388 protein-coding genes, 2 tRNA genes, 9 pseudogenes and 3 riboswitches (2 of these 402 cut by a window edge) are annotated in these 461,373 nt (G+C 63.5%); of the genes and pseudogenes, 189 read left to right on the forward strand and 210 right to left on the reverse strand.

All coding sequences use genetic code 11. The annotated features are described in order from the left end of the window. From JFU57_RS26285 to JFU57_RS26300, 4 genes are all read left to right on the forward strand, one after another. Positions 1–1,321, forward strand: partial view of an amidohydrolase gene (locus JFU57_RS26285; protein WP_201131300.1) — the 3' portion only. 5 nt of this gene lie to the left of the window's left edge; 1,321 of the gene's 1,326 nt are visible here — the last part of the coding sequence; its start codon lies beyond the left edge, outside the window; the stop codon is at positions 1,319–1,321. A 418-nt stretch (positions 1,322–1,739) separates the two neighbouring features. After that, positions 1,740–3,473 (forward strand): amidase, encoded by a 1,734-nt coding sequence (locus JFU57_RS26290; RefSeq protein ID WP_201132210.1) that lies wholly within the window; start codon positions 1,740–1,742, stop codon positions 3,471–3,473. A gap of 483 nt (positions 3,474–3,956) precedes the next feature. Further along, positions 3,957–4,397, forward strand: coding sequence for a tryptophan-rich sensory protein TspO (tspO, locus tag JFU57_RS26295; RefSeq protein WP_201131301.1), 441 nt, complete (start codon positions 3,957–3,959; stop codon positions 4,395–4,397). Between the two features lie 62 nt (positions 4,398–4,459). Further along, positions 4,460–5,386 carry an alpha/beta hydrolase gene (locus JFU57_RS26300; RefSeq protein ID WP_201131302.1) on the forward strand — a complete coding sequence of 309 codons (927 nt, stop codon included), beginning with the start codon at positions 4,460–4,462 and terminating at the stop codon, positions 5,384–5,386. 34 nt (positions 5,387–5,420) lie between these two features. Here the strand turns inward: JFU57_RS26300 and JFU57_RS26305 are convergent, their stop codons facing one another. Then, positions 5,421–5,921 (reverse strand): GNAT family N-acetyltransferase, encoded by a 501-nt coding sequence (locus JFU57_RS26305; protein WP_201131303.1) that lies wholly within the window; start codon positions 5,919–5,921, stop codon positions 5,421–5,423. A gap of 254 nt (positions 5,922–6,175) precedes the next feature. Between JFU57_RS26305 and JFU57_RS26310 the strand changes: the two genes are divergently transcribed. Next, positions 6,176–6,613 carry a hypothetical protein gene (locus JFU57_RS26310; RefSeq protein ID WP_201131304.1) on the forward strand — a complete coding sequence of 146 codons (438 nt, stop codon included), beginning with the start codon at positions 6,176–6,178 and terminating at the stop codon, positions 6,611–6,613. 57 nt (positions 6,614–6,670) lie between these two features. Here the strand turns inward: JFU57_RS26310 and JFU57_RS26315 are convergent, their stop codons facing one another. Continuing rightward, positions 6,671–7,729, reverse strand: coding sequence for an SDR family oxidoreductase (locus JFU57_RS26315; protein ID WP_078468949.1), 1,059 nt, complete (start codon positions 7,727–7,729; stop codon positions 6,671–6,673). Between the two features lie 137 nt (positions 7,730–7,866). Between JFU57_RS26315 and JFU57_RS26320 the strand changes: the two genes are divergently transcribed. From JFU57_RS26320 to JFU57_RS26340, 5 genes are all read left to right on the forward strand, one after another. Next, the gene (locus tag JFU57_RS26320; RefSeq protein WP_201131305.1) at positions 7,867–8,817 is read left to right on the forward strand and encodes a LysR family transcriptional regulator; all 951 of its coding nucleotides are present in this window, start codon (positions 7,867–7,869) and stop codon (positions 8,815–8,817) included. Between the two features lie 183 nt (positions 8,818–9,000). After that, complete coding sequence (locus JFU57_RS26325) at positions 9,001–11,127, forward strand: TonB-dependent receptor family protein (RefSeq protein WP_201131306.1); 2,127 nt, start codon at positions 9,001–9,003, stop codon at positions 11,125–11,127. Between the two features lie 116 nt (positions 11,128–11,243). Beyond that, the gene (locus JFU57_RS26330; protein ID WP_078468946.1) at positions 11,244–11,759 is read left to right on the forward strand and encodes a sigma-70 family RNA polymerase sigma factor; all 516 of its coding nucleotides are present in this window, start codon (positions 11,244–11,246) and stop codon (positions 11,757–11,759) included. Beyond that, entirely contained in the window at positions 11,756–12,706 is a 951-nt protein-coding gene (locus JFU57_RS26335) for a FecR family protein (RefSeq protein ID WP_201131307.1), read from the forward strand. The genes JFU57_RS26330 and JFU57_RS26335 overlap by 4 nt, the downstream gene beginning before the upstream one ends. Before the next feature lie 74 nt (positions 12,707–12,780). After that, entirely contained in the window at positions 12,781–15,189 is a 2,409-nt protein-coding gene (locus JFU57_RS26340; protein ID WP_201131308.1) for a TonB-dependent siderophore receptor, read from the forward strand. Positions 15,190–15,269: 80 nt separating this feature from the next. Here the strand turns inward: JFU57_RS26340 and JFU57_RS26345 are convergent, their stop codons facing one another. The 3 genes from JFU57_RS26345 to JFU57_RS26355 form a co-directional block, all read right to left on the reverse strand. Then, a complete protein-coding gene (locus JFU57_RS26345; protein ID WP_078468943.1) occupies positions 15,270–15,713 on the reverse strand; it encodes a RidA family protein in 444 nt (147 codons plus the stop codon). 68 nt (positions 15,714–15,781) lie between these two features. Then, the gene (locus tag JFU57_RS26350; RefSeq protein WP_201131309.1) at positions 15,782–17,104 is read right to left on the reverse strand and encodes a flavin-containing monooxygenase; all 1,323 of its coding nucleotides are present in this window, start codon (positions 17,102–17,104) and stop codon (positions 15,782–15,784) included. Between the two features lie 135 nt (positions 17,105–17,239). Beyond that, a complete protein-coding gene (locus JFU57_RS26355; protein ID WP_201131310.1) occupies positions 17,240–17,848 on the reverse strand; it encodes a TetR/AcrR family transcriptional regulator in 609 nt (202 codons plus the stop codon). 172 nt (positions 17,849–18,020) lie between these two features. Between JFU57_RS26355 and JFU57_RS26360 the strand changes: the two genes are divergently transcribed. From JFU57_RS26360 to argE, 3 genes are all read left to right on the forward strand, one after another. Continuing rightward, on the forward strand, positions 18,021–19,403 hold the full coding sequence (locus JFU57_RS26360; RefSeq protein ID WP_201131311.1) for an aspartate aminotransferase family protein: 1,383 nt from the start codon (positions 18,021–18,023) through the stop codon (positions 19,401–19,403). A 160-nt stretch (positions 19,404–19,563) separates the two neighbouring features. Further along, positions 19,564–20,238, forward strand: a complete 675-nt coding sequence (locus JFU57_RS26365) for a DUF1028 domain-containing protein (RefSeq protein ID WP_078468939.1) — start codon at positions 19,564–19,566, stop codon at positions 20,236–20,238. Further along, positions 20,239–21,387, forward strand: coding sequence for an acetylornithine deacetylase (gene argE / locus JFU57_RS26370; protein ID WP_201131312.1), 1,149 nt, complete (start codon positions 20,239–20,241; stop codon positions 21,385–21,387). Between the two features lie 2 nt (positions 21,388–21,389). Here argE and JFU57_RS26375 read toward each other — a convergent pair whose 3' ends face one another. Next, complete coding sequence (locus JFU57_RS26375) at positions 21,390–22,304, reverse strand: LysR family transcriptional regulator (protein WP_078468937.1); 915 nt, start codon at positions 22,302–22,304, stop codon at positions 21,390–21,392. 486 nt (positions 22,305–22,790) lie between these two features. On the opposite strand from JFU57_RS26375, the gene JFU57_RS26380 reads away from it, so the two are divergent. The 6 genes from JFU57_RS26380 (at position 22,791) to JFU57_RS26405 (ending at position 30,537) form a co-directional block, all read left to right on the forward strand. After that, entirely contained in the window at positions 22,791–24,281 is a 1,491-nt protein-coding gene (locus JFU57_RS26380) for an aldehyde dehydrogenase family protein (protein ID WP_201131313.1), read from the forward strand. A gap of 158 nt (positions 24,282–24,439) precedes the next feature. Further along, positions 24,440–25,840, forward strand: coding sequence for a purine-cytosine permease family protein (locus JFU57_RS26385; protein ID WP_201131314.1), 1,401 nt, complete (start codon positions 24,440–24,442; stop codon positions 25,838–25,840). After that, positions 25,837–27,471, forward strand: coding sequence for a GMC family oxidoreductase (locus JFU57_RS26390; RefSeq protein ID WP_201131315.1), 1,635 nt, complete (start codon positions 25,837–25,839; stop codon positions 27,469–27,471). Before JFU57_RS26385 ends, JFU57_RS26390 begins: the two co-directional genes overlap by 4 nt. A 442-nt stretch (positions 27,472–27,913) precedes the next feature. Beyond that, positions 27,914–28,900 carry an ABC transporter substrate-binding protein gene (locus tag JFU57_RS26395; protein WP_201131316.1) on the forward strand — a complete coding sequence of 329 codons (987 nt, stop codon included), beginning with the start codon at positions 27,914–27,916 and terminating at the stop codon, positions 28,898–28,900. Between the two features lie 9 nt (positions 28,901–28,909). Next, entirely contained in the window at positions 28,910–29,713 is an 804-nt protein-coding gene (locus JFU57_RS26400) for an ABC transporter permease (RefSeq protein ID WP_078468933.1), read from the forward strand. Beyond that, positions 29,701–30,537, forward strand: a complete 837-nt coding sequence (locus JFU57_RS26405; protein ID WP_201131317.1) for an ABC transporter ATP-binding protein — start codon at positions 29,701–29,703, stop codon at positions 30,535–30,537. The genes JFU57_RS26400 and JFU57_RS26405 overlap by 13 nt, the downstream gene beginning before the upstream one ends. 54 nt (positions 30,538–30,591) lie before the next feature. On the opposite strand, the gene JFU57_RS26410 is transcribed toward JFU57_RS26405, so the two are convergent. Beyond that, positions 30,592–31,170 carry a TetR/AcrR family transcriptional regulator gene (locus JFU57_RS26410; RefSeq protein WP_201131318.1) on the reverse strand — a complete coding sequence of 193 codons (579 nt, stop codon included), beginning with the start codon at positions 31,168–31,170 and terminating at the stop codon, positions 30,592–30,594. 157 nt (positions 31,171–31,327) lie between these two features. On the opposite strand from JFU57_RS26410, the gene JFU57_RS26415 reads away from it, so the two are divergent. The 7 genes from JFU57_RS26415 (at position 31,328) to JFU57_RS26445 (ending at position 39,169) form a co-directional block, all read left to right on the forward strand. Next, positions 31,328–32,116, forward strand: a complete 789-nt coding sequence (locus JFU57_RS26415; protein ID WP_201131319.1) for an SDR family NAD(P)-dependent oxidoreductase — start codon at positions 31,328–31,330, stop codon at positions 32,114–32,116. 86 nt (positions 32,117–32,202) lie between these two features. Then, positions 32,203–33,198 carry an NADP-dependent oxidoreductase gene (locus JFU57_RS26420; protein ID WP_201131320.1) on the forward strand — a complete coding sequence of 332 codons (996 nt, stop codon included), beginning with the start codon at positions 32,203–32,205 and terminating at the stop codon, positions 33,196–33,198. Between the two features lie 57 nt (positions 33,199–33,255). Further along, positions 33,256–33,457: riboswitch (cobalamin riboswitch) on the forward strand. Between the two features lie 109 nt (positions 33,458–33,566). Continuing rightward, positions 33,567–34,340, forward strand: a complete 774-nt coding sequence (locus tag JFU57_RS26425; protein ID WP_201131321.1) for a class I SAM-dependent methyltransferase — start codon at positions 33,567–33,569, stop codon at positions 34,338–34,340. Between the two features lie 35 nt (positions 34,341–34,375). Continuing rightward, the gene (locus JFU57_RS26430; protein WP_201131322.1) at positions 34,376–36,496 is read left to right on the forward strand and encodes a TonB-dependent receptor; all 2,121 of its coding nucleotides are present in this window, start codon (positions 34,376–34,378) and stop codon (positions 36,494–36,496) included. Between the two features lie 47 nt (positions 36,497–36,543). Beyond that, entirely contained in the window at positions 36,544–37,404 is an 861-nt protein-coding gene (locus JFU57_RS26435) for an ABC transporter substrate-binding protein (RefSeq protein ID WP_201131323.1), read from the forward strand. Further along, positions 37,401–38,408, forward strand: coding sequence for a FecCD family ABC transporter permease (locus JFU57_RS26440; protein WP_201131324.1), 1,008 nt, complete (start codon positions 37,401–37,403; stop codon positions 38,406–38,408). The genes JFU57_RS26435 and JFU57_RS26440 overlap by 4 nt, the downstream gene beginning before the upstream one ends. Next, entirely contained in the window at positions 38,405–39,169 is a 765-nt protein-coding gene (locus tag JFU57_RS26445) for an ABC transporter ATP-binding protein (RefSeq protein WP_201131325.1), read from the forward strand. Before JFU57_RS26440 ends, JFU57_RS26445 begins: the two co-directional genes overlap by 4 nt. A 17-nt stretch (positions 39,170–39,186) precedes the next feature. Here JFU57_RS26445 and JFU57_RS26450 read toward each other — a convergent pair whose 3' ends face one another. From JFU57_RS26450 to JFU57_RS26515, 14 genes and pseudogenes are all read right to left on the reverse strand, one after another. Continuing rightward, positions 39,187–40,392 carry an MFS transporter gene (locus JFU57_RS26450; protein ID WP_242489770.1) on the reverse strand — a complete coding sequence of 402 codons (1,206 nt, stop codon included), beginning with the start codon at positions 40,390–40,392 and terminating at the stop codon, positions 39,187–39,189. A 48-nt stretch (positions 40,393–40,440) separates the two neighbouring features. Next, complete coding sequence (locus tag JFU57_RS26455; RefSeq protein ID WP_201131326.1) at positions 40,441–40,992, reverse strand: glutathione peroxidase; 552 nt, start codon at positions 40,990–40,992, stop codon at positions 40,441–40,443. A 23-nt stretch (positions 40,993–41,015) separates the two neighbouring features. Beyond that, a complete protein-coding gene (locus tag JFU57_RS26460; RefSeq protein WP_201131327.1) occupies positions 41,016–42,140 on the reverse strand; it encodes an acyl-CoA dehydrogenase family protein in 1,125 nt (374 codons plus the stop codon). 42 nt (positions 42,141–42,182) lie between these two features. Continuing rightward, positions 42,183–42,983, reverse strand: a complete 801-nt coding sequence (locus JFU57_RS26465) for a crotonase/enoyl-CoA hydratase family protein (RefSeq protein WP_020296377.1) — start codon at positions 42,981–42,983, stop codon at positions 42,183–42,185. After that, a pseudogene (locus JFU57_RS26470) lies at positions 42,980–44,052 on the reverse strand (acyl-CoA dehydrogenase family protein). Before JFU57_RS26470 ends, JFU57_RS26465 begins: the two are co-directional and overlap by 4 nt. Then, entirely contained in the window at positions 44,052–45,200 is a 1,149-nt protein-coding gene (locus JFU57_RS26475) for an acyl-CoA dehydrogenase family protein (protein ID WP_201131328.1), read from the reverse strand. Before JFU57_RS26475 ends, JFU57_RS26470 begins: the two are co-directional and overlap by 1 nt. Positions 45,201–45,310: 110 nt before the next feature. Continuing rightward, positions 45,311–46,618 carry an amidohydrolase family protein gene (locus JFU57_RS26480; protein WP_201131329.1) on the reverse strand — a complete coding sequence of 436 codons (1,308 nt, stop codon included), beginning with the start codon at positions 46,616–46,618 and terminating at the stop codon, positions 45,311–45,313. Positions 46,619–46,807: 189 nt separating this feature from the next. Then, entirely contained in the window at positions 46,808–48,085 is a 1,278-nt protein-coding gene (locus JFU57_RS26485) for a cytochrome P450 (protein ID WP_201131330.1), read from the reverse strand. Positions 48,086–48,221: 136 nt separating this feature from the next. Then, positions 48,222–48,725, reverse strand: a complete 504-nt coding sequence (locus JFU57_RS26490) for a carboxymuconolactone decarboxylase family protein (protein ID WP_201131331.1) — start codon at positions 48,723–48,725, stop codon at positions 48,222–48,224. 1 nt (position 48,726) lies between these two features. Next, complete coding sequence (locus tag JFU57_RS26495) at positions 48,727–49,902, reverse strand: thiolase family protein (RefSeq protein ID WP_201131332.1); 1,176 nt, start codon at positions 49,900–49,902, stop codon at positions 48,727–48,729. Continuing rightward, a complete protein-coding gene (locus tag JFU57_RS26500; protein WP_201131333.1) occupies positions 49,899–50,801 on the reverse strand; it encodes a 3-hydroxyacyl-CoA dehydrogenase in 903 nt (300 codons plus the stop codon). The genes JFU57_RS26495 and JFU57_RS26500 overlap by 4 nt, the downstream gene beginning before the upstream one ends. A 14-nt stretch (positions 50,802–50,815) precedes the next feature. Further along, positions 50,816–51,667 (reverse strand): fumarylacetoacetate hydrolase family protein, encoded by an 852-nt coding sequence (locus JFU57_RS26505; protein WP_201131334.1) that lies wholly within the window; start codon positions 51,665–51,667, stop codon positions 50,816–50,818. Then, positions 51,667–52,729: pseudogene (locus JFU57_RS33525) on the reverse strand (amidohydrolase family protein). Before JFU57_RS33525 ends, JFU57_RS26505 begins: the two are co-directional and overlap by 1 nt. A gap of 369 nt (positions 52,730–53,098) precedes the next feature. Further along, positions 53,099–53,839 carry a TetR/AcrR family transcriptional regulator gene (locus JFU57_RS26515; RefSeq protein ID WP_201131335.1) on the reverse strand — a complete coding sequence of 247 codons (741 nt, stop codon included), beginning with the start codon at positions 53,837–53,839 and terminating at the stop codon, positions 53,099–53,101. A 183-nt stretch (positions 53,840–54,022) separates the two neighbouring features. On the opposite strand from JFU57_RS26515, the gene JFU57_RS26520 reads away from it, so the two are divergent. Further along, entirely contained in the window at positions 54,023–55,654 is a 1,632-nt protein-coding gene (locus tag JFU57_RS26520; protein ID WP_201131336.1) for an ATP-dependent acyl-CoA ligase, read from the forward strand. A 142-nt stretch (positions 55,655–55,796) separates the two neighbouring features. Here JFU57_RS26520 and JFU57_RS26525 read toward each other — a convergent pair whose 3' ends face one another. Then, a complete protein-coding gene (locus tag JFU57_RS26525) occupies positions 55,797–56,597 on the reverse strand; it encodes an SDR family NAD(P)-dependent oxidoreductase (RefSeq protein WP_201131337.1) in 801 nt (266 codons plus the stop codon). 101 nt (positions 56,598–56,698) lie between these two features. Between JFU57_RS26525 and JFU57_RS26530 the strand changes: the two genes are divergently transcribed. Beyond that, the gene (locus JFU57_RS26530) at positions 56,699–57,454 is read left to right on the forward strand and encodes a DUF2889 domain-containing protein (protein WP_201131338.1); all 756 of its coding nucleotides are present in this window, start codon (positions 56,699–56,701) and stop codon (positions 57,452–57,454) included. A 174-nt stretch (positions 57,455–57,628) separates the two neighbouring features. Here JFU57_RS26530 and JFU57_RS26535 read toward each other — a convergent pair whose 3' ends face one another. From JFU57_RS26535 to JFU57_RS26550, 4 genes are all read right to left on the reverse strand, one after another. Continuing rightward, complete coding sequence (locus JFU57_RS26535) at positions 57,629–58,204, reverse strand: aromatic-ring-hydroxylating dioxygenase subunit beta (protein WP_020296363.1); 576 nt, start codon at positions 58,202–58,204, stop codon at positions 57,629–57,631. Positions 58,205–58,299: 95 nt separating this feature from the next. Beyond that, the gene (locus tag JFU57_RS26540; protein WP_043229003.1) at positions 58,300–59,700 is read right to left on the reverse strand and encodes an aromatic ring-hydroxylating dioxygenase subunit alpha; all 1,401 of its coding nucleotides are present in this window, start codon (positions 59,698–59,700) and stop codon (positions 58,300–58,302) included. 123 nt (positions 59,701–59,823) lie between these two features. After that, positions 59,824–60,825: a fumarylacetoacetate hydrolase family protein gene (locus tag JFU57_RS26545; RefSeq protein WP_201131339.1), complete on the reverse strand. Its 1,002-nt coding sequence runs from the start codon at positions 60,823–60,825 to the stop codon at positions 59,824–59,826. Continuing rightward, on the reverse strand, positions 60,822–61,523 hold the full coding sequence (locus JFU57_RS26550) for an SDR family NAD(P)-dependent oxidoreductase (RefSeq protein ID WP_201131340.1): 702 nt from the start codon (positions 61,521–61,523) through the stop codon (positions 60,822–60,824). Before JFU57_RS26550 ends, JFU57_RS26545 begins: the two co-directional genes overlap by 4 nt. A gap of 139 nt (positions 61,524–61,662) precedes the next feature. On the opposite strand from JFU57_RS26550, the gene JFU57_RS26555 reads away from it, so the two are divergent. Beyond that, entirely contained in the window at positions 61,663–62,061 is a 399-nt protein-coding gene (locus tag JFU57_RS26555; RefSeq protein WP_201131341.1) for a Zn-ribbon domain-containing OB-fold protein, read from the forward strand. Continuing rightward, positions 62,061–63,251 carry a thiolase family protein gene (locus JFU57_RS26560; RefSeq protein ID WP_201131342.1) on the forward strand — a complete coding sequence of 397 codons (1,191 nt, stop codon included), beginning with the start codon at positions 62,061–62,063 and terminating at the stop codon, positions 63,249–63,251. Before JFU57_RS26555 ends, JFU57_RS26560 begins: the two co-directional genes overlap by 1 nt. 9 nt (positions 63,252–63,260) lie before the next feature. Here the strand turns inward: JFU57_RS26560 and JFU57_RS26565 are convergent, their stop codons facing one another. The 6 genes from JFU57_RS26565 to JFU57_RS26590 form a co-directional block, all read right to left on the reverse strand. Next, positions 63,261–64,046 carry an IclR family transcriptional regulator gene (locus JFU57_RS26565; RefSeq protein WP_201131343.1) on the reverse strand — a complete coding sequence of 262 codons (786 nt, stop codon included), beginning with the start codon at positions 64,044–64,046 and terminating at the stop codon, positions 63,261–63,263. 89 nt (positions 64,047–64,135) lie between these two features. Further along, complete coding sequence (locus tag JFU57_RS26570) at positions 64,136–65,722, reverse strand: MFS transporter (protein ID WP_201131344.1); 1,587 nt, start codon at positions 65,720–65,722, stop codon at positions 64,136–64,138. Between the two features lie 38 nt (positions 65,723–65,760). Then, positions 65,761–66,645 carry a fumarylacetoacetate hydrolase family protein gene (locus JFU57_RS26575; protein WP_201131345.1) on the reverse strand — a complete coding sequence of 295 codons (885 nt, stop codon included), beginning with the start codon at positions 66,643–66,645 and terminating at the stop codon, positions 65,761–65,763. Position 66,646: 1 nt separating this feature from the next. After that, positions 66,647–67,597, reverse strand: a complete 951-nt coding sequence (locus tag JFU57_RS26580) for a VOC family protein (RefSeq protein WP_201131346.1) — start codon at positions 67,595–67,597, stop codon at positions 66,647–66,649. A 66-nt stretch (positions 67,598–67,663) separates the two neighbouring features. Next, positions 67,664–68,422 carry an SDR family NAD(P)-dependent oxidoreductase gene (locus JFU57_RS26585; RefSeq protein WP_201131347.1) on the reverse strand — a complete coding sequence of 253 codons (759 nt, stop codon included), beginning with the start codon at positions 68,420–68,422 and terminating at the stop codon, positions 67,664–67,666. A 55-nt stretch (positions 68,423–68,477) separates the two neighbouring features. Continuing rightward, on the reverse strand, positions 68,478–68,714 hold the full coding sequence (locus JFU57_RS26590; protein ID WP_020296352.1) for a ferredoxin: 237 nt from the start codon (positions 68,712–68,714) through the stop codon (positions 68,478–68,480). Between the two features lie 350 nt (positions 68,715–69,064). Here JFU57_RS26590 and JFU57_RS26595 point away from each other — a divergent pair, with 350 nt between their 5' ends. From JFU57_RS26595 to JFU57_RS26610, 4 genes are all read left to right on the forward strand, one after another. After that, positions 69,065–70,327, forward strand: a complete 1,263-nt coding sequence (locus JFU57_RS26595; protein WP_201131348.1) for an MFS transporter — start codon at positions 69,065–69,067, stop codon at positions 70,325–70,327. Between the two features lie 29 nt (positions 70,328–70,356). After that, positions 70,357–70,677 (forward strand): 2Fe-2S iron-sulfur cluster-binding protein, encoded by a 321-nt coding sequence (locus JFU57_RS26600; protein WP_020296350.1) that lies wholly within the window; start codon positions 70,357–70,359, stop codon positions 70,675–70,677. Between the two features lie 20 nt (positions 70,678–70,697). Further along, positions 70,698–71,933 (forward strand): NAD(P)/FAD-dependent oxidoreductase, encoded by a 1,236-nt coding sequence (locus JFU57_RS26605; protein ID WP_201131349.1) that lies wholly within the window; start codon positions 70,698–70,700, stop codon positions 71,931–71,933. Between the two features lie 86 nt (positions 71,934–72,019). After that, positions 72,020–72,853, forward strand: a complete 834-nt coding sequence (locus JFU57_RS26610) for an oxidoreductase (RefSeq protein WP_201131350.1) — start codon at positions 72,020–72,022, stop codon at positions 72,851–72,853. 59 nt (positions 72,854–72,912) lie between these two features. Here the strand turns inward: JFU57_RS26610 and JFU57_RS26615 are convergent, their stop codons facing one another. From JFU57_RS26615 to JFU57_RS26635, 5 genes are all read right to left on the reverse strand, one after another. Next, positions 72,913–73,263: a nuclear transport factor 2 family protein gene (locus JFU57_RS26615; RefSeq protein ID WP_201131351.1), complete on the reverse strand. Its 351-nt coding sequence runs from the start codon at positions 73,261–73,263 to the stop codon at positions 72,913–72,915. Between the two features lie 24 nt (positions 73,264–73,287). Continuing rightward, the gene (locus JFU57_RS26620; protein WP_201131352.1) at positions 73,288–74,589 is read right to left on the reverse strand and encodes an MFS transporter; all 1,302 of its coding nucleotides are present in this window, start codon (positions 74,587–74,589) and stop codon (positions 73,288–73,290) included. 44 nt (positions 74,590–74,633) lie between these two features. Further along, positions 74,634–75,422 carry an SDR family NAD(P)-dependent oxidoreductase gene (locus JFU57_RS26625; RefSeq protein ID WP_201131353.1) on the reverse strand — a complete coding sequence of 263 codons (789 nt, stop codon included), beginning with the start codon at positions 75,420–75,422 and terminating at the stop codon, positions 74,634–74,636. 89 nt (positions 75,423–75,511) lie between these two features. Beyond that, complete coding sequence (locus JFU57_RS26630; RefSeq protein ID WP_201131354.1) at positions 75,512–76,543, reverse strand: hypothetical protein; 1,032 nt, start codon at positions 76,541–76,543, stop codon at positions 75,512–75,514. 58 nt (positions 76,544–76,601) lie between these two features. Beyond that, positions 76,602–77,879, reverse strand: a complete 1,278-nt coding sequence (locus tag JFU57_RS26635; RefSeq protein WP_201131355.1) for a cytochrome P450 — start codon at positions 77,877–77,879, stop codon at positions 76,602–76,604. A 392-nt stretch (positions 77,880–78,271) separates the two neighbouring features. Here JFU57_RS26635 and JFU57_RS26640 point away from each other — a divergent pair, with 392 nt between their 5' ends. Beyond that, on the forward strand, positions 78,272–78,916 hold the full coding sequence (locus tag JFU57_RS26640; protein WP_201131356.1) for a TetR family transcriptional regulator: 645 nt from the start codon (positions 78,272–78,274) through the stop codon (positions 78,914–78,916). Positions 78,917–78,994: 78 nt separating this feature from the next. Here the strand turns inward: JFU57_RS26640 and JFU57_RS26645 are convergent. The 8 genes and pseudogenes from JFU57_RS26645 to JFU57_RS26680 all read right to left on the reverse strand — a co-directional run bounded on the left by JFU57_RS26645 (position 78,995) and on the right by JFU57_RS26680 (position 90,247). Continuing rightward, positions 78,995–80,598, reverse strand: a pseudogene (locus tag JFU57_RS26645) (phytoene desaturase family protein). 96 nt (positions 80,599–80,694) lie between these two features. After that, positions 80,695–81,516 (reverse strand): SDR family NAD(P)-dependent oxidoreductase, encoded by an 822-nt coding sequence (locus JFU57_RS26650; protein ID WP_201131357.1) that lies wholly within the window; start codon positions 81,514–81,516, stop codon positions 80,695–80,697. 49 nt (positions 81,517–81,565) lie between these two features. Beyond that, the gene (locus JFU57_RS26655; RefSeq protein ID WP_201131358.1) at positions 81,566–82,384 is read right to left on the reverse strand and encodes an enoyl-CoA hydratase/isomerase family protein; all 819 of its coding nucleotides are present in this window, start codon (positions 82,382–82,384) and stop codon (positions 81,566–81,568) included. Beyond that, entirely contained in the window at positions 82,381–83,352 is a 972-nt protein-coding gene (locus JFU57_RS26660) for a lactoylglutathione lyase (protein ID WP_201131359.1), read from the reverse strand. Before JFU57_RS26660 ends, JFU57_RS26655 begins: the two co-directional genes overlap by 4 nt. 47 nt (positions 83,353–83,399) lie before the next feature. Beyond that, complete coding sequence (locus tag JFU57_RS26665; RefSeq protein ID WP_201131360.1) at positions 83,400–85,931, reverse strand: efflux RND transporter permease subunit; 2,532 nt, start codon at positions 85,929–85,931, stop codon at positions 83,400–83,402. A gap of 35 nt (positions 85,932–85,966) precedes the next feature. Next, positions 85,967–87,100 (reverse strand): WD40/YVTN/BNR-like repeat-containing protein, encoded by a 1,134-nt coding sequence (locus JFU57_RS26670; RefSeq protein ID WP_201131361.1) that lies wholly within the window; start codon positions 87,098–87,100, stop codon positions 85,967–85,969. A 96-nt stretch (positions 87,101–87,196) separates the two neighbouring features. Next, positions 87,197–88,555 carry a DUF1329 domain-containing protein gene (locus JFU57_RS26675; RefSeq protein WP_201131362.1) on the reverse strand — a complete coding sequence of 453 codons (1,359 nt, stop codon included), beginning with the start codon at positions 88,553–88,555 and terminating at the stop codon, positions 87,197–87,199. Positions 88,556–88,585: 30 nt separating this feature from the next. Next, positions 88,586–90,247 (reverse strand): DUF1302 domain-containing protein, encoded by a 1,662-nt coding sequence (locus JFU57_RS26680; protein ID WP_020296334.1) that lies wholly within the window; start codon positions 90,245–90,247, stop codon positions 88,586–88,588. 416 nt (positions 90,248–90,663) lie between these two features. On the opposite strand from JFU57_RS26680, the gene JFU57_RS26685 reads away from it, so the two are divergent. Together JFU57_RS26685 and JFU57_RS26690 are read left to right on the forward strand one after the other, a co-directional pair. Continuing rightward, entirely contained in the window at positions 90,664–91,509 is an 846-nt protein-coding gene (locus tag JFU57_RS26685) for an SDR family oxidoreductase (protein WP_201131363.1), read from the forward strand. Positions 91,510–91,614: 105 nt separating this feature from the next. Then, on the forward strand, positions 91,615–92,499 hold the full coding sequence (locus tag JFU57_RS26690) for a DMT family transporter (protein ID WP_201131364.1): 885 nt from the start codon (positions 91,615–91,617) through the stop codon (positions 92,497–92,499). Between the two features lie 35 nt (positions 92,500–92,534). Here JFU57_RS26690 and JFU57_RS26695 read toward each other — a convergent pair whose 3' ends face one another. The 7 genes from JFU57_RS26695 to JFU57_RS26725 form a co-directional block, all read right to left on the reverse strand. Further along, the gene (locus tag JFU57_RS26695; RefSeq protein WP_201131365.1) at positions 92,535–93,320 is read right to left on the reverse strand and encodes a tyrosine-protein phosphatase; all 786 of its coding nucleotides are present in this window, start codon (positions 93,318–93,320) and stop codon (positions 92,535–92,537) included. Positions 93,321–93,322: 2 nt separating this feature from the next. Further along, complete coding sequence (locus JFU57_RS26700) at positions 93,323–94,387, reverse strand: phosphotransferase (protein ID WP_342032578.1); 1,065 nt, start codon at positions 94,385–94,387, stop codon at positions 93,323–93,325. A gap of 131 nt (positions 94,388–94,518) precedes the next feature. Continuing rightward, entirely contained in the window at positions 94,519–95,556 is a 1,038-nt protein-coding gene (locus JFU57_RS26705; protein WP_201131366.1) for an amidohydrolase family protein, read from the reverse strand. Positions 95,557–95,785: 229 nt separating this feature from the next. After that, on the reverse strand, positions 95,786–97,147 hold the full coding sequence (locus JFU57_RS26710) for a DUF1329 domain-containing protein (protein ID WP_201131367.1): 1,362 nt from the start codon (positions 97,145–97,147) through the stop codon (positions 95,786–95,788). 27 nt (positions 97,148–97,174) lie between these two features. After that, positions 97,175–98,842 (reverse strand): DUF1302 domain-containing protein, encoded by a 1,668-nt coding sequence (locus JFU57_RS26715; protein WP_201131368.1) that lies wholly within the window; start codon positions 98,840–98,842, stop codon positions 97,175–97,177. Positions 98,843–98,903: 61 nt separating this feature from the next. Then, positions 98,904–100,424, reverse strand: coding sequence for an aldehyde dehydrogenase family protein (locus JFU57_RS26720; RefSeq protein WP_201131369.1), 1,521 nt, complete (start codon positions 100,422–100,424; stop codon positions 98,904–98,906). Further along, on the reverse strand, positions 100,421–102,040 hold the full coding sequence (locus tag JFU57_RS26725; protein ID WP_201131370.1) for a GMC family oxidoreductase: 1,620 nt from the start codon (positions 102,038–102,040) through the stop codon (positions 100,421–100,423). The genes JFU57_RS26720 and JFU57_RS26725 overlap by 4 nt, the downstream gene beginning before the upstream one ends. Positions 102,041–102,547: 507 nt before the next feature. On the opposite strand from JFU57_RS26725, the gene JFU57_RS26730 reads away from it, so the two are divergent. After that, positions 102,548–103,171, forward strand: coding sequence for a TetR/AcrR family transcriptional regulator (locus JFU57_RS26730; RefSeq protein ID WP_201131371.1), 624 nt, complete (start codon positions 102,548–102,550; stop codon positions 103,169–103,171). Between the two features lie 4 nt (positions 103,172–103,175). Here the strand turns inward: JFU57_RS26730 and JFU57_RS26735 are convergent, their stop codons facing one another. Next, positions 103,176–104,087, reverse strand: coding sequence for a LysR family transcriptional regulator (locus tag JFU57_RS26735; protein WP_201131372.1), 912 nt, complete (start codon positions 104,085–104,087; stop codon positions 103,176–103,178). A gap of 101 nt (positions 104,088–104,188) precedes the next feature. Then, entirely contained in the window at positions 104,189–105,115 is a 927-nt protein-coding gene (locus tag JFU57_RS26740; protein WP_201131373.1) for a quinone oxidoreductase family protein, read from the reverse strand. Between the two features lie 359 nt (positions 105,116–105,474). Here JFU57_RS26740 and JFU57_RS26745 point away from each other — a divergent pair, with 359 nt between their 5' ends. From JFU57_RS26745 to folE, 3 genes are all read left to right on the forward strand, one after another. After that, a complete protein-coding gene (locus JFU57_RS26745) occupies positions 105,475–109,038 on the forward strand; it encodes an indolepyruvate ferredoxin oxidoreductase family protein (protein ID WP_201131374.1) in 3,564 nt (1,187 codons plus the stop codon). Positions 109,039–109,146: 108 nt separating this feature from the next. Next, positions 109,147–110,328, forward strand: a complete 1,182-nt coding sequence (locus JFU57_RS26750) for an acetyl-CoA C-acetyltransferase (protein WP_201131375.1) — start codon at positions 109,147–109,149, stop codon at positions 110,326–110,328. Between the two features lie 82 nt (positions 110,329–110,410). After that, the gene (gene folE / locus JFU57_RS26755; RefSeq protein WP_020296318.1) at positions 110,411–110,968 is read left to right on the forward strand and encodes a GTP cyclohydrolase I FolE; all 558 of its coding nucleotides are present in this window, start codon (positions 110,411–110,413) and stop codon (positions 110,966–110,968) included. A 119-nt stretch (positions 110,969–111,087) separates the two neighbouring features. Here folE and JFU57_RS26760 read toward each other — a convergent pair whose 3' ends face one another. The 6 genes and pseudogenes from JFU57_RS26760 to JFU57_RS26785 form a co-directional block, all read right to left on the reverse strand. Beyond that, entirely contained in the window at positions 111,088–112,740 is a 1,653-nt protein-coding gene (locus JFU57_RS26760; RefSeq protein ID WP_201131376.1) for a methyl-accepting chemotaxis protein, read from the reverse strand. A 166-nt stretch (positions 112,741–112,906) separates the two neighbouring features. After that, on the reverse strand, positions 112,907–113,929 hold the full coding sequence (locus JFU57_RS26765; RefSeq protein ID WP_201131377.1) for an SMP-30/gluconolactonase/LRE family protein: 1,023 nt from the start codon (positions 113,927–113,929) through the stop codon (positions 112,907–112,909). Positions 113,930–113,966: 37 nt separating this feature from the next. Next, on the reverse strand, positions 113,967–115,355 hold the full coding sequence (locus tag JFU57_RS26770) for a tripartite tricarboxylate transporter permease (protein WP_078468923.1): 1,389 nt from the start codon (positions 115,353–115,355) through the stop codon (positions 113,967–113,969). Further along, positions 115,352–115,816, reverse strand: a complete 465-nt coding sequence (locus tag JFU57_RS26775) for a hypothetical protein (protein ID WP_201131378.1) — start codon at positions 115,814–115,816, stop codon at positions 115,352–115,354. Before JFU57_RS26775 ends, JFU57_RS26770 begins: the two co-directional genes overlap by 4 nt. A 58-nt stretch (positions 115,817–115,874) precedes the next feature. Next, positions 115,875–116,800 (reverse strand): annotated as a pseudogene (locus tag JFU57_RS26780) (hydroxymethylglutaryl-CoA lyase). Further along, complete coding sequence (locus JFU57_RS26785) at positions 116,797–118,086, reverse strand: hydroxymethylglutaryl-CoA reductase, degradative (RefSeq protein ID WP_201131379.1); 1,290 nt, start codon at positions 118,084–118,086, stop codon at positions 116,797–116,799. The pseudogene JFU57_RS26780 and the gene JFU57_RS26785 overlap by 4 nt, the downstream one beginning before the upstream one ends. Positions 118,087–118,218: 132 nt before the next feature. On the opposite strand from JFU57_RS26785, the gene JFU57_RS26790 reads away from it, so the two are divergent. Beyond that, positions 118,219–119,589 (forward strand): aminotransferase-like domain-containing protein, encoded by a 1,371-nt coding sequence (locus JFU57_RS26790; protein WP_201131380.1) that lies wholly within the window; start codon positions 118,219–118,221, stop codon positions 119,587–119,589. A 37-nt stretch (positions 119,590–119,626) separates the two neighbouring features. Here JFU57_RS26790 and JFU57_RS26795 read toward each other — a convergent pair whose 3' ends face one another. Beyond that, positions 119,627–120,985 (reverse strand): HD domain-containing phosphohydrolase, encoded by a 1,359-nt coding sequence (locus JFU57_RS26795; protein ID WP_078468918.1) that lies wholly within the window; start codon positions 120,983–120,985, stop codon positions 119,627–119,629. A gap of 211 nt (positions 120,986–121,196) precedes the next feature. Between JFU57_RS26795 and JFU57_RS26800 the strand changes: the two genes are divergently transcribed. The 7 genes from JFU57_RS26800 (at position 121,197) to JFU57_RS26830 (ending at position 131,982) form a co-directional block, all read left to right on the forward strand. Further along, positions 121,197–123,458 carry a GGDEF/EAL domain-containing response regulator gene (locus tag JFU57_RS26800; RefSeq protein WP_201131381.1) on the forward strand — a complete coding sequence of 754 codons (2,262 nt, stop codon included), beginning with the start codon at positions 121,197–121,199 and terminating at the stop codon, positions 123,456–123,458. Then, positions 123,455–125,323: a GGDEF and EAL domain-containing protein gene (locus JFU57_RS26805; RefSeq protein WP_201131382.1), complete on the forward strand. Its 1,869-nt coding sequence runs from the start codon at positions 123,455–123,457 to the stop codon at positions 125,321–125,323. Before JFU57_RS26800 ends, JFU57_RS26805 begins: the two co-directional genes overlap by 4 nt. Positions 125,324–125,349: 26 nt before the next feature. Beyond that, positions 125,350–126,303 (forward strand): cytochrome-c peroxidase, encoded by a 954-nt coding sequence (locus tag JFU57_RS26810; protein ID WP_201131383.1) that lies wholly within the window; start codon positions 125,350–125,352, stop codon positions 126,301–126,303. Beyond that, entirely contained in the window at positions 126,300–128,111 is a 1,812-nt protein-coding gene (locus tag JFU57_RS26815; protein WP_201131384.1) for a DAHL domain-containing protein, read from the forward strand. Before JFU57_RS26810 ends, JFU57_RS26815 begins: the two co-directional genes overlap by 4 nt. Beyond that, positions 128,108–129,514: an ATP-binding protein gene (locus tag JFU57_RS26820; protein WP_201131385.1), complete on the forward strand. Its 1,407-nt coding sequence runs from the start codon at positions 128,108–128,110 to the stop codon at positions 129,512–129,514. Before JFU57_RS26815 ends, JFU57_RS26820 begins: the two co-directional genes overlap by 4 nt. Positions 129,515–129,715: 201 nt before the next feature. After that, positions 129,716–131,464, forward strand: coding sequence for a dipeptidase (locus tag JFU57_RS26825; protein WP_201131386.1), 1,749 nt, complete (start codon positions 129,716–129,718; stop codon positions 131,462–131,464). A gap of 170 nt (positions 131,465–131,634) precedes the next feature. Further along, on the forward strand, positions 131,635–131,982 hold the full coding sequence (locus JFU57_RS26830) for a hypothetical protein (RefSeq protein ID WP_242487486.1): 348 nt from the start codon (positions 131,635–131,637) through the stop codon (positions 131,980–131,982). Positions 131,983–132,103: 121 nt separating this feature from the next. On the opposite strand, the gene JFU57_RS26835 is transcribed toward JFU57_RS26830, so the two are convergent. Next, a complete protein-coding gene (locus tag JFU57_RS26835) occupies positions 132,104–133,087 on the reverse strand; it encodes a GlxA family transcriptional regulator (protein WP_201131387.1) in 984 nt (327 codons plus the stop codon). 288 nt (positions 133,088–133,375) lie between these two features. Between JFU57_RS26835 and JFU57_RS26840 the strand changes: the two genes are divergently transcribed. Beyond that, positions 133,376–135,319 carry a sigma-54-dependent Fis family transcriptional regulator gene (locus JFU57_RS26840; protein WP_201131388.1) on the forward strand — a complete coding sequence of 648 codons (1,944 nt, stop codon included), beginning with the start codon at positions 133,376–133,378 and terminating at the stop codon, positions 135,317–135,319. Between the two features lie 70 nt (positions 135,320–135,389). Here JFU57_RS26840 and aldA read toward each other — a convergent pair whose 3' ends face one another. Beyond that, positions 135,390–136,826: an aldehyde dehydrogenase gene (gene aldA, locus JFU57_RS26845; RefSeq protein WP_201131389.1), complete on the reverse strand. Its 1,437-nt coding sequence runs from the start codon at positions 136,824–136,826 to the stop codon at positions 135,390–135,392. A 69-nt stretch (positions 136,827–136,895) separates the two neighbouring features. Continuing rightward, positions 136,896–139,073 (reverse strand): PQQ-dependent dehydrogenase, methanol/ethanol family, encoded by a 2,178-nt coding sequence (locus JFU57_RS26850; RefSeq protein ID WP_201131390.1) that lies wholly within the window; start codon positions 139,071–139,073, stop codon positions 136,896–136,898. Between the two features lie 320 nt (positions 139,074–139,393). On the opposite strand from JFU57_RS26850, the gene JFU57_RS26855 reads away from it, so the two are divergent. The 5 genes from JFU57_RS26855 (at position 139,394) to JFU57_RS26875 (ending at position 146,112) form a co-directional block, all read left to right on the forward strand. After that, the gene (locus JFU57_RS26855) at positions 139,394–139,951 is read left to right on the forward strand and encodes a hypothetical protein (RefSeq protein WP_201131391.1); all 558 of its coding nucleotides are present in this window, start codon (positions 139,394–139,396) and stop codon (positions 139,949–139,951) included. Positions 139,952–140,119: 168 nt separating this feature from the next. Further along, positions 140,120–140,296: a hypothetical protein gene (locus JFU57_RS26860; protein ID WP_161955726.1), complete on the forward strand. Its 177-nt coding sequence runs from the start codon at positions 140,120–140,122 to the stop codon at positions 140,294–140,296. Between the two features lie 206 nt (positions 140,297–140,502). Further along, positions 140,503–142,893, forward strand: a complete 2,391-nt coding sequence (locus JFU57_RS26865; RefSeq protein WP_078468897.1) for a TonB-dependent receptor plug domain-containing protein — start codon at positions 140,503–140,505, stop codon at positions 142,891–142,893. 38 nt (positions 142,894–142,931) lie between these two features. Further along, complete coding sequence (locus JFU57_RS26870) at positions 142,932–145,250, forward strand: PIG-L family deacetylase (protein ID WP_201131392.1); 2,319 nt, start codon at positions 142,932–142,934, stop codon at positions 145,248–145,250. 295 nt (positions 145,251–145,545) lie between these two features. Then, positions 145,546–146,112 carry a hypothetical protein gene (locus JFU57_RS26875; protein WP_201131393.1) on the forward strand — a complete coding sequence of 189 codons (567 nt, stop codon included), beginning with the start codon at positions 145,546–145,548 and terminating at the stop codon, positions 146,110–146,112. Positions 146,113–146,205: 93 nt separating this feature from the next. Here JFU57_RS26875 and JFU57_RS26880 read toward each other — a convergent pair whose 3' ends face one another. Both JFU57_RS26880 and JFU57_RS26885 read right to left on the reverse strand, forming a co-directional pair. Continuing rightward, positions 146,206–147,300 (reverse strand): hypothetical protein, encoded by a 1,095-nt coding sequence (locus tag JFU57_RS26880; protein ID WP_201131394.1) that lies wholly within the window; start codon positions 147,298–147,300, stop codon positions 146,206–146,208. After that, complete coding sequence (locus tag JFU57_RS26885) at positions 147,266–147,628, reverse strand: hypothetical protein (protein WP_078468887.1); 363 nt, start codon at positions 147,626–147,628, stop codon at positions 147,266–147,268. The genes JFU57_RS26880 and JFU57_RS26885 overlap by 35 nt, the downstream gene beginning before the upstream one ends. 347 nt (positions 147,629–147,975) lie before the next feature. Between JFU57_RS26885 and JFU57_RS26890 the strand changes: the two genes are divergently transcribed. The 3 genes from JFU57_RS26890 to JFU57_RS26900 all read left to right on the forward strand — a co-directional run bounded on the left by JFU57_RS26890 (position 147,976) and on the right by JFU57_RS26900 (position 150,189). Next, positions 147,976–149,514, forward strand: a complete 1,539-nt coding sequence (locus tag JFU57_RS26890; protein WP_201131395.1) for a cryptochrome/photolyase family protein — start codon at positions 147,976–147,978, stop codon at positions 149,512–149,514. Then, positions 149,511–149,645, forward strand: coding sequence for a DUF2256 domain-containing protein (locus JFU57_RS33350; protein WP_078468885.1), 135 nt, complete (start codon positions 149,511–149,513; stop codon positions 149,643–149,645). Before JFU57_RS26890 ends, JFU57_RS33350 begins: the two co-directional genes overlap by 4 nt. 199 nt (positions 149,646–149,844) lie before the next feature. Continuing rightward, complete coding sequence (locus JFU57_RS26900; RefSeq protein WP_201131396.1) at positions 149,845–150,189, forward strand: hypothetical protein; 345 nt, start codon at positions 149,845–149,847, stop codon at positions 150,187–150,189. 66 nt (positions 150,190–150,255) lie between these two features. Here the strand turns inward: JFU57_RS26900 and JFU57_RS26905 are convergent, their stop codons facing one another. Together JFU57_RS26905 and JFU57_RS26910 are read right to left on the reverse strand one after the other, a co-directional pair. Further along, positions 150,256–150,978, reverse strand: coding sequence for a transporter substrate-binding domain-containing protein (locus JFU57_RS26905; protein ID WP_201131397.1), 723 nt, complete (start codon positions 150,976–150,978; stop codon positions 150,256–150,258). 81 nt (positions 150,979–151,059) lie between these two features. Further along, positions 151,060–152,643 carry a hypothetical protein gene (locus JFU57_RS26910; RefSeq protein WP_201131398.1) on the reverse strand — a complete coding sequence of 528 codons (1,584 nt, stop codon included), beginning with the start codon at positions 152,641–152,643 and terminating at the stop codon, positions 151,060–151,062. A 318-nt stretch (positions 152,644–152,961) separates the two neighbouring features. Between JFU57_RS26910 and JFU57_RS26915 the strand changes: the two genes are divergently transcribed. Next, a complete protein-coding gene (locus JFU57_RS26915) occupies positions 152,962–153,597 on the forward strand; it encodes a LysE family translocator (RefSeq protein ID WP_078468881.1) in 636 nt (211 codons plus the stop codon). Positions 153,598–153,703: 106 nt separating this feature from the next. Here JFU57_RS26915 and JFU57_RS26920 read toward each other — a convergent pair whose 3' ends face one another. Next, positions 153,704–155,770 (reverse strand): 7TM diverse intracellular signaling domain-containing protein, encoded by a 2,067-nt coding sequence (locus JFU57_RS26920; protein WP_201131399.1) that lies wholly within the window; start codon positions 155,768–155,770, stop codon positions 153,704–153,706. A gap of 94 nt (positions 155,771–155,864) precedes the next feature. Here JFU57_RS26920 and JFU57_RS26925 point away from each other — a divergent pair, with 94 nt between their 5' ends. Together JFU57_RS26925 and JFU57_RS26930 are read left to right on the forward strand one after the other, a co-directional pair. Further along, the gene (locus JFU57_RS26925; RefSeq protein ID WP_078468879.1) at positions 155,865–156,548 is read left to right on the forward strand and encodes a response regulator transcription factor; all 684 of its coding nucleotides are present in this window, start codon (positions 155,865–155,867) and stop codon (positions 156,546–156,548) included. A 244-nt stretch (positions 156,549–156,792) separates the two neighbouring features. Beyond that, complete coding sequence (locus JFU57_RS26930; RefSeq protein ID WP_201131400.1) at positions 156,793–159,606, forward strand: autotransporter domain-containing protein; 2,814 nt, start codon at positions 156,793–156,795, stop codon at positions 159,604–159,606. 122 nt (positions 159,607–159,728) lie between these two features. Here JFU57_RS26930 and JFU57_RS26935 read toward each other — a convergent pair whose 3' ends face one another. Then, entirely contained in the window at positions 159,729–160,082 is a 354-nt protein-coding gene (locus JFU57_RS26935) for a hypothetical protein (RefSeq protein WP_238596113.1), read from the reverse strand. 128 nt (positions 160,083–160,210) lie between these two features. Further along, entirely contained in the window at positions 160,211–160,894 is a 684-nt protein-coding gene (gene deoC, locus JFU57_RS26940) for a deoxyribose-phosphate aldolase (RefSeq protein WP_201131401.1), read from the reverse strand. A 115-nt stretch (positions 160,895–161,009) separates the two neighbouring features. Between deoC and deoR the strand changes: the two genes are divergently transcribed. Beyond that, complete coding sequence (gene deoR, locus JFU57_RS26945; protein WP_078468875.1) at positions 161,010–161,780, forward strand: DNA-binding transcriptional repressor DeoR; 771 nt, start codon at positions 161,010–161,012, stop codon at positions 161,778–161,780. Between the two features lie 20 nt (positions 161,781–161,800). Here deoR and JFU57_RS26950 read toward each other — a convergent pair whose 3' ends face one another. The 5 genes from JFU57_RS26950 to JFU57_RS26970 all read right to left on the reverse strand — a co-directional run bounded on the left by JFU57_RS26950 (position 161,801) and on the right by JFU57_RS26970 (position 166,406). Continuing rightward, positions 161,801–162,874 carry an aldose 1-epimerase family protein gene (locus tag JFU57_RS26950; protein ID WP_201131402.1) on the reverse strand — a complete coding sequence of 358 codons (1,074 nt, stop codon included), beginning with the start codon at positions 162,872–162,874 and terminating at the stop codon, positions 161,801–161,803. Continuing rightward, the gene (fucP, locus tag JFU57_RS26955) at positions 162,871–164,202 is read right to left on the reverse strand and encodes an L-fucose:H+ symporter permease (RefSeq protein WP_078468873.1); all 1,332 of its coding nucleotides are present in this window, start codon (positions 164,200–164,202) and stop codon (positions 162,871–162,873) included. Before fucP ends, JFU57_RS26950 begins: the two co-directional genes overlap by 4 nt. Positions 164,203–164,271: 69 nt before the next feature. Then, positions 164,272–165,192 (reverse strand): ribokinase, encoded by a 921-nt coding sequence (gene rbsK, locus JFU57_RS26960; RefSeq protein WP_078468872.1) that lies wholly within the window; start codon positions 165,190–165,192, stop codon positions 164,272–164,274. Between the two features lie 210 nt (positions 165,193–165,402). After that, on the reverse strand, positions 165,403–165,666 hold the full coding sequence (locus tag JFU57_RS33730) for a PAAR domain-containing protein (protein ID WP_201131403.1): 264 nt from the start codon (positions 165,664–165,666) through the stop codon (positions 165,403–165,405). An 89-nt stretch (positions 165,667–165,755) separates the two neighbouring features. Then, positions 165,756–166,406, reverse strand: coding sequence for a hypothetical protein (locus JFU57_RS26970; protein ID WP_201131404.1), 651 nt, complete (start codon positions 166,404–166,406; stop codon positions 165,756–165,758). Positions 166,407–166,425: 19 nt separating this feature from the next. Between JFU57_RS26970 and JFU57_RS33355 the strand changes: the two are divergent. The 3 genes and pseudogenes from JFU57_RS33355 to JFU57_RS26980 all read left to right on the forward strand — a co-directional run. Continuing rightward, positions 166,426–166,569: pseudogene (locus JFU57_RS33355) on the forward strand (two-component sensor histidine kinase); the annotation flags it as partial. Between the two features lie 92 nt (positions 166,570–166,661). Further along, positions 166,662–168,020: a chromate efflux transporter gene (chrA, locus tag JFU57_RS26975; RefSeq protein ID WP_201131405.1), complete on the forward strand. Its 1,359-nt coding sequence runs from the start codon at positions 166,662–166,664 to the stop codon at positions 168,018–168,020. 106 nt (positions 168,021–168,126) lie between these two features. Beyond that, positions 168,127–169,068: a GGDEF domain-containing protein gene (locus tag JFU57_RS26980; RefSeq protein ID WP_201131406.1), complete on the forward strand. Its 942-nt coding sequence runs from the start codon at positions 168,127–168,129 to the stop codon at positions 169,066–169,068. Between the two features lie 163 nt (positions 169,069–169,231). Here the strand turns inward: JFU57_RS26980 and JFU57_RS33480 are convergent, their stop codons facing one another. The 9 genes from JFU57_RS33480 to JFU57_RS27025 form a co-directional block, all read right to left on the reverse strand. Then, a complete protein-coding gene (locus tag JFU57_RS33480) occupies positions 169,232–171,946 on the reverse strand; it encodes an autotransporter (RefSeq protein ID WP_274609826.1) in 2,715 nt (904 codons plus the stop codon). Positions 171,947–172,145: 199 nt separating this feature from the next. Continuing rightward, positions 172,146–173,396 carry an EAL domain-containing protein gene (locus JFU57_RS26990; protein ID WP_201131407.1) on the reverse strand — a complete coding sequence of 417 codons (1,251 nt, stop codon included), beginning with the start codon at positions 173,394–173,396 and terminating at the stop codon, positions 172,146–172,148. Positions 173,397–173,753: 357 nt separating this feature from the next. Further along, on the reverse strand, positions 173,754–174,446 hold the full coding sequence (locus JFU57_RS26995) for a response regulator (RefSeq protein ID WP_020296250.1): 693 nt from the start codon (positions 174,444–174,446) through the stop codon (positions 173,754–173,756). Then, a complete protein-coding gene (locus JFU57_RS27000; RefSeq protein ID WP_201131408.1) occupies positions 174,443–177,136 on the reverse strand; it encodes a sensor histidine kinase in 2,694 nt (897 codons plus the stop codon). Before JFU57_RS27000 ends, JFU57_RS26995 begins: the two co-directional genes overlap by 4 nt. Before the next feature lie 54 nt (positions 177,137–177,190). Beyond that, positions 177,191–179,257: a potassium-transporting ATPase subunit KdpB gene (gene kdpB, locus JFU57_RS27005; RefSeq protein ID WP_078468865.1), complete on the reverse strand. Its 2,067-nt coding sequence runs from the start codon at positions 179,255–179,257 to the stop codon at positions 177,191–177,193. 11 nt (positions 179,258–179,268) lie between these two features. Then, positions 179,269–179,904: a potassium-transporting ATPase subunit KdpC gene (gene kdpC / locus JFU57_RS27010; protein ID WP_201131409.1), complete on the reverse strand. Its 636-nt coding sequence runs from the start codon at positions 179,902–179,904 to the stop codon at positions 179,269–179,271. Positions 179,905–179,915: 11 nt separating this feature from the next. Beyond that, positions 179,916–181,622 (reverse strand): potassium-transporting ATPase subunit KdpA, encoded by a 1,707-nt coding sequence (gene kdpA / locus JFU57_RS27015; RefSeq protein ID WP_201131410.1) that lies wholly within the window; start codon positions 181,620–181,622, stop codon positions 179,916–179,918. A 158-nt stretch (positions 181,623–181,780) separates the two neighbouring features. Beyond that, complete coding sequence (gene kdpF / locus JFU57_RS27020; RefSeq protein WP_020296215.1) at positions 181,781–181,879, reverse strand: K(+)-transporting ATPase subunit F; 99 nt, start codon at positions 181,877–181,879, stop codon at positions 181,781–181,783. 369 nt (positions 181,880–182,248) lie between these two features. After that, entirely contained in the window at positions 182,249–183,829 is a 1,581-nt protein-coding gene (locus tag JFU57_RS27025) for a carbohydrate porin (RefSeq protein ID WP_201131411.1), read from the reverse strand. A 170-nt stretch (positions 183,830–183,999) separates the two neighbouring features. Between JFU57_RS27025 and JFU57_RS27030 the strand changes: the two genes are divergently transcribed. The 6 genes from JFU57_RS27030 (at position 184,000) to JFU57_RS27055 (ending at position 190,837) form a co-directional block, all read left to right on the forward strand. Further along, positions 184,000–185,274, forward strand: coding sequence for an ABC transporter substrate-binding protein (locus tag JFU57_RS27030; protein WP_201131412.1), 1,275 nt, complete (start codon positions 184,000–184,002; stop codon positions 185,272–185,274). Positions 185,275–185,295: 21 nt separating this feature from the next. Further along, positions 185,296–186,258, forward strand: a complete 963-nt coding sequence (locus JFU57_RS27035) for a carbohydrate ABC transporter permease (protein ID WP_201131413.1) — start codon at positions 185,296–185,298, stop codon at positions 186,256–186,258. Beyond that, complete coding sequence (locus JFU57_RS27040) at positions 186,255–187,097, forward strand: carbohydrate ABC transporter permease (protein WP_201131414.1); 843 nt, start codon at positions 186,255–186,257, stop codon at positions 187,095–187,097. The genes JFU57_RS27035 and JFU57_RS27040 overlap by 4 nt, the downstream gene beginning before the upstream one ends. Positions 187,098–187,124: 27 nt before the next feature. Beyond that, complete coding sequence (locus tag JFU57_RS27045; protein WP_201131415.1) at positions 187,125–188,270, forward strand: sn-glycerol-3-phosphate ABC transporter ATP-binding protein UgpC; 1,146 nt, start codon at positions 187,125–187,127, stop codon at positions 188,268–188,270. Continuing rightward, positions 188,267–189,769: a glycoside hydrolase family 32 protein gene (locus tag JFU57_RS27050; RefSeq protein WP_201131416.1), complete on the forward strand. Its 1,503-nt coding sequence runs from the start codon at positions 188,267–188,269 to the stop codon at positions 189,767–189,769. Before JFU57_RS27045 ends, JFU57_RS27050 begins: the two co-directional genes overlap by 4 nt. Before the next feature lie 75 nt (positions 189,770–189,844). Next, positions 189,845–190,837 carry a LacI family DNA-binding transcriptional regulator gene (locus JFU57_RS27055; protein WP_201131417.1) on the forward strand — a complete coding sequence of 331 codons (993 nt, stop codon included), beginning with the start codon at positions 189,845–189,847 and terminating at the stop codon, positions 190,835–190,837. A gap of 34 nt (positions 190,838–190,871) precedes the next feature. On the opposite strand, the gene JFU57_RS27060 is transcribed toward JFU57_RS27055, so the two are convergent. Next, a complete protein-coding gene (locus JFU57_RS27060) occupies positions 190,872–191,762 on the reverse strand; it encodes a LysR family transcriptional regulator (RefSeq protein ID WP_201131418.1) in 891 nt (296 codons plus the stop codon). Positions 191,763–191,941: 179 nt separating this feature from the next. Between JFU57_RS27060 and JFU57_RS27065 the strand changes: the two genes are divergently transcribed. Continuing rightward, positions 191,942–192,958, forward strand: a complete 1,017-nt coding sequence (locus JFU57_RS27065; protein ID WP_201132213.1) for an SDR family oxidoreductase — start codon at positions 191,942–191,944, stop codon at positions 192,956–192,958. An 86-nt stretch (positions 192,959–193,044) separates the two neighbouring features. Next, positions 193,045–193,611, forward strand: a complete 567-nt coding sequence (locus JFU57_RS27070; protein WP_342032579.1) for a histidine phosphatase family protein — start codon at positions 193,045–193,047, stop codon at positions 193,609–193,611. A 157-nt stretch (positions 193,612–193,768) separates the two neighbouring features. Here the strand turns inward: JFU57_RS27070 and JFU57_RS27075 are convergent, their stop codons facing one another. Together JFU57_RS27075 and JFU57_RS27080 are read right to left on the reverse strand one after the other, a co-directional pair. After that, positions 193,769–194,446 (reverse strand): type 1 glutamine amidotransferase domain-containing protein, encoded by a 678-nt coding sequence (locus JFU57_RS27075; RefSeq protein WP_201131419.1) that lies wholly within the window; start codon positions 194,444–194,446, stop codon positions 193,769–193,771. Between the two features lie 169 nt (positions 194,447–194,615). Beyond that, positions 194,616–195,563: an AraC family transcriptional regulator gene (locus JFU57_RS27080; RefSeq protein WP_043228957.1), complete on the reverse strand. Its 948-nt coding sequence runs from the start codon at positions 195,561–195,563 to the stop codon at positions 194,616–194,618. 335 nt (positions 195,564–195,898) lie between these two features. Between JFU57_RS27080 and JFU57_RS27085 the strand changes: the two genes are divergently transcribed. Then, the gene (locus JFU57_RS27085; RefSeq protein WP_201131420.1) at positions 195,899–197,179 is read left to right on the forward strand and encodes an MFS transporter; all 1,281 of its coding nucleotides are present in this window, start codon (positions 195,899–195,901) and stop codon (positions 197,177–197,179) included. Positions 197,180–197,198: 19 nt separating this feature from the next. Here JFU57_RS27085 and JFU57_RS27090 read toward each other — a convergent pair whose 3' ends face one another. The 6 genes from JFU57_RS27090 to JFU57_RS27115 form a co-directional block, all read right to left on the reverse strand. Next, positions 197,199–198,566, reverse strand: coding sequence for an MFS transporter (locus JFU57_RS27090; RefSeq protein WP_201131421.1), 1,368 nt, complete (start codon positions 198,564–198,566; stop codon positions 197,199–197,201). Between the two features lie 16 nt (positions 198,567–198,582). Then, the gene (locus JFU57_RS27095; RefSeq protein ID WP_201131422.1) at positions 198,583–199,797 is read right to left on the reverse strand and encodes an MFS transporter; all 1,215 of its coding nucleotides are present in this window, start codon (positions 199,795–199,797) and stop codon (positions 198,583–198,585) included. Positions 199,798–199,868: 71 nt separating this feature from the next. Further along, complete coding sequence (locus JFU57_RS27100; RefSeq protein ID WP_201131423.1) at positions 199,869–202,592, reverse strand: AMP-binding protein; 2,724 nt, start codon at positions 202,590–202,592, stop codon at positions 199,869–199,871. Beyond that, positions 202,589–204,493, reverse strand: coding sequence for a CoA transferase (locus JFU57_RS27105; protein WP_201131424.1), 1,905 nt, complete (start codon positions 204,491–204,493; stop codon positions 202,589–202,591). Before JFU57_RS27105 ends, JFU57_RS27100 begins: the two co-directional genes overlap by 4 nt. A 44-nt stretch (positions 204,494–204,537) precedes the next feature. Next, a complete protein-coding gene (locus JFU57_RS27110; RefSeq protein ID WP_201131425.1) occupies positions 204,538–205,575 on the reverse strand; it encodes a methyltransferase in 1,038 nt (345 codons plus the stop codon). Positions 205,576–205,592: 17 nt separating this feature from the next. Then, positions 205,593–207,602 carry a TonB-dependent receptor gene (locus JFU57_RS27115; protein ID WP_201131426.1) on the reverse strand — a complete coding sequence of 670 codons (2,010 nt, stop codon included), beginning with the start codon at positions 207,600–207,602 and terminating at the stop codon, positions 205,593–205,595. Between the two features lie 451 nt (positions 207,603–208,053). On the opposite strand from JFU57_RS27115, the gene JFU57_RS27120 reads away from it, so the two are divergent. The 8 genes from JFU57_RS27120 (at position 208,054) to JFU57_RS27155 (ending at position 215,723) form a co-directional block, all read left to right on the forward strand. Further along, positions 208,054–209,163, forward strand: a complete 1,110-nt coding sequence (locus JFU57_RS27120) for an aminotransferase class I/II-fold pyridoxal phosphate-dependent enzyme (protein WP_201131427.1) — start codon at positions 208,054–208,056, stop codon at positions 209,161–209,163. A 170-nt stretch (positions 209,164–209,333) separates the two neighbouring features. Then, positions 209,334–210,497, forward strand: a complete 1,164-nt coding sequence (moeB, locus tag JFU57_RS27125) for a molybdopterin-synthase adenylyltransferase MoeB (RefSeq protein WP_078468850.1) — start codon at positions 209,334–209,336, stop codon at positions 210,495–210,497. A 34-nt stretch (positions 210,498–210,531) separates the two neighbouring features. Next, complete coding sequence (locus tag JFU57_RS27130; RefSeq protein ID WP_201131428.1) at positions 210,532–210,966, forward strand: M67 family metallopeptidase; 435 nt, start codon at positions 210,532–210,534, stop codon at positions 210,964–210,966. A gap of 21 nt (positions 210,967–210,987) precedes the next feature. Beyond that, the gene (locus JFU57_RS27135) at positions 210,988–211,260 is read left to right on the forward strand and encodes a MoaD/ThiS family protein (protein WP_078468848.1); all 273 of its coding nucleotides are present in this window, start codon (positions 210,988–210,990) and stop codon (positions 211,258–211,260) included. A 23-nt stretch (positions 211,261–211,283) separates the two neighbouring features. After that, the gene (kynA, locus tag JFU57_RS27140) at positions 211,284–212,138 is read left to right on the forward strand and encodes a tryptophan 2,3-dioxygenase (protein WP_078468847.1); all 855 of its coding nucleotides are present in this window, start codon (positions 211,284–211,286) and stop codon (positions 212,136–212,138) included. A gap of 60 nt (positions 212,139–212,198) precedes the next feature. Next, a complete protein-coding gene (locus JFU57_RS27145; protein WP_201131429.1) occupies positions 212,199–213,599 on the forward strand; it encodes an FAD-dependent oxidoreductase in 1,401 nt (466 codons plus the stop codon). A 19-nt stretch (positions 213,600–213,618) separates the two neighbouring features. Then, positions 213,619–214,290: an arylformamidase gene (gene kynB / locus JFU57_RS27150; RefSeq protein ID WP_201131430.1), complete on the forward strand. Its 672-nt coding sequence runs from the start codon at positions 213,619–213,621 to the stop codon at positions 214,288–214,290. A gap of 206 nt (positions 214,291–214,496) precedes the next feature. Then, on the forward strand, positions 214,497–215,723 hold the full coding sequence (locus tag JFU57_RS27155) for an aminotransferase class V-fold PLP-dependent enzyme (RefSeq protein WP_201131431.1): 1,227 nt from the start codon (positions 214,497–214,499) through the stop codon (positions 215,721–215,723). A 51-nt stretch (positions 215,724–215,774) separates the two neighbouring features. Here JFU57_RS27155 and JFU57_RS27160 read toward each other — a convergent pair whose 3' ends face one another. From JFU57_RS27160 to JFU57_RS27190, 7 genes are all read right to left on the reverse strand, one after another. Beyond that, complete coding sequence (locus JFU57_RS27160) at positions 215,775–216,233, reverse strand: Lrp/AsnC family transcriptional regulator (protein WP_201131432.1); 459 nt, start codon at positions 216,231–216,233, stop codon at positions 215,775–215,777. A 193-nt stretch (positions 216,234–216,426) separates the two neighbouring features. After that, positions 216,427–217,155, reverse strand: a complete 729-nt coding sequence (locus JFU57_RS27165) for an amino acid ABC transporter ATP-binding protein (RefSeq protein ID WP_078468842.1) — start codon at positions 217,153–217,155, stop codon at positions 216,427–216,429. Next, positions 217,152–217,838: an amino acid ABC transporter permease gene (locus JFU57_RS27170; protein ID WP_078468841.1), complete on the reverse strand. Its 687-nt coding sequence runs from the start codon at positions 217,836–217,838 to the stop codon at positions 217,152–217,154. Before JFU57_RS27170 ends, JFU57_RS27165 begins: the two co-directional genes overlap by 4 nt. A gap of 2 nt (positions 217,839–217,840) precedes the next feature. Continuing rightward, positions 217,841–218,569: an amino acid ABC transporter permease gene (locus JFU57_RS27175; protein ID WP_078468840.1), complete on the reverse strand. Its 729-nt coding sequence runs from the start codon at positions 218,567–218,569 to the stop codon at positions 217,841–217,843. A gap of 211 nt (positions 218,570–218,780) precedes the next feature. Further along, positions 218,781–219,680 (reverse strand): transporter substrate-binding domain-containing protein, encoded by a 900-nt coding sequence (locus JFU57_RS27180; protein ID WP_020295059.1) that lies wholly within the window; start codon positions 219,678–219,680, stop codon positions 218,781–218,783. A 54-nt stretch (positions 219,681–219,734) separates the two neighbouring features. Beyond that, positions 219,735–220,937, reverse strand: coding sequence for a pyridoxal phosphate-dependent aminotransferase (locus JFU57_RS27185; protein ID WP_201131433.1), 1,203 nt, complete (start codon positions 220,935–220,937; stop codon positions 219,735–219,737). A gap of 330 nt (positions 220,938–221,267) precedes the next feature. Then, a complete protein-coding gene (locus JFU57_RS27190; protein ID WP_201131434.1) occupies positions 221,268–222,041 on the reverse strand; it encodes an IclR family transcriptional regulator domain-containing protein in 774 nt (257 codons plus the stop codon). A gap of 146 nt (positions 222,042–222,187) precedes the next feature. On the opposite strand from JFU57_RS27190, the gene JFU57_RS27195 reads away from it, so the two are divergent. The 7 genes from JFU57_RS27195 to JFU57_RS27225 all read left to right on the forward strand — a co-directional run bounded on the left by JFU57_RS27195 (position 222,188) and on the right by JFU57_RS27225 (position 230,871). Continuing rightward, positions 222,188–223,006, forward strand: a complete 819-nt coding sequence (locus JFU57_RS27195) for a shikimate dehydrogenase family protein (protein ID WP_201131435.1) — start codon at positions 222,188–222,190, stop codon at positions 223,004–223,006. Between the two features lie 33 nt (positions 223,007–223,039). Continuing rightward, complete coding sequence (locus tag JFU57_RS27200; RefSeq protein WP_201131436.1) at positions 223,040–224,815, forward strand: FAD-dependent oxidoreductase; 1,776 nt, start codon at positions 223,040–223,042, stop codon at positions 224,813–224,815. Next, positions 224,784–225,104 (forward strand): NIPSNAP family protein, encoded by a 321-nt coding sequence (locus JFU57_RS27205; protein ID WP_201131437.1) that lies wholly within the window; start codon positions 224,784–224,786, stop codon positions 225,102–225,104. Before JFU57_RS27200 ends, JFU57_RS27205 begins: the two co-directional genes overlap by 32 nt. Positions 225,105–225,174: 70 nt before the next feature. Beyond that, positions 225,175–226,905, forward strand: a complete 1,731-nt coding sequence (locus JFU57_RS27210; protein WP_201131438.1) for an FAD-dependent oxidoreductase — start codon at positions 225,175–225,177, stop codon at positions 226,903–226,905. Positions 226,906–226,952: 47 nt separating this feature from the next. Next, positions 226,953–227,345: a hypothetical protein gene (locus JFU57_RS27215; protein WP_078468834.1), complete on the forward strand. Its 393-nt coding sequence runs from the start codon at positions 226,953–226,955 to the stop codon at positions 227,343–227,345. A gap of 151 nt (positions 227,346–227,496) precedes the next feature. After that, a complete protein-coding gene (locus tag JFU57_RS27220) occupies positions 227,497–227,937 on the forward strand; it encodes a hypothetical protein (RefSeq protein WP_201131439.1) in 441 nt (146 codons plus the stop codon). A gap of 30 nt (positions 227,938–227,967) precedes the next feature. After that, entirely contained in the window at positions 227,968–230,871 is a 2,904-nt protein-coding gene (locus JFU57_RS27225) for a DUF4132 domain-containing protein (RefSeq protein ID WP_201131440.1), read from the forward strand. Between the two features lie 98 nt (positions 230,872–230,969). On the opposite strand, the gene JFU57_RS27230 is transcribed toward JFU57_RS27225, so the two are convergent. After that, positions 230,970–232,001, reverse strand: coding sequence for a helix-turn-helix transcriptional regulator (locus JFU57_RS27230; protein WP_201131441.1), 1,032 nt, complete (start codon positions 231,999–232,001; stop codon positions 230,970–230,972). 337 nt (positions 232,002–232,338) lie between these two features. On the opposite strand from JFU57_RS27230, the gene JFU57_RS27235 reads away from it, so the two are divergent. Both JFU57_RS27235 and JFU57_RS27240 read left to right on the forward strand, forming a co-directional pair. Beyond that, complete coding sequence (locus JFU57_RS27235) at positions 232,339–233,379, forward strand: MDR family NADP-dependent oxidoreductase (protein WP_201131442.1); 1,041 nt, start codon at positions 232,339–232,341, stop codon at positions 233,377–233,379. Continuing rightward, the gene (locus tag JFU57_RS27240) at positions 233,379–234,575 is read left to right on the forward strand and encodes an MFS transporter (RefSeq protein WP_201131443.1); all 1,197 of its coding nucleotides are present in this window, start codon (positions 233,379–233,381) and stop codon (positions 234,573–234,575) included. The genes JFU57_RS27235 and JFU57_RS27240 overlap by 1 nt, the downstream gene beginning before the upstream one ends. Positions 234,576–234,791: 216 nt before the next feature. Here JFU57_RS27240 and JFU57_RS27245 read toward each other — a convergent pair. The 5 genes from JFU57_RS27245 to JFU57_RS27265 all read right to left on the reverse strand — a co-directional run bounded on the left by JFU57_RS27245 (position 234,792) and on the right by JFU57_RS27265 (position 238,502). Then, positions 234,792–234,867, reverse strand: a tRNA-Gly gene (locus JFU57_RS27245). Positions 234,868–234,930: 63 nt separating this feature from the next. Further along, a complete protein-coding gene (pgsA, locus tag JFU57_RS27250; protein ID WP_020295155.1) occupies positions 234,931–235,491 on the reverse strand; it encodes a CDP-diacylglycerol--glycerol-3-phosphate 3-phosphatidyltransferase in 561 nt (186 codons plus the stop codon). 32 nt (positions 235,492–235,523) lie between these two features. Continuing rightward, complete coding sequence (gene uvrC / locus JFU57_RS27255; protein ID WP_020295156.1) at positions 235,524–237,347, reverse strand: excinuclease ABC subunit UvrC; 1,824 nt, start codon at positions 237,345–237,347, stop codon at positions 235,524–235,526. Between the two features lie 2 nt (positions 237,348–237,349). Continuing rightward, positions 237,350–237,991 carry a response regulator transcription factor GacA gene (gene gacA, locus JFU57_RS27260; RefSeq protein ID WP_020295157.1) on the reverse strand — a complete coding sequence of 214 codons (642 nt, stop codon included), beginning with the start codon at positions 237,989–237,991 and terminating at the stop codon, positions 237,350–237,352. A 145-nt stretch (positions 237,992–238,136) separates the two neighbouring features. Beyond that, entirely contained in the window at positions 238,137–238,502 is a 366-nt protein-coding gene (locus tag JFU57_RS27265; protein WP_078469138.1) for a helix-turn-helix domain-containing protein, read from the reverse strand. A gap of 81 nt (positions 238,503–238,583) precedes the next feature. Between JFU57_RS27265 and JFU57_RS27270 the strand changes: the two genes are divergently transcribed. Further along, a complete protein-coding gene (locus JFU57_RS27270; RefSeq protein WP_201131444.1) occupies positions 238,584–238,820 on the forward strand; it encodes a DNA-binding protein in 237 nt (78 codons plus the stop codon). A 23-nt stretch (positions 238,821–238,843) separates the two neighbouring features. Here JFU57_RS27270 and JFU57_RS27275 read toward each other — a convergent pair whose 3' ends face one another. Both JFU57_RS27275 and JFU57_RS27280 read right to left on the reverse strand, forming a co-directional pair. Continuing rightward, entirely contained in the window at positions 238,844–239,287 is a 444-nt protein-coding gene (locus JFU57_RS27275; RefSeq protein WP_201131445.1) for a GNAT family N-acetyltransferase, read from the reverse strand. An 80-nt stretch (positions 239,288–239,367) separates the two neighbouring features. Then, positions 239,368–239,550 (reverse strand): annotated as a pseudogene (locus JFU57_RS27280) (nitrilase-related carbon-nitrogen hydrolase); the annotation flags it as partial. Between the two features lie 625 nt (positions 239,551–240,175). Here JFU57_RS27280 and JFU57_RS27285 point away from each other — a divergent pair. The 12 genes from JFU57_RS27285 to JFU57_RS27340 all read left to right on the forward strand — a co-directional run bounded on the left by JFU57_RS27285 (position 240,176) and on the right by JFU57_RS27340 (position 256,883). Continuing rightward, the gene (locus JFU57_RS27285; RefSeq protein ID WP_201131447.1) at positions 240,176–241,255 is read left to right on the forward strand and encodes a 3-deoxy-7-phosphoheptulonate synthase; all 1,080 of its coding nucleotides are present in this window, start codon (positions 240,176–240,178) and stop codon (positions 241,253–241,255) included. Positions 241,256–241,537: 282 nt separating this feature from the next. Then, positions 241,538–241,819 (forward strand): peptidylprolyl isomerase, encoded by a 282-nt coding sequence (locus JFU57_RS27290; protein WP_020295163.1) that lies wholly within the window; start codon positions 241,538–241,540, stop codon positions 241,817–241,819. Between the two features lie 136 nt (positions 241,820–241,955). Beyond that, positions 241,956–243,824: an extracellular solute-binding protein gene (locus JFU57_RS27295; RefSeq protein WP_201131448.1), complete on the forward strand. Its 1,869-nt coding sequence runs from the start codon at positions 241,956–241,958 to the stop codon at positions 243,822–243,824. Then, the gene (locus JFU57_RS27300) at positions 243,824–244,885 is read left to right on the forward strand and encodes a microcin C ABC transporter permease YejB (RefSeq protein WP_078468822.1); all 1,062 of its coding nucleotides are present in this window, start codon (positions 243,824–243,826) and stop codon (positions 244,883–244,885) included. The genes JFU57_RS27295 and JFU57_RS27300 overlap by 1 nt, the downstream gene beginning before the upstream one ends. Then, a complete protein-coding gene (locus tag JFU57_RS27305; RefSeq protein ID WP_078468821.1) occupies positions 244,885–245,907 on the forward strand; it encodes an ABC transporter permease in 1,023 nt (340 codons plus the stop codon). The genes JFU57_RS27300 and JFU57_RS27305 overlap by 1 nt, the downstream gene beginning before the upstream one ends. 53 nt (positions 245,908–245,960) lie before the next feature. Continuing rightward, positions 245,961–247,535 carry an ABC transporter ATP-binding protein gene (locus tag JFU57_RS27310; protein ID WP_078468820.1) on the forward strand — a complete coding sequence of 525 codons (1,575 nt, stop codon included), beginning with the start codon at positions 245,961–245,963 and terminating at the stop codon, positions 247,533–247,535. 112 nt (positions 247,536–247,647) lie between these two features. Then, positions 247,648–249,066, forward strand: a complete 1,419-nt coding sequence (locus JFU57_RS27315) for a sigma-54 interaction domain-containing protein (RefSeq protein WP_078468819.1) — start codon at positions 247,648–247,650, stop codon at positions 249,064–249,066. A gap of 331 nt (positions 249,067–249,397) precedes the next feature. Further along, positions 249,398–250,789 carry a GntP family permease gene (locus JFU57_RS27320; protein ID WP_020295169.1) on the forward strand — a complete coding sequence of 464 codons (1,392 nt, stop codon included), beginning with the start codon at positions 249,398–249,400 and terminating at the stop codon, positions 250,787–250,789. A 7-nt stretch (positions 250,790–250,796) separates the two neighbouring features. Then, a complete protein-coding gene (gene hbdH / locus JFU57_RS27325; RefSeq protein ID WP_078468817.1) occupies positions 250,797–251,570 on the forward strand; it encodes a 3-hydroxybutyrate dehydrogenase in 774 nt (257 codons plus the stop codon). Positions 251,571–251,771: 201 nt separating this feature from the next. Further along, positions 251,772–253,727 carry an acetoacetate--CoA ligase gene (locus tag JFU57_RS27330; protein ID WP_201131449.1) on the forward strand — a complete coding sequence of 652 codons (1,956 nt, stop codon included), beginning with the start codon at positions 251,772–251,774 and terminating at the stop codon, positions 253,725–253,727. Positions 253,728–254,017: 290 nt separating this feature from the next. Then, the gene (locus tag JFU57_RS27335) at positions 254,018–256,555 is read left to right on the forward strand and encodes a PAS domain-containing hybrid sensor histidine kinase/response regulator (protein ID WP_201131450.1); all 2,538 of its coding nucleotides are present in this window, start codon (positions 254,018–254,020) and stop codon (positions 256,553–256,555) included. A gap of 52 nt (positions 256,556–256,607) precedes the next feature. Continuing rightward, a complete protein-coding gene (locus JFU57_RS27340) occupies positions 256,608–256,883 on the forward strand; it encodes a peptidylprolyl isomerase (protein WP_008369722.1) in 276 nt (91 codons plus the stop codon). A gap of 53 nt (positions 256,884–256,936) precedes the next feature. Here the strand turns inward: JFU57_RS27340 and JFU57_RS27345 are convergent, their stop codons facing one another. The 8 genes from JFU57_RS27345 to JFU57_RS27380 form a co-directional block, all read right to left on the reverse strand. Beyond that, positions 256,937–257,845, reverse strand: a complete 909-nt coding sequence (locus JFU57_RS27345) for a sugar kinase (RefSeq protein ID WP_201131451.1) — start codon at positions 257,843–257,845, stop codon at positions 256,937–256,939. 67 nt (positions 257,846–257,912) lie between these two features. Beyond that, complete coding sequence (locus JFU57_RS27350) at positions 257,913–259,130, reverse strand: amino acid deaminase (protein ID WP_201131452.1); 1,218 nt, start codon at positions 259,128–259,130, stop codon at positions 257,913–257,915. Positions 259,131–259,177: 47 nt separating this feature from the next. Further along, complete coding sequence (locus JFU57_RS27355; RefSeq protein ID WP_201131453.1) at positions 259,178–259,942, reverse strand: IclR family transcriptional regulator; 765 nt, start codon at positions 259,940–259,942, stop codon at positions 259,178–259,180. A gap of 66 nt (positions 259,943–260,008) precedes the next feature. Continuing rightward, complete coding sequence (locus JFU57_RS27360; RefSeq protein ID WP_020295176.1) at positions 260,009–260,395, reverse strand: RidA family protein; 387 nt, start codon at positions 260,393–260,395, stop codon at positions 260,009–260,011. Between the two features lie 33 nt (positions 260,396–260,428). After that, the gene (locus JFU57_RS27365; protein ID WP_201131454.1) at positions 260,429–261,226 is read right to left on the reverse strand and encodes an amino acid ABC transporter ATP-binding protein; all 798 of its coding nucleotides are present in this window, start codon (positions 261,224–261,226) and stop codon (positions 260,429–260,431) included. Then, positions 261,223–261,885, reverse strand: a complete 663-nt coding sequence (locus JFU57_RS27370) for an amino acid ABC transporter permease (RefSeq protein WP_078468810.1) — start codon at positions 261,883–261,885, stop codon at positions 261,223–261,225. Before JFU57_RS27370 ends, JFU57_RS27365 begins: the two co-directional genes overlap by 4 nt. A 9-nt stretch (positions 261,886–261,894) precedes the next feature. Further along, the gene (locus JFU57_RS27375; protein WP_201131455.1) at positions 261,895–262,557 is read right to left on the reverse strand and encodes an amino acid ABC transporter permease; all 663 of its coding nucleotides are present in this window, start codon (positions 262,555–262,557) and stop codon (positions 261,895–261,897) included. A 178-nt stretch (positions 262,558–262,735) separates the two neighbouring features. Beyond that, a complete protein-coding gene (locus tag JFU57_RS27380; protein WP_201132215.1) occupies positions 262,736–263,584 on the reverse strand; it encodes a transporter substrate-binding domain-containing protein in 849 nt (282 codons plus the stop codon). Positions 263,585–264,355: 771 nt separating this feature from the next. Here JFU57_RS27380 and JFU57_RS27385 point away from each other — a divergent pair. From JFU57_RS27385 to JFU57_RS27395, 3 genes are all read left to right on the forward strand, one after another. Continuing rightward, the gene (locus JFU57_RS27385; protein ID WP_201131456.1) at positions 264,356–264,628 is read left to right on the forward strand and encodes a hypothetical protein; all 273 of its coding nucleotides are present in this window, start codon (positions 264,356–264,358) and stop codon (positions 264,626–264,628) included. A gap of 468 nt (positions 264,629–265,096) precedes the next feature. After that, positions 265,097–265,522 (forward strand): type II toxin-antitoxin system HicB family antitoxin, encoded by a 426-nt coding sequence (locus tag JFU57_RS27390; RefSeq protein WP_201131457.1) that lies wholly within the window; start codon positions 265,097–265,099, stop codon positions 265,520–265,522. 301 nt (positions 265,523–265,823) lie between these two features. After that, positions 265,824–266,909, forward strand: a complete 1,086-nt coding sequence (locus JFU57_RS27395; RefSeq protein ID WP_201131458.1) for an SMEK domain-containing protein — start codon at positions 265,824–265,826, stop codon at positions 266,907–266,909. 114 nt (positions 266,910–267,023) lie between these two features. On the opposite strand, the gene JFU57_RS27400 is transcribed toward JFU57_RS27395, so the two are convergent. From JFU57_RS27400 to JFU57_RS27425, 6 genes are all read right to left on the reverse strand, one after another. Continuing rightward, on the reverse strand, positions 267,024–268,457 hold the full coding sequence (locus JFU57_RS27400) for an RtcB family protein (protein WP_201131459.1): 1,434 nt from the start codon (positions 268,455–268,457) through the stop codon (positions 267,024–267,026). A 166-nt stretch (positions 268,458–268,623) separates the two neighbouring features. Beyond that, entirely contained in the window at positions 268,624–268,857 is a 234-nt protein-coding gene (locus tag JFU57_RS27405; RefSeq protein ID WP_201131460.1) for a hypothetical protein, read from the reverse strand. After that, entirely contained in the window at positions 268,857–269,117 is a 261-nt protein-coding gene (locus tag JFU57_RS27410) for a hypothetical protein (RefSeq protein ID WP_201131461.1), read from the reverse strand. The genes JFU57_RS27405 and JFU57_RS27410 overlap by 1 nt, the downstream gene beginning before the upstream one ends. 54 nt (positions 269,118–269,171) lie before the next feature. Then, positions 269,172–269,453: a type II toxin-antitoxin system RelE family toxin gene (locus JFU57_RS27415; protein ID WP_201131462.1), complete on the reverse strand. Its 282-nt coding sequence runs from the start codon at positions 269,451–269,453 to the stop codon at positions 269,172–269,174. Further along, on the reverse strand, positions 269,443–269,691 hold the full coding sequence (locus JFU57_RS27420) for a type II toxin-antitoxin system Phd/YefM family antitoxin (RefSeq protein WP_201131463.1): 249 nt from the start codon (positions 269,689–269,691) through the stop codon (positions 269,443–269,445). The genes JFU57_RS27415 and JFU57_RS27420 overlap by 11 nt, the downstream gene beginning before the upstream one ends. A gap of 140 nt (positions 269,692–269,831) precedes the next feature. Further along, positions 269,832–270,872, reverse strand: coding sequence for a zinc-dependent alcohol dehydrogenase family protein (locus JFU57_RS27425; RefSeq protein WP_201131464.1), 1,041 nt, complete (start codon positions 270,870–270,872; stop codon positions 269,832–269,834). A gap of 134 nt (positions 270,873–271,006) precedes the next feature. On the opposite strand from JFU57_RS27425, the gene JFU57_RS27430 reads away from it, so the two are divergent. Then, positions 271,007–271,486: an Lrp/AsnC ligand binding domain-containing protein gene (locus JFU57_RS27430; RefSeq protein ID WP_201131465.1), complete on the forward strand. Its 480-nt coding sequence runs from the start codon at positions 271,007–271,009 to the stop codon at positions 271,484–271,486. A gap of 3 nt (positions 271,487–271,489) precedes the next feature. Here the strand turns inward: JFU57_RS27430 and JFU57_RS27435 are convergent, their stop codons facing one another. Next, positions 271,490–271,843 carry a hypothetical protein gene (locus JFU57_RS27435; RefSeq protein ID WP_201131466.1) on the reverse strand — a complete coding sequence of 118 codons (354 nt, stop codon included), beginning with the start codon at positions 271,841–271,843 and terminating at the stop codon, positions 271,490–271,492. A 94-nt stretch (positions 271,844–271,937) separates the two neighbouring features. After that, entirely contained in the window at positions 271,938–272,726 is a 789-nt protein-coding gene (locus JFU57_RS27440) for an AraC family transcriptional regulator (RefSeq protein WP_201131467.1), read from the reverse strand. An 85-nt stretch (positions 272,727–272,811) separates the two neighbouring features. Here JFU57_RS27440 and JFU57_RS27445 point away from each other — a divergent pair, with 85 nt between their 5' ends. Continuing rightward, complete coding sequence (locus tag JFU57_RS27445) at positions 272,812–273,810, forward strand: bile acid:sodium symporter family protein (RefSeq protein WP_201131468.1); 999 nt, start codon at positions 272,812–272,814, stop codon at positions 273,808–273,810. Between the two features lie 71 nt (positions 273,811–273,881). On the opposite strand, the gene JFU57_RS27450 is transcribed toward JFU57_RS27445, so the two are convergent. From JFU57_RS27450 to JFU57_RS27460, 3 genes are all read right to left on the reverse strand, one after another. Then, entirely contained in the window at positions 273,882–274,670 is a 789-nt protein-coding gene (locus tag JFU57_RS27450) for a hypothetical protein (protein WP_078468797.1), read from the reverse strand. A 177-nt stretch (positions 274,671–274,847) separates the two neighbouring features. Then, on the reverse strand, positions 274,848–275,948 hold the full coding sequence (locus JFU57_RS27455) for a polyamine ABC transporter substrate-binding protein (protein ID WP_201131469.1): 1,101 nt from the start codon (positions 275,946–275,948) through the stop codon (positions 274,848–274,850). Between the two features lie 47 nt (positions 275,949–275,995). Further along, complete coding sequence (locus JFU57_RS27460) at positions 275,996–277,297, reverse strand: NAD(P)/FAD-dependent oxidoreductase (RefSeq protein WP_078468795.1); 1,302 nt, start codon at positions 277,295–277,297, stop codon at positions 275,996–275,998. Between the two features lie 149 nt (positions 277,298–277,446). Here JFU57_RS27460 and JFU57_RS27465 point away from each other — a divergent pair, with 149 nt between their 5' ends. Both JFU57_RS27465 and lepB read left to right on the forward strand, forming a co-directional pair. Beyond that, positions 277,447–278,355 carry a LysR substrate-binding domain-containing protein gene (locus JFU57_RS27465; RefSeq protein WP_201131470.1) on the forward strand — a complete coding sequence of 303 codons (909 nt, stop codon included), beginning with the start codon at positions 277,447–277,449 and terminating at the stop codon, positions 278,353–278,355. Between the two features lie 99 nt (positions 278,356–278,454). Further along, complete coding sequence (gene lepB / locus JFU57_RS27470) at positions 278,455–279,249, forward strand: signal peptidase I (RefSeq protein ID WP_201131471.1); 795 nt, start codon at positions 278,455–278,457, stop codon at positions 279,247–279,249. A 45-nt stretch (positions 279,250–279,294) separates the two neighbouring features. Here the strand turns inward: lepB and JFU57_RS27475 are convergent, their stop codons facing one another. The 3 genes from JFU57_RS27475 to rpiB all read right to left on the reverse strand — a co-directional run bounded on the left by JFU57_RS27475 (position 279,295) and on the right by rpiB (position 282,842). Further along, the gene (locus tag JFU57_RS27475) at positions 279,295–280,851 is read right to left on the reverse strand and encodes a TerC family protein (protein WP_078468792.1); all 1,557 of its coding nucleotides are present in this window, start codon (positions 280,849–280,851) and stop codon (positions 279,295–279,297) included. A 456-nt stretch (positions 280,852–281,307) separates the two neighbouring features. Beyond that, positions 281,308–282,288 carry a sugar-binding transcriptional regulator gene (locus JFU57_RS27480; protein ID WP_078468791.1) on the reverse strand — a complete coding sequence of 327 codons (981 nt, stop codon included), beginning with the start codon at positions 282,286–282,288 and terminating at the stop codon, positions 281,308–281,310. A 92-nt stretch (positions 282,289–282,380) separates the two neighbouring features. After that, positions 282,381–282,842 (reverse strand): ribose 5-phosphate isomerase B, encoded by a 462-nt coding sequence (gene rpiB, locus JFU57_RS27485; protein WP_201131472.1) that lies wholly within the window; start codon positions 282,840–282,842, stop codon positions 282,381–282,383. Positions 282,843–283,125: 283 nt separating this feature from the next. Here rpiB and JFU57_RS27490 point away from each other — a divergent pair, with 283 nt between their 5' ends. The 7 genes from JFU57_RS27490 to dhaL all read left to right on the forward strand — a co-directional run bounded on the left by JFU57_RS27490 (position 283,126) and on the right by dhaL (position 290,505). After that, entirely contained in the window at positions 283,126–284,613 is a 1,488-nt protein-coding gene (locus tag JFU57_RS27490) for a sugar ABC transporter ATP-binding protein (protein WP_201131473.1), read from the forward strand. Next, on the forward strand, positions 284,610–285,602 hold the full coding sequence (locus tag JFU57_RS27495; protein ID WP_078468788.1) for an ABC transporter permease: 993 nt from the start codon (positions 284,610–284,612) through the stop codon (positions 285,600–285,602). Before JFU57_RS27490 ends, JFU57_RS27495 begins: the two co-directional genes overlap by 4 nt. Before the next feature lie 44 nt (positions 285,603–285,646). Continuing rightward, positions 285,647–286,669: a substrate-binding domain-containing protein gene (locus JFU57_RS27500; protein WP_078468787.1), complete on the forward strand. Its 1,023-nt coding sequence runs from the start codon at positions 285,647–285,649 to the stop codon at positions 286,667–286,669. A gap of 186 nt (positions 286,670–286,855) precedes the next feature. Beyond that, a complete protein-coding gene (locus JFU57_RS27505) occupies positions 286,856–287,614 on the forward strand; it encodes an SDR family oxidoreductase (protein ID WP_201131474.1) in 759 nt (252 codons plus the stop codon). A gap of 39 nt (positions 287,615–287,653) precedes the next feature. After that, a complete protein-coding gene (locus JFU57_RS27510; protein ID WP_201131475.1) occupies positions 287,654–288,772 on the forward strand; it encodes an MDR/zinc-dependent alcohol dehydrogenase-like family protein in 1,119 nt (372 codons plus the stop codon). An 83-nt stretch (positions 288,773–288,855) separates the two neighbouring features. Next, positions 288,856–289,857, forward strand: a complete 1,002-nt coding sequence (locus tag JFU57_RS27515) for a dihydroxyacetone kinase subunit DhaK (protein WP_201131476.1) — start codon at positions 288,856–288,858, stop codon at positions 289,855–289,857. A 3-nt stretch (positions 289,858–289,860) separates the two neighbouring features. Continuing rightward, positions 289,861–290,505, forward strand: coding sequence for a dihydroxyacetone kinase subunit DhaL (gene dhaL / locus JFU57_RS27520; protein ID WP_201131477.1), 645 nt, complete (start codon positions 289,861–289,863; stop codon positions 290,503–290,505). Positions 290,506–290,679: 174 nt separating this feature from the next. Here the strand turns inward: dhaL and JFU57_RS27525 are convergent, their stop codons facing one another. Then, positions 290,680–291,561 carry a LysR family transcriptional regulator gene (locus JFU57_RS27525; protein WP_020295208.1) on the reverse strand — a complete coding sequence of 294 codons (882 nt, stop codon included), beginning with the start codon at positions 291,559–291,561 and terminating at the stop codon, positions 290,680–290,682. A 103-nt stretch (positions 291,562–291,664) separates the two neighbouring features. On the opposite strand from JFU57_RS27525, the gene JFU57_RS27530 reads away from it, so the two are divergent. The 10 genes from JFU57_RS27530 (at position 291,665) to JFU57_RS27575 (ending at position 302,579) form a co-directional block, all read left to right on the forward strand. Then, positions 291,665–292,162, forward strand: a complete 498-nt coding sequence (locus JFU57_RS27530; protein WP_201131478.1) for a GlcG/HbpS family heme-binding protein — start codon at positions 291,665–291,667, stop codon at positions 292,160–292,162. Then, positions 292,159–293,697 (forward strand): MFS transporter, encoded by a 1,539-nt coding sequence (locus JFU57_RS27535; RefSeq protein ID WP_201131479.1) that lies wholly within the window; start codon positions 292,159–292,161, stop codon positions 293,695–293,697. Before JFU57_RS27530 ends, JFU57_RS27535 begins: the two co-directional genes overlap by 4 nt. 141 nt (positions 293,698–293,838) lie before the next feature. Continuing rightward, positions 293,839–294,906: an NAD(P)/FAD-dependent oxidoreductase gene (locus JFU57_RS27540; RefSeq protein WP_201131480.1), complete on the forward strand. Its 1,068-nt coding sequence runs from the start codon at positions 293,839–293,841 to the stop codon at positions 294,904–294,906. A 118-nt stretch (positions 294,907–295,024) separates the two neighbouring features. Further along, positions 295,025–296,773 (forward strand): ubiquinone-dependent pyruvate dehydrogenase, encoded by a 1,749-nt coding sequence (gene poxB / locus JFU57_RS27545; RefSeq protein ID WP_201131481.1) that lies wholly within the window; start codon positions 295,025–295,027, stop codon positions 296,771–296,773. Positions 296,774–297,147: 374 nt separating this feature from the next. Beyond that, positions 297,148–297,999 (forward strand): STAS domain-containing protein, encoded by an 852-nt coding sequence (locus JFU57_RS27550; RefSeq protein WP_201131482.1) that lies wholly within the window; start codon positions 297,148–297,150, stop codon positions 297,997–297,999. A 2-nt stretch (positions 298,000–298,001) separates the two neighbouring features. After that, positions 298,002–298,364, forward strand: a complete 363-nt coding sequence (locus tag JFU57_RS27555; RefSeq protein WP_078468777.1) for an STAS domain-containing protein — start codon at positions 298,002–298,004, stop codon at positions 298,362–298,364. Then, on the forward strand, positions 298,361–298,765 hold the full coding sequence (locus tag JFU57_RS27560) for an anti-sigma regulatory factor (RefSeq protein WP_078468776.1): 405 nt from the start codon (positions 298,361–298,363) through the stop codon (positions 298,763–298,765). The genes JFU57_RS27555 and JFU57_RS27560 overlap by 4 nt, the downstream gene beginning before the upstream one ends. Further along, the gene (locus JFU57_RS27565) at positions 298,756–299,772 is read left to right on the forward strand and encodes an ATP-binding protein (RefSeq protein WP_201131483.1); all 1,017 of its coding nucleotides are present in this window, start codon (positions 298,756–298,758) and stop codon (positions 299,770–299,772) included. The genes JFU57_RS27560 and JFU57_RS27565 overlap by 10 nt, the downstream gene beginning before the upstream one ends. Continuing rightward, positions 299,765–300,640 carry a sensor histidine kinase gene (locus tag JFU57_RS27570; protein ID WP_078468775.1) on the forward strand — a complete coding sequence of 292 codons (876 nt, stop codon included), beginning with the start codon at positions 299,765–299,767 and terminating at the stop codon, positions 300,638–300,640. The genes JFU57_RS27565 and JFU57_RS27570 overlap by 8 nt, the downstream gene beginning before the upstream one ends. Then, positions 300,630–302,579 carry a response regulator gene (locus tag JFU57_RS27575; protein WP_201131484.1) on the forward strand — a complete coding sequence of 650 codons (1,950 nt, stop codon included), beginning with the start codon at positions 300,630–300,632 and terminating at the stop codon, positions 302,577–302,579. Before JFU57_RS27570 ends, JFU57_RS27575 begins: the two co-directional genes overlap by 11 nt. Here JFU57_RS27575 and JFU57_RS27580 read toward each other — a convergent pair. The 4 genes from JFU57_RS27580 to JFU57_RS27595 all read right to left on the reverse strand — a co-directional run bounded on the left by JFU57_RS27580 (position 302,574) and on the right by JFU57_RS27595 (position 307,921). Then, positions 302,574–303,554, reverse strand: a complete 981-nt coding sequence (locus tag JFU57_RS27580; protein WP_201131485.1) for a methyltransferase — start codon at positions 303,552–303,554, stop codon at positions 302,574–302,576. The genes JFU57_RS27575 and JFU57_RS27580 overlap by 6 nt on opposite strands. 20 nt (positions 303,555–303,574) lie before the next feature. Beyond that, positions 303,575–304,948 carry an iron-containing redox enzyme family protein gene (locus JFU57_RS27585; protein WP_078468772.1) on the reverse strand — a complete coding sequence of 458 codons (1,374 nt, stop codon included), beginning with the start codon at positions 304,946–304,948 and terminating at the stop codon, positions 303,575–303,577. A 241-nt stretch (positions 304,949–305,189) separates the two neighbouring features. After that, positions 305,190–305,984 (reverse strand): exodeoxyribonuclease III, encoded by a 795-nt coding sequence (locus tag JFU57_RS27590; RefSeq protein WP_201131486.1) that lies wholly within the window; start codon positions 305,982–305,984, stop codon positions 305,190–305,192. Next, the gene (locus JFU57_RS27595; protein ID WP_201131487.1) at positions 305,981–307,921 is read right to left on the reverse strand and encodes a hybrid sensor histidine kinase/response regulator; all 1,941 of its coding nucleotides are present in this window, start codon (positions 307,919–307,921) and stop codon (positions 305,981–305,983) included. Before JFU57_RS27595 ends, JFU57_RS27590 begins: the two co-directional genes overlap by 4 nt. Before the next feature lie 355 nt (positions 307,922–308,276). On the opposite strand from JFU57_RS27595, the gene JFU57_RS27600 reads away from it, so the two are divergent. Together JFU57_RS27600 and JFU57_RS27605 are read left to right on the forward strand one after the other, a co-directional pair. Further along, on the forward strand, positions 308,277–308,636 hold the full coding sequence (locus tag JFU57_RS27600; protein WP_078468769.1) for a hypothetical protein: 360 nt from the start codon (positions 308,277–308,279) through the stop codon (positions 308,634–308,636). Positions 308,637–308,652: 16 nt separating this feature from the next. Further along, positions 308,653–310,194 carry an FAD-dependent oxidoreductase gene (locus JFU57_RS27605; protein WP_201131488.1) on the forward strand — a complete coding sequence of 514 codons (1,542 nt, stop codon included), beginning with the start codon at positions 308,653–308,655 and terminating at the stop codon, positions 310,192–310,194. Positions 310,195–310,308: 114 nt separating this feature from the next. Here JFU57_RS27605 and JFU57_RS27610 read toward each other — a convergent pair whose 3' ends face one another. The 3 genes from JFU57_RS27610 to JFU57_RS27620 all read right to left on the reverse strand — a co-directional run bounded on the left by JFU57_RS27610 (position 310,309) and on the right by JFU57_RS27620 (position 314,681). Beyond that, positions 310,309–310,851: a TetR/AcrR family transcriptional regulator gene (locus tag JFU57_RS27610; RefSeq protein ID WP_201131489.1), complete on the reverse strand. Its 543-nt coding sequence runs from the start codon at positions 310,849–310,851 to the stop codon at positions 310,309–310,311. Continuing rightward, positions 310,844–311,392, reverse strand: coding sequence for a dihydrofolate reductase family protein (locus JFU57_RS27615; RefSeq protein ID WP_201131490.1), 549 nt, complete (start codon positions 311,390–311,392; stop codon positions 310,844–310,846). The genes JFU57_RS27610 and JFU57_RS27615 overlap by 8 nt, the downstream gene beginning before the upstream one ends. Before the next feature lie 166 nt (positions 311,393–311,558). After that, on the reverse strand, positions 311,559–314,681 hold the full coding sequence (locus tag JFU57_RS27620) for an autotransporter outer membrane beta-barrel domain-containing protein (RefSeq protein WP_207202242.1): 3,123 nt from the start codon (positions 314,679–314,681) through the stop codon (positions 311,559–311,561). A gap of 201 nt (positions 314,682–314,882) precedes the next feature. Here JFU57_RS27620 and JFU57_RS27625 point away from each other — a divergent pair, with 201 nt between their 5' ends. From JFU57_RS27625 to JFU57_RS27640, 4 genes are read left to right on the forward strand one after another with little or no spacing between them, the layout of a single operon-like run. After that, positions 314,883–317,654: an ATP-binding protein gene (locus JFU57_RS27625; protein WP_342032580.1), complete on the forward strand. Its 2,772-nt coding sequence runs from the start codon at positions 314,883–314,885 to the stop codon at positions 317,652–317,654. A 2-nt stretch (positions 317,655–317,656) separates the two neighbouring features. Next, on the forward strand, positions 317,657–318,931 hold the full coding sequence (locus JFU57_RS27630; RefSeq protein WP_201131492.1) for an EAL domain-containing response regulator: 1,275 nt from the start codon (positions 317,657–317,659) through the stop codon (positions 318,929–318,931). A 5-nt stretch (positions 318,932–318,936) separates the two neighbouring features. Beyond that, complete coding sequence (locus JFU57_RS27635) at positions 318,937–322,056, forward strand: hybrid sensor histidine kinase/response regulator (RefSeq protein ID WP_342032581.1); 3,120 nt, start codon at positions 318,937–318,939, stop codon at positions 322,054–322,056. Between the two features lie 55 nt (positions 322,057–322,111). Then, positions 322,112–322,765 carry a response regulator transcription factor gene (locus JFU57_RS27640; protein ID WP_078468764.1) on the forward strand — a complete coding sequence of 218 codons (654 nt, stop codon included), beginning with the start codon at positions 322,112–322,114 and terminating at the stop codon, positions 322,763–322,765. 26 nt (positions 322,766–322,791) lie between these two features. Here JFU57_RS27640 and JFU57_RS27645 read toward each other — a convergent pair whose 3' ends face one another. The 6 genes from JFU57_RS27645 to JFU57_RS27670 form a co-directional block, all read right to left on the reverse strand. Continuing rightward, positions 322,792–322,980: a hypothetical protein gene (locus JFU57_RS27645; protein WP_020297025.1), complete on the reverse strand. Its 189-nt coding sequence runs from the start codon at positions 322,978–322,980 to the stop codon at positions 322,792–322,794. Beyond that, on the reverse strand, positions 322,977–326,924 hold the full coding sequence (locus JFU57_RS27650) for an RHS repeat-associated core domain-containing protein (RefSeq protein ID WP_201131493.1): 3,948 nt from the start codon (positions 326,922–326,924) through the stop codon (positions 322,977–322,979). The genes JFU57_RS27645 and JFU57_RS27650 overlap by 4 nt, the downstream gene beginning before the upstream one ends. Before the next feature lie 48 nt (positions 326,925–326,972). Further along, positions 326,973–329,042, reverse strand: coding sequence for a type VI secretion system Vgr family protein (gene tssI / locus JFU57_RS27655; RefSeq protein WP_078468762.1), 2,070 nt, complete (start codon positions 329,040–329,042; stop codon positions 326,973–326,975). A gap of 189 nt (positions 329,043–329,231) precedes the next feature. Then, the gene (locus JFU57_RS27660) at positions 329,232–330,572 is read right to left on the reverse strand and encodes an MFS transporter (RefSeq protein WP_201131494.1); all 1,341 of its coding nucleotides are present in this window, start codon (positions 330,570–330,572) and stop codon (positions 329,232–329,234) included. 42 nt (positions 330,573–330,614) lie between these two features. Then, complete coding sequence (locus JFU57_RS27665) at positions 330,615–332,144, reverse strand: class I adenylate-forming enzyme family protein (RefSeq protein WP_201131495.1); 1,530 nt, start codon at positions 332,142–332,144, stop codon at positions 330,615–330,617. Between the two features lie 2 nt (positions 332,145–332,146). After that, positions 332,147–333,325, reverse strand: a complete 1,179-nt coding sequence (locus JFU57_RS27670; RefSeq protein ID WP_078468759.1) for an acetyl-CoA acetyltransferase — start codon at positions 333,323–333,325, stop codon at positions 332,147–332,149. Positions 333,326–333,474: 149 nt separating this feature from the next. On the opposite strand from JFU57_RS27670, the gene JFU57_RS27675 reads away from it, so the two are divergent. Beyond that, positions 333,475–334,047 (forward strand): LuxR C-terminal-related transcriptional regulator, encoded by a 573-nt coding sequence (locus JFU57_RS27675; protein WP_078468758.1) that lies wholly within the window; start codon positions 333,475–333,477, stop codon positions 334,045–334,047. A gap of 33 nt (positions 334,048–334,080) precedes the next feature. On the opposite strand, the gene JFU57_RS27680 is transcribed toward JFU57_RS27675, so the two are convergent. The 5 genes and pseudogenes from JFU57_RS27680 to cobW all read right to left on the reverse strand — a co-directional run bounded on the left by JFU57_RS27680 (position 334,081) and on the right by cobW (position 342,542). Next, positions 334,081–335,727, reverse strand: coding sequence for a phospholipase D-like domain-containing protein (locus tag JFU57_RS27680; RefSeq protein WP_201131496.1), 1,647 nt, complete (start codon positions 335,725–335,727; stop codon positions 334,081–334,083). A gap of 187 nt (positions 335,728–335,914) precedes the next feature. Beyond that, a complete protein-coding gene (locus tag JFU57_RS27685) occupies positions 335,915–336,529 on the reverse strand; it encodes a vWA domain-containing protein (protein WP_201131497.1) in 615 nt (204 codons plus the stop codon). 55 nt (positions 336,530–336,584) lie between these two features. Further along, positions 336,585–337,589 (reverse strand): annotated as a pseudogene (locus JFU57_RS27690) (ATP-binding protein); the annotation flags it as partial. 105 nt (positions 337,590–337,694) lie between these two features. After that, positions 337,695–341,465 carry a cobaltochelatase subunit CobN gene (gene cobN, locus JFU57_RS27695; RefSeq protein WP_201131498.1) on the reverse strand — a complete coding sequence of 1,257 codons (3,771 nt, stop codon included), beginning with the start codon at positions 341,463–341,465 and terminating at the stop codon, positions 337,695–337,697. A gap of 3 nt (positions 341,466–341,468) precedes the next feature. After that, on the reverse strand, positions 341,469–342,542 hold the full coding sequence (gene cobW, locus JFU57_RS27700) for a cobalamin biosynthesis protein CobW (RefSeq protein ID WP_020296890.1): 1,074 nt from the start codon (positions 342,540–342,542) through the stop codon (positions 341,469–341,471). Between the two features lie 96 nt (positions 342,543–342,638). Beyond that, positions 342,639–342,850, reverse strand: a riboswitch (cobalamin riboswitch). A gap of 129 nt (positions 342,851–342,979) precedes the next feature. Beyond that, positions 342,980–343,206: riboswitch (cobalamin riboswitch) on the forward strand. Between the two features lie 97 nt (positions 343,207–343,303). Between cobW and JFU57_RS27705 the strand changes: the two genes are divergently transcribed. The 4 genes from JFU57_RS27705 (at position 343,304) to cobM (ending at position 345,443) form a co-directional block, all read left to right on the forward strand. Beyond that, positions 343,304–343,492 carry a CbtB domain-containing protein gene (locus JFU57_RS27705; protein ID WP_020296891.1) on the forward strand — a complete coding sequence of 63 codons (189 nt, stop codon included), beginning with the start codon at positions 343,304–343,306 and terminating at the stop codon, positions 343,490–343,492. An 11-nt stretch (positions 343,493–343,503) separates the two neighbouring features. Continuing rightward, positions 343,504–344,205, forward strand: coding sequence for a CbtA family protein (locus tag JFU57_RS27710; RefSeq protein ID WP_078468753.1), 702 nt, complete (start codon positions 343,504–343,506; stop codon positions 344,203–344,205). Then, positions 344,202–344,615: a cobalamin biosynthesis protein gene (locus JFU57_RS27715; protein ID WP_201131499.1), complete on the forward strand. Its 414-nt coding sequence runs from the start codon at positions 344,202–344,204 to the stop codon at positions 344,613–344,615. Before JFU57_RS27710 ends, JFU57_RS27715 begins: the two co-directional genes overlap by 4 nt. Positions 344,616–344,696: 81 nt before the next feature. Next, positions 344,697–345,443, forward strand: a complete 747-nt coding sequence (cobM, locus tag JFU57_RS27720) for a precorrin-4 C(11)-methyltransferase (protein ID WP_201131500.1) — start codon at positions 344,697–344,699, stop codon at positions 345,441–345,443. A gap of 181 nt (positions 345,444–345,624) precedes the next feature. Here the strand turns inward: cobM and nfuA are convergent, their stop codons facing one another. The 3 genes from nfuA to JFU57_RS27735 form a co-directional block, all read right to left on the reverse strand. Further along, complete coding sequence (gene nfuA, locus JFU57_RS27725) at positions 345,625–346,209, reverse strand: Fe-S biogenesis protein NfuA (RefSeq protein ID WP_078468750.1); 585 nt, start codon at positions 346,207–346,209, stop codon at positions 345,625–345,627. 57 nt (positions 346,210–346,266) lie between these two features. Beyond that, positions 346,267–347,301, reverse strand: a complete 1,035-nt coding sequence (locus tag JFU57_RS27730; protein ID WP_078468749.1) for an acyltransferase family protein — start codon at positions 347,299–347,301, stop codon at positions 346,267–346,269. An 87-nt stretch (positions 347,302–347,388) separates the two neighbouring features. After that, a complete protein-coding gene (locus tag JFU57_RS27735; protein WP_201131501.1) occupies positions 347,389–349,683 on the reverse strand; it encodes a fatty acid cis/trans isomerase in 2,295 nt (764 codons plus the stop codon). A 154-nt stretch (positions 349,684–349,837) separates the two neighbouring features. On the opposite strand from JFU57_RS27735, the gene metH reads away from it, so the two are divergent. Then, positions 349,838–353,548: a methionine synthase gene (gene metH / locus JFU57_RS27740; RefSeq protein WP_201131502.1), complete on the forward strand. Its 3,711-nt coding sequence runs from the start codon at positions 349,838–349,840 to the stop codon at positions 353,546–353,548. A gap of 128 nt (positions 353,549–353,676) precedes the next feature. Continuing rightward, on the forward strand, positions 353,677–353,895 hold the full coding sequence (locus JFU57_RS27745; RefSeq protein ID WP_201131503.1) for a DUF2970 domain-containing protein: 219 nt from the start codon (positions 353,677–353,679) through the stop codon (positions 353,893–353,895). A 7-nt stretch (positions 353,896–353,902) separates the two neighbouring features. Here the strand turns inward: JFU57_RS27745 and JFU57_RS27750 are convergent, their stop codons facing one another. Further along, the gene (locus JFU57_RS27750) at positions 353,903–354,988 is read right to left on the reverse strand and encodes an ABC transporter substrate-binding protein (RefSeq protein ID WP_078469132.1); all 1,086 of its coding nucleotides are present in this window, start codon (positions 354,986–354,988) and stop codon (positions 353,903–353,905) included. 483 nt (positions 354,989–355,471) lie between these two features. Between JFU57_RS27750 and JFU57_RS27755 the strand changes: the two genes are divergently transcribed. Further along, the gene (locus JFU57_RS27755; protein ID WP_078468745.1) at positions 355,472–357,130 is read left to right on the forward strand and encodes a nitrite/sulfite reductase; all 1,659 of its coding nucleotides are present in this window, start codon (positions 355,472–355,474) and stop codon (positions 357,128–357,130) included. After that, positions 357,114–357,608, forward strand: coding sequence for a DUF934 domain-containing protein (locus JFU57_RS27760; protein ID WP_020296903.1), 495 nt, complete (start codon positions 357,114–357,116; stop codon positions 357,606–357,608). Before JFU57_RS27755 ends, JFU57_RS27760 begins: the two co-directional genes overlap by 17 nt. A 102-nt stretch (positions 357,609–357,710) precedes the next feature. Here the strand turns inward: JFU57_RS27760 and sohB are convergent, their stop codons facing one another. Further along, complete coding sequence (gene sohB / locus JFU57_RS27765; protein WP_020296904.1) at positions 357,711–358,742, reverse strand: protease SohB; 1,032 nt, start codon at positions 358,740–358,742, stop codon at positions 357,711–357,713. A 205-nt stretch (positions 358,743–358,947) separates the two neighbouring features. Between sohB and JFU57_RS27770 the strand changes: the two genes are divergently transcribed. The 5 genes from JFU57_RS27770 (at position 358,948) to JFU57_RS27790 (ending at position 364,008) form a co-directional block, all read left to right on the forward strand. After that, on the forward strand, positions 358,948–359,658 hold the full coding sequence (locus JFU57_RS27770) for a histidine phosphatase family protein (protein ID WP_078468743.1): 711 nt from the start codon (positions 358,948–358,950) through the stop codon (positions 359,656–359,658). A 52-nt stretch (positions 359,659–359,710) separates the two neighbouring features. Continuing rightward, a complete protein-coding gene (locus tag JFU57_RS27775) occupies positions 359,711–360,025 on the forward strand; it encodes an SCP2 sterol-binding domain-containing protein (protein ID WP_020296906.1) in 315 nt (104 codons plus the stop codon). 375 nt (positions 360,026–360,400) lie between these two features. Continuing rightward, the gene (locus JFU57_RS27780; RefSeq protein WP_201131504.1) at positions 360,401–362,119 is read left to right on the forward strand and encodes a hydrogenase maturation protein; all 1,719 of its coding nucleotides are present in this window, start codon (positions 360,401–360,403) and stop codon (positions 362,117–362,119) included. 101 nt (positions 362,120–362,220) lie between these two features. After that, positions 362,221–363,114, forward strand: coding sequence for an aminoglycoside phosphotransferase family protein (locus tag JFU57_RS27785; protein WP_201131505.1), 894 nt, complete (start codon positions 362,221–362,223; stop codon positions 363,112–363,114). Between the two features lie 135 nt (positions 363,115–363,249). Continuing rightward, positions 363,250–364,008, forward strand: a complete 759-nt coding sequence (locus tag JFU57_RS27790; protein ID WP_201131506.1) for a hypothetical protein — start codon at positions 363,250–363,252, stop codon at positions 364,006–364,008. Between the two features lie 14 nt (positions 364,009–364,022). Here the strand turns inward: JFU57_RS27790 and JFU57_RS27795 are convergent, their stop codons facing one another. Beyond that, a complete protein-coding gene (locus JFU57_RS27795; protein ID WP_201131507.1) occupies positions 364,023–366,668 on the reverse strand; it encodes an MGH1-like glycoside hydrolase domain-containing protein in 2,646 nt (881 codons plus the stop codon). A gap of 188 nt (positions 366,669–366,856) precedes the next feature. Between JFU57_RS27795 and JFU57_RS27800 the strand changes: the two genes are divergently transcribed. The 3 genes from JFU57_RS27800 (at position 366,857) to JFU57_RS27810 (ending at position 369,312) form a co-directional block, all read left to right on the forward strand. Continuing rightward, on the forward strand, positions 366,857–367,144 hold the full coding sequence (locus tag JFU57_RS27800; protein WP_242487502.1) for a hypothetical protein: 288 nt from the start codon (positions 366,857–366,859) through the stop codon (positions 367,142–367,144). A gap of 348 nt (positions 367,145–367,492) precedes the next feature. Further along, positions 367,493–367,768 (forward strand): hypothetical protein, encoded by a 276-nt coding sequence (locus tag JFU57_RS27805; RefSeq protein ID WP_201131508.1) that lies wholly within the window; start codon positions 367,493–367,495, stop codon positions 367,766–367,768. A 149-nt stretch (positions 367,769–367,917) separates the two neighbouring features. Then, complete coding sequence (locus JFU57_RS27810; protein WP_201131509.1) at positions 367,918–369,312, forward strand: amidase; 1,395 nt, start codon at positions 367,918–367,920, stop codon at positions 369,310–369,312. A gap of 26 nt (positions 369,313–369,338) precedes the next feature. Here the strand turns inward: JFU57_RS27810 and JFU57_RS27815 are convergent, their stop codons facing one another. Together JFU57_RS27815 and JFU57_RS27820 are read right to left on the reverse strand one after the other, a co-directional pair. Further along, positions 369,339–369,827, reverse strand: coding sequence for a hypothetical protein (locus JFU57_RS27815; RefSeq protein ID WP_201131510.1), 489 nt, complete (start codon positions 369,825–369,827; stop codon positions 369,339–369,341). A gap of 19 nt (positions 369,828–369,846) precedes the next feature. Next, entirely contained in the window at positions 369,847–370,218 is a 372-nt protein-coding gene (locus JFU57_RS27820; RefSeq protein WP_078468735.1) for a DUF3969 family protein, read from the reverse strand. 189 nt (positions 370,219–370,407) lie between these two features. Here JFU57_RS27820 and JFU57_RS27825 point away from each other — a divergent pair, with 189 nt between their 5' ends. Further along, positions 370,408–371,568, forward strand: coding sequence for an SRPBCC family protein (locus JFU57_RS27825; RefSeq protein ID WP_201131511.1), 1,161 nt, complete (start codon positions 370,408–370,410; stop codon positions 371,566–371,568). 28 nt (positions 371,569–371,596) lie between these two features. Further along, positions 371,597–372,706, forward strand: a complete 1,110-nt coding sequence (locus tag JFU57_RS27830) for an SMP-30/gluconolactonase/LRE family protein (RefSeq protein ID WP_201131512.1) — start codon at positions 371,597–371,599, stop codon at positions 372,704–372,706. Between the two features lie 159 nt (positions 372,707–372,865). Here JFU57_RS27830 and JFU57_RS27835 read toward each other — a convergent pair whose 3' ends face one another. The 8 genes from JFU57_RS27835 to lexA all read right to left on the reverse strand — a co-directional run bounded on the left by JFU57_RS27835 (position 372,866) and on the right by lexA (position 384,609). Further along, the gene (locus JFU57_RS27835; RefSeq protein WP_078468732.1) at positions 372,866–373,099 is read right to left on the reverse strand and encodes a DUF465 domain-containing protein; all 234 of its coding nucleotides are present in this window, start codon (positions 373,097–373,099) and stop codon (positions 372,866–372,868) included. A 135-nt stretch (positions 373,100–373,234) separates the two neighbouring features. Continuing rightward, a complete protein-coding gene (uvrA, locus tag JFU57_RS27840; RefSeq protein ID WP_201131513.1) occupies positions 373,235–375,901 on the reverse strand; it encodes an excinuclease ABC subunit UvrA in 2,667 nt (888 codons plus the stop codon). A gap of 193 nt (positions 375,902–376,094) precedes the next feature. Next, positions 376,095–376,358 (reverse strand): DUF1652 domain-containing protein, encoded by a 264-nt coding sequence (locus JFU57_RS27845; RefSeq protein WP_020296920.1) that lies wholly within the window; start codon positions 376,356–376,358, stop codon positions 376,095–376,097. A gap of 192 nt (positions 376,359–376,550) precedes the next feature. Continuing rightward, positions 376,551–378,662 carry a hybrid sensor histidine kinase/response regulator gene (locus JFU57_RS27850; protein ID WP_201131514.1) on the reverse strand — a complete coding sequence of 704 codons (2,112 nt, stop codon included), beginning with the start codon at positions 378,660–378,662 and terminating at the stop codon, positions 376,551–376,553. A gap of 218 nt (positions 378,663–378,880) precedes the next feature. Then, positions 378,881–381,955 (reverse strand): error-prone DNA polymerase, encoded by a 3,075-nt coding sequence (locus tag JFU57_RS27855; RefSeq protein WP_201131515.1) that lies wholly within the window; start codon positions 381,953–381,955, stop codon positions 378,881–378,883. Further along, a complete protein-coding gene (locus JFU57_RS27860) occupies positions 381,952–383,367 on the reverse strand; it encodes a Y-family DNA polymerase (protein WP_201131516.1) in 1,416 nt (471 codons plus the stop codon). Before JFU57_RS27860 ends, JFU57_RS27855 begins: the two co-directional genes overlap by 4 nt. 7 nt (positions 383,368–383,374) lie before the next feature. After that, on the reverse strand, positions 383,375–383,992 hold the full coding sequence (imuA, locus tag JFU57_RS27865) for a translesion DNA synthesis-associated protein ImuA (protein WP_201131517.1): 618 nt from the start codon (positions 383,990–383,992) through the stop codon (positions 383,375–383,377). After that, a complete protein-coding gene (lexA, locus tag JFU57_RS27870) occupies positions 383,992–384,609 on the reverse strand; it encodes a transcriptional repressor LexA (RefSeq protein ID WP_201131518.1) in 618 nt (205 codons plus the stop codon). Before lexA ends, imuA begins: the two co-directional genes overlap by 1 nt. 151 nt (positions 384,610–384,760) lie before the next feature. Between lexA and JFU57_RS27875 the strand changes: the two genes are divergently transcribed. After that, complete coding sequence (locus tag JFU57_RS27875) at positions 384,761–385,669, forward strand: hypothetical protein (protein WP_201131519.1); 909 nt, start codon at positions 384,761–384,763, stop codon at positions 385,667–385,669. Positions 385,670–385,855: 186 nt separating this feature from the next. On the opposite strand, the gene JFU57_RS27880 is transcribed toward JFU57_RS27875, so the two are convergent. The 6 genes from JFU57_RS27880 to JFU57_RS27905 all read right to left on the reverse strand — a co-directional run bounded on the left by JFU57_RS27880 (position 385,856) and on the right by JFU57_RS27905 (position 393,467). After that, a complete protein-coding gene (locus JFU57_RS27880; RefSeq protein ID WP_201131520.1) occupies positions 385,856–386,743 on the reverse strand; it encodes a Dyp-type peroxidase in 888 nt (295 codons plus the stop codon). A gap of 115 nt (positions 386,744–386,858) precedes the next feature. After that, positions 386,859–387,674: an energy transducer TonB gene (locus tag JFU57_RS27885; protein WP_201131521.1), complete on the reverse strand. Its 816-nt coding sequence runs from the start codon at positions 387,672–387,674 to the stop codon at positions 386,859–386,861. Next, positions 387,671–388,117, reverse strand: coding sequence for a protein TolR (gene tolR / locus JFU57_RS27890; RefSeq protein WP_078468722.1), 447 nt, complete (start codon positions 388,115–388,117; stop codon positions 387,671–387,673). Before tolR ends, JFU57_RS27885 begins: the two co-directional genes overlap by 4 nt. Before the next feature lie 13 nt (positions 388,118–388,130). Then, on the reverse strand, positions 388,131–388,841 hold the full coding sequence (gene tolQ / locus JFU57_RS27895; protein ID WP_078468721.1) for a protein TolQ: 711 nt from the start codon (positions 388,839–388,841) through the stop codon (positions 388,131–388,133). Positions 388,842–388,937: 96 nt separating this feature from the next. After that, entirely contained in the window at positions 388,938–390,863 is a 1,926-nt protein-coding gene (locus tag JFU57_RS27900) for a phytase (protein ID WP_201131522.1), read from the reverse strand. Positions 390,864–390,923: 60 nt separating this feature from the next. Beyond that, entirely contained in the window at positions 390,924–393,467 is a 2,544-nt protein-coding gene (locus JFU57_RS27905) for a TonB-dependent receptor (RefSeq protein WP_201131523.1), read from the reverse strand. A gap of 369 nt (positions 393,468–393,836) precedes the next feature. Between JFU57_RS27905 and JFU57_RS27910 the strand changes: the two genes are divergently transcribed. The 4 genes from JFU57_RS27910 (at position 393,837) to JFU57_RS27925 (ending at position 398,738) form a co-directional block, all read left to right on the forward strand. After that, complete coding sequence (locus tag JFU57_RS27910) at positions 393,837–394,751, forward strand: GGDEF domain-containing protein (protein ID WP_201131524.1); 915 nt, start codon at positions 393,837–393,839, stop codon at positions 394,749–394,751. Positions 394,752–394,760: 9 nt separating this feature from the next. After that, positions 394,761–395,798, forward strand: a complete 1,038-nt coding sequence (locus tag JFU57_RS27915) for an AraC family transcriptional regulator (protein ID WP_201131525.1) — start codon at positions 394,761–394,763, stop codon at positions 395,796–395,798. Positions 395,799–396,001: 203 nt separating this feature from the next. Then, on the forward strand, positions 396,002–397,627 hold the full coding sequence (locus tag JFU57_RS27920) for an NADP-dependent glyceraldehyde-3-phosphate dehydrogenase (RefSeq protein WP_201131526.1): 1,626 nt from the start codon (positions 396,002–396,004) through the stop codon (positions 397,625–397,627). 55 nt (positions 397,628–397,682) lie between these two features. Then, positions 397,683–398,738, forward strand: coding sequence for an FUSC family protein (locus tag JFU57_RS27925; protein ID WP_178102898.1), 1,056 nt, complete (start codon positions 397,683–397,685; stop codon positions 398,736–398,738). A gap of 1 nt (position 398,739) precedes the next feature. Here the strand turns inward: JFU57_RS27925 and JFU57_RS27930 are convergent, their stop codons facing one another. Next, positions 398,740–399,633, reverse strand: a complete 894-nt coding sequence (locus JFU57_RS27930) for a DMT family transporter (RefSeq protein WP_201131527.1) — start codon at positions 399,631–399,633, stop codon at positions 398,740–398,742. A 131-nt stretch (positions 399,634–399,764) separates the two neighbouring features. On the opposite strand from JFU57_RS27930, the gene JFU57_RS27935 reads away from it, so the two are divergent. Next, positions 399,765–400,202: an Lrp/AsnC family transcriptional regulator gene (locus JFU57_RS27935; protein WP_020297397.1), complete on the forward strand. Its 438-nt coding sequence runs from the start codon at positions 399,765–399,767 to the stop codon at positions 400,200–400,202. A gap of 91 nt (positions 400,203–400,293) precedes the next feature. Here the strand turns inward: JFU57_RS27935 and JFU57_RS27940 are convergent, their stop codons facing one another. Beyond that, positions 400,294–400,965: a Bax inhibitor-1/YccA family protein gene (locus JFU57_RS27940; protein WP_020297396.1), complete on the reverse strand. Its 672-nt coding sequence runs from the start codon at positions 400,963–400,965 to the stop codon at positions 400,294–400,296. A 124-nt stretch (positions 400,966–401,089) separates the two neighbouring features. Between JFU57_RS27940 and JFU57_RS27945 the strand changes: the two genes are divergently transcribed. Beyond that, positions 401,090–401,177, forward strand: a tRNA-Ser gene (locus JFU57_RS27945). Positions 401,178–401,780: 603 nt separating this feature from the next. Here the strand turns inward: JFU57_RS27945 and JFU57_RS27950 are convergent. The 3 genes from JFU57_RS27950 to JFU57_RS27960 all read right to left on the reverse strand — a co-directional run bounded on the left by JFU57_RS27950 (position 401,781) and on the right by JFU57_RS27960 (position 403,632). Further along, entirely contained in the window at positions 401,781–402,089 is a 309-nt protein-coding gene (locus JFU57_RS27950) for a DUF2513 domain-containing protein (RefSeq protein ID WP_201131528.1), read from the reverse strand. A 327-nt stretch (positions 402,090–402,416) separates the two neighbouring features. After that, positions 402,417–402,869, reverse strand: coding sequence for a hypothetical protein (locus tag JFU57_RS27955; protein WP_201131529.1), 453 nt, complete (start codon positions 402,867–402,869; stop codon positions 402,417–402,419). A gap of 481 nt (positions 402,870–403,350) precedes the next feature. Continuing rightward, positions 403,351–403,632, reverse strand: a complete 282-nt coding sequence (locus tag JFU57_RS27960; protein WP_201131530.1) for a hypothetical protein — start codon at positions 403,630–403,632, stop codon at positions 403,351–403,353. 303 nt (positions 403,633–403,935) lie between these two features. On the opposite strand from JFU57_RS27960, the gene JFU57_RS27965 reads away from it, so the two are divergent. Then, positions 403,936–404,205: a hypothetical protein gene (locus JFU57_RS27965; protein WP_016963335.1), complete on the forward strand. Its 270-nt coding sequence runs from the start codon at positions 403,936–403,938 to the stop codon at positions 404,203–404,205. Between the two features lie 298 nt (positions 404,206–404,503). On the opposite strand, the gene JFU57_RS27970 is transcribed toward JFU57_RS27965, so the two are convergent. From JFU57_RS27970 to JFU57_RS27985, 4 genes and pseudogenes are all read right to left on the reverse strand, one after another. Next, on the reverse strand, positions 404,504–404,713 hold the full coding sequence (locus JFU57_RS27970) for a hypothetical protein (RefSeq protein ID WP_201131531.1): 210 nt from the start codon (positions 404,711–404,713) through the stop codon (positions 404,504–404,506). Positions 404,714–404,785: 72 nt separating this feature from the next. Next, positions 404,786–405,256, reverse strand: a complete 471-nt coding sequence (locus tag JFU57_RS27975) for a hypothetical protein (RefSeq protein ID WP_342032582.1) — start codon at positions 405,254–405,256, stop codon at positions 404,786–404,788. A gap of 30 nt (positions 405,257–405,286) precedes the next feature. After that, a pseudogene (locus JFU57_RS27980) lies at positions 405,287–405,729 on the reverse strand (DinB/UmuC family translesion DNA polymerase); the annotation flags it as partial. Between the two features lie 29 nt (positions 405,730–405,758). Continuing rightward, the gene (locus JFU57_RS27985; protein ID WP_201131533.1) at positions 405,759–406,871 is read right to left on the reverse strand and encodes a hypothetical protein; all 1,113 of its coding nucleotides are present in this window, start codon (positions 406,869–406,871) and stop codon (positions 405,759–405,761) included. 462 nt (positions 406,872–407,333) lie between these two features. Between JFU57_RS27985 and JFU57_RS33365 the strand changes: the two genes are divergently transcribed. From JFU57_RS33365 to JFU57_RS27995, 3 genes and pseudogenes are all read left to right on the forward strand, one after another. Continuing rightward, the gene (locus JFU57_RS33365) at positions 407,334–408,185 is read left to right on the forward strand and encodes an MFS transporter (protein WP_342032583.1); all 852 of its coding nucleotides are present in this window, start codon (positions 407,334–407,336) and stop codon (positions 408,183–408,185) included. 208 nt (positions 408,186–408,393) lie between these two features. Beyond that, a pseudogene (locus tag JFU57_RS33370) lies at positions 408,394–408,615 on the forward strand (diguanylate cyclase); the annotation flags it as partial. 20 nt (positions 408,616–408,635) lie between these two features. Further along, entirely contained in the window at positions 408,636–409,901 is a 1,266-nt protein-coding gene (locus JFU57_RS27995; protein WP_201131534.1) for an MFS transporter, read from the forward strand. A gap of 67 nt (positions 409,902–409,968) precedes the next feature. Here JFU57_RS27995 and JFU57_RS28000 read toward each other — a convergent pair whose 3' ends face one another. From JFU57_RS28000 to JFU57_RS28015, 4 genes are all read right to left on the reverse strand, one after another. Continuing rightward, positions 409,969–410,220: a hypothetical protein gene (locus JFU57_RS28000; RefSeq protein WP_201131535.1), complete on the reverse strand. Its 252-nt coding sequence runs from the start codon at positions 410,218–410,220 to the stop codon at positions 409,969–409,971. A gap of 68 nt (positions 410,221–410,288) precedes the next feature. Continuing rightward, positions 410,289–410,564: a hypothetical protein gene (locus tag JFU57_RS28005; RefSeq protein WP_201131536.1), complete on the reverse strand. Its 276-nt coding sequence runs from the start codon at positions 410,562–410,564 to the stop codon at positions 410,289–410,291. Beyond that, positions 410,564–410,899, reverse strand: coding sequence for a cyclophilin-like fold protein (locus JFU57_RS28010; RefSeq protein WP_201131537.1), 336 nt, complete (start codon positions 410,897–410,899; stop codon positions 410,564–410,566). The genes JFU57_RS28005 and JFU57_RS28010 overlap by 1 nt, the downstream gene beginning before the upstream one ends. A 30-nt stretch (positions 410,900–410,929) precedes the next feature. Next, the gene (locus JFU57_RS28015; RefSeq protein WP_201131538.1) at positions 410,930–412,138 is read right to left on the reverse strand and encodes an MFS transporter; all 1,209 of its coding nucleotides are present in this window, start codon (positions 412,136–412,138) and stop codon (positions 410,930–410,932) included. Positions 412,139–412,368: 230 nt separating this feature from the next. On the opposite strand from JFU57_RS28015, the gene JFU57_RS28020 reads away from it, so the two are divergent. The 5 genes from JFU57_RS28020 (at position 412,369) to JFU57_RS28040 (ending at position 418,501) form a co-directional block, all read left to right on the forward strand. After that, positions 412,369–413,301 (forward strand): AraC family transcriptional regulator, encoded by a 933-nt coding sequence (locus tag JFU57_RS28020; protein WP_201131539.1) that lies wholly within the window; start codon positions 412,369–412,371, stop codon positions 413,299–413,301. Between the two features lie 87 nt (positions 413,302–413,388). Next, positions 413,389–413,844 (forward strand): (2Fe-2S)-binding protein, encoded by a 456-nt coding sequence (locus tag JFU57_RS28025; protein ID WP_201131540.1) that lies wholly within the window; start codon positions 413,389–413,391, stop codon positions 413,842–413,844. After that, entirely contained in the window at positions 413,844–416,096 is a 2,253-nt protein-coding gene (locus tag JFU57_RS28030) for a xanthine dehydrogenase family protein molybdopterin-binding subunit (protein WP_201131541.1), read from the forward strand. Before JFU57_RS28025 ends, JFU57_RS28030 begins: the two co-directional genes overlap by 1 nt. Before the next feature lie 17 nt (positions 416,097–416,113). After that, a complete protein-coding gene (locus JFU57_RS28035; protein WP_201131542.1) occupies positions 416,114–417,466 on the forward strand; it encodes a c-type cytochrome in 1,353 nt (450 codons plus the stop codon). 12 nt (positions 417,467–417,478) lie between these two features. Next, on the forward strand, positions 417,479–418,501 hold the full coding sequence (locus JFU57_RS28040) for an XdhC family protein (protein ID WP_201131543.1): 1,023 nt from the start codon (positions 417,479–417,481) through the stop codon (positions 418,499–418,501). 212 nt (positions 418,502–418,713) lie between these two features. Here the strand turns inward: JFU57_RS28040 and JFU57_RS28045 are convergent, their stop codons facing one another. From JFU57_RS28045 to JFU57_RS28100, 12 genes are all read right to left on the reverse strand, one after another. After that, entirely contained in the window at positions 418,714–419,133 is a 420-nt protein-coding gene (locus JFU57_RS28045) for a hypothetical protein (RefSeq protein ID WP_078468644.1), read from the reverse strand. Between the two features lie 53 nt (positions 419,134–419,186). Continuing rightward, positions 419,187–419,957, reverse strand: coding sequence for a hypothetical protein (locus JFU57_RS28050; protein ID WP_078468643.1), 771 nt, complete (start codon positions 419,955–419,957; stop codon positions 419,187–419,189). Between the two features lie 14 nt (positions 419,958–419,971). Continuing rightward, on the reverse strand, positions 419,972–420,787 hold the full coding sequence (locus JFU57_RS28055) for an acid phosphatase (RefSeq protein ID WP_201131544.1): 816 nt from the start codon (positions 420,785–420,787) through the stop codon (positions 419,972–419,974). Positions 420,788–420,801: 14 nt separating this feature from the next. Further along, on the reverse strand, positions 420,802–421,644 hold the full coding sequence (locus tag JFU57_RS28060; RefSeq protein WP_201131545.1) for a MipA/OmpV family protein: 843 nt from the start codon (positions 421,642–421,644) through the stop codon (positions 420,802–420,804). Between the two features lie 75 nt (positions 421,645–421,719). Further along, positions 421,720–422,754: a DUF1254 domain-containing protein gene (locus JFU57_RS28065; protein ID WP_201131546.1), complete on the reverse strand. Its 1,035-nt coding sequence runs from the start codon at positions 422,752–422,754 to the stop codon at positions 421,720–421,722. 145 nt (positions 422,755–422,899) lie between these two features. Further along, positions 422,900–423,895: an AraC family transcriptional regulator gene (locus JFU57_RS28070; protein ID WP_201131547.1), complete on the reverse strand. Its 996-nt coding sequence runs from the start codon at positions 423,893–423,895 to the stop codon at positions 422,900–422,902. Between the two features lie 400 nt (positions 423,896–424,295). After that, positions 424,296–424,658, reverse strand: coding sequence for a DUF2388 domain-containing protein (locus tag JFU57_RS33375; RefSeq protein WP_242487560.1), 363 nt, complete (start codon positions 424,656–424,658; stop codon positions 424,296–424,298). A gap of 144 nt (positions 424,659–424,802) precedes the next feature. Beyond that, positions 424,803–426,635, reverse strand: coding sequence for a long-chain-acyl-CoA synthetase (locus tag JFU57_RS28080; protein WP_201131548.1), 1,833 nt, complete (start codon positions 426,633–426,635; stop codon positions 424,803–424,805). Positions 426,636–426,773: 138 nt separating this feature from the next. Next, positions 426,774–427,436 (reverse strand): iron-containing redox enzyme family protein, encoded by a 663-nt coding sequence (locus JFU57_RS28085; protein WP_020297374.1) that lies wholly within the window; start codon positions 427,434–427,436, stop codon positions 426,774–426,776. A gap of 69 nt (positions 427,437–427,505) precedes the next feature. Then, complete coding sequence (locus tag JFU57_RS28090) at positions 427,506–427,883, reverse strand: ester cyclase (RefSeq protein WP_201131549.1); 378 nt, start codon at positions 427,881–427,883, stop codon at positions 427,506–427,508. A 59-nt stretch (positions 427,884–427,942) separates the two neighbouring features. Next, positions 427,943–428,719, reverse strand: coding sequence for a hypothetical protein (locus JFU57_RS28095; protein WP_238596105.1), 777 nt, complete (start codon positions 428,717–428,719; stop codon positions 427,943–427,945). A gap of 188 nt (positions 428,720–428,907) precedes the next feature. Continuing rightward, positions 428,908–429,354 carry an HIT family protein gene (locus JFU57_RS28100; RefSeq protein WP_078468635.1) on the reverse strand — a complete coding sequence of 149 codons (447 nt, stop codon included), beginning with the start codon at positions 429,352–429,354 and terminating at the stop codon, positions 428,908–428,910. Positions 429,355–430,172: 818 nt separating this feature from the next. Between JFU57_RS28100 and JFU57_RS28105 the strand changes: the two genes are divergently transcribed. The 8 genes from JFU57_RS28105 to JFU57_RS28140 all read left to right on the forward strand — a co-directional run bounded on the left by JFU57_RS28105 (position 430,173) and on the right by JFU57_RS28140 (position 436,631). Then, positions 430,173–430,745 (forward strand): hypothetical protein, encoded by a 573-nt coding sequence (locus JFU57_RS28105; protein WP_201131550.1) that lies wholly within the window; start codon positions 430,173–430,175, stop codon positions 430,743–430,745. Between the two features lie 10 nt (positions 430,746–430,755). Further along, a complete protein-coding gene (locus JFU57_RS28110; protein WP_078468633.1) occupies positions 430,756–431,181 on the forward strand; it encodes a hypothetical protein in 426 nt (141 codons plus the stop codon). Between the two features lie 472 nt (positions 431,182–431,653). Then, on the forward strand, positions 431,654–432,637 hold the full coding sequence (locus tag JFU57_RS28115) for a DUF1852 domain-containing protein (protein ID WP_201131551.1): 984 nt from the start codon (positions 431,654–431,656) through the stop codon (positions 432,635–432,637). A 27-nt stretch (positions 432,638–432,664) separates the two neighbouring features. After that, complete coding sequence (locus JFU57_RS28120; protein ID WP_078468631.1) at positions 432,665–433,699, forward strand: methionine synthase; 1,035 nt, start codon at positions 432,665–432,667, stop codon at positions 433,697–433,699. A gap of 112 nt (positions 433,700–433,811) precedes the next feature. Next, positions 433,812–434,321: a flavin reductase family protein gene (locus JFU57_RS28125; RefSeq protein ID WP_201131552.1), complete on the forward strand. Its 510-nt coding sequence runs from the start codon at positions 433,812–433,814 to the stop codon at positions 434,319–434,321. Between the two features lie 67 nt (positions 434,322–434,388). Continuing rightward, positions 434,389–435,042 carry an epoxyqueuosine reductase QueH gene (locus tag JFU57_RS28130; RefSeq protein ID WP_201131553.1) on the forward strand — a complete coding sequence of 218 codons (654 nt, stop codon included), beginning with the start codon at positions 434,389–434,391 and terminating at the stop codon, positions 435,040–435,042. Positions 435,043–435,516: 474 nt separating this feature from the next. Beyond that, a complete protein-coding gene (locus tag JFU57_RS28135; protein ID WP_201131554.1) occupies positions 435,517–436,161 on the forward strand; it encodes a BRCT domain-containing protein in 645 nt (214 codons plus the stop codon). A 143-nt stretch (positions 436,162–436,304) separates the two neighbouring features. Continuing rightward, the gene (locus tag JFU57_RS28140) at positions 436,305–436,631 is read left to right on the forward strand and encodes a DUF2388 domain-containing protein (protein ID WP_201131555.1); all 327 of its coding nucleotides are present in this window, start codon (positions 436,305–436,307) and stop codon (positions 436,629–436,631) included. A 36-nt stretch (positions 436,632–436,667) separates the two neighbouring features. Here JFU57_RS28140 and JFU57_RS28145 read toward each other — a convergent pair whose 3' ends face one another. After that, a complete protein-coding gene (locus tag JFU57_RS28145) occupies positions 436,668–437,729 on the reverse strand; it encodes an ankyrin repeat domain-containing protein (RefSeq protein ID WP_242487558.1) in 1,062 nt (353 codons plus the stop codon). A 215-nt stretch (positions 437,730–437,944) separates the two neighbouring features. Between JFU57_RS28145 and JFU57_RS28150 the strand changes: the two genes are divergently transcribed. Next, the gene (locus JFU57_RS28150) at positions 437,945–438,184 is read left to right on the forward strand and encodes a hypothetical protein (RefSeq protein ID WP_020297345.1); all 240 of its coding nucleotides are present in this window, start codon (positions 437,945–437,947) and stop codon (positions 438,182–438,184) included. Positions 438,185–438,339: 155 nt separating this feature from the next. Here JFU57_RS28150 and JFU57_RS28155 read toward each other — a convergent pair whose 3' ends face one another. Then, positions 438,340–438,705 carry an outer membrane protein assembly factor BamE gene (locus tag JFU57_RS28155; RefSeq protein WP_078468626.1) on the reverse strand — a complete coding sequence of 122 codons (366 nt, stop codon included), beginning with the start codon at positions 438,703–438,705 and terminating at the stop codon, positions 438,340–438,342. A 147-nt stretch (positions 438,706–438,852) separates the two neighbouring features. After that, on the reverse strand, positions 438,853–439,218 hold the full coding sequence (locus JFU57_RS28160; protein WP_201131556.1) for a hypothetical protein: 366 nt from the start codon (positions 439,216–439,218) through the stop codon (positions 438,853–438,855). Positions 439,219–439,418: 200 nt separating this feature from the next. Here JFU57_RS28160 and JFU57_RS28165 point away from each other — a divergent pair, with 200 nt between their 5' ends. Beyond that, positions 439,419–439,658 (forward strand): hypothetical protein, encoded by a 240-nt coding sequence (locus JFU57_RS28165; protein ID WP_153050169.1) that lies wholly within the window; start codon positions 439,419–439,421, stop codon positions 439,656–439,658. A 17-nt stretch (positions 439,659–439,675) separates the two neighbouring features. Here JFU57_RS28165 and JFU57_RS28170 read toward each other — a convergent pair whose 3' ends face one another. After that, positions 439,676–440,398: an ArsR/SmtB family transcription factor gene (locus JFU57_RS28170; RefSeq protein WP_201131557.1), complete on the reverse strand. Its 723-nt coding sequence runs from the start codon at positions 440,396–440,398 to the stop codon at positions 439,676–439,678. Positions 440,399–440,521: 123 nt separating this feature from the next. Between JFU57_RS28170 and JFU57_RS28175 the strand changes: the two genes are divergently transcribed. Together JFU57_RS28175 and JFU57_RS28180 are read left to right on the forward strand one after the other, a co-directional pair. Continuing rightward, positions 440,522–441,955: an MFS transporter gene (locus tag JFU57_RS28175; RefSeq protein ID WP_201131558.1), complete on the forward strand. Its 1,434-nt coding sequence runs from the start codon at positions 440,522–440,524 to the stop codon at positions 441,953–441,955. 109 nt (positions 441,956–442,064) lie between these two features. Continuing rightward, a complete protein-coding gene (locus JFU57_RS28180; RefSeq protein WP_201131559.1) occupies positions 442,065–442,637 on the forward strand; it encodes a hypothetical protein in 573 nt (190 codons plus the stop codon). A 42-nt stretch (positions 442,638–442,679) separates the two neighbouring features. Here the strand turns inward: JFU57_RS28180 and JFU57_RS28185 are convergent, their stop codons facing one another. Beyond that, a complete protein-coding gene (locus tag JFU57_RS28185; protein ID WP_078468620.1) occupies positions 442,680–443,129 on the reverse strand; it encodes a hypothetical protein in 450 nt (149 codons plus the stop codon). A gap of 88 nt (positions 443,130–443,217) precedes the next feature. Further along, a complete protein-coding gene (locus JFU57_RS28190) occupies positions 443,218–444,789 on the reverse strand; it encodes a L,D-transpeptidase family protein (RefSeq protein WP_201131560.1) in 1,572 nt (523 codons plus the stop codon). 168 nt (positions 444,790–444,957) lie between these two features. On the opposite strand from JFU57_RS28190, the gene JFU57_RS28195 reads away from it, so the two are divergent. Continuing rightward, positions 444,958–445,671, forward strand: a complete 714-nt coding sequence (locus JFU57_RS28195; protein WP_078468618.1) for a murein L,D-transpeptidase catalytic domain family protein — start codon at positions 444,958–444,960, stop codon at positions 445,669–445,671. Positions 445,672–445,732: 61 nt separating this feature from the next. On the opposite strand, the gene JFU57_RS28200 is transcribed toward JFU57_RS28195, so the two are convergent. Continuing rightward, positions 445,733–446,467, reverse strand: a complete 735-nt coding sequence (locus JFU57_RS28200; protein ID WP_201131561.1) for an HNH endonuclease — start codon at positions 446,465–446,467, stop codon at positions 445,733–445,735. Positions 446,468–446,590: 123 nt separating this feature from the next. Beyond that, positions 446,591–446,740 carry a type B 50S ribosomal protein L36 gene (gene ykgO / locus JFU57_RS28205; RefSeq protein WP_020297337.1) on the reverse strand — a complete coding sequence of 50 codons (150 nt, stop codon included), beginning with the start codon at positions 446,738–446,740 and terminating at the stop codon, positions 446,591–446,593. A 232-nt stretch (positions 446,741–446,972) separates the two neighbouring features. Between ykgO and JFU57_RS28210 the strand changes: the two genes are divergently transcribed. The 3 genes from JFU57_RS28210 to JFU57_RS28220 are packed head-to-tail and all read left to right on the forward strand — an operon-like array spanning position 446,973 to position 451,112. Continuing rightward, positions 446,973–448,427 (forward strand): efflux transporter outer membrane subunit, encoded by a 1,455-nt coding sequence (locus JFU57_RS28210; protein WP_201131562.1) that lies wholly within the window; start codon positions 446,973–446,975, stop codon positions 448,425–448,427. Further along, entirely contained in the window at positions 448,424–449,542 is a 1,119-nt protein-coding gene (locus JFU57_RS28215; RefSeq protein ID WP_201131563.1) for an HlyD family secretion protein, read from the forward strand. Before JFU57_RS28210 ends, JFU57_RS28215 begins: the two co-directional genes overlap by 4 nt. Then, positions 449,535–451,112, forward strand: coding sequence for a DHA2 family efflux MFS transporter permease subunit (locus tag JFU57_RS28220; protein ID WP_078468614.1), 1,578 nt, complete (start codon positions 449,535–449,537; stop codon positions 451,110–451,112). Before JFU57_RS28215 ends, JFU57_RS28220 begins: the two co-directional genes overlap by 8 nt. Before the next feature lie 3 nt (positions 451,113–451,115). Here the strand turns inward: JFU57_RS28220 and JFU57_RS28225 are convergent, their stop codons facing one another. Continuing rightward, positions 451,116–451,883, reverse strand: coding sequence for an AraC family transcriptional regulator (locus JFU57_RS28225; protein ID WP_020300684.1), 768 nt, complete (start codon positions 451,881–451,883; stop codon positions 451,116–451,118). A 184-nt stretch (positions 451,884–452,067) separates the two neighbouring features. Between JFU57_RS28225 and JFU57_RS28230 the strand changes: the two genes are divergently transcribed. Next, a complete protein-coding gene (locus JFU57_RS28230) occupies positions 452,068–452,916 on the forward strand; it encodes an AraC family transcriptional regulator (protein ID WP_078468613.1) in 849 nt (282 codons plus the stop codon). 80 nt (positions 452,917–452,996) lie between these two features. Then, positions 452,997–453,632 carry a LysE family translocator gene (locus tag JFU57_RS28235; protein WP_201132222.1) on the forward strand — a complete coding sequence of 212 codons (636 nt, stop codon included), beginning with the start codon at positions 452,997–452,999 and terminating at the stop codon, positions 453,630–453,632. A 17-nt stretch (positions 453,633–453,649) separates the two neighbouring features. On the opposite strand, the gene JFU57_RS28240 is transcribed toward JFU57_RS28235, so the two are convergent. Then, positions 453,650–456,217 (reverse strand): sensor domain-containing protein, encoded by a 2,568-nt coding sequence (locus JFU57_RS28240; protein ID WP_201131564.1) that lies wholly within the window; start codon positions 456,215–456,217, stop codon positions 453,650–453,652. A gap of 415 nt (positions 456,218–456,632) precedes the next feature. Here JFU57_RS28240 and JFU57_RS28245 point away from each other — a divergent pair, with 415 nt between their 5' ends. Both JFU57_RS28245 and JFU57_RS28250 read left to right on the forward strand, forming a co-directional pair. Continuing rightward, the gene (locus tag JFU57_RS28245) at positions 456,633–457,691 is read left to right on the forward strand and encodes an aromatic ring-hydroxylating oxygenase subunit alpha (protein WP_201131565.1); all 1,059 of its coding nucleotides are present in this window, start codon (positions 456,633–456,635) and stop codon (positions 457,689–457,691) included. 113 nt (positions 457,692–457,804) lie between these two features. Continuing rightward, positions 457,805–458,755, forward strand: coding sequence for a PDR/VanB family oxidoreductase (locus JFU57_RS28250; protein WP_201131566.1), 951 nt, complete (start codon positions 457,805–457,807; stop codon positions 458,753–458,755). A gap of 3 nt (positions 458,756–458,758) precedes the next feature. Here JFU57_RS28250 and JFU57_RS28255 read toward each other — a convergent pair whose 3' ends face one another. The 3 genes from JFU57_RS28255 to JFU57_RS28265 all read right to left on the reverse strand — a co-directional run. Beyond that, positions 458,759–459,472 (reverse strand): GntR family transcriptional regulator, encoded by a 714-nt coding sequence (locus tag JFU57_RS28255; RefSeq protein WP_078468608.1) that lies wholly within the window; start codon positions 459,470–459,472, stop codon positions 458,759–458,761. A 126-nt stretch (positions 459,473–459,598) separates the two neighbouring features. Then, on the reverse strand, positions 459,599–460,852 hold the full coding sequence (locus JFU57_RS28260) for an OprD family porin (RefSeq protein ID WP_201131567.1): 1,254 nt from the start codon (positions 460,850–460,852) through the stop codon (positions 459,599–459,601). 118 nt (positions 460,853–460,970) lie between these two features. Continuing rightward, positions 460,971–461,373: the 3' portion of an aldehyde dehydrogenase family protein gene (locus JFU57_RS28265; RefSeq protein WP_201131568.1), read on the reverse strand. 1,073 nt of this gene lie beyond the right edge of the window; the window shows 403 of its 1,476 coding nt (coding positions 1,074–1,476); its start codon lies off the right edge, out of view — the gene reads right to left on this strand; it ends in the stop codon at positions 460,971–460,973.

The following is a 461,373-nucleotide window of genomic DNA, read 5'->3' on the forward strand; positions in this document are numbered from 1 at the left end:
CTATGTCAAAACCGGCGGGATCTTGCTCCTGTTGCTGTCCGGCTCGCTGTCGGCGGCCGAACCCTGGAATGACCTGGACGCGCAAATCCAGCGCGCCCTGCCCGGAGTGATCGCCCTGCGCCACGCCATTCACCAGCAGCCGGAGCTGGGCAACCGCGAAGTCCTCACCAGCCAGCGCATCGCCCGACGCCTGCGGGAGCTGGGCCTGGACGTGCAGACCGGCATCGCCCACACCGGGGTGGTGGGCATTCTGCGGGGTGGGCGGCCAGGGCCGGTGGTGGCGATCCGCGCCGAACTCGACGCCCTGCCCCTCACCGAGCAGACTGGCCTGCCCTATGCCTCCACGGTGCGCAGCAAGGATGAAGGCAACGACCTGCGCAGCCGAGGCAAGGACATCGGCGTGATGCACGCCTGTGGCCACGACGCGCACATGGCCATGGCCCTGGGCGTGGCCGAAGTGCTGGCGGCCCATCGCGAGCAATTGCCGGGGACCCTCAAGCTGATCTTCCAGCCGGCCGAGGAAGGCCCACCCCTGGGCGAGTCCGGCGGCGCGCGGCTGATGATCGAGCAAGGGGTGCTGCAGAATCCGGCGCCGCAGGTGATCTTCGGTATCCACGTCACCGCCGGCACGGCCGGGACCTTTACCCTCAGCCGCCAGCGCACCACCGCGGCCGCCGACACCTTTGTCGCGCGCATCAGCGGGCGCCAGACCCATGCCGCCTTCCCCTGGACCGGCATCGACCCGGTGCCAGTGGCGGCCCAGGTGATCCTCGCCTGGCAGACCATTCCCAGCCGCCAGTCGAACCTCAGCCTGCTGCCGGCGCCGGTGATTTCCGTAGGGCGGATCGAAGGCGGCGAGCGGCACAACATCATCCCCGCCGAGGTGCGCCTGGAGGGTTCGATCCGCACCGTCAGCGACGAACAGCGCGAGGACGTGCTGCAGCGCATGACCCGCACCGCCGAAAAAATCGCCGAAGCCTCCGGGGCCAAGGCCCAGGTCGAGTACCTGCCGGGGGGATATCGCGCCGGCTACAACGACACGGCCCTGGTCGACCGGATGCTGCCGGTGCTGCAACAGGTGTCAACCACCCCGGTGCGGATCGACAACGGCACCTACGGCGCCGACGACTTCGCCGAATACGCGCGGCAGATCCCCGGGTTGTTCATGCGCATGGGCGTCACCCCCAAGAGCCTGGAAGGCGGCCCGGTGTGGCCAACCCACTCTCCCGGCTTCCAGGTCGACGACCCCAGCCTGGCGGTGGGCATCAGCGCCCTGAGCCGAATGACCCTGAGCTACATGGGCAATGGCAAGAACCCGTAAGGGCAATGGCGGTCTGGCCCCATTGGGCCACGGCATTGGTCGAAAGATTGGCCGCGCTGGAAGTGCCGGAGTGCTCATCGATGACCGACACCAGGTCCGGCTCCTGCAAGGCGTACAAGTAGTCCGGCGGCGAGACCCCATGCAGCCGACGGCGCCGCTGGCCTGGGGCTGCTGGCGGATCGATGGGGGTGGTCGCCACCTTCAGCGGCGCCAGCGGCTTGCCCTTGCCCTTGCTCGGGCTGCTGGCCTGCTGGCTGCCGAAGGACGTGTCGCGGGCGGATAACCGAGAACGACGCTTATAGCGATTTCTTGAACGCCGACTTGGTGCAAAATAGCCCCCCTCAAGGGTGAGCCCAGCCCCCTGCCGCGCCACGCCGTGCCCTAAGAATCGAGAGGAGAATCCATTTTGAAACGTGATGTGCCTGAGCCCAAGACCCCGTTCGACGTCACCGAGGTTTCCATTGCCCAACTGCGCGCCGCCCTCGAATCCCGTCAGGTCACGTCTGTGGCGCTGGTCCAGGCGTACCTGGCGCGGATCGACGCCTATGACGGCCCCGCCACGCCGACCGCCCTCAATGCGGTGGTGGTGCGCAACCCCGAAGCCTTGAAGGAGGCCGAGGCCAGCGACGCCCGTCGCGCCCGGGGCCAGGCCCTGGGGCCACTGGATGGCATTCCCTACACCGCCAAGGACAGCTACCTGGTCAAGGGCCTGACCGCCGCCTCCGGCAGCCCGGCCTTTGCCGAACTGGTGGCCTATCGCGACGCCTTCACCATCGAACGCCTGCGCGGCGCCGGGGCCATCTGCCTGGGCAAGACCAATATGCCGCCCATGGCCAACGGCGGCATGCAGCGTGGGGTCTATGGCCGCGCCGAGAGCCCGTACAACGCCGACTACCTCACGGCGCCCTTCGCCTCCGGCTCGTCGAATGGCGCCGGTACGGCCACGGCGGCCAGCTTCGCCGCCTTCGGCCTGGCCGAGGAAACCTGGTCCAGCGGTCGCGGCCCGGCCTCGAACAACGGCCTGTGCGCCTACACCCCGTCCCGCGGGGTGATCTCGGTGCGTGGCAACTGGCCGCTGACCCCGACCATGGACGTGGTAGTGCCCTTCGCCCGGACCATGGCCGACCTGCTGGAAGTGCTGGACGTGGTGGTGGCCGAAGACCCGGACACCCGCGGCGACCTGTGGCGCCTGCAACCCTGGGTGCCGATCCCCAGCGTGGCCTCGGTGCGCCCGGCGTCCTACCCGCAACTGGCGGCCGACGCCAAGGCCCTCAAGGGCAAGCGCCTGGGCGTGCCGCGCATGTACATCAACGCCGACCCCGAGGCCGGCACCAGCGAAGCGCCGGGGATCGGTGGCCCGACCGGCCAGCGCATCTACACCCGGCCCTCGGTGATCGAACTCTGGCAACAGGCGCGCCAGGCCCTGGAAGCGGCCGGCGCCGAAGTGCTGGAAGTGGACTTCCCGCTGGTCTCCAACTGCGAGGGCGACCGCCCGGGTGCGCCGACCGTGTACAACCGCGGCCTGGTGTCCAAGGAGTTCCTGCACCACGAATTGTGGGACCTGACGGCCTGGGCGTTCGATGACTTCCTGCAAGCCAACGGCGACCCCAAGCTCAAGCGCCTGGTGGACGTCGACGGGCCGAAGATATTCCCCCACGACCCGGGCACCCTGCCCAACCGCGAAGGCGACCTCGCCGCCGGCATGGATGAATACGTGAAGATGGCCGAGCGCGGCATCACCCCCTGGGACCAGATCGACAGCGTTCCCGACGGCCTGCGCGGCCTGGAGCAGACCCGGCGCATCGACCTCGAAGAGTGGATGGATCGCCTGGGCCTGGATGCAGTGCTGTTCCCAACCGTGGCCGACGTGGCCCCGGCCAATGCCGATGTCGACCCGGCGGCGGCGGACATCGCCTGGAGCAACGGGGTCTGGGTGGCCAACGGCAACCTCGCCATCCGCCACCTGGGCGTGCCCACGGTCACCGTGCCCATGGGCCTGATGGCCGACATCGGCATGCCCGTGGGCCTGACCTTCGCCGGCCGCGCCTACGACGACTCGGCCCTGCTGCGCCTGGCCTCGGCCTTTGAATCCACCGCCGACAAGCGGGTGATTCCACCGCGGACTCCGGCCCTGGCGGGCGGCAAAGGCTGACCACCCAGGGAGTGGCGCGCAGCAGGCGCCACTCCCGATCACCCCGGCGCGCAAGCCGCCGTCACCGCGTCAGGCAACGCGCAGTCCGACTACCACTACATCCGCAAGGAACGAGGCCTGTATGGCGCGACGCGTCTCAGCCTGAGCGACGACCTGAGCCTAATCCTCGGCACGCGCCTGAGCGGAGTCGCTGCCGACCTCAAACAACTTCGGCGGATTGTTCTATGGCGACCCGCGCACGTTGCACTGACCTTGCGTTATCAGTACTGAGCCGCCGGATCAGCCAGGTCCGCGCAGTGGCTGATCCGCACTTTCCCTAAACGCCCGGTGGCTCGAATGCAGCCGGCGCCAGGTCGGCTGCGTCGGGCGAGCAGAAAATTGTCAGCGTTCAATTCAAACTTTTTGCCGCGCCGGACGTCCTTTATTTAACGCTGCCGACACCTCTTGTGGCCCCAGACAGCTGACTTCAGCTAAGGACGGATGATGACCTTCTTCATTTTTCTACTGGCCTGTGCTGCCGCGGCAAGCACCGGCCTCCTGTTCAAGCCGGGCCCGTGGTACGACGCCCTGGTCAAACCCGGCTTCACCCCACCCAATTGGTTGTTCCCGGTTGCCTGGACGCTGATCTACCTGCTGCTCGCCTGGGCCGGCTACCGCTTGAGCCTGATCCCCGGCAGCCAGCAGGTGCTGGCGTTATGGGCCGCGCAGATTGCGCTGAATACGTTGTGGACGCCGGTGTTCTTCGGCGCCCACCGAATACTGGCCGGCATGCTGATCATCACCCTGTTGTGGCTGGTGGTGGCGGCCATGGTGGTCCTGGCATTGCAGCTGGACCTGATCACCGGGCTGATCCTGTTGCCGTACCTGGCGTGGCTGTGTGTGGCGGCGGCGTTGAATTTTTCCATCCTGCGCAATAACCGCTGATGACCCCTCGCCAACCCGGGACAAGCCGGCTGTGGCCTGCCAGCGAGGAGGAGTTGCGGCAGATGCGCGACTTCAATAAAAAGCTCGCCTGGTTGCCACGCTTTCGAATCCGCAATCGGCTCACGCCCCGGGTGATCCAGGCCCTGCTGCGTGCCGGCCAGATCGGCGGCGCCGGCAAATTACTGCAGCACGGGCTCAAGGCTGAAACACGGGTCATCGGTGTCGACGGCCTTGCGGTGCCCGTGCGCATCCTCAGGCCCGCCGGAAAAGCCAAGGGCGTGGTGCTGGATTTCCATGGCGGCGGCTGGGTGATCGGCAACGCGCAGATGAACGACCCCCTCAACCTGGCCATGGTCAATGAGTGCCAGGTCGCGGTGGTTTCAGTGGACTACCGGCTTGCCGTATCGACCCCGGTTGAAGGCCTGATGCAGGACTGCCTGAGTGCCGCGCGCTGGTTGCTGAGTGCCGAATGCGAGGAGTTTGCCGGCCTGCCGGTGATTGTCGTGGGTGAGTCGGCCGGGGGCCATCTGGCTGTGGCCACCTTGCTGGCCCTGAAACAGTGGCCCGACCTGCTGCAGCGGGTGCGCGGTGCGCTGCTGTACTACGGCGTCTACGACCTCGGCGGAACCCCCAGCGTGCACGCCGCGCCTGCGCAAACCCTGGTGCTGGACGGGCCCGGCATGGTGCAGGCGCTGCGCATGCTGACGCCGGGGTTGAGCGACGAGCAGCGCCGGCAGCCGCCGCTGTCACCGCTGTATGGCGACTTTACCGACTTGCCGCCAGCCCTTCTGCTGGCCGCCGAGCTGGATCCGCTGATAGACGACACCCTGCAGATCGCCGAGCGCTGGGTGCAGTCGGCAGCGGTTGAGGTGCACGTGGTGCCCGCTGCGGCCCATGGCTTCATTCATTTTCCGACCGCACTGGGCGCTGCTGTCCTGGCTTACAGCCGAAAGTGGATAACGGCGCGAATCGATGGGCCCAATTGCTGAAAAACCATCGACTCAACCCCGTCAGCAGGTTTATCTAGATCGCCAGCACAAAACGGCTCTCGCCCCCCGCCTGCGCGCCGGTAGCGGGGTGTTCAAGCAGGAACCCGCAGCGCATCAGGACTTTCTTCGAACCGAGATTGGCCTCGTAGACATACGCCACCAGCTGCGAAAGCTGCCAGCGCCTGCGCGCCTCCTGGATCAGGTGCCGCACGGCCAGGGTGGCCAGCCCCTGCCCGCATGCGTCTTGCGCGATGCGATAACCGATCTGCGCAGAACGCTGCACCGGGTCGATGCTTTTCAAGTTGGCCCGACCGACTATTTTCCCCCCGGTCTCTTCGACCACGAACGGGTGCCAGCGGCCATCGGCAAAGTCGGACAAGTAACCTTGAATATGTTCGGTGACGCCCTGCAAGGAGTAGAAAGCCGGGGCACGGGCATCGATATGGGACTCGAACCACTGGCGGTTGTCGGTTTCGAATGCCAGCAAGGCTTGGGCGTCAGTAACTCTCAGTTCGCGAACTCTATATGTGTTCATTCATCACCTCGGCTGCCCTGCTCGATAAAGATCAGGGGCGAGCGGCCAGCACAGCTGAATAAAAGGCGGGCTGGTTTTTGCGGCCCGGTCACAGCGAGCGCAAGCTTACAGCACCTGCGCTCCGACTCCATGACCGGCCCAATGGACGACACCCTGCCCGGCTTGCGCTGCAACAGCCGGTGCTCAGGTAAGATGCGGGCCGGATCGAATGCGCTGATGGACCTCAGCCGCCACCCCCGCCAAGGAATCTGGGTATGGACAATGCGTTGCAAATAGAACCCGGCGAAGAGACGGTCGTAGGACATTGCGGAACCTGTGGGCACGAAACCAGGATGTTTCGCGGTTTTGTATTCAATGCTGACGGCGCTTATGCCGTGTACCTGGGCACCTATACGGCCGCCCATCCCGAGCGGGGCCTGTCGATGGCCGTCAGCCTTCGGGGCTGGGGCGCGGGCTCGGACACAACGGCCAAGGAATGCGTGGCGCTGGAGTGGAGAATCACCGACCGCGAACCCGGTTGCCGGGTCCTCGATGCAGACGACACCTCATGGGCCGGCAAGCCGATTCTGGGCCGGATGCTGTCTCGGCACGAGGCGATGAGTTCCGGTCGCGGAGCCGAAGCCTTCGCCGTCACCGATGCGCTGTGGAAGGCGGATCCTCGGTTGGCCAAGGCCTTGGACGATGACGCCTAGCCCCGCTCGCCGTTGGCGACACCCAGGCCAACGGCAATGCCCAGGCCGGGCCGCCGACTAGGGCAGCACGCGCTGGCGCTTGAGGCTGTCCAGCGCATTGAGCAGCGACGCGGTTGAGTCGACCCTTTCAGTGAAGCCATAGCGGTAGATTTTGTTGGTATCGGAAATGATGTCGTTCTCGGTGTGGAAGATAAAATCCCCGAAGGCCCAGCCCACCAGCTTCTCCAGGTCGTCTTGAATCAGATTGTGGCGCTTGGCGATCTCCCGCCATAACCCGGCCTTGTCCGGCATGTGCCGGGTCAGTGTCAGCGGCACCGGCGAAGCGGTGTTCATTGCCAGGTGCCGGGCGATGTCCGGCCACATGCGTTCCCAGCGGAAAATATCGCCGTTGGCCACATTGAACGCCTCGCCGCCCGCCGACTCGCTGAGGGCTGCCCAGACGCTGGCCCGTGCCAGTAACCCGGCATCGGTGAACTGCAGCAATTGGCCATAGGCCTTGTCGGTTCCGGGGAATCGCATCGGGATATCAAGGGCACGGGACAATTCGGCAAAGACGCCGATGAGCAGCGCAATATTCATCGGGTTGCCGTGGATATCACCGACAACCAGATCAGGACGCAGCGCCACATAATCCCAGCGACTGCGTTCGGCGCGCGTTCTGAGCTGGGCTTCCTGGGCCCTGTACAGGTTCGGCGGCATATGCCCGGCGTCGCTCTCCAGGGCCGGCGTGGGTACCTTGGCGCCCAGGTGCGAACCGTAGATCTTGAAGCCCTGATAGATGACTACCCGTTCAAGGGCGGAATCAGCCTGCTCCAGCCCGTCCAGCACATTGCCCAGCATCCGCGCATTGCGCTGGGCTTCCAGCGCCAAGTCAGGGTCCGGGCTGAAAGCGGCGTAAAACACATGGGTCGTGTCTCGGGCTGCCTGCAACGCGAGGGCCACCGCCTGCGCGTCGACCAGGTCCGCCTGCAAGGTCTCGGTGCCGGCTACGGGGCGCCGATCCAGAGCCCTGACCCGCCAGCCCTCACGCTTGAGTTCCTGGGCCACGGCATTCCCGATGATGCCGTTGGCGCCGACCACCAGCGCGGTTTTACGGTTTGCCGGAGTGAGGCTCATAGCGCCTCCCCATTACCAAATTCGATCATTTGCTTGCTCCTTCCATGCAGGATGCACGGCTTGAGACACATGATGCCCCTCGTGCTATCTGTGATATAGACTGCCGTCACGACTGACTTTCATGACATAAATTCACAATGGCACGCTGGGATATCAACCGTTTGGCAGAGATGGAAATGTTCATCCGAGTGATAGAGCTCGGCAATTTTTCCTTGGCCGCGCGGGACTTCCGCATGACCCCCTCGGCGGTCAGCAAATTGATTTCACGCCTGGAAACCCGCCTCCAAGCACGCCTGTTGAACCGCACCACGCGCCGCCTGACGCCGACGCCGGAAGGCCACTCGTTTTACGAGCAATGCGTGAGGATTCTTGCCGAGGTGGAGGACGCAGAACGCAGTACTTCCGGCCAGGGCGAACCCCGGGGTCGTCTCAGGGTCAGCGCCAGTGTGCCCTTTGCCCAAGGGGTCTTGTTCGCACTGGTTCCAGGGTTTCTCTCGCGCTACCCGGGCATCGAACTCGACATCGTACTGACCGACCAGGTGGTGAATCTGCTGGAAGAGCGAACCGATGTCGCGATACGCCACGGCGCACTGGAAAGCTCGCGCCTGGTGGCCAGGAAGCTCGGTGAATCACGGATGATCGTCGTCGCCGCGCCCGCCTACCTGAAGCTCCATGGCCTGCCGCGCGTGCCCGACGACCTGACCCGGCATAACCGCCTGGACTTCGGCTACACGCGTACCCTCAAAGGCTGGCCTTTTGTGGTGGACGGCACGCAATGGATCGTCTCGCCCGAGGGCAATCTGACGGCCAGCGACGGTGAGGCCCTGCGCCAACTGACACTGGCCGGCATGGGCCTGGCGCGCCTCGATGAGTTCCAGGTGGTCGACGACATTACCGCGGGAAGGCTGGTGCCGGTCCTGCAAGGTTTCAACCCGGGCGACGTCGATCCCCTGCACGCCGTGTTTCTCGGACAGGGCCCGCAGATGCCGCTACGGGTGCGGGTTTTTCTCGACTACCTGGTGGCGAATGTTCGACTCCAGCGCCTGGAAGCCGGACAGGCAACGCCCGATATACCGCGTTCTACCTGACGCACTGGCCTGGGCTGTTCATTGAACCGAGCCCCTACGCCTGCCGCTTCGTGTGGTTGCCCATAAGGCCCGGGGCGCCGGGTGCCGCTAACCCGGCAAAAAACCCAAATTGCCATGTGTTTCCTTCGTCCTTTCCTACGTCGCACCTTTCATTGCCCGTTTCCCCCTGCCTGGAGTTTCTCGATGCCCTCGCCCAAATCCCTGCCCACTGCGCTGTTGGGCCTGGCCCTTGCCTGCCCGGCCCTGGCCGAGGCCCAGGAGATGGAGCTGGGTCAGGTGCTGATCCGGGCCCAGGAACAGGGCGGCGAGGAACAGACGCTGGAAGATGCCGAGACCCGGCTGTCCCAGGTGCCGGGGGCGACCAATGTGGTCGATATGCGGCGCCCGCTGCAGGGCCGGGTGGCCAGCAACCAGGATGTGCTGGCGTATCAGCCGGGGGTGTACGCGCAGTCGGCGGGCAATGAAGGGGTGAAGATTTCGATTCGCGGCTCGGGTATCAACCGCGCCCCCGGCGCCCATGCGTCGGGGCTGTACACGATGCTCGACGGCCTGCCCCTGACCGGCCCCGGTGGCACGCCCTATGAATTGTTGGAGCCGCTGTGGCTCGATCACGTGGAAGTGCTGCGCGGCGCCAACGGCTTCGACCGTGGCGCCCTGGCCCTGGGCGGGGCCATCGATTACGTCAGCCACACCGGCTACGACGCGCCGCTGTTGCAGGTGCGCTATGGCATGGGCAGCCACGGCTACCGCCAGCGCCAGGTCAGTTCGGGGCAGGTGCTGGGCGACTTCGATTACTACCTGTCCCTGACCGATGCCCGCTCCGACGGTTACCAGGACCACACCTCCAGCAGCAGCCAGGGAGTGGTGGCCAACTTCGGCTATCGCTTCAACCCGAACCTGGAGACGCGCTTCTACCTGCGCCACCGCGAGACCGAAAACGAACTGGCCGGGCGCGTGCCCAAGCGCTCCATCGATCATGATCCACGGGCGGCCAACCCCACCTACGTCGCCCGCGACTATAACCGCGACCAGCCGGGCAGCACCTTTATCGGCAACAAGACCACCTACTACATCGACGACGATTCGAGCCTCCAGACCGGGCTGGTCTACCACGACTACCCCATGGACCTGCGCGAAGGCCCCAACCGCCTGCGGGTGGCCTATACCGACGTCAGCGGCACCTTCGACTACAAGCGCCGCGACACCCTGTGGGGCCTGGAAAGCCACAGCACCCTGGGCCTGCGCGTAACCAAGCACCTGCCCAATGCCGGCGCCAGCGAGTTTGTGCGCATTCCCACCGGCAACACCGCCGGCTATGCACCGGGCACGCGGATCCGCGATTTCACCTACCAGGGTTCAGACAGCGTGCTGCACCTGGGCAACGACCTGGAGATCGCCGACGACCTGTGGCTGACCACGGGCCTGGCGGCCATCTACACCCGCCGTGAAAGCGCGGTGACCTACCCCGACAGCGGCGGTAAGACCAGCCTGCACGACTGGGATTACGCGCCGCGCCTGGGCCTGCGCTACCAGTTGAACAAGGACGTGCAACTGTTCGGCAACCTCAGCCGTTCAGTGGAAGGGCCGCACCCCTGGTCGCTGATCTACAGCTCCAACCGGGTGTTCGGGCCCGGCAGCGGGGTCGCCACCGGCGCCCAGCGCGAGCCGATCGAGTTGCGCAATCAGACCGCTACTACCCTGGAACTCGGCGGGCGTGGCGACAGTGCCCTGGGCCAGTGGAGCCTGGCCTGGTACTACGCCCAGGTGCGTCATGAACTGCTGTCGGTGCTGCCCGACGCCAACGCCACCACGCCCTATGAACTCAACGCCAGCCCCACGGTGCACCAGGGGCTGGAAGCGAGTCTGCAGAGCACCTTGTGGTCGCGGGACGGCGTCGGCCGACTGAGCCTGCGCCAGGCCTACACCTTGAGCGACTTCCACTACCGCGACGATCAGCGCTTTGGCGACAACCGCCTGCCGGGCCTGCCGATGCACTATTACCAGGGCGAGCTGCGCTACGACTGGCCCCTGGGTTTCTTCGCGGCGCTCAATACGCAACTGGTGTCCAAGGCTACGGTGGATTACGCCAACAGCTATTACGCCGACCCTTACGCACTGTTCGGCGCCACCCTGGGCTACAACGCACCCAAGGACGACTGGCAGGCCTGGGTCGACATGCGCAACCTGACCAACCAGCACTACGCCGCCACCGTGACACCGGGCTACGACGACAAAGGCCTGGACGCGGCGCGTTCGACGCCGGGCGAGGGGTTGGGGGTGTATTTCGGTGTGTCGTGGAGCCTGCGCTGAGGGCCGCCCCGCCCTCGCCTCTCGACGCCGACAAATAACCTGCGAACTTGCGCCCATTGCAGGCCCGAGCCGCCACACACTAGAATAGGATTCATTCCCACTTACGACTTTTTCTCATGAAGCCCACTCCACCCGCCGAGGCCGCAACGCTCGAAGCCCTGTATCGCGGCTACCACGGCTGGTTGCTGAGTTGGCTGCGCCGCCGCGTGCAGTGTTCTCACTACGCGGCGGACGTGGCGCAGGACACCTTTATCCGTCTGCTCGCCACCGGCCCCTATGTGGCCCCGTGCGAACCCCAGGCCTACCTCGCAACCGTGGCGCGTCGCCTGTTGATGGACAAGGGCCGGCGCCAGCGCCTGGAGCAGGCCTACCTGGAAGAGCTCAAACTCTGCGCCGCCTGCATGGACCACGCGCCTTCGCCGGAGCAGATCCTGCAAGCGGTGCAAGTGCTGGAGGCCATCGACCGGGCCCTGGCCCAGATGAAGCCCCGGGTGCGCGAGAGTTTTATCCTGCGGCACCTCGAAGGCCTGGACCAGACGCAGATCGCCCAGCGCCTGGGGGTCTCGGTGCGCACCGTGCAGCACGATCTGGTGGAGGCCCTACTGGCCTGCGACCGGTGCGCCCAGGCATGAAGTCATCGCTGCCACCCGAGGTATTGCGGCAGGCCGCCGAATGGCTGGTGCGCCTCGACCACCAGACCGATGCCGCCACCGAACAGGCGTTCCAGGCCTGGCTGGCCGCCGACCCGCAACACCGCCACAGCATCACGCGCCTGCAAGGCCACCTGCTGCCCCTGCAACAGGCCCCGGCCCGTGCCGCATTGCGCCGGGCCCGACAACCACGAGCCGCGGCCACGGCGGCCAAATGCCTGGGCCTGGCTGTGCTGCTGGGCCTGGCTGCGGTGCCGGCCTATGAGTATGGGCAGCAGGGTTACCTGCTGGCCGACCTCAGCACCGGCAGCGGCCAGTGGCGCCAGCAACGCCTGGACGATGGCAGCGACCTGCAACTCGAAGGCGGCTCGGCGGTGGACCTGCACTTTGACCCCGGCCAGCGTCGGGTGCAGTTGCTGCGTGGCGAAATCCTGGTGAACGTGGCCAAGGATGCCCAGCGGCCGTTTTATGTCGACACCCCTCAAGGCAGCATCCGCGCCCTGGGCACGCGGTTTATCGTCCAGCGCAGCGGCGATGCGACCCAGGTCACCATGCTCGAGTCCTCCACCCGCATCGACAGCGCCGGGCAACAGCAGGTGCTCGGTCCCGGCCAGCGCCTGCGTTTCGACGCCCGGGGCCCGGGGACGGTGGAACAGGTCGATGCCGACGCCCTCGAGCAAGCCTGGACCCACCATCAATTGCTGGCCAATGACCAGCCCCTGGCGGACGTGCTTGAACGCCTGGCGCGGCATCGACCGGGCCTGCTGCTGTTCGATCGCCAGGCCTTGCAAGGCCTGCGCGTGACGGTGATGTTGCCGACCGACGACAGCGACAAGGCGCTGCGCCTGCTGCAGCGCACCTTGCCGATTGAAGTCAGCCACTACACCCCATGGCTGACCCGGGTGACCCTGACCCCCGCGGAAAAATAATGTGCCCGGGCGTTGCGTGTTTGCGGTTTTGCTCCGTCCTTCCCTTGGCCAACATCCAAAGGAGCACCGATAACATGTCTTCAATCCCGTCCACCCGTGGCGGCCTGCTGCTGGCCGGCCACCTGTTGCTTGGCTGCCTGCCGCTGGCGTTGCCGGCCCTGTCCTATGCCCAGGAGCAGGTCCAGGCCTTCGACATTGCCCCCGGTCCCCTGGGTGATGTGCTGAGCCGTTTTGCCCAGGCCGCCGGTACGCCGATCTCCTTCCAGTCCGAGCAGGTGGCCGGCTTGACCAGCCCCGGCGTGCGCGGCAACTACAGCGTGGCGGACGGGTTTGCCCAGGTGCTCGGCGGCAGCGGCTTCAGTGCCCGGGCCAGCGCCGATGGCTACCAGCTCGACAGTGCCCCGGTGCAAGGTGCGCTGGCGCTGGGCGCGACCCAGATCAACGCCAACCTGTTGGGCACCATCACCGAAGGCAGCGGCTCCTACACCCCGGGCACCCTCGCCACCTCCACGCGCATGGTGCTCACCCCGCGGGAAACGCCGCAGTCGATCACCGTGATCACCCGCCAGCACATGGACGATTTCGCCCTCAGTTCCATCGACGATGTAATGCGCCACACCCCGGGCATCACCGTGTCGACCTATGACAGCGAACGCACCAACTACTTCGCGCGGGGTTTCTCGGTCGAGAACTTCCAATACGACGGCATCCCGACCCTGCGCAACTCGGCCTATTCGTCGGGGCAGACCCTGAGCGACATGGCGATCTACGACCGGGTGGAAGTGCTCAAAGGCGCCACCGGCCTGCTGAACGGCGCCGGAGCGCCGGGGGCGACGATCAACCTGATCCGCAAAAAGCCGACCCGCGACTTCAAGGCCAACATCGAGCTGGGCGCCGGCAGCTGGGACAACTACCGCTCGCAGATCGATGTCAGCGGCCCCCTGACCGACAGCGGCAACCTGCGCGGCCGGGCCGTGGCGGTGTACCAGGACAAGCATTCGTTCATGGACCACTACCAGCGCAAGACCAGCGTCTACTTCGGCAGCCTGGAAGCCGACCTCGGCGAGGACACCCTGCTGACGGTGGGCTTCGACGCCCAGGAAAACGACCCCCAGGGCTCGGGCTGGTCCGGCAGCCGTCCGCTGTTCGACCGCAATGGCGACCGCATCGACGTCAAGCGCTCCTACAACAACGGCGCCAAGTGGAGCCGCTGGGAACAGTACACCCAAAGCGTGTTCTCGACCCTGGAACACAGTTTAGCCAATGGCTGGGTGGCCAAGGCGCAACTGACCCATCTGCAAAACGGCTATAACGCGCCGCTGGGTTCGGTGCAGAGCGGCCCGTTCCCGGCCAACGGGCTGTCGTCGCTGTGGTCCAACAAATTCACCGGCAAAACCCGCGCGGATTCGGCCGACCTCTACGTCAACGGCCCCTTCAGCCTGCTGGGTCGCGAGCATGAACTGGTGGTGGGCGCCTCGGCGTCCAATTCCCACTGGACCGGCAAGGACTACGGCGCCCCCGTCTACGCCAACGGCAACAGCTTCGACTTCTGGAGCTTCAACGGCGATCGCGCCGAGCCGGACTGGGGCGAACCGACCCAGTACAACGACCTGACCACCCGCCAGAGCGCGGGCTACATCAGCGCCCGCTTCAATCTCAGCGATGACCTGAACCTGTTCCTCGGCACCCGCGTCGCCAACTACAAACTGACCGGCGATGAACACTCCACGGAAACCGGGCGGCTGGTGCCCTACGTCGGCGTCACCTACGACCTCAACGACAACTTCACCGCCTACGCCAGCTACACCGAAATCTTCATGCCCCAGACTTACAACCGCGACCGCAACAACAAGGTGCTGGAGCCGGATGAAGGCAAGAACTACGAGGTCGGGGTCAAGGGTGAATTCTTTGACGGACGGCTCAACACCAGCCTGGCGTACTTCGAGGTCCACGAAAGCAACCGCGCTGAAGGCGACGCCGAATACAACGCCGCGCCGACCAACCCGGCGCTGGGCTACGCCTCGGTCGGCACCGACGCCAAGACTCGGGGCTATGAAGCGGAGATTTCCGGCGAACTGGCCCCAGGCTGGCAGCTCCAGGCCGGCTACACCCATAAGATCATCCGCGACCACCAGAGCAAGAAACTCTCGACCTGGGAGCCGGAAGACCAGGTCAGCTTCGACACCTCGTACACATTCCAGGGTGCCCTCGACCGCCTGACCGTCGGCGGCGGCGCGCGCTGGCAGAGCAAGGCCTGGCAGAACCTGTACATTCGGCCGAAGAACCAATACCAGGACTTCTCCCAGGAGGCCTACTGGCTGGTGGACCTGATGGCGAAGTACCAAATCACCGAACACCTGTCCACCACCCTTAACCTCAATAACGCCTTCGACAAGCGCTACTACACCAACATCGGCTTCTACAACACCGCCTACTACGGCGACCCGCGCAACGTGATGCTCAACACCCGCTGGGATTTCTAGCCCCCGCCCAGCCAAAAAAACGCCATGCCCTCCCCCGAGGCCATGGCGTTTTTGCGCGCGGTCGCAAGGCTCGGCAGCGGCTACAGGGTTGCGGCGCCGGTTTGCCAGTCATCGGGGATCACTGCAATCACATCGATTTCCATCAGCCATTGCGGCTGGCCCAGGCCCGAGATCACCAACCCGGTAGAGATCGGGAACACGCCCTTGAGCCACTTGCCGATCTCCTGATACACCGGCTCGCGGTAGCGCGGGTCGATGATGTAGGTGGTGGTCTTGACGATATGGGACAGGTCCGAACCCGCCTCTTCCAGCAGTTGCTTGACGTTTTTCATCGCCTGCTCGGCCTGGGCCCGGGGGTCGCCAAGGCCGACCAGGTTGCCGTCGAAATCGGTGCCGATCTGGCCGCGCACATACACCGTGTTGCCGGCGCGCACGGCCTGGCACAGGTCGTTGTCCAGGGCCTGGTTGGGGTAGGTTTCCTTGGTGTTGAACATGCGGATGCGGGTGTGGGTGGGCTGCGACATCGGGAGCTCCTGAGTAGAGAAATACAACGCCAGGCCGGCACTGCGGGTGCCGGTTCGGACCATGGTTGTCAGGCACTGACCGCCGGCTTTTCCAGCAGGGTGAGCGGCGCGACGGCGCTGTCCGCCTGGCGCTGGCTGGCATCGCGATAGGTCAGGTACTGGCGCTGGGTGGCGATATGGTCGGCGACGTATTTGGCGTCGTGCCAAACGCCCCAGATAAACGACGAACCACGCCGTGACTGCCACGGCAGGCCCAGGAAGTAGATCCCCGATTCCGTGGACACCCCGCGCTGGTGCTGCGGCTTGCCGCTGGGATCAAAGGCATCGACTTCCAGCCAGCTGTAATCCGCAACAAAACCGGTGGCCCAGATGATGGTACTGATGCCTGCCGCCGCCAGATCGAGTTCGAGGATCGGCTGGGTCACGCACGGCGGATCGGGGAATACCCGACGGGCTTCAGGGTCGAGGGGCAGGTCCAGGCCGTTGCGCTCGATATAGGCATCGGCGGCATTGAGCAGCGCCAGGTAGTTCTCGTCGCCGCGTGCCAGGTTGTCGACCAGGTCCGGGCGAAAGCTCACCACCCCGTCCTTGAAGGACTGGGTCAGGCCCACCAGGTTCAGGCCGCGCTGGGCCAGCTCGCGAAAGTCCACGGTACGCCCGCCGTGGGCACCGCTGACGGCGATGGTCACGTGCTCGCGCCCGGGCTTCATCGCGGCCGCGTCCCACTCCCCCAGCACCCCCAGCCACCAGCAGAAATCCCGGTTGCGATAGGCCCGTGGCGGCCGGTCGTGCTGGCCGATGGAGAGGTAGACGGTCTTGCCGGCGCGTTGCAGTTCATCGGCAATCTGCGTGCCCGATGAACCGGCGCCCACCACCAGCACCGCGCCTTCGGGCAGTTGCCCGGGGTTGCGGTAGTGCGCCGAATGCAATTGGGTCAGGCGCGGATCCTGGGGCGCGATGGCCGGGATCACCGGCTGCTGGAACGGCCCGGTCGCCGCCACCACGCGGTTGGCTTCGATCACGCCCTCGGAGGTTTCCACGGTAAAGCCCGGACGCCCGATATTGCGCCGTACTTTGTGCACCTCGACCCCGGTGCGGATCGGCGCGTTGAAGGTGCGGGCGTAGGCCTCGAAGTAATCCGCCACCCGCTCCTTGGAGGCAAAGCTGTCCGGGCTCAGGTCGTCGAACTCCAACCCCGGAAAGCGATCGTGCCAGGCCGGACCATTGGCCACCAGGGAATCCCAGCGCCCGGTGCGCCAGGCCTCGGCGATCCGGTTGCGCTCCAGCACCAGGTGCGGCACCCCCAGTTTGCTCAGGTGTTCGCTCATGGCCACGCCTGCCTGACCGGCGCCCACAACCAGCGTATCTGTCTGTATTTTTCCAGCTGTCATGCCTGTGTCCTTCTCGAAGGCGGGTGTGGTCGCATTCTGTGCAGATACCGGGCATAGCGAAATTATGATTTTTGTCGTCGCAAGGCAGGAAAAAACTAGGGCCGGCAGCGACGCCTGCACGACCCTGTGGCTGGCCTACTCGGCGCCGAGCATGCCGTGGCACAGCAGGCCGAGGAAGCTGCGCATATGGGCGGCATGGGCGGCACGGTCCGGCGTGGGCTCGGTGGCCAGGCGGATGAACGCCATGTTGGCGTACTGGTTGAAGACGGTGGCGGCGACCTCGATATCGACGCTCGCGCGCACCTTGCCCAGGCGCTGGAAATGCATCAGCAGGGCCTGGGTTTCCTCGATCACCGCCGCGTTCCAGGGTTGCAGGGCCTGGGACAGCTCACCAGTGAACAGGAACGGCGCCAGCTCGCGCCACAGGGACGCCGGCATGGCCTGGAGCTGATAGCGGGTCATCAGGCCTTCGAACTCGCACAGAGCCTCCAGCGGGTCGCTGCGCTCGTCCAGGTGCGCGCGGGCTTCGCCCATGGCCTGCTCGTCCGGGGCCTTGAGCAGGGCCAGGAGGATCTCCTGTTTGCCGCCGAAATAATTGACCACGGTCGGCGACGACACCCCAGCCTGGTGGGCGATCTGCTCCAGGGTGGTGGCGCCGAACCCATTGCGCTTGAACAGCTGCAACGCGGCCTCGGCGATCACCTGGCGGCGCTGCTCCTTTTGCCTCTCTCGTAGTCCGGACATGGTTCCCCTGGGGTGCGCTGACGATGTCGGCCAGCCTACGGATATCACTTTTCAAGGACAAATATTTTCTTTACAAAAATATTTTTAGGTGCCAAATATTAACCCCGCGCTGCCCTGCCCCCCGTCGGCAGGCAGCCCGATCGCCCACTGCGCCTCATACCTGGAGCACGCCATGACCGCCGACCTCGACCCCACCCGCAGCACCCTGGACTATCAAAACGCCGACGCCGCGCACCACATTCATGCCTTCGTCGACCAGAAAGCCCTCAACGCCGAAGGCCCGCGGGTGATGGTCGGCGGCGAGCGCCTGGCGCTGTGGGACAACGACGGCAAGCGCTACCTGGACGGCATGTCCGGCCTGTGGTGCACCAACCTCGGCTACGGCCGCAAGGACCTGGCCGACGCGGCCTATGCGCAATTGCAGCAACTGCCGTACTACAACATGTTCTTCCACACCACCCACCCGGCGGTGATCGAGCTGTCGGAGCTGCTGTTCAGTCTGCTGCCGGCCCATTACAGCCACGCGATCTACACCAACTCCGGCTCCGAGGCCAACGAGGTGCTGATCCGCACTGTGCGCAAGTTCTGGCAGGTGATGGGCCAGCCGCAGAAGAAAATCATGATCGGTCGCTGGAACGGCTACCACGGCTCGACCCTGGCGGCGACGGCCCTGGGCGGCATGAAATTCATGCATGAAATGGGTGGCACCGTGCCCGATGTGGCGCATATCGACGAGCCCTACTGGTACGCCCACGAAGGCAACCTGAGCCCCGAGGAGTTCGGCCTGCAGATGGCGCGGCAACTGGAGCAGAAGATCCTCGAACTGGGGGCCGACAAGGTCGCCGCCTTCGTTGCCGAGCCGTTCCAGGGCGCGGGCGGGATGATCATCCCACCGGCCAGCTACTGGCCGGAAATCCAGCGCATCTGTCGCCAGTACGACGTGCTGCTGTGCGCCGACGAAGTGATCGGCGGCTTTGGCCGCACCGGCGAATGGTTCGCCCACCAGACCATGGGCTTCGAGCCCGACACACTGTCCATCGCCAAGGGCCTGACCTCGGGATACATCCCCATGGGCGGGCTGATTCTGTCGCGGCGCATGGCCGAGGCCCTGGTGGAAAAAGGCGGCGTATTCGCCCACGGCCTGACCTACTCCGGGCACCCGGTGGCCGCCGCCGTGGCCATCGCCAACCTCAAGGCATTGCGCGATGAAGGGGTGGTGACCCAGGTCCGTACCGACACCGGCCCGTACTTGCAGAACTGCCTGCGGGAGGTGTTCAGCGACCACCCGCTGGTGGGTGAAGTCCAGGGCATCGGCCTGGTGGCGGCACTGCAATTTGCCGAGGACAAGGCCACCCGCAAACGCTTCGCCAACGAGAACGATATTGCCTGGCGCTGCCGCACCATCGGCTTCGAAGAAGGCCTGATCATCCGCTCGACCCTGGGCCGCATGATCATGGCCCCGGCCCTGGTGGCGACCCGTGCCGAGCTCGATGAGTTGGTGGACAAGACGCGGATCGCCGTCGATCGCACGGCCCGCGAGTACGGGCGCTTGTAACGGCAGGCATTGGCCTGACAAGTATTTACTTAAGCAAGCACCACAAAAAACCTCGTTTCGCCAACCGCAGCGCCTGGACAGAATGGATTCATATCCAGTCCACGTCCCAGGACCACCTGGGGCGCGGATGGCTGGCCAGACGAAACAGGAGCACCACGCCATGACTTTTTCCATCGTCGGCCGCTGCGCCGAAACCGGTCAACTGGGGATCGCCATCAGTTCCTCGAGCATTGCCGTGGGCGCGCGTTGCCCCTGGCTGCGCCCGGGGGTTGGGGCGGTCGCCACGCAAAACATCACCCTGCCCGCCCTCGGGCCCCAGGTGCTGGAACAGATGGAGGCCGGCCTGTCCCCCGCCCAGGCGCTGGACAAGGCCCTGACCAGCAATGGCTACAGCCAGTACCGGCAATTGACCGCCATCGATCACCTGGGCCAGACCGCGCACTTCAGCGGCAGCCAGACCCTGGGCACCCACCATGCGCTGGCCGGCGAGCAGTGCGTCGGCGCCGGCAATATGCTGGCCGACCCCAGGGTGATCGAAACCCTGGTGCAGACCTTCGAAACCAGCGGCGGGCAACTGGCTGACCGGCTGATCGCCGCGATGCAGGCCGCAGTCGCGGCCGGGGGCGAAGCCGGGCCGGTGCATTCGGCGGCGATGGTGGTGGTCGGCGAGTTGACCTGGCCCATCGTCGACCTGCGGGTCGACTGGGCCGACCATGACCCCATCGGCCAACTGGCCCAGCTGTGGCAGGCCTACAGCCCGCAGATGCAGGACTACATCGTGCGCGCGCTGGACCCGACCAAAGCCCCAAGCTACGGCGTGCCCGGGGATGAATAGATGAACAGCCGCGAGTTGCTGGCCAAACTGGTGGGCTTCGACACCACCAGCCGCGAATCCAATCTGCACCTGATCGAGTTCGTGCGTGACTACCTGGCCGGGTTCGGCGTGCCCTGCGAACTGATCTTCAATGAGCCGCGCAGCAAGGCCAATCTGTTCGCTACCCTGGGCCCGCCGCAGGTGCCGGGCATTGTCCTGTCCGGCCACACCGATGTGGTGCCGGTGGACGGCCAGGCGTGGAGCGTCGCCCCCTTTGAGCTCAGCGAGCACGACGGCAAGCTCTACGGGCGCGGCACCGCCGACATGAAGGGCTATATCGCCTGTGTGCTGGCGGCGGTGCCCAGGTTTCTTGCGGCGCCATTGCGCATGCCGCTGCACATTGCCCTGTCCTATGACGAAGAAGTCGGCTGCCTGGGGGTGCGCTCGCTGCTCGCCGAGCTTGAGCGGCGGCCACACAAGCCGCTGCTGTGCATCATTGGCGAACCCACCGAGCTCAAACCGGTGCTCGGGCACAAGGGCAAGCTGGCGATGCGCTGTGACGTGCACGGCGCGGCCTGCCATTCGGCCTACGCCCCCCAGGGGGTGAACGCCATCGAATACGCCGCCGAGCTGATTGGCGAACTGGGCCGCATCGGCGCCCGCCTGCGCCGCCCGGAGCTGCATGACCCGCGTTTCGACCCGCCGTACAGTACCGTGCAGACCGGGCTGATCAGTGGCGGCAAGGCACTGAATATCGTCCCGGCCGATTGTCGTTTCGACTTCGAAGTCCGCGCCCTGCCCAACCAGGATCCGCGGCAGGTCGCCGAGCAGTTGCGGCACTTCGCGCAACAGCAGTTGGTGCCGAGGATGCAGGCCGTGGATGGTGCCAGTGGCATTGGTCTTTCCGAGCTTTCGGCCTATCCGGGCCTGGCCACCGACGCCGACAGCCAGGCGGCGCGCTGGATTGCCCAGTTCTGCGATTCCAGCGAATTTGGCACCGTGGCGTTTGGCACCGAGGGCGGTCTGTTCGACGCCGTGGGCATCCCCACGGTGATTTGCGGGCCGGGCAGCATGGATCAGGGGCACAAGCCCGACGAGTTTGTCAGCCTCGCCCAGCTCGCGGGCTGCGACGCCATGCTCGAACGCCTGGCGTCAGCCCTGCAGGGCTGACCTCAGGCCTGATCCCTGGGCGCCAAGACTTCGCGGCAGTGATCGACAAACAATTGCGCCGGCTTGGTCAACTGCGAGCGGCGCAACCAGGCCGCCGACAACCCGGAGCCGGTGACCTCTTCCACCAGCGGTACGCAGACCAGCTTCTGGCCGTCGTAGGTGTAGTCGGACTTGGGCCGGGTCACCAGGATCGAAAAGCCGAAACCGCGCCCGACCATGCCCCGCACCATCTCGATCGACGGTGAGCTGAACAGGATGTGCGGGGTCAGACCGCGCTCCTCGAAGATGCTGACGAAGTACGTCCGGCTGGGCTGCACATCCAGCAGCACCATGGGTTCGAGCACCAGGTCATTGAGTGACACCCGGGCCTGATGGGCAAAGCGATGGCCTTCGGGCAACAGCGCATAGGGCTGCTGCGGCGCCATCAACGGCGCGGTGTCGATGGTGCTGTCCAAGTCATGCTCATAGAGAATCGCCAGGTCGATGCTGCCCGAGGTCAGGGCCTGCACCAGCTCTTGCTGCTCGCCGTCCCGGATGCGAATTTCCACCCCCGGCCAGCGATCGCGAAAGCCGGCAATCAAACGTGGCAGGTACAGCGGCGCGACGGTTTCAAAACAGCCAATGTCGATCTGCCCGGCCACCACGTCGTTATCGGCCAGGGCGTTTTGCTCGAACTCGTGGGCCACCCGCAGCAGCTCCTGAGCCTTGCGATAGAAGCGTGCGCCGCTGGGAGTCAGGGACACACCCTGGGCGTGGTGGCGGATAAACAACTGCACGCCAAAGCTTTCTTCCAGGTGCTTGATTGCGGTCGAGACCGAAGGTTGGGCGATGTAGAGCTTGCGCGACGCCTCGGCCACGCTGCCGCATTCGACGGTGGTGACGAAGTATTTGAGTTGTCGCAAGTTGTAAGCGGCCATGGCTACCTCGAAAGAGATGGGTCGAACGCATCAAAACGGGGCGCGATCACGGCGCTCGTGCACAGCGTGCAGCCTAGTTGAACGCCGCCGCTGCGTGCCTGCACGAGCAATCGAGCCCCCGGCGCAATGATGCGCGGTACTGGGCCAGGTTAATCAAGAATCGGGCCGTTGCGCCTACGCGCACACAACCTCGATTCTGCAACCAGCACGCCCCGGGTGAAACCAGCAATTTCCTGGGGCCTGAACTTAAAAAAGCTGCTCAACCCGATGCCGCCTGTGTACGAGGTGGTCAGGCAGGACTAACCCCTGTAGCCGCGTACCTCGACAGCGGCTACGGGCGATGTGTGCGCCACGATGAAGCACACCAGCCGAGTTTTTTTATCGATACGGAACACATTTTTACTAATTTCCCACCCCCGGCGCTTGGCCCACTATCGGCCCCACTGATCGTGGACGTAGCCCCGAGGGGCCAACTGGGAGTATGCAGTGACTGACCTCAATACCTGGCAAACGCTGGCGGCCAAGCAACCCTTTAGCAACAGCGCACTGATCGCCGGACGTGCGCACGCCGCGTTGAGCGGCGAGACCTTTGCCGTGCGCAACCCGGCGACCAATGCCCTGCTGGCCAACGTCGCCGCCTGCGGCGATGCCGATATCGACCTGGCCGTCAGCGCTGCCCGCAAGAGTTTTGCCAGCGGCCCCTGGGCCCGCCTGTTGCCGCGGGATCGCAAGGCCGTGCTGCTGCGGCTGGCGGAGCTGATCCTGGCCCACCGCGAAGAGCTGGCCCTGCTCGACAGCATGAGCATGGGCAAGCCGGTGATGGATGCCTGGAGCATCGATGTGCCTGGCGCCGCCCACGTCTTTGCCTGGTACGCCGAAAGCCTCGACAAGCTGTACGACCAGGTCGCCCCCACCGGCCGCGGCGCCCTGGCCACCATCACCCGCGAGCCCCTGGGCGTGATCGCCGCCGTGGTGCCGTGGAACTTCCCGCTGGACATGGCCGCCTGGAAGCTCGCCCCGGCCCTGGCCGCCGGCAACAGCGTGATCCTCAAACCCGCCGAGCAGTCGCCGTTCTCGGCCCTGCGCCTGGCCGAACTGGCGCTGCAGGCCGGGGTCCCGGAAGGCGTGTTCAACGTGGTGACCGGGCTCGGCCAGCACGCCGGGCGCGCCCTGGGCCTGCACCCGGATATCGACGCGCTGGCGTTCACCGGCTCGACCCAGGTCGGCAAGCATTTCATGCAGTACTCGGCGCAATCCAACCTCAAGCAGGTGTGGCTCGAATGCGGTGGCAAGAGCCCGAACCTGGTGTTCGATGATTGTCAGGATCTGGACCTGGCCGCGCAAAAGGCCGCGTTCGGGATTTTCTTCAATCAGGGAGAAGTGTGCTCGGCCAACTCGCGGCTGCTGGTGCAGCGCTTGATCCACGATGAGTTCGTCGAACGCCTGGTCGAACAGACCCGGCACTGGCAGCCCGGCGACCCACTGGACCCCGCGAGCAAGATGGGGGCGATGGTCGATGCACGGCAGACCGCCCGGGTCATGGACTACATCGCCAAGGCCGGCAGCGACGGGGCACAGCGGGTGGCCGGCGGCGAGCAAGTGACGCTCAACGGTTCGAACAACTTTATCCAGCCCACCCTCTTCACCCAGGTCACGCCGCAGATGCGCCTGTCCCGCGAGGAAGTGTTCGGGCCAGTGCTGGCGATCACCGCCTTCGACGATGAAGACCAGGCGGTGCAGATGGCCAACGACCATATCTATGCCCTGGCCGCCTCGGTCTGGAGCGATGACCTGAACCGGGCCCATCGCGTCGCCAGCCGCCTGAATGCCGGGACCGTGTCGGTCAATACCGTGGATGCGCTGGACGTCTGCGTGCCCTTTGGCGGCGGCAAGCAATCGGGCTTTGGCCGCGACCTGTCGCTGCACTCGTTCGACAAATACACCCAGCTCAAAACCACCTGGTTCCAGCTGCGCTGAGCCCCTATCGCAACAGCGGCCCGGTTCGTGCTTGGCCACTGTGACGCACGACCCGGCCGTTTGCGCAAAACCGGCCGGGCACTGTTTACCGGCTTGATCCTCCTTGCCTGCAACTCATGCCTGGGTGTTTGCCCGGGCGATACCAGAGTGAATGACCGATGAATAATAACGACAACAGAGCCGCAACCCTTGAACTGAGCACCATCCAGCCCATTGCCCGGCACCTGCGCCACGGTCGCGCCCGCGACCTGTTCACCATCTGGTTCGGCTCCAACATCATGTTGCTGACGGTGGTCACCGGTGCGCTGGCGGTCACGGTGTTCAAGTTGCCGTTCCTGGCGGCCATGGCCGCCTTGATTGCCGGCAACCTGATCGGCGGCATCTTCATGGCCCTGCACTCGGCCCAGGGCCCGCAACTGGGTGTGCCGCAGATGGTGCAGACCCGGGGCCAGTTCGGCTCCTACGGCTCGCTGCTGGTGGTGGCCCTGGTGGTGATCATGTACCTGGGCTTTTTCGCCTCCAACCTAGTGCTCGGCGGGCAATCGCTGCACAGCCGCTACCCGCTGTTCAGCACCAACCAGGGCATCGTCCTGGTGGGATTGATCAGTGTGGTGGCGACGGTGTTCGGCTATCGCCTGATCCACGCCTACACCCGGCTCATGTCCTACGTGTCGGGGGCGATCCTGCTGCTGTGCTTTGCCTGGATCATCGGCGTGCACGGGCTGCCGGCGGACTTCCTGCAACGCAACCAGACCAACCTCCAGGGCTTTCTCGGCACCCTGTCGATCGCAGCCCTGTGGCAACTGGCGTATGCGCCCTATGTCTCGGACTACTCGCGCTACATGCCGGCCGACACCGGTGGCCGCGCCGCGTTCTGGTCCAGCTATTGGGGCTGCTGCCTGGGCTCGATCCTGCCGATGACCCTGGGGGTGGTGGTTGGCCTGAGTGTGGAAGGCGACATCATCAACGGCCTGATCGAGATGACCGGCAGCATCGCGACCCTGGTGGTGGCGGTGTTTTCCATCGGCATCGCCGCCACCAACGCCATGAACCTGTATTGCGGCACCCTCTCGGCCATCACCGTGGGCCAGACCCTGGTGCCCACGTGGTCGGCCGGCGCCCTGTCGCGGGCGGTGACCGCGCTGCTGCTGTTCTCCATTGCCCTGGCCCTGGCGCTGCTGGGCCAGGATGACTTCATGGCCAACTACACCAACTTCATCCTGTTGCTGCTGTATGTGCTGGTGCCCTGGACTGCGATCAACCTGGTGGACTACTACCTGATCGCCCATGGCAACTACGACGTCGACTCGTTCTTCCGTCGCGACGGCGGGATCTACGGCTACTTCAACTGGACGGCGGTGGGCTGCTATGTGCTCGGGGTGCTGGTGCAGATTCCGTTCATGGCCACCGAGCTGTACACCGGGGTCATCGCCCAGGCCATGGGCGGCGCCGATATTTCCTGGATCGTCGGGCTGCTGGTGATCTCGCCGGTCTACTACCTGGCCAGCCGCCGTCGCAGCCGCCAGCAAGCACTCAAACCCGCAGGGAGAAATGCATGAACACTGACTACGACTACATCATTGTCGGCGCCGGTTCCTCCGGCTGCGTCCTGGCCAACCGCCTGAGCGCCGACCCGAACGTCAGCGTGTGCCTGATCGAAGCCGGCGGCCACGACAACAGCCAGCGCATCCAGACCCCGGCGGGCACCATCACCCTGTACAAGAGCAAGACCTACAGCTGGAACTTCTTCTCCACGCCACAGAAAAACCTCAACGGGCGCCGCCTGCACACGCCACGGGGCAAGGCCCTGGGCGGCTCCAGTTCGATGAACAGCATGATCTACATTCGCGGCCATGCCAGCGACTACGATCGCTGGGCCGAGGCCGGTTGCCCGGGCTGGGACTGGAACAGTGTGCTGCCCTATTTCAAGAAGTCGGAGAACAACCAGCTGGGTCAGGACCCGCGCTTGCATGGTACGGGCGGCGAGCTCAATGTCGAGGCGGCGCGCGACCCCAACCCGGTGTCGGCACTGTTTGTCAGGGCCGCGCAGCGCCTGGGCCTGGCCCGCAACGATGACTTCAACGGCGAGCGGCTCGAAGGCTGCGGGATTTACAACCTCACGCAGAAAAATGCCCGGCGCCTGTCGAGCTACCGCGCCTTTGTCGCGCCGGTCCGGGAGCGACCCAACCTCACCGTCGTCACCGACTGTGCGGTGCGCTCATTGATTCTCGAACAGCGGGTGGCCCGCGGCGTGCAAGTGGACATCCAGGGCCAGCCCCAGGCCTTGCTTGCCCGCCGTGAAGTGCTGCTGTGCGCTGGTTCCCTGGGCAGCCCGCAGCTGCTGCTGGCGTCCGGTATCGGCCCGGCCGCCGAGCTGCAACAGGCCGGGGTCGAGGTCCGGCATGACCTGCCCGGGGTCGGCAAAAACCTCCAGGACCACCTCGACGGGCTGCTCACCATTCGCTCGAAAAGCCCACTGACGCTGGGCTTCTCCCTGGGCTCGCTGCCCAGCATTCTCGCCGCGCCCCTGCGCTACCTGCTGGCGCGCAAGGGCTGGCTCACCACCAACTACGTGGAGGCCGGGGGCTTTGCCCGCACGCCCCTGGCCGAGGCTGTGCCCGATGTGCAGTTCCACTTTGTACCGGGCTATCGCAGCCATCGCGGACGGCTGTTCGAATGGGGCCACGGCTATGCGGTGCACACCTGCGTGCTGCGGCCCAAAAGCATTGGCGAACTGCGCCTGGACCGAGACGGCCAGTTGCTGATCGACTTCAACTTCCTCAGTGACCCGAGCGACGCCCAGGTGCTGATCGAGGGCTTGAAACTGGCCCGGCGAATTCTGGCCGACAGCCAGTTCGACGCCATTCGCGGCGAGGAGATGCTGCCCGGCAAGGCGGTGCAGACCGACGAGCAATTGCTGGCCTATGTGCGCGAGTACGCGGCGACGGTGTTCCACCCGGTGGGCACCTGCAAGATGGGGCTCGACCCCATGAGCGTGGTGGGCCCGGACTTGAAGGTGCATGGGGTGCAGGGGCTGCGGGTGGTGGATGCCTCGATCATGCCGAGCCTGATCAGCGGCAATACCAACGCGCCGTGCATCATGATCGGCGAAAAAGCCGCCGACCTGATCCTGCACGGCACGCCCCAGGCTGCCAGTGCCACCCGCCTGAACCAGGCGGTGACCAGCTGACGATTCGGTCGACCTGGCTCCCCTTGCCACAAAAGAGCGCAGTGCGACGCCCCTGCGACCTGGCTCCCCGCCCATGTGGCGAGGGAGCTTGCTCCCGCTCGGCTGCGCAGCGGCCGCAAATGGCGGCGCGCTGGGCCAAAGTTATCGAGGTGCCAGAGGTTGGGCCTGCTGCGCAGGCCAGCGGGAGCAAGCTCCTCACCACAAAAACAGCGCAGTGCGGCGCCCATACACCTGTCTCCCTCGCCACAAAAACAGCCCATCTTTTTCATCGTCAGCGACGACATATTTACTAATTTTCCTGTCCCTCGACATCAGCCAACATCAACCTCGCCCCACAGCGGCAAAAGGTCCGTCAGAGACCCGCAGGATGTTCCCGTTTTTGGCGTCTAGCCCCACTGCCCCGAGATATACGAACTAAAAACCATCGTTCCGGGAGTGCTCAATGATCAAGTCTTTCGTCTCGCGCTGCATGCGTCCCCTGGTCTTCACCGCTATCGCCGCCGGCGTTGCCAGCGGTGCCCAGGCCGGCACCCTGTCCATCGGCCATACCACCTGGGTCGGCTACGGCACCCTGTACCTGGCCAAGGACCTGGGTTACTTCAAGGAAGGCGGGCTTACCGTCGACCTGCCGACCATCGAGGAAGCCTCGATGTACATGGCGGCCCAGGCCTCTGGCAAGTTGTCCGGCTCGGCTTCGACTCTGGATGAGATTCTCAAGTACCGACCGCAGTTCTGCTTCAAGGCTGTGGCCGCCCTGGATGAAAGCCATGGTGGCGATGGCGTGCTGGTGGGCAAGGAAGTCAACCGCCTGCAAGACCTCAAGGGCCAGTCGGTGGCGGTCAACGAGGGTTCGGTGTCGCAGTTCTGGCTCAATTACCTGCTGAAAAACGCCGGCATGAAAATGAGCGACCTGAACATCCAGAACATGACCGCCGACGACGCCGCCACCGCCTTTATTTCCGGGCGCGTGCCGGCCGCCGTGACCTGGGAGCCGCACCTGACCACCGTGCGCAACAAGCAACAGGGCAAGGTGCTGGTGGACAGCAGCAGTACCCCAGGGGTGATCGTCGATGTGGTGGCCCTGAGCTGCGACGTGATCGACAAGCAGCCGGACGACATCAAGGCCTTGGTGGCCGGCCTGTACAAGGCCGTGAAGTACACCCAGGAGCACCCGAAGGAGGCCTACGCGATCATGGCCAAGGGCGTCGGCGGCTACCTGGCAGACCCGGCCGAACTGGAAGCCGCGGCCAAGGGCGTGCGCTTCTACGACCAGGCCATGAGCGAGAAGCTGCTGGGCAGCAATGGCAGCACCGGCGAGGCGGCCACGGTGATCAAACTGGCCAATGAAACCGCCAGCGAGCTGCAGGGTAAAGCCTTCAACGTCAGCTACAGCGACCTGATCGACAACCGCTTTATCAGCCCGAAATAGGAGCTCGCCATGTCCAAGCGCAATTCGTGGCTGAACCGCTGCCTGACGCCCAAGACCGGCTTGCCGATCCAGGTGGTCTGGAGCGCCAGCGCCCTGGCCTGGGGCCTGCTGATCGGCTTGTGGGCGTTTCTGTCCTACGGCGGCGTGGTGCCGGCGATGTTCCTGCCGACCCCGGGGGCGGTGTTCGACGCCGCCCTGCGCCTGGCCCGCGACGGCACCCTGGGGCCCCATGTCTGGGCCAGCGTCGAGGTGGTGATGATCGGCTTCGTGATCTCATCCCTGGTGGCAGTGCCCATCGGTCTGCTGATGGGCAGCTTCCGGGTGGTGCAGGCGTTTCTCGAACCGCTGGTGAACTTTATCCGCTACCTGCCGGTGACGTCGTTCGTGCCGCTGTTCATCCTGTGGATCGGCATCGGCCTGGAGCAGCGGGTGTCGATCATTATTTTCGGCGTGTTCTTCCAGCAGTTGGTGATGATCGCCGACGTGTCCAAGGGCATTTCCAAGGACCTGATCAACGCCTCCTACACCCTGGGCTCGAGCCGCGCCGACGCGGTGCTGCACGTGATCGCCCCGGCCTCGCTGCCGGGGGTACTCGACACTTTGCGCGTGACCATGGGCTGGGCCTGGACCTACCTGGTGGTGGCCGAACTGGTGGCCGCCTCCAGCGGCCTGGGCTACCTCAGCCTCAAAGCCATGCGCGGGTTCCAGGTCGACGTGATTTTCCTGGCGATCGCCGTGATCGGCCTGCTGGGCCTGATCACCGATCAACTGTTCAGATTCCTCCGTTTGAAGGTGGCCGCATGGGCTCAGTAACCGCAACTTCTCCCACCCAACTCACCCAGGCCCGCATCGCCCCGCAGCCGGCGCCGCAACTGCGGGTGGATCAGGTCACCCTGCAATACAAGACCCCGTCGGGCAGCACCTTCACCGCCCTGGAGCAGGTGTCGTTCGAGGTGCCGGACCAGCAATTTGCGGTCCTGGTCGGCCCCTCGGGCTGCGGCAAGTCGAGCCTGCTGTACCTGACGGCGGGCCTGGCCGAGCCGACTTCGGGCGAGATCTATGTCGGTGGCCAGCAGGTGGATGGGCCCGGTGCCGATCGCGGCATGGTGTTCCAGGGCTACACCCTGTTTCCATGGCTGACGGTGCGCAAGAACATCGAGTTCGGCCTCAAGCGCCGTGGCGTGCCGGCGGCGGAGCGCAAGGAGATCGTCGAGCACTACCTGAATGAAGTCGGCCTGCTGCGCTTTGCCGATAACTATTCCAAGCAACTTTCGGGGGGGATGATGCAACGCGTGGCCATCGCCCGGGCCCTGGCCAACGACCCGCAGATCCTGCTGATGGACGAACCCTTCGGCGCCCTCGACAGCCAGACCCGGTTGCAGATGCAGCAACTGCTGCTCAAGGTCTGGGAGCACAGCAAGAAAACCGTGCTGTTCGTGACCCACGATATCGACGAGGCGATCCTGCTCGGCGACCGGATCTTCGTCATGGGCGCACGCCCGGGGCGGATCAAGGAGGTGCTCGACGTGCCCATCGGCCGCCCGCGCAACCTGGACATGGTCATGGACCCGGACTTTATCCGCATGAAGCGCAACATCTTCCACCTGCTGCACGACTGGCCCGAGGACGATCACTAGCCGCGCGGCAGCAGCCACCCTGATGGCTGCCGGCCGAGGCCCGGCACGGGTCGCCTAGTCGACCGATAAAGGCGGCAGCGATGCCAGGATCTGGGTCCGGCACACTGCCAGGATCTCATCGGCCAGTGGCGAGTCATCCGGGCACGCCCGGGACAGCACCAGGGCGCCGACCGCATGGGCCACCCGGCTGATGATGGCGGCGCGCAGCTGCTGGCCTGTTTCATCCTTGGCCCCCTCCCCGGGCTCAAGGGCGGCCAGCAGGTTTTCAATACCGCTGGCGAAGGTGGCCTTGATCTCCTCCGGCTGCCGCGCCGCGTCACCGCACAGCGCCGCCATGGTGCAGCCCACTCCCCGGCCATCGCGATGTTCACGGGACAGGTAACGCGTGATGAACTCGCTGATATCGACCTGGGCGCGGTTTTCCAGGCTCTGGGAAAACCCGCACGCGGCCGCTTCGGCCATCAGGTCGGCCTTGGAAGCGAAGTGCTTGTAGAACCCGCCATGGGTGAAGCCGGCGGCGGCCATCAGGTCCGCCACGCTCACGCCGTCATACCCCCGTTCCCGAAACAGCACCGACGCCGTCTCGACGATGTGCGCCCGGTTAGCCTGTGCCTGCGCCTTGGTGACCCTCATAGCTGGATGCCTCGTTGCTCGTCAGGCGCACACTATACATTGATGTCGATCATCATCAAAACCATTGACGATTAAGATTATGATCATCATCATAAAGTCCGGCGCGGCATTTCGCGCCTTACGGCTTGCCCCCCTTTTTGATCCAGAGAGCATTTCCATGACCACTCTTTCGACTGTTCTGATTACTGGCGCGTCCTCCGGCATCGGCGCCACCTACGCCGAGCGTTTTGCCCGTCGCGGCCACGACCTGGTGCTGGTGGCCCGCGACCAGGCACGCCTGGACACCCTCGCCAGCCGCCTGCGGCGCGAACACGGGATCGCCGTCGATGTGTTGCAGGCCGACCTGACCCAGACCAGCGACCTGATCAAGGTCGAGGCGCGCCTGCGCGATGACCGCAAAATCGGCATTCTGATCAACAACGCCGGGGCCGCGCAGTCCGGCAGTTTTATCGACCAGACCCCGGACGCGGTGGCGCAGATCGTGACCCTGAACACCACCGCCCTGGTGCGGCTGGCCAGCGCGATCGCCCCGCGCCTGGCAGAGGCCGGTGACGGCGCCATCGTCAATATCGGCTCGGTGGTCGGCCTGGCGCCGGAACTGGGGATGACGGTCTACGGCGCGACCAAGGCCTTCGTGCTGTTCCTGTCCCAGGGGCTGACCCTGGAGCTGGCCCCCAAGGGGGTCTATATCCAGGCCGTGTTGCCTGCCGCCACGCGCACCGAGATCTGGGAACGTTCCGGCATCGATATCAACACCCTGCCCGAGGTCATGGACGTCGGTGAACTGGTGGATGCGGCCCTGGTCGGCTTCGATCGCCGCGAACCGGTGACCATCCCGCCACTGCATGAAGTGTCGCGCTGGGACAACCTGCAGGCCGCGCGCCAGGTGCTGCTGACCGACATCCGCCAGAGCCGCGCCGCCGAGCGCTATCGCAGCGCGTCCTGAGCCCGCGCCCACCTGAGCATGCCCGACCATCCGCTGACGCCGATCCGCGCGCCAGCGTTGGGCACCGCTCTCCTGAGAGGCTGTGTATGCAAGCATTTTTTATCGAGCGTTACGGCCAGGACACCGGGCGGCTGGGCCAGGTGCCCGAGCCGCAGGTGCAAGCCCATGAGGTCCTGGTCCAGGTGCATGCCAGCAGCGTCAACCTGCTGGATGCCAAGATCGCCAAAGGCGAATTCAAATTGATCCTGCCGTACCACCTGCCCCTGGTTTTGGGCAATGACCTGGCCGGCGTGGTGCTGCGGGTGGGCACTGAGGTCCGGCGCTTCAAGCCGGGGGACGAGGTCTACGGGCGCCCTCCCCAGGCACGTATCGGCACCTTTGCCGAGCGGATTGCCGTGGCCGAGGAGGCCCTGGCGCTGAAGCCGTCCAACCTCGACATGGAGCACGCCGCGTCCGTTCCCCTGGTCGGCCTGACGGCATGGCAGGTGCTGGTGGAAACCGCCCAGCTCAAGCCGGGGCAAAAGGTACTGATCCACGCCGGCTCCGGCGGTGTGGGGACCTTCGCCATCCAGCTCGCCAAGCACCTGGGGGCCTTCGTCGCGACGACCACCAGCAGCGCCAATGTCGAGTGGGTGAAGGCCCTGGGGGCGGACCTGGTCATCGACTACACGCGCCAATCCTTCGACAGCCTGTTGCACGGCTACGACCTGGTGCTCAACAGCCTGGACAGCGCGACCCTGGCGCGTTCGCTCAAGGTGCTCAAGCCCGGCGGCCTGCTGGTGTCGATTTCCGGCCCGCCCACCGCCGACTTTGCCCGGGAGCAGCGTCTGTCCTGGGGGCTGAAGCAGGTCATGGGCCTGCTCAGTCATGGCATCCGCCGCAAGGCACGCCAGGCGGGTGTGCACTACCGTTTCGTGTTCATGCGCGCCAGCGGCGAACAACTGGGTGAACTGAGCCGACTGATCGAGGCCGGTGCGACCCAGCCGGTGATCGATCGCAGCTACCCGCTGGCCTCCACCGCCGAGGCCCTGAAGTACGTCGCACAGGGGCGCGCCAAAGGCAAGGTGGTCATCAAGCTCTGAAGCTGCAAGCCGCAAGCTTGCGGCTTAGGCGCTTGACGCTGCCGTCCCTCAATGGTCAGATGCGCGCCAGTTTCAGGTGTCCGCAGCCGTCGTGCTGCGGGTGAAACGGGAAGCCGGTAGGCCCTTTGGGCGAGTCCGGCGCTGCCCCCGCAACGGTATGCGAGCGAAACATTCACACAGCCACTGTGCCTGGGCATGGGAAGGCGAATGTTTCATGCCCCTCGCGAGCCCGGAGACCGGCCTGATCCCTACATGGCAATCCGCGGTGGGCGGGTGCAGGCCTTGGCGTGCGCATGCTGTCCCCTGCCCGCCACTTTCTGCTTCAGCTCCCGCGGGTGGCCCGACCTGGCTCAACCCGGCGCTTTCCGATGACGCTTTGCACCCCGCCCCGCCCTGCTCCCTTTGTCTGGCCCGACCACGAAGCGGCGTTTTATGCCGAGCATCTGGCCGCCTCCAACTATGTCGAACGTGTCGGTGGCTGCCTGCTGCAACTGCTCGGCCCGCAGCGGCAACTGCTGGATATCGGCGCCGGTTCGGGGATCCTTGGGCGGCATCTGCTGGCCCCCGATGGGCAGTGGACCGTGGTCGAGCCCAACGCCTATATGGGTCGCTGCATCGAGCGCCTGGCGGCCCGTGAACCGGCCGTGAGCCTGAGCCTGCACCCGGGCCTCTGGCAAGACATCGGCGACCTGGGCCTGGCGCCGACACAGACCGTGCTCTGCGCCAACATCCCGGTCAGCGACGGCCAGGCCCAGGCCTTTCTCGAGCGGGTGCGGCCCCTGGCCAGCGGCACCCTGGTGTGGAACCTGCCGGCCCAGGAGGGCCCGCGCACCTATTGCCTCTCGGGGTTCCTGCCGCCGCAACTGCACCGCAGCGACATGACCCCGGGCTATCAACTGACCCTGGCCGAGCTGCCGGCCAGCGCCCGGCCCGACGAGATTCACTTCACCGACTGGGCGTTCAGCACGTTGTTCGCCACCCCCGAAGCAGCCCTGATGCATTTCAGGGAGAAGCTCGGCGCCCTCGATGGCGCGGCGCTGGGGCTGCTTGAACGGCATTTGCAGGATCACCTGCAACCGGCCCCGGGGGGCTGGCTGGCCAGCGCCCCGAAACGCGCCGCCAGCTTGCTCTGGCACGCGTGAACTCTCCCATAAGAACCTGCCTGCGGACCTTCCCCATGCCTAGCCTGCGCCACACCTTCGCCCTGCCCCTGCTGCTGGGCACCAGCCTCGCCACCCAGGCCGCCGACAAAACGTCGGTGCTGCAGATGGACACGACCCTGGTCAGCGCACCCCGGGCCGGCGAGTCGCTCAAGGACGCCACCAGCACCGTGCAGGTGATCGACAGCGAGCAGATCGAACGCTCCTCGGCGCGCAACCTGACCGACCTGCTGGCGGAAAACGCGGTGGGCTTTTTCAGTGAATGGACCCCGGGCCAGACCTCGATCAACATCCGTGGCGGCAATACCGATGGCCAGGGCCGGGACTTTCGCAGCCAGGTAACGGTGCTGGTCAACGGGCGCCGGGCCGGCACGGCGAATATTTCCAAGCTGTCGCCGGCCCAGGTCGCGCGCATTGAAGTGATCCGTGGCCCGGCCTCGGTGATCTATGGCAGCCAGGCCATCGGTGGCGTGATCAACATCATCACCCGCAATGGCCGCAACACCGAAGGCGGTGGCGCGACCCTGCAGGGCGGCTCCTGGGGCCTGGCCCAGGGCAGCCTGTTCCAGAGCGGCGTGTCCGGGCCGCTGGATTACTACCTGGGTCTGGACAGCGGCCGGCGCGGTGACTATCAGAGCCGGGACGGCACCCAGGAAAACACCTCGTGGAAGCGTCGGGGCGGGTTGTTGGCCCTGGGCTATGACCTGTCCGATGACCAGCGCCTGGACCTGACTCTGCGCTCGGACGGTATCTACGACGCGGGCTTTCGCGGTTCGCAATGGGACTACAACAACTACGACAACCGCTATAACCAGTCCCTGGAAGCCAACTGGACCGCCAAGCCGACCAACTGGCTGAACTGGGCGGCCCAGGTCTACGCCCTGCGTGATGTCGACGACCTGCACTGGGGTTCGGAGCGCCAGGGCAACGGCAGCCCCGGGTTCAGCAAGGACCATATCGAGCGCCGCCTGGACGCCTATGGCCTGAAGCTGACGCCGCAGTTCCTGCTGGGCCCCGGCACCGACCTGCTGCTGGGCCTGGACCTGGAAAAAAGCACACTGCGCAATGATCGTTTCCGCGTGGCCATGAACGGCTCCACCAGCAGCCAGGTGGCACCCTACGACATCAACTCCGATGACCTCAGCGCCGCGCTGTACGCCGAGCTGATCCAGCGCCTGATGGACGACCGCCTGACCCTGCGCGCCGGTTCGCGCTACAGCTATGGCCGCTCGAGCACGGTCAAGACCGACTACATGCCGACCCTCGAAGAACAGACCCGCAGCTTCGATGAGGTCACCTACAGCCTCGGCGCAGCCTTCGAGGCCATGCCCGGGGTCAAGCTGCGGGCCGGGGTTTCCACCGGTTTCCGCGCACCGCTGGCAGGCGAGCTGGCGGCCGACTTCACCACCACCAGCGGCAGCCAGACCCTGGGCAATGCCGACCTCAAGCCCGAGACCAGCCTGCAATACGAAACCGGCATCACCCTGACCAGCCGCCACCAGTTCTTCGACCTGGCGCTGTTCCAGAACCGGATCCAGGACCGCATCACCAGCCGCCCCCTGGGCGGCAATGTCAGCCAGTACGTGAACGGCGACGGCGACGCGGTGATCCGTGGCCTTGAAGCGCAATGGCAATACGACCTGGCCCGCGCATTGGCCCTGGGTGACGAGCGCATCCTGCGCCTCAACAGCAACGCCAACTGGAACTTCGACATGGACGACAAGGGCGCCGCCAGCACCCTGACCGGCCCGCACCGCGACCAGATCCAGCGCATGTACCAATACCAGGCCAGCCTTGGCCTGACCTACGGCCGCGAGCGTGACTGGGACCTGGGGCTGAACGGGATCCTGCGCGGCCCGGTGTACTACCGCACCGAAGAGCGGCTGCTGAACCCGGATGCCAACTACGTGTACCGCAAGGCGCCGTTCTGGGTCTTCAACCTGCGCGGCAACTACACCCTGAGCCAGCAGCTGAGCCTGTTCGGCGGGGTCAACAACCTGTTCGACATCGACCGCAGCAGCCTGTTTATCGCCACCGGCAATGACTCACCGCTGGCCGATCCGCGCGCCTCCAACGGTGGCCTGGGCAACAGCAACCCGGGGCGCGAGCTGTACCTCGGCGCGCGCTACCGGTTTTAAGCCGGGTGCGCTGGCTACTGCTGTTGTGCCTTTTGGCAAGCCCTGGCGTGCGTGCGGATGAGGGCTTCCCCCGGACCCTGGTCGACTCCCTGGGACGCTCGGTGGAGATCCGGCACAAGCCGCAGCGCATCGTCGCGATCTTCGCCAGCAACGTCGAGATGCTGGCGGCGATCGGTGCCGGCGATGCCATCGTCGGGGTCGAGGCATGGACCCGCTACCCCGCCGACATCGCCGCCCGGGCCAAGGTCGGTGGGCGCCTGGGGTTTTCCGTGGAAGCCATTGCCCGGCTGCGCGCCGACCTGGTGATCATGACCCCGGCGCGGCAGGCCGCGACCCTGGTCGATCCCTTGCAGCGCATCGGCATTCCGGCCCTGGTGCTCAACCACCGCGACCTGGTCGCGGTGCAGGCCAACATCCGCCTGCTGGGCCAGGCCACCGGCCATGAAAGCGGCGCCGAACAGCTGATCGAGCACATGCAGGCACGCCTCGCGGCGGTCCAGGCGCGCCTGGCCGGGCAGCCGCCGGTGGCGGTGTACCTGGAGACCGGCAGTAACGATCGCGGCAGCTACCTGACCCTGCGCGGGCACAACTACACCAGCGACATCCTCCGCCTGGCAGGCGGGCGCAACCTGTTCGCCGACAGCCGCCTGAGCCAGGTCGGCGGCGAGTCGGTGTACCACGCCAACCCCACTCGGATCATCGTCGCCGGCAGCCCGCAACAGGCCGCCAGCCTGGGATCGCGCCCCGGCTGGCAGAGCATTGCCGCAGTGGCCGAGGGTCGGGTCGACAGCCTGCCCAGCGCCCTGCTGCTGATCCCCGGCCCGCGGGTGGTTGAAGGCGTCGAGCAACTGGCGGCGCTGCTGCACCCTGAGCTGTTTCCCAAGCCCCTGAGCGAGATTACGCCATGACCCGGGCCGCCCGCCGCGTCGACCGCCGCTACCGCCTGCTGTGCCTGACGCCGATCCCGGCGATCCTGATTGCCCTGTGGCTGGGCGCCGAACTGACCCACTGGAGCGACGCCGTGGCGCTGTGGCACGGCAGCGATTCGCCCTTTGCCCAACTGCTGCTGACCTGGCGCCTGCCGCGGGTGCTGGCGGCTTTTTGCGTCGGTGCCTGCCTGGGCCTGGCCGGGGTGATTTTCCAGGGCGTGTTTCGCAATCCCCTGGCCGAGCCCTACCTGCTTGGCAGCGCCCCGGGGGCGGCGGTGGGGGCGGCCATTGCGCTGCTGGTGCCGCTGCCGCTGGCATTGGCCCTGAGCCTGCCACTGCTGGCTTTTGCCGGAGCCTGGGGCGCGACCTTGTTGGTGCTGCTGATCACCCGCCTGACGCGGATCAACGACACCAGCGGCCTGCTGCTGGCCGGCATCGCCGTTGCCGCCCTGCTCGGCGCCGTGCGCAGCTTGCTGCTGCTGGCGCTGTCGGATGAAACGGTCAACCTGCAAGTGGTGCTGAGCTGGACCCTGGGCGGCATCCACACCCCGGACTTCGCCGCACTCGGCCTGCTGGGCCTGCTCACCCTCCTCGCGCTACTGGCGGCCCGGCGCCTGGCCCATGGCCTGGACCTGCTGGGGTTCGGCGATCAGGTGGCCTACAGCATGGGTCTGCGGCCCCGGCGCTTTATCAACCTGGCGCTGTTGCTGGCGGCGGCGATCACCGCGCTGGCGGTGTCCTGGGGCGGGCTGGTGGGGTTTGTCGGGCTGGTCGCGCCCCATGCCGTGCGTTGGCTGCTGGGCCCGACCCACCAGCGCCTGATCGTGGCCAGTGCCCTGGTCAGCGGCGCCCTGCTGGCGTTGCTCGATGGCCTGGCCCGCAGCCTGCTGCCACCGGCGGAAATCCCCCTGGGGTTGCTGACCGCCCTGCTCGGCGCGCCGTTTTTCATTGTCTTGCTGACCCGCACGAGGCCTGCCCCATGAGCATCGCTCCCGTCCTCCAGGCCCGGGGCCTGTGTGTCGAACACGCCGGCCGAGCGGTGCTGCATGACTTCAACCTGGAGCTGCAACCCGGCGAGCTGCTGGTGCTGGTCGGTCCCAACGGCTCGGGCAAAAGCAGCGCCCTGCGCGCCCTGGCCGGGGTGCAGCCGACCAGCGCCGGACAGGTGCAGTTGCAGCAACGGCCCCTTGCCGCCTGGCCCGCGGCGCAGCGTGCGCAACAGCTTGCTTACCTGCCCCAGGACTTTCGCAGCCAATGGGACCTGCAAGTGGCCGAGCTGCTGAGCCTGGGCGCCCGGCGCAACCCGGCGCTGCACGGCCAGCCGTTGCCCCGGGCGCTGATCCACTCCCTGGACATCCACCACCTGCTGCAGCGGCGGCTGTCCCAGCTGTCCGGCGGCGAGCGGGCACGAGCCGGGATCGGCTGGGCGCTGGCCGCCGACTCGCCCCTGCTGTTGGCCGACGAACCCACCGCCGCCCTGGACATCGCCCACCAACTGAGCCTGATGAACTACCTGCGCAGCCGCCTGGACCATTGCGCGCAACTGCTGGTGCTGCACGACCTGGGGCTGGCGATGCGCTTCGCCGACCGCATCGCGGTCCTGGCCGAAGGCCGCCTGCTGGGCACGGGCAGCCCCCAGGCAGTCCGGCAGGCCGGCTGGCTGGAACAGGCGTTCGGCCTGGGGTTCGCCTGGCATGACAGCCCCCATGGCCTATATCCGATTCCCCTGGGCGCCGCGCAATAGGCGGCACCCAGGCGCAATCAGCGGTGCTGGCGCGGCTGATATCGGCACAAGCCGAGCACGGCGATAAAACCGCCGCTGGACATCAGGGCGGCGCAAAGAAATATCGCGGAGTAGCCAAACCCCGTGGCCACCCAGCCCATCAACGGGCCGGCCACCCCGACCGCCAGGTCGAAGAATAACGAAAGCGCACTGAGGGCCGAATTGCGATTGGCCGCCGGGGTCCGGGCCAATGTCTCGACCCCCAGCCCCGGGTAGACCCACGACACGCCGATCCCGGTCAGCGCACCGCCGGCAATCGCCAGCCCGGGAGACGGCGCCAGCCATATCAGCAGCATGCCCAGGGTCTGCACCAGGAGGCAGCCGCCCACTACCTTGTAGCCCCTGAAACGCTGCAGGATGCCCGGGGTCAGCAAGCGGGCCAGGATAAAACCCACGCCGAAACTGCTTAAGCAATAGGCGGCATGTCCCCAGCCGCGACTGTCGAAATACAGCACGACAAAAGCCGTCAATCCACCAAAACCCAGGGAGCTGCACACCAGCACCAGGCCATTGGGCATGACGCTGAACAGCACCCGATAAAACGCCAGGCGCACGCCAGCCACCCGCGGCGGCGGACGCTTGCCCAGGGCCAGCAGCAGGAACACCAGCCCCAGCAGCACCGTGCACAGCCCGACACTGGCCAACCCGAACAGATTGCGCAGCAATACGCCCAGGGGCGCGCCGACCGCCGTGCCGCCATAGGCCGCGATGCCGTTCCAGGACAGCACCTGGGCGGCGCGCGGGGCGCCGCACAGGCCAATGGCCCACGTGGTACACGGGGTCGAGACCATGGCGGTGGAGGCTCCCAGCAGCACCCGCCCGGCCAGCAGCAGCGGGACGAACAGCCAGGAATGGTCATGCAGGACGATCGCCAGCGTCGTCAGGCTGCCGCTCACCATCAAGCCGCAGAAACCGCACGCCACCGAGAACCTGGGCCCCATTCGATCCGCCACGCCGCCGGCCAGCGGCCTCGCCAGCAGCGTGCCCAGGTACTGCACGCTGATCACCAGCCCGGCAAACACCGAGCCCAGGCCCAGGTCATTGAGGATGTAGCCAGGCAGGACCGCCAGGGGCAAGCCGTTGCAGACATAGGAAATAAAGTTGAAGCCAACGATCGACAGGACCAGGCCGTGCCCGGTCCGCGCCTTGACCCCGGCTGCCATGGGGGGGGCGCCCTGACTCATGTCGCGCCGTGCCTCATGCGCCCTGCTCCGTCGATCTGCGCCCAGGCCTCAGGCCTCTTTGGCCAGTTGGGTTTCAATGGCCTCGAGCAACCGAGGGTCATCCGCCGCGACATCCGGTGCGAAACGCGCCACGACCCGGCCCTGGCGGTCGATCAGGAACTTCTCGAAGTTCCACAGCACGTCCGTGGTGTTCTCGGACTCGATGCCATAGCCCTTGAGCCGCTCGCGGAACGGACCGTCGCCGATGGCCGCCGGTTGCGCGGCGGTCAGCCCGGCGTAGAGCGGATGACGGTCCGCGCCCAGCACCGAGAGCTTGGAAAACAGCGGGAAGTGCACGTCGTAGTTCAGGGAGCAGAACTCGACGATTTCAGCGTCGCTGCCCGGCTCCTGCTCCTTGAAGTTGTTGGCGGGAAAGCCCAGCACTTCCAGGCCCTGGGCCCGTTTAGCCTGGTAAAGCTGCTCCAGGCCGGCATATTGCGGGGTCAGGCCGCATTTGGATGCCACATTGACCACCAGCAGGACCTTGCCCCGGTACTGGCCAAGGTTGCTCGGGCTGCCATCGATCTGCTTCAACGGGATGTCGTAAAGGGAATCAGTCATCTGTGTGCCTCTTGCTGGGATCGTCAAAGGGTACGGCCAATGATTTCTTTCATGATTTCCGAGGTGCCGCCATAAATCCGCGCAACCCGCGCATCGACCCAGGCCCGGCTGATCTTGTACTCGCTCATGAACCCGTAACCGCCGTGCAGTTGCAGGAATTCGTCGAGCAGCTTGCCTTGCATTTCCGAGCCGAGCAATTTGGCCATGGCCGCCACATCCGCCGCCAGCTCGCCGCGCATGACCTTGGCCAGGCAGTCGTCGACAAACACCCGCAGCATGGTGAACTGCGCCTTGGCTTCGGCCAGCTTGAAACGGGTGTTCTGGAAGTCCAGTACCGGCTTGCCGAACACCTTGCGTTCGCGGGTGTAGTCGATGGTTTCGGCCAGCAGCGTCTCGATCGACTGCGCGGCGCGAATGGCGATGATCAGCCGCTCCCAGGCCAGTTGGTGAGTCAGGTACTTGAAGCCCTGCCCCTCTTCGCCCAGGCGGTTGCCCGCAGGCACCCGCACCTCATCGAAAAACAACTCGGCGGTGTCCTGCCCCTTGAGACCGATCTTGTCCAGCAGGCGGCCCTTGGAGAAACCCTGGCGGTCTTCTTCGATGCAGATCAGGGTCAGTTCCTTGGCGCTCAGGTCGAGCTTGGTCGCCGTCACCATCAGCCCGGCATTGCCGCCGTTGGTGATAAAGGTCTTCTGCCCGGAGACGAGGTAGTCCTCACCGTCGCGGCGCGCCAGGGTGCGCATCGAGCGCAGGTCGCTGCCAATGCCGGGTTCGCTCATGGCGATCACGCCGATCAGCTCGCCGCTGACCATGCGCGGAAGCCAGCGCTGCTTCTGCTTCTCGCTGCCATAGGCAACGATATAGGGCGCGACGATCTCGGAATGGGTGGTGAAGCCGACGGCCGTGGCATTGGCCCGGGCCAGCTCTTCAATCATCACCGCCGAGTGGCCGAAATCGCCGCCGGGGCCACCGTACTCTTCCGGCACGGTGGAACACAGCAAGCCCGTCTCCCCGGCCTTCAGCCAGACTTCCTTGGGCACGATGCCGTTCTTTTCCCACTCGTGCAGGTAGGGCACGATCTCGCGGTCGACAAAACGGCGCGCCTGATCGCGGAACATAGTGTGGTCTTCGCGGAAAACGCCACGCATCTTCAGTACTCCAGAATGTGACTCGGTAATGGCGCTGCTGCCTTAACGATCGAGGTAGTCGGGGCTGCGTTTCTCGACAAAGGCCGACACCGCCTCGTGATGGTCCTGGGTGTGATGGGCCAGGGACTGATAGGCCGCCGACAGCTCCAGCAAGGAGTCCAGGCGCATGTGCTGGCCCTCGCGCAGCAGGCGCTTGCACAGCCGCAGCGAATGCCCGGGGTTGCTGGCAATGCGCACCGCCAGCGAGCGCGCCTCGGCCATAAGCGTCTGGTGTGTGCACACCTGCTCCACCAGCCCCCATTCCAGGGCCTTGACCGCATTGATGGTGTCGCCGGTGAACGACATCAGGCTGGCCTTGGGGATACCGATGATGCGCGGCAGCAACCACGCCCCGCCGTCGCCGGGCACGATGCCCAGGCGCACGAAGCTTTCGGCGAACACCGCGGTGGTGGATGCCAGGCGGATGTCGCACATGCAGGCCAGATCCAGCCCGGCGCCAATCGCCGGGCCGTTGACCGCCGCAATCACCGGGATGTCCAGCTCGTAGATCGCCAGGGGAATGCGCTGGATGCCGTCGCGGTAGGTGTTGCGCAGCTCATAGGGCGAGCCGGCAAAGATCCCGCCGCGCTCGTGCATGTCCTTGACGTTGCCCCCGGCGCAAAACGCGCTGCCATTGCCGGTCAGCACCATGACCCGCACCGACTGGTCGCGGCGCAGCTCGGCGCAGAGGTCGACAAACTCCTGGATCTGCTCGGGCGTGGTCAGGGCGTTGCGGGTGTCGGGGTGGTTCATGCGCACGGTGACGATCCCGCCCTCGCGCTCGATCTGAAGAAACGCACTCATGCCGGATTACTCGCAAGGCTGGTGAGAGGGTGTTGGCCATGACCGGTCAGCAGCGGCCAGTAGCCATCGCCGCCGCCCTGGCACACCTGGGTCCCCAGGCGCTGGCTCCAGACGCTGGCGGAACCGAACTCGCTGCGCCAGGCCCATAAGCGGCGGGTCAGCAGGTGCAGTGGATACTCTTCGGTGAAACCAATGGCGCCGTGTACCGAATGGGCAATGCCGGCGCCCACTCCAGCGGCTTCGCCGGTGCTGATTTTCGCCACGGCAATGGTCAGCGCCGCCAGCCCGTCGACGGATTCGGCAAACGCAGCTTCGGCCGCGATCCCGGCAGCGGCCGCCTGCTCGGCAAACACCGCCAGTTGCTGCTGAATGGCCTGGAACGAACCGATGGCCTTGCCGAACTGCTGGCGTTCGCGGGCGTAGCCGGCGGTCATGTCCAGCAGCGCATGCAGGGCGCCGGCGATCTGCGCCGAACGCAGCATCGCCCCCGCCAGGTGCAGGACCTGGGCGTCGAGCCCGGCTGGCAACGGTGCCTGCGCCAACACCGGGGCACTGGTGAAACCCAGGTCATCCCGAGGTTCGCCGGCCACATTGAGGCTGAGCGTCAGCTCGCTGGCGCAGTCGCGTTGCAGCAACACCAGGTTCGGTGTGCCCGCCGGCGTATGGGCGATGGCGACCAGGGCATCGACATGACGCCCCCAAGGCACGGCATAGGCCGAGCCATAGACCCGCCCGTCGTCCAGCACCAGGTCGGCGCTGGCGGCGATGCTCAATGCCCCGGCCCGCCCCTCCAACCCGGCCCGGCTCAACAGCCAGTTGGCCAGCAGCGCCTCCCCAGCGGGGCCGGTACCGCATGGCGGCCCGCAGCGCGCACCATGACGTACATGTCCGCCCAACTGGCCTGCGCCCCGCCCTGCGCCTCGCTGACTCCGGCCAGGGTGAAGCCAGACTCGTCCAGAGCCGCCCACAGCCGGGTCGGCCATTCACCGCCGTCACAGCCCATCACCTGCGCCGGTGTCGCCAGGTCGGCAAACAGGCGTTCAATCGTCGCTTCAAATAGTTCGCGCATTATCGCAACCCCAAGCCACGGGCAATGATGCCGCGCAGAATTTCCCGAGTGCCGCCGCGCAATGAAAACGACGGCGCCATTTGCATCAGATAGGCCAGGACCCGGGCGTGCTCGTTGCCCCCGTCCTGCCGGGGTTCGGCTTCCAGCAGCAACTGGGCCACCTCGGGGATTTCCTGCTCGAAGGCATTGCCCAGGTCCTTGACGCAGGACGCCGCCCAGGCCGGGTGCTCGCCGGCAGCCAGTTGCGCGGTGACCGACAACGACAGGTTGCGCAAGGTCAGCAACTTGGCCGAGAGGCGGCCGATTTCCCGCGCCTGCAAGGCATCGGGGGTCTTGCCCAGCGCATCGATCAAGGTTTTCAGCAGAGCCATGCAACTGAGAAAACGCTCGGGCCCGCTGCGCTCGAACGCCAGTTCAGCGGTCACCTGGTCCCAGCCCTGGCCTTGCGTACCGATCAAGGCATCGGCGGGCAGGCGCACATTGTCGAAGAACACTTCGTTGAAGTGCTCGCCGCCGGCCAGGTCGCGGATCGGGCGAATGGTGATCCCGGGCAGGCTCAGGTCGACGATGAATTGCGACATGCCGTCGTGGCGGGCGGCAGTTTTTTCGCCGGTGCGCACCAGGGCGATCATGTACTGCGAATGGTGCGCATTGGTGGTCCAGACCTTCTGCCCGTTGAGCCGCCAGCTGTCGCCGTCACGCACTGCATTGCTCTTGATCGACGCCAGGTCGGAGCCGGAATTGGGCTCGCTCATGCCAATGCAGAAATAGCTTTCGCCGCGGCAGATAGCGGGCAGGTACTGCTGCTTTTGCGCCTCGGTGCCGAAGCGGTTGATCAACGGCCCGCTCTGGCGGTCGGCAATCCAGTGGGCCGAGACCGGCGCGCCGGCCGCCAACAACTCTTCAATGATCACGTAGCGGGCAAAGGGGCCGGCCGCCGCTCCGCCATAGGCTTCGGGCAACGCCATGCCGACCCAGCCCCGGGCCCCGAGTTTCTGGCTGAACCGGGCGTCAAAGCCCATCCACGATTCGGCGCGCAAGGTGGCCGGGTAATCGGCCAGTGTGTCCTGGATGAACGCCCGCACCTCTGCCCGCAACGCCTGGGCCTGCGGCGGAATACTGCTGTAGGAAAATTGACTGATGGCCATATGCGCTCTCTAACGCTGAACACAGGCGCAATCGCCTCGAACGAAGCGACCACAGAATGGCAACCGCACCCGCAACCGCCGTTGGCCGACGGCTGCGGGAACAGTGGCAGTTACAACGCGGTTTGCGCGTCCGCCTCGGCGAACATCGCATTGATGTCGCCTGAGGTGACGGGCTTGTTGTCATGGCGACCGTGGTCGGCGCCACCCAGGCCCAGGGCCGGCTCGGTGCTGACATGGGTCGCCTGGGCGCGCAATGCGGCCACTGTGCAGTTTTCCCGACCGTGGATGGAGAACGGGTCAAAGGAAAACTCACGCATCGCGTTCAGGTGGGTGACCTTGTCGATCATCTCTTTCGGCAGGTGCTGCAGCCCTTCCCAGGCGGTTTCCGGCGAGTTCGGCCAGGTGCAGTCCGAGTGCGGGTAATCGCTTTCCCAGGTGACCATGTCGGTGTTCAAGTACTTCAGGTTCTGCAGGCCGAAGTTATCTTCGATAAAGCAGGTGACGAAGTGCTTGTTGAAGATATCGCTGGGCATCTTTCCGTCGAAGTTGGAGTTGGTCCAGGCGTTGTGGTGGCGGTGGGTGAAGTCCGCACGTTCCAGCAGGTACGGGATCCAGCCGATGCCGCCTTCGGACAGGGCCATGCGCAGGTCGGGGAATTTCTTCCACATCGGCGCCCAGATCCAGTCCGCCGCAGAGTTGGCGATGGAGATCGGCATCGAAGTGATCCAGGCGTCGATCGGCGACATATCGGACGCGTGGTTGGCTTTGACACCGGTGCCGATATGGCAGCAGATCACCACCTTGTTGTCGCTGCAGGCCTTCCACAGCGGGTCCCAGTAGTCACTGTGGATCGACGGATAACCGTGAATCGCCGGGTTGTCCGACAGCGACAGCGCATGCACGCCCTGCCTGGCCAGGCGTTCCACTTCGGCCGCAGCGGCCTTCATGTCCCACCACGGCACGATCATCAGCGGAATGAAACGGCCCGGTGCCGCATTGCACCAGTCATGCAGGTGCCAATCGTTATAAGCCTGGATCGCCGCCATCGAAACATCACGGTCGGCATGGACCTGGAAGCGCTGACCGGCGAAGCCCGGGAAGGTGGGGAAGCACAATGAACCAAGCACGCCATTGGCGTTCATGTCGTCGACCCGGTCCTTGATATTCCAGGTGCCACGACGCATCTGATCGTAGCCCAGCGGCTCCATGCCGTACTCCTCCTTGGGTCGGCCGACCACAGAGTTCAGGCCCATGTAACCGGTGGCCTGCTCTTCGAACACCCATACATCGCGGTCGCCTTTCTTGACCACATGAGGCTCGCGCCCCTTGAAGCGCGCCGGCATATGGCGAGCAAAGGCATTAGGCGGCTCGATCGCGTGGTCATCGACGCTGACGAGAATCAGATCTTCAACTTTCATTGTTTTCCCCTTCGCATTCGGGCTTGTTGTTGTGCCTGGATCATAGTGCACATCCACCACTAATTAAACACTTTTTTTGTTTGTGTTCATATTAAATCAGAAGTGCAGCATGTGGGCGTGCAGGGTCAGGGCCGCGCAGGGGCTGGCGCCCGTCGCAGCCGAACCAGGTGGAAGTCGAGCGCGCGGGGTTCAGTCCCAGAGCACGTGCAGGTAATGCGGGCCACGCAGCTGCGCGCCGACGATCTGCGGTCCGGGCTTGCTCGGGTCGAGGCGGATGTTGGGCATCAGGTCGAGAATCGCATTCAGTGCGCAGTTGATCTCGGTCTTGGCCACAAACTGGCCGATGCACATGTGCGGCCCGAAACCGAAACCGAACGAGGGTTTGGCCTTGCGATCGATGTCGAAGGTGTCGGCATTCTCGAACGCCTCCTCATCGCGGTTGGCCGATGTGACGATGCACTGCACCATCGCCCCCTTGGGAATCGGCACGCCGCGAATCTCCAGGTCTTTGGCGGCCTGGCGCACCTTGAAGGTGGCCACCGGCTCGAAGCGCACGGCCTCGTCGATGGCCTTGCCCACCAGGCTGCGGTCGTTGCGCACCCGCTCCAGCACCTGCGGGTTCTGCAACAGCAGCGACATCAGGGTGCCAAAGGTGCGGGTCGTGGTTTCACTGGCAGCCGGCAACAGGGAACGGACAAAGGTGGCGATCTCATGGTCGTCCAGGGAGCGTCCCTGGTACTCGGCGCCAATCAGCCGGCTGATCAGGTCGTCGCCGCCGGCGCCGGCCGCCCGACGCTCGGCCACCACGTCCTTGACCACGTCATACAAGGCTTGGGCGGCGTGCATTGCCGCACCACGGGCGGCGGCGGCCTTTTCCGGGTCGACCTGGGGTCCGGCCAGAATCGCCAGGGCCCAGGCGGCGTACTGCTCGATCTGCTCGGGGCGGTCTTCGGGAAAGCCGATCAGCGAGTAAATGACCCGGATCGGAAAATACAGCGCGAAATCCATCAGGTCCGCGCCCTTGCTGGCCAGCATCGGCTTCAGGTATTCCTCGCGGATCACCCGGTCGATCTTGGTTTCCTTCCAGCGGTTGACCGTCTCCGGCATGAATATCGGTTGCAGCAGGTTGCGGATGTTCTTGTGGGCGTCACCGTCCATCGCGGTCAGGATCAGGCCATCGAAAAACGACCCCAGGCCCTCGGCGATAAAGCCGCTGGTGAAGGTGCCGGCATCACGCATCACAGCCATGACGTCATCGTATTTGAACAGGGTGAAGGTCGGTCGGTTCGCGTCCAGGCCGGCAATCGACGGCACACCCAGGCGGGCCATGAAATTGTCTTGCAGCACCGGTGAATGGGCGCGCATCTCGCGGTAGGTTGCGTGCAGGTCAATATCGCTGGTGCCGCGATAATTGCTGGCCACGTCGGTAAATACCTTGGCCAGGTCGCTCTGTGCCGGTGTGGACATGATCGTCTCCGTGATTATTGTCATTATTTTTTTATTCGACCTACAGAAACCCTGAGGTTTGCGGCTAATAGTAGGCCTTTAGCCAGATAACTGAACACTTTTTAATAAAACGATTAGCTATAGAGCTTGATTAGCCTCAGTAAGCCTGCTGCACCAGGGTCATGCGCCCACCCGCCAGCATCAGCGCGCAGTACAGCCCGAGCTCCACCACCTGCTCGGTGGAGAAAAACTCCCCGAGACGGGCGAAGTGTTCATCGCCAATGGCCAGGTAATCGCCGGCAAACAGCTCGGCATAAGTGAGCGCCGCGCGTTCGGCCGCCGTGAAGTGCTCGCTGTCCGTGGCCAGGCAGGCAAGGTCCTGCTCGGTGACCCGGTCGGACTTGCGCGCCACCTGACAGGCCTGGCACGTGGTGATGCTGGCGATTTTCAGGCGCACCAGCTCCCGCAGGCGCTCATCCAGCAGGCTGTCGTTGTGCAACACATCCATCAGCGCGAGCCAGGCCAGCGCAGCCCGGGGCCGATGGGCCCAGACCTGCACCGGCGTGGTGGAACTGAGCATGCGACTGCGACGGCCCTGCTCGACCGCGTCCTGCAACGCGGGCGTTAGGGCTTGCAGGGCAATCAGTGGCAAGCGCGCCACTTCAATCGAGCCGTTCGATGAGGGTCGCCGTGCCCATGCCGCCGGCACAGCAAATGGCTTGCAAGCCATAACGTGCCCCGCGCCGCTCAAGCTCGTTGAGCAGGCTGGTCATCAGCCGGGCGCCACTGGCGCCCAGGGGATGCCCCAGGGCAATCGCACCGCCATTGACGTTGAGCTTGTCGTGGGGCACGCCGGTTTCCTGCATCCAGGCCAGCGGTACGCAGGCGAACGCCTCGTTGACTTCAAACAGGTCGATGTCATTCAGGCTCAACCCCGCCTTGGCCAGGACCTTGCGCGTGGCAGCCATGGGCCCGGTGAGCATCAGCGTCGGGTCGGAGCCCACAGTGGTAAAGGCCACGATCCGCGCCCGCGCCTTGCAGCCGAGCCGTTTCGCGGTGTCGGCGCTCATCAGCAGCAGCGCCGCCGCCCCATCGGAGATCTGTGACGAGTTACCTGCGGTAATGCGCCCGTTATCCGGACGGAAACTGGTCTTGAGCGTCGACAGTTTTTCCCGCGAGGTATCGCGGCGAATGGTTTCATCGCCGCGCAACACCACGCCAGGCTCAGTCAGGTTTTTTTCCCGCAGCGCCTCCACCGCCACCGGCACGATTTCATTATCGAAATAACCCGCATCGGCTGCTGCCGCCGCGCGTTGGTGACTGGCGAAGGCGAAGTCATCCAGGGCATCGCGACTCAGTGACCAACGATCGACAATGCGCTCGGCGGCCTCGCCCTGGCTGGTCAATTCATAGCGCTGCGCGGCCATCCAGCCGAACGCCTCGCCATGAATCTCGCGATTGCTGCCCATGGGCACCCGGCTCATGCTCTCCGCGCCACCGGCCACCACCACATCGGCGGCGCCGGCAGCAATCGCGCCGACCGCCAGGTGCACCGCGACCTCGCCCGAACCGCACTTGCGGTCGATGGTCAGCCCGGGAATGGTCACCGGCCAGCCGGCACCGAGCAATGCGGTGCGGGCAATGTTGGCCGATTGCTCGCCAATCTGCGTGACACAGCCAAAGATCACGTCCTCGACCAGGGCCGGCGATACATCCACCCGCTCCAGCAGGCGACTGATCACCAGCGCCCCGAGGTGGTCGGCGCGCACCCCGGACAGGCTGCCACGGAACTTGCCGATGGGCGTGCGCAAGGCATCAACAATGACGATGTCTTTCATAGCGCACTCGCCTTGAGCCCCGAGCCCGGGACCTGCCTGCCCTCCTCATAGCGGTACACGCCGTGCCCGGTCTTGCGCCCGAGACGCCCGGCGGCAACCATCTTGATGATCAGCGGACAGGGGCGAAACTTCTCGCCCAGGGTCTGGTGCAGGTAGCGCAACACCGAAAGACGCGTGTCCCAGCCAGTCAGGTCGCCCAGTTCCAGCGGCCCCATCGGATGGTTGAAGCCCAGGCGCAGGGCGGTGTCGATGTCTTCGGCGGTGGCGGTGCCTTCCTGCAGCATCCACATCGCTTCATTGCCCAGGAGCGCAGACATGCGGCTGGTGGTCAGCCCTGGCGACTCATTGACGATGATCGAAGTCTTGCCGATCTGCTCGCACAGGGTGCGGGTCAGTGCCACCACCTCGTCGCTGGTGGCCAGGCCACGGACCAGCTCCACCAACTTCATCTTGTGCACCGGGTTGAAGAAGTGCATCCCGATCACTCGGTCCGCCGCGTCGACCGCCGCGGCAATCTCGGTCACGCTGAGGGCCGAAGTGTTGGTAGCGATAATCGCACCCGGCGCCAGCAGTGGCGCGGCCTGGCTGATCACCGCCTTCTTCACCGCCAGTTGTTCGGAAACGGTTTCCACCAGCCAGTGGGCACCGCTGGCGGCTTCACTCAAGTCACCACAGGTCAGCAGGTTGCCCAGGGAATCCCGGGCCTGCTCTTCACTGACCTTGCCCAGGCGCACGCCGTCGGCCAGGATTTTTTCGATACTGGCCCGGGCTTGGGTCAATGAGGCGGCATTGGTGTCGACCAGCAACGTACTGAACCCGGAGCTGGCGAACGCATGGGCAATACCGGTCCCCATCAAACCGGCACCGACGACCACTACTTTTTGTTTATTGGCGTTCATGTTTGGCTCTCGATTTAGACGCAGTTCTTTTTACCGACCACATTGCGCAGCGTGCCGATGCCCTCGACGCTGGCTTCGACCACATCGCCCTCCTTGAGGAACAGCCCGGTGCCCATGCCGACACCCGAGGGAGAGCCGGTGAACAGCACATCGCCCGCAGCAAAACTGGAGCGCTGCTGCACGAAGCGGATCAACTGGCCGACGTCCCAGGTCATTTCTGCGGTGGAACCGTCCTGACGTACTTCGCCATTCACTTTCAAGGTCAGGCGCAACGTCGGCGAGCCCTCGGCAAACTCATCCTTGGTCACGATCCAGGGTCCGAGGCCGGTGGTCCGGTCCTGGCTCTTGGCCGCGAACAAATCCATGCCGATACCCGGCGCCCCGCTACGCTGCAGGTCGCGGGCGCTGACGTCATTACCCACGGTGTAGCCGAGCACACAGGCCAGGGGGTTCTCCAGGTCGATCTCGTCGCTGCCAATCACCGCCACCAGCTCGACTTCGTGATCCAGCTCCTGGGTCAGCGGCGGAAAGCGGATCGGGTCGTTGGCACCAATCAGCGCGCCATACGCCTTGAGGAAGGCCACCGGCTGGGCCGGCGCACTCAAGCCGAACTCCACCAGGTGCTTGGCATAGTTGGCACCGGCCACCACCACCCGATTCACCGGCTCGATCGGCGGCAGCAGGCGCACTTTCGACAGCGGCAGCGATGGCCCGGCAATCCGTACCGAGCTGATGCCGCGCCCGGCCGCCACCGCGGGCGCCCAATCCTTGAATTCGCCGGATATGGGCGTCACCTGATCTTGCGCAACATCCACCACGGCCCAGAACACACCCGTCGCAAAATACTCACAACGTGCCAGTTTCATCAGGCACCTACCTTGCCCAGCTTGGCCGGATCCAGGTGCAGCAGGCGGCAGGCGTTTTCATAACGGATCTTGCGCAAGTCGGAGTCGGACAACTTCAGGCCATCGGTCAGGTCGTGGCGTACGGCATCGCTGCCGCCGAAGTTGCTGCCGTACAGCACATGGTCGGCACCGATGATGTCGACCAGGGCCTGGCGCATCGGCACTTCGTGCAGCTCGACGTCGAAATAGAAGTTCTTCATGTATTCGAGCAGCGGCTTCTTGTTGTATTTGACGTCCAGGTTTTCGTTGGTCTTGGCCAGGCGACCCAGTTGATAAGGCACGTAGCCGCCGCCGTGAGTGATGTACACCTTGAGGTCGGGGAAACGGTCCAGCACGCCGCCACAGATCAGGTTCCAGAAGCAGCGGCTTTCGTCGTACTGCATGCCGACGATGGCGGTGGTTTCGTAGCGGTCGCTGTTGGCGTTCTTGCCCCAGGTCACCGACTGGTTATAGCCATGGATAAACATCGGCAGGTCAAGATCGCAGAGGGTTTTCCAGACGACATCGAGTTCCGGCGAATCGAACTCCAGCCCCCAAAATTGGCGCCCCCGCCACCAGGCCCTTGGCCCCGAGCTCGGTACAGGCGTAGCGCAGTTCGGCGGCCGCAGCCTGCGGCACATTCAACGGGCAATGGGCCCAGAACATCAGGCGATCCGGGGCCGCGGAGCAGTATTCGGCCAGGGTGCGGTTGACGGTGCGGGCGAACGGCACCGCGAACTCGGCCTCAGTCCAGTACATGTAGCAGTGGGAAGGAACTGACACTACTTGCAGGTTCTGCCCTGCCTTATCCATGCCCGCCAAGCGCACTTTCGGGTCGGCCCAGCGCGCGAAATATTCCTCGAGCTTGGGTCCGTTTCCGGAACGTACGGCCGCCTTGCGCTCAGGTGATCCGAGACCCAGGATCCAGTCGCCCACGCGCAGCTTGATATCACCGTCGGCGTGCTGCTCGAAGAAAGGCCCCCAGTGCGGGTGCTGGTCGTAGTAGCCCGGATGGGGAGCGTGAGCATGGAGATCGATAAGCATGTGCAGGTACCTCGAAGTTGGCACTTTTTGTTGGTGGTTAGCGCGGTTCCTTCACCTGCCGGGGGTCAATCCAGACCGTGAAGGGAAAGCCGAACGGCTCGCTGCTAAGTCCAGAGCTTAAGTTTAATCTGATCAGAAATCAAAAAACTGTTCATATTATTTTCAATCAACGGCAAAAGGCCCGAAACAGAGCCATCAGCGCTTGTCGAAAAAGCCATTGAACGTTTCAAAAGCAGTGCCGGATCGGGAAAAACCCTCAGCGCGCGGGCATTGGAAACGCCCAGCCGAAAACGCAGAACCCCCGTTTTCCGGGGGTTCTGTAGGTTACGAAGGGAAATTGCTGCGAGGGAGATGTTGCGCAGGCGACGATCAGCGACGGGTGCGTGAAGTGGAGCCCATGATCAAGGCGCCCAGCAGCTTCTTGACCCGCACCGGGAACAATCGGCGACCCGCCGCTTCCGGCACCAGGATTTCACTCAATACGTAGCGAATGATCATTTCGCAGATCAGTTCGCGATCGAGGCGCACCCCGAGGCGCTCGTCCCAATCGTCGAACACGATGCCCAGGCCGTCCTGAAAACGCACGATCGAATCGTGGAAAATCCGCCGGAAAAAGCCCAGGGCGTAATCCGGCGCGACCACCAGCAGGCGCCGCGCACGGCTTTGTTCAAGGTAGTTGTCTAGGTAGGCGAACAGCGCATTGAGGCGCGCCTCGGGGTCGCTGATGGGACCCAGCTCCTGGGACAGCGAACTGTGGAAACTTTCACGCTTATGCCGCGAAAAGGTGTCCAACAGGTCCTCCTGGGAGGAGAAGTAGCGGTAGAAGGTCCCGCGGGACACCCCCGCCACCTGGCACACGTCCAGAATCGAAATGCGGTCTGCGCCGGACATCAGCACCACTTCTTCCGTGGCCTTGAGGATATTGGCGATGGTTTCTTCGGAGCGCCGGTTCGGCTTGACCTTGGCGCCTGCCACGGCCTTGGCGCCGACGCGCCGTTCAACCGGCTTGACCGCAGTAAGGGCTGCGTCAGGGGCTGCGACTTTTTTTGCCTTGCTCGCCTTGGGCGTCGAAGTAGGCATTTCCGCTTTCGAGGATGCAGGTTTTGGCATGGATGGGCAGGCTCATGGAGAGTAAAGATGGGCCAACATTAGCACAGGATCTGTGCATAAATATCACTATATGTTCAACTTATTGCTAAAGACATTTCAGGAGTTTGTATTTAGAATCCAATTCTCTCTTTAAAATAAAATCAGGCAACCCAACAGCCGTGGGTGCCTAAACGGAGAAAATTCATGGGTAGTACTGGAAATCCTGAGACCTGGGCAGTGGGAGAACGAGACACTGTCATCGAAGCGTTAGATCGTGCGGTAGCAAGGCATCCAGACAAAATCCTGCTGGATTTCAGCGGTGAGTTATACACATATTCAGAGGTTGACTTACTTTCAACCAAGATGGCCAACTCGCTGGCTACCCTGGGCGTCAAGGCCGGTGAAACCGTGCTGACGATGCTCGACAACAACATCGACGCAGTCACCACCTGGCTGGCCATCAACAAGCTCTGCGCCGTGAGCGTGCCGATCAACACCGCACTCAAGGGCGAGTTCCTGCGGCATCAGATTGCCGATACCGGCACCTCGCTGGTGATTTGCGAAGCGGCCTACCTGGCCCGGGTGACACCGCTGGCGGAACAGCTGCCGGAGGTCCGGCACATTCTGCACCGCGGCACACTCGACACCGTTGCCGAATGCCGGATCCGCATTGCCCCCCTGGATCAGTTCCGCGGCCATGACGCCACGCCCCTGGCCACCAAGCCACAGCCATCCGACCTCGCCTGCCTGATCTACACCTCCGGCACAACCGGCCCATCCAAGGGCTGCATGATCAGCTACAACTTCATGTGCAACCTGGCACGCCTGCAATTGCGCGCCGGGCCGGCCAGCGCCGACGACATCACCATCACCCCGCTGCCGCTGTTCCATATGAATGCGCTGTGCGTGTCGATCATCGCCAGCATCCTGGTGGGCGCACGGGCCGCCATCCTGCCGCGCTTCTCGGTGTCGAACTTCTGGCAGGAAGTGGAGCGCTCGGGCGCCACCATCGCCTCGATCCTGGGCGGCATGGGCGGACTGCTGGCCCACGCCCCGGACAACCCGGCAATGTTGCGCTGCGTCGGCCAGATCCACACTGCACGCGGCAACCCCTATACCGAAGAGACCAAAAAAATCTGGCGCGAGCGCTTCGGCACCCCGCTGGTGGGCGGCAATGGCTATGGCCTGACCGAAGCCTGCGTGATCACCTCGCTGGCTGCCGGTGAATACGCCGCCCCCGGTTCCTCGGGAAAACGCATCCCGGACTTCGACGTACGCATCGTCGACGACCTCGACCAGGAGCTGCCCGCCAACTGCGCCGGGGAAATCGTGGTGCGTCCGCTGCGCCCGGACATCATGTTCCAGGGCTACTGGCGCCGCCCGGAAGACACCCAGAAGCTGATGCGCAACATGTGGTTCCACAGTGGTGACATCGGCAAGTTCGACGACGATGGCTTCTTCTATTTCGTCGACCGCAAGAAGGATTACCTGCGGCGCCGTGGCGAGAACATTTCCAGCTTCGAGATGGAAGCCGCCTTCGCCGTCCACCCGGCCCTGGCTGAAGTGGCGGTACACGCCGTGCCCTCGGACAAGGGTGAAGACGATGTGAAAGTCACGGCGGTGCTGCATGAGGGCGCCACTCTGCAACCGGAAGAGCTGTTCCAGTGGGCCACCGATTCGGTGCCCTACTACGCCCTGCCGCGCTACATCGAGTTTCGTCACAGCCTGCCGAAAAATCCCCAGGGCCGGGTGCTGAAGTACCTGCTGCGGGACGAAGGCAAGACCGTGTCCACCTGGGACCTGGAAACCACCTCGATCGTGGTCTCCAAGAGCTGACCTCAGGCCATACCGGCCGGGCCGCCCCGTACGGCCCGGCAGGCGCCAAGCCATGCAAAACGCCATTGACGCTGCCGGCCAATGGCGTTTTTTTTGCCTGCCCGGTATCAGGCGTGGCTTGCGCTCGTTTTAACGGACGCGGTCAGTACTCCCGAAACGCAATGTCCTTGGGCCGGGAGTTGTACCCGGGCAGGTGCAGGCCGCCGTCGACGTGGATGGTTTCGCCGGTGATAAAACGCGACATCTCCGATGCAAGGAACACCACCGCCGGGCCGATATCGGCTTCGGGTTCACCACACCGACCCAGGGGCCGCATGGACGCCGACATCTCGGCAAACCCGGAGTTTTGCGCCGCCAGTTTATGGAAGGTGGCCCCCATCGCCGTGGGGGCGATGGCGTTGACCCGAACATTGAAGCGCCCCCACTCGGAAGCGGCGCTGCGGGTCAGGCCGACAATCGCCGATTTCGCCGTGTTGTAGTCGCCATGCAGCCAGGCACCGATCTCGACGTCGATGGAATAGAAGTTGACGATCTTGCCGCCGCCCCGCGCCTTCATATGGGGCAACGCGGCTTTCATTGCCCACCAGGCCGCCCAGACGGTGGAGTTGAGGGTCTGTTCGAGCATGGCATCAGTCTTGTCTTCCAGAAGCACATTGGGGGTCGGAGCAAAGGCGTTGTTGATCAGGATATCCAGGCCACCGAACTCATCCACCGCCAGCTGCACGGCCGCCTCGATATCAACCTTGCTGCAGACATCGGTCTTGATAAAGACCGCCTTGGCGCCCAATGCCTTGAGCTCGGCGACCACGGCCTCTCCGCTGGCGACGTCCAGCTCGGCAACCACCACGGCAGCTCCTTCCCTGGCGAAGTTCAGGGCGATGCCGCGACCAATGCCGCCACCCGCACCGGTGATCAGCGCAACCTGTTCTGTTAGCAGTGCCATAGCCACTCCATTTCTTGTTTTTTAGTGAACATAATTGGTTATAGTGTTCAAATATAACTGATTTCGTCAGCCCGAACAGCAGTGGAACAAGGATATTGAGGATGACTGTATTTCGCCGCCGCGTGGAGATCATTGCCCATTGCGCCCATGGCATGGGGGAAGTTCGCGCCGCCCTGGAAGATGACTTCCATCACTTCCGGGTATGGGCCCGGCATCGTGCGGGCGAAGTCACGGCCCTTGGCGGCGAAGCCCTGCGCTACCCCTACTCGTTGTGCCCGCAGGCCGGCAATCAACTCCAGCAGTTGCTGGGCATGCGGCTGGATCGCGTCGCGCATTCCGTCACCCGCCAGACCGACGCCAGCCATCAATGCACGCACCTGCTGGACCTCGCCGGGCTGGCCCTTGCCGGCGCCGCTCGGGACACCCGCCAGCGCTGCTATGAGATCGAGGTGGGACGCCGCATCAACCATCGCACCCGGGCCATTCTGCTCCGTGACCAGCGTGAAACCCTGGCCTGGGAGGTCAACGGCACACTGATCGAAGGGCCGCCGCCCTTCACCGGCGTCGACCTGCGCCACGGCATGGCCCGCTGGGCACTGGGCAACCTCGATGATGAGGCCGCCGAAGCCGCCTTGCTGCTGCGCCGCTGCACCATGATTTCCCTGGGCCGCGTCTTCAACCTCGACGCCCAGGTCCATGCCAGTAGCACCGGCCATTGCTACAGCCAGCAACCCGAGCGCGCCGAGCAGGCACTGCGCATGCAAGGCTCGACCCTGGACTTCAGCGACACCGGCCATCAGCTATGTGCTCAGGACCAGGCCTGGCTGCACGCCCACAGCCGCGACCCGATGGCCTGAGCCCGGCGCCACCGCAACTCCAGGTGCTGCAGCCGCACGGATTCCAGCGGCAGCGGCCAAAACCCGAACCGGCTACGCAAAACACCCGCGACAAAGCCCCACACCGGATGGCACGGGCCTTTGCCGCGGGTGTTCAAGGGCGCCTGCTCAGCGCCCTGAACAGCACGCCGTGCCCTAGAGGAACACCGCCAGGTTCGGCGTGCCCAGCACGGCCTGGTCGAGAATGACCTCGCGCCGGGCCAGCTTGAACCCGGCATCGCCCAGACGCAGCACATCGCGCCGTTCGCCGCTGATGATATCGACGTGATGGTCCTTGAACCGGCTGCGGGTCAGCAGCAGGTAGCTGGTCACCACAAACTCGTCGGCCTTGGCGGTTTCCTCGACAAACACGTTGGTCACCAGGCGTCGGGTCCGCGAAGGCGGGTCTTCAGCCCAGGCGCTTTTGCCGGACAGGCGCAAAATGCGGCCCATGATCGAGCGGTAGTCATCGTGGTAATGCTGGACGCTGCGCACGATGGTGGTTTTCAACTCGGCCGCCAGGCGCGTCTGGCGCAGCGGCACGGTGTACACCAGGTCGGTGTCCAGGCGCTCGGCCCACTCCTGAAGGCGGATCTGGTCGAGCAGCGTCGCCTCCTCGTAGAGAAAGGTCAGCACATCGTTGTAAATCGGCGAACCCACCGGTACCCGCTGGGTACCGACCGGAGAACCCGGCTGGATATCCTCCACGCCGCGTTGTTGAACCTGAGCCATGAGTCACTCCCTATCTTTTTATTCTTGTCGCGGTTAATGCCACTCCCCGGGATGGCGGCCTGCAACGGCCGCTATCGAGCCGGGCCGGAGGACGCTTATTCCTCGTCCGACGCCGTCATCAGTTCGTGCCAGTACAGCCACCAGTGCCACTGGGTGTCGTCCTTGGTGAAACCTTCGTTGACGATGCCCGGCCCAGGCCAGCCTTCCGGCGCGCCGGTCTCGAAGCACGCTTGGTATTTGAGCGTACTCTTGCGGCCCATGGCGCCCTTGGCGGCAAGGGTCATGTGCGGCCAGGTGTCGGAGTCGTCCTGCTCGACCATGCCCGAGGTGCCGAACAGCTGGATGGTCTGCTTCAGCATCTTGTCCCGCAACTCCGGCGAGGCATCCTTCTCGGCAAAGACCCAGTTGACGAACTCCAGCTTGTCCGGCCCTTGCGGCACATAGGCATGCAGGGTCATGGAGCCGACCACACTGCCATCCGGCTGCGGAATGTAGACAAAACCGAAGAGAATGTTCGGGAACATCCCACCCACCTGTGGCGGCATGCTGGTCAGAACCTTCAGTTGGTCTTCACTCAGGTTGCGCGCCAGTTGCTCGACCATGTCGGCGGTCATCCCGGCAGGGGGCAATGCCTCGAGCTTCTGCTGCACGGAAAGCTCGGCCGGGTCGAGGCCGGTCAGGCGCTTGATCTTGCGTGCCAGGTCGATGCAGCGCAGGGCATGGCCGTGAGGGGAGCTGATTTCGACGCCGATCATTTCCGGGCTGAGGTCGGCGGTTTCGCCCTCGCCTTTCTTCGCGTAGTTACCCACCTCCCCCAGCCAGCGATGCAGGGTCAGGGTATGGAAACCGTCGGCCGCCGATTGTTCGCCGGCGGTTTTCCAGTTGGCGTTGACGATAAAGCGCTGCGGCGGACCGAGCACTTCCATGCCCTTGTCGGAGCGGCAGAACAGCATGTCGTAATACCATTTGGCGTCGCCGAGGAACTCGTCGAACGACGGCCCATCGACGTTCCAGGTGGCGAACACCAGCCCGCCATACAAGGTGACCCGGGCTTTTTTCAGGCCCAGTTCTTCCTTGGGCAGCATCTTGCCGTGCATGCACTCGCGCTCGACCGGTGAGCCGACAAAATCACCGTTCGGACGGAAGGCCCAGCCGTGATAGATGCACTTGTGGATCTGGGTGTTGCCGCAGTCGGCGGTGCTGATGCGCATGCCACGGTGCGGGCAGACATTGAGGGAAACGAACACCTCGCCCTGTTTGCCACGGGCAACGATGACCGAATCGGAGCCCAGGTCGCGGACCATGAAGTCCCCGGAATTCGGGATTTCCGATTCGTGACCCAGGAGCACCCAGATCTTGCCGAAGATCTTTTCCATCTCCAGGTCGTAGATTTCGCGGTCGGACAACACGCGCATCTGTACTTCGCGGCTAGAGGGATAGATGAGGTCCGAGACCTTGGTTCCATCAGACAACACGGGGCTTGTTCTTGTTAGCATGTTTGCCTCCTACTCTGGGCGTCACGGCGATAAGTCGCAACGAAATATAAGACACTTTATCTATTTGTGTACATAGAATTCACCTGCAATTTGTAAGTGAACTCTTCCCGACCTCCGCTACCGCTAATTCCCGGCCGACGCCTTGTTGCCAACCTGGGTGCGCAACACGCCAAGGCCGTCAATTTCCAGCTCGACCACGTCCCCGGGTTGCAGATAGCGCAACTGCTCCAGGCCACAGCCGTTGCCCACCGTGCCGGAGCCGAGGAACTCGCCGGGATACAGGGTTTCCGAGCGCGACACATGGGCGATCACGTCTTCGAAGCGCCAGCGCATGTCCCGGGTGTTGCCACGCCCCCACTCCTCGCCGTTGACCCGGGCGACCATGTTCAGGTCGTAGGGGTCGCCCAGCTCATCGGCGGTCACCAGGCACGGCCCCATGATGTTGGCGGTGTCGAAATCCTTGCTCTTGGCCGGGCCGAGCATCCCGGGCATCTCCAGGGCCTGGGCGTCGCGCGCGCTCATGTCGTTGAAGATGGTGTACCCGACAATGTGCGCCCGGGCCGCATCGCGGCTGATGTCCTTGCCGCGCTTGCCGATGTAGCAACCGAACTCCAGCTCGAAGTCCATCGCCCGGCTGAAGCTCGGCCACTGGAATTCATCATCGATGCCGATCACCGCAAAGCGGTTGCCCTTGTAGTAGATGGGCTGCTTGTTGAAGGTCTCGATCACCCGGTCATCGGCACGGGTGTTCATGGCTTTCAGGGTGGCTTCCGGGTCCTCGGTGCGCAGCGCCCGGGCGCGCCGGGCAGCGGCGAAAGCCTGGCGCAGGTGCAGCTCGAAACAGGAGCAGTCACGCATCTGCGGCGGCGGCTGGATCGGCGCCCTCAACTTGACCGTAGCGCGCTCCACCAGGGCTGCCACCGGCGCCCGGGCTACCAGGGTGCGGGCCAGCTCCAGCGCCGGCTCACCGGCCTCGACCAGGGCCAGGATGCTGCTCAAGGCCTGACTGTCGCGGCCTTCACGCACGCGGTAGGCGCTCTGCAGGTCGAGCACTTGCAGGTCCTGGTCCAACAGTGCACCGGCGCGGTCGACGCCCTCGGCGTCGGTATAGGTCACCAGTCTCATACGCGGCCACTCACAGGCAGCAGGGCACCGGTGACCGCCGCCGCTTCATCGGATAACAGAAACGCCACCACCGCCGCCAGCGCATCCGGGGTCACCCAGCGGCTGCTGTCGGCGTCGGGCATGTCGGCGCGGTTAGCCGGGGTATCGATGATGCTGGGCAATACCGCGTTGACCGTGACGCCACGGTCTTTCAGTTCTTCGGCCAGGGCCTCGGTCAGGCGCGCGACCCCGGCCTTGGAGGCCGCGTAGGCGCCCATGCCGGTCGCAGCCTTGATCGACGCCAGTGCCCCGACGTTGACGATACGCCCGGCGCCCGATGCCAGCAGATGGGCCAGCGCCGCCTGGGAGCTGACCACGGCAGTCCGCACGTTCATCTGGTACAGGCGATCCCAGGTGTCCAGATGGCCACCTTCGATGGTTTCCCAGGCGAAACCGCCGGCGACATTGACCAGCCCATCGATACCGCCCCATTGCGCCGCGATCTGCTGCAACCCGGCGTTGGCCGATTCGCTCGAGGTCAGGTCGACGCCGCCCAGGCACAGCAGGTTCCGGGTATCGGCCAGGGCCGCCGGGGCCTCGCTGCGATCCACCAGGGCCACTCGCGCGCCACGCGCCAGCAGAAATTTGCCCAGGGCGCAGCCAAGGGCGCCAAAGCCGCCGGTGACCACCACTCTCTTGTCCAGTAATGACAGGGCCATTGCGAAATCCTCTTGTTGTTGTTTTACGGCGCGAACGGTCGATTCGTGCCTTTTCCGGAGCGAATATATGACACTTTTAGAAAATATGTACAAATGATACCGTGTGACTCCACGTCAAACATTTACCTGCGGACCGCCGATGCCTAGAAAACTTCCCGCACTCAACGCCGACAACCGTGCCTTCTGGCAAGGCGGCGCACAGGGCAAATTGTTGATCCAGCGCTGCGCGGCCTGCAGCCGCTTCTTCCACCCGCCTGCCCCGCTCTGCCCGCATTGCGCCAGCTTTGAGGTCGCCCCCGAGGCGGTGTCCGGCAAGGGTCGGGTGCTGAGCTACACCATCAATTACCAGCCATGGACGCCGGAGCTTGAGGCGCCCTATGTGGTGGCGATCATCGAGCTGGTCGAGCAGCCCGGCTTGCAGTTCGTCAGCAACGTGGTGGGCCTGCCGGTGACCCAGGTGCAGATCGGGATGTCGGTCCGAGTCAGCTTCCTCAATGTCGAGGATGTCTGGCTGCCACTGTTCGAGAGGGATCTGTGATGTTCGATCATCGTTACGAGAAAGACGTCGCCATCACCGGCATCGGCCAATCGGAAGTCGGCCGCCCGTCCTCCCTTTCCGACATGCGCCTGACCCTCGACGCCTGCCTTGAAGCCATTGCCGACGCCGGCCTGCAGCGCAGCGACATCGATGGCGTGGCCTGCTGGCCGGGCGACAACAACAACGGCGATCCGTTTTCACCGGTCGGCCCCAGCGCCCTGAAGAGCGCCCTGGGACTCAACGTCAACTGGTTTGGCGGCGGCTATGAAGGCCCGGGGCCGCTGGCCGGGGTGATCAACGGCGCAATGGCGATTGCCGCCGGCCTGTGCAAGCACGTGCTGGTATTTCGCACCATCACCGAGGCCTCGGCCCGCACCCTCGACAAACAGGCGGGTGCCCTGACCAACAAGACTCGGGGCCGCGACAGCAGCTACGCCTGGCAGTGGTTTACCCCGTTCAATGTGCTCTCGGGCATCAACCTGATGGCGCTGTATGCCCAGCGCCATTTCCACGAATACGGCACCCGGCCCGAGCAGTTGGCGCAAATCGCCCTCACCTGCCGGCAGAACGCCATGCGCAACCCCAAGGCGCTGTACCGCACGCCCATGAGCATGGACGACTACATGGCGTCGCGGATGATCTCCTCGCCGCTGCGCATGTTCGACTGCGATGTGCATTGCGACGCCTCCACCGCGATCGTTCTGTCACGGCGCGATATCGCCCAGGACCTGCCGCACCGGCCGATCCGGATCGAGGCCATGGGCGCGGCACTGAACCAGCCCTGGTCATGGGATCAGATCTCCCTCACCCGCATGGCCGCCTTCGATGTCGGCCAGATGATGTGGGCACGCACCGACTACCGCCCGCAGGACATCGGCTCGGCGCAGTTGTATGACGGCTTTTCAATCCTGACCATGATCTGGCTCGAAGCCCTGGGTCTGTGCCCCACCGGGGGCAGCGGCGCATTTGTCGAGGGCGGCACACGCATCGCCCTGGACGGCAGCTTGCCGATCAACACCAATGGCGGGCAGTTGTCCGGCGGGCGCACCCACGGCCTGGGCTATGTGCATGAAGCCTGCCTGCAACTCTGGGGACGTGCGCAAGGCCGGCAAACCCGCGACCACAGTGTCAGCACGGTGGCGGCGGGTGGCGGGCCGCTGGGTGGCAGCCTGCTGCTGGTACGCGAGTAACCTGGCGCCTCAGTAGAGGACGCAGGCCACTTCGCTGCAGAACTCGATCAGCGCCTTGCCCAGTTCGGCAAGGCCCTCTTCGTCGCGCTGGCCACGGAACATCACCGCGGACACCGTGAAGTCGATGCTGTTGGACGGCGAATAGATCGGCGCCGCGACGGCGAGAATGCCTCCCGAGAAATGCCCATCATCCATGGCCCAGCCGCGTTCGGCGGCGGCGCGCACCTCTTCGCGGTAGAGCTCCAGGGATAACGGCTGGGCCCAGCGGATGGTCTCGAAGCTGCTTTGCACCAGGGGGTCGTCCAGGTCGATCTGGGTGGCGAACAAACGTCCGCTGGCCCCCATCAGGATCGGCAGCCGCTGGCCCTCGGCCATGTCGATGCGCACGTCGGTGGGGCTCGCGGCGGAGCTGACGATCACGATCCGGTCCGCGCTCATTTTGCGCCACAGGGTGATGGTCACCCGCAGGCGCGCGGCCAGGTTCTGCAACAGCGGTTTGGCCATCTGCACACGGTGGCCCTGGGTTACCAGTTGCTCTACCAGCCGCGTCAGGCCCAGCCCTACCGAATAGCGCTTGGACATGGCGCTGAAATCCACCACGTCCTCCTGCACCAGGGTGCGCAGGATGTTGAAGCAGGTGCTGGGGTTGATCGATAGCTGCCGGGCGATATCCACCGAGCGTTCCGGCGTGCCGACCTGGCTGAGGTAGCGCAGGATGCGAATGGCGTTGGAGACCGGCTTGACGATTACCGCACCGGCCGATTTGCTGCTGTCGTTGACTTCAGAGGAGTCCATGCCCGATTCCGGTAACCTAATGTTGCCGGCATTCTAGCCTGAGAATGAATCGCGCCGTGACAGTTTTATCTGGGAATAACCCGCACGCTTTATCGATTCCGTGCCACGGGCGGCTGGTAGATCAGCCGCCGGGTTTCCCGGTCCTGGCGCCGGAAACGCTCTATCAGGCGCTCCTGGGCATGGTCGGCCTGGGTCACCCGCACCTGCTGGCGCAAATACTCAAGCCACGACTCGACGATAAAACGCTCGCTGTACAACAACGGGTCGGCCATGTCGCGGTACAGACGCCAGTTCTGCGCGCCGTTGCGCCGGCGCGCGGTGCCCACGGCATACACCGCGACCAGGAACCCGTCGAGGTCGGGCGCCGCCACCTGGTACACGATCTCCACCGCTACCGGGCCTTCGGCATGGGCCACTGAATCGGCCCATTGCAGGTTGTCGCTCGGGCGCACCTGGGCAAAGTCTGCCTCCTGCCCCAGTTCAAAACGGCCGTTGCGAGTCAGGCCGATACCGATCAGCAGGCACAACGCCGACAACAACAGGCTCTGGCCCAGGCCCAGGTACTGCGCCACCGCGCCCCATATGGCGCCGCCGGCCGCCATGGCGCCCATCAGGATCAAGACATAGACCGACGCCACCCGGGCCCGCACCCAGTTGGCGGCGTAGGTCTGGACCACGGTGGAAATCGTCGCGTTGACCGCCATCCAGCCAAACCCTGCGAACAGCATCATGGCGCAGACCACATAACGATTGGGCACCAGGGCCGCAGTCAGGGTCGCGGCGATAAAGGCGACAACGCCACAGACCACCAGGCGCCGCAGGCTGAGGACCCGATACAGGCGCGGCAGGTTGAGGGCCGTCAGCACCGCTCCGGCACCGAGAAAGGCCATCAGCAAGCCGTAGCCTCCGGCGTCCATGGCCAACTCCTGCTTGGCCACCAGGGGCATCAGGGCCCACAGGGCGCTGGCGCAGCTGGTGAACACCAGGACCTGCCTCAGCGCGCTGGACAACACCGCCGAATGGCGGATGTAGCGCAGGCCGCTGCGCATGCCGCCGGTCAGGGTTTCCGGCGGCAACCCCACGTCCGGCGGTGACGGCGCCAGGCGAAACAGAAAAAACATCACCACCAGCATGCACAGGGTGATCACCAGAAACACCGAGGTGGTGTTCCAGTAAGCGATCAGGGCCCCGGCCAGGGCCGGCCCCAGCGCCCGGGTGGCATTGATGGCGATGCCGTTGAGGGACACCGCCGCCGGCACCTGGTCGCGGGACAGCACGCCGATCATGGTCACCATCCAGGCCGACATACCCAGGGCGCTGCCGGTGCCCAGCACAAAGGTGAAGGCCAGCAGGCCCCAGGCCTCCAGGTGCGCGCTGTAGGCCAGCAGGCTGAGCACCATGGCGGCGAACAGCATCATGCACTGGGTGATGATCAGCCAGCGCCGACGGTCGACCCGATCGGCAATCACCCCGCCCGGCAGGGCAAACAGGAACACCGGCAGGGTCATGGCGGTCTGCACCAGCGAGACCATGGTCGCCGACGCGGTCAGCGTGGTCATGATCCACGCCGCGCCCACCGTCTGCATCCAGATCGCCAGGTTGACCACCGCCCCCGCCAGCCATAGGCCACGGAAGGCCTTGTTGCGAAACGGCGCCCACGCCGAACCCTCGCTCATCATCACTCCTCGGCGTGTGCTTCATGGAATATTGGCAGTTATTGCGCCAGCGGTTGCCCCAGGCGCCCGATGGCCCGCGATGGGCTGAGGGGGCGCGGCCCGGCGATGGTGTTGCGCAGGCGGCCAATGCCCTGGATCTGCGCCTCGACTTGATCCCCGGGCTGCAGGAAGCGCCCGCTTTCCAGGCCTACGCCATGGCTGGAGCCGGTAAACACCAGGTCTCCGGGGCGCAGGCTGATGCGCGCATCCAGGTAGTTGAGCAACTCGTCCAGGGGGAAAATCATCTGCCGTGTGTTGTCCTGCTGGCGCAACTCATCGTTGACGCTCAGGCGCATGTCCAGCGCCGGTTGCCCGGTGATGCGCAACGCGTCCGGGGTGACGATCCAGGGCCCGACAGGCGTGGTGCAGTCCATGGCCTTCTGGGTCAACAGGTCCAGGCGCCCGATCTGTTTGCCGGCGTCCCGCGCGCTGATGTCATTGCCCACCGTGTAGCCCAGCAGGCAGGCACTGGCCCTGGGTTCATCGAGCAGCGGTCGCCCGACCACCGCCACCAGTTCCACCTCGTAGTCGAGCTGGGTGGTCAGCGGCGGGTAGCTGATCTCGTCATTGGCCCCCACCAGTGCCGACTCGGGCTTGATGTAGGCCAGCGGGTGCGCCGGTGCATCGCTGCCCAGGCGCTTGAGGTGGCTCAGGTAATTGAGGCCGACGCCAAACACCCGGCCGCCCGGCTCCAGGGGCGGCAGCAGGCGGGCAACGGACAGCGGCAAGCGTTCGGCACTCAATTCCAGGGCCTGCAACGCCCGCTGCGCAGGCAACCCGGACCAACTGGCAAAGGGCGCATTGATCCGCCGCAAGCGGTGGGTCTCGGCCTCCAGCAATGCCCAGAACGCCTGGCCGGCGACCTCGACCCGCGCGATGCGCATGTCAGTGCCGGGCCCGGTAGGTCGCCAGGTACTCGGGGTCGAGCACTTCTTCCGGGGTCTTGACGCTGGGACCGAGAATCGGCCCCACCATTTCATGCCCCCACAGGCTGAGTTTTTCAGGATTCAGCTCGTAGGGATCGCCTTGCCATGGCTCGATTTCCGCGATGGTCTCGAAGGCAAAACCCGACGGGTTGAAATGGTAGAACGACAGGTGCGGATCCTGGGCGTGCTGGCCCAGCGTCATCATCATCGGCAGTTCACGCTGACGCACGATGTCGTAGGTTTCACCGACATCGCGCACGTTGCGCACGAACAGCCCGACATGTTGCACACCCATGCGGCCCGGGCCGTGGCCGTAGGCGATGTCGTGGCTGGTGTGGTGGTTGAGCCGGGAGCGGAAGAACCCGGTGCGCCCCTTGCCCGCCCCGGCGCCATACCAGCTGAAGCCCATGACATTGAGCAGGAAGTCTTCCAGTTCCGGCGTGTAGTCGGGGGTGATCAGCACCACATGCCCCGCGCCCCGCTCATCGGCCAGAAAACCACTGTGGGGACGCCCGGGCTGGAACGAGCGCGGCATCCACTTCTGGCCATAGAACAGCTCGTGCTGATAACCCACGGGATCGCGAAAGCGCACCAGTTCACGCACGCCGCGTTTTTCGCAGAGCTCGGCATCGCCCCGGGTGTACTCGACCTTGGCCGCGGCCAGCTTCTTGATCCCGTCCTCGAACGCCATGCGCCCTATGGCTTCCCAGCCGATATAGGCAATCCGGTCGACCGGCCCGGGGTGGAAAGCGAAACGATGGCGACGATCGTCGATTCTGAAATACAGCGACTGCGGGTCGCTCTCGGGGTTCTTGCCGATCCCAAAACCCATCACCTGCGGGCCGTATTCGCGCCATGCATCGAGGTGCGGGGTTTCAAAACCCATGTAGCCGATACCAATGATGTCCACGTTATTCACCTTGTTCTTGTTAGAGATGAAAGGCTGCCAGCGGCACCTGCCCCGGCAGGTTACGCGTTAGATCGCCAGCAGGCCGCCGTCGATGACAAAGTCCGAACCGGTGATGAACGAGGCCTCGTCCGACGCCACGAAGACCGCCAGCGCCACCACTTCCTCGGGTTCGCCGGGACGATCCATCAGCACCCCGTCCAGCAGCATGGCCCGCACCTTGGGGTCTTCCAGGAACGGCCGCGTGCCGGGGGTGGCGACGAACCCCGGGCTCAAACTGACCGCTCGGATGCCGCACGCGGCCCCTTCGACCGCCAACTGGCGGGTGAAGGACACCACCGCGCCCTTGGCCGCTGAATGGGCACTGATGCCGGCGACTTTCGAGCCGCCCCAGGCCGCGGTGGAGGAGACATTGATGATCACTCCACGCCGCTCGGCCAGATGCTGCCAGGCGTACTTGGTGGTGTAGAAAAGCAGGTCGATTTCATTGCGCATGGTGTACTGCCAATCCTCGATCGACAGTTCGCTGACCAACCCGAAGCGGGCGGCGGAGGCATTGTTATAGAGAATGTCGATGCGCCCGTGCTCGGCGACGGCCGCCTCGATCCAGGCCTTGGCCTGCTCATGCTCGCCCAGGTCCACCGGTGCCGAGCCATACAGGGTAAAACCTTCGTCCTGCATCAGGGCTGCCGTCTGCGCATGGCCTTCGGCGTTGAAATCGCAACCGACCACAATCGCCCCTTCCCGGGCGAAACGCAGGGCCGCCGCGCGCCCCTGGCCACCGCCGGTGCCGGTGATCAGGGCGACCTTGTTCTGTAAACGTCCCATCAGCACATCCTCAAGTCAGTGGTTGTCCCGTTGCCGGCGGCGCAGTCGCGGCCGATCAAGGGGCTGGCTCTTCAGGGGTGATGGGCTCCAGCCAGATTGCTTCCGCCGGGCAGGCGGCGGCGCCTTCGCGGGCCTCTTCCTCAAGCTCCGGTGGCACGCGGGCATCATCGAAGTACACCAGGCCGTCGGCGTCGAGTTTGTACAGGCTGGGGCAAATCGCGGCACACAAACCGTAACCACAGCAGCGGCCACGGTCGGCCACGGCTTTGAACTGCGCATGCTCTGAACTCATTTTTTTCTCCTTATCAGGTTCAGCATTGGCAAATTATGAACACTTATTTATTTTATGTGCAATTAATTTTTAGCGCGGATATGCTGGCTGGCATCCGCCGCTGAAAAAACCGCTCAAGGGCCTAAAGCGGCGGGATGTTGAACACCGCCGGAACCAGATTGATTGAACGGCGGGTCCGCCGCAGGAAATTCGTTTGTCTGTGAGTCAGATGGCTTTGCTGGACAACGGCAAAATTCTGATTTTATTGTGAATAGAACAGCGGATTCTGTTCAATGAATCCGTTGGCGCGGCTCCACAGCGCCTCCGACAGCAGTGCTTGGCTCAACAAAACCTATAAGGAAGCCAACCCCATGCACCCTTCGAAAAACGAAGCGGCAATTGATCTCGACGAATTCCGGCAAAGCTGGAAAATCCTCATTCTGTCGGTCGCCGGCGTTGCCATCAGCATCAACGCCGCACTGCTGTACGGCTTCGGCACCCTGGTTGTGCCCCTGGGCGACGCCTTTGGCTGGAGCAAAAGCGAACTGCAGGCGTGCATCACCTTTCTCTTCGGCGGTGCCGTGGTCTCGCTGCAACTGGTGGGGTGGTTCAACCTGCGCTTCGGCATGAAGCGGGTCACCGTGGTCTCCCTGCTGTTGCTGTCCCTCGGCTACCTGGCTACGACCCAGCTGACCCAGTCGATCTGGTCGATGTACATCGCCTTCGCCCTGCTGCCGATTGTCGGCATGGGCGCCCTGGCGGTGACCTGGACCCAGTTGCTGAGCCTGTGGTTCGAGCGCAATCGCGGCCTGGCCCTGGCCATTGGCCTGTCCGGCACCGGAGTCACCGCCGCCACCGTCCCGCGGCTGATGGCCTGGGGCATCGAGCACTGGGACTGGCGGGCAGCCTTCGTGATTCTCGCGCTGCTCAACCTGCTGGTGCTGCTGCCGCTGATCCTGCTGTGGTTCAAGCTGCCGACCGCCGCGGGCAGCGAGGATGACCGCCGCGCTTTGGCCAGCCTGCCCGGCATGAGCTTTCGCGAAGGCATGGGTTCGCTCAAGTTCTGGACCTGCAACCTGGCGCTGAGCCTGGTGATTTCCTCGATCGTCGGCATGGTCACCAGCACGGTGCCGATGCTCCAGGCCAAGGGCCTGTCGGCGGCCGACGCGGCGACTATCTTCAGTTGCTTCGGTATTTCCCTGATCTTCGGCCGGATGCTGATCGGCTACCTGCTGGACCGCCTGTGGCCGCCGGCGGTGTCGGCCATCAGCCTGATCCTGCCCGCCGTCGGCTGCCTTATCTACCTGAGTGGCACCAGCGAGTTCATGCCCCTGATGCTGGCAGCGGTGCTGGTGGGTTTCGGCGCGGGAGCGGAATTCGACATCGCCGCATTCCTGATTGCCCGTTACTTCGGCCTGCGTGAATACGGGCGCCTGTTTGGCGTGCACCAGGGCCTGAACACCGTGGCCTCGGCCCTGGCCCCGCTGCTATTCGCCTTTATGCTCGCGCGCAGCGGCTCCTACTCCGCGATGCTGGTGTACAGCGCCGCCTGCTGCCTGATCGGCCCCCTGCTGCTACTGACCCTGGGACGAGTGCCGCGCTTCGATGCGCAGGCACTGCCCAGCCATTCCTGAGCCACCCCCTGACAAGAACGGAGCAGAACATGCCCACATTGACCTTTATCGAACACAACGGCACCGCCCATCAGGTGCAGGGCGCCATCGGCCAGTCGGTGATGCAGGCCGCCACTTTCGCCTCGGTCCCGGGGCTGCCCGCCGATTGCGGCGGGGCGTGCAGCTGCGCCACCTGCCACACCTATGTCGACGCGGCCTGGCTGGGCAAGGTGCAAGCCGCCGAAGGCATGGAAAACGACATGCTCGAATACGCCTTCGAGCGCCGTGACAACAGCCGCCTGAGCTGCCAATTGATCATCAGCGAAGACATGGACGGCATGGTTCTGCACCTGCCTTCTTCGCAATTCTGAATGCGCCTCAAGGAGCGTCCATGACACTTGCCTCAGTCGTTATCGTCGGTGCTGGCCAGGCCGGTTTTCAGGTTGCCGCCTCCCTGCGCCAGGAAGGCTATGCCGGCCGCATTACCCTGGTCGGCGATGAGCCCGGCCTGCCCTATCAGCGCCCGCCATTGTCCAAGGCCTACCTGCTGGGCAAGATCCAGGAGACCAACCTGCTGTTTCGCCCGGCCGAGTTCTATGCCACTCAAGGCATCGAGCTGCTGCATGACCAGGCCACCGCCATTGACCGCCTGAACCGGCGGGTGGTGCTGGCCTCGGGGGCGGCCCTGAGCTACGACCATCTGGTCCTGGCCACCGGCGCCCACAATCGGCCGCTGCCGGTGCCGGGCGCAGAGCTGCCCCAGGTATTCGGCATCAAGACCAAGGCCGATGCCGACGCCCTGGCACCACTGGCCAAGGCGGCACGCAATGTGGTGGTGGTTGGTGCAGGTTTTATCGGCCTGGAATTCGCAGCGGTGGCGGCGGCCCTGGGGGCCAACGTGCATGTGCTGGAACTGGGCGAGCGGCCCATGGCCCGGGCCGTGTCGCGAGAAATGTCGGAGCTGTTTCGCCAGGCCCACGAGGCCTGGGGCGTGCACTTCGATTTCCGCCAGGGTTTGAGCCGCATCGACAGCGACAACGGCAACGTCTGTGCCGTGCAGACCGCCGACGGCCGCAGCCTGCCCGCGGACCTGGTGGTGTTCGGCATCGGTGTGATCGCCAACGCGCAGCTGGCGACCGAAGCCGGGCTGGCCATCGAGAACGGGATCAAGGTCGACGTCAATCTCCTGACCTCCGACCCGCAGATCTCCGCCCTGGGCGACGTCGCCAGTTTCCCCTGCCTGCAAAACGACGAACAGCACACCCGCCTCGAATCGGTGCAAAACGCCAACGACCAGGCCCGCACCGTGGCGGCACGCCTGATGGGCAAGCCCGCGCCCTACAGTGCCCTGCCCTGGTTCTGGACCGACCAGGGCGACCTCAAGCTGCAGATTGCCGGGCTCTCCCACGGCCATGACAGCACCGTGATCCTGGGTTCGGCCCAGGACCGGCAGCTTTCGGTCCTGTGCTTTCGCAACGAACGGCTGGTGGCCGTGGAGTCCTGCAACCGCATGGGCGACCACATGGCCGCGCGTAAAATCCTCGCTCGTGCGCCCCGGCTGACGGCAGCCGAAGCGGCCGCAGAAGGGTTCGACCTCAAGGCCTGGGAAGCGGCCAACCGCGACTGAGCAGCCGCGCCCGACGAACCACTCGCCGCCGCGCCAGCCCCAGGGCTGGGCGCGGCTTTTTTTGCGCAACTGCTGGAGCGATAACGATGAATAAAGTCTGGTTTATTACCGGGGCTGCCCGCGGCCTCGGCGCCGCGATTGCCAGGGCCGCGCTGGCCGACGGTGACCGCGTGGTGGTTAGCGGCCGACGCACCGAGCCCCTGCAACACGCCTTCGCCCATTACGGCGAGCGCGTGCTGGCGGTGCCCCTGGATGTGTCTGACGAAGCCCAGGCCCTGGCCGCGGTAGAGGCTGCGGTTGCGCGTTTTGGGCGCATCGATGTGCTGGTGAACAACGCCGGTTACGGCCAGTTGGCCCCCTTCGAAGACAACTTCAGCCAGGACGCCGAACGCCAGTTCGCGACCAATGTGTTCGGCGTATTGCATGTATGCCGTGCGGTGCTGCCGGTGATGCGTCGGCAACGCAGCGGCCGGGTCTTCAACCTGTCGTCCATGGGCGGCGTGCTGGGCATGGGCGGCGCGGCGCTGTACTGCGCGTCGAAGTTCGCCGTCGAAGGCTTTTCAGAATCCCTGGCCCAGGAAGTGGCGCCATTCGGGATCAAGGTCACGCTGGTGGAGCCCGGGGTGTTTCGTACCGACTTCCTCGACCCCAGCTCGGCGGTGTTCGGGGCCCGGGCCCTGGAGGACTACGCCGGGTTCACCGCCAAGGTCAAGGCGGCCTCGGCGGCCGGCAACCATCTGCAAACCGGTAGCCCGGAAAAACTCGGCGCGGCCCTGGTGCACCTCGCCAGCCATGAGCAGCCGCCGCTGCGCTATCTGGCCGGCTCCGATGCGTACCAGCAAGTCAGCGCCAAGCTCAAGGCCATGCTGGCGCAGATCGAAGAGTGGCGCGAATTGACCTGTTCAACCGACGGCGTCTGACGCCCCCTCGGCTGCACGCCCCGCCGCCTCGGCGGGCGTGCAGGGCCGACACCGAGCGCCTAGAGGTTGATGAAGTAGCGCACAAAGAGTTTGCCTTCCTCGAACCGATACAACTCGATGGTCTCGATCCCGCCTGCGCCCTCGCGAAAGGCATTGAGGTGATGGCATGCCGCTTCATTGCCGTTGACGATGCACTGTCGCACCTCGACCCGGATCTTCGGCTGCTGTTGCGCCCACATGCCTTCCAGCACCTGCCAGGCATCGTGCTGCGGCTTGCCGACATATTCGATACTCAAGCCATTGCTCGAGACGCTGCGGTAGTGGGCAAAAAAGCCTTGCTTGTCGCCTTTGTTCCAGCAGTCGATCTGACCGTGCAGGAACTGTTCGATGGCGTGTTTATCCAGGTTCATGGGGGGTTCATCCTCAGGGTGGGGTCAGGCGTGCTGCGGGGTGGGCAGCGAGTGTTGGCGCGCCAGGAAAGCCGGCTCCATTTTCAGCCACAGCAGGATTCCGGGACCGATAATCGCGCAGCACAGGCAGCACACCAGCACCGCCGAATAACTGCCGTAGACGTCGTACAGATGACCGAACAACATGGGCACCAGCCCGGACACAATGGTGATCAGGCACAGGTGCAGGCCGAAGATCCGCGCGTAGTCCTTGAGCCCGAAATAACGCGCCATAAGGAACGCCGCCAGGTCGAACTCGGCTCCGGCACTGGCCCCGATGCACAGGGTGGCCAGCACCAGCAGCGGCGTACTCTGGGCACCGCCAAACAGAAAGATCGCGCACCCCAGCGCCGGCAGCGCCAGGCTGATCGCAGCCACCAGCGACGGTGAGTAGCGGTCCAGCAGGTAACCCACCAGCAGGCGCCCACCGATGATCGAAATGCCAAAGGTGCTGAACACCTGGCTCGCCTCCTGGGCGCTCAGGCCCTTGCTTTGCAGCATCGGCACCAGGTTGGTGACCATGCCTACGGTCAACGACACCGAGAGGATCAGCGCCAGATTGAAGCCCCAGTACATGCCCGAACCCAGGGCCTGCCTGAAACTCATGCCGGACAGCTGCAGCGGCTGTTTCCGGGTCGCCGACTCCGCGCCGGCCGGCTGAGCCGGCAGGCGCAACCACAGCAGCGTCATCGGCAAGGTGAACAGCAACGGCATGGCCCCCAGCGCGATAAACCCGGCTTGCCAGCCATAGGCGGCAATCAGTCGCGACAGCAACGGCGGCAGCACCATCGCCATCAGCCCGGTGCCACACAGGATCACCGCCAGAGCCAGGCCGCGATTGCGTTCGAACCAGAGGTTGACCAACTGCGTCCAGGTAATGGCAATGGTGCCGGCACACACGATCGGCATGCTGAAAAATGCCAGGTACAACCAGCCGATCGAGCCCTGGATACGGGTGATGGCGAAGTAACCGAGGATCTGCAGCACGATCGACACGATCGCCACCCGGCGCAGGCCATAACGGCGGTAGAGCCAGCCAACCAACTGGGTGGAAATCGCCACCCCGGCGAACAGAAAGGTGATCGCGGCTTGCAGGTCGCCCCGGCTCCAGCCGAACGCCTGTTCCAGCGGGATCACCAGGGTGCCAAAGGCATACAACAGCGCGGCGGTGATGCTGGTGCAGATGCCGAACAAACCCAGCAAAACCACGCGCCAACCGCGCTTGAACTCGGAAAAATCATTGCCATCCTGGGCCTTGTCGCTGCTCTTGCGTGTCTCAGTCGTCATGATTAACTCCCGGCGCAGGCCGCCATCGCGGATGCGCGACATGATTAATGGCCCTTGAGGATTTCTTCGACCTTGGGCAGCGCGATCATGGTGGCGCCACCGTCCACCAGCAGCGAGGTGCCGGTGATGTAGGAGGCCTCGTTGGAGGTGAGAAACAGCACCGCATGGGCAATGTCGGCGGACTCCCCCAGGCGCCCCACCGGGAAATGCGCGGCCAGTGTGTGCGGCAATTCATCACCCAGGGTTTCAAGCATATGGTCGGTGCCAATCAGCCCGGGCTCGACCACATTGACCAGGATGTTCAAGGCCCCAAACTCCACCGCCAGGCCACGGGCGAAGGCGTTCATGAAGGCCTTGCTGGAGCCGTAGGCAATCAGGCGCGGGGTGTACTTGCGGTTGGCTTCGCCCGAGGAAATAAAAATCAGCCGGCCTTTATCGACGGCCCTGGACAGATAAGGTGCACAGTCCTTGGCCAGCCAGAACAACGACTGGATATTGCTGCGTACGATGTGATCGAAGGTGTCGTCGGCCATCTCGGCGATCAGCCCATGGCTGGTATCGGCGGCGCAGTGAACCACGATGTCCAGCCCGCCAAAATGCTCGACGGCCCCTTGCACCATGGCCCTGATCGCCTCCCGGTCGGCGATGTCGCCTCCCACCAGGCAGGCATGGGCGCCCAGGGCATTGATCTGCTCGATGGTCTGCTCGCCGTAGCGCGCGGTGCGTGCCGACACCACCACCTTGGCGCCTTCGCGTGCATAGGCCAGGGCGATGGCCCGGCCCATGCCGCGGCCGGCACCGGTGACCAGTACTACTTTGTCGCGGAATTTCATTGCGCTTCCTCATTGTTTTTATGATTCGAGGCGTTGTCGCAGTCGCTGCGCCTGGCCGTTGAGCCGCGCCAGGCGCACTTCACAGGGCGTTACAGATCCTTGCCGGGCACGTTGCGCGCCGAACCGTTGCGCCGGTCCGACTCGCCCCAGCCCAGCCAGTGGGAAGGCTCGCGGGTATCGCCGACTCGACGCCAGCGGCCTTCCTGCTGCGCGGTAATCGGGAAGCCGCCGACAAAGTCGATCATCTCGCCCCGCTCATCCGGCAGGAACTCCCACTCTTCCTTGCCCTCCAGCACAATCCTGGCGGACTTCAGGAAGTAACTGCCGTCCTTGTGTTCGGTCTGCCCTTCGATGTCGGTGGTAACCCGTACTTCACCTTTTTCATTGTTGAAAATGGCGTAGCCCAGGTGATCGTGGCCAACCATGAACGAGCCCGTGTCCCAGGTGCCGTCCTGGTAGACGGTGACGAACGACCACCAGATCACGTGCTTGTTGTTGTTCACCACCAGGTCTTTCTTGAAGTGGATGGCCCCGCCCTCGGCCATGTAGAACTGGTCCAGGGCCATGGCGCCCTTGACCGGACGCCCTTCGCAGACGCCGGCCAGCTCCCACAGCTGGGAGACGTAAAAGGTGCCCCACTCCACCCCCGGCAAGTACCACTGCAACCCCGGGCCCAGCAGGCGGCCTTCGAGGTGGAACAAGCCCTCTTCCTTCCAGGTCAGGCGCTCGCTGCTGGCGGTGATCTCCCAGGCATTGCCGGCCTCGCCCGGCTGGCTGGACCAGCGCGCGGTGTCGCCCTCCAGGCTGTGCACGGGCAACGGAGTCAGGGCCTGCCTGGCCATTTTTTCGTGGTCCATGCGCAGGTTGACCTGGTCGACATGGTTGTTGAGGTAGAAGAACTTGGTCGGGTTCGGCGTGCCGTTGGGGGCCATCAGCGAACGCACGAAGGAATAGATATTGCCCTGCTCGTCACGCACCGAGCCGAAGGGTGAACTCTTGCTCAGGTGCAGGCCGAAAAAGCCCCGCTCGGCGGACATTGAAGCGCCGCTGACCTTGTGCGGCCCGACCAATTGCTGAAAGCCGAAATCACCGCGCTCGGGAATGGTTTTAAAGGTTCTCATGGTGCCCTCTGTTATTTTTTTCAAGGCTTGGAAAAGGCTGCCGGGTGGCGAGCCGGGTTCAGTCCCAGATCACCGGCAGCGAAGACACACCGCGCAATTGCGCGCCGCTGATCTGCGGCACTGGCTGGCCAGGGTCCAGGCGCAGGTTGGGGAACAGGTCGAGGATCGCGTTGATCGCGCAGCTGATTTCCACCTTGGCGACAAACTGGCCGATGCACATGTGCGGACCGAAGCCGAAGCCAAAGGACGGCTTGGGCTTGCGGTCGATATCGAACACATCGGGGTTGTCGAAGGCGTCTTCGTCACGGTTGGCCGAGACCACCATGCACTGCACGAACGAGCCCTTGGGAATCGTCACTCCGTGGAACTCCACGTCCTTGGCGGTTTCCCGCACCTTGAAAGTGGCCACCGGCTCGAAGCGGGTGGTTTCGTCCATCAATCGGCCGATCAGCGAGCGATCAGCCTTGACCCGCTCCAGCAAGCCGGGAGTGGTCAGGAGCAGGGTCATCACCGAGCCGAACATGCGGGTGGTGGTTTCACCGGCGGCCGGCAGCAGCGAACGGGTGAAGGTAATCACTTCGTGATCATCCAGGGTGCGCCCTTCGTACTCGGCCCGCAGCAGGCGCCCGACCACATCATCACCCTGGCTGCCCTCGGCCCGGCGCTGCACCACCACCCCTTCCAGGGCGTCGTACAGGCCTTTGACGGCGATGCCGGCCTGGCGCCGGGCCTCGACCATCTTGCTCGGGTCGATCTGGTTGCCACCGACAATGGCCAAGGCCCAGGCCGCGTATTGCTTGTATTTGGAGGGGTCGTCGGAAGGGAAACCCATCAGCGCATACATCACCCGAATCGGCAGTTCGAGGCCGAACTTCATCAGGTCGGCCTTCTTCGCCGGCAGCATCGGTTGCAGGTATTCCTCGCGAATCACCTGGTCGATCTGCGGGCGCCACTTGTTCACGGTCTCCGGCATGAACGCCGGCTGCAACAGAGCGCGCACCTTGCGATGCTCGTCGCCGTCCATGGCCAGAATGATCAGGCCATCGAAAAACGCCCCGAGGCCTTCGGCGATAAAACCGCTGGTGTAGGTCGCACCGTCGCGCAGCACGGTCATCACGTCCTGGTACTTGAACAAGGCATAGGTCGGGCGCGTGCCCTGCTGGGTGCCGGCGTTGGTCGGCACGCCGAACTGGGTGATGAAGTCGCCCTCGTAGATCGGCGATTTCAGGCGTTGTTCGCGGCACACCGCATGGATGTCCAGGTCAGTGCCACGGTACATCTGTGATACGGCGGAATACGCGGTGGCCAAATCCAGTGCTGCGCTCTCGTTGCTCATCAGGCTCTCCTATCGTGTGGCCCTCGCTGTGCGCAGTCAGGTCCTTGCGCACGGCGATACCGGGGATGCGAGACTCGCGACAGCGCCGCGCGACAACAGCAACAGGGTCGAAAACCAGGGGGCCGGCAAACCGGTAACGGCGAATGCGGCATCGACGAGTCTCTTGTTTTTATTCTTCTGCACACCAAGACGGCCTGGTTGGAACCCTCGGTGCTAAAGCGTGCCAGCGGGCTTTTCGGCGCTTTACGTCCGAAGCCTGGGCTGCCAACCTATGGTATGCGCTCGCCTGTGGACGGGCAGTTCGATTCGTTTGACCCCAGGTCAAACGAAGGCATCGAGTAAATGCTTCAAGATATGAACAACGTGGCCCAAGCAGGCATAAGGAGCTCAAGGTGGTGGTAAAGGCAGCAGAAGGTGGCGAGCCGGGCAAACGCAACACGATGAATCGCCTGCTCGCGGCTGCTCGTATCGAGTTCGCCCGCAAAGGCCTAGCCGGTGCGCGGGTCGAGGAAATTGCCCGCGATGCCGGGGTCACCAAGCAGCTGGTCTACCACTATTACGGCTCCAAGGAGGGCCTGTTCGTGGCGGTGCTGGATGAGTCTTCGGACAACATCATGTCCGAGCTGGTCAACCTCAATGTCGAGCAACTGGCACCGCCCGAGGCGATGCGCACGGTGCTCAATCACTTCTTCGACCAATACCGTTTCGACCCCTTCCTCGGCAGCCTGGCCCTGGAAGGTATTCGCTACCACGACGTCCACGAAACACCACGCAACCATTTTCTGGAAATGGCCCCGGCACTGATCGCCAAGCTCAACGCGATCCTGGTGCGCGGTGCGGCCAGCGGCGACTTCCGCGCAGACATCAACCCGCGCCTGCTGCTGGCCTGCGCTTCACTGGTGACCACCGGCTGGTTCACCAATCGTTACTCGATGTCGGCCCTTGCCGGGCTGGACACCGACTCGGCAGAAGGCATGTCCACCTGGCGCCAGTATTCGGCGGACTTTGTCCTGGCGAGCATCGCCCTGGGGGCATGAAAAAGCCGGCAGCGTCTGGGCGCTGCCGGCGTCATGCGGCCTGGCCCGGCCCGTCACCAGGCCGTGGCCACTCGCAGTTCAGCGCCGGGTTTTCTTCAAGTAGGCGCTGACCCGTCGGGCCGCCAGGCGCCCGGCCATGCCATTGACCCCGCCGCCGGGATGAATGCCCGCACTCCCCAGGTACAGGCCCGCCACCGGCAAGGTATCGCCCCCAGCCCATAGGCCGGGCGCATGGTGCTGGAGCGCATCGACGTGGTGTCGATGTGCACCACGCAACCGTTCACGGTGTTCAAGCGCGCGGTAAAGTCCGGCGCGGCCTCTATCCGGCGGCCGAGCACCTGGCCCTGGATGCCGTCGATGTAGGGATACAGCTGCTCCAATGCCTGGTCGGCGACCTGCTCGCGCAGCGCATCCCAGCCCTGGTTGGGGTTCACCGGCATGACCGGCGGATAGATATACAGCACGTCCTGGCCGGCCGGAGCCTGGGACGGATCGGCGGCACTCGGCGCGGCCACGGTGATGTAGGGCAAGGTCGGCACCTCGCCTCGGGCGCAGGCGGCAAAGTTCTCCAGCACCGCTTCTTCGGTGCCGATCAGCATCACGGTTTTGCGCAGGTCCACGCCGTCACCCCGCGCGGCCTCGAAACGTGGCAGGGAGATCTGCCCGCGCAGCGCCACATCCACCTTGAGCGGGCCGGAGCCCTTGGCATTGGCCGGGGCCATGGCAATGCGCGTCAGCAGATGCTTGGGAATTTCGCCGGGGCTGACCATCTCCAGCGCCGGCTTGGGGTGGCAGCCGGCAATCACCGCGCGAGCGGTGAACTCGCGGCCGTCGGCCAGTTTCACCCCGCTGACCTGGCCATTTCTGGCCACGATTTCACTGACGCTGGCCGACAGCAGTACGCGCCCGCCCAACTCTTCAAGGCGGGCCTGCATCGCATTGCTCAACTGCTGCATGCCGCCCAGTACCCGACCCACCCCGAAGCGATGGAGAAAGCCGAGCAAGGCGTAGTAGATACCCCCGCCATCGGCACTGATATCGCCCGCCAGGCCGGTCAGCGCGCACATCGCGGAGATCGTCACCGGATGCTCGAAACGCTCGCGCGCCGCCTGCAGCGCGGAGCCGGTCATCAGCGCCATCAGCTCCGGCTTCAGGGCCTTGTGCTTGAGCGCGGTGCCGAGGAGCTTCAACTTCACCCCCAGGTTGGTCCGGGCCGGGTCGACGCGCATCATCGGCAGCGCGATGTCGAGGAACAGGTCGATGACCTTCATGAACGCCAGAAACGCTTCGGCGTCGTGGCTGCTGAAGCGGCGGATCTCGGCGGCGGTCTTCTCGCGGTCACGCCAGAAGATCAGCGACTGGCCATCCGGGTGCAGGTACACATAACCCGGGGCCAGCTCCACCGACTTGAACCCATGGCGCTCCAGCCCCAGCTCCGCCGGGACATGGGCATGCACCCGCATCGACATCATGTCCAGGGCACAGGGGTGAACCAGATGCTGGGGCGCCTCGGGAATCAGGTAGCCCGACGACGCCATGCCGCCCACCTTGTCCAGGGCCTCCAGCACCAGCACTTTCTTGCCTTCCATGCCCAGGTAGCAGCCTGCCGACAGGCCATTGGTGCCGCCGCCGACCACGATCACATCGAAATCGGTGTTTTGCGCTTGTTGGTTCTGATTCATCACATGCTTCCATGTCGAAGTTCAACCACGGCGGCACGCGGCGGCGGTGGCGGCAAAGAGGTCCACGGCCTGCCACGGGGCAGGCCGTGGCAAGGGTTACATGCCCGTGCGGCCCATCTGCGCGAACAATGCGCGCATGGCCACCAGCGACGGCGTGTGGCTGCTGAACCCGCCGTCGGCGACCAGGGTGCTGCCCGTCACGAAGGACGATTCGTCGCTGGCCAGGAAGGCCACCACATCGGCGATCTGGCGCGGCGTGCCGAGCTCGGCGGTGCAGTGGTTGTCACGCAGAATGTCGAGCAACGGCTCCGGCATCGCGTGCTCCGAAGGCGCCAGGCCAATCTGCAACGCATTGCCGCGGATCCCCTGCTTGCCGTACTGCGAAGCCACCATGCGCGGCAGCATCATCAGCCCGGCCTTGGACGTGGCGTAGCCAGTCAGGGACATATCGCCCTGCATGCCCAGGCCCGAAGTGGCGAAAATGATCGAGCCCCGGGCGTTTTCCAGCATCACCGGGATCACGTGCTTGGTGCACAGCACCGCGCCACGCAGGTTGACCGCGATGGCGCGGTCCCAGGCCTGCATGTCGAGGTTGACGAAATCGCGGTCCAGCTGGCGTTGCTCGGCGTTGAGAATCGCCGCGTTGTTGTGCAGCACGTCGATCTGGCCAAAGTGCTGCCGGACCTGGGCGACCATCGCCTGCACCTGCTCCTCGCACGACACATCGGTGCCGATCGCCAGGGCCGCGTGGCCCTGCTCCTCCAGTGCCTGGGCCACGGTCCTGGCGCCTTCGAGGTTGATATCAACCACGGCGACACTGGCGCCATGGGACGCCAGCACCCGGGCGCACTCGGCGCCCAGGCCACCACCGGCGCCGGTGATAATGGCCACGCGCCCTGCCAGTTTTCCTGTATTCATGTCCGATTCCTTATTGTTCTGGGGAGACATTGATCCAAGGGGTGAACGATCACTCGCCGGTGAAGTGCGGTTCGCGTCGCTCGCTGAAGGCCTGGGCCGCTTCACGGGCATCCTTGGTCGGGGCCAGCAAGGCAAACAGGTCCAGCTCCAGGTTCAAGCCACTCTTGAGGTCCAGCTCCAGGGCCGCCCTGGCCGCCTGCTTGACAAAGGCCGAGGCAATCGGCGGCTTGCTGGCGATGCGCTGGGCAAAGGCCCGCACCTCGTCCACCAGGCTCGCGCTATCGCTGGCCAGGCGGCTGACCAGGCCAATGCGCTGCGCCTGCTCGGCGTTCATCCGGTCGCCGGTGAGCAACATGTCCAGGGCCTGGCCCGGCGCGACCACACGGGACAGGCGCTGGGTGCCGCCGCCGCCGGGAATCAGCCCGAGGCCGGTTTCCGGCAGGGCGAACACCGCGTTGGGCGCGGCAAAGCGGATGTCGCAGGCCAGTACCAGCTCCAGTCCACCGCCCATGCAGTAACCATGGATCGCCGCGATCACCGGTTTGCCGATGGTGTCCAGGGCTTCGATCCAGCGCACATTTTCCATGCGCAGGCGCACTTGCAGGCTCGACTCCGGGCCCCGCCGCTCCTTGATGTCGGCACCGGCGCAAAAGCCCCGCTCGCCTTCGCCGCGAATCACGATCACGCGGATTTCCGGGTCCTGCTGCAACAAAGCCAGTGCCTGGGGCACGCCCCGGCGAATGTCATCGTTGATGGCGTTGATCTGCTGTGGCCGGGTCAGCACCACCCAGCCGACATTGGCCTCGCGCTCCAGGCGCACAGCCTCGTTGATCAGCAGCACCGGCTGCTGGTTTTGCGCTGTGCTCATGCAGGGCACTCCTCGAACTCGAAGACCTGGCCGTCGAGCTCCCGTGGATCGATCTTGATCAGTGCCCGGCCACCCACCGCCTCCGAGGATTCGATCCACTGGAATTGCGTACCACGGGCCCGCAGGTCCTCGGCCTTGGCGGCCAGGTCGTTGACCCCGATACGGATGTAGTAAGGCCCCGGGCCCCAGTTATTGACGTAGTGCCCGGCGTCGGTATTCCAGTAGGTGGCCTCAAGCACATCCAGGGTCGCGCTGTTGGGCACGCTGAAGCCCATGCGCGCTCGGCGGTAGCCTTCGCTGCGGATGCTTTCCACCGGGCCGCTCGGCTCCCAGTCCAGATTGGTCGAGACCTTGCGCAGGGTTTCATCGAGGTCGCGCACCAGGAAGCCGCGCGCGGTGACCCGCACCATGTCGCCGGGCTTGAGATCGAGTGGCTGCACCGGTGGCAACTGGTAGGTTTGCGCCGGCATCTGCAGCGGCTCGGTCGGCATGATCTCGATGCACAGCCCGCCATCCACCGAAGGCTGGTAGTACGGCTGCTCCGGCGTGGCGCCCAGCCACAGGCGGTCGAAGGGCATTTCCGGGGTGCGCTGGGCCATGCGGAACGGCAGGCGCCGGCGCATCAGTTTGTCCACCAGGGCGTCGAATTTGTCGCCGTGCAGGGCCAGCACGATGGAGTGCGTGAGCATCGGCCGATGGCGGCCCTGGAAGTCCTTCAGGCTTTCCAGGAAGTCATGAAACAGCGGATCGCCCGGGTTGGGTCGGTCCAGATGCCACTGGGGCTCGATCCGGGTCGGCGATACCGCCAGGGATTTGTGCACCCGCAGAAAGTGCGCGATGTAGGGGTGGTTGTCGAACGCCTGGCGCCAGCGCTCGTGCTTGTAGATTCCCAGCTTGTCGACCAGCATCTCGGTCATGCCGTCCGGGTCCGGAACCATCATGTCGGCACTCATCAGTAACTCGAACATCTCTCTCTCCTTGCAATTGCCAGCCAGGCCCTGGGCCCGGCGATCAGTCAGCGGGCACGCCGCGGTAAGGCGGGCTCAGTCAATGCGTGGTAGGTCGGTTCGGCCGCAGGCTTGCGTTGCTCCTGCTGCGCGCGGGCGTCCTCGAGGTCGAGGGTCATCCCGCCCTTGGAGTTGCCCTTGGGGTTGAGCAGGTAATGGGACAGGGCCGGGATCAGCACCAGCGCGCCGAGCATGTTCCAGAGGAACATGAAGGTCAGCAGGATGCCCATGTCGGCCTGGAACTTGATCGGCGACCAGGCCCAGGTAATCACTCCGGCAGCCATGGTCAGCCCCACCAGGGCCACCACCCGCCCGGTGAAGTCCAGCGAGCGCCGATAGGCCACAGCCAGGCTGCCGCCGCGCGCCTGGACCGCCAGTTGCACGCTGAGCAGGTACAACGCGTAGTCCACCCCTACCCCAACGCCCACGGCGATCACCGGCAAGGTCGCGACCTTGAGCCCGATGCCCAGCCAGACCATCAGCGCCTTGCAGATAATGGTGGTCATCAGCAGCGGGATCAGGGCCACCAGCGTGGCGCGCCAGCTGCGGAAGGTCAGCAGGCAGAGCAAGGCGGTGGCGCCGTACACCGCCAGGTACATGGTGATGATGCCGCGCTCGACCTCGATGTTGGTCGCCGCCTCGATCCCGGCATTGCCCGCCGCCAGCAGGAACTCCACCGGCTGTTCGGCACCCGCGGCGCTGTTGTTCTGCCTGGCGAAGTCTTCGGAGACCTTCAGCACCCGGCTCAGGGTGTCGGCCTTGTGGTCGGCCAGGTAGGCGATCAGCGGGGTCACCGAACATTGCTGATTGGTGATGCCCGGGGCGGAAATCATTGCCGCGTCCACCGCCGAGTTGGTGATCGCCTGGTCCCGGCTGATGCTCAGCCATTTCGGGCTGCCCTCGGCCATGCCGGAGCTGATCATGCGCACGGTTTCCGCCAGGGACTGGGTGGTTTGCACGCCCGGGGTCTGGCGCAGGCGCCACGCCAGCTTGTCCATGCTTTGCAGCGACTGGTACAGGCGGCAGCTGTCTTCGTTGGTCTTCATGATGACCACGAACTGGTCACTGGACAGCCCGTAGTTGCGGGTGATGTAGGCGTTGTCGAGGTTGTAGCGCGAGTCGGCGCGCAACTCGGGCGCGCCGGGGTCGAGGTCGCCCACCTTGAGGTGCATCATCACCACGCTGCCCAGCAGGGTCACCAGAAGCGACAGAGCAATCACCGCCGTGGCCATGGGCCGTTCGGTGAAGCGGTCGAGGCCGTGCCAGATACGCCCGAGCACACCCCGGTTGGCTTCGCCGGCCTGGTCCTTGGCAATGGCGATGCGCGCGGCCTTGCGGCTCACCCCCAGGTAGGACAGTGCCACCGGGATCAACAGCAGCTTGGTGAAAATCAGCACCGCCACGCCGATGCTGGTGGTCAGGGCCAGATCGCGGATCACCGGGATATCGATGATTACCAGCACTGCGAAACCGACGATATTGGTCAGCAGTGCCGTCAGGCCGGTGAGGAACAGCCGGCGGAAGGTATAGCGCGCCGCCACGTATTTATGGGTGCCGCGCCCGATGTCCTGGAGGATGCCGTTCATCTTCTGGGTGCCATGGGAAATGCCGATGGCGAAAATCAGGAACGGCACCAGGATCGAGTACGGGTCCAGGTCGTAACCCAGTATCTGCATCAAGCCCAGCAGCCACACCACCCCGGCCACCGCCACGCCCACCAGCAGCAGGGTGCTGCGCAGGCAGCGGGTGTAGAAGTACACAAACAGGCCGGCGATCACCACCGAGGCACCGAAAAACAGCATCACCGAATACAGGCCGTCGATCAGGTCGCCCACCAGCTTGCTGAAGCCGACAATGTGAATGCCGATCCGGTCGCTTTCCAGGGAGCGGATCTGCGTCTCCAGCTGCTTGGAGAACTCGCCGTAGTCCAGGGGTTTTCCGGTCTGCGGGTTGGTGTCGAGCAACGGCGCGACAATCATGCTCGACTGGCTGTCGTTGGCCACCAGGTTGCCGATGATGCCGGCACGCATGATGTTGCGGCGCAAGGCGCTGATGGACTTCTCACTGCCGTCGTAGTCCGAAGGCATCACCGCACCGCCGTCGATGCCCTCCTCGGTGACTTCCTTCCAGCGCACAATGGGCATCCACAGCGACTTCATCCACGAGCGGTCGACCCCGGGTATCAGGTACAAGGTGTCGTTGACCTTTTGCAGGGCCAGCAAGTAGTCCGGATCGTAGATATCGCCGCTCTTGTTCTCCACCACTACGCGAATGCTGTTGCCCAGCCCCGGCAACTGGTTTTTGTAGGCCAGGTAATTCTTGATGTAGGGGCTGGAGCTGGGAATCATCTTCTCGAAGCTGGCATTGACCTGCAGCCGCGTGGCGAAGAAGCCCAACACCAGGGTGGCGAGCAGGCAGGCAACCACGACCAACATGCGGTGACGGAAAATAACCCGTTCAAACCAGCCGCCGGAGTTCTTGTCGAAGTCCTCCAGGTTGGCAATCACTGGCATTCCGCTGTTGAATTTTTGCTCGACCATGTTTTCTTTCTCGTAGGGGGACAGTGCCGGCGGCGTCAGTCAGCCCGGGCAATATCGATGACCTTGGCGCCACTGAAGCGCGTGACAACCAGGCTTCCGGCCTGTGCGGTGGCACTGGCGGCATACACCTCGCCAACTCGTGCGTCGGGCAGTGCGGTGACCTTCAGGCTCTGCCGGTCAAGCTTGACCAACTGCCCGCCCTGGCTCACCACGATCAACTCCGGGCCTTGCTCGACGATGCTCACCAGGCTGCTGTTGAGGTGCGTCGCCAGGGCCTGCCAGTGCTGGCCGTCGTCGCGGCTGGCGAACAGGTTGCCGCGCAGCCCATAGGCCAGCAGCAGTTGATCGAAGGCCCGGACGCCGAAATAGGTGCCGCTGTAGGGCGTCTCGATCCTGACCAGGCGTTGCTGCCCGGCCTCCAGGCGCAGCAGCAGGCCTTGCTCGCCGCTGATGTAGAAGATGCCAGCGTGTTCCGCCAGCCCGTACAGGTGCATGCGCCGCTCGTTGTCACTGCGCTCGATCCACGGTTCCCAGCTCTGGCCGTTGTCGAGGCTGTGCAGGACCATGCCAAAGGCGCCCACGGCAAACCCCTGGCCCTGGTCATCGAACAACACATCGAGAAACGGCGCGGCCAACACCCCCGGGGTCGCCGACGTGCCGACCGCCATCTGGATTTCCTTGAGCACCAGGGCCGCGGACTCATCGCCCTGCTCCGCCCGTGGGCCGTAGTAGTCGTTGAGCAGGGTCAACAGCCGACGCCCGTCGAGCTGCACCTGCCAGTTGCGGCCGCCATCGGTGCTGTGCAGCACCAGCGCGTCATGCCCGACGATCCAGCCGTTGCGCTCGTCGCGAAACCGGACCTGCACCAGGTCGCTGGACACCGGGCTGTCAACCTGTTGCCAGGTCTGCCCGCCATCGATGGACCGCTGGATCAGCCCGTGCAGGCCAACGCTGATCAAGGCGTCGCCGGCTCGGGTCACCGCCAGCAGGGGTGCGGGCAGCTGTTCATCTACCCGCAGCGCAGGCAGATCCAGAGAGTCGGTGGCCGGCGCGGCCGCGCTATGCGCCGAGGGCAGCGCCAGCAATGCGCCCATACCCACGGCCAGCGCTACGGCCAGCGCCAGGCGTGAGGTGGAGCGATGAAAAGAATCAGGACAAGGGCCAGTCATTATTTTTATTCCTCAACCATCCCGAAGGTCAGAACAGGCCTGCCCCGCCCGCCCGGTTTGATGCGCAAACCGGTGGGCAAGGCAGGCGTGCACCGGTCAGCGTTGGGTAACCCGAGCCACGATGGCTTCCGGGTTCATGTCACGCTCGGAAAGCGGTTTGTCGATGAACTTGTAGCCGCCCTTCAAGCCGTCGTTGAGCAAGGCATACATGCCCTTGTTGAAGTCGTAGACGACGTTTTTCACGTTGTAGGGAATGGCCTTGTCGTACAGCTGCACACCACTGAGGAAGATCGAGCGATACAGCGCGCCGCTCTTGTCCCAGGCGTCATACAGGCCCACGCCGTAGGTGTCTTCATCCAGGTAGTAGGTGCGCTTGCTGTAGACGTGGCGCATGCCCGGCTTCAACGTGGCCTCCACCACCCACACCCGGTGCAGTTCCCACCGCTCGTTCGCCGGGTTGGCGTGGTGCGGCATGAACTGGTCTTCCTGCTTGATGCCGAAGTAGAACTTGTAGGCGTTGTACGGGATGTACATCTCCTTGCGGCCCACCAGCTTGTAGTCGAACCGGTCCTGGCTGCCGGAGAACATCTGCAGCTCGTCGAACAGGGTCACCCCGCCCTGGCTGGCCACCGGCGTATCGAAGGCGAACTCCGGCGCCAGCTTGACCCGGCGCTGCCCCGGGGAATAACTGAAGGAGCGCCGTGCCTTGGCCAACGGGTCGAGGAAGTCGGTCAACACCACCACTTCACCGGAGCGCCGCGCCGGGTAGTCGTTACGCGAGAACACCCGGGCATACATGGTCGGGTCGCGGTCCTGCTGGGTGACCTGGTAGTAAGGGGTCTCTTCGAAGGTCGCCTGCTCGGCGGTCTTGGTGATCGAGCCATTGGCGTCCACCACCCAACTGTTGGAGGACGAGGTGGTCGAGTAGCCGGTGCCGATCTTGTAGCGCACCTGCTGGTTCCACATCACTTCGTTGCCGGTCTTCGGAATCGGAAACGGCAGCCCGCCGCGGCAGCTGGTGTCCACCGCCAGGCCGTCTTTCTGGATCTGGCAACTGCTGGCATTGCGCACGGTGGCGTCGAGCACTGCCTGCGGATAGGCCGTGGTGCGGTGGCTGGGGTAGATGTCGAGGTAGTAGGTCGGGTACTTCTTCATCAGGGCTTTCTGCCCTTCGCTGAGTTTGTCCGCGTACTGGTCGAGGTTCTTGGCGTCGATGCGAAACAGCGGTTTCTCATCCTTGAACGGATCGACCCAGAAGCCGCTGTCGGCGACGAAACCGGCCGGCGCCTTGGTCAGGCCGCCTTGATAGGCCGGGATGCTGCCGTCGGCGTTACCGGCCTGGATCGCACCAAAGGCGGTCAGGCTTTTGCCCAGCTCCGAGGCATCGCCTCCGGCCGCCAGGGTGCAGGTGGCCACGCTCATCAGGGCTATGGATAAGGCAAGTTGTCGTTTCATACACAGGTTCTCCGATTCTTATTGGATTTGTCAGAAGGAGGTCTTGAAGGTGAACGCCAGCCAGCCACGGTCGGTGCCGCCTACGCCGCCGTTGCCGGCGACGGTGCCATTGGCCAGGTTCTTGGAACGCGCCTGGGTGTCGGCGTAACGCAGGCCGAACTCATAGAGCTGGGCGTAGGTGGCCTTCACCCCGACCGAGTACGACAGCGCGCCTTCGTTACCGCCACCGGCGGTCGGTGCGTTGCCATGCAGGCCGTAGTTGACGGTGAACGGGACATCCAGGTCCCAGGACGGGAAGATCGAGATGTACTGCGGGGTGTAGTTGACGGCCACGGCGTAGTAATTCTTCGACGAACAGCCATCGGACTCGCTGCCGGAACCGGCGATGCCCGGCGTCCTGCCATTGGTGCAGGCTGCGGTGCCAGCACCTTTGTACAGTTCTTCGTGTTCCGTCACACGTTGCAGGTGGCTGTAGGCGAATTCACCGACCAGCGTGGCGTTTTCCGAAATGAAGTTACGCGGCACGCCGTACACGGCGTTGGCGATGAAGTGCAGGGTATCGCCGCGCGGCCCTTCGTCATCCAGGGCACTGACCCCGGTCGCATTCAGCGCGCCGTTCATGCGGTAGGACAGCTCCGTACCCACGGCCACGGTATTGAACACCCGGGCAAAACTCAGGCCCGCAAGCTTCACGCCCCGTGGGTAGACCACCCGGTAGGAGCCCAGGGCCGCCTTGACCTGCGGTGCCAGCCAAGGCTGGTAATCGTCGAACTGGCGATAGTAGGCGCCGAAGGTCGATTCGACTTCCTCGACGTTGAGCTTGGCCATCACGCCCCAGTTCTTGCCGTCACGCCCGAAGCGCGAATCCTGGCGCTGCAAGGTGGCGCCGTTGGGTGCCAGGGGCAGTTGGTCCGGCCCTTCGAACAGCGGGTCGGCGCCGCCGAAGTAGGTGCCGCCATAGGGGATGCGGGTCGGTTCCCACTCATAGAAATACTGCGCCGCCAGGGACAGGTGGTCGGTGACCTGGGCCTTGGCCGACACCTGGCCAACCGGCAGGAACACTTCCTTGGTTTCGATACCCGGGCTGGTGGAGGCTTTCACCCCATCGCTGGGTGCCTGGGAGTAGGACACGGAGTGCGCGCCGAACAGCAGGCCCTCACCCCAATAGTTGGTGTGGCGACCGATCTTCAGGTTGACCGGCGTATCGCCGATGTTGAAGTTGCGCCAGACGAAGGCATCGAGCAACTCGCCCGAAGGGCCGTTGACGTAGCGCTTCACTTCGTCGCTGTAGCGGTTGTTGTGGTAGCTGGTGGCGTAGCCGGGGACGTTGCTGCTGACCTTGTGATCGTTGTACGCCTGGTCGAACCAGGCCGCAGCGCTGAGTCGGGCGCCCCACTCGTTGAGGTAGGAGAAATCGAACTCACTCAACAGATCAAGGCGATTTGTCACGATATCGCCTTTATCGAACTTTCCGTCCGACTCGTCGTAGTTCGGCGTGTTCATGATGCGACGGTCCTGGCTGTCCGTACGCATGCCCAGGTTGTAGCGCACGGTATTGTCCCAGCGCACCCGGTAGTCGGGGTTGGACATGTCGAACGAGGCCGCCATCAAACCCTGGGCGCTGCCCACCATCAACAGCGTCAGCGCACCTTGAGTCAGCACCCGCCGACCCTGCTTGGTCTTGTCTTTCATACACACTACCTTTTTGTTTTTATTTTCAGTCGTTGTGCGTTCAAACAGTCATTCCAGCGATCTGCGAAACCCTACAGGATCGTTGCAAGTCCCGCTTGGACGGTCGGCTCACGAGGTCTAGCACGCATCTGTGACCACAGTCCTCCTCAGCTAAAGCGCACCGTAACGGATCACGATTTAAAATTCCATATAAAGATTTCAATTCTACATCTAGAATTTTAAACCCTAACCGGTCGACAACGGTTCCAGGCGGCGGCAAAGCCAGGGCTAATACTGCACACATAAGCAATAAACGTTCAAATAATCTTTGACCCTTTTCGCGTTTGGGCTTTGAATAGCCCGGGCAGACTCACTGAAAACGCCGCGTCCCGGGAAAAAAACAGCGACGGGCGTGTAAAACAACAAGAGGAGCCACCATGAACATCGACTTGAGCGCCAAGCGCGTCATCATCACCGGCGCGTCACGGGGCATAGGCCTGGCCATCGCCCGGGCCTTCGCTGCCGAAGGGGCACGGGTCGCGATCTGCGCCCGCAGTGAAGAGGCGGTTCGCGCCGCCGGCGCGCAACTGGCGGAACAGGCCCAGGCGGTTATCGCTCGGGCCGTCGACGTCACCGACAGCGACGGGGTCAAGGCATTTGTCGCCGAAGTTGCACAGGCCTGGGGCGGCGTCGATGTACTGGTAAACAACGCCGGCCAGGACCGTGGCGGCAACCTCGACACCCTGACCCCGGAAGCCATTCTTGAACACGCCAATATCCTGCAGATGGGGCACTTCCGCTTTGTCCAGGCGGTGGTGCCGCACATGCGCGAACAGCGCTGGGGGCGAATCATCGAAATCAACGCCCTGGCCGGGGTGATTCCGACCCCCGACGGCATTCCCTCGGTGATCAACCGCGCCTCGTGCGTCGCCCTCTCCCGCTCCCTGGGCATGTCCCTGCCCAAGGACAACATTCTGGTCAACAGCCTGAACATGGGCTGGATCGACACCGGCCAGTGGGACCGCCACTACCGGGAAATGGGCCCGGGCGTCAGCCGCGAAGAGTTCGACGCCATGGTGATGAAAGTGGTGCCCATCGGCCGCTATGGCAAACCGGAAGACGTGGCGGGCATGGCACTGTTCCTGGCCAGCGAATACGCCAGCTTTATCAGCGCCGCGTCGATCGATATTGCCGGCGGCATGGGTGGCCAGATTGCCTACTTCCCGACCCTCAAACGGGATTTCGCCGCCGCCATCCAGGCGCGCAACGCCGCCCGCGACTAAGGCCTGACGGGGGGTCATGGCGCCCCTCCGGCACTCACCGACGGCCGCACCAGCGGCGGCCACTGCGGTGCGCAGCGCGCACCCTTCACTCTTGGCGTCCGCGCAATGAACCTGCTGTTACCTGTCCTCGCAACACTGATCTGGGCCGCCAGCACGGTGGTCAATCGCCTCTCGGTGGGAGTGATCGACCCGGCGGCGATTTCGTTCTATCGCTGGCTGACGGCCCTGCTGGTGCTGTCTCCGGTGTTGCTGCCCAGGGTCTGGCGACTGCGGCGCAGCATTCGCCCGCACCTGCCCCGGCTGATGCTGCTGGGCTTGCTCGGCATGTCGCTGTACCAGTCCCTGGCCTATTTCGCCGCGCATACCGTCAGCGCCACCTCCATGGGCCTGATCCTGGCGACCATGCCCCTGCTCACGGTGCTGCTGGCCTTTGTGGTGCTCAAGACCCGCCCCACACCGGCGCTGCTGCTGGGTGCCCTGGTGTCGTTTGCCGGCCTGGCCTGGCTGCTGGCCGCCGGCGACCTGGCGTCGCTGTGGCGGCACGGGGTGGGCAGCGGCGAACTGATGATGCTGCTGGCGTCGCTGTCCTATGCGCTGTATTGCGTACTGGTCAAGCGCTGGCAAATCCCCCTGCCAACCTGGGAAAGCCTGTACGTGCAGATTGTCTGCGGCACCTTGCTGCTGATTCCGCCGTTCCTGCTGGCGCCGTCCATTGCCCTGACCCCGCGCAATATTCCGCTGGTGCTGTTCGCCGGCCTGTTTGCCTCGGCCCTGGCCCCCGGCTTGTGGATGCGTGGCCTGCAAACCCTGGGGCCGGAAAAGACCGCGGCCCTGATGAACCTGGTGCCGCTGTTCACCGCCGCGCTGGCCATCCTGTTGCTCGATGAAACCTTGCACCTGTACCACGCCGTGGGCGGTGGCCTGATCCTGCTGGGCATCGGCCTGGCCCAGGGCTGGCCCGCTCGGGCCATGGCCAGGGCGTCGGCCTAGGGCTGGCCCGCTCGGGCCATGGCCAGGGCGTCGGCCTAGGGCACGAGCACGCTGTCGCGCAGCCCTTGCAGCCCTGCTGCGTCCAGGCCGCTGAAGCGATGCAGGTAGCGCTCGAGGCCACCGTACTCGGTGTCGATTGCCCCCAGGGCCGCCTGCAAGTATTCAGGCCGGGCATCCAGCACCGCATCCATGGCCGCTTCGTTCGGGGGCTCGCCCAGCAGCTGCGCCAGTGCGTGGCCCATTGCCTCCTGGCGCGGTGGGTCCAGCTGGCTGAAGCGCCGCGCCGAAAGCAGGTAGTCGACCATGATCGATTGCGGCGCCACCCCCAGGGCATGCAGCAGGATCGCCACCGCCACCCCGGTACGGTCCTTGCCCGCCGCGCAGTGAACCAGCACCGGTGCGCGGCCCGCCGTAAACAGCGCGAACAGGGCCGGCAAGTGCGGCGCCAGCAGGCCCGGCAAGCGCCGGTATATCGCCTGCATCATGTCCTGCCCGCCCTGCCCCGGCGCCGCGCCGGCGAGCAAGGCCGCCAGCCGTGGGTCGCCAGGCCCGTCGCCCGTGAGGTCCAGGTGCAGGGGCTGCACCCTCGGTCCTGGCAGGCAACTGGGGTAACGTGCCCGCTCGCCGGCACTGCGCAAATCGCAGACGGTCCGCAGCCCCAGCTGTTGCAGGACCTGCCAATCCTGCGCGGTCAGGCGATGCAACTGGTCGGCGCGCATCAGCGCATGCCGGCCGATGCGCCGGCCGCAACGGCTGGGCAGGCCCTGCAGGCTGCGAAAGTTATCCGCGCCCTGCAGTTGCAGGGGCTCTGGATGGGCCATGGCTATTGCTCCAACAGGTGCTGGTAGGCCGGCGCCAACGGCCGTGCGTGCTGCCCCAGGATCGGCGTCCGCCGTGGCCGGCGACCGTGGGTCAGCAGGCGCAGGGTGTCGAAGTCTTCGGCGGCGGCGAAAAAGCGTTCCACCATCGGCAACCCGGCCTGGCCCCAGTCGTCCATGTTCGACATCCAGGTCTGCATGCCCCACACCGGCCAACGGCGCAATTGCTCCCAGGCAGCGTCCTGGCCCAGCACCCCTTCGGCGCCCAGGCTGAGCAGCTTCTCGCGGTACACCCGCAACAGCGCCGGGGCTTCGGCGCGCCGCTCCTCCACGGTCAGCGCACCGAGCATGAAATACGCGACATCCCGCCACGGCCGGCCACGCCGGGCCAACTGCCAATCGAGCCAGATGCGCTGGCCGTTGCTGCGTAAAAAGCTGTTGCCCTGATGGGCGTCGCCATGGATCAGGCAACTGGGCGACCGCTGCTCCAGCTCGAACGCCGCCAGCTCGTCGAAGGCCTGGCTGAACAGCTCCGGGGCCTCGTACATCCACGCCGGCAACAGCTGCCGATACTCCGGCTTGCGCAGGTTGACCTTGATGTAGTTGTACATGCGCAACAGCCCGTTGCTGTCCACCGGATTGGCCATCGACACCGGCAACCAGCTCTGGCGCTGCAACAGCTCACTGCCCCAGGTGGCGCCATGCAGTGTCGCCAGCGACTCCAGGCCCGCCGCCACACCGTCCACCCCCAGGTGATCGGTGCTGTGGCCGAACTGCCCGGGAGCCAGGCCCAGGTCCTCCATGATCACCACGCCCCGACCGCCGCCATCGGCGTCCCAGTCGCAGAAATAGCTGACCGGCAGCGGGGCCTGGGGCCAGTTGCGGGCCAGCTGATAGAAGCGTGCCTCCAACTCACAGATATCGCCGCTTTCAAACCCTTCGGACCAGTTCGACTTCAAGCACACATGGGGCGCAATGCCCGCCCGCTGGCCCACCTCGTTCAGTTGCAAGTGGGCACGCAGCTTGGTGGTGTGCCCGTTGCGCACTTCGAGCACGTCCAGCGCCTGCACCTCGATCCCCGGGTAACGCGGTTGCAGCAGCTGCGTGAGTCAGGCCGCGCTGATCTCCTGCAACTGCCGCGGCAGGCGCCCGTTGCGCTGCGGGTACGGGCGGCCGACGCGCATCGCCAGCAGGTTGCCGGTCATGGCACCAGGACCCGGTCGCTGCCGGCCGGCACCTTGAGCTTGAGCAGTTCGATGGCGTTGCCGCTGCGGATCCGCTCCCGGTCATGGCTCGACAAACCGAGCCCGGCCGTCAGGTCGCCATGGTCATAGGCTCCACCAAAGTTGGTGCCATACAGCAGGCGCTCGGCCCCCACCAATTCGGCAACCCCACGGCGCAGGCCCGGCGCATGCACGTCCAGGTCGAAATAGAAGTTCTGCAGGTAGTCCATCAACGGCCGCTGGTTGCGCGAGTCCGGGGCCATGGCCCGGTTCAGCTCGCTCAGGCGCCCCAACTGGAACACCGCCATGCCGCCGGCATGGGTGATGTAGGTTTTCAGGGTCGGGAACACATCCAGCGCGCCGCCGCAGATCAGGTACCAGAAAAACAGGGTTTCATCGACGCAGTCGCCCACGATCGAGGTGGTTTCGAACTTGTCGTCGGTGTGTTTCTGCCCCCAGTAAATCGACTGATTGAAGCCGTGCACCATGATCGGCACATCCAGCTGGGTGAGCTTTTCCCAGACCGGATACAGGCGCTCGTCATGGGCTTCCAGGCCATTGAAGTTGGCCCCGCCGACACACACGCCCCGAGCCCCCAACTGGGTCACCGCGCGGTCGATTTCCCGGGCCGCCTGCTCCGGGTCCGCCAGGTTGGCGTGGCACCAGAAATCGAAGTGATCGGGATCGGCGCGGCAGAACGCCGACAACTCGTCGTTGCAGATGCGCGCGTACTCATTGGCAAAATCCCCCGCCCAATACATGAAGCAGTGGGACGGCGTGGACATCACCAGCTTGTCGACGCCGCGCTCGGCCATCAGCGTGCGGCGGCTGGCATGGGTCATGCGCGCCAGGAGGTTGGCCTGGGCCTGGGCATCGGTGGCGGCCTTGGCCGGTTGCTTGGTGCCCAGGGAAAAGTGGCCCACGGTCAGGCCCTGGACCTTCATGAACGGGCCCCAGAATTCATGACGGTTGAGCATGCCTTCGGTCAGCAGATGGGCGTGGACATCAATCAGCATGGCGTTCTCCTTTTTATAATCAGCCAGCGGACTGAACGGCCGCCTGGCGGGCCGCTCGGGTCGCGTGAGTGGGCAACTGCGCCCGGGAATAATATAAACACATTTTAAATATCTGTTCATTTAAATCTGTTGCTGAACCGCCGTCCCGACCGCCGATAAACCTGTGCACGCTAAAACCCGGGCAAAAAAAAGCGGCCCTCGCAGGCCGCCAATGCGTGCTCGGGTGTGATCAGCGCTGGGTTTCCTGGGACACGATCGACTCGGGCTTCATGTCGCGCTCGGACAGCGGCGCATCGTGCACCTGGTAGCCGCCCTTGAGGCCGTCGTTGAGCAACGACCACATGCCCTTGTTGAAGTCGTAACTGACGTTTTTCACGGTGTACGGCAGGTTCTTGTCATACAGCTGCACCCCGCTCTGGAACAACGCGCGGTACAGCACCCCAGCCTGGTCCCAGGCGTCGTACAGCCCGGCACCGAAGGTGTCTTCGTCCAGGTAATAGGTGCGCTTGCTGTACACGTGGCGCTTGCCGGGCTTGAGCGTGGCCTCCACCACCCACACCCGGTGCAGCTCCCAGCGCTCGCAGGCGGGATTGGCGTGGTGCGCCTGGAACTGCTGCTCCTGGCCACAGCTGAAATAGAACTTGTAGGCGTTATAGGGGATGTACATTTCCTTGCGCCCCACCAGCTTGTAGTCGAAGCGGTCCTGGCTACCGGAGAACATCTGCAACTCGTCGAACAGGTTGACCCCGCCCTGGTTCGGCACCGGGGTGTCATAGGCGAACTCCGGCGCCAGCTTGATCCGGCGCATGCCCGGGGTGTAGCTCCAGGCCCGGCGCGGCTGAGCCTGGGGGTCGAGGTAGTCGGCGAGGATGATCAACTGCCCGGCGCTGCGGGCCGGGTAACTGTCCAGGGCCCAGGCGCGGTAGTACAGCTGGGGGTCACGATCCGCCTGCTTGACCTGATAGTACGGGGCCTCTTCCATCGTCGCCGACTCGGCGGTCTTGGTCACCGAGCCCTGGGAATCGACCACCCAACTGTTGGACGACGCCGTGGTGGTGTAGCCCGCGCCCTTGTAGCGCAGTTGCTGGTTCCAGATCACCTCGTTGCCATTTTGCGGCAGCGGGAACGGCAGCCCGCCACGGCACGCCGGGTCCACCGCCAGGTTGTCCCGGGTGGCGTGGCAGGTACTGGCGTTGCGCACGGTGGCGTCGAGCATCTCTTGCGGGTAGGCCGCAGTGCGGTGGCTCGGGTAAATGTCCAGGTAGTAATCGGGGAATTTGCTCAGGAGCATTTTCTGGCCGCCGCTCAGCCGGTCGGCGTACTGCTGCATGTTCTTCGAGTCGATGCGCAGCAAGGGTTTCTCATCCTTGAACGGGTCGACCCAGAACCCGCTGTCCGGCTTGAAGCCCGGCGGGCTTTGCCGCAGGCCGCCGGTGTAGGGGGGAATGCTGCCATCGGCATTGCCCGCGATGATGGCGCCAAACGGGGTCAGGCTCTTGCCAATCTGCGCCACCTGGTCGGCCGGTGCCGCGCCCAGGCTGCAGGTGGCGACGCTCAACAGCGCCAGCGCCCATGCACATTGTCCTTTCATAAACAGGTACTCCGTTTCTTGGCTATGTCAAATGGAGGTTTTGAAGGTGAAGGCCAGCCAGCCACGGTCGGTTCCGCCCACGGCGCCGTTGCCGCCGACCACATCGCCGGGGCCGGTCCTGGACTGGGCCGCACTGTCGGCATACCGCAGGCCGAACTCGTAACGCTGGGCATAGGTCATCTGCACCCCGGCGGACCAGGTCAGGGCACCTTCGTTACCGCCGCCGGCGGTGGCGGCATTGCCGTACAGGCCATAGTTGACGGTCAGCGGCACGCTCATGTCCCACGATGGAAGCACCGACAGGTACTGCGGCGTGTAATTGACTGCCAGGGCCGCGTAGTCACGGGTCGAACAGCCATCACGCTTGCTCCCCGAGCCCGGCGTGCCGACCTTGGGGTCCACGCAATTGGCGCTGTGCTCGCCCAGGTACAGCTCTTCGTGTTCGGTCACTTTGCGCAGGTGGCTGTAGGCGAACTCGCCGACCAGGGTGGCGTTCTTGGCGATGAAGTTGCGCGGCACGCCGTACACCGCGTTGGCCACGAAGTGCAGGCTGTCGCCGCGCGGGCCCTGGTTATCGTCCGGGTCAATGCCCACCGCGTTCAACGCGCCCCCCTTGCGGTAGGAGATCTCGCTGCCGATCGACACCGTGTCCAGCACGGTGGAAAAACTCAGGCCGAGCAACTTGACGTTGCGCGGGTAAACCAGGCGGTAGCTGGCGGTGGCGGCCGACACCTGCGGCGCCAACCAGGGTTGATAGTCGTCGAACTGGCGGTAGTACAGGCCGAGGGTAGACTGGATCGCATCGACGTCGTACTTGGCCATCACCCCCCAGTTGGCGGAGTCGCGGCCAAACCTGGATTGCTCGCGCTTGAAGGAAAACCCCGGTGCCACCGGCAGCCGGTCCGGGCCTTCGAAAAACGGGTCGGCGGCGCCGAAGTAGGTCCCGCCGTAAGGCATCCGGGTGTAGTCCCACTCGTAGAAATACTGCGCCGCCAGGGTCAGGTTATCGGTGGCCTGGGCCTTGGCCGAGATCTGCCCGATGGGCAGGAACACTTCCTTGGTTTCAATACCCGGGCTGGTCACAGCCTTGGCCCCGTCCAGGGGCGCCTGGGAGTAGGAAATCGCATGGGCGCCAAACAGCAGGCCTTCGCCCCAGTAGTTGGTGTGGCGACCCGCCTTGATGTTGACCGAGGCATCGCCGAGGCGGAAATTCTTCCACACGAAGGCATCGAGAATTTCCCCCGACGGGCCTTCGGCGTAACGCTTGACCTGCCCGCTGTAACGATCGTTGTCGTAGCTGCTCTGGTAGCCGGCGACGTGGCTGCGCACATCGTTATCGTGATAGGCCTGGTCATACCAACCCGCGGCGCTGACCCGCGCGCCCCAATCCTTGCGGTATGAAAAGTCGATTTCGCTGAGCACGTCGACACGGTTGGTGACAATGTCGCCCTTGTCGAACTTGCCATCGGACTCGTCGTAACTGGGGTTGTTCATGATGCGCCGGTCCTGGTGCTCCATGCGCATGCCCAGGTTGTAGCGCAGCGTGTTGTCCCAGCGCAGGCGGTAATCCGGGTCCGGCAGCTCGATGGACGCCGCCAGCGCGCTACGGCCCTGCCCCAGCGCCAGTTCGGCGACCACCAGCAGTGCCAGGGTGTGCCGCGCACGCAGGGCTCCCTGTGTACTCATGTGTTTCATGCAAACCACCTTTTGTTTTTATTGTCAGTCGTGCTGTCTGCGTCGCCGAAGGGCGTCGCGGCTAGCGCCCGATGGGGTAGATGATGGATTTTTCCTGAGTGAACTCTTTCAGCCAGTTCGGCCCGAATTCGCGGCCGATCCCAGAGCGCTTGAAACCGCCGATCGGCGCATACGGCAGGCCGCCGCTGCCGCCGTTGAGGTACACGCTGCCGGCACGGATGCGCCTGGCCAGGGCATAGGCGGTGGCGGCATCGGCCGAAGCCACGGCGCCGTTGAGGCCGAAGCGCGAATCGTTGGCGATGGCCACCGCCTCGTCGTCGCTGTCGAACCCCAGGACCACGCCCACCGGGCCGAAGATTTCTTCCTGGGCCACGGTCATGTCGTTGCGCACGTTATCGAACAGGGTGATCTCGCTGAAAAAACCCTGGCGCAGGTGCGCCGGGCGTCCGCCACCGCACACCAGGGTGGCCCCTGCATCGCGACCGCTGGCGATGAAGCCCTCGACCTTGGCCCGCTGCGACTCGCGAATCAGCGGGCCCATCATCACGCTGGGGTCCGCCGGGTCGCCGACCTTCCACTGCCCGGCAATCGCCTTGGCGCACTGCACGAACTGCTCGCGCACCGAGTGATGCACCACGAACCGGGTCAGCAGCGCACAGCCCTGCCCGGCATTCACCGCCAGGCCGGCTACCGCGCCCAGGGCAGTGGCCTGGATGTCGGCATCGGCACGCACGATCAGGGCCGACTTGCCGCCCAGCTCCAGATGCACACGCTTCAGGGTCGGCGCGGCCTGGCCCATGATGCTGATGCCCACGGCTTCCGACCCGGTGAACGAGACCATGTCCACCCGCGGGTCGCTGCTCAATTGGCTGCCGACCTCGATGCCGCCGGTGACAATGTTCAGCACGCCCTTGGGCAGGCCGACTTCCTCGGCGATCTCGCCGAACAGCAGCGCCGAATACGGCGTGAAAGGCGAAGGTTTGAGCACCAGGGTGTTACCCGCCAGCAACGCCGGGAAGACCTTGGCCAGGTTGAGCAGGAACGGGAAGTTGTAGCCGGTGATGCCCGCTACCACCCCGATCGGCTCGCGCTCGACGGTGCCGCTGCCCAGCAGCATCGGCCCGCCCGGGTTGAACGGATTGGGGTTGGCGTGCACCGGGATCTGCTGGCTGTCGCTGTGCAGCGACTGCTCGATGGCGGTCAAGACATGGGCCAGGGGCATGTCCACCTGCATGGCGTAGGTCACGCCCTGGGAGCAGCCCACCTCGGCGATGATCAGCGCCGCAAGCTGTTCCCGGCGGGCCACCAGCGCGGCGTGCATGCGCCGCAGGTAAGCGCCGCGTTCAGCCATGCTCAGCCAGGGCCAGGGGCCGTTGTCGAAGGCGTGCCGCGCCGCGGCCAGTGCGGCGTCGGCGCTGTGCCGATCACCGACCGGAGCCCAGCCGATCACCGCTTCGGTGGCCGGGTTGAGCACGGCTTCCAGCGGGCCGTCGACGCTGACCCAGGCCCCGTCGATATAGAGCTGGTCCAGGTGGGTAAAGGGAACATGACTGCTGCCGGGGTGGCGGGTGTGCTGATTCATGATGCTGGGGCTCCTGAGGGTATACCGGTGATCAGTTCTGCGGCACGCATGGCGATGGCCATGGCCGGGGCATTGGTGTTGCCGGACACCAGGCACGGCATCACCGAGGTATCGACCACCCGCAGGCCCGCGACGCCGCGCACACGCAGTTCAGGGTCGAGTACCGAGCTGCTGTCGGCGCCCATGCGGCAGGTGCCGGAAACGTGGTAGGCGGTCTGGCCGAAGTGGCGAAACGCAGCCAGGATCTGCTCGTCGCTCTCCACCGGTGCGCCGGGGGTCAGCTCGGCGACGATGAACGGCTTGAGCGCCGGCTGCGCGGCCAGGCGGCGGAACCAGCGAAACAGGGCAATCGCCGAAATACGGTCGATCTCGGCACTCAAATAGTTAGCGTTGATCTGCGGCGGCACCCTCGGGTCCGCCGACTGGATGCGCACCTCGCCCTGGCTTTGCGGGCGCAGGAAATAGCCGCCGATGGTCAGCCCGGGCTGTTTGTCGATCGCCACCTTGTTGCCGTCGCCGTCCATGGAATACAGGCTGACGCCAATTTGCGCGTCCGGGCGGTCCAGCTCGGGCCGGGTCTTGATAAAACCGCCGGCCTCATGGGCCGCGTGAGTCATCGGGCCGTTCCTGCGCAGAAAGTAACGGGCCAAGGCGCCGAGCAGGCCCAGGCCATGAAAGCAATGGTTGAAGCTGCCCCGGGTGACCCGGTACTGCATGGCCATGTACACGTGCTCGCGCAGGTTTCGCCCGACTTCGGGGGCGTCCTGCAACAGCGGGATCCCCAGTTGCTGTAACAAATCGGCCGGGCCGATACCGGACAGTTGCAACAGCTTGGGCGACTCGATGGCCCCCGCGCACAGCAGCACCTCGCGGCGCACCGTGAACCGCGTGTTGCCGTCGCCGCCACTGACCTGCACCGCAGAGGCCCGGCGCAGGTTGAACTCGATGCGTTGCACGTCGACACCGGTCATCACCGTCAGGTTCGGCCGGCGGCGCACCGGGTCGAGGAAGGCCCTGGCGGCGCTGAAACGCTGGCCCTTCCAGGTGGTCTGGGGCTGGTAACCAAAGCCGCCGCGACTGACGGCGTCGACGTGGTTGGTGTCGTCGCTGCGTGCCACGCCCAGCGCCCCCGCCGCGCTGATCACGGCGTCGCACAGGGCATCACCCGAGGGATGCAGCGTGACCTTGAGCGGGCCGCCCACGCCGCGCCACTGGCTGGCCCCCAACTGGTGGTCTTCCAGGGCCACAAATTGCCGGCCCATATCGGCCCAGCCCCAGCCCACGCAGCCTTGCGCTTCCCAGTGGTCGTAGTCGGCCGGTGCGCCGCGCACATAGACCATGCCGTTCACCGAGCTCGAGCCGCCCAGGGTCTTGCCCTTGAGCCACTGCTCGTCACGCATGCCCTCGCCCCGGGCGGCCTGGTAGCTCCAGACATGGGGGTTGCCCGGGCTGAGCAATTTGCCGATGCCTCGAGGCATGGCGATCAAGGGGCTGCTGTGCTCCGGGCCACTCTCGATCAACAGCACCGAGACCTGGGGATCGGCGGACAGTCTGTTGGCCAGGACGCAGCCGGCCGAGCCCGCACCGATAATGATGTAGTCGTAGGTTTTGCTCATGCTGGTTCTTCTTTTTCAGGTTGCGGTAAGCCGCTGGCCACCCGGATCTATCAGCTGCGCAAAGGCTGCTGTGCGTCGACGGGCAACTGGGCGTAGGGCGTGAGGCCGATGCTGCTGAAGGAGTGCGGAGCCTGCAGGGTGCGGCGCGGACTCTCGGAGCGGCGCGGGATCCAGAAAATCGGAGGCGTGTTCTGGTGTAAATGACGTACCAGGTGCGGCGCACGGTGCACAGGAACAGACATCGGGGTTGCGGGGGCGTGGCTCATTATTATTCTCCAGGGTCTCTGACGGACTGGAGATACGGTAAGACCGAGCGCCTGAAGCCACAACGAACAGAACCGCGAATCTGTTCGGCGAACGGGCCGATAATTAACACTTTTGTGCAAACTGTCCTAAAACTTAGATTGCTTGCACAGAAAAGCCTATGCCACTGTTTCAACCTCACCGCCGGGCAGCTGCCATGCCGGGCGCCAAGACTCCAATAAGAACGCTCAGCAGAGGTACCGGATGACTCGCTCCGCTTCCGTACAATTAGCCGACAAAAGCCACTCCAGACAGCGCCACGCCCTGCGCTCGCAACGCACCCGCGAACTGTTGCTGGACCACATGTACCGCCTGGCCCTGGAAAAGGACTACGGCGAAATCACCGTTCAGGAACTGCTGGATCGCACGGGGGTGGCCCGCTCCACGTTCTACGCCCACTTTCGCGACAAGGAAGACCTGATCGCCGCCGGCTACGAAGCCATTGGCACGCCCGCCACCAAAGTCACCGACGTCAGTGGCGACCAACGCGTGGTGCTGGATGTTTCGGCCTGGCTGTTCAGCGCCACCGAACGCCATGCGGCGCTGACCACGTCTTTTTTCAGCGGGCCCGGGCAGAGCGTGATCCTCGCCCACCTGGAAAACATCCTGATCATCCAGGTGCGCGAGCACTACCGGAAACAGGGGCTGTATCAGGTGGCGCAGATGCGGGGCGAAGTGGCGGTACGCTGTTTTGTCGGAGCGCTGATCGGGCTGTGGCTATGGTGGGTGCGCCATGGCTACCCGAATTCGGCGCGAGAAATGACCGAGACCTTCGACAGCCTGATGAACAATGGCTACTGGCCGGCCAAAGGCTGCACCTGCTGCTGAAGGCCTAGGACGCACAGGCCATGATCAGGAACTGGCGCAAGGCCTGGGCCGGCTCCGACAGGTGCTGGTCCGGGAGCCAGATCAGCCCCAGCTCCATGGGGGGAATCGCATCCACCAGGGGCCGGATTTCGATCTTCTTGCCCTCCAGGGACCAGGCCCGGTACAGCATGTCCGACAGAATCGTCACGCCAAAGCCGTGCCCCACCAAGCCGCGCAATGCCTCCAGCGACGAGGTGCGAAACGCCACCTTGGGCGCCAGGCCACGGGACTCCCAGTAGCGCAGCGTCGAGGCATCGCCCTCATCCAGCGTGGCGAGGATATAGGCGTGCTCGGCCACGTCGGCAAGATTGATCGAGCTGGCCGCCATCAGCGGGTGCTGGCTGGACAGCCACAGCTGGCGCCGCGAGCGGATCAACACCTGGTGCGCGAACACTTGCAGGTTGGGGGTGTTGGAAACAATGGCCAGGCCCAGGTCGAGGTCGCCATTGCTCACCGCGGCCTCGATGCTCTGGCGGTCCATGTCGACCAGGTCGATCTCGACCTGCGGGTAGCTGCGCTTGAAGCGTGCCAGCAACGCCGGCAGAAAGTAGCCCAGCACCGTGTATGAAGCACCAACACGCACCGTGCCGCGCATGGCATGGCTCAGAAACAGCGGCTCGCTGAGGGCGTCCTGCAGGGTGTCGAGGATATGCCGCGCATGCTGGGCGAACTTGTTGCCTTCGGCGGTCAGCGTCACCCCATGGGGCAGGCGCTCGAACAGGCTGACGCCCATGGTGCCCTCCAGTTGCAGGACCGCGGCGGTGATCGCCGACTGCGACACGTGCACCTTGAGCGCCGCCTGGGAAAACTGCCCGGCATCGGCGGCGGCCACGAAATAGCGCAACTGGCGCATGGAAATATCTTTGCCCTTGGTCATCGGCTGCCCTGCTACCTGCCCGCGAAATAAAGGAGCCGGCTTGAACCCTGGGCCAGCACTGAAAGACGCCCCATCGGGGGCGCCTTGGCCATCCAGAGGACTTAGCGGCGGATGGTTGCGGTGATTTTGGCGTGGGGCCCCGCAACCTGCGCCGCCCAGGCTTGTGCGGCCTGATCGAGGGTGTAGTCGGCGTAATCCACCTGGATCTGCTGCTCGCGGGCAATCGTCAGCAATCGCCGCCAGATCTGCTCGCGGTCTGCGGACGGACGCTGTCCGGTGCCGATACAGGACAGGTTGCGAAACAGCAGGTCGGCGATGTCCAGGTTGAGCTGGCGCCCGGCGCCGGTGCCGATGGTCATGATCCGCGCGCCCCAGTTGGTGGCCTTCAATGCCGTCAGCATGGGCTGCCCGCACACCAGGTCGAGCACCACATCGAATCCGCCATCGGCGGCATCCTTGAGTGCAGCGACGTCATCGCTGCCGCCCAGGGCCACCACTGCATCGGCCATCCCGCGTGACCTCAGGCGTTCCAGGGCCTGGGCAGAACGCGCCGCACCGACCACCTTGCCGGCGCCCATGCCGCGCGCCAGTTGCAAGGCGATCTGGCCAAGCGTACCGGTGGCGCCCAGGATCAGGACCTTCTCGCCCTTCTGGATCTGTGCTTTTTCCAACGGCACGATGGCGCCGGTGGCGGCGATGCCCATGCTGATCGCGGTTTTGTCGTCAACCTCGTCCGGCACGTCCCAGACTTCCGCCTGGGGCACCAGGGTGCGCTCGGCCCAGGCGCCAAAAGGCAACACCGAGCGCTCACCGAAATACACCCGGCGCCCGTCCGGGGCGCGGCCCACGCCTTCGCCGCGGATGACGCAGGGGTATTCCACGCCGAGCCGGTACGCCCCCAGCACATCCCAACCGCCCAGGCCAGCCGTGTCGACGTCGATCAGGACCGCGCCGTCCTGCGGTTGCGGATCACGAAACTCGCCCACCACCGGCGGCGCATTGCGTTCGGAAATGATTGCTGCACGCATGGCATTCTCCTTGTCTGTTTTGTTTTAAGGTTGCGCATCGAGCAATAATTGAACATTTTTCAGTTATTTGTCCATAAATTTACCAGGCGTTGATTCAACGGCCCTGGCGGAAGCCCCCAAACAACGCGGAGCAGCGCCTGGCGTCGGCGCCCGAGCGGCAAACGAAACACTGATCAGGACACACGCCTGCAGCGTTCGGACACCCAGCGCTCCAGCCCGGATCCGGTATCTGCAAAGCCAATACCACCTGCCTGTTTTTGTGATTTTACGATGGCAGGGACGCTCCCTAGACTCCGGCCCACAACAAGGCGACGCCATGCTCCCGGCGCCGTCGCGAGAATAAAGCCTGGAGGATGAACATGAGTGCGTCCCCGTCCCTGGATGACAAGTACGTCCAGCACAGCGGAAAAGTTTTGCTCACCGGGATCCAGGCGCTGGTCCGCCTGCCCCTCATGCAGCGTCAGCGCGACCTGGCCAACGGCCTGAACACCGCCGGGTTCATTTCCGGCTATCGCGGCTCGCCCCTGGGCGGCTTCGACCAGGCGTTGTGGAAAGCCCGCGACTACCTCAAGGAACACCACACGGTGTTCCACCCCGGCATGAACGAAGACCTCGCCGCGACCTCGATCTGGGGCACGCAGCAGGTCAATCTGTTCGAGGGCGCGACCTACGACGGCGTGTTCGGCATGTGGTACGGCAAAGGCCCGGGCGTGGACCGCTGCGGCGATGTGTTCCGCCATGCGAATGCTGCCGGCACCTCGCGTTTCGGCGGGGTCCTGGCGATTGCCGGCGACGACCATGGCGCCCGCTCCTCGTCGCTGCCGCACCAGACCGAGCACATTTTCAAGGCGGTGATGATGCCGGTGCTGGCCCCCTCGGGGGTGCAGGAATACCTCGACTACGGCATGCACGGCTGGGCCATGTCGCGCTATTCCGGCTGCTGGGTGGCGCTCAAGGCGGTCGCCGATACCGTGGAAAGCGCGGCCATCGTCGACATCGACATTCACCGCGTGCAACCGCAGATACCGGATATCGCCCTGCCCCAGGGCGGCCTGAACATCCGTTGGCCGGACCCGCCCCTGGCCCAGGAACAAAGGCTGCTGGAGCACAAACTGTATGCGGCCCTGGCCTATGCCCGCGCCAACCGCCTCGACCGCATCGTGCTGGATTCGGCGAAGGCCCGGCTCGGCATCATCACCTCCGGCAAGTCTTACCTGGACGTCTGCCAGGCCTTGAAAATCCTGGGTATCGACGACGCCCTGGCGCAGCAGATCGGGTTGCGCGTGTACAAGGTGGGCATGGTCTGGCCGCTGGAAGCCGAAGGCGTCCGGCAGTTCGCCGAAGGCCTGGAAGAGATAGTGGTGGTCGAAGAAAAACGCCACATGATCGAGTACCAGCTCAAGGAAGAACTCTACAACTGGCGCGAAGACGTTCGCCCGCGCATCGTCGGCAAGTTCGACGACAAGGGTGAATGGAGCCTGCCGCACACCGACTGGCTGCTGCCGGCAGTCAACGACCTGACGCCGGCGATGATTGCCCGGGCCCTGGCCAAGCGCATTTTGCGCCTGCATCAAAGCGGCCCACTGCAAGTGCGCCTGGCGGTACTCGACGCGCAACTGGCGAGCAAAGGCCAGTTCAGCAACCTGATGGAGCGCGTGCCGCATTACTGCTCCGGCTGCCCGCATAACACCTCGACCAAGGTCCCCGAGGGCAGCCGTGCGCTGGCCGGCATCGGTTGCCACTACATGGCCGCCTGGATCTACCCGCAAACCCAGACCTTCAGCCAGATGGGCGGCGAAGGCGTGGCCTGGATCGGCCAGGCGCCCTTCACCACCACCCAGCATGTATTCGCCAACCTGGGGGACGGCACCTACTTCCACTCGGGCATCCTGGCGATTCGCGCGGCCATCGCGGCCAAGGTGCAGATCACCTACAAGATCCTCTACAACGACGCCGTGGCCATGACTGGCGGCCAGCCGGTGGACGGCAGCCTCAGCGTGGCGCAGATCAGCCGGCAGTTGGCAGCCGAAGGCGTGCAGCGGCTTGTGGTGGTCAGCGACGACGTGGAGAAATACCAGCACATCCATGACCTGGCAGACGGCGTGCCGGTGCTGCGCCGCGACAAGATGGACGAGATACAGCACGAGCTGCGGCAGTTCCCGGGGGTGTCGGCGATCATCTACGACCAGACCTGCGCCGCGGAAAAACGCCGCCGGCGCAAGCGCGGCAAGTTCCCCGATCCGGCGCGGCGGGTGGTGATCAACGAAGCCGTGTGCGAAGGCTGCGGCGATTGCAGCAGCAAGTCGAACTGCATGTCGGTGGTGGCGGTGGAAACCGAGTACGGCCGCAAGCGGGAAATCGACCAGTCGTCCTGCAACAAGGACTTCACCTGCCTCAACGGTTTTTGCCCCAGCTTCGTCACGGTCGAGGGTGGCACCTTGCGCAAGCCCAAGGCGCTGGCCACCGCTGCCGACGAAACCTGGGACTTGCCAAGCCCCACCAGTATGGCCCTGGACCAGCCCTACAGCATTCTGGTGACCGGGGTCGGCGGCACCGGCGTGGTGACCATTGGCGCCCTGCTCGGCATGGCGGCGTTTATCGAAGGCAAGGGCACGCTCAACCTGGACATGGCCGGCATGGCGCAAAAAGGTGGTGCGGTGTGGTCCCACATCCGCATCGCTGCGCACCAGGAGCAGCTGTTCGCGCCGCGCATCGCCGAAGGTGAAGCCGCCCTGCTGCTGGGCTGCGACCTGGTGGTCAGCGCCAACAGCGAAACCCTCTCCAAGCTGCGCCAGGGCGTGACCCATGCCCTGGTCAACAGTGAAGAAAGCATCACCAGCGCCTTTGTCCGCACCTTTGCCCTGCAGGCGCAGAGCGGCGACCTGCAGCAACACCCGGACCCGCTGTTCCATAGCCACAGCATGTCGGCGCAGATCGCCGAAGCCGTGGGGCCGGACCGCGCGGACTTTATCGACGCCAGCAAGATCGCCACGGCGCTGATGGGCGACTCGATTGCCACCAACACCTTCATGCTCGGCTACGCCTACCAGAAAGGCTGGTTGCCGGTGGGCGAAGCCGCGCTGCTGCAAGCCATCGAGCTCAATGGCACCGCCGTGGCCTTCAACCTTGCGGCCTTTGCCTGGGGCCGGCGCAGCGCCCAGGACCTGCCACGGGTCCTGCGCAAATTGCAGGCCGGCCAGGTGCACGCTGCCGACCGCCTGCTGTCCCAGAGCCTGGAAGAAACCCTGGCACGACGCGTCGCCGCCCTCAGTGCCTACCAGAACCCGGCCTATGCCGAGCGTTACCGGCAGCGCGTCGGGCAATTCATGGCGGCGGAAACGGCATTGCTCGGGCAACCGGGGAAACTCTCGGCCGCCGTGGCCCGCTACTACTTCAAGGTGCTGGCGATCAAGGATGAATACGAGGTAGCCCGCCTGTTCACCAATGGCGAGTTCCTGGAAAAGATTCGCGCCACCTTCGAGGGCGACTACAGCCTGCGCTTCCACCTGGCGCCGCCGCTGCTGAACGACAACGCCGGCGGCCGCGACCCGAAAAAACGCAGCTTCGGGCCGTGGATGCTCCAGGGCTTCAAACTGCTGGCCAGGCTCAAGTTCCTGCGCAACACCTGGCTCGACCCGTTTGGCTACACCCATGAGCGCCGTGTGGAACGGGCCTGGCTGGCCAACTACGAAGCCCTCATGGACGAGGTGCTGCAAGGCTTGAGCCTCGAGAAACTGCAACTGGCCCAGGACCTGTTGGAACTGCCCGACAGCGTGCGCGGCTACGGCCCGGTCAAGGAACGCTTCCTGGGCCACGCCGAGCAGCGCCAGGCGCGCTTGCTCGAACAATGGCGCAACGGCCCGGGCCCGCAGTTTCACCCGGCCACCCCGAGCGTCGACACAATCGCCTTGACCCAGCTCTAGGCGCCCACACCCTGGCGCTGCGGCGCCGGGGCAGCGATTTCCTGCCATATGGCAGGGCCTGGCGACTCGGCAAGGGCGCCAGGCCTTTTATTCAAGGGGAGTACAGATATGCAAGACGTCGTCATAGTCGCGGCCACCCGTACCGCCATCGGCACCTTCCAGGGCGCCCTGGCCACCACCCGCGCCGTGGAACTGGGCAGCGTGGTGATTCAAGCCCTGCTGAAGCAGGCCGGCATCGACGGCAGCCGGGTGGACGAGGTGATTCTCGGCCAGGTGCTGACCGCTGGTTGCGGGCAGAACCCGGCGCGCCAGGCAGCGCTGAACGCCGGCCTGCCCCATGGGGTGTCGGCCATGACCCTGAACAAACTCTGCGGCTCCGGGTTGAAATCCGTGGCCCTGGCGGCCCAGGCGATTCGCTGCGGCGATGCGCAGGTGGTGATTGCCGGCGGCATGGAAAACATGAGCCTGGCCCCCTATACCCTGGCCAAGGCCCGCACCGGTTTGCGCATGGGCCACGCGCCACTGGCCGACTCGCTGCTGGAGGATGGCCTGCTCGACGCCTTCAACGGCTACCACATGGGCATCACCGCGGAAAACCTGGTGGAGGGCCACGGCCTGACCCGGGAACAACAGGACGCCTACGCCCTGCGCTCCCAGCAGTTGGCCTGCGCGGCCCAGGAGGCTGGGCGTTTCACCGCGGAAATCACCCCGGTGTCGATTGCCCAGCGCCAGGGCGAGCCGCTGCTGTTTGCGGTGGATGAACAACCCCGTCCCCAGACCAGCGCCGACAGCCTGGCCAAACTCAAGCCGGCGTTCAAGAAAGACGGCAGCGTCACCGCCGGCAACGCCTCGGCGATCAACGATGGCGCGGCGGCAGTGCTGTTGATGAGCGCGAGCACGGCCCGGGAGTTAGGCGTGCCGGTGCTGGCCACGATCAAGGCTTACGCCAGCAGCGGGGTCGACCCGGCGATCATGGGCATCGGCCCGGTCTCGGCCACCCGCAAATGCCTGGATAAAGCCGACTGGAGCCTGGAGGAGCTGGACCTGATCGAGGCCAACGAAGCCTTCGCCGCCCAGTCACTTGCGGTCGGCAAGACCCTGGGTTGGGACAGCGCCAAGGTCAACGTCAACGGCGGCGCCATTGCTCTGGGCCACCCGATTGGCGCCTCGGGTTGCCGGGTGCTGGTGACCCTGCTTCACGAAATGGCCAGGCGCGATGCCAAAAAAGGCCTGGCGACCTTGTGCATCGGCGGCGGCATGGGGGTCGCCCTGGCCGTGCAGCGCCCTTGAGCCGCAGCTGTTGCACCCAGGCTTGAGCCAGGAACAGACCTGGCCGGCCCGCACCTTTCACCCCTGACAACAAGGTCGACCGATGAACCCAGAGCTGGCGAACAACTACCGCGAAATCCTCCAGGGCGTGGGTGAAGACCCACAGCGCGAAGGCTTGCTGGACACACCGCAACGGGCGGCAAAGGCCATGCAGTACCTCTGCCATGGCTACCGCCAGACCCTGGAGGAAATCGTCAACGGCGCGCTGTTCGAGTCGGACAACGATGAGATGGTGATCGTGCGCGATATCGAGCTTTATTCGCTGTGCGAGCACCACCTGCTGCCCTTTATCGGCAAGGCCCATGTTGCCTACATCCCCACCGGCAAGGTCCTGGGCCTGTCGAAGGTGGCGCGGATCGTCGACATGTTCGCCCGGCGCTTGCAGATCCAGGAAACCCTCACCCGGCAGATCGCCGAGGCCGTGGCCCAGGTCACCCGGGCCGCAGGGGTGGCGGTGGTGATCGAAGCCAAGCACATGTGCATGATGATGCGCGGCGTGGAAAAGCAGAACTCGGTGATGAGCACCTCGGTGATGCTCGGAGCGTTTCGCGAGTCGTACAACACCCGCCAGGAATTCCTGCAACTGATCCGCGATCGCTAGCCCGCAGCGCCCGTCGCAGCTGAGCATCCGCCTGGCGCAGCGGATGATCTTCAAGCCCACCAAAGCCCGGGCCGACGCCGGCCCAGGCTGATCCAGGGTGCTCTGGGCACCCGGATGAGTCAGACCTCGAAACGAAAGCGCCCCACGGCCAGGTTCAGCTCATCGGACAGCTCGCGCAGGGACACCACGGCGCTGGACACCTGGTGGGTGATCGCGTCGCCCTCCCCGGCCATGCGCGCGATGTGCTCGACATTCGCCGCAATCCCGCGCCCGCCGGCGCTTTGCACGCTGACCGCATCGGCGATCCGGTCGACGCCGCGAGTGGAGTCGCCCACCAGCTCCGCCGCCTGCAACAGAGTGGTCTCCAGCTCGCTGAGCAGCCGGCCGCTGTCATCCAGTGCCACAGTGCCGGCGCGCAGGGCTTCCTCGACGACCTCGGACTGGCTTTCCAGCTTGACCGTCAACTCATTGATCGAATTGGCCGAACGCGCCGAACGCTGGGCCAGGTTGCGCACCTCATCGGCCACCACGCTGAAACCGCGCCCGCTCTCCCCGGCTCGGGCTGCCTCGATCGCCGCATTGAGCGCCAGCAGGCTGGTTTGCGCAGAAAGGTCCTTGACCTGAGTAATGCTGGTGGTGATGGCCGTGGTGCTCTCGACAAAATCCCCCACCGAGCCACGGATCGCCGAAAACGCATGGCGCACGCTGTCGATGTTCTCCAGCAGGCGGGCCAGTGCCAGGTGCCCGTCCTGGGCCCCGCGCAGACTGGCCTCGGCGGAACTGCGCAGGCTTTCGGCGTGGGTCGAGATGGCGCTGATGCCGTCGCTCATCTGCTCGATGGTCATGGACACCGCCCCCACCGCGCCGGCCTGGGCCGTGGAACTCTCGGCCACCCGCGCCGAAGCCCCCACCAGCTCTTCGGCCGAAGCGCCAACCGAAGCGGCGACAGCGGCCACCTGGCGCATGGCCTGCTGGAAACCGTCGATCAATTGGTTGAACGCCTGGGCGGTGTGGGCGATTTCATCGCGGCCTATCACCCGTACGCGACGGGTCAGGTCGCCGTCACGCAAGTGGATGGATGCCTGCTCGATCTCGCGGATCGGGCGGATGATCTGCCCACGCAACAGCAGGCTGCCAAGCACCGCCAGCGCACTGGCGGCCAGCAACACCACCACCAGCATGCGCGACACCTGGCGCTGCATGGCCCCGGCCTCGGCAAACGCCTCGGAGGTCAACTGCGCCTGCAACCCCAGCAGGCGGTTGAACTGGCCTTGCAATCCGTTATTGTCGGCGCGGACCCGGCCCAGCAGCGAGGCTGCCTGCAACTGATCGCTCAGGGCCATGCGCTTGAATTCGGCCAGCCCCTCGCCCACCACCTCGGCCTGTTCCTGCACCGCCTGGTAGAGGGCTTTTTCGTCGTCCCCCAAGCGCGTTTCCCGGGCCACCTTGTCGAGCCCGGCACGCATTTCGTCGACACTGGCCTGCATATCTTCCAGGTACGACTCCAGCTCTTCGGCCGAGGCCTGGCCATTGGATTCGAGAATGCGCGCACCGGTGGCATAGGCGCCGACCATGGCCGCCTGGGAGGCCGCAGAGGTTTCCAGCACCTGGCGATACTGCTGGAACCGCAGTTGGTCGATTTCTTCGATCACCGCCTGCTGCTTGGCCAGCCCGCGATAGGCCATCCCCGAGACGAGCAACAGCGCGAGCACAAATAACCCGGGCAGCACCAGAAGCTTGGCGCCGATGGAAAGGCTTTTCAGGAAGGACATGATGGTTACCGTTCTTGTTGTTATAGACATGACTGCGCAGGCGCCAGCGCCCGCATAATTCTTTATACAGTAGTCAATTCTATAACCAGAACGACAATCTGGAAAAATCTACAGCCTGCTGCTACCCCTGGCACCGCGCGCCCTGCTCACAGGGCGCGCCTCGCCGTCACTGATGGGAATACAACGGCAACGCCTTGGCGAACCCCCGGGCCCGGAAGATGGCGCTGCCCTGCCCCAGGTCGCCGTCGCTGGCCACCAGGTACACCTCGTTGGTGCCCGGTTTGAGCGCCAGGCTGGTGGAGCGCAGGAAGTGCCCGTCGTCACGCCCCGGGATCAGGATCTGGCCGATCGGCAGGCCGTTGGGGTTGAGCACCAGCACCCGCCCCTGGCTGTACTGGGCCACATACAGGTTGCCGTCCTGATCGACCCGCATCGAGTCCGGCGACGGGCCGTTGAAGCGGTACACCACCGCCTCGCCGAACGGGGCGATGGTCTGCGCATCCTTGAGCTCGATGCGGTGCAGCAGCCCGGTGGCGAACTCGGTGACCCACAGGGTCTTGCCGTCGGGCGACAGGGCAATGCCGTTGGCGATGGCCAGCCTGGGCAGGATCGGCACGATCTGCTGGCTGCCTGGTGCCACGTAGTACACGCCGCCGGTGGGTTCGGTGGAGGTGCCCTTGAAGTCGGTGAAGTAGAAGCCGCCCTGGCGGTCAAACACCAGGTCATCCACCAGAAAGTGCCGGTTGCCGGCGATGAGCACCTGCGGGTCCGAGCCGTCGGCGTTGTAGACCATGAGGTTGCCGCTGTCCTTGAAGTTGCCCAGGCCGGCCACGAACAGCCGCCCGTCCTTGTGGATTGCCAGCCCGGCCGAGCCCAGGGCGTTCTTTGGCACTACAACACTGAGCCGGCCCTGGGGATCGGCCTTGAGCACCTGGCCGCCGAAGACTTCGACAAACAGCAGGTTGCCGGCGCGGTCGAACGACGGCCCTTCGAGCTGCAAGCCCTGGTCCGAGACCTGGAGCCAGCGCTGGGCGGTGACCGTCGGCAGGTCGCGCTCGGCCACCGGCAGCGCCTGCAACCGGGCGCCACCCGGTGGGTAGGTCAGGCTCGGCAACGGCTCGGCGGCCTGGACTCCAGGGCCCGCAGCGACAAGGGCAAACAGCAGGGAGAGCGCAATCAGCTTAGGCATGATGAAACCCCGATAGTGTTGTTATGCAGGCCATAGGTCAGGCACCCAGCAGCGCGGCCAGGGCCGGCACCGTGAGCACGGCGGTGTAGTAGCCCATGAACTGCACGCCGATGTTGAACCCCAGGAAACGCGAGAGAAAACCGCCCAGCAGGCCCACGGTGACGATCACCAAGAGGCCGAGCAAACCGCCCTCCCAGATGCCGATCACCAGGATCAGCCCGACAAAGGTCGCGATCACCGCTTCATGGCTGATCTTGCGCGACACATAGGACGCCGCGCGGTGGGCGTAATTCATGGTGAAGGGGTAGGCAATCAGGATCGCCACCACCACCGCCAGCAGGCCGTAGCCGAGGAATTCCCAGGTGCTGAGCAGCGAGTGCAGGTTGTTGACCTGGCCCGAGGCCGCGTCGACGCTGAAGCGTGGTGGCGCGTTGAACAGCGGCGCTGCCGGCCCCGCGGCCACCGGGCTCAGGGGCAGGCCGAAGGCGATCAGCGGGATCAACGCTTCGGCGATGTAGGTGGCCTCGGTCACGCCATTGCGCGCGGTAATCACCGTGGTCAGGCGGTGGTAGACATGCCGCACCCGGGAGCCCACCAGCTCGCCCATGATCACAGTCATGGCCACCGGGCTGAAGACGAAGGTGGCACTGGAAATCACCGCGGTGATGCCGGTCCACAGGCTTTGCTTGCGGTCCAGGACCTTGAGCGGGTTGGGGAAGAATCCGCCCCAGCTCTTGACGTCCGGCGACAGCGAAAAGGTTCGCACCTGATCGCGGCGCATCTTCGCCCGTTCTGCCGGAGCCAGCATGGAAAACAGCGCGGCGATCAACGGCCCGATGGCGATCCCCAGGAAATAACTGACGCTGAGCTTGACCCCGTACTGCCCGGTGAAGCTTTGCAGGCCGAGGATCACCATCACGAATGGGATCAGGGTCAACACCGCCGCCAGCCGCCCCTTGGAAAACCAGGCAATGGCCACCGCCGCCGCGAGAAAGACCCAGGGCGCCGCGTGTTTGATCATGTCGCCGAACGGCGCCAGCATCACCGCGAACAACACCGCCATCGGCACCGCGATCAAGGCCGCGATCACCGCGCCGGAAATCATCTTGCGCAGGGCAATGTGCGGCACCCCCAGGTTGCGCAGGAAGTTGGCCTCGCGCATCAATGGCGTGGCCATGGTGTCGCCGGGAATTCCCAGCAGCGCCGTGGGCACCGCGTGGGTCATGTGCTTGGCCACCGCGCCGGCCAGGAAGAAGGTCAGCACCCCGGGCGCCGGCACGCCGAGCAGCACCACCAGCAGGGTCAGGGGCGCCAGGGTGGTGGTTTCATCGCTGCCGGAAATCAGGCCGATGCCGGCAAAGATCACCGCACCGAGGATGCCCATGCCCAGGGCCATCAGGAGTGTGTCGAGCAAGGGCGCGATCATGGGCGGACACCTTGTACGGGGCCGACGGCAGCCGGCAAGTCACTGCCGGTTGCCGGCGCGACCTGAGCCTGCTCGTACTGGGCGAACAGCTCATAGAGGTCCATTTCCCGCAGTTCGGCGATGGTTTCCGGCGGCATGTCGCTGAGCCGCCCCAGGTCGCCGAATTCACTCTGCAGCTCAATCAGGACCTGGGTCCGCGTCCCCAGATCCGCCTGGTGTTCCACCACGTGGCGCTTGGGCTTGAACAGACGGGCACTGACGGCGCCGCCGATCAGGCAGCCGACAATCCCCAGCAACATGGCGTAGGCCCGCGCCATCTGCGCCGACTCGACACAGCCATTGAGCAGGTGCTGGGCACCGAAAAATGCGCCGAGGCTGACGCAGGCACCAATGCCGATCGAATAGATCAGGTGACGACCGTCAACCGTGTCGCCCCACACTTCATAGAGTTCGGGTTTCAAAGCACTTCTCCCACCGCCCCTGCGGGCTTTTATTGTTATGCACGTGAAGAGATACCACTCAATGGCCGATGGCGAGCCGTCCCTTGGCCTGCAACGCCTGCGCCACCTTCGACCCGGTTTCCCGGCCCAGCCGGGCATTGATAAAGGCCCCGGCCGCCATCAGCCGATCCAGGTCGACGCCATGCTCCATCCCCAGGCCATCCAGCAGGTACACCAGGTCTTCGGTGGCCACATTACCGGTGGCGCCCGGGGAATACGGACAGCCCCCCAAACCCGCGACCGAGCTGTCGAACACCCGGACCCCGGCCTCCAGCGCGCTGTGCACGTTGGCCACGGCCATGCCGTAGGTGTCATGAAAATGCCCGGCCAGGGCCGCCACCGGCACCACCCGGCTGCACGCCTCGATCAAGGCGCGGGTGGCCCTCGGCGTGCCGCTTCCCAGGGTATCCCCCAAGCTGATTTCATAGCAGCCCATGGCGTACAGCGCGGCGCTGACCGTGGCCACCGCCTCGGGCTCGACTCGTCCGCTGAACGGGCACTCCATGACGCACGACACATAACCCCGGACCTTGATCCCGGCCGCGCGCGCGCCTGCAGCACTGCGTCGAAACGCTCCAGGCTGCGGGCAATCGAGCAGTTGATGTTTTTTTGCGAGAACGCCTCGGACGCTGCGGCAAACACCGCCACCTCGCGGCAGCCGGCTGCCAGCGCCGCCTCCAGCCCCTGGACATTGGGCACCAGGGCGGTCCAGGTCACCCCGGGACGCTCGGGCAGGGCCTGGAACACCTGATCCGAACCGGCCATTTGCGGCACCCAGCGCGGCGAGACAAAAGCCCCCGCCTCCAGGGTGCGCAAGCCGGCATCCGCCAACCGCTGCAGCAGTTGCAGGCGGACCTCGGGGGTGAGGACCTGCGCCTCGTTCTGCAAGCCATCGCGGGCGCCGACCTCCACCAGGCGCACCGCCTGTCGCGCGGCGCGGCTCATCCCTCGGCGCGCTTGTGTGCCAGCAGCGCCGCCGCGTTGTCGGCCCGCACGTCACGGGCTTCGACCATCTGTTTCACCAGCCAATCCACCTCGGGCCCGCGCGCCCCGGCGGACAAGGCAATGTTGCGTGCATGCAGGGCCATGTGCCCGCGCTGGATGCCTTCGGTGGACAGGGCGCGCAAGGCCCCGAGGTTTTGCGCCAGGCCCACGGCCACGGCGATTTCCGCCAGCTCCTGGGCGCTCTTGACCCCGAGAATGCGCAGCGACAGCTGGGCCAGGGGGTGGGTCTTGGTTGCGCCGCCGACCAGGCCTACCGGCATGGGCATTTCCAGGGTGCCCACCAGGTGCCCCTGGCGGTCTTTTTCCCAGGTGGTGAGGGAGCCGTAGTGGCCGTTGCGGCAGGCGTAGGCATGGGCCCCCGCCTCCACCGCGCGCCAGTCGTTGCCGGTGGCGACGATCAGCGGATCGATGCCGTTCATGATGCCTTTGTTGTGGGTCGCGGCGCGGTACGGGTCGATCACCGCGAAGTTGTAGGCATCGAGGATGCCCTCGATCACCTCTTCGCCCTTGTACGCGGTGGTGGTCAGCAGCTCGGGGGCAATGCGCACCTGGGCCCGGGCCAGGCGCAGGTCGGCCAGGTTGGAGAGGATGCGCAACCGCACCTTGCCGCCGGTGATTTCCTCCATCAGCGGCGCCACGGCTTCGGCCATGGTGTTCACGGTGTTGGCGCCCATGGCGTCGCGCACATCGACGATCAAGTGCGCCACCAGCATCGGCCCCCGTGGGCTCTGGGCAAAGGTATGGACTTCGATATCCCGGCAGCCGCCGCCCAGCTGGTTGAGCAACTGGTCCTTGCGGTTAGCCAGCTCGATGATTTCCGCCTTGCGCCGCATCAGGCTCAGCCGGGCGTTGAACGGGTCCTCGACCTCGACGATCTGCACCTGGGCGCGCATCAGTGGCAGCGAGCTCGAGGTCTGAAACCCCCCGGCTTCGCGGGCCAGCTTGGCCATGAACGAGGCCGCGGCCACCACCGAGGGTTCCTCGACCACCAGGGGCACGATCACATCGCGGCCATTGATCTGGAAGTTGCTGGCCACCGCATAGGGCAATTCGAATTTTCCGATCACGTTTTCGATCATGCCATCGGCGATTTCCAGCGGCAGTGCTCCGGCATCGCGCAGCAGCGCCACGTCGGCACCGGGCAGTTGCAGCAACTCCTGCAAGTGATTCAGGCGTTCGGCCGGGGTCATGCTACGGAACATGGGGAGGCGGGAATCGAGGCTCATAAAAATCCTGTCGCAGTTATTGTTGTTCAGTGAGCGCCACCCTAATCCGCTGCGTCCCGGCAAAGAAGGTACAGTTTGGACAGACAGTACCCACGCTGTACCCTGCGCATAATTCCCCCCAGGACTTCCCCCATGGCGCACCTGACCCTGGCCCAGCAACTGGCGGCGTCGCTTGCCGAGCAAATCGGCAATGGCACCTACCGCGTCGGCGACCGCCTGCCGTCCCTGCGCGAATGCATGCGCCTGTTCGGCCATTCGAAAAACACCGTGATCAACGCCTACGAGGCGCTGGCCTCCCAAGGCCTGGTGGAGGCGCGCCATGGCCAGGGTTTTTTCGTCAAGCAGGGAGCGCCCAATGGCAGCGAACCCGAGGAGCCGCCACCCTATGCCCGGGCCATGGACACCATCTGGCTGATGCGCCAGCAGTTCGTGCGCGAGCCCGGGCAGTCCCCCCTCGGCGAGGGCTTTGCGCCGGTGGAGTGGCTGATGGACATGCGCCTCGACAAGTTCACCCGGCAGATCATGCGCACCGGGGTCAGCACCCTGTTCCGCTACGGCAACCGCCTGGGCAACGCCAGCCTGCGCCAGCACCTGGTGCAGAAACTGGCGGCCTACTCGATCAGCGCCACCCCGCGCCAGATCGTCACCACCCACGGCGCCAACCACGCCCTGGACCTGATCATCCGGCGCTTTGTCGGCTACGGCGATACGGTGCTGGTGGAAGACCCGGGCTACTACCCGCTGTTCGGCAAGTTGCAATTGCAGGGCGCGCGCATGCTGCCGGTGCCGCGCCTGCCGGACGGGCCGGACCTGGACGTGCTCGAACAGCACCTGCGCGAACACAAGCCCAAGCTGTTTTTCATCCAGTCGATCGGCCATAACCCCACCGGCTCCGACCTCTCGCCGAGCAAGGCGTTTCGCCTGGTGCAACTGGCCCAGGCCCACAACCTCATCCTGGTGGACGACGACGCCCTGGCCGATTTCAAGCCGGCCTCGGGCATCAGGGTCTCGGCCCTGGATCAGTTGCAGCGCTCGCTGTATGTCGGGAGTTTTTCCAAGTCGGTGTCGGCCGCGCTGCGGGTCGGCTTTATCGCCGGCAGCAAGGAGCTGATCGATGAACTGGGCGACCTGAAGATGCTACTGCACACCAGCTCATCGGAGTTCTGCGAGCGCACGGTGGACGTGATCCTCACCGAAGGCCATTTCCTGCGCCACCTGATCCGCCTCCAGGAACGCCTGCGCAGCGCCACCGACAGCGGCTTGCAGTTGCTGGACGAAATCGGCGCCGAGGTGTTTGTGCGCCCCGAGCAGAGCCTGTACCTGTGGGCCCGCTTTGCCCATATCGACGATGCCCGGGAGCTGACCCGGCGACTGCTGCCCAAAGGGTTCATGATCGCCCCCGGGCACATCTTTTCCCCGGAGCAATCGCGGATCAACCCCTGGACCCGGCTCAACGTCGCCTACCTCAATGACCCGCGGCTCAAGGCGGTGTTGCAGCGCTGAGGGACATGTTCGACGCCCTCAGGCGCTCAAGGGCTGCTCAGGAGGCCAGGATCGCGGTCTCGACCGGCTCTTCCGGGATTTTCACAAAGACCGTGTACTTGCCACCCTCCATGGCCTCGAAGGCGATCAGCTTATCCACCAGGGCCATGCTCAAGACCTTGCCCGCATTGAGCAGCAGCATGCCGTTGTCGGCATTCAGGTTGCGCGCTAGGATCATCCCGGCGGCCAGTTCCCGGGTGCCCAGGTCCTTGACGCTCGGATCGGCCAGGGTCACGTCGCTGAGGAAGGTGGCGCAGACGTTGACGAAGTCTTCCACCAGGTCCGGGTCATACAATTTGCCGGCGTATTTGCGAATGAACAGCAGCGCCTCATCGCTGTTCATCTGCCGTTCGAGGACCAACCCGCGCTGCAACTCGATAAAGTCCACCGCCAGTTTCAGCCAGCGCGAGCCCAGGGGAATTGCCGAGCCCTTGAGGTGATCGGGAAAGCCGGTGCCATCCCAGCGCTCCTGGTGATGCAGGATGATCCGCGCCGCGTCCTTCATCGGCTCCAGGGTCATCAACAACGACTCGCTCTGCTTCGGATAGGCCCGGTACAGCTCGCGTTCGGTGTGATAAAGCAGGTCGGCCGGGGCCGTCATCATGCTGTCGGTCCAGCTCAGCTTGCCGATGTTGTAGAGCGCGGCGGCCATGGTCATGTCGCGGCTTGCGGCTTCGTCCAGGCCATGGCTGGCGCAGTAGACGCGAATCAGTTCGATGATCTGACGGTTGGTCTGCTTGGCCTTGGGCAAGCGCAGGTTGGCCAGCAGCGAAAAGACCTCGGTTCCGGTCACGTAGCTGCGCTTGAGCTCTTCATAGGCCAGGTCGAGCATATCGGCGGTCTGCTGCAGCTCGGCGGTGCGGGCCGCCACGTGTTTTTCCAGGGTCACATTGAGGCTGCGCAGCTGTTCGTTCTGCTGCTGGGTCAAGGCTTCCAGGCGCTGGCGTTCGCTTTCCGAATGCTGATAGACCAGGGCCTGGCGCAAGGTCACCAGCATTTCATCGTCGTTCCAGGGTTTGCTGATATAGCGATGAATCTGCCCTTCATTGATGGCCTTGGCGATCATCGTCATGTCGGCGTACCCGGTGAGCAGGATACGCAGCGTCGAGGGATAAAGCCGATGGATATGCGCCAGCAGGGTCGCGCCATCCATGCCCGGCATGCGTGCATCGCTCATGACCACATCCACCGGCCGCTGCTCAAGGATTTCCAGGGCCTTGGCGCCGCTGTCGGCCAGCAGGATCTCGTAAGGCTGGCTGCGCAACAGGCGGCGCAGGCTGTTGAGAATCGGTTCTTCGTCATCGACCAACAGAATCGTCGGCCGGTTCTGAGTCACGTCGTTTTCATGCTCGTCCATGCTTCCCCCTTCCGTTTGACGTCTATCAGGCCCGCCGTGGGCATCAGACTAGATGAATTGCGCTCGCGATGTACGAACTGAATGCCGCAAGGTTCGCACTTGAACCCGCACAGGACTATGCTCAGGCCCCGGATGGATCGCCCGCGACAGACACGAAAGGAAGCCCGATGAGCCTAAACCCAAGGTCGCTGCATTGGGCTGGAACCTGGCAATGACGGCGCTGACGGATCGCCGCAACCGGCGAATCCTGATCGTCGACGACACCGCCGCGATCCATCAGGACTTTCGCAAGATCCTGGCCCCCGGCACCCCCGCCGAAGACCCCCTGGGCAGCGCCGAAGCCGCGCTGTTCGGCTCCCCCCTCAGCATTGCGGCAGAAGCCTTTACCCTCGACTCGGCCTTCCAGGGCCAGGAGGCGCTGGAAAAAGTGCAGGCGGCGCTGGACTGCGACCAGCCTTATGCCATGGCCTTTATCGACATGCGCATGCCACCCGGCTGGGACGGGCTGGAAACCATCTCGCGGCTGTGGCAGGCCGACCCCAAGCTGCAAATTGCCCTGTGCACGGCGTATTCCGACTATTCCTGGGAAGACATTGCCGAGCGCCTGGAGCTGGGCGACCGCCTGCTGATCCTGAAAAAACCCTTCGATGCCATCGAAATCCGGCAGATGGCCAGTACCCTGACCGTCAAATGGCAGATGACCGAAGCCGCAGAGTTGAAACTGGACCAGTTGCAACAAGCGGTCGAGGAGCGTACCCGAGAGCTGGCCGACGCCAACATCATCGTCCAGAACAGCCCCACGATTCTCTATCGGCTGCGGGGCGAGCCTTCATTCACGCTGATGTACATCTCCCACAACATCACCAAGTTCGGGCATGTGGCGGCGCAGCTGGTGGCGTCCCCCGACTGGGCCCAGGCGCTGATCCACGCCGACGACCGGGCCAAGGTCGAGCTGGCCATGCTCCGCGCCCTGGACCGGGACGTCTGCGGCGCCTCCATCGAATTTCGCATGCTCACCGGTGACGGTAGCTTTCGCTGGGTAGAAAACCGCTACATCCCGGTGCGCAACAATCTGGGCCAGTTGCTCGAGGTGGAAGGCATCATCCTCGACATCACCGAGCGCCGCCTGGCCGAAGATAAAATCGCCCTGCTGGCCCACACGGACGGCCTGACCGGGCTGGCCAACCGGCCGACCCTGGTCGAACGCCTGCACCAGGCGTTTGCCGCGGCCCGACGCGGCGCGGCGCCCTTCGCGATGTTTTACCTGGACCTGGACCACTTCAAGCGCATCAACGACACCCTGGGTCATCCCGCGGGCGACCTGTTGTTGCAGGAGGTGGCCCGGCGCCTGAAGTCCTGCACCCGGGAAAACGACGTGGTGGCGCGCCTGGGCGGCGATGAATTCGCGATCCTGCAGCTGGAGGTCGAGGAAGCCACCCAATGCGCGAGCCTGGCGGCGAAGATCCTCGATAGCCTGGCGCTCCCCTATTTCCTGGACGGCAACGAGGCGCGTATCTCGGCCAGCATCGGCATCAGTCTCTACAGCCCCCATACCCTCAGCGCCGACGGGCTCATGGCGCAGTCGGACATGGCGCTGTATCGCTCCAAGGACAAGGGCCGCAACCAGTTCCACTTCCACAGCGAGGACATCAACCAGGAAGTCACCCAGCGCGTGGCCCTGGCCAATCAGTTGAAACTGGCCCTGGAGCGCGACGAACTGCATTTGCAGTACCTGCCCGAAGTCGATCTCGGCACCGGCAAAATCCTCAGCATGGCCGCCCAGGTGCGCTGGCTCCACCCCCAGCGCGGCTGGCTCGAAGCCTCGGAGTTCATGTCGGTGGCGGAAAAGACCGGGATCATCATCCCCCTGGGCCACTGGATACTGGACCAGGCCTGTCGGCAGATGCGGGCATGGCGCGACCAGGACCTGGCGCCGCCGCTGATTGCGATCCACCTGTCCCTGGTCCAGCTCAAGACCGGTTCGGAGCTGATTTACCAGGTACTGCGGACCACCGCGCGCTGGAACCTGTGCCCCTGGGACCTGCGATTCGACGTCACCGAGGGCACGCTGGCCCAGACCAAGTGGACCCACAACGACATACTGCCCCGGCTGTGCGAACTGGGCGTGAAGATTGCCATCGACGACTTCGGCACCGAGTATTCATCGTTCGACTACCTGAAAACCTACCGGGTCAGCCACCTCAAGCTCGCCCAGCGCCTGCTCGACAGTGCCGGCAGCGACCCGGACAACGCCATGACCCTGCGCGCAATCCTCAACTTTGCCAGCGAGGCCGGGATCGGCGTCACCGCCGAAGGGGTGGAAACCCAGGAGCAGCGCATCACCCTGCTGTCCAGCGGTGTGCCACTGGGGCACGTCCCGGCACGGGCGGTGGACAGCGAACAGGCTGGTGAACTGCTCAAGGCCACGTCCGCCGTCGAAGCTGCGGACCCAACGTCGGAGACGCTCAAATGAACCCTGCTTATGCAACCGCCAACCGGCGGATCCTGATCATCGACGACACGCCGGCCATCCACCTGGACTTTCGCAAGATCCTCTGCCCCGAGGATGAAGGTCCGCTGAGCAGTACCGAGGCGCTGCTGTTCGGCACCACGCGCATTCCCCAATCACACTTCCAGCTCGATTCCGCCTATCAGGGCGAAGAAGGCGTGGAACGGGTCAAGCAGGCCCTGGCCGAAGGTCGGCCCTACGCCCTGGCCTTTATCGACATGCGCATGCCGCCCGGTTGGGACGGCCTGCAAACGATCGAGCAGCTCTGGAAAACCGACCCTCACCTGCAGATTGCCTTGTGCACCGCGTTCTCCGACTACTCCTGGGAGGCCATGGCCGAGCGCATTGAGTTCGGCGATCAATTGCTGATCCTGAAAAAGCCTTTCGACAGCCTGGAAATCCGCCAGATGGCCAGTGCCCTCACCTGGAAATGGCAACTGGCACAAGATGCCGCGATCAAGATGCGCGACCTGGAGCAAACCATCGAGCAACGGGTCCAGGAACTGCTGAGCGTGTCCCGCCTGCTGCACTACGACCTGCTCACCGAACTGCCCAACAGTACCTTGCTGGGTGATCGCCTGACCCAGTACTTGTCCCAGTCCCGGCGCCATGACCGGCAGATTGCCGTGATGTTCATCGGCCTGGACCGCTTCAAGCGGATCAACAATGCCCTCGGCCATCCCGCCGGGGATGAAATGCTCAAGCTCGTCGCCCAGAGCCTCGCGCAGGCGCTGCGCGAGTCCGACTCGGTGTTCCGCTACGGTTCGGACGAGTTCGTGGTGATCCTGAGCGACATCGTCCCTCCGCAGCAGACCCGCGGGGTCGCGGAAAAACTGCTGGCGGCGGTCAACACCCCGCACTGGGTAGCCGGCCACGACCTGACGGTAACCGCCAGCCTGGGCATCAGCATTTACCCCGATGATGGTTGCGATGCGGTGACCCTGATCAAAAAAGCCGAGACCGCCATGCGCAACGTCAAGGACTGCGGCCCCAACGGCTTCAGTTTTTTTATCGAAGACATGAACCTCCACGCCCGGCACCGGCAAACCCTGGAAAGCGGGCTGCGCCTGGCCTTGCAACGCCAGGAGCTGATCCTGCACTACCAGCCCAAACTGGACCTGGCCAGCGGCGCCGTGGTCGGCGCCGAAGCCCTGGTGCGCTGGGCCCGGCCCGGCCATGGCCTGGTCAGTCCCGCGGTGTTCATTCCGGTGGCCGAGGACTGCGGGCTGATCGTCGCCCTCAGCCAGTGGGTGCTGCGCAGCGCCTGCCTCCAGTCGCGGGCCTGGCAGGCCCAGGGCCTGCCGCCCATCTGCATGTCGGTGAATGTCTCAGCCATCGATTTCCGCCAGGCCGACTTCGTCGAACGCCTGACCCGGACACTGGCCGAGACCGGGCTCGCCCCGTCGCAGTTGGAGCTGGAGATCACCGAAAGCGTGCTGATGCAGAACGTCGCCACCACCATCACCACCCTGCATGCGATCAAGCGGCTCGGGGTGCGCCTGGCGGTGGATGACTTCGGGACCGGCTATTCGAGCCTGAGCTATTTGCAGAAATTTCCGGTCGATGTGCTGAAGATCGACCAATCGTTCGTGCGCGACCTGAGTATCGACAGCAACGACGCCAAGTTGGTCAGCAGCATCATCGACCTGGGAAAAAGCCTCAACCTGCGTATCATCGCCGAAGGTATCGAGACCGCCGAGCAACTGGACTTTCTCAGGCGCCACCGGTGCGAGGAAGGCCAGGGCTTCTACTTCAGCAAGGCCGTGGAGCCCGAGGCGTTCGTGCTGTTCCTGAACGCCTCGCGCCAGCCCCAACCAAGCCGTTCATGAACGTCCGCCGGGTAAGGATACCGACCATGCCGTCACTCCCATCACTGCTCTGCGCCAGCGTGCTGCTCGCGGCCGGAGCCGAGGCAGCGCCGCTCGAAGGCCCCCTCAAGGCCTTGCCGCCGGTGCCAGCCCTGAATGGCCAGCACGTCGAACTGGGACGCCAGCTGTTCAACGACCCACGCCTTTCAGTCAACAACAGCCTGTCCTGCGCCAGTTGCCATCGCCTGGAGCATGGTGGCGCCGATGACAAGCCCCTGTCCCTGGGGTTTGACGGCAAACCCGTGGCGGTCAACACGCCGAGCGTGTTCAACGCCAGCTTGAACTTCCGCCAGTTCTGGGACGGCCGCGCCGAAACCCTGGAAGAACAGGTGCACGTCGTGGTCCAGAGCCCCTCCGAGATGGGCGGTGACTGGGCCACCGTGGTCCAGCGCATTGGCGCCGACCCGGCCTATGGCCGCGCATTCGCCGAGGCTTACCCGGACGCCGTGACCCAGGCCAATATTCGTAACGCCCTGGCCGACTATGAACGGACCCTGCTGAGCAGCAACTCGCGCTTCGACCAGTACCTGGCGGGTAACACCGCGATCCTGACCCTGGAGGAAAAGTACGGCTACCAGCGCTTCCAGGACTACGGCTGCATCGCCTGCCACCAGGGGGTGAATATCGGCGGCAACATGTTCCAGAAATTCGGCGTGCTCGGCGATTACTTCAAGGCCCGGGGCAACCCGACCGTGGCTGACCTGGGGCGGTTCAACATCACCGGCGATGAAGATGACCGCAATGTGTTCAAGGTGCCGAGTCTGCGCAACGTCGCGGTCACCGCGCCCTACTTCCATGACGGTTCGGAACCGACCCTCGAGGGCGCCGTGGCGATCATGTTCAAGTACCAACTGGGGCGTATTCCCTCCGCGGAAGACACGGCCCTGATCGTCCTGTTCCTCAAGACCCTGACCGGCGAATGGGAAGGCAAGCCCCTATGAAATTATCCCGTCGCACCAGCCTCTTCCTGCTGGCCGGAGTCGCCGCCGTGCTGGCGTCGATCCTGCTGTTTCTGTACGTCAATTCGCGATCGGACCAGACCGCCTCCTACACCGAGTCCCGGGACCTGATCCGCCAGATCATGCAGCAGAACGCCCAATGGGAAAACGAGATCCTCAAGGCCCGGGTCGCCATCAGTCACAACTACGACCCGCTGGTCTCACCCTTGAGCAAAATGACCCAGCTGTGGCAAAGCTTCGACGCCATGGCCTCCCAGGAACGGCGCAACGCCTCGCCAGCCTGGCGCACCACCCAGGATGCGTACCTCGACGCGATGAAGGAGAAGACCCGGCTGGTGGAGCAGTTCAAGTCGCACAATGCCGTGCTGCGCAACTCCCTGGCCTTCCTGCCGACCGCAGAGGATGACATCCAGGCCCAACTGGCAAGACTCACCGATACCGACAAAGAGCAGCTGCAGAATATCGCCACCGACACCTACGACCTGTTGCTCAGCAGCCTGGAGTTCGCCCAGGTCACCTCTGCCGAGCATGCCGCCGACATCCTGGTGGGGCTGAACAAACTGCAAGTGAACAAGGAGCGGTTGCCCCCGGAGTTTTATGACTCCATCGATGTACTCAGCAACCATATTTCCCTGATCCTGCGCGAGCAGCCCCTGGTCAACGGCCTGCTTGAACAGATCGAATTGGTTCCGGTCGCCGAGCGCCTGGACGACATCACCAACCTGCTCAACCGTGACCAGCAGGAGGCTGAAATCATTGACCAGCGCTACCATTTCTACTTGCTGGTGTTTTCCGCGCTGCTGGTCATGCTCCTGGTCTGGCTGGCGGTCCGCCTGATGCGCAGCTTTGCCCAGATCAACCAGATGAACCGGGCGCTGGTGGCGGCCAACGACGAACTCGAACAGCGGGTCGAGGAGCGCACGCGCGAGCTCAAGGATACCCAGAGCGAACTGCTGGACAGCGCCCGCCAGGCCGGCATGGCGGAGATCGCCACCAACGTCTTGCACAATGTCGGCAACGTGCTCAACAGCGTGAACATCTCCGCCGACCTGGTGACCCGCAAACTGCGTAACAGCAAGGCCCAGGGCCTGGGCAAGGCGATGCAGTTGATCAACCAGCACCCCCAGGACCTGGGGCATTTTCTCAGCGAGGACGAGAAAGGCAAATTGCTCCCCGGCTACCTGAACCAGCTGGTGGAGGCCATTGACCTTGAGCAGCAAGGCATGGCCGAGGAACTGGCCCAGTTGAGCAAGAGCGTCGATCACATCAAGGACATCGTCTCCACCCAGCAATCCTACGCCGGGGCCAGCAGCGTGCTGGAGCCGCTGTCGATCGGCGAGCTGCTGGAAGATGCGCTGCGCATGAATTCCGGCGCCCTCACCCGGCACCATGTGACGGTGCTCAAGGAGTACGCCGATATCCCGCGCATCATGGGCGACAAGCACCGGCTGCTGCTGATCCTGATCAACCTGATCAGCAACGCCAAGTACGCCATGTCCGACGTCTCCAACCACGAGCGCAACATGACCCTGGCCACCGGCATCGTCGACGGCGAGACCCTGCAGATCAGCGTCCGCGATGAAGGCGAAGGCATCACCCCGGAAAACATGGCGCGCATCTTTGTCCACGGCTTCACCACGCGCAAGGAGGGCCACGGCTTTGGTCTGCACAGCTGCGCGCTGGCCGCCATCGAGATGAGCGGCCGCTTGAATGCCTACAGCGACGGTCCGGGCACCGGAGCGCTGTTCGTCCTGCAAATCCCCCTGAAAATCGCCGAAGGTGAGTCATGAGCAACCCCATCAACCGGCGCATCCTGCTGATCGACGATACCCCGGCGATCCACGTCGACTTCCGCAAGATCCTCACGCCCCAGACCGGTGACAGTGCCGAACTGGACGCCATGGAAAGCGCACTGTTCGGCAGCACGCCGAAGACCGCCGCCACCCTGTTCGAACTGGATTCGGCCTACGGCGGCCAGGAAGGCCTGGCCAAGCTGCTGGATGCCGCGAGCCGCGGGCGGCCCTACGCCCTGGCCTTTGTCGACATGCGCATGCCCGATGGCTGGGACGGCGCGCAGACCATCGAGGAACTGTGGAAACACGACCCGTTGCTGCAAGTGGTGGTGTGCACCGCCTACTCCGATTACTCCTGGGACGAGTTGCTCGATCGCCTGGACGGCCACGACCGCCTGCTGATCCTGAAAAAGCCTTTCGACAACATCGAAGTCCAGCAAATGGCCAACACCCTCACCACCAAGTGGGACATGACCACCCGCGCCAATCTGCAGATGAGCCAGCTGGAAGAGCGGGTGGAGCAACGCACCCTGGCCTTCAAACAGACCAGCGCCGAACTGCAACGGGAGATCGACGAGCGCAAGTTGCTGGAAAGCCAGCTGGTGCAATCCGAAAAACTCGCGTCCCTGGGGCAACTGGCTGCCGGGGTGGCCCATGAAATCAACAACCCCATCGGCTTCATTTCTTCCAATCTGGGCACCCTGGATAACTACTTCAGGCGCCTGCAGGAAATGCTCGATGCCTATCGCCACGGGGAGCAGGCCATCGCCCAGGCGGCGGCGCTGGAGTCCCTGGTGCAACTGCGCACGGCGATCGAGCTGGACTTTCTCCTGGAGGACATTCCATTGCTGATCAAGGAGTCCAAGGAGGGCATTGGCCGGGTCAGCCAGATCGTCAAGGACCTCAAGGACTTCTCCCGGGTGGACTCCAGCCAGGAATGGCAATGGGCAGACCTGCAACAGGGCCTGGACTCGACCTTGAACATCGTCGCCACCGAGATCAAGTACAAGGCCGACGTGGTCAAGTGCTACACACCGCTGCCGGAGGTCGAGTGCCTGCCGTCGCAGATCAACCAGGTGCTGATGAACCTGATCGTCAATGCCGCCCAGGCCATGGGCCCGGAACGGGGCACCATCACCCTGAGCAACGGCGTGGAAGGAGAACGGGTCTGGATCGAAGTCAGCGACACCGGCTCGGGGATAGCGCCGGACAGCCTGCAGAAAATCTTCGACCCCTTCTACACCACCAAACCGGTGGGCCAGGGCACGGGCCTGGGTTTGTCCCTGTCCTACGGCATCATCAAGAAGCACCGTGGCGAGATCAGCGTGCGCAGCGAACTGGGGATCGGCACCACCTTTCGCGTCGAGCTGCCGATCCGGCAGGAGCAGCAGTATCAGTAGCGTCGAGTACGGGTTGTCGAGCGCTGAGGCCTCGCCTGGAGAATGCCCCGGGCTTTGTCGCCTGTGCGCCGTTTTTGCATTTATGTGCGACAGATCCCACTTATGGGACTCCCGTTCCGCTGCCAGGTGGTGTTAGGTTGTGGACCTTTCTGACTTTCAGTTCAGATACTTCCCTCACTCTGCAAAGGAATGCCTCACACCATGGATTTTTCCCTGAAGCACCTGGCCGCTGCGACCCTGATGGCGGCGGGCCTGTCATTGTTCACCAACTCGGCCCAGGCCAACCTCACCCCGCAACAGAACGCAGCCATCCTGAAAAACTTCAACGAGGCCTCGGCCACGGATTTCAGGCAGTTCCTGGGCGCCCTGGCCAAGAGCGAGCTGGGCAAAACCGACCACCTGGACTCGACCATCGGCGCCTTCCTCGATAACAAGCCGCTGTCCGCCGAGCAGCAGAACGAAATCCATCGCCTGCTGGGCCTGTACACACGGATCAAGTACGGCAAGGCCGCCACCGACACCCTGCGCGAACTGGTGGCGATCCCCACCTTCAGCGTCGACGGCGTGCCGGCCCATGAGAACCCCGAGTTCACCAAGATTGCCGACAAGATCAAAAGCCTGGCCCAGGCCTTCAACCTCGCCTATCGCAACGTCGACGGCCGGGTCTATGAAATCACCCTGGAGGGCAGCGGCGATGAAGTGGTCGGTATCCACGCCCACGCCGACGTCGTGCCGGTCACCCCGGAAAACTGGGTGTTGCAGGACGGCACCCGCCTCGACCCGTTCAAGGTCACCCTGGTGGGCGACCGCATGTATGGCCGCGGCACCGAGGATGACAAGAACGGCATCGTCGTCACCCTTTACGCGATGAAGGTGATCAAGGAAGAGAAGCTGCCCCTGGCGCGCGACTTCAAGCTGCTGGTGGACACCACCGAGGAAACCACCGGCGACGCGATCCCCTACTATTTCGAGCGCAATCCCACGCCCAATTACAACCTGGCGCTGGACGGCGGCTACCCGGTGGTGATCGCCGAGAAAGGCTACGGCACGGTGATGGCCAATTTCCCGCAGCGTAAAGCCCAGGGCAAAGGCGCGGAAATCACCACGCTGACCGGGGGCCTGGCCACCAACCAGATCCCTTCGACCTCGGTCGCCACCCTGGTCACCGACAAGCCGGCCGAACTGGCAGCGAGCCTGCAAAAGGCCGGCAGCGAGTACGCCCAGCGCCATGCCGGCAACGGCGGCAAGTTCGAGGTCAGCGCCAAGGTCGACGGCAAGAACGTCAAGCTCACGGTCACCGGTGTGTCCGCCCACTCCTCCGAACCCGAATCCGGGGTCAACCCGGTGGCGCGGATGCTCGACTTCCTCAACAGCCTCGACGGCAAGGTCGCGCTCAAGCACAACCAGATCACCGATGCCGCGCGCTACGCCGCCGATAACTGGGGCCTGGATTACCTGGGTGGCAAGCTCGGAGTCGGTTTCTCCGACGACTTCATGGGCCCGTTGACCACCTCCCTGACCTACGTCGGGGTCAAGGACAACGCCTTCCAGCTGGCGGTCAACCTGCGGGTGCCAAAAGGCAAGTCGCCGCAAGTGCTGAAAAGCGAAATCGCCGACAAACTCGACGCCTGGAGCAAGAAGGCCAAGGTCGCGGTGGCCTTCGACTACTCGATCGCCGAGCCGATGTACCGCAACCCCGAGGGTGAATGGGTCAAGGCGCTGTTGGCCGTGGCCACCGAGAACCTGGGCATGGAGCACAAATTCGGCACTTCCGCCGGCGCTACCTCGGTGCATGAACTGCCCAACGGCGTGCAATTCGGCCTGGCCCGGCCGGAGGTCAAGTACACCGGTCATAACGACAACGAGTTCAAGACGGTTGAACAGTTCCTGCTGGACCTGCAGATCGTGACCGAAATGATGGGCCGTATCGGCCAGCTGCCAAAACTCTGATGCACCTGCCGGACCCGCCGTCCTGGCGGGTCCAACCTGGCGCCCGCGCGCCACTCCCTGGCCGACGGAACCATCCCCGGCAATGGTCGGTCGTATGGCCTGCGAGCCTCTTGGGCGGACCCGCACCGTGTGACGGCTGCCGACAACGATTGATGGATGGAGTACAGGGAATGAACGGCACACACCACACCTGCAACACGCTGGCCCATGGCGGCCGGATGGCGGCGCTGATGCTGGCGATGCTGGGCCTGGGCGGCTGCGCGTCGTCGATGACCGTCACCGGCGAGCCGGGGGTAAAGATGGGCGACAGTTATGACCAGGTGCTGGCCGTGATCAGCCGCAGCAATACCGTGACCAAGACCGTCAAGGACCAGGGCATCAGGGCCGAGGGTTACTCGGCAATGTTCAAGGACTGTCGCACCAAGTACTTCATCTTCCTCGGTGCCGATGGCTTGCAGCAGACCAGCTACGAGCCGGCGCCGCAGTTGTCACCCGCGCAAAATTGCCGCCAGCCGTAAAGGCTGCTGCGGGCGGGGTGGGGTTTTATCCGCAAACAGGGTTTATCTGAGGCTTCAGAGGGGGCGCTTGGGCCAACGCAGCCTCGCGGACTCGGCAACAGCTACGGGGTTTCAGCCACGCCTACTTCACCAGGCGCACTTCCTTTGACGGCCGGTAGCCGAAGTAGGCGCTGTAGCACTTGCTGAAATGGCTGGGCGAGACAAAGCCGCAGGCCACCAGCACATCGACCTGTGACAGTTCGGTGTGTTGCAGCAGGCGGCGAGCTTCGGTGATGCGCAACTCCAGGTAATAACGTTGCGGCGTGGTGCCCAACTGCTCCTTGAACAAGCGTTCGAGCTGACGCCGTGAGCGGCCGGCGTAGACCGCCAGTTGCTCCAGTTCCAGGGGTTCTTCGAGGTTGGCGGCCATCAGCTTGACCACCTCGCGCAGGGGCGCGCTGAGGCAGATATTTTCGGTCGGCTTGATACGTCGGTAGCGCGACTCCTCAAAGGCCAGGATGTCTTCGATGCCCTCGACCAGGGCCTTGTCGTGCAAGCCCTTGATCCAGTCCAGGGCCATATGGAACGCCCCCGAAGGACTCGCCGCGGTGAGCCGGTCGCGGTCGATCACGTAGGGTTCGCTGCTGACCTGGGTCGCCTTGCAGAACTCCGCCAATGCCGGCCGATGTTCGGGATGGATCGCGCAGCGGTAGCCCGCCAGGAGCCCGGCCCGGCCGAGAAACCACGCTCCATTCCACAGCCCGGCCAGGGTCACGCCCTGCTCGGCAGCGGCCTTGAGCAGTTGAATGAACGCGTCCGATGCCTTGAGTTCGGTACGGTAGCCGCCGCACACCACCAGCAGGTCGAGGTCCTTGAGCTGGGAGCTATCGAGACGGGCGTCCGGCCGGATCACCAGGCCCAGGTCGCTCACCACCTCCCCTTCGTGCAAACCAAAGGTTCGGGAACAGAACAGGTTAGGCCGCAGCAGGTTGGCGGTGACAATGGTGTCCAGCGCCTGGGTGAACGCCGGCAGGGAAAAATGCTCGAGCAGCACAAACCCCGCCTGCAGTGGCCGCTGACCCTGGCCGGGTTGCTCATTCAGGTAGCGCAGGTTTTTGCCCTTCATGCCTGTGCTGAATTGCCGTCGTTCGATCAAGGCTCGCACTCTGTTGCGTTAACGGGGGCACAGTTTGCGGTGTTTGCCCGGCGCAGCACCAGAGGCAGGCAAACGGCGGCAGTAGCGGCCTTGAGCATAAACCTTGTATCGCGCAAGACCCTGTGTCCGTAGATCAGGGGCTGAAAAATAATGCGCCAGCGACTAAGGTAGACAGCGGCCAGCCCCGGCTAACCGTCAACAACAATAAGATCGCCGTGCACACCGCCCCCCCGGTGTCACGCCTGATGGGAGCACTCCATGACTCGGCACAGCGCGCAGACCAGCCCCAGCGAACTCGCGGCCTTCGTCAACGATCACTTTTCCGCACGCGGCATCCGCCCCGACGGACTGATCGCCCAGTCCTGGTACCGCAGCGTGGTCGAGCACCGCCTCGACCCGGGCGCCGCCAGCCGCAAGAACATCCTGTGCGCCGAGGACATCCGCCGCCATCAGCAGCAACATCAACAGTACCTGTCGATTGCCAGCCAGGGCGTCAGCGGCCTGGCCAAGCGCGTGGTTCCGGCCGGCTTCGCGGTGCTGCTCAGCGACGAAAACGGCATCACCCTCGACTCACGGCTGCCGAGCCACGACGACGCCTACACCCAGTCGGGGCTGGTGGTCGGCGCGCGCTGGGACGAATCGATGGTCGGCACCAACGGCATCGGCACCACCCTGGCAGCCGCCCAGCCCTTGATCATCCACCGCGAAGAACACTTCCTGGCCTCCAACTTCCGCCTCAGTTGCTCGGTGGCGCCGATCTTCGACGCCCAGGGCCTGCTGCGCGGCTGCCTCAACGCCACCTGCCTGAACAGCGACGGCCCGCGGGAAAGCCAGTACCTGACCCTGCAACTGGTGATCATGTACGCGCGCCTGATCGAGAACGCGCACTTTCGCCAGAGCCACCGCGATCGCCTGACCCTGTCCCTCAAGCCCATCGATGAAATCGCCGACCTGGCCAACGAACAGTTGCTGGCCCTGGATGAAAACGGCCGGGTGATGGGCGCCAACCGCGCGGCCTTTGTGGCTCTGGAGCGGAGCGCCGGGGCGCCGCTGCTGGGGGCGCCGATCCACAGCCTGCTGCCGGCCACGGTGGAGGAACTGTTGCAGTTCACCAATGGCGGCGCGCGCGGTGTGCGTCTGCGTGGACTGCAGGATGAAGCCCTGCTCGATATCGGCCTGCGCATCCCCTCGGAGCAGCACCGGCCGCCCGCCGTGGTGCGCCCGGCGAGCCCGCCGCATCCGGACCTGCAACAACTGGCCGGGAACGACCCGCGCCTGCAACAGAACGTACGCCGGGTACGCAAGGTGATCGACAAGGGCATCCCGATCCTGATCACCGGCGAGACCGGCACCGGCAAGGAGGCCTTCGCTCGCGCCATCCACCAGGCCAGCAGCCGTCGCGCCGGGCCGTTTATCGCCCTGAACTGCGCGGCGATTCCGGAAACCCTGATCGAAAGCGAGCTGTTCGGCTACCGCGCCGGCAGCTTCACCGGCGCCAACAAGAAAGGCATGAAGGGCAAGCTGGAACTGGCCAACGGCGGCACGCTGTTTCTCGACGAGATCGGCGACATGCCGGCGCACCTGCAAACCCGCCTGTTGCGGGTCCTGGCGGAGCGGGAAATCTCGCCCCTGGGGGCCGAAGTGCCGGTGGTGCTGGATGTGCAGGTGATCTCCGCCACCCACCAGGACCTGCACGGGATGATCGCCGCCAAAGCCTTTCGCCAGGACCTGTTCTACCGTCTGGCCGGCATGAACCTGGCGCTTCCGGCCTTGCGCGAGCGCAGCGACCGCGCCGAGCTGATCGACAGCCTGCTGCGGGCGCAGACCGACGCCCACGGGCTGCGCCTGGACGCCCCGGCTCGACAGTGCCTGTTCGACTACCCCTGGCCGGGCAATATCCGCCAACTGCTCAACAGTCTGCGTTACGCCGTGGCCCTGGCCGAAGACGGGGTCATCGACCTCGACTGCCTGCCCGGCGAACTGCTGGCGCCCCTGCCCTTGCCCCTGATCAGCCGCGACCCGCCGCCGACCGCGCACCTCGCCGAGCAACTGGGCGACGATGAATCCCGGCGCCTGTACGACTGCCTGCGCCGCCAGCGCTGGAACATCAGCGCCGCTGCCAGTGAGCTGGGCATCTCGCGCTCGACCTTGTACCGCAAGATGAAAAAGCACGGGCTGATCGCGCCCAACGACCGGCTGTAAGACGCCGTCGCCCCCATGAAAAATGCCGGTCCCTTGATGGGGGCCGGCATTTTTTACCTCGGACCCGGCCTCAGATCTGGATGTACACCACGTGGGTATGGGTGTACTCGTACAAACCGTGCTTGCCGTCGGCGCCGCCAATCCCGGACTTGCGCGTCCCGGCATGGAAGCCCTGCATCGCCTCGAAGTTCTCGCGGTTGATGTAGGTCTCACCGAAATCCAGGCCGTTGCTGGCGCGCATGGCCGCGCTCAGGCTGCGGGTGTAGATGGATGAGGTCAGGCCGTACTCGCTGTCGTTGGCCAGGGCAATGGCTTGTTCCAGGTCATCGACGATCTGGATCGGCAGTACCGGGCCGAAAATCTCCTGGCGCATGATCGGCATTTCGCTGCCACAGCCGGCCAACACCGTGGGCTGGTAATGGAAACCCTGGCCTTTGTCGGCCACCGCGCCGCCGGTCATCACTTCAGCCCCCTGGCCGCGAGCGGTCTCGACCATCTTCGCTACCTTGTCCAGGGCCGCCTGGTTGATCAGCGGGCCCATGTCCAGGTCGTCCTCGGCCAGGGGGTCGCCATAGCGGGTGGCCGCCATCGATGCGGCAATCTGCTCGATAAAGGGCTCGGCCACCTTGCGCTCGACATACACCCGCTCGGCGCAGTTGCACACCTGCCCGGTGTTGATCACCCGCGACGCGGTGATGGCCTTGACCGCCAGCGCCAGGTCGGCGTCCGCGAGGACGATGGCCGGGGCCTTGCCTCCCAGTTCCAGATTGAGTTTGGTGATGTTCGGCGCGGCGGCGGCCATGATCCGCGAGCCGGTGCCGACGCTGCCGGTAAAGCTGATCAGGTCGATGCCGGCGTGGCTGGTCAAGCTGTGGCCGACCGTGGCCCCGGTGCCGCTGACCACGTTGAACACCCCGGGCGGCAGGTCGGTTTCAGCCACCAGGCGGGCGAATTCGAAGCAGTTGATCGGGGTTTCTTCGCTGGGCTTGATGACGATGGTGTTGCCGGTGATCAGCGCCGGCGCCATTTTGCGGGCGATGAGGAAGAACGGGAAATTCCACGGCAGGACCCCGGCCACCACCCCCAGGGGTTTGCGCAGCAGAAAGATGCTTTCGCCGACCCGGTCACTGGTCAGCACTTCGCCTTCCAGGCGCCGTGCCCATTCAGCCATGTAGTCCAGGTAGTCGGCGGTGAAGTTGACCTCGACCCGGGCCAGCCCCAGGACCTTGCCCTGCTCGGCGGTGATGATGTGGGCCAGGCGTTCGGCGTTGTCGCGGACCTTGCTCGCGATCTGGCGCAGGTAGCCGGCGCGCTCGATGGCCGGACGCGCGGCCCAGCCCTTTTGCGCCTGGCGCGCGGCGGCGATGGCGGCCTCGACCTGGTCGCTGCTGGCCTGAGGCACCCGTGCCAGCAAGCGGGCATTGGCCGGGTTGTGCACCTCGATGTGCTGGTCGCTGGGGACAAAGGCGTTGCCAATGAAGTTCTGGTAATGAATCAGCTCGGTCATGGTGGTTCTCTCGCAGACAGGGTCAAAAAAAGGCTGCAGGCGCCACCGGGGCACCTGCGTCGCGGGTCGTTACTGAGTGCTGAAGGTTTTCCAGATGCCGCCTTCCTGTTGCAGGTCGTGGCTGCGCTTGATCAGGTACTGATGGATCTGGTCCACCTGTTGCGGGGTGAAGGCGTCGGCAAAGGACGGCATGCCATCAGGGACCCGGCCGCCGAAAAGGATGCCGAGGAACATCTGGTGTTTTTCCGGCGTCAGCTTGCGCAGGTCCGGCAACACGCCGCCGCTGACCGCATGGATGCCGTGGCACTGCGAGCAGTAGCCGTCATACAGCTTGGCGCCGGCGTCGATGGCGGCGGTGTCACGGCTCAAGGGCGGTGGTTTCGGCGTGTCGGCGGGCGGTGCCGGTTCGTTGAGCGTGGCGGTGCCCCCAAGCTTGTAGGTCAGCACCTGGGAAAACGGCTGGACCCCGGCCCGCAGCGACAAGGCCCCGGCAAAGGTCGAGAAGGCGCCACCCCAGCCAGCCATGAAGGTCACGTATTGCTCACCGTCGACGCTGTAGGTAATGGGCGCCGCCATCACTCCGCTGGCGGCCGGCTGCTCCCAGAGCTTGTTGCCGCTGTCGGCCGCGTAGGCGATCACCCGGCCATCGGCGCTGCCCTCGAACACCAGGTTGCCGGCAGTGCTCAGGGTGCCGCCGTTGAAGATGGTGACGTAGGGCACTTCCCAGGCCGCCTTCTGCTTCACCGGGTCCCAGGCGATCAGCTTGCCGGACCAGCCCTTGGCCATTTCCAGCAGGCCTTCGGCGTTCTCCGGCATCATCCCGGTGCGCAGGCCCAGTTGGTACATGCTCTTGAACGGGTTGCGCTTGGGCGCCTCGGGGATGTGCTCGTAGTAGGCGGACATGATGTGCGCCGGGATGTACACCAGCCCGGTGTTGGGGTTGTAGGACATCGGCTGCCAGTCGTGGGCGCCCCAAAACGCCGGAGTCACCAGGTTGCGCTTGCCGTTCTTCCAGTAGGCGGCGTTCTCCTCATCGAGGATCGGCCGGCCGGTCTTCATGTCCATGCCCTTGGTCCAGCTCTGGGGCACGATGCCCTTGGCCGACAGCAGCTCGCCAGTGGCGCGGTCGATCACGTAGAAGAAGCCGTTCTTCGGCGCCTGCATCAGCACCTTGCGCGGTTTGCCATCAATCGGCAGCTCGGCGAGGATCATGTGCTGGGTCGCGGTGTAGTCCCAGGCGTCGCCCGGGGTGGTCTGGTAGTGCCAGGCGTACTCGCCGGTGTCGGCGTTGACCGCGACGATGGAGGACAGGAACAGGTTGTCGCCCTTGGCCTGGCTGCGCCATTTCGGGTCCCACATCGAGCCGTTGCCCACGCCGATGTACAGCAGGTTCAACTCGGGGTCGAAGGCGAAGGAATCCCAGGCGGTGCCGCCCCCGCCCTGCTCGACGAAAGCATCGCCGTGCCAGGTTTTGGCGGCAATTTCCATGGCCTTGTCTTCCGGTGGCAGCTTGGGGTCCCCCGGCACGGTGAAGAAGCGCCAGGCCTGCTTGCCGGTTTCGGCGTCGTAGGCAGTGACATAGCCGCGCACGCCGAACTCGGCGCCGCCGTTGCCGATCACCACCTTGCCGTTGACCACCCGTGGCGCGCCGGTGATGGTGTAGCTGCGCTTGTGGTCGGCGCGGGTGTCCACCGACCAGGCGCGCTGCCCGGTCTTGGCGTCGATGGCCTCCAGGCGACCGTCGAGCACCCCGACATAGACCTTGCCCTTCCACACCGCCACGCCGCGGTTGACCGCATCGCAGCAAGCCTCGCCCGCGCGGTTGCGGTCGGACTTGGGGTCGTACTTCCACAGCAGCTTGCCGTCGCGCGCGTCCAGGGCATAGACCACCGAAAACGGCCCGGTGGTGTACATCACGCCGTCAACCACAATGGGCGTGGCCTCGACCCCGCGATCCAGGTCGAGCTTGTAGCTCCAGGCCAGGCCCAGCTTGCCGACGTTCTGGTCGCTGATCTTATTCAGCGGGCTGTAGCGCTGTTCGTCGTAGGTGCGCCCGGTGCTCATCCAGTTACCGGGCTCCTTGTCGGCGGCGATAATCCGCGGGCCATCGACATTGGCCGGCAGGTCCTGGGCCCAGGCCGGCGCACCACCCAAGGCCAGGGCCAGGGCGATAAACAGGGTCTTGAGTGGAACGCCAAGGGGCGCGGTCGGCAAAGAGGGAGGCACGGCGAGGCCAATCTGTGTCATGGGGGGAGACTCCTGATTCTTATTAGTAGCGAAGCCATTGCGCTGCGCGACTAGAGAAGAGCAACCGCCATGCCAGCCTTCGGACAATCCCCTGCAAGCCCCACGGGGCAAGGCGTGCAGCCCGGACCAGGGCTTGCGTCCGGGTGCGACAGGTGTCGCATCGACCGCTACACCTGCGTCAGGCCTGGCACAGGGCGACACCTTCGGCCGTGCATCGTCGCTTGGGCGCCAACGGCCTCATCTGCCCAGCAGGCCACGGTCCCTTGAACCTAAAGACGGACTGGCAGTCGTAGGGCGGTGAGTTTTATTAAGGAATACCCGTGAACAAAGCACTGACGCTGTCCACCGCCATCGCCGCCGCCCTGCTGATCAGCGCCTGCTCCCACCGCGCTCCGACGGCCAAGGCGGTCAAGCCGCCCCCCGCGCCCCATGTGACTCTGGTCCCGGACGACAAGCACGCCAGCCTGACGTACCGCCATGTCGGCGGCGGAGGCAACAATCCGGTCACGTTCTACTTCAGCAGTCCGCAAGTGCCGAACGACCTCATGATCGTGGCCGGCGAGCCGGTGTTCGATGCCACCTACCTCAAGAAAATCCCCGCCTACCTGCGGCGCATGGCCCCCGGGACCGATGTAATCGACCAGTTGGTCAGCGCCGGCCAGCCGATCAAGGTCCGGGCCAAGGTCAAGGAATCCACCTTCGTCTTCAACGGCATCCCGATCCCCCTGGGCGCCAGCAAGCAGCCGCCGGTTCAGATCTTCACGCCCAAGCCGTTGCAGACCTACCTCATCGAAACCGTGCTCGCCGACGGCTACACCCTGAGCATCTACGAGCTGTCGATGTCGGGTGAGCGCACCCTGGTGTCGCCGACACCCTGAGGCGTGGGCCTGACCGGCGCGATGCTCCGGGCGGGCTAGGTTGTTTACTACGCGACTTAGATCAAAAAATGATTTCACACGGCTTGGCCAGCCGCTTAAGTTCGCTCCTGACCGACCCCTGCCAGGTGGAGGCAAACCCTCTCTCTGGTAACGGTCAGGATCTCCCCCATGGCATACGCACTGCGCTTCACCCCTTGGCTGGTCTCATTGCTGTTCGCCCTGCTGCTGGTGCTCACCGGCCTGCTGGGCAGCGCCCAACCACACCCCCAGAACATCACCCCCGACCTGTCCAAGCTCACGGCCCGGAACGTCAGCGTCCCGGCTGCAGATGCGTTGCTGGCATAGTGCCTGCCACGCAGCAGCGAGCCCTCTGCGACGGGGGCCTTGGTTGTTTTTCTCACCCTGGCGCGTGAAAAAAAAGCGTCCGTAGTGGGTTGTTTCACAAGGCTTTCCTGGCGCGCATTCCGCGCCTCGCCGCCGCCCTCCGAATGCCTTGGCACCGCCCTTGCTCTAGCGCCGATACCTTCCCTTCTTCATGCAGGATCAGCGCCTTGTTCAAGTCCAATGTTTTAGCCGGTGCCGTTGCACTCGCCGCCCTTAACCCGTCCTCGCTGGCTTTCGCCCAGGACAGCCGTGAACCCCGCGTCGAAGACGAGCAGCTCGACAGCGTGGTGGTGATCGGCACCCGCCGCAGCGATGTGACGGCGCTGCAGAGTTCGGCACCGGTGGATGTGATTTCCGCTGCCCAGTTGCAAGACTCCGGTGCCGCCAACCTGGGCCAGGCGCTGGCCAGCCTGTTGCCCTCGTTCAGCTTCCCGCAGAACGTCAACGGCGCCTTCGCCCAGGAGGTGCCGCCGGGGGTGTCACTGCGGGGCCTGGGTTCCGACCAGGTGCTGGTGCTGGTCAACGGCAAGCGCCGGCACACGGGTTCGACGGTGACCCGGCAGAACTACGCGGCCAAGGGCGGCGTGCCGGTGGACATCAGCCTGTTCCCGCTGGATGCCATCGAGCGGGTGGAAGTGCTGCGTGACGGCGCCTCGGCTCAGTACGGCTCGGACGCCATCGCCGGGGTGATCAATATCGTGCTCAAGGGCGCGGACCAGGGCGGCAAGCTGGGCTATCGCCTGGGTGAATACAAAAAGGGCGATGGGCTTTCGCGCAAGCTCAGTGGCTGGAAGGGTTTCGCGCTGCCGGGGGATGGCTTCCTGACGGTGAGTTTCGATGCCGGTGAGTCGGACCCGGCCAACGACACCAACCCGGACAATCGGGTGCCGGCCAGCAACCCCTTGCGTGACTGGCGCTTCGGCGTCGGCAAGGTGTCCGACCAGTACAACCTGCTGCTCAACAGCGAGGCCTCCTTGAGTGAGCGCCTGAGTGCCTACGGCTTCGCCACCTGGTCGCACAAGAACAGCGACGCCGAAGCCTCGCTGGTGCTGCCGGGAGATCGGCGCAACATTGCCGCGGTCTACCCCAACGGCTACTGGCCGGTGACCCGCTATCGCCTCGAAGACTACGCCGCCACCACCGGCCTGCGCTTCGAGGACCCGGGCCTGGGCAAGTTCGACCTCTCGGCCAACTACGGGCGCAACGAAGTCGACTCCACCTACTACGACACCCTGAATGCCAGTTGGGGCCCCACCTCGCCGACCCGTTTCGACACCGGCAGCCGCATCAACTCCCAGGCCAATCTGGGGCTGGACTGGGTCAAGGACTTCGAGGTCGATGGCCTGCACGGCCCGCTGACCCTATCCAGCGGCCTGGCCTATCGCTGGGAACAATACGAGTTGCAGGCCGGTGAAGCCGCCGCCTCGGAAAACCGCTGGTACCCGCACCCGGCGGGCGGCTTCTACACCCCCGCCAGCTCCGGGATCACCCCGGTGGACGCCGGCCGCCTGTCGCGCAATGTGTTCGGCGGCTATGTCGATGTCGAGGCCCAGGTCACCGAGAAATTCAACGCCGGGGTGGCCCTGCGCTCCGAGCACTATTCGGACTTCGGCGACACCACCAACGGCAAGCTGTCCCTGCGTTATGACTTCACCCCCAAGGTCGCGCTACGCGGCAGCCTGAGCACCGGCTACCGCGCGCCCTCCCTGGTGCAGGCCGGGTATCAGGCCTCCGGCATCCAGATCGTGCAGACCGGCGCGGTGTACGACTCGGTGTTGCAGCGCACGCTGCGGGCCGACGGCCCGATCGCCGCGGCCCTGGGCGGCAAGGCGCTGAAGCCGGAACAGTCGAAGAACATCTCCGTCGGCCTGGTGCTGCGCCCGCTGCCCGAGGCCAGCATCACCCTGGATGCCTATCGCATCGATATCAACGACCGCATCACCCCTTCCGAAAACCTGACCGGCGCGGACGTGGTGGCGGCCCTGGCGGCGGCAGGCATCACCGGCGTCAACAGCGCGACCTTCTTCACTAACGTCCTCGACACCCGCACCAAGGGCCTGGAGCTGGGGGGCAAGTACCGCCTCACCCTGCCCCGAGGCACCCTGGACCTGAGCGCGGGCTTTGCCCATACCGAGACCGAAGTCACCAACGCACGGGATGTGGGGCGCTTCGCCTCGAGCCGGATCATGGGCCGCACCGCCATCGGCGTGCTGGAAGACAACGTGCCGGAGAACAAGTTGATCTGGGGCCTGCACTACGCCTTCAACGGCTTCGAAGCCAACTTCAACCAGCGCCGCTACGGCGAGTACACCACCCGTGGCACCACCGCCAGCACCGACCAGACCTTCTCCGCGCAATGGATCAGCGACCTCGACCTGAGCTATCGCTTTGCCGCAGGGCTGCGGGTGGCGGTCGGTGCGCAGAACCTGTTCGACAGCCACCCCGACAAACTGGACGCCACCGGCAGCGGCCCCTACGGCATTGCCAAGTACTCCACGGTGTCGCCGGAAGGTCATCAGGGCGCGTTCTACTACACCAACCTGAGCTACGCGTTCTGATGCGCGCCCCGATCAAGCCTTGGCCCCGGCTGACACGGATGGGCGCCCTGCTCTGCGCCTGGCTGCTCGCCAGCAGCCTGGCCCAGGCCCAACCCCAGGTACTGGATGCCGGTCGGATCGGCCAGGGCCTGGATCGCCTGGCGGTCCTGGGCAGCGTACTGTACATCGCCGCTCACCCCGATGATGAGAACACCCAACTGCTCGCCTGGCTGGCTCAGCAGCGGCACTACCGCACCGCCTACCTGTCGCTGACCCGTGGCGATGGCGGGCAAAACCTGCTGGGTAACGAGCAGGGCAATGCCCTGGGCCTGATCCGCTCCCGGGAGTTGCTCGAAGCTCGCCAGGAAGATGGCGCCGAGCAACTGTTCGGCCAGGCCAGGGACTTCGGCTTCAGCAAGACCTCGGCAGAAACCCTGCGCGCCTGGGGCCAGGAACAGACCCTGGGCGATCTGGTCTGGGCCATTCGCAAATTCCAGCCCGACGTCATCATCACCCGCTTCCCCGGTGACAGCCGCGCCGGCCACGGTCATCACCAGGCGTCTTCGCTGCTGGCCCAGGAGGCCTTTCGCGCGGCGGCCGACCCACGCCGTTTTCCCCAGCAGTTGAGCGAGGTTCAGCCCTGGCAAGCCAAGCGCCTGCTGTGGAACACCTGGAAGTCATTTCTGGGCAGCGGCGACACCACCGAACCCGGCCAATTGCAGGTCGACATCGGCGGCTTCAACCCCAGGCTCGGCCTGAGCTATGGCGAAATAGCCGCCCTGAGTCGCAACCACCACAAGAGCCAGGGCTTCGGCAGCGCCGCACAGCGTGGACGACTGATGGAATCCTTTGCCCTGCTCGACGGCCAAGCCGCGCGACAGGACCTGTTCGACGGCGTGGACAGCACCTGGAGCCGCCTGCCCCAGACCCAGGCCATCGCCCGGCAGGTCGAGCGTCTGCAACGCGAATACGACAGTGCCGCACCGGCCAGGTCCGTGCCGGGGCTGGCCCAACTGCACAGGCAACTGCTGGGGTTACCCGCCGGCGTGTGGCGCGAGCGCAAGCTGCAAGACGTGCAGACGCTGCTGCTGGCAGCGGCGGGCGTGTGGCTGGAAACCACGGCCGATGCGCCACGCTTCCCGGCCGGCAGCGCCATTCCCGTGCGCACCGAAATCCTCCTGCGCAGCGCGGTCGAGGTGTCAGTGCTCAGTGCTGGCGAGCACCGTCCATTGCAGATTGACCAGCCGCTGCGGCTGAGCGGCTCGGCCCAAAGCCTGCAGGTCGGCACCCAGCTGGCCATCGCCGGGCAGGTGCTTGAGGTGCAGCGCGAGATCCAGTTCAAGCACGTCGATCCGATCCGTGGCGAGGTCTATCGCCCAGTGCAGTTCACACCGCCGCTGACACTGACCCCGTCGAGCACGGCCTACCTGTTTGGTGATGATCACAGCCGGCGGATCGAAGTCCGGGTGCACGCTTTCGCCGACGGACTCAATGGCGTGCTGCAACCGCAGGCCCCGGCCGGCTGGCGCATCACCCCCGAGCAGCAGCCGTTCAGCCTGCGGCGCAAGGACGACGAACTGACCCTGGGCTTCGACCTCGAACCCGAGGCTCACCCGCAGAACGGCGAGCTGCGCTTTCAGGCCAGGGTCGACGGCCAGGTGCTGGACAAGGCCCTGGCAACCATCGACTACGGGCATATCCCGGCGTTTGACTGGTTCCCCCCGGCCACCGCGACCCTGGTCAAATTCGACCTCAAGCGCGGCGGTGAACGCATCGGCTACCTGCCCGGTGCCGGCGACCGCCTGCCGCAGATGTTGCGGCAACTGGGCTATCAGGTCGATGAACTGAAGGCCGAGACCCTCACCCGGCAATCCCTTGCCGAGTACGACGCCATCGTCACCGGGGTCCGGGCCTACAACGTCAACCCGGCGCTCGCCGCGGCGCGCACCCAACTGCTGCAGTACGTCGAACAAGGCGGCGTGCTGCTGGTGCAATACAACACGCTGGCGCCCCTGCCTGCCGAACCGCTGGGGCCCTACCCCTTCACGATCACCCGCGACCGGGTCACCGAAGAGGACGCCGCGGTACGCCTGCTGCTGCCGGAGCATCCGTTGCTGAACCACCCCAACCCCATCACCGAGCACGACTTCGATGGCTGGGTGCAGGAGCGCGGGCTGTACTTCGCCAGCGACATCGACCCGCGCTATCAACGTCTGCTGGGCATGCACGACCGTGGCGAACAGAAACTGAGTGGCGCACTGATCAGCGCTCAGGTGGGCCGGGGCCGCTTCATCTACGCGCCGCTGTCGTTCTTCCGCCAACTGCCGGCAGGCGTGCCGGGCGCGGCCCGCCTGCTGGCCAATCTGTTGGCGAAGTGAAGGGGCATGCCACCTGAAGTTTCGGGTGGCAATCCAGGCTCCCTGAAGCACGCGCTTCTCTACAAGGCACCACGCCAATCCGTCGTGCCTTGCTAGACTGCGCCGCGCCGCAGACTGTCCACAGCAAATCAAGGGAAGCTTCATGAGTCATCCAGTTCCGGGCGTCACTTTTTCATTGAGCTCAACGGGGGACTTCTCGATACCGTCCCAGGCCCGGGCAATCATCCAGTGCCTTGACAGCGCCGTCGCCAGTATCCGGCCCACCCGCTTCGGCGCCTTCGAAGGGCGCCAGCCATTGGTCGATGTGGAAGAACCGCTGCGCTTTCTGGCGCAGCCGGGCACCTCGGCGACGGCGGGCAGCCTGGTGCTGGAGGCAGGCAGCCACCTTGGGTACCAAGTGCAGTGGAACCGCTCGACCCCGCCATCGTTTCCCTTCGTCAGTGGTTTCCTGATGCGCAAAGCCTTCAGCAAAAAGCCCGCAATGCTTGACGACTTCCTGGCTTTGATCAAACGGTTGGCAGCCTGTAGCAACACCCTGTATGGCGACATCCGCAGCATGGAATTCGCCGGCTGGGACACCCCATTCAACCTTCACCTGCGCCTGCCGGAAATTCCCAACATCTCGCTCTACGGCAAGCCCTATATCGAGCTGTTCGGCAGGCAAGCCATAGAAAGTGCGCCGTTCCAGCGTGTGGAGCAGCTTGGCGACGATCTCTATTGGCTGGAGGCCACCGCGCAGATCACCGACCCGGTGCCGGATGAAGTCCGACTGGCGATCCGCAGGCACTTTGGCGAAGACGCATTTATGGCCGGGAAAAAGTGGCGCTACAGCGAGGGGCGGCATCCGGCGTTTGGTTTTTGAGGAGTGGCAGCGGATGCAGTGCACCCGCTCCGACTCACCCCAAGACAGCTTATCCAGCCGCAAAAACCAAACCCCTGACCGGCTGAAGGGGGATTATTTCTCCTGCTTCACTTTGAAGCACTCGGGTAACAAGGCTTGAATAAATGCTTGTCTGGCGGCACCTGCACCATCGCCTGTGTGCACCTTCTGCGCCTGATCACCCAGGGCATTGATACAGGCACTGACAACCACCGCTGAAGCGACAGTTTTTTGTGCCTCGGACACGTTCTGCGCAGCCACGCCGGTTGAAAAAACCTTGCCGACTTTAACCTTCACACCATTATTTCCATTGGTGTCGGTGCCCTGGACCTTGGCAGTCTCTGCACCGGTATCGGCGTCGAACGAGCCATAGACCGAAATGGCGTCTCGTTTCTGGATACTGGCCAACTTCTCAAGGGCGCCCTTAACTTTGTCAGTGATGCGGGCGAAATTGGTCAGGGCAATTTGGGACGCAGCGTTTGCCTTGTCATATAGCGCTTTGGCATCATTTCCGCCTCCAATTATCTGATTATAACTTTTGTCATTATTGCTCAACGTAACGTACTTTCTCTCCACTTCGCTTTGCGTATCTGGCGGAGTACAGTCGATGAGGTTTTTATAGTTATTTTTCATAGGCTCATTTGGGTAGAACTTTTTACAGACGCCTGTACCCAACTCTGCTTTAAATTGCTCAATCATCGCCTGCAAACTTTGTATTTCTGTCCAGTCGGCTTTGGCCTTACCGGTCGTCTTGATACCGTCTTCCTTCAGTGAGAACGCTTCGAAATACGTTTTCATATCCACCGACTCTTCCGGCGTCAATAACTGAGTGGCACCCGCCGCGCTCGCCTGAGTTCCATAGATCCCGTAGATTTCCTTGATTTCATAGAGATCCTTATCGTATTTATTTCCAGGTTGCATGGCCTTGTCCAAATGCGGATTAGAGACCGCGACAGGCGCATAGGCGGCGTCCAGGTCCTTATAGCCGATCACGGCTTCCATGGATTCCGGCTGCGTAGGGGCGACCCCAAGCTTCACGCCAATCACGTGGGAAGATGTATAGACCAAGGGCGCTTGCTGCAAGGGGGCACACCCCGCTCCTGCCCCTGCCACCACCAGGAGCATGGCCCTGGTATTAACGAACGCTGACTTCCTTGTTTGTACAAACATATTCAGGATCCTTTTTCTGAAATGAGAAGTCTCGATTGGCGGGGCCGCCAGCAATAGATATCAGGAGGCAGGTGCCGCCGCTGATATCCTCTACCACTACTTGTTCAAACACCCCGTAACCCAGCGTCAGTGATTGATTGGAAAAGCCAAGGCCCAGGGTTTCACTTTGCACGTACAAGGGACGCTCAGTGGCGTCAATGTGGATATAGGAGATGCCCGGCATCCAGCGGGTTTCGACATTGCCGCTCTCGCCGATAATATGAACCACCGTGCAAGAGCACGTCAGCGAGATGGAAAGTATAAGTAGCCACCTGAGCATTAAGTGCATTCCAAGCCTTCAACATTTCGAATGAATGAGGGGGCTATACAAGCTGTTATAGGGATGCTCTTTTTTCAGGTAGGGCATTCTGCCATCAGCGTAGCCGGGGCTTTTCAGTTTGCAAGGCAGGCCTTGCCAGGCCATCGACCGCTGTTACGAGCTACAGACCTGGCTGAGGGTGGTTCCTCAGCCACCGCGGAACAATCCCGTTTCCTGCGCAAAGCTCTATGAATAACCTATACATAAATATATATTTGTATAGGTTTTAGACGATAGAACCACAGCGTATCCGGTGTTGCGCCCCCTCTTCCCGCCCGGATGACCTTCCGCTCACCCGACACTGGCTGGATCCACCCATGAATACGACTCGCCGACTGTGCCTGGTGCTGGGCGACCAGTTGTCATTTGACCTGGCCTCGCTGCAGGGGCTGGATGCGCAGCGCGACACAGTGTTGCTGGTGGAGGTGATGGAGGAAGCCAGCCATGTGCCCCATCACCCGCAGAAGATCGTGCTGATTTTCAGTGCCATGCGCCATTTTGCCCAGGCGTTGCGCGAGCGGGGTTTGCGGGTGCAGTACGTGACCCTGGATGATCCGCACAACACCGGCTCGGTGCCGGGCGAATTGCGCCGCTGGCAAGCGCTGTTGCAGGCTCAGGTCCTGTGCCTGACGGAGTGCGGCGACTGGCGCCTCGAACAGTCGATCAAGGACTGCGGGTTAAGCGTCGAGTGGCACGCCGATACGCGTTTTATGTGTTCCCGCAGCGAGTTCGCGGCCTGGGCCCAGGGCAAGAAACAGCTGCGCATGGAGTTCTTTTACCGTGAGATGCGGCGCAAATGCGGGCTGTTGCTCAATGGCGACGGCAGCCCGGTGGGCGGTGCCTGGAACTTTGATGCGGACAACCGCAAGGCGCTGCCCAAGGGAACGAAGGCGCCCTACCCGGCGCGGTTTGGCACGGACTCGATGACCCGCGAGGTGCTGGAGTTGGTGGCCGCACGCTTCTCCAGCCACTACGGCTCCCTGGAGAACTTCGACTACCCGGTGACCCACGCCGAGGCCCTGGCGCTGTGGGAGTACTTTCTGGATTTCGGCCTGGCCGGGTTTGGCGACTACCAGGACGCCATGGCCAGCAACGAACCGTTTCTGTTTCACGCACGCATCAGCGCCGCGCTGAATATCGGCCTGCTGGATGTCCGCCAGGTGTGCAGCGATGTGGAGGCAGCGTACTGGTCGGGCAGGATTGCCCTGAATGCCGCCGAAGGCTTTATCCGACAACTGATCGGCTGGCGCGAGTACGTGCGCGGCGTGTACTGGCTGAAGATGCCCGACTACGCCCAGGGCAATGCCTTCGGCAACCAGCGGCCGCTGCCCGAGTTCTACTGGACCGGCGCCACCCGGATGAACTGCATGCGCCAGGTCATCGGCCAGAGCCTGGAGCATGCCTACGCCCATCACATTCAGCGGCTGATGGTCACCGGCAACTTTGCCCTGCTGGCCGGGATCGTGCCGAGCCAGATCTGCGAGTGGTACCTGGCCATCTACATGGACGCCTTCGACTGGGTCGAACTGCCCAATACCCTGGGCATGGTCATGCATGCCGATGGCGGTTACCTGGGGTCCAAACCCTATTGCGCCAGTGGCCAGTACATCAAGCGCATGTCGGATTACTGCCGCGACTGCGCGTACAAGGTCACTGAAAGCACGGCCGACAATGCCTGCCCCTTCAATGCGCTGTACTGGCACTTCCTGATGCGCCACGGCGACCTGCTGCGGGGCAACCAACGCATGGCCATGCTCTATAAAAACCTCGACCGCATGCCGGAGGCCAAGCAGCAAACGCTCTGGCAACGCGGCCAGAATTTGCTCGCGGCGCTGGACGCCGGGGACCCGCTGTGAAAAAAAGCGAACTGCCGGTCAAGACCTGCGCGACCTGCGGGCTGCCCTTTGCCTGGCGCAAGAAATGGGCGCGGTGCTGGGATCAGGTGCGCTATTGCTCGGAGCGCTGTCGGCGGCACAAAGCCCGGTGAGTGTTGCAGCGCCGACAAAGGCGGATCGTCGCGACGATGCCTTGGGGTGGGCGCCTGAGACGCCCATCACCCTGCGCCTGGGGCCCGGGCTGCTACGCTGACATTCTCACCGGGGCTGGCGCTGCCCCAGGGCGCTGCTGATGGCCCCTGAGTGGGATTGGCGCCGGCTTTCGACGCCTACGCTTGAGGCCTATCGACTATGCAGAAACTCTGGAATCGCTATCTGGAACTGCTGGAAAACGATCTCAGTACGCAGATCTTCGACAACGTTAAAAACCTGATCGTCTGCGCCCTGCTGTTTGCCGCGGGGACCGAAGCGCTCAGGGGCACCCATGACCTGTTCCTGGGCCTGCTGGTTTCCAACATGGCAGGCTGGGGCCTGATCGGCTTATCGGCCCTGTTGTGGCTGCTCAATGTCAGTGATGGGGTTCGACGGCTGGCCAAGCTGGAATATCACCTGGCGCTGCAACTGGGCCTTATCGTGATCTACCTGGTGGTTGCGGAACGCATCGTGGAGATGGTCTGGGGGTTTCGCTCACGCTGAGGGGCAATGACCCCGGCCTGACAACCCGCCGTTGGCGTCGCTGGGCGTCAAGCCAGAGCATCCGCCCTAGGGCACCGTGACCTCGGCTTGCCCACTCGCCGCCAGTGCGGCGTGGACAAACCCTTCGGCCTTTTTCCGCTCGACGAAGGCCCTCACATACGCCGCCCCTGCCGCTCGCTGGCGAGGCACGGCCAGCGCCTGGCGGATCGCGGTGAACGCGCCTTCCAGCACCCGGTAACGCCCATCGGCAGCGGCAACCTTTTGCAGGGGCTGGCGCACACCGGCGGCGGCATCCAGGCCCTGGTCGAAGAACAGCTCCACCGCCGCCGCGGAGGTCTCGGCCCGCTCCAGTTGTGCATGCTGCAAGGTCCGACTGAGGAACAGGTCGTACGCCGCGCCCCGGCCGACCGCGAGGCGCAGCCCGGGCTGATCCAGATCTTCGACCTTGAGGTACGCCGAGTCGGTCGCAACCAGGTAGGTGCCTTCGATTATCACGTAGGGTTCGCTGAACGCGATCTGCTGCTCGCGCACCGGCTCGATGGCCAGGAAGGCCAGGGTCCAGCTGCCCTCCTCCAGCGCGGCAAACACTTTGCCGGCGGCGTCGAATGTCAGCATCTCCAGACGCCCCCCCAGCTCCTCGGCCAACGCCTTGGCCAGGGCCACGGAGACCCCGTGTAGCGAGCCATCCGGGTCCTGCTGCGCCAGTACCGGATTGCCGAGATTGATGGCCGCGCGCAGCACGCCGCCAGGGGCCAGGTCTTGAAGAACCGCAGGGGTGATTGCACTCATGATTTGCTCCAGGAGATCAGGTTGGGGTCGGGCCTTGTGTGCATCAGGCGTTCTGGCAGTTGAGTCATTCGAGGGCCTGGCTCAATCGTCCAGGGCTTCCTCGATCAAGGGGTCCAGCGCGACGCGTGCCGGGGCCGAGAGTGACGCGGCCAGGAGGTTGACCGCGTCGATCACTTCGTCGCGTTCCAGGGTGTAGAGGAAGCCATGCTTGCGATTGAGCCCGGCGATTACCTCGAGGAACGTGGCAATGGCTGCGGTGACCCGCTGGCTGTAGGCCCCCTCGTCGACCCGGACGGTTTCAGCCTCGCGCACCTGGCGCAACGCCGCGATGTAGGCCGCGTGCACCTTCTTGACCAGGGCCGGGGCAAACCCTTCGCGACCGTCCCAGTGCCGCAGCGGGTTGTCGAGGTTCTCCGCCAGCCATTCGGGCTTGCGCGGTTTGCTCAGTGTCAGGTCCACCTGCGGCGCCTTCTTGTACGCCTTGCGCACCGCAGCCGCGACGTCCGCCGGCAGGCTGTCCAGGCTCAGGCTGGTCAGGCTTGGCAGCGCAGCGGGTGCGGGGAAATCATCCGGGCTGTAGCCGAACAGGTCACAGAACCACAGCGCTTCGAGCTTCGGCAGCTCGCTCAATGACCCCAGCCCGCTCAGAGTCCCGGGGGCGCCGAACAGGTGCAGGTATTCGATGTGGGGGAAGGTGTCGACGACTTCGGCCAGGTCAAGTTCGCTCACCTTGGCCACAAGCAGCCCGCGCAACTGGTCGAGCCCGCGCACTGCCGGCACCGTGCCGGTGGCCTGCAGCGAGATCCAGCGTCCGTTCTGCTCGGCCACCACGGTCAACATGGGGCGCACATCAGGTGCCGGCTGGCCGCGCTCCTCGATGGCGCCGAAGCGGTTGAACGCGCCCTGGCCGTGGACGATCAGGGTGGTCAGGCTCTTGGGCAGGACCAGTCGTTCAAGGCCCGCGATGTCGATCACCAGCCGTTCAAGGGAGGTGGCCGAGAAGTCGAGCTCGCGCTGATCGTGCTTGAGCAACGACAGCTCGGTGACCAGGGGCGCGCTGCACAGAAAAGGTATCAGGTCGTCGCGCCAGGCGTGCAGGAACACCTGGTGCAGCAGTGGCCAGGCATGCAGTGAGGCCATGTTGAAATCGCCGCTGATGCGGTAGGCCGCGTCATCGCTGAAGCGCGACGCAGACCTGACGCGCATCTGCATCGGCTGGTCGTTGTCCTCACCGAGGAGCCCCGGAGCAGTGACCAGGGCGTCGCTGTCCAGGCTGGCCTTGAACGCCTGGGTCAGCTCGCCGGGCAGCGCGTTCCAGACATACTGGCGGGCGATGAGATCGCCGAAGCCCCAGCCGCCATAGCTGTTGGATTCGCTGCTGCCTCGCAGCGGCAGGTTGCCGATACTGCAATACGCCACGGGTACGGGCAGGGCCAGGTGCATGACGATTTCCTGGTCGTTCCAGAACATGAAGTTCTTCACGAAGCGCGGGGCATCCACCACGTCATCCAGCGTCGGCATCCGCTCACCGGTCCAGTCCAGCAATGCCACCGTGACCTGCTGCTTGTCGCTGTCGAGCGCCAGGATCTGGCACGCGCCAAAGCGGCCAATGCGCTCAATGGGAAAACCCAGCACGTCGCCAGGGGCCGGCATCTGCTTTGCCATGGGTGAAGTCCTCGATAAAGGCGCCGTCCTCGCGCCCGAACCGGCGAGTCTATAGGGCCGGCTTTTCAGTGGCGAGACCCGCCGGTGGCCGATGGCCAGATACCCACAAAGCCGCGCTGCCGATGGGCTTGGCGCGGCCGGCCAAAGCTGATCGCCGCGCTGTATGTCGTTTTGTTGATGAATCTGTATCTAACGCACGGCTGTCAGGCGCCCTACTATCGGCGCGCCATCGAGTCGACTGCTTCGGCGCTGGCCAATACCGCCAGGTAAAGGTTCGGCGCAGCACCGATTCCCTTCAATGCCTTCAGGAGTCACGCCATGCCCGAACTGTCCAACCTCATCGCCTACGGCCTGATCTCCCTCGGCATGGTGCTGACCCCGGGGCCGAACATGATTTACCTGATCTCACGCTCGATCTGCCAGGGACGGATGGCCGGGCTGATTTCCCTGGGCGGCGTGGCACTGGGTTTCCTGGTCTATATGCTGTGCGCGGCCCTGGGTATCACCGCCTTGCTGCTGGCGGTGCCCTATGCGTATGACGCCCTGCGCCTGGGCGGCGCGCTGTACTTGCTGTACCTGGCCTGGCAGGCAGTCAAGCCCGGCGGACGCTCCGCGTTTCAGGTCCGGGACCTGCCTCAGGACAGCCCGCGCAAGCTGTTCACGATGGGGTTTGTCACCAACCTGCTGAACCCCAAGGTCGCGGTCATGTACCTGTCGCTGATGCCGCAGTTCATCGACCCCACCGGCCACGGCTCGGTACTGGCCCAGTCCCTGGTGCTGGGCTCGACCCAGATCGCCATCAGCGTGAGCGTCAATGCGTTGATCGCGCTTATGGCCGGCTCCATTGCCGCCTTCCTCGCCAGTAAGCCGGTGTGGCAGTTGGTGCAGCGCTGGCTGATGGGCACGGTGCTGGCGGGCCTGGCGGTGCGTATGGCGTTTGAAGGGCGGCGTTGAAGCGGGTTGCTGGAGGTGGGTGCCTCGCCCCCTGATTCGGCCCGCCCCTGACCGCCCGCATACGACTGCCGGGCGCTCGGCAATAGGTCATGAACGCAGCCGGGGGCTACCCATACACATCGCTGGCAACGGCGGTGATCGCTGTTTGAGCGGGCCCCTGACGCAATTGCAAACGCATCCGAAAGCAGATGCTCCCCTGCCCGCCTGCCTCCAGCAGTTGCACATCCCCGTCATGCAACTGCGCGATCCGTTGCACCATGTATAGCCCCAGGCCCGCGCCCGAACTGCGCTGGGCCTGCTGGCCACGGTAGTACTTGTCGAACAGGCGTCCGCACTCCTGCTCGGGGATGGCCTCGCCGGGGTGCCGAATGCTCAGGCAGATGGCCGAGTCCTGCTCGAACAGCTCGAACTCGATCTGTGCCCCGGCCGGGGCATGGCGGTCGGCGTTGGCCAGCAGGTTGCGCACGGCCACGTGCAATAACCCGCTGTCGCAGATAAAGGGCCGCTCGGGCAGCGTGCAGTTGAAGCGGATCCGCCCCGGCTCGAACCCGGCCAGCACATCCTCGAACAGGGCTCTGAGGTCGCAGTCCTTGAACTGCGACATCGGGTGCACGTCGGCCATGCGGTCGTGGGTCAGGTAGTCATCCACCAGCGCCAGCAGGCGCGAACCGGCCTCGCGGATGTTCTGGCAACGGCGCTGGCTCTTGTCCACGGGCGCATCCAAGTGTTTGGCCAATTGCTGCGCCGAGGTATTGATGATGGCCAGCGGCGTGCGGAACTCATGGGACACCATCGCCACAAAGTCATTCTGCTGGGCGCGGATATGCTGTTCCTGCTCCAGGGCCACGCGCAAGTCCTGTTCGAGCAGCACGCGTCGGCCGATTTCCTCACTCAGCTGGCTGACCCGCACAGCCACCAGGGATTCAAGCCTCGCGTTCTGCTGCAAGGTCTGCCTGGCCGACTCGGCTTGCGCCTGCAGCTTGTCCTTCTTGAGGCGGTTGTAGTGGCTGATGATGCGCAGGCTCATCAGCGCCATATGAATCAGGGTGCCCGCCGCGGCGGCATTGTCGGTCCAGAAGGTCGCCGGCACGTAGCCCAGGTTGCGCAGGAAACTGATCACCACCCCGGCGTAATAGATGCCGAACGCCAGCAGGTAAAAACGTGCCGGGCGATGGCCGCGCACCAGCAGCCACAGGGCCATCCCGATATACAACGGCACCAGCGACAGCGCGGTCAGCTGAACGATCGGCATGGCATCGCGGTAGTGCCCGGCCATGACGATCAGTGCCGCAGGCCCGCAGAGCAACCAAGCGAGGGCGGCAAAGCCTCGGTGCAACCTGGGGTAGACCTGAGGCAAGCCCAATTGACGCCCGGCGAACACCACGCCAATCGGCACTCCCACCGCCAGCGCTACCCCCAGTAATGGATCGCTCAGGCTCACTGGCAACCTGAAAAGCTGCTGAGGCAAACCGGCGGTCAAGGCCTCGACCGCCACGCAGCAACTGACGTAACTCAGGTACCAGCCACTTTCCGGTGCCTGGGTCATGCGCCAGAACACACTATGGAAACCGATCAGCATCAGGTAAACGCCGAAATACAGACCGAAACCCAGGTACTCGTGGCGACTCATATCGGAAAACAGCTGGCGCGGTGCAAATTCCAGGCTGACCGACATGGCGTTCTTGGTCTGCAGGCGCACCAATAGCACTTTGACCTCGCCCTGGCGCAACTTCAGAGGAAACACCGCCGAGCGGTAGTCGATGGGCCACTGGCTGCGCGCCAGGTCCTCACCGGCTTTCTGCTCCTGCCAGGCCCCCTGTTTGTCGCGCTGAAACAGACGCACATCGTCGAGCAGGGTATTGCTCAGGCGCATCACCCAACGGTGTTCGCCCGGGTCCTGGGCCTCGACCTGCACTTGCAGCCAGACCGTGTTGGTGGTGTAGCCCGCGCTCAAGCTTTGCGGCAGCGCGCGCCAGGCCGGGGATTGCTCGGCCTCGGTCGGCGTCAGCCCCCCCGAGGGGTCGTCCAGGCGCTGCAAATAGCCCTTGGCATTGGCCGGGGCCGTGGCCGCGCCCAGCAGCAGAACCTGGGCCTGAGCCTGGGCGGTGACTGCGCAGAGCAGGAGCACTGACAGCCAACCCAGCAGGTTTTGCAGGATGGCGCGCTTTGCCACAGCCCTCAGGCCCAATCGATCAGCACTTGGATTCACTCAGTTTCACTCAGAAAGACCCGCCTCAAAAATGATGGCGCTTTGATACAATTATGCCATGACCCCGCTAATTCTCCTTGAAGATGAACCCGTACTGGCCGTGGAACTCGACGAGTTCCTTGCGGAGCATGGCTACGTCACGACCACGGTGGGCAGCCTGGCGCAGTTCGAGCAGTGTTTCGATGCCCAGGTTCATCACCTGGCGATCATTGACCTGGGCCTGCCTGACGGTGACGGGCTGCAGTTGATCCGGCGCTTGCGCCAAGCCGGGCATCGGCTCGGCATCGTCGTGTTTACCGCGCGTGGCAGTGTGCCCAGCAAGATCGCCGGACTTGGCGAGGGGGCCGATCATTACCTGAGCAAGAACTGCGACCTGGACGAATTGGCAGCGGTGCTCGATGCCCTGAAATGGCGTCTGAACCTGGACCGCAGCGAACAGCCCTGGCTGCTCGAACTCGGGCCCCGACGCCTGCTGGTCCCGGGCGCCGGCCCGGTGCGCCTGTCACAACAGGATCTGCTGGTGTTGCACTGCCTGATGCGCCAGGCCGGCAGCAACGTCAGCCGGCAAAGCATCGTTCAAGCCTTGGGCCAGGACTATCTGGACTATGACCAGCGGCGACTCGACTCGCAGATGCGACGCCTGCGGCGCAACATCGAGGAAACCTCCGGGCAGATAGTGCCGATCAATACCCTGCGCAACGCCGGGTATTGCTTCTACGCGCCGGCCAGCATCCGGCCCTAGCCCCACGAAACCTGTTCAACATCACCCCCGATGCAACCTCTAGCCGCTGCCGAGGCACGAGCCTGCGCTGGCCGGCGTGGTCGCCGTGGGGTGTCAGGTGCAGGTGGGTTGCTTGGACGGGCCAGCGCGGCCTGGCAGCAGCGGCTACAAGGCGCTCAGATTTGCTCAGTTTGCCGGCCAACGCTTCCGTTAGATTGCCTCGGTCTGTCACCTAAAGCCCAAAGAGGCTTCTTCGAGGAATCGAATGAACACTGCATTTCGCATTATCTGGAGCCACACGCGCCAGGCTTTCGTCGTGGTCGACGAACTCACCAGCGCCCGCGGGAAACGCAGCGCCAGCCGTCTGCTGCTGGCCGGCGCGGGGGCCGGACTGCTGGCCGCCGCCGGCCCGGCCATGGCTGCGCCCGCCTGCTCAGGGACCACACCAACCCTGTCCGGGGTCGCCTTGACGTCGACCTGCTCCATCGAAGGCGGTGCAAGCCTCACCGTGAACGGGGACAGCTCGATCACCACCGCCGGCACCAACGCCATCAACACGGCAACGACTCCCGGCTACTGGAGCACCATCAGCAATGGCGGCTCCGTGACTTCGGAGAATGGCACCGCGATTGCGATCGGCGCCGGCAGCGGCACCTCCATCACCAACCAGACCGGCGGCAAAATCAGCGGCTATGACAACGCGATTGTCTTGAGCGGAGGAGCCTCCAGCCTGAATCTGGGTGCCATCGCCAACTTCGGAAGAATCACCGCTGTAACCAGCACCGGCTCGGCCGTGAACATACTCAAGGGCGCCGCGCTCTACTCCATGCTCAACCGCGGCACCATCTCCGGCGGCACCGGGGTGAACCTGAACGGCGGCACCATCCGCACCGACCTCTATAACAGCGGCGCCATCACCGGCGACCGATTCGGCCTTCAGGTGACCAATGGCAGCAAGGTGGAAGGGGTGATCGAAAATACCGGGTTGATTGGCGGCAAAACAGCCGGCATCAATCTGGCCCTCGATGACGACGGAGGCTCGGGCACCGGCTCCGTTGGCTGGCTGATCAACTCCGGCACCATCAAGAGCGATACCGGAATAGCCGTCCAGGTGGATAAGGGCGAGATCACCGGAGGCATCTCCAACGATGCAAGCGGCATCATCACCGGCGCCATCGGCATAGCCTCGCAAGGCACCAAGATCAACGGCCCGATCCTCAATAAAGGAGTCATCCAGGGCACGGCGATGGGTATCAGCGTCAACGGTGGTTCAGTCAAGGCAATCGACAACAACACCGGCGGCAGAATCGCCGGCCAGGCCTACGGCATCATCCTCACCAACGGTGCCACGATCGATACGATCACCAACAGCGGCATCATCGGCGGCGCCCTGAACTCCATCAAGGTCGACTCCGTCACTTCAGGCAGCCTGGCCAAGCTGGTTATCGACGGCAATGACACCGCTCGCTTCATGGGCGCCGTCGACGCCAAAGACACCGATGTGCTGTTGCGCAAAGATGCGACCTATACCCTCACCGGCGGCGAAGCCTTCACCATCAAGAGCTTTTCCAACGACGGCACGCTGCGGGTCGCCTCCAGCGCCGGGGTCACGGCCAACTTCAACGGTGACTACTCGCAAACCGGCAACGGCACCCTGAAGATCGGCGTGGCCGACGATAACCACTTTGGCAAGTTGGCTGTAAGCGGCACCGCGACCTTGCAAAGCAACGCGAACATTGTGGTGGACGTCAGCAATGCCAGCACCAAGTTCAACGTGTCGCACATGGACAAGGTGTTCAGTGCCGGCACCCTGGTCAGCGACGGGACCTTTGCCGTCAGCGACAACTCACTGCTGTTCGATTTCGGCGCGATCAAGAACGGCAATGCCATCGACCTGACTCTGAAGGCGGCGGCCACCACACCGGTCGATCCGGTCGATCCGACCAACCCAACGGACGGCCCGGGCCCCAGCGTCGAACATGTGGTCAACCAGATGGGCAACTCCCCAGCCGGCCCGGCTGCCCGTGCACTAGACCGGACCTTTGCGCAAAACCCCAACGGCGAACTGGCCAGCCACTTCGTCGGCCTGACCACCGGGCAGCAAGTGTCCGACGCCGTGACCCAAACCTTGCCCCTGCTGACCGGCGGTACCAGTGCGGCCACCAGCAGCACCCTTTCCGGCATCAACCGGGTGATCCAGGCGCGGCAGGCCAGCAACAGCGGCTTGTCCTCCGGTGACGCTCCGGCGGCTGAACAGAACCTGTGGATCAAGACCTTCGGTTCGTGGGCCGATCAAAGCGAGCGCAGCGGGATCTCCGGATTCGACGCCAACACCCAGGGCCTGGCCATTGGTATCGATGGTGCCTTCTCCGAGCAGGCGCGCCTGGGTGTGGCCTTCGCCTACGCCAAGACCGACATCGACAGCGACTCCCATGTCGCCCCACAAGACGCGCAGATCGACACCTTCCAGTTGATCGGCTACGGCAGCTACGCGCTGGCCCCGGATACCGAACTGAACTTCCAGGTCGACGCCGGCAAGAACCGTAACCAGGGCAAGCGCCACATGCCGTTCGCCGACGCCACCGCCAAGGCCGATTACGACAGCTACAGCGCCCACGCCGGGGTTGGCCTGGGCCACACACTGCGGTTCACCGACACCATGACCTTCGTGCCGTCGGTACGTGCCGACTACACCTGGATCGGTGATGAGTCCTATCACGAGAAAGGTGCCGGGGCGCTGAACCTCGACGTCGACAGCCGTGACGCGCAAGAACTGGTGCTGAGCGTGGACGGCAAGCTCAATTACAACCTGGGCAGCAACACCGTGCTCAGCGCCAACCTGGGCGTGGGTTACGACGTGCTTAACGAATCGACGTCGATCTCCTCGACCTACGCCGGCTCACCCACCGCCGCCTTCACCACCCGTGGCGTGGACCCTAGCCCATGGCTGGGCCGCGCCGGCCTGGGCTTGACCCACACCCTGGATAACGGCACCGAAGTCAGCGTGAACTACGACGCCGAATCGCGCAGCGATTACCTGAACCAGGGTGCGTCGGTGAAATTGCGCTGGGCGTTCTAAGCGCCAGGGCAAGCCGCAGCAACAAAGGCCACAATTTCGATTGTGGCTTTTTTATTTGCGTGGATCGGCTTCGCGCACTGGAGCACGCCCTGTTTACCGAGCCACGAGTCACAGATCGCCACTCATGCCGGGCCGCCATAATAACGATACAAATCGGCATCCGGCCAAACCTCGTCATAGGCGCTCAACACGCTGGTCAGCGCTTGACTGCGCGGATCCACGGAAGACTGAAGCACCGCACTCACGTAGTCCCTGAGCTCGAACCACTGCAGCTCGCGCATGCAGAACGCAACGGCTTCGAACGGCGCGTTGCCGACGTTCAATATCAGCTTGAAGCGCTCCACAAATCCCGCCCGACACTGCGGGTGCCGTTTTACGAAATTCAAGATATCGATGAGCGTTGCCTCATAAGACCGCTCCCCTTCCTCGCCAAAGGCAGACTGCGCCTGCTGGCACAGCCGATCGAACTGATCCATTAGCGGCTTCATCGTGTTCCTGACGGTCGTTGATTGGCGTGGGGATCACGGTAACAGGCTCGGCAACGAAAAAAGGAGCCGAGGCTCCTTTTTTCAAACATCGACAGACGTCGAAGGTGCTGGCGAAATCAGTAACCCGCCCCGCCCTCCGGTTTGCCACTGACAATGCTCACTCCCGAACTGGTGCCCAGGCGAGTGGCGCCGGCTTCGATCATGGCCACTGCAGCCGCGTAATCACGCACCCCGCCCGACGCCTTGACCCCCATCTGCGGGCCGACGACGCGGCGCATCAGGGCGATGTCTTCGGCGGTGGCGCCACTGCGGCTGAAGCCGGTCGAGGTCTTGACGAAGGCCACCCCCAGTTCACGGCAGATTTCACAGGCGCGGATCTTCTGCTCCTCGTCCAACAGGCACGTTTCGAGGATCACTTTCAGCGGCACCGAGCCGCAGGCTTGATGCACCGTGGCGATGTCGTCGCGCACCGTGTCCAGCAGCCCCTCTCGCAACGCGCCGATATTGAGCACCATGTCGATCTCGCCCGCACCTGCGGCAATTGCCTGTTGGGCTTCGAAGGCTTTACTCTCGCTCAGCCCGGCGCCCAGCGGGAACCCGACCACAGCGCAGACCTTGACGTTCTGCCCGCTGAGCAATTGAGCGGCATAAGGCACCTGGCCCGAGTTCACGCACACGGAATAGAACCCGTACTCCTGCGCTTCTTTGCATAACACGGCGATCTGCTGCCGCGTCGCGTCAGGCGCCAGCAAGGTGTGGTCGATAAACTGTGCAAGTGCTGCGGGTGTGATTGAGGTCATGAAATCCGTTCCTGGTGAAGGAGCACGATGGGCGTAATACGTTAGAAAGCTCGCCCAACAGATGTTAATATAATACCAACAAATGATGTAATTACAACATTACTAGCCGATCGGAATGCCTGTGGAAAGCAAACAATCAGAACGCATCAAACTGATCCAGCAAGCCCTGCAGGACCAAAAAGCGATCCACCTGCGGGAAATGGCCGCGTTGCTGGAAGTCTCGGAAATGACCCTGCGCCGGGATCTCAACCGCTACCCGGACAAGTTTCATCTGCTCGGCGGACATATCACCCTGGCCTTCGACCCGGCCGACGCGCCCGACTACAAGGTCACGGAACAGGGCACCCGCCACGTGGAAGAGAAACGCCGCATCGGCAAGCTCGCGGCTGCATTTATCAAGAGCGGCGACACGGTGTTCTTCGACTGCGGCACCACGGTACCTTTCGTGATTGATTTCATTGCCGATGAACTGGAGTTCACCGCGGTCTGCAACTCGCTCAACGTGCTGCTCAAGCTGCAACAGAAGCCCAACTGCACTATCGTCCTGTGTGGCGGCACCTTCCATCGCAAGAACCAGGTGTTCGAGCATGCCGACGAGAGCAGCATCCTCGACAGCGTGCGCTTGACCTGGGCCTTTATCTCGGCCGCAGGCGTCAGCGAAACCTTCGGCGTGACCTGCTTCAACTTCAATGAAGTCGCGGTCAAGCAGAAGGTCTTGCGCCAGGCCCAGCACTGCATGCTGCTGGCCGATCACAGCAAGTTCGACGTCGTGCGCACCGCCCATTTCGCCACCCTGGACCAATTCAACGTGGTGGTCTCCGACAAGAAACTGCCCAAGCCTTACCGCGAACTGATCACCCAATACGGCGCGCAGTGGGTGGTCTGAACCACCCTCGCCGCCGCACATCAGCCGCCCAATTCATCCCGCAGGCGGCGCCGTTCTTCAGCCGACAGGTAGCCGGTGGTCACGTTGAACACTGCGCGTTGCCCGCCCGCCAATGAGCGCACATGGCCTTTGGCTTTTTCCGCCAGGTAGCCCTCGGGTTCGCAGGTGGCCGGCAAGACGAAGGCGGCCACGCCCTGGTCAGCGTTGTGCAGGATCCAGCGGGTGGCATGGGAGAACTGATCGGGTCGGTAGCGGGTGTAAAACGCCGGGCCTGCTGGGTGGTCCAGCAGAAAATGCGCGTTGCCCGCGGTGTCGGCCGGGACTGCTTCGAAGAAACAGACGACTTCCGGGTCATGCAGCGCGGGCGTGTCCAAGGTGCTCAGGCGCGAGGGATCCTGGCTCAACTGCGCCATGTAGGCCGACCACTCGGGGGTCGGCTTGACGTGGGCCGGCACGCTGCTGCGCACCCGCGCCCGGGCTCCGGCCAGTGGCTCGACCAGGCTGCCCCCGGCAATGTAGGCGTAGTTCATGTGGGCCATGTACATCAACTCCATGGCCTTGCCCGCAAGGTTGGTGACCGCCATGCCGATATCAAATAGCCCCGAACCGGCACGCAGGGTCAGGGTCGGGGTGGCCCGGTAATGGTCGCCAAAGCCCTGCACATACTCGTAGTCGCCACTCAGACGCAGGTACAGGCCCGCAGCGTCCTCGCCGACTTCGAGCCAGGCCGCGTCCATGGGCGCGCAAGGCATTTCGCCATGCAGCGGGTGGGTATCCTCGGGGGCCGGGCAACCGTTGCGCAGCAGACCAGCGTGGAACATAAAGCAGCCGTAGGTGCCGATCACCGTAGGGCTGGGCCTGGGCTGGCTGAACATATTGCGCATGGTCAGGTCGCAGCCATCGAAGGTCGCTGACCAGATCATCTGCCCCTGATAAGGCAGGGCCACCACTCGGCCACGGGCGTTTTCCAGCGCCAGGGCCTTGACCCCACTGGGGTAGGTCCAGGCCAGCACGCGGAAGTCGGCGGATTGCAGCAGGGTCTTTTCTTCCCCGCTGAACTGCTCGGGAGACAAGGCCAGGGTGAAGGCATTCATGAGGCCACCACCGCACCGGCCCGAGGTTGCGTGGCGCGACTGTGGCGCATGCAGGAATAGGCGTAGGCGACAATCACCACGAAGCACAGCAGGGGCACGCTGTAGGCCAGTTGCATATTGCCGTGGGTGGCATCTGACAGCAGGCCCTGGAACACCGGAATCACCCCGCCGCCGACGATGCTCATCACCAGCAGCGAACCGCCGACGCTGGTGTCTTCACCCAGCCCTTCAATCGTCAGGCCGTAGATGGTCGGCCAGCACGGCCCGAGGAAAATGCTCACCGCCACCGCCGCGTACACCGCGCTGATGTTCGGCACCAGGATGGTGTAGGCCAGCAGGACAATGGTCAGCACGCCGTAGATCGCCAGGACCTTGGCCGGGTGCAGCTTGCGCATCAGCAGGTTGGCGATCATCTTGCCCACGAAATAAGCGGCAAAGGTCGTCAGCAGGAACCATGACGCGCTGCGCTCGTTCATTCCGCCCATCTGCATCGCCAGGCGAATGGTGAAGCTCCACACCCCGACCTGGGCCCCCACATACAGAAACTGCGCCAGCACCCCGAAGGTAAAGCGCGGGTTGCGCGACAGGCGCACCAGGCTCTGGCCGAGGCTGGGCTTTTTCACGTCTGACTTGGCATTGCCACGGCACGCGGGGAAGCGGGTAATGGCGATCAGGATGAACATCAGCACCAGCACGGCGATCATCCATTTGTACGGCAGCAAGGTCGACTGGATCATTTCCAACTGCTGGATGGCCGCCTCCGAGGCGCTCATCTGGGTCAGCTGTTCATGGGTGGCGTCGGTGTCCTTGAACATCACAAAGCTGCCGACATACACCCCGGCCATAGCCCCGAACGGGTGGAAGGTTTGCGAGATGTTCAGGCGTCGGGTGCCGGTTTCACGCGGGCCCATCAGGGTCGAGTAGGTGTTGCAGGCGGTTTCGAGAAACGACAGCCCGCACGCGATCACAAACAGCGCCATCAGGAACATGCCGTAGGTCGCGGTGGATGCCGCAGGAAAGAACAGCGCACAGCCCGCCATGTAGAACATCAGGCCGACCAGAATCGTGCTTTTGTAGCCGAAGCGGCGCACCACCATGGCCGCCGGAATCGCCACGAAAAAGTAGCCCAGGTAAAACGCCGATTGCACGAAGGCGGTCTGGAAATCGCTGAGCAGGAAGGCTTTCTTGAAATGGGCGATCAACACGTCATTCATGCTGGCCGCGGCCGCCCACAGCGCGAAGATGCTGCACAGCAGCAAGAACGCGAACCAGGGCGTGCGGTTGAGGTAGAAACCATCGGGGGTCTGTTGGAGCGGGACTTTTGTCATTGTTATTCTCCGTGGGATTCAGGGCGCATCAGCGCCACGCGGGTGTGGCCAACTGCGGTGAGCGTGGGATCAACGCTCTTCAAAAAACTCGGCGAACCTGGCCGCGTCGGGGTAGGAACTCTGGGTGCCGAGGGCGGTGACCGAGCAGGCGGAGTACGCCACGGCCCGGGTCATGGCTGCACGCATGTCGCCCTGCTGAGTCCAGTAGTGCGCAAAGCAGCCGATAAAGGCGTCACCGGCACCGGTGGTATCCCGGGCCACGACCTTGCGCCCCGGCACGTGAAACTCACCCTCCTCGCCCACATACAACGCGCCCTGTTCGCCCAGGGTGACGATGACGTGGCGAATGCCCTGGGCGGCCAACTCCCGGGCGGCAAGCAGCGCGCTCTCGGGGCCATCGACCGCCTTGCCGGTGATCAATGCCAGTTCGCTTTCGTTGGGGATGAAAAAGTCCAGCTGCGCCAGATGCTCGCGGCTTAGCCCGGCGACGGCGGGGGCCGGGTTGAGCAACACCGGAATGCCGTGGCGCTTGGCAAATTCGATGGCGTAGTAGACGGTCGCCAGGTCGATTTCCAGTTGCAGCACCATCAGCCTGCATTCACGCAATGCCGCTTCTGCGGCGTCGATATCCGCCGGCTTCAAATGCGCGTTGGCGCCTTTGACGATCAGAATGCTGTTATGGGAATCGCTCTGCACAAAGATCGGCGCCACGCCGCTGGAGACGCCCGGCACCCGCGTGACATAGCGCGAGTCGATGGCATGGCGCTGAAAGTTGGCCAGGGTGTTATCGGCGAACATGTCATCCCCCAGCTTGGTCACCATCAACACCCCGCTGCCAAGCTTGGCCGCCGCCACCGCCTGATTCGCGCCCTTGCCGCCACAGCCCATGGCGAAACCCGGGGCCTCGAGGGTCTCGCCCTGCTGGGGCATCCGGTCGATATAGGTAATCAAATCCACCATGTTGCTGCCGATGACCGCGATCTTATTCATGGATATCTTTACCTTGTGCACGTCGTGGCAAGCACCACAGCGTTATTATTTTTGTTATTTAAATAACATTTGATGTGACTATTCAACCTTTTTCTTGTTGCTGCGCGAAAATTTCGCGCCGCCGGCAGAAACAAAAACGCAGTCCGAAGGCTGCGTCATGCAGGGTGTTGCGGTGGCGGTGTGAGCTAAAAGGCATTTTGAGCGGCGACTCTACCCAGCCCAAGTCAACCTGTGCTGGGAGGCAATCAACCGCGCGCCACAGCTTGCAACATCACCCTCGCGCGCAGGTGCCCTGCCGTTGCCGTGCACGCCATTGCCTGCTGCCTGGATTGCCACCATGCCGTGTGTGGGGCATGCCAGCGTATCTCCTTGGCCGGCTACCGGAATGCCGTTGTCGGTGAAACCAGTCGTTGCCGTGTGTACGGCGCCACCATGGCTACTGGAATCACCAAGGACAACCCATGGGTGAGTCATGCTCGGTCCTCGTGTTGTGGATCTTGCGCGGGTGTGACGACTTGTCCAGGGCAGACCTTTTCTTTGACTCGGGTGTCGGGATCGGGGCGTCAGGTTGCTTTCGCGATCGTCGCGGTTTGGCCGGGGACGTTTTCACCGTCGGTAGTGGCGGCCAGTTGCTGGCGGTGGACAGCGCAGGCACCGGCTTGCCAGGCAATCCCGCTTCGCGAATGATTTTCGGCCAGCGCGGCTCCCAGCAAAGAAGCAGCGAAATCCAGTGACCTGCGGCATGCAGCAACAGGACTGGCGATACCAACGTGACCCACAAGATGACCTGGCGCCGCATTCCGGCCTGCCACAGTGGCTTGAAAAAACTCCACGGCGCCAGCAATGACAACCAGAACCAGGGAATCTTGCCCAGCAGTTTCTTCGGCTGGGGGCACGGACTGTGGGCCTTCCTCCATATAACGGCAGATAAACTCCCACAGATTGACGATATCGCTGGTGCCATCGGCCACCTTGCCAACAAACATCAGATGGAGGTGCGGGAGGCCGGTGACGGCGGGGTCCCAGGCCAGTACCAGTTGCCTGCCGATATTGGCCGCTTCGTCCTCGCCTACCGCAGGTTGAGGGGAAATCTGATCCAAGGCCAGGGTAGTAATGCCGCCAGCGTAGCGTGGGCGATGCAGATAGACTTGGCGGGTATCGCGGTTAAAACGGATTAGTAGGCGGCGTTGGACGAAATTTTCCGGGCTGATCAAACGCCAAGCGAATCTCTGGTTCTACAGCCGGGACAATGACCAGGGCGCAGGGCTGGGGCTGACCATTGTGCAAGCGATTGCCTTTCGCCTCGGCGGACAGATCCGGCTGGAAAACATCCAACCCGCAGGGCTGCGCGCAACCCTCGAAATGTCACTGACTTAATCCAGGCTTCGACGACCACCCCGTAGTGGCCACCGGCGCCATGTTCGACGGTGTGCTCACCGAATATGTGTGTGCAGAACAGGAGCAAGCCGATGAGCAAGGTTTTGGCACCCACCGCTGAGCACCCACCGTCGAGGCCGGAAGCCGTCAGCCTTCGCGAGGCATTCTGGTTTTGGTTGCGGCTCGGGTTCATCAGTTTCGGCGGGCCTGCGGGGCAGATTTCCACCCTGTACGAGGAGTTGGTGGAGCGGCGACGCTGGATCTCCGATCGACGTTTTCTGCATGCCCTCAACTACTGCATGTTGCTGCCCGGGCCGGAGGCGCAGCAGTTGGCAACCTACATCGGCTGGCTGATGCACCGAACCTGGGGCGGGGTCATCGCGGGCGTGCTGTTCGTGCTGCCCTCATTGTTCATCCTGATCGCGTTGTCGTGGATGTACATCGCCTTCGGTGAAGTGCCTGTGATGGCCGGGTTGTTCTATGGCATCAAGCCTGCCGTGACCGCGATCGTCGCCCAGGCCGCCCAGCGGATCGGCTCTCGGGCCTTGAAAAACACCTGGCTCTGGGCAATAGCCGCGGCCTCATTCACCGCCATCTTCGCGTTCAATATTCCATTCCCGCTGATCGTTGCCGGCGCGGCACTGCTCGGCTATGTCGGCGGACGCCTGGCGCCCGAGAAGTTCAGAGCAGGTGGCCATGCCACGAACAAAAGATCCTTCGGGCCAGCCTTGATCGATGACGACACCCAGCCCCCGGAGCATGCCCGGTTCAGCTGGATGAAACTGGCATCGCTGGCCCTGATTGGCGGCGCCCTCTGGGCCGTGCCCATGGGCATTCTGACCGCGCTCTTTGGCTGGGAAGGCACCTTGACCCAAATGGGCTGGTTCTTCACCAAAGCGGCCTTGCTGACGTTTGGCGGGGCTTACGCGGTGCTTCCGTATGTCTACCAGGGCGCGGTCGTTCACTACGGCTGGCTGACACCGGCACACATGATCGATGGCCTGGCATTGGGCGAGACGACACCCGGGCCACTGATCATGGTCGTGGCCTTCGTCGGCTTCATCGGGGCCTATGTCACACAAGTGTTCGGCAGTGAGCATGTGTTTCTGGCTGGAGCCGTCGCCGCCACCCTGGTGACCTGGTTCACCTTCCTGCCCTCGTTTCTGTTCATCCTCGCCGGCGGACCGTTGGTGGAGTCGACCCACAACGAACTCACGTTCACCGCCCCCCTCACCGCCATTACCGCAGCCGTGGTCGGGGTGATTCTCAATCTGGCGTGCTTCTTCGGTTATCACGTGCTTTGGCCACAGGGAGTGGGCGGCAGCCTCGATTGGCCATCGGTGCTGATCGCGATTGCAGCGGCCATTGCCTTGTTCCGGTTCAAGCGGGGAATCATTCAGGTGCTGATGGCGTGCGCACTCGTCGGATTGGCGGTGCATCTGCTGCGCTGACAGCGGCAAAAAAAACCGTGCGCTCCGGCAGCAACTACACTGCAAAAAACGCAGTTCCATTGGTTGCGAAACGGATTCGATCCCCCTTGAAAACAGCGAATTTCGCATGAATATTGAAATTCTCAAACAGGCCGTCATGGACTCAAGAGATGGCATTACCATTTCCGACAACAGCCTGGATGACAACCCATTAATCTTTGTAAACCCGGCCTTTGAGCGTATGACCGGCTACTCAGCCGAAGAAATAACCAACATTAACTGTCGCTACCTGCAAGGCAACGACCGAGAACAACCAGAACTGGACATTGTTCACAATGCCATCTGCCAGGGTGAATACTGTCTGGTGACCTTGCGCAACTATCGTAAAGACGGCGCCATGTTCTGGAATGAACTAAGCATCTCGCCCATCCACGATGAGACTGGAGCGGTCACTAACTTTATTGGCATTCAAAAAGACGTCACCTCTCGAGTCCTGATCCAGCAACAGTTACGCGATGAACATCAGTCACTCGAACAAATGAAAATGCACTTCGAACAGCTCTCTATAAAAGACGGGCTGACCGGCATTTACAACCGCCGCTTCTTTGATACGCAGTTGGAAATCCAATGCAAAATTGCCTGCCGCAACGGCGACTCGTTGACACTGGCCATGATCGATGTCGATCACTTCAAATCCTTCAACGATCTTTATGGGCATCCAGCGGGCGATAAGGCGTTGATACGTATCGCGGACAGTTTGAGTCATACCTTCCAGCGCGGCTCTGACTTTGCAGCCCGCTATGGCGGCGAAGAGTTTGTCATCCTCTCCAACGGCATGACGCACGACCAGGCCAAGTTGTATGTCGAATCGCTGTGCCAGCGTGTACGGGATCTGAAAATACCGCACTGCGCGTCCACCTCGGGCTATTTGACCATCAGCATCGGCTTTTCGGTTCAGACCTTCGGCCCGCTGCAACCGTCCAGTGCCTTAGTGGCACAAGCCGACAAAGCGCTTTATAGGGCTAAACAACGGGGCAGAGATCAGTTTTTTCAGTTTCTAGACGTTTGATACCCGCGGCTAAGGACAGTGTTGGCTGACTGTCCTTAGCCACTCAGCCCTCCGCCACACCGCGCACGGGTCATAGGGATTCCATGGAGGGCGGCTGCCCCTCGGGTAAGGTGATGATGAAACTAAAACATCCCGCCTGCGGGGCGCACGACCTGCAGCCGTATCAGAACGCGTAACTGGCTTTAAGGGTGCCCGCGCCGCCCTCACGTTCACCGACATACCCTTGCACACCCACATCGATACTCAGGGCCTCGGCAGAAGCCAGTGGGTTCATGGTCACACCCATCTCAAAGATCCCTGTGCTACCACCGAGCACGGGTTTCTCGATTGAAAGATCGTAGGCGCTACCCGACACATCACCTTTGAACTCATGCTCATAGGCTGCTCCCACATAAGGTTTGATTCTCTGTGTGTAGGCGTAGCTGTAACGGCTACCCAGGCGCAGACGGGAGCTGTCCGAGGTATTAAAACTCAGGGTGTCTTTACCGATGCTGACCTTATCCGACTCCAGCCGGGTCCAGGTATAACGGCTGTACACATCAAGCGACTGCTGTTCATCCAGATTCAGCACATACCCCACTGCACCATGAGCACCGTAGTACTTGGACTTTTTGTTGTAGGTGCCACGAACCCCTTCGGCATCCGTCAGGTCATGGCTGTCAAAGCTCAGGTCAGCATTACCCGTACGTACCGATCCATCGAGGTACAGCCCCGCATGCCCACGGGTACTCGATGAGGGCGTTTTGTTCAGCGCAGTGCCGGCGACGTCCATATGAAACAACGCACCACCCCCGGTGTAACGCACATTGCCGGTGCCATGGACAGAGCCGTAGTCAGAGAAGCGGTTGTAGCTGTCGTAATCACCATCACCCCGCTCAGCAAAGACACCCAGGGTAATGGCGCTCTGGTCTTTGAGCTCAAGGCAGGTGGCCACGCCGAAGAGCATGTTGAAACCCCGTACATCAACATGAGAGCCCGTGTTGTAACGGCTGGAACCACCATTGAGCAGCACGAATGGCGTCAGGTTGATCCCGTCCTGCCGGGCTCGTTTGACACTTGAATCAGCGGCACTGATTGCGTAATCACTGATCAAATCAGCCCCTTGATTGGTGAAAGCAAGAGACGCTGCTCGGCCTTCCAGGAAGGCTTTTGAAGTCGGGTTGATTCGACCGGCAGGCGTAGCGTCCTGCTTGCCGTCAATGCTCAAGACGAGGCCGTCATTGCGGGTCTTCAGGCTTGCATCGTAAATGATGAAATGCCCCTGCTTGACCTGCTGGGTCGTAAGCGTTGGAGTGCCCTCGGCCTTATCGATAAGGGTCACGATGTCACCCGCATTAAGACGATTGCCATCGTTTTCCATGGCTATCGTGTGCCGGGTGTTATCAAGCTGGACCTTGTCGGTACCGGTGATCCTGATCAAGGTGTCCTGGTTGACTACGTCCTTGGGCAAGACCCAGTTATAGGTTTCAAAGTTGTAGATGCCGGCCAGCGAACCCCTGTAGCCATTGAGGTTAAGGGTGTTGCCGGTAAAGGCCCTGCTGTTTTGCACCGTGCCATCGCCATCAACGCTATAGCCGCCATAAACCGAGCCGGCGATCGTCAAGTCAGGGCCTTGCAGCGTCACCGTATTGTTATTGGCGTTCCCGCCCAGACCGGCGAGGCCACCGCTATCGGTATCCGCAGCGCCGCCACTGCTGTAGCCGCCGTAGATATCACCAGAGAGGGATGACGTGCCTGAGAGGACGATGCTGTTGTCAGTGACTTGACCACCGTTGCCGCCAGCATCCGCACCGGCGCCGCCGGCACTCAAGCCGCCATAGACACTGCCGCCGCTCATGCCCGCCATGCCGTCAGCACTGCTACCACTGCCGCCACTGCCGCCTGCTGCCCCCGTCAGCGTCACATTCGTGAGGAGCAAATGGTTGTTGGTGACCTTTCCTGCCGCACCGCCACTGCCGCCGGACAGGTCCAGGAAATCGAACAAACCCGCAGCGCCACCAATGCTCAGGCCGCCATACACACTGCCGCCGCCCATGCCGCCAACACCGCCCGAGGTAGAGCTTTGAACCGCTGTACCACCGTCGCCACCTTTTGAACCTGTCAGCACGACATCGGTCAAGGTCACCGAGTTGTTGTAAACATCGCCCCCACTACCGCCATCACCCTTCATGCCTCCGCCGGCGCCACCGATACTCAACCCACCATAAATACTACCGCCACCCATGCCGCCAACGCCGCCAGCGCCGTTTCCGCTGCCGCTGGAACCGCCAGTACCACCGGCGGCCCCCTCTAACAGCACCTGCCTCAGCGTTATGGAATTGTTGTAAACAGAACCACCGTTCCCACCGACACGAACCGCACCCGAACCGCCGGTGCCACCGACACTCAATCCACCATAAACACTGCCGCCGCCCATACCGCCAACACCGCCACCGCTCCCGGTTTGCAAATCCTTGCCATTGAATGCTGTTTGCCCGTCCCAGCTGTACTGGACGTTACTCACCGTCACGTTATTGCCATGTATATCGACTGCGTGAGCGCCGCCATCCGCGCCGACATCCACACCACCATAAATGACATAGGGAGCGACAAGGGTACTGCCACTCGAACCCCAAACTTCCCGAGTGGCAGCATCAGGATCGCCGACAATAACGGTGTTATTCGACACATCACTCGGCAACAGGCTGTTTTTCGGGGTTGATGTATCTCCCGTTGGATCGGCCTTCAGATCAGAAGGGCTTCCGGTATAAATGATGTCCGCAGCAGAAGCGGACATGAGAGGGGTGAATGTGGAACCTACAGATGCCACGAAGAAAAAAGTCAGGCGTATCGCAGAACCGGTGCGGTTGCGTTGAAAGTGCTGGAGGTTATATTTCATAAACATCTCATTGGAACTGATGAAAAGATAAACAATTACCAAACAATCGGCGCTTTCCAGGGTCGCTGGTTTTTGCTCGCGACAGCGCATTTCCGCCATCAAGGCTGGCGCTTATTTAATAGGAGTGAATGTTCATTCCTTGTGTGACAAGGCAGTCGCAGGCCGTAAAGACAACCACACTAAAGACAGCCAGAAGCGCTTATACACTTGGCTTAAGGGTTTTTATGGATTTGCGCTCCAGCATGAGCGCAAGGAGTTCAGCAGCAGGCTTGGGCGAATAGAAAAAATCTCCTTGAGCCAAATCGACGCCCAAGTCTTTCAAGTACGGGAGCGCGTTCTGCGTCTCGACTCCGTCGATGACCACCTTGGCGCTGACAGACTTGGCCAGCAATGACACGCTTTTAATAATCTGATCGTTGTTAATAGAGAACGAAGGTTTCAACAAACTTGAGCAGATCTTTATCTGCGTGAACGGAATGTCAGCCAGGATCTTGATCAGCGAACACCGGACATCATATCGACACAGGCACAGGCATATTCCAGCACTCACCAACACGGTGATATTTTCAATGCAATCCAGGCTCATAAGATTGGTTTCTGCCCAAGACACATCAAGAAATACATGTTTAAGCGGCACACCCGCGGCCTTGATGACTTTAACCAGCTCTTCGCCAAACTGCTTGTCGCCCAACAGCCCCCAATCAAGGCTATAGGAGAATGTTAACGACTCGCCAATACTGTCCAGATACCTGTGCAGCCTGAGAGCAGGGTTCAACACGCAGTAAAAAATATCTCTCTGCAGAACAGGACAAGTAACCATTCCACCAAACTTTTCCAACACCCCCGCGCCATAGTCAGGGTGCAGCCACTGCGCCACCACTTGCATGCCGACTATAGACCCTGTCCCCATACATAGCCGCGGTTGAAAGTAAGGCTGTATCTGCTTGGCCTTGAGCGCCTGGTTAGTTATATCTTCGGACAACTGCGACTCATGAAGCCCATCGCCCTGCCCCGCCAAACGCCTGTTGGAGCCACAATGATCAATGACTATTTTCTTTACCGCCAGGGCCTTTCTAACCAGGCTGTCGAACCCTGCCCCACCTTCCGTCAACTCATAAAAGCCGGCATTGTACTTTTTTGACTTGACCTGCAAACTTTGAACGCCCCACTTCAGCCCTCCCCCCAGACTCTCAGACATGACGATCGAAAAAAAAGAAACTCGTTCGCACAACGCCTTGAACACCCCAAACTCGCTTAGGGTTTTAAAAGAATCGCACACCACCAAATCTATTTTCTCTTCCGCTGGAGGCAGCGCTGCGGCCTCGACACCACCGACAACATGGATGTGTTCGACGCCAGCGGCCTCTAACTTACAAACTAACGAACTGGATCTTGAGGTACTCGAACAAAAGAGTATTACTGTTAGCGTTTTCACGTTACATGAGGTCATCTTGCGAAACTTTTTTGATCCTACGCGCAGCACCCTCCCAAGAAAATAAGAAAATTCTTATTTCTATCCTTCCCGCTATAAGTGCCTGCCGAGTCATGTTGCAGTTCAAGTCATGGGCCAGTGATACAGCAGTAACTTATCGCTTTCACCCGAGAGTTATATAGCTCGCTGCGCCACCCAACAGGCGTGCCCACCCTGGGAGTTCTCAGTGGAGAGGTCCAATGAAACCCGTCCCCCATTCAGGTGAAACGTTTTCAGTCTCCAGACCCTTGATCAACCCCAGGCAGGAACGGTATTGGCTGACCGCCCCTGGCACTCGGCCCCCTGCACCTTGCGCACAGGGGCTGCGATTGACCGCTACAGCCCCATCAGCCGATACCCCACCTGCAACTCGGTAATGAAGTGCGCCGGCTGGGCCGGGTCGGCTTCGAGCTTCTGGCGCAGGTGGGCCATGTGCACGCGCAGGTAATGAAAGCGCTCCACATAGTCCAGGCCCCACACTTCCAGGAGCAATTGGCGATGGGTCAGGACTCGGCTCTGGCCGCGAATCAGGGCACAGAGCAGGCGGTATTCAATGGGCGTCAAATGCACCGGCGCGCCCTCGCGGCGCACCTCGTGGGTGGCCAGGTCGACCTCGATGCTGCCGAAGGCCACCTTGCTGGTGGCGGCCGTGGTACTGGCTTGCACATGGCGTCGCAGTTGGGCGCGGATCCGCGCCAGGAGTTCCGGCACACCGAAGGGCTTGACCAGGTAGTCGTCGGCGCCGGCATCCAGCGCCGCCACTTTCTCGTCCTCGCGGTCTCGGGCCGACAGCACCAGGATCGGCACTGCCAGCCAGCCCCGCAGTTCAGTGATCAGCTGTTTGCCATCACCGTCCGGCAGGCCCAGGTCGACGATCACCAGGTCCGGCTGGCGGCTGGCAGCGTGGATCAGCGCGCGTTTCACGCTGTCGGCCTCGAACACTTGAAAGCCCTCATCCTGCAAGGCGATGCCGACAAAACGGCGAATATTGGCCTCGTCTTCGACGATAAGGATGCGCGCACTGGTCATAGGGATTCCATGGAGGGCGGCTGCCCCGCGGGTAAGGTGATGATGAAACTGATGCCCGGGCCCGCGTGAGGCTGGGCCTCGATGCGGCCGCCGTGGGCTTCGATAATGCGCCGGCTCAAGGCCAGCCCCAGGCCGATACCGGCCACCGAAGATTCCTGCCGGCCGCGGGTGAAGGGTTCGAACAGGCTGTGCAGCGAGCTGCCATCGGGGCAGCCCGGCCCGGCATCGCTGACCTGCAGGACGATACTGTGCTGCTCCTCCCGGGCCTTGACCTGAATCAGGGTGCCGGCGGGCGTGTACTTGGCGGCGTTATCCAGCAAGTTGACCAGCACCCGTTCGAGCAACAGGGCATCGACCTCCACCAACGGCAACTCGGGCGCCATGGCTGTGCGCACCACGTGCCGGGCCAGGGGCTCGCGCAGTTGGCGCAGGGCGCTGCCGACGATTTCCTCCAGGGAATGCCACTGCCGATTCAGGCGCACCCCGCCCTCTTGCATGCGCGCCATGTCCAGCAGGTTTTCGATCAGGCGCTGCATGGAGCTGGCCTGCTCGTGGATGCCGCCCAGCAGGTCCTGCAACGGACCCGGTGGCGCATGGGGGCCAGCGGCGTCCGCCGCGCCGATGATGGTGGTCAGCGGGGTGCGCAGGTCGTGGGAGATGGCGGCGAGCAAGGTGTTGCGCATGCGTTCGCCCTCCATCTGCACCAGGGTGCTCTGCGCCACCTCGACGTAATGCACCCGCTCCAGGGCGATTGCCAACTGGCTCATGCAGGCCTCCAGCAAGCCCTGCTCCTGGGGATCAGCCAGGCGCTCGGCTTCAGCCAGCTCCAGGACCAGCACGCCGCGCACCCGCATCGGAGCCTTGAGCGGCAGGTAGCGACCCTTGGCGGCGGCCAGGGTGTCGGTGCCCTGGCCCGCGGGCTGATCATGGTCATAGGCCCATTGCGCAATGCTTTCATCCAGGGCAAAAGCCCCGCTGCCGACGCCGTGCACGCTGCCCGCCAGGTCCGGCAAGGCCAGGCCGACCCGTGCGTCGAACACGCCACTGAAGGTGCGCAAGGCCACCTCGCTGATCTGCTCCACCGTCAGCGCTGCCGACAAGTCCCGCGCCAGCCGCGCCAGGGACGTTGCCCGGCGTTCCCGGGCGGCGGCGCTGCGGGCCTCGAAGCGCAGGCGTGCGGTGAGCTGCCCGGTGATCAGGGCGATGCCCAGCATCAGGGCGAAGGTGAAAAAGTACTGGGTGTCGTTGACGGTGAATGACCAGCGGGGCTGGACGAAAAAAAAGTCGAAACACAGCACTGCCAGCATCGCCGCCCATACCCCGGGGCCACGTCCGTAGCGCAGGGCAACCAGGACCACGGTGAGCAGGAACAGCATCACCACGTTGGCCAGGTCGAACACTTGCAGCAGCAGCGCCGCCAGGGCAGTCGCGCCAAAACAGGCGAGGCTGGCCCACAGATAGGCCGGGAGCCGGCTCGGCGGCAATGCGCCCTCGGCCTTGGCCACCGGCGCCGCCGTCCGCGGCATCGGGCCGTGGGCCATGACCATCTGATCGATGTGCGGGTGGTGGCGGCTGATGTGATCGCTGACCGACGGCTGCCAGAACTGCCAGACCTTGCGCGGGCAATAGCCCAGCACCAGGCGGTTGGCATTGTGCTCGCGGGCGCAGGCCACCAGGGTCTCGGCGACGTCCATGCCGCTCAGGGTCAGGGTATCGCCGCCAAATTCGGCGGCCAGGGCCAGGGTCTTCATGGCGCTGGCGTAGCGGTTGGCCGCCTGGCCCCGGCGCTGCGGACCGCTGACATGCACCACGAGCCAGTCCGCCTCGAGCTTTTGCGCCAGGCGCGCCGCCTCGCGCACCAGGCGCTCGTCGGACGGGTGCCCGGCCACGCCCACCAGCAAGCGCTCGCGCGCCGGCCACAGGGTGATGATCGAGCGTTCACGGCGGTAGTCGCGCATTTGCGCATCGACCCGGTCGGCGGTGCGGCGCAGGGTCAGTTCGCGCAGGGCCAACAGGTTGCCCTTGCGAAAAAAATTGCGCGAAGCGCGCTCAGCCTGGGGCGCCTGGTAGACCTTGCCGTCCTTGAGCCGACGCAGCAGGTCGTCAGGCGGCAGGTCGATCACCAGCACTTCATGGGCGTTGTCGAACACATGGTCGGGCACCGTCTCGCGCACGCGAATGCCGATGATCCCGCTGATGATGTCGTTGAGGCTCTCCAGGTGCTGGACGTTAAGCGTGGTCCACACGTCGATCCCGGCACGCAGCAGTTCTTCCACATCCTGCCAGCGCTTGGGGTGGCGGGAGCCGGGGATGTTGCTGTGGGCCAGCTCGTCCACCAGCAATACCGAAGGATGACGCTCGAGGGCGGCATCCAGGTCGAACTCGCTCAGGGTGGTGTCGCGATGCAGCAGGCTGCTGCGGGGCAGGACCTCAAGGCCCTTGAGGCCCTCGGCGGTGTCGCGCCGGCCGTGGGTTTCGACGACGCCGGCCACCACGTCCCGGCCCTGGCTCTGTTCGTGGCGCGCGGCGCTGAGCATGGCGCAGGTCTTGCCGACCCCGGCATTGGAGCCGAAGTAGATACGCAGTTTGCCCTGTTGCGCGGCCTGCTCCTGCTGTTGCAGTTTTTCCAGCAGCGCGTCCGGGTCGGGGCGTCCATCCGATGCAGCAGTAAAGGTGTCTATGACAGCCATGGCATTCCTTGTGAACTGCGCGGCGCCAGGGGCGGCGCCGTGCAGTCAGTCCTTTCAGACCAGGCCGAGCCCGGTCAACAGCAGGTCGATGATCTTGATCCCGGCAAACGGCACCAGCACCCCGCCCACCCCGTAGATCAGCAGGTTGCGGTTGAGCAACGCCGCCGCGCCGATCGCTCGGTAGGTCACGCCCTTGAGCGCCAGGGGGATCAGGAACACGATGATCAGCGCATTGAAGATCACCGCACTGAGGATCGCCGAGTTCGGGCTGCTCAGTTGCATCACGTTCAATGCCCCCAGTTGCGGGTAAGTCGCGACGAAAGCGGCCGGTACGATAGCAAAATACTTGGCCACATCGTTGGCCACGCTGAACGTGGTCAACGCGCCCCGGGTCATCAGCATCTGCTTGCCGACTTCTACCACCTCGATCAGTTTGGTCGGGTTGCTGTCGAGGTCGACCATGTTGCCGGCTTCCTTGGCCGCCTGGGTCCCGCTGTTCATCGCCACGGCCACATCGGCCTGGGCCAGCGCCGGGGCGTCGTTGGTGCCGTCGCCGGTCATCGCCACCAGCTTGCCCTGGGCCTGGTAGTCGCGGATCAGTTGCAGCTTGTCCTCGGGACGCGCCTCGGCCAGGAAGTCATCGACCCCCGCCTCCACCGCAATGGCGGCAGCGGTGAGGCGGTTATCGCCGGTGATCATCACGGTCTTGATGCCCATGCGCCGCAACTCGGCAAACCGCTCCTTCATCCCGCCCTTGACCACGTCCTTGAGCTCGATCACCCCCAGCACCTGCGGCCCGTCAGCCACCACCAGCGGCGTGCTGCCACGGCGCGCCACTTCGTCCACCCGGGCCTGCAACGCCTGGGGAAAGCTGCCCCCCAGGGCTTCGACATGGGCCCGGATCGCATCCGCCGCGCCCTTGCGCAACTGTCGGCCAGCGGGCAAGTCGACCCCACTCATGCGGGTCTGTGCGGTGAAGTGCACGAAACTGGCCTGCAGTTGTTGCAGGTCGCGGGCACGCAGGTCGAACTTCTGCTTGGCCAGCACCACGATGCTGCGCCCTTCCGGGGTTTCATCGGCCAGGGACGCCAATTGCGCCGCATCGGCCAGCTCCGCTTCCTGGATCCCGGGTGCGGGCAGGAAGGCGCAGGCCTGGCGGTTGCCCAGGGTGATGGTGCCGGTCTTGTCCAGCAACAGCACGTCGACGTCACCGGCCGCTTCCACCGCACGGCCCGAGGTGGCAATGACATTGGCCGCCATCATCCGGCTCATGCCCGCCACGCCGATGGCTGACAACAGGCCGCCGATGGTGGTGGGAATCAGGCACACCAGCAACGCCACCAGCACCGTGGCGCTGACCACGCTGCCGCTGCCGCCCATGGCCACGGCAAAGATCGAGTACGGGCTGAGGGTGACAATCACCAGCAGGAACAGGAACGTCAGGCCCACCAGCAGGATGGTCAGGGCCACCTCGTTGGGGGTTTTCTGCCGCTTGGCCGACTCGACCATGGAGATCATGCGGTCCAGGAACGATTCGCCGGGGTTGACGCTGATGCGCACCACCAGCCAATCCGACAACACCCGGGTGCCGCCGGTGACCGAGGAAAAGTCGCCGCCGGCCTCGCGAATCACCGGCGCCGATTCGCCGGTGATCGCGCTTTCATCCACCGACGCCACCCCTTCGATCACCTCCCCGTCCAGGGGCACCAGGTCGCCGGCCTCGATCAAGACCACCGCGCCCTTGCGCAACAGACTGGCCTCGGTCGGCGCCCAGGGGGCGCCGTGTTTGGGCTGCTTGAGCAGCTTGGCCAGGGTCTGGCGTTTCATGCTGCGCAGGCTCGCGGCCTGGGCGCGGCTGCGGCCCTCAGCCAGGGCTTCGGCAAAGTTGGCGAACAGCACGGTGAACCACAGCCACAGGGTGATGCTCAGGATAAAGCCGCTGGGGGCTTCGCCAGCACCGCCCAGGGACTGCACCCACAACAGGGTGGTGAGAATGCTGCCTAGATAGACCACAAACATCACCGGGTTTTTCCACTGGGCCTGGGGCGCCAGTTTCTTCAGCGCCTCCAGGCAGGCAGTCAGCACGATGGTGCGATCGAACAACGGTTTCTTGTTACGCATGGTTGTTTCTCTTACTCACTGGCCGCGAGGGGTTGCTGATGCAGGGCATCGAGCGCGAGGTTGAGTTGCAGCACATTGACCCGGGGCTCGCCCAACAGGCCCAGGGTGCGCTGCTCGGTATGGGCCTGAACCACCTTCAGCAGTTCGGCCTCGGGCAGCTGGCGCAGGCGCGCCACCCGCGCCGCCTGAAGCTGGGCATTGGCCAGGGAGATGTGCGGGTCCAGGCCCGAGGCCGACGCCGTCACCGCGTCCACCGGCACCTGACTGTCCGCCGCCAGGCCATTGAGTTGGCGATAGGCCTGAACCCGCTGCGCCACCTGGTCCATCAGCTTCTGGCTGGTCGGCCCGAGGTTGCTCGCGCCGCTGGAGCCGGCGTTATAGGGCTGGTCGGCGGTCATGCTCGGGCGACCCTGGAAGTACTCGGGCCGGGAAAACTGCTGACCGATCAGCGCCGAGCCGATCACCAGCCCGTCGCGCTCGATCAGGCTGCCCTGGGCCTGGTGGGGAAACATCACGTTGGCCACCAGGGTGGTCGCCAGCGGGTAGCCGAGGCCGGTCAACAGCATGAAAAACCCCGCCGACACCAGCACCGGGCGCAGCAGCCCTTTGAGCAGAGGTTGGGTCTTGATTTGAGTTTGAGTCGTCATCACACAGCCCCTTATGGGTACGTCTGGCCGGACAGCAATTGCAATTGCTCCACCAGCGGGCCCAGCGCAAGCGCCGGCAGGAAAGTCAGGCCGCCCACCACCAACACCACGAACACCACCAGCACCATGAACAGCGGCGTCGCGGTCGGGATGGTGCCGGCACCGGCCGGGATGTTTTTCTTCAGGGCCAGGGAACCGGCCACGGCCAGCATCGGCAGCATGGTGAAGAAGCGTCCGATCAGCATCGCCAGGCCAATGGTGGTGTTGAAGAATGGCGTGTTGGCATTGAGCCCGGCGAAGGCCGAACCGTTGTTGGCCGTGCCCGAGGTGTAGGCGTACAGCACCTCGCTGAAGCCATGGGGGCCAATGTTGTTGAGGCTTTTCAGGGTGTCCGGCCACAGCGCCGCCAGGGCGGTGAAGCCGAGGATGCTGATGGGGTGCGCGAGGACCGACAGCATGACCAGTTTGATTTCCCTGGCCTCGATCTTCTTGCCCAGGAACTCGGGGCTGCGACCGATCATCATGCCCACCAGGAACACCGTCAGCAGTGCGTACTGGATCAGGTTGATAAAGCCCACGCCGTCGCCGCCAAACACGCAGTTGAGCATCATCTGCGCCAGGGGCACGAAGCCGCCCATCGGGGTCAGCGAATCGTGCATCGCGTTCACCGAGCCGGTCGTTGCGCCGGTGGTGGTGGTGACAAACAGACTGGTGTCGGCAATGCCGAAGCGCAGTTCCTTGCCCTCCATGTTGCCGCCGCTCTGGGTCGACGACAGCATCTGGTCGGCGCCGGCCTGGGTCAGCAACGGATTACCGCCCTGCTCGGCGACGTAGACGATGCTCAGGAAGCCGATGAACATCACCAGGAACGTACCGAAGAACACCCAGCCCTGACGCCGGCGCAACAGCATGCTGCCGAAGGTGTAGGTCAGTGCCGAAGGGATCAGCAACATGCTCAGGATGTGCAAGGCATTGGTCAGCGGCGTGGGGTTTTCGAAGGGGTGCGCGGCGTTCATGCTGAAGAAGCCGCCGCCGTTGGTGCCGATGTGCTTGATCGATTCGAAGCTCGCCACCGCGCCCACAATCAACTGCTGTTGCGCGCCCTCAAGCGTCGTGGCCAGCGCCTGGGAATACAGGGTTTGCGGCATGCCCTGCCAGACATAGACCAGCGCCATGGCAAAGCACAGCGGCAGCATCACCCGGTACAGGATGCGGGTGAAGTCGACCCAGAAGTTGCCGATACCGGTGGCGTTGGAACGGCTCAGGCCGCGAATGAAACCCGCTGCCGCCACCACCCCGGAGGTCGCCCCGACAAACATCAGGAAGGTAATCACCGCCATCTGGCTGAAGTTCGACAGGCTGGTTTCGCCCGAGTAGGCCTGCCAGTTGGTATTGGTGATAAAGGAGGCCGCAGTGTTGAACGCCAGGTCCGGCGTCTGCGCCACCAGCTCCAGCGGATTGAGGGGCATGCTGCCCTGTACCCGCAGCAGGATGTAGCCCAGCAGCATCATCGCCATATTCGACAGCAGCAGCGCCGAGCCATAACGCGCCCAGCCCATGGACTCCTGCGGATCAACCCCCAGCAGGCGGTAGGTCCCGCGCTCCAGCAAGGCATGCCCCGGTGCAGTGAACACCCGGGCCAGCCATTTCCCCATCAGCACGGCAAGCCCGGTCATCAGACCGAGAATCACCGCAAATTCCAGCAGAGTGCTCAACATGTCGATGCTCCGTTCAAATCTTGCCCAAGGCGCCAATGGCCCAGGCTGTCACGCCAAAAAACAACAGGGTCAACCCCACGAACGTCAGGTCGTACATTGCCGGTTTCCTTGTTAGGGATAGCCCCGCAGGGCGAATGAAAAACGCTATGGCCGGGCCATCAGAATTTTTCTGCACGGATCAGGGCGTACCCCAGGTAGGCGAACAGAGCGACAGCGCACACGCCGCTGGCGCCGTAGATGAATTCCAGTGTTAACAAGACAGCTCCCCTTGATGAAGGCGAAAAGAGTCGTCGGCGATGTGAATTCGCAGCCTAAGACCCGCAGCCATTATTCGAAGATGGCCCCCGAAACCGGGTGCCATAAGGGGATGATCAAGGCACAGATTGACCTGACCTCCCCTGCGCAAAAGCATAAGAGAGGCGGTATCAAGGACGGGCACTGATTGCCCGGGTGGATATTAAGATGGCGTATAGATCGGGCTTGAGAGGCCGGCGCGATCAGGCTTGCGGGTGCGCAAGGCTGCACCTGTTGAACAGGAAGAACGCACCCAGGGCCCACAGCAGCAGCGTGCCCCCGTTAAGGCACTACTTGAGCACTGAAGGCGGGCCGGCGAGCCCGCTGATTGATTAAAACCACGTTTCCATCTGTATGCCGTATTGCCACGTACCACCGGCGCTGAAGTCGCTCTTGCCGAACGCATCCGCGGCACTGTAGCGGTCCAGGTCCGACGACCAGTCCATGACGCTCGCGAATACGCGAAGTTGGGGCCGGGTCAGCAAGTCACCGAAGTCCGGCTTGAAGGTCGGGGCAACGGTGAATTTCCAGAAGTTGCCGTCGACCGCATTGCGTTGCAGGTAGCCCTTGGGGTCCAGGTCCATGGTCTGCCAGCTCACTTCGTAGGCCATCTCGAAATTGCTGTTGATCTCATTGGCCAGGCGCAGGTTCAGGGTCATCCAACGGTAGTCGTCCCCTTTGACGTAGCGATCGGTGCTGCGTTCGGCCAGCACGCTGGGACCAATACGCCAGCCCGGGGCCAGTGGCGTCTCGCCGTACGCCGCCAGGCGCAAGGCACGGGCATCTTCGATCAGCTCACCATCCGAACCGATGTTTTTGACCTCGGCTCCCAAGCCTTGGCCATAGAGCAGCGCCGTCTTGAAGAAGCCTTCGCGACCGAAAAAGTGCTTCTGATGGTTGGCCAGCATACTGTGCAGGCCGGAATCGGCGGGGGTCAGGCCGGCTTTATTGGCGCGGCTACCGATGTCGTTCTGCTTGGCGCCGATGGCATTGAACATCCACTGCCACTGGCCGTCGTTGAAGAATTGATTGGAGGTCAGGATGTAGCTTTCGACCTCGGCATCCACCCCGCCCTCGCTGAAGTCCCCGTAGGTACGCCCGATCAACGAGTAATTGGAGCGCCAATTCCTGTTCATCTGCAGGTCGTAGATACCTCCGCCGGTGCCGGCCAGAAAGACCACATCCGAGTCCAGCCAATGGATATCGAAGTTGTCCCGGTCAAAGCGCTTGCCGGCCCACAGGGTGGCGTTTTCAAACACCGAATTGCCCTTGAAGGCGGCGAGATGGTCGAGTTCGGTAAACACCTGGCGCACGTTCAGGTTGCTCTCCTGAGCGGTCCAGTCATTGGCGCTTTCAACGCCATCGGCGATCGACACGGTGAACTTGGAATGGGTGCCGTTCTGCGCATACGCCTCTTTCGACAGGTCGATGCGCATGTAGGTGTCGTCTTCGTTGCCCAGCCGCCCCACTGCCCCGCCGACCGAACCGGCAGGGGTGGTGTAAGGGCCGCCGCGACCGCCACCCAGGCTGTCGTTGATCAGCAATCCGGAGCGAGCGTAGCCCTTGAAACTGAACCCGTCGGTGAGGTGCTCAGAGGTGCTGCGGCGTTTTTCCAGGCTCTGCTGACGGGCTTCGAGGGTGGCCACCCGCGTGTCCAGCGTCGGCGCGGCGCCGCCATTTGCGGTGGGGGTTGTGCTAGAGACGGCAGGCGGCAAGGCAGGCGTGGCGAGCTTGAGTTGTTGCAGTTCCTTGGCCAGCGCCTGGGTTTGCTGTTCGGCCCTGGCCGCTCGTGTTTCCGCGGCGCTGGCGCGGGCTTCGAATGCCGCCATGCGCTCCTCCAGAGTCGCGGCCTGAGCGTTCGCCAATGAGGTGCCGAGCACCCCTGCGAAGAGCCAGCTTGATGCTTTCTGCATGTGGTTTTTCCTGTTTGTTTTTATTGTTTTCTGTAGGGGGTCGACCTTTTTTTCTGCTGATGAGTGAATTGTCAAAATCAGCGAAAAAAAGGGTGCCTCATCGCATATACGCTGCTACATTTGGCGATGTTAACGTTAACTTTTATAAAAACAAAAATAAAGAGGGCTTTATGAAACAGCTTAAATCGCTTCTTCCAGTCGCTTTTTTCACCCTCTGCGCCGGGTTCCCATTGCTCTCGAACGCAACCAACTTGACGATCTCATGCGGTGCCGTAGGTGCCGAACTGCAACTGTGCAAAGAGGCCGTCGATGCCTGGTCGAAACAGACTGGCAACCGGGTCGAGGTGGTTTCCACACCGAACTCGGCCACTGAGCGTTTGTCGTTCTACCAACAGATCCTCAGTGCCCAGTCCGCCGACATAGACATCATTCAAATCGACATGGTGTGGCCGGGAATGCTGGCCAAGCACTTGATGGACCTGCGCGAAGTGCTGCCGGGCGATGTGACCCAAGGCTACTTCCAGGCCCAGGTCGATAACGCCACGGTCAATGGACGGCTGGTGACGATGCCGTGGTTCACGGATTCGGGCTTGTTGTATTACCGCAAGGATCTGCTGGCGAAGTACCACAAGCCGGTTCCCCAGACCTGGGAAGAGATGACCACCACCGCCCGAGAGGTGCAGAACGCCGAGCGCAGTGCCGGCAACCCCAATGCCTGGGGCTACATCTTCCAGGGCCGCGCCTACGAGGGTTTGACCTGCAATGCCCTGGAGTGGATCAGCAGCCAGCCGCAGGGCGGATTGATCAGCCCGCAGGGAGAAATCGTAGTCAACAGCCAAGCCTCACGGGCAGCCCTGACCCTGGCCAAAAGCTGGGTCGGCGATATTTCCCCGCGCGGCGTACTCAATTACACCGAGGAGGAAGGACGTGGGGTATTCCAGTCGGGCAACGCGCTGTTCATGCGCAACTGGCCGTATGTCTGGGCCTTGGTACAAAGCCCAGACAGCGCGGTCAAGGATCAGGTTGGGGTCGCGCCCCTACCCCGCGGCGGCACCGCCGGCAGCCATGCCTCGACGCTTGGCGGATGGGGCCTGGCAGTCTCCCGTTACAGCGCCAACCCGAAACTTGCCGCAGAACTGGTGGCCTACCTAAGCAGCGCCGAACAGCAAAAACACCGGGCCCTGGCCGGTGCCTACAACCCGGTTATCGAGTCGCTCTACCAAGACGCCGACCTGCTCGCGGCAATGCCTTACTACAGCCAGTTGCGCGACATTCTCAACGATGGAGTGATGCGCCCCGCCGCGATCACCGCCAGCCGCTATCCGCGAGTCTCCAACGCGTTCTTTGATCGGGTGCATGGCGTGCTGGCAGGCGAACTGCCGGTGGACCAGGCACTGCTCGAGCTGGAAGGCGAGCTGACGCGCATCAAGCACCGCAACTGGTAAGCCACAAGAAAGGAATCACTCATGCCTGTCTCTTCTACCGCGCTCCCCTGTGACGAGCCTCTCGCCACCCGGGAAACCCCTGTCCAGCGCCGCCGCGTACGCGCAGCCTGGCTGTTTCTCGCGCCCATGCTGCTGTGCCTGGCACTGGTCGCGGCCTGGCCGCTGTTGCGCACCTTCTGGTTCAGCCTGACCGACGCCAACCTGGCGGACACCACCGGCGGTTCCTTTGTCGGCCTGAGCAATTACCTGTTCCATAACGGCTCCAACTGGTCGGGGATCCTGGTCGATCCGCAATGGTGGAACGCGGTGCGCAACACCCTGCACTTCACCGTGATCTCGGTGGGCCTGGAAATGGTCCTGGGGCTGCTGGTGGCGTTGCTGCTGAACCTCAAGTTCACCGGTCGTTCCCTGGTGCGCGCTTTGATCCTGATCCCATGGGCGATCCCGACCATTGTCTCGGCCAAGATCTGGTCCTGGATGCTCAACGACCAGTTCGGCGTCATCAATCACCTGATGCTGAGCCTGGGCCTGATCGACGCGCCCCTGGCCTGGACCGCGGATGCGGCGCTGTCGATGTGGGCGGTGATCATCGTCGACGTCTGGAAGACCGTGCCCTTCGTCACGCTGCTGATGCTGGCGGCCTTGCAGATGCTGCCCGGTGATTGCTACGAAGCCGCACGGGTCGACGGCATCCATCCCCTGCGGGTGTTCTGGCGAGTCACGGTGCCGCTGCTGATGCCGGCACTGCTGGTGGCGGCGATCTTCCGCATCCTCGACTCGCTGCGCGTGTTCGACGTGATCTACGTACTGACCTCGAATTCCTCGAGCACCATGAGCATGTCGGTCTATGCCCGTCAGCACCTGGTGGAATTCCAGGACGTGGGCTACGGCAGCGCGGCCTCGACCCTGCTGTTTCTGGTAGTGGCGGTTATCGCTGTGCTCTATCTCTATCTTGGACGCCGACAAATGGAGGTTCGCGCATGAACCTGCGCCTGCTGAAAAAAGCGCTGCTGCGCCTCGGACTCTGGTGCCTGATCGGGATCCTGCTGCTGTATGCCGTGTTCCCCTTCTATTACGCCGTCATCACCTCACTCAAGCCCTCCAGCGCCTTGTTCGAGGTGAGCTACTGGATCGATAAACCGGACTTTTCCAACTACGCGGCGGTCCTCAACCAGCCCTCGTTCCTGCAGGCCATCGGCAATTCGCTGCTGGTCGCCTTGAGCGTGGTGGTGCTGGCGCTGTTTCTCAGCCTGACCGCCGCCTATGCCTTGGGCCGGGTCAAGTTTCGCGGGCGTGGTGTGGTGTTGATGCTGGTGCTGGGGGTCTCAATGTTTCCCCAGGTGGCGGTACTGTCAGGCCTGTTTGAAGTGATCCGCGCCCTGGGGCTGTACAACACCTCCTGGGCGTTGATCCTCAGCTACACGATTTTCACCCTGCCCTTTACCGTCTGGGTGCTGACCACCTTTATGGGGCAACTGCCCCACGAACTGGAGGAAGCGGCCATCATGGATGGCGCCTCGCCCTGGGTCACGCTGACCCGTGTGCTGCTGCCACTGCTGTGGCCAGCCCTGGTAACCACCGGCTTGCTGGCCTTTATCGCCGCGTGGAACGAATTCCTGTTCGCCCTGACCTTCACCCTCACCGACACACAACGCACGGTACCGGTTGCCATCGCCCTGATTTCCGGCGGCAGCTCCCATGAGCTGCCCTGGGGACTGCTGATGGCGGCATCGGTGCTGGTGACCGTGCCGCTGGTGATTCTGGTCCTGGTTTTCCAGCGCCGTATCGTCTCCGGCCTGACTACCGGCGCGTTAAAGGGTTGATGCCCAACAACTACAAGGAACAGCACCGTGATCAAATTGAAGTTAGCCAACGTCAACAAACAATTGGGCGGCATGCGGATTCTGCATGACGTCAGCCTCGAGATCGCAGCGGGTGAGTTCGTGGTTTTCGTCGGTCCTTCGGGCTGCGGCAAGTCAACCCTGCTGCGACTGATCGCCGGACTGGACTCGATCTGCGACGGCGACCTGCTGATCGATGGGCGCCGGGTCAACGACCTGGAGCCACGCGAGCGCGGGGTCGGCATGGTGTTTCAGTCTTACGCGCTGTACCCGCACATGAGCGTCTACGACAACATCAGTTTCGGCCTCAAGCTGGCCAAGACCGAGAAGATCAGCCTGCGCGAGCGCGTGCTGAAAACCGCGAAGATCCTGCAATTGGACACCCTGCTGCAACGCAAGCCCAAGGAGCTCTCGGGCGGGCAGCGTCAGCGCGTGGCAATGGGCCGGGCCATGGCGCGGGAGCCGGACATTTTGTTGTTCGATGAACCGTTGTCCAACCTGGACGCCTCGTTGCGGGTGCAGATGCGCAACGAAATCGCCCGGCTGCATAAGCGCCTGGGCTCGACCATGATCTACGTCACCCACGACCAGGTCGAAGCCATGACCCTGGCCGACAAAATCGTCGTGCTTAACGGTGGCCGAGTCGAACAGGTCGGCTCCGCACGCGACCTCTACGAACACCCGGCCAGCCGCTTTGTCGCCGGTTTTCTCGGCTCGCCACGGATGAACTTCCTGGAAGCGCGCCTGCATGCTCCAGGCCTGAGCAGCCTGATCGACAGCCCGCTATTGGGCATGACTGCCCTGCCCTTCGACAGCTCGGACCTGGACGCCGACACCCCAGTGACCCTGGGCATCCGCCCGGAGCAGGTATCACTCAAGGCCGCGGACGGCGGCGCGGGCGTGCTCGTGACCGGGGTCGAATACCTGGGCAGCGAAACCTATGTGCACCTCGACACCGGCCAAGAGGAGCCGCTGATCTGCCGTTGCGAGGCCAACGCCGGATGGCAGGCAGGCGACCGGGTCGAGCTGCACCTGCCGGTCGAGCACCTGCACCTGTTCAACGCTGATGGCCGCGCCTTGAAACGCCAGCCACCGACCCATCAACACCTGGCTGAAGGCGCTGCGTTGCGCTCGGTCAAAGCAGGTGCCCTATGACGTTGTCCTTGAATGCACTGAGCGATCCGATGTCCGCCGCTATCGAGCAGGCGCAACAGGCGCTGAATACCGGCCGGGCACGGGTCGTCGACGACTATCGCCCGGGGTATCACCTGGCCCCTCCGGCAGGCTGGATGAACGACCCTAACGGCGTGGTGTACTTTCGCGGCGAATACCACGTGTTCTATCAACACTACCCCTTTGATGCGAAGTGGGGCCCGATGTACTGGGGCCACGCCAAGAGCGCTGACCTGGTGCATTGGCAGCACTTGCCCATCGCCCTGGCGCCCGGTGATGAGGTCGACCGTGACGGCTGTTTTTCCGGCAGCGCGGTGGTGCACGGCGACACCCTGGCCCTGATCTACACCGGGCATGCCTGGCTCGGGGAGGTGGGCGACGAGCGTTTTATTCGCCAGGTCCAGTGCCTCGCCACCAGCGTCGACGGCATCCACTTCGTCAAGCACGGCGCAGTGATCGAGGCGGCGCCGCACGCCAGTATCATGCATTTTCGTGACCCCAAGGTCTGGCGGCAGGATGAGCACTGGTACCTGATTGCCGGCGCGCGCCTGGAGGACCAGCCACTGCTGCCGCTGTACCGCTCTGCGGACCTGCACACCTGGGAGTTCCTCGACTATGTGGCCAGCGGCAGCGACGGCGATGGCTATATGTGGGAATGCCCGGACCTGTTTCGCCTCGACGGGCGCGATGTGCTGCTGTATTCGCCCCAAGGCATGCCAGCCCAGGGTTACGCACAACTCAACAAGTACCACACCGGTTATCGCGTGGGCCGTCTCGACAGCCAGTGGCAGTTCACGGGGGGGCCTTTTATTGAGTTGGATAACGGCCACGACTTCTATGCAGCGCAGACCCTGGAGGCGGCCGATGGCCGGCGCCTGGTGTGGGCCTGGCTCGACATGTGGGAAAGCCCGACGCCCTGCGCCGCCCACCACTGGCGCGGGATGCTCGGCCTGCCGCGCGAACTTGAACTGCACGCCGATCGGCTGCGGGTATTTCCCGCCCGCGAACTCATCGCGCTGCGCCAGGCACCATTGACAGGCACGCCCTGGTTGAGCGAGTCGGACAGCCAATGGGTGCCGCATATCCGGGGCGACAGGCTAGAAATTCACCTGCTGCTGGACCTGCTCGGCAGCACCGACGGCCAGTTGGGGGTGGCCTTGCGTTGCAGCGCGGACGGCCATGAACGCACCCTGCTCTACTACGATGCGGCGCTGCAGCGCCTGGTGCTGGACCGAAGCCTCTCGGGAAGCCATGTCAGCGGCCAGCGCAGCGTGGCAATAGACCCGGCGTCGGGGCGGATTGAACTGCGAGTGTTCCTCGATCGCTCCTCCATCGAGGTGTTCGACAGCCAGGGCCGCTTCACCCTCAGCAGTCGCCTCTACCCGCAAACCGACAGCCTGGGAGTCAAGCTGCTGGCCAATGCACAGGGCGGCCGGGTGGCGATTGCCGATGCGTGGCCACTGGCCTCGGGCTGGCTATGAGGGGGGGCATTGCAGTCGCAACAAGTCCGGCCCCTGTGTCATGATCGCCCGTCAACCTGACAGGCCCCGCCTAGCATGACTTCAGTGAAAGACGTTGCACAGCTGGCCGGTGTGTCCCTGATGACCGTCTCGCGCGCGCTCAACAATCCGGAAAAACTGAGCCCCGAGACCTATCAACGGGTACGCCGCGCCATTGATGAACTGCAGTTCGTACCGAGCCTGTCGGCGCGCAGGATTCGCGGAGACAACCTGCAGACCCGCACCATCGGCGTGTTTGCCCTGGACACCGCGACCACACCGTTCGCGGTCGAACTGCTGCTGTCCATCGAGCAGACCGCGCAACAAGCCGGCTGGAACGTCTTTATCCTCAACCTGCTCAGCAACCCGCCCACCGACCAGAACATCGACCTGATGCTGTCTCACCGCCCCGACGGTTTGATCTTCAGCGCCATGGGGCTGCGCGAGGTGTGCATACCCGAGCGTTTGAAAAGCAAACCCCTGGTCCTCGCCAATTGCCTGGCCGATGACAGCCGTCTGGTCAGCTATGTGCCCGACGACGAAATGGGCCAGTACCGAGCGGTCCATCACGCATTGAGCCAGGGCTACCGGCGCCCGCTGTTTATCAACCTGCCCAGACAGAGCCTGGCCTGGGAACTGCGACAAAAAGGCATGCAGCGGGCCTGCCAGGCGTTCGGCCTGGCCCATGACGGACTGTTGCAGTACGACCTGTCCGAACATGACGCCTACGGTGAAACCGCCGCGATCCTCGAACGGCACATCATCGAGGGCCGTCCGCAGTTCGATATTCTTATCTGCGGCAACGACCGCATTGCTTTTTGCGCGTATCAACTGCTGCTGGGCCGTGGCCTGAAAATCCCCACCGACGTCGCAGTGCTTGGCTACGACAACATGATCGGTATCGCCGAGCTGTTCATCCCGCCCCTGACCACGGTGCAACTGCCGTACTACGAAATCGGACGCAATGCCGCCCGGCACTTGATCGAAACCCTCGAGGTATCGGGAGCCCAGCCGGTTGATTGTCCATTGGTGGTCAGAGCATCGCTTTAAAAAACCATGGGTGGGTTGATGGCGAACCCGGAAGTCAGCCGGCGCAACCTTCAACAGGCTCCACGCCCAGGGCTTCATGCAGCACCTGCTCAAGGATGGCGAAGAAACACTTTATATGGGGCTGCTTCAGCGCCTGGGGCCGAGTCACCAGGTAGACCTCCATGGCTGGAAGCTCCAGCTCCGGGAACAGCTCGACCAGGTCCTGCGCCAGGATACGGGGCAGCACCGCCCCCCCCATGCCGCGCTTCACCGACTCCAGTTGGGCAGCGAACGAGTTGACGCTGAGTTGCGCCCGATCCAGGCCCGCCGCTTTGGCGGCACGCATCTGCGGCAGCATGTCCAGCGGCGGCAGCAGGGCGATATTGAGCACAGTGGCCGGGGTCACCTCGGGACAGCGCTTGAGATACCCGGCGTCGGCGAAGACCCCGTAGGAGAGCTGGCCCAAGGCTCGATAAATCAGCGAGGGCTCACCCAGGTGCGTGGTGCGGACCGCGATATCCGCCACACCGCGGGCGATTTTCTGCAAGTCGGCAGTGACCAGCAGCTCCACGGAACACCCCGGGTGCAGGGAAGTGAAACGACTAGCGGCCTCCAGCACGCTCGACGAGAACCCCTCCCCCGCGCTGACCAGCACACTGCCATGCAGCTCCGGGCGCAGCCCGGGCAGGTCCGTCGCCGTCTGACGCCGCAACCCCGCTTCCGCCGCCTGGGCGACCTCTACCAGGGATTGGCCGCGCGCGGTCAACCAGCATCCTTCAACGCCTCGTTCGATCAGGGGTTCGCCCAGGGCGGCTTCGAGCTGGGTCAGGCGGCGGGATACGGTCGACGCCGCGACACCCAGCAGCTGGCCGGCCTGCAGAAAACTGCCACGGCGCGAGACGGCCAACAGCAGACGAAGATCGTCCCAATTTGCTTGCACAGCCATACATCCCATCCTCCATGCTTTGCATTTATGCAAAGCCATTATGCAGCAGTCGCTGTTTTTCATGAGGGGTCGCGAAGGTATATCTACCGGCCCTGGAAACTACTGGAATGGACTGTATGACCACCGGCCACAACAACCCTGTACACCCCACCGCAACCGCCTTCCCTGCGCAGGCGGCCATGCGCAGCACCTTCGTGACCGGCGCAACCGGCCTGCTGGGCAACAACCTGGTGCGTGAGTTGGTGGCCCGGGGCTACGCGGTCAAGGCCCTGGTCCGCTCACGAAGCAAAGGCGAACAACAGTTCTACGACCTGCCGAGCGTGGAGTTGGTGGTGGGAGACATGGCCGATGTCGAGGCGTTCGCAGCGGCACTGCACGGCTGCGATACGGTGTTTCATACGGCGGCCTTCTTTCGCGATAACTACAAGGGTGGCAGTCACCGCGAGCAGTTGGAAAAGATCAATGTCGCCGGCACGCAAGCGCTGCTGCACCAGGCTTATGGCGCGGGCATTCGGCGCTTTGTCCATACCTCTTCGATTGCCGTGCTCGACGGCGCACCGGACAGCGCCATCGATGAGACCTGCCTGCGGGCCGAGGCCGACGCCGATGACTACTACCGCAGCAAGATACGGGCTGAGCGGGTGCTCCTGGGGTTTCTTGAAACCCATCCCGACCTGCACGCCTGCATGGTGCTGCCGGGCTGGATGTGGGGACCGGGCGATAGGGGCCCGACCTCTTCGGGGCAATTGGTCAAGGATGTGGTCAATGGCAAGCTGCCCGGGCTGATCCCCGGCACCTTCTCTGTGGTCGATGCCCGAGATGTAGCCTGGGCGCTGATTGCTGCCGCCAAGCACGGACGGCGCGGCGAGCGTTATCTTGCCGCAGGTCGGAACCTGACCATGGCCCAGCTGGTGCCTGTGCTGGGGCGTATTGCGGGGGTCAAGACCCCGGTTCGACGGCTGCCACTGCCCTTCCTCTACGCCCTGGCAGCGGTGCAGGAAGCCTACGCACGCCTGAGCGGCAAACCTATTTTGCTGAGCATGGCGACCTTGCGCCTGTTGATCCGGGAGGAGCACCGCACCTGCTTCAACCACCGCAAGAGTGAACAGGAACTGGGCCTGAGTTTCCGGGTGCTGGAGCAGACCATTGGCGACACGCTGGCCTGGTATCGGGAGCATGGCGAGTTCAAACCCTAGTCCCCTTACCGTGCGCGATAAATTCCCATCCGTCAGTGCCAAAACCGTTAATCTCGCGCCCCCGACTACAAGGACGTAAAGCAACTGTGAGCAGAGAGATAATCCTGATGCGCCATGGCCAGCCGCAGCTGGCGGCCACCGGCAACGTGTCGGCGCTCGGCATGAAAGCGTGGATCGAAGATTACGACCAGTCCGTCATCACCCGGCAACCTGCCCCCGATACCAGCAGGCAACTTGCGGCCAGGGCCAGGGTGATCGTTTCCAGCACCGCGCCTCGTGCACTCTCCTCGGTCCAGGCGCTGGGCCTGGAGCCGGTCCTGGTCGATGGGATGTTCTGCGAAGCGCAACTGCCTTATGCCCGCTGGAAACGACCACGGCTCTCGCCGTTTACCTGGGCCGTTATCCTGCGAGTCTTATGGCTGTGCGGTTACTCGCCCAACGTCGAATCCGCCGCCAATGCCCGGGCCCGTGCCAGCCGCGCAGCGCAACGCCTGCAGTCGCTGGCCAGCGAAGGACCGGTGCTGCTGCTCGGGCATGGGGTGATAAATCGCCTGATCGCCAGGCAACTGCTGGCCGATGGCTGGACTCGCCAGACCCGCAACGGCAGCCGTTACTGGAGTGCGACGGTGTATCAGCATCGCGAGGCGAGCTAAGGCGCGGGCAAGGCACAGGTCACCCAGGGCGAGGGCGTTTGCTGGCGCTGAAGCTGTAGGTGCTCCAGCGCTTTTTCGGAGCCGTTGCGCGGCCCAGCGGGAGCAAGCTCCCTCGCCACACGTGCGTGTCTGGCCTTATCGGTGAAGCCAGCAACCTTTAGCTCAAGCGCGCCAGCAGGGCCTTGGCCACGGCCTCGGAACTGGCCGGGTTCTGGCCGGTGATCAGTTTGTCGTCCTCGACCACGAACGGTGCCCAATCCGGTCCTTTCTCATACAGCCCGCCCAGGCGCTGGAACTCATCTTCGATCAGGAACGGCACGACATCGGTCAGTTGCACCGCCGCCTCCTCGCCGTTGGTGAAGCCGGTCACACGACGGCCCTTGATCAACGGCGTGCCATCCGCGGCCTGCACATGCCGCAGTGCCCCAGGCGCGTGACAGACAAAGCCGATGGGCTTGCCGGCACGCTCGAACGACTCGATCAGGCTGATAGAGGTCCTGGACTCGGCCAGGTCCCACAGCGGGCCATGCCCACCCGGGTAGAACACCGTGTCGAAGTCCTGCTGGTTGACCGTCTCCAGCTTGACAGTGCTGGCCAGGGCCTTCTGCGCCGCCGGGTCAGCGTTGAAGCGCCGGGTCATTGCAGTCTGGAAATCGGGCTGTTCGCTCTTCGGGTCCAACGGCGGCTGGCCGCCCGCCGGCGACGCCAGCACCACTTCGGCGCCGGCATCCTTGAACACGTAATAAGGGGCGGCGAACTCTTCAAGCCAGAACCCGGTTTTCAAACCGGTGTTGCCCAACTGATCGTGAGACGTGAGAACCATCAGAACTTTCATCGCATATTCCTCATTGTCGCAGTGTCGTGCCAGGCGCCCGGACCCGAAGGGACCATGACGGGGTTGATCACCAGGCTGCTGAAAGGGGTTTGACAAGCGAACGGCGGCCGGCGTTCCGGATGATTGCCACAGCGTTCAATCGCCCAGGCAGCGCAGCGCCTGCCCAGACTCAGGTGGCGCGGTTGCCACACACCGATTTGGGCGTATGGCCAAAGTGCCGGGTAAACGCCGCCGTCAGGTTGTTCGGGTGCTGGTAACCGACCTTGTACGCCACCTCGGACACCCGATAGCCGGCGCCCAGCAATTCCCGCGCGCGGTTCATCCGCAGCTCCAGCAGGTAACGTCCCGGGCTGATGCCGTGGACCTGGCGAAAGTATTCCTTGAGCCGGTACTCGCTGACCCCCATGGCCGCGCACAGGTAGGCGTTGTTCAGCGGCTGGTCCAGATTGGACTGCATGTACAGGTCAATGCGATCCAGGGTGTCCAGGTCCCGAGCGGTCAACTTGGCCTGGCGGCTCGGGGCCACTTCGAGGGCCTGGAGCTGCTCCGACAGCAGGCTCAAGGCATGAATGCGCTGGGTCAGGCCGTCCTGGTGGTGGATGCTCGGGCTTTTCAGGCGCCGCAGGTGCTCGCTGGGGTTGATGTCGCAGCAGGCCACCTGGCGAAAGCTTTCATGCTGGCCCAGGGCGCTGCCGAGCAGGCCCTGGCAGCGCTCCGGGCCAACGAATCGGGCCAGGGCCGACTCGGTCACCACCAGGCGCAATTGCTGGATCGGCGTGTCGGCGGCGTACACCCGCTGGCCCTGGCCCTCGCGAAAAACCGAGACCGTCGCCTGGTTGGGCTGAAACTTCATTTCCCGGCCGTTCGGGCAACGGAACTCCGACTGCCCGGACAACGCGAAGGCAATCACCAGCATGCGCTCCGCCCCCTGGTGCTGGCACAGCTCGGCGCAGATCTTGTGGGCGGTCATCTGGGACTTGATCACCGTGAACCCCGCTTCACAGTCCAGCCGCTCGACCTGATAGTTGCCCGTTCCCGCAGCGCCCTCGAACTGCGTCCAGGAGGAAGACGCCGATGAATCCTGACTGGCCCGGGCCGGGCTCGATAACTCTCGCATTTCCATTCCCTCAACGCGCGTGCCTGACTCGAACGGCCGCGCTTGCCTGGCTTCCTTGCGGTGCCACGGCGAAGCCGGCACCGATCTGATGGCAGCGGATCCGACTACAGCGCCCGGCAGACCCAAGGCCGCCAGCCGTTTCCCATAGGTTATTCACCGCCACGCACACGCAATGCTAATCATTCTCATCTCGGATTGCACTAACATACCGTCCTGACCAGCCCTATCCGCCTGCGCCACCCCGCCGCGGATGACCAGGGCGACCCAGTCATCGCCTGCCGCCCGCCCCGGGAGGCGGGCCTGCGCCTGATCCGACGCCCATAAGGAATTGTTCGATGCCGATCCCCGCTCCCCGCACCTCATGGTGGCCCCAACAGCTGTTGCTGGGCTGGCTCAACCTGGCGCTCACCGCGCCCCTGATCTACCTGTACATCGGCCTGCCTTTGGTCATGCGCCAGAACGGCTGGAGCGGTACCCAGATCGGTCTGATGCAACTGGCCGGCCTGCCCGCCATGTTCAAATTCCTCCTGGCCACCCCGGTCGATCGCTATCGGCTGGGCCGGGCCAGCTACCGCAACTGGAGCCTGGTGCTGGTGCTCGGCTACGCCGGCGCCTTGTGGCTGCTCGCGGCCCATGACCTGGGCAACACCGAGCCGCGCCTGATGTTCCTCCTGGCGATGCTGGTCAGCGTGCTCGGCACCTGGGCCGATGTGCCGCTGAACGCCCTGGCGATCCAGATCCTCCCGGAGTCGGAACGGGTCCGCGCCGGTGCCATTCGCTCCGCAGCCATGTCCCTGGGGGCGATTGTCGGCGGTGGCGTCATGTTGCTGCTGCACACCCGCACCGGCTGGGCCTGGCCTTTCTACGTACTGGGCCTGGGCCTGCTGTCGGGGGCTGCGCTGCTGCCCTGGCTCAAGCCCGGGGCCGGGCAACCCGAGGCGCCGTCCCTGGCTCGGCCCGAGCCGCTGCCGGTGCAGGCCGGCTGGCGCCAATGGCCGGGCTACTTTGCAGTGGCCGAACATCGCGTCTGGGGCTTGCTGGTGCTGCTGTACTACCCGTTCCTCGGTGCGGTGTGGCTGTACCTCAAGCCGCTGATGCTCGACCAGGGGTTCGCTGCGGACCGCATCGCCCTTATCGTCGGGATTGTTGGCGGCCTGGTCGGCGCCCTCTCCAGCATGCTCGCCGGACGCCTGACTCGCCTGATCGGCGCCAGCATCAGCCTGCCGCTGCTGGCCCTGGGCAATCTGTTGGCCATCGGTTTCCTGACCCTGGTGGTGGTGGCCGGCCTGGGTCACACCGCCTTGATCGCCGCCGCCATGCTTGTGGCCCTGGCGATGGGCGCCTCGGCCGGCCTGATGTTCGGCTTGATGATGTACCACACCCGCCCCGGGCTGGCGGCCCTGGACTACGGCATCCAGTCGAGCCTGTTCGTCGCCACCCGCACCCTGGTGCCGATCCTTGCCGGAGTGCTGCTCGACCGTCTCGGCTACTCCGGCATGTTGAGCTGCCTGCTGGTGGGCCTGACCGTGGTATTCCTCCTGGCCTGGCACAGCCGCAAGCGGATCTTCAGCCTTGACCGCCCTTCCCATCAGCCCGGGCAACTGCAGGGTTCATAAGCCTCTATCCGGCACTGCCTCAACCCAGCGCCCGGCCTTTGGTTTCCCGGGCCTGCAGGGCGATGGCGCTGGCCAGCAGCAACAGCCCGCCCAGCAGGATGAAAATCGCCATCGCCCCCCAGTCCCAGGCCAGCAGCCAGCCCATGCCGATGGAGCCCAGCAGGGCCCCGCTGCGGTTGCACAATGCGCCCCACGCCGCGCCCTTGCCCCGCAGTAACGTGGGGTACAGCTCGGGCGTGTAGAGGTGCAGGCTCATGTTCGCCGCGTACAGAAAAAACGAACAACTGGCCGCCAGCAGCGCCACCAGCAACACCTGCTGCGCGGCCACCGTCAGCGCAATCAAGACCAGGCTCAGACCGGCCCCCAGGTAGCCGCCGAACAGCAGCGGCACGCGGCCGATCCGATCGACGCACCCAGCGCCGGCCATGCACCCGGCAAGGCCGGCGACGTTGCTCAACAAGGCGAAGTTCAGGGCCTGCGCCAGAGACGTGGAAAACACCTCGACATACAGGCTCGGCAGCCAGATCAACAAGGCGAAATTCACCAGGTAACCGAGGAACCACAAGGCCGCGACGCTGGCCGAGGCATGCCGCAGCCCAGGGTTGAACAGTTGCCGCCAGCCCACGCTGGCCCGGCGGCCCGCGGTTGTCAGGTCCTCGACCGGCGTCGGTTCGGGCACCGCGCAACCGGTGGCCCGCTCCATGTGCGCCATGCACGCCTGGGCCCGCCGGAACTGGCCTCGCGCCGCCAGCCAGCGCGCCGACTCGGGTACATAGGCGTAGACCAGCACCGCCAGAAGCAGAGGCACGCTGCCCAGCCAGTACAGCGGACGCCAGCCCATCAGCGGCAATGCCCAGGTGCAGGCCATCCCGGCGAACATCAGGCCGCAGGGAAAGGACAGCTCATACACCAGCACAAAACGCCTGCGGACCCTGGCGCTGACGATTTCACTAAGGTACAGCGCGGCGATCGGCACCTCGGCGCCAATCCCGATCCCTTGCAGCAGGCGCCCCAGCAGCAGCCCTTGCCAATCGCTGGAACAGGCGATCAGCGCACTGAACAGCCCGGTCAGGAGCATCGCCGCCAGCAACACCGGCTTGCGCCCCACCCGGTCGGCCAGGGCCCCGGCGAACAGCGCACCAAGGAGCATGCCCAGGGTGCCGCTGCCGATAATCAGGGTGACCTGGGTCGGGTCCAGCTGCCACTGCTGCTTGAGCAGCGGCAGGGTGAAGGAAATCAGCAGCAGGTCGAAGGCTTCGAAAAAGGTGATCACCCCCAACAACAGGCGCACCCGGGCCTGCCAGCCGACCACCGGCAGGCCTTCGATGCGGGCGTTGATCTGGGTACTCAATGACAGGTGCTCCAGGGTCTCCCGGGCGTGGGTCATGGCGCTTCTCCCCCGCTCAATCAGCCAGGGTGCCGGGCTTGCCGGCACGCAAGGAGACACAGAGTTCGAACAACAGGATGCCGATCAAGGCCTGCAACGGCAGAACCCAGCCCCCGGAATACTGATGCAGCAAGCCCATGCCCAGCGGGCCGAGCACGGCGATCATGAAACCGAAACCCTGGGCCATGGCCGACAACTGGGTGGTGACCTGCTGATCGGGGCTGCGCAGCACAAACAGCAGGGCACTCAGGGCCGGCCCTGCGCCCTGGCCGATGCCCAGCACCAGGACCGCCAGCCAGGCCAGCGGCAAGGGCGCGTACAGCAGGCCCAGGCACCCCGCGAGGCACAAGCCCACGGTAGCGGCAATGTAACCACGCTGGTCCCTGACCCGGGCCGCCAGCACCGGCGCAAAATAGCCCCCCAGCACCAGGCCCACCTGGGACACCGCCAGGTACAGCGCCGCCTCGGCGACCGTGGCACCGCGCTCGACATAGATGCTCGGCAACCAGGCCAGCAAGGCGTAGAGGTTCAGGGCCTGGAAACCGAAGAACAGAGTGATCGACCAGGCGGTGCGATTCTTCAGGACCCGAATCCCGCCCCCGCTGGCCACTGCGCCCGTCGCCGCAAGCGGCTGCCCATGGCCCAACTGGGGCGCCCAGAACACCAGGGCGATCAAGGCCGGGATGGCCCAGGCGCCCAGGGTCAGGTAAGCGGCGTCGACCGTCGCCCCCAAGCCCTGGTAGATCGGCACGGTCAAGCCGGCGGTCAACACCGCGCCACCGCCGAGCATCAGGGAAAACAGGCCCATCATGTGACCGATCTGGGTCGGCTGGAACCGCTTGCGCACCAGGGCCGGCACCACCACGTTCATCACCGCGATGCCGACCCCGGCGAGCAAGGTGCCGACAAACAGGCCTTGCACGCCCAGGGCCCGGACCCCGCAACCGAGCGCCAGCACCAGCAACGCGGCGAACAGCGTGCGCTCCTCACCGAAGCGCTGGCGCAGGCGCACACCGACCAGGGCGAACAGGCTCAGGCAGATCGGTGGCAGCGAGGCGATCAGGGTCGCCTGGGTCGCGCTCAGGCGCAGTTCGCCGAGGATCGGCCCAACCCCGGCGAAGGCGATCCGCAGGTTCAGCGTCACCACAATAAAACCCAGCAGCAGCCACAGCTCGCCGCGCGCCGAAGCACGCGGGCGAAGCCCGGTGACGGCGGATTGTTCAACGTTCATGCAAACCTCCAGACAATGGGAAACCGTGCGCATGGCAGGCCCATGCGCCGGTTGACAGCGGGTAGCGCGGATCAGGCCGGAGCGCTGGCCACCAGGCAGTGGATCGGCAGGCCCTTGAGCGGCTGGGCCTTGACCTCGGTAAAGCCCTGTTCCAGCAGCAGCGACTGGATAAAGCTCACCGCGTAGGTGTCGCCGCAGTCGGTCAGGCCGAGCATCTGCGCGGCGAACAGGCGTGGCAGCGGGTCCAGGGCCGGGTCGATCGCGGTGGTCATGAAGTCGCTGATCAGCAGCTTGCCGCCGGGGGCCAGCACCGCACGGGCGCGGGCGATCAACTGCCGGCATCGCTCGGGATCGAAGTGGTGGAGGATCTGGCTCATGATCACCAGTTCGTACTGGCCGGGGATCTCCACCGAAAAGATATCGCCGCCAATCACCCGCGCCCGCTCGGCCACCCCGAACTGTCGGGCAAAGCCTTCAGTGACGCTGGCCACCGACGGCCAGTCGAGGCCGGTGACCTGGGCCTGGGGATACTTCTGGGCAAAGGTGAAGCCGTAGATACCGTTGCCGCAGGCTACGTCGAGAATCCGCAGCCGCGCTTGCCGCGCCGTCCACTCATCCAACAGCGCCACCACCCGGCGCGCCGTGGTGCGGCTGGTGCTTTCGATCCCCGCAGAAAACTCCTGCCAGTACGGGTGGTCATCGGCCTCGATGTTCTGCGCCAGGGTGCTTTTGCCGGCGATCACCGCGCTTTTGAAATCGCGGAAGGTTTCCCACATCAGGTCGGCGCTGTAGACCTGGGCCAGACCGCCCACGTACTGCAGGCTCTCGCTCAGCAGGTAGCGCCGCGACAGGTCGTTGAGGGCATAGCGCCCGTCGCCACCGACTTGCAGCAGGCCGAGGCCGGCCAGGGCCGACAGCAGGATGCGCATGCCGCGCTCGCTGGTGCCCAGTTCCCGGGCCAGGGTCGCGGCGCTGGCGGCCTGCTCGGCCAGGCCGTCGAAGACCTTGAGTTCGATGGCGGCGCGCAGGACCCCGGCGCGTTCGACACCGGTCAGGATGTCGAGGATCGGGGCGGCGCTCAGGGTCACGGGGGAAACGGATTGGTTCATGCTGTTCCTCGCTAGTTCGTCACGTAAAGTTGCTTTGTCGACCTTGCCCGAAGGGGCCAGGGGAAAGGCCGGGTGCAGGCTGACGGCGTCCGGCCACTTGAAGCGTTCAAGGCCGATCTGGTGCTGCAGGAAGTGATTGACTGCCTCCAGGCTCAAGCCCTGCCCGGGATCGCGCAGGACCACGCAGGCCTGGACCCAGCTTTCGCCGCCGGCGCGAGGCACGGCGACCACCGCCACGTCCAGCACCTGGGGATGTTCGTGGAGGAGCATTTCCAGCTCCCCGGCATTGACCTTGATCCCCTTGCGCAGGATCACGTCGGATTTGCGGCCCACCACCTGCAGCCGCCCCTGCGCGTCGAGCCGGCCCCTGTCACCAGTCTTGACCCAGCCACCCGGGGCCCGGGCGCTCTGGTTCAGCTCCGGGGCGCCGTAGTAGCACAGCGGGGTCATGGGCCCGAGGGCCCAGATCTCGCCCACTTCGCCCATCGGCAGCGCCTGTTGCTGTTCATCCACGATGCGGATGCCGACCACTCGCGGGTCCGGCTTGCCCACGCTGGCCACCAGCACCGAGGCCGGGTCGTCGAGGGCCGTGTGGCAGGCCACGCCATCGGCGGACCCATAGGACTGGATCAAGCGGCACCCCAGCAGGCGCTGCACGCCACGGGCGGTCTCGGCGCTGAGGGCCGAACCGCCGCTGATGATCGCTTCCAGCGCCAGGCTGCTCCCGGACCAGGGCGCTTGCTGCAACAGCGGGCTGGCCAACAACAGGTCGACCATGTTCGGCCCGGCGTACAGGTGGGTGACCTGATGCCGGACCACCGCCCGCAACACCTCGTCCGGATCGAAACGCGGCAAGGTGACCAGGGCCCCGCCCTGGGCGGCCATCACACAGGAGGTGGCCAGGGAGCCGAAGGGCGACGCCAGGGGCACGCAAAACAGGGCCCGCACCGGAGCGTCGCTGCGGCTCAGGCTGTCGAGGTAGGCCGCCTGGCCACCGAGCAGGCCGTTGTGGGAATAGGCCACCAGCTTGGGCTCCGACTCAGACCCCGAGGACGCGATCAGCCGCGCCGGGCCGTCGGCGTCGATCCGCCCCGGTTCGAAGGCCAGCCTCGGCCCGTCCCAGAGTCGATCCAGATCCAGCCAGCCCTCCCGGGCCTGGCCTTGCAGAATGCGGATGCGCAAGGCCGGCAATTGCTCGGCCAGCTCATCGATCAGTGCCCCGTAGTCGGTCTCGCCGACCCAGCGCGAGCAGACCAGGGCCTTGGCCCGGGAGCGCTGCAACAGCGATCGGCTTTCACGCTTCTTGCGGCCGATGGGAAACGGCAGGACCACCGCCCCCAGCGCTGCCACGGCCAAGTCCAGGGCGCAGGCCTGCCAGCCATTGGCCAGGTTCACCGCCACCACATCGCCGGCGACCACGCCCTGTTGCCCCAGGGCATGGGCCAGGCTCAGGGCGCGCTCCAGCAACTGCTGGTAATCCAGGCTGTGCTCGGCATCCGCCACCGCCAGCGCCCGAGGTTGCTGCAAGGCCAGCCGGTAAAACGAGGAGAACAGGTCGAGCCCGCTGTACAGCCCTTGCTCACGCCACTGTCGACGCAGGGAGCCGGGCACCAGATCGATAAATTCGGGGTGGTCCGGATGGCTGGCGACAGCCGTCCGGGTATCAGCCAGTGAGGCGCCATTCATAAACTGGAAATCTCCCAGGGGTTGTTCACGTGTAGGTAGGCCGACTGGCGCAAGGCGCCCGCCAGCAGCGGCTGCTCGGGCAACTGGCGCAGATCGGCAGTGACGGCCACGGCCATCAGGCCCCGGGCCTGCAACGCGGCGCAGCAGGCCTGGGTCTCCTGTTCGGCGCACCAGCGCGCCAGGCCGGGCCCGGCCTCGAGACGGCCCAGGTAGTCGCGGCCTTCGGCGGTCTGCGCGAGGTCGAGCATCAGCCAGCCGTCGCGACAGGCGACAGCGCCGGCCTGCCCGGCCACCGGCTCAGCGGGTTCTTCGGCCAGCAACAGCGCAGCGGCGCCGGCCATGCACGAATCGAGGTAGCGGCCCCGGCCATCGCGTTGCCGGGCGTAGAGCGCCGCGACCGTGCCCTCGGCCGCAGCCACCCCGCCGAGGACGTCGATCAGGGTGAGCAGCGCCCCGCCAGCGGCCCCTTCGGGCTGGCGGATGCGCGCGGCCAGGCCGCTGTAGGCCTGGATCATGAAGTCGGTACCCGGAGGGTGCTCCGGCGTCGGCGCGGGGCCGGAGCCCGAGGCCGAGACGTAGATCAACTGCGGCATCAACCGAGCGAGGGTCTGCGGCTGCAGGTCCAGCTGCGCATCCCGACCGGGGGCCCAGTTGTGCAGGAACACGTCGGCGTCGGCCAGCAACGCCAGCAGCTCGGCGCGCCCGCTGGCCGCTTTCAAATCGATTTGCACACACTGCTTGCCCCGATTGATCGCGTCGAAATGCGCCGAGATATCCCCGGTCATCGGCGGCATGCCGCGCATCGGATCGCCTCCCGGCGGTTCGACCTTGATCACCGTGGCCCCCAGCAGGCGCAGCAGATGCCCGGCCAATGGGCCCTGGATCAAGCGGCAGCATTCCACCACGGTGATCCCTTGCAAGGGCAGGCCGGCCTGCTGCGGTGGCAGGCGGTCGCCGGGCAGGCTGGCGACAGGCTCCTGGGCCAGGTCGAAGCAGCGCCAGCCGCCGCCCTGGATCCAGCGCTGGAACGATGGCTCATGGCGGCAATCCTGCCAACGACGCAGGGCGCACAGCTCGGTGCCGGCCTCTTTGGCCATGGCCTGCAACGCGGCAAACCCATGGCCGCCGACCGCGCTGAACAGCGCTGCCGGCAACCAGGCCGTGGCCCGGGTGTAGCGCTGCATGAACGGTCGCCAGCCTTTGCCGGCCACGGGAGTGGTAACACCGGCCAGGTTCCAGAAACGCAGCCAGGCGTCCGGGTTCAGCGCCTCCAGTTCAAACACCACGCCATCGGCGCTGGTAAAGGGCGGCCGTGCCGCATCCGCCGGGGGCGCGGGCTCGGGCGGGTAGCCGCCGTCGGCACTGTCCATGGCCAGGTACTGACCGAGGGCCAGCAGCGCCGCCCCGCCATGGCTCATGGCGACCCGCGCCCGGGGCAAACCCCGCGCCTGCCCCACCAGGCTGGCCAGGGCCGTGGTCAGCAGCAGCGAGGCACTGAAGGTGGCGCAGTAGTCCACGCCCAGAAGCAATGGCTGGCCGGTGGAGCGCTGGTGCAGGGCCGTGATGCCGACCACCGCCTCCACCAGGGCGGCGCTGGCGTCCAGGGTCGAGGCCCCCGGCCAGGGCCGCAGGTGCAGTTCCACCTGGCGTCCGGCGTCGTCCAGCAAGCCGGGGGCCGATCGATTCAAACCCGGCCCAGGGGCTGTGGCGTCGGCCTCCAGCACCTGCCCGCCCAAGGCCTTGAGGCGCCGCCCCAGAGCCCGGGCGACCGGAGCCAGCGAAGGGGGCCAGGCCGTTGCCGGCAGCTGCAAGGTCAGGTGCTGGAGCAAGGGCTGCCCAGGGACTGTCAGTGAGACGCCCGGACTCTGGTCGAGCGCCCGGGCAGAGGAATAAAGCGTCATGGCTGCGCCTCCTGCAAGGTCCAATGGCCCGCGAATCCGGGCGCTCATCGCACGCCCTTGCGGGCCAGCAGCACGGTCAGCGGCGCCATGGGGAAATCACATTCACCGGCGTGCTCCACGCTGGCGAAGCCGGCCTCGGCCAGCAGCCCGGCCATTTCCCCGGCACGCGGGACAAAGCGCCCAGCCATCAGCATCGGCAAGTAGTACGGCATGACCCGGGCATTCATCCCGGGCTGCGCGGAACGTTCGGCATGAGCGCTGATAAACAGCCCGCCCGGGCGCAATGCACCCAGCACGCGGCGCAGCAGGTCGAGGCAATCGGGCACGAAATGCACCACCGAGGAACACCAGATCACGTCATAGCCTTCGCCGAACGAGTCCCGAGACAGGTCGCCGCCCATTGTCGTCACCCGCTCCTGCAAGCCGGCCTCGGCCACCAACTGCCGGGCCACGGCAGCGGTCGGCGGCCAGTCGAAGACCGTCGCGTGCAGGCCGGGGTATTCCCGGGCCAGAGCCTGGGCCACCAGCCCCGGCCCGCCACCGAGGTCGAGCACCCGCTCGGCCCGTTGCACTTCGGGCAGCATCTGCAATAACGAGAGCACCGCCGGCACGCTGATCGCCTGTTGCTCCTGGGCGATATGGCTGGCCGCCGCAGCTGCCCAGTCCTGCCCGCCGCCCTGGGGCTTGGCCGGCGCCTGGAGCGGCTCGCCGCTGAGTCGCTGGCGCAGGCTGGCACCGGTCTGGCGCAAGGCCTTGAGCCGGTAATGCCAGGCGTCGACACAGCCCTGGGGCCCCGGCAGCCAGTGGCGGCGAGTGGTGTCGCTCAGGCCATAGCGGCTGCCGTCCGGCCCGTCGATGCGCTGCAACAGCGCCATGCTCCAGAGCAGCTCGAGCCAGTGCCCGGTGATGTCCGGCGCCAGCTGCAGGCGCGCAGCCAGGGTCGGCACGTCGAGGGGCTGCTCCAGGGCACTGAACAGGTCCAGTTCCAGGGCCAGGGTCAGGGCGTCGGCCTGGACCGCAGCGCCGGCCAGTTGCCAATAGGCCTGCAGCGGGTGGCTGTGGTTGAAATCAATAATGTTCACGGTCTGGATCCCCTTATTTATAAGTCGAATGTCAGGCGCAGTCCCAACTCCCGAGGTGGGCTGTAGACGTCCACGAAACCGTTCTGGTAGCCCACGGCGTCGTAGCGTTTGTTGGCCAGGTTGTTGACGTAGGCGCTGACCTCGAAGCGCTCGAAGCTGCGCCCCAGGTCCAGGTCGATCAGGCCGTAGCCGGCCCGGCGGTTGCTGTTGGCCGCGTCCAGGTAGGTACGGCTCACGGCGCTCAGGTTGAGCTGGGTGTACCAGCGGCTCTCGGCGTCGTAGCGCAGCCCGAGGTTGCCGGTCAGGTCCGGGGCGAAAGGGTTGTGATTGCCGGAATAGTCACTGGCACCGTCGGTGAAACTGTCGAAGCGGGTGCGGTTGATAGCCAGTGCGCCCAGGACTTTCCAGCCGCTGCCCAGCAGGTAGTCGGCCTGCAATTCCAGACCACTGGAGCGCGCCGACGCGGCGTTGGCGATGTACACCACGCCCGGAGTGAGCATCTGCTGCACCTGCATATCGTCGATGCTCATGGTGTACAGGGCCACCGAGTACTGCAGGCGGCGGTCGAGGGCCCCGCCCTTGAGGCCGACCTCCCAGGAGCGGACCTTTTCCGGGGCGTAGGCCGGGTAGTTGGCGGCCGGGCTGAAGGTGTTGAAACCGCCAGCGCGGAAACCGTCGGCGACGCTGGCATAGACGAATGCGTCATCCATCCATTCGTATTGCAGGGCGACCTTGGGCGAGAAGCGCTTCCAGCTGGCGTCGCGGGAATCGCCGCCCTCCGGGGTGAAGCGCACAAAGTCGCGCTCGGCGCGGCCGCCCAGGGTCAGGGTCCAGCGCTCGGCCACCGGAATCATCCAGTGGCTGAACAGCGCGGCGCTGTGCCCTTCCAGTTTCGAGCTGTAGGGCAGCAGGCGCATCGGGGTCTTCTGCTCCCCGCCCAGGTCGTGCCGGTCGCGATCGAAATACATGCCCGTGACCCATTGGCTGTCGCCCAGGGAGCCTTCCACGGTGAACTGCTGGGACAGGGTATTGAAGTGGTTGTCGCGGCCGATGTGCAGGGAGTCGGCGGGCCGGAAGTCGGTGTCCTGCAAGACCCGGTCGTAGAAGTCGCTGTTGCCGGTCACCGAGCGCAGCTTCAGGCCCGAGGCCAGCTCGGTGCTCAGGTCCAGGGAGACGCTGCGGGCACTGGAGTGATCCCAGCCGCGCACGCCGGAGCTGACCCTGGCCCGAGGAGTGCCGGAGGCGCCCCACTGGGCCGCGCCGTCGTCATAGTCCTGGCGCGAGTAGCGCAGGATGGCTTCGGAGCTGTCGTCCGGGGTCCAGCGCAGGGCCATGCGGCCACCGTGCTTCCTGCGGTCGTCGGCCTCGCCGCCGTGGTAGCGGTCATCGATATAGCCGTCCTGCTCGCTCCAGTTGCCGGTGACCCCGAGGTACAAGCGGTCCTCCACCAGCGGCCCGCTGAGGTCGGCCCGCGCCACGCGCTTGTCGCGGCTGCCCAGCTCGGTGGAAAGCCGGGCGTGCGGGGTGTTGTCCGGAGCGCGGGTATAGATGTTCACCACCCCGGCTTCAGCATTGCGCCCATACAGCGCCGACTGTGGCCCACGCAGCACCTCGACCCGTTCGATCCCCAGCATGTCGTGGTCGAAACCCTGGGCCATGAAGGTCGGCACGCCGTCCACCATCATCAGCGCCGAAGATGAATAAGAGGCGAAGTTGGAGCTGATGCCACGCACCACCGGCGGCTGGATCGCCGACTGGCCGAAGGGCTGGAAGCCAAAACCCGGCACCCGCCGCAACAACGCCGACAGGTCCTGCACATGCTCGCGTTCCAGGGTCTGGCCGTCGAACACACTCATCGCCGCCGGCACCGACTCGGCGCTCTGGGACAAGGCGTTGGCGGTCACGGTGATCGCCGGCAACTCTTCCAGCGCTTGGGCTGGAGCCGCGGCCGCGACCATCAGGGCGACCCACAACGGCGTGCTTTTTCCCCAGGCACAACGACCGATCCCGGGCTGACTGACATTCATTTGATGCGCTCCAAAATGTGCTCATTGGGTCAATGGCAAAAATGGTAACAGCGGCAAAAAATGATAATCATTCTTATTAATATGCCGTCCGACGAATTTCCTATGGGTTCCGGCGCGGACTATTCCACCCCCCTGAGAATGGTTCTAACGTGTGGCCAATCCCGACGAGACAACTCGAGATCACAGTGATGCTAGAAAGGAATTCGCACCGAGCGATGGCCCCAGCCCACCGCCCCTGCTGCAGCCCCAAGCCATTGACCTGGCATGCCTGCACCCGCCACAGGCGCTCCCCCTATCAATACCTGGCAGATGCCGGAAGACGCCCGGCAAACCGTCGCGGCCGGCTACTCGCCCCACGGCCACTTGAGGCCGCAACCGGCGCCCACGCCAACCTCGCTGTCGGCTCCCCGAGCTTGCGCACGCCCCCTTCTCTCCAGGACTTTTAACCGAGATGAAATTCTCCAACTTCTTCAGAAACAGCAACCTCTTCACACCCCAGACGCCAGGTGCCAGTGCCAGCAGTGGCGGCCAGGCGGCGAGCAAGCAGAATAACCGTGCGGTGTACCTGAACTTCAACGAATCACCTTTCGGCCCCCTGCCCCCGGCCCTGGAGGCGGCCCGCGACAGCCTGCCGGATTGCGGGCGCTACGGCTTCGCTGCGATCGATCAACTGCACCAGGCCCTGGCGCAGGAACTGGCAGTGCCCCGGGACCACCTGACCCTGCACCCGGGCTCCAACCGGGCCCTGCACTATGCCGCCGCGACCTTTACCGGGCCGGGCAAATCCCTGGTCATGGCCTCTCCGGGCTACCCGATCTGCGAGCTGGCCGCCCGGCGCGCCGGGGCCGAGGTGCACAAGGTGGCCCTGGGTAAAAACGGCGCCCACGACCTGGAGCGCATGTGCGCGATCGAAGACGCCGGCCTGATCTACCTGTGCAACCCGAACAACCCCACCGGCACCATCACGCCCCATAAGGCCATCCTCCAGGCCCTGGCGGAAAAGCCCCGGGACGCGGTGTTGCTGGTGGACGAGGCGTACCTGCAATTTTGCGATGAACGCTCGATGCTGCCCTGGGTCGAACAGCGCCCCGACCTGATCGTGCTCCGCACCTTTTCCAAGATCTATGGCCTGGCCGGTCTGCGGGTCGGCATGGCGATGGCCCAGCCCCAGACCTTGCAGCGCATCACCACCCTGCCCGCCGACGACGTCTCGATCACCGCTGCCCAGGCCGCCCTGGCCAGCCTCGGCCAGAGCGCTCAAGTGGCACAACGCAAGCTCGAAATCGCCCGGGCCCGGCAGGAAACCATCAACTGGCTGCAATCCCGGGACATCCCGTGCACGGCCTCACAATCGAGCTGTTTCATGATGAAGGTCGGGGACCGGGCCCCCCAGGTCATTCAGGTCCTCGCGGAACACGGCGTGCACATCGGCCGTGCCTGGCCCGAAGCCCCGGAGTGGGTGCGCGTCACGGTAGGCACCCGGGATGAAATGGACGTCTTCAAGTCCGTCATGAGCCAAACGGTTTGCGCCAACTTCCACGGCTTCTTCTATCCGATTTAAACAACCGGCGGGCATGGGCGCCTTGATGGGCTGACCCCGGGGCCTGGTCAATAAAAGACTGCAACGGCGCTACAACCGTCAACAGCACTACAACCTTCAACGCCTGCATCACCTGCTGATCGAGGTGCGGGCTTCGCTCACCCAGAATTTCATTCAAGACAGGAACAGCCATGCAACTTCCCCCCCTGGTAGAGGCTGACGCCACATTGAGCGCCAGTGAAATAAGCCGTTATAGCCGGCATCTGTTATTGCCCGAAATCGGCCTGCAAGGGCAACAACGCTTGAAGCACAGCCGGGTCCTGGTGATTGGTGCCGGCGGGCTGGGTTCGCCCACGCTGTTGTACCTGGCGGCGGCCGGCGTCGGCACCCTGGGCATCATCGACTTTGATGTGGTGGACGAGTCCAACCTGCAGCGACAAGTGATACATCGCCTCGCGGAAGTGGGCCAACTCAAGACTGAAAGTGCCAAGCGCACCTTGCAGGCGCTGAACCCCCATATCCAGATCAACCTGCACCAGCAACGCCTGGACAACGACAACGCCGTAGCGCTGTTTTCCAACTATGACCTGATGCTCGACGGCACCGATAACTTCGCCACCCGCTACCTGGTCAACGATGCTTGCGTGCTGGCGGGCAAGCCCTATGTCTGGGGCTCGATCTACCGCTTCGAAGGCCAGGCCTCGGTGTTCTGGGAACAGGCACCCGGCGGCGGGATCAACTACCGCGACCTGTACCCCGAGCCGCCGCCCATGCACCTGGCGCCATCCTGTTCCGAAGGCGGCGTGCTCGGAGTGCTCTGCGCCTCCATCGGGGCAATCATGGCCACCGAGGCCATCAAGCTGATCACCGGCATCGGCACGCCGCTGCTGGGGCGCCTTGCGGTGTATGACGCCCTGGAAATGAGCTACCGCTTCCTGCCTTTGCGCCCGTCACTCAAGCGCCAGCCGATCACCGCGCTGCAGGACTACCAGCAACTGTGCGGCCTGGGCAGCGTGCCGACCCCGGCCAGCGTGCCCAGCCTGGATGCCCACGCCCTGCAAGCCCTGCGCCTGGGCGGGCAGCCGCTGCAGGTGATCGATGTCCGGGAACAGAACGAATGGGACATCCTGCACATCCCCCAGGCGCAGCTCATGCCGATGCAGCAGGTGCTCAGCGGCGTGCACCACGCGCAGCTTTCCCGGGACGCCGAGATCGTCGTCTATTGCAAGGCCGGCAGCCGCTCCAGGACGGTGGTCCAGGCCCTGACCGAGCAAGGCTTCGACAACGTGCGCAACCTCGAAGGCGGGGTCCTGGCCTGGGCCGCGGCCTATGCGCCGACGCTGCCGGCCTATTGATCCCGCGCCCCCCGCCCCCAACGAGTAGCCCTTTATGTTGCTGCTGAGCCACGACATCGTCAGCGCGATCTTCGACCAGGCGCGCCAGGCGCACCCGATCGAATGCTGCGGAATCATCGCCGCAGCCGCCGGCAGCGAGCGCGCCACGCGGCTGATCCCGATGGTCAACCGCGCCCGTTCCGAGGTGTATTTCGAGTTCGACCCGCGCCAGCAACTCCAGGTCTGGCGCGAGATGGACGCCCGGGATGAAGAACCCCGGGTGTTCTACCACTCCCACACCGCATCGCGGGCCTTCCCCAGTGCCACCGACATCGCGTTCGCCACCGACGCCAATGCCCATTACCTGATTATCAGCACCGCGGACTACGACCCGCCGCTGCGCAGTTTTCGCATTGTCCAGGGCTGTGTCAGCGAAGAGGAAGTGCGCATCGATGCGCTGCCCGCCGCTGCACTGAACCTGCCCGATTAACCCCCTACGGAGTGCCACCCCATGAAGATCATTGTTCCCACCCTGATGCGCCACTTGACCGCCAACCAGAAAACCGTGGAGGCCCAGGGGCAAACGGTCAGGCAAGTGATCGACGCGCTCGAGCAGCAGTACCCGGGCCTTGCGGCCCGCCTGATCGACGGCGGCGAAGTTCACAAGTTCATCAATATCTACGTCAACGACGATGACATCCGCTTCTTGCAGAGCCTCGACAGCGCCGTGACGCAGCAGGACCAGATCACCATCCTGCCTGCCGTCGCCGGTGGCTGCTTTTAACGCCCCCGAGCGAGGAATGACCGATGTGCCCTTGCCCCTATATGCACCCAGCACCACCCCAACAATGGCATGACGCCCAACTGGATTTCGCCGAAAGCATGAGTTACGGCGATTACCTGGGGCTGGATAAAGTGCTGGACGCACAAGCGCCACGCTCCCAGCAACACAATGAAATGCTGTTCATCATTCAGCACCAGGCATCGGAACTCTGGATGAAGCTGCTGTTGCATGAACTGCGTCACGCCCGCCAGTTGATCGACCACGGCCAACTGGGGGGCAGTCACCGGGTGCTGGCCAGGGTCCTGCGGATCATGGAGCAGATGGTCAGCTCCTGGTCGATCCTGGCGACCCTGAGCCCCATGGAGTTCATCAGCTTTCGCTCGGACCTGGGGCAAGCCTCGGGCTTCCAGTCCTACCAGTACCGCGAGATCGAGTTCATGTTCGGCAACAAGAACCGCGCCATGCTCCTGCCGCACCAGCACACGCCGCAGATCGCCCGCAACCTCGAACGCTGCCTGCACAGCCCTTCCCTGTACGACGTGATCATCCAGCAGATGGCGCGCCAGGGCCTGCCCATTGCCGCCCTGCGACTGGACGCCGACCCCAGCGAACCGACCCGCAGCGATGCCTCGGTGGAGGCCGCCTGGGTCCAGGTCTACCAACAACCGGAGCGCTACTGGGACCTGTACCAGTTGGGAGAAAAGCTCATGGACATCGAGGATGCGTTTCGCCAATGGCGCTTTCGCCACGTCACCGTGGTCGAGCGGGTGATCGGCTTCAAGAAAGGCACCGGCGGCACGGAAGGCGTCGAGTACCTGCGCAAGATGCTCGGCACCGTGCTGTTCCCTGAGCTCTGGAGCCTGCGCTCGAGCCTTTAGCCGACGCCTTATCAAGCCCGCTGCCGCTGCGAACCGGGCACCACCCCAAGAGAATTCGCCATGACCGCTACAGACAACGTTCGTCAAGTCACCATCATCGGCGCCGGGCTGGCCGGAGCCCTGGTTGCCCGCCTGCTGGCCCGCCAGGGCTGGCGTGTCAGCCTGTTCGAGCGACGCTCCGATCCGCGCATCGAAACCGGGGCCCGCGGCCGTTCCATCAACCTGGCCCTGGCCGAACGCGGCGCCCATGCCTTGCGCCTGGCCGGGCTCGAACCCGAGGTGCTGGCCGAAGCGGTGATGATGCGCGGGCGCATGGTGCACGTCCCCGGCACGGCCCCCAGCCTGCAACCGTACGGACGCGATGACAGCGAGGTGATCTGGTCGATCAACCGCGATCGTCTGAACCGGATTCTGCTCGACGGCGCCGAAGCGGCCGGGGCGAAAATCCACTTCAACCTGGGGCTCCACAGCGTCGACTTCCCCCGCCAGCGCCTGACCTTCAGCAACGCCTCGGGGGCTCACCTGGGCAGCCGCTTCCAGTTGCTGATCGGCGCCGACGGCTGCAACTCAGCGGTGCGCCACGCCATGGCTGAGGTGGTCGACCTGGACCAGCAACTGGAAACCCAGCCCCACGGCTACAAGGAATTGCAGATCACCCCACAGGCCAGCGCGCACTTCGGCCTGGAGCCCAACGCCCTGCACATCTGGCCTCGCGGCGACTACATGTGCATCGCCCTGCCGAACCTCGACCGCAGCTTCACCGTCACCCTGTTCCTGCACCACCAGAGCCCGACGACCCAACCCACCAGCCCGTGCTTCGCCCAACTGGTCGATGGACGCGCCGCCCGGGCCTTTTTCGACCGCGAATTCCCAGGGCTGTCGCCGATGCTGGGCAGCCTGGAACAGGACTTCGACAATCACCCCACCGGCAAGCTCGCGACCCTGCGCCTCGACACCTGGCATATCGGCGGCCAGGCCGTGCTGCTGGGGGATGCCGCCCACCCCATGGTGCCGTTCCACGGCCAGGGCATGAACTGCGCCCTGGAAGACGCGGTGGCCCTCGCCGAGCAATTGCAACAGCCCGGCAATATCGCCAGCGCCCTTGCGGCATTCACCGCGCAACGCCAGCCCAACGCCCTGGCGATCCAGGCCATGGCCCTGGAGAACTACGTGGAAATGAGCAGCAAGGTCGCCAGCCCCAGTTACCTGCTGGAGCGCGAGCTGGGAAAAATCATGGCCCAGCGCCAACCCACGCGCTTCATCCCGCGCTACAGCATGGTCACCTTCAGCCGTCTGCCCTATGCCCAGGCCCTGGCTCGCGGGCAGATCCAGGAGCAACTGCTGAAATTCGCCGTGGCCAACCACACCGACCTGACCTCGATCAACCTGGATGCCGTGGAGCACGAAGTGACCCGCTGCCTGCCGCCCCTGAGCGACCTGGCCCAGGGTCGCCGTTGCTGACTGCGAAGGAGCCTGCCACGTGCCCGCACGCAAACTGTTCGACATCAGCCCACCGATCTCCAGCACCCTCGCCACCTGGCCGGGGGACACCCGCTACCGTCAGGAAGCCGTCTGGGTGCTGGATCAGCAGTGCCCGGTGAACGTCGGAAAAATCACCCTCTCGCCCCACACCGGGGCCCATGCCGATGCTCCGCTGCACTACAACAGCCGCGGCGCCGCCATTGGCGCGGTGGCCCTCGAGCCCTACCTGGGAACCTGCCGGGTGATCCACTGCTTCGACAGCGGCGCCCTGGTCCAGCCGGAGCAGGTAGCGCCGCACCTGGCCGGGGCACCGGAACGCATCCTGCTGCGCACGTATCGTCGCAGCAACCCTTGCACCTGGGACCCGGACTCCAGCGCAATCGCCGTGGCCACCCTCCACTTGCTGGCGCGGCACGGGGTGCGGCTGGTGGGCATCGACACGCCCTCGGTGGACCCGCAACAGTCCAAGACCCTGGACGCACACCACGCCATCGAGCGCCATGGCATGGCCATCCTCGAAGGGCTGGTGCTGGATGAAGTGCCGGCCGGGGACTACGAATTGATCGCCCTGCCCCTCAAGTTCATGGCCCTGGACGCGAGCCCGGTGCGGGCGGTGTTGCGCAGCCTGCCGGAGGGGCGGCCGGGATCGCCGGAGGGGCAAGCGGGATAAGGTCGGGCAGGCTTTCAGCGATCTCACTCAATGCTTGAGCAATTACCACCGGCACTCATGACGGATTTCACGCATCTAACGAGGTTATGACGCGAGATTCCTGCATTGACGGGGTTCGCCCGCCCTACTTATGCGGCCCTTATGCATGGGTCAGCCATTAGGATAGGAAGTGTCAAATTCCCCCTAGCGATGCCGGAGTCTTGTTCATGCCCACTCTCGATCTGCCGTTCATCCGCAGCCATTTCCCGGCCTTTGCCGAGCCCTCGCTCGAAGGCCAGGCATTTTTCGATAACGCTGGCGGCTCCTACGCCTGCCAGGACGTCATCGATCGCCTCAATCGTTTTTACCGTCAGAACAAGATGCAACCCTACGGTGTGCACCCTGCATCTCGCTGGGGTGGCGAGGAGATGGACCGTGCTCATCGCGAAATGGCCAGCTACCTCAACGTCGCACCCGAGGAGGTCCACCTGGGCCCCTCCTCCTCACAGAACAGCTATGTGCTGGCAGAGGCCTTTGCCAATCGGCTCGAAGCGGGTGATGAGGTGATCGTCACCAACCAGGACCACGAGGCCAACAATGGCGTGTGGCGTCGGCTGATCAAGCGCGGCATCGTCATAAAAGAATGGCAGGTCAACGCGACCACCGGCTCCCTGGATTCAGCGGCCCTGGTAGAACTCCTGACCTCACGCACCAAAGTGGTGGCTTTCACCCACTGTTCAAACATCCTGGGTGAGATCAACCCGGTCCGCGAGATCTGCGAAATCGTCCATGGGGTCGGCGCCGTAGCCGTTGTCGACGGTGTTTCTTACGCTGGCCATGGCTTGCCGGATGTCGCCGAGCTCGGCGCGGATGTCTACCTGTTCTCGCTGTACAAGACCTTTGGCCCGCACCTGGGCGCGATGGTCATTCGACGGCCGCTGATGGATTTCCTCGGCAACCAGGCGCACTACTTTAACGCCGCCCACCTGGCCAAGTGGTTCGTCCCGGCCGGGCCCGACCATGCCCAGGTCGCAGCGGTCAACGGCGTCACAGCCTATTTTGACAGCGTGCATGCCCACCATTTTCCCGAGGCCGACAACAGCGAGCGCGGCGCAAACCTCAGGAAACTGTTCAAGCAGGCCGAAGTCGGGCTGCTGAGCCCACTGCTGGAGTTCTGCGCCAAGGATCCGCGTGTCCGGCTGCTGGGCCCCACCAACGCGCAGAAAAAAGCCGCGACCGTGTCACTGCAAACCATGAATGCCACACCTCGCGAAGTCTGCGAGCGCCTTGCCTCCAAGGGCATCATCGCCGGCGCTGGCCATTTCTATGCCGTGCGCCTGCTGGAAGCGCTCGGGATCAATCCCGACGAAGGCGTACTCCGTCTTTCATTTGTTCACTACACCTCCCAGGAGGAAGTGCAACAACTGATACGGGCGCTGGACGAGTCGCTCTAAGCTCACCGCCACCACGCATGGGTGCTGCCGCGCCCGGTACCCATGCTGACTTCACGAGCGATCACCGACCAGCTCATCCAGGCAGATAAATGACTGCGTACTGCTGATATCAGGGTGGCTGCTCAACTCATCGACCAAAATCCGGGTGAAATTGGCCATGCGTGGCGCAACCACGCGCAGCATGAAATCGACATCCCCGGTGATGCCTGTCGCCAGGCGCACCCACGGCCGGTTCTGCAGCAACAGGGCAACGCGTTCGCGGGCGCCTGGCTGGTTTCGCTGCAAGGTCACCAGCACCCACGCGTTGACATCATTGCCGAGCTTGTTTTCATCAATGTCCGCTGAGTAGCCACGGATCACGCCTTCGTCTTCGAGCCTTTTCACCCGTCGCTGACACTGAGAAGGTGACAGCCCCACCAGGATGGAGAGTTGCTGATGGCTAATTCGACCTTCCTTGCGTAGCACAGCGATTATTCGTGTATCCATCCGATCAAGCTTGAAGTCAGTCATGCAAGGTCACCAGGGCGCAGGATTCCCGCGCAGGAAATCATGGCGGTCATTGCAATGCAAACCTGTTGCGCAGCATCAGAGACAGCACCCAAACCGCCGCAGACCAGAACCGCGACCCATGACGCAAAACGCCCGATGCAAGGCATCGGGCGTTAGTTGCGCGGCATGGGGCCTGCCGTGCTTTTGCCGCTGGTTAATGCTGCAGGATTTTCGACAAGAAGCTGCGTGCCCGATCCGAGCGTGGCGCACCGAAGAACTCTTCAGACTTCACGTCCTCGATAATTTCTCCGCCGTCCATGAACACGATGCGATCAGCCACTTTGCGCGCGAAGCCCATTTCGTGGGTGACGCACATCATGGTCATGCCTTCACTTGCCAACTGGACCATGACGTCCAGCACTTCATTGACCATCTCCGGGTCGAGTGCCGAGGTCGGTTCATCGAAGAGCATCGCGATTGGGTCCATGGCCAGGGCACGAGCGATCGCTACCCGCTGCTGCTGGCCACCGGACAACTGGATCGGGTACTTGTGGGCGTGGTTCTTGAGGCCGACGCGATCCAACAGTTGCATGCCTTTTTTGGTGGCTGTGTCGCGGTCGCGGCCCAGTACCTTGATCTGCGCCAGGTTGAGGTTTTCGATGATGCTCAGGTGCGGAAACAGCTCGAAATGCTGGAACACCATGCCCACCCGAGCACGCAGTTTGGGCAGGTCGACCCCTTTGCCGGTGACGGGCTGGTTATCGATGAAAATCTCGCCTTTCTGCACCGGCTCCAGGCCATTGACGCATTTGATCAAGGTGCTCTTGCCCGAACCGGAAGGTCCGCACACCACCATCACCTCCCCCCGCGAGAGCTGAGTGGTGCAGTTTTTCAGAACCTGAAAGTTGCCATACCACTTGCTCAGGTTTTTCATCTGGATCATGCGGTTCTCCCTATATTTCTTTTCATGCGCTTGGTCAGGCTGGACAGCAGATAGCAAATCACCAGGTAGACCAGGGCCACGAACAGGTACAGCTCTACCAGGCGCCCGTCACGCTGGGCGAACTTGCTCGCTGCACCGGTGAAGTCGGCGATGGAAAGCACGTAGACCAGTGAGGTGTCCTGGAACAGGATGATGGTCTGGGTCAGCAGCAACGGCGTCATTCGCCGCATCGCCTGGGGCAGGATCACGTAGAACATTGATTGTGCCGGCCGCATGCCCAGGGCCGCCGCGGCCTGTCTCTGGCCGCCGCTGACGCTCTGGATGCCACCGCGAATGATCTCGCTGTAGTACGCCGCCTCGAACATGCAGAACGTCACGAAGGCGGTGACCACCGGACCGATCTGCACCGGCCTCTCGGTGCCGAAAGCCATTTGCAGCAGCAGCGGCATCAGGAAGTAGAACCAGAAAATCACCAGCACCAACGGAATGCTGCGCATCACCGTCACATAACCCAGGGCAAAACCGCGCATGACGCGGTTCTGCGAGAGTCGCATCAGCGCCAGCAAGGTGCCGGCCAGGATACCGACGGACATCGCCACCAGCGTCAGCAGCAAAGTGAACTTCAGGCCATTCCACAGCGCCGGCATAGCCCGCACGATTACGCTTGGATCGAGTTCAAACATAACTACCTCGTCGCGCCGCGAAGGGTCAGGGAACGCTCGATGTGCCCCATGACAAAGGTCACCAGCAACGAAATGACCACGTAGATCAAGGTTGCGGCGGTGAACGCCTCAAAGGTATTGAACGAGTACTCGCTGACGTTTCTCGCCTGCGCGGTCAATTCCATCAAGCCAATGGTCAGGGCCACCGATGAGTTTTTCAGGGTGTTCAGCGCCTCGGACGTCAGCGGTGGGAACACCACCCGCAATGCCTGGGGCAACAGTACCTGCAGGTACATCTGGCTCGGACGCAGGCCCAAGGCCAACGCCGCGCCGCGCTGCCCGGCGGCAACCGATTCGATGCCAGCCTTGAACAGTTCCGACAGCTTGGCCGAGGTGAAAAGGGTCAACGCCACGACCGCGCTGAAAAACGAGGGATAGGGCAAGTCCTGCTTGAGATAGTCCCCCATCGATACCGGCAATAGCTCGGGTATCACGAAGAAGCAGATGAACATCTGCACCAGCAAGGGGATATTGCGGAACACCTCGGTGTAGAGGTTACCCAGCCACACCAGCGGTCGAAGGCTGCTGGTACGCAGGGTGCCAACCAGGCCACCGATCAGAAAGGCCAGGATGAATGCGGCGAGGGTTGTAGCCAGAGTCCAGCTGGTGCCCGTGACCAGCCAATGCAGATAGGAAGACGATTCTCCGGGCGCAAAGTCCCAGAACACGCTCCAATTCCAGTTGTAATCCATGAAACACCAACCTTTGAGAGAAAGCGGAACTCAGCATTCGCAGATGCCGGCAGGTCGAGGAACGGGACGTATGCACAGGAGCAGCCGTTTGCTGGCTCGCGAAGCACCTTCCTTTGCAACGTGCATCCACACCGCACGCGTCATCCTTGACGTTCATGACCAGCACACTAACTACTCACAGATCCGTATTCACTCGACCCACTGGGTGGCATCAGACGCCAGTATCGTTCGGGTGGGCGATGGCTTCTTTCAGCGCGTCGCTCATGGGCAGGTTGATCACAGCGTTCTTCGGCGGAATCGGCTGCTGGAACCATTTCGGGTATTGGGTATCGATCACGCCGCTGCTGTAGAGGTTGCGCAATACGTCATCCGCGAAGGTCTTGAACTGCGGATCATTCTTGCGGATGCCGATGGCGTAGGGTTCAGCGGACATGGGTTCAGCCAGCAAGGTGTAAGCATCCGGGCTGCGGCTTTGCGCAATGGTCGCCATCAACTGCACGTCGTCGTTGATGTAGGCCACGGCGCGGCCGGTCTCGAGCATCAGGAAGGCTTCACCGCCATCTTTGGCGTTGAGGATTTTCAGCCCCAGTTGCTGTTCGCGGTCGATTTTCTTGGTGATCCACTCACCGCTGCCACCGGTAATCACCACCACCGACTTGCCCTTGAGATCAGCAATGCTGTTGATGCCAGAGGTTTTCTTCACGGCATACTTGGCGCTGGCCACGTAGCTGGTCAGCAGGAAGCCGATCTGTTTCTGGCGCTCGACCGTGTTGGTGGTAACGCCGCATTCCAGGTCGATGGTGCCGTTGATCAGCAACGGTGTACGGGTGGCTGCGACCACCGAGACGTACTCGGTCTTCAAGCCGGGCTCGCCGACCTTGACCTTGATCTGATCAACGATCTTCTGGCACAGCTCGATGCTGTAGCCGATGGGCTGCTGGGCATCGTTGAGGTAGGAAAACGGAAGCGATGCATCGCGATAGCCAAGGGTGACAGTGCCCGACTCCTTGATCTTCTTCAGGGTCCCGGTGAGGTCGTCCGCCTGGGCAGCGCCGGCGCTGAGGCAGGCAGTCACGACGAGGGCAAGCAGCTGTTTCTTTTTATCGAGCATGGGGATCTCCGACTATTGTTTTGGCAGCTTTGGCACAGCAAAAGAGCGAGGGCTTCAGCGCAAGGCTGCGAGCGCCTCGCGGATACGAACGACCGCTTTTTGTAGGTTTGCGCGGGATGTGGCGAACGACAGCCGGAAGTAACCCGGCAGCCCAAACGCCAGGCCCGGAACGACCGCCACGCCGGCGTGATTGAGCAGGTAGGCCGATAACTCGACGTCATCGGTGAGCACCTGACCGTCAGGTGCGGTGCGCCCCAACAACTGGCTGCACTCGGGAAAGGCATAAAAAGCCCCCGCCGGCGCGCTCAGGCGCAAGCCTTCGCATTGGCTCAGGCCCTCCACCAGCATGCGGCCGCGCTCGGCGTACTCGGCGGCGCAACTCTTCACGAATGCCTGCGGACCTTCGAGTGCGGCGCGCGACGCTTCCTGGGAAATCGCGCTGGCGCCCGAAGTGCTCTGGGACTGGATTTTGCTGATTGCCGCGATAAGCGCCTTGGGGCCCGCGGCATAACCGATACGCCAGCCGGTCATGGCATAGGCCTTGGCCACGCCATTGATCAACAGCGTGCGCTCACGCAACTGAGGACAAGCGTTGCCGAATGAGACGAACGGCTGGTCGGCAAGCAATACGTGCTCGTAGATCTCGTCGGACATCACCAGCACGTTGGGGAAGTCTTCGAGCACCTTGCCCAGCGCCTGCAACTCGGCCTGGGAATAGATGGCGCCACTCGGATTGGACGGTGAATTGAGAATCAGCCAGCGGCTTTTCTCGGTCAGCGCGGCTTGCAGCGCTTCGGCAGTCAGCTTGAAGCCGACCTCGATGCCACAGGCGATCACCTGCGGGCTGCCACCGTTGAGGGTGACGATGTCGGAATAGGAAACCCAGTACGGCGCGGGGATGATCACCTCATCACCGGCTTCCAGGGTCGCCATGAAGGTATTGAAAATCACCTGCTTGGCGCCGTTGCCGACGGTGATTTCGTCGACGCTGAAACTCAGGCCGTTTTCCCGCTGGAACTTGCCGACAATCGCCTGGCGCAGCGCCAGAGTTCCCTGGGGCGCCGTGTAGCGAGTATGCCCGTCACGCATCGCCTGGCTGGCGGCATCAATGATATGTGCCGGGGTATCAAAGTCCGGCTCGCCGAGGCTCATGTCGACAATGTCGCGACCCTGGCTGGCGAGTTCTTTGGCACGCATGGAGATGATCATGCTGGGAGAGGAAGAGATCTGCTTGACGCGCTGACTTTCAAAACTCATGAACTACCCGCCTTATTTGGAGGTTTGCTGAAGACCATGGAAGATCGTCCAGCGCCTCACTGCTGTTGTACGATGTAGTATGACATGTGATTTTTTGATTTCGCAATCGGCAAATACAGCTGTTTTCTGCGAGGCGATAAAATTCGTGAAACCTAGCAAACAAGGGCTGCTCAGCTGATTCAGGCTTCAGGGATCGGCATCCGCGCAGTGAAACGCGCTGGATAAATCGACGAAGAGTGCTATGAGGACGTCAAATTTGCGACAGACGTATGATGACCATCACGCAAAAAGCGCCCTTTCAACAGGTTCCAAACGGCCTGTCGTTGAAACTCAGAGCGTCATGATCGGCCTTAACAGTGCCTGCCCTTCATACAGCGCCGACAGGTAGCGCTCGCGCATGCTCTCAAGGGTCATGCGCGAGGCGTGAGTGGTCAGGGTCAGCGTGGCCTGCAAGTGCCCTTCCCGATCGATCAGCGGCACGCTCAGCACGCGCATGCCCACTTCGTATTCCTGATCCACCATCACATAGCCGCGCTCGCCGGCCAGGGCGATTTCACGGCGGATCAGGGTTTCGTCGGTGAGGGTGTACGGGGTGATGGCCCGTGGCGGGTTGCGCTGGAAGTAAGCCGCCAGCGCCTCCGGGGAAAGACTCGCCAGCCATAGCCGGCCGCTGCCGGTGCAATACATCGGCACCCGTGAACCGGGGCGGATCGACATCGAGGTGATGTGGCTATAGCGGCTGCGCACCACGTGCACAATGTCATCCCCATCACGCACGCCCACCGACACATGCTCCTGGGTGGTCCGCGCCACCTGCTCCACGATCGGGCGCAGCATGCGCGGCAATACCGCGGAATCGACATAGGCCTGGCCGATGCGCAAGGTTTTGGCGGTCAGCCAGTAATGGCGGCCATCGGTCTGGGCAAAGTCGTCATGCACCAACGTCAGCAAAAAGCGCCGCGCCGCGCTGTGGGTCATCTCGGCCATGCGCGCGACTTCGGGCACGCTCAAGCGCGGATGTTCTTGGGAAAACAGCTGCAACAGGGCCAAGCCCTTTTGCAGGCCAACGATCAGATCCCGCTGATGGATGGTGGGTTGCTTCATCGGGCGTGGCTCCTTGAGGGGCAAATACTGCGATTATCGCAGTGGCGCTGCGATTATCAATATATTCCAGGGTGCGTTTGATTGTCCGCCCTGTACCTCGCTTGCAGTATTGGCTCCACAACACAGCCAATAAGCGGGACTACCCCATGATCCAGGGTTCAACTGAACTGGTCGCCATCGTCGGCTCACCTATCGCCCAGGTGAAGTCGCCGGAAAACTTCAATCGCTGGTTCGTCGACCAGCAGCAGAACGTCGCGATGATCGCCATCGACCTGGCGCCAACCGCCCTCGACGCTTTCGTCCAGACCCTGCGCGGCTGGCACAACCTGCGCGGATGCGTGGTGACCGTGCCTTACAAACAGCAGTTGGCCGGGAGCCTGGACAGCGTCAGTGAACGCTCGACGGCGCTGCGCTCGATCAATGTGATCCGCCGCGAGGCCGACGGCCGGCTGGTGGGCGATATCGTCGACGGCGAAGGCTTTCTCAACGCCGCGCGCAAGCATGGGTTCAACCCCCAGCACAAACAGGCCCTGGTGATCGGCACAGGCGGCGTGGGCAGCGCCATTGCCTACGCACTGTGCCAGGCCGGAGTCAGTCGCCTGGTCATCAGCGACATCAGCCACGAACGTGTCGAGGCACTCGGCAAGCTGTTGCGCAGAGCCTTCCCGGCTATCGCGATCAGCGCCGGACCGGCCTCGCTCGCCCCCTTCGACCTGGTGGTCAACGCCTCGCCAGTGGGCATGGGGGCAACCCGCGATGAGGGCCCGATGCCGTTGCCCGACGCCCTGATGGCAACCCTGACCGCAAGCACCCTGGTGGCCGACGTCGTGACCTCACCGGCAGTGACACCCTTTCTCGCCTTTGCCCGACGCCTCGGCTGCCCGATCCAGACCGGACCGGAAATGGCCCTGGCGCAATTGGGCAACCTGGGGCACTTCATGGGCGTCACGCCGCTGGAAATCTGACTCTCCGGCAACGTCCTCAAACAGGTGACAACCATGAACACTACGACTTCCCTGGCCTCGGCCGACGCCGGCCAGACCTATGACGTCATTGTCCTGGGCAGCGGCGCTGCCGGTTTCGCCGCGGCGGTGACGGCCAGTTGCCGCGGGCTCAAGGTCCTGCTGGTGGAAAAGACCGAAGCCTTCGGCGGCACCTCGGCGATTTCCGGGGGTGCGGTGTGGCTGCACGATACCGATCAGGCCCGGGCCGCCGGGCATCACCTGGCCGCCGAGCAGATGCGCGACTACCTGAAATCGGTGATAGGCCCAGGCTACAACCCGCCCTTGATCGACGCGTTCATCGAGCACGGTCGTGAAGCCCTGCACTACCTGGAAACCCACAGCGAACTCAAATACAGCCTGCGGCCGCTGTCGCCCGACTATTACCCGGACTTGCCCGGTGGCACGCTCACCGGCCGGGCGCAGGAAATCGACGAATACGACGGACGTCGCCTCGGCGAGCATTTCAAGGACCTGAAACGACCACCGGACGGCATGCTGCTGTTCGGCGGCATGATGGTCAACCGGGTCGACATCCAGCATTTCCTCAGCATCAAACGTTCGCCCAAATCCCTCTGGCACTGCCTGAAACTGCTGACCCGCTACGCCATCGACCGCCTCAGTCACCCACGCGGCACGCGCCTGACCGTGGGCAACGCCTTGATCGCGCGCCTGGCGACCACGGCCCTGGCCAATGGCGTCGACCTGTGGCTGCAGGCGACACCCGAGGCGTTGATCATCGAGCATGGCCGGGTCCGCGGGGTGCAGATTTCCCGAGGCGCCATCACCCGTCCGGTATTCGCTCGGGGCGGTGTGGTACTGGCCATGGGCGGCTTTGCAGCAGGCGCCCACGCGGCGCAACAGCGGCCGGACACCGGCTCGGAACACTGGAGCATGTCACCGCCCGCCAACGTCGGTGACGGGCAACGCTTGGCGGCGTCGATCAACGCCGCCGTCGGCGATCACCTGGCGGCGAATTTCTTCTGGGCCCCGGTCTCGGTCTTGCACAAGGCCGATGGCAGCGTGGAGCGCTTTCCCCATCTGGTCACCGACCGCGCCAAACCCGGGGTGATCGCGGTCAATCGTGCCGGACGGCGCTTCGTCAATGAATCGGATTCCTACCACTGTTTCGTCCAAGGGATGTTCGCCCAGGGCGGCGCCAATGCGCCCTGCTGGCTGATCTGTGACAGCGAAGCCCTGAACAACTACGGCCTGGGCCTGGCGCGACCGAGCCCCGTCGACAACAGCACACTGATCAAGGCCGGCTACCTGTTGCGCGCCGACAGCCTCGCCGAGCTGGCGCTTGCCGCCGGCATCGACGCCGCGTCCCTGGAGCAGACCCTGGCACAGTACAACGCCGATGCCGAACACGGCGTCGATCCCCTGTTCGGCAAGGGCAGTACGGCCTACAACCGCTACATGGGCGACCCGCTGCACCAGCCCAATCCCTGCCTGAAACCGCTGCGCAAGGCGCCCTTCTACGCCATACGCCTGTTTACCGGCGACCTGGGCTCCGCCCGCGGCCTGGTCACCAATGGCCAGGCCAACGTGCTGGATCGGAGCAACGCCCCGATCCCCGGGCTCTACGCCGCCGGCAACGAAATGAACTCGATCATGGACGGCACCTACCCTGGCCCGGGCATCACCCTCGGCCCCGGTCTCACCTTCGGCTACCTCGCCGCCAGCGACATCGCGCGCCGGCTCAGCAGCACCGCATCACCATCCCCCACTGGAGAACAGCATGTACTACGAACTGCGCACCTACACCCTTAACCCCACCAAGCTCGGCGACTGGCTGGCCCTGTACAAAAGCAACGCCTTGGCGGTGCAGCAGGAACACCTGGGCAACCTTATCGGCTTCTTCACCACCGAAATCGGTGAGGTCAATCAGGTGCTGCACATCTGGGGTTATGCCAGCCTTGACGAACGTATCACCCGTCGCAACACCATGGCTGCCGACCCGCGCTGGCAGGAGTTTGCGCGGCTGAACAAGGAGCTGAACGCCGTGGTGACCCTGGAATCACGCCTGCTGCGCCCTACCGACTTTTCCCCGCTCAAATAACCCCGGCGCCGTGTTGTGCCGCTTCCAATCGGGAGCGGCCAACCTCATCGTCCTTATCGCGGTAATCCCTATGTCCATCAGCGATCCCCTGTTTTGTGATGTTCTGGTCGTCGGCTCCGGCGCCTCTGGTCTGGCAACGGCGGTCACCGCGGCGCAACTGGGCCTCGATGTCATGCTGGTGGAGAAGGAGCCGCAGTTCGGCGGCACCAGCGCCTGGTCGGGCGGTTGGCTGTGGATTCCACGCAACCCCCTGGCCATCGCCGACGGTATCGTCGAGGACCTGGAGCAGGCGCGGGTTTATCTGCGGCATGAACTGCGCAGCACGGTGCTCGACCCTCGTGTGGAGACGTTTCTCGAACAGGGCCCGAAAATGGTCGAATTTTTTCAACGCCATACCGAGGTGCAATTTTTCTCCGGCAGCAAAATGCCTGATTTTCACGCCACCGAAGGCTGCGCAGCAGGTGGCCGCTCGGTCTGTGCCCTGCCCTTCGACGGGCGACGCCTCGGTCCCTGGATCAACCGGCTGCGACGTCCACTCGACCTGATCAGCCTGGCCGGCATGGGCATCGCCGGCGGTGCCGATCTCAATCATTTGCTCAATGCCCGCCAGTCGCCGTCCTCATTGCTCTACGCCAGCAAACGCCTGCTGCGCCACGCCCGCGACCTGCTGCGCCATGGCCGCGGCATGCACCTGGTAAACGGCAATGCACTGGTGGCCCGCCTGCTCAAAAGCGCACTGGATCGAAAGGTGCGCCTGCTGGCTGATACGCCGGTACGGGAACTGCTGCGTAACGGTGAACGCGTGGTCGGGGCGCACGTCGAATCCGCCGGACGCCGGGTCGAGATCCGCGCCCGGCGTGGCGTGGTGCTCGCCTGCGGGGGCTTCCCTCACGATCACCAGCGCATCGCGCGCCTGTTCCAGCATGCCACCAATGGCAGCGACCATTTGAGCGCGGCCCCCAAGGGCAATACCGGCGATGGTCTGCGACTGGGAGAGCGCGTCGGGGCAAGGGTGGTGTCCGACCTGGCCCATGCCGCCGCCTGGGCGCCGGTGTCGAGAGTGCCGCGCGAAGACGGCGGCTTCAGTGGTTTTGCGCACCTGATGGAACGCGCCAAGCCGGGATTTATCGCCGTGCGCCAGGATGGCCGACGCTTCGTCAACGAGGCCGACTCCTACCACGACTACATGTGCGCCCTGTTTGCCGCCACGGGACCGGGAGAAACCCCGCTCTCCTGGCTGATCTGCGACCACCGCGCCCAACGCCGCTATGGCCTGGGCTGGTCCAGGCCCTTTCCATTTCCGACGGCGCGCTACGTGCGCGCGGGCTACCTGTTCAAGGCCCCGACCCTGGCCGACCTGGCCCGCCAATGCGGCATCGATGCCCGGCAACTGCAAGCCACCGTCAGCGCATTCAACCTGGGCGCGGCCCAGGGGCATGACCCGCTCTTCCAGCGTGGCGAGTCGCTGTACAACCAGGCACAGGGCGAAGTCCTGCACGGGCCAAACCCGTCCCTTGGCGGCCTGTGTACACCACCGTTCTACGCGGTGAAACTGGTGCCCGGCAGCCTCGGCACCTTCGCCGGCCTGAACACCGATGCCTGCGCCCGCGCTCTGGACCAACACGGCGCGCCGATTCCCGGGCTGTTTGCCGTAGGCAATGACATGAACAGCATCATGAACGGCCACTACCCCAGCGGCGGCATCACCCTCGGCCCGGGCATGACCTTTGGCTACATCGCCGCGCAAACGCTTGCCGGCCTGGCCCCTGACCATGCGCCAACCGGCCGACCTGCGCCTTAGTCAGGGTGAAAAACGCCAGCGTGGAGAACCACCCTCGGGAGCCCGTGATGAGCCATACCCCGCAAAAGATAATGCCTTCACGCCTGGCTTGCCGTTATCCCGAGGTGCAACAGGCATTGGACGCCGGCCTCCCCGGCAGAAATCGGCAGGTGGCCACTCGAATCGTGTTGTGGGCAGCCAGCGAAGCCGGCCTCAACCGGGCGGAGATAGTCATCGCACTGGCGAAAAAAGACCCCGCGCTGTTCGACGCGCTCTGCGCGGAAATGGAGGAGCAGCAATTCAGGCTGTTTGAGCGGGGAGACGAAAGGCACCTGGTTTTTTTCAACAAGGCACGGGTCTATAGCGCAAGCGCCTGGTTGGCCCGTGACGTCCCCCATGAAGCGATCTATGAGTCAATATTTGCGACAGACAGCGCACTGCTGATGGCTGATTTTTTCTGAACCCTGAACGCACTGCGCCATGATCCACGGGGCCATACCCACAGCTCCCGTCTTATGCGGCTCCCACCATAAAGTGCGATGACGTTTATTGCCCACAGGACTATGCTAAGGCGCCATCCGCCCGGCTGGCCTGACTTGCAAGGAATGCGTCATGGAGTTCGTGGTTCATAGCTATTGCCTGAAAGGCGCGCGCCAGGAGCCTTTGCTGCCCCCCGTCACCCTGAAACCGACTTCATTGACCTTGACGGTCGCCGAGCTCATTCGCCTGACCGTGGCCCAACAGATCGCCGCGCTGTCGGTCCAGCACTGGCTGCAACACCAGTCGGCGCGCGAAGCGCTCGACCGCCAATACCTCAGCGAGCGGGACGTTCTTCAGCAGGCCCGTCAAGGCGCGGTGGCCATGCCTCAGGCCAGTGCGCCTCCGGACTTGGATGTCGGGGTTGAGGTCGAACGAGCCTTGAAGGGGTTCGAAACCCGCGCGTTCCGCGTTCTGCACAACGGCGTCATGCTGCAAAGCCTCGATGAGTCCATCGAACTGAGTCCCCCTTCCACCCTCGCGTTTATCCGCCTGGTGCCGCTGATTGGCGGTTGACCCTCGTCGCTCACTTCTTCGGATTACCTCATGCCATCACGTCGTCCTCTGCCTGAACAAGCCACACGCCTCGCTGCGCTGCGAGCCTTCTGTGATAGAGCGCTGGATGCCTATCGCGAGCCCGGAACCGATGAAGAGTCCGAGATCGATTTCTGGGAAGACCTCGACCTCCTGCGCATAGCCGATGACTGGGTCAGGCAGCATCCCGAGGATGGGCCCAAGGCACTGGCTGATGGTTTTGTGTTCCCGACCGTTTGGGACGATCTGCAGGACCACCGCGATCAACGGCGCTATGGCCTGCAATATCAACTCTGCGATGCGTGGATCACTGCTCACCCGGATGCCTACGCGCTGGAACAGATCTGTTCGCGACTGCGGCACATGCTGCAATTTGCCTTCGAGGACAGTGACTATCCATTGCCCACTGAAGAGGATGGCCCAGCCTATTACCGAAGAAGTCCCGACCAGGCCTGGGCCTTCCCGGACGTTCAAGCCTGCATCAATCGCCTGAGCAATTACCCGTCCACCCCGGCCTGGCAGAGTTTCGCCGAATGGTTGTTGGACGGCAGCTGGAACCGCGCACAGCCCTCTTCAGCGCCTGATGGTGAACAACGCAGAGTCGCCGACCCGTATCACTACCTGCATCGGGATATCAAGTGCATCGCTCTGGGCCTGCTGGCAGCGGGCCGCCTCGATTACCCCCGTTTCGTGCGGGCGGCCGATACCTGGGGCCGCGCCATGATGTTCTACTCAGACGTCGCCGGACTGGGCAGCGATGAAGCGTTCGACGAAGACGATGCAGACGACGAGGCCGCGCAAGCGCAAGACCTCGATGACGAGTCGCCCCAGAGCGATGCGCCCGACACAGAAGAACCCGCCGCAGTGCCTCCTGAACTGGCGAACTTCACCGCGCGTTATGCCGAGAGCGCCCTGGCCGGGCTGCCCGACAATGCCGAGCGGCTGGCTGACATCCTGGGTTCGGTCGAGGTGTATCAGAGCCGCTGGTTGCTGCAGGCCCTGGCGGTCGTCGAACGACTGGGCATGACTCCCGATGGCTTCTTCGACCGCTTCGGCGATACGGCCGCCGTGCTCGAACGCTTCCTATTGCTTCAGGAATTGCCCAGGGAGCAATCGGCCGAGCTGCTCGCGGCGCTGAGGGGTTTTTCAAAAAATACCCTGCTGACCGCCCTGCCCTACGCCGGACACGCCAGCCGAGTGGTGCTCGACGCGCTCGGCTGGAGCGACCTGCAGGCCTTCCAGCGTGAATACCTGAACATTGCCCTGGCCCCTCAGTCCGGCTGGGGCAGCGACCTGCCCAATACCCTGGATGAAACCGTGGGTGTGGTGGACCGCTACCTGCTGGACAAGGCGCTGGCCGAGGCCGAACCGGACCACCTGCGTCAGTACCTGGCGGCACTCAAACCCTCGCACTGGGCGTTTCCCGAGACGCGCGTGCTGCTTGACGCCTATCAGGGCATCGGTCGACCGGCGCTGGAAAAGAAGCTGACCCGCCACGCCCAGGCGGCCATGCGCATCTATGGCCTACTGCCCGTCACGGATGCGGACGACGTACGCCAGCGCTATCTGACACTGAAGAAACTGCACAAGGAGGTGCGTAAATACGGCGCCGAGCGACAGGCCAACTCCCACGCCGCCGTGCAGGCCGGGCTGGAAAACCTGGCGCGCGTCGCCGGTTACCCCTCGGCGATGCGCCTGGAGTGGGCCATGGAATCGGAAATCGCCGAATCCGCCCTGACAGCCGCCACCATCGATGGCTACGAGGTCACGCTCGTGATCGACGGCTTGTCCCCCACCTTGCACATCTGCAAGGCCGGAAAAACGCTCAAAACCGCACCGCCAGCCATTCGCAAAAGCGCAGATTTCGTCGCCCTCAAGGCACAGCAGGCCCTGCTCAAGGACCAGATCGCACGCTTCTGCCGCACCCTGGAAGCCATGATGAGCAGCGGCGAAACCCTGGCCCTGGACGAGCTGAAACCGCTGTTGAACATGCCCGCGGTGCGCCTGCTGCTGGAGCAACTGATCGTGCAGGTCGACGACGCTGCGCTTGGCTGGCTCGACACCGCCACGCTGACGGTGACTGACCTTGAAGGCCGCCAGCACACCGCGGCAAAAACCCTGCGGATTGCTCACCCTTTTCATCTGTTTACGGCAGGGCAACTCTCGGCCTGGCAGAAAGACGTGGTGAGCCATCGCCGCGTGCAACCGTTCAAACAGGCCTTTCGCGAGCTGTACCTGCTGACACCTGCCGAGAAAGACAGCGGCCTGTGGTCCAACCGATTTGCCGGCCACCGCCTGAAAAGCAACGTCGCGGCGCGGTTGCTGCAGGCCCGCAACTGGTCGACCTCAAGCGTCGAGGACATCTACTACGAGAGCAAAGAACACGGGATTTACGCCCTGTTCAACTTTCTGGAAACCGGCCATTACCTCTCGGAAACAGAGCACGTTATCTTCGACACGATTGCGTTCTACCGCGAGCAGAAAGCCATCCCCCTTGAGCACGTACCGCCGCTGCTGTTCTCGGAAGTCATGCGTGACGCCGACCTGCTGGTCTCCGTGGCCCACGCCGCAGACGGCTACAGCACCAGCAACGAAACCCTGCAGCGACGCGCCGAACTGGTCGCCGAGTTGATCCAGGGACTGGGCTTGCGAAACGTTGAATGCGCCGGGCATTTTCTGCACATTACCGGCCAGCGTGCGAACTACCGCATTCATCTGGGCAGTGCCGTCATCCATATCGAACCCGGCAACTACCTGTGCATCGTGCCCGCGAGCCGCAACGTCACCGAGTTCTACCTGCCGTTCGCCGACACCGACAAGATAATGGCCGAGGTGCTGAGCAAGATGTTTCTGTTGCTGGACGACATGAACATCACCGACAGCCTGATACTGGAGCAGATACAGCAAGGCGGCTGACGGGGCTTGATGCAGGACTTGAAGCACTGGATCTCATATCGTTGCTTATTGCTGCTGTAGCCCTGCCGTTTTTGCCAATCCCCGTGGCCATTTCTGTGTCATTTGGCGTGGCGCAATGACTTGGGGGTGCACCCGTAATACTTTTCGAAGGCGCTACTGAAGCTCGAAAGGTGTTGAAACCCGACCTTGTACGCCACCGTGGACACGTACATGCCTGACTCCAGAAGCTCCCTGGCTTTCGCCATGCGGATATCCGTCAGCATGCGGTAAGGGCTGGTGCCAAACACCTTGCGAAACCCCTGCTTGAGCTTGAATTCATTGGTGCTCAGCGCAGCGCACAAATACCCCACGGTTAATTGGCGGTCGAACTGGCTGATCAGGATATCCCGCGCTCTCAGCATCAAGTCCTGGTCCTTTGAGCGGACCCTGTCCTCTACGGACGTTGGCGCGGGCGCCAGCGGTCGGATCTGCTCCGACAACAGCCCGAGCGCGGCAATGTGGATATCGAGCAGCCCTCCAGCCCGGTCGTGCAGATGGACCAATGAATTGGCCAGCCTTTGTGTGGCCGCACCGTGCCTGCCGCAAAATAAACGGTTGGCCGACAGCGCCTTGACGCCGCCCTCGAGCAAGTATTCCAACCCGTACCGCTGCAGCAGCGGCACCTTGGCCACCAGGCGCAACTGGCGGATCGCCTGTTTGGCCGGATAACACCGCTCTCCGCGCAAGTTGCCGTAGGTGGCGACCGTGCTGTGGCCGCCGATGAAATCGTAACGCTGCCCGTCCATGCCGGTGCTGCTCGACTGTCCCGACAACGCGATCGCCACCGTCAGGGCACGCTCCCCTTCAAACGACCCGCTCTCCACCAGGTCAACGTTCGGGTTGAACTGGGAGTAGGTCACTGCCAGGCCATCCTCGAATGTCAGAGAGTCAGTGAAGCAGGTGCCCAGGCTTTCGGGTAACTGGGATCGCTGCCAAGGCGTTTGCCCCAGGCGAGAAGGCGCAGCCCTGTCCGTGGAGGAAAATCGGTAGCTCATGCTCATCATTCCTTGTGTTGCGCTGCCCCAATGCCGGGATATCTGCGAAATGCCAAACAGATAATCCGGACTGCCTAAACCTGTAAAAAGATCCATTCGCATTGGGATTCTATAGTGGCCCGACCTTAATTAGCGCCTCTTTCGGCCCTGGCCACCCCATGACTGATCTCCCTGACACGGTGCATGGCACTGTTTTCATAGCGCTGCCCTTGTTTGCTGCCGGCAACCTGCCGGCGCTGGGCGCGGAGCACCTCGTTCAACCGACGCCCATTGAGCGTGCCCATGAAGTCGCGCCACGCCACGTGTTGAGCGCCGATCAGCCCTGTGTGCCCGCCTTGCGCCTCTGGCGCCCCGTCAATTTCCAGCCTTTACCGACAGCACCTCCATACGCCCGACCCAGGAGCGATCAAATGAATACCGCAGGAGTCGATTCATGACGGAACACACACTCAAAGCACGGGAGGTCAAACTCCTCGGTTACCACTCGCGGGAACTCAAGGCCGAGCATTTCGCGGTGGTCGAAACGGCGGTTGCAGAACCCGGCCCCGGGCAGGTGCTGGTGCGCAATCGCTGGTTTCGGGTCTCTATCTCGACCCGTTTGATGGCCGAAGCGGGTGCCGAAGAGGTCAAAGGCATTCCCTTCCCCCCGCTCAAACCTGGCGACACCCTCGCCGATGGCGCCATTGGCGAGGTGATCCGGGTCGGTGCCGGGGTCAGCCTGAGTGTCGGCAGCCTCGTCATGCATCCCCTGGGGTGGCGCGACTACGCGGTGCTGCCGGTCGAGCAATGCACGCTCATCGATGCCCCGGTCGTTGATCCTGCCGCCTGGCTCGGGCATGGCTGGACGGCCTACGCCGCGTTGGTAAAGGCCGTGCAAGTTCGTCCGGGCGATACAGTCTTCGTCACCAGCGGCGCCGGCGCCATTGGCGCCATGGCCGGACAAATCGCCCGGCTACTGGGTGCTACACGGGTCATCGGCACCACCAGCAACCAAGAGAAGGCCCGGTGGATGCAGGCCGAACTGGGCTATGACGCCGTAGTCACGCGCGAAGGTGAGCCGATCCGCGAGCAACTGGCCCGCATGGCGCCAGAGGGTATCGACGTTATTGTCGACATGGTGGGCGGCGAACAACTGGCGGCCGCCCTGGAGATTGTCCGGCACGGTGCACGTTGTGTACTGCTCGGAGCAGTGTCGGCGGAACTGAACCCCCACAGCGCAACCCTGAAGGCACCGGTCGAACTGGACACCTTCCCCCTGATTCTCAGGGGGGTGACGCTACGCGGTTTCAGTGCCGACGAAGAAGCACCAGAAATGTTCGACGCCTGGATACGACAACTGGCGCTGTGGCAGCGCGACGGCGGTATTCGTACCCCCCACACCTTGGTCAAAGGCCTGCACCAAGCACCGCTGGCATTGCAGGAGGCTTGTGCGGGCCACCTCAAGAGCCTGGTCCTGGTGGAGCTTGAAGGGTGATGGGAACTTCAACCGTTTCGCCTCACGTCAATACCAGCGCCGCGCAATCATGGCTGCTGTGGGCCGGTTTTATCCTGGTGTCGCTGAACCTGCGATTGATCTTCACAACCGTCGGCCCATTGCTGGAGAACCTGCAACTGGGCTTTACCTCCACCTTGCTGGTGACGACCCTGCCCCTGGCACTGCTGGGCCTGTTCTCCATGGCCGGCGTAAGGTTGCGGCACTGGTTGGGCGAGGAGCGTGCGCTGTTTTTCGCCCTGATCCTGTTAAGTATGGGTTGCAGCGTTCGCGGGCTGGGTGAACCTGGGTTGATCGTGGGCACCTTCGTGGGCAGTGCGGGCATTGCCGTGATGAACGTGATCATGCCCGTGCTCGCGCGAAAACGCTTCGGACCACAGCGCATGGGCATGGTCATGGGGATCTATGCACTGATGCTCGGCGCCGGCGCGGTGCTGGGGGCCAGCGCCTCGCTGCCGCTGTTCCAATGGCTGGGTGCTGATCGCGCCTCGGCGTTCCACGCCCTCGGGCTGTGGGCCATTCCGGCCTTGCTCGCACTGTTGCTGTGGGCTCCGCAAGTGCGGCACGCCGCGCACCACGGGCCGGGCAGCGGCCATGGCGGCCCGGGCGTCAATGTCTATCGCGACCCCACGGCCTGGGCAATCACCCTGTTCTTCGGACTGCAGGTGCTGAACCTGTTCGTGTTCCTGCCGTGGATGCCCACCCTGCTCAGAGCCCGTGGCGCCGACGGTGCCACTGCCGCAGTGATTTTCTCGCTCTCGCAACTGAGCCTGATGCTCGCCAGTTTTGTCACGCCGCTGCTGGCTGCACGCACCCAGGACCACCGCCTTCACATTGCCGCAACCATCCTGTTATGCCTGGCCGGAACCTTGGGGCTGATGTACGCGCCTTTGCACAACGCAATCATATGGGCCGAGATACTCGGCGCCGGGCAAGGCGCCGGGCTTTCTCTGGGGACGTTCCTGTTCGTGGCAAAGTCCGCCAGCATCGACACCGCCACTCGCATTTCGGCCATGGCGCAAACCGTGGGCTACCTCATTGCCGTCGCGGGCCCCCTGATGGTTGGGGCGCTCTATCAACACAATGGAGACTGGAACCTCCCTGTGCTGTTGCTGGCGGGTATTTTGCTGATTGAATTGATCGTGGCGTTGCCGGCCGGGCGTAACGTCAAGGTGTGAGCCTTCGGAGCGAGATCTGCCGCAGATCTCGCTCCGGCTGGGTGCAACTGAGCAGGTCAGATACGGGCCGCAACCCGCCCTGAATCAACATATAAATGAAGCGCGCCCATTAAAGCTGGAGCTGAGTGTTTTCAGACGGGGCGGCAAAAATCAAAGAAAGACTTTTCTCTGGACGAAAAAAATGGACCTCTTTTCAGAGATCCATTTTTTAATGCTTGGAGCGGGAAACGAGACTCGAACTCGCGACCCCGACCTTGGCAAGGTCGTGCTCTACCAACTGAGCTATTCCCGCGTCTTGGTGGTGCGCATTTTATAGAAATCAGAAGCGGCGTCAAGCCCTTGATTCAAAAAAGTTTTATTTCTTTTCCGCATTGGTCTTCAGGTGCGGCCACGCGGCGCGCAGGTATTGCAGCATCGACCACAAGGTCAGGCCTGCGGCGATCAACAGAAGCGCATAGCCGACCAGGACCCAGAAGCTGAAGTCCGACGGGTTGGCCAGCAGGATCACCAGCGCCAGCATCTGCGCGGCGGTTTTCCATTTGCCCATGTTGGACACGGCAACGTGGGCACGGGCGCCGAGTTCGGCCATCCATTCGCGCAATGCCGAGACAACGATTTCACGACCGATGATCACCGCCGCCGGCAACGTCAGCCACAGGTTGCCGTGTTCCTGCACCAGCAGCACCAAGGCCACCGCCACCATCAGCTTGTCGGCCACCGGATCGAGGAAGGCACCGAACGGCGTGCTTTGCTCCAGGCGGCGCGCCAGGTAGCCGTCCAGCCAGTCGGTTGCAGCGGCGAAGGCAAACACCGAACTGGCCGCCATATAGCTCCAGCTGTAGGGCAGGTAAAACAGCAGAATGAAAATCGGGATAAGCAGGACGCGTAGAACGGTGATCAGATTAGGGATATTCATCGGCACAACTGGCTACGAGGTGAGGTGGCATTCTACTCGCTATGCAGGCTTGCATAAATCGACTCTGCGAGCTTTTTACTGATCCCCGGTGCTTTGGCGATCTCTTCGATGCTTGCACGAGACAGCTCCTGCAATCCACCAAAATGTTTGAGAAGCTCCCGCCGCCGCTTCGGCCCCACGCCCGCCACCCCTTCCAGGGTCGAGGTGCGTCGGGTCTTTCCACGTCGGGCACGGTGCCCAGTGATCGCGAAACGGTGAGCCTCATCGCGAATCTGCTGGATCAGGTGCAACGCCGGCGAGTCGCCTTTGAGGGTGAACTCGTGGGCCGCGTCATTCAGGTACAGGGTTTCGAAACCGGCCTTGCGCGTGGCGCCCTTGGCCACGCCGAGCAGGATCAGGTCCGGCACCGCCAGCTCGTTGAGCACATCACGGGCCATGGACAGCTGGCCCTTGCCGCCGTCCACCAGCAGGATGTCCGGCAACTTGCCCTCGCCGTCCTTGAGCTTGCTGAAGCGTCGGGTCAGGGCCTGATGCATCGCCGCGTAGTCATCGCCGGCGGTCACGCCTTCGATGTTGTAGCGCCGATAGTCGGACTTGATCGGCCCCTCGGGACCGAACACCACGCAGGACGCCACCGTGGCCTCACCGCTGGAGTGGCTGATGTCATAGCATTCCAGGCGCTGCGGTGGTTCGTCGAGGTTGAGCACTTCGGCCAGGGCATCGAACCGGGCAGCCACGTGCTGCCGGTTGGCCAGGCGCGCACTCAAGGCCTGTTCGGCATTGGTCACGGCCAATTGTTGCCAGCGGGCCCGGGTACCACGCACCCGGTGGCTGATACTCAGTTCACGCCCACGCTGTTCGTCGATGGCGGCAATCAAGGTCGGAAAGTCTTCGTGGACCACGTTGACGATCAACTCGGCCGGCAAGTCGCGTTCAGGGCTGCTGATAAAGTATTGGCCGAGAAACGCCAGCATGACCTCGGCCACCTCCTCCTCGATACCGACCTGGGGAAAGAAGTTCTTGCTGCCCAGCACTCGTCCGCCGCGCACGCTGATCAGGTGCACACAGGCACCGCCCGGGTTAACGAAAGCCGCCACCACATCCACATCGCCAGTGCCACCTTCCATGCTCTGCTGGTCCTGGACCCGGCGCAGCAGGGAGATCTGGTCTCGCAGTTCAGCGGCCTTTTCGAAGTCCAGGGTGCTGGCGGCAGCTTCCATGGCGCTGGAAAGCTCGTCGGTCAGGGCATTGCTGCGCCCCTCCAGGAACATCACCGAATGCCGTACGTCTTCGGCATACACCGGCGCTTCCACCAGGCCGACGCAAGGCGCCTTGCAGCGCTTGATCTGGTACTGCAGGCAGGGCCGAGTGCGGTTCTTGTAGTAGCTGTCTTCGCACTGGCGGACCATAAAGGTCTTCTGCAGCAGGCTCAGGCTCTCGCGAATGGCGCCGGCACTGGGGTAAGGACCAAAGTACTTGCCCTTCTGCTTCTTGGCCCCACGATGGATGCTGAAGCGCGGAAAGTCGCCATCGGACAAAAACACATAGGGATAGGACTTATCGTCGCGCAGCAGGATGTTGTAGGGCGGCCGCCATTCCTTGATCAGCGTCTGCTCGAGCAGCAGGGCCTCGGTTTCATTGGCGGTGATGGTGGTTTCGATCTGCGCGATGCGCCCCACCAGGGCAGCGGTCTTGGGCGCCAGGCCGGTCTTGCGAAAGTAGCTGGCCAGGCGGTTTTTCAGGTTCTTGGCTTTACCGACGTAGAGCAGGCGCGCTTCGCTGTCGAACATGCGATACACGCCGGGACGGCCACTGCAGGTAGATAGAAAAGCACTGGGATCAAACTGGTCAGTCATTATCAGGCGCTGGCATCGACCATGCCGTGGCGAACCGCGAGCAACGTCAACTCGACATCACTGCTGATCGAGAGCTTCTCGAAAATACGGTAACGGTAGGTGTTCACGGTTTTCGGCGACAGGCACAGCTTGTCGGAGATGATCTGCACTTTCTGGCAGCCGACAATCATCAGCGCGATCTGTATCTCACGCTCGGACAAGGCGTCGAACGGCGAATCACTGGAAGGCTGGAATGACTTGAACACCAGTTGCTGGGCGATCTGCGGGCTGATGTAGCGCTGGCCGGCAAACACCAGGCGGATCGCCTGGACCATTTCATTGAGGCCCGCGCCCTTGGTCAGATACCCGGCCGCACCGGCTTGCAACAAGCGGGTCGGGAACGGGTCTTCTTCACAGACCGTGACGGCCACGACTTTGATGTCAGGATGGCTGCGCAGCAATTTGCGCGTCGCTTCAAGACCACCGATACCGGGCATCTTGACGTCCATCAGGACCACATCGGGTTTCAGCTCCCGAGCCTTGAGCAGGGATTCCTCTCCCGACTCGGCCTGTCCGACTACTTGCAGGCCATCGATGTCAGCCAGCATTCGTGTAATGCCTGTACGAACGAGATCATGGTCATCGACTACTAGCACCCTAATCAAGCAGACACCTCGCGAAATGGTCTTATAGGTTGCCGGACACCTTAGCAAAAAAGCAGCGCCCAGACCTAATGGCAGCGCGACATAAAGAGCATCTATTCACAATAATCAGCGATTACCGAGTTATCCCTGAGTAAATGCTTGGTTCTCAGGTCTCGCGCACCCCCACCTTTCTGCGCGACACGCTGGAAGCAGAGAGCTCTGCGAGGGTCATGGTCAGGCGCCGGATAGCATCCTGATCCTCCTTGAACAACGCTCTGTAGCTGTCCAGCACCTTCTCCTCGGTCTGGCTCAGATGACCGACATGGACCGGAATGCGGCTGCCGGTCAGCACATACAGCACATCCACCCCCTGGGCGGCGACCCGTGACAGATAATCCGCCTTGGGCGCACGGTCACCGCTCTCGTACTTGCCTTGCGCGTTGGCTTCAACGCCACCTATTTCACCAAAAACTTTCTGCGACATGCCCAGGCGCTCTCGCTCCCGTCGTAACCGCGAACCGATTCCACTCATTTGGATGTATGATCCCATTTTATACACCCCTAGGGGTGTTACACTCTTCACGCATTGAACAAATTTGAACGGTTTTGAACTATGCCCGGTATCCGCACTGCCGCACAAGCCAAGGCCTGGCTAGAACACCAAGGTAAATCCGTACAACAGTTCGCACGTGAACACGGTGTCGATCCAGCGACCACCTATCAGGTGCTGGCCGGACGCAAGAAAGGTCGGCGCGGAGAAGCGCATAAAGTCGCGGTGCTGCTGGGCATGAAGGACGGAATCATTCTGGCGGACGAAATACCCGTTCAACTCCCTACCGTCGAACCATGACAGCCAATCGGAAGCAGCCCCGCCTACCCAGGTGCGACACAGTGCCGCTCCATCCGTAGAAAACACTCGTCTTCGCCCACCACCTCAAGCCCCATCCGCCGATAGAGCCCCTGGGCCGGGTTGTCCTTGAACACGGTCAAGCGCAACAGGCCGCGCCGTTCATGGCGTGCCTTCGCCTGCATCTGTTCAATTGTCCAGGCGCCGGCGCCCTGCCCTCGGCGACTGGCCTGCACGTGCAGTTCGCGAATATAGAGCGCCTTGAGATCACGGCTCAGGCTGACAAAACCCAAGCGCTCGGCACCACGGCAGATCAGCCAGTTCTCCCGTCCGGCCCAGGCGACGTCGAACGCCTGATCCAGCCACAGCAGGTCGTGGCGAATGTGATAGCCAAGCATTGTTTCGCGGGTGAGGTCGCGGGCGAACGCCAGGTCCGCCGCGCTGGCCGGGCGCAGTTCGAATTCGCTCAAGAGCACACGACGCCCACGACCCGCCCGCTCCAGACCTGCCCCGTGCGCCGGGCGATCACCAACTGGTCGCCGACACCGTGTGCTGCGGCAAGATCGAATGCCCGCTCAGGCTCATAACCCGTCAATGACAACTCGGGGAACACCAGCAATTGCACGCCCTGCTCGGCGGCCGCGGCCATAAAGTCGAGGTGCCGAGCGATATTGACAGGCAGGTCGCCTACCACGGAAATCGATTGGGCAGCAGCAATGGTCAGTGTCGGCATGAATGATCCTGAAGGGCGGCAACGCTCGCGAGCGGCGAGTGTGTCATAAAACTTCCGAGGGCTTAATCCATAGATCCCGGCCTCAGTCGCCATAGAAATTAGTGATTGAATCGCAACCCCCGCCTCAAGTAAGCTCGCCCCACTTCACGGAGAAACAGCATGTTGCCCCTCATCCCTTCCACGCATCGTCACACTGCCAGCGCCTCGCGCTCGGTGGCGGCTGCCCGGGTGAACAACGTCTGCGCTCCGGCAAGCTTTTATTTTGGGTATTGGTTTAGCCACTGGCGCGCCTGATACCCAAACGGCGCCCACTTCACGGGTCGCCCACCAGAGAACTTCTCACCCCCGGTCGGCTTCCCGACCGGGGGTTTTGTTTTTTTAGGGCTGCACATTTTTAGCATCACACCGAACTTACTGAGGATTGACCCATGAACTACGCCACTTATTACCGTTACCCATCCTTCGCCTGGCGATTTAGCAACCTCCGTTCGGGACAGCCTGCCGCCTCCGATCGGTCACCGACTGGTGGCAACCCAACATCAATCGCCAATCCGGCCAATTGTCGAACACCCCAGTAGGGCCGCGCGCGGGAACCGTCCCGCCGCCTGCCCAGGAAGCCTTGAACATGAACTCGTCCGTCTCTGCCCTGCCGCTGTCCACCCTGTCTTCTGCCAACGAAGCCCTGACCCAGCGCCTGCCCAGCTCGCTTGCCCTCAAGCAGCAATTGCCCCTCAGCGCGGCCTTGCAGCAGCAAGTCGCCACCCATCGCCAAGCGGTGCGCAACATTCTCAACGGTGAAGACTCCCGTTTGCTGGTAGTCGTCGGGCCCTGCTCGATCCATGACCCACAGTCCGCTATTGAATACGCCACCCATCTGGCCCGCCTGGCAGCCGAAGTCAGCGACGACCTGCTGCTGGTGATGCGTGCCTACGTCGAAAAACCCCGAACCACGGTCGGCTGGAAAGGCCTGGCCTACGACCCGCACTTGAACGGCAGCGACGACATGGCCGGCGGCCTGACCCTGTCCCGCGAGCTGATGCGGCAGATGCTCGAGCTGGGCCTGCCGATTGCCACCGAACTGTTGCAACCGATGGCTGCCGGCTACTTCGATGATCTGCTGAGCTGGGTGGCGATTGGCGCACGCACCACCGAATCGCAGATCCACCGCGAGATGGCCAGCGGCCTGGCAATGCCGGTGGGCTTCAAGAATGGCACCGACGGCGGGGTCGGCATCGCCTGCGACGCCATGCGATCAGCGGCGCACCCCCATCGCCATTTCGGTGTCGACAGCCAGGGCCACCCGGCCATCATCCAGACCCCAGGCAACCCGGACACCCACCTGGTGCTGCGCGGCGGCCACCGCGGGCCGAACTACGACCGCGCGCAGGTGACCCAGGTGCAGCACGAGCTGCAGAAGTTGAAGATCCCGGCGCGGATCATGGTCGATTGCAGCCACGCCAACAGCGGCAAAGACCCGCTGCGCCAACCGGCAGTGTTCAATGATGTGCTGCAACAGCGCCTGCATGGCGACCGCTCGCTGGTCGGGGTGATGCTGGAGAGCCACCTGTTCGAAGGCTGCCAGCCCCTGAGCCCCTCGATGCGCTACGGCGTATCGGTGACCGACGGCTGCCTGGGCTGGGACGCCACCGAAGACTTGCTGCGCAACGCCGCGCAACAATTGCGGACGCTGCCGGCGTCCGCCTGACAGCCCGCGCAGCGGCGACAGCACCGTAGCCGCTGCCGCCAGGCTGCGCTGGCCCTTACAGACAACCCAATACTCTCGGGTTAATGCGGCGCCTGTCCCGGACAGCGTCCGAACGCGGCCCGAGCCTATCGGCAGTGGCTACAGGTCGCGTCTTCGTTGCTGGAACGATTGGCTGCAAGGGTTGGCCAGCGGTCGCGACGGTAACGAGTTGAAGGAACTTTGACGAGAAATAGCCACCTGAATCCGGTAGGCTCTCCACTTTCTTGAAAGGAGCAACTCCCCATGGCCAAAGCCACTGCCCGTCACATCCTCGTTGCCGACGAAGCCAAGTGCAACGCACTGAAATCCGAAATCGAAGCCGGCGCAGACTTCGCCGAAGTCGCGAAAAAGAACTCCACCTGCCCATCCAGCCGTGATGGCGGCAACCTGGGCTCGTTCGGCCCTGGCCAGATGGTCAAGGAATTCGACACCGTGGTGTTCAGCGCCCCGATCAATGTCGTGCAAGGCCCGGTGAAAACCCAGTTCGGTTACCACCTGCTGGAAGTGACCAGCCGCCAGGACTGATCCTGTCGCGATTTGTGTCCATGACGGCCCGCCTTTTGGTGGGCCGTTGTGTTTGGGAGATGGCTTGCGGCTGGCAAGCGAGGCGCCGCTAGCGTACAAATCATGCTCTTCGATCACCCGGCTCGTAAGGCTGACAATGCGACTGTTTTTCCCCACCGTGATGTTCACCGCCCTGACGCTGATGCTGGGCGCCGCAGGTGCCAGTGCCGCACCGCAACACGCCCTGACCGTCTACGGCGAACCGGCCAAGTATCCCGAAGGCTTCAGCCACTTCGCCTACGCCAATCCGCAAGCCCCCAAGGGTGGCAGCATGCGCCGCTCGGCGCTGGAAATCGGCCGTTTCGACCACGTCCTGCCTTATATAGACAAAGGCATCGGCGTGTCCCAGCTCGACGGGATGGTCTATTCGCCCTTGGCCCAGCGCTCGCTGGATGAGCCCTACACCGTATATGGCCTGGTGGCCGAGAAGATGGAGCGCGCCGAAGATGGCTTGTGGCTGCGTTTCTACCTCAACCCCAAGGCGCGCTTCGCCGACAACACGCCGATCACCGCCGAAGACGTGCGCTACAGCTACGACCTGCTGATGACCCAGGGCAGCCTGCGCTATCGCACCCAGTTCGAGGATGTCAAAAACGTCGAAGTGGAATCGCCGCGAGTGATCCGCTTCGACTTCAAGAGCAATGAAAACCGCACCTTGCCCCTGGATATCGCGACCCTGCCGGTGTTCCCAGAACACTGGTGGAAGAGTCGCGACTTCGCCAACGGCGGTGGCTATGACGCGCCCCTGGGCAGCGGCCCGTATCGGGTCGACAAGGTCGACTCCGGGCGCAGCATCACCTTCGTCCGCAACCCTGACTGGTGGGGCAAGGACCTGCCGGTGAGCCGCGGCCTGTACAATTTCGACCGCTTCAGCGTCGAATACTTCGGCGACATCGACGTCGCGCGCCAGGTCCTGCGCGGCGGCGCCTACGACTACAACCGCGAATTCTCTGCCACCGGCTATTCCGTCGGCTACGAAAGCCCGCCCCTGAGCGACGGCCGCCTGCAAAAGGCCCACCTCGCAAAATCGGCGCCACAAATAGCCCAGGGCTATGTGTTCAACCTGGACAAACCGATGTTCCAGGACCGCCGCGTACGCCAGGCCCTGGCCATGCTCTGGGACTACGAATGGAGCAACCGGCAGATGATGCGCAACATGTACATCCGCCAGCAGAGTTTCTTCTCCAACACCGCGCTCGCTGCCCGCAGCCTGCCGGACGCCGAAGAACTGAAAATCCTCGAGCCCCTACGCGGGCAGATCCCCGATGAAGTCTTCACCCAGGTCTTCGAGGCGCCCAAGACCGATGGCAGCGGAGTGATCCGCGACAAGCAGCTGCAAGCCCTGGCCCTGCTCGAACAGGCGGGGTGGAAGGCCGAAGGCGACACCCTGGTCAACGCCGACGGCGAGCCCCTGAGCTTCACTTTTCTCATCACCCAGAACTCCATCGAACGCCTGCTGCTGCCCTACAAACGCAACCTGGCGCAGATCGGCATTACCTTGAACATCCGCCGCATCGACCCTTCGCAATACGTCAACCGCCTGATGGCCCGCGACTACGACATGATCGTCACCGGCTACCCGGTGACCACGTCGCCGGGCATGGAGCTGTTCAACTATTTCGGCTCCGCAGCGGCCAAGGACGCCGGCTCCAACAACTACATGGTGCTCAAGAATCCGGCCGTCGACACCCTGGTCAATGGCCTGGTGAAAGCCACCAGCCAGCCGGAGATGTTGCGCTACGCCCATGCCCTGGATCGGGTGCTGCAGTGGAACTACTACTGGATCCCCAACTACTACCCGCCAGGAACCTCCACCGTGTGGTGGAACCGTTTCGGCATCCCGGCAGTGCCCGCCAGCAATGACGAAGCCATCGAAAGCTGGTGGGAAGTCAGCAGCACCGCACTGACCAATGAACAGATGGCCGCCGAGCTGATCCGCCGTGGCAAATCCGGAGGGCGACACTGATGCTGGGCTACATTCTGCGGCGCCTGCTGCTGATCATTCCGACCCTGCTGATCATCCTCCTGGTGAATTTCGTCATCATCCAGGCCGCGCCGGGCGGCCCGGTGGAACAGGCCATTGCGCGCATGCAGGGGATTGGCGGCGGTGGCAGCGTCGGCGGTTCCGGCGACATGAGCAGCGGCAGCTCCCGGGCCAGCCGCGGCCTCGACCCGAAACTGATCCAGGACATCGAGAAGCAATACGGCTTCGACAAACCGGCCCACGAACGCCTGTGGCTGATGCTCAAGAACTACGCGCACCTGGATTTCGGCAAGAGCTTCTTCCGTGGCGCCACGGTCACTGACCTGATCCTGGAAAAAATGCCGGTGACCATCTCCCTCGGCCTCTGGGCGACCCTGATCACCTACCTGGTGTCGATTCCCCTGGGGATTCGCAAGGCGGTGCACCACGGCAGCCATTTCGACATCTGGAGCAGCACCGCGATCATCATCGGCTATGCGATGCCGGCGTTCCTGTTCGCCATGTTCCTGATCGTGCTGTTCGCCGGCGGCACCTCGCTGAACTGGTTCCCGGTGCGTGGCCTGGTCTCGGACAACTTCGAACAGCTGAGCACCCTGGGCAAGGTCGCCGACTACTTCTGGCACCTGGTGCTGCCGGTGACGTCCCTGGTGATCGGCGGTTTCGCCACCCTGACCATCCTCACCAAGAACTCATTCCTCAACGAAATCACCCGCCAGTACGTGGTCACCGCCCGGGCCAAGGGCCTGAGCGAACGCCGGGTGCTGTACGGTCATGTGTTCCGCAACGCCATGCTGCTGGTGGTCTCGGGCATTCCCCAGGCCTTTATCAGCGTGTTCTTCGCCGGCTCGTTGCTGATCGAGGTGATCTTCTCCCTCGATGGCCTGGGACGCATGAGCTACGAGGCGGCGGTGTCCCGGGATTACCCGGTGGTGTTCGGCTCGCTGTTTATCTTCACCCTCTTCGGTCTGCTGATAAAACTCATCGGCGACCTGTGCTACACCCTGGTCGACCCGCGTATCGACTTCGCCGCGAGGAACGCCTGATGCTCACGCTTTCTCCTTTGGCACGCCGGCGCTTCGACCGTTTCAAGAAAAACCGCCGTGGCTGGTGGTCGCTGTGGCTGTTTATCGGCCTGTTTATCCTGACCCTGGGCGGCGAGCTGATCGCCAATGACAAGCCGCTGGTGGTCAGCTACCAGGGCTCGTTGTACTTCCCCGCGTTCAAGCGCTACACCGAGCAGGAATTCGGCGGCCAGTTGCCGTTCCAGGCCGACTACCGCAGTGACTACGTGCAGCAACTGATCCGCAAGGATGGCGGCTGGATGCTGTTCCCGCCGATCCCGTTCAGTGAAGACACGCCCAACTACGACCTGACCCAGCCGGCCCCGAGCCCGCCAAGCAAGGTCAACTGGCTGGGCACCGACGACCAGTCTCGCGATGTGCTGGCGCGGGTGATTTATGGCGCGCGGGTGTCGATCCTGTTCGCCCTGGCCCTGACTGCCATCAGCGCCCTGATCGGTATCGCCGCCGGCGCCCTGCAAGGCTATTACGGCGGCTGGGTCGACCTCTTGGGCCAGCGTTTGCTGGAGGTCTGGTCGGGGCTGCCGGTGCTGTACCTGCTGATCATCCTCTCGGGGTTCGTCGAGCCCAATTTCTGGTGGCTGCTGGGGATCATGGCGCTGTTCTCCTGGCTGGCCCTGGTCGACGTGGTGCGCGCCGAGTTCCTGCGCGGGCGCAACCTGGAGTACGTCAAGGCCGCGCGGGCCCTGGGCCTGACCGATCGCAAGGTGATCGTGCGGCACATCCTGCCCAACGCCATGAACGCCACCTTGAGCTACCTGCCCTTTATTCTGACCGGCGCCATTTCCACCCTCACCGCCCTGGACTTCCTCGGCTTCGGCATGCCCGCCGGCAGCGCGTCCCTGGGCGAGCTGATCGGCCAGGGCAAGCAGAACCTGCAAGCGCCATGGCTGGGGCTGACGGCGTTTTTCACCCTGGCGCTGATTCTGTCGCTGCTGGTGTTTATCGGCGAGGCGTTGCGCGATGCCTTTGATCCCCGATCTTGATCCACGATCTTGATCCCCGATCGTGATCCACGTTTATGAAGCGGACTGTAGCAATGACTGACAACCTGATCGAAATCCGCCACCTGAATGTCGCCTTCGGCGAGCAGACGGTGGTCCGCGACCTGAGCCTGGACATCCGCCCCGGTGAGTGCCTGGCCCTGGTGGGCGAGTCCGGCTCGGGCAAGTCGGTGACCGCACACTCGATCCTGCAACTGCTGCCGCAGACTGGTTGCAGCAGCTCCGGCAGCGTGCGTTATCGGGGCCAGGAGCTGCTGGGCGCCGAGCCCGCCACCCTGCAAAAGCTGCGGGGCAATCGCATTGCGATGATCTTCCAGGAGCCCATGACCTCCCTCAATCCGCTGCACAGCATCGAGAAACAGATCGGCGAAACCTTGCTGCTGCACAAGGGCCTGGGAGGCAAACAGGCCCAGGCGCGAATCCTCGAACTGCTGGAGCTGGTGGGCATTCAAAAACCCCAGGAACGGCTCAAGGCCTACCCGCACCAGCTTTCCGGCGGCCAGCGCCAGCGGGTGATGATCGCCATGGCCCTGGCCTGCGAGCCGGAACTGCTGATCGCCGACGAACCCACCACCGCCCTCGATGTGACGGTGCAGCGCAAGATCCTGCTGCTGCTCAAATCCCTGCAACAGCGCCTGGGCATGTCCCTGCTGCTGATCAGCCACGACCTCAACCTGGTGCGACGCATCGCCCAGCGGGTGTGCGTGATGAAGGCCGGGGAAATCGTCGAACAGGCCGACTGCGAAACCCTGTTCAGCGCGCCGACTCATCCTTACAGCTGCGAGTTGCTCAACGCCGAACCTGAGGGCGAAGCGCTGTGCCTCGATGCTCGGGAAACGGTGCTGGAGGTGGACAACCTGAGGGTCGACTTCCAGATCGGTGGCGGCCTGCTGCGCCGCAAGCACTACCTGCGGGCGGTGGATGGCATCAGCCTTAGCGTGCAGCAAGGCAAGACCCTGGGGATTGTCGGCGAGTCGGGCTCGGGCAAATCGACCCTGGGCCAGGCGATTTTGCGGCTGCTGGACTCCCAGGGTGGCATTCGCTTCCAGGGCCAGGCGCTGGATGGCCTGACCCAGAAACAACTGCGGCCGTGGCGCAAGCAGATGCAGGTGGTGTTTCAGGACCCCTTCGGCAGCCTGAGCCCACGGATGTCGGTGGCGCAGATCATCAGCGAAGGGCTGGAGGTGCACAGCCAGTCGACCGCCAGGCAATGCGAAGCGCAGGTGATCCAGGTGCTGCAGGAGGTCGGCCTGGACCCCGCCAGCCGCCATCGCTACCCCCACGAGTTTTCCGGCGGCCAGCGCCAGCGCATTGCCATCGCCCGCGCCCTCGTATTGAAACCGGCGCTGATCCTGCTCGACGAACCGACCTCGGCCCTGGACCGCACGGTGCAAAAGCAAGTGGTGGCGCTGCTGCGCCACTTGCAGGAAAAACACGGCCTGACCTACCTGTTTATCAGCCACGACCTGGCCGTGGTCCGCGCCCTGGCCCACGACATGATCGTGATCAAGGACGGCAAAGTCGTCGAACAAGGCCCCAGCCACGAGGTGTTCGAAGCTCCCCAGCACCCGTACACCCAGGAACTGCTGGCTGCTGCGCAGCCCGGATAATTGCCCCACAACTACAAGAGGGTTGCTGCAGCCGCTGCCGAGGCACGAGGCAGCGACTACAGGGTTTGAATCATCGGGCATAATCCCGGGCGCACATTTTCTGGATGCCAGCATGAACGACAGCGAAAACCTCAAGGATTATCAGCGGGTGCGCCAATTGGCGATCCGTTCGCTGTTCGAGATCATCGAGCAGTCCAGCGAGGGCACGGTGATTGTCGACCGCGACGCCAATATCGTGTGGATGAACGAGCGTTATGCCCGGCGTTTTGGCCTGGAATCAGCCGCCTTCGCCATCGGCAAGGCCTGCGAAAGCGTGATCCCCGGCAGCCTGTTGCGGGAGGTGGTGCGCACCGGGCGCCCGATCCTGCTGGACATGCAAGACACCCCCAAGGAGCCGCTGGTGGTGATGCGCCTGCCGATCCACGACGCCGCCGGCAGCGTGATCGGCGCCATCGGCTTTGCCCTGTTCGATGAACTGCGCAGCCTGTCGCCCATGCTCAAGCGCTACCTGAGCATGCAGGAAGAGCTGGCCTCGACCCGCTCCCTGCTGCGCTCGCGGCAGACCAAGTACAACTTCGCCCACTTCATCGGCACCAGCGCCGCCAGCCTTGAGGTCAAGCGCCGCGCCCGGCGCAGCGCCAGCGCCGACTCCCCGGTGTTGCTGCTGGGTGAAACCGGCACCGGCAAAGAACTGCTGGCCCAGGCCATCCACGCTGCCTCGCCGCGAGCGCACAAGGCCTTTGTCAGCATCAACAGCGCCGCCATCCCCGAAGCCCTGCTGGAAGCGGAGTTCTTCGGCACCGCCCCCGGAGCCTTCACCGGCGCCGACCGCAAGGGCCGCTCCGGCAAATTGCAGATCGCCCAGGGCGGCACCCTGTTCCTCGATGAAATCGGCGACATGCCCCTGCCCCTGCAAAGCAAGCTGCTGCGGGTGTTGCAGGAAAAGGAATTCGAACCGGTGGGCTCCAATGAGGTGATCCAGAGTGATGTGCGGATCATCGCCGCCACCTCCACCGACCTCGAGGCCGCCATCAAGCGTGGCGAATTTCGCGCCGACCTCTATTACCGGCTCAATGTGCTGCCGATCCAGGTGCCCGCCCTGCGCGAGCGCCTGGACGATCTGCCGGCCCTGAGCGAAGGCATTCTCGAAGAACTGCGCAGCCAGCATGAACTGGACCGCGAGGCGCTAGCCCTGCTGGGTCAGCATGGCTGGCCGGGCAATATTCGCGAGTTGCGCAATGTGCTGGAACGGGCCGCGCTGCTGAGCGACAAACTGATGCTCAATGCCGGGGATATTCGGGCGGCCATCGGCAACTTCAGCCCGCTGCCACGGGATGCCGTCCCGCAGATGATCGAGGCGCAACCCCAGGAAACCTTTGCCGCCGCCCGGGAACGGTTCGATCGGCAACTGATCAGCAACACCCTGGCGCAATGCGCCGGCAAGGTGGATGAAGCGGCCCGGCGCCTGGGGCTGGGACGCTCGACCTTGTACAAAAAGATGGCAGCACTGGGAATTGCCGAGTCTCAATAACGAGACAAAAGTCCCGATAAAGAGACAACCGCTCTTGTGGCGAGGGAGCTTGCTCCCGCTGGGCCGCCCCGCGGCCCCAAACCCCGCCATCGCGGTCTTTCTGATGCCACCCGGTGGTCTGGGAGTGCTGCGCACTGGAGCGCCAGCCCGGTCCAGCGGGAGCAAGCTCCCTCGCCACACTGTCTCTAACCAGAGACCAGCTCAGGCTTCATCGCCTAAAATTATAAAAATATCATTATTTTTCAACATGTTATGTAAATGGCACAGTTCTCGCTATACGCCTCTCCACACGCAACACCCCACAAAAATAACAACTCTGGAGAGACACACCATGAGTGTGATCATTGCCCTGGCAGCCCTGGCGCTGCTGATGCTGGCTGCCTACCGTGGCTACAGCGTCATCCTGTTTGCCCCCATTGCCGCCCTCGGTGCGGTGCTGCTGACCGACCCGTCCGCCGTGGCGCCCGCCTTTACCGGGGTGTTCATGGAGAAGATGGTCGGCTTTATCAAACTCTACTTCCCGGTGTTCCTGCTGGGCGCGGTGTTCGGCAAGCTGATCGAGCTGTCGGGCTTTTCCCGCTCCATCGTCGCGGCAGCCATCCGCCTCCTGGGCACCCGCCAGGCCATGCTGGTGATCGTGCTGGTGTGCGCCCTGCTGACCTACGGCGGCGTTTCGCTGTTTGTGGTGGTGTTTGCGGTCTACCCGTTCGCCGCCGAGATGTTCCGCCAGAGCAACATCCCCAAGCGCCTGATCCCGGCCACCATCGCCCTGGGCGCGTTTTCCTTCACCATGGACGCCCTGCCCGGCACGCCGCAGATCCAGAACATCATCCCCAGCACCTTCTTCAACACCACCGCCTGGGCCGCGCCGTGGCTGGGGGTGATCGGCACCATCTTCGTGTTCTGCGCCGGCATGCTGTTCCTCCAGCGCCAGCGCAACAAGGCGCAGAAAGCCGGTGAAGGCTACGGCACCGAGCTGCGCAACGAGCCGGAAACCGCCGAAGACATCCAACTGCCCAACCCCTGGATCGCCCTCTCGCCGCTGTTGATGGTGGGCATCATGAACCTGCTGTTCACCCACTGGATCCCGCTGTGGTACGGCAAGACCCACAGCCTGGCGCTGCCGGGCATGACCGCGCCGGTGACCACCGAGATCGCCAAACTCACGGCAATCTGGGCGGTGCAGGCCGCCTTGTTGATCGGCATCCTGATGGTGCTGGCGTTCGGTTTTTCGGCGATTCGCAGCAAACTGGCCGAAGGCAGCAAAAGCGCAGTCAGCGGCGCGCTGCTGGCGGCCATGAACACCGCTTCGGAATACGGTTTTGGCGCAGTGATCGCCTCCCTGCCGGGCTTCCTGGTCCTGGCGGACTGGCTGAAAAGCATCCCCAACCCCCTGGTCAACGAAGCCATCACCGTGACCCTGCTGGCCGGCATCACCGGTTCGGCCTCGGGTGGCATGAGCATCGCTCTGGCGGCCATGTCCGAGAGCTTTATCAGCGCGGCCCACGCCGCCAACATTCCGCTGGAAGTGCTGCACCGGGTGGCCGCCATGGCCAGCGGCGGTATGGACACCCTGCCCCACAACGGCGCAGTGATCACCCTGCTGGCGGTGACCGGGCTGACCCACCGCGAAGCCTACAAAGACATTTTCTGCATTACGCTGATCAAGACGCTGGCGGTGTTTGTCGTGATCGCCACTTTCTACGCCACAGGCATTGTGTGAGGTATTGATGACCACTCTTTCCGGCAAGACCGCCCTTGTGACCGGTTCCACCAGCGGCATCGGCCTGGGGATTGCCCTGGGCCTGGCCAAGGCCGGGGCCAACCTGATCCTCAACGGCTTCGGCGATGCGTCGAAGGTAATCGCCGAAGTGGCGCAGTTCGGCACCCGGGTCGGGCACCACCCGGCGGACGTCAGCGACCCGGCGCAGATCGCCGAAATGTTCGCCTACGCCGAGCGTGAGTTCGGCGGCGTCGACATCCTGGTCAACAACGCCGGGATCCAGCACGTGGCGGCGGTGGAAGAATTCCCGGTGGAGCGCTGGGACTCGATCATCGCCATCAACCTGTCGTCGGTGTTCCACAGCACGCGCCTGGGGTTGCCGGGGATGCGCGCCAAGGGCTGGGGGCGAATCATCAACATTGCCTCGGTGCACGGCCAGGTGGGTTCGGTGGGCAAGGCCGCCTATGTCGCGGCCAAGCACGGGGTGATCGGCCTGACCAAGGTGGTGGGCCTGGAGACCGCCACCAGCAACGTCACCTGCAACGCCATCTGCCCCGGCTGGGTGCTGACGCCGCTGGTGCAAAAACAGATCGACGACCGCGCGGCCAGCGGCGTCGATCCGCAACAGGCGCAGCATGACCTGCTGGCAGAAAAACAGCCGTCCCTGGAGTTCGTGACCCCGGCTCACCTGGGTGAGTTGGTGCTATTTTTATGCAGCGAAGCCGGCAGCCAGGTACGCGGCGCGGCGTGGAACATCGATGGCGGGTGGCTGGCGCAGTAACGCTGCCTGCGCTCCCTCTTTCTGTGGCGAGGGAGCTTGCTCCCGTTCGGCCGCGCAGCGGTCGCACACCAGACGACCGCGTTTTGTCGTTGAGTCTCGGTTGCCTGGTTTCAGGGCCGCTTCGCGCCCCAGCGGGAGCAAGCTCCCTCGCCACGAACGCGATACGGCACCACCCCCTATAAGAAGAAACAGAGGCCTTGCATGTCCGACATTCTCTGGCAACCCAGCGCCGAGCGCATCGGCAAGACGCGCATCGACGCCTTTCGCCGCTTTATCAATCAACGCCATGACCTGGCCCTCGACGATTACCCGTCCCTGCACCAGTGGAGCATCGACCAGCGCCAGGACTTCTGGCAGGCGATTGTCGACTTCTTCGAGGTGCGCTTTGAGCACCCGCCCGAGTGCGTACTGCGCGAAGGCCCGCAGATGCCCAGCGCCGAATGGTTTCCCGGGGCCACGCTGAACTTTGCCGAACACCTGCTCAAGCGCCGGGATAACGGGGTCGCCGTGGTGGCGATCAATGAGAACGGGCAACGCGAACAACTGACCTACGCCGAGCTGGCGGCCCATGTCGCCGGCCTGCAACAGAGCCTGCGCGCGGCCGGCGTGGGCCTGGGCGACCGGGTGGCGGCGTGCATGCCCAACACTTGGCAGACCCTGGTCGGCATGCTGGCCACCACCAGCCTCGGGGCGATCTGGTCCTGCTCTTCGCCGGACTTCGGCACCCAGGGGGTGATCGACCGCTTTGGCCAGATCGAACCCAAAGTGCTGATCACCTGCGCCGGTTACCGCTACGCCGGCAAGGACATCGACCAGAGCGCCAAACTCAACGAGATCCTCGAACGCCTGCCGTCCCTGCAACAGCTGATCATCGTGCCCTACGCGCGCCCCGAAGCCCGGGTCGAAGACTTCCACACCCCGGCCAAGGTCGCGCTGTGGGACACCTTCTACCGCCCCGGCGGCACGCCTGAATTCGTCGCCGTGCCTTTCGCCCACCCGCTGTACATCCTCTATTCCAGCGGCACCACCGGCGTGCCCAAGTGCATCGTCCACAGCACCGGCGGCGTGCTCCTGCAACACGCCAAGGAGCACGGCCTGAACACCGACCTCGGCCCCGGCGACGTGCTGTTCTACTACACCACCTGTGGCTGGATGATGTGGAACTGGCTGGTCTCGGCCCTGGCGGTGGGCGCAAGCCTGGTGCTGTATGACGGCTCGCCGTTCCACCCCGGCCCCGAGCACCTGCTGGACCTGGTCGACCAGGAAGCCATCAGTGTTTTCGGTACCAGCCCCAAATACCTCGCAGCCCTGGAAAAGGCCGGCCTGCAACCGCGCCTCAGCCATGACCTGGGCAGCCTCAAGACCCTGCTCTGCACCGGCTCGCCGCTGTCGCCGCAAAGCTACGACTACGTGTACCGCGAACTGAAACAGGAGCTGTGCCTGGCCTCGATGTCGGGCGGCACCGATATCGTTTCCTGCTTTGTCATCGGCAACCCGTTGCAGCCGGTGCGCCGTGGCGAGATGCAAGGCAAGAGCCTGGGCATGGCCATCGAAGTGTGGAATGACCAGGGCCGGCCGGTGATCGGCGAAAAGGGCGAGCTGGTCTGCACCCGCCACTTCCCGGCCATGCCCATCGGCCTGTGGAACGACCCGCAGCAGGAAAAACTGCGGGCCTCGTATTTCAGTCAGTTCCCCGGGGTCTGGGCCCAGGGCGACTACGCTGAGCAACTGGCCCACGGCAGCTGGCTGATTCATGGCCGCTCGGACGCGGTGCTCAACCCCGGTGGCGTGCGCATCGGCACGGCGGAGATCTACCGCCAAGTGGAAAAAGTGCAGCAGGTCAGCGAAAGCCTGGCCATCGGCCAACAGTGGGACGGCGACGTGCGCGTGGTGCTGTTTGTGCGTCTGCAAGACGGCGCGCAGCTCGATGCAGCGCTGCAAGAGCAGATCCGCCAGGTGATCCGCGCCAACACCACCCCGCGCCATGTACCGGCGAAGATCCTCCAGGTCAGCGACATCCCGCGCACCATCAGCGGCAAGATCGTCGAGTTGGCCGTGCGCAACGTGGTGCACGGCATGCCGGTGAAAAACACCGATGCCCTGGCCAACCCCGAGGCCCTGGAGCAGTTTCGCGACCGCGCGGAACTGGCCACCTGACCCCTGGCGCCCATCGATAACCGCCGGGCCAGAGAGGTGTATCACCTCCTGGCCCGAGCCGCCTGAACCCGCACAAAAAACGCTTTCTGCCGGTGTCGTCATCCCGCGCAACCTGTCTAGACTGGTCATCCGAGGCAAAAACGAGTGAAATACGCCTCTCACCGGCACCGAGCCCCTTCGTTTGAATAGAAATCCCCAAGCATGGGACTTTTTGAAGTGCCAGCCGTCTACTGCTTGCATGCCTCTGCTGACACGGCTCTAGAATCAAGCTTCACCCCAGGATCCCTGACATGAACGTCTCCCCCAATGCCCGCGAAGCCGAAACCCTGATTGCTCGGCTGGACTGGACCACCACCCCCCTGGGGGCAGCCGGCCAATGGCCGCAAAGCCTGCGCACCGCAGTGGACATCGTGATCCACTCGCCGATGCCGATGATGCTGCTGTGGGGCGAACAACTGACGCAAATCTACAACGACGGCTTTGCCCTGCTGGCGGGCAACAAGCACCCCCAGGCCTTCGGCAAACCGGTGGACCTGGCCTGGCCGGAGCTCAAGGAGTTCACCGCGCCCATCTACAGCGCCGTACTCAAGGGCCAGGTGCGCAGCTTCAATGAACAACGCTTTACCCTGCAAAACGGCGGTCGCGAGTCCGACCTGTGGCTCGACCTGACCTACAGCCCGATCCGCGACGAGCGCGGCGAAGTGGCCGGGGTGCTGATCACCGCCATCGAAACCAGCGAACGCCGGCGCATCGCCCTCGAACTCAAGCAGCGCTCCGAGGCCAGCCTCAAGGCCCAGCACGAAACCGAAGAGCGCCTGCAACTGGCCCTGGCCGCCACCGACGCGGTGGGCACCTGGGACTGGAACATCGGCGACGACCGCTTTATCGCCGATGCGCACTTCGCCCAGTTGCACAGCATCGATCCATTGCAGGCCGGGCAATTGCCCATCAGCGACTACCTCAACGGCGTGCACCCCGAAGACCGCGGCATGGTGGCGCGCAGCATCAAGCACTGCATTACCCACGGCACCGAATACGCCGAGGAATACCGCCTGCAACTGGCCGACGGTCAGGTGCGCTGGGTGTTTGCCCGGGGCCGTTGCTACAAGGACCACCACGGTCGGCCGACGCGTTTTCTCGGTGCCGCCCTGGACCTTACCGAACGCAAGCAGATGGAACAGGCGCTGCGCCAGAGCCAGACCGAGCTGCAGCTGATCATCAACGCCATGCCGGTGCTGATCGGCTACGTCGACCGCGACGAACGCTTTCGCCTGAACAACAGCGCCTACCTCGACTGGTACGGCCTGACCCCGCAAGAGCTGTACGGCAAGAGCATCCGCGAGGTGATCGGCGACGAGATCTACGCCACCCGCGTCGAGCAGATCAGCGCCGCGCTCACGGGCACCCCGTGCAGCTTCGAGGCCGACTCGCCTCATCGCGACGGCCGCCCACGGCATGCACTGATGAAATACCTGCCGCGCTACAGCGCCGATGGGGCGATCAACGGGTTTTATATTTTCGTGATCGACGAGACCGAGCGTCGGCAAACCGAAGAGGCCCTGCGCAACCTCAACGAGACCCTTGAAGAGCGGGTCAACGAACGCACCCAGGCCCTGGCCACCGCCAACCAGCGCTTGCAGAGCGAGATGTTCGAACGCGAGCGCGCCGAAGAAGCGTTGCGCCACGCGCAGAAGATGGAAGCCGTGGGTCAGCTCACCGGCGGCATCGCCCATGACTTCAACAATATGCTGACCGGCATCATCGGCAGCCTCGACCTGATGCAGCGCTATATCGACAACGGCCGCAGCGCCGAGATCGGCCGTTTTACCGAGGCCGCGGTGTCCTCGGCCAAGCGCGCCGCCGCCCTCACCCATCGCTTGCTGGCGTTCTCCCGGCGCCAGTCCCTGGACCGCCAGCCCCTGGACCCGAACCAGCTGGTGCAGTCACTGCAAGAGCTGTTCAACCACACCAAGGGCGAGCACATCGAGCTCAAGCTGGCGCTGGGCGAGGGTGTGTGGCCGGTCAACACCGATGCCAGCCAGCTGGAAAACGCCCTGCTGAACCTGGTGATCAACGCCCGCGACGCCATGCCCCACGGCGGCGAGCTGCTGATCGAAACCGCCAACAGCTACCTCGACGGCAGCGACATCCGCACCCTGGAGCCGGTCAAGGCCGGCGACTACGTGATGCTCGGCGTCAGCGACAACGGTGCCGGCATGAGCCCGCGCGTGCTGGCCAAGGCTTTCGATCCGTTTTTCACCACCAAACCCATTGGTCAGGGCACGGGCCTGGGGCTGTCGATGATCTATGGCTTTGCCCAGCAGTCGGGCGGCCACGTGACCATCACCAGCGAACCCAACCAGGGCACCAGCGTGCGCCTGTACCTGCCTCGGCTGTATGCCGCCCCCGAGGAAAAACCGGTAACCGACGGCAACGGCGAGGCCCCCTGCGCCATGGCCGGCGAAACCGTGGTGGTGGTCGAGGACGACCCGGCAGTGCGCATGCTGGTACTCAATGTGCTCGGGGAACTGGGCTACACCGCGTTCGAGGCCGAAGACGCCAAGAGCGCGCTGCCGCTGCTGGAGTCGCCGATCCGCGTTGACCTGCTGGTGACCGACGTCGGCCTGCCGGGGATGAATGGCCGCCAGTTGGCGGAGATCGCGCGGCAACAGCGGCCGCAGCTCAAGGTGCTGTTTATGACCGGTTACGCGGAAAAGGCCGCCGAGCGCCAGGGCTTTCTCGAAGCCGGCATGGACCTGATGGCCAAGCCGTTTTCCATCGACGACCTGGCCCAGAAGATTCGCCAGATGATCAGTCAGCCCGGTTGATTTCAGGCATAATCCGCGGCCGCCGTCCGCACCGTTCCAAGGTAACTGCCCGATGAAAGCCCAAGCCCGCCATATCCTGGTGAAAACTGCCGAAGAGGCCGAGCAACTCAAGCAACGCATCGCCAAGGGCGAAGCCTTCGATGTGCTGGCCAAGAAGTTCTCCACCTGCCCCTCCGGCAAACGCGGCGGCGACCTGGGCGAAGTACGGCCTGGGCAGATGGTCGGCGCCATCGACCAGGTCATCTTCAAAAAGCCCCTGCGCACCGTGCACGGCCCCATCAAAAGCAAATTCGGCTACCACCTGGTGCAAGTCTTCTACCGCGACTAACCCTTGTAGCCCCTGCAAACCTGTAGCCGCTGCCGAAGGCTGCGGCTACAAGGTTAATTTCGCGGGATCAGGGCGCCGGGGAACTGGATGACCTGGCTGGCCAGGCGGTGTCCGGCCTCTGCGGCGTCGACCGGGCTGCCGCCTAAGAGGCGCCTGGCCAGGTACGCGGCGCTAAAGGAATCCCCTGCTGCCGTGGTGTCCACAACCTTTTCCACCCGCTGCCCTGGCACCTCGAAAGATTCCCCGGCGCAGCGGATCAGGCAAGGTTCGGCGCCGCGCTTGAGCACCACTTCCACACAATCGGCGTACGCCGCAAACACCTCCGCACTGTCGGCAAACCCAAACAACGCCTGCTCGTCATCCAGGGTCAACAGCGCCAGGTCCACGTGCTGCAACACCGCACGGTACGTCGCCCGGGCCTGCTCGACCGACGCCCATAACCGCGGCCGGTAGTTGTTGTCGAAGACAATCCGCGCCCCACGCTTACGCGCCTCGATCAACACCTCCAGCAACTTCTCGCGCCCCACCGGCCCCAGCACCGCCAGGGTGATGCCACTGAAATACAGCACGTCATAGCCCGGCAACGCCGCAAGAATCGGCGCCGCCGCCGGGGTGGTGAAGCAATCGCGTACCGCCGCCTCATTGCGCCAATACAAAAAGCGTCGCTCGCCCTGGGCATCGGTCTGGATGCAGTACAGGCCGGGCAAGCGCCCAGGCAGGCGCTGCACCCGCTCCAGGCCAATACCCTCGGCAGCCCAACTGCGGCACATGGCCTCACTGAAACTGTCATCGCCCAGGGCGGTGACGTAATCCACACGCCCCTGGCCGTGCAACTCCCGGGACAGGTACACCGCGCTGTTCAAGGTATCGCCGCCAAAGCTCTGTTGCAGGCTGCCGTCGTGGCGTTGTTGCAACTCGATCATGCATTCGCCGATGCAGGCGATGCGGGGGGTTGGGTTCATGCTTGGGACCTCTGCGCCCGAAGTGATAAGGGTGCGCCCCGAGGGAGCGCACCGTTGCCGTCCGCTCCTAGAAGCAGGTGTCCAGACTCTCGATCACTCGCAGGCGCTCATCTACCAGCAACCCGGTGCGCCATTTATCGAAGGTCAAACAGGGGTGGGAAGTGCCGAAGGAAATGATGTCGCCAATCCGCAGCTCCACCCCCGGCGCCACAGTGAGAAACGCATGCTGATCCATCACCGCCGTGACCTTGCATGCCCCCACATCATCCCCGGCGCTGGCCTCGGCCCCGGCGCGATAACGCCGCAGTGGCACCGGCAGGCCGGCGTCATAAGCTACATCGCGTTTGCCCAGGGCCACCACGGCAAAGCCCGGCTCCGGCAGCGACTGCACATGGGCCCAGACCTCCATGGCCGGGCGCAGGCCTTCCTCCAGGTCACTGCGCCGATCCAGCACGCAGCACTGCGCGTCTTTATAGATGCCGTGGTCATGGGCCACATAACTGCCCGGGCGCAGCACACTGAGGAAACGCCCCTTGGCGTTGTGGGTCTCGAAGGATTCGGCAATCAGGTCGTACCAGGCCGAACCCGAGGCGGTGATGATCGGCCGCTCGATGGCGAACAATCCGTCGTTGTGCAGGTCCACCGCCAGGCGCACCAGCGAATCCGCGAACTGGCGAATGCCACTGATGGCCTGATCGCCATGGATCACCCCTTCATAACCTTCGATACCGCACAGGGCCAGGGCCGGCTGCGCCTTGATCGCCCGGGCCAGATCCAGCACCTCCTGCTCGCTGCGGCAGCCGCAACGCCCGCCGACCACGCCGTACTCGATCATCACCTTGAGCGTTGCCCCGCGCTGGGCGAAAAACGCCCCCAGGTCGGCCACGCTGTCCGGGTGATCCACCATGCAATAAAAGTCGAAATCCGGGTCCGTCAGCAGCTCGGCGATCAGCGCCATGTTCGGCGCGCCTACCAGCTGGTTAGCCATCAACACCCGGCGCACGCCATGGGCGTAGGCGGCACGGGTCTGGGTGGCGGTGGCCAGGGTGATGCCCCAGGCGCCGGCTTCCAGCTGACGCTGGAACAAGCCCGGCATCATGCTGGTCTTGCCATGGGGCGCGAGCTCGGCGCCGCTGTCGCTGACGAACTTCTGCATCCAGCGGATGTTGTGCTCCAGCGCCTCGCGGTGCAGCACCAGGGCCGGCAGGCTGACGTCCTGCAACAGACTCGCGCCCTTGGCAGCGGCACCCTTTTCCACCAGCGGCAGATCAAAAACGGAAGACATGTTGGCACTCCTTACTCAAGGCGGCTGCGCACAGCCGCAGGACAGCATTAATCGTTGATACGCCGGGCCAGACGGTTGGCGCTGTCGATCAGCACCCGGCGGTATTCCTGGTAATGGGTCTGGGCGTCGGCCCGGGGCGCGACGATGCACAGGGTGCAGATGCATACCCCGCGCTCATCCCGCACCGGCGCGGCAAAGCAGTGGGTGAAGGTGTCGGCCACGCTGTCGAAGGAAAAGAACCCCTCCTCGGTGGCCTGGCGGATTTGCTTGAGGAACGTCTCCAGGGGCAGACGTTCACCGTCGGGGAGGATGAAGTCCCGCTCATCGATCAGATCGACAATCTGCGCATCGCTCAAATGCCCCAGCAGCAGCCGCCCGGATGCGGTCCAGGGAATCGGTGCGTTCTCGCCGATGTCCGAGGAAATACGGAAATGCCGCTCGCCCTCCTTCATCAGCGCCACGGTGTATTTACGCCCATTGAGCAGGCACATCTGCGCGGTTTCACGGGTCTGGCTGACGATGTCCTGCAAGGCCTGATCGGCCTCGCGGCTCAGGTCGAAATGGCGCAAATGGGCCTGGCCGAGAAAGTACAACTGGCGGCCCAGGTACACATGCCCATCCTTGCCCACCGGCTCCAGAATCCGCCGCTCCAGCAAGGACGCCACCAGCTCGTAGACCGTGGACTTGGGGCTGCCGATGCCGTTGGCGATATCGTTGGGGCGCAACGGCTGGCCGATCTCCTTGAGGAAATCAAGAATATCGAACGCCCGATCCAGGCCCTTGGCCCGGCGCTTGATGGTGTCTTCAGTCATCTATCTGGCATTCCCCTGGAAATTGGTCGCTCACTCTATCCTCACTTGCCACGTGTGGCAGAGCACTTAGCGCTTCTTGTAAGCAACGCAATCAATCTCGACCTTGCAATCCACCATCATATTGGCCTGCACGCAGGCCCGGGCCGGTGCATGTTCGGGCTTGAAATACTCGCCAAACACCTTGTTGAAACTCCAGAAATCCCGCGGATCCTCCAGCCACACGCCAACCCGCACCACGTCCTCCAGGCCATACCCGGCCTCCTCCAGGATCGCCACCAGGTTGCGCATGGTCTGCCGGGTCTGCTCGACGATCCCGCCGGTGATGATCTCACCGTCCAGGGCCGGCACCTGCCCCGACACGTGCAGCCAGCCATCGGCCTCCACGGCGCGGGCGAAAGGACGAGGCTGACCGCCTCCAGCGGTGCTGCCGGTGCCGTAACGAGTAATGCTCATGGGTACTTCTCCTGTTTGAAAGGCAGTTGAAAGTCAGAAACGGGTGTTCTTCAAAAACTCCGCCAGGCGCGGTGACTGCGGGCGCTCGAAGAGTTCTTTGGGCGGGCCCTGCTCCTCGATGCGGCCCTGGTTCATAAACACAATCTGGTCCGAAACCTCGAACGCAAAGCGCATTTCGTGGGTCACCAGCAACATGGTCATGCCCTCGTCCGCCAGGCCCTTGATCACGTTCAGCACCTCGGCCACCAACTCCGGGTCCAGGGCCGAGGTCACCTCATCGAACAGCATCAGGCTCGGGTTCATGGCAATGGCTCGGGCGATGGCCACGCGCTGCTGCTGGCCGCCGGACAACTGCCCGGGAAAGTGATCACGGCGCTCCAGCAGCCCGACCCGCTCCAGCCATTTTTCCGCGAGGGCCACGGCCTCGTCCTTGGCCAGCTTCTTGACCTTGATCAGGCCCAGGGTCACGTTCTGCAACGCGGTCAGATGAGGGAACAGGTTGAACTGCTGAAAGGCCATCCCGGTCATCGCCCGATGCTGGGCAATCACCTTCTCCGGGTGGCGCAGGCGTTTGCCGTCAACCTCGTGGTAGCCGATGGATTCGCCGTCGAGCAGAATCTGCCCGCCCTGGAATTCCTCCAGCATATTCACGCAGCGCAGCAACGTGGTCTTGCCCGAGCCGCTGGAGCCGATCAGGGTCACCACATTGCCCCGTGGCATCTCCAGGTCGACGCCCTTGAGCACCTGCACCGCGCCGTATTGCTTGTGCAGGTTACGAATGCTCAGCAACGGCTGCTGGCCGGCTGGCAGGGAAACGTGAGCGTGAGTCATGGCAAGGCCACCCGCTTTTCAATGGTCCGGCCGAAGAGTTCGATGCCGTAGTTGATAAGAAAAAACAGCAAACCGGCGAACAGGTAAAACTCCAACGTCATAAAGGTGCGGGCGATGATCTGCTGGGTGCTGAGCAACAACTCGGCGACGCCGATCACCGAGAGCAGGGTCGAGGCCTTGACGATCTCCGTCGAGGAGTTGACCCAGGTCGGCAGAATCTGCCGCAGCGCCTGGGGCAACAGCACGTAGGCCAGCGCCTGTTTGAACGTCAGGCCAATGGCCTGGCTCGCCTCCATCTGCCCCCGGGGAATCGCCTGCAACGCACCGCGCACAATCTCCGCCACGTGGGAGCCGCAAAACAGCGTCAGGCCCAGGGCCCCGGCCTCGAACGCACCGATCTGCCAACCCAGGGCCGGCGCCATGTAAAAGCACGCCAGCACCAGCACAAACACCGGCGTGCCGCGGATCAGGTCCACATACAGCCGAAACGGCGCCCGCATCCACCACCGGCCATAGGTCAGTACCAGCCCGGCCAACACCCCGATCAGGGTGCCGAACAAAATCGCCAGGGCCGAACAGCCGACACTGGTCTGAAACCCCGCCCACAGCGTCTCGCGGGCCAACCACAATTCATGCCACCAACTGGGTGCTTGATACATATCGGGCTCCTAGCGACGGATCGCCAACCGCTGCTCCAGATGGCGCAACAGCAAGGCAATGAAGTAACAGGCCGCCACATACAACGCCGTGGTCACCATCCAGGTTTCAATCACTCGGTAGCTTTCAACGTTGATCTTGCGCGCGTAATAGGTCAGCTCCGGCACCGCAATGGCGGCGGCCAGAGAGGTGTCCTTGAACAGCGAAATAAAGTTGTTGGACAGCGCCGGCAACACATTGCGCAGCATCACCGGCACCGTCACATAGGCCCGTACCTGCCACTCCCCCAGGCCAATGGCCAAACCCGCCTCGCGCTGGCCCTTGGGAATACTCAACAGCCCGGCGCGAAACACCTCGGTCAGATACGCCCCCGCGTACAGCGACAAGGTGACGATGAACGACGGCACCTTATCCAAGCGAATCCCCAGGCTCGGCAGGGCGAAATAGATCAACAGAATCAGCACCAGAATCGGCGTATTGCGGATCACCGTCACATACACCGAGGCCAACACCCGCAACGCCCGATGCCTGCTCAACAAGGCAAAGGCCATCATCAGGCCGATCACACAACCGATGGCGATCGACACCAGCGCCAGCTGCAAGCCCAAACCGAGCCCCGCCAGCAAGGTGTCGAAATCGCGCCACACGGCGGCAAAGTTCAACTGATAATTCATGGTCGGCACCACCTTGAGCAGGGCGCTTTCGAGGGGCGCCCCACTCAGCAATGTGTGTGTTGAAAACGTGGCGAGCGAAAGAAAGACAAGGCGAAAACGGGTGAGCAAGCGGAGTTGACGTCAGTCAATGAGCAGTGCGATCCCGTTTTCAACGCCGTATTTCTGAGCGCAGTCGTTTTCATTTGAATTCGACGGGGAAACCAATTTCGGGCGTTGGCAGATCCACACCGAACCACTGCTTGAACGACGCCGCGTAGGTCGGGAACTCAACCCCGGTCATCGCCTCGTGCAACGTGGTATTGACGAAATTCAACCAGTCCTGATCCCCACGCTTGACCGCGCAGGCATAGGTTTGCGGGCTCCAGGCATAAGCCGGGCTGCGATAACGCCCGGGGTTCTGCACCATCAAATACTTCACCGACGACTGATCGGTGGCCGCCGCATCGGCCCGCCCCGAGTTCACCGCCTGATACATCAAATCGACACTGTCGTACTGATCAACCTTGGCCTTGGGCAACGCCTGGTGCACCAACTCCTCGGCGTACACGTTCTGCAACACCGCCACCGTCACCCCATCACCGCCGGCCTTGAGGTCATCGATCTCCTTGTACTTGCTGTTAGCCGGCAACAGCAGCCCCACCCCTTCGCGGTAATACGGCAAGGTAAACGCCACCTGCTGCGCGCGGCTGGCGGTGACCGTAATGAACTGACAGCTCATATCGACCTTATCCGTCAGCAGATTGGGAATCCGCGCATCAGACGACTGCACCACAAACTCCACCTTGCTCGGGTCATTGAACAACCCCTTGGCCACCATCCTGGCGATATCAATATCGAACCCCTGCAACTTCCCGTCCGCCCCCTGGAAGTGCCACGGCGCATTGGTACTGCCCGTCCCGACAATCAAATGCCCACGCTTGAGCACCGAATCCAACTTAACGTCCGCCGCCTGCGCCCCCCCCACAGCCCCAGCCAACGACACAGCAAGCAACACACACGCTTTAAACAAGGAAAGTCCGCGATGCATGACAAGCACTCCAAGGATGGTGTTTATTCCGCTATACCGGAACATGGTATGTAACAACGGAATAGACAGCAGGAAGTGTGCCACGGGATGGGAAGGGATGACAGGGGGATGGGGAAATTGAAGGGAATCAAGGGGATGGGGACAGCGCGGGTTTTGGCGTTACAAATGGAGTGAGCGGGAGTGATACGCAAAGGTACGAGAAGTGATTCGGCAGCACACAAAATGGTGCGGCGGGGGAGCCCAAATGCCGATCAGTTACGCTTTAGAGCGAACGAAACATAACCTGTGGTGAGGGAGCTTGCTCCCGTGGGACCGGCCGGCGCTCCGGAGCGTAGCAGTCCCCTTTTTGGGTCCGCTGCGCGGCCCAGCGGGAGCAAGCTCCCTCGCCACAATGACAGTGCTTGCCCTTAACTGACTGGCATTAGTAGGGCCTCATTAATTCCAATAGCTGGCAACAATTCTCAGCACAAAACTGAACAACCCAACGCCCTGTAACCTTGCCTGACTCACTGGATCGCCCTATAGTCCGACCCGTCGCTGCAAATTCAGCGATCTGACTTGGCCGTCAGCATCCTAAGCGCACAGGCGCTCCCCATAACAAGGCAAGCGCTTTTTTTGCGCTCGCACGTTCGTGTTATGGCGACTGTGCGTGGGACACCTTCGGGTGTGCCGGGATGCTTAGGCCCGGTCGGCCAACCCGCGTACAGTTGCCACCCTGCTTCGCTTGGCCGCGATTGGTGGTAGCTACCTAAGTTATGGAGCGTCACTGATATGGATTACCAACCTTTCACTTCTTCCAACACCACCGACCACCCCGTCGCCTTTATCAACCCTCAAGCCCCCCTGCTTGATCTGCTGAACTACGCCGGCCTGCGCATCCGCGCTGCCCGCGACATGCTCGACAGCGTCTCCAACATGACCAGCCGCAACGCCGACGACCTCGACCTGATGCGCTTCTCCAGCGTGGCAACCCTGTTATTGCAGGACGGATGCGACGTGTTGCGCGTGGCAGAACAAAAAGCGATGGACCTACCACAGCGTTAACCCGTAGCGCCAAGCCAAAGCCATTGCACATGCTGTGCTCTGGCTCTGGCTCTGGCTCCGGCTTTTGACCCTGCTTTTGATCTTGATCCACCCGCCCCTTCGGCAGGCCGAGTGGAGGTGTTCATCAGGGGATTGGCGCGCAGCGCCCTTCGACGCAGTCGAAGACGTCGCTGGAAGCGATGCCCCCTGAGGGACGCCGGAACGAGGGAACCCGAGCGCAGCGAGGGCCGTACGCTCGGGGCGAGACTTTTTGGTTCCTTTTGTGGCGTTTGACAAAAGGGACTCGCCGTAAGGGCGAAACCCTAAGCAGCCATTACCGCAGCAACGGATATGCCCCCCAACAAGCTTTGCTAAGCACCGTTGCATCAGGAATATCTAAGGCGTTTGAACCGGCCAGCGCAGCCTACGGCAGCGGCTACAGAGAAAGACTGAAGCCGAAGCCAGCCTTCAGCTTGATAAGGAGTGACCATGTACGACTACGCCATTCGCTTTGAGCAGGACAGCACGCCAGGGCTTGCAGTGTTCTGCCGTGATCTGCCGGAGCTAAACAGCTTCGGCAATGATCGTGAACACGCACTCAAAGAAGCCCTTTATGCAATCGAAACCACCCTCTCGATTTACGTTGATCAGCGCCGCGCCATCCCCCAAGCCTCTGCACTGCAAGACGGGGAATACATCATTCATTTACCCACAGTGACCGTGGCCAAGATCGTGCTTTGGAACACCATGATGGAGCGGGATATGCGCAAGGCCGATCTGTGTCGGCTACTGGGTATTCACCAAGCCCAGGGAGATCGGCTGGTCGACTTCCTGCACACCTCCAAGATGGAACAATTGGAAATGGCTTTGGCCGCTCTTGGCAAACGCCTTTCGGTGTCTGTTGAAGCGGCGTAACCCCAAATGAAAAACCGAAAAATTCCGGGCTTACAGAAACTCTCTGTTGCTTGGCTTTTGATCTTGGTCGGGCAAAGAGCTTCTTGTTCTCCCTCACTGCATCCATTTTTCAACACTGCGGTAAAGCTCACCCACTCAATCAAATTGCTCAAGTTTTACGCGCTCCAGCTGAAAACCTGACGAATATTGTAAATTTCGAGAAAAACAAGAAAGGACAATTATCCGTGCCGGTAGACAGCAAGGAGAACCGCCACTACCGAGCTGATAGCTAACCTCAAACAACGAAGCCAAGGACCAGACAATGGCGCTTGCATCAGCAGAACGCATGATCGAATACCTGAGCCAGAGACTACGCCAACACGCGTATGCCGTAATCGACGAATGCAAACAGGGTTTCACCGACGAAGCAAAAAAGGCCGAGACTCTTTTCATGCACTTGCTCAATGAAGCAGGGTCGCATGCAGGCTTCAGTTTCAGAAACATGAATATATGGCCCAACACTCCCCAATTGAGTGAAAAGCCCGCCGACGAGCAAAATGGAATCAACTATCCCGCCATCGACTTGGCTGATGAAAGAAACGGTGTCTGTGTGCAAATAACCTTCCAGGGAGAAAACACCCAACAGAAGATCAATCACACCATTAACAATTTCATCAAGCATCAGCTAAAAGAACAATACACCAGGATATGGATCATTTATGCCGCCCATAATCGCGCACCAAAAGTTAAAGTAAATAGCTATGACAAGAATCTTGTTTCGACTTTCGGGCTCCAAGACATTGTGGACTGGGTCAAGTATCAGAGCGACTGCACTAAGAGTGATGGCCCCCTCACACGCGCCCACGACTGTGTGAAGTATTGGCTGGACGGAACACACCCTCCCAGATTCGGCACAATAAATACCGACGAACACCACGAAAAAGCCATCAACTATCAACGGGAACTAAGCAAACTTCCATACAACCCACTTGCTAATCTTCCGCGCACTGATTACTGCCGGCACATCGAAGTCAGAGATTTCAGATCGTTATGCGCTTTTAACTCACTCCGTCAACAAGCATCAATGAAACCAGGAAGCAATTTTAAAAAATGGTCACAGCTTCCAGACTTTCGTCAGCTTGAACAGGATATCGACGAGCTGGTTGCGGAACTTGTAGATAACTTTAACAACCGTTTCCCCAAGGGTTTCGAGTCAGTGGGGCGCTGGAGCGAGCCGCAAAGCTGGGATGGTTTTCAGTCATTTCATCGTATTTTCAAAGACGGCCTGGAATTAAACGATTCAGAACTTGAATACTGCAGAAGCATTCGCAGCAAACTGCTACAGCTTATGAAGCTTATCAACGACCACAAACAGCAATTGGTCAGTTTTGGTAAAACACCTTATTGATCACATGTTATTCAAGCTCTATTTCCTCTAGTACAGGCTGCCGATCCTAGGCCAGCCTGTACTTCTCAGGGTATCGATTTCTATCTTGTCTCTACTGCCCGAGAGAGATTTCGATCAAGCCTTGAACGTCAGAATCGGCGAAAACCGCGCTATCACCGACACCGTCCCCTCTTCCACCTGGGACTGAATCACCTGGCCAATCTCCTTGTAGGCCCCCGGTGCTTCCTCGATCATCCGCTCCTCCTTGGTAGTGATGCACTCCACCCCATTCAGGCCGAGAAAGGCCTTGTCCTTCTTGGCCTTGAACACCACTTCGCTGCGCGACATGGAGCGCCCGGCGCCATGGCTGGCCGAGCGCAGCCAGCGCTCATTGCCCAACCCGGTGAGCAGGTAGGAATCATGCCCCATGCTCCCCGGAATCAGCAGCGGCTGCCCGGCATAGGCCGGCGTCGCGCCCTTGCGGTGGACGTTGCCGCCCTCTTCGCGCAGCACAATGTTGTGCGGCACATCGACAATCAGCGGCGCCTCGATGCCGGCGCCAAACACCTGCCGGGTGCGCTGGCGTACCATCTCGGCGATCAGCGCGCGGTTGGCATCGGCGTAGTGGGCGGCGCTGTGCATGGCCAGCAGGTACTCATCGGCCATCTCGCCAAACAGGGCGAAGATCTTCGAGTCGGGATGCTTGATCCCCGCCGGCCACAGGGCCTTGGCCTTGTCCATCCAGCTCCGCCCGACATAAAAGCCCACGTCCCGGGAGCCGGTGTGAATCATCATCACCACCTGCCCCACGGACAGGCCCTGGGCGAAGCAAGCCTGGCGATCCACCAGCTCGGTGACCACCTGGATCTCGACAAAGTGATTGCCGCCGCCCAGGGAACCCAGCCCCGGGTCGCGGAGGATTTTGCGCGAAAGGTCCTGCAGGGCCTCGGGCGCATAGTCGGTGCTGCCGCGGGCAAAGGACGACTCATGCAGGCCCGAAAGCTCACGCTGCAATTGGCCAAAGTCCGCCCCGGCAAACAGCCCGATCGGGTCCTGCTGCTGCACCTGGGCCCAGAAATCTCCCAACCCCGAAGCAAACAGCGCACTCATGGCCGTCGGGCTGGTGGGGATATTGCGCGTGCCTTCCAGCAGATCACCGCGCACCAGGGCGGTCCACTTGGCTTTCTGCGCCATGAACTGCTCGTAGTTCAGCCCCAGTTTGTGCAGGCGCATGCCGCAATTGATGTCGGTGCCAATGGCTTGCGGCACCACCAGGTCGTGGCTGGTGACAATCACGCTGCCGACCGGAATCGGGCTGCCGGTGTGGAAGTCCGGCGTGGCGCAGGCGCACTTCACTTCGCCGCCATGGGGGTGAGCCACCTTGGCGAAATCCATCAGTTGCAGGATGGCTTTTTCTTCGATGGCAAAGCTGTCAGGCAGCAGCAAATCCACCTTGAGCCCGGCGTCATTGATCGAAGAGATAGAGAGGGAATTGGAATTCAGGCGTTCGATGGCCACCCCGGAACGGGCGAGCTTGTGCTGAATTCTTTTCAGAGGAGTCTTGGTCATTTTCAACTGCTTTTCTTGGACGCAACAAAACAACCACCCTGTTGGTGGCTGGAATTGTCTGGTCAGCAGCGAAACTTAGACGGCGCGGATGATGAGGAATTGGGGGCTTGATGTAAAGACTGACTGGCAGATTTTTGAGTATGCACCGGGGGTTTTACGGCAGCGGCTACAGAATTTTCTCCGGCTTCTGCCAACGGCCCGCCCACAGATCAAAATACTCAAAAGCGGCCAGCGTGGCCTGGAGAGCGGGTTCGCCATGGGCTTCCAGCACCCGGCTCGGGATCGACACACCCGAAACCTCATGGTCAATCGGAAACACTTCACAACCTGGCGCAAACCCATCCAGCGCCGCGCGGATACTGCCCAAGTCGTTGGACTTGATAATGATCTGAATACCCATCAGCGCTTGAACTCCACCTGGCACATTGACGACAGGCTTCCAACCACTCTGTCGAGATCCGACGCGGCGACCACTTGCCCGCGAATGTCATAAACAAGCCTGCAAACCTTCAAGTCCTGAGGCAAATGCTGACGCGAGAACAGGATGCGTGCCCGGTTGTACTTGATACTCAAGTCAACGCTCTGGCCAGTTTCCAGGCTGTGGTTGGCGACGAGTATGTATTCGCCGCGCTCCTGCGAAACAAATTCCGGGGTGAACATAGCGGTCCTACCTCGCTTATACCTGTGAGTTTTCTCCAGCCGGCCTTGGAGCACTCAACGCTTGCTGGCGTCTTGATAAACCCGGCCACGCTCGCGCTTGCCCACGGCAATCACCGTTACCACCAGCACTTCATCCACCACCCGATACACCAGGCGATAGCCCGCGCTGCGCAATTTGATTTTATAAGCATTACCCAGGCCGCTAAGGCGGTCGGCCGGAACATGAGGATTGAGCAACCGCTCCTGAAGTTTGCTCTTGAACTGCTCCTTCAGCGTGGCGCCTAGTTTTTGCCACTCTTTCCAGGCCTTCTGCGAAAACTCCAGCTCATAAGTCATCGAGCGAAACCTTGATGGTCGGGTCGTTCTCCCGCTCGCGGCACAGGGCGACCAGTTCCAAATCGTCCAGGCGCTCCATCATCGCCTCGTATTCTCGGGCCGGAACACAATAGAACGCGGGTTCGTTGCGATTAAGTATGGCCACCGTCGAACCACCACCCGCAGCGACGGTGCCCATGGGGTTTTTCTTGAGTTCGGAAATACTCGCGACTACGTGAGACAGAAGGACATGAGTCATGAGGGGGCTCCCGCGAGTGCTGTTAAGAGTGCTGAAAATAGCACTTTTTATCTCAATCAGGCGTATGACCGGATGACGCCTCATCCGTTCTCCAGCCATAACAACCCGGCATCATGACCCGCGCCGCCCCTGCCCTCACCTCAAAAGCTATTGACCACCGTCACCCCCGCCACCTCGAACTTGTCCATGTTCATCAATGCCTCGATCGACTGTTCCAGGCTGATGGTGCGGCCAATCAGCTTCTGCGGTGCCAGTTTGCCGGACTGCATCATGGCGAACATCGCGTCATAGCGGTGCGCCTGCATGCCGTGGCTGCCGAGGATTTCCAGTTCTTTGGCGATCACCGTGCTCATGGGGATGATCGGTGTGCTGTGTTCGCCGAGCATCAGCCCGACTTGCACGTGCTTGCCCCGCTTGCGCAGGTTGCTGATGGAGTTGAAGCAGGTCGTGGGGTGGCCCAGGGCATCCAGCGACACATGGGCACCGCCCTGGGTGATATCCCTGACCGCCTCCACCACATTCGCCACGCGGCTGGCGTTGACGGTGGCCACCGCGCCCAGGCTGCGGGCCAGTTCAAGCTTGTCTTCGGCGATGTCGATGGCCACGACGTTGGCGCCGATGGCGCTGGCAATCATCACTGCCGACAGCCCCACGCCGCCGCAGCCGTGGACCGCGACCCATTGCCCGGCGCGGGTCTGGCCCTGGTCGACCACCGCGCGGAACGAGGTGACGAAGCGGCAACCCAGGCTCGCGGCAGTGGTGAAGTCGAGGCTCTCGGGCAACGCCACCAGGTTGATATCGGCCTGATGCAGCGACACGTATTCGGCGAACGAGCCCCAGTGGGTAAAACCCGGCTGAAACTGCCGATCGCACACCTGGTGATGGCCGGCGCTGCATTCCGGGCAGGCACCGCAACCGCCGACAAAGGGCACGGTGATGCGGTCGCCAACTTTCCAGCGCGTCACGTCCTTGCCGACCGCCTCGACGATCCCGGCCAGTTCATGCCCGGGCACGTGGGGCAATTCGATATCGGTGTCATGCCCGACCCAGCCGTGCCAGTCGCTGCGGCACACGCCGGTGGCCATGACCTTGACCACCACCCCGTGATTTTCGGGGGTAGGGTCGGCCACGGTCTGGACGGTGGGCGGCGCGGAGAATGCTTCGAAGACCACTGCTTTCATGAACTGCTCCTTATCTGAAACATTTCATCAGTATGAAGACGATCGCTGAATTTACCTTTCTATTTGGTCTTGAATAACTGAAAAATCCGAAATAGCCTTACAGATCTCCAGCACTGACTGAAAGGATCTTGCAGGTGGAAAAATTCGACAAGCAGGACGCCGCCATCGCCGACCGCCTGCAGCAGGACGGCAAGCTGTCCAACGCCAAACTGGCCGAGCATCTGGGCATGAGCGAAGCCTCCTGCTGGCGCCGGCAGAAACGCCTGGAAGACGCCGGGGTGATCGAGGGCTACCAGGCGGTGCTCAATCGGCGAAAGCTCGGCATGGGGGTCATGGCCTTTGTGCAGATTGCCTGCACCCAGCATGGGGAAGAGGTCACCGCCGAGTTCGAGAACATCATCCGCGCCTGCCCCAACGTGCTGGCCTGCCACAACACCACCGGCGCGGCCGATTTTCTGTTGCAGGTGGTGGCCCGGGACCTGGACGACTACAGCCGCTTCGTGGAACAGGTCCTGAGAAAACTGCCCGGGGTACTGAGCATCTGCTCGAATATTTCCCTGCGGGAAATAAAGGTGACCAATATCCTGCCCCTGGATCATTTGGCGGCGAGTTGAAGGTTACTCAGGCGGCCCACTGCGCTGCGGCTGAAAGCTGAGGTCGGGGCCCGTGGCCGCGAATATTTCGCGCAAAAGTTGATCGCCACGGTCGCAGACCGCAACCAGGTAGTCACCATCGGCCCAATGGCTCCAGCCCGCCTGGAGCTCCAGGCCGTCACGCACGAAAGACGGCGAGATGCCCTCGTCCCAGCCATCGACACGCTCACCTCTTCGCTCAAACCCCAGTTCCTCGACCAGGTAGGCGCAGACCGCACACCCGAGTTCGCTGTCGTAGGCGTCGAACTCCAGGGTCATGTGTTTGCTGTGGACCGGGAACAATCGCGGCTGCTGAGGCGGTGTCTTTTTGTCGGTCATGGGCCCACCGGCTTCGATCCTTGAAAAGTCAGGCTCGGATCTTATCCGCTGCCGGCCGCCAGCCAAACACTATTAAGGAAGGGTCGCTCAGGCGTTAGCGAAAAAACTCCCCTGGCGTGGAATCAAACTGCTGACGAAACGCGGCAATAAACGCCGAGGTCGAGTCATAGCCGCAGGCCAGCGCCACATCGGTCACACGCTCGCCCTGCTCCAGCGGGGTCAGGGCGCCGAGCAGGCGCAGGCGCTGGCGCCAGGCGCGGAAGGTCAGGCCGGTGTCGTGCACGAACAGGCGGCTGAGGGTTTTTTCCGCGACCCCGAGTTTGTGGCTCCACTGGCCCAGGGTGGTGGCCTGTTCAGGGTGCAGTTGCAGGCTGCGATAGATCTGCCGCAGGCGCGGGTCGTGGGGCAGCGGCAGCATCAGGTCGAGCTGCGGCGCGGCGGCCAATTGGTCCAGCAGCACCTGGGCCAGGCGCCCGTCGGCGCCGTCTTCGGCGTACTCCACCGGCAACTGGCTGAAACTGCGGATCAGCTCGCGCAGCAGGCTGCTGACCGCCAGTACCTGGCAGGCATCGGGCGCCCAGGCGGTGACGCTGCAATCCAGGTACAGGCTGCGCATTTCGGTCCGCGGCGAGCTGAACACCTTGTGCGGCATGCCGGCGGGGATCCACACCGCGCGCTGGGGCGGCGCAATGAAGCGTCCGGCACTGGTCTGCACCTCCAGCACCCCGGCGATGGCGTACGACAATTGCACCCAGGGGTGGCTGTGGCGCCGGGTCAGGGCGCGATTGGGCAGTGATTCGGTGCGGCCGTAAACCGGTCGAGGCAGGCTGGGAAGACCGGGGATACTGCGCCGGACGATCTTTTCATGTCCTTTAGGCGGCATTAACTGGCTCATTGGCGTTAGTCGGCAAACAGCCGTCACGTTAGAGTCGCGCAATCGCTCTTGGCAACCCCCGGATGATCCCGCTATGACTCGCTCACGTCTTTTGCCCGACAATTTCACCCTGACCCTGATCGGCGTGGTGCTGCTCGCCAGTTTCCTGCCCGCCAGCGGCCAGGTGGCCGTGGGCTTTGGCTGGCTGACCAACGCCGCCATTGCCCTGTTGTTTTTCCTGCATGGCGCCAAGCTCTCGCGAGAGGCGATCATCGCCGGCGCCGGCCATTGGCGCCTGCACCTGCTGGTGTTCAGCCTGACCTTTATCCTGTTCCCGCTGCTGGGCCTGGCGCTCAAGCCGTTGCTGTCGCCGCTGATCGGCAACGACCTGTACATGGGCATGCTTTACCTGTGCGCCCTGCCCGCCACAGTGCAGTCGGCGATTGCCTTCACCTCCCTGGCTCGGGGCAATATTCCGGCGGCGATCTGCAGCGCGGCGGCGTCCAGCCTGTTCGGGATTTTCCTGACCCCGTTGCTGGTGACCCTGCTGCTGAATGTGCACGGTGAAGGCGGCTCGACCCTGGATGCGATCCTCAAGATCAGCCTGCAATTGCTGCTGCCGTTTATCCTCGGGCAGATCGCCCGCCGCTGGATCGGCGCCTGGGTTGGCCGCAACAAGAACTGGCTGAAGTTTGTCGACCAGGGGTCGATTTTGCTGGTGGTCTACGGCGCGTTCAGCGAAGCGGTGAATGAAGGCATCTGGCATCAGATTCCGCTGTGGGAGCTGGGGGGGCTGGTGGTGGTCTGCTGCATTCTGCTGGCGCTGGTGCTGGTGGCGTCCAGCGTGCTGAGCAAGGCGTTCGGATTTAACCAGGAAGACCGCATCACCATTTTGTTCTGCGGTTCGAAAAAGAGCCTGGCCACCGGCGTGCCCATGGCCCAGGTACTGTTCGCCGGCAGCACCATCGGCGTGCTGATCCTGCCGTTGATGCTGTTTCACCAGATCCAGTTGATGGTCTGCGCGGTGCTGGCCCAGCGCTACGCCAAACGCCCGGAATCCATCCCCGAGCTGATGGCCCAGGTCGACCCGTAATCGCCTACCCCTGCTGACCTGTAGCCGCTGCCGAGCCTGCGAGGCCGCGGCTACAGCGTCAGCAGTGTGTATCAGTTGGCCCTGGCGCCATTCATCCACGGGCTGTAGTCCACGGAAACGAAGCCTTGCGCCAGGCCCTCGGGGCCGGTGGCGAAGCCGGGCATCTGCCGCAGGTCCAGTTGTTGGCACTGGCTGGCGAGGCGCTGCTGCAGGGCGCTATCAGGTTTGAATTCGCCGGGGCGATAGGGGCTCGGTTCCAGCCTCACCTGGCACTCCTGCACCTGACCCTGGGCATTGGCGACATAGCGGAAACTGGCCACCCCGACCCCCTCCACGCTCTGCCGGGCCACCAGTTGCTCGCGCAGGAAGCGCATCTGCTGGTACAGGCTCACGCGCACCGCCTGGCGCTGCTTCTGCTCAATCGACAGCGCATCCAGGGATGGAAAAACCAAAGGCGCAACGATGACCTGAGTGTCGTCGGCGTCCTTGAACACCTGCGGCGAGACCCCGGGGAGAAGGGTGTTCCAGCACAGCTCGGTCGCCAGTTTGAGCAGCCCTGCGTCACTGCGTTTATCGGCGATGAGGTAGTGGGTGCTGGGCCGCGCCGTGCACGCCAGCACACGGTTTTGCGCATTGAGGGTCATGTGCATGTCCACCGCCCCGATCAGCCCTTGCTGGTTGGCTCCCAGGGCATTGCGATAGAGCACCTGGCTAAATGCTTCGATAAAGCCCTGGTCCACCTGCTGCCGGTCCACCGCCTCAATGGCGGCGGCTTCGGCCGGGGTCGGTTTCTGGCAGCCGCCAAGCGCCAGCAGGCCGGCGGCGAGGGTCGCCATGATCAACGGGGAACGGGTGGACAACGGGGAGCATTCCATTTGCTTGAGACTCACAGACAAAGACAGGGGGTGATGGGCTGACGCCGCGCCAGTCGCTCAACGCTTACGACAAGCGCGGCTTGATAACACACGAATGCGTCTTTGTCCGCTTTAGCCCGCAGTTTTTACCCCGCCCTGCTCCCCCTTTGCTGCGAAGCCCGATCACGTACCACTGGTGATCCGTGTCCACAACCGGGTGCTCAAGCGCATGCCGGCGGGTGACATGGTCTTGATGGTGAACAGGGTCTCGAGCACCGACGGTTCGGGATAGGCCGCCGGGTTGTTGCGCAGCCCGGGCTCGATGTATGGCAGGGACGCCGCGTTGCCATTGGCGTACTGCACGGCGTTGCTGATAGTGGCAATCACTTTCGGGTCCAGCAGGTAGTTCATGTAGGTGTAGGCGTTGTCCAGGTGCGGGGCGTTTTTCGGGATGGCGACCATGTCCACGGCCACGGTCGAGCCTTCCCGGGGAATGCTGTACCCCAGGTTGACCCCGTTATTGGCCTGTTTGGCGGTCGCCATGGCTTGCAGCACATCGCCGCTGAAGCCGATGGCGACGCAGATATTGCCGTTGGCCAGGTCACTGACGTACTTGGACTGGTGGAAGTACAGGATCGACGGCCGGATGGCCAGCAACGCCTGCTCGGCGCGCTTCAGGTCGGCCGGTTGTTCGCTGGTGGGATCCAGGCCCAGGCTGTTGAGGGTGATGGGCACCATCTGCGTCGGGTTATCGAGAAAGGCCACCCCGCACTGCTTGAGCTTCTCGATGTTTTCCGGCTTGAACAGCATCTGCCAGGACTGGGTGATGTCGGTGTTGCCGAAGATCGCCTTGATCTTGTCGACGTTGTAGCCGATGCCCACCGTGACCCACATGTAAGGGATCGCGTAGCGGTTGCCGGGGTCGCTGGCCTCGAGAATCTTCATCAGTTTGGGGTCGAGGTTGTTCCAGTTCGGCAACTTGCTCTTGTCCAGCTCCTGGATCGCCCCGGCCTGGATCAACCGTGGCAGAAAGTGGTTGGACGGGCTGACCAGGTCGTAACCGCTGCCGCCGGTCATCAACTTGGCTTCAGTGGTCTCGTTGCTGTCGATCACGTCGTAGGTGGTCTGGATCCCGGTCTGGCGGGTGAAGTTGGCCAGGGTGTCGGGGGCGATGTAGCCGCTCCAGTTGGCGATGCGCACAGACTCTGCCGCCTGTACCGAACCGACCGACAAGGCCAGGACCAGGGCCGGGGTGAACCACGCTGTGGGTATGCGATTGAGCATGTTGCCGCCTCTCTTTTTTATTGTTGCGGCGAACCTCGCCGCGACGGTTAACGTTCGTTTTGCGCGCGCCTGACTTCCCAGCCCATGCGCAGCGCCGCGCCGATATCAAAAAACGGCTTGGGCGGCAGGTAGCCGGGCCGAGCCTGGGACAACACATCGCGCAGCACCTGGGAGTCGCCCCCGGCGGCCATCTGCGCCAGCAATCGACCCCACAGGGTGCCGCGCGCCACACCGGAGCCGTTGCAGCCGGAGACCCCGTGCAAACGCTCGGCGATACGCCCGAAATACGGTTCGCCAGAGCGCGTGGCACTCAGGTGCCCGGTCCAGGTGTGTTGCAGATCCTCGGCCACGATCCCCGGGAAGCGGCGTTGCAAGCCGTGCAAATGCTGCTGCCGGCGATCTGCCAACTCCACGCGGTCGAGGTCGCGCTGGCGATACTCCACGGTGTTGCGCATCAGCAGCCGCCGGCCCGGCAACAGGCGCACCGTGGCCCCGCCCGGCAGGGTCGAGAGCACGCCCCAACCCTGGTCGTCGAACAGGGTTTGCCAGGGCTCTTCGGTCAAGGGTCGGGTAATGCTGGCGCTCAGTTCCAGGGCAAAGGTCTGGCTGCGACGCAGGCCAACCCGGGGCAAGAAGGCGCCGACGCAGACCAGCACTTGTGCGGCCTCGATTTCGCCCTCGGCGCTGCGCGCTTTCCAGCCGCGGCCGGGCAACGGTTGCAGGTCATCGATGGCGCTGTTCTCAAATACCTCGACCTGGTTCGGCAGGCTGTCCAGCAGGCCTTTGACGTACTTGGCCGGCTGCAACAGGCCGTTGCCGCCGCCGCAATGGATCGCCCGCTGGTAAAAGGCGCTGCCCAGCCGCTGCTGCAACGCCGCGCCCTCCAGCACGCTGGCCTGGGCCCCGACTGCGTTGAGGGTGGCCACGCACTGCTGGGCGTGTTCCAGGCGCTGGGGTTGATGCACGGCAAAGTGGTAGCCGGCGTTGCTGAGTTCACAGTCGATGCCCAACTCGGCAATCCGCTGACGCACTTCAAGGCCGGCAGCGACGCCGATGCGCGAGGCCAACTGGTAGCCGGCGTGGCCGGGCTGGCCCAGCAGCTCGCTGGCACCGGGCAGTTCGTGGCTGACCACAAACCCGGAGTTGCGGGCCGAGGCGCCCTGGGCCACGCGCTGACGCTCGACCAGCACGATGCGCTGCTGGGGGAACATCTGCGCTAGGCTGTGGGCCGCCGAGAGCCCAGTGATGCCGCCGCCGATAATCAGCCAGTCGGTTTTCTGCGAGCCCGCCAGCGTCGGCCGCTGGGGCGACTCACCTGCCAGGGCAATCCAGCCACATACATTGTTCAATGCCTGCCACTCCTTCAGAATCGATGCGCCAGGGGAATCGTTACGCCGCCCCCGCTTGCGCTGAATACCTACAATCCAATGCCTACAATCTATGGAGATCAGCGCCCGGTTTCGAACGTTATTAATTCATCCATCTATTCGAGAAACGCATGGATAACCCACTCCGGATACCGTCACTGCAAGCCCTGCAGACCCTGGTCCATGTGGCCGAGAGCAACAGCTTCACCGCTGCCGCCAGCCGCCTGCACCTGACACAGAGCGCAGTCAGCCGGCAGATCCAGCAACTGGAGGAGCATTACGCGGTGGCGCTGTTCGAGCGCACCAGCCGTCGGGTATCACTCACCGAACAGGGGCGCGACGTATACGGCGTGGCCCTGGAGCTGCTGCGCGCCCTGGGCGGCCTGCAACAACGCCTGGCACCGGCGCCGCTGGAGCAGCCGTTTCGGATCCGGATCTTTGTCTCGCTGGCGGTGCGCTGGCTGCTGCCCCGACTCAGCGGGTTCTACGCGGCCAACCCCGGGTTGTGCCTGTCCATCGAAACCGTCGGTGGCGAGACGGTGGACACCGGCGGCGACTGCGACGCCTACGTGTTGTACCTGCGGGACGGGCTGGATGAGCGGGCGCTGACGCCGCTGTTCGATGAGTACCTGATTCCGGTGTGCGCCCCGCAGTTGAGCGACGGCCTGCCGCCGCCACGCTCCCTGGACCAACTGGCCGAGCATGCGCTGATCCATGGCTCCACCAGCCGTCACGAATGGACCGTGTGGTTGCAGGCCCAGACCGACCAGACACCGCACAACTACCAGCACCTGATGTTCAACCTCGACGACCTGGCACTGGACGCCGCCGCCCGCGGCCTGGGCGTGGCCATGACCGACCGGGTCCTGGCCCAGGACGCCATCAGCCGTGGCAGCCTGATCGTGCCCTTTGGCCAGCCACTGAAAACCGGCGGCGTCTACGCCCTTTGGCTGCGCGACAGCGGCGCCGCGCACCCAGCTTGCAACGCAGTGCTGGACTGGTTTCAGACCCAGTCGGCAGCAGTTGGGGAAAGGGAATGAGGGCGTAGGCAGCACGCGATTCGCCCCAGGCTTGAAGCGCCTTCCGTCAGCGCACGCAACTCGCTAGGATACGGCCCCCTCTGCAGATGGACGCTTCCCATGACCACACTCGCCCGCAAGAACCCGCTGCTCGCTTTCGTCATGTCCTGTGTGGCGGCAGGCTGGGGCCTGGTGTATGTCGGCCGGGTCAAATGGGGCGTGTGGACTGCTGCCGCACTCTACGGCGGCTTGGCGCTGATGGGGCTCTGCGGGCTGCTGGCCAGCCCCGTGGGCGTGCTGCTGTTTCTGCTGTGGGTGGTGTCGATCAAACTCGCCTCGGCCATCACTGCTGCCGTATCGGCCTCACGCAACAGTGCCAGCGCGCGCTACCCCAGCACCCGGATGCACCTGCTGTACCTGGCGGGCCTGGTGCTGGTGACGGTGGTCATGTTCGAACCGCTGCGCCCGCACCTGCTGGGATTCAAGACCTACTACGTCCCGTCCGGCTCGATGATCCCAACCCTGGATCTGGGTGACTACATCGTCTCCGACCTGCGCCCGGGGCCGGTCAAGGTCGGCGATATCGTGGTCCACCGCTACAACGGCACCGAGGTGGTGAAACGGGTGGCGGCGGTGGCCGGCGATACCCTGGCGATTGTCGACGGCAATGTGCTGGTCAACGGCCGCAACCTGGGCCTGTTCTTCGCCCCGCCCGAGCGGGCCAGGAGAGATTACTCGCAGCACCTGGCAGCGCTGCAGGTCGAGCCGGGCCATGTCTACCTGCTGGGGGACAACCGCGACAACAGCAATGACAGCCGCTTTATGGGACAGGTCGCCGAGTCCGACATTACCGGTCGGATCACGGGTATCTGGCTCGCCCCGGACCGCAGCCGGATCGGCACCCGTTTCGATTGAGGCCCTGCCGTGGGGCGCGCCGGCATCCGGCAGCGCCCCCGGCGGCTACCCCAGGCGCTTGAGCAGGACCCGGGTGACCCGGCGCTCTTCCACAGCTATCACCTCAAGGCTCCAGCCCTGCCATTCCAGGCGATCGCCGATCACCGGCAGGCGGTCCAGCAGGCTGATGACCAACCCGGCCAGGGTCTGATAATCATCGGTCGGCTCGGCGGCGAAGCCGGTGCGCTGGCGGATCTGTGTCAGGTTCAACGCGCCGCCGACCAATAGCCCATCCTCGGTCTCGACAATGTCCGGGCCTTCGATTTCGCTGGCGTCCGGCAACTCGCCGGCGATGGATTCGAGAATGTCGGTCATGGTCAACAGCCCGATGAAATCGCCGAATTCGTTGATCACGAAGGCGATGTGGGTCGAGGCCTTGCGCATCTGTTCCAGGGCATTGAGGATCGAGAAACTGTCCAGCAGGTTCGGCGTCTTGCGCGCCAGGTGCTCCAGGTTCGGCGGATTGCCGGCCAGGTATTCCTTGAGCAGTTCCTTCTTGTGCACGAAGCCCAGGGGTTCATCCACCGCGCCATTGCGGATCAGCGGCAGGCGCGAATAGGACGAATGCATAAGCTTGGTGCGGATGACCTCGGGGCTGTCCGCCAGGTCGATATGGTCGACATCGGCACGCGCGGTCATGATGCTGCGGATCGGCCGCTCGGCCAGTTGCAGCACGCCGCTGATCATCACCCGCTCGCGCCGGTCGAACAGCTCGGCAGTGGGTTCCTGGCCGTTGTCCAGCAGGTCGGCAATTTCCTCACCCACCTCCTCCACCGCCAGTTTCCGCCCGCCCAGCAGACGCATTACCGCGTGAGCTGTACGCTCGCGCATCGGCCGCAGGCCCTGCATCGACTTCTTGCGCCGGGCACGGGCGATCTGGTTGAACACTTCGATCAGGATCGAGAAGCCAATGGCCGCGTACAGGTAGCCCTTGGGAATGTGGAAGCCCAGGCCTTCGGCAGTCAGGGCAAAACCGATCATCATCAAGAAGCCCAGGCACAGCATGATCACCGTCGGGTGCGCATTGACGAAGCGGGTCAAGGGTTTGCTGGCGACGATCATCAGGCCGATGGAAATGATCACCGCGATCATCATCACCGCCAGTTCGTCGACCATACCCACGGCGGTGATCACCGCATCCAGGGAGAACACCGCGTCAAGCACCACGATCTGCGCCACGATCGGCCAGAACATGGCGTAGGCGGCGTTGCCGGTACGCTGGCTGATATGGCCCTCAAGCCGTTCGTGCAATTCCATGGTGGCCTTGAACAGCAGGAACACACCGCCGAACAGCATGATCAGGTCACGCCCGGAGAAGCTCTTGTCGAACACCTCGAACAGCGGCTGCGTCAGGGTGACCAGCCACGAAATACTGGCCAGCAGGCCCAGGCGCATCAACAGCGCCAGGGACAGGCCGATGATCCGCGCCCGGTCGCGCTGATGGGGCGGCAGCTTGTCCGCCAGAATCGCAATAAACACCAGGTTGTCGATACCCAGCACCAGCTCGAGCACGATCAGGGTCAACAGGCCAAGCCAGGCCGTGGGGTCCACTATCCATTCCATAAAAACGACGCGATCTCTCTAATTGAATTCAGGCAGCCGGGCGCAAAAAAACGCCCGCACAACGGGTTGTAGCAGGAATCGGGCGCATGCGCCGACCGACCAGGGCAACCGTTGGCGAGAATCGAAAAACCGGAAACTTAGTGCGACGGCAACGCCTCAGAGCGGCCGAATGGCGTGAGGCGAATGGAACGAGGGAGAGGTGCGGCGTCCTGGGGAAAGGACGACTGGGAGGCTCCGAAAGGGTGTTCATGCAAGTCCTGATATAAAAAACGGACTTGGAGATTACAGCGCCCAGTCACATTCCCCACAGCAGGAAATCATTACAAAACTTTATAAACCCCGTAGCCGCTGCCGCCGTGGCGTATCTGACGGCATACGGCGACCTCAAGGGCCAGCGCAGCCTGGCGGCAGCGGCTACAGGCGCTATGTGCAACCTGAAAGCCGCACCTGCAACCCTTAGCTCCTGCGGGTCGCATCATCCAGGGCGAGGATGGTGTGGGCATTGGTGACGGTGGTCGCCAGGGTGTTGATCACCCCGGAACGCAAGGCACCCAGGGTCGCGGCAGCCTTGGTGTTTTCACTGGCGATGGCGACCACATCGGGGATGCGTACCAATTCCTGCACACTCAAGCCAATCACCCGCCCCTGGATCGCGTTGACCGCCGGCTGGCCATGGATATCGATAAAGTCGTAGCCCATCATGTCGCCCACTGTGCCGGACAATCGCGCCTGGGCGATTTCCTGGGGCGAGAACCAGCCCATGCGCACCATATTGCTGTTTTCACTCATATCGCCGATGCCAATCAGGGCGATGTCGGCGCGGCGTGCGCGATCCAGGGTCGAGCGCACGGTGTCGTTGCTGATCAGCACGCTACGCAGTTCCGGATTGGCCACCAGCGCCGGGGCATACAGGGTTTCGCTTTCAGCCCCGAAACGCAGGGCCAGACGGCGACAGATATGGTCCGGGTTCATGTATTCGCCAGCCCGCAGCGAACCGCCGATGGCGCAGACGAACGTGCAGTTGCGCGTCACCGGCAAAAACACGTTATCGGCCACCGCCCCGACATTGCGGCCCATGCCGACGGCGACGATCATGCCGTCGCTCAAGGTCTTGTTCAGGTAGTTGGCCACCAGGCTGGCAACCGCCGAACGCTGGGTATCCGGGTCACTGTGATCGACCGCAATCAACGCCCGATCCAACTGGAAGCGCTCCACCAGCGCCTGCTCCAGCTCATTGTTCATCGCCGGATGCTGCAGCACCCGGACCTCGACAATCCCTTCATCCCGCGCCCGCTTGAGCAGGCGGCTGACCTTGGCCCGCGACAGGTCGAAGCGCTTGGCAATGGCTTCCTGAGTGACGTTCTCAAGGTAATAGAGCATGGCGACTTCGGTCATCAGATCGATATCGCTGGCCCCGCGCTGGGTACTGTCACTCATGTGGACTGGCTTCCGTCTTGGCGTCAAAGGCGCATTCTCTCTAGTGGATGCGGGGTACGTCTACAAGCGGCTTGCGCGCAGCCCTGCGCCCCTCACTGATGACCGTCACGCTCGATGGCATTGATCCGCTCGACCTTGGCCCCCGAGCGCGCCGCCTCGAACTCCGACTCCAGGAACGCCTTGACGATGCTCTTGGCCAGTTCCACCCCCACTACCCGCGCGCCAATCGAGAGAATTTGCGCATCGTTGCTCTTGCGTGCGCGCTCGGCGGAATAGGTGTCATGGGCCTGGGCCGCGCGAATTCCCAGCACCTTGTTCGCCGAGATGGCCATGCCGATGCCGGTGCCGCACACCAGCACTCCCAACCGGTGGTGCCCGGCATTTATGGCCGTGGCCACGGCCAGGGCGATGTCCGGGTACAGCACCGGTTCCAGGGAATGGGTGCCGAAATCCTCGACCGGATGCCCCAGTGCCTCGATGTGCCGCTTGAGCAGCTCCTTGAGTTCAAACCCCGCCTCATCGCATCCAATCGCCACTGAAAAGGCTCTATTCATCGCATTTCGCTCCGCTGACAGGGAAAGAGCATGACTGATCATATGATCACTCAGTGAAACTTTGATCAGTCATTTTTCAGGCATTCTCCCCTCAACTGTCAAGCGAGATTTACCAGGCTCGGGGAATAACGCCCTACACAGGGCGGTAAAAAGCCTCACTTGCCACCTGGACATATTTAAAGCGAAAGGGATTGACTGATCAGAATTTCATTTGTTACACATATGATCAGCGCAAAACATGGTTATGCGATCTAATAAGAATTCACAGCACGAGGACACGCCGATGGCCACGCCATTACTGCTCCAGGCTGAACATGTCGCCAAGGCCTATGCCGGGATCCCTGCCCTGCGTGACGGTCGCCTCTCCCTGCGTGCCGGCAGCGTGCATGCCCTGTGCGGCGGCAATGGCGCCGGCAAGTCCACCTTCCTCGGCATTCTGATGGGCATCACCCAGCGCGATGCCGGCAGTATCCTGCTCAACGGCCAGCCGGTGCAGTTCGACCGCCCGAGCGCCGCCCTGGCGGCCGGGGTGGCGATGATCACCCAGGAGCTGGAACCGATCCCCTACATGACCGTCGCCGAAAACATCTGGCTCGGTCGCGAACCGCGTCGCGCCGGCTGCATCGTCGACAGCAAGGAACTCAACCGGCGCACCCGCGAGTTGCTGGCCAGCCTGGAATTCGAGGTCGACGCCAACAGCCCCATGCACCGCTTGAGCGTGGCGCAAATCCAGCTGGTGGAAATTGCCAAGGCCTTCAGCCATGACTGCCAGGTGATGATCATGGACGAGCCGACCTCGGCCATTGGCGAACGCGAGGCCGAGACCCTGTTCAAGGCCATCCGCCGCCTCACCGCGCGTGGCGCCGGCATCATCTACGTGTCGCACCGCCTCAGCGAACTGGCGCAGATCGCCGACGACTACAGCATCTTTCGCGACGGCGCCTTTGTTGAAAGCGGGCGCATGGCCGACATCGACCGCGCCCATCTGGTGCGCGGCATCGTCGGCCAGGAATTGACACGCATCGATCACAAGGTCGGGCGCCAGTGCGCCGCGCAAAACTGCCTCGATATCCAGGGCCTGAGCCGCCACGGCGAGTTCCAGGACATCAGCCTGCAACTGCGCCAGGGCGAAATTCTCGGCATCTACGGCCTGATGGGGTCAGGGCGCAGCGAATTCCTCAACTGCATCTATGGCCTGACCGAACCCCATGCTGGCAGCGTCACCCTGCAAGGCCAGCCGCTGCCGGTGGGCGTGCCGGCAGCGACCATTCGCGCCGGCATGTCGCTGGTCACCGAAGACCGCAAGGACAGCGGGCTGGTACTCAGCAGCAGCATCCTCTCCAACATCGCCCTCAGCGCCTACCGCCAGCTGTCGAGCTGGTCGCTGATCAGTGCGCGTAAAGAACTGCAACTGGCCCGGGACATGGTCCAGCGCCTGCAGATCAAGACCAGCTCCCTGGACCTGCCGGTGGAATCCATGAGCGGCGGCAACCAGCAAAAGGTGGTGCTCGCCAAGTGCCTGTCGACCACGCCGATCTGCCTGTTGTGCGACGAGCCGACCCGAGGCATCGACGAGGGCGCCAAGCAGGAGATCTACCACCTGCTGGACGAGTTCGTGCGTGCCGGCGGCGCAGCCATCGTGGTGTCTTCAGAGGCCCCCGAGCTGCTGCATCTGAGTGATCGAATCGCGGTATTCAAGGGCGGCCGGCTGGTCACCATCAGCACTGACACCGCCCTTTCCCAGGAAGCCTTGTTGAGTCTCGCCTCATGAACGCCAAGACCCATGCCACCCCGACCCTGCCAGCCTCGACCCACCCCGCGCCACGCAGCCGACTGCGCCTGGCCCTGGACCGCTTCGGCCTGCCGCTGGTGTTTATCCTGCTGTGCCTGGTCATGGCGTTTGCCAGCGAATACTTCATGACCTGGCGCAACTGGATGGACATCCTGCGCCAGACCTCGATCAACGGGATCCTCGCCGTAGGCATGACTTACGTGATCCTGACCAAGGGCATTGACCTCTCGGTGGGGTCGATCCTGGCGTTCGCCGGCCTGTGCAGCGCCCTGGTGGCGACCCAGGGCTACGGCCTGCTGGCGGCGGTCAGCGCCGGAATGTTCGCCGGGGCCATGCTCGGCGTGGTCAACGGCTTCATGGTGGCCAACCTGTCGATCCCACCCTTTGTCGCAACCCTTGGCATGCTCAGCATTGCCCGCGGCATGACCTTTATCCTCAATGACGGCAGCCCGGTCACCGACCTGCCGGAAAACTACCTGGCCCTGGGCATCGGCAAGATCGGCCCGGTCGGCGTGCCGGTGGTGATCTTCGCCGTGGTCGCGCTGATTTTCTGGATGGTCCTGCGCTACACCACCTACGGACGCTACGTCTATGCCGTGGGCGGCAACGAAAAAAGCGCCCGCACCTCCGGGATCGGCGTGCGCAAGGTGATGTTCTCGGTGTACGTGGTCTCCGGGCTGCTGGCGGGCTTGGCCGGCGTGGTGCTCTCGGCGCGCACCACCTCCGCCCTGCCCCAGGCCGGCACCTCCTATGAACTGGACGCCATCGCCGCCGTGGTGATCGGCGGCACCAGCCTCTCCGGTGGCACCGGCAGCATTGTCGGCACCCTGTTCGGCGCCCTGTTGATCGGCGTGATCAACAACGGCCTGAACCTGCTCGGGGTGTCCTCCTATTACCAGCAAGTCGCCAAGGGCTTGATCATCGTGTTTGCGGTGCTCATCGATGTCTGGCGCAAGAAAAAACGCTAACCCCGTTCATTGCACGGCACGACCACAACAATAAGGAGTTCCCCATGAAGCTTTCACCGAAGAAGCTCGGCACATCCCTGGCCACACTGGCGGCTGTCTCCCTGCTCAGCAGCAGCGTTGCCTTCGCTGCAGAAAAAACCTACAAGATCGGCGCGGCGGTGTACGGGCTCAAGGGCCAGTTCATGCAGAACTGGGTCCGTGAGCTCAAGCAGCACCCGGCGGTCAAGGACGGCACGGTGCAGATCACTGTGTTCGACGGCAACTATGACGCCCTGACCCAGAACAACCAGATCGAAACCATGGTCACCCAGCACTATGACGCGATCATCTTTGTGCCGATCGACACCAAGGCCGGGGTCGGCGCCGTGGCCCGGGCCATGGAAAACGACATCCCGGTGATCGCCTCCAACACCAAGGTCGCCAGCGCCAACGTGCCCTATGTCGGCAACGACGATGTCGAGGGCGGGCGCCTGCAAGCCCAGGCCATGGTCGACAAGCTCAAGGGCAAGGGCAATGTGGTGATCATCCAGGGGCCGATTGGCCAGTCGGCGCAGATTGACCGGGAAAAAGGCGAGATGGAGATCCTCAAGAAGAATCCGGGGATCAAGGTCATCGAAATGAAGACCGCCAACTGGTCCCGCGCCGAGGCCTTGTCGCTGACCGAAGACTGGCTCAACGCCCACCCCAACGGCGGCATCTCCGGGATCATCGCCCAGAACGACGACATGGCCCTGGGCGCCCTGCAGGCGGTGAAGTCTCGCGGCCTGTCGCCGAGCGACGTGCCCGTGACCTCCATCGACGGCATGCCGGATGCGATCCAGGCGGCGAAAAAAGGCGAAGTCACCACCTTCCTCCAGGATGCCCAGGCCCAGTCCCAGGGTGCGCTGGATGTAGCCCTGCGAACCCTGGCCGGCAAGGACTACAAGCCGCAGTCGGTGATCTGGGAACGTTATGCCAAAGACGTGAAATGGGGCGATGGCAGCGACAAGCTGTACATCCTGCCGTGGGTGCCGGTGACCAACGGCAATGCCGATGCGCTGTACCAGCAGGTAGCGGGCAGCAAATAGGTCGGACCTGCGCCAGCGCTCCGGGCGCCTGGCACCTGCGCTCTGCCAGCGCAATCATCTATCGCTGGCTTGCACCCTCCCCGTGGCGAGCGCACTTGCTCGCGCCGGGTGGTGCAGCCACCCCCAACACCTGACGCAGTTGATTGGTCGGTTTTACAGCCCATCGTTTTATAGAGGAGTCATGACATGTCCGGATTCTGGGATCAGGCCTTCGACCTGAACGGCCGCTGCGCGGTGATCACGGGTGGCGCCGCCGGGATCGGCCTGGCGTGCGCCAACCTGCTGGTGGAGCGCGGGGCCAAGGTTGCCCTGCTCGACCGCGACCCGGCGGTGGCCGATATCGCCGCCAGCCTCGGCGACGGGCACCTGGGGCTGGCCATCGACCTGCGCCAACTGGATCAAGTACGAGACGCGGTGGACCTGATGGCCGCGCACTACGGGCGCCTGGATTTCCTGGTCAACAGCGCCGGGGTCGCCCTGCTGGACAAGGCCATGGAAGTCAGCGAAAGCGCCTGGGACACCACCCTGAACATCAACCTCAAGGCCAGTTTCTTCGTGGCCCAGGCCTGTGCCCGGCACATGATCGAGCAAGGCCACGGACGCATCGTCAACCTCGCTTCCCAGGCCGCGGTCATCGGCCTCGACCGGCACGTGGCGTACTGCGCGAGCAAGGCAGCGGTGGTGGGCATGACCAAGGTCCTGGCCATGGAGTGGGCGCCCCACGGCATCAACGTCAACGCCATTTCACCGACCATCGTCGAAACGGCCCTGGGCAAGAAAGCCTGGGCCGGCGAGCTGGGTGAACGGGCCAAGTTGCAGATCCCGGTCGGGCGCTTCGCCCAGCCCGAGGAAATCGCCGGGCTGGTGCTGTACCTGCTCAGCGACGTGGCCAAGATGATCACCGGGGAGAACGTGGTGATCGATGGCGGCTACAGCATTCAGTAAATACGCGCTTTTCACATCATTTCGATGAGGTCCGCTGCCATGTCTACGCTGCTCGAAACCCCGACACACGAACGCCTGTCGCCAACGATTCCGGCAACCATGCAGGCCGTGGTCTGTTATGGCCCGGAGGACTACCGCCTGGAGCAGGTCCCGGTGCCCATCCCCGGGCCCGAGGAGATCCTGACCAAGGTCGAGCTCTGCGGGATCTGCATGGGCGACATCAAGACCTATCGCGGAGCGCCTTCGTTCTGGGGCGACGCCGAGCAACCACGCTACGTCAAGCCACCGATGATCCCCGGCCATGAGTTCGTGTGCCGTGTGGTGGCCCTGGGGCCCGGGGCTGAGAAACGCGGGGTCAAGGTGGGCGACCGGGTGATTTCGGAACAGATAGTGCCGTGCTGGGGCTGTCGCTTCTGCAATCACGGCCAGTACTGGATGTGCCAGAAGCACGACTTGTATGGCTTCCAGAACAACGTCCAGGGTGCCATGGCGCAGTACATGATCTTCACCAAGGAAGGCATCGTGCACAAAGTGCCGGACAGCATCGCGCCGGATGAGGCGATCCTGATCGAGCCGCTGGCCTGTTCGCTGCACGCCGCTGATCGCGCCGACGTGGGCTTCGACGACATCGTAGTCGTCGCCGGGGCCGGCACCCTGGGCCTGGGCATCATCGGTGCGGTGCGCATGCGCAACCCCAAGCGCCTGATCGTCCTCGACATGAAGCCCGAACGCACCGCACTCGCCCTGCGCATGGGCGCTGACGAAGTGTGGAACCCGGCCGAAGTCGACGTACTGGCGAAGATTCGCGAAATCACCGAAGGCTACGGCTGCGACATCTACATCGAAGCCACCGGCCATCACAAGGCGGTCAACCAGGGCCTGGCGATGCTGCGCAAACTGGGGCGGTTCGTCGAGTTCAGCGTGTTCAACGACGAAGCCACAGTGGATTGGTCGATCATCGGCGACCGCAAGGAACTGGACGTGCTCGGCTCGCACCTGGGCCCCTACATGTACCCACGGGCCATCGACTTTATCGGCAACCGCAAGATCGACATGCGCGACGTGGTGACCCACACCTTCGCCCTGGCCGACTTCAAGGAAGCCTTCGCCGTCATGGAACGCGGCGACCGCTCATTGAAAGTGGTGCTCAAACCCTAGCCCTCGGCAGCGGCTACCAGCACTATTCTGGCCATGTTCGGACGCTGGCCAATATCAACAACAAGAACACAGGAAACCCCGTCATGAATCGAGTGATCAACGACCCGGACCACGTGGTCGAGGACATGCTGCAGGGCATCCTGCTGGCGCACCCGGAACTGGCCCAGTTCGAGACCAACCCACGGGTGATCTGCAAACGCGACGCCTCGCCGACAGGCCAGGTGGGCATCGTCACCGGCGGCGGCTCGGGGCATGAACCGGCGTTTCTCGGCTATGTCGGCCCAGGCCTGGTGGACGCGGTGGCGGTGGGCGAAATCTTTTCTTCGCCCACCGCCAAAAGCTTCTTCGACGCCTTTCGAGCCGCCGATCAGGGCGCAGGCGTCGCCTGCCTGTACGGCAACTACGCGGGCGACAATATGAACGTGAAACTGGCGATGAAGATGGCCGCCAGCAAAGACCTGCAGGTGCGCACCGTGGTCGCCAACGACGACGTGGCCTCCGCGCCCCTGGCCGAGATTGCCAAGCGCCGGGGCGTGGCCGGGGAGATCTTCATGTGGAAGGTCGGCGGCGCGGCGGCGGCCAAGGGCTATGACCTCGACGGAGTGATTCGGGTCGCGCAGAACGCCGTCGATCGGTGCCGTTCCATTGGCGTGGGGCTCACCCCCTGCACCATTCCGGCAGTGGGCAAGCCCAACTTCCAGATCGCCCCCGGGCAAATGGAACTGGGCATCGGTCACCACGGCGAGCCGGGGATTGAGGTCATCCCCGTCGAGTCCGCTGCGGCCATGGCCGAACGCATGCTGGCGCCGATCCTCGCCGACCGCGATTTCAGTACCGACGATAGCGTGGTGGTACTGGTTTCCGGCCTCGGCGCGACGCCGGTGATGGAGCTGTATATTTTCTACGCTGAAGTCGAACGGCAGATCCGCGCCAAGGGGCTCAAGGTGCACCGCTGTTACGTCGGCAACTATTTCACCTCACTGGAAATGATGGGCGTGACCCTGACCCTGCTGGGCCTGGACGCCGAACTCAAAACCCTGATCGACCAACCTTGCCGCTCCATCGGCATGACCCAGACGGAGTGAACCATGAGCCAGTCTTTTTCCAGCAGTGACGGCGGCGCCATCGTGGCCGACCTGGTGACCGTAATAGTCGCCAACCGTGAATACCTGAGCGAAGTCGACGGGGCCATCGGCGACGGTGACCACGGCATCAATATGGCCAAGGGCTTTGCCCACTGTGGCCGTGCCCTGGAAGGGCGTGAACTGGACCTGGCCGGGGCGCTCGACGAACTGACCCTGAGCCTGATGGAAGGCATAGGCGGCTCCATGGGCCCGCTCTACGGCAGCCTGTTTATCGGCATGGCCAATGAGGTGCGCGACCGCCAGGAGATCGACACGGCGACCTTCGCCCGCCTGCTGCGCGGTGGCCTGACCTCGCTGCAAGACATCACCGAGGCCGGCGTCGGCGACAAGTGCTTGATGGACACCCTGATCCCTGCGGTGCAGGCGTTCGAACAGGCACACGCAGCAGGCGCTTCATTCCATGAAGCACTGGAGCACATGAAAAGCGCGGCGTCTCAGGGCCGGGACTCAACCCGCGACCTGGTGGCCCGGATCGGCCGTGCCAGCCGCCTGGGCGAACGGTCACTCGGCGTGCTGGATGCCGGCGCCGTGTCCTGTTGCCTGATCCTGACCCGCCTCGCCGACTCCATCCGCCCCCGACTCCTGTAGCCGCTGCCGAAGGCTGCGCTGGCCGGCACTGCCGCATAGGCGTATCTGACAGAGCACGGCGACCTCAAGGGCCAGCGCAGCCTGGCGGCAACGGCTACAGGCGTTCTGCCGCCTTGGCGCATCTGACGGAACGCGGCGATCTCAAGGGTCCAACGGCCACGCCATTCAGCTCTATCAGGGCACTCTTCGATACTCGCGCTTGATTTGTTCGAGGTAGCGCACCACGGCCGGGGCCTGTTCGAAGCGGCGGTGGATCAGGGACAGGCGTGAGGAGGCGTCGCCGCCCTTGATCGGCCGGTACAGGACGTTGGGCAGGCTGATATGACCGATCACCGACTCAGGCACCACGGCCACGCCCTGGCCCAGGGACACCAGGGCCAGCACGGCCACCAGGCCGCCGGGCTGGGGGCCCAGGGTCGGCGCGTAGCCGCCCTGGGCCGCCACTTGCAGGGTGCCGCTGATCTGTTCGGGGAGGATAAAGGTCTCGCCGCGCAGATGTTCCGGGCTGATGTCCCCCAGGCGGGCCAGCCAGGACTGCGCCGGCAACGCCAGCACAAACCCTTCGGCGTCCAGGGCGATGGCTTCCAGCCCCTCGGGCAGGGTCATGGGGGAGCGGATATAACCGATATCGAAGCGCCCATCGGCCACCAGTCCCGGCAGCGCGGCCATGGGCTTTTCGCGCACGCTGAGGCTGACGTCCGGGTATTGCCGGCAAAAAGCCTGTACCTGCTTTTGCAGCAGGCCCGAGTACACCGCCGAGGCCACGTAGCCCAGTTCGATATGGCCGATTTCCCCGCGCCCGGCGCGCTGGGCATTGCGCTGGGCAAACTCGAACTGGCGCACTGTGGCCTCGGCTTCCATCACCAAAGCGGCACCGGCCTCGGTCAAGCTGACCTCGCGCTGCTGGCGCAGGAACAGGCGCGTGCCCAGGGCTTGCTCCATGTCCTGGATCTGCCGGCTCAAGGTTGGCGGGGCAATGCCCAACTGCTCGGCGGCGCGGGTGAAATTGCGTTGCCGGGCCACGGCCAGGAAGTAGCGAAAATGACGAATTTCCATAAAGGTGTTAGCTCAAAGGTAATGAAGTCCCGCATTGCGCCTAACAAGGCACCCGAAGCGTCGCGATAAGCTGGCTCGACCTCCACCCTAGAGAGCCTATGCCATGCGCGTCAAACCCCTGTTTCTGGCGATGATCACTTGTTACAGCCTGCAGCTCGCTTCTGCCGGCGCTGCCGACACCGGTATTGCCCGCAAGGCAATCCTTGACCTGAAGAGCGCCCAACAGCTGCTCCAGGCCGCCCAGCAGACCGCCGACGCCAAGGGTTGGCCGTGCGCGGTGGTGATCGTCGACGACGGCGGCTGGCCGATCCTCAGTGCGCGCATGGACGGCGCTCCGGTGGTCGCCGGGATCGAGCTGGCCCAGGGCAAGGCGCGCACCTCGGCGCTGTTCAAGCGGCCCTCGGGCGATCTGGAAAATGCCATCAATGGCGGGCGTCAGGCGGCGATTACCGCCGGTTTGCTGATGATGAAAGGCGCGCAGCCCATCATCGTCGACGGCCAGGTGATCGGCGCCATCGGGGTCAGCGCCGACACCCCGGCCCATGATGATGAAATCGCCCTCGCCGCCCTGGCGGCCCTGCCCCAGCGGAGTCAGCCATGAGTCAACCCAACCCGCGCTGGACCCTGCTCACCGCGTCCGGGGTGTGCTCGCTGATCGTGCTCGACACCAATATCGTCGCCGTGACCCTGCCGAGCATCGCCCGCGACCTGGGGGCCAACTTCGTCGATATCGAATGGGTGGTCAGCGCCTACATGCTGGCCTTCGCCGCCTTGCTGCTGCCCGCCGGCAGCCTCGCCGACCGCTTCGGACGCAGGAAGACCCTGCTCTGCGGCCTGGTGATTTTCATCCTCGCCTCCCTCGGCTGCGGCGCCGCCCCCACGGCGCTGTGGCTGGATATCGCCCGGGCGATCAAAGGCGTGGGCGCAGCCTTGCTCTTGACCTCGGCCCTGGCCTCCATCGGCCATACCTTTCACGACGATGTGCAGCGGGCCAAGGCCTGGGCATTCTGGGGCGCCTGCATGGGCGTGGCGATGACCGCCGCACCGACCCTCGGTGGGCTGATTACCCAGTACATCGGCTGGCGCTGGATCTTCTACCTCAACCTGCCAGTGGGCCTGGCGCTGATGACCATGGTCCTGCGCCATGTGCCCGAGTCCCGCGACACCCAGGCCGCGCGCCTCGATCCCTGGGGCAGCCTGGCCTTCAGCGCCAGCCTGCTGTGCCTGATCTGGGGTCTGATCGAAGCCAACCGCATCGGCTGGAGCAACCCGCTGACCTACGCCCGCCTGCTGGGCGGCGCGGCCTTGCTCGGGCTGTTCGTACTGATCGAAAAAGCCCAGCGCCGGCCCATGGTGGATTTGCAGTTGCTGCGCCACCCACGACTGATCGGCGCCCTGCTGGGGATGTTCGCCTACGCCGGTTGCGCCCAGGTGATGATGACGCTGCTGCCGTTCTACTTGCAGAACGGCCTGCAGTTTTCCGCCATCGCCTCGGGCCTGGGCATGCTGCCATTTGCCCTGACCATGCTGATTTGCCCGCGCATCGGCGCACGCCTGGCCGGGCGTTATGCCCCGGCCACCCTGATGGCCGCAGGCCTGACCTTGGTCGGGGTGGGCAATCTGCTCAGTGCCTGGGCAGTGCACGCCGGTGGCTACCTGAGCTTTGCCCTGGCGATTGCCGTCACCGGTGCCGGCGCCGGGCTGCTCAATGGCGACACCCAGAAAAACATCATGGCCTGCGTACCGCGGGAGCGGACCGGGATGGCCTCGGGCATGAGCACCACCATGCGTTTCAGCGCCATCATGCTGGCCATCGGCGTGTTCGGGGCGTTGCTGGCCAGCCACACCCAGCACCTGTTGCAGGTCGATCTCGGCCAGCAGGCCCCGCAATGGCTGGACCAGGCGCCGGACATCGCCTCGCGGGTGGTCGCCGGGGATATGCAAGGCGCCCTGGCCAGCCTGCCGGACAGCGCCCGGGCCGTGGTCGAGCCCCTGGCCGTGCAGGCCTTTGTCGGCGGTTTCGGCCGGGTGCTGACGGTGGCCGGGATCCTCGCCCTGCTGGGGGCGCTGATGGTCGGCCGGCTGATGCGCAACCCCTTGCCCCAGGCCCAGGGCCTGAGCCTGAAGCTGGAATAGAAGCCCCCTCTGCAACCGCCCCCAGGCGCGCGCCCGTGCCTGGGGCCTGGTTGCACTTTCATAACATTCATTCCTTTGCCTGGCGCCCGCCGCCAGCGCTAAGGTGCGGCCACCTGAAATACCCACTCCCCCGAGGTGCAGATGCCCCCTTCAAGTGTGATCGTGGTCGGGGCCGGCATTGTCGGCGCCTCTATCGCCTACCACCTGGCACGCCAGGGCGCACAGGTGACGGTGCTTGAGCAGTCGATGGCCGCGAGCGGCGTGACCCGCCATTCATTTGCCTGGATCAACACCGCCGATGAAGCGCCTAAGGCGATCCAGGCCCTGCGCGCCCAAGCCCTGGCGGACTATTGGCGCCTCGAACACGAGCTGCCGGACCTGCGCATCACGTGGTCGGGAGCGCTGTGCTACACCGCCGCCGCCCTGGCCGCGAACGGCGCCAGCGCCCACCTCAGCCCCAGCCCATCGCTGCAGTGGCTCGACCAGGCCCAGGTCGCGCAGCTTGAACCCAACCTGATCACGCCGCCGCAGCGCGCCCGCTACGCCCCCGCGGAGGGCAGCCTGGATCCGGTGGCCGCCACCCGCACCCTGCTGGACGGGGCCCGAGCCCACGGCGCGCAGGTGCTGGAACAGACCCCGGTGCTGGGCCTGCGACTCGACGGCAGCCGGGTGATCGGCGTCGACACCGCCAACGGCGCCTGCCACGCCGATTACGTGGTGCTCGCCGCCGGCTGCGCGACCCCGGCCCTGGTCGCCCCGCTGGGCCTGCCTCTGCCGGTGCAGGCCTCGCCGTCGATCCTGATCCGTCTCGATGCCCCGCCAGGCCTGATCAAGACCCTGATCTCCAACAGCGAGATGGAAATCCGCGAAGCGGCGGACGGCAGCTTGCTGATGGCCGAGGACTACATCGCCGCCAGCGGCGCACAAGGACCGGACGCCCTGGCCCAGGCCGCATTGCTCAGCGTGCGCCAGTCATTGCGCGGCGCCGAAGCCGTGACCCTGCGCAGCGTCGAGGTCGGCCAGCGCCCGATGCCCGCCGACCGCCTGCCAGTGATTGGCCCGAGTGCCGGGCACCCGGGGCTGTATCTGGCGGTGATGCACCCCGGGGTGATCCTCGCGGCCACGGTCGGGCGCCTGGTCAGCGAAGAACTGATCCACGGCCAGACCTGCGACGCCCTCGCCCCCTGCCGCCCCTCGCGCTTTAGCTGAGGGCGCGGCAACACCGCCCTGGGGGCCGGATAAGTGCCCCCTCAGTGGAATCATCGGCCCTCGCCTGTTGTCCTCTCTTGATCGCAACGACTTCTTAATCGGACGACGGGAGCACTCCATGGCGAAAATCACCCTTGCCCAGCAACTGGCAACCACCCTTGAGCAAGCCGGGGTCAAGCGCATCTGGGGCCTGACCGGCGACAGCCTGAACGGCCTGACCGACGCCTTGCGCACCATGGACAGCATCGAGTGGATGCACGTGCGCCACGAGGAGGTGGCGGCCTTTGCCGCCGGCGCCGAAGCCGCGGCCACCGGCGAGCTGGCGGTGTGCGCCGGCAGCTGCGGGCCGGGCAACCTGCACCTGATCAATGGCCTGTTCGACTGCCATCGCAACCATGTGCCGGTGCTGGCGATTGCCGCGCAGATCCCGTCTTCGGAGATCGGCCTCAACTACTTCCAGGAGACCCATCCCCAGGAGCTGTTCAAGGAATGCAGCCACTTCGTCGAACTGGTCAGCAACTCGGCGCAGATGCCCCAGGTGCTGCACCGGGCCATGCGCAGCGCGATCCTCAACCGGGGCGTGGCGGTGGTGGTGATTCCCGGCGATGTGGCGTTGCAGGAGGTCGAGGCGCACCTCAAGCCCTGGCCGGCACTGCACGCGCCGCGCACCCTGCCCGCGCCCCAGGACCTGGACCGGCTGGTCGAGCTGCTGAGCAACAGCAAGGCCACCACCCTGCTCTGCGGCAGCGGTTGCGCCGGCGCCCATGACCAGGTGGTGGCCCTGGCCGACGCCCTCGGCGCGCCGGTGGTGCATGCCCTGCGCGGCAAGGAGCACATTGAATGGGACAACCCGTTCGATGTCGGCATGACCGGGCTGATCGGCTTCAGCTCCGGTTACCACGCCATGCTCAACTGCGACACCCTGGTGATGCTCGGCACCGACTTCCCGTACCGCCAGTTCTACCCCAGCGATGCCCGCATCGTGCAGATCGACCGCGACCCGCAGGCCCTGGGCCGGCGCGCCACCCTCGACCTGGGGATTGCCGCCGACGTCGGCGAAACCCTGGCCGCCCTGCTGCCGCGCCTGCCGTACAAGGGCGACCGCAGCTTTCTCGACGAGTCCCTCAAGCATTACGCCAAGGCCCGCAAGGGCCTGGACGACCTGGCCCAACCCAGCGCCGCCAACCGGCCGATCCACCCGCAGTACCTGACCCGGGTGCTCAGCGAACTGGCGGACGAAGACGCGATCTTCACCGCCGACGTCGGCACCCCCACGGTGTGGGCCGCGCGCTACCTGAAAATGAACGGCAAGCGGCGCCTGCTGGGTTCGTTCAACCATGGCTCGATGGCCAATGCCATGCCCCAGGCCATGGGCGCCCAGGCGGCATTCCCCGGGCGCCAGGTGATTTCCCTGTCAGGCGACGGCGGTTTCAGCATGTTGATGGGCGACTTCATTTCCCTGGCCCAGCTCAAGCTGCCGGTGAAAGTCATCGTCTACGACAACGCCTCCCTGGGCTTTGTCGCCATGGAGATGAAATCTGCCGGCTACCTGGACACCGGCACCGACCTGCACAACCCGGACTTCGGCGCCATGGCCAATGCCATGGGCATCCTCGGCCTGCGGGTGGAGCGCTCCGAAGACCTGGAAGGCGCCTTGCGCACCGCCCTGGCCCATGACGGGCCGGTGCTGGTGGACGTGGTCACCGCCAAACAGGAGCTGGCCATGCCGCCGGCGATCAAGCTCGAACAGGCCAAGGGCTTCAGTCTCTACATGCTCAAGGCGGTGATGAGCGGGCGCGGCGATGAGGTGATCGAACTGGCCAAGACCAACTGGCTCAAGGGCCTCTGGTCCAAGCCTCAGGAATGACATCAAAACAGCAGCAACTTCATGATTGCCACCCCGGCCCGCAACCTGCGGCCGTGGTGCGCATCATTGCCCGCCTGCCCCCGCTTGTGCCCCGCATGGTGGGAGAAAATCCGCAGCGTGGGCGCAGGTCTTCTACGCTCTGGCTGGTTGACCTCATTTCGATATGAGCAACCCTGCACAACCCCGGTATTTTTTAAGACTTTCTTCAAGCGTGGCAGTGTTCAAAATGGTTCAAACTGGTAGAAACTACCGCCCGCACAAGACTGCCCCCAGGTCCGGGTCCAAAGGCACTATCGCCCAGGGACGCCGCCACGGGTCAGTCACCTTTTTGTCCTTTCTGTCGTGTACATCAGCGTTATTCCCAGGAGATCAACATGGCGGTACTTCAAGCTCGCACACTGGATTTATTGCAGAACAATCAAAAGAACCTGCTGGGCGAATGGGTCGCCAGCCTCGAGGCCTCAGGTGCCGCGCGCAATATCAAGCAGGACGACTTGCGGCAGCAGGGCGCCGATTTCCTGGGGCTGATCATTGCCGCATTGAAAACCGGCAATTCGCAGAATGTGAACCATGACGACTGGGCCGAAGCCCGGCAGTTCCTGGAAAAGCTGTCCAATAGCCGCGCCCTGATCGGCCAGGATTCGCAGCAGACCGCCAGTTTCATCTTCTCCCTCAAGGGCCCGCTGTTTGCCCTGCTGCAACACGAGTACGTGGAACAGCCGGCGCTGCTGGCCGAGCAACTCTGGGAAGTTTCCGAGCTGCTGGACGCCCTGGGCATGCACACCATCCGGACCTTCCAGAAGTCCCGCGAATCGGTGATCAAGCGTCAGCAGGAAGAACTGCTGGAGCTGTCGACCCCGGTGGTCAAACTGTGGGAAGGCGTGCTGGCCCTGCCGATGATCGGCACCCTGGATTCGCAGCGCACCCAGGTGGTGATGGAATCCTTGCTGCAACGCATCGTCGACACCGGCTCGGAGATCGCGATCATCGACATCACCGGGGTCCCGACCGTCGACACCCTGGTGGCCCAGCACCTGCTCAAGACCGTGACCGCCATCCGCCTGATGGGCGCCGACTGCATCATCAGCGGCGTGCGTCCGCAGATTGCCCAGACCATCGTCCACCTCGGCCTGGACCTGCAGGGCGTGGTGACCAAGGCCAACCTGGCCGATGCCCTGGCCCTGGCCCTGAAACGCCTGGGCGTCACTGTCAGCAAGGCGGTTTAAGCATGGAGCGCATTCCTATTCTGCAGATGGGCGACTTTCTGCTGGTGACGATCCAGGTCGATATGCATGACCAATTGGCGCTGACGCTGCAGGACGACCTGTCCGAACGCATCAGCCGCACCTCGGCCCGGGGCGTGTTGATCGATATTTCCGCGCTGGACATGGTCGACTCGTTTATCGGGCGCATGATCGGCACCATCTCCGGGCTGTCGCGGATCATGGACGCCCAGACCGTGCTGGTGGGCATGCAGCCGGCCGTGGCCATTACCCTGGTGGAACTGGGCCTGACCCTGCCCGGGGTCAGCACCGCGCTGAATGTCGAGCGTGGCATGCAACTGTTGCGCACCCGAGTACAGGCAGAATGACCCCGGCGCGCAGCGGCACCCATCCGATCCTGATCGAGCAGGACGTGGTCCTGGCCCGCCAGTTGGCACGCAAGCTGTGCCAGGAGTGCGGCATGCGCCTGATCGACCTGACCAAGCTGGTGACGGCGGTCAGCGAGCTGGCGCGCAACACCGTGGTCTACGGCGGTGGCGGCCACATGGACTGGGACATCATCGAAGACCAGGCCCGCACCGGCCTGCGCCTGACCTTTCGCGACGAGGGCCCGGGCATTCCCGACATCAAGCTGGCGATGACCGACGGCTGGACCTCCGGTGGCGGCCTGGGCCTGGGGCTGACCGGGGCCAAGCGCCTGGTGGATGAGTTCGTACTGGACACCGCGCCCGGCCAGGGCACCCGCGTGACGATTACACGATGGGCCTGAATATTCCGAGCGCACTCACCGAAGTGCTGTTGATCGAAGACCCGAGCCAGATCGGGCATGCCCGGCGCACCGCGCAAAAACGCGCCGAGCAGCTGGGTTTCGACGAAACCGACTGCGGGCGCGTGGCGCTGGTGGTCACCGAACTGGCGAGCAACCTGCTCAAGCATGCGACTCACGGCGCCCTGCACCTGCGCACCCTGGCGGGGCCCGAGGCCCAGGGCATCGAGATCATCGCCGTGGACCGGGGCCAGGGCTTCGACCTGCGCCACTGCCTGATCGACGGTTATTCCACCGGCGGCACCCAGGGCATTGGCCTGGGCAGCATCAGCCGCCTGGCGCAGGTGTTCGACGCCTACGCCGACGAACGTGGCTCGGTGCTGCTGGCGCGGCTGTATCCGCGCCAGTCCGTGGTCAAGGACCTGCGCTACGGGGTCAGCCAGCACTCGCTGCACAACGACCCGGCCTGCGGCGATGCCTGGCACCTGGCGCTCGAACCCGGGCGCCTGAGTGTGCTGGTGGTCGACGGGCTGGGTCACGGCAGTGAAGCCGAACGGGCGGCGCGGGCCGGCGAAGAGGTGTTCGCCCTGGCACCGTTCCTCAGCCCCACCGAGCTGATGAACGACCTGCATATCGCCATGACCGGCACCCGGGGAGGCGCCGTGGCGATTGCCCAGTACCATGCCACCGCAGGCCGGCTGACCTTCACCGGCATCGGCAACATCGGTGCCAGCCTGATCAGCCAGGGTAAATCCCGCGGCCTGGCCTCGCACCCGGGCATCGTCGGCAGCCAGTTCCGCAAGGCGCAACCCTTCGACTACCCGGAGGCCAGCGGCCAGTTGCTGATCCTGTACAGCGACGGCTTGCAGTCGCGCTGGAACCTGCAGGATTACCCCGGGCTCGCCCAGCGCCACCCGGCCCTGATCGCGACCGTCCTGCATCGTGACTACTGTCGCGGCCGGGATGACGTAACCGTATTGGTGATTGCCCTGGAGGCCATCGATGGCTGATTCCACTCCCCCGCCTATCCCCGAAGATTCGCCGTTGGTGCGCCAGCTGCAAGCGGAAGCCGAGGCGCTGCGCGACGAACTGGATGAAACCAACCAGGGCGTGCTGGCGCTCTACGCCGAGCTGGATACCCAGGCCGAGCAACTGCGCCAGGCCTCGGACCTGAAAAGCCGCTTTCTGTCCTATATGAGCCACGAGTTCCGCACCCCGCTGGGCTCGATCCTGAGCATCGCCAGCCTGCTCAGCGACGAGCTGGACGGCCCCCTGAGCCCCGAGCAGCACAAGCAGGTGGCCTTTGTCAGCAGCTCTGCCCGCGAGCTCAGCGACATGGTCGATGACCTGCTGGACCTGGCCAAGATCGAAGCCGGGCGAATCAGCATTTCCCCGGCCTGGTTCGACATGCTGGACCTGTTTTCCGCCCTGCGCGGGATGTTCCGGCCGATTGTCGACGCCTCGTCCATCGACCTGATCTTCGAAGAGCCGTCGGGGTTGCCTCGCTTGTTCACCGACGATAAAAAACTGGCGCAGATCCTGCGCAACTTCATCTCCAACGCCCTGAAATTCACCCTGCAAGGCGAGGTGCGGGTCTCGGCGCGGATGGAGAACCAGCAGGAAATCCGCTTTGCGGTGAATGACACCGGGCTCGGGATCCCGGCGGAGCTGCACAGCAACCTGTTCGAGGACTTCTCGCAAATCGACTCACCGCTGCAAAAGCGCCTGCGCGGCACCGGGCTTGGCCTATCCTTGTGCAAGCGCTTTGCCGAACTGCTGGGCGGCAGAGTGGGTGTAGACAGCACGCCAGGGATAGGCTCGACCTTCTTTGTGATCATCCCTCTCTCAATTGCCGAGGAGCCCGTCGATGAAGCGTGACATCCGTTTGCTGATCGTCGACGACAACGCCGCCACCCGCTACGCCATGCGCCGGCGCCTGGAGCGCCACCATTATCAAGTACTGGAAGCCGGCACCGGCCAGGAAGGCCTGGACATCATCGCCAGCGAGGTGGTGGACGGCCTGATCCTGGACGTCAATCTGCCGGACATGAGCGGCTTCGACATTGTCCGCACCCTGCGCGCCGACCCGGCCACCGCCCTGCTGCCGGTGGTGCATGTATCGGCCGCGTCGATCGAGACCGGCGACATCATCACCGGCCTGGATGCCGGGGCCGATGCCTACCTGATCCACCCGGTGGACCCGGACGTGCTGCTGGCCACCCTGCGCACCCTGCTGCGGGTGCGCGACACCGAATATGCCCTGCGCGAGAGCGAGGCACGCTTTCGCGAGATTTTCTTCAATATCAGCGCGCCCATCGCGGTGATGGACGCCGAGCTGAAAGTGCACGAATGCAACCACGCGTTCGCCCAACTGATCCAGGACAACCTCAACCCCGACACCCTGCTCGAATGCTTTGCCAGGGACCAGTGCGCGGTGCTCAAGGAACTGCGTCTGCGCCTGGCGGCCGGCGAGCGCTGGAAAGGCACGTTGCAGATGCAGGTCGCCGGCCAGACCCGGGAAACCGAATGGCAGATCTCGCCCTATCGCAGCCCCGAGCTGAGCCTGGTGTTCGTCGAAGACGTCACCGAACACCGCCTGCGCGAACGTGACCAGCGGGCCGAGCTGGACATCGCCACCAGCCAGCTGGCACGCACCGAAGCGCAGTTGCTGCAAGCGCAGAAAATGGACGCCCTGGGCAAGCTCACCGGCGGCATCGCCCACGACTTCAACAACCTGCTGACCGGCATCATCACCAGCCTGGAACTGATCAAGAAGCGCATGCTCAGCGAGCGCACCGACAAGGTCATCGACTACGCCGACGCCGCCCTGAGTTCGGCCCTGAGCGCCGCCGGGCTGACCAATCGGCTGCTGGCCTTCGCCCGCCAGCAGCCGCTGGACACGCGGCCGATCGACATCAACGAGCACATCCGCTCCCTGGAAGAATTGCTGGTGCGCACCATCGGCGAACACATCACCCTCAAGCTCGAATTGACCACCAAGGCCGCCGTGGCCCTGGTGGACCCGATCCAGTTGCAGAGCGCGGTGCTGAACCTGGTGATCAACGCCCGCGACGCGCTGCCCAAGGGCGGCAATATCTGGGTCACCACCTATGCCGCGTACTCCCATGGCAACCTGAAACTGGACAACGGGCCCTATGTCGCGCTGTCGGTCAGGGACGACGGGGTCGGCATCGACCACAACGTGATCGACAAAGTGTTCGATCCGTTTTTCACCACCAAGCCCCTGGGCCAGGGCACCGGCCTCGGGCTGTCGACCATCTACGGCTTTGCCCGGCAATCGGGGGGCGACGCGCGGATCCGCAGCGTGGCGCGCCAGGGCACCGAGGTCACCATCATGTTGCCGGCCAGTGCCGACGCCGCAGCGCAACAGGTCGAGCACCTGGTGGCAGTCGAAGACAGCAGCGGCGAGCATGTGCTGATCGTCGAAGACATGCCCTCGGTGCGCAGCTTTGTCGCCGAGGTGCTGGTGGATGCCGGCTACCGCTGCACCCTGGCGGCTGAGGTCGAACAGGCCATGGCCAGCCTGCAGGGCGACCCGTCGATCGACCTGCTGTTGACCGATGTCGGCCTGCCGGGCCTGAACGGGCGCGAACTGGCGGATATGGCCCGGGTCTGGCGCCGCGAACTGCCGGTGCTGTTCATGACCGGCTATGCGGAAAACGCAGCCAATATCCAGGGTTTCCTGGGGGACGGCATGGACATCATCTCCAAGCCGTTTCATATCCAGGAGCTGCTGGCCAAGGTGCGGCGGACCCTGGAGTGGAGCCCCGTGGCCGACGCGCCACCGGACCTATGACCGGCGGGTGACGGTCAAGGCCACCACGGCGATGCGCTCGACCCGTTCGTAGCCCGGCTTCTCCAGCTCTTCACCGAACACATCCGGATCGAGTTCGCGGTAGGTCCAGGCATAGGCATCGTTGTCGAGCAGCGGTCGCGCGGCGTCGAGAAACGGGTCGCGGCCCTCGACCATCGCCACGCCGGTGTAGAGCAGCAAGCTGCCGTCGCACTGCAGACGCGGCAGCGCCTCCCGCAGGATACGCAGCGACAGCTGTTCCCCCAGCTCACCGCCACCGTGGCGATAGGCCCGTTGTTGGGTGTCCTGCATATAGGGCGGGTTGGCCAGGATCAGGTCGAACCGGCCCTCGACGCTGCCCAGCACATCACTGTGATAGACGCTGACGTTGTGCGCCTCGGCCAGCTCGGCGTTGACCGCGCTCATGCGCAGCGCCCGCGGATTTATGTCCACTGCCAGGACCTCGGCCGTGTGGCGCGCGCGGGCCACCAGCAAGGCGCCGACCCCACTCCCGCAACCGATGTCCACCGCCCGCCGCACAGGGCTGAAACGCTGGCGCAGGTGGTCCTCGATCAGGCTGGCGAAGCGGTAGCTGTCAGGACCGAAAAACACCGCGTCCGCCTCCTCCGTGGGGTACGCGGAATGGGCCAGCAGCAAGGGCCCCAGGCTCGACCAGCGCACCGTGCTGCGCAACTGCCCGGCGTCCTCCTGGACAACGCCGGCCTGTTGCAGCTCGGCCAGTTCGGCGGCGTCGAACAGCCCTGCATCGAAGGGCCGTGACCAGCCGAACACCCCACGCAGGTCCTTCGCGCGCGGGTCGGCCAGGCGCCCATTGACCCGCTGGTGGGTCAGGGGCGTCGGGGTAATGAACCGATAGCTGGCCGCCATCAGCCGTTGCCCCAGCCGCAGCAGGGCCTGATCGGCCTGGGCTTGGGACGAGTCATGCAAAGGCGTGGTGCGTGGCGCGGAATCAATCATGGGCCGGGCTTCCTTGTGGGTCAGCGCACACTGGCGCGCAGTTGAATAAAGCGCCGCGTGGCGTACAGCCCGGCCGGACGCGAATGACGTTGCGGGCCGAGCCAGGGCAGCAGCAGCGCCAGTTGCCCCTCGACCGGCTGCTGCTCCAGGGCGGTGGCCAGGGCCTGGGTTTCCGGATCCTCGACTGCGGGCGGTGGCGCGGCGTCATGGGCACTGCCGAGGCGCGCCGGGGTGATGCGCGGGCGAGCGTCCCAGTCGCCGGCGATCCAGTCCTGCAGCAGTTGTTTCTCAAAACCGCTGAACACCCCGAACATCGCCGCGCCCGCGCCCTCGATCAATTGCCAGAAGCGGCTGTCGGCCGGGTCCTGATGGCGCTTGATCCAGCCTCTGGCCTGCAACGCCTGGAGGAATGCCGGGATCTGCCCCGGCTCGGCCAGCCATTGGTTGACGCTCTTGCCTTCGAAGCGGCAGTAGTCGGAATGCATGTGCTGGCCAAAGCGCCGCTTGCGTTCGAGCATGGCCACCACCTCACGCTCCAGGTCGAAACCCCGGATCACCGCGCTCGATCCCAGGCCCAGGTCGTTGAGGCGATAACCACGCCGCACCCGACGCCAGTACTCGTCGGCGTCCATACCCATAGGCCTGAGTTCCAGCACCGACTGCACCGCGCGCCGGGCATGGCCGGTGCTGGCGTTGTCGATGGTGACATGCAGGGTGAAGTAGTACGGGTCGATGCCCAGTTCACTGAGTTCATAGGCGCTGATCAGCAGGTGCAGGGGCAGCTGCTCGTAGCCCAGGTTGTAGCCCAGCACCTCGGGCATATAGGCCTCGGCGCAACAGCCGAGTGCCAGCTGAATGGCGCCCTGGCGATACAGTTCGTCATCCAGCGGCAGGTCAGCGTCGCAGCCCTGTTCGGCGAGCAGGCGACGATAGATCGCCACATGGTTCTGCGCCGGCTCGCCGTCGCCCAACTCTTCGAGGTAGGTGGTCAACAGGCCGTCGTAACGGTAGTCCTGCCAGTGGCCCAGGGCGCCGTAGAGCCAGGCTCCATCCACCAGTTTGGTGGGCGCCACACCTTGCAGGAAATACAGCGCATGGGCCTTGTTCTGAAAGTAGCGCCGGGGGGCGCCCTGCTGCCGCGCCGTTAAATACGCGGCGTAGTCCTGGGCCACATCGGCACAATTGCCCTCGATCCAGGCCAGCAACTGCTCGGGATGCTCGGGCAGCGGGTCATCGCCGGCCTCGGCCTGTTGCAGTTGCTGGCGCAGAAAGTCGTCAGCCAGGGTCCGTGACTGCGGGTCGGCATCGGCCAACAAGCGCTGGTAAAGGCTATGCAGGGGCTCGCCCTGGTACAACTCGCCGGGAGTACCGCGCAGTGCTTCGAGCAGGCTCATGAGCGGCTCCCCGGGGTGCGAGACGAATAGCGTACGGCGGCTAAATCAGGCATGGCAGGCTCCAGCACCAGTAAAGGGTCGACGCGTCGACGGCCATCACGGCCGGACGCCGGGCGTTGTTGCACGCCTCTAGAAGGAAGAGCGCTGCGCCTCGAAAAAAATTCCATCGCCGTGCAGCCGCCCGCGACAACCGGTGCAGGCGGCTGTTGAGCACTACGGGAATGGACGGCGGCGAGGCGGGTCAGCGGCGTTTGCGCGTGCCCAGTTCGATCCAGGTCGGCGCGTGGTCGCTGGCATGGGGCTCGTTGCGCACCCAGGCGTCGACCCCGGCGTTTTTCAGGTAAGGCGCCAGGGCCGGGTTGAGCAGCAGGTGGTCGATGCGCAGCCCGGAGTTGCTCTGCCAGTGCTGGCGAAAGTAATCCCAGAAGGTGTAGACCTGTTCCTCGGGGTACAGGTGGCGCAAGGCATCGGTCCAGCCCTGGTCCAGCAGACGCTGGTAGCAGGCGCGGCTTTGCGGTTGGAGCAAGGCGTCCTTGAGCCAGGAGCGGGTGTTGTAGATATCGAAATCGGTGGGCACCACGTTGTAGTCGCCGGCCAGCAGCACCGGATGCTCGCTGCTTTGCAGCTGCGCCGCGTGCGCGATCAGGCGTTCGAACCAGGCCAGTTTGTAGTCGAACTTTGGCCCCGGTTGCGGGTTGCCGTTGGGCAGGTACAGGCAGCCCACCACGATGCCGTGGACCGCCGCTTCCAGGTAGCGGCTCTGGGGGTCGTCCTCGGTGCCGGGCAAGGACCGGCGGATCTCCAGCGGCTGCGAATCCCGGGCCAGGATCGCCACCCCGTTCCACGAGGCCTGGCCCCGATACAGGCTGCCGTAACCGGCCGCTTCCAGTTGGCTGGCGGGGAAATCCCGATCCACTGCCTTCAGCTCCTGCAGGCAGGCGATGTCGGGGCGCTCGCGTTCGAGCCAGTCCAGCAGGTTGGGCAATCGCGCGCGGATACCATTGATATTGAAGGTGGCGATCTTCAGCGCTTTCATCCCAGGCGCCCCTGTGCCGGGGGCTTTTCCAGCGCCTGGGTCACGGCTTCGAGCAACTGCAACTGGGTGTAGGGCTTGAACAACCGTGGCAGGGTGCTGGCCAGGCCGGCGAGGTCCTGGGCATAGCCGGTGGCCAGGATGACCGGCAACTCCGGACGCAATTGGCGCATGGCCTCGGCCAGTTGCGCACCATCCATTTGCGGCATGGCGACGTCGGTGATCATCAGGTCGATGTCCGGCTCGTGCTCGATGCAATGCAGGGCCTGGGCCCCGGAGTCTGCGCAGATCACCCGGTGGCCCAGGTCTTCGAGCAGCAGCGTGGTGCTGTTGAGCACCAGGCTGTCATCGTCGACCACCAGCACCGACAACGGTTTGAACGTCGGTTTCAGGCCTGGATCCTGTTTCAGCGGCAACTGACGGGCCGCTTCGGTGGCCAGGGGCAGCCACAGCTCGGCGGTGGTGCCCTGGCCCTTGCTGCTCTTGAGCACCAGCCGCCCGCCCAGCTGTTCGGCCAGGCCATGCACCATGGACAAACCGAGCCCGGTGCCCTTGCCCAGGCCCTTGGTGGTGAAGAAAGGCTCGGCGGCGCAGGCCAGGGTCTGTTCATCCATGCCTTCGCCGGTGTCCATCACCGACAGGCACACGTAGTGCGTTTCACCCAAGGTACCGAGGGCGCCGCGCACCTGGGCACTGATATGGATACTGCCGCCGCCGGGCATGGCATCCCGGGCGTTGCTCGCCAGGTTGAGCAGGGCCAGTTCCAACTGGTTGATATCGGCCTGCACCGCCGGCAGCTCGGGCGGCAGTTCGGCGGTGACAATCACCTGGGGCCCCACGGAACTGCACAGCAGGTCATTGAGGCTGGCCAGCAGCTGGCTCAGTTGCACCGATTCGGTCTTGAGTTCCTGGCGCCGGGCAAAGGCCAGCATGCGCTGGGTCAGCGACACCCCGCGCTGGGCGCCCAGCACGGCATTGGTCGCCAGACGCGTCAGCTTCGGGTCATCCCCCAGGCGCTTTTGCAGCAGTTCCAGGTTGCCCAGGATCACCGTCAGCAGGTTGTTGAAGTCATGGGCGATGCCACCGCTGAGCTGGCCGATGGCCTGGAGTTTCTGCGACTGGAACAGCGCCTCCCGCGCCAGTTCGAGTTTTTTCTGGGCTTCGAAGGCTTCGCTGATGTCCCGGGTGATTTTGGCGAAGCCGATGATTTCCCCGGTGTCGGCGCGGATCGGGTCGACCACCACATGGGCCAGAAACTGCGTGCCGTCCTTGCGCACCCGCCAGCCCTGCTTTTCGAAGCGCCCGTCCTGCCGGGCAATCTCCAGGGTCCGCGCCGGCTCCCCGGCGGCGCGGTCCTGCTCGCTATAAAACAGCGAGAAATGCTTGCCGATGATCTCCTGGGCGGCATAGCCCTTGATCCGTTGCGCCCCCAGGTTCCAGCTGCTGACCCGGCCCTGGGCATCGAGTATGTAGATGGCGTAATCGGTGACGCTCTGCACCAGCAGGCGAAATTGCTGCTCGCTCTGCTTCAGGGTCTGCTCGGCGAGTTTGTGCTCGGTCAGGTCGCGGGTGATTTTCGCAAACCCCAGCAACTGGCCCTGGGGGTCGCGGATCGGGTCGACCACCACATGGCACCAGAAGTGCGTGCCATCCTTGCGCACCCGCCAGCCCTCGCCCTCGAACCGACCCTCGTGCAGGGCAGTATCCAGGGTGCGCTGGGGTAGCCCGGCCTGACGGTCCTCGGGGGTATAGAAACAGGAGAAATGCGCGCCGAGGATTTCCGCTTCCTGATAGCCCTTGAAGCGTCTGGCCCCGGTGTTCCAACTGACGACAAACCCCTGGGCGTCGATCATGTAGATCGCGTAATCGATCACGGCATCGACCAACAGCCGAAAGCGATCATCATCGACGCGGGGTGGCAGCTCGGGCTGGTCAGACATGGCGGTCTCCGCGGTTTATTATTGTGTGCCTGAACAAAGGGGGGTTCCTGCCCCGAACGGGGCGCCGAATCAGTCTGCACCCTCCCCTTGAAAATACAACATGCCATTCGTGCCGCCCTGCAGCGGCCTGCCCCCACGGGAAGCGCCGCCACGCGGGCTGCAATGTTCATCGGACAAGTCCCAGCGCGCTTCCATTCATCGTTGATCGGCAAATTTTTTAAACTTTCCGGGCTCCTGCGCTTTCCCAATCTGGCGAGGTTTGAAATCGCTCACCGGATGAGGACTGCACCCTGACCGCCCGTGGCAGATGCCCTTGGGTCGTGCATTGCACCTGGTCCCAGCAAGAGGTTCTCCCATGAAAAATTCTTTGCGTACCACATTGGCCCTGGCTGGCCTGGCCTGCGTGCTGGCAGGCCCGGTGCAGGCGGCAACCGCCGATACCCACCAGGCGCCAAACGCGTCGGGCATGAACAGCAACGACAACGGCGGCTCGGCAATGCCACCGGGCACCAACCCCAGCCCGCCCAGCGGCGGCACCGGTTCGGGCGCCAAACCCAAGAACAACACCACAAATACCCAACCCGGCCCGTACTCCAACGACCAGTTGCAGAACAATAAATCGGAACAGACCCAGAAAGGCCCGATGGGCACCGGCAAGGCGGGCTCCGGCGGCGCGGTCGGCGCAGGTTCGGGGGCTGGGGGCGCCGGCGACTGATTGAAGGAGACGGCCCATGACCTTTCATGCCGTGGCCCGCCTGGATGAGTTGCGTGACGACCGCGGCATACGGGTCCAGGCCGGGGCCGAGGAAGTCGTGCTGCTGCGCCATGGCCAGGCCGTCCGCGCGTTCCAGGCCCAATGCCCGCATGCCGGCGCACCGCTGGAAGACGGGGCGGTCTGTGCAGGCCGGCTGATCTGCCCCTGGCACAAGGCGGCGTTTGCCCTGGAAAACGGCGAGGTCTGTGAGCCGCCGGCTTTGGCGCACCTCAAGCGCTACGGAGTGCGGGTCGAGGAACAGACCGTGTGGGTCGATGACCAGCCCATGCCGGCGACGCCCCCCTCCTCCCGACGCGACAATCGCTGTTTTGTGGTGGTGGGTGCCGGGGCGGCCGGCAGCGCGGCCATCTTCGCCCTGCGGGCCAAGGGCTATGCCGGGCGACTGGTGTGGATCGACCCGGAACACCCCACGTCCTACGACCGTACCGCCTTGAGCAAATTCGTGATCGCCGGCGACATGGCGGTCGAAGAAATCCCCTCCCTGCTCGACCCGCATTTTTATCGCAGCGCCGATATCCAGCGCCTGCGCGGCAAAGTGCGCGCGGTGAATGCCGACGCGCGCACCCTGACCCTGGCCGACGGCCAGAGCCTGACCTACGACGCGGCGCTGCTGGCCACCGGCGGCATTGCCCAGCGGCCGGCGATTGCCGGCGCCCAACTGCCGGGGACCTTTGTCCTGCGTTCCCTGGCCGATGCCGAACAGTTGCTCGATGCCTGCGCGCCGGGCAGCCGAGTGGTGATTATCGGCGACGGTTTTATCGGCCTGGAAGCGGCCTCGGCCATGATCAAGGCCGGGTTGCAGGTGCAGGTGGTGGCGCGCCACGCCGTGCCCCTGGCCAAGCAGTTGGGGCAGCGCATCGGCCGCTCCTTGCGCGACCTGCACCAGCGCAACGGCGTGATTTTCCACCCCGACACCGAGGCCGTGAGGCTTGAGGGCACGAGCCGGGTCGAAGCGGTAATGCTGCGGGACGGCACCCGGCTCGACACTGATCTGGTGCTGTTCGGCACCGGCATCAAACCGGCGACCGGCCTGACCCGTGGCCTGCCCCTGGCCGACGACCAGTCACTCCAGGCCGATGGCCAGATGCGCGTGGCCGAAGGCCTGTGGGCGGCCGGCGACATGCTGACTTTCCCCCTCGCCGGTCGCCCGCTGCGCCTCGAACATTGGCGCCTGGCGCAGCAGCAGGCCTTTCTCGCCGCCGGCAATATGCTGGGTGGGCACCGGGAATTTGCCGATGTGCCGTTTTTCTGGACTTACCACTACGGCAACACCTTCGAAGTCCTGGGCCACGCCCGGGACTGGACGCACATTGAGTACCTGGGAGAACCGGAGCGCCAGTGCTTTATCGCGCTGCTGTGCGTCGATGAACAGGTCGAATCGGTGGTGGCCTGCGAGCACCAGCGCACCATGGCCGTGCTCGCGCAACGCATGCAGCGACCGCTGTCACGCAGCGAGGCCCTGGCCTTGATCGAGGCGGTCGAGGGTGACGGCGCCTGACGCTGAATTCGGCGCCAGTCGACTCAGGGCTGTTCCAGGTGTTCGAACCCAGCGTCGCAGGGTTCGATCTCGGGCAATGGTCGCGGCCATGCTGTTCCCCGCCACTGCCGGGATTCAGCGCAACAAACGCCGCAGCCCCGCTTCAAACGCCCCTTCCAGGGCGTGCCCAGCCTCACCGGCCAAGGCCAGCGCCAGGGCATGGCCGTGGGTGTAGTCGAGCAGCAGGTCGAACAGCACCGGGTCATCGTCGAACTGGCCCACCGCCTGCCGCAGGCGTGCGCTGAGGTCCGCCAGCGAGCCATGGAACAACTGCGGGTCACTGAGGACGCACAAGGTCAAAGCCGGGTGCCGGCGAACCCGCGCCATATAGCCACCCAACAGGGCCTGGAGCCGTTGCCGGGGCGGCAGGTCCGGTGCCGGTTCGGGCAGCGGTTCGGCGTGCACTCGCTCCACCAGCAGGCGCATCAGGTTGTGCTGATCGCCCACGTGATAGGCCACCGACATCGGCGTGATCCCCAGTTGCCGCGCCAAAGCTCTGCCACCAAAGCCCTGAGGGCCCACTGCTTCCAGCAGGATCAGGCCGGCGTCCAGGACCTGGTCGAGGTTGCGCGAGCAACCGGCTGCGGGACGACCGCTGCGCCTGGTTTTCTCAGTCATGGGCGGGCACCGTCTCGACGCGATAACGGGTACTGACCAGGCCATCGGCATACAGCGTCGAAGCGACCACGCTCAAACGCACATCCCCCTCAAGTTCGCCGAACAGGGGCCGCCCGCTGCCGATCAGCACCGGCACCCGGGTCAGGGTCAATTCGTCGATCAACCCGGCGTGCAAAAAGCTTCGAATCACCGCCCCGCCATCGATATAGGCATGTTCCCAGCCCTGGGCCCGCAGCTGCGCCACCAGTGCCAGGGGCTCGGCGGCGCTGATCCGCAGCCGGTGCCGCAGGGGGTGCGGCACATCCTGATCACTCAAGGTACGGCTGAGCACCACCACCGGTTTTTCGAACGGCCAGGGCTCGAAGCCCAGGACGCTTTCATAGGTGCCACGGCCCATGACAATGCCATCCACCGAGGCCATGAACGCCCCGTAGCCATAGTCCTCGCCGGACTCCCCAGCGGGCAGCCAGTCGATGCCGCCATCGCTGCGGGCGATAAATCCATCCACCGATGTGGCGATAAAAACCTTGCCGAACGCCATAGCCGCTACCTCGCGCAAATAAACATACGGCGTATGATAAATCATTTTTCGTGTGGATCAGGCAGCCACTTGCTCATTCATTCACGGCCAGGCCAAAGGCACGCCCCACTCTTGAAAAGCCGGCGCTGCGTCTGCTCGCAGCACCGGCCACAAACGCCGCCCAGCGTCAGAAGCTGTAGCGGTAGCCGATATTGGCCGCCCAGGGACGGTCGATGCTGGAACCCTCGCTGGTCTCCAGATCGGCATACAGTTGGTGCTTGGGACTCACCTGCGCAGTGACCCCGGCCCCGGCATACCAGCCGCCGCCACTGCCATCGGGGCGGCTGCTGATGCCGTTGGTCTTGACCGTATTGCGGGCCGAGAAGTCTTCGACCCAACCGGCCTTGAGGTAGGGTTGCAGGCGCACGCCGTTGTCCAGTGGCAATGCGCGTCCGGTGCGGGCGCCGGCGCGCATCTGGGTCGACAGGCCGTTACCGGCATCGACTTGCAGGCCGTTGTCCAGGCGGTAGCTGTCCGCGGCCACGTAGAGCATCGAGACTTGCACCTGGGGTTCGACAAACCAGCCGTCATCGAGGTTGATTTTCTTGCCGGCTTCCACCGAAACCCCCGCCCCGTGGCTGCGTGAATGCCCGGAGACCTTGGCGCCATCGGTGCCGTGCACCTCCAGCCGGGTGGACCAGCGGTTGAGGGTGAGCAAGGTGTCGGTGTACCAGCCCGAGTCATCCAGATAGGTGGCGTAGGCCCCCGCGTGGTAACTGTCGAGCTTGCCGCTGCCCTCGCCCTTGAAATCGCGGTCGGTCTGGCTGTACCCCGCCAGGCCACCCACCACCAGCGCCCCCTGGGCAGTGGCGATGCGGGTGTCGATCCCCAGTTGGCTGCCCTGCACCCGTTGCGAAAAGTCCCGGCCCACGCCGTTGTCTAGGGATTGCTGCTGGCCGAAGCCACGGACCCACAGGCCCTGGCCGCCCGTACCGGCACGCAGTTCGCCGACCCGCTGTACCAGGGTCGCGCGCTCGGCGTCCCAGGTGCCGCGCAAGGTGGCGATGGCGCTGCTGTTGATGGCAGCACTGGCGCCGGTGGACAGGTTGTCCGGCCCTGGAGTCAGCGGCTGGTTGCGCCCGACGTTGACCAGGTTCCACTCGCCGGACTGGGCATCGCCTTGCAGCTCATAGCGATAGGTCCCGGCATCGACCACCTTCCCGGCGTTGGCCAGGCTGAACGAGCCCGGTCCCCCGGCACTCTCCACCAGGGTCAGGCGTTGCCCGTCGGCACCGGGTTCGGCGCCGGAGTTGCGGACCAGGATCTGGTTCTGCCCGGTGACCTGGCCACCGACCAGCAGCCGATCGCCCGCCTGCTGGCCCAGGTCGGTGTTCATGATGTACAGCCCGTCGCCGCTCAGGTCACCGCTCACCTTGAGTTGCTTGAAGGCGCCGCCCAGGCCCGGATCGGCGAACTCCACCACCCCGGCATTCGTCAACTGGTTGAGCGTGGAGTCGCCCGTTAGCGTCCAGAAGCTGCTGTCGTCGATGTCCAGCCGGGCGCTTTGCCGGTTGTCCTGAATGGCCCCCTGCAAGGTCGAATGATCGCCCAGGTTCAGTTGCAGGGTGCCGGCGTCGACCACGATGTCGCCGCTGATCTGCGACCTCACGGCATCCAGTTGCACATCCCCCGCCAACACCCCGCCGGCACGGTCGGTAATCCATAGCGCGGTGCCCGGCTGGCCGGCGCTGCGGGCCAGCAGGCGGCTGTCGGTGAGGCGGATGTCGAGGCCGCCGCCATTGACCAGGATGCCCACACCATCCTGGGTGACGATCTGGCTGGCGTTGACCTCGATGTCATTCACCACCCCGGCCCCGGTGGCGTAACTGACAATGCCGTGGGCGGAGGTACCCACCGTTTGCACGGCCGATCCCTGAAACCTGGCCGTGGAATTGTTGCTGATGGACAGGCCATAGGCTGATTCGCCCTCAGTCAACAGGTCGGAGTCGACAAGTGCCACGCTGGCTCCACGCCCGGAGGCGAACAGGCCGTAGGCGGAGTCACCGTGGGTCAGGATGCGGCTGTTACTGACGCTGACTTTGGCCCCGGACATTCGCGCCAGGGCGCCCACCGAACCACGGCCGAAGGTTTCGATCCATGCCCCTTTGACGTCGAACTCGGCGCCCGGGCTGTTGATGGTATCGGCCGATGCATACAGTGCGTGAGAGCTGGTGCCGTGGGTGACGATACTGCCCCCGGTGATGGTCGCCTTGCCAGCGCGGTTGTCGATGCCCGTCGCCTGGTTGCCGAAGGTTTCGATGGTGCTGCACTTGAGGTCGGCGCGGCTGTTGCTCCCGGGCATCCACAGCCCCGAACCGTAATTGCCCTGGGTGGTGATGCGCACGTTATCCAGGTCGGCGGCGGCGCTGTCAGCGTTGATGTTGATGCCGTAGCCGTTCTGCGAAACGATGTCGCTGTTGCTGACCTGGGCCACGCCGCCCGGTATCTGGTACAGCTGACTCAGCAGAATGCCGTCGCCCTTGGCGTTGATGCTGCCGTTGCGGAAGGTCAACGCCGCGCTGGTGACACGCACGCCCTGCCCGTCAGTCGCCGTCAGGTTGACGCCATTGGCGCTGATGGACGAACCAACCCCTTCAGCGGACATCGCGCCCATGCTGCCCAGGGTGTTGAGCGTCACGTTGTCCAGGCTGATGGAGGCACCGCTCGCGGCCCGCACCAGGGTGCCGCTCCAGGTCGCCGTGCTGGAAAGATCCATGTTCGAGGCCTGGATGCTGGAGCCGCTGCCACTGGCGGACAGGGCCTCGGCCTGATTGCCCGAGGTGCTGATCGAGCCACCGGACAACACCGCCTGGCCGCCGTCGATAGCCACCACCCCGCGACTGCCGGAGCCACCGGTGGTGATCTGCACATCGTTCAACGTCAGGCGGCTGCCGGTCCCCGTCACCAGCGCGCCGTCGGCCCGGTCGGAGCCGCCGGTGGTGATGCTGACGTCATTCAACGTGGCCTGGCCTCCGCCCTCCACCTGCACCCCGACCACCGCGCTGTTCGCGCTGGCCGCCGTGACCTGCACCTGGTAACCGTCGCCCTGCAACTGGTTTTGCGCGCCGCTGACACGAATCCCCGGGCCGCTGCCGGTGAAGTCGACGCGCACGTCATCGAGCACCCGAGATTCGCCTTGCGCGGAACTGAGGTCGATTTTTTCATAATCAGTCGCCTGAGCAGACTGGGCGGAAAGTGTCAGCAGCGGCAACACGGAAAATACCGTGAGCGCCCTTTTAACCAAAAACATAACTTTCACACCTTTGCATAGAGCAAGAGAGGCCTGGATGGTCGAATCTTTCACGCAACTAACCTATGAGAATTATCCTAAATGACGGGTATTAAGAATTTTCTTAAAGGGACTATTCAGCGATATCCCTAACATGGGCGGATGACTAAACACGGCCCTTCCCCGCAGCCCCTCAGGCACTTTTCCGGACCCCATATTCCGGTGGCTCTGCTGCGTCTGTTCATGCTCAGCTTGCTGTCTTGCATCCTGATCATTGCGGGGTTTTTGATTCAGGGTTCATTGACGGAAACCCTTTCCAGCTATCGGCGTCAGATGAATGCCGCGGCCTTCAATGCGCAACAGTTCTTCAATCAACGGGAAAGTCTGCTGAAGGCTATTTCTTCTTCCGCCGTGCGCAATATCGACGGCAGCCTAAGTTCCAAAACTGCCAACTTCCTTGCAACTAATAATCAACTACGCCTGTTACCCCTGGGGAATAACGCCGCTAACTATTCCTGGGCGCTGATCCTCACGGCCCGCGACCTGATCGAGATCGCCAGCACCCACAGCGAACTGATTTACCTGGCCCCGGACCAGGGCCTGATCCGCACTGTGTATGAGCCCGGGGGCGGCAGCGGCACGAACCTCGATGCCAGCGCCCAGTGGCTGCAAAGCCTCGACCAGAGCGCGGCGCAAGCCTTGTTGAACCAGCACCCGGGGGCGCGCACCCTGTGGTCCTGGGTGCCCAACGGCAGTTCGAAACAGGTGTACCTGCTGCGCCCGATCGACGAGCACAACGCTGCCGACGGCTGGCTCGGGCTGCAACTCAAAGAGACCGACCTGGCGCTCGACCCCTTGCAATTGCACCAGGGCAAATACGTGCTCTATGACGCCAACGGCGCGGTGGTGCTGCACAGTGCCGCCTGGGCGGTGCCCGAGGCGCTGTCGCGGTTCAAGGCCGAGGAAGACTCCTTCGGCCTGCACCGCCTGCGCGGCCTGCCCGACTACGTCGTGCTCAACAAGTCGGTGGGCAACGCCGGATGGCGCCTGGTGTACTACGCCCCGGTCAGCCAATTGCTGCAGGACACCGCAGGCCCTCTGTACACCACAGCCCTGATGACCCTGCTGCTGTTTGCCGGGATTTTCCTCGGGGCACGCTTTATCCGCCTGCGCCTGGTGGAGCCTGCGGTTCGCCATTACAGCGCACTGGCGGACAGCGTCTCGCTCAACCACCGGTTTATCGAAATGGCCCCGGTGGGCCTGTGCCTGATTCGCCGCGACGAGGGCTCGCTGATCCTGTCCAACGAGTCGGGCCGGCGCTGGCTGGCCGCAGTCCCGGAACTGCAGGCGCAGATCCTGGCCACCGCCCACGGCCGGGTCCACGCCATCGAGCACCAGTTGGCGGACGGCACCTTTCTCCAGCTGACCTGCGCCCCCACCGGCTACAACGGCGTGGCCGCGGTGCTGTGCTGCATGAACGATGTCACCGACTTCAAGCTGGCCGAGCAATCGCTGCTCCAGGCCAAGAGCCTGTCGGACCAGGCCAACCGTGAAAAAACCCTGTTCCTGAGCACCCTCAGCCACGAGATCCGCACCCCGATGTACGGCATTCTCGGTTCCCTGGAAATGCTCGACACCACGCCCCTCAATGCCCAGCAGCAGGACTACCTGCAAGCCTCGCAGCAAGCCTCCTCGGCGCTGATGCGCACCATCAACGACACCCTCGACCTGTCGCTGATCGAGTCCGGCCGGCTGAGCCTGAACCTCGCCCCGTTCTCCCCGGTGCAACTGGTAGAAGAAGTGGCCTTCAGCTACTCGGCCCGGGCCCGTGGCAAGGGCCTGCGGCTGTACGTGACCCTGGACCCGGACACGCCCGAACAGGTGCTCGGCGATGGCGGGCGGATCCGGCAGATCCTCAACAACCTGGTGAGCAACGCGATCAAGTTCACCGAGTCGGGCCATGTGATCCTGCGCCTGCATTGCACGCCAACCAGCGGCCACCTGGCCCGCTTGCGTTTCCAGGTGGTCGACACCGGCCCCGGCATTGCTGGCGAATTCCAGGCCAGGTTGTTCGAACCTTACTACCGGGTACCCAGCTGGTTGAGCCAGGAAGCCTGCGGCACCGGCCTGGGCCTGGCGATCTGCGCGCGCCTGGCGGACATGATGCACGGCCAGCTCTCGGCCATCAGTGAGCCCGGGCTGGGTTCGAGCTTCGGCCTGAGCCTGGCCCTGGAAGCCGTTACCGACCGCCCCGAACCTGAAATGCCGCGCCTGGGCGTGACCCCGGTGTATGTCCGGGGCGACGTGCTGGAAGTGGTGCAGAACCTCTGCCACTGGCTGCGCCGCTGGGGCGCACTGGCCTTGCCCTACACCCCGGGCAACGAGGCCCCGCCCCTGCGCTCGGTGCTGGTGGAGGCGTTTCTCGACCCGTTCAAACTCGGCCCCTGGAGCGGTCCGCGGGTGATCATGCATGCCCCCGGGATGGCCCCCGCGCTACGCCAGGCGAACCCGGCCTGGGTCGCGCGGATGTACAGCCTCGACAGCCTGCGCGACGCCGTGGCCCAGGCACAGGCCGGGATTGTCAGCGAAATGCGCTTTTCGCCGCCGGACAACCTGGCACCGCAGATGGACCTCAGGCTGCTGGCGGTGGACGACAGCCCCCTGGCCTTGCAGGTGATCCTGCAACAAGGCCTGTACCTGGGGAACCGGGTGGTGGCGGTCGCCAGCGCCGTCGACGCCCTGAAACGCGACGACCTGCTGGCGTTCGATGCGGTGCTGACCGACTTGCAGATGCAGCACATGGACGGCCTGGCATTCGCCCGCACCCTGCGTGAGCGCGGCTTCGACGGGCCGATCATCGGCATCACCGGTGAGCTGTCGCCGGTGCTGCGCAGCCGCTGCGAATCAGCGGGGATTCGTCATCTGCTTATCAAGCCGGTACCTCTGGATACGCTTTGCGAGGTACTTCAATCAGTAAAGAGGAAGGTGATGTGAGCATGCCCAAGACAATCCGTGTTCTGGTACTGGACGACCACCCGATCCAGTGCCTGCGGGTCAAGCGCTTGCTGGAAGAGGCAGGCTTTGGCACCGTACACACGACCCTCGACGCCCGCCAGGCCCTGGCCCTGTTGCACCAGCAGGAATACGACCTGGTGCTGGTGGACCTGCACATGCCGGAGATGGACGGCGTGCAATTCATCGACGCCCTGAGCGGTATGCCACGGGCACCGATCCTGGCTATCGTCTCGTCCTGCTCAAGGCGCCTGATGAACAGCGTCGGCCTGATGGCCAAGGAGAAAGGCCTGGCGGTACTGGGCACCTTCCCCAAACCGCTGGACGCCGGCCACGTGCAGCAGATCTGCACCATCATCAGCACCGGCCAGCGCGCCGGCACGCGGCTCAAGCCCGAGCACGAGCCGGTGTTCGAACGCCAGGTGCTGGAGCGGGCCATCGCCCGCCGCGAACTGCAGGCGCGGTTCCAGCCACGCCGCTCGCTGGCCAGCGGCAAGATCATCGGCGCCGAAGCCCTGGTGCGCTGGAACAACCCGTCCTTCGGTTTGTTGATGCCGGATTCGTTCCTGGCGTCCATCACCCGGCACCGACTGGATCGCGCGCTGCTGTTCCTGATGCTCGACGACGCGATCGAGGCGCAGAAGCACTGGCACGCCCTGGGCCACCGCATCACGGTATCGGTGAACCTGCCCACCGGGCTGCTGGATGACCCCGACCTGCCGGACCACCTGCAACAGATGACCGCCCGCGCCGGCCTGGCCACCCGCGACATCTGCTTCGAATTGCTGGAAACCGAACGCCCACTATCGCCCGGGCAATACCACATGGGCGCCAGTCGCCTGCGGCTGAAGGGTTTCGGCCTGGCTCAGGACGACTTCGGCATGGGCTACAGTTCGATGTACAGCCTGATTTCGACGCCTTTTACCGAGATGAAAATCGACCGCCACTTCGTCAACGGCGCAGCAGCCGACGAAGCCCGGGCCGCGGCCCTGGTGGCAGCGGTGCAACTGGGTCGGCAATTGGGCCTGGAAGTGGTTGCCGAAGGCGTGGAGTCAGGACGTGACCTGGAGTTTCTGCGGCTTATTGGCTGTGACAGCGCCCAGGGTTATCTTATTTCCGCGGCATTGGAGCTGGACGCTTTCTCGCAGTTGCTGGGATGCAGTGTACCGCCACCTTTTTCTCCACCCACCCGGGCCGCTTTTCCTACTCCATGCCAAACCTCCCGCTACGACGCATCGCGCGAAACTCTCGACGACTGAACCTGGTGCTGTTCGGCGTCCTGCCACTGCTGCTGATCATGTCCGGTGCCCTGCTCTGGGGCTTCCAGCGGATCATCAGCCAGGAGCAAGAGCGCATCAGCATCGACTTCACCCTGCAGAGCCGCTACATGGACGAGCAGCAGGCGCTGCTCACCCGCCTGCAGCAGGCGCACATCCTCGACTACAGCGACCCGCAGCAGAATTCGCCGTGGATCTTCCACGCTATGGACGACCAGCAGATACCCGGCGCGACCCTGTACCAGGGCACGCCTTCGCCGGTCGATACGCCGTTCACCCTGATCTGCCAGGATCTCAAGTCCTGCCCTCTGCAAAGCAGCCGGGCCGCGGGGTTCGGGCGCTACCTGGCCGACCTCTATTCCAGTTTCTGGGTGCGTTCGAGCTTTCCCGCCTCGGGCCTGCTGGTGGTGGATGCCGAACCGGGCACCAGCTACACCGTGCCCACGGTCGGCAACCGCCGCCCCAACCTGTCGGCGCCCCTGACCCAGGCGGCGATGGCCGCGATCCGCGCCGATGCCGCGAGCGCCGACCGCATCCGCTGGATCGGCCTGCAGGGCTACCCCGACCATGTGATCGCCTACCTGCCCTTGCGTCACGCCGCGAGCGGAAGCCCCGGCACCTATGCCGCAACCCTGATCAGCCGCGAGCGAATCAATATTTTTTCCCGGGTGCTGCAACGTGGCATCTACGACGCCCATTGGCTGGTCGGCCGGGAAGACGGCCTGCTGCTGGGTCCGGCGCCGTACCCGAGCGGGGTCGGCCCCGGGGTCAATTATCGGGCTGACGGGCTGGTGTTCCGGGTCGACGCCACCAACGGGGCCTGGACCGGTTACTACATCCTGTCCTACCCCAGCCTGTTCTTCGGCCACTATTGGCTGCTGGCAAGCATCATCGCCCTGCTGTCACTCAGCCCGCTGGCCGGCTGGGCCTATGTGCGCCGCTACAACCGACGGGTGATCGCACCGGCGCAACAGGCCCACCGGCAACTGATGGAAAGCGACCAGTTCAGTCGTACCCTGCTGGAAACCACCCCAGTGGCGCTCTGCGTGTTCAGCCGCGACGAACGCCGGATCGTCTTCGCCAACACCCTGGCCTTCAAGTGGTTCGACACCCAGGTCGGCCAGAGCCTGCACGACAGCGGACTGGAGCAACCGCTGCTGGAGCGGCTCAGCCGCGCCACGCAACCGGGCACCATCGAAAACCACCGCGCCCACGATGGCCGCTCGTTCTATATCGCCTTTGCCCCGACCCGCTACCACAACCAGGATGTGGTGGTCTGTGCCTTCGCCGACCTCAGTGCAAGAGCGCAGATGGAACAGGAGCTGACCCAGGCCAAGCACGCCGCCGACCGGGCCAACGGCGCCAAGTCGGTGTTCCTGGCAACCATGAGCCACGAAATCCGCACCCCGCTCTATGGGGTCCTCGGCTCGCTGGAACTGATGGGGCTGACCGACCTCGACCCCGAACAGCGCCAGTTGCTCGAACGCATCCAGGTGTCCTCCGGGCTGCTGTTGCAGATCATCAGCGACATTCTCGACATCACCCGGATCGAGTCCGGCCAACTGGCCCTGGGCGGGCAGTCGTTCGACCCCCGGGAGCTGGTCCAGGGCTGTACCGGGGCCTTTATCGACAGTGCCCGGAACAAGGACCTGCTGCTGTTTTCCTGCGTCGATCCGCAACTGCCCCAGGCGCTGCTGGGGGATCCGGTGCGGATCCGCCAGATCCTCACCAACCTGATCAGCAACGCCATCAAGTTCACCCTCTCCGGGCACGTCATCGTCCGCGCCCGTGCCGAGCCCGGGAGCGATGGCCAGGTGCTGATGACCCTGCAAGTGGTGGACACCGGCATCGGCATCGGCCAGGAAGAGCAGCAACAGCTGTTCACCCCCTTCTATCAGATCGACGCCCACTCCCACACCGTGCATGGTGCCGGGCTGGGCCTGTCGATCTGCGCCAAACTGGCGGCGATGATGGGCAGTGAAATCCGCCTGACCAGCGCGCTGGGGCTGGGCAGCAGTTTCTCCATGAGCCTCGAGCTGCCGCTGGCTGGCACCAACCCCGCGCCGCGCCAGCCGGACCTGGCCGGTGCACGAATCTACGTGCACAGCCCCCATCACGAACTGACCGGCAACCTCTGCCAATGGCTCAATCGCTGGGGCGCCGAGGCCACGTCCCTGGAAGGCGCGACGCTCGACGGGGTCGGGCCGGGCATTCTGCTGCGCATGTTCGACGCCCCCGGCGGCCGCGCCGAGGCCCTCGCCGGCCTGACTGAAATCGTCCTCGACGGGCAACGGACCGGCCCCGGGGCCAGCCTGGCCGATGCCTGTGATTTCAGCGCCATCGGCTTTCTGCTGGAGCGCAAGCTGCGTGGTGAACCCGAGCCCGGGCCGACCGGCCGGGCCGCGGGCCTGCAACCGCTGAACAGCCTGCCGCCGCTTCGCCTGAACGTGCTGGTCGCCGAAGACAACCCGATCAACCAGGCGACCCTCAGCCACCAGCTCAAGCAATTGGGCTGCCACAGCACCCTGGCCGCCGACGGCGCCGAGGCCCTCGACCTGTGGCGGATCGGCGACTACGACCTGCTGCTGACCGACGTCAACATGCCGCGCATGAGCGGCTATGAGCTCACCACCCGCATTCGCGCGGGCGGCGATGACCGACCGGTGATCGGCGTCACCGCCAACGCCATGTGCGAGGAGGAAGCACGCTGCCGGGCCTGCGGCATGGACGCCTGGCTGGTCAAGCCGGTGCAGTTGCAGACGCTGTGGGCCACCCTGTCCCAACTCAGCGGCCTCGACACCGAGCAGTGCATCCCGTTGTTCGAGGAACCGCCCGGCCTGCCCAGCGACCTGCGGCAGATCTTCATCAGCACCATGACCGTGGATATCCAGACCTTGCGCCAGGCACTCGACGAACAGGATTACGACCGCATCTTCGAGCTGCTGCACCGGGTTCGCGGCTCCCTCGCGGTGGCCGGCTACGAGGCGCTGATCGAGCAGCTCGAGCGTTTCGGGAATGACCTGCGGGAGGCCGGTTTGACGCCCTCCACCCACGCGCATAGCCTGACTCTGCTACACGCCCTGGAGCGGATCAGCCTGCCCGACTGAAACTCTGCCACTTATCCTCTACCGTGCATTTCTTCTGAAAATGGATCGTGTCCACATGAAAAAAATCCGCGTTGCACTGGCCGACGATCATCCACTGGTACTGGCTGCCGTCAGCAGCCTGCTGAACAGCACCGCCCACTACGAGGTGGTGGCGGCAGTCACTACCCCCAGCGCCCTGATCCAACAGTTGGCGGACGACCCGAGCATCGATGTGGTGATCACCGACTATTTCATGGAGGGCGATGAAAAATTCGGCGACGGGATTCGCCTGGTGACCTACCTCATCCGTCACTTCCCGCGGGTCCAGGTGCTGGTCCTGACCATGATGTCGAACCCGATGATCGTCGCCACCCTGTACGACATCGGCGTGCGCTCGGTGCTGCTCAAGCGCCACGACATGAGCGAGCTGCTCAGCGCCCTGGACAACGTCCGGCGCGGGCGCGTGCACTACCCGCCCGACCTTGAGTACAACGAGCAGCACAACGGCCCGGTGCGTTCGATGGCCGAGGGGCTGAGCAGCCTCACGCCCAAGGAATACGAGGTGCTGCGCCACTTCGTGCGTGGCGAATCGATGATGCAGATCGCCGCCAACCTCAAGCGCAGCATCAAGACCGTCAGCGCACAGAAGATCTCGGCGATCCGCAAGCTGAACCTGGACAGCGACCAGGCCCTGGTCGCGTTCTGCCTGGAGTCCGGCGCTTTCCAGTGAACGTGCGGCCCGGGCCCGGGCCGTGCTCATTCATCCAGGTAGTTGTCCTTGATACCCCTGGACCGGCGGTACAGGTACAACCCGACCCGCAGCGCCACCAGCAGCAGGCAAAAGGCCCCGACCACCAGCCAGGTCTCGCCGAAATACTGGGTCAGTACGTTGTACAAAAGAGCCAGCGGGATGAAGATCGCCGTCATCAACAGCATGCGTTTCATTGTTCCTGGCACTCCTCTTCTTCGTCTTTCAACGGACACTTGACCACTTGTTTTGCGCCTTGCCAGGCAATCTGGGTGCCGACGGCACTTTTGATTTTCGAGGAATGGGCCGCTTTGCGCGCAGCCAGTTTGGCGGCGCGGTTCGCGGTATTGGCGGCCTGGCCATTCAGGGTCTTGAGGGCCTTGGCCGAGGTCAGCACGTTCTTGCCGGTGGTGAGCATACCCGGGGCCACGGTGCTCACGGCCCCCGATACCGCCACATGCTTCCAGTTGATGTCGATGCACTTCCACTTGATATCAGTGAGTTCGCGGTCGTTGTCCCAGTTGTCCTTGACCTGCCCCAGCACCTGCTTGCCCGCCTGCACCCCCAGCTCGATGCCGGCACCGATCACCCCGCGCAGGGCGAAGGCGCCGATCACCAGCAAGGGCACGAACAGCCCCGTCGGGTCGTAGGCCACCGAGGGCACGTTCAACGCATAGACGTACAGGTTAGGCCCGCCCCGCAGGCCGATCGGGTCCTGGGTCGCATAGCGCCCCAGTTCCGGCAGGTAGTAGCGATAGCGGTTGTAGTAGAGGTCGCTTTCCAGGTCGTGATACTGGCCCTGGAAACGCAGCGGCTGGTCGGTGGAACCGTTTTGCCCGGTTATCGCGCGCCAGTCGTCGGCCTCGGCCTGCCACAGGGTACGGCCCTGCTCGTCACTCAGGCGCAGCGGGGTGCCGATATGGTCGGTGTGAAAGAAGCCGATACGCGGTGCGCCCAACGCCGGGAAGCACTGCGCCGGCAGCGGTTGGTCTTCGGCCGCCATGGCTTGGCGCACCTGCAACAGTTCCGGGCTGTCGGGCTCGCAGTCCTGCTCCAGGCGCAGCCACGGCACACTGGCCCCGGGCTCGTAGACCGTGGTGCGCAGGCGTTGGCCAAAGGCTTCGGCGCACTGGCGATCGCCGTCCCAGCCGAAGCGCACGGTGTATTCCTGCTCACCTTCGCGCACGGTCTTGGCAATGCGCCGCGACAGGCCGTCATAGCGATAGCGCGCCTCGACCCGCCCCCCATCGGCGCGCCAGCGCACCAGGTGGACCAGGCGATGAGCACCGTCGTAGGCCAGTTGCAGGCGGTTGCCATCGGCGTCGATGCGCTCCAGCAGGTTGCCGGCGCCGTCGTAGCGGTAGCGGCTGCCGCCGAACGCTTCGACCCGATTGCCCAGGCTGCCGACCGCGGACTGCGGCCCGGCCTGGGACGCACTGTCGGTGTGCACATAACCCGAGCGGTACAACTCGTTGTGCAGGCTGGTGCTGCTGTGTTGCGCCGCCGGGGTCGGGGCCTCGCTGTCGAAACGGTTGCCCGCCGGGTCGAAAGCGTAGCGCTGGGGCGTCCCGTCGCTGCGCTGGCTGGCCACCAGGCGGCCGCTGCGGTCGTAGTCATAACGCCGGTTCGGGCGCAGGTTTTCATCGATGCCGGTCAGTTGCCCCAGGGCGTCGTATTGATAGCTGCGCCGCCAGTCATCGCCCGCCGCCAGGGTCAATTGGCTATGGGTCAGGCGTCCCAGGCGGTCGTAGCGGCGCTCGAGGTTGAACAACGCCTCGGGCTGGCCCTTGAGCCGGCCGTCGCGGCGGGTTTCACGGTGCAGGGCGTCGCGCTCGAACGCCAGCTCGGCCTGGGCCACCAGCACCCCGTGCACATGGCCGGGGCCGTAGGTCAACCAGTTGACCTCGGGGGCATCGCCAAAACGGCTGCTCTGGCGCGCGCCCAGTTCGTCATGGCGGTGCGCGACGCTGTAGACCCAGCCGTCGGCGTGGATCTGGTTTTCCAGGCACAGATTTCCCGCCTCGTCATAGGCAAAGCGCAGTTCGCAATCCGCGCCCTTGACCCCGGCCAGGCGCCCGTCGGCCAGCCAGCGGTAATGCTGGCTGCTCGCCGGCGCGCTGACGGTGGCCGGCAGGTGACAGCTCAGCAGACGCCCGTCGAGGTTGTAGGCGTAGGTGGTCTCGCGCTCGTCGGCATCGACCCGCGCCACCAATTCATCGGCGGCGTTGTAGCGGTAGCGCTGGCAGCGCCCGTCAAAGCCGGTTTCCTGCACCAGACGGTCCAGCAGGTCATAGGCAAAATGCGCCTGGGCGCCGTTTTCATTGGTCAGCATGACCAGGCGCCCGGCTTCGTCGTAGCGGTAATGCTGCTCATGCCCGGCAGCATCGGCGACGCAGGTCAGGCGTTCGGCGCGGTCCCAGAAGAACTGGGTGAAGTGCCCGTCGCCATCGGCCATATGGGTCTGGCGCCCCTGGGCATCGTAGCGGTACTTGAGCTGGGTGCCGTCGGCCATGGACAGGCCCGTGACCTGGCCCAGGTGATCGTAGCCACGGCGGGTGACCTGGCCCAGGGCATCGGTTTCGGCCAGCAACTGGCCTTCGCCATCGTATTCGCAGGTCCGGGTCTGGCCCGAGCAGTCGGTGACACTGGCCAGCAGGCCGAGGCGGTTCCAAGTCAGGCGCTTGATGCCGCCCCTGGCATCCACCACCTGGGTGGGCCGGTCCGGCAGCGCCGGGTCGTCGTAGGCATAGCGGGTGATGCCGGCCGGCCCCTGGACGCTGAGCAACCGGGCACTGGCGTCATGCTTGAGCAGCCACTGGCGACCCATGCTGTCGATCAGTTCCTTGAGCAGCCCGGTTTCGTCGTCGATGCTTTTGCGGAATCGGGTCTTGCCCGGGGTCTGTTCTTCCAGCACCCGGCCCTGGCCATCGAGTCGACGGCGGAACTCGCGGCCCAGTGGATCGCGGATCAGCACCAGGCGCCCGAACATGTCGTACTCGAACTCGGTACGGCTGCCATCGGCGCGCACCAGGGCGGTCCAGCGCTGCTCGCCGCCGCTGCCGCTGAACTCGTAACGCTCGGTACGGCCCAGGCTGTCGACCACCTCCGTGGCCTCGCGCTGGTAACGGAACTCGCGGGTCAGGCCGTCGGTTTCACTTTGCTTGAGCACCCGGCCGTGGGACTGGTGCAGGTCCCAGGTGTAGCGCACTTCCAGGCCACCGGGCTCACCGTGGGCCACCAGGATGTGGTTGTGCCAGGCAAACACCCGGACCACTTCGCCGAGGCGGTTGCGCACCGCCACCAGGTCGCCGCTGTCGTTGAACTGGTAGCGCACCAGCCAGTCCAGGCGGCGGCTTTGCAGGTCCAGGTCGGCCGGTACCGGGCCGTCGACATTGGCCAGGATCACCCCCTGCAGACGCACCCCGTCATCCCCCGGCGACGGTTCACAACAGCCCTGGTAGACCAGGGCGTAACTGCGGCCGGCACTGTCGCGGATGCTGGTCAGCAGGCCGCTCTGGCTCCAGCCGAACTCGGTGCGGTAGCCACTGCGGCCGAATGTGGCGTGCAGGCGCCAGACACCATCGGCCTGGCGCTGGAAATGCAGGTAGCTGGTGTCGACCAACAACAGCACGGCACCCTCGTCGGCGGCCAGCGCCTCCGGTACCGCGGCCCAGCGCCCCTTCCACGGCTGAACGGCCGGTCCTTCCTGCGGGGCGCCACCCCGACGCAGCCACAGGCGCTCGGTACCCGAGTAGAACACCGCCCCCGGCGCCAGGGCCGGAAAGCTGATGCGCCGGCCCTGGGCGTCAATCAGCACACAGGCGGTCGGGCTCAGCTCCAGGTGCATGCTCTCCCCCGGCAGCCACCAGCCCTGGCCGAGCCGGCTGATGCGCGGGTTGCTCGACAGGTAGCCGCGACCGAAGGTGAAGGTGTCCGGCGCGGCGAGGGCGAAGTCGACTTCCTCGGGCAGCAGCTTGCAGCCCAGCATCGGGTTCACCGGCTGGCCGACATTGGGCACGCAGGCCGACACCCGGTCGGCGATGCCGACCCCGGACGCGCCGACATGCACCGTTGGCGAGCCGGTGGCGATCACACCGCCGGAAACCTTTTCGCCAACGTGGGAAACGGGAAGACCGCTCATCTATCTGTCCATCCTTGAGGTCTGTGGGACCGTTTACCTGAGGGTGTGCTAGCAGTTGATATCGACATTCGGCGAGAGAATCTCGATCTCCGAGGGCGTGATGCGGATCGTGCTCTGGCCGCAGGTCAGGCGGATCTCCTTGTCGGCCGTGAGTTCGATGGTTTGGCTGCCGAGCTTGAGGCTCTTGCCGTCCAGGGTGATGGTCGAGCCATCGTCGCTGCCGCCCACCGCCAGGTGATAGCTTTCACCGGCCGAGATCACGTTTTTCTTGCCGATCTGGGTGGTCTGGTTCAGCCCGACAAAGGTGTTCATCATCATGCCGACGTTGAGGCTGTACCCGAGCCCGACGTTTTCCATGCGGCCCATGCCGACGTTCTGCAGCGAGGCCATGAGAATGGTCTCGGACTTGTTCATGCCGATCAGCACCGTCTCGTTCAGGTCCACGGTCTTCTTGCGGTTGGCGTGGACCGTGATGGTCTCGTTGTTGTCCACGGTTTCGGTGCGGTCCCGGTGGACGTGCACGGTCTCGTCGCGGTCGATGGTTTTCGCACGGTCGCGGCCCACCCAGTGGGTTTCGTCGTTCTCGACCTCGATGTCCTGGTTCTTCTCGGCATGGATAAACAGCTGCTCCTCGCCCTTCTTGTCCTCCATGCGGATTTCATTGAAGTTGGCCGGCGTGCCGCCCTTGCTTGAACGGCTCTTGATCCCGCTCTGGGTGGCGTTGGCCGGCAGGTCGTAGGGCACCGTCTGCTCAGCGTTGTACACCCGGCCGGTGATGATCGGGCGGTCGGGGTCGCCTTCGAGGAAGCTGACGATCACTTCCTGGCCGATGCGTGGAATGTGCATCGCGCCCCAGTTTTTGCCGGCCCAGCTTTGCGAGACGCGGATCCAGCACGAGCTGTTTTCATCCGAGCGGTCGTGGCGATCCCAATAGAAATGCACCTTCACCCGGCCGAATTTATCGGTCCAGATTTCCTCGCCGGCGGGGCCCACCACCATCGCGGTCTGCGGGCCGCGCACCAGGGGTTGCGGGGTCAGCGGCAGCGGACGGAAGACCTGGGTGGCGTCGATGCAATCCAGGGTGCTTTCAAACTGAAAATCGCCATCGGCGGCGCCCGATTCGTAGGCCTCCTGGCTGATCCGGTAACGGGCGGTGGCCACCAGGTACTCGCGGTTCTGGTCGAGCCGGGGGTAGCCGGTCAGGCTGAACAGATGCCCGCTGCCAATGCCCCGGGCGTTGCCGTGCATGACAATGCGCTCGTACTGGGTCTGGATCGCTTCGATGCGGTTGCGCGCGTACTGCTCGCCATCCTCGGCCTGCACGTATTCGCCGGGGTAGTCGTACAGCGGGTAGTCGCCGTTGCTGTGGGGGCGCGGCACCGTGGAGCGCACTTCCAAACGGGTGCTGGGGCGCTGGAAATCGTAATCGCTGAGCTCCAGGGAGCCGGGCTGCACCTCGTGGTCCAGGTGCCAGTCGAAGATGTGGTCGCGCTCGCGGATCCGGTCCTTGAGCGGGTAGTACGGCACGCTGGCGTAACCGGGCGCCGTGCTGTGGGCGCCGTAGTCGTCGGCCAGCACCAGCACATGGCGCCCCGCCTCATGGCGGAAGAAATAGTAGATGCCCTCCTGCTCCAGCAGGCGGCTGACGAAATCGAAGGCGGTCTCGCGGTACTGCACGCAGTATTCCCACTCGCGGTAGGTGCGGGTCAGAGCGTCTTCGAAGTCGGTGAAGCCCAGGTCGCGAAACACTTGCATGACGATGTCCGGCACCGTGCGGTTCTGGAAGATCCGGCAATCGGAGGTGCGGCTCAGCAGCCACAGCCAGGGCCGGACCGACAGCCGATAACCGGCAAACTGCCCACTGCCGGCAGTCTGCCCGCAGCGGCTGACAATGCCGTGGAAGTAGCGCAGGGAGCCGTCGTATTGCTCGATGGACAGGCTCACCGGCTGGCCGAGCAAGGCGTTCAGCGGCAACGAATGGTGTTTGGAAACCAGCGCCAGCTCGTATTCGAAGGGACGGCCCAGGGCTTCATTGCCATCCATTCGGTCGAGTTGCAGGACATCGGCGCCCAACGGGCTGATGAGCTTGACCACTCGGGCCTGCTGAGTGAGATTCATTGCGATCCTTGCCTGACGATGAGGGACGGTACCCTGTCGGTCCGCGGGACCCAGGGTGCACCCAAACCCGCATTATTCAGAATGCGCGGACCCAGCGCCAGATTTATAACCACATCGACCAGGAAGAATCTGAAGACAATCAAGGATTTGTGACTCAGGCCGCAGCCGCGGCCCGAGTCCGACAGGTCTTCAGCGCACCGGGGTCAGCAACGCACCGGGGGCCGGGGCGAAAGGCGGTTCGGCGCTGGCCGCGCGGGCCACAAAGTCGTCCTGGCGCAGTACCACCAAGGCAATCAGCGACACCACGCCGGTGCCGATGTAGAAGTACCAGGGCGAAGTGATGTCACCGGTAAGCTTGATCAGCCAGGTGGAAATCAGCGGCGCGCTGCCGCCAAACACTGCCACCGGGATGTTGTAGGCCACCGCGATGCCCGTGGAGCGGATCCGCGTCGGCAACAGCTCGCTCATCAGGGCGTAGGTCGAGGAAGCGTAAAGCCCGAACAGGATCGCCACCGCCATCAGCGGGAAGAAAAACGAGGTGGGCGTCGCGGTCGGGGCCGACTTGAAGAACCAGAACATCGCCAGCGTGGCCAGGATCCCGACCACCAGCAAAAACGGCTTGCGTCCGTATCGGTCGGTAAAGGCCCCGCCGAACGGCATGACGAACGCCGCCGAGAAGCTGGCGACGAACACGTACAACAGGGTGGTGCCACTGTCGAACTTGAGGATGCTCGACATGTAGGTCGAGGCGAAGGTCAGCACCAGGTAAAAGATCGAGCTGTGCAAGGTGATGATGAAGAACACCAGGGCAATCGCCCGCTTCCATTGCCAGACCTCACGCAGCGGCGCCCTGGACGTTTGTCCGGCGCGTTGCAGGGCCAGGAACTCGGGGCTGTCCTCGAGCCGCAGGCGGATGTACATCGAGACCAGGCCCAGGGGCGCGGCAATCAGAAACGGAATGCGCCAGCCCCAGGCCTGCATCAGGTCCGCGCCCAGGGCCCAGGTCATGCCATTGGCCACCGCCCCGCCCAGCAACAGCCCGAGCACCGCGGTGACCATCAGCCAGCAGGTGGCAAACCCACGGCGCCCGGGTCCGGCGTACTCGGAAATAAAGCTGGTGATGGTGCCGATCTCGCCACCGGCCGAGAAGCCCTGCACGCAGCGAATCAACACCAGGATGATCGGCGCGGCGATCCCGATCGAGGCATAGGTCGGCAACAGCCCCAGCAGGCAGGTGGAGCCGGCCATCATCACCAGTACCGTGATCAGGGTCTTGCGCCGGCCGATCTTGTCCGCCAGCGGACCGAAAAACAGACCACCCAGGGGCCGGATGAAAAAGCTCAGGGCAAAGGCGGCGAAACTCGCCAGCAGGCTGGTGGTCGGGTCGTCGGAGACGAAAAATGCCTTGCCGATGTACACCGCGAGAAAGCCGTAGACGCCGTAGTCGTACCACTCGATGAGGTGCCCCGACGTGGCACCGATAAACGCCCGGCGCCGTTGCCGGGCCGGGTTTTTCTGTTGCAGATCCATTGTGTGGACTCCTGTCTTGTCGCTATCCATGAAAAACACGCCTCAAGGCGTCACTGAAACGCTCACCGCCTCCATCAACGACAGACGCAGTTCGGTCTTGAGGATCTTGCCGTAACTGTTGCGGGGTAATTCTTTGCGAAACACGTACTTCGTCGGCTTCTTGAACGAGGCCATGCGCTGCACAAACCAGGCGTTGAGTTGCTGTTGATCAAGCACCGCGCCGTCGCGCGCAACGACGAAGGCTACCACCGACTCGCCCCATTGCGGGTGCGGCTCACCCACCACGCAAACTTCAAACACCGCCGGGTGCTGGGCCAGCGCCTCCTCCACCTCGCGCGGGTAGATGTTGCTGCCACCGGAAATGATCACATCCTTGGAGCGATCGGTCAGGGTCAGGTAACCCGCGCAGTCGAGGTAGCCGATGTCCCCGGTCAACAACCAGCCCTGCACCAGGGCCTCGCGGGTGGCCCGCGCATTGCGCCAGTAACCGAGCATCACCGTGGCGCCGCGCACGGCGATTTCACCGGGTTGGCCAGCGGGCAGCGGCGCGCCCTGAGGGTCGCGAATGCTGATTTCGACGCACGAGTGGGCACGCCCCACCGACGACGCCAGGGCCGCCCAGTCGGCGCGGTCGCAGTCGGCGATCAGTTCGCGGGGCAAGGCGCTGATGGTCATCGGGCTTTCGCCCTGGCCGTAGATCTGCACCAGTCGCGGGCCAAAGGTGGCGAGGGCTTCGCGCAAGTCCGCGAGGTACATCGGGGCTCCGCCGTAGACGATGGTCTTGATCCCCGCCCCGGCATAACCCTGGGCCCGCGCCTGCTCGACCATGCGTTTGACCATGGTCGGCGCGGCAAACAGGCTGACCTGCCCCAGCTCACTGGCCAGGGCGAACAGCTCCTCGGCCTTGAACCCGCGGGACTCGGGCACCACATGCCGCGCACCGCAGCGCACATGAATAAAGTTGTACAGCCCGGCGCCGTGGGACATCGGCGCGGCATAGACCACCGCATCCCCGGCGGCTACCGGGTCGACATCGATCGGGTAGCACAGGGACATGGCGCTGAGGTTGCCGTGGGACAGCATCACCCCCTTGGAGCGCCCGGTGGTGCCGGAGGTGTAGAACAACCACGCCAGGTCCTCGGACTGACGCGGGCATGGGCTGCCGAGGCTCTCGGCCAGCGGCCCGCAGGCGCTCAGGGCCAGCTCCCGGCACGGCGGCGTCAGCGCCTGGGGCTCGAACACCTGACCGTCATCGGTGAAGATCAGCCGCGCCTGGGCGTTGTCGGCGATCCACGCGGCTTCGGCCGGGTGCAGCCGGCTATTGATCGGCACCGCCACTGCGCCCGCCCACCAGATGGCATACAGCAACTCCAGGTAGTGGCAGCTGTTTTTCATGAACAAGGCGACACGCTCGCCCGGCGCAATACCGTGCTGCTGCACCAGCTCGGCCGCACGCTGCGCGGCGTGGGCGGCAAAGGTGCGATAGTCGGCCACTGCCCGCGCGCCGCTGAACAACGCCGGGCGCTCGGGCCAGCGACGACCGGCATCCAGTAACCAGTTGGCGATATTCATGCTCAGGCCCTGAGTGCCTGAAGCACCGAGGCATAGTTGGCCACCGCCATGCCGCCCATGTTGAACACCAGCCCGAACTCCGGGCCCGGCACGGCGATCCCGATTGGCTCGCCGGTCAGTTGGCGGAACGCCAGGGCGTGCATTGACACCCCGGTCGCGCCCACCGGATGCCCCTTGGCCTTGAGTCCGCCGGACAGGTTTACCGGCAGGCGGCCACCGGCGCGGACGATGCCGTCGTCCAGGGCCCGATGCCCCTCGCCCTTGGGCGCCAGGCCCATGGCTTCATAAATCAGCAGTTCGGCGATGGTGAAGCAATCGTGGACCTCGGCAAAGCTCAAGTCGGTCAAGGTCAGGCTGGCCCCCCGCAGCGCCGAGTGAATCGCCCGCTGCGGGCCCTCGAAGGCCAGCAGGTCGCGCTGGGCGATCGGCAGGAAGTCATTGACCTGGGTCGCGGCGCGAATCAGCACATCACGCCGAAACAGCCGGGCGCGCTTGGACGAGGCCAGCACAATGGCCGCCGCGCCGTCACTGATCAGCGAGCAATCGGTCAGGCGCAGCGATGGCGCTACATAGGGGTTGCTCTTGGACACGTTGTTGCAATGCTCGAAATCCATGACCCGGTGCATCTGCGCCAAAGGGTTGGCCATGGCGTTGGAGTGGTTTTTGGTGGCGATGGCGGCCATCGAGGCCATCGGGCACTGATAGCGATCGCGGTACTGCTCGGCGGCCAGGCCGAACAACTGGGGGAAACTCAGCCCCGCCTCTTCGACGTCGTTCTGGTAGCCGGCGCCCGCCAGGGCCTGGGTGACCTCGGCCGTGGAGTTGTGGGTCATCTTCTCGGCCCCCACCACCAGCACCAGCTCGGCAGCGCCGGAAAGGATGGCGTTGATCCCCGCCTGGATCGCCGCCGAGCCCGAGGCGCAGGCGTTCTCGCAGCGGGTGGCCGGCTTGAAGCGCAGGCCCGGGTCGGCCTGCATCAGCAAGGACGCGGGGAACGCGTCGGGCACCATCCCGGCGTTGAAGTGCCCGAGGAACAGCGCATCGATCTCCGATGCATCGATGGCGGCGTCCGCCAGGGCCTCGCGGCTGACCTGAACGATCAGGTCTTCCAGGGTGCGACCGTCCAGCCGGCCAAAGGGGGTGTGTCCGGCGGCGACGATGGATACGGAATCATGGGTCATGGCGATTTTCTTCTTTGCTTGTCACAGGCATTCCTTACAATGCCTCCAGCACGAACCCCTCGCTAGTTCGTGCAACTACGTACATGGATAAGTAGCCGCGCCGGGGAGCAGCACCCCGACTGCGAATTCACATCGAGGCAGGATGCCCAATGAACGCTTTCGCCCAACAGAAAAATGACCTTGAGCGCCTGGCGTTCCAAATGTCTCCCGCCCCGCAGCTGATCACCGGCCACCGGGTGATGCTCGACTGCAATGAGGCCTTCCTGCAGCTGTTCGGCTACTCCCATGAAGAACTCGTGGGCCACCTGACCCTGCTGATCTACCCCTCTCAGGCGGACTACACCACCATCGGCAACCGCAGCCGCAACTGGTTGCTCAACAGCAACAGCTGCGCCTATTCCGACGAACGCTTCATGCAGCACAAGAGCGGCGAAGTGTTCTGGGCCAAGGCCCATGGCTACACCCTGACCCTGGACGACCCGTTCAAGCTGATGATCTGGCACTTCGAGCGCATGGACCGCCCGCACCACGCCACGGTCAACCTCACCCCCCGCGAACGCGAAGTGTCGATGCATATCGTCAACGGCCTGACCTGCAAGGAAGTGGCGAAGAAACTGGCGATCTCCCACCGCACGGTGGAAGTCCACCGCGCGCGGCTGATGAAAAAACTGCAAGCCAAAAACAGTGCGGAACTGGTCTCGAAGATCATTTTCGTCAATTGAGCGGGCCCGGCCCAAGCCAGGCCCCGGGCGGCCTCAGCGCCCGGCAAAGCGCAGCCGCGACAACTGGCGCAAGTCGCCCTCGCGGTAGTAATCGTCACTCCAGGCATCATCCACCGCCAATGGCTGGACCTGCTTGAGCGCCAGCTTCTTCGCGTAATAGCGAAAGCGGTAATGCTCGTAAAAACGCAGCAACTCCAGGCCGTAACGGTCCGCCAGGTTGGTGTCGCCACGGATGATCAGAAAGTTCTCGTCATTGCCATTGCTCGCGGCGGCGCTGAGGTTGTGGCTGCCGCTGATGATCACCGGCGCGTCGCTGGTGAAGTCGCTGACGATGGCCTTGGTGTGCACCAGCAAATTGCCCTTCTGGCCCTTCAGTCCTTCCTTCAGCCAGCCTTCCAGGCCATCGTTGAGCAACGCGGTGGCGGCGAACTCGGCGCTGCGGTCGGCATGGAAACCGGTGATGCGGCTGGCGGTGTTTTGCAGGCCGTAACGCAGCACGTCGTCGTAGGGCTGGCCGAGCAAGGCGTTGAGGATCATGTCCGGCAGGGTGAATGCGGTGACGAACAGCAGGTCCTTTTTCGAGGCGTTGATGATCTCGACAAAGGCTTGCAGGTCGCCCTGCCCCGAGCGCGGGGAAAACCCGGCAAACAGCGGCGTGTCCAGCCGCATCGGGTTGTGCTGGGTCAGCCATTTGCGCGTCGCGCCGACGTCTGCCGGGGCGGCCCAGATGTGCTCGAATACCTCCAGGTAGCTCGCGGCCAGGCTGGGGTTGTCCAGCACGTGCACCACGTTGGCCTGGCGGTAGACCCCGTTGGCGGTGAAGTTGGTGCTGCCACAGAGCACGGCGGCCGGCTGCGCCGTGCCGTTGGCGTCGAGCTGGCTGAGGACGATGAACTTGTCATGGAAAATGCTGTGGGTCACCCGCCCGCGCGCATTGGCCGGCGGCAGGTGCTGCAGATTGGCCTGATTCAGCGCCGTGTCCGCATCCCCGGGCTGGGCGTGGTACAGCACCCGCACTCTGGCGCCACGGTCGAAGGCGGCATTGACCGCGTCGATGATCGACTGCAGCTGGTATTCGTAGATTGCGATGTCCAGCGCCCAGTGCGCATCCACCGCACGTTCGATAAACCCCAGCAGCTCGCCGAGCAGGCCGTTTTCCAGCCATTGCCGGGGCGCCTCGGGCCAGGCTTCGATGGGCAGGTGCTTGTTGGCGCTGATCAGCGCATCCAGCTCGGGAAACTTGCGCGAAAACGCCTGGCTGGCGGCCACCGCTCGATTGAAGATCACCCGCTGCCCCGGCGGCAGGCCGTTATCGGCCGTGACCGTGACCTGCAGCGACTCCCCCAGTTGCGGCGCATCCGGGCTGCCATAGGCCAGGTGCACCCGGTAATCCATGGTCGCCCCGGGGTTGACCGCGTAATCGGCCCAGCGAAATTTTTGCAGCGGCGCCTGATCGCTCGGCGTGGCGTTGTACTGAGGGAAACTGTGGGCCTTGCCGGGGAAAGTCAGGCTGTTGAACAGAAACAGCCAGGGCTTGGTGGCGCTGCGCTTTTCAATGGCAAACCCCAGCAACCCCTTGCGCCGCGCGGGATCCAGGTCCATGGCCAGCAACACCCCGTTAGTCCCGGCATAAGCCTTGACCCGAAAATCATCCTTGTCGTTACTCACCAGTACCCGCATACATTCACTCCTGTGACGGTGGACCAAGCGTAGCCCCTGAACCGCCCCCCGGCCTGCGCCCGCGACGGACACCCGTAGCCGCAGCCAGCAGGCTGCGCTGGGCAGCACAGACGCCGTGGCGTGTCAGGTGAATTACGGCGGTTGTGAGGGACAGCGCAGCCTATCGGCAGCGGCTACAGGAGTTGTGTCAGGCAGTTGGGGGCATCTGGTCGATATGACGGTATTCGGCGCCCAGGGCAGTGGCCAGTTGCTGGGCGCGGGCGAGGCGGATGGGGCCGCGCTCGATGTCGATCAGCAATGCCGGGCAGTTGAGGGGGGTCTGCGGCGGCAGGCTTTTCAGTCGGCCGTCGGTGATAAGCAAGACCCGCTGCTGCTCTGCCGGAAAACGCCGTTGGCGCCGGGCCAGCCATTGCGCGGCTTCTTCCAGCGCCTGCAGCAAGGGCGTTCCGCCACCCGCGCCAAGCCCGTCCAGCCACTGGCGCAAATCCGCCGAAGCCTTCAAACCCTGGACCTGCCAGCTCGGTGTGCGGCCACTGGCGGTCAGCAGCGCCAGCCGGGCGCGCTGGCGGTAGGCGTCGTCGAACAGTTGCGCCAGCAGCCCCTTGGCATCACTCAGCGCCGAATGCCGGCGGGTCGAAGCCGAGGCGTCGACAATCACCAGCCACAGCTCATGGGCCGTGCGACTGCGCAGGCGATACAGCAGATCCTCGCGCACCTGTGGCCGACCATTGAGCAAGGTCCCGGGCCAGTTGATCGTGCCCTCAGGCGCCGCCCGGCCCCGACCCTGCCGTCCCTGGTCCAACCTCCCTGCCTGGGGCCTGGCATCCGCCCCCGCGGCAGAGCGAGGGCGGATGCCTAGGGCTTTTTGGCCAGCTCGGCACTTCACGGCGCATGCCGGTGGCTTGGGCCTGGGCCGGCATTTCGCCCCATTGGCCCTGGCCCGTGGCGGCTTGCTGCTGAGTCGCAGACGGCGCCTGGGAAGATTGGGGCTGGTCTGCCGCCGCCGGCGGGGTGTCGCGACGGCGATGGCGCAACGCAAACTCGGCCACGGCGTCGATATCCTGCCCAGTGATCGCCGTTGCCCCGCGCCAGGCGGCATGGGCCCGGGCCGCGCGCAACCACACCAGGTCGGCGCGCAGGCCGTCGACCCCAGCGGCGAAACAGCGCTCGGTGATCTGCGCCAGAGCCCCATCGTCCAGGGCGATCTGCCCCAGCAACTCCCGTGCGCCCTGGCAGCGCTCACGCAGCGCCACTTGCTGCGGCGCCCACTGCTCGCAGAAACCCTGGGGATCACTGTCGAAATCCAGGCGCCGACGAATGATCTGCCCGCGCTCGCTCGGCGGCGTCTGCCCACCCAGCGCCACATTCAGACCGAAGCGGTCGAGCAGTTGCGGGCGCAGCTCGCCCTCCTCCGGGTTCATGGTGCCGATCAGCACGAACTTCGCCGAATGCCGATGGGAAATGCCGTCACGCTCGATGAGGTTGGTGCCGCTGGCGGCGACGTCCAGCAACAGGTCCACCAGATGATCGGGCAGCAGGTTGACCTCATCGACGTACAGCACGCCGCCATCGGCCTTGGCCAGTACCCCGGGGGAAAACTGCGCCCGGCCCTCGCCCAGCGCGGCATCCAGATCCAGGGTGCCCACCAGCCGCTCTTCGGTCGCGCCCAGGGGCAAGGTGACAAATTGCCCGCTGGCCAATAGATCCGCCAGCCCCCGGGCCAGAGTCGACTTGGCCATGCCCCGTGGCCCTTCGATCAGCACCCCACCGATTTTCGGATCGATGGCAGTCAGGCACAGCGCCAGTTTCAGGTCATCGGCGCCAACCACGGCGGACAGCGGAAAATGTGGGGTATCGCTCATGTCGGGGTCTCGGTCAGGGCCTGGGTGCGTAAAGATTGGGGTGAGCGCTGGTTGTGTGTGGTTTGTGCCGGCCAGCGCAGCCTGCGGCAGCGGCTACAGGTGCCGCTAGCTCTCTTCAATGTCCAGCAGCAGGTTTTCCAGGGCCTCGCGGTACTCGCCAGGCTCTTGCCACAGACCACGCTGCTGGGCTTCGAGCAGGCGTTCGGTCATGTCGCGCAGGGCATGGGGGTTGTGCTGCCGGATAAACTCGCGGGTCGACGGGTCAAGCACATAGGCGTCAGCCAGCAAGGCGTATTGGTGGTCATCGATCAGTTCGGTGGTGGCGTCGAAGGCGAACAGATTATCCACGGTCGCGGCCATTTCAAAAGCGCCTTTATAGCCATGGCGCTTGACCCCCTCGATCCACTTCGGATTGGCCGCCCGGGAACGGATCACCCGGTTCAACTCCTCCTTGAGACTGCGGATTTTCGGCAGGTCCGGCTGGCTGTGGTCGCCATGGTAACTGGCGGCCTTGGCCCCGCTGAGGCTTTCCACCGCCGCCAGCATGCCGCCCTGGAACTGGTAGTAGTCGTTGGAGTCGAGCAGGTCGTGCTCGCGATTGTCCTGGTTTTGCAGCACCGCCTGCACCTGGCTCAGGCGCTGGGCGAACTGCTCGCGGGCCGCCGTGCCTTCATCACTGCCGCCGTAGGCATAACCGCCCCAATTGAGGTAGACCTCGGCCAGGTCTTCGCGGCTTTGCCACAGGCGCCCATCGATGGCGCCCTGGACCCCGGCCCCATAGGCCCCGGGCTTGGCCCCGAAAATCCGCCAGCCGGCCTGGCGCGCCGCCGCGTCGGCATCCAGCCCTGCCTCCAGCAGGCTCTGGCGCTCGGCGCGGACCTTGGCCGCCAGCGGGTTGAGGTCATCGGGCTCATCCAGCGCCGCCACTGCCTGCACCGCGGCATCGAACAGCCGGATCAGGTTGGCGAAGGCGTCGCGGAAGAACCCCGAGACCCGCAGGGTCACGTCGACCCGAGGCCGGTCCAGCAGGCTCAGGGGCAGGATCTCGAAGTCATCGACCCGCTGGCTGCCGGTGGCCCACACCGGGCGCACGCCCATCAAGGCCATGGCCTGGGCGATATCATCACCGCCGGTGCGCATGGTCGCCGTGCCCCACACCGAGAGCCCGAGCTGGCGCAGGTGGTCGCCGTGATCCTGCAGGTGTCGCTCAAGAATCAGATGGGCTGACTGAAAGCCGATGCGCCAGGCGGTGGTGGTCGGCAGGTTGCGCACGTCCACCGAGAAAAAATTGCGTCCGGTGGGCAGCACGTCCAGGCGTCCGCGACTCGGCGCACCACTGGGCCCTGCCGGCACGAAGCGCCCGCCCAGGGCATCCAGCAGGCCGCGCATTTCTGCCGGGCCGCAGGCATCCAGGCGCGGTGCGACCACGTCGCGCAGGCCGTCGATAATCGCCTTCACCTCTGCCCAACCCGGCTCCTCGAGTTGCTCCAGCGGCCCTTGCAGGGCACTTTCGATCAACTGTCCGGCAAACAGTTCGAGGCGCTCGCGGGTATCCCCGGCGGTGCGCCACAGCTCAGTGCTGACCTGCTGCAACAGCGGTGGACGGCGTTCGCTCCAGGGTTCGGCCAGGGCGCAATCCAGCGGATCGAACCCCAGCTCGAAAGCCTTGGCCAGGGCCCGCAGCAGGCTCGACTGCGCGCCCCGGCCATCGCCGCGGGGGATGCGCAGCAGGGCCAGCAGGGTGTCGAGGCGCAGGCGCCCGGTGGGCGATTCGCCGAACACGTGCAGGCCGTCACGGATCTGCGATTCCTTGAGGTCGCACAGGTAGGTGTCCAGGCGCGGCAGCCAGATCGCCGCATCGGCGTCGCTGTCGAGTTTTTCGTCGAGCTGCAATTCGCGGTCGATGCGGGTTTCCCGCACCAGCTTGAGAATGTCGCGCTGCAACTCGCGGGCACGCCGCGGGTCCAGCAGTTGGGCTTCGTAATACTCGTCGGCCAACAGCTCCAGGTCGCGCAGCGGACCATAGGTTTCGGCGCGGGTCAGGGGCGGCATCAGGTGGTCGATGATCACCGCCTGGGTCCGGCGCTTGGCCTGGGCGCCCTCCCCCGGGTCATTGACGATAAACGGGTAGATATTGGGCAGCGGCCCCAGCAATGCATCCGGCCAGCAGCTCTCGGACAGCCCGACACCCTTGCCCGGCAGCCACTCCAGGTTGCCGTGCTTACCGACGTGAATCAGTCCGTGGGCGCCATAGGCCTGGCGCAGCCAGAAATAGAACGCCAGGTAACCGTGGGGCGGCACCAGGTCCGGGTCGTGGTAGACCGCACTGGGATCGACCTGATAGCCCCGGGCCGGCTGGATACCGACAAAGGTCAGGCCAAAACGCAGGCCGGCGACCATCATCCGTCCGCCGCGAAACATCGGGTCCTGTTCGGGGCTGCCCCAACGCGCTTGCACCGCCTGTCGATTGGCTTCGGGCAAGGCGTTGAACATCAGCCGGTAGTCGTCCAGCGCCAGGCTTTGCGCGCAGGGCCGCAGGTCGATGCTGTCGAGGTCATTGCTGACGCCACCGAGCAATTGCTGGATCAACGCCGTGCCGCTGGCCGGCAGCTCGGTGCTCAGCGGGTAGCCCTCGGCCTGCAAGGCGCGCAGGATATTCAGCGCCGCCGCCGGGGTATCCAGGCCGACACCATTGCCGATGCGCCCGTCCCGGGTCGGGTAGTTGGCCAGGATCAGCGCGATGCGCTTTTGCCCGTTGGGCACCCGGGCCAATTCGATCCAGCGCCGCGCCAGTTCGGCGACGAAATCCATGCGCTCGGGCTGGGCCCGGTAGCAGACCACGTCCGACTGGCTGCGCTCGCTGCGCCAGGCCAGGTCCTTGAAGCTGATGGGCCGGCTGATGATGCGCCCGTCCAGCTCGGGCAAAGCGATGTGCATCGCCAGGTCGCGCGGGCCCAGGCCTTGTTCGCTGGCGCGCCAGCCGGGTTCGTTGTCCTGGGCGCAGATGGCCTGGATCACCGGGATATTGCGCCGAAATGGCCGCAGATGCGGGGCTTCGGGGCTGGACTGGGCAAAGCCGGTGGTGTTCAGAATCACCCCGGCCTCGACTTCATCCAGCAAGTCTTCGACCACCGTCAGGCAGCCGGGCTCCTTGAGACTGGCCAGGGCAATCGGCAACGGGTTGAGCCCGGCCGCCTGCAAACGCTGGCAAAACACATCAATAAACCCGGTATTGGCCGCCTGCAGATGGGAGCGGTAAAACAGCACCGCCGCCACCGGTTGTCCGGCGTGCCAGTCGGCCTGCCAATCGCCCAGGGTCGCGGCGCTTTTATGGGGGTGGTAAATCGCCGTGCGCGGCAGGGTCTGCGGCTCGGCCCAGGCATAGTCGCGGCCCAGCAGGCTGGCGGCCAGGCAACGGTACAGATTCAGGGCATTGTCGCGCCCGCCCTGGCGCAAGAAGTGCCACAGCCGATCGCGCGCGGCGGCCGGCACCGTGCTCAGGTCGCTGAGCTCCGGGTCCGGGCGGTCATCCCCCGGCACCAAAATCAGCTGCACCCCGCGCTCGGCCAGTTGCACCAGGCGTTCGACGCCGTAGCGCCAGTAGCCGATGCCGCCGTGCAGGGAAATCAGGATCACCTTGGCGTGACGCAGCACCTGGTCGACATACAGGTCGACCGAGGCGTGGTTCTGCACCTGCATCGGGTTGGCCAGGCGAAAACTCGGGAAGTCGTCCGGCAACTGCTGGGCCGCTTCCGCCAGCAGCGCCAGGCTGGAGTCGCCGCTGCACAGAATCACCAGCTCGGCGGGGGTTTGTCCAAGGTCGGCAATGTTGTCATCCGACACGAAACCGCCGGGCTGGGTCCTGAGCAGGTGCATGGGTTAAACGCTGAGGGCGGCGCGCAGTTGCGCTTCGAGTTGCTCGGCGTCCAGCTCCTGGCCAATCAGCACCAGGCGCGTGGTTCGGGCCTCGTCGGCGCCCCACTGGCGGTCGAAGTGCTTGTCGAAACGGGTGCCCACGCCCTGGATCAGCAAGCGCATCGGCTTGTTGGGGATGGCGGCAAACCCCTTGACCCGCAGGATCCCGTGCTTGACCACCAGTTGGGTCAGGGCATCGAGCAGCAGGCTTTCCTCGGCTTGCGGCAGTTCGATGGAGATCGAATCGAAAGCGTCGTGATCGTGGTCGTCATGATCGGCATCGTCGCCGTCATGGTGATGGTCGTGGTGGCTGTGACGGCTGTCGATGTGTTCTTCGGAGCCAGCACCCAGGCCCAGCAACACGTCCAGCGGCAGGCGACCGCTGCTGGCTTCGATGACCTTGACCGCTGGCGGCAGTTCTTCAGCCACTTCCAGGCGTACTTTTGCCAGGTCTTCGGCGCTGATCAGGTCAGCCTTGTTGAGAATCACCAGGTCGGCGCTGGCCAGTTGGTCGGCGAACAGCTCGTGCAGCGGCGATTCGTGGTCCAGGTTGGGGTCGAGCTTGCGCTGGGCATCGACCTGGTCCGGGAAGGCGGCGAAGGTGCCGGCGGCCACGGCCGGGCTGTCGACCACGGTGATCACCGCGTCGACGGTGCAGGCGCTGCGGATTTCCGGCCACTGGAAGGCCTGGACCAGGGGTTTTGGCAGAGCCAGGCCCGAGGTTTCGATCAGGATGTGGTCAAGGTCGCCGCGCCGGGCTACCAATTCGCGCATCACCGGGAAGAATTCTTCCTGCACGGTGCAGCACAGGCAGCCGTTGGCTAGCTCGTAGACTCGGCCGCTGGCTTCTTCTTCAGTGCAGCCGATGGAGCATTGCTTGAGGATTTCACCGTCGATGCCCAGTTCGCCAAATTCGTTGACGATCACCGCGATCCGGCGCCCCTGGGCGTTGTCGAGCATGTGCCGCAGCAAGGTGGTTTTGCCCGAGCCAAGGAAGCCGGTGACGATGGTGACGGGAAGTTTGGCCAGTGTTTTCATCGGATGCCCTTTGGCAAGGTGGCGGGCATACGGGACGAAAACCGCGGCAATGGCTGCGCGGAAGAGTTCGCCACCGGATCACCCCGCCCGGTTGTAGTGAGAATTCGTCACGAGGCAGGTCTCCTGGCTGAGGGTGTGCCGGTGCTAACCGACGATTGACGCGCCTTCCCGCCAACGCCTTGAAGCGCGTGCAGTGGCTGTGCATCAACCATGACCCTTTACAGTTGCGGGGGCAGCCGCGGCTTGGACCGCGTTCCCTTCTTAGCTTCGGCCGACTGCGCCGAAGAACCTCGAGTGCGCAAGGCTACGCAGAGCGCAGGAGCCGGTCAATGCGCATTGTCGGCCAGCCTCGGTGCCGGCGCGGGGAAAATTCATTGCCCGGTCCCGGCGCCATTGCGAAAGAGTGGCAATTGACGGCCCTCCCCCGCCCATGCTCTCCTACACACCTTGTTACGGGTGCCCTTCACAGGGTGAAACGGGAAACCGGTGCGTCACGTGCCTTACTCAAGGCCTTGACCAGTCCGGTGCTGCCCCCGCAACGGTAAGCGAGCGAAGAATCAGATCCACTGCGCCGGTCATCCGGCATGGGAAGGCGATTCTTGCAGGCCAGGCGCAAGCCCCGCCCCTCGCGAGCCCGGAGACCGGCCCGCAATAGACACATAACAAACCCGCGGTGGGCGGGCGCTGTTAATTCCCTGTGCGCCCGTCGCGCGGGGTTTTGCTGCGTTCGATCCACCCGCTGATAACCAGAGGGATGCGCCATGTCGATCATCAGCAGCACCAGTCAATCCGCCAGCAGCACCTCCACCCTGAGCCAACGCCTGGTCGCCGCCATCGGTGCCTCGATCCTCGGCGCGTGCCTGGTGTATTTCGCCGGGTTCTCCCATATCGAAGCAGTGCACAACGCTGCCCACGATACCCGTCACAGCTCCGCCTTCCCGTGCCATTGAGACCTGCTGACATGATCAAGCGTATTGCGCAAACCGCAGGTTTCACCGGGCTGCTGGCCGCCCTGTTGCTGACCCTGCTGCAAAGCTTCTGGGTCGCCCCGCTGATTTTGCAGGCCGAAACCTACGAAAAGGCCCCGGCCACTGAAGTCCATGAACACGCCGAAGGCGCCATGGCCGGCCACACCCACGATGCCGAAGCCTGGGAGCCGGAAGATGGCTGGCAGCGCGTGCTGTCGACCACTGGCGGCAACCTGGTGGTGGCTGTCGGCTTCGCCCTGATGCTCGCCGGCCTGTACACCCTGCGCGCGCCGAATCGCACGTCCCAGGGGCTGCTGTGGGGCTTGGCCGGTTACGCCACCTTCTGCCTGGCACCGACCATGGGCCTGCCGCCCGAGCTGCCGGGCACCGCCGCTGCGGACCTGGCGCAACGGCAGATCTGGTGGGTCGGCACCGCGGCCTCGACCGCCGTCGGTATCGCGCTGATCGTGTTTGCCCAGCACTGGCTGTTGAAGGTGCTGGGTGTCGCCATCATTGCCGTGCCGCACATCATTGGCGCGCCACAGCCGGAAGTGCATTCGATGCTGGCTCCGGAGGCCCTGGAAGCGCAGTTCAAAATCGCCTCGCAACTGACCAATGCCGCGTTCTGGCTGGCCCTGGGCCTGATCAGCGCCTGGTTGTTCCGGCGTAAAAGCGCGGGTCACTACGCGGCATGAGTGAACGGCACGCAGCGCCGGCCCTGGTGGTCGGCCTGGGTTGCCAGCGCGGTTGCCCGGTGGACACGCTGCGCGCATTGCTCGACCAGGTCCTGGAGACCCATGGCTTCGGGCTGGATCAAGTCCGGGGCCTGGCCAGTATCGACCTGAAACGCGAAGAGCCCGGCCTGCTGCAACTGGCCGAGCAACTGGCCCTGCCCCTGACCTGTTTCAGCAGCTCGCAGCTCACGCCCTATGCGCTGCAACTGAGCCACCGCTCGGAAATCGCCTACGAACGCACCGGCTGCTATGGCGTGGCCGAAAGCGCCGCCCTGGCCCTGGCCGAACGCCTGGCGCAGAGCCCGGCGAAACTGCTGATCCGCCGCCAAAAGTACGCCCAGGCGACCCTGGCCATGGCCTGCTGCGGCTAAAACCCCGATAATCCCCCGCGTTGATCATGAGCAATCTTCATCTACAGGCTTGCCTTGACCCTTTTTTCACAGGAAACAGCCATGACCGTCTTTTTTATCGGCGCCGGCCCCGGCGACCCGGAGCTGATCACCGTCAAGGGCCAGCGGCTGATCCATCGCTGCCCGGTGATTATCTACGCCGGCTCCCTGGTGCCCGAGGCGGTGCTGGCGGGGCATAGCGCCGAACTGCTGGTCAACAGCGCCGAGTTGCACCTGGAACAGATCATCGAGCTGATCAAGAACGCCCACGCCAAGGGCCAGGACGTGGCCCGGGTGCATTCCGGCGACCCCAGCCTGTATGGCGCCATCGGCGAGCAGATCCGCCACCTGCGCCAATTGCAGATCCCCTTTGAAATCGTCCCCGGGGTCACCGCCACCGCCGCCTGCGCCGCGTTGCTCGGAGCGGAGCTGACCCTGCCGGACGTGTCGCAAAGCGTGATCCTGACCCGCTACGCCGACAAGACCACGATGCCCCCTGGCGAGGAGTTCTCCAGCCTGGCCCAGCATGGCGCGACCATGGCGATTCACCTGGGGGTCAACCACCTGCAGAAAATCGTCGCCGAACTGCTGCCCCACTACGGCGCCGATTGCCCGATTGCCGTGGTCCATCGCGCCACCTGGCCGGATCAGGACTGGGTGCTGGGCACCCTGAACGACATCGAGCAAAAAGTGACGGCCAAGGGTTTTCGCCGCACGGCGTTGATTCTGGTGGGCCGGGTGCTGGCGACGGATCATTTCAGTGAGTCGTCGCTGTATCGCTCGGGGCATGCGCATTTGTATCGCCCGTAGGGCGCGCGGGGATACGGGGGGCAGCCGCTTTGCGGCCGAGCGGGAGCAAGCTCCCTCGCCACAAACCTGCTCCCCGCCCGCACAGCACAGTCATTTGCCCGGGGTTGACGGCGCCTTTTCTGGCCCATAAAAAAACGGCGCTCACGGGGCGCCGTTTTTTTGGGTGCAGTGAACGCCTTACTTAGTAGTAGGCGTTTTCTTTCTGCGTGTGGTCGGTCACGTCGCGGACCCCCTTGAGCTCCGGGATACGCTCGAGCAACGTGCGCTCGATGCCTTCCCTCAGGGTCACATCCGCCTGGCCGCAGCCCTGGCAGCCGCCGCCGAATTGCAGCACGGCGATGCCGTCTTCAACCACGTCGATCAGGCTGACCTGGCCGCCGTGGCTGGCCAACCCCGGGTTGATTTCGGTTTGCAGGTAGTAGTTGATGCGCTCGTTGACCGGGCTATCGGCGTTGACCATTGGCACCTTGGCATTGGGCGCCTTGATGGTCAGCTGGCCGCCCATGCGGTCGGTGGCGTAGTCGACCACCGCATCATCGAGAAAGGCTTCGCTGAACGAATCGATATAAGCGGTGAAGCTCTTCAGGCCAATGGCCTTGTCTTCGGGTTTTTCTTCGCCCGGCTTGCAATAGGCGATGCAGGTCTCGGCGTACTGAGTTCCTGGCTGGGTGATAAAGACGCGGATCCCGATACCCGGGGTGTTCTGCTTGGAGAGCAGATCAGCCAGGTAATCGTGGGCGGCGTCGGTAATGGTAATAGCGGTCATGGAAATTCCTCGCAGGCGTGGGCGGAGTTTACGCCAATCGGCGCGCCGTACAAAGTCCTAGGGTTTTTGTCGGGTTAACGCCAAGGCCGGGCGGGCAGCGGCCGGGGCGTCGGCCCAGCGTTTGAGCCACTGATAGCTGCGCTTCTCCACCCATTCGTAGCTGCCCCAGGCGGCCAGGCCGATGATCAGCACGCACCCGGCAAATACCGCGTAGGGGTTCAGGCCATAGCGTTGTGCCACATAGCCCCCCAGGGACAGCACCAGCACATGCATCAGGTACACCGAGTACGAGCTGTCTCCCAGCACCTTGAGCAGGCGGTTGTGCTGGAAATAACGCTCCAGCGCCATGCTCGACGCCACGATCAGGGCACTCGGCAAGCCCCAGGCCAGCACCCGCGGCTGCGGTGGCAGTTGGTAGATCGCCAGCAGCGCGCCGCCGATCAGCAGCAGCGGCAGCCACAGCCCGGGCTTGATCCAGCCTCGGCGATAGAGCATGCCCAGGCCGATCCCCAGCAAAAACTCATAGACGATGTCCGAGCGATAAAAATCGCTGACCCAGCCAAACCCGGTCCAGGCCTGGCTCACGGCAAACAGCAGCGCCGCGACGATCAGCAACCGCAGGTGCAGGCGGAACAGCAATGTCCAGGCGAACAGCAGGTAAAACAGCATTTCGTAGTTCAGGGTCCAGCCCACGTTCAGGGTCGGGTAGATGCCATACCCACCCGGGTTCTGGGTCGGGATAAACAGCAGCGACAGCAGCAAGTGCCACCAGTCGACGCTCTGATCGGCAAACGCCGGCCGCGCAAACACCACCAGCAGGCCCATCAGCAGCGTGTACAGCCAATAGGCCGGGACAATCCGAAACAGCCGGTACATCAGGAAACGCCCGGGGGGCAGGTCCTTGTTTTCAGTCGACAGGAAGATCACCAGCCCGCTGATGACAAAGAAGATATCGACCCCCACCGCGCCCTTGTCGATAAACAATTGACCCAGGGCGCTGCTGGCGTGGAAGTCGAAAAAGATCTGCATGAAGTGGTGGCAGACCACCGTCCAGGCGGCCAGCGCCCGCAGCGCCTGTACCGAAATCAACATCCTCGTGCCCTCCCCAGCCAGCCCCGACAGCGCCTGAACCACTCAGGCGCCTAAAGCTTGGGACCGCAGGCAGCGGGCAAAGGTCGATCAAAGATTCTCGTAGCGATTCATGTCCAGCACACCCGCTTCCACCGGGTCGGTTTCTTCGAGAAAGCGGGTCTGGTCATGGAAATACTGCCAGAACTGCGGATGGCTGCGGCGGATCCCCCAGCGCTCGACAATCTTCTCGAAGCGATGGGCGTCCTTGGCGTTCTCCATCGCGGTGACGAACTCCGGCACCTGATTGGCCGGGATATTGAAGATGAAGTTTGGGTAGCTGCTGAGCACGCCCGGATAGAGGGTCAAGGTGTCCAGCCCCGGCTGATAACGCAGCTGCTCACCCAGCATGAACGCCACATTACTGTGGGCCCGGTTGCGCAACAGGCTGTAGAACACCCGCTGCCCGCTGCGGGTCTGGATGCGCAGCATGCTGGCCTCGGGCAACTGATCGATGACCTTGAGCCCGGCGGCCGGACGCGAGGTCAGGCGGCTCAGGGCCTGTTCGGCATCCTGCAACTGCGGGTCGATGCCGGGCCGGGAACAATAGGCGCTATCACAGCGGTTGATTGGGTCCGGCCGAGCATTGAGGTCGCCATAACGCGCCAGCAATTGCTTGGCAAAATCGCGTTTCGGGTCTTTTTCGTCGAGCTTCAAGGCGCTGCGCTTGTCGTCGTCGATGGACTCGTAATCCAGCCACATCTTGAATTTGCCGCTGCTCTGGTACCAGTCGTCGAGGAAATCCTCGCGGGTGCCGGCAGGCATCAGGCGCAGGAAGTTCTGCTCCGCGCCGTTGCGGATCAAATCGAAGTACAGCCGGGTCTGGGCCTGGTGCGAGACGTTGCCGAACACGTCGAAATTCACCGCCAACTGGTAGTACGTGCGCTCCAGCAACGGGTAGTCGAACAGCCACATCGTCTGCGGCACCTCGCCGATCAGGCCCTTGGTCACCGAGGCGCTGTCGAAGTGGCGAAAAATACTCAGCAAGGCGTTGTCGTTGCCGGCCCACAGGCTCGACCAGCTCGGCGCTGGCGAATCGGCATAGGAGTCGCGGCGCAGGGCCTCGTAGTCATTACGCTTGTCGCGGTAAGCCAGCCACAGGCTCAGCACACTGCCCACATCGTCGTTCTGCCCGGGCATCGCCAGCAGCGGCGTGGCCTGGCCCCGGTACGCCGGATCGGTGATGTACAGGTCATGTTCCGGCGCCTGGAACAACGCCCAGAAATTGTCGCGGATCACATCGGTGGCGATCTGTCCCCGGCACACCGGGCCGCGGATAAAGGTGCGTACGAAGTACTCAGCGTTATCCAGCATGAACTGGTAGCGGGCCTTGGCCGGGATCGCCTCGAAGGTCTCGAACGGGTTGGCCCGGCGCGTCGGTCCGTAACCGGGCAAGGCCGTGACCTGCCAGTCCCCGCTGTAGAACAGATTCTTGACCCGGGCCATCTTCGCCGCGCTCAGCGGGTAGGTAATGTGGGTCTTGTGCACGATCACCCCCTGCACCGGCCACAGGCGGTAATAGACCTGGGTCCCCGGGTCATCGTTGGGGCGCCGGGTGTTGATCAGGTCGATGGGCTGGCCGCTGGGCGTGCGCGAACGCACCCACTGGAAGAAATGCCCCGGCTCACCGTCCTCGAAGTAGATATGGGCCAGGAACAAGTGCTCGAACAACCAGCGTGCCACCAGGCTTTCCCGGGCGCCGGGGGCGTTGAACAAGCCTTCCCATTGCAGCACCTGCATCGCTTCGCGGGCGCTGGGGGCCAGGCCCTGCTGGTCGATCGGCGCACCGGACGCCAGCCAGCGCTGCAGGGTCTGGTACTGCTGATCGGTAAGGCCGGTCACCGCCAGCGGCATGCCCTCTTTGGGATGAGCACCGGCATAGGCGTCGAATTCGCCGGGCTGCGGGCACATGTTTTCCCGGTTCAGGCCCAGGACGATGTCCTCCGGCAGCTTGGCATTGGGTTGCAATGGGGTGTTGTGCCCCAGCTCCAGCATGCGCGCCATCAGCGCCGCCTGGCTGCCCTGGGCGTCGAGCACCGAATAGAAGTCCTTGCGCTGCCAGGCGGCCTTGCCGAACGCGTCGTAGAACAGCCGGGTCGGCGCCTGGGCCTGGCGCCGCTCACCGTCGTAGACCGGGACTTTCGACGCGCCCCGGGCCGCGCCCTCGGCACTGCCCAGGTTGAGCTGACAGGCGGAGTCATAGCAGGCATGGCAGGCCACGCACTTCTCGGTGAAAATCGGCTGGATGTCGCGGGTGTAAGAGAGCGCCGGAACCGGAGTCTCTGCCTGCGTGGTGCTGCTTATCAGCAGTAAAAAAAACGCGCTGATACTGACGCGATACGGCATGTCTCTGGTCCTGGGCGTAGAAAACCGCGCAATTCTACCGAGGTCAGGCTGATATCAACATGAGCGATATTCATGCAAAAGCAGCACATGCTCCAATAGCGCACAGGTTTGCTATGATCGCCGCCCTTCGCAATGGCCTTACCAGGTAGTCCCCATGTCCGATCGCAGTGCTCGCCTTCAAGCCCTCCAGCAAGCTCTCAAAGAGCGCATCCTGATTCTCGATGGCGGCATGGGCACCATGATCCAGAGCTACAAGCTCGAGGAGCAGGACTACCGTGGCAAGCGCTTCGCCGACTGGCCAAGCGACGTCAAGGGCAACAACGACCTGTTGGTGCTGACGCGCCCGGACGTGATCGGCTCGATCGAGAAGGCCTACCTCGACGCCGGTGCCGACATCCTGGAAACCAACACCTTCAACGCCACCCAGGTGTCCCTGGCCGATTACGGCATGCAGGGCCTGGCCTACGAGCTGAACGTCGAAGGTGCACGCCTGGCACGCAAGGTGGCCGACGCCAAGACCCTGGAAACCCCGGAGAAGCCGCGTTTCGTCGCCGGCGTGATCGGGCCGACCAGCCGCACCTGCTCGCTGTCGCCGGACGTCAACAACCCCGGCTACCGCAACGTGACCTTCGATGAGCTGGTGGAAAACTACACCGAAGCCACCCGGGGCTTGATCGAAGGCGGCGCCGACCTGATCCTGATCGAAACCATCTTCGACACCCTCAACGCCAAGGCGGCGATCTTCGCCGTGCAAGGGGTGTTCGACGAGTTGGGCTTCGAGTTGCCGATCATGATCTCCGGCACCATCACCGACGCCTCCGGCCGCACGCTGTCCGGCCAGACCACCGAAGCCTTCTGGAACTCCGTGGCCCACGCCAAGCCGATCTCGGTCGGCCTCAACTGCGCCCTCGGTGCCAGCGAACTGCGCCCGTACCTGGAAGAGCTGTCGAACAAGGCCAACACCCATGTTTCGGCGCACCCCAACGCCGGCCTGCCCAACGAATTCGGCGAATACGACGAACTGCCGGAAGAAACCGCCAAGGTCATCGAGGAATTCGCCCAAAGCGGCTTCCTCAACATCGTCGGCGGCTGCTGCGGCACCACCCCGGGCCACATCGAAGCCATCGCCAAGGCCGTGGCCGGCTACGCGCCGCGGGCGATCCCGGACATTCCCAAAGCCTGCCGCCTGTCGGGCCTGGAGCCGTTCACCATCGATCGCAGCTCGTTGTTCGTCAACGTCGGCGAGCGCACCAACATCACCGGCTCCGCCAAATTCGCCCGCCTGATCCGTGAAGACAACTACACCGAAGCCCTGGAAGTCGCCCTGCAACAGGTCGAAGCCGGCGCCCAGGTGATCGACATCAACATGGACGAAGGGATGCTGGACTCGAAGAAGGCGATGGTCACCTTCCTCAACCTGATTGCCGGCGAACCGGACATCTCGCGGGTGCCGATCATGATCGACTCCTCGAAGTGGGAAGTGATCGAGGCCGGCCTGAAGTGCATCCAGGGCAAGGGCATCGTCAACTCCATCAGCATGAAAGAAGGCGTCGAGCAGTTCATTCACCACGCCAAGCTGTGCAAACGCTACGGCGCCGCCGTGGTGGTGATGGCCTTCGACGAAGCCGGCCAGGCCGACACCGAGGCGCGCAAGAAGGAAATCTGCAAGCGCTCCTACGACATCCTGGTGAATGACGTGGGCTTCCCCCCGGAAGACATCATCTTCGACCCGAACATCTTCGCCGTGGCCACCGGCATCGAAGAACACAACAACTACGCCGTGGACTTCATCAACGCCTGCGCCTATATCCGCGACGAGCTGCCGTATGCGCTGACCTCGGGTGGCGTGTCCAACGTGTCGTTCTCGTTCCGCGGCAACAACCCGGTGCGCGAGGCAATTCACTCGGTGTTCCTGCTGTATGCGATCCGCAACGGCCTGACCATGGGTATCGTCAACGCCGGCCAGCTGGAGATCTACGACCAGATCCCGGCCGAGCTGCGCGACGCCGTGGAAGACGTGGTGCTCAACCGCACGCCTAACGGCACCGACGCCCTGCTGGCAATCGCCGACAAGTACAAGGGCGACGGCAGCGTCAAGGAAGCCGAGACCGAGGAATGGCGCGGCTGGGAGGTCAACAAGCGCCTCGAGCACGCCCTGGTCAAGGGCATCACCACCCACATTGTCGAAGACACCGAAGAGTCGCGCCTGTCCTTCAGCCGCCCGATCGAAGTGATCGAAGGCCCGCTGATGTCCGGGATGAACATCGTCGGCGACCTGTTCGGCGCCGGCAAAATGTTCCTGCCCCAGGTGGTGAAATCGGCGCGGGTGATGAAACAGGCGGTGGCCCACCTGATTCCCTTCATCGAGCTGGAAAAAGGCGACAAGCCGGAAGCCAAGGGCAAGATCCTCATGGCCACGGTCAAGGGCGACGTGCACGACATCGGCAAGAACATCGTCGGCGTGGTCCTGGGTTGCAACGGCTATGACATCGTCGACCTGGGGGTGATGGTGCCGGCGGAGAAGATCCTGCAGGTGGCCAAGGAGCAGAAGTGCGACATCATCGGCCTCTCCGGCCTGATCACCCCGTCCCTGGACGAAATGGTGCACGTCGCCCGTGAAATGCAGCGCCAGGACTTCCACCTGCCGCTGATGATCGGTGGCGCCACCACCTCCAAGGCCCACACCGCGGTGAAGATCGAACCCAAGTACAGCAACGACGCAGTGGTCTACGTGACCGACGCCTCGCGCGCGGTGGGCGTGGCCACTCAGCTGCTGTCCAAAGAGCTCAAGGCCGGCTTCGTGCAGAAGACCCGGGAAGAATACGTGGAAGTGCGCGAGCGCACCGCCAACCGCAGCGCCCGCACCGAACGCCTGAGCTACGCGGCGGCCATCGCCAAGAAACCGCAGTTCGACTGGAGCAGCTACCAGCCGGTCAAACCGACGTTCACCGGCGCCAAGGTACTGGACAACATCGACCTCAAGGTACTGGCCGAGTACATCGACTGGACCCCGTTCTTTATCTCCTGGGACCTGGCCGGCAAGTTCCCGCGCATCCTGACCGATGAAGTGGTTGGTGAGGCAGCCACCGCGCTGTACGCCGACGCCCAGGAAATGCTCAAGAAGCTGATCGACGAAAAACTCATCAGCGCCCGTGCGGTGTTCGGCTTCTGGCCGACCAACCAGGTGCAGGACGATGACCTGGAAGTCTACGGCGATGACGGCCAGCCCCTAGCGCGCCTGCATCACCTGCGCCAGCAGATCATCAAGACCGACGGCAAGCCGAACTTCTCCCTGGCCGACTTCGTGGCGCCCAAGGACAGCGGCGTGACCGACTACATCGGGGGTTTCATCACCACCGCCGGTATCGGCGCCGAAGAAGTGGCCAAGGCTTACCAGGATGCCGGCGACGACTACAACTCGATCATGGTCAAGGCCCTGGCCGACCGCCTGGCCGAAGCCTGCGCCGAGTGGCTGCACCAGCAGGTGCGTAAAGAACACTGGGGCTACGCCAAGGACGAACAGCTGGATAACGAAGCGCTGATCAAGGAACAGTACAGCGGCATCCGCCCTGCCCCGGGTTACCCGGCGTGCCCGGATCACACCGAAAAAGCCCAGTTGTTCCAGTTGCTCGACCCAGAGGCCCACGAAATGCATGCCGGCCGCAGCGGCGTGTTCCTCACCGAGCACTACGCCATGTTCCCGGCCGCGGCGGTCAGCGGCTGGTACTTCGCCCACCCGCAGGCGCAGTACTTCGCCGTGGGCAAGCTCGACAAGGACCAGGTGCAGAGCTACACCGCGCGCAAAGGCCAGGACCTGGCCGTGACCGAGCGCTGGCTGGCACCCAACCTGGGTTACGACAACTGATACCCGCCCTCCGGCCGCTCATGGGGTGAGCGCCGGCTATCACCGGGCGAGATTGGCCCGGGGATAGCCGGCTCGCCCTTGGCCAGATTGTCTATGCTCTTTGCACACACACCTGTGTCGAGGGATTTATGGACGACCCAATCAATGGCAAGCCGCCGACCTTCTGGCAGATGCTGCACAGCGTGGTAGCGGCGGCGTTCGGCGTGCAGAGCGGCAAGAACCGCGCCCGGGATTTCACCCACGGCAAACCCAGCCACTTCGTGGCGATGGGCATCCTGTTCACTGCGGTATTTGCCTTGACCCTGTTCGGCATCGTCAAGCTGGTGCTGCACCTGGCGGGGATCTGAACGCGCGTCAGCGCATCAGCATTTGCAGGTCGAACGGGTAGCGATAACTGTCCGGTTTGCCCTTGGCCGAAAGCGCCCGGAAGTTGATGCCGTAGTCCTGGGTCGCCTGCACGGCCAGCAGGCGCCTGGCCAGGGGCTTGTCGATCAGTTGAAACAACCCTACCTGCCAGAACGGGCCGCCGTGCCGGGTCATGTCCACCCCCTGCTCATAATCGTGCAGCAACACCAGGGCCCAGCCTCCCAGGGTGAAATGCCCGGCACTCAAGGCGCTCAAGCGTCCGTCCAATAGCGCCTGCAAGGCCTGGGGCGAACTGTTGACCGCACTGAACAACACATCCTTGCCCGGCTGGTGCTTGAGTTCTTGCGCGGCGGCCATCGCACCCAGCGCCATCTCATCGTTTGCCGACCAGATCAACGCCGTGTGCGGGTAGCGCTTGAGCAACTGCTGGGCCTGCTCATAGGCCCGCTGCCGGGTCCATTCGCCGTACACCAGTTGGCGCAGGCGCACCTCGGGGTGTTCAGCCAGTGCCCGATGCAGGCCCTGCTCGCGCAATTGCGAGGCCGGGGTGATTTTCATCCCGGAGAACGCCAGCAGATCAACGGTTTGCCCCGGCGCAACCGGGCCATGCTGGCGGATCAGTTCCTTGAGCGTCTGATAGCCGGCCTTTTCATCGTCGGCCACCAGGCTGCCGATCCACTCCGAGCGCTGGTCATTGCGCTCGTTGAGCAAACGCAACTGGTCGGGGGTGAGCACGCTGTTGACGATAAATAGCTTGACCCCGCTGCCCTGGGACAGGCGCAGGATCTCCGGCGCGACATATTGCTCGTTGACCAGGATCAGGTAGTCCGGCCGTTGGTCGCCCTGCAGCGCCTCACGGGCCTGACTGAGGGTGTTGCCGGGATTGCGCTCGGAATAGCGCACACGCAAATCCAGGCCGAGGTCCTTGGCCGCGGCCTGCATGAATTGCGAATAATTGACCCAGAACGTTTCCGTGGAAGTGCCCGGATTGAGAAAAAGCACTGAAGTGGCGTGAGCCACTGCCCAGAACGGCAGACTCAGCAGCAGCAAGCCCTTGCACAAAACCTTCAACATCGTCACGCGAACCCCAAGATAATGCCGCGCATTATAGCGGGCAAAATACTGGCAACTGTCAGTGACATCGTCGATTTTGTCGGACAATCCGGGTTATTTCTGCCCGTTACCTACTGATGACTGACCCAGAACACCGCCGTTCCCACCACCAGAATGATCAGGAACAGAATGGCCCAAGCATCGACACTGCTGTCGGTTTTCCTTGCCTTGGTCGGATTGCTCATAGCATCGCCTCTTGTCGGTTTTATCGGTGACTGCTCGAAGACTCCCGCAGAGTTAAGACCAGCTTTGCCCTTACCACAAATGTGGTCTTGCACCGTTAGTCGTTTTAGTTCTTTGCATATACTCAAACATCACTTTTGCGCATAACTGCAAACTGGTATCGTGCGCCGGCTCCGTTGGGAGTGCGCGGCCGTGCGCGCAGAATTGCTGAGGTGACCGCAGCCTCTCCGGTTACCTGATAAGCCTGAGAACAGGACCTATATGTACGTATACGACGAGTACGATCAGCGAATCATCGAGGACCGCGTCAAGCAGTTCCGTGATCAGACCCGACGCTATCTGGCAGGCGAGCTGAGCGAAGAAGAATTCCGCCCTCTGCGCTTGCAGAATGGCCTCTATATCCAACGTTTTGCCCCGATGCTGCGGGTCGCCGTGCCTTATGGCCAGCTGACTTCGCGCCAGACGCGAATGATGGCCAAGATCGCTCGCGACTACGACAAGGGCTATGCCCACATCAGTACCCGGCAGAACGTGCAGTTCAACTGGCCGGCCCTGGAAGACATCCCGGATATCCTGGCTGAGCTGGCCACCGTGCAGATGCACGCAATCCAGACCAGCGGCAACTGCCTGCGCAACGTCACCACCGACCAGTTCGCCGGCGTCGCTGCCGACGAAGTGATCGACCCGCGCCCCTGGTGCGAAATCGTCCGCCAGTGGACCACTTTCCACCCGGAATTCGCCTACCTGCCGCGCAAGTTCAAGATCGCCATCAACGGCTCGACCTCGGACCGCGCGGCCATCGAAGTCCACGACATCGGCCTGGAGCCGGTGTACAACGCCGCTGGCGAGCTGGGCTTCCGCGTACTGGTGGGTGGCGGCCTGGGCCGTACCCCGGTGGTCGGCGCCTTTATCAACGAGTTCCTGCCGTGGCAGGACCTGTTGAGCTACCTCGACGCGATCCTGCGGGTCTACAACCGCTATGGCCGTCGTGACAACAAGTACAAGGCGCGGATCAAGATCCTGGTCAAGGCCCTGACGCCTGAAGTCTTTGCGCAAAAAGTCGACGCAGAGATGGAACACCTGCGCGGTGGCCAGACCACCCTGACCGATGCCGAAGTGCATCGCGTGGCCAAACACTTCGTCGACCCGGACTACAAGGCCCTGGAAGACCAAACCGCCGAGCTGGCCGCACTCGACCAGCAGCACCCAGGCTTCGCCCGCTGGCGCACGCGCAACACCCTGGCCCACAAGAAGCCGGGCTATGTGGCGGTGACCCTGTCGCTGAAACCGACCGGCGTGGCCCCGGGTGACCTCACCGACAAACAGCTGGACGCCGTGGCCGACCTGGCCGACCGCTACAGCTTCGGTCAACTGCGCACCTCCCACGAGCAGAACATCATCCTGGCCGACGTTGAACAGAGCCAGTTGTTCGCCATGTGGGGTGAATTGCGTGAACGCGGTTTCGCCACGCCGAACATCGGCCTGCTGACCGACATCATCTGCTGCCCGGGCGGCGACTTCTGCTCCCTGGCCAACGCCAAGTCGATCCCGATCGCCGAATCCATCCAGCGTCGCTTCGACGACCTGGACTACCTGTTCGACATCGGCGAACTGGACCTGAACATCTCCGGGTGCATGAACGCCTGTGGTCACCACCACGTGGGCCACATCGGCATCCTTGGTGTCGACAAGAAAGGCGAAGAGTTCTATCAGGTGTCCCTGGGTGGCAGCGCCAGCCGCGATGCCAGCCTGGGCAAGATCCTCGGCCCGTCCTTCGCCCAGGACGCCATGCCGGATGTGATCTCCAAGCTGATCGACGTCTACGTGGAACAGCGTAACGAAGACGAGCGCTTTATCGACACCTACCAACGTATCGGTATCGACCTCTTCAAGGAGCGTGTCTATGCAGCGAATCATTAAGAACAACGAGGTCGTCGACGAAACCTGGCACTTGCTGCCCAAGGACGCGACCCTCGATGGCATCTCCAACTGCGACGACCTGATCGTGCCGCTGGCGTTGTGGCGCGAGCACGCTCACGCCCTCAAGGCCCGCGATGGCGGTCTGGGCGTGTGGCTGGACGCTGAAGAAGAAGCCGAGGAAATCGGTGATGACGTCGACCAGTTCCAGGTCATCGCCCTGAACTTCCCGGCCTTCACCGACGGACGCAACTACTCCAACGCCCGCCTGCTGCGTGACCGCTACGGTTATAAGGGCGAGTTGCGGGCCATCGGCGACGTGCTGCGCGATCAGCTGTTCTACCTGCACCGTTGCGGTTTCGATGCCTACGCCCTGCGCGCTGATAAAGACCCGTACGAAGCTCTGGAAAGCCTCAAGGACTTCTCGGTGACCTACCAGGCCGCCACCGACGAACCGCTGCCGCTGTTCCGTCGCCGCTAAACCTGGCGCATAAAAAAGCCCTGGACCGGGAAACCGGCTCAGGGCTTTTTTGTATCCGGCGCTGCAGGAAATGGCGGTGGCTGTTGCACCGCCCTCCGCGGTTTACCAGAAGCGTTGCTGAGTCAGGCGGCTCCACCAGGTCAGCAGCACGCGGTCAATGGAACCGCTGGCCGCCAGCCCCACGCGCTCCTGCAGGCTCTTGCGCTCGGCATAGTGCAGGTGGAACACCTCGGCGCTCTTGGCCTTGTCGGCCAGGTATTCGTCGCTGGTCTGCAACTCGTCCACCAGCAACTTCTCTTGCGCCGCCACGCCCAGCCAGACTTCGCCGGTGGCCACTTCATCGATGGCCAGTTGCGGGCGGTAGCGGGACACGAAGTTCTTGAACAGCTGGTGGGTGATGTCCAGGTCTTCCTGGAACTTCTCCCGGCCCTTCTCGGTGTTTTCGCCAAACACGGTCAGGGTGCGCTTGTATTCGCCGGCGGTCAGCACTTCAAAGTCGATGTCGTGCTTCTTCAACAGGCGGTTGACGTTGGGCAACTGCGCCACCACGCCAATCGAGCCGAGGATGGCGAACGGCGCGCTGATAATCTTCTCGCCGATGCACGCCATCATGTAGCCGCCGCTGGCCGCGACCTTGTCGATGCACACGGTCAAGGGCACGCCCGCCTGGCGGATACGCGCCAGTTGCGAGGACGCCAGGCCGTAGCTGTGAACCATGCCGCCGCCGCTTTCCAGGCGCAGCACCACTTCATCCTTGGGCGTGGCCAGGCTGAGCAAGGCGGTGATTTCGTGGCGCAGGCTTTCAGTGGCCGAGGCCTTGATGTCGCCATTGAAGTCCAGCACGAATACCCGGGACTTGGCCTCAGGCTGCTTCTTCAGTTTTTTCTGGTTTTTTTCGATCTTGCCCTGGGACTTGCGCAAGGCCTTGAGTTGGTCCTTGTCGAGCAGGCTCTGCTCCAGGCGCTCGCGCAGGCCCTTGTAAAAGTCATTGAGCTTGCTGACCTGCAACTGACCGGCCGACTTGCGCCGCCCTTTGCTGCGCAGGGCTGCCGCGGTGATCAGCACCACCAGGATCGCCACCACAAGGGTGACGGTTTTAGCCAGAAAACTTGCGTACTCCGCAATAAAATCCACAGCGACTCCTTAAACACCTATGCCGCTGCCAACGAGCGGCGTAATGGACGCCAGCATACCGACGCGGCCGGTCCACCACCAGCCGCGAAACCTTGTGTAACCAAGCTCCAACAATCATTTCAAACAAGCGTATGTTTTTTCATTGACAGCTCACCGGCATCCTCATAACCTCGCAAAACTTTCAACGTGCCGGGATGACGCGGACGTGGGCAGCATCTATTTGATTCGACATGGCCAGGCCTCCTTTGGTGCAGACGACTATGACGTTCTGTCGCCCAACGGTGTGCGCCAGGCGCAAGTGCTCGGCCAGCACCTGGCACAAATGGGCCTGAGCTTCGACCGCTGCCTGTCGGGCGACCTGCGCCGCCAGCAACACACTGCCAACGAAGCCCGCGAGCAAATGCTCGCCGCCGACCTGCCGACACCGGCCCTGGAGATCGACTCGGCCTTCAACGAGTTCGACGCCGACGCCATTATCCGCGCCCTGCTGCCCGACCTGCTGAGCCAGGAGCCGAACGCCCTGGAAACCCTGCGCAACGCCGCGCAGAACCGCGCCGAGTTCCAGCGCATCTTCGCCCTGATCATCGAGCGCTGGCTGGCCGGCACCTATGACCCACCGGGGCTGGAAAGCTGGCTGGGGTTTGTCGAGCGGGTCCAGGGCGGCCTGCAACGCATCCTCGAACAGGCCGACAATCGCGACAAGATCGCCGTGTTCACCTCCGGCGGCACCATTACCGCTCTGCTCCACCTGATTACCCGGATGCCTGCGCGGCAGGCCTTCGAACTGAATTGGCAAATCGTCAACACCTCGCTCAACCAGCTGAAGTTCCGCGGGCGCGAGGTGGCCCTGGCTTCCTTCAACGGTCATGCCCATCTGCAACTGTTGAAGGCCCCGGAACTCATCACTTTCCGATGAGCCCGGCTCACTGTGACCCTTGCTGTAATCACCCCAAGAAAAGGATCGAACCATGACCTCCGTAGCTGACGCCGTACAAGCCATGAAAGCCAAGTTCAACCCAGCTGCCGCCGCCGGCCTGGACCTGGTTTTCGGTTTCCGTATCGATGACACCAAGAACTTCTCGCTGATCGTCAAAGACAGCACCTGCGAGCTGCAAGAAGGCGAAAACCCTGACGCCCAGGTCACCCTGGTGATGGACGGCGAAACCCTGGACGGCATCGTCAGCGGCGAAACCGACGGCATGCAGGCCTTCATGGGCGGCAAACTGCGCGCTGAAGGCGACATGATGCTGGCCATGAAACTGAGCGAGCTGTTCCCAGCCTAAGACCCTCGCGGTCCGGTTGTACCCGAATCCCGCCCCTGTGGCGGGATTCGTCGTTTCTGGCCTCTGCCGATTAATGCATTGACCTGTAGCCACTGCCGCAGGCTCGGGCCGCGTTCGGACGCTGGCCAGGCGCGACGCCACAAATGCGCCTGATAAGTCACGGTGCCCAAACGGGCCAGCGTAGCCTCGTGCCTCGGCAGCGGCTACGGGGTTTGCGGGATGACCGTCGGGCACCTTGTTTGGCTGGCGGCACGCTTGATTGATCTCAGTCAGTTTCGGTTTTGCGCAGGTCTCTACTCTGGCGTCTCCATCACAGGCCAGGGACGGCTGATCGGAGCGACCCGCCGTGCCTATCACTCAAGGAAGAGTCACCCCATGGGATCACTGAAGATCATTCTGCTGTCCAGCGCCTTCAACGGCCTGACCCAACGAGCCTGGTTGAGCCTGCGCCAGGCCGGGCACCGCCCCAGCGTGGTGCTGTTCACCGACGAAGAGTCGGTCTGCCAACAGATCGAAGACGCCAACGCCGACCTGGTGATCTGTCCCTTTCTCAAGGACCGGGTGCCGCAGCGACTGTGGGCCAATACCCAACGGCCGCTGGTGATCATCCACCCGGGGATCGTTGGCGACCGTGGCGCCAGCGCCCTGGACTGGGCGATTACCAATGAGGTCAGCCGCTGGGGCGTCACGGCCCTGCAAGCGGTGGAAGAAATGGATGCCGGCCCGATCTGGTCGACCCACGAATTCACCCTGCCGGCCAACCTGCGTAAATCCGAGCTGTACAACGGCCTGATCAGCGACGCCGCGTTGCAGTGCATCGAGGACGTGGTGAAAAAATTCACCAGCGGCTTCACCCCGATCCCCCTGAACTACCTGGACCCCAACGTCCGTGGCCGCTTGCAGCCCAACATGAAGCAGAGCGACCGTACCTTCAGCTGGCACGACTGCGCGCGCTTCATCAAGCGCTCCATCGACGCCGCCGACGGCCAGCCAGGGGTGCTGGCGAGCCTGGCCGGCGGCCAGTACTACCTGTATGACGCCCACCTGGATGCACGCAGCGGTACACCCGGGGAACTGCTCGCCGTGCACGATGACGCCGTGCTGGTGGCCGCCGGCGACCACAGCCTGTGGATCGGCGCCCTCAAACCCAAGGCAGCACCCGGTGCCGAGACCTTCAAGCGCCCGGCGCGGCATGTACTGGCGCAGCATCTGGAGGGCCTGCCGCACCTGGACTGGTCAATCGAAAACTCGCCTTTGTGCAATGAGGCCTATCAGCCGATTCGCTATCGCGAGTCAGGCAATGTCGGCGAGCTGACCTTCGACTTCTACAACGGCGCCATGAGCACCGAACAATGCCAGCGCCTGACCCGCGCTCTGCGCTGGGCCAAGGCACAGAACACCCAGGTGCTGCTGATCAAGGGCGGACGTGGCGCCTTTTGCAACGGCGTGCACCTCAATGTGATCCAGGCCGCCCCCGTACCGGGCCTCGAAGCCTGGGCCAACATCCAGGCGATTGACGACGTCTGCCAGGAGCTGCTCAGCGCCCGGCAACTGGTGGTCTGCGGCTTGACCGGCAGCGCCGGTGCCGGCGGCCTGATGCTGGGGCTGGCGGCGGACATCGTCCTGGCTCGGTCCGACGTGGTGCTCAACCCGCATTACAAGACCATGGGCCTGTTCGGCTCCGAATACTGGACTTACAGCCTGCCCCGCGCCGTGGGCCAGGCCATGGCCCAGCGGCTCACCGAGGAATGCCTGCCCATCAGCACCCTCCAGGCCTTGGAGATGGGCATGGTGCAGGAGATCGGCCCGCGCTGCCCGGACGAGTTCGCCCTGTGGCTGCTGCAACGAGCCAACAGCGCCCTGAGCGATAGCCGCTACCAGGCCATCCGCGAGCGCAAGGCCCAGGCCGACCCGCAACTGATGCAGCACTGCCGCAATACCGAGTTGGAGGAAATGCACCAGGACATGGTGCACAACCGCAAAGGCTTCGCCGAAAAATGCGCGGCATTCGTCTACAAGCGCAAAACCTGCTGCACGCCGCAGCGCTTGATCGAAGACTGGGCGCACCCCCGGGAGGTGGCATTGGTGGGCTGAGCCGCCTGACCGCCGGCTTTCAATGCACCGCCAGGCCACGTAATATCGCCGCCTTTTTGTTGCCGCCCCACTGGGGCGGCAGCTGTTTGCCAGGAGGCGATATGCACGACATTCCCGGCCATTCCACGTGGCGCAGCATCGAAGAACAGACCCTGGGCTGGTCCAGCGATCGGATTTTTCACATCGTCGATGCACAGGGCCAGCACCTGCTCTTGCGCACCAGCGACGCCGCCCAGCACACCAGCAAGCACCACGAATTCCAGTGGACCCAACACCTGGCGGCACAGGGCATCGCCATGTCCCAGCCATTGGCCTTTGGCCTGTTTGATTCAGGGCGCCAGGTCTACTCGCTGTTGTCGTGGATCGAAGGCCAGGATGGCGCGCACTGGGTTGCCGAGCGTCCGGCCGCTGCCTGTCATGAACTGGGCCTGCAAGCCGGTCGGATACTCCAGCAGATACACAGCGTTGCTGTGCCTCCAGGCACCGAGAACGCCGAACAGCAGATGCGTGCCCTCTACCTTAAAAAGCTCGAGCAGTACCGGAGCTGCGGCTATCAAGTGGCCCATGAGCAAGACTTCCTGCCATTTATCGAGCAGCACTTTCATCTGCTGGCAGACGCGCCGCGGGTGTTTCTGCACGGCGACTATCACCTGAACAACATGATCGTGGGCGCCGATGACCAATTGTCGATCATCGATTTCAACCGCTGTCGTCTCGGCGATCCGGCGCGAGACTTCAACAGGCTGGCGCTGTTTTCCTGCAACCTCAGCAGCGACTTCGCCCGCGGCCAGATCGACGGCTACTGCGCGGGTAAGGCCGACCCTGGGTTCTTCACCCGCATGGCGTTCTACGTCGCGTTCGATACCTTCTTCAGCGTGATCTGGGCCATGGCCTTCGGCGAAGAGCAAATCCACGCCAGCCTGCAACGCACGCAAAAGGTCTGGGAGGACTTCGCCGGTTTTTCCAGTGTTGTGCCTCGCTGGTACGGCCAATAAGCGCCACATCCGCTGCGGCCATGACCCGGTCGCACCCGTTTTTTTGATCGCAGAGAAGAAAACAGCTGCTATGGTTTTGCCCGGCGCAGGGCTTTGAGCACGAAAGACGCCATTGGAAAATCTTAAGGAATGAGAGTGAACGCCAAGCTTAAAGAAACAGAAAAAGCCCAGGAAACCACCGGTAAGAGCCCGATCGCCTGGGGCATGATCGGCTCGGTGATCCTGGCCATCACCACCCCGTTCTTCTACTTGAACGGCAAGGCTTACCACGACGGATACCTGGGCTACTTCCAGCTGGAAACCTCGATGTTTCCCATGGACACCTCCAGCACCTTCGTCACCGCGGTGCTGGCCTGGTATCACGCCATGACCAATGGCTTGAAAGGCAGTTTTGAATTCATCGGGCAGCACTGGCTATGGGCAACCCTGGTCTGCGTGCTGACCATTGTGGTGTTCGGTGGCTTCAACTACCTAATCGCCAAGCTCACCAAAACGCTCAATGATAAAAAGCAGCCGAGCAAGCAGCAGGCCACCACCCCCGCGCCGTCCTTATTGAAAGAGATGGGCAAATGCGCGCTGTATATCTTCATCCCGAGCTACGGCCTGTTTGTCGCGATGTTTTTTATCTCGTTCATCCTGATGATCACCATCACCCCTTTTTCATTGATCGGTAAGGATTCAGCCGCCGACGATCTGAAAGACGGCTTCAAGAACTCGCCACTGGTGACCGTCAATGACCCCGATGGGCACAAAGGCACTTACCGGGTCATGCAGTGCTCGACCTCGTTCTGCGCGCTGTACGCCGATGGCAAGGCGATCACGGTTCCGGTCGCGACCCTGAATTGGGTAGTGTCGGATGTCTCGAAAAAACTGGAGGAGGTGCAAGCGAAATAACCGCTGCGCCTCCATCACCGCCGTTGCTGCCACTCAGGTTGCAGCAACAGCGCCACCAACGCCGTCCACCCCGTCTGATGGGAGGCCCCCAGGCCGCGTCCGGTTTCGCCATGGAAGTATTCATGGAACAGCACCAGGTCACGATCGATCGGGTCAGCCTGCAATTGCGGGTAGCCGCACATGGAGGGCCGCAGCCCGTCCTCATCACGCAGGAACAAACGGGTCAGGCGCTGGCTCAGGCCGTCAGCGACCTCTTTGAGCGACGCCAGGTAGCCTGACCCGCTGGGGTACTCCACAGAAAAGTTCTGGTCGTAGTAGCGGTGAAACTCGCGCAAGGCTTCGATCAACATGTAGTTGATCGGCATCCACAGCGGCCCGCGCCAGTTGGAGTTACCGCCGTACAGCCGCGAGTCGGACTCGGCCGGAACATAGCGCGCGTATAACGGGTTGCCATTGACCTGCAACTCAAACGGCTGCTCGGCGAAGGCCTTGGACAGCGAGCGAACGCCGAACTCACTGAGAAATTCCGCCTCATCCAGCATGCGCTTGAGCAAATCCTTGGTCCGCTCCCCACGCAGCAGCGCCAGGAGCATGCGGTTGCCCTCCCCCGGCTCGGTCCAGCGCGACACCAGGCTGGCGAGGTCCGGCCGATGGCGCATAAAGCCCAGCAAGCGCTCACGCAGCCCCGGCAGCCCTTCGTGTTCGTGCTGCTCCAGCACCTGCACCGCGAACAGCGGCATCAAGCCGACGATGGAGCGCAAGCGCAGAGGTTCGCTGAGCCCGTCCGGGTGCTGCAACACGTCGTAGAAAAACTGGTCCTGTTCGTCCCACAGGCCTTCGGCGGCGGCGTCGACGCGGTTGATGGCGCCAGCGATATACAGGAAGTGTTCAAAGAACTTCACCGCGATATCGACGTACACCGGGTTGCGTTTGGCCAGTTCCAGGGCGATGCGCATCAGGTCCAGGGCGTAGGCCGCGACCCAGGCCGTGCCATCGGCCTGATCCAGGGTGTAGCCCGGCGGCAACGCCGCCGAGCGGTCGAACAGGCCGATATTGTCCAGGCCGAGAAAGCCCCCCTGGAACAGGTTGCGGCCTTCGGCGTCCTTGCGGTTGACCCACCACGAGAAATTAAGCAGCAGCTTGTGGAAGATCCGCTCGAGAAAATCCAGGTCACCTTCGCCGGTCAGCGCCTTGTCCTGCTGGTACACGCGCCAGCTGGCCCAGGCGTGCACCGGCGGGTTGGCATCGTCAAAGCGCCATTCATAGGCCGGCAACTGGCCATTGGGGTGCATAAAGCGGTCTTTGACCAATAGCAGCAACTGGTGCTTGGCAAACCCGGGGTCGATCAGGGCAAAGGCTACCGCCTGGAACCCCAGGTCCCAGGAGGCGTACCAGGGGTATTCCCAGGTGTCGGGCATCGACACGATGTCGAAGTTGGCCAGGTGCCGCCAGTGGCTGTTGCGCAAATGCTCGCGCTCGGGCGGCGGTGGCGGCTGGCCGGGATCGCCGTCGAGCCATTGCTTGACGTCGAAGTAATACAGCTGCTTGGACCACAGCAAGCCGGCCAGGGCCTGGCGTTGCACGTTGCGCGCATCTTGGTCGAGGCCGGCTTGCAGGGCCGCGTAGAAATCATCGGCCTCGGACCGACAACGCTCGAACACCTGGCGGGCACTGACCGGCTCGGCGCCTGCCAGGGCAAAGCGCAGGTAGACACTTTTGCTCTCGCCGGCACCCAGGGCCAGGCTGAAATGCGCGGCGACCCGTGTGCCCGCGTCCCGGGCGATGGCGTTGGCCACGCCGCCCACCAGGTAATCGTTGAAGCCATCCTTGAACGGCCCCGGCGCAGCCAGCCCGTCGAGCCTGGGGAAGTTGCTGTCGTTGTTGCAGAACAGCCACTGGCAGGGCTCGGGGCCCCAGGCAGTGACTTGGCGCTCGGGTAATTGCGGGTGGCGCGCCAGCACGCGCTCGCCCTCCAGTATCAGGCTCGGCCGGCGCGGATCGTCGCCCCAACTCCAGCTATTGCGCGCCCACACTTGGGGCAGCACGTGCAGCCGCGCGGGCTGATCGGCACGATTGTGCACCGTGACCCGCATAAACAGGTCGTCGGCCTGGTGCTTGGCGTATTCCACCGTCACGTCGAAGTAGCGCTGGTCTTCAAAGACGCCGGTATCCAGGATCTCGTACTCGGCATCGCCCAGGCCGCGCCGGGCGTTTTCGCGCACCAGGTCGTCATAGGGGAAGGCCGCCTGGGGGTACTTGTAGAGCATGCGCATATAGGCATGGCTGGGCACGCCGTCGAGGTAGAAATACAGCTCCTTGACGTCCTCGCCGTGATTGCCTTCGGCGTTGTTCAGGCCGAACAGCCGCTCCTTGAGAATGCTGTCGTGCTCATTCCACAGCGCCAGCCCCAGGCACCAGTGCTGGGCCTTGTCGGAGAACCCGGCGAGGCCGTCCTCGCCCCAGCGATAGGCCCGACTGCGCGCGTGGTCATGGGGCAGGTAGCGCCAGGCGTCGCCATCGGCGCTGTAGTCCTCGCGCACCGTGCCCCACTGCCGCTCACTCAAGTAAGGCCCCCATTCGCGCCAGTGGCCCGCCTCGGCGCCTTGCAGGCGCTGGCCTTCAACCGTGTCGAGAATGCTCGCTGCTGGTTTTGCCGTCATGGGGGTGTCCGTGGCCATGGGAATGAGCTGCAGTGTAGGAGCTGCCAGGGGGCCTGGGGCATGACAAATGTTTCATGGTGCGAGCATCCGTCACGCTCAAAACGGCTGTAGAACCCCATTGCAGAGCCTTTTTATTAAATTTACCGACCCTGGTTCGTTATAATCGGCAACCCTTTTATGACAGTGCGATGTTGATGATGTGCAGTTGCAAAGCGTTTTTTACCGGTGCCCTACTCAGCCTGCTGGCCTGCTCGGCCCAGGCCGCCAGCCTTGACCTGAGCTACCCGCAGCCGCCGCTGGCAGAGGCCACGACCGCGGCGCCAGCACCCGAACCCACTGCGCCGACACTGAAGTTGCAGTTCAAGGCCCCGATCAGTGTCGAACACCGTTGCAGCGGGCAATGCAGTTACGAGACCGATATCAATCAGCTGCATGACCGCGAAACCCGCCAGACCTCGCGCATCGGCTTCGACTGAGGCCGGGCGTTGAACCTCCGGCGTGCTTGATTCACACTCGCGCTCCTGAGTCCTACAGCAATCTCAGAAATTCCTGTCGTGCCAGTGCCTTGTCCCGTTCCTGGGGGCGTGCCTATAGTCCTGCGTCGTCCTGATGACGATCGGGTTTGGCGACCCTATGACCGTGTGCGAGAGCCCTGCGCTTGTTTGCAGGGCTTTTCGCATCTGTAACGCTGCCTTATGGCGGCTGTACGCGGGAGACCTTCGGGTCTGCCGGCTCCGCGGTCCCGGTTCGCCAACCTGCGTACAGCTGCCACCCTTCGTTTGGCGACGATCGAGTGGCGCTCCTAACCGACCGAGGCGTTACTTATGAACAGATACATGCCGATCACCGGCCACGACTGCACCATCCCTTCCCTGCTGATCGATACCCAGGCCCCTGCCGATGTGCTGTACGAAGCGGCCGCCTATCGCATCCGCGCCGTCACTCAACTGCTGGAAAACTTCGCCGCGCGGCCCGATATCCCCGGCGATGCCGTGGTACTGCAAGAGCTGGCACTGGTCTGCGCCATTCCGTTGCGCGATGGCTGTGATGTGCTGGATGTATTGGGGCGCCAGCTGCGGGCACAGCCTCTTCAACCCTGACACATACCCCCCGTAGGAGCCGGCTTGCCGGCTCCTACGGCTGAACAAGGTCATCAGGGCAGCGCCACGGATAATGGTTGGGCACGGGTGGAGACGCTACAGTCAAATCATCGGCAACCCGACTGACGCCCGGCCCAAGGATGCGTTCGATGACTGATCTGCACGAGCTCCAAGCCTCCCAACTGCTGGCCCAGTTCGCCGGCCGCACCCTGTCTCCCCTGGACTATTACGAGCATCTGCTGGCCCATATCGAGCGCTGGGAGCCGCATATCCGCGCGCTCTACGCCTTCGATCCGCAGCAGGTGCTCCAGCAGGCCCGGGCCTCCACCGAGCGCTGGCACAAGGGTTCGCCCCAGGGTCCGCTGGACGGGGTGCCGGTCACGATCAAGGAGCTGATTGCCACCCGGGGCACGCCAATTCCCCTGGGCAGCGCCGCCACCCTGCTCAAGCCTGCCGTGCAGGATGCGCCGCCAGCCGCGCGGATGCGCGAAGCCGGGGCAATCATTCTGGCCAAGACCACGGTGCCGGATTTCGGCATGTTGTCTTCCGGGTTGTCGAGTTTCCATGGCATCACCCGCAACCCCTGGAACCGCGCCTGCAACCCCGGCGGCTCCAGTTCCGGGGCGGGCGCCGCGGCCGCAGCCGGATACGGGCCGCTGCATATCGGCACCGATATCGGCGGTTCGGTGCGCCTGCCCGCCGCCTGGTGCGGCCTGGTGGGGTTCAAGCCGACCCTGGGGCGGATTCCCATCGACCCTTATTACACCGGGCGCTGTGCCGGGCCCATGACCCGCAGCGTGGATGACGCGGTGCTGATGATGCGCTACCTGGCCCGGCCCGATGCCCGCGATGCCACCAGCCTGCCGCCGCTGGCCAGCGACTGGAGCGACCAGCCACTGTCGGTCCATGGCCTGAAGATCGGCCTGATGCTGGAACCTGGCGCCGGGCTGCAACCGGAAGGCTTTGTCTGCGAGGCGGTGCAGGGCGCCGCGCGGTTGTTCGAACGCCACGGGGCCCAGGTGCGGACCCTGGCGCCGATCATGGACCGCGCCCAACTGGATGGCCTCGATCGCTTCTGGCGGGCCCGGCAATGGGCGGAACTGTCGGCCCTGGGCGCGGAGCAGTTGGCCAGGGTACTGCCCTATATTCGCGACTGGGCGGCACCGGGGGCCGATCTTTCAGGGGTTGAGGCGGTCCGGGGCTTTAACCAGACCTTCGAGATGCGCCGCCGCGCCGCCCAGGTGTTCAGCGAGTTCGACCTGGTGCTGTCGCTGACCAACCAGGTCAACAGCTTTCCCGCCGAGTGGCCGTCTCCCACCAACAATCCGCAACAGCCGTTCGAGCACATCGTCTTCACCCTGCCCTGGAACATGGGCGAACAACCGGCGCTGTCGATCAACTGCGGCTTCAGCGCCGAGGGCTTGCCCATCGGCCTGCAGATGATCGCCCCGCGCTTTGCCGATCAATGGCTGCTGCAAGTGGCCAAGACCTATGAGGGGTGGCGCGGCGCGATCCAGGGCTGGCCCAACCCGCCGTCTCGCTGACACGACCCGCGTCGCGCTCCTGGGGATCAGTCCGGCGAGGCTCGGCACACGGGCGGGCTATCCGGTGAAGGCAGGAAGCAACGGGCGGTCAGCCAGCAGGTGACGGCAGCGGCCAGCCAGAGCAGGAGCACGCCCGGCAGGTAGTCCACGTAGCGTGCGCGCTCGATGCCATTGACCACGGCCCGGATAAACAGCAGGACCCAGCCTGTCACCGTCACGCTGCCGATCAACGCCAAGGCGTTGCAACTGAAGGCTGAACGCCTGACCTTCAGCAGGACCACCCCCAGGGCCAGGGCAAACATCGGCAGGAGAAACACCAGAAACGCCACCAGTGGTGTCAGCAGCGGCATCAGCAGGATTTCACCGCCCCTGACCTCGCCGATCAGCCGTGGATGAGTCGCCAGGTGGGCCACCAGCAGCCCGCTATTGACCAGGCCGGCGATAAAACCCGGTATCAGCGGGCACAGCAGGAAGGCCATGAACACCTTGCCCCGCGGGTAGCTCGCTTGCGTCATGGAGCACCTCAGCGTGTCATCAGCGAATGACATACAGATCGACCCGTCCAGCCTTCTTTCTGGTCCGTTCTTCGTAGCCGGCATCGCCCTTGAGCAGGCTGGAAAAGCGCTCGGCCATGGCCTCCACGTTGTGTGCGAAGCGCTCGGGTATCAGGCTCAGCACATCTTCCAGTTCGCAGCACTCGAGAATCAGCTGCGGCAGCTCGGGCCCCAGGCCCTTGTGCTGCAAGGTATGAGCGGTGCGTGGAGAAAACAGCAGGCGCTCGGCCTCCTCCAGGTCAATGGCTTCATCCTGCACCGCGCGCAACAAACCCAATGCCAGGGCACACACCAGCCGGGTGGCCTCCTCCGGCTCCAGGGCCTCAATCGCCAATGCCACGGTCTTTTCCATCGGTTGCTCCCTGCAGTGCGCTCAAAGCCGTGGATTGTCCCCGAGGTCGCCACCCCGGTTCAACTGCGCCGAACCCTCTGGGGCGGGCTTGAGACCCTGGTAGCCCTCGGGCGTTTGCCCTGCCCATTGGCTGGATAGCCAGCCGGCGGCTACGCTGCTGCCGATAAAAACAACAACGGGAACAGGGCCATGCGAGACACCACCGAACATTTTCGCCAACAGTACCGTGCGACCGTCAGCCCGCGTTACAACCCGTGGCTGCACGGCGGTTTTGTGTTGGGCTACGGCGTGCTGTGCATCGCCCTGCTGGCCGGCACGCTGGAGCAGGTGCAGCCTCTGGAATGGCTGACGCTGCCCCTGGGACTGGTGTTTTTCAACCTGTGCATCTACGTCGTGCACCGCTGGCTGGGGCATCACAAACAGGCCTTTGCCCGGCTGTTCTATAAGCGGCATACCGGCGACCACCACAGCTTTTTTGTCCCGGGGCAGATGACCTACGACGGCGCACGCGACTGGCGGGTGATCCTGTTTCCGGCCTGGCTGATCGTGTTCCACAGCCTGCTGTTCGCCCTGCCCCTGTGGTGGCTGATGCGCCCGTTCAACGCCAATGTCGCGGCACTGTTTGCCGCTGCGATGCTGATCGGCTACCTGGCCTATGAGTGGTTTCACGCTTGCGAGCACTTGCCCGCCGAGCACCCGCTGGCGCGCCTGCCGTGGATTCGCCAGATGCGCCGCCTGCACGAGCTGCACCATCGCCGCGAGCTGATGCAGCGGCGTAATTTCAACATTGTCCTGCCGTTGATGGATTACCTGTTCGGCACCCTGTACTGGGAGCCCGAACCCATTGCCGCCGAGCCCCGGAGCCTGCCCATGACCCGCATGCAGCATCAGATCGACATACCCCGCAGCGTCGTCCCGACCCTGGCCTACGCCAGCAGCGCGAGCCGCTGGCCGGAGTGGCATCCGTCGTCGCTCACGGTCGAAGGCCCGAGCGGCCCGCTGTACGCCGGAGCACGGTTCGAGGAGGAGATTCATGCCGGCGGGCGCAGCGGGCACCTGAGCTGGCAGGTCGGCGAATACCTGCCGGGCCAGCGCTGGAGCGCCCGGGCCCGTGGCGACCATGGCCTGGAGTTGCAGGTGACCTACGAATGTCAGGCGCTGGACACCGGCCACACGCGGTTTGTGCGGACCCTGGAGTATGGTTTCAGCGGGTGGCTGATGCGCCTGGGCAATCAGCTGTTATTCAAGCGACGGATCGAGCGCGAATCTTCGGACTCGTTGCTGGCATTGTGCGAAATGGCGCAACAGGCCATTCCCCCGAGCCTCGCCGCCGCGTACACCGCCGACTGATATCACCCCGGACAGGAGTCACCGTGCCATGAACCCGATCGCCCCCCGCCGATTCAAAACGGGTCACCTGCTGTTGCTGCTGATCATCGCCCTTGCCGCGTTTTTGCTGCTGCTCCCGACCCGGGTCCAGCCCGTGGCCTGGAGCCCTTCGCCGGCGCCGTCCCTGAGCAGCGGCCCCTATGCCGACAACCAGCGCCTCAAGGGGCTTGAAGGGGTGGGCGCCAGGGATATCGACGGCCCCGAAGCCCTGCTACTGGAAGACGGCCAATTGCTCAGCGGCCTGCACGATGGTCGAGTGATCCAGACCAGCCTCGATGGCAAGCTGCTGAAGGTCCTGGTCAATACCGGCGGCCGGCCCCTGGGCCTGGCGCGCCACCCCGATGGGCGGCTGATCATTGCCGACGGGATCAAGGGCCTGCTGGCGCTGGATACCCAAGGCCAGTTGAGTGTCTTGAGCACCGAGGCCAATGGCTTGAAATTCGGCTTCCCCGACGATGTGGCGGTGGACGCCGCCGGGCGCTACGCCTATTTCAGCGACGCCAGCAGCCGCTGGGGTTACGGCCAGGATGGCGAAGCGGTGATCGAGCACGGCGGCGACGGGCGTTTGTTGCGCTATGACTTCCAGAACGGCAAGACCGAGGTGCTGCTGGACCGCCTGGAGTTCGCCAACGGCATCGCCCTGGGGCCGGACGAAGCCTATGTGCTGGTCAACGAGACCGGTGCCTATCGCATCAGCCGCTATTGGCTCAAGGGCGAGCGCGCCGGGAGCCATGATCTGTTTATCGACAACCTGCCGGGGCTGCCGGACAACCTGAGTTTCAATGGCCGTGACCGGTTCTGGGTGGCGCTGTATGCCCCGCGCAATCCGTTGCTCGACGCCACGGCCGGTTACCCGTTGGTCCGCAAGATGGTGGTGCGGGCGCTGACGGTGCTGCCCAAACCGGTGGAGAAACGCGCCTTTGTCCTGGGCCTCGATACCCAGGGCCAGGTGATTGCCAACCTGCAGGACGCCAGCAGCGGCAATTATTCGCCGATCACCACGGTGCGCGAGTACGGCGACCACCTGTATTTCGGCTCACTCACCGCCCGCCACATGGCGCGCCTGCCCCTGAACCTGGCGTTGCAAAAACACCCGTAGCCCGTAGCCGCTGCCGAGGCACAAGACTGCGCTGGCCCTGGAAAGCGCCGGAGGTTTGTCAGGCATATCTTCGGCGTCGGTCAGGGCCAGCGTCCAAACGCGGCCCGAGCCTGCGGCAGCGGCTACGGGTGTAGCCGCGGGTTGAGGGTGGGGATGGTGTCAGGAACGGGCGGTGAGTTTCTGGGAGATTTCGTCCTTGATCAGCAGGCGTTTTTCCTTGAGTTTCCTCACTTCATCATCGGCGGCGGCAGCGGCCTCCGCTTGAACGACCTGAGCATCGATCGTGGAGTATTTGTCGAACAGCGCATTCAAGTGGGGGTCGTTGGCCCGGCACTGTTGAATGTCTTCTTTGCTGCGGCTCAGGTCTTGATAAATGTCGTGAATCACCGGCATGGAACACCTCCGTTTATTGATCGGAAACAAGCACGTTACCGCGCGTGTCGCCTACCAGAATGGCCTCGCCCCCCGGGGTCTGTCGACCGCCAATCGGACCAGCGGTAACCGTTCGTCGTCCATCCTTGCGCCAGATCATGCCTGCCCCAGGGCCTGGGCCAGAAATGGCGCGGTGCGGCTCTTGCGGTTTTTCGCCACCTGCTGCGGTGTGCCGCTGACCACCACCCGGCCACCCTGGTCGCCCGCTCCCGGGCCCATGTCGATCACCCAGTCGGCCTGGGCCACCACGCGCATTTCGTGCTCGACCACCACCACGCTGTGGCCGGCCTGCACCAGGTTGTCCAACTGCTCCAGCAGCCGGTCGACGTCCCGCGGGTGCAGGCCGGTGGTGGGCTCATCGAGTACGTAGAGGGTGGCGCCGCGCGGGTTGCGTTGCAGCTCGGTGGCCAGCTTGATGCGCTGCGCCTCGCCCCCCGACAGCTCGGTGGCCGGCTGCCCCAGTCGCAAGTAGCCCAGGCCGATATCGTGCAGCACCTGCAACGCGCGGCGAATGCCCGGCTGCTCGGCGAACACTGCCAGCGCTTCGAGCACCGTCAGTTGCAGCACCTGGGCGATGTTCAAGCCCTGCCACTCGATGGCCAGGGTCTGCCGGTGGTAGCGGGCCCCGTGACAGGTCGGGCACGGCGCATAGACGCTGGGCATAAACAGCAGTTCGACGCTGACAAAACCCTCACCCTCGCACGCCGGGCAGCGGCCCTTGGCGACGTTGAAGGAAAACTGTCCGGCGTCGTAGCCCTGCTCTCGGGCTTCGGGGGTGGCGGCAAACAGTTTGCGCACCTGGTCGAAGAGCCCGGTGTAGGTCGCCAGGTTCGAGCGCGGCGTGCGGCCGATGGGTTTCTGGTCGACCTGCACCAGGCGCTTGATCTGCTCCAGCCCGGCGCTGACCTGGCCGCCGCTGGTTTGCGGCGCATCGTCCTCGAGGTTGAGTTCTTCAGGCTCCTCGTTGCTCGACGCCTTGCCCAGGTGCGCGCCCACCAGTTCCAGCAAGGCATGGCTGACCAGGCTCGACTTGCCCGAACCCGACACCCCAGTCACCGCGGTAAAGCAGCCCAGGGGGAATTCGACGCTGAGGTCGCGCAGGTTATTGCGGGTGATGCCCTCCAGGCGCAGCCAGCCCTCGGCCTTGCGCAGCGTGCGCGGCACTGGGGCCTGTTCGCCGAACAGATAGGCCCGGGTCTGGGACGCGGCGACCTTGGCCAGGCCGGCCGGCGGACCGCTGTACAGCACCTGCCCGCCCTGCTCGCCGGCTGCCGGGCCGACATCGATCAACCAGTCGGCGCGGCGCATGGTCTGCAGGTCATGTTCCACCACAAACAGCGAATTGCCCGAGGCCTTGAGCCGTTGCAGCGCCTCGAACAAGGCTTCGGCATCCGCAGGGTGCAGGCCGGCAGAAGGCTCGTCGAGCACGTAGATCACGCCGAACAGTTGCGAGCCCAATTGCGTCGCCAGGCGCAGGCGTTGCAGCTCGCCGGAGGACAGGGTCGGCGTGCTGCGCTCCAGGGCCAGGTAGCCCAGGCCCAGGTCGGTCAAAGTGCTGACCCGCTCCAGCAAGTCCTGGGCGATGCGCTGGGCGGCCAGGCGTTTTTCCAGGGACAGGTTCGGCGTATGCCTCACATCCGGCGCCCCGGCATGCCCCGGCGCACCCTGGGCGACCCGCTGCTGGCGCGCCGCAGCTGTCTGCTGGTGGCTGAGCACCGCGCCGCCCTCCTCGGCCTCGGCCAGGTAGCCTTGCGTTGCCACCGGGCGCAGCACCTCGGCCAGTTGCAGCAGGGGCATCTGCGACAACTCGCCGATATCCAGCCCGGCAAAGGTCACCGACAGCGCCTCGCGCTTGAGGCGCTTGCCGTCGCACAGCGGGCACGGGCTGCCGAGCATGAACTGCGACACGCGCTTTTTCATCAGCGCGCTCTGGCTATGGCTGAAGGTGTGCAGCACGTAGCGCCGGGCGCCGCTGAAGGTGCCCATGTAACTGGGCTCCTGCTTGCGCTTGAGGGCTTCGCGGGTCTGGGCCGGGGTCAGCCCGGCGTAGACCGGCACCGTGGGGGTTTCTTCGGTGAAGAGAATCCAGTCGCGCTGTTTTTTCGGCAGCTGGCTCCAGGGAATGTCCACGTCATAGCCCAGGGTCACCAGAATGTCCCGCTGGTTCTGCCCCTGCCACGCCAGGGGCCAGGAAGCCACGGCCCGCTGGCGGATGCTCAGCGAGGGGTCGGGCACCATCGACGCCTCGGTCACCTCATACACCCGGCCCAGGCCATGGCATTGGCTGCAGGCGCCTTGGGGGGTATTGGGCGAGAAGTCTTCGGCATACAGCATCGGCTGCCCCGGCGGGTAGCTGCCGGCGCGGGAATACAGCATGCGGATCAAACTGGACAAGGTGGTCACGCTGCCCACCGACGAGCGGGTGCTGGGTGTGCCGCGCTGCTGTTGCAGGGCCACGGCCGGCGGCAGGCCTTCGATGGAGTCGACATCCGGCACCCCGACCTGATCGATCAGGCGCCGGGCATAGGGCGCCACCGATTCGAAATAGCGACGCTGGGCTTCGGCGTACAGGGTGGAAAACGCCAGGGACGACTTGCCCGAGCCCGAGACGCCGGTGAACACCACCAGGGCATCGCGGGGGATATCGACGTCGACGTTCTGCAGGTTGTGTTCGCGGGCGCCACGCACCCGGACGAAACCCGAGCTGTTCAAAGGCAGGGAGGACGCTGTGGAATCAGGGGACGGTGTGCGCTGCGAAGTCATGAGCCAGCCTTGTGTCGGGTGCCAGGAAGTGAAGAGCGACCAGACCGCGGATCATCACACAGTTGCCCGGCGCGATGCATCGCCGACGCAGGCAGGCCGCCCAGCTATTGGGGCAACGACAGGCGCTGAATGTTCAATGCCAGTGCTCGCCCGGCTCTCTTGCGGTGGCCCGGCGGTGGCAGCGCCGCGAGGCTCAGGCGCGAAACTGCCGGCCCCCCAGGTTATCGCTCAGGCCGGTGTGATTGAGGTCGTAGCGCAGCTCGGCAATCAGTTCGGCAATTGCCCGGGAGCTGGTCAAGGCCGCGGTGGCGATGCCGGTCACCAGCAGGTCGACCCGGCCACTGTCTGGGTCGCTGATGCGCACGGTCATCACCCCGTCGTGACCGATGGTGCATTGGCAGTACAGGGGCAGAAAACTTGATTCGACGATTTTGCGCAGTTCAAGGTTGGAGATCACAGTGGTACGTCCCAATCAATTGTCTAGTTCAACCCGCGCAAGACGAAGTCTGTTGTCATGAGGCCCTGTCGACACTTTTTTCGGTGTCGTTTCAGTTCAAGTTAGTACAACTTTGCAGCCTATAGCCTGCCCCAGGGCTTGTCGCCGATGTTTGTCGGTTTTATGCACTGCTTCACAGTTAGGCCGCGGGGTTCAGCTACCCAGCACCGACCTGACCATGCTCGTCAGTGCCTGGGGTCCGTAGGGTTTGCTCAGCAGGTGGGTGTCGGGGCTGAGCTGGTGATTGCGCGAGATGATGTCGCGGGTATGCCCGGAGGTGAACAGCACCGCGATCGGCGGGGTGCGGGACTTGGCCCACAGCGCCAGGTCGGAGCTTTTGATCAGGCCCGGCATCACCACGTCGGTGAAGATCAGGTCCACTTCCAGCCCGTCCATCAGGCACTGCATCGCGGCATCGCCGTTGATCGCGGTCAGCACCTGGTAACCCGCGCTTTCCAGCAGCTCGACCGCGGCGTTGCGCACATCCTCGTTGTCTTCCACCACCAGGATCCGCTCCTGGCCGCCGCCGCTGCGGGGCACGGGAAGTACCGGATCACTCGCCTCCGGCTCCAGGCTGCGGGCGAAGTACAGCTGCACCTGGGTGCCCTCCCCCGGAACGCTGAGCATGTCGATATGGCCACCGCTCTGCTTGACGAAACCGAACACCATGCTCAACCCCAGCCCGGTGCCCTGGCCCTCGGTCTTGGTGGTGAAAAACGGCTCGAACGCCTGCTTCAGCACCTCTGGCGCCATGCCGCCGCCGGTGTCGGCCACCGACAGGCGCACGTAGTCACCGGCGGCGATGCCCCTGTCGGCGCAGAACTCACGATCCAGGCTGATGTTTTCACCACGGATCAGGATAGTGCCCTCACCGCGCATGGCGTCGCGGGCGTTGATCGCCAGGTTGAGCACGGCGTTTTCCAGCTGGTTGCGGTCCACCCGGATGCACCACGGCGCTTCGGGCAATTGCACCTGGATGCGGATGGTTTCGCCCAGGGCCCGTTGCAGCAACTCTTCCATCCCCTCGTACAGGCTGTCCAGGCTGTACACCGCCGGCGACAAGGGCTGGCGCCGGGCAAAGGCCAGCAGTTGGGTCGACAGTTTGGCGCCACGCTCTACCGCGGCAATCGCGGTGCGCACCCGCCGCTGCACATTGGCGTTGTCCGGCTCGTGCCGGGCCAGCAAGTGCAGGTTGCCGGAGATGACTTGCAGCAGGTTGTTGAAGTCGTGGGCCACGCCGCCGGTGAGGCCGCCGATGGCTTCCAGTTTCTGCGCCTGGCGCAGTTGTTCTTCGGCCGCCAGGCGCGCCTGGACTTCGTCGGCCACCCGCTGTTCGAGGTTGCGGCTGAGCTGGCGCAAGGCTTCTTCGGCGATCTTGCGCTCGTGGATATCGATCAGCACCCCGGGAAAACGCAAGGGCTCGCCCGCGCTGTCGAACTCGCAACGGCCGCACGCCAGCAGCCAGCGGTAGCTGCCATCGGCGCAACGCACACGGTACTCGGCGTTGTAGGGACCACCCTTGGCCACGCTGTAATCGACCAGTTCGCGGACCCGTGGCAGATCATCGGGGTGCATCTGGCGTTCGGCGATTTCGCTGGGCAGATTGTCCAGGGGCTGATGCAGCGGATAACAGAAGGTCCGGGCAAAACGCTCATCGCCCGAGAGGCGATCGGCCTTGATGTCCCACACAAACGAACCCAGCAACGCCCCGGCGTTCAAGGCCAGTTGCACCCGCTCGTTCTCCGCCCGATACGCCTGCTCGGCGGCCTGCCGGCGCTGCTCGGAAATAACGTGGGCGGTGGTCTCCACCACGATCGCCATGACCCCAGCCGGGGCCTGGTTATCCCCCGCCACCGGGCTGTAATAGAGGTCGAGCCAGACCGGTTCCGGCACGCCGTTGCGCAGCAATTCAAGTTCTTTGTTGCGAAACGACAAGGTCCCGCCGCCGAGGCAGGTGCGCATGATTTCACGGTTGAAATCGGCGACTTCCGGCCAACCCAGCTCCACCGGGCAGCCCAGCAGGTACGGGTGGCGCCCGCCTGCGAATTGGGCATAGGCGTCGTTGTAGATCATGTAGCCCACCGGTCCCCAGAGCATCACCAGCGGCACCGGCGAGGCGAGCATGAACTGCACCGTGCTGCGCAGGCTGGGCGTCCAATGCTCGAGCGCGCCCAGGTCGGTGACGGCCCAGTCAAAGGCGCGAATGCGGCCTGCCATCTCGCCTTGCCAGCCTTGGCACCCATGGTGATCAGATAAGAACGGCATCGACGAACCCGGTTAGATCGTGGTCAGAAAAAGAAGCGCGGGCATGGCGCCCGGCGGGGCACAAGATAACCCAACCCACAGGCTTTGAGCATAGGCGCTGCAGATGGTTTCAAGGCGCGCTCACAGAAGCTCGAATTACCCAAAAAACCGGCCCTGCTTCACAGTTCGCCATGGGTTTTACCAGGTACAACCGGCCGCCTGTCGGGCCAGGGGCGGCTTCAGCGAAAATCGCGACTGTGCACGCTGATGCCATCGAGCAGCGAGCTGAGGTCAGTCAGGCGCCCGGCGATCAGGTGCCGGACCTCGCCTTCGGTTTCCAGGGTGCCGTCGACCTTGAGCAGTTGCGCCCCCACCAGCACCCGGCGCTGACGCTCGGCCAGGTCACGCCAGACCACCACATTGACGTTGCCGAACTCGTCTTCCAGGGTGACGAAGGTCACGCCACTGGCCGTGCCCGGACGCTGGCGCCCGGTGACCAGCCCGGCCACGCTGACCGGCCGCCCGTGCTCCAGCGCCAGCAGTTCCCGCGAGCTGCGGCAACGCCGGGCCTTGAGTTCGTCGCGCAGCAAGGCCAGGGGGTGCGGGCCGAGGGTGGTGCCCAGGCTCAGGTAGTCGGCTTGCAGGTCTTGCGCCACGCTGGGGTCCGGCAAGGCCACCGGCGCTTCCTCCTGGCTCGGCAGGCCGGCGAACAGGCCCAGTTGCTGTTGCACCCCCGCCACCTCCCAGCGCGCCCGATGGCGGTTGCCGGCCAGGCCGCGCAGGGCCCCGGCATCGGCCAGCAGTTCCTGGGCGCGCGTGTCGAGCTTGGCCCGCAGGCCCAGGTCGGCGATATCGACAAACCCTCGCTGCTGGCGCGCCGCCTCGATGCGTCGCCCATCCTCCTCGCGAAAGCCCTTGATCATGCGCAACCCCATGCGCAGTGCCGGCTGCGCACCGGGCAGCGGTTCCAGGCTGCAATCCCAGGCGCTGGAGCATACGTCCACCGGACGAATCTGCAATTGATGGCGACGGGCATCCTGGAGGATCTGGTCCGGGCTGTAGAAACCCATGGGCCAGCTGTTGATCAGGGCACAGGCAAAGGCCGCCGGCTCATGGCACTTGAGCCAGCAACTGGCGTAGGTCAGCAAGGCAAAACTGGCGGCGTGGGATTCGGGGAAGCCGTAATTGCCGAAGCCCTTGATCTGCTCGAAGATCTGCGCGGCAAATGCTTCGCTGTAGCCTCGGTCGACCATGCGCCCGCGCAGGCGCTCGCGGTGCGGCTCCAGGCCACCGTGGCGTTTCCAGGCGGCCATGGAGCGGCGCAACTGGTCGGCCTCGCCGGGGGTGTATTGGGCGGCGACCATGGCGATCTGCATCACCTGCTCCTGAAACAGCGGCACCCCCAGGGTGCGCTTGAGCACGGCCTCAAGCTCGGCTGACGGGTAGGTTTCCGCTTCCTGTTTATTGCGCCGCCGCAGATAAGGGTGAACCATGCCGCCCTGGATCGGCCCCGGGCGCACGATGGCCACCTCGATCACCAGGTCGTAATAGGTCTTGGGCTTGAGCCGGGGCAGCATCGACATCTGCGCCCGGGACTCGATCTGGAACACGCCGATGGTGTCGGCGCGGCTGATCATCTCGTAGGTCGCCGCGTCCTCGGCAGGGATCGACGCCAGGCTCCAGCGCTGGCCGCGATAGGCGTGGATCAGGTCGAAGCAGCGGCGGATCGCGCTGAGCATGCCCAGGGCCAGGATATCTACCTTGAGCAGGCCGACCATGTCCAGGTCGTCCTTGTCCCACTGGATGATGGTGCGCTCGGCCATGGCGGCGTTTTCCACCGGCACCAGGGTGTCCAGGGGCTGCTCGGAAATCACGAAGCCCCCAGGGTGCTGGGACAGGTGCCGGGGAAAACCGATCAACTGCCCGGTCAGGCTCAGCACCCGGCGCAAGACCTGGCTGTCGGGGTCGAAGCCGGCTTCCTGCAGGCGCTCAGTGCTGGGCGGGGTGTCGCTCCAGTGGCCGCAGCAGTCGGCCAGGGCATTGACCTGATCCGGCGGCAGGCCCAGGGCCTTGGCTACATCGCGCACCGCGCCGGCGCCGTGGTAGGTGCTGACCACCGCGGTCAGCGCCGCGCGATGGCGACCATAACGGCGGAACACGTACTGCAGCACTTCTTCGCGGCGCTCGTGTTCAAAGTCGACGTCGATGTCGGGCGGCTCGTTGCGCTCGCGGGATAAAAAGCGCTCGAACAACATGGTCGAGCGATCGGGATCGATCTCGGTGATGCCCAGGGCGAAACACACCACCGAGTTGGCCGCCGAGCCACGGCCCTGACACAGGATGTGCTGCTTGCGGGCGAAGGTGACGATGTCGTGCACCGTGAGGAAATAGCTCTCGTACCTGAGCTCGATGATCAGCTCCAGCTCGTTCTCGATCTGTGCCAGCACCTCGGGCCGTGCACCGCGTGGCCAGCGCCAGGCGCAGCCCTGGGTGGTCAGCTGCCGCAACCAACTGGCCGAGGTATGACCCTGGGGCACCAGCTCCCGGGGGTACTGGTACTGCAACTGGCACAGGTCGAACGTGCAACGCCGGGCGATGTGCAGCGACTCCTCAAGCAGCGCCGCCGGGTACAGGCTGCGCAAGGCTTCGAGGCTGCGCAGATGGCGCTCGCCATTGGGGTGCAGGCGCTGCCCGGCTTCGGCCACCGGCAGGTGATGACGGATCGCGGTCATGGTGTCTTGCAGCGCCCGGCGTCCGCGCACATGCATGTGCACGTCGCCCGTGGCCAGGGGCCTGATCTGCAACTGCGCCGCCAGCGCCAGCAACCCGGCCAGACGCCGGGCATCGTCCTGGCCGCAGTGCAACTCCACCGCCAGCCACAACCGCTCGCCAAACAACCCCTTGAGCCAATGGCCGTCGGCCGGTGCATCGAGTGCATCCGGCAGCCACAGCGCCAACAGGCCAGGCCAGGGTTCGCTGAAATCCTCACGCAGCACCCGGTACTGGCCCTTTTCCGCCCGGCGCCGGGCACGGGTGATCAGCCGGCACAGGCTCTGGTAACCCTCCAGGTTCTCCACCAACAGCAGCAGTTTCGGGCCGTTCTCGATGCGCAGTTCGCTGCCGACAATCAGCGCCACTCCGCTGTCCCGGGAGGCTTGCCAGGCGCGCACGATCCCGGACAGGGTGCACTCATCGGTGATCGCCAGGGCCTGATAACCCTGGTCCCGGGCCCGTTCGAACAGCTCGCGGGCGCTGGAGGCACCGCGCTGGAAACTGAAGTTCGACAGGCAGTGAAGCTCGGCATACCCCCTCATGCGAACCAGCCTTGCAACAGCAACGGCCCGCCCGCGCCAACCGCACGATAAGCCCAGCCCTGCTGGCCGCTGCGGGTTTCGATCAGGTAGTAATCACGGCGCACATCGGCGCCGTCCCACCAGCCGGACTCGATGCGTTCAGGGCCCATGAGGATCCGCGCCGAACCTTCCGCCACCGGCAGCGCCTCCTGCAACAACCAGCCCGGGCGCAACAGGCCGGGGATGGCCACGCAGGGCTGATGCGCGGCGCCCAGTTGCCAGCTGCATTCGGGGCGGTGGTCGGCCTGAAACCCCAGGCTGACCACCGCCTCATCCCCCAGGCGCGCGCGCAGGCGTTCACGCAGTTGTTCCCAGGGCAGGGACTGCTGGGGGCGTTCATCGAACAGTTCGCGGCGCTCGGGCACAAAGCTCGGCAGGTCTTCGGCCACCAGGCGCAGGCTGCGTACCGGCGCGGGCACCTGGATCTGTTCCAGGCGCCCGCGAGCCAGTTCGAACAGCATCGCCGGGTCGCGCTCGGCGCTGAGCAGCCCGACCTTGACCAGGGTGTCGGCCAGCTCCCCGTGCTCCAGGTGCAGGTCGAAGCGCTGCACCCCGCTGTCGCGGCCACAGAGAAACGCCGCCAGGTCGCCGGTCAGCCGGCGCAGGGGAAACAGCAGCGCCTGGTGCGATTGCACATCGAAATTAAGCTCGATGCGCAGGTCGAAGCGGTCCGGCGGCTGATAGAACGCCAGGGCCAGGGGCCGCTCGCCGAGCAGGGCATCGAGCTGCTTGAGCAGGCCGGCCTCGAAACGTCGGGCCAGGGTTGCCCGGGGCAGCGCCCGCACTTGCTCGAAACTGCGCAGGCCCATGCGCGACAGCGCCGTGGCGGCCAGGGGTTCCAGGCCCAGGCGGTCCAGGGGCATCGGGCCCAGGGCCTGGCGCAAGGCCCCGTCATCGGCCACCGCCAGGCCATCGTAGGCATTGGCCAAGACCCGGGCCGCCGCCGGGTTGGGCGCGGCGACAATCCGGTGGCGAAAGCCCAGGGCCGCCAATTCCGCACGCAGCCGCGCCTCGAACGCCGGCCAGGGCCCGAACAGGCCCAGGCTCGATTCAATCTCGAACAGCAGCGTGCGTGGATAACGCACGCTGACCTGGGAACTGAAACGGTAGGCCCAGGCCGCCAGGAACTGTTGCCAATGCTCGATCTCATCGACGTCGTATTCGGCACTGGCAAAGGCTTTGGTCATGGCGTGGGCAGCGGTCAGCGATTGCCCCGGGTACAGGCCCAGTTCGCGGGCCGCGCCATTCACCGCCTGGATCACCCGGCGCTGCGCGGTGCCGCTCAGCAGCGCCAGCGGCTCCTGGGGTTCGGGGCGCTGGCGCAACGCGGCATCCAACGCCAATTGCGGGAACACAATGCACACCCAGCGCATGCCAACCTCAGTGCCCGGCCGTAAAGGCGATGGGCGCGGCCTGGGCCAGTCCGCCCCGGCACTTGAGCACCCGTAGCTGTGCCGGCCGCCCATCCACGGCAATGCGCAGGGAGGCCGGCGACGGGTTGACCGCCTCCTGCAACGAGCGATAGGCAAAGGCCAGGGTCTGCCCGGTTTCGGCCGCCACCTGCAACCGACGCAAGGCCCGGTCATCGGCCTGCTGCGGCCAGCACAACACCGCGCCGCAACTGCCGGAACGCAGGCACTGCTCGGCCGCCCACAAGGCATCGCGCTCGCCGGCCTGGATCACCGACAGCTGGCGCACATCGACACCGGCGTTCTGCCAGGCCTGGGGGTAAGGCACATAAGGCGGCGCCACCAGCACGATGCGCTCCCCCGCCGCACTCAGGCGCGCCAGGGTCGGCCACACCAGCTGCAACTCGCCCACGCCCTGGGCCGCGACCAGGATTTCCGTCAGCGCCGCTTCCGGCCAGCCACCACTGGGCAAGGCCGCATCCAGCGCCGCGTGCCCGGTGGGCTGGGGGCTGACGGCAGGCGCACTGGGCCGGCCCTTCCACACCCGGCCGGCATTGAACAGGGTGTCGAGTGCAACCACGGCGCCCATCAGCCTTGCCTCACCAGGCCACAGAACACGCCTTCGATGGCCAGGTCCTGATCGTCGCGCACCAGAATCGGCTCATAGGCCGGGTTGCGTGGCAGCAGCCGCACGCCCTCGGCCGTGCGCTGGAAACGCTTGATGGTGACTTCACCGTCCAGCCGCGCGACCACGATCTGCCCGTTACGCGCCTCGGCCTCGCGGTGCACGGCCACCAGGTCGCCGTCGAGAATGCCGTCCTCGATCATCGAATCGCCCTGCACCCGCAACAGGTAATCCGGAGTGCGGGAGAACATCCCGGGGTCGAGCAACAGGCGACTGTGGACCTCGGCATCAGCATCCATCGGCCGCCCGGCGGCGACCCGGCCCAGGACCGGGATGTCCAGCAACTCGGCGCGGGCGGGCTGATCGAGCAGGCGGATGCCCCGCGCCTGATGGGGGTTGACCTCGATAAACCCGGCCTCGGTCAACGCCAGCACATGCTTGCGCGCCACGCTGCGCGAGGCAAAACCAAAGGCCTCGGCGATTTCGGCAAGGCTGGGGGGTTGGCCCTGACCGGCGATTCGCTCGCGGATAAAAGTCAGGATGGCACTGCGGCGGGGGCTGAGAGTCGTCATGGAGTACATTTGTACTCCTCTCGGATTTTTCTGACAAGAGCCGGTGATCGGTCTGAGAAAGGCGAGTCCCCTGGCATACTAGGCCCGCCCTCGGCACCGGCTGCGCCAAGGCTCACGAGAGCCTGCGCCTTCATGGATGAACAATGAAAAGAGACCTCGCATGACCGCCCCCTCCACGCCTGCGCTGTATCAAATCCTGGACCCCGACCTGCTTGAATTGTTGACATGGGACAAGGGCAAAAAACGCGGTTTTAGTCCCTGGCCTTCCGGCGGTCTTAACCATCTGACCTATGGACTGATGACCTGGCTGGTGATGCGGGCCTTGAAGGTCGAGCGCTTTCCGTGGCACCCGGATTCGCGCGCACGGGAGAAACCCAGCGACCCAGATGCCGACGTACTCAACAGTTTTTTGAAAGCATTAATGGCCGACCCAGTGAAATTGGACCGCATCTGCCAAGAGATCCTCGATATACAGGCATGTACGCGCAGCTACCTGAACCCGTCAGGAAAAACAATAAAACTCCGGCGCTCAGTAGAGGATCTGGAAAAAACTTCCGAAGGCTACGCAACCCGGCTGTACAACGCTCAGCAAGCGGCCATTCAAATGGATTTGAGTCATTTCTGGTTCCCGGTCGATGGGCTGACGTCATGGGGCACCGGGCCTTACACCAACAACGACGTGCTGATAGAGATGGACATCGATATAGACGATATCGTCTGGGTCGGAGAAATCTTCCACCACGGCCCTGGCTCAGGGACGACCGGTGAAAGCGGTGAATATGTGGTCGTTAACCGAGCCTGTGACGGACGCATGAAAATCCCCACCGGCGCAGTCTCTCCAATCGGCGACCCGCCAGTAATCACGCAGAAACGTTTTGCAGATAGGGAGTCCGCCAAAGCCTATTTGAAAAAAGCATCCCGGACACTGGGCGCGCCGGCTGCAACCTGGTGCCTGGAGCACAACGACGGTTCTAAACGCCATCCTCCACTCCCTCTCAAAGAACGCATTGCCAAGGCGTATCGAGTGCTCGTCACTGGGAACTGCTACCCCAATTCGAAAGACAGGTGATGGGGGTGGGGAGGAGCTGGATACCGCTGGTTGCGTAACGGTCCCGAAACGTGCGCCTGCGTTATTTTCGTCCCTCCCAGGCTCCAGACGTCCCTCCTGGCCAGCGCAGCCTTCGGCAGCGGCTACAGCTGTAGCCGCTGCCGCAGGCCGCGCTGGCCCTTGAGGGCGCCGTAGGGTATCAGGGCGTTAGGCTGTGGCAGCCAGGGCGCGCAGGTCGAGGCGGCCGTCGAGCAGTGGCGGACACCAGTAGTAGCCGCCGGTGATCGGGCGGCTCATGCGGTACAGGCCGTCGGTGATGCCGTCTTCCAGGCCGCTCATGCGCCGTAGCTGGACTTCGAAGGCGTTCAGGGTGTGGCCGAAGGCGAGAAACATCAGGCCGGCGCGGTCACCTTCGATCCAGGGCATCGAGCGACGCACCATAAAGGCTTCCGGGGTGAAGCTTTCCTGGGCGGTGCGTTTGACATGGGCCGAGATCGGCGCGTCGTCCAGTTCTTCGTTGTCGCTCAGGCGGCGGCCCATGATGTTGTCGCGCTGTTCACCGGTCATCGCGGCAAACCCGCTGAGGTCGTGCTGCCACTGCTGGATCGCGGCAAAACTGCCACCGCGCAAGCCATCGGCGCCAGGGGCCAGGGCGGCAGCGATGGCGGCCTCGTCGTGGGGGTTTTCGGTGCCGTCTTCATAACCGGTCAGGTCATGCCCGGTCTTGTGGCGGAAGGCTTCGTTCATCTGCACCAGGCGCAGGGCCGGGGCCAGGGCGGCCTCCAGGGCGCGGCTGCGGTGCAGCAGTTCGCCACGCTCATCGCCATGCAGCCAGACCCACAACGCGTGCTGGGTCGAAGGGTTATCCACGCCGACACCGCTCAGTGCCGGGAACGCCTTGAGCCCCTGTATACGCCCGCCCAGGGCCTTGACCAGCGAAGCACCAAAACCCACTACCGCCGTCTGCCCGTCGACCAATGTCAGCAACTGATCGAGGGCCGCCGGCAGCGCGTCGATGGCGTCGAGGGTGAAAAACAAATGACGCGCCTGGGACGGAACGGGGGCGGCAAGAATGCCCGGCTGGTAGTAACTCATAGCGACTCCTTGAAGAAAGCGCGGAGTTTACCCGCAGGCCCCGGGTTTGTGGGGACTGCGACCGGTAAAAACAGACTTTGCTCAAGCTTCGGCAGTCGCTCCCCGCCCTTCCCTGTCACTTGATTCGATAATGAAACGTATTACGCACCGCCGGCACGGCCACGGCCTGGCCATCGATGATTCGCGGCTGGTAGCGAAAGGTCTGCGCCGCCGCCAGTGAAGGTCGCATAAACAGCGGATGGCAGCCCTCCAGGACCTTGGGGTTATCGATCTTGCCCTGGGGGGTGACGGTGTACTCCACGGTGCAGTCGCCTTCGAGGTTTTTATCCAGGGCGCGCTGGGGGTAATCCGGAGCCTCCTTGCTCAGGGGTAGATATTGGCGACTGTCGGCAGCGGCCTGGGCGGCTTGCTGGCGGGCGCGCTCGGCGGCCTGGCGCGCCTGGGCCTCACGCTGCGCCTGGGCGACCTGTTGCTGCTGGGCTTCGCGCTGATGCTGCTGCTCGGCTTCCAGGCGTTCGCGCTGCTGGCGCTGTTGCTCGACCTGCTGTTCGCGTTTTTTATCCTCGACCCGCTTGCGGGCCAGGGCCGCCTGTTCCAGCTTTTGCGCCTGCACCTGCGGCTCGGGCACAACCTTGGGCGGCTCCGGCACCGGCTCGCGCAATGCGGCCGGCGGCGGGCTCGGTGCGACCTCGGCCGGCAGTGGCTCGGGAGCCTGGGGTACAGGGGCCGGCGGCAACATCACCAATTGAGTCTTGAGCACCCTGGGCGGCTCGACTGGCGGCTTGTCCACCGACCAGCCGGCCACCAGCAAGGCCAGGACCCCGGCGTGCAACGCCAGGGCCAAGGCCGCCGCCAGCACGTTGGGCAGGCGTTTGCCAGGGGCCAGCGGCGACAGGTGCAAAGTGGGGCCGGGCATGATCATCGCGTTCATTGCGGGGCCTCGGTCACCAGCCCGAGGTTGCTCACCCCACCCTGCTGCAGGGCGGCCATGGCCGCGACCACACTGCCGTAGCCAGCGTCCTTGTCAGCGCGGATATACACCTGGGTGTCGCTGCGCCGGGCCACGATCTGCGCCACCTTGGCGCGCATTTCATCCAGGTCCACGGCGCTGTCGGTCTGACTGCTGGTGTCCAGTTCGCCGCCCAGGTTCCAGTAGTAACCGCCCTCGGCCTTGACCGACAGCGTGAGGATCTGCTGCCGGGTATCGTTGGCCAGGGCCTCACTGGCGACCTTGGGCAGCTCGATCTTCACGCCCTGGGTCAGCATCGGCGCGGTGACCATAAAGATCACCAGCAGCACCAGCATCACGTCGATGTAAGGCACCACGTTCATCTCCGCCTTGGGCCCGTGCTTGCGTTGCGGCCTGACTAACATGTGCATTCTCCTTTCAGGCGGCCACGGCCAGGTTCAACGGGGCGCCATGCAGCTTACGGTGCAGGCGCGCCTGAAGCTCGTTGCCGAAGGCGTAATAGCGGGTGAGCAAGGTCTGGCCCCGGGCCGAAAAACGGTTGTAGGCAATCACCGCCGGAATCGCCGCAAACAGGCCGATGGCCGTGGCGATCAAGGCTTCGGCGATCCCCGGCGCTACCGTCGACAAGGTCGCCTGCTGCACCTGGGACAGACCGAGGAAGGAATTCATGATCCCCCACACGGTGCCAAACAGGCCGATGTAGGGGCTGACCGAACCCACGGTGGCGAGGAACTGCAGGCCTTTTTCCAACTGCACTTCCTGTTCGCTGATGGCCACGGACAACGAGCGCTCGACCCCTTCGAGCACCACGTCGGCGGGGTTGCCGGGTTGCTGCCCAAGCTGGCTGTATGCCTGGAAGCCGGCGAGGAAGATCGGCTCCACCCCGCCCTCGCGATCACCGCTGTGCTGGCTCTCGCGGTACAGCGACGGCAGCTCCGGGGCGCTGCGAAAGCGCTGGATAAAGTCGTTCATCTGCCGCTCGCAACGGCTCAAGACCGCGCTGCGTTGAATGATCAGGTACCAGCTGAGCAACGAGGCCAGCAGCAAGGTCAGCATCACCGCCTTGACCAACAGGCTGGCATCGCTGATCAGCCCCCAGATCGTCATGTGTTCCAGTGTCGCTTGCATGGTGTCGCTCCTGTGTGCCAGCCCGGGAACAGTCGATGCGCGACTGCCCGCAGGCTATTGGATGAAAGTGTGATGACCGATTGATGACAGCCCGCCTCAGGGCAGTTTCAGCGCCCGGGTGACCTCGGCCCAGGGCACGAACTTGAAGTTCTGGGTCTGCTCGGGCATGCGCTTGCGCCCGTCCTGCACCACCAGCATGCCCTGGCTCCAGGGCCCACCCAGGTTGACCGAGGTGACTTCGATGCCGTCGGTTTCCGAGGCACCGTCGATACCGGCGGCGGCGTTGATCCCGACCCGGAACGCACCGTGGGAAGCAAAGGGCGGCTCGGCGTCGAGCACCAGGTAGCTGTCGTTGCCCTGGCTGGAAATCACCAGGTAGTCCCGCGCATTGCTTTGGTACAGGGCCAGGCCCTCGACATCGGCATGCAGTTGCGGGCCGACCTTGATCACAGTGCTCAGGGTTGCCGGCTGCTCGGGACGGGCGTCCACCGCCCACACCCCAACATCCTCCTCGCCGATAAACAGCCGCTGGCGCTGGTCGTCGGCCACGCAGCCTTCAGGCTGGCTGGCGACCTTGAACTGGCGCACCAGCTCGCCCTGCACCACGCCGTTGGGCGCACTCAGGCGGTACTGGACAAAGGTCCCGTCCTTGCCGTTGGCGATGGCGTACAACTCGCCGCTGGCCGGCTGGAACAGGCACATGCCGTAGATTTCCTTAAGCGGCGTAGGGATCTCCCCCGCTTCACGCAACTCGCCGCTGCTGCGGTCGATGGCGAACAGGCTGAGGCTGTTGTGATCGCGATTGCTGGCCACCGCCAGGTCGACCTTGAGTTCGCCCAGCGCGAAGTTGGGCCGCACGTCGACGTTGTTCAGGCGCCCCACCGGCAACTCTTGCAGCAGCTTGCCTTGCAGGTCATAGGCCAGCAGGCCCTGTTTTTTATTGGTGCCCAGGACCCGGCTCAAGGCCGGTTGCTGGGGGTGAATCCAGATCGCCGGATCGTCCGCCGCATCGCCCTGGCGCCCCACCGGGTCGCTCTGGCTGGCCGCCGCCACGTTGGGCAGTGGCGGTGACAGCGGCACCGGGCTCGCCTGCCAGTTCAACTCGCCCTGAAAGAGGCGCCCGTCCTCGTCATCGCGCAGCAGCACTTGAACGCCTGTGGCGGTGGCTTGCAGGGCCAGGTTTTCCGGTTCCACCAGGCCCGGCAACGGCAGCGCGGCCACGGCTTGCCAAAGCTCGCCCTGCTGCTGGTAGAGGTGCAGTTGTGCAGCCTTGGGGTCGAGGCCGAGCACCCCGCCCGGCATGAGCGCCATGGCCCCGGCGGCTTTTTTGAGGTCGCCGAAGGGTGCGCGCAAGGCCACCGGCAGGCGCTCTACATCGGCTTCCGGGTGCGCCGGATAGGCCCACCAGCCCACGTGTTGCTCATTGACCAGCAGTTGGTTGGCGCCATCGTCGACCTGGCAGAACTGCGCCGCCGGTGGCAGCGGCAAGCCGCGCACGCGCTGGGGTTGGGGGGTCAGTTGCGCGCCATTGCCCACCAGCCACTGCTCGCCCTTGCCCTCCTCGCCCACCAGGAACAGAAACAGGTTGCTGGCCTCGTCGCGGTACAGGCACAGGCCGTTTACCGGGTAGTCGCGGGCCGGCAGATACACCGGCTGCCCCCAATTGCGGGTGCGTGGGTCGAGGCTCACCAGCAGCGCTTGCTGGCGCTGGTTGTCGAGGCTGGCCACCAGCACTTGCTGGCCGGCGGCGCGGCTGTCCAGGGCACTGAACGACCCCGGCAAACGCGCCAGCTCCGCGCCCTGGGCATCGAGCAATAGCAAGCCGTCGCGCTCGCTGGCGGCCAGGCGCTCAGGCCCCAGTTGCGCCGGCAGAAAGCTCAGGGCGCTCAGTTCAAGGTGCTGGGTCGCGGCCCAGGGTTGCAGTTGCAGCCTGGGCACCGCAGGCGCGGCCAAGACCGCGGTCGAGGCCAGGGCCAGCAGCGTGGCCAGCAAGGTCGGCTTGGAGAACGGCTGAATCTTCATCAACGGTAGAAATCCTTGTGGTTCATCCGGGGCGGCGCCGGCCAGCAGCGCCGCCGGGGTTCAGAAGTGGGTAAAGGTCAGGCCGAGCTTGTAGGTCGGGCCGTACTCTTCGTACTGGCCGTTGTAGGCGCGATGGCCGGTGTAGACGAAGTACGACTCATCGGTGAGGTTCTGCGCCTCGAAGCTCAGTTGCAGGTTCTTGCTCAGCGAGTAGCGCGCGCTGAAGTCGACGAACGTCTGGGCATCGACGTGCAGGTCGTGGGCCTTGTCGTTGATCGACGCCAGCTCGTAGAGGTAGTCGGATTTGTAGTTGGCCGACAGGCGCAGGCTGACGGTGTCGTCTTCCCAGCCGAGCATCAGGTTGCCCACGGTGTCCGACTGGTTGGGCAGCGCAATATCACGCTTGCGATTGCGGCCACTGGCCTGGTCGAAGCCCTCGATGCTGGCGCTGGAGCGGCTGAAGGTACTGTTGGCGCCGATCAGCAGGCCGTTCCAGGGCGCGGGCAGCCAGTCGAACTTCTGCGAGTAGGCCAGCTCCAGGCCATACAGCTTGGCGCTGTCGCCGTTGTCGAAACTGTGGGCTTCGGAGAAACCGGCCCAGGCGCCCGTGCCGGCGAGGTCGGTGTTGTAGACGAAGTTCTTGATGTCTTTGTAGAACACAAAGGCCGAGACGGTGCCGGCGCGCCCCATGTAGTGCTCGATGCCCAGGTCGAGGTTGCTCGACTCCAGCGGCTTGAGGTCGGGATTGCCGAAGGTGGCTTCGTCGCCGTCGATGACAAACCCCGGGGCCAGTTGGCCAAAGGTCGGGCGCACCACGGACTTGGTCCAGGCCGCGCGCACCTGGGTGTTTTTATCCAGCTGGTAGCGCGCATGCAGGCCCGGCAGCCAGTGGTGATAACGGCGCTGGGTCTCGGTGGCGGTGTAGGCGCCGTCGGTGACCCCGGTGCCCTTGGCTTCGAACTCGGTGCCTTCGTAGCGCAGGCCGGCGATAAAGCGCCAGTCGTCGATGTCGAGGGTGTTCATCAGGTAGCCGGCGTTGATGTCTTCGCGAATGGTGAAGTCGTTGACCCGGGATTCCTGCTCGTCATAAAAGTCGGCGCGATCGAGGCTGCCGATCAGGTCCTTGATCGCCGAGCCGCTGATTCCCGGGCCGAACCGGCCGAGGCGGTAATCGACGCTGCCCTTCTGGAACTGCGTGAGGTTGAGCTGCTGGTCGCTGAAGCCCAGGGTGTCGAAGTCCTTGTAGACCCAGGCATCCAGGTCGTTGTCCTTGTTGCGCCGGCTGACCTTGCCGCCGAACTTGACCTGGGACGCGTAGCCGCTGAAGTCGTAGTCACGGGCCAGGTCCAGGCGCAGGTTCTTCTCGGTGTCGGTGGTTTTCTGTTGTTCCCAGTCGACCTTGTCCAGGGTGAAGTTGGCCGGGTCATAGAAACCCGCGCCGATGATCGGCCGCGGCTTTTGCGTGTCGTAGAAACCGCTGTCGGCAAAGTCGCTGTTGCCTTCGAAGGTGGCACCGGCGATATGTCCCGGGCTGTCTTCGCTGGACCGGCTGTAGCCGGCCTGGCCGCTGAGGGTCCAGAGCCCGACCATCCGCTCGCCGCCGAATACGTAGGACTGGATTTCCTGGGTCTCTTCGCGCTGCTTGAGCTTGCGCTTGCCCTCGGCGTCGCCCAGTTGACCGGAGGCCTGGGGGTCGGCGAATTCGATGCTGGTGGAGTTGCGCGTCTCGCTGTCCTTGTAGCGGCTGTAGAGGGTACGCAGGTAATAGCGGGAGTCGTCGTCGGGCTTGTAGTCGAAGTTCAGGCCGCCACCGGCACGTTCGCGGCTGATGTCGTAGTCCCGTTGTTCAAATTCTTGCAGCCGCGCGCCTTGCTGGAAGTCCCAGGCGCCGCCGGTCTCGACGTTGTCTGAGCCGAAATCGCGCTTCTGCCAGCTCAGGGCCGCGGCCACGCCGAAGTTGTCGATGCCGTCGCCGAGGCTGAAGCGGTTGCTGGCGGCGCCGGAGAATTTGGGGCTGGTCTGGTGGCTGTTCTGGTCGTAGCTGGCTTCGCTGCTGCCGGTGTAGAACAGGCCCTTGTGGTCGAACGCCGACAGGCTCTGTACATCGACAGTGCCGCCCAGGGAGTTGGCGTCCATGTCCGGGGTCAGGGTCTTGATCACCGACAGCGACTGCACCAGCTCGGAGGGCAGCACATCCAGGGCCACGGCGCGGCGCGCGCTCTCCGGCGAAGGCACCAGGGTGCCGTTGATGGTCACACTGTTGAGGTCCGGCCCCAGCCCGCGCACGCTGACAAACCGGCCTTCGCCCTGATCGCGCTCGACGCTGATCCCCGGCAGGCGCTGTACCGCCTCGGCGACGTTTTCATCCGGCAACTGGGCAACGCCATCGGCGTGCACCACGCTTTTGATGCTGTCGGAACTGCGCTGCTCCTTGAGCGCCTGGTCAATGCTGGCGGCCTGGCCGACCACTTCGACGTGCTCAATGCCGGCGTCCATTTGCGCCGCGCTCAGGCGCTCGCTGGCCACGGCCAGGGCCAGCGCGGTGAGTGTGAAGCCGACCAGCCCGAGCGTGCCGTTGCGCTGATGATTGCTGCGCGTTTCCATCCTGTCCTCCCCCAAAGAGTCGGTTAACGCCAGGCAATCGGCCCGGCAACTGGGAGGGCACGCTAGGGTCGGCGAATGACGGTTCTGTGACAGGGGTCGGCGCTGACCCGTGAAACAGGCGCTTTGCCAGGGGGCCAGTGGGCAAAGTGAGCTGATATGACCTCTCGGGCCCGTCGGCAGCGCCCGAGCGGATAGCGGATACGGCCTGGCGGCGCCGGGAAATCGGCTGGTTGGCGGCCAGCAGCGAAAAAAATGCCCAGCCGCGGTGAGCTGATTCGACCTCCCGGGGTGTAGTGCACGCCGTCACCGGACTGTCACATCCATCTGCTGAGCTGACGCCCATTCCGCCTTCAACCCAGGTCGCCGGCCATGTTCTCAGTGCTCAAACCCCATCGCTTGAAACTCACCCTGCTGTTGCTCGCGGCCAATGCCGGCTTGCTGTTGCACCTGGCCTGCGGCGATCTCAAGGCGGTCAGCGAATGGGAGTGGCTGGACATCGTCGGCGAAGGCGGCTCGGCACTGCTGGCCCTGGTGTGGCTGGGGCTGGTGCTGAAAAGCCGGCCGGCCGGGCGCGTCACCAACTACCTGGCGCTGGGGTTGAGCTGCATCTTTTTCTCCTGGTGGATCGACAGCCTGGATGAGTTTATCCGCCTGCCCGAGAGCATCACCTGGGACCACTGGCTGGAGTCCGGGCCGATGCCGGTGGGCATGATCCTGCTGACCATCGGCATCTATCACTGGCACCGCGAACAGCTGGCCATCAGCGCGCAGATGGAGAAACGCGAACGGTTGTTCCGCGAGCATCGGCTGTTCGACAAACTCACGCCGCTGGGTGGCGCCGACTACTTCAAACGCCAGTTGGCCAGCACCCTGGAAGACAGCGCGCGACGCCAGCAACCCTTGTCACTGCTGGCCCTGGACCTGGACCGCTTTGCCGCCATCAACCATGACTACGGGCATGCCGAGGGCGACGCGGTGTTGCAGGCCATCAGCCATCTGCTGCTGCTCAACCTGCGGCGCCAGGACCTGCTGTGTCGCCTGGCCGGCGACCGTTTTGTGGTGCTGCTACCCAACACCGGCGAAAGCCAGGCGCGGCTGCTGGCCCTGGAGCTGGAGCAGGCGGTGCAAGGCCTGGCCCACAAGACCCGGCAGCACGGCGAACGCCTGCAACTCTCGGCCAGCACCGCGGTGGTGATGGCCCTGAGCGAAGCCCCGGAGGCCCTGCTCAAGCGCCTCAACCTGGCGCTGGCGCGGGCCAAGCAGCCCCTGGCCAAGACCGCCTGAGGCCGCCCCATGACGCTCAAGACCCTCTGGTATGAAACCGACAGCCGCTTTATTCCCGGGCATTACCAGCCAGCGACCTTGATCGACCTGGCGCTGTCCCGGGACATCGACAGCCACCGCCTGCTGCGTGGCACCGGCCTGTTCCACGAAGACATCCTGGCGGGCCAGACCCGTCTCAGCCCACAACAATTCCTCGCCCTGATTGGTAACAGCCGGCGCCTGCTGGACGCCGACGACAGCAGCTTTCTGTTCGGCCAGCGCCTGCTGCCGGGGCATTACGGCGCGGCCAGCCATGCGCTGCAACATGCGCAAAACCTGCACCAGGCCCTCGACACACTGATCCAGCAACAGGCCTTGCTCAGCCCGTTAGTGGCGCCACGGCTGTTGCTGGATGAGCAGTACGCCTATTGCTACTGGCTCGACAGTTGCGGCGCCGGCGAGCAGTGGCGCTTTCTGCTCGAAGCCAGCATGACCTCGCTGATCGCCATGAGTCAGTGGCTGAGCGGCCAGCGCCTGCCCTGGGAATGCAGCTTCAGCCACGCCGAACCGCGTTATGTCGAGCAGTACTGGGTGCACCTCGGGGAGCACACGCAGTTCCGTCGCCCCCTGGACCTGATGCGCATCCCCCGGGAGTTCCTGACCCAGCCCTGGCCCAATGCCTCGGCCACCGCCGGCCAGGTGGCGCGCCAGCAGGCCACCGCGCAACTGGAGCAGTTGGGCCTGGGCTCGGGGTTTCTCGACTGCCTCTATCGCTACCTGCAAACCCATGTGCGCCAGACCCCGAACCTGGAACAGGCCGCACTGGCTTTCGCCATGAGCCCCGCGACGCTCAAGCGCAAACTGCAGAAACACGACACCTGCTTTCAGCATCAGGTCGACCTGGTGCGCAAGCACGTGGCGCTGTACCTGTATCAGGTCAAGGGCTGGAGCAACGACGACGTGGCGCAGTACCTGAGCTTCAACGATGCGGCCAATTTCCGGCGTTCGTTCAAGCGCTGGACCGGCAGCACCCCACGCCTGATCCGCCAGCTGTTCAGTGCTGGCTGAGGTTTGAGTCCTCGCGCCGGGCAGAGAAAAAGGTCTACTCTTGGGCCAAAGACCCAGACCATCACCCGCCTGCCCTGCCACGCATTACCCCAGACCGCTTAAAGACCGGCGCCATACAGGCGTATAACCCTTGTAACCGCTTGTCGACTGTCATTCGCCAGCGGACCGCCCCACAGGTCCGCGCATTCAAACGGGATAGAGTCATGACCACAGCCAATCTTCTCGAGCACTTGTTTCCTGCCGCCGCTGATATTCCCGAGCAATACCGCCTGGACGGCCAGACCGAACAACGCGAGTACCTGGTCGCCGGCGAACTCAAGACCTGGACCGGCCCCCTGGCCGTGGTACGCAGCCCGGTGTACCTGGCCGGGCCCAATGGTGATGAGCAAGTGATCCTGGGCAGCACGCCGCTGCTCGATGCCGACACCGCCCTCACCGCCCTCGACGCCGCCGTGCAGGCCTATGACCGGGGTCAAGGCGTGTGGCCGACGATGCGCGTGGCCGAACGCATCCAGCACGTCGAAGCCTTCCTCGGGCGCATGCGCGAACAGCGCTCGGCGGTGGTCAAGCTGCTGATGTGGGAAATCGGTAAAAACCTCAAGGACTCGGAAAAAGAGTTCGATCGTACCTGCGACTACATCACCGAAACCATCAATGCCCTCAAGGAACTGGACCGCCGCTCCAGCCGCTTCGAGCTGGAGCAGGACACCCTCGGCCAGATCCGCCGCGTGCCACTGGGCGTGGCGCTGTGCATGGGGCCGTACAACTATCCGCTGAACGAAACCTTCACCACTCTGATTCCGGCCCTGATCATGGGCAACACCGTGGTATTCAAGCCGGCCAAGCTCGGGGTGCTGCTGATCCGACCGTTACTGGAAGCCTTTCGCGACAGCTTCCCGGCCGGGGTGATCAACGTCATCTACGGCAGCGGCCGCGAGACCGTCAGCGCCTTGATGGCCAGCGGCAAGATCGACATCTTCGCGTTTATCGGCACCAACAAGGCCGCCAGCGACCTGAAAAAACTCCACCCCAAGCCCCACCGCTTGCGTGCCGCCCTGGGCCTGGATGCGAAAAACCCGGGCATCGTGCTGCCCGAGGTCGACCTCGACAACGCGGTCAACGAGGCGGTCACCGGCTCGCTGTCGTTCAATGGTCAGCGCTGCACCGCGTTGAAAATCCTCTTCGTGCATGAAGAGGTGGTCGAGCGCTTTATCGAGAAATTCAACGCCAAGCTGCAGAACCTCAAGCCCGGCATGCCCTGGGAGCCGGGGGTAGCCCTGACGCCGCTGCCGGAGTCGGGCAAGGTCGACTACCTGCACGCGCTGGTGGCCGATGCCACCAGCAAAGGCGCGAAGGTGGTGAACAGTGGCGGCGGCGAAGCCCGGGCCTCGTTCTTCTACCCGGCGGTGCTGTACCCGGTGACCACCGAGATGCGCGTGTACCAGGAGGAGCAATTCGGCCCGGTGGTGCCGATCGTGCCCTACCGCGACCTCGACACCGTGATCGATTACGTACTCGAATCCGACTTCGGCCAGCAGTTGAGCATCTTCGGCACCAACTCCACTGAAGTCGGGCGCCTGGTCGACACCTTCGCCAACCAGGTCGGGCGGATCAATATCAACGCCCAGTGCCAGCGCGGGCCCGATACGTTCCCGTTCAACGGACGCAAGAACTCCGCCGAGGGCACGCTGTCGGTACATGATGCGTTGCGCACCTTCTCGATCCGCACCCTGGTGGCGACCAAGTTCCTGGAGAGCAACAAGGAATTGATCAGCGACATCATCCGTAATCGCGAGTCGAGCTTTTTGACCACCGATTACATATTCTAAAATCCCTGACTGGAGCCCATAGCCGAGCCCGATGAGCGACCTGCGAACCTCCCGAATGCCCCTGCTGTTGCGCCGACTCCTGCGTCCCTTGCTGGACCCGTATCGGCGCTACCGCCACGCCAGGCTGATCCATGCGGTACGGGTCTCCCTGGGCCTGATCGCGACCATCCTGCTGACCACCGGGATCAACCTACCCCACGGTGAGTGGGCGTCGGTGACCATGCTGGTGGTGATCGGCGGTTTGCAGCACCACGGCAATATCGGCAAGAAGGCCGCCGAGCGGGCCATCGGCACCCTGATCGGGGCCGGGGTCGGCCTGCTGCTGGTGCTGCAACAGGCTTACCTGGGCCTGCCCTGGGTGACGTATCTGGGGATGTCGGTGGTCTGCGGCTTCTTTTCCTATCACGCCATCGGCAAGGGGGGTTACACCGCCCTGCTGTCGGCGATCACCGTGTTTATCGTGGCCGGCCATGGTGACAACCAGATCACCGACGGCCTGTGGCGGGCGGTGGATATCCTGATCGGTATCGCCCTGGCGCTGGCGTTTTCCTTTGCCATCCCGCTGTACGCGGTCTATTCCTGGCGTTACAACCTGGCCAGCGCCCTGCGTGACTGCGCCACCGTGTACGGGCGCATCGTCAACGGCCAGTCGGTCACCGACGATGAACACCTCAAGCTGCTCAGCCGGCTCAACGCGACCCTGCTGCAACTGCGCTCGCTGATGCCCTCGGTGTCCAAGGAGGTGCGCATTTCCATGACTGAGCTCGACGCCATCCAGCGCAACTTGCGCATGTGCTTCAGCACCCTGGAGATCCTCGCCAACACCCGCCCCGATGTCAGCGACCCACAAGCCCTGGCGCACCTGCAACAACTGCTGAAACAGGAAAACCGCCTGGTGCGCGTGCAATTGATCGGCATGGCCCGGGCCCTGCAATCCGGCGCCTCGAAACGCCTGGGGCGACGCCTTGACGACAGCCTGCTGCAGCCCTCCAACACTACCCCGGTGTACTCGGCGCTCGATGGCTACCGCCTGCTGACCCGGCAACTGGTGGCCAACCTGGGCGATATGCGCCAGCGTCTGGCCAAAAGCGCGGAACACTGGAAGATCTGATTCAGGGCGTGATCGCACGCCGCAAACGCCAGGTCCAGCCCTGTTGCATGCCGGCTGCGGCCAGCAAAATCGCGATCACCCCCAGCCATTGCAGCCACTCAAGACGATGCCCGAAAGCCAGCCAATCGACGAAGATCGCCGCAATCGGGTAGATAAACGACAAGGCGCCGGTCAACGCGGTGGGCAGTTTCTGGATCGCGCCGTACAGCAGTACATACATCAGGCCGGTGTGCACCATGCCCAGGGTCAGCAGGCTGGCCCAGGCCGAAGGCTGCGCCGGCAACACCGAAAAGTTGGCCCAGGGCGCCAGCAACAGCACCCCGGTGCAGGCCTGGATCAAGGCGATCAGATGGGGTGGCGTGCCCGTCAGGCGTTTGATCAGCAACGCAGCAAAGGCGTAGAGCAGCGCCGCGCCCAGGGCCAGGCCGATGCCTGCAAGATAATCATCGCCACCGGCGCCGTGCTGGCCATGGGCGCTGACAATCGCCAGCATCCCGGCGAACGACACACCCAGCCAGAACAGCTTCTGCGCGGTGATTTTTTCGCCCAAAAACAGCGCCGCCAGCCCAACCAGCATAAAGGGCTGCACGTTATACACCGCGGTGCCGATGGCAATGGAGGCGCGGGAATAAGAGGCGAACAGCAGCAGCCAATTACCGACGATGGCCACCCCGCTGAGCACTGCCAGGGCAAAGGTGGTGCGGGTCAGGATGCCCGGGCGCAGGAAACCGAACCCGGCGCAGATCAGCAGCAAGGTGCCGGCGCCGAATACACAGCGCCAGAACACCACATCCAGCACCGGCTGCCCGGACACCAGCACAAACCAGCCAATGGTTCCGGAAATCAGCATGGCGGCGCTCATTTCCAGCGAACCGCGGCGTGTCATTTTGTCCATCTTCAGGCTCCTCAACAGGTGCCAAAAGTATGACAATGCCGCCCTGGGCCGCTCCAGCGCTTGCGATAGGCAAAAACCGCCGTATGCCTTTTTTATCAAGGCACAATCCGTACTTCACCTAAGAGGCTGCGATGATCGACGAAATAGACCAGGCGCTGATCAGCGCCCTGATGGAAGATTCACGCCGCTCGCTCAAGGCTCTGGCACAGATCAGCGGCCTGTCGTCACCCAGCGTTGCCGAACGCCTGCGCCGCCTCGAAGAACGTGGCGTGCTCAAGGCCTATACCGTGGAAGTCGACCCCAAACTCTTTGGCTACCAGTTGCAGGCCATCGTCCGCATCCGCCCCCTGCCGGGCAAGTTGCAGGAGGTCGAACGACAGATCCAGTCCATCGCCCAATTCACCGAGTGCGACAAGGTCACCGGTGATGACTGCTTTATCGCCCGCCTGCACGTGCGCTCCATGGAGCAACTGGACACCCTGCTCGATCACCTGAACACCTACGCTGAAACTAACACCGCCATCGTCAAGAAAACCCCAGTCAAACGCCGCCTGCCGCCCATGGGCTGATCGCCCGCGAGAGCGCCTTTTATGTGCGCCACACAAAACTGAAGGCAACAAAAAGCCCGCCGAAGCGGGCTTTTTTATTCAGGGCAGACGATTAGTCATCGCGACCCATGATGCCAAACAGCTGCAACAAGCTGATGAACAGGTTGTAGATCGATACATACAGGCTGATAGTCGCCATGATGTAGTTACGCTCGCCGCCATGGATGATGGCGCTGGTCTGGAACAGGATGCACACCGACGAGAACAGCACGAAGCCCGCGCTGATCGCCAGTTGCAGGCCGCTGATCTGGAAGAAGAAGCTGGCTAGCACTGCGCCCATCAAGACAAAGAAGCCTGCGGTGATGAAACCACCGAGGAAGCTCATGTCCTTGCGGGTGATCAGCACATAGGCCGACAGACCACCAAACACCAGCGCCGTCATGGCAAAGGCCGAGCTGACCACTTCAGCGCCGCCCTGCATACCCAGGTAGCGGTTGAGGATCGGGCCCAGCAGGAAGCCCATGAAACCGGTCAGGGCAAACGCCGACACCAGGCCCCAGGCCGAATCACGAAGTTTGTTGGTGAGGAAGAAAAGGCCGTAGAAGCCGATCAGCACCACGAAAATGTTCGGGTAACCGACACGCATCTGCTGAGCCACAAAAGCCATCACGCCGCTGAATGCGAGGGTGAGGGCCAGCAAGCCGTAAGTGTTGCGCAGGACGCGGCTAACCTCTAGCTGCTCAGCCTGCACGCCGTTATTAACTGCGTAATCCTGTTCGCGCATGGCGACACTCCTGTTGGTTTGAAACGTTCAGTGGCAAAGATCATAACAGACGCTCTGCAACAAGCTACGCAGAGAGTTTGACAGTGTGTTTCATTCGGGTATTATGGCGCCCGCAACGCAATACGGAGGTGTGGCCGAGTGGTTTAAGGCAACGGTCTTGAAAACCGTCGACTGTAACAGGTCCATGAGTTCGAATCCCATCGCCTCCGCCATATTTGTACGTTAAAGCCCTGATTATTCAGGGCTTTTTCGTTTCTGGGGTTTGGTGGTGCCGGTCGCACTGGCAAGGTGTTCCATAACTATTATGGAACCCTTCCATAACTCAGACCGTTTTTCCCCCTCCTCGGCGTCCTGCCGACCGTACACATCGGCGATACGCCAGCCTGATACACCCTCAACAAAGTTCGAACTCTGCATTGTCGTGCTCCAGAAATGTAAAAGCCCCGGCAAATGCCGAGGCTCAAATGGGTATAGAGGGCCGGTGCATACCCGGCTTGGCGGTCTGGCTCGTTGGGTCACGTGCCCCAGACTCTCATCGCGCAATCGATCGAGGAGCGCGCGGCTTTGATCCACGCCACTACCGACTTAGCTCAGTTGCCTGAGCGCATTATCTGCATAACGTGCTTGTCTCTCCACGCCTGTCCGCTTGAGCCGACCCCAATAGCAAAGGATGAGCAGCTCAAGCTGCCGGTGTTCTTTCGTAAGGCGTGACTACCAGCAATACCGCGTCCAGGCCCACCCTAGCCGTGTTCACTTCACAAAACACAATGCGCCGCGCAATGCCGGGGGGCGAACTTGAAAACTTCAACAGATAGTTACTTTTCGGGGATGTACCCAGGAGAGTTACACTCTAGATAGTCATGTCCTGCCCAAGTCATTTGAAAGTAATCGGATTGGGAGCACCCTTTTATCTCTTCATCCTTGGTTAATTTTACGAAGCCTGCCGTTTCGAGAATGTGAAGATGATAGTCGGCCACCCTCCGCAGGTCTGAAATGCCGAGGCCTGAACTCAAGGCGCTGTTGACGAACTCCTGGCGCAGTTCGTAGCGCTGGATGGCGAACCCGCCAGGCTCTTCAGCCAAGATGTTCAGCAACTGCAACGCGATATCTTTGTTCCTGCGCATTCATATCCCTCTGCAGATAATGCCAAATGGCCACGCCGAGGTTACCGCACTTGCGCATAAACGAAAAAGCCCCGGCGGATGCCAGGGCCTGAATACGTGTGCGCGTCTTTCCGCGCTGCCTGCGAAAGACCTTCCCGGCGTCGCATCGATCTCGCCGGCCCGGTCTCGCGCCACTCCGACAGCATGTGAGGTAAGGGTGCGCGGGCTGCCGGCGTTGATCCCGTACGTCGCACTATCCGGCTATCGACGTCCAGGCATTCCCGAGGACTGTCCTGGCTACAGATAAAAACTCAGGCAATAAGAAACCTCGCTCAGGCGGGGTTCACATCAGTTGGTGTAAGGCGGTGAATCGCCCTCAATATAGTATCGAAAGTTGATTAACAATAAGCTCATGGTTTCTGGCCCGCGCTGCCTTTCATCTCGAGGCGCGCCTTGGATTTCCTCTTCAAACTCATGGAAAGCCCATTGCGCCGGGGGCACATTCAGCGCAACAAAATCGCTACGACAGGTATCCGATATTTGAAAGCCTTCTTCACGAATGGCTCTGGCCTGCATGCGATTTATAAGCCCAGTTTGACCGAACTCCAGAACCTCTGCCGCAAGCGATTGCGCTTGGCGAATTGGCTCCCGCAGTTCCTCAGACCTGACCCCGCCTATCCCCGAGAAAGCGACCCGGTTAAGCAAGTAGTTATCGTCATCATTGTTCCACGCCTCGACATCGCACATGACCTCCTGTACTCGCCTGAGTGCATTCAGAAACTCACCGAACCTATTGCTCATAGTCAGAAGGACTCCGTGTCAGATGAGCCTTGACTGTACATGGAGCCCACCCAACAAAAAACCCGGCGCTTGGCCGGGCTTGATCTTTTAGGTGCGTTATCTCCGTCTTGCGTCGCTAGCGACAGAGGGATCAATCTGGCCTGTAATCATCCACCAGAGCATCACAAGGAATATGAACGCAACTACTGCAAGGATGAGACCGAAACAAACCTTGGTCAGCAGCTTTGCTAGCGGCCCTGGCTTGTCCTGCACTTCAACTCAAGAGCATTTTTTGTTTACCTTGAATTTTATCGCAAACAACAAAAACAAATAATACCCAATATATTCGACCATCCGGAGAGACCATTTTTTAATAGGACGTACGCAATGAAGTGTTCTCAACTAAGTCAAATGAGTGCACCCAGTTAAGTCAACAACTAGCCCGGCCCAGCGCCGGGCTTCTTGTATCTGCCCTTCCAGATCTGAGTCCTTAACCATCCCCTTACCTGGATTTCTTTCCTTCAGCAGCACTGCTGTAAGCCGCTGACGAAGCAACGTAGAAGTTCGACCAAGCTAGGCCGCTGAAACCAATGATGCCGGCCACTATGGTTCCGCAATCTTTGAGTGCCAAGTACATTCCCCCGATCCAGCGAGGCGTGTCCGACGCAAGCGCACCATTCAGGCCTAGATAAGCACCTCCCAGGACGACCACCGCGAGGGCCGCAACCGCTAAAACCACAGTCGCGACACCCCACGCTTTCATACCAAACTCGTTAGGGGTCATAGCTTGGTCCTTCAGATTAAAACCGCAGTAAAGCTATAGCATCGAGCCCGACACTCCGCATCCAAATCAGGGCACTTTTCGCCTCTGCAACTCCTTGCCTTGACCACCCAGGCTCCTGATCTACACTCCTCCGGACCGGCAGTAGGCTCGTATCGGTGTTTTCCCAAGCACCCGAGTTCACAGTAAATCGGAGTAGAGGTGCTCGGAAAACCATTCAGGAAATGGATTCCGGAAACCATTCAATAGACGGGGCGAAATCCGAAAAGCCAGACGAGTAGGAATTTAAATATGGAGATTTAATTCATGACTGCTCAAGAACATCTTGTTGGTGGATGGACCGCTTACCACAAACTGACCCCAAAGGATCAGGAAGTCTTTAAGGAGGCCTTGGCCGGGTTCGTAGGTGTTAACTACACGCCCGAACTGGTTTCGACCCAGGTGGTCAATGGCACCAACTATCGCTATCAGACGAAAGCAACGCTGCCTGGCTCGTCCAGCAGCTGGCAGGCGATAGTTGAGATCTACGCGCCAATTAACGGCAAGCCGCACATCACTCAGATCCACCGCATCTAAGTACGCCCCAAGCCCTTCGGGTCCGCAGCAGTTGCGAGACCCGAAGACTATCCCCCCTCTTCCACCCCCTGTCCTTCTGCTCGTCAACACTTCCCCAGGCCTACAGGTTCGGCCAGTGGAAGCTATAAGATCCCTGAGGTAAAGTGCGCGCCCAGCCAGAGCGGCTCCCCTGCCCCTGGCGCGATCCGATGTTCGGGACCAAGAGCGCCTGCAGCTTGTCGAGCGCGTCCGGGAGCTGGCCGCCAGTCATCCAAAGATCGAGGTCGCAGCCGAACTTGGTATCGACCGGCGGACGGTTTCAAAGATTGGCCTGGAGCACAGCATCACGTTCAAAGCTCCAACCCGAGGTGGGGCGCGCAATCTGGTGCACAAGGAAGTAGACGAAGCAACGGATGCTCGACTCGCCGAGCGGACTCGAGCCTTCATGGAGCTGGGCATTACCCGGCGCCAGTGCTGCGGAAGGCTGGCTATCGGCAACAAAGCCTTTGAGCGCATCATCACCGCTCACAGGATCGACTATCCCAAAGCACGCCAGGGCACTTCATGCGCCGCATAGCCCGTATCAGAGCGATGTAGCAGTTCATTTGTCCAGATTCAGTACATGGTGCATCCGTAAGCCAATTATTTCCCGCAACCAAGCAGTGTGAAACTCCATTTCCTCCAGAGAAGTACCCTCAGCCAATCGATATTCAACCTCTTCGTCCCTTGGCCCCCGACACACGACGCTAAAATAGCAATGACGGTCATAACTGGCTAACACGTAAGGGCTGATACAAATAATGTCGCTAAATGGCACCTGCACCTCGGTGGGCTTACGACCGCGACGGGTGACCGTGAGGGTAAGCAGTTGCTGGTTTTCGTCGAACGTGAAGGCCAGCACTCTAGCGGCAGAGGAAATCCAGGCGAAGACCAGCCCCATGAGCACAACACAACCAATCAGCATCAGAATGAGCGTCGACATTTTGAGGCTAGACCCATCGCTGTTCGGTTCACTTTGCATCGCGTCGAACCCGAGAAGGAGCAAGATCGTCAGCACTAATGGCAGATCCACTATCACGCCATTGGCGTAGTTGGCCTCCTACGGATTGAACATGCCGGTGCGGATGCTGACGCGGATCTTTTTGCACAGGGAGTTCAGTGCGCGGAGCTTTTCCGAAGCACGCATCATGTAGGTGGCCACGGCCTCTTTAATCGGTGCCAGGTCCTTGAGGCGCTTGCCAAACATCCGGCTGCAGCAGATCTCCGGTTTCGGCGGGTCAGGCTCGTCCAGCTCCAGGCACGGCATGCCGGCAGCTCCCGCACTGTCTTCTCGATCACCACGCTGAAGTTCTTGCGCAGCGTCCAGGGGTCGGCCTTGGCCAGGTCCATCGCGGTCTTGATGCCCATGGCGTCCAGGTGCGCTTTCATTCGCCGCCCTATGCCCCAAACCTCCGAGACGTCAGTATTGCGTAACACCCAGTCGCGCTTGACCTGGTCGCAGATGTTCACGACGCCACCGGTTTGAGCCTGCAGGCGCTTTGCTGTTGCGCCAATCATCACCCACAGTTTTCTCACTATTTTCTTTTTTGGTGAACGTCTGCAAAAATTTCAGTGATTAAGCGTGTTGGTTTTTGTTTTTTCATTTCCTTGACCTGATTACTCAGGCGTATTAAATCCTCACTGGGTTTTGCCCATTGCTCCCCAGGTAGTGACTCAGACCATGTACTCATGACCTCAGGCAAAGCTTTGCGCCCAACTTTTGCAATTCGGCGAATTTCCCATTCGACAAGTAGATTGGGTAAGGTCCAGAACGTCATGACATGGAAGAGATACCAGAAGAACCCGTGAATCCAGCCCACTTCCTTTTCGCGAATCCTGCGGTGCAGGCGTGTTCGCGCATTTCGGAACGTGTGCATCCCTTCATGGGGCGGATCGTTGGGGCCTTGTAGGTTCATGGGGTCCTGAATGCTTTTGAGGTCATGGACTTCGTACTCCATATAGGCACGCACAGCCTCCCAATGGGCAATCGCGAGCGGGAGGCCTCCACAAACGAAATCCACGCTGACCATCTGGCCCTCATGTTGATATCCCATGCCCATCCCGTACTGTCGCCGGACACCATATTGCGTGGTGCCTTGCGCCTGAACCACCCAGGCAGATAGCGATTCCCAAGGCACGAAAACTGGAGTTTCTGCGCCTGGGGGCATAAAGCAGACTTCACGGCGCTGACGGTTGAAGCGAGTGGGGATGACATTTGTGTACTTTTTATGATTGTAAATCCACACCACTAATCCAACAGTAAGTCCAACTATGTACATATAAAAGGCTGGTTTCAGAGTAGCGATAAAAAGGCCTGCACTGAACTCCAGAATTTCAGTCAATCCAAAGCCGCTGGTAGCGGCGATTAGTCCCATAGTCAGCTGAGTACCTACTATCATAAAGAGCGCGGCGGCAAACGGACTTCCCAGGGTCATCTGCCATGAAAAAACTTGGGGTTTTCCTCCTCCAAAGTCCAGATACGTGTCGTTGAGTTCGCTGACGTAGGGGCTATGTGGCGATGTCTCTGTAGGAAGAGGTAACGGTGCTAAGTACGTCGTGTAGCCAGATGGGAACTGTTCTACGTCTCCTGCACGGTGCAATTTAATTGCCCTCGAGTTGATCGATTGGATATCAATAGTTTTAGACATGCGAAGCTAATTCCAGCATCAGGGGCTCTACTTGAAGCAAAGGTGCGTGAGGGATGGAGGGGCTCTACCAACCGAAGGAAAGACACCACTTCACCTTGGACCAAAACGAATAGGGTGCTTTTTCTGCTGAGACAGCCCATTAGAACCAATACTTTGAACGGTCACGACCAGCATCGACACCTCTCGAAATTTAACTACGATCCGTTCATTGGTCTCTGGGTAACTAAGACAGAAAACAATCTGCTCGTCTTCAATACCTCGAAATCTGGCGTCGCCGGGTTCGCTAAGAATTTCCCGGCGCTCCGTGTTTTGCCTGGCGTCTACAAGGATTGTGTTGATACGGTGCGCCCCCATTTTCAGTAAGTAGGCCTCTTTCCCAGCGGCGCCATAAATGCAGTTACATCAATTCCGGGTGACAGCAATGGATATCGCCGATTTTGGCCCTTAGCAGCCAGTTCTTTTGTGGTTCTGACGTTTCGTTTCGCCGCCGCAGAATGCGTTCCAGAAAACAGGCAACCCTGGGCGCTTTCAATCGTCATGGCTGCCGGGCTAGCGGCGGGTGTACTTGGTCCACAGACGGTCACCTATACGATGGACCTATGGGAGTCCCACCTGTTTATCGTTACTTATGTTGCAGCCGCATTAATGGCGGTGGTTTCGGCGGCAGTGCTGCTAGGGATCGATGTGCCACGCCATGAGGCGGCTGTTCGTACTTCAGGTCGCCCACTTGCGGTGATTGTTCGGCAGCCTCAACTTATCAACGTCCTGCTCTGTGGTGTCATAGTTTACACGTTGATGAATTTCCTGATGACTTCGGCCCCACTAGCAATGAAGCATGAGGGGCTTTCACTGGAATCGTCGAATCTGGCATTGCAGTGGCACATAATTGCAATGTACGCACCCAGTTTTTTCACTGGAAATCTGATCCGCCGTTGTGGGGCAAACCGCGTTGTATTGATGGAGTTGATATTAACCAGCGCTTCTATTGCTGTCGGATTTGCCGGCATGCAGTCCTACCACTTTTATCTATGTTTGGTACTTCTAGGGTTTGGTTGGAATTTCGGCTTTGTCGGCGCCTCTGCGCTCGTTCTTCAGTGCCATAAAACAAGCGAAAAAAACAGTGTCCGAGCGTTCAATGATTTCATTGTCTTGGGCGCCGTGGTGCTCGGCTCGTTTGCATCGGGCGGTATATTGAATCGATACGGTTGGACCATTATCTGTGCGCTTGCTTTTGTACCTGTATTGGTCGCTATAGCCACGTTGATATTGAGCGAGCATCGCGGCAAATATTCAACTCAGGAACGCACAAGCTAGTTCCGCGGGGCTGGCTTAGCGTCCAGGCCATGATTCGCTTCACTCGGGATAACCGGTTTTGCGCAGTGGCGATGGCGATGGCAAGCCCACCTTGTTCAACTTGCTGACGCCTCCTTTGGATGCTTTGTCTCACTGACAGTTTTTAGGAGAAGCCGGGCGTTTTTTTGAGTATTGGTTTTACGCGGCCGCCTATCTGCCGATACAAGACTACCGCGCGCATGCCTCTCGAGATCGAACGCTGAAGGAAGTGAACATCCACGGATTGAACCTCACCCTGGCGCGCTCTACCTATTCCGAAGGTATCGTTCGGCAGAGCTTGCTACTCTTGCTCGGGCTCGTCGAGCGCCTGGAAACCGAGGGCCGTGGACCCGCACAGATCCGGCGATTAAGTATGCTCGTCAGCCGCCAACAGCCCCTGATGCCACAATTAGGCCTATCGAGACCGCGTAATTGGATACCCGCCGTAGAGAGCGCAGCAACGAACTGTCCCTGGACTGGCTTAACTTCTTCCTCGCTGATGTGCGCGATGGACTGGGGCCTTATCTGGCGATCTATCTGCTGGCCGTGCATAACTGGGAGCCGGCAAGCATCGGTCTAGTGATGACACTGGCCGGAGTCGCCGCGCTGCTCATGCAGACCCCAGCCGGTGCGTTGATCGACCGGACTTCGGCGAAACGGGCGGTAGTGGTAGTCGCCGCGCTGCTGGTAACCGGTAGCTGCCTGCTGCTGCCGTGGGTGACCTCGTTCGGGCTGGTGGCGCTGACGCAAACCGTCAGTGCCATCGCCAGCTCCGTGTTCGCCCCGGCCATCGCCGCGATCTCGCTGGGCATCACCGGCCCCCGAGCCTTCACCCGCCGCACCGGACGCAACGAAACCTTCAACCATGCAGGCAATGCCTGCGCCGCACTGCTGGCCGGCGGACTCGCCTATCTGTTCGGCCCGGTGGTGGTGTTCTACCTGATGGCGGTGATGGCACTGGGCAGCGTGATCGCCGTCAGCCTGGTCTCGGCCAAGGCCATCGATCACGAGGTCGCGCGCGGTTTTGCCTCCACCCCGGCGGGCGGCCATGCGCATCCGTCCGGACTGAGGGTGTTGCTGGCCAACCGGCCGCTGCTGCTGTTCGCCGTGTGCTGCTCGCTGTTCCATCTTGCGAATGCGGCCATGCTGCCACTGGTTAGCCAGAAGTTGTCCCAGGTCAACCTGCAGATGGCCACGCCGTTGACCTCCGCCTGCATCGTCGCCGCGCAGTTAGTGATGGTACCGATGGCCTTGCTGGTCGGCCTCAAGGCTGACCTGTGGGGGCGCAAACCATTGCTGCTGGCCGGTTTCCTGATCCTGCCGCTGCGCGGCCTGCTTTACGTGGTGTCCGACGACCCGTACTGGCTGGTTTCCGTGCAGTTGCTCGACGGTATTGGTGCCGGAATCTTCGGCGCCTTGTTTCCCGTAGTGGTCAAAGACCTGACGCAGGGTACTGGGCGCTTCAATGTCAGCTTAGGCGCTCTGTCTGCGGTATTTGGCCTGGGCGCAGCCCTCAGCCCCGGCTTAGCGGGGCTGGTGGTACAGGCAGCGGGCTACGATGCCGCGTTCGTGACCCTGGCCGCGATTGCTGGCGCAGCTTTCTTCCTGCTGTGGCTGGCTATGCCGGAAACCCGTAATAGCTCGGGCGACAAGATTGACACCTCGGAGCTCGCCATCCCCCCCACGGTCGTCAACTGATCATGCTGCGCCGAGTTTTGCATTCACCTGAGCAAATTGAGCATCGGTGCTACGCCTGAATGAATTGTTAGGCCGCAGCAGTGCCCGCGGGGATCCAAAGATCATCGCCATCAAGATCATAGGTGCGCTGCTCGCAGCCACCATCTTTGCAGCGGACATAGGAAAGCATACGGGTCGCGCCATCGCTGTGCGCCACCAGCCAGTAGTAAGCGTAACCATCATCTGAAAACTCGCCATCCTGCCAAACTTCGACACTGGGATGAGATGCGCTAAAGCGAGAGAACACTTCCGTCGATTTGATAATGGAGATGTCGGACATACTCTTTCCTGCGGTCTAACACACGCGTAATAGGCGCGAACTTGCGAGCGCCCTAATTGACGCGATTGTTAATGGTGTTGCGGCTCACATGGGCCGAATTTAACAATATCGGCAATAACCGATCCAATGAAGGGAACTGTAACGCCCGTCCTTAAATCAACAGTCATAACAATGCGCCCTGCTGATGTATTTTCATCTAGCTGGGCGGCTAGGTTTAGCAGCTTCTCGTGAAAACCTCTAATTGAATTTGGTTTCTCAGGCATTTCAACGCAACGATGTTCAACAGTTAACAAAATGAGGTGCTTGGCCAGGCGGGTAATGAGCCAATCCAGCAACCGCAACATCACTCGCTCAACTCCAGATGGAGATCAAACTCCCCTTCCATCGCCGCAAGCTGCTCGATCCCTGAAGTAAAACGGCCCAAGTGAACGAGGTCGCCGGAGCTTTGAAAGCTTCGGTAGTACACCACCAGATTGCCCCATGGCACATACAGCGCGAAGTCTCCCACGGATGGCTTCAGGCCGAACGGGGCAGAGCTGGTTGAGAACTTACGCGGCGGAAAAGCGATTTTCTCGACAGCGTTGTAGTCGCTGAACTTCAACGTGAGCGGCAGCATGGACACAAGATCGCGGGAAGTCAGCCACACGCTTGATTGCTCGCCACTTCTTCTCATGTCCATAACCCATCCGCTGAGAGACGGCTGATCACGTCAGGCTGTCGCGCTCGACTCGACAAGATGAACTTGCGTGGCATTGCGACCCGCCAGCCAGGCAAGCACTGACGCCGCAACCAACACCGCGGCACTGAGCTCGAAGGTGGCTTTGTAACCGCTCAGGTCAAAGGCCAGACCGCCAATGATCGCGCCTCCGGCAATCGCCAGTTGGACAATGGCCACAAGCAAGCCGCCTCCGGCTTCCGCATCATCCGGAAGCGTTTGCGCCAGCCATGTCCACCAGCCGACCGGTGCGGCCGTCGCAACCAGTCCCCAGAGTCCGAGCAACACGGCGGTCAGTACCGGTGATTTGCCGAAGCTGACTAACGCCAGCGCGATGGCCGCCATGATCAGCGGGATGACGCTCAACGTGCGATAGAGGCCGCGGCCCATAAACCTTTCGATCAGAAAGGTGCCGATAAAACCTGCCAGTCCCAGCCCCAGCAGCATCAACGACAAGGTTGAGACACTGACGCCAGTCACGCCCTCGAGAAATGGCCGCAGGTAGGTGAACAACATGAACTGGCCCATGAAAAACACGCTGACGGCGACCATTCCCAAGGCGACTGGCAACTGTTTCATCAGCCGCAGAACGTTGCCGCTGCCTGCCTGGCGCTCGGCCTTGAAGGACGGAAGGCTTATCAGCAGCCACACGGCGGCAAGCACTGCGATCGGGACCACACAGAAGAATGCACCGCGCCAGCCGATCAACGAGCCAAGAAAACTGCCCGCCGGCGCGGCGATGACCGTCGCCAGAGCGTTACCGCCATTGACGATGGCCAGCGCCCGGGAAACCTGATCAGGCTGCACCAGGCGCATTGCAGTCGCCGCCGACAATGACCAGAAACCACCGATCGCGATCCCGATCAGGGCACGCCCAAACATGAATGAGGGATAGCCCGGCGCGAGCGCGACGACCGTACCGGAGACGATCATCAGTAAGGTCAGGCCCAGTAGCAACTTCTTCCGTTCAACGCGAGCGGCAACCGAGGCAATCAGCAGGCTGGTGATCAATGCAAAGGCACCGGACACGGAAATACCCTGCCCTGCCTGGCCTTCGGTGATGTGCAGGTCTGCCGCGATGGGCGTCAGCAGGCTAACGGGCATGAACTCTGAAGCGACCAAAGCGAATGCGGCCAACGACATGGCCAGCACTGCGCTCCAGCCGCCTGTTCTTTTAGAAGGCTCTGTAGAAGGAAACGTCATGGGAACTACCTGTGGTGCAAAAAAACGAGTGGGTGTGATGCGCAGGGGCAAGCCGTTTGTCGCCCATTCGGGCACTGCCGCTGTAACAGATAGACACATTCTCCCGGTCAATCCGGCCCTTCCCCAGTGCATTCCTCTTGAATGCTTGCCTGATCCTCTGGGGATGCAGGGTGATGGATAGGAAACGTCTCTTGCGCGGATTAGAGTTCGATCAACAGGAGTGACCTGACATGATCGATACCCCTCTGCGCCATGAATCGCCTTTGGCGTTGAACATTGACCCGCGCGTGAGCGCACCGGGTGACTTCGCCACGGCCATACCCGGGCTGTCGCTGTTTCGTCGCGACCAGCCGGCGCCGCCAGCCGTGTGCATGGTAGAACCCAGCCTGATTCTCGTGGGTCGCGGCGAAAAACGCTTGTGGGTCGGTGGCGAGGGCTACAACTACGACCCTTCACGGTTTCTGGTCACCTCACTGGACCTGCCCGCCAACTCCGAAGTGATGCTTGCCAGTCCCGAACAGCCCTGTGTCGGTCTCGTACTGAAACTGGATATCAGCATGCTTGCCGAGGTCATCACCAAGAGCGGCTTGCCTGCGAAGCGCCAGCAATCAATGGGCACGGGCGCCGGGATTGGCAGCCTGTCTTCTGCTCTGGAGGGCGCGCTCGATCGCCTGCTGGCATTGCTGGATGAACCCGAGGCGATCCCGGTCCTGGCGCCGCTGATTCTGCGAGAAATCCACTATCGGCTGCTCCATACCGATCAAGGCGCGCGGCTGCGACAAATCACTGCCGTCGATGGTCAGGGTTATCGCATCGCCAAGGCCATCGACTGGCTCAAGGTCAACTACACCGATGCCCTGCGCATCGACGATCTGGCCGCACGGGTGCAGATGAGCGCCCCTACCTTTCACCATCATTTCCGTCAGCTCACCGGCATGAGCCCACTGCAGTACCCGAAATGGCTGCGGCTGAACGAGGCTCGTCGACTAATGTTGATGGAGCACCTGGACGTCTCGCGGGCTGCATTTGCAGTCGGCTATGAAAGCCCCTCGCAGTTCAGCCGCGAATATGGCCGGCTGTTCGGCACCGCGCCGAGTCGTGACATTGCGCTTCTACGTGGGCAGCCATACGAGGCAGAAGCACTCGGCACCGCAGCGAACTGAACAAAAACCAGCGTCACCGGTGATGCGCCTCGCCGCGTGTCACCGCTCATAACAATGCACGTCAACCGATGATCAAGCGGGTGAACCATGGAACTTCGAATCAACCAGAAGACCTATCAGGTCGATGCCGACGCCGATACGCCCTTGCTGTGGGTGATCCGCGATGACTTGGGCATGACCGGGACCAAGTACGGCTGCGGCCTGGCGCAATGCGGCGCCTGCTCGGTGCTGGTGGACGGCAACGTCGTGCGCTCCTGCGTCACGCCGGTGGCTGGCGTGGTCGGCCGCGAGGTCACCACCATTGAGGCCATCGAAGCCGATGAAGTGGGCAAACGGGTGGTCTCGACCTGGGTCGATCTGCAGGTCGCCCAGTGTGGCTACTGCCAGTCCGGGCAGGTCATGGCCGCCACCGCGCTGCTCAAACACAACCCCAAACCCAGTGATGCGCAGATCGAGGCGGCGATGGTCAACCTGTGCCGCTGCGGCACTTACAACGCCATTCATGCCGCCGTGCATGAACTTGCCGCCAAGGGAGATGCGTGATGAACGTTCATATCGACCCTTCACAGCACGCCTCGGCACTGGACCTGCACGAACCGATCAATGTTTCGCGCAGACGTTTTCTGACCGGTACCGCCGTCGGCGCACTGGTCCTCGGCTTTGGTCTGCCACTTGGTGCGACACGCGTGCAAGCTGCAGCAGCAACGGCGACGGCCGAGCGCGGCACGCAGGTCCCGGCGTTTCTCGAGATCCGCCCGGACAACCGCGTGCGCTTGCTCTGCCCGTTCATGGAAGGCGGACAAGGTACATTCACCGCAATGGCGCAGATCGTCGGTGAAGAACTGGATGCCGACCCGGCGACCTTTCTGGTCGAAGCCGCCCCGCCCGGCGAGGCCTATGTGGTGATGGAGAACGGCATGCGCATCACCGGCGGCAGCATGTCGGTGCGCATGAGTTACCCGGTCATGCGCCGCCTCGGTGCCCTTGCCCGCGCCATGCTGCTGCAGGCGGGCGCGCAGCAGCTTGGGGTGTCAGTGCACGAGTTGAGCACCGAGCCAGGCAAAGTCGTGCATGCCAAATCGGGGCGCTCGCTGGCCTACGGTGAACTGGCCGAACGCGCGATGGATCTGCCGGTTCCCGATCCGGCCTCCGTGCAACTGCGTGATCCGAGCACGTTCCGCTGGATCGGCAAACCGGTGAAGCGCATCGATGCTTACGACAAGTCCACGGGCAAGGCGCTTTACACCATCGATCTGAAGGTCGACGGCATGCTGCATGCTGCCGTGCAACATGCCCCGCGCCTGGGAATGACGGTGGGCAACCTGCGCAACGAAGACCAGGTCAAGGCGATGAAAGGCGTGCATTCCGTGCACCGTCTGCCGGGCGCCGTGGCGGTGGTCGCCGAGCGTTGGTGGCACGCCAAACGTGCCGTCGAGGCGATCCAGGTCGACTGGCAGGAGCCAACGGCCGACAGCAACGTGCGGCCGATGCCCGCCGACTTTTCCAGCGATGCCTGGTTCAAGCGCCTGGCTGAAGATAAAGGCCCCGCCAAAGATGATGAAAATGAAGGCGACGCGGCGTCGATTCTCAAGGGGACCAAGACCCGGGTCGACGCCACGTACCACAACCAATACTTGAACCACGGCCAACTGGAACCGCCTTCTGCACTGGCCCGATTCAATCCGGACGGCTCGCTGGAAGTCTGGTTGCCGAATCAGGCGCCGGACATGTTCCGTGCCGACATCGCCAAACGCACGGGCCTGGATCCGTCGCGCATCACCTTGCATTCGCCGCTGCTGGGCGGGTTCTTCGGCCGGCATTTTCTCTACGACTCGGCCAGTCCCTACCCTCAGGCGATCGCGCTGTCCAAGGCGGTTGGCCGTCCGGTCAAACTGATTTGGAGTCGTGAGGAAGAGTTCCTGCGTGATGTGCTCCGTCCCGTTGCCGCAGTGAATTTCCGCGCTGCGCTGGACAGCGACGGCTGGCCGCTGGCAATCGAAGCGATCAGTGCCACCGAAGGCCCGACCGAAGCCCTCGCTGGCAAGCAAGGTGAAAAGCTCGATCCGACGGCGCTTGAAGGGTTGTCGGGCAAGTCCTATGCGATCCCCAACAAGCGCATCGCACAGATCTACGTCAAAGGTCCGGCCATGCTCGGTTACTGGCGTTCGGTGGGCAATTCCCTCAACGACTTCTTCTATGAATCGTTCCTTGATGAACTGGCCGACAAGGGTGGCAAGGACCCGTTCGACCTGCGCCTGCATTTGCTGCGCGACAACACACGGCTGACCACGTTGCTGCAGGCGGTGGGTGAGCTGTCGGGCGGCTGGAAACGCGGGCCGTTTACTGCCGAGGATGGCAGCCGACGTGCGCGCGGCGTGGCCATGGCTTCGCCGTTCGGTACAGAGACGGCGGTGATCGCCGAGGTGTCCATCGAGAACGGCCAGGTCAAGGTGCACGACATCTGGCAGGCGATTGACCCGGGCAGCATCGTCAATCCGGCGATTGTCGACGCTCAGGTCAATGGCGCCGTGGCGCTGGGGCTGTCCCAGACGCTGGTGGAGGAGTCAGTGTGGATTGATGGCAAACCCCGGGCGCGCAATTACGATTTGTATCCGATCCTGCCGCCTGCGCGGATGGCTCGGGTACACGTGCGGGTGGTCGAGAGCGGGGAAAAAATGGGCGGTATCGGCGAACCGCCGTTGCCCGCCGTGGCGCCCGCCGTCGCCAATGCGGTGGCAAGGCTAACCGGCCAGCGGGTGCGCAGCCTGCCCATGAGCCGACACACCTTCACCTGATCAGCGCCGGAGCGTTCATGAATAACAGTCGATTCGCAAGAACCGCTGGCTGGCTGGGGGTGCCGTGCCTGGTCGCGGCAGGCCTGCTGACCTGGTACGCCACCCGCGAGCCTGTCTCGCGCCTTGAAAACCATCCGATCGCCGTGGCCGACATCGACCCCGCGCTAGTCGCCCGCGGCGAATACGTCGCCAGACTCAGCGATTGCGTGGCCTGCCACAGCGTGCCGGGCGGTGCACCATTCGCTGGCGGACTGGAAATGGCCACGCCGCTGGGCGCGATCCATGCGACCAATATCACCCCGGACACGGAAACCGGCATTGGCCACTACAGCCTGGCGGACTTTGACCGGGCCGTGCGCCACGGCGTGGCGCCCGAGAGTCGCCGTCTGTATCCGGCGATGCCCTACCCGTCCTACGCCAAGCTCAGTGACGATGACGTGCGTGCGCTGTATGCGTTCTTCATGAAAGGCGTGGCGCCGGTGAAACAGGCGAACATCCCAAGTGCGATTCCGTGGCCCCTTAACCTGCGTTGGCCGATTGCACTGTGGAACGGTGTGTTTGTCGACGCCGAGCCTTATGTGGCCAAACCGTCGCAGGATGACGTGTGGAACCGTGGCGCTTACCTCGTTCAAGGCGCAGCGCACTGCGGCAGTTGCCATACCCCGCGTGGCCTGGCGTTCAACGAGAAGGCACTGGATGAATCCGGCACGCCGTTCCTCGCGGGTGCCTTGCTTGATGGCTGGTACGCGCCGAGCCTGCGGGATGATCACAATACTGGCCTGGGCCGCTGGAGCGAGCCGGAGATCGTGCAGTTCCTCAAGACCGGTCGCAACAAACACGCGGTGGTCTACGGTTCGATGACCGAAGCCTTCAACAACTCCACGCAATTCATGACCGATGACGACCTGACGGCCATTGCCCGCTATCTCAAGTCATTGCCCGGCGACCGCCAGCGCGACGGGCAGCCTTGGCAGTATCAAGAGGCCTCGGCAGCGACGCGTCTGAATGCCCCTGGCACCCACACCTACGAGACGCTCTGTGCTTCGTGCCACGGCCTGGACGGCAAGGGACAACCTGAATGGATGCCGCCGCTGGCGGGCGCCACCTCTGCACTGGCCAAGGAGAGCGCTTCGGCGATCAACATCACCCTGAATGGTTCGCAACGTGTGGTGGCTGCCGGCGTGCCGGACGCTTATCGCATGCCGGCCTTCCGTGAGCAGTTGTCGGATCAGCAGATCGCCGAAGTGCTGACCTTCATGCGCAGCACCTGGGGCAATCAGGGCAGTGCGGTTGATGCGCAGACGGTGGGCAAACTGCGTGAACACACCGACCCGGCCAGCAGCAGCCCGATCATCCTGCACATGCGCTAAGAGGAGATTTTGATGGAAAGCATCGACTTGCTGGTTCTGCGCACCGCGCGGGGCTGGCTAGCCGCCGGCGAGCGTGTATTGCTCGCCACGGTGGCGCGCACCTGGGGTTCTTCGCCACGCCCGACGGGGTCGATGATGGCCTTGCGTGACGACGGTCGCGTGGTGGGCAGCGTGTCAGGTGGCTGCATCGAAGACGATCTGATCCATCGCTATACCACGGCCCATGGCGGCAACGGTTTTCGCGACAGCGCGCCGCAAGTGGTGCGTTATGGCGTCAGCGCCGATGAGGCGCATCGCTTTGGCTTGCCCTGTGGTGGCACGCTTGAACTGATCCTTGAGTTCAACCCGTCGTGGCAGTCTCTTGACGCGTTGCTGGTGCAACTGGACGCCGGTCAACTGGTTCGCCGTCGCCTGGCGCTGGCGACCGGTCAGGTCGCACTTGAGTCGACCGCGACGCCGGAGCAATTCAGCTTCGATGATTCGCAGATGCTCAATACCCTGGGGCCAGGCTATCGGATGCTCATGATCGGTGCCGGTGCGCTGGCCGAGTATCTGGCCACCATGGCGTTGTTCAATGGTTTCAAGGTGGCGGTGTGCGATCCGCGTCCCGAGTACATCGAGACCTGGGCGGTAGACGGCGTGGAACGCATCGTTGGCATGCCGGATGACGTGGTACGGGACTTCGCGGTGGATCTGCGCACCTGCATCGTCGCGTTGAGCCATGACCCCAAACTCGATGATCTGGCCCTGCTCGAAGCCCTCCACGGCCCAGCATTCTACATCGGCGCCATCGGCTCGCGGCGCAACAGCCAGCTGCGCCGCGAACGCCTGATCGAGCATTTTGGTGAGACCGAGGCGTCGCTTGAACGCCTGCACGGGCCAATCGGCCTCTACATTGGCAGTAAGACGCCTGCAGAAATCGCCGTCAGCGTGATGGCCGAGATCCTTGCGGCCAAGAATGGCGCGAGCTTGCCGAGTGGGCTCAGCATCGCCCAAGCTAAACAGTCCATCGAGTCTGTGGCGTTATCCTCGTAGAGCTATGCCTGGTTGCCGATGCCCAGCGCCTATTCCTCAACACTCCTGCAGCGCAAACCCACAGTAGTCACTGAAGCCTTGAGCCGCTTCGTTGAGTCGCTGGCGCACACGAGCCAATTATTGGCTGGCAGAGTGACGCTACCCGCGAAAGCTGGGCTGCCGGGTATACGCGCAAGGCTTGCTACTGGCGCGAGTTGCGATATCGAGCCCCCCTATGAAGCGCAATCCCGATAGTGCTGCTGGTACTCCGCCCGTGTCCCAAGATGATCCGTCCACTGGCGAACAGGTTCAGCCTCTTGCTTGGTCAGCTTCATCTGTTCCAATTCATCATGAAGCAGGAACACAAAATCCTCTTCGTCCTGTATCTGCCGCACGTCATGCAGGGTCCAGTGATGCTCGCTAATCAAATGGAGCCGGACCTGGTCCATGGCTTCCAGTCTGGCCCAGATTGCCGTATCGCCTTCGAGCATCCGCCCGGCGAAACACTTGAGCTTGTACAGTCCGAGTGCCATACGGGTGTGCTGATCGCCCGGCAACTCTTCCCAGCGGAGACTGGGATTTTCAATCAGCAGTTTCTCGTACTTATCAAGCGCTGCCATCCATTCACGGTGGTGGTTGAATTCTTGAACCATATGCCGGGTCTCCGCGACAGTCCTTTCGAGTGAAATCAAAACGATATAAGGCTTCAGAAGCGCCCACTGATCCCCAGCAAAGGCCCCTTCTGGACGATGTCGTAGACGAAGCCATCATGGCGATAATTCACCCCCATCGCCCGGTAACCGACCACCGCCGAAAAGCCGGGCAAAAATTCCCAGCCTGCCAGCGCTGCCAGATCCCAGTCTTCCCGAGACTGCCCGGCGCCCGCCATCCCCCAGGACGACAACCAGAATCGATCGTTCACCGCATAGTGCCCACGCAGGCCCGCCATGGCGTCTGCCCAGGTCGCATTATCAGAGCCCGATAAGCCACCAAGCGGTCCACCATGGAAGCTGAGGGTGGTACCGCTGTACCAGACGCGTACGCCACCGGCGACTTCCAGTCGACGGGTTTCATCGCCCAACACTGTGTAGCCGCCACCCAGGAACCCGGAGGCGGTCTTGCTTTGCACCTCAAGTTTGGCGCCCCCGGGCAAGCGGTTGCGGGTGTCGGTGTCGATGTACATCAGGTCGGCGAGCACGCTGTAGGGACCCCGACGCGCCTCCCCCATCAGCATCACCGACATATCGACCGTCTTGGCGATATCGGAAAAATCGGATTTTATGAACTGGGTTCCAGTGCTGCTATGACCCACGTGTCCACGAATGCCTGCGCCCCATACATAAGGTCCGCCGTTGAACGTCCAGTCATCGTTGTCTGCCGCCATGGCGGGCCCGACGCAGATACAGGCGCTAGCCAGTAGGGCCAGACGTGCGTGCTTTCGCAGCAGAGCCGAGGGAGGGTTGTCACGGTACATGATGGTGCTTCCCCCGATCAGTGCTGAGTCAGCGAGAGCGCCACGCCCTCGGCCGCACAGTCCTCTGCAGGCTTCAAACCGGCTTTTTGCGCGGCCTTGACCTCTTCCTTCGCGGCCGCCAGATCCGCCAGGAATGCCGGATTGCTATGCAAGCTTGCTACCGTCGCAGCACCCATGATGCGGCCTGCATCGACGTCGCTCTGCCAGTGTGCGTTGCAGATGATTCGGCTCTGGCCGAATGACAACCCGCGGGTCATCAACTCGGTTGCACGTTCAGGTTGAATCTCGGCCAGCAACAGGCCCCAGGCCCAACCGGCGGCGGAGTGGCCGGAAGGCCAGGAACCATCCGTGCGCAACAGCGGTTCCATGTCTTTGCGACAGGTTCCTTCGTTGTGTGCCACGAAGGGACGGGTGCGGTTGTAGGCATTCTTCCCGGCATAGGTGGAGCCTCCCGCATCGGTCAGGGTGCGCTGCATCAGGGTGTAGAGATGCGGTGTACTTTTCTCGCTGATCGGGGTGCCCATCGCGCAGGAGAATGCGTTGGCCGGGCCCGGGAATGACAGCTCTGCATCCGCCGCGGCGAGTTTTTCCCGCGCCGTACCGCGTAGTGACACTGCTGCTCGCCGAGCCTCCTCATCCCGTGCAAGCGCCGCAGAGTCGGGCTTAGGTGGGGCGCCCAGCAACGCCAGGCGCAGCGGCAAGTCTGCCGAGTTCAGATAACCCGGAGCCAGCTTGAAGTGAGGGTCAGTAACCTTTGTGGCCGCGTCATCGGCAAGCACCAGTCCCGACCAGAGCAGGCTGGCCAGCCCCAACTGCTTATGTACTGTTTTCATCGAGTGTTCCCTTATCAAAACCGGTAAAGGGCATTCAGATAGGCGCCTGCGCCCACGTTTTCACCCGTCAGCGGGCTGTTGCGGGCATCAGAGACCAGCGCGTAGGTCTTGATGCCGCCTTCCAGTGCCAACTGTGGTTGCCATTGCCACGTGAGGCCCAGCTTCAAGGTCACGTCACGCATGCCGCCACCCGGGTGGTACTCGTCGAAGCCGGTGCGCGCAGCTTGTTGGGCGGTGACGCCGAAGCGCGCCATCATGTCTTTCTCATTGCTCCAGGTGCCGTACAGCGTCGAGTCCAGGGTCAATGTTGAAGACAGCGCGTATGCAGTGGCGAAACCGGCTTCCAGAAACGCGGTACGCCCCAGGCTCTCGCCACCGTAGTCGCGGCTCTGGCTGGCTTGCAGGCCCCGAACAAACAGACGACCGGCCGGCAGAACCCAATACGCTTCCGCTCCAACAAGAGCGGTGCTGTCCAGGTTGCCCATGCCCTTCAGGTAGTCATCTCGACCGCCCAGAGTGTGGATTCTTTCCTTGCGTCCCTGGTCGTAACCCAGCAACAGGGCGATGCCGAAAGGCGACAACCCCGGCAAGTCCCAGCGCAGTCCGTCCGGGAAGGCTGCGGTGAACTTGCCCCAGTTTTCAGTAGGCAAAACCGCTTTGAGTTTCAGTGACGGGAACGAGGCGTAGTGTGAGGAACCTTCATACAGCGGGCCAACGGCGAGTCCGCCACCCACGGTCACGGAGGGTTCACCTGAATCGTCTGCGTGAACAGGCAACACCATCGAAAACGCAAGGGTCGCACTTATCATGAGCGTCGCTTGATACTTGAAAAAGTTTGAACCGCCGGTGGTGGTCATCGTTTCCTTCCTTTGGTGTAAACAACACGTATTGATGGGCGTTTATGCCGAGTTATAAACATCAGGCGTGATGAATCAGAGCGCGACGGGCTGCGGCTTCGGGAAGCGCCATTGGCCATTCAGTATTTGTTCGCTCGGCTGATAAAGCCTGACGGTGTAGTTCCAGCCAGGTGGGGTAGGCAGGCAATTAGCGATACTCGCGTCGCAACCGCCGAACTGGATAACAATCGAGCCGTCCGCACTTTTTTTGGCGGTGAGGTTGTTCAACGAATAGGCGTCAAAGGGGTTCTTCTGGAAATAACCGTCGGCGTTATAAACACTGACCGACCAAAAGCTCTTGACCGGTACATCTCCAACTGTGAGCCGGTAAACGGTTTTCCCATCGTTCTCAGGCATCACGCCGCCGAGGTAGATAGCGTCCTTGGCTGGGTTCCCACCCCACCCCGTTGCTGTGCCGATCAAATGATGGATTGAATTGACCGTGCCCTTGGGGCCAAAGGATTGGTTGTAGTCAGGAATCGTCGAACCCAGGACCTCCAGGGCCTCACGCACCTTTGTCTGGCTCGCCTGGTCCCACTTAGGTACTACAAACTCCCCCACCCTGGCCTGGCTGACCGTGATTGCATCCTGCAGTGCATGTACCTGTTCAAGGTCTTGGCGATCTGCGGGATCGAAGAACGTGCGCACAGCAACAAATACATAGCGTGTGCCGACGGCCTCTTTGGTCAGTGTCCGACTCCCGGCGCCGTACGTAACGAAGGGCACGTAGTGATCTTCATTGATCATCGCCATCGATATGAACCGCCCGCCAGACTCTGGCAAGGTGATGGTGACGGGGCCTGCATCGAGATCGAACACGGCTGACGAATAGAGTGTGTCCCGATTCATCCGGACCACATTCTGGGCGTCGATGGGTACCGCTTCGCGGCTGTGAACAAACCGGCCCAAACTGCCACTCGCCACCATTTTCCCCAAGTAGAGGTCGGACTCGGCACGGATAAAGTTATCGACACCCACCGGTATCGCCGCCTCTGGCGATGACTGAGCGTTAGCACTTCCAGCAGCGACCAGCGCCATGGCAAAGATGCTGGCCGTGGATGAATGGGACATTTGAACCCCTTGATTTTATTAGTTGGCGTTGATTTTTTGACTGTATAAGAACGCCTTGGCGCAAACTTGCCATTTGGTGCCAAAAGCAATGCGAGCGCGTACGAGAAAGCCGCCGCGCAAAGAGGCCAATTTTTTGGGAGAGGGCTTAAACGAGGATGTTCCGGTCTTGTTTCAAGAGGGCGCGATACTGAGACGGCGGGCTTCCCGTCCAACGCTTGAAGGCGCGCGTAAAGTGCGCTGGATCGCTGTAGCCGACCATGTAGGCAATTTCGGTCGCGCTGTATCTGCCGCAGGCAATCAACTGCAGGGCTTCACTGCGACGGGTCTCGTCACGTAAAGCGTCGAAGTCGATGCCGCAATATTCGAGGCGCCGCTGCAGGGTTCGAGCAGACAGTCCAATCTTTCTTGAAACAGTGACAAGTTTGGAAAGTTCCTGATTCGCGATCTGCTGGACGAGCACGTCAGCGGTGTCAGCTGTCGACTTCAAGGCTTGGGTGGTTTTCCAGGCAACATCTCGAACAGGCTGCAGGGGAATCTCGAGCAACTCACGATCAAATTCGATCATGTTGTACTCAGCGTTCATGACCAGGTTCGGGCCCAGGTACTCTTCAAGCGCCTCGTCGCCTCGCTCTCTCGAGTTTTTTAGATACACCCGTATAGCGCCGGGCGCGCCGGACATGAGCGGCACTTTTCTAAGCACCGCCAGAGTGCCGAAAATGACCTGCTTCGGATCAGCCCCGTGGTGCCCGGTAAAATGTTGGATCAGTTTCGCCGTGCGGCCTTCGGTGACAATTTTTACTTCGCTTCCCTGATGCACCAGGTTCGTATGGACCGCCGCCGCTGCACACGCCTGAGCGAGGTTGGTCGAGCCCAATATCAACTCGCCCCACATGCCGGTTGAGCGCACATCGGTCAGGTGCCCAATCATCGCTCCGCCGAAGGGGTCCTGTGCGACGGCAGCCATTTCATTGGCGATATGAAAGCAGGCCGCTCGCGATACCCAAGCTTCAGGGTTTTGAAAAACATGCGGGGAAATACCAAAGCGCCGAAAGAACTCCAGTGGCGACACCCCGCGCATACTCAGATAGGGGGCAATTTGCCTGAGTGTGCTGAGCTTGATGGCTGGCGTCGCATTCGTCATGGATATCCGCACCCTTTTTTAAAGGCAATGCTCTTGAAAACCGTCTGGTTATCACGCGGATAAACACTAGCAAATTTTTTACCAAACTCGCGCTTATAAGCGCGTCTTAACCACCATGGTCGATCCAGAGCGAATGGCCGGACAGATGGCAGCGCAGGTATTAGAAGAGAAAGGGGCCCGTCGGTAAGTGCTCAGAACCCGCACCGAAGTGTGGGAAATGGATGGCATGACGATCACCGGCCAGCGCACCAACGGAAGCATATTCAAACATCGCTGACCACGACGCATACCGGGCGCGGCTCGACACTGCACAGCTCGCACTAGCGAACCACACACCAGGGGTGCGTGAGACGAAAAAGCCCCGTGCGGGCTGGCTACCCGTCATCGAAACGTCATTCTTCTAGCGCAATTGGTAAACCAGAACGGCTTCAGCCAGATCGATGTCGCTGACTGTACCCATCGCATTCTGAGTCCGTAAAACCTCGAATGCCGCCTCCAGGTTTGCGCCTCTAATAACGCCATCACTCGCGACGAAAGCTGCAGCATCATTGCGAGCGGCAACTATCTTTCGGTCGCCTCTGTTTGAACTATTCCGACTACTTTCTTGACTGTCTTCGGTCAGCGTCACGGGGAAAAGCGTCACAGCAAGGCTCGATGAAACAATCGCTCCAAAGGCCGAGACTTCGACCGCCCTGCCATCACCCGCAATGGCGGGAAAACTGCACGAAAAACCGAGCACAAGCACAACAATCAGTTTGCGCAAAATCCACTCCACAGGTGTGTTTCATCCTTTGGGGGCTGAATCTACCGCCTTCCTGCCCAGGCATCCAGCAATGCTGCTCCGCTTAAGTGAGCAGCATTACTTAGTGATGCCGGCCTTGTGGTTTAACCCTCGCGCAGTTGCCCTTCAATAGCGGAACTTGCCGCCATGAATGTCCTGCAGCACCTGCTCGGTCACGCGCACGTAGGTTTCGGTGCCCGGTAGCCAGGCGTAGACCGGGTCTTCGCCGGTTTGGCTGGGGTCGAAGGCTTCGGTCTTTAGCTTGGTTTTCTGGTATTTGAACGTGCCGGTGGTTTCCATGCAGGTCTTGATGCGCAGGAACATCGGGACCGCGTAGTGAGGCATCTGGCTTTTGACGAAGCGCAGCAAGTCGCAAAAGTCCAGTTGCTCCAGCGGGGCCGTTGGGGTGATGGCGGCCATGCCGGCGCGACCGTTGGTGTTTTTGATTTCCACACCGTAGGCCACGGCTTCGGCGATGTGGGGGTGTTGCACCATGATGTTTTCGACTTCGGTGGTGGAGACGTTTTCGCCCTTCCAGCGGTAAGTGTCCCCCAGGCGGTCGACGAATTGAGCGTGGCCAAAGCCGATATCGCGAATCAAGTCGCCGCTGTTGAAGTAGCGATCACCCTTTTCGAAAACGTCGTACAGCACTACTTTTTTGTTCTTCTCCGGATCGGTGTAACCGTCGAACGGGGCGTTGTCGTCGATCTTGGCCAGCAACAAGCCTTGGCCACCCTTGCCGACTTTCTGCATGAAACCGTTCGCGCCGCGCCGCGGCTCACCGGTGTCGTGTTCGTACTCCACCAGCGACCAGGTGTTGAGAGCAAAGCCGATGGTGTTGTCGAAATTAAGGATGTTGGTAAAGCCGATGTTGCCGTCACTGGCGGCATACAACTCGCAGACCCGCTCGATGTTGAAGCGAGTCTTGAAGTCGATCCACACGCCTGGGCGCAGGCCGTTGCCAATCATCTTCACCACCGGGTTGTCGCCATCGTTGCGCGCGGGAGGCTGGTCGATCAGGTAACGACACAATTCACCGACGTAGCAAATGGTGGTGGCCTTGAATTTGCGCGCGTCATCCCAGAACTGACTGGCGCTGAATTTGCGGCGGATGGCGAAACCCGAGGCGCCGGCCAATGCCGAGCCCCAGCTCACGCACAGCCCGGTGCCGTGATAGAGCGGCAAGGTGCAATAGACGATGTCATCGGGGCGCATATCCAGGGCGATCATGCCGAAGCTGCCGTAGGCTTTCATCCAGCGCCCATGCTTGAACACCCCAGCCTTGGGCAAACCGGTGGTACCGGAGGTGTAAATGTAGAAGCAAGCGTCGTCGAAATAGACCTGCTGGGTGCTCGCCGGATTGGCGGTGGAGTGCTCTTCACTGACGCGGGTCAGGTTGACGTAACCCTCGGGCGCGATGCCCGCATCGCGAGTGGTATCGGTGTCAGCCAGGAAGAACGTGCTCAGCTCATCGATGGCGATGTCGTTACGCACCGCGTCAAAGGATGGCACCAACTCTTCGCCGACGATAATCGCCGAGGGATTGACCAGGTTCAAACTGTGGATCAGGACGTTTTTGGTCTGCGAGGTGTTGAGCATGGCGCAGATACCGCCGATCTTGCTGACGGCCAGCACGCTGACCAGCAATTCCGGGCGGTTTTCAATAAAGATGCCGACCACGTCGCCTTTTTTCAGGCCACGGGCAAGTAAGTAATGGGCGAAACGGTTGGCCCACTGGTTGACCTGTTCATAACTGAAACGATTGTCCTTGTAGAGCAGCGCCGGTCCCTGAGGGTTGCGCGCAACCGCCTGTTCGAAGGCCCAACCCAGGCCGCAGGGCTGATCGACCTTGAGCTTGGACGCTTTGACTCCCCTGACGAGCCGAGGAATGGCTCGGGTGATCGAGGGGATTTTGCGCAGCATCATGCCCCAGGTAATCATGTCGCTATTGCTACTCATGGCACCTCCTAGTGGATTGACCGTGGCAGCCAGGCGGTTCGACAAGCGCCATGACCAACCGATCGTTTTTATTGTTGTGCACGCCATGTAAAAAAGTCCTCACGCAGCGGGGTGCGCGAGGACGCCTGTTGCCAAGACTTAGAACTCGTCGGCGACCGACTCGAGGATCTTGCCCATCAAGTAAACCGTGGTGCGTGCGACTTGTTTGACCGCCTCTTTTTCTTCGTCGGTCTCGACCCAGCGGTCGATGGCTGCGTTGACTTGCTCGGAGTGTTTCTCGTCGATGATCGCGTGGGCGACGAAGAAGGTCAGTTCTTTATCGGTCAGCTTGAGATGGTTTTTGCATACGTCCATCAATGGCTCGAGGTGCTCGTAGCAGTCTTCGGCCCAGAAGCTGTAGCCCAGCCGTGGAATGATGCCGCGGCATACAGAGACGAAATCCAGGTAGCCGTAGAACGCTTCGGTGGCCGGCAGCATTGGTTTTTCGAACTCGGACTTGTCGACGCCAATGGCGATCAGGTCGTTGTACGCCATGTTTTCATGGCCCAGTTCTTCCAGCGCATGCTTCATCGCAAAGCGCAGCAAGCCGACCTTTTTGTGGTCCTGGTTCCAGCACGCCACCGCTTGGTTGATCGCGTTGTTCTTGGTGTAGTGATACACCTGAACAATCGACTTGATGTAGAGCTCACGCTGCAACTCTGGGCGCTTCATCATCTGGAAAAAACGGCCGACCTTGATCTTTTCCCATTCGGCATCACAGACGGCTTTCAGCTCTTTGCGAAACTCGGTCACTTCAGTCATTTCACTCTCTTCCTTGGGGGGTTGATAAATCGCTTATGACGCTTTTTTTACTTTCAGGCGAACACGGACTTACAGGCGCAACACGGACTTAATGATGTAGATGAATTTGGAGAAGAACCCCAAGCCTTCGATAGTGTCCCAGTGTTCCATCAGCACACCGTTCTCCACACGATAAATATCGATCACCTTGTAATTCACGGTGAAGAACTTGTGCTTGGCCCAATGTTTGGCATACAGGAACACATAGTCGCCTTCCGCACAGACCCGTTCAATGCTGGTACCCGACTCGGGGAACGTCTTGAAGAACTGCGTAAAGTAGGTCTTGAAGCCTTCCCGGCGCGGCGGAATAAATACGTTATTGTGTTGTACATATTCCTCGGCAATCAATGTATCGGCGACCGCCAGTTCACGCTGGCCAAACATGCGCTCGTAAAACTCGATAACCACTTCTTTGTTCCTGGCTTCCATCTTGGATCAACCTCAATGTTGTCGTTATTTGGGGATGCTCATACCGCCAGTGAGTGCATAGCGGTACGGGCGGCCAAGGTGTAGCGAATCAAGTCATCAACGTCCTTCAGGTCTGCGGGGCAGCTTTGCAGGCCGAAGAAAGGCGTGACCGACGGCAACAGATCGCCTTTGTACAGGGCGTAGTAATGATCGCCGCGAGCCTTGATTTGGAAGAAAATACCGTCCTGATCAAAGACGAAGCTGTCAAACTTTGGCGCAAGCCTCGGCTTTACGTAGGTGATGAACGTTTTGTAGCCGCCTTCCAGGGCGACCAGCGAGGCGCCAGTCATGGCCAATCCGTTGACCACGTTCTTGACCGGGGAATGCTTGTCGACAATAAGTCGCGAGAGTTCAACGCATTCACGCTCGTAATTGGGCCCGGAGAACTGCACCAGTTGTTCATGGCTGATGAACTCGCCCGACTCATGAGGGAAAGGCGTAATACGCTGGGTGCCGATAATTTCACCGTCATAATAAAAGGCAAACACGTAAGAACGGGAATCGTATTCATCCAGGCAGACGCTTTCATCGACCGAGTTACCAAACAGCGTTTTGTAGTAAATCTTTCGTTGCCCGTACAACCGACTGCGGGCACGAGACAGCTCGATAAACTGTGCAGGAGTAACCACTTGCCTGACTTTAACCTTGTCAGACTGACACAACTCTTGAAGTACTGAATCATAGAAACTGTAGATGGCCGATCCGGCTGAATCATCTTTTACCAACTGCATACTTGCCGAAGGCAAGGCAGCCTTATTACTGGCGAGTGACGGCATGAGAACCCCCTTCTTGTTGTGATCTGTAGTATTTAGTTCAGCCCAGCGCAACTTAAGTTTCCACAGTACAATACATAGCTTCGCCTCCTTGCGTAGACACCTACAAGTTGATGATTTACGGACTGCGCACAGCAAGGCACCCAACCCTCTTATTACGGGCGTGCCTTTAAACTAAAAGAAACTTACAGTTAAACCGGTGGCAGCGCGGTCAAGGCTCGACGGATCTGCTCTGCGCGCTCGCCCAACACTTGGGGCGTCGCGAGTGGCAGGTCCGCATGCCCCAGGTTGAAACCATCACCGACAAAGCGGGCCAGCACATGCAGGTGTGCGTGCCCCACGGTTTGCCCAGCCACAGCGCCATCGCACAGCAGCAGGTTGATACCTTCACAGGGTTGTTCGTTGAGGCTCAAGCCGCTTTCACGCAGGGCGGCCGCCACCCGTTGACCCACACGCATCATGTGGCCACAGGTTTCAGGAGGGATATCACCCAGGCCACTTGCGTGGGCCTTGGGAATGACCAGGACATGGCCAGGAGTAATCGGCTGGATGGAGAGAAATGCCAGGCACTGCTCGTCTTCGTAGACAACGGCAGCCGGTGATTCTTTCTTGGCGATTGCACAGAAAATGCAGTTCACGGATAGCTCCCTCTATTGTTGTAGGTGCAAACCCGGTGAAGGCATGAAGATCCGGGATGCTACAGGCTGAATTCCATTGCAGACCCAACAGCGTTGACCGCACAGCTTGAGGGTGAAATTACGCTTGGCATTCCGCACCTGTACACGGGAGTTTTGAAATGTTTTGTATCCTGAATTCTTGAAAAACACTTAATTGATTGATTTAGCTGAGTTTTTTACGGGTGACTTTTGTATCCGTACCGATGCTCAAGGAGCGACCTCCCTGACACCCCACTCCTCCCCGCTTTCTATAACGTCCGTTGTGGTAGCCAACCCCCCGCCTCAGCCAGGTGCAAGGGCCTGCTTTTTTGACCGCCGAAACCAAAATCCCCTAGCCAAGCAGGCCCACTGTTTCGTTTGTGCGTGGTGGGAATTTCACAAGATCGAGAGGTCGTTTTCAGAGTTGCTTTAAGCGCATGGAATAGCACATGTGTGCTAGTTGACTCTTCGCTCCTGCGACAATCATAGTCCCGACTACTGCTGCCAATTTGACGCTGCAACGGGTCGCACGGCATCACTAGCGGCGTTGTTTGCCTGGGTAGTTCAACGCTCGAAGCTGATGATGATCGATGAAATGTATTATTTGATTTTTGGTCGTAATGAAGCTGACTTGATCTTTTAACTTCATCACCAAACGCTACGAGCATGGCAGCATCGTGCTGACCACAAACTATCGCCAGGGCAAGCCACTTGGTTGGCTGGTTAAATTTTTAGCGTGATGACTTAATTTCTTCATGCAAACAGATGTCAAATTTATATTCCAGGAGGTAGGACGCAGCATGTCAGAATTTTTAAGATTAAATAAAGGCGTCATAACACTCACATTGCTGCTCACAGCCTCCACTTCAGCGATAGCTGACAAAGCGAATCCCATTGGCGACTGGTGGAGTGTCTTTAGCACAGGCACGGGCAAAAACAACATAGTGTTTGTCGCCGATCTCACTTCCATGACGCCACGAAGTCAAGCGGCGGATGGGTTTCAGTCAGTAAACGTTAACCAGGTTTTCGCCGACCCAGCCAAGCCATTGGCGGATGTCTATTCAGTTGAAGTCCAGTGTTCCAAGCACAGAGCGCGCTTTCTTAAAGGAACATCAATAGAGAGAGCGAGCAACGCACGCCGGGATTTGAAAGTCTCCAATGAATGGCATACGTTGGATGACAAGGCGCTTTTATATACATTTGCCTTTGTGTGCAACCCCCAGGATCGAGTCTTCAACGGCATGCTGTCGTTGGGCAAGTTCGATCAGATGAAAATGCTTGGGATGATCACCGAGTTACAAGCACCGCCAAAGAGCCCAATGGAAGAGTTGGAGCAGATGCTAGACAACCCCCCACCCGCAAAGGCCAGATAAGTTAAAAACCATGACAAATAAATGGATTAAACCGCTTTCTTTAATACTGGCAATATCAAGCATAATGATCAGCAGTGGCTGTTCCGTCATTGCTCAAAATCGTTGGGAAGGTCGCGATGCCCAGGAGGCGCTTAATTTTTTTGGCAGGCCCGATACGATGAAGGCAACGCAAAGTCCTGACGCAGGCACACTTGTCGTAATGACGTGGTACAAATCATCTCAGTGGTCGACCACTGAAGCGGCCGGAACTTCCTTGACACCGGGAGCGAACGGTTTGACCTATACCGAGTATTACGAGAATGTCGGTCATAGTTCCGACTGCACACTTGAAGCGACGGTCAATAAAGCCAGAAAAATAGTGCTTTTCAAAATTCAGAATGGGGAAATATTTCACGGCAAATGCCAAAATATTCCTTATGTTCCCCCAAGCTTTTAGTATCTTTTATAGGTGCTGAAGGGATACCTGATAAATTTCATCCTTGGCTTTCCCGCTAATCCCAATAATGGTCTGGCGGGACGTCAGAAGTCTTTGCCCAGCTTTGACACGGATATGCCAATTTCCAATAACTGCAACACTTCCAGTTTGTTGACGTTGGGTCAACGACTCGTACTCCCGAGCTTTTCTCCTTGAGCTAGCGTACGGACAAGCCCGGTGTTCGTGCGTTCAAACAAAGATCCCGCTCAACTCGGCCACTGCCGTGCCACTCCCCATCTGCGTGACAGGGTCTTTTACGACTGGCTGTACAACACATCATGAATATGGCTAACGATTTAGTGAAATCAATTCATTTTCACTCAAGCATTGGCTCAGCATAAAATACGCCCTAATTACAGATAATACAAATATCACTGAGTATAAAGCCATAAAAATCAATGCTTTACCTCAGAAATTAAGGCGCAAGATTATAATGAGCAAAGAATTTACATTTACCATTAAAAGCATTTATTTCGACGAAAATTATCACCCCTCCGAAAATACGCGCATCACTACCAACTTTGCCAACTTGGCCAGAGGAAAGAGCCGCCAAGAGAATTTACGCAACACCCTGAGGATGATTGACAACCGCTTCAACGCCTTGGCGCATTGGGATAATCCCAAAGGCGATCGTTATACTGTCGAGCTTGAAATCATTTCCGTCGAGATGGATATCGATGTTGAGAGAAGTGGCAACGCCATCCCCCTGATTGAAATATTGAAAACAAACATCGTTGACCGAAAGACCAATGAACGCTTTGAGGGCATCGTAGGCAATAACTTCTCCTCTTATGTGCGAGATTATGACTTTAGCGTGCTGTTGTTGGGACACAACAAGGATCAGCCAGGATTCAGCACTCCGGATAATTTTGGAGATCTGCATGCAAAGCTATTCAAGAGTTTCGTAAACTCAAACACCTACAAAGACCACTTCAATAAACCGCCTGTCATATGCCTGAGCGTTTCGAGCAGCAAGACCTATCACCGGACTGAAAACCAGCATCCTGTATTGGGTATTGAATACCAGCAAGATGAATACTCCTTGACTGATGACTACTTCAAGAAAATGGGCTTGAAAGTTCGCTACTTCATGCCTGCAAACAGTGTCGCGCCTTTGGCCTTTTATTTTTCAGGCGACTTGCTTAGTGATTACACCAATCTTGAGCTAATCAGCACCATCAGCACGATGGACACCTTCCAAAAGATTTACCGCCCTGAGATTTATAATGCGAATTCAGCGGCCGGAAAATCCTATCAGCCTAGCTTGCAACACCAGGATTATTCATTAACGCTGATTGTTTATGATCGAGAAGAACGTAACCGCCTGGCTATTGAGCAGGGCAAGTTTGTTGAGGAAAACTTCATCAAACCCTACCAGACCGTTCTAGAGCAGTGGTCTGCCAATTACGCGCTTTGACTCATTAAAATCACAAGGTCATTTATCATGAAAAAACTATTGCCCACCTCCACTGCCGGCAGTTTGCCCAAACCCTCTTGGCTTGCACAGCCTGAGACACTCTGGTCACCCTGGAAATTGCAAAATGAGGAATTGATCGAGGGCAAACAGGATGCCTTGCGTTTGGCATTGCAAGAACAACAACAAGCCGGCATTGATATTGTCAGTGATGGCGAACAAACCCGCCAACACTTTGTAACTACGTTTATTGAACACCTCAGCGGCGTAGACTTTGAGAAACGCGAGACCGTTAGAATTCGTGATCGCTATGATGCCAGCGTACCGACGGTCGTAGGTGCGGTGACTCGACAAAAGCCCGTTTTTGTTGAAGATGCCAAGTTCCTGCGGCAGCAGACCACGCAACCCATTAAATGGGCGCTGCCAGGCCCCATGACGATGATCGATACGCTTTATGACAACCATTATAAAAGTCGCGAAAAACTGGCTTGGGAGTTTGCCAAAATCCTCAATCGGGAAGCCAGGGAATTAGAGGCTGCCGGTGTTGATATTATCCAATTTGATGAGCCCGCCTTTAACGTGTTCTTTGATGAGGTGAACGACTGGGGGGTGGCCACCCTGGAAAGGGCAATTGAAGGTCTTAAATGTGAGACGGCTGTTCATATTTGCTACGGCTATGGCATCAAAGCCAATACCGATTGGAAAAAGACTCTGGGGTCAGAGTGGCGACAATATGAAGAGGCCTTTCCCAAGCTGCAAAAATCCAGCATCGATATAGTTTCACTGGAATGTCACAACTCTCATGTGCCGATGGATCTCATTGAACTCATTCGAGGTAAAAAAGTGATGGTCGGGGCCATTGATGTGGCATCCAACACCATTGAAACACCCGAAGAAGTAGCCAATACCCTACGTAAAGCGCTTCAGTTTGTAGATGCCGACAAGCTCTATCCTTGCACCAACTGTGGCATGGCTCCCTTATCTCGCCGAGTTGCACGGGGCAAGCTGAGTGCGTTAAGTGCCGGAGCAGAAATTGTCCGCGGAGAGCTCTCGAACCCGTACTGAGCCAAAGTCGCAAGGGGGTGTACAGGGGGATTGATGCGGTCTTGAAAAACTACCGAGTTGCTTCAGGCCTTCCTTGGCACTTTCGAGTTGCACCCAATATTTAGGATTTTCCATGTCACTTCCTGCCCCCCCTATCGAGCCATTGAGCTTTCGCGAAGCGCTCGGGCACTACGCATCCGGTATCACGGTGATTACCTCACACCTTGATGGCGAGCCGATTGGCTTCACTTGCCAGTCGTTTTATAGCGTGTCGATGAGCCCGCCGCTGGTGTCATTCAGTGTCATGTCGAGTTCGGCCAGCTATCCCAAAATCCGCCAGGCAGGTCGATTCGTCGTCAACATCCTGTCGGGTGAGCAGGTCAGGATTTCCAACCAGTTCGCTCGGCGCGGCACGGACAAGTGGCACGGAGTCGAATGGCAGGAATCGCCGCTGGGCAATCCGATCATTGTCGGCAGCCTGCACTGGCTTGATTGCGAAATTCACGCCGAACACGCCGCAGGTGATCACCTGATCGTGATTGGTGAAGTGAAGGCGTTGAATCTGCAGGAAGCTGCTGCTACGCAGCCATTGCTGTATTTCAAAGGACACTATTGCAACATCGCCGCACACCGCGCGGTTTGAGCGCTGAGCTGCCCTGCCCTCTTGGCCGACAGGCTACCGGAGCACTTTATACCCAGGACACACGGTCATGACAGACATCAAAAGGCCTCAACTGAGCCTTCCCGACGGCGCGGACAAGTTGCTGCTGCACTCCTGCTGCGCACCTTGTTCGGGAGAAGTGATGGAAGCGATCACTGCCTCGGGTATCGACTACAGCATCTTCTTCTATAACCCGAACATTCACCCTGAGCGTGAATACCTATTGCGCAAGGATGAGAACATCCGCTTTGCCGAAGAGCACAAGGTGCCGTTTATCGATGCCGATTACGATAAAGACAATTGGTTTGAACGCGCCAAAGGCATGGAGCATGAACCCGAGCGCGGCGTGCGCTGCACCATGTGCTTCGATATGCGCTTCGAACGCACCGCGCTCTACGCCTATGAAAACGGCTTCAGTGTGATTTCCAGCTCCCTCGGTATCTCGCGCTGGAAAGACATGAAGCAAATCACCGACAGCGGCATCCGCAGCGCGCAAAAGTATCCAGGTGTCACCTATTGGGACTACAACTGGCGCAAGGGGGGCGGCTCGGCGCGGATGATCGAGATCAGCAAGCGCGAACGCTTTTATCAGCAGGAATACTGTGGCTGCATTTACTCCCTGCGCGACACCAACCACCATCGCAAGGACCAGGGGCGGGACATCATCCGCATTGGCGTCAACTACTACGGGGACGATGAATGATCGCTTCGCAGCGCGCCCTGGGTTTGTTTGATACAGCGCCTTATGCCGCAGCCTCAGCAGGCATTCTTGACCTACGAGCGCCCTGAAAAAGGTGCTCAACGATCAGTCCTTCGTTGGCGTGGTGGCGTTTGTTTCCAAGCCTTCACTGGAGCGTTTGGCGTCATCTGAAACGCACATGCAGTGGGTGCTTTGAGGGAGAAACATTGGACATGGAGCTGCAAAGGAGCACTCTATGGCCCGATGGCCCGCCTCGTACGGAAGAGAGGGTGCGCTGGTCACCGAAGCGGCTCAAATCCCAGCTCGCCAAATGACCACATAGCCGGTGATCACCCGCCGGCGTTGAACGGTGCAATCGGGTCGACTCGCAAAAGCGTCAATCGCCTGGACCACCATCGGCCCAGGCTGGATAGGCTTCTGTTTTGGCCCTACAGGGATTTTCGTCGCAACGACACGACATTCAGAAAAGGAGTTCACATGACCGACATTCACAACGAATTCGAACGCAGCAAATACTTCCATGGTTCACGGATAGACAGGCGCTCAGCTGACGCCCTCGTCGGCCTGGCAGCAGGTCTTGCCGCTGACGGCGTGGTCTCAACTGCTGAAGGGTTGTTCCTCAGGGACTGGCTTGAAACCAACCTCGTCCACCTCGATGACCCGGTGATCAACCTGCTGTATTCACGGCTCTCCAACATGCTCCTGGACGGCGTGCTGGATGCCGAGGAATCCCTTGAGCTTATCGGGCTGCTGCAGAGCTTTTCCGGCCTGAGTACCGAAAAGCCGAAGGCCAGTGATCAAACCTTCAGCGCCCCCAACGACCTTCCCTTCAATCGTCCCGAACCCGATCTTGCCTGGGATGGAAGAGTGTTCGTGTTCACTGGAATCATGGCCTACGGGCCGCGAAAAGACTGCCAACTAAGGGTGCAGGAGCGTGGCGGCATCATCGGCGGCGCGGTGAGCCAGAAAATTCATTATCTGGTCGTTGGCAGCATTGGCAATGATCAATGGCGCCATAGCAGCTATGGAACAAAGATCATGAAAGCGGTCGAGTTGAGAGAGGCTGGCAGCCCTATCGCCATCATCGGTGAACAACAATGGCAACGCGCTCTTTTTGGCTGACCCCATCGGGCGGGACAGCGTGAAATGGCTCAAGCGCCCCACCGATCAACCAGCCCGGCCATGTGCCGGGCTCCGTGTTTCTGGCCAGCGCCCTACTCTGCTATCGTGGCGCCCCCAACCAGACGACACGGAAGCATCGAGGAATGGACTTATGGAAACCTTTGGCAGTCGCGCTGCTGGCGTCTATCAGCACTCAAGCCCTGTCGGCGGAAAACAATAACCCGTTCCAGGCTGCTCTGATGATCACCACGGTGATTCCGTTCGTGGTGGTCGCAGGCACCACAGCGGCCACCTCGTACATTCCGGAGCTGTTCAAGCCGGCAAAGAGTGACGCCCTCGCGTTCATTGGTTCGGACGGAGAAATCCGTGGGGCGCAGTTCGAACAAGCCTCTCGCTACTATCGCTCGTCCTTCCCGCCGCCCCTGATGTCTGACCGGCAACTGGCCCTTGCCATCGCGACGTCTTTCTAGAATCGCCGCCGAGGCCCGACTCCCGCCCGAGCCCCCTTACCTGCTGTAGGCAGGCGCCGCCAACGCCAATGGCTGGGGATTGGCAATCACCCAGTGCACGGCCAACTCACAGAGACGATCGGTCTGCCCAGCGTCATCGTCCCCTCCGCGCAGAGCGGCAGCCAGCGCCCGAGCCTCATCGATTTCGGCAGCAGGCAGCGCCACGGCACTGCTCAGGTGCCCCACCAGGGCCGTCAACATCGCCTTGAAATCCGCATCCCAGTTGGCCGAGCCGTTGTGGTGAATCTCTTGGGAAATACGGCCGCTGATGCGGATCACCTCGCCCTGCACTGTCGCCGCCGCGCCGGAGGATGGAATCAGCAGCGCCCACAATTGCTGATGCTGTTCAAACCAGCCAGTGGCCGTTACCACGATGGCAGACTGCCCGTCATGCACCTTGCGCGAGGCAACCGGAGTGACGTCGAACAGGCGATAGAGACTGGCCAGGCCGGCTTGCGTTGCCTCGAGGTAGTCCGGGTTGAAGGAGGCCCGGTGAAACTCGAATTCACGGCCGATGCGCTCCACCTCGGCGACCATGCTGTCATCGCGTTGCAGGCCTGCCGCCAACAGGATCTCGGCGATGTTCGCGGTGGCCTCGATATCGGCGTTGCGCGTAGTGACCAGGGCGATATGCAGCACGCTGTGCCCCTGCCGGTTCCTGGTGTCGACATTGGCGCCACGGCGGATCAGGGCAGCAATGGCCTCGGCCTTGTGGCTCTTGGCCGCGGCATGCAACGGCGTGTCGCCCTGGTAATCCCGGGCCTCGATATCGGCCCCCAAATCCAGCAGCAGATCGACGCCACCGATCCAACTCGTACTGCGATGGTGCAGGGGCGTACGTTGGTAAGTGTCACGGGCATCAATAGCTGCGCCCTGCTCCACCAGCCAGCGGGCCAGCGCATCAGGACAGTTGTAAAAGCCCAGCGCGGTGTTCTTGCTATAGCCGCCGGTGGCTTCAAGCTCGCACCCTTCGAACACGGCAACCAACTCGGCAAGCGAGCCCTGCTCCAGCAACTGATCGAAATCCTTCGGCAGTGTCTTGCGTTTACGCTTGGCCATGGCGGTGGTCATCATCCTGATCAAAAGGCGGTCATCATAAAACCAAATCTTTCATTGGTCACAGCCATCACTTTGGGGGGCAGGCTCGTGCCAAGCCATTATCGACACACAACCCGTGGCGTCATTCCATTCAAACCGCGACATCACCCGGAAAATGGCGCACCGTGTCCCGTATCCACCAACGCATCACAGACCCACCTTTATCCGGACGTCACATGACACCCAACGCAGAGCGCTATAACCCTTCCACCGACTATGCCGACAAGCTGATTTCGCGCATCGGCCAGACCCCTTCATGGATCGCGAAACGTATTGGCGTGACCGACAAGCGCATTCGCTACATCCTGGATGGCGAAAGGACCGTCAAGGGCGAGACCAGTGCCATTCAGATGACGTACACCGAGCAGTTTGCCCTTGAGTGCCTTGCCGCAGAGGCCCAGGCCAAGAAGAAGTAAGCAGGAGTGGCGGGGCCTCGAGTCGCGCCACGCTTTGCTGATGGCAGAAGGAAGCCTGGCGCAACGCCCGAGGGTGAATCTCGGAAGTCACAGGCACCGGCCCTGGATGCAAAAAGCCCAGCGATAAGCTGGGCTTTTTGTTGTGGCGCAAGCTATTACATCCCGGCTGCATCCAACAGCGCGTTGCCCGACTGACCTGGCGTGCCACCGCCCTTGTAGACGTCCAGCAGCACGCCTTTGGACGACCATTCGAAAATGGTGCTCTCGTTGACGTTGGGGGCAAACGGAAGGGCCGCGATTTTGGTGTAGGGATAAGTCCAGATTTCCTTGCCACCCACTTCAGACTTCTTCGGTGGATGGCCAATGGCGGCAGTCACTTGCTGCTGAGTAGTCTTGCCTTTCTGGAACTGGGCAAGTTGCTGCGACGACACCTGCGTCCCGGAGTTGTAGTCCAGGGCGGCGCAGCCGTGCAACAACAGTGAGGCAGAAACGAGCACAGCAAGGGTGATGCACTTTTTCATTTACAGATCCTTGAAGGGGATAGTCTCGACCTTTGAGACTGGCCGGAAGTCTAAGCAGGCTGGCCAGTTGCCCCAATAGCACAAATGTACTACTCCCCGGGTGCCCCCTTGTTGCTGACGCCTGAGTGCTCAGGCGTTTTTCAGCCGCTAGGGAAGCAGCTCCACGTAGCTGGACTCCCCTCCTCCCGTCGCGCCCGACAACCAACCCCAGGTGAAGGCCAGCGTGGTGCGCCCGGCCTGATCAACGCCGACCGTCCCCCGGGACCAGCCGGCCAGAATCTCGCCCTCCGTCGTCAGGCAATGAAAGAGAAGTTCAAGGGTATCCGGGCCGGTCACACGTCCGACCTGATGCCCCAGGTGGATCCGGCCGCCCTGGTAAGTGCTCGAAATGGCGTTGCCCTCGACCAGGTAATGAAACACCGTGCCGGCCCCGGAGAGCCCCTGGGTGTTGTCCGCCACCGAAAACCGGCGGTTGTGCAAACGTTCGCCGAGTTGAGAAAAGGCGTTATCCATAGAAGTCGCGTCCTGTTTTGATCGAGAGGAGTCATTCCAGCGGTCGCTGATCTTAAGCCATTTCCAGGTACAGCTTTGCCCCCTATGAAATGGCGGATCCAGCGTCCACTTTTACCGGCCCGGCCCCTTGGCGGATTCGCAGCAGATCTATACTTAAAACAGGGAATCGACTTCCCTTTCAAGAACCTAGAGGTGATGTGTTGGGCGGGAATCGTGACGATGGCAAGCAATACCAGGGCGCGCTCTTCAAGGTGTTCGTTTCATCCACCGAGGCACTGGAAATAGAGGACTACATCGATTACTTCCTTAGAACCCGCGGCTATGAGCTGTCTGATTCAAACCGAGACATAATCGCCGCAAAACTCGAGAGAATCCCTGACAGGCCTCACCACACCCTCAACGAACTGGATCGCTGGCTCGACTTCCAATTCAGCGAATAAACCCAGCCGGAGCAGGTTCAATCCGCAGGCAGCCGCGGAGTCTCAAGGGATTGTTGATCGACTCCGAACTGCTCCTTCAACCCGACCCAGCCCTCGGGCGTGACCTGGATCGCCCGGGAGGCTTTCACCCGGCGCAGCCAGCCCCTGGCGCACAGCAGGTTCAGCAACTGCACCCCGAGCGGCCCGGCCAGGTGGTGTTCGCGCTCGGTCCAATCCAGGCATTGCCGAGCCAGGCCACGGCGGCTGGCTTTGACCTGCGTGACGTCCAGCCCCAATTCGGCCAACCAGGCCTGGCCTGAAGCGGTGATCAGGAACTGCTGGTCGGGTGCGGGTTCGATGCCCCCTCGCGCCTGCAACGCCTGGGTCATGGCGACGCCCAACTGCCCCGCCAGGTGATCGTAGCAACAGCGGGCAAAACCCAGGTCTCGGGCGTGGCGCCCCGGGGCGAGCGAACGGATGTCGCGGACCGGGGTGATCGCCGCCAGGCTTTCCAGGGCGATGGCCACTTCGGGACTGGCCAGGCGAAACAGGCGATGCCGCCCCTGGGTCTCGACCGCCAGCAAACCTCCGCCCAGCAGCTTGGCCAGGTGGCTGCTGGCAGTCTGCGCGGTGATGCCCGCCACATAGGCCAACTCGCCAGCCGGGAGCGCCTGCCCGCCCACCAACGCCATCAGCATGGCCGCACGGGCCGGGTCGGCCATCAGGAAGGCAGTGGAAGCAAGGGTCGGGTTCACAGGCATGGTTGGTCTCCAGGGGTGGCCATGGTAGCCCGAACCCTGCCCGGACACTTCGATGCGTGACGAAACGTCCGGCAGTCCTGGGTACTTAGACTGCAAGCCGCCCCCCCGTACCGGATCCTGCCCATGGTTGCCCCGACTGATACCCCGCTCCTGCACCGCGCGCGCCATACGCCTGCGTCCGCAATACAGACCGCCATCCCCGTGCCTGCCCAGCAGCGCCAGGTGTTGCTGGCCACCAGCCTCAGCTACGCGCTGATCATGCTCGACACCTCGGTGGTCAACGTCGCCCTGCAACGCATGGCGCTCGGGCTCGACGTGACGGTCAGCGGCTTGCAGTGGGTCATCAGTGCCTACACCCTGGCATTCGCCAGCGCCCTGCTGACGGGTGGCGCCCTGGGTGATCGCTGGGGCGCGCGCAAGCTGTACCTGGTCGGGCTGCTGCTATTCACTTGCGCCTCGCTGGCCTGCGGGGTTGCCGCAAGCCCGGGGATGCTGATCGCCGCGCGTGTCGCCCAAGGCCTTGGCGCGGCGCTGCTGGTGCCTTGCTCCCTAAAGTTGATTCATCAAGCCTGCCCCGACCCAAAACAACGGGCGCGCGCCATCGGCCTATGGGCCAGTTGCGGCGGTATTGCGATGGCGGCCGGACCGCTGATTGGCGGGGCGCTGACCCAGTGGCTGGGGTGGCGCAGTATTTTCTTCGTCAACCTGCCCCTGGGCGTATGTGGCGGGGTACTGGCCTGGCGCCTGCTGGCCGATCCGCAGGCGCCGCAGAACGTGCGCTTCGACTGGCCGGGCCAGCTCGCTGCCAGTGTTGCCCTGGCCGCGCTGATCGGGGTGTTGATTGAAGGCCAGGCGCTAGGCTGGACGTCGCCCCTGATGCTCTCGGGCGCGGCAATTGCCCTCGTGGCCGGCCTGGCCTTTGTCTGGATCGAGGCCCGTTCGCCCCATGCCATGCTGCCACTGGCGCTGTTTCGGCAACCGATATTCGCCGGCTCGACCCTGGTGTCCGCGCTGTCGGCCCTGGTGTTTTACGGCCTGTTCTTTGTCACCAGCCTCGACTTCCAGCAAATCCGGGGCTATTCGCCGCTGCACGCCGGGCTGGCCTTTGTGCCATTGACCGCAATGGTCGCGCTGGCCAGCCTGCTCTCGCACCGCGTCGTTCGGGCCTGCGGTACGCGCTGGCCGATGTGCGCGGCGTTTGTGCTGTATGCCATGGGGGCGCTGGGGTTGATGCAGGGGGGAAGCCTGCTGAACCTGCTCTCGATGATCGCCATCGGCCTGGCCTCGGGCTTCATTTCGCCGGCGGCCACCGCGCCTGCCATGGAGGCCGTGGCGCCCCAGGCGGCCGGCGTGGCAGCCGCGACCTTGAACACTGCGCGGCAAACCGGGGCAGCCCTGGGCGTCGCGATCTTCGGTTCGCTGGCGACGGCTCTTCCATCCTTTACGACCGGCCTGTCGGCGGCACTGTGGGCCGCGGCGGGGCTTTCGCTTTTCGCGGCGCTGGTCTGGGGCAAGGTCATGGCGCGGGCGGCGCAGCCACGGCGACGCCCTCGATAAGGGCGGATGCGTATTTTGTCTTCGGGGGAGCTGACCGAGCCCTCAGGACTCGCGTATCGTCTCGCCTGCTTTTGGCCACCGCCCAGCCCCTCGTCCAGGTACCCGAAAAATGCACAACCGCCACCCCCGCCTCATGCTTCTCGGCTTGCTACTGGCCTTTGCCGGCCAGGCTCCGGGAGCCGAGTTGCAGGCACCGAACCTCAATGTGCTGGCCTGGCCACGCATGAGTTCCGGCGAATTGGGCTGTTACCTGGAGAAGACCCTGGGCCACCGCAACCCGCGCTTCAATTGCGCCTTGAGCCATTATCAGGCGCCGACCGACCCGTGCCACGACACTGATCGCTACGACGAAGGTCCGGCGTTTCCCGCGCGCCTGGCCAGCAGGGTCCACCCGCTGGCGACGGACGTCGAGCTGACCTGGGAACACGGGGAGTTGCAGCAACTGACCCTGACCCTCAAGGGCACACTCGACGCCGCCCAGGTGCGCCAGGCCTTTGGCTTGCCCGATACCGAAGGCTCCGCACCACCCGAAGGCGGCCTGCCGGAAAACATCATGACCGCGCACATCGAGTCGTCGCCCGCATCGCTCCCGGGTGATGGTTCACCGGGCTCGACCTCGATCACGCTGACGGGTTTCGAGCATATGGGCGCGGGCGATGTCGAGTGCGACGCCGAGCAATAAAAAGCCCCGCACTTAGGCGGGGCTGATCAGCTTCGGGGGGAATTACCAGGCCCCGGTGCCACATGGGTTTTCTTTCGAGTTGTAGGGTTTGAGCAGTTTGCTCAGGCCTTTGGTCGGCACCGAGCTGGTCAGGGCGCCGGCCTTGAGCTCGATCTTTTTCGCCTTGCGCATGGCCGCCCAGAACTCCGGGAAGTACCCCGAGCACGCATTGCACTCAACGTAGAACGGGTTGCTGTACTCGACGCCGTCGACGATCACGTCGAAACCACCCTTGTCGTTGTGGGAGTAGAACGATTGGCCGGCGATGGTTGCCGAGCCGCTGACCGGGCTCATTTCATCGTCGGCGTCACAGGCAAAGTTCAAGTAACTGGTGCTTTCATCCCCCGCGAAAAACTCTGTCTTGCCCTGACCCCAACCCGATTGCCACTCCCCTGTTGCGGCACTGGCCGACGCGCAGACCAAAAGGAGAAGCGTCGGTGCAAATAATTTCATGTCCGTTTCCTTGCGAAGCGATGAATTGACTGGGTGATGCCAAAACAACATTACACCCGTTATCAACCCCGCTCCGCAAGTTGAGCCTTCAGGGTTTACCGCCCAGGGCCGCCAGCAGCGCCGCATCCCGCCCGTAGATATCCGGGGCATACAGCAGTTGGCCATAGCTGTCGGCCTGCGCCGTCCAATAGGTGAGCAGTATCGGCACCGGCTTGGCCAGGCGGAACTCATGAGTCAGGCCGGTCGCCAGCAACTCATCGGTACGCGCCCGTTCGGCCGGGCTCAGCAGCCAATCACGCAACTGCATGACCTGCTCGACCCGCACACAGCCCGAGCTGAAGGCCCGCGGCCCTTTGCTGAACAGTGCCTGGCTCGGGGTGTCGTGCAAGTACACCGAAAACGGGTTGGGAAAGCGCACCGCCATTTTCCCCAGCGGGTTGCCCGGCCCGGCGTCCTGGCGCAAGAGGATATTGCCCGGGTTGTCCCAGTCGATCTGGTCCGCGGCCAGGGGGTGCCCTTCGCTGTCCAGCACCTGCAGGTTCTGCCGGCTGAGGAAGGTCTGGTCGCGACGGATCTGCGGCAGCTTGTCTTCACGCAAAATGGTCGGCGGCACGGTCCAGGTCGGGTTCAGGGTCAGGCGCGTAACCCGGGACTTGAGTAGCGGTGTCTGGCGCTCGGCCCGTCCGACCTGGGTCCGGGTCTGCCATACCGGCACGCCATCCTGGTACACGCTCAACTGCGCCGCGGCGACGTTCACCAGCAGGCTGGTGGGCTCCAGGTCCTGGGCCAGCCAGCGAAACCGCTCGAGGTTGACCCGCAATTGCCCACGGCGCACGGCCGGGCTGATGTTCAGCTCATTCAAGGTGCCCTGCCCGACCACCCCGTCGGCCTGCAGCGAATGATTGAGCTGGAAACTCTTGACCGCGTTTACCAGCTCCGGCCCATAGGCGTTATCGTCCGTGGCCAGGGGGCTGCTCAGGTAGCCTTCGCTGAACAGCCGCTGGGCCAACGCGGGAACCCGCGCGTCCTGCATGTCCGGGCGCAACAACGGCCCGCTGGCCAGGGGCTGCCACTGGGGCAGCGGCAGTTGGCGCTGCTCGGCATACAGCTGGCGCAGGCGCTGATAAAGCTCGATGCCCGGGCGCGCCTGCTGGAATGCGCTGGCAAGGTCCGCAAGCCCCGGAGCAGCCAGCGCCAGGAGCTCGGCCTCACGCTCGGCGGGCGCCTGGCTGGCGTGCCACAGCGGCTCGAAACGCGCCTGCGACAAACGGCCGTAGTGCAGGTCCTGCAGGGCCTTGAGATATTGCCGGCTGGTATCGAGTTCGGCACACCACGCGCCGGGGGTCGCCGCATCGGCCGGCAACGGGTAGCTGGCCGGGTCGAGTCCGTCATCGGCCAACTGCTTCAGTTGTGCCTGCAAGGCCGCCACGCGTCCGTCGGCGGACCAGATTTCAAGGTCATTGTGTTGCTGGTAAAACGCCTGCAACAGGCTTCGGGTCGGCCCGTCCATCTGCACAGCCAGGGCCGGGCACGCGAGGGATAACTGGGTGAATGCCGACTGCACAGGGCTGGTCGGATCGACTATCGGTTCGTCGGCGGTCGCGACCAATGGTGCAGCGAGCAGGCAAAGGCTCAAGTAACATGCGGTTTTTTTGAACAACTGCTTTACTCCAAATCCATGGCCGTCATAGGACGGATCAACCTCGGCAACCGTTGCCGCGAACCAGCAGGCCAAGCGTAGCAAGCGCTGGCGGGGGAACCACAGAATGTCAGGAGCCAACGCAATGGTAGGGACTCTTTTTACCGACCGCTATACAGACCGCTTCCCATGCTGATTTTTCTGCGCCGCCTGGGCCTGGCAGCGACGACCCTGGGGGCCATCTGCAGCCCCGCGTTCGCCGTCGGCACCCCAAGCCCGATGATGTTCAACAGCCTCGCCCACGCCGCCCCGGAACTCAATCCACAGGCCCTCAAAAGCGCCCTGAGCGCCATGCAGTGCGCGGTCAACAGCGGTGCCCGCCAAGCCCGGCACCTGGCCGTCATCGACTACTCGCAACCGTCCACGGCACGCCGCCTGTGGATCTTCGACCTGCGTAAAAAGACTCTGGTGCTGCGCGACCTGGTGGCCCATGGGCAGAAGTCCGGGGAAAATTTCGCCACGCAGTTTTCCAATCGCCTGGGCAGTTATCAGTCCAGCCTGGGCCTGTTCCGCACCCAGGAAAGCTATGAAGGCAGCCACGGTTATTCGCTGCGCATGGACGGCCTGGAACCGGGGTTCAACGACCGGGCCCGTGATCGCGACATCGTGATTCATGCCGCCGACTACGTGAACCCGCTCTGGAGCCAGCGCCAGGGCCGCATCGGCCGTAGCCAGGGTTGCCCGGCGGTGCGCCCGCAAGTGGCCCGCCAGGTTATCGACAAGCTCAAGGACGGCCAGTTCATGTTTTCCTGGTACCCCGACCAGCGTTGGCTCAAGTCCTCGGCCTACCTCAACTGCCAGCCACGCCAGGTGGCGAGCATCGTCAGTGCCAAAGGCGGTTGAGCCACCGGCGCGCCCACAAAAAAGCCCTGCAGTGCCAGGGCTTTTTTACGACTGGACGTCCTCAGGGCTTGAATACCTCGCGCCGGTGGTAGGCCAGGTAAACCGCCTGCTGGGGATTGAACGGCGTAGGCGTGAGGTCGCCATGCAAGTGCCAGGCGCCCAGCACTTCAGCGGCCTGGGCCGACACCCGCAACTCACCGCTGTCTTCGAACGAAATCCAGCCCCGGTCAAATAGCCGGTCGACGTGGGGGGCGAGCATCAGCCCGTTATTGCCGTCGAGACGCTCGGTGTTATTGCAGTCTTTCCAGGGCTTGATATGGCTGGCGATAAGGAAGTTTTTCGCGCTCACCCCGGTAAGCCGGCAGCGCGGCTCGATCTGGAGCGCTCGCTGGCGAAACAGGTCCTGGCCGATGCGGGAGCGGATCAGGCGCTGTTTCTCAGTGGCGCTAAGACTGGGGTCCTGTTCGATCTGACGCTGCTGCTCATCAGCCAGGGCCTGGTCACGGATGTCCTCGGCGGCCGCTGCCTGCTCGGCTTGCTCCGGGCTCGGTATCCGGGGCTGGGCCCGGAAAAACGACACCTCGCGGCGGGTAAAATCCACTCGATCTTTAAGAAAGCCTGCGTCCAGCCATTGCTTGGCCTGAGGCCGCTGCGGGTCATTGATCCAGGCGGTATGGGTCTGGGTGTAGTCCGGCAATTCGAAACCCAGCATGTTCTCGATCTCGGTGAAGGTCAGGGTCACTGAGTCGGTGCGCAGGGCGTTGAAGTAATCGCCAAGGGGCTGGTATTTGCTCACGGGAAACCTCCATGTCGGAAACAGCCCGCAAACATACGACAAGCCAGCGCCCCGAGAAAGCAGCCCGTGAGGCATTGAGCAGGGAGCGTTGACCCAGGGCGAATGCCAGGGGCCGATCGCGGCTCAGCCTTTGTTCTTGTTTTTCGCCCCGCCCTGGCGCGCCTTGAAGCGCGGGTTGGATTTGCAGATCACGTAGATCCTCCCGCGACGCTTGACGATCTGGCAGTCGCGGTGACGATTCTTGGCTTCTTTGAGAGATGAAAGCACTTTCATGGTGAGGCTCCTGAGGGGGCTTAAAAATATGTAATAACATATCATAATCAGTAATAAGAATAATTATCAACTCCTGAGTTGAAACCCCCATCAGCCCTACACCTTTGCGTTGGCACGCGCCTCGGCCTCGGCCACAGAATGTCCATTTCAAGATAAATGATTGGAAGTTCACGTTAGACGGTCGATTGACCGGCTCTCTAGAGTGGCCGCACCCCTTACAAGAGTGCGCCCCATGGATCTCTATCGACGGTCGCTGCTGGCCTTGTTTTTTGCGACGCTCAATGGCTGCGCCAGCTGGAGCGAGCCCCCAGCCAGCCCTGCCGCCACCAGCGTCAACAGCCCACTCCCGGACCAGTGGTGGACCCTGTATCGCGACCCGGCGCTGAACGCCGCCGTGGAGCAGGCGCTGATTCACAACCGGGACTTGCAAGTGGCGGCGGCGAACCTGCTGCAAGCCCGCGCATTGCTGCAGGAGGCCGACGCCCAGGGCCAACCGCAAACCGCCTTCAGCGCCGATGCCGGTTATGGCAGCTCGGCGGACGATCAACTGGAAGCGGCACTCAACCAGAGCTCGCACATTCGCACCGGCAGCCGCTATCACCTGGGTCTGGCGGTGGCCTGGGAACTCGACCTTTTCGGCCGTTTGCAATCCTTGAGCCGCGCGGCCCAGGCCGACGCCGAATCCGCCCAGGCCGCCGCCGACGGGCTGCGGGTGCTGGTGGCCGCACAGACCACCGGCGCCTGGCTCGATGCCTGCAACTACGCCCGGCGCGCCAGCATCGCCCGGCACGCCCTGAGCCTGGCCGAACGCAGCCAGGCCCTGGCGTCGAGCCTGCACAGCGCCGGTGCAGGCAGCGCGCTGGAAGTGGCCCGGGCCCAGGAGCGGGTCGGCCAGTTGCAAGCCCGCGTACCGGCGCTGGAGGCCGGGCGGCAGCGCGCGCTGGGCGAACTGGCGTTGCTGATGGGCCGCCCGCCTGGCGCGGCGCCTTCCCAGGCGCTGGCCTGTCAGGCCGCACCGACCCTGGCCGCCTCGATGCCAAGCCTGGATGGCCTGGCGGTGCTGCGCCAGCGGCCCGACGTGCGCCAGGCCGAGCGCCAATTCGGCGCCGCCACCGCGCGGATCGGCGTGGCCAGGGCCGACCTCTACCCACGGGTTTCCCTGGGGGCCAACGTGCTCAACTCCGCCCATCACCCCGACGGTTACGGCGACAGCGGGGCCACCGTGTGGAGCCTGGGGCCACTGCTGTCGTGGAGTTTTCCCAACCTGAGCAGCGCCCGGGCCCGCATCGCCCAGGCCAGCGCCATGGAAAACGCCGCCCTGGCACGCTTCGACGGCACGCTGCTGGCGGCCCTCAAGGAGTTGCAGCAGGCCCTGGTCGACTACGACGCCGCGCTGCGCCAGCAACAGGCCTGGCGCCAGGCCGCGCAGTACAGCGCCGAACGCCTGCGCCTGGCAGCCCTGGACCGCGCCGCCGGCGCCAGCACCGCCCAGCAATACCTCAAGGCCCAGCGCCGTGACGTGCAACGCCAGGCCGAACTGGCCGGCGCCGATGCCCAGGTCATGGACGCGCAGTTGCTGCTGTTCAAGGCCATGGGCGGCGGCTGGCGTGAAGCGCCGCCGATCGCCCGTGCCACGCGGCTCGCCCGCCACTCTTCCACCCCGCCTGAAAGCGAGTACCCGCAATGACCGATACCCCCGCTCCCGCTTCGACTGCGGCCCCCGCGCGCGCCATGACCCGGCGCCGCGTGCTGATTTACGCCACATCGGTGCTGGCCGGCCTGCTGCTGGTCGCCTGGTGCGTGCACTGGTGGCGCAACGGACGCTTCCAGATTGAGACCGACGATGCTTACCTGCGAGCCGACATTGTCACGGTCGCCCCGCGGATCTCCGGCTACCTGGCCGAGGTCCGGGTGCAGGACAACCAGGCACTCAAAGCCGGCGACCTGCTGGCCAGCATCGAAGACCCGGATTACCAGGCCCATGTCGATCAGGCCCAGGCGGCCGTCGACGAAGCGCTGGCCGAAACCCGCGCGCAACAGGCGCGCATCGCCAACCTGGCGGCACGCCAGCGCCAGCAGCAAAGCCTGATTGCCGAAGTCGAAGGCCGCGCCCGCGCCGCCGAAGCCGAGTCGCGCCAGGCCAACCAGGAAGACCGCCGGCAGCGACACCTGGCAGCCCAGGAAGTCAGCAGCGCCCAGCAGCTGGAGCGTGCCCAGGCCGATACCCGCAAGGCCGATGCCGCCCTGGCGTCAGCCCGCGCTGCCTTGGCTGCGCGCCGTGCACAAGTGGCGATCATCGACACCGAGCAGCAGTTCGCCCAGGCTCGCCACGACAAGGCGCAAGCGGCGGTGGCCCAGGCCCGGGCGCGGCTGGCACTGGCCCGGATCGACTTGCAACACACGCAAATCCGCAGCCCGATCGACGGCACCGCCGGCCAGCGCAGCCTGCGCATCGGTCAATACGTCGAGGCTGGGGCGCCGCTGCTGGCCGTGGTGCCCGAGGCGGCCTATGTGGTGGCCAACTACAAGGAAACCCAAGTCGACGCCATGCGCCCCGGGCAACCGGCCCACATCGAAGTGGACGCGCTGGGCGGCCTGGAACTCAAGGGCCGGGTCGACAGTTTCGCCCCGGCGTCCGGCGCCCAGTTCGCCCTGCTGCCACCGGACAATGCCACCGGCAACTTCACCAAGATCGTGCAGCGCATGCCGGTGCGCATCCGCCTGGAACCGGGGCAGCCGCGCGCGGCTGAACTGCGCCCCGGCATGTCGGTGATCGTCAGCGTGGACACCCACCATGAGTAACCCTGGACAGCAGACTGGCGAGGCCGCGCCGGCCATTTCCCTGCGCACCTGGGTCGCGGTGCTGGGCAGCGTGGTCGGCTGCTTCATGGCCGGGATGAATGTGCACGTCACCAACGCCTCGCTGCCGGATGTGCGCGGCTCCCTCGGCGCCACCTTCGAGGAAGGCTCGTGGATCACCACCGCCTACCTGGTGGCCGAAATCATCATCATCCCCATGACCGGCTGGCTGGTGTCGGTGTTCTCCATGCGCCGGGTGATGATGGTCGGCACCGCGGGCTTCGTGCTGTTCTCGATTGCCTGCTCCCTGGCGCCGAACATCCAGACCATGATCATCGCCCGCACCCTGCAGGGCGCCTTCGGCGGGGTGCTGATTCCGCTGTCGTTCCAGCTCATCGTCACCGAGCTGCCGGCCGCGCGGCACCCCATGGGCATGGCCCTGTTCGCCGTGGCCAACAATGTCGCCCAGGCCGCCGGGCCGTCCCTGGGGGGCTGGCTGACCGACGCCTACTCCTGGCGCTGGATCTTCTACCTGCAAGTGCCGCCCGGGCTGTTGCTGCTGGCGGCGATCGGCTGGTCGGTGCGGCCGCAGCCGGTGATGCTGCACAAGCTGCGCCAGGGCGACTGGTTCGGTATCGCGACCATGGCCGTGGGGCTCTCGGCGTTGCAGATCATGCTCGAGGAAGGCAGTCGCAACGACTGGTTCGCCTCGACCTTCATTGCCAACTGCGCGGCGCTGGCGGTGATCGGGCTGCTGGCGTTTGTCTGCATCGAACTGCGCCGCGAGCACCCGCTGATCAACCTGCGCCTGCTGGGCCGCTACAACTTCGGCCTGGCCAGCCTGATGCAATTCACCTTCGGCGCGGTGGTGTTCGGCGTGGTGTTCCTGGTGCCCAATTACTTCGCCGAGATCCACGGCTACAACGCGCGGCAGATCGGCCTGATGATGATCCCCTACGGCCTGATCCAGTTCGCCATGTCATTCGCCACCCCGCGCCTGATGCGCTGGACCAGCGCCCGCACCATCATCATCCTCGGCTTTGCCATCACCGGCCTGGGCTGCCTGATGAACATCCACCTCAACCCGGATGCCGCGGCCAACGTGATCGTGCCCTCGCTGGTGGTGCGCGGCATCGGCCAGTCGCTGGTGGTGGTGGCCTTGGGGGTGATGGCGATCCAGGGCCTGGAAAAAGACCAGGTGGGTTCGGCCTCAGGCCTGTTCTCGATGGTGCGCAACGTCGGCGGTGCGATTGGCATCGCGCTGTCGAGCCAGATTGTGGTCGAGCGCGAAAAACTTCACGCCCAGCGCATCGGCGAGGCGGTGTCGCCCTTTGCCCAGGCGACCCAGGAACGGCTGGTGGACATGGTGCGCATGCTCAGCCATGTGCCGATGGACTACGCCAGCGCCCTGCACGGCGCTGCCGCCGGCCCCTTGCGCCAGCAAGCCCTGGCGCTGATGGAGCGCCTGGTGCACCGCGACGCGATGCTGATGGCCTACAGCGATGCGTTTTACCTGGCCGGGCTGGCGATGCTGGCCTGTGTACTGGCCGGGCTGGTGCTGCGCCGGTCGTGACGGTCAACGGTAGAACAGCGACGGCGGCACCCCGAACTGGCGCTTGAAGGCCGCCGCGAAGGCGCTCTGGCTGTCGTAACCGTGCTGCAACGCCACTTGCACGATCGGCATACCCTGGGCCAGGCATTCCAGGGACAGCAGCAGCCGCGCCTGCTGCCGCCAGCGGCCGAAGGTGATGCCGGTGGCGCGCTGGAACTGGCGGTGAAAGGTCTTGCCGCTCATCGCCAGGCGGTCGGCCCAGTGTTCGGCGGTGCTGTTGTCGGCGGGGTCGGCGGCCAGGGTCTGGCAGACCCGCAGCATGCGCGGTTCCTGAGGCCAGGGCAGGTTGAACGGCAGCACCGGCAGCCAGCGCAGCTCATCGAGTATCAAGCGCATGATCCGCCCTTCGCGGCTGTCACTCTGGTAGTGCTCCTGCACCGCGGTGGCGGCCAGGATCAGCTCGCGCAGCAGCGGCGAAACCTCGATCACACAATCGCCCTGGGGCAGGCCCGCAATCGCATCGAGGTTGATAAATAGGCTGCGCATGCGGGCCGCGCCGCGCATGCGCACGGTGTGATCGACCCCGGCCATCAGCCACACCCCACGGCTGGGCGGCACCACCCAGCGCCCGGCCTGGGTCTCGATCACCAGCACGCCTTCGATCGCATACAGCAGCTGCGCCCGGTCATGGCGGTGGGCCGGGATCACATGGCCATTGGGATAGTCCACCGCAACGCCGGTGACCGGCATCGCCGCGCATTCATAAGAGGAGGCAAACGCCGAATCGGACATGCAGGAAACGCCTCAGGGTTCAGGGAACGCGACACGAAGGCCACGGCAAAAATGACCAAAACAGAATAACAACCCAGCGTTTCGTGCGATAGCGCCAACCCAGGCGACGCAAGGCCCCCTGGTACGAGGCCAAAAATATGAGAGCATGCCCCACCGCTCCAACACTTCAGGACCCCCTCCGCGCATGGCTCAACCGGCTCACCTCCCCGCTACGCCCAGGGCCGCGCCCGAGACCGCCATCGCCCAGTTCTGGCGCGACCCGGCGCTGCCCCATGTCGAGAGCCGCCGTGCCTGCCACAGCCGCGCCAACTACAAGCCCCACAGCCATCCGACCTACTCCATAGGCGCGGTGGATCAGGGGGCCAGCCTCTTCACCGGGGCGGCAGATGGCCCAACGCTGATCCGCAGCGCCAGCCTGGTGTTTGTCCCCGCCGGCTGCGTGCACGCCTGCAACCCGCTGCCGGAGACCGCCTGGAGCTATCAGATGCTGCACCTGGATGCGCAGTGGCTGGCAGCCCTCAGGGCCGAAACCCACGCCGGGGACAGCGCCCCCGAACCGGTGCTGATCAGCCACGACCCGGCACTCTACCAGCGCTTCTGCCAACTCAATCGGCTGTTGTTTTCTGCTGCGGGCAGCGCTGAAAAAGACGCCGCGCTGATCGAATTCATCGGCGATCACGATGGCGCCGCGCAGCGGATCGACATCGCCGCCAACCCTGCGCTGGCCAGCGGCGAGCTGAAGCGGCTCATGGCCTTCTTGCAGCACGACAACCACAGCCTGCTGCCCCTGGCCGAACTGGCAGCCATGGCCGGGATGAGCCGCTACCAGTTGATCCGGGCCTTTCGTGCCAGTACCGGGCTGACGCCCCACGCCTATCAGCTCAACCGCTGCATCAACCAGGCGCGCCACTGGCTGCGCGAAGGCCAGGGCATGGCGTCGATTGCCTACCGCCTGGGGTTTGCCGACCAGGCGCATTTCCAGCGCGTGTTCAAGGCCCACGTCGGGGTGACCCCAGGGCTGTATCGCAGCTGAGCCGCGCGCAATTTTCTTCAATACAGGGCTCGGGGCCGCTGCGCACACTGGCGCCCCCTGTCCCTGGAAGTTTGCCCATGTTGCAGCAGTTTCTGATGGTCGCCGCCGCGCATTTCCTGGCGTTGCTGTCCCCCGGCCCGGATTTTTTCCTGGTCGCGCGCCTGTCCATGGCCGCTGGCTGGAAGTCCGCCACCGGTGCCTGCCTGGGTATCGCCCTGGCCAATGGTGTGTTCATTCTTGCGGCATTTGCCGGGGTCTCGGCGCTGCATGCCGACAGCGCGGTGTTTATCACCTTGCAACTGGCCGGCTGTGGCTACCTGCTGTACATGGGCGGGATGTTCATTCGGCACGCCGGCAGCAGCGCCCTGGCCCCGGTCGCCGCCGAGGGTGCGCCGGCAACCCGTGGCCGTGGCCAGTGGTGGCGCGGCCTGGGCATGGGCCTGCTGTCAGGCCTGCTGAACCCGAAGAACGCCCTGTTCTACGTGAGCCTGGCGTCCCTGGTCAGTGCCGACACCTCGCCCGGCTGGAAGCTGTTCTACGGCCTGTGGATGTTCGCCGCCGTGCTGCTGTGGGACTTGCTGGTGGCCCTGGCCATCGGCAATCAACGCGTGCTGCGGCGTTTCTCCCAGGTGCTGCCGTGGCTGGAACGCGTGTGCGGGGCGATCCTGATCCTGCTGGCGCTGATCGTTATCGGCGCCCTGGCCCTGCGCCTTTGAACCAGTCGCCGGGCCCCTCAGGCCATGGCCGCGCTCAGCCAGGCCTCCAGCGACTCCGGCGCCAATGGCCGGGCAAACAGGTAACCCTGGGCCACCGAGTAGCCCTGGTCCTTGAGCACCAGGCACTGGCCAGCGGTCTCCACGCCTTCGGCCACCACCGTCAGGTTCAGGCTCTTGCCGATGCCCATGATCGCCGCACTCAAGGCCCGGGCCGCGCTGTCATCTTCAAGGTCGGAGACAAAACTGCGGTCGAGCTTGAGCTCGCTCAGGGGCAACCGGCGCAGGTAGCTCAGGCTCGAATAGCCGGTGCCGAAGTCGTCCATCGACAGGCGCACGCCCTGGGCATGCACTTCGTCGATGGTCTTCAGGGTGCTGGGGTTGGTGTCGAGCAGCACGCCTTCGGTGATCTCCAGGGTCAGGTCCCTGGGCACCAGTCCGTGGTGATCCAGGGTGTCGGCAATCATTCGCGGCAGGTCCAGATTGTGGAAACTGGTGGGTGACAGGTTGATCGACACCGAGGGGATTGCCAGCGCCCGCCGCCGCCAGTCACTCAACTGGCGACAGGCCTGGGCCAGTACCCAGCGCCCGAGGTCGGCAATCAGCCCGCACTCCTCGGCCAGGGGAATAAAGCGCGCCGGGGAAATCTCCCCCAGCTGCGGGTGGGTCCAGCGGGCCAGGGCCTCGACCCCACACAGCTGGCCGCTGGCGAGGTCGATCTGCGGCTGGTAATGCAGGCGCAAGCCGTTGTTCTGCAGGGCCTCGCGCAGGGCTGTCTCCAGGGCCAGGCGCTCCTGGGCCAGCAGGTTCAGTTCATGGCTGAAGAAACTCAACTGGCCACGGCCGCCCGACTTGGCCTGGTACATGGCCATGTCGGCGCGGCGCAGCAGGGTCTCCATGTCGCGGCCATCGCCGGGGAACACACTGATGCCGATACTCGCCGAGCAGGCCACGGACACCCCGTCCACCAGGCACGGCGCGCCCAGGGCCAGCAGCAGTTGCTCGGCCTGGGCCGCGACCTGGGTCGAATCGCAATCGGGCAGGATCAATACGAACTCATCCCCCGACAGCCGGCCGACGATGTCCGACTCCCGTGACTCGCGCTCCAGGCGCCCGGCGACGATCCGCAACAGCTCATCCCCCGCCGGGTGGCCCAGGGAATCGTTGACCTTCTTGAAGCGGTCCAGATCGACGAACAGCACCGCCAACTGCGAGCTGTCGCGCCGCGCCGCACTGATCGCCTGGTCGGCCCGGGCTTGCAGCAGGCTGCGGTTGGGCAGGCCGGTCAGGGCATCGTAGAACGCCAGCTGGCGAATCCGTGCCCGCGCGTGTTCCCGCTGCAAGGCCAGGGCACACAGGTGCACGCAGGAATTGACGATCTGCTGGTGAAACAGGTCCGGCACCAGGGCCTCACGAAAGTAAAAGGCGAAGGTGCCGATCACCCGCCCCTGGCTGGAACGGATCGGTGTCGACCAGCAGCCGACATACCCCAGATCCAGGGCCAGGTGCTTGTAGTCGGCCCACAGCGGGTCGTTGGCGATATCGGTGACCAGCACCGCGTCGTTGCGAAACGCCGCAGTGCCGCAGGAGCCCACGCTGGGCCCGATCGGCACGCCGCACAGCGCCGCGCTGTAGGCCGCCGGCAGGCTCGGCGCGGCCAACGATTGCAGGCAGCCATGTTCGTCGACTTCCAGGATCGAGGCCGCCACTTCCGGTGCGATGCGCTCCACCTCGCGGCAGATCAGCTCCAGCACCTGGGCTAGCGGCTGTTCGCTGGCCATGGCTTCCAGGGCGTTGTGCTGCAGCACTTCATACATCTTCGACTGGGTGATATCGGTCAGCACCGAGACCACGCTGACCAGACGCCCGTCCTCCCCCATTACCGGGTTGGCCACCACATTGATCCAGTAGCGCTGACCGGATTTGCCGACGACGATTTCCTCGCGCCGCACCGAGCGGCCAGCCAGCAGCTCGAGGTGCACATAGTCGATGTAGTGGGCGTTGGCGTTGGCCGCCAGCAATTCGATGGGCGAGCGCTCGGCCAGGTCCTCCTGCTGCCAGCCGAACATGCGGCTGAAGCCGCTGTTGACGTATTGGATCCGCCAGTCCGCGCCGACAATCAGCACCCCGGAGTCAGTGGCCCCGGCCACCAGGGACAGGCGCCGGTTGTGCTCGGCCAGTTCGCTTTCCCGTTGGTGGCGCAGGCTGATATCGGTGGCGACCTTGACCACCCGCTCCACATTGCCGGCTTTATCGAGAATCGCCGTGTAGGTCGCCTCCAGCCAGCAGGTGCTGCCGTCACCGCGACGGCGCTCGCAGATCCCGGAAAACGTCTGGCTGGCCAACAGCCCCGCCCAAAACAGGCGGTACGCCTCGGAGTCGGCATACAGCCCCTTGCAAAAGGACCGGTGATGCAGCCCCAGCGCGTTGTCGCGGCTGTAGCCCAACAGCAGCAGGTAGTTGGGGTTGGCGTTGAGCAAAATACCTTCGGCGGAAAATTCGGCGATCGCCATGGCCCGATCCAGGGCGCCCAACAAAGCGTTGTGGCTGACCGAACTAGCGTCATCGACGTGAACTTGAGACACCATTGCCCTGCTCCTTTTCCTGCAAATCCATTCCGCGCGGCCGAGTTCATGCAGGCGCGACCCACTATTGGGCAGCAGACCGAGCTGGCCCGAACCACGATAAACCGGCGCTTTCGCGATGCTGTTCGTTGTCACGGCCAATGGCAAGTGCACGCCAGGCCCTGACCACGGCGGCAAATCCTGAACCGGCGGCCCTTTTCAGTCGATTCGGACAAATTCGAAAAGCGCCTGAGGGTGGAGACCACCAGTTTTAGTCGTAGTCAGAAGCACACCTCAGTGGATCCATTAACAACATCCAAACGTCCGATAATCGCCCAATTAAACCCATACACAGCCGGCACAGTGATTGACCAGGCACCGGCCGCCGATCTTTAATGGATCCATTAAATAAAAACAAGCCGTAGCCTGGAGACCTCCCATGCACCCCAAAAACACCTGGTATGTTGCCTGCACCGCCGATGAAATCACCGACAAGCCCCTGGGCCGACAGATTTGCGGTGAAAAAATGGTTTTTTATCGCGGTCTGGAAGGACAGATCAGCGCGATCGAAGATTTCTGCCCCCATCGCGGCGCGCCGCTGTCGCTGGGGTATGTCGAAAACGGCAACCTGGTGTGCGGCTACCACGGCCTGGTGATGGGCTGCGACGGCAAGACGGTGGCCATGCCCGGGCAGCGGGTACGCGGCTTTCCGTGCAACAAGACCTTTGCTGCGGTCGAGCGTTACGGTTTTATCTGGGTCTGGCCCGGTGACCAGGCCCAGGCCGACCCGGCGCTGATCCACCACCTGGAATGGGCGGTCAGCGACGACTGGGCCTACGGCGGCGGCCTGTTTCATATCGGTTGCGACTACCGCCTGATGATCGACAACCTGATGGACCTGACCCACGAAACCTACGTCCACGCCTCCAGCATCGGCCAGAAGGAAATCGACGAAGCGCCGCCGGTGACCACGGTCGAAGGCGATGAAGTGGTAACGGCGCGGCACATGGAAAACATCATGGCCCCGCCGTTCTGGCGCATGGCGCTGCGGGGCAACAACCTGGCCGACGACGTGCCGGTGGACCGCTGGCAGATCTGCCGCTTCACCCCGCCCAGCCACGTGCTGATCGAAGTCGGCGTGGCCCATGCCGGCAAGGGCGGCTACCACGCCGATCCGCAATACAAGGCGTCGAGCATCGTCGTCGACTTCATCACCCCCGAGTCCGACACCTCGATCTGGTACTTCTGGGGCATGGCACGCAACTTCAACCCCCAGGACCAGGAGCTGACCGCGAGCATCCGCGAAGGCCAGGGCAAGATCTTCAGCGAAGACCTGGAGATGCTCGAACGCCAGCAGCAGAACCTGCTCGCGCACCCGACGCGCAACCTGCTCAAGCTCAATATCGATGCCGGCGGCGTGCAGTCGCGCCGAGTCCTGGAGCGCCTGATCGCCCAGGAACGCAGCGCCGAACCGCAGCTGATCGCCAGCGCCCAGTAAGCCCTGGGGCGCGGCCTTGCCCGCCGCGCCCGCGCACCCCTGCCTGCAGCGCCGCAGTGACGAATAAACAGAAGTGAGCCCCCTGCCTGGCGGCAACACTCCAAGGACCGAACATGATTGACGTGCTGGTGGTATCCCGCAACAACGAAGCCCTCGACATCTGCAGCTACGAGCTGGCCAGTGTCGACGACAGCCCCCTGCCCGCCTTCAGCGCCGGCGCCCATATCGACGTGCACCTGCCCGATGGCCTGGTGCGCCAGTACTCGCTGTGCAACCACCCTGAAGAACGCCATCGCTACCTGATCGGCGTGCTCAAGGACCCGGCCTCACGGGGCGGTTCGGCCAGCCTGCATGCCCAGGTCCAGGTCGGCAGCCGGTTGCGCATCAGCGAACCGCGCAACCTGTTCCCCCTGGTCCATGAAGCCAGGCGCAGCCTGCTGTTCGCCGGGGGCATCGGCATCACCCCGATCCTGTGCATGGCCGAACGCCTGGCCCACAGCGGCGCCGACTTCGAGCTGCATTACTGCGCCCGCGCCAGCGAGCGCGCGGCATTCGTCCAGCGCCTCAAGGATTCGCCGTTTGCCGAGCGGGTATTCCTGCATTTCGATGAGCAACCGCAGACTGCGCTCGACGCCGCCAAGGTCCTGGCCGGGCCGGCGGAGCATGTGCATCTGTACGTCTGCGGCCCCGGCGGTTTCATGCAATACGTGCTGGACAGCGCCCGCGCCCAGGGTTGGCGCGAAGAGTGCCTGCACCGCGAATACTTTGCCGCGGCGCCCGTGGACAGCAGCAACGATGGAGGTTTTTCGGTGAAGCTCGGCAGCACCGGCCAGGTCTATGAAATACCGGCCGATCGCAGCGTGGTGCAGGTGCTGCAAGCGCATGGGGTGGAGATTGCCATGTCCTGCGAACAGGGCATTTGCGGCACCTGCCTGACCCGGGTGCTGGAAGGTGTGCCGGAGCACCGCGATCTGTTTCTGACCGAGGAGGAACAGGCCCTCAACGACCAGTTCACCCCGTGCTGCTCACGCTCGAAAACCCCGCTGCTGGTGCTGGATATCTGAGCGTCACTGCGTCCGCAGAATGACTTTCATCCGCTCGTCGCTGGTGGCCGCGCCGAACACCTCGGCGTAGCGCAAGGTAGCGTTGGCGTGCTCGCGCATGATCGCCTCGGCCCGCGCGCCCTGGCGATTGACCAGGGCATCGAACACCGAATGGTGCTGCATGTGGGCGTAATTGAAGCGCCGGTATTCGCGGCCCAGGTCATTGCGATCCACCGCCAGGGCGGTCACCGAAGCGAACGGCAGATGGTCGTTGCGCGCCAGGGCATCGGCGATGGCCGGGTTGTGGCTGCCTTCGACGATCACCTGGTGAAAGCGCATGTTGAGGTCGTGATAGGCCTCCAGGTCGTCTTCGGTGACATAGCCTTTGTCGAACAGCTGATCGCCCTGGGCCAGGCACAACTCCAAGGTCGCCCGCGCAGACTCAGACAGGCCGCGCTCGGCAGTCTGGCGCGCGGCCAAACCTTCCAGCACACCACGCACCTCGACCGCGCCGGCGATGTCGTCGGCACTCACCGAACGCACCTGGAACCCACGCCCGCCAAAACGCACCAGCAGGCCTTCCTGCTCCAGGGTGCGAAACGCCATGCGCACCGGCATCCGTGATACGCCGAACAGCTCGGCGGTGGGAATCTCCATCAACCGCTCACCCGCCGCCAACTCGCCCGAGGCGATCATCTTGCGCAGCGCTACCAGCACCATTTGACCGGGCTTACTCATCCAGGCACTTCCACAAAAGACGGGCCGCCATAGTAGCGCAAGCCTCGCGCCGGCGGCAGCAAGCGATCAACCGGCGTCCTGCAGCCGCTGCCGCCAGGCCCGAGCCTGGCGGTAGCGGCTGCAGAATTAGAAGGACAACGGGTAGCTGACGATCAATCGGGTCTGGTCGAAATCGCTGTTGAAGCTGCGGCGGTTGGTGGCGTTGTTCAGGCGCAGGCTGAGGCTTTTCAGGCTGCCGCTCTGGAAGGTGTAGCCGACTTCGGTGTCGCGCTCCCATTCCTTGCCGTTGCTGCCGACCTTGGTCGTGGCATTTTCGCCATGGCCATAACGCACCATCGCCAGCAACCCGGGCACGCCCACGGCGGCGAAGTTGTAGTCGTAGCGCGCCTGCCACGAGCGCTCGTCGGCGTTGCTGAAGTTGCCGTTGAACATATCGTTGCCCAGGGTCCGGCCACTGCTGCCATAGACCGACATCCACGGGCTGTCGCCACTGACTTTCTGCAGGCCCAGGTACAGGGTGTGGCCACCGGTATTGGCCGAGAACAAGGCATAGGCGGTCCGGCTCTGCACCTCGCCGATGCGCGCGCGGCCGTCGTCCTTGTCGATGAAATACCCCAGGTTCGCCCCCAGCACCCACTCCCCCACCGGCTGCTTGTGCACGAGGTTGAAATAGCTTTGCTGGTAGATGTCTTCCAGCTGTGAATGCCAGGCGCCGATCAGGGTGCGCTGCTGATTGAAGCGATACTCGGCGCCGACATAGTTGAAGGCATCCGAGGTCACCCCCGGTGCGGCCCAGGCCGAGAGGTCCTGCATGTCCGACGAGTTGCGCAGGCTGACCGCCTTGTATTGCCCGGCCTGCAAGCCCAGGCCGCTGATCTCCCGCGAGTCGAGCATGGCTCCGCGAAAGGTCTGCGGCAGCAGGCGGCCGTCGTCGTAGCGCAGCAGCGGGATGTCCGGCAGCAATTCGCCGACCTTCAACTCCGTGGCCGAGATGCGCATCTTCGCCGCCACCCCGGCGCGCCCGAAGTTGTCCGCCGCCTTGCCATCATCATGCACCGGCAACAGCTCGGAACCGCTGACCGCGCGGCTGCTGTCGAGCTTGACGCCGAACATGCCGATGGCGTCCAGGCCAAAACCCACGGTGCCCGGGGTGTAGCCGGAACTGAACTTGAGAATGAAACCCTGGGCCCACTCCTCGACCTGGCTCTTGGGTGCACCCGAGTCACGAAAATCACGGTTGAAGTAGTAATTGCGCAGCAGCAGTTCAGTCTTGGCGTCTTCGAAAAAACCACCGTCTTCGGCTGCCAGTACCGGCAGGCACAGGCCCGAGGTCATGGCCGCCGCCAACAGCGAACGGGTGAAGGTCAATGGGGTACTCATTCTTATTGTTCTCCGTTTTTCATGGGCGCAGCCGCTCCCCGGCAGGCCGCCGAAGGCCCGCCCGACAGGGCTGCAAAAAGGCCCGGCTGGACCGGGCTTGAATCAGTGGGCTAACGCATCAAAAGGGATACTGACGCGGCTGGTGTTGCACGCTGATCCAGTGATCGCGGGTGAACTCGTCGATGGCCCAGTCGCCGTTGAAGCGCCCCAGGCCCGAGTTCTTTTCCCCGCCGAAGGGCGCGTTGGCCTCATCGTTCACCGGGATGTCGTTGATATGGGTCATGCCCGCGCGGATCTGCCGGGCAAAGCCCACCGCGCGCTCCAGGCTGGCGCTGAACACCGCGCTGGACAGCCCGAACTCACTGGCATTGGCCAACTCCAGGGCATGGGCTTCATCCCGCGCGCGCAGCAGCCCCACCAGCGGGCCGAAGATTTCGTTGCGCGCCAGGTCCATGTCCTGCGTGACCTCGCCATACACATGAGGCGCCAGCAGGTTGCCCTGGCCGCCGCCCTCGTACAGC

Source organism: Pseudomonas sp. TH07 (genome assembly GCF_016651285.1).
Classification (GTDB): Bacteria; Pseudomonadota; Gammaproteobacteria; order Pseudomonadales; family Pseudomonadaceae; genus Aquipseudomonas.

What these genes read in the sequence shown, in the direction of transcription:
- tspO (WP_201131301.1), top strand. Translation starts at nt 3,957, where the DNA reads ATGACCTTCTTCATTTTTCTACTGGCCTGTGCTGCCGCGGCAAGCACC.
- JFU57_RS26300 (WP_201131302.1), top strand. Translation starts at nt 4,460, where the DNA reads ATGCGCGACTTCAATAAAAAGCTCGCCTGGTTGCCACGCTTTCGAATC.
- JFU57_RS26305 (WP_201131303.1), bottom strand. Translation starts at nt 5,921, where the DNA reads ATGAACACATATAGAGTTCGCGAACTGAGAGTTACTGACGCCCAAGCC.
- JFU57_RS26310 (WP_201131304.1), top strand. Translation starts at nt 6,176, where the DNA reads ATGGACAATGCGTTGCAAATAGAACCCGGCGAAGAGACGGTCGTAGGA.
- JFU57_RS26315 (WP_078468949.1), bottom strand. Translation starts at nt 7,729, where the DNA reads ATGAGCCTCACTCCGGCAAACCGTAAAACCGCGCTGGTGGTCGGCGCC.
- JFU57_RS26320 (WP_201131305.1), top strand. Translation starts at nt 7,867, where the DNA reads ATGGCACGCTGGGATATCAACCGTTTGGCAGAGATGGAAATGTTCATC.
- JFU57_RS26325 (WP_201131306.1), top strand. Translation starts at nt 9,001, where the DNA reads ATGCCCTCGCCCAAATCCCTGCCCACTGCGCTGTTGGGCCTGGCCCTT.
- JFU57_RS26330 (WP_078468946.1), top strand. Translation starts at nt 11,244, where the DNA reads ATGAAGCCCACTCCACCCGCCGAGGCCGCAACGCTCGAAGCCCTGTAT.
- JFU57_RS26335 (WP_201131307.1), top strand. Translation starts at nt 11,756, where the DNA reads ATGAAGTCATCGCTGCCACCCGAGGTATTGCGGCAGGCCGCCGAATGG.
- JFU57_RS26340 (WP_201131308.1), top strand. Translation starts at nt 12,781, where the DNA reads ATGTCTTCAATCCCGTCCACCCGTGGCGGCCTGCTGCTGGCCGGCCAC.
- JFU57_RS26345 (WP_078468943.1), bottom strand. Translation starts at nt 15,713, where the DNA reads ATGTCGCAGCCCACCCACACCCGCATCCGCATGTTCAACACCAAGGAA.
- JFU57_RS26350 (WP_201131309.1), bottom strand. Translation starts at nt 17,104, where the DNA reads ATGACAGCTGGAAAAATACAGACAGATACGCTGGTTGTGGGCGCCGGT.
- JFU57_RS26355 (WP_201131310.1), bottom strand. Translation starts at nt 17,848, where the DNA reads ATGTCCGGACTACGAGAGAGGCAAAAGGAGCAGCGCCGCCAGGTGATC.
- JFU57_RS26360 (WP_201131311.1), top strand. Translation starts at nt 18,021, where the DNA reads ATGACCGCCGACCTCGACCCCACCCGCAGCACCCTGGACTATCAAAAC.
- JFU57_RS26365 (WP_078468939.1), top strand. Translation starts at nt 19,564, where the DNA reads ATGACTTTTTCCATCGTCGGCCGCTGCGCCGAAACCGGTCAACTGGGG.
- argE (WP_201131312.1), top strand. Translation starts at nt 20,239, where the DNA reads ATGAACAGCCGCGAGTTGCTGGCCAAACTGGTGGGCTTCGACACCACC.
- JFU57_RS26375 (WP_078468937.1), bottom strand. Translation starts at nt 22,304, where the DNA reads ATGGCCGCTTACAACTTGCGACAACTCAAATACTTCGTCACCACCGTC.
- JFU57_RS26385 (WP_201131314.1), top strand. Translation starts at nt 24,440, where the DNA reads ATGAATAATAACGACAACAGAGCCGCAACCCTTGAACTGAGCACCATC.
- JFU57_RS26390 (WP_201131315.1), top strand. Translation starts at nt 25,837, where the DNA reads ATGAACACTGACTACGACTACATCATTGTCGGCGCCGGTTCCTCCGGC.
- JFU57_RS26395 (WP_201131316.1), top strand. Translation starts at nt 27,914, where the DNA reads ATGATCAAGTCTTTCGTCTCGCGCTGCATGCGTCCCCTGGTCTTCACC.
- JFU57_RS26400 (WP_078468933.1), top strand. Translation starts at nt 28,910, where the DNA reads ATGTCCAAGCGCAATTCGTGGCTGAACCGCTGCCTGACGCCCAAGACC.
- JFU57_RS26405 (WP_201131317.1), top strand. Translation starts at nt 29,701, where the DNA reads ATGGGCTCAGTAACCGCAACTTCTCCCACCCAACTCACCCAGGCCCGC.
- JFU57_RS26410 (WP_201131318.1), bottom strand. Translation starts at nt 31,170, where the DNA reads ATGAGGGTCACCAAGGCGCAGGCACAGGCTAACCGGGCGCACATCGTC.
- JFU57_RS26415 (WP_201131319.1), top strand. Translation starts at nt 31,328, where the DNA reads ATGACCACTCTTTCGACTGTTCTGATTACTGGCGCGTCCTCCGGCATC.
- JFU57_RS26420 (WP_201131320.1), top strand. Translation starts at nt 32,203, where the DNA reads ATGCAAGCATTTTTTATCGAGCGTTACGGCCAGGACACCGGGCGGCTG.
- JFU57_RS26425 (WP_201131321.1), top strand. Translation starts at nt 33,567, where the DNA reads ATGACGCTTTGCACCCCGCCCCGCCCTGCTCCCTTTGTCTGGCCCGAC.
- JFU57_RS26430 (WP_201131322.1), top strand. Translation starts at nt 34,376, where the DNA reads ATGCCTAGCCTGCGCCACACCTTCGCCCTGCCCCTGCTGCTGGGCACC.
- JFU57_RS26440 (WP_201131324.1), top strand. Translation starts at nt 37,401, where the DNA reads ATGACCCGGGCCGCCCGCCGCGTCGACCGCCGCTACCGCCTGCTGTGC.
- JFU57_RS26445 (WP_201131325.1), top strand. Translation starts at nt 38,405, where the DNA reads ATGAGCATCGCTCCCGTCCTCCAGGCCCGGGGCCTGTGTGTCGAACAC.
- JFU57_RS26450 (WP_242489770.1), bottom strand. Translation starts at nt 40,392, where the DNA reads ATGAGTCAGGGCGCCCCCCCCATGGCAGCCGGGGTCAAGGCGCGGACC.
- JFU57_RS26455 (WP_201131326.1), bottom strand. Translation starts at nt 40,992, where the DNA reads ATGACTGATTCCCTTTACGACATCCCGTTGAAGCAGATCGATGGCAGC.
- JFU57_RS26460 (WP_201131327.1), bottom strand. Translation starts at nt 42,140, where the DNA reads ATGCGTGGCGTTTTCCGCGAAGACCACACTATGTTCCGCGATCAGGCG.
- JFU57_RS26465 (WP_020296377.1), bottom strand. Translation starts at nt 42,983, where the DNA reads ATGAGTGCGTTTCTTCAGATCGAGCGCGAGGGCGGGATCGTCACCGTG.
- JFU57_RS26475 (WP_201131328.1), bottom strand. Translation starts at nt 45,200, where the DNA reads ATGGCCATCAGTCAATTTTCCTACAGCAGTATTCCGCCGCAGGCCCAG.
- JFU57_RS26480 (WP_201131329.1), bottom strand. Translation starts at nt 46,618, where the DNA reads ATGAAAGTTGAAGATCTGATTCTCGTCAGCGTCGATGACCACGCGATC.
- JFU57_RS26485 (WP_201131330.1), bottom strand. Translation starts at nt 48,085, where the DNA reads ATGTCCACACCGGCACAGAGCGACCTGGCCAAGGTATTTACCGACGTG.
- JFU57_RS26495 (WP_201131332.1), bottom strand. Translation starts at nt 49,902, where the DNA reads ATGAAAGACATCGTCATTGTTGATGCCTTGCGCACGCCCATCGGCAAG.
- JFU57_RS26500 (WP_201131333.1), bottom strand. Translation starts at nt 50,801, where the DNA reads ATGAACGCCAATAAACAAAAAGTAGTGGTCGTCGGTGCCGGTTTGATG.
- JFU57_RS26505 (WP_201131334.1), bottom strand. Translation starts at nt 51,667, where the DNA reads ATGAAACTGGCACGTTGTGAGTATTTTGCGACGGGTGTGTTCTGGGCC.
- JFU57_RS26515 (WP_201131335.1), bottom strand. Translation starts at nt 53,839, where the DNA reads ATGCCAAAACCTGCATCCTCGAAAGCGGAAATGCCTACTTCGACGCCC.
- JFU57_RS26520 (WP_201131336.1), top strand. Translation starts at nt 54,023, where the DNA reads ATGGGTAGTACTGGAAATCCTGAGACCTGGGCAGTGGGAGAACGAGAC.
- JFU57_RS26525 (WP_201131337.1), bottom strand. Translation starts at nt 56,597, where the DNA reads ATGGCACTGCTAACAGAACAGGTTGCGCTGATCACCGGTGCGGGTGGC.
- JFU57_RS26530 (WP_201131338.1), top strand. Translation starts at nt 56,699, where the DNA reads ATGACTGTATTTCGCCGCCGCGTGGAGATCATTGCCCATTGCGCCCAT.
- JFU57_RS26535 (WP_020296363.1), bottom strand. Translation starts at nt 58,204, where the DNA reads ATGGCTCAGGTTCAACAACGCGGCGTGGAGGATATCCAGCCGGGTTCT.
- JFU57_RS26540 (WP_043229003.1), bottom strand. Translation starts at nt 59,700, where the DNA reads ATGCTAACAAGAACAAGCCCCGTGTTGTCTGATGGAACCAAGGTCTCG.
- JFU57_RS26545 (WP_201131339.1), bottom strand. Translation starts at nt 60,825, where the DNA reads ATGAGACTGGTGACCTATACCGACGCCGAGGGCGTCGACCGCGCCGGT.
- JFU57_RS26550 (WP_201131340.1), bottom strand. Translation starts at nt 61,523, where the DNA reads ATGGCCCTGTCATTACTGGACAAGAGAGTGGTGGTCACCGGCGGCTTT.
- JFU57_RS26555 (WP_201131341.1), top strand. Translation starts at nt 61,663, where the DNA reads ATGCCTAGAAAACTTCCCGCACTCAACGCCGACAACCGTGCCTTCTGG.
- JFU57_RS26560 (WP_201131342.1), top strand. Translation starts at nt 62,061, where the DNA reads ATGTTCGATCATCGTTACGAGAAAGACGTCGCCATCACCGGCATCGGC.
- JFU57_RS26565 (WP_201131343.1), bottom strand. Translation starts at nt 64,046, where the DNA reads ATGGACTCCTCTGAAGTCAACGACAGCAGCAAATCGGCCGGTGCGGTA.
- JFU57_RS26570 (WP_201131344.1), bottom strand. Translation starts at nt 65,722, where the DNA reads ATGAGCGAGGGTTCGGCGTGGGCGCCGTTTCGCAACAAGGCCTTCCGT.
- JFU57_RS26575 (WP_201131345.1), bottom strand. Translation starts at nt 66,645, where the DNA reads ATGCGCATCGCGCGGGTCGAGGTCGCCGGCCAGGCGTTCTGGGCATTG.
- JFU57_RS26585 (WP_201131347.1), bottom strand. Translation starts at nt 68,422, where the DNA reads ATGGGACGTTTACAGAACAAGGTCGCCCTGATCACCGGCACCGGCGGT.
- JFU57_RS26590 (WP_020296352.1), bottom strand. Translation starts at nt 68,714, where the DNA reads ATGAGTTCAGAGCATGCGCAGTTCAAAGCCGTGGCCGACCGTGGCCGC.
- JFU57_RS26595 (WP_201131348.1), top strand. Translation starts at nt 69,065, where the DNA reads ATGCACCCTTCGAAAAACGAAGCGGCAATTGATCTCGACGAATTCCGG.
- JFU57_RS26600 (WP_020296350.1), top strand. Translation starts at nt 70,357, where the DNA reads ATGCCCACATTGACCTTTATCGAACACAACGGCACCGCCCATCAGGTG.
- JFU57_RS26605 (WP_201131349.1), top strand. Translation starts at nt 70,698, where the DNA reads ATGACACTTGCCTCAGTCGTTATCGTCGGTGCTGGCCAGGCCGGTTTT.
- JFU57_RS26610 (WP_201131350.1), top strand. Translation starts at nt 72,020, where the DNA reads ATGAATAAAGTCTGGTTTATTACCGGGGCTGCCCGCGGCCTCGGCGCC.
- JFU57_RS26615 (WP_201131351.1), bottom strand. Translation starts at nt 73,263, where the DNA reads ATGAACCTGGATAAACACGCCATCGAACAGTTCCTGCACGGTCAGATC.
- JFU57_RS26620 (WP_201131352.1), bottom strand. Translation starts at nt 74,589, where the DNA reads ATGACGACTGAGACACGCAAGAGCAGCGACAAGGCCCAGGATGGCAAT.
- JFU57_RS26625 (WP_201131353.1), bottom strand. Translation starts at nt 75,422, where the DNA reads ATGAAATTCCGCGACAAAGTAGTACTGGTCACCGGTGCCGGCCGCGGC.
- JFU57_RS26630 (WP_201131354.1), bottom strand. Translation starts at nt 76,543, where the DNA reads ATGAGAACCTTTAAAACCATTCCCGAGCGCGGTGATTTCGGCTTTCAG.
- JFU57_RS26635 (WP_201131355.1), bottom strand. Translation starts at nt 77,879, where the DNA reads ATGAGCAACGAGAGCGCAGCACTGGATTTGGCCACCGCGTATTCCGCC.
- JFU57_RS26650 (WP_201131357.1), bottom strand. Translation starts at nt 81,516, where the DNA reads ATGAATACAGGAAAACTGGCAGGGCGCGTGGCCATTATCACCGGCGCC.
- JFU57_RS26655 (WP_201131358.1), bottom strand. Translation starts at nt 82,384, where the DNA reads ATGAGCACAGCGCAAAACCAGCAGCCGGTGCTGCTGATCAACGAGGCT.
- JFU57_RS26660 (WP_201131359.1), bottom strand. Translation starts at nt 83,352, where the DNA reads ATGTTCGAGTTACTGATGAGTGCCGACATGATGGTTCCGGACCCGGAC.
- JFU57_RS26665 (WP_201131360.1), bottom strand. Translation starts at nt 85,931, where the DNA reads ATGGTCGAGCAAAAATTCAACAGCGGAATGCCAGTGATTGCCAACCTG.
- JFU57_RS26670 (WP_201131361.1), bottom strand. Translation starts at nt 87,100, where the DNA reads ATGACTGGCCCTTGTCCTGATTCTTTTCATCGCTCCACCTCACGCCTG.
- JFU57_RS26675 (WP_201131362.1), bottom strand. Translation starts at nt 88,555, where the DNA reads ATGAAACGACAACTTGCCTTATCCATAGCCCTGATGAGCGTGGCCACC.
- JFU57_RS26680 (WP_020296334.1), bottom strand. Translation starts at nt 90,247, where the DNA reads ATGAAAGACAAGACCAAGCAGGGTCGGCGGGTGCTGACTCAAGGTGCG.
- JFU57_RS26685 (WP_201131363.1), top strand. Translation starts at nt 90,664, where the DNA reads ATGAACATCGACTTGAGCGCCAAGCGCGTCATCATCACCGGCGCGTCA.
- JFU57_RS26690 (WP_201131364.1), top strand. Translation starts at nt 91,615, where the DNA reads ATGAACCTGCTGTTACCTGTCCTCGCAACACTGATCTGGGCCGCCAGC.
- JFU57_RS26695 (WP_201131365.1), bottom strand. Translation starts at nt 93,320, where the DNA reads ATGGCCCATCCAGAGCCCCTGCAACTGCAGGGCGCGGATAACTTTCGC.
- JFU57_RS26705 (WP_201131366.1), bottom strand. Translation starts at nt 95,556, where the DNA reads ATGCTGATTGATGTCCACGCCCATCTGCTGACCGAAGGCATGCTCAAC.
- JFU57_RS26710 (WP_201131367.1), bottom strand. Translation starts at nt 97,147, where the DNA reads ATGAAAGGACAATGTGCATGGGCGCTGGCGCTGTTGAGCGTCGCCACC.
- JFU57_RS26715 (WP_201131368.1), bottom strand. Translation starts at nt 98,842, where the DNA reads ATGAAACACATGAGTACACAGGGAGCCCTGCGTGCGCGGCACACCCTG.
- JFU57_RS26720 (WP_201131369.1), bottom strand. Translation starts at nt 100,424, where the DNA reads ATGAATCAGCACACCCGCCACCCCGGCAGCAGTCATGTTCCCTTTACC.
- JFU57_RS26725 (WP_201131370.1), bottom strand. Translation starts at nt 102,040, where the DNA reads ATGAGCAAAACCTACGACTACATCATTATCGGTGCGGGCTCGGCCGGC.
- JFU57_RS26730 (WP_201131371.1), top strand. Translation starts at nt 102,548, where the DNA reads ATGACTCGCTCCGCTTCCGTACAATTAGCCGACAAAAGCCACTCCAGA.
- JFU57_RS26735 (WP_201131372.1), bottom strand. Translation starts at nt 104,087, where the DNA reads ATGACCAAGGGCAAAGATATTTCCATGCGCCAGTTGCGCTATTTCGTG.
- JFU57_RS26740 (WP_201131373.1), bottom strand. Translation starts at nt 105,115, where the DNA reads ATGCGTGCAGCAATCATTTCCGAACGCAATGCGCCGCCGGTGGTGGGC.
- JFU57_RS26745 (WP_201131374.1), top strand. Translation starts at nt 105,475, where the DNA reads ATGAGTGCGTCCCCGTCCCTGGATGACAAGTACGTCCAGCACAGCGGA.
- JFU57_RS26750 (WP_201131375.1), top strand. Translation starts at nt 109,147, where the DNA reads ATGCAAGACGTCGTCATAGTCGCGGCCACCCGTACCGCCATCGGCACC.
- folE (WP_020296318.1), top strand. Translation starts at nt 110,411, where the DNA reads ATGAACCCAGAGCTGGCGAACAACTACCGCGAAATCCTCCAGGGCGTG.
- JFU57_RS26760 (WP_201131376.1), bottom strand. Translation starts at nt 112,740, where the DNA reads ATGTCCTTCCTGAAAAGCCTTTCCATCGGCGCCAAGCTTCTGGTGCTG.
- JFU57_RS26765 (WP_201131377.1), bottom strand. Translation starts at nt 113,929, where the DNA reads ATGCCTAAGCTGATTGCGCTCTCCCTGCTGTTTGCCCTTGTCGCTGCG.
- JFU57_RS26770 (WP_078468923.1), bottom strand. Translation starts at nt 115,355, where the DNA reads ATGATCGCGCCCTTGCTCGACACACTCCTGATGGCCCTGGGCATGGGC.
- JFU57_RS26785 (WP_201131379.1), bottom strand. Translation starts at nt 118,086, where the DNA reads ATGAGCCTCGATTCCCGCCTCCCCATGTTCCGTAGCATGACCCCGGCC.
- JFU57_RS26790 (WP_201131380.1), top strand. Translation starts at nt 118,219, where the DNA reads ATGGCGCACCTGACCCTGGCCCAGCAACTGGCGGCGTCGCTTGCCGAG.
- JFU57_RS26795 (WP_078468918.1), bottom strand. Translation starts at nt 120,985, where the DNA reads ATGGACGAGCATGAAAACGACGTGACTCAGAACCGGCCGACGATTCTG.
- JFU57_RS26800 (WP_201131381.1), top strand. Translation starts at nt 121,197, where the DNA reads ATGACGGCGCTGACGGATCGCCGCAACCGGCGAATCCTGATCGTCGAC.
- JFU57_RS26805 (WP_201131382.1), top strand. Translation starts at nt 123,455, where the DNA reads ATGAACCCTGCTTATGCAACCGCCAACCGGCGGATCCTGATCATCGAC.
- JFU57_RS26810 (WP_201131383.1), top strand. Translation starts at nt 125,350, where the DNA reads ATGCCGTCACTCCCATCACTGCTCTGCGCCAGCGTGCTGCTCGCGGCC.
- JFU57_RS26815 (WP_201131384.1), top strand. Translation starts at nt 126,300, where the DNA reads ATGAAATTATCCCGTCGCACCAGCCTCTTCCTGCTGGCCGGAGTCGCC.
- JFU57_RS26820 (WP_201131385.1), top strand. Translation starts at nt 128,108, where the DNA reads ATGAGCAACCCCATCAACCGGCGCATCCTGCTGATCGACGATACCCCG.
- JFU57_RS26825 (WP_201131386.1), top strand. Translation starts at nt 129,716, where the DNA reads ATGGATTTTTCCCTGAAGCACCTGGCCGCTGCGACCCTGATGGCGGCG.
- JFU57_RS26830 (WP_242487486.1), top strand. Translation starts at nt 131,635, where the DNA reads ATGAACGGCACACACCACACCTGCAACACGCTGGCCCATGGCGGCCGG.
- JFU57_RS26835 (WP_201131387.1), bottom strand. Translation starts at nt 133,087, where the DNA reads ATGAAGGGCAAAAACCTGCGCTACCTGAATGAGCAACCCGGCCAGGGT.
- JFU57_RS26840 (WP_201131388.1), top strand. Translation starts at nt 133,376, where the DNA reads ATGACTCGGCACAGCGCGCAGACCAGCCCCAGCGAACTCGCGGCCTTC.
- aldA (WP_201131389.1), bottom strand. Translation starts at nt 136,826, where the DNA reads ATGACCGAGCTGATTCATTACCAGAACTTCATTGGCAACGCCTTTGTC.
- JFU57_RS26850 (WP_201131390.1), bottom strand. Translation starts at nt 139,073, where the DNA reads ATGACACAGATTGGCCTCGCCGTGCCTCCCTCTTTGCCGACCGCGCCC.
- JFU57_RS26860 (WP_161955726.1), top strand. Translation starts at nt 140,120, where the DNA reads ATGGCATACGCACTGCGCTTCACCCCTTGGCTGGTCTCATTGCTGTTC.
- JFU57_RS26870 (WP_201131392.1), top strand. Translation starts at nt 142,932, where the DNA reads ATGGGCGCCCTGCTCTGCGCCTGGCTGCTCGCCAGCAGCCTGGCCCAG.
- JFU57_RS26880 (WP_201131394.1), bottom strand. Translation starts at nt 147,300, where the DNA reads ATGTTTGTACAAACAAGGAAGTCAGCGTTCGTTAATACCAGGGCCATG.
- JFU57_RS26885 (WP_078468887.1), bottom strand. Translation starts at nt 147,628, where the DNA reads ATGCACTTAATGCTCAGGTGGCTACTTATACTTTCCATCTCGCTGACG.
- JFU57_RS26890 (WP_201131395.1), top strand. Translation starts at nt 147,976, where the DNA reads ATGAATACGACTCGCCGACTGTGCCTGGTGCTGGGCGACCAGTTGTCA.
- JFU57_RS26900 (WP_201131396.1), top strand. Translation starts at nt 149,845, where the DNA reads ATGCAGAAACTCTGGAATCGCTATCTGGAACTGCTGGAAAACGATCTC.
- JFU57_RS26905 (WP_201131397.1), bottom strand. Translation starts at nt 150,978, where the DNA reads ATGAGTGCAATCACCCCTGCGGTTCTTCAAGACCTGGCCCCTGGCGGC.
- JFU57_RS26910 (WP_201131398.1), bottom strand. Translation starts at nt 152,643, where the DNA reads ATGGCAAAGCAGATGCCGGCCCCTGGCGACGTGCTGGGTTTTCCCATT.
- JFU57_RS26915 (WP_078468881.1), top strand. Translation starts at nt 152,962, where the DNA reads ATGCCCGAACTGTCCAACCTCATCGCCTACGGCCTGATCTCCCTCGGC.
- JFU57_RS26925 (WP_078468879.1), top strand. Translation starts at nt 155,865, where the DNA reads ATGACCCCGCTAATTCTCCTTGAAGATGAACCCGTACTGGCCGTGGAA.
- JFU57_RS26930 (WP_201131400.1), top strand. Translation starts at nt 156,793, where the DNA reads ATGAACACTGCATTTCGCATTATCTGGAGCCACACGCGCCAGGCTTTC.
- JFU57_RS26935 (WP_238596113.1), bottom strand. Translation starts at nt 160,082, where the DNA reads ATGGATCAGTTCGATCGGCTGTGCCAGCAGGCGCAGTCTGCCTTTGGC.
- deoC (WP_201131401.1), bottom strand. Translation starts at nt 160,894, where the DNA reads ATGACCTCAATCACACCCGCAGCACTTGCACAGTTTATCGACCACACC.
- deoR (WP_078468875.1), top strand. Translation starts at nt 161,010, where the DNA reads ATGCCTGTGGAAAGCAAACAATCAGAACGCATCAAACTGATCCAGCAA.
- JFU57_RS26950 (WP_201131402.1), bottom strand. Translation starts at nt 162,874, where the DNA reads ATGAATGCCTTCACCCTGGCCTTGTCTCCCGAGCAGTTCAGCGGGGAA.
- fucP (WP_078468873.1), bottom strand. Translation starts at nt 164,202, where the DNA reads ATGACAAAAGTCCCGCTCCAACAGACCCCCGATGGTTTCTACCTCAAC.
- rbsK (WP_078468872.1), bottom strand. Translation starts at nt 165,192, where the DNA reads ATGAATAAGATCGCGGTCATCGGCAGCAACATGGTGGATTTGATTACC.
- JFU57_RS33730 (WP_201131403.1), bottom strand. Translation starts at nt 165,666, where the DNA reads ATGACTCACCCATGGGTTGTCCTTGGTGATTCCAGTAGCCATGGTGGC.
- chrA (WP_201131405.1), top strand. Translation starts at nt 166,662, where the DNA reads ATGAGCAAGGTTTTGGCACCCACCGCTGAGCACCCACCGTCGAGGCCG.
- JFU57_RS26980 (WP_201131406.1), top strand. Translation starts at nt 168,127, where the DNA reads ATGAATATTGAAATTCTCAAACAGGCCGTCATGGACTCAAGAGATGGC.
- JFU57_RS33480 (WP_274609826.1), bottom strand. Translation starts at nt 171,946, where the DNA reads ATGAAATATAACCTCCAGCACTTTCAACGCAACCGCACCGGTTCTGCG.
- JFU57_RS26990 (WP_201131407.1), bottom strand. Translation starts at nt 173,396, where the DNA reads ATGACCTCATGTAACGTGAAAACGCTAACAGTAATACTCTTTTGTTCG.
- JFU57_RS26995 (WP_020296250.1), bottom strand. Translation starts at nt 174,446, where the DNA reads ATGACCAGTGCGCGCATCCTTATCGTCGAAGACGAGGCCAATATTCGC.
- JFU57_RS27000 (WP_201131408.1), bottom strand. Translation starts at nt 177,136, where the DNA reads ATGGCTGTCATAGACACCTTTACTGCTGCATCGGATGGACGCCCCGAC.
- kdpB (WP_078468865.1), bottom strand. Translation starts at nt 179,257, where the DNA reads ATGCGTAACAAGAAACCGTTGTTCGATCGCACCATCGTGCTGACTGCC.
- kdpC (WP_201131409.1), bottom strand. Translation starts at nt 179,904, where the DNA reads ATGACGACTCAAACTCAAATCAAGACCCAACCTCTGCTCAAAGGGCTG.
- kdpA (WP_201131410.1), bottom strand. Translation starts at nt 181,622, where the DNA reads ATGTTGAGCACTCTGCTGGAATTTGCGGTGATTCTCGGTCTGATGACC.
- JFU57_RS27025 (WP_201131411.1), bottom strand. Translation starts at nt 183,829, where the DNA reads ATGCAGAAAGCATCAAGCTGGCTCTTCGCAGGGGTGCTCGGCACCTCA.
- JFU57_RS27030 (WP_201131412.1), top strand. Translation starts at nt 184,000, where the DNA reads ATGAAACAGCTTAAATCGCTTCTTCCAGTCGCTTTTTTCACCCTCTGC.
- JFU57_RS27035 (WP_201131413.1), top strand. Translation starts at nt 185,296, where the DNA reads ATGCCTGTCTCTTCTACCGCGCTCCCCTGTGACGAGCCTCTCGCCACC.
- JFU57_RS27040 (WP_201131414.1), top strand. Translation starts at nt 186,255, where the DNA reads ATGAACCTGCGCCTGCTGAAAAAAGCGCTGCTGCGCCTCGGACTCTGG.
- JFU57_RS27050 (WP_201131416.1), top strand. Translation starts at nt 188,267, where the DNA reads ATGACGTTGTCCTTGAATGCACTGAGCGATCCGATGTCCGCCGCTATC.
- JFU57_RS27055 (WP_201131417.1), top strand. Translation starts at nt 189,845, where the DNA reads ATGACTTCAGTGAAAGACGTTGCACAGCTGGCCGGTGTGTCCCTGATG.
- JFU57_RS27060 (WP_201131418.1), bottom strand. Translation starts at nt 191,762, where the DNA reads ATGGCTGTGCAAGCAAATTGGGACGATCTTCGTCTGCTGTTGGCCGTC.
- JFU57_RS27065 (WP_201132213.1), top strand. Translation starts at nt 191,942, where the DNA reads ATGCGCAGCACCTTCGTGACCGGCGCAACCGGCCTGCTGGGCAACAAC.
- JFU57_RS27075 (WP_201131419.1), bottom strand. Translation starts at nt 194,446, where the DNA reads ATGAAAGTTCTGATGGTTCTCACGTCTCACGATCAGTTGGGCAACACC.
- JFU57_RS27080 (WP_043228957.1), bottom strand. Translation starts at nt 195,563, where the DNA reads ATGCGAGAGTTATCGAGCCCGGCCCGGGCCAGTCAGGATTCATCGGCG.
- JFU57_RS27085 (WP_201131420.1), top strand. Translation starts at nt 195,899, where the DNA reads ATGCCGATCCCCGCTCCCCGCACCTCATGGTGGCCCCAACAGCTGTTG.
- JFU57_RS27090 (WP_201131421.1), bottom strand. Translation starts at nt 198,566, where the DNA reads ATGACCCACGCCCGGGAGACCCTGGAGCACCTGTCATTGAGTACCCAG.
- JFU57_RS27095 (WP_201131422.1), bottom strand. Translation starts at nt 199,797, where the DNA reads ATGAACGTTGAACAATCCGCCGTCACCGGGCTTCGCCCGCGTGCTTCG.
- JFU57_RS27100 (WP_201131423.1), bottom strand. Translation starts at nt 202,592, where the DNA reads ATGAATGGCGCCTCACTGGCTGATACCCGGACGGCTGTCGCCAGCCAT.
- JFU57_RS27105 (WP_201131424.1), bottom strand. Translation starts at nt 204,493, where the DNA reads ATGACGCTTTATTCCTCTGCCCGGGCGCTCGACCAGAGTCCGGGCGTC.
- JFU57_RS27115 (WP_201131426.1), bottom strand. Translation starts at nt 207,602, where the DNA reads ATGAATGTCAGTCAGCCCGGGATCGGTCGTTGTGCCTGGGGAAAAAGC.
- JFU57_RS27120 (WP_201131427.1), top strand. Translation starts at nt 208,054, where the DNA reads ATGAAATTCTCCAACTTCTTCAGAAACAGCAACCTCTTCACACCCCAG.
- moeB (WP_078468850.1), top strand. Translation starts at nt 209,334, where the DNA reads ATGCAACTTCCCCCCCTGGTAGAGGCTGACGCCACATTGAGCGCCAGT.
- JFU57_RS27130 (WP_201131428.1), top strand. Translation starts at nt 210,532, where the DNA reads ATGTTGCTGCTGAGCCACGACATCGTCAGCGCGATCTTCGACCAGGCG.
- JFU57_RS27135 (WP_078468848.1), top strand. Translation starts at nt 210,988, where the DNA reads ATGAAGATCATTGTTCCCACCCTGATGCGCCACTTGACCGCCAACCAG.
- kynA (WP_078468847.1), top strand. Translation starts at nt 211,284, where the DNA reads ATGTGCCCTTGCCCCTATATGCACCCAGCACCACCCCAACAATGGCAT.
- JFU57_RS27145 (WP_201131429.1), top strand. Translation starts at nt 212,199, where the DNA reads ATGACCGCTACAGACAACGTTCGTCAAGTCACCATCATCGGCGCCGGG.
- JFU57_RS27155 (WP_201131431.1), top strand. Translation starts at nt 214,497, where the DNA reads ATGCCCACTCTCGATCTGCCGTTCATCCGCAGCCATTTCCCGGCCTTT.
- JFU57_RS27160 (WP_201131432.1), bottom strand. Translation starts at nt 216,233, where the DNA reads ATGACTGACTTCAAGCTTGATCGGATGGATACACGAATAATCGCTGTG.
- JFU57_RS27165 (WP_078468842.1), bottom strand. Translation starts at nt 217,155, where the DNA reads ATGATCCAGATGAAAAACCTGAGCAAGTGGTATGGCAACTTTCAGGTT.
- JFU57_RS27170 (WP_078468841.1), bottom strand. Translation starts at nt 217,838, where the DNA reads ATGTTTGAACTCGATCCAAGCGTAATCGTGCGGGCTATGCCGGCGCTG.
- JFU57_RS27175 (WP_078468840.1), bottom strand. Translation starts at nt 218,569, where the DNA reads ATGGATTACAACTGGAATTGGAGCGTGTTCTGGGACTTTGCGCCCGGA.
- JFU57_RS27180 (WP_020295059.1), bottom strand. Translation starts at nt 219,680, where the DNA reads ATGCTCGATAAAAAGAAACAGCTGCTTGCCCTCGTCGTGACTGCCTGC.
- JFU57_RS27185 (WP_201131433.1), bottom strand. Translation starts at nt 220,937, where the DNA reads ATGAGTTTTGAAAGTCAGCGCGTCAAGCAGATCTCTTCCTCTCCCAGC.
- JFU57_RS27190 (WP_201131434.1), bottom strand. Translation starts at nt 222,041, where the DNA reads ATGAAGCAACCCACCATCCATCAGCGGGATCTGATCGTTGGCCTGCAA.
- JFU57_RS27195 (WP_201131435.1), top strand. Translation starts at nt 222,188, where the DNA reads ATGATCCAGGGTTCAACTGAACTGGTCGCCATCGTCGGCTCACCTATC.
- JFU57_RS27200 (WP_201131436.1), top strand. Translation starts at nt 223,040, where the DNA reads ATGAACACTACGACTTCCCTGGCCTCGGCCGACGCCGGCCAGACCTAT.
- JFU57_RS27205 (WP_201131437.1), top strand. Translation starts at nt 224,784, where the DNA reads ATGTACTACGAACTGCGCACCTACACCCTTAACCCCACCAAGCTCGGC.
- JFU57_RS27210 (WP_201131438.1), top strand. Translation starts at nt 225,175, where the DNA reads ATGTCCATCAGCGATCCCCTGTTTTGTGATGTTCTGGTCGTCGGCTCC.
- JFU57_RS27215 (WP_078468834.1), top strand. Translation starts at nt 226,953, where the DNA reads ATGAGCCATACCCCGCAAAAGATAATGCCTTCACGCCTGGCTTGCCGT.
- JFU57_RS27220 (WP_201131439.1), top strand. Translation starts at nt 227,497, where the DNA reads ATGGAGTTCGTGGTTCATAGCTATTGCCTGAAAGGCGCGCGCCAGGAG.
- JFU57_RS27225 (WP_201131440.1), top strand. Translation starts at nt 227,968, where the DNA reads ATGCCATCACGTCGTCCTCTGCCTGAACAAGCCACACGCCTCGCTGCG.
- JFU57_RS27230 (WP_201131441.1), bottom strand. Translation starts at nt 232,001, where the DNA reads ATGGATCTTTTTACAGGTTTAGGCAGTCCGGATTATCTGTTTGGCATT.
- JFU57_RS27235 (WP_201131442.1), top strand. Translation starts at nt 232,339, where the DNA reads ATGACGGAACACACACTCAAAGCACGGGAGGTCAAACTCCTCGGTTAC.
- JFU57_RS27240 (WP_201131443.1), top strand. Translation starts at nt 233,379, where the DNA reads ATGGGAACTTCAACCGTTTCGCCTCACGTCAATACCAGCGCCGCGCAA.
- pgsA (WP_020295155.1), bottom strand. Translation starts at nt 235,491, where the DNA reads ATGAATATCCCTAATCTGATCACCGTTCTACGCGTCCTGCTTATCCCG.
- uvrC (WP_020295156.1), bottom strand. Translation starts at nt 237,347, where the DNA reads ATGACTGACCAGTTTGATCCCAGTGCTTTTCTATCTACCTGCAGTGGC.
- JFU57_RS27265 (WP_078469138.1), bottom strand. Translation starts at nt 238,502, where the DNA reads ATGAGTGGAATCGGTTCGCGGTTACGACGGGAGCGAGAGCGCCTGGGC.
- JFU57_RS27270 (WP_201131444.1), top strand. Translation starts at nt 238,584, where the DNA reads ATGCCCGGTATCCGCACTGCCGCACAAGCCAAGGCCTGGCTAGAACAC.
- JFU57_RS27285 (WP_201131447.1), top strand. Translation starts at nt 240,176, where the DNA reads ATGAACTCGTCCGTCTCTGCCCTGCCGCTGTCCACCCTGTCTTCTGCC.
- JFU57_RS27290 (WP_020295163.1), top strand. Translation starts at nt 241,538, where the DNA reads ATGGCCAAAGCCACTGCCCGTCACATCCTCGTTGCCGACGAAGCCAAG.
- JFU57_RS27295 (WP_201131448.1), top strand. Translation starts at nt 241,956, where the DNA reads ATGCGACTGTTTTTCCCCACCGTGATGTTCACCGCCCTGACGCTGATG.
- JFU57_RS27300 (WP_078468822.1), top strand. Translation starts at nt 243,824, where the DNA reads ATGCTGGGCTACATTCTGCGGCGCCTGCTGCTGATCATTCCGACCCTG.
- JFU57_RS27305 (WP_078468821.1), top strand. Translation starts at nt 244,885, where the DNA reads ATGCTCACGCTTTCTCCTTTGGCACGCCGGCGCTTCGACCGTTTCAAG.
- JFU57_RS27310 (WP_078468820.1), top strand. Translation starts at nt 245,961, where the DNA reads ATGACTGACAACCTGATCGAAATCCGCCACCTGAATGTCGCCTTCGGC.
- JFU57_RS27315 (WP_078468819.1), top strand. Translation starts at nt 247,648, where the DNA reads ATGAACGACAGCGAAAACCTCAAGGATTATCAGCGGGTGCGCCAATTG.
- JFU57_RS27320 (WP_020295169.1), top strand. Translation starts at nt 249,398, where the DNA reads ATGAGTGTGATCATTGCCCTGGCAGCCCTGGCGCTGCTGATGCTGGCT.
- hbdH (WP_078468817.1), top strand. Translation starts at nt 250,797, where the DNA reads ATGACCACTCTTTCCGGCAAGACCGCCCTTGTGACCGGTTCCACCAGC.
- JFU57_RS27330 (WP_201131449.1), top strand. Translation starts at nt 251,772, where the DNA reads ATGTCCGACATTCTCTGGCAACCCAGCGCCGAGCGCATCGGCAAGACG.
- JFU57_RS27335 (WP_201131450.1), top strand. Translation starts at nt 254,018, where the DNA reads ATGAACGTCTCCCCCAATGCCCGCGAAGCCGAAACCCTGATTGCTCGG.
- JFU57_RS27340 (WP_008369722.1), top strand. Translation starts at nt 256,608, where the DNA reads ATGAAAGCCCAAGCCCGCCATATCCTGGTGAAAACTGCCGAAGAGGCC.
- JFU57_RS27345 (WP_201131451.1), bottom strand. Translation starts at nt 257,845, where the DNA reads ATGAACCCAACCCCCCGCATCGCCTGCATCGGCGAATGCATGATCGAG.
- JFU57_RS27350 (WP_201131452.1), bottom strand. Translation starts at nt 259,130, where the DNA reads ATGTCTTCCGTTTTTGATCTGCCGCTGGTGGAAAAGGGTGCCGCTGCC.
- JFU57_RS27355 (WP_201131453.1), bottom strand. Translation starts at nt 259,942, where the DNA reads ATGACTGAAGACACCATCAAGCGCCGGGCCAAGGGCCTGGATCGGGCG.
- JFU57_RS27360 (WP_020295176.1), bottom strand. Translation starts at nt 260,395, where the DNA reads ATGAGCATTACTCGTTACGGCACCGGCAGCACCGCTGGAGGCGGTCAG.
- JFU57_RS27365 (WP_201131454.1), bottom strand. Translation starts at nt 261,226, where the DNA reads ATGACTCACGCTCACGTTTCCCTGCCAGCCGGCCAGCAGCCGTTGCTG.
- JFU57_RS27370 (WP_078468810.1), bottom strand. Translation starts at nt 261,885, where the DNA reads ATGTATCAAGCACCCAGTTGGTGGCATGAATTGTGGTTGGCCCGCGAG.
- JFU57_RS27375 (WP_201131455.1), bottom strand. Translation starts at nt 262,557, where the DNA reads ATGAATTATCAGTTGAACTTTGCCGCCGTGTGGCGCGATTTCGACACC.
- JFU57_RS27380 (WP_201132215.1), bottom strand. Translation starts at nt 263,584, where the DNA reads ATGCATCGCGGACTTTCCTTGTTTAAAGCGTGTGTGTTGCTTGCTGTG.
- JFU57_RS27385 (WP_201131456.1), top strand. Translation starts at nt 264,356, where the DNA reads ATGGATTACCAACCTTTCACTTCTTCCAACACCACCGACCACCCCGTC.
- JFU57_RS27390 (WP_201131457.1), top strand. Translation starts at nt 265,097, where the DNA reads ATGTACGACTACGCCATTCGCTTTGAGCAGGACAGCACGCCAGGGCTT.
- JFU57_RS27395 (WP_201131458.1), top strand. Translation starts at nt 265,824, where the DNA reads ATGGCGCTTGCATCAGCAGAACGCATGATCGAATACCTGAGCCAGAGA.
- JFU57_RS27400 (WP_201131459.1), bottom strand. Translation starts at nt 268,457, where the DNA reads ATGACCAAGACTCCTCTGAAAAGAATTCAGCACAAGCTCGCCCGTTCC.
- JFU57_RS27405 (WP_201131460.1), bottom strand. Translation starts at nt 268,857, where the DNA reads ATGGGTATTCAGATCATTATCAAGTCCAACGACTTGGGCAGTATCCGC.
- JFU57_RS27410 (WP_201131461.1), bottom strand. Translation starts at nt 269,117, where the DNA reads ATGTTCACCCCGGAATTTGTTTCGCAGGAGCGCGGCGAATACATACTC.
- JFU57_RS27415 (WP_201131462.1), bottom strand. Translation starts at nt 269,453, where the DNA reads ATGACTTATGAGCTGGAGTTTTCGCAGAAGGCCTGGAAAGAGTGGCAA.
- JFU57_RS27420 (WP_201131463.1), bottom strand. Translation starts at nt 269,691, where the DNA reads ATGACTCATGTCCTTCTGTCTCACGTAGTCGCGAGTATTTCCGAACTC.
- JFU57_RS27425 (WP_201131464.1), bottom strand. Translation starts at nt 270,872, where the DNA reads ATGAAAGCAGTGGTCTTCGAAGCATTCTCCGCGCCGCCCACCGTCCAG.
- JFU57_RS27435 (WP_201131466.1), bottom strand. Translation starts at nt 271,843, where the DNA reads ATGACCGACAAAAAGACACCGCCTCAGCAGCCGCGATTGTTCCCGGTC.
- JFU57_RS27440 (WP_201131467.1), bottom strand. Translation starts at nt 272,726, where the DNA reads ATGCCGCCTAAAGGACATGAAAAGATCGTCCGGCGCAGTATCCCCGGT.
- JFU57_RS27445 (WP_201131468.1), top strand. Translation starts at nt 272,812, where the DNA reads ATGACTCGCTCACGTCTTTTGCCCGACAATTTCACCCTGACCCTGATC.
- JFU57_RS27455 (WP_201131469.1), bottom strand. Translation starts at nt 275,948, where the DNA reads ATGCTCAATCGCATACCCACAGCGTGGTTCACCCCGGCCCTGGTCCTG.
- JFU57_RS27465 (WP_201131470.1), top strand. Translation starts at nt 277,447, where the DNA reads ATGGATAACCCACTCCGGATACCGTCACTGCAAGCCCTGCAGACCCTG.
- lepB (WP_201131471.1), top strand. Translation starts at nt 278,455, where the DNA reads ATGACCACACTCGCCCGCAAGAACCCGCTGCTCGCTTTCGTCATGTCC.
- JFU57_RS27475 (WP_078468792.1), bottom strand. Translation starts at nt 280,851, where the DNA reads ATGGAATGGATAGTGGACCCCACGGCCTGGCTTGGCCTGTTGACCCTG.
- JFU57_RS27480 (WP_078468791.1), bottom strand. Translation starts at nt 282,288, where the DNA reads ATGAGTGACAGTACCCAGCGCGGGGCCAGCGATATCGATCTGATGACC.
- rpiB (WP_201131472.1), bottom strand. Translation starts at nt 282,842, where the DNA reads ATGAATAGAGCCTTTTCAGTGGCGATTGGATGCGATGAGGCGGGGTTT.
- JFU57_RS27490 (WP_201131473.1), top strand. Translation starts at nt 283,126, where the DNA reads ATGGCCACGCCATTACTGCTCCAGGCTGAACATGTCGCCAAGGCCTAT.
- JFU57_RS27495 (WP_078468788.1), top strand. Translation starts at nt 284,610, where the DNA reads ATGAACGCCAAGACCCATGCCACCCCGACCCTGCCAGCCTCGACCCAC.
- JFU57_RS27500 (WP_078468787.1), top strand. Translation starts at nt 285,647, where the DNA reads ATGAAGCTTTCACCGAAGAAGCTCGGCACATCCCTGGCCACACTGGCG.
- JFU57_RS27505 (WP_201131474.1), top strand. Translation starts at nt 286,856, where the DNA reads ATGTCCGGATTCTGGGATCAGGCCTTCGACCTGAACGGCCGCTGCGCG.
- JFU57_RS27510 (WP_201131475.1), top strand. Translation starts at nt 287,654, where the DNA reads ATGTCTACGCTGCTCGAAACCCCGACACACGAACGCCTGTCGCCAACG.
- JFU57_RS27515 (WP_201131476.1), top strand. Translation starts at nt 288,856, where the DNA reads ATGAATCGAGTGATCAACGACCCGGACCACGTGGTCGAGGACATGCTG.
- dhaL (WP_201131477.1), top strand. Translation starts at nt 289,861, where the DNA reads ATGAGCCAGTCTTTTTCCAGCAGTGACGGCGGCGCCATCGTGGCCGAC.
- JFU57_RS27525 (WP_020295208.1), bottom strand. Translation starts at nt 291,561, where the DNA reads ATGGAAATTCGTCATTTTCGCTACTTCCTGGCCGTGGCCCGGCAACGC.
- JFU57_RS27530 (WP_201131478.1), top strand. Translation starts at nt 291,665, where the DNA reads ATGCGCGTCAAACCCCTGTTTCTGGCGATGATCACTTGTTACAGCCTG.
- JFU57_RS27535 (WP_201131479.1), top strand. Translation starts at nt 292,159, where the DNA reads ATGAGTCAACCCAACCCGCGCTGGACCCTGCTCACCGCGTCCGGGGTG.
- JFU57_RS27540 (WP_201131480.1), top strand. Translation starts at nt 293,839, where the DNA reads ATGCCCCCTTCAAGTGTGATCGTGGTCGGGGCCGGCATTGTCGGCGCC.
- poxB (WP_201131481.1), top strand. Translation starts at nt 295,025, where the DNA reads ATGGCGAAAATCACCCTTGCCCAGCAACTGGCAACCACCCTTGAGCAA.
- JFU57_RS27550 (WP_201131482.1), top strand. Translation starts at nt 297,148, where the DNA reads ATGGCGGTACTTCAAGCTCGCACACTGGATTTATTGCAGAACAATCAA.
- JFU57_RS27555 (WP_078468777.1), top strand. Translation starts at nt 298,002, where the DNA reads ATGGAGCGCATTCCTATTCTGCAGATGGGCGACTTTCTGCTGGTGACG.
- JFU57_RS27560 (WP_078468776.1), top strand. Translation starts at nt 298,361, where the DNA reads ATGACCCCGGCGCGCAGCGGCACCCATCCGATCCTGATCGAGCAGGAC.
- JFU57_RS27565 (WP_201131483.1), top strand. Translation starts at nt 298,756, where the DNA reads ATGGGCCTGAATATTCCGAGCGCACTCACCGAAGTGCTGTTGATCGAA.
- JFU57_RS27570 (WP_078468775.1), top strand. Translation starts at nt 299,765, where the DNA reads ATGGCTGATTCCACTCCCCCGCCTATCCCCGAAGATTCGCCGTTGGTG.
- JFU57_RS27575 (WP_201131484.1), top strand. Translation starts at nt 300,630, where the DNA reads ATGAAGCGTGACATCCGTTTGCTGATCGTCGACGACAACGCCGCCACC.
- JFU57_RS27580 (WP_201131485.1), bottom strand. Translation starts at nt 303,554, where the DNA reads ATGATTGATTCCGCGCCACGCACCACGCCTTTGCATGACTCGTCCCAA.
- JFU57_RS27585 (WP_078468772.1), bottom strand. Translation starts at nt 304,948, where the DNA reads ATGAGCCTGCTCGAAGCACTGCGCGGTACTCCCGGCGAGTTGTACCAG.
- JFU57_RS27590 (WP_201131486.1), bottom strand. Translation starts at nt 305,984, where the DNA reads ATGAAAGCGCTGAAGATCGCCACCTTCAATATCAATGGTATCCGCGCG.
- JFU57_RS27595 (WP_201131487.1), bottom strand. Translation starts at nt 307,921, where the DNA reads ATGTCTGACCAGCCCGAGCTGCCACCCCGCGTCGATGATGATCGCTTT.
- JFU57_RS27600 (WP_078468769.1), top strand. Translation starts at nt 308,277, where the DNA reads ATGAAAAATTCTTTGCGTACCACATTGGCCCTGGCTGGCCTGGCCTGC.
- JFU57_RS27605 (WP_201131488.1), top strand. Translation starts at nt 308,653, where the DNA reads ATGACCTTTCATGCCGTGGCCCGCCTGGATGAGTTGCGTGACGACCGC.
- JFU57_RS27610 (WP_201131489.1), bottom strand. Translation starts at nt 310,851, where the DNA reads ATGACTGAGAAAACCAGGCGCAGCGGTCGTCCCGCAGCCGGTTGCTCG.
- JFU57_RS27615 (WP_201131490.1), bottom strand. Translation starts at nt 311,392, where the DNA reads ATGGCGTTCGGCAAGGTTTTTATCGCCACATCGGTGGATGGATTTATC.
- JFU57_RS27620 (WP_207202242.1), bottom strand. Translation starts at nt 314,681, where the DNA reads ATGTTTTTGGTTAAAAGGGCGCTCACGGTATTTTCCGTGTTGCCGCTG.
- JFU57_RS27630 (WP_201131492.1), top strand. Translation starts at nt 317,657, where the DNA reads ATGCCCAAGACAATCCGTGTTCTGGTACTGGACGACCACCCGATCCAG.
- JFU57_RS27640 (WP_078468764.1), top strand. Translation starts at nt 322,112, where the DNA reads ATGAAAAAAATCCGCGTTGCACTGGCCGACGATCATCCACTGGTACTG.
- JFU57_RS27645 (WP_020297025.1), bottom strand. Translation starts at nt 322,980, where the DNA reads ATGAAACGCATGCTGTTGATGACGGCGATCTTCATCCCGCTGGCTCTT.
- JFU57_RS27650 (WP_201131493.1), bottom strand. Translation starts at nt 326,924, where the DNA reads ATGAGCGGTCTTCCCGTTTCCCACGTTGGCGAAAAGGTTTCCGGCGGT.
- tssI (WP_078468762.1), bottom strand. Translation starts at nt 329,042, where the DNA reads ATGAATCTCACTCAGCAGGCCCGAGTGGTCAAGCTCATCAGCCCGTTG.
- JFU57_RS27660 (WP_201131494.1), bottom strand. Translation starts at nt 330,572, where the DNA reads ATGGATCTGCAACAGAAAAACCCGGCCCGGCAACGGCGCCGGGCGTTT.
- JFU57_RS27665 (WP_201131495.1), bottom strand. Translation starts at nt 332,144, where the DNA reads ATGAATATCGCCAACTGGTTACTGGATGCCGGTCGTCGCTGGCCCGAG.
- JFU57_RS27670 (WP_078468759.1), bottom strand. Translation starts at nt 333,325, where the DNA reads ATGACCCATGATTCCGTATCCATCGTCGCCGCCGGACACACCCCCTTT.
- JFU57_RS27675 (WP_078468758.1), top strand. Translation starts at nt 333,475, where the DNA reads ATGAACGCTTTCGCCCAACAGAAAAATGACCTTGAGCGCCTGGCGTTC.
- JFU57_RS27680 (WP_201131496.1), bottom strand. Translation starts at nt 335,727, where the DNA reads ATGCGGGTACTGGTGAGTAACGACAAGGATGATTTTCGGGTCAAGGCT.
- cobN (WP_201131498.1), bottom strand. Translation starts at nt 341,465, where the DNA reads ATGCACCTGCTCAGGACCCAGCCCGGCGGTTTCGTGTCGGATGACAAC.
- cobW (WP_020296890.1), bottom strand. Translation starts at nt 342,542, where the DNA reads ATGAAAACACTGGCCAAACTTCCCGTCACCATCGTCACCGGCTTCCTT.
- JFU57_RS27705 (WP_020296891.1), top strand. Translation starts at nt 343,304, where the DNA reads ATGTCGATCATCAGCAGCACCAGTCAATCCGCCAGCAGCACCTCCACC.
- JFU57_RS27710 (WP_078468753.1), top strand. Translation starts at nt 343,504, where the DNA reads ATGATCAAGCGTATTGCGCAAACCGCAGGTTTCACCGGGCTGCTGGCC.
- JFU57_RS27715 (WP_201131499.1), top strand. Translation starts at nt 344,202, where the DNA reads ATGAGTGAACGGCACGCAGCGCCGGCCCTGGTGGTCGGCCTGGGTTGC.
- cobM (WP_201131500.1), top strand. Translation starts at nt 344,697, where the DNA reads ATGACCGTCTTTTTTATCGGCGCCGGCCCCGGCGACCCGGAGCTGATC.
- nfuA (WP_078468750.1), bottom strand. Translation starts at nt 346,209, where the DNA reads ATGACCGCTATTACCATTACCGACGCCGCCCACGATTACCTGGCTGAT.
- JFU57_RS27730 (WP_078468749.1), bottom strand. Translation starts at nt 347,301, where the DNA reads ATGTTGATTTCGGTACAGGCGCTGCGGGCGCTGGCCGCCTGGACGGTG.
- JFU57_RS27735 (WP_201131501.1), bottom strand. Translation starts at nt 349,683, where the DNA reads ATGCCGTATCGCGTCAGTATCAGCGCGTTTTTTTTACTGCTGATAAGC.
- metH (WP_201131502.1), top strand. Translation starts at nt 349,838, where the DNA reads ATGTCCGATCGCAGTGCTCGCCTTCAAGCCCTCCAGCAAGCTCTCAAA.
- JFU57_RS27745 (WP_201131503.1), top strand. Translation starts at nt 353,677, where the DNA reads ATGGACGACCCAATCAATGGCAAGCCGCCGACCTTCTGGCAGATGCTG.
- JFU57_RS27750 (WP_078469132.1), bottom strand. Translation starts at nt 354,988, where the DNA reads ATGTTGAAGGTTTTGTGCAAGGGCTTGCTGCTGCTGAGTCTGCCGTTC.
- JFU57_RS27755 (WP_078468745.1), top strand. Translation starts at nt 355,472, where the DNA reads ATGTACGTATACGACGAGTACGATCAGCGAATCATCGAGGACCGCGTC.
- JFU57_RS27760 (WP_020296903.1), top strand. Translation starts at nt 357,114, where the DNA reads ATGCAGCGAATCATTAAGAACAACGAGGTCGTCGACGAAACCTGGCAC.
- JFU57_RS27775 (WP_020296906.1), top strand. Translation starts at nt 359,711, where the DNA reads ATGACCTCCGTAGCTGACGCCGTACAAGCCATGAAAGCCAAGTTCAAC.
- JFU57_RS27780 (WP_201131504.1), top strand. Translation starts at nt 360,401, where the DNA reads ATGGGATCACTGAAGATCATTCTGCTGTCCAGCGCCTTCAACGGCCTG.
- JFU57_RS27785 (WP_201131505.1), top strand. Translation starts at nt 362,221, where the DNA reads ATGCACGACATTCCCGGCCATTCCACGTGGCGCAGCATCGAAGAACAG.
- JFU57_RS27795 (WP_201131507.1), bottom strand. Translation starts at nt 366,668, where the DNA reads ATGACGGCAAAACCAGCAGCGAGCATTCTCGACACGGTTGAAGGCCAG.
- JFU57_RS27800 (WP_242487502.1), top strand. Translation starts at nt 366,857, where the DNA reads ATGTTGATGATGTGCAGTTGCAAAGCGTTTTTTACCGGTGCCCTACTC.
- JFU57_RS27805 (WP_201131508.1), top strand. Translation starts at nt 367,493, where the DNA reads ATGAACAGATACATGCCGATCACCGGCCACGACTGCACCATCCCTTCC.
- JFU57_RS27810 (WP_201131509.1), top strand. Translation starts at nt 367,918, where the DNA reads ATGACTGATCTGCACGAGCTCCAAGCCTCCCAACTGCTGGCCCAGTTC.
- JFU57_RS27815 (WP_201131510.1), bottom strand. Translation starts at nt 369,827, where the DNA reads ATGACGCAAGCGAGCTACCCGCGGGGCAAGGTGTTCATGGCCTTCCTG.
- JFU57_RS27820 (WP_078468735.1), bottom strand. Translation starts at nt 370,218, where the DNA reads ATGGAAAAGACCGTGGCATTGGCGATTGAGGCCCTGGAGCCGGAGGAG.
- JFU57_RS27825 (WP_201131511.1), top strand. Translation starts at nt 370,408, where the DNA reads ATGCGAGACACCACCGAACATTTTCGCCAACAGTACCGTGCGACCGTC.
- JFU57_RS27830 (WP_201131512.1), top strand. Translation starts at nt 371,597, where the DNA reads ATGAACCCGATCGCCCCCCGCCGATTCAAAACGGGTCACCTGCTGTTG.
- JFU57_RS27835 (WP_078468732.1), bottom strand. Translation starts at nt 373,099, where the DNA reads ATGCCGGTGATTCACGACATTTATCAAGACCTGAGCCGCAGCAAAGAA.
- uvrA (WP_201131513.1), bottom strand. Translation starts at nt 375,901, where the DNA reads ATGACTTCGCAGCGCACACCGTCCCCTGATTCCACAGCGTCCTCCCTG.
- JFU57_RS27850 (WP_201131514.1), bottom strand. Translation starts at nt 378,662, where the DNA reads ATGCCGTTCTTATCTGATCACCATGGGTGCCAAGGCTGGCAAGGCGAG.
- JFU57_RS27855 (WP_201131515.1), bottom strand. Translation starts at nt 381,955, where the DNA reads ATGAGGGGGTATGCCGAGCTTCACTGCCTGTCGAACTTCAGTTTCCAG.
- JFU57_RS27860 (WP_201131516.1), bottom strand. Translation starts at nt 383,367, where the DNA reads ATGCGCTGGGTGTGCATTGTGTTCCCGCAATTGGCGTTGGATGCCGCG.
- imuA (WP_201131517.1), bottom strand. Translation starts at nt 383,992, where the DNA reads ATGGGCGCCGTGGTTGCACTCGACACCCTGTTCAATGCCGGCCGGGTG.
- lexA (WP_201131518.1), bottom strand. Translation starts at nt 384,609, where the DNA reads ATGTACTCCATGACGACTCTCAGCCCCCGCCGCAGTGCCATCCTGACT.
- JFU57_RS27875 (WP_201131519.1), top strand. Translation starts at nt 384,761, where the DNA reads ATGACCGCCCCCTCCACGCCTGCGCTGTATCAAATCCTGGACCCCGAC.
- JFU57_RS27880 (WP_201131520.1), bottom strand. Translation starts at nt 386,743, where the DNA reads ATGAGTTACTACCAGCCGGGCATTCTTGCCGCCCCCGTTCCGTCCCAG.
- JFU57_RS27885 (WP_201131521.1), bottom strand. Translation starts at nt 387,674, where the DNA reads ATGAACGCGATGATCATGCCCGGCCCCACTTTGCACCTGTCGCCGCTG.
- tolR (WP_078468722.1), bottom strand. Translation starts at nt 388,117, where the DNA reads ATGTTAGTCAGGCCGCAACGCAAGCACGGGCCCAAGGCGGAGATGAAC.
- tolQ (WP_078468721.1), bottom strand. Translation starts at nt 388,841, where the DNA reads ATGCAAGCGACACTGGAACACATGACGATCTGGGGGCTGATCAGCGAT.
- JFU57_RS27900 (WP_201131522.1), bottom strand. Translation starts at nt 390,863, where the DNA reads ATGAAGATTCAGCCGTTCTCCAAGCCGACCTTGCTGGCCACGCTGCTG.
- JFU57_RS27905 (WP_201131523.1), bottom strand. Translation starts at nt 393,467, where the DNA reads ATGGAAACGCGCAGCAATCATCAGCGCAACGGCACGCTCGGGCTGGTC.
- JFU57_RS27910 (WP_201131524.1), top strand. Translation starts at nt 393,837, where the DNA reads ATGTTCTCAGTGCTCAAACCCCATCGCTTGAAACTCACCCTGCTGTTG.
- JFU57_RS27915 (WP_201131525.1), top strand. Translation starts at nt 394,761, where the DNA reads ATGACGCTCAAGACCCTCTGGTATGAAACCGACAGCCGCTTTATTCCC.
- JFU57_RS27920 (WP_201131526.1), top strand. Translation starts at nt 396,002, where the DNA reads ATGACCACAGCCAATCTTCTCGAGCACTTGTTTCCTGCCGCCGCTGAT.
- JFU57_RS27925 (WP_178102898.1), top strand. Translation starts at nt 397,683, where the DNA reads ATGCCCCTGCTGTTGCGCCGACTCCTGCGTCCCTTGCTGGACCCGTAT.
- JFU57_RS27930 (WP_201131527.1), bottom strand. Translation starts at nt 399,633, where the DNA reads ATGGACAAAATGACACGCCGCGGTTCGCTGGAAATGAGCGCCGCCATG.
- JFU57_RS27935 (WP_020297397.1), top strand. Translation starts at nt 399,765, where the DNA reads ATGATCGACGAAATAGACCAGGCGCTGATCAGCGCCCTGATGGAAGAT.
- JFU57_RS27940 (WP_020297396.1), bottom strand. Translation starts at nt 400,965, where the DNA reads ATGCGCGAACAGGATTACGCAGTTAATAACGGCGTGCAGGCTGAGCAG.
- JFU57_RS27950 (WP_201131528.1), bottom strand. Translation starts at nt 402,089, where the DNA reads ATGCGCAGGAACAAAGATATCGCGTTGCAGTTGCTGAACATCTTGGCT.
- JFU57_RS27955 (WP_201131529.1), bottom strand. Translation starts at nt 402,869, where the DNA reads ATGAGCAATAGGTTCGGTGAGTTTCTGAATGCACTCAGGCGAGTACAG.
- JFU57_RS27960 (WP_201131530.1), bottom strand. Translation starts at nt 403,632, where the DNA reads ATGACCCCTAACGAGTTTGGTATGAAAGCGTGGGGTGTCGCGACTGTG.
- JFU57_RS27965 (WP_016963335.1), top strand. Translation starts at nt 403,936, where the DNA reads ATGACTGCTCAAGAACATCTTGTTGGTGGATGGACCGCTTACCACAAA.
- JFU57_RS27985 (WP_201131533.1), bottom strand. Translation starts at nt 406,871, where the DNA reads ATGTCTAAAACTATTGATATCCAATCGATCAACTCGAGGGCAATTAAA.
- JFU57_RS28000 (WP_201131535.1), bottom strand. Translation starts at nt 410,220, where the DNA reads ATGTCCGACATCTCCATTATCAAATCGACGGAAGTGTTCTCTCGCTTT.
- JFU57_RS28005 (WP_201131536.1), bottom strand. Translation starts at nt 410,564, where the DNA reads ATGTTGCGGTTGCTGGATTGGCTCATTACCCGCCTGGCCAAGCACCTC.
- JFU57_RS28010 (WP_201131537.1), bottom strand. Translation starts at nt 410,899, where the DNA reads ATGGACATGAGAAGAAGTGGCGAGCAATCAAGCGTGTGGCTGACTTCC.
- JFU57_RS28015 (WP_201131538.1), bottom strand. Translation starts at nt 412,138, where the DNA reads ATGACGTTTCCTTCTACAGAGCCTTCTAAAAGAACAGGCGGCTGGAGC.
- JFU57_RS28020 (WP_201131539.1), top strand. Translation starts at nt 412,369, where the DNA reads ATGATCGATACCCCTCTGCGCCATGAATCGCCTTTGGCGTTGAACATT.
- JFU57_RS28025 (WP_201131540.1), top strand. Translation starts at nt 413,389, where the DNA reads ATGGAACTTCGAATCAACCAGAAGACCTATCAGGTCGATGCCGACGCC.
- JFU57_RS28030 (WP_201131541.1), top strand. Translation starts at nt 413,844, where the DNA reads ATGAACGTTCATATCGACCCTTCACAGCACGCCTCGGCACTGGACCTG.
- JFU57_RS28035 (WP_201131542.1), top strand. Translation starts at nt 416,114, where the DNA reads ATGAATAACAGTCGATTCGCAAGAACCGCTGGCTGGCTGGGGGTGCCG.
- JFU57_RS28040 (WP_201131543.1), top strand. Translation starts at nt 417,479, where the DNA reads ATGGAAAGCATCGACTTGCTGGTTCTGCGCACCGCGCGGGGCTGGCTA.
- JFU57_RS28045 (WP_078468644.1), bottom strand. Translation starts at nt 419,133, where the DNA reads ATGGTTCAAGAATTCAACCACCACCGTGAATGGATGGCAGCGCTTGAT.
- JFU57_RS28055 (WP_201131544.1), bottom strand. Translation starts at nt 420,787, where the DNA reads ATGAAAACAGTACATAAGCAGTTGGGGCTGGCCAGCCTGCTCTGGTCG.
- JFU57_RS28060 (WP_201131545.1), bottom strand. Translation starts at nt 421,644, where the DNA reads ATGACCACCACCGGCGGTTCAAACTTTTTCAAGTATCAAGCGACGCTC.
- JFU57_RS28065 (WP_201131546.1), bottom strand. Translation starts at nt 422,754, where the DNA reads ATGTCCCATTCATCCACGGCCAGCATCTTTGCCATGGCGCTGGTCGCT.
- JFU57_RS28070 (WP_201131547.1), bottom strand. Translation starts at nt 423,895, where the DNA reads ATGACGAATGCGACGCCAGCCATCAAGCTCAGCACACTCAGGCAAATT.
- JFU57_RS28080 (WP_201131548.1), bottom strand. Translation starts at nt 426,635, where the DNA reads ATGAGTAGCAATAGCGACATGATTACCTGGGGCATGATGCTGCGCAAA.
- JFU57_RS28085 (WP_020297374.1), bottom strand. Translation starts at nt 427,436, where the DNA reads ATGACTGAAGTGACCGAGTTTCGCAAAGAGCTGAAAGCCGTCTGTGAT.
- JFU57_RS28095 (WP_238596105.1), bottom strand. Translation starts at nt 428,719, where the DNA reads ATGCCGTCACTCGCCAGTAATAAGGCTGCCTTGCCTTCGGCAAGTATG.
- JFU57_RS28105 (WP_201131550.1), top strand. Translation starts at nt 430,173, where the DNA reads ATGTCAGAATTTTTAAGATTAAATAAAGGCGTCATAACACTCACATTG.
- JFU57_RS28110 (WP_078468633.1), top strand. Translation starts at nt 430,756, where the DNA reads ATGACAAATAAATGGATTAAACCGCTTTCTTTAATACTGGCAATATCA.
- JFU57_RS28115 (WP_201131551.1), top strand. Translation starts at nt 431,654, where the DNA reads ATGAGCAAAGAATTTACATTTACCATTAAAAGCATTTATTTCGACGAA.
- JFU57_RS28120 (WP_078468631.1), top strand. Translation starts at nt 432,665, where the DNA reads ATGAAAAAACTATTGCCCACCTCCACTGCCGGCAGTTTGCCCAAACCC.
- JFU57_RS28125 (WP_201131552.1), top strand. Translation starts at nt 433,812, where the DNA reads ATGTCACTTCCTGCCCCCCCTATCGAGCCATTGAGCTTTCGCGAAGCG.
- JFU57_RS28130 (WP_201131553.1), top strand. Translation starts at nt 434,389, where the DNA reads ATGACAGACATCAAAAGGCCTCAACTGAGCCTTCCCGACGGCGCGGAC.
- JFU57_RS28135 (WP_201131554.1), top strand. Translation starts at nt 435,517, where the DNA reads ATGACCGACATTCACAACGAATTCGAACGCAGCAAATACTTCCATGGT.
- JFU57_RS28140 (WP_201131555.1), top strand. Translation starts at nt 436,305, where the DNA reads ATGGACTTATGGAAACCTTTGGCAGTCGCGCTGCTGGCGTCTATCAGC.
- JFU57_RS28145 (WP_242487558.1), bottom strand. Translation starts at nt 437,729, where the DNA reads ATGGCCAAGCGTAAACGCAAGACACTGCCGAAGGATTTCGATCAGTTG.
- JFU57_RS28150 (WP_020297345.1), top strand. Translation starts at nt 437,945, where the DNA reads ATGACACCCAACGCAGAGCGCTATAACCCTTCCACCGACTATGCCGAC.
- JFU57_RS28155 (WP_078468626.1), bottom strand. Translation starts at nt 438,705, where the DNA reads ATGAAAAAGTGCATCACCCTTGCTGTGCTCGTTTCTGCCTCACTGTTG.
- JFU57_RS28160 (WP_201131556.1), bottom strand. Translation starts at nt 439,218, where the DNA reads ATGGATAACGCCTTTTCTCAACTCGGCGAACGTTTGCACAACCGCCGG.
- JFU57_RS28170 (WP_201131557.1), bottom strand. Translation starts at nt 440,398, where the DNA reads ATGCCTGTGAACCCGACCCTTGCTTCCACTGCCTTCCTGATGGCCGAC.
- JFU57_RS28175 (WP_201131558.1), top strand. Translation starts at nt 440,522, where the DNA reads ATGGTTGCCCCGACTGATACCCCGCTCCTGCACCGCGCGCGCCATACG.
- JFU57_RS28180 (WP_201131559.1), top strand. Translation starts at nt 442,065, where the DNA reads ATGCACAACCGCCACCCCCGCCTCATGCTTCTCGGCTTGCTACTGGCC.
- JFU57_RS28185 (WP_078468620.1), bottom strand. Translation starts at nt 443,129, where the DNA reads ATGAAATTATTTGCACCGACGCTTCTCCTTTTGGTCTGCGCGTCGGCC.
- JFU57_RS28195 (WP_078468618.1), top strand. Translation starts at nt 444,958, where the DNA reads ATGCTGATTTTTCTGCGCCGCCTGGGCCTGGCAGCGACGACCCTGGGG.
- ykgO (WP_020297337.1), bottom strand. Translation starts at nt 446,740, where the DNA reads ATGAAAGTGCTTTCATCTCTCAAAGAAGCCAAGAATCGTCACCGCGAC.
- JFU57_RS28210 (WP_201131562.1), top strand. Translation starts at nt 446,973, where the DNA reads ATGGATCTCTATCGACGGTCGCTGCTGGCCTTGTTTTTTGCGACGCTC.
- JFU57_RS28215 (WP_201131563.1), top strand. Translation starts at nt 448,424, where the DNA reads ATGACCGATACCCCCGCTCCCGCTTCGACTGCGGCCCCCGCGCGCGCC.
- JFU57_RS28220 (WP_078468614.1), top strand. Translation starts at nt 449,535, where the DNA reads ATGAGTAACCCTGGACAGCAGACTGGCGAGGCCGCGCCGGCCATTTCC.
- JFU57_RS28225 (WP_020300684.1), bottom strand. Translation starts at nt 451,883, where the DNA reads ATGTCCGATTCGGCGTTTGCCTCCTCTTATGAATGCGCGGCGATGCCG.
- JFU57_RS28230 (WP_078468613.1), top strand. Translation starts at nt 452,068, where the DNA reads ATGGCTCAACCGGCTCACCTCCCCGCTACGCCCAGGGCCGCGCCCGAG.
- JFU57_RS28240 (WP_201131564.1), bottom strand. Translation starts at nt 456,217, where the DNA reads ATGGTGTCTCAAGTTCACGTCGATGACGCTAGTTCGGTCAGCCACAAC.
- JFU57_RS28245 (WP_201131565.1), top strand. Translation starts at nt 456,633, where the DNA reads ATGCACCCCAAAAACACCTGGTATGTTGCCTGCACCGCCGATGAAATC.
- JFU57_RS28250 (WP_201131566.1), top strand. Translation starts at nt 457,805, where the DNA reads ATGATTGACGTGCTGGTGGTATCCCGCAACAACGAAGCCCTCGACATC.
- JFU57_RS28255 (WP_078468608.1), bottom strand. Translation starts at nt 459,472, where the DNA reads ATGAGTAAGCCCGGTCAAATGGTGCTGGTAGCGCTGCGCAAGATGATC.
- JFU57_RS28260 (WP_201131567.1), bottom strand. Translation starts at nt 460,852, where the DNA reads ATGAGTACCCCATTGACCTTCACCCGTTCGCTGTTGGCGGCGGCCATG.